Source organism: Enterococcus sp. AZ089 (assembly GCF_050547225.1).
Taxonomy (GTDB): Bacteria; Bacillota; Bacilli; order Lactobacillales; family Enterococcaceae; genus Enterococcus_D; species Enterococcus_D entomosocium.
The window spans coordinates 2,794,243-3,255,615 of sequence record NZ_CP172954.1 but is presented as its reverse complement, the minus strand read 5'-3'; the positions used below and the strand labels follow the sequence as shown (position 1 = coordinate 3,255,615).

The window sequence follows — 461,373 nt, the reverse complement described above, 5'->3', positions numbered from 1 at the left end:
ACTACGGTGTGATTCTACCCGTATTTTTATTATGTCTGATTGGTGTGGCGTCCTTGTATGTGGCGTTGACGCATGATCCAAATAACCCGAATATGTGGCGAACCTTAGGGTTTCAAGCTTTATGGTATGTGTTAGGTATTATTGCGGTGATTATTATCATGCAGATCAAATCAAAATGGCTCTGGAAATTGACTCCCTATATTTATGGAGCTGGATTAGCCGTCATGTTGGCGCTGTTGAAATTTTATGACCGGACAATGGCTACCTCGACAGGGTCAAAAAACTGGTTCCGTTTTGGTCCCTTTACCCTCCAGCCTTCAGAGTTGATGAAGATTGCCTATATTATGATGTTGGCGTTAGTCGTCACGCAGCACAATGTCAAGCATCGGGAACGGGATTTGAAAACAGATGGGTTGCTGATTGCGAAAATGTTGGCCGTCACGATTCCAGTACTGATCCTGATTACCTTGCAAAACGACTTTGGTACGATGCTGGTCTTTCTGGCGATTTTCGGTGGGGTCTTCTTGATGTCGGGGATCTCTTGGCGAATCGTTGTGCCAGTGATTGCGGCATTCGTGATTCTCGGTGGCGGAACGATTTTCTTAGTGACCACCGATGTTGGTCGTGAGTTGCTGTACAATACAGGGATCTTTAAAGAGTATCAGTTCGCCCGTATCGATTCGTGGCTAGATCCTTTTCATGATACCCAAGGGCAATCCTTCCAATTGGCGTACGCTCTGATGGCGATCGCATCTGGCGGGATGTTCGGGAAAGGATTTAATGTCAGCGATGTGTATGTACCAGTCCGAGAATCCGATATGATTTTTTCAGTGATCGGTGAGAATTTTGGGTTTATTGGCAGCGCGTTTGTCATTTTATTGTATTTTATTTTGATCTACCGGATGATCCGCGTATGTTTCGATACCAACAATGAATTTTATGCTTACTTGGCAACTGGGATCATTATGATGATTCTCTTCCATGTGTTTGAAAACATTGGCGCAAACATCGGTCTCTTACCGTTGACGGGGATTCCACTGCCGTTTATTAGCCAAGGAGGATCTGCCCTATTAAGCAATATGATTGGGATCGGTTTGATTTTATCGATGCGCTATCAAGCTGAGACCGCACCAAAAACACTTTAAGGAGTTCACATGATTACATTTTATTGGTACCCAAAATGCAGTACATGCCGAAATGCGAAGCGTTGGTTAGAAGAGCACGAGATTCCCTTTGAAGCGATCGATATGGTGACCACACCGCCTCAACCGGAACAATTGCTGGCTTGGATCCAATCAAGCGAAGCACCGTTAACCCGTTTCTTTAACACAAGCGGCATGAAATACCGTGAATTGCAATTAAAAGAAAAAGTGCCGACCATGACTGCCCAAGACGCAGCCGACGTGCTGGCAACCGATGGTATGTTGATCAAGCGCCCACTGCTAGTTAGCGGCGACCGCTTTTTGATTAATGGATTTAAAGAAAATGAATATGAAGGAGTCTTACTAGAATCATGGAAAAGAAATGCTTAAGAAAAAAAGATAATTTGTGGGTTTTGTTTAACGGGAAAGAATATTGTGTCGGTTTAACAAAAGAAGCGCAAGAAGAACTTGGTACGGTCACGTTTGCTTCGATTCAAAAAGCAGGAACTGCTTTAAAACAAGGAGAGACCCTTGTTGAGCTAGAAGCGGAAAAAGCAGTCAGTGAATTTCCAAGTCCATTGACGGGCGTGATTTCTTCCGTAAATGAAAAAATCGATCAATCCATTGATACCTTAAATGATGAAGACGAAATGAATGCTTGGCTGGTCAGCTTCAAAGAGGTTGACCCAAGTCAATTTGAAGCTTTGTAAGTCAAATCTGTAAAAACGACTATTTTTTCAAAAAGAATTGACAGTCGGATAAGACGTTGCTATAATTTGCTCAATAAATGAATGCTTTGAAAAGAAGAGTACATGTTCTTAACGTACACAGAGAGCCCTGTTTGGTGCAAATGGGCGACGGAGAGAGGATGGAAGATGGTCTTTGAGCATGATAGGTGAGTGGAAACAAGCCTATCACGGGAGGCACCCGTTACAGTGCAGCAGTATGCGAAGCAATTCAAGTACTGAGCGAGGCTGTTGATGCGAATCGACAGTAAATCAAGGTGGTAACGCGGAAGTTGTGCTTTCGTCCTTTGTAACAGTATAATGTACAGAGGATGAGAGCTTTTTTTGTGTTTAACCAACCAAAGAGGAAAGATGGGAATAACATGGCATTAATCGAATTGTCGCATGTAAAAAAGTCATTCGGCAAAAAGCAAACGGCTGTCCACGCCGTCAATGATGTTTCACTGCAAGTGGAAAAAGGCGATATCTATGGAATCGTCGGCTACTCTGGTGCTGGGAAAAGTACATTAGTTCGTTTGTTGAACGGCTTAGAATTGCCGACAGCAGGAGATGTAGTCATTAACGGTCAAAATATTTTGGCATTGAAAAACAAAGAATTGAGAAACTTCCGCAAAAAAATCGGCATGATTTTTCAGCACTTTAATCTATTATGGTCTCGAACGGTGGCGGAGAACATCGAATTGCCATTGGAGTTGGCTGGCGTTGAAAAAGCAAAACGACGGCAACGGGCGCAAGAGCTGATTAAATTAGTTGGGTTGGAAGGACGGGAAACTGCCTATCCGGCACAATTGTCTGGCGGGCAAAAGCAAAGAGTCGGGATTGCTCGTGCATTAGCGAATGAACCAGAAATTTTGCTGTGTGATGAAGCAACGAGTGCGTTAGATCCACAAACAACAGAAGAAGTGTTGGATCTCTTACTTTCCATCAATAAAAAATTGCATTTGACGATTGTGCTGATTACCCATGAAATGAACGTCATTCGTAAAATCTGCAACAAGGTCGCGGTGATGGAGCATGGGCAGATCGTTGAAGAAGGATCAGTACAATCGGTTTTCCGTAACCCGCAGCAAGAAGTGACCAAACGTTTTGTTCAGCAAGATTTGGAACCAGAAGAAGATGTTGAAGAACTACGGCAAGCCTTCTTACGAGAAAATCCGCAAGGGCATTTAGTGACCTTGACATTCACACAAGACAACGCCAATGAACCAGTGATTTCACAAGCGATCCGCCGCTTTCAGATCGATGTGAATGTCGTTTACGGAAAGATCCAACAAACCAATGAAGGATCCTTCGGCGGCTTGACGGTCTTATTGACAGGTGAAGCAAGTGAGGTCGAAAAAGCGATCGCCTTTTTCAAAGAGCAGCAAGTGGGCGTGGAGGTGATTGAACGTGGATAAGTCATTTGTAGAAACCTATTTTAATTTTGAAAAAGTCGACTGGACCAACATGCAGCAAGCCACTCTGGACACTTTGTTTATGACTTTTTTCTCAATGGTTTTAGTGGTTGTGATCGGTTTGCTTCTAGGATTGGCGCTTTATTCACTAGGGCGTAAACAAACGGCGGGAGCCAACATTTTCTATAATGTGGTTTCCATCATCAGTAACGCCTTTCGCTCAACGCCATTCATGATTTTGATGGTCTTGATCATTCCGTTTACAACATTATTAGTCGGTTCGTTCCTAGGGGCAAAAGCAGCGATCCCAGCATTAGTTTTATCGGCTGCGCCGTTTTATGCTCGGATGGTGGAAATTGCTTTTCGTGAAGTCAATCCTGGTGTGATTGAAGCCGCCGAAGCGATGGGCGCCAGTTACTGGGAGATCATTTATAAGATCGTGATTCCAGAAAGTGTTCCGGCATTGATTTCAGGACTGACGGTCACAACGATCTCAATGATTGGTTATACCGCCATGGCAGGTGCGATTGGTGCCGGTGGGCTAGGCGCTTTGGCTTGGCAAGAAGGATTTCAACGTGGAAATTACACTGTTACGCTTGTTGCAACAGTGATTATTTTAATTATCGTTTTCATTATCCAAGGGGTCGGCGATTTCCTTGCGAAGGCCACCGATAAACGGTAAATGAAACGAAGAACAAAAAGTGGAAAATATGGGAGGAAATGGATATGAAAAAGATTTTTGGTATTGCAACAACCTTATTGTTAACTGCCGCTTTAGCTGCTTGTGGAACGGGCTCAAATTCAGGAAGCTCTGATTCATCTGCGGCTGAGGGAGAATCAACAAAATTAGTGATCGGTGCATCGGTTACGCCTCATGCGGAAATTTTAGAACAAGCCAAACCTTTACTAGCAGAAGAAGGCATTGATCTTGAAATCAAGACCTTCGATGATTATGTGTTGCCAAACAAAGCATTGGAAAATGGCGATATCGATGCCAATTACTTCCAACACATTCCTTACTTGAACAAACAAATCGCAGACAATGGCTATGACTTTGTTAATGCCGGTGCGATCCATATCGAGCCAATGGGTCTTTACTCAAAACGAATCTCTGATATTTCAGAACTAGAAGATGGTGCAACGGTTCTTACTTCCACTTCTGAATCTGACTGGGGTCGTATCCTAACGATTTTACAAGATGCTGACTTGATTACCTTAAAAGACGGCGTTGATACAGAAACGGCAACCTTTGATGATATTGCTGAAAATCCGAAAAACTTAGAATTTAAACATGACGTCGATCCATCTCTTTTGGCGACTGCTTATCAAAACGACGAAGCCGACCTAATTGCCATCAATGCGAACTTCGCATTCGGGATCGATTTGAACCCAGCGGATGATTCTGTTTTATTAGAAGCGGATAATTCTCCTTATGTCAACGTGATCGCTGTCCGCAGTGGTGACGAAGATAGCGACAAAATCAAGAAATTGATTGAAGTGCTTCATTCAGACGAAATCAAAGACTTTGTTGAAGAACAATGGCAAGGTTCAGTGAAAATCGTTGATGCTGACGCAAAATAATTCACTGATAGTAAAATGATTTTAAAAAGAGCGTACCGCTATTCAAGTGGGCGCTCTTTTTGTTGCGGAAAGGCAATGATGGGTTGGAAGAAAGAGACGTCTTGCCAAATGCATTCATAGAGTAAGGGCAACTCGGGATGCTTCTTTAAAAGTTTTTCGTAGTGGGGAAGCTGTGTCAAGAAAGCACGGACCAAGCGTTGTGAACGTTCAGATAAGCGAGGATTTAATGGCGGGTAGACAAATAAATTGCCCTCCAATAATGCCCCCAGCAGATGGGCTTGGAAAATTTTCGGCAAAAGAACCTCTAACGGCTGCTCGATTGGATACTGTCTCAAAACTGGGGTGATGATTTGGCATAAGAAGCCAGATTCTTCTGCAGGTACATAGAAAGGCTCCAGTGTTAGAAGCTGTTTCCATAAAAACAAATAGCTGCGTTCGCCGACTAAGTAGAAACTTGGAACAAAGTGTTTGGGAAAAACTTGTTGAGTAAACGTGATTGATGTGTTGGGATAAAAAGCAGTTTTCCGTAACTGATGGATTTGTGTCAGCTCCTGAAACGCTTGATTGGGGGAGATAAGCGCTGGGTTTGCTAAGAGGGTAAGGCGAAAAAGCACATAGCGCAGTTGTCGTTCGTTGCCAGTGATTAAAGGATAACTGCGGCGATCGATAGCTAGTTGATAAGGTGCTAAAAAGTTAGAAAAGGATGAAAAGCGCCGATGCAAACTGGATGGGCTGAGATAATAGCGTTTGTAGAGATCTGCAAAGGAAATAGTCGGCATTTTTAACAAGAGCAAGAGTAGCTGATAATTTGCACTTTTAGTGAATAATGCAGCAATCATTTCCATATGGGGGAGGGAGCAACTGGCTGATTGCTGCAAATGACGGTCTGCACGAATGTGCCCTTGTTGTACATCATAGTGGAAGAATGGGTCCTCGTTTAAATAGCTTGACAGCAGCCGACGGATCGTTTTGACAGAGATATTTTGGGCGGCAGCAGCTTTATTCAAAGGCAGGGGATTTTCGGTTAAAAGTGTTGTGGAGAGTCGCAGCATTTGCATAATATCTTTTTCAAGGATATTTTTCAACATCATGCACCTCTTTCAGCTAAATTTTGCAACTGTCCTTATTATAAGGGAACTTCATTCGTTATTTTCACTCGCAAAAAATAGTCAATAAAACGTAATAAAAAACGATGTTTTTGTCGAGTATTTATTTGAAATTGCTGCTAGACAGAATTAAATGAAAGGAGGTATGCAAAAAAAAAACACCTTCTAAAATAAAAAGGGTGGTTTTTTATATAGGTGTCGTTATAAAAAGAGAATGGCGAATGGGCGTTAACGAGTCTCGCTAGGCAATAAAATCGTTTGCCGTTGCCCATCGTCATATACATAGACTTTTTGGGGATACAGGTCGGAATACCGGTACGGTAGATCAACACCAAGTTCGATTTGACTTTGGGCTTGAGAAAAAAGCAGGGTGACACGACCATGATTGTTTTGGACTTCAAAAGTGAGCAGATTTGTCAACGGAATAAACCCTTTTAAATCAAGATCAATGATTAACCAGATACTATCGATCAGTTCGCTAGGTAGTGTTTGAACAATACCGCCAGAAGCGTAACGACTGCGGTGATCATCAAATGTTTCAAACATAATAAACCCCTCCTTCAAGTAGGCTTGCCATTAACATCAAATTTGTCTATTTATCATAATGAAGAACCGTCAAAAATGCAACTACTTCTGCTTTTCTTTTTGGTCAGCGACGCATTTTAACTATTTTCTTAAAAATTTGTTGGGTTGGCTGGACCAAGCTTTCCCAAAGACGTCTTTCAATGGGAAATAGTCAGTTGCAGCATACCAGCTCTTCGTAAGAATGAAAAGGACTCTTGAAGGGAAATCCCTTCAAGAGTCCTACATTTCTTAGAAGTGTCTGTTGATTGAAGACGTGGTCTTAAGAACGGTGTTCTATGATTACTCTTCGTCTTCACCGATAACTGCTGGTTCAGCAGCTTCGCCGGCTTCTTCATCTTCAGAGATTTCTTGTGGTTCAGTAACCGCAACGATTTGTTCTTCTGGATCGGTCACGATCGTGTACTCGTCGTTCTTAGGCAGATCAGCCACTGTTAATGAATCGCCGATCTCTAATGACGTCACATCGATCTCAACACGTTCAGGCAATTTGTCTGGTGTTGCTGATACAACGACTGTATACAAGTTTTGTGCTAAAACACCACCAGCTTTGACACCAGCAGATTCACCAATTAAGGTTACTTCTGCTTCTACTTCTGTTTCTTCATTCATATCGACAGATAGGAATTCAACGTGGGTTAAATTGCGTGTGAAGGTATCTGATTGATACTCTTTGATCAGTGTATTGACTTTTTTGCCTTCTAAACTGATCGTGATTACGGTATTCAATCCATTTTCACGCAAGATTTTTTCTAATTCTGCTGCATTGACAGCAATCGGTGTGCTTTCTACTTTGTACCCATTGACAATTGCAGGTACTTTTCCTTCGTGACGCAACTTGTTCCGTAAAGAACGTGGGCGAACTTCTCTTTTCGTAACTTCTAATGATACTGACATAACTCAATTCCTCCTAAAATTTTCTCGTTAGTAACGAGATTTTTTAAGCAAATTTTGTTAACTCTGCACATTAAGTGGTACGTGAGTGAAAACACGCAAAAGGGCAGTTGTGTACACAACTGCCCCAGAAAGTTTTGGTTCAACTTTTCTCCACCAGGTCATAACGCTGTGTATGAGAAACTATATTTACTTTACTCTTTAACCTTACGCAAAAAGACAAAGAAAGTCAAATCATTTGAAATCCTGGCAGTTTCCTTTCGCTAAATCCTAAGCTATAATAGCCACTATGGAGAAAAATTTATGCGTTTAGATAAAGTGATCGAGCAACAATTGAATACATCCCGGAAAGAGATGAAACGGTTGTTTCAGCAAGGAAAAGTCTTTGTGGATCATAGGATTGAGCGAAGGCCCGAGCGCAACGTCGATAGCAGCTTGCATCAAATCATGGTTGCGGGGCGGCAGTTGGAAACACAGGAACGCTATTATATCGTCAACAAGCCCAAGGGTGTCGTTACAGCCAATCTGGATCAACAGCACCAGACAGTGATCGCTTTGATTGCACCCGAAGATCAACATCCTGATCTTTATGCCGTCGGTCGATTGGATCGGGACACGGAAGGGTTGGTATTAGTTACGACGAATGGTCAGTTAGGCTATGACTTGCTGCATCCCACCAAAAAGGTGACCAAGCGATATGAAGTGGTGGTCAATGACTTGGTGACTCCTGAGGATGTGGCGGCATTTGCTGCAGGGATCACCTTTCATGGTGGTGTCACTTGCAAACCAGCTGCCCTAACGATCATCGATGCCCGAGCGGATCATTCCTTTGTTTCGTTAGAAATTGCTGAAGGCAAGTTCCATCAAGTGAAAAAGATGTTTTTAGCCCGAGGGAAAAAAGTCATTCAGCTGAAACGAACAGCGATGGGTTCGCTGGTTCTACCAGATGATTTAGCAGTGGGCAGTTATCGCTCGCTGACGCAAGAAGAATTAAAAGGACTGGCGGCGCATTTCCGCTGAGAAAGAGGGAGAAAATGAAGTATAAAACATTATTATTTGATGTCGATGACACGATCCTCGACTTTCAAGATACCGAAGATCAAGCCTTAAAAGCACTGTTTGAAGCTCATGGCTTGGAAATGACTCCAGAGCGCAAACAAAGCTATCAAACGATCAATCATGATTTGTGGCAGCAGTTTGAGCAAGGGAAAATCACGAGAGACCAAGTCATCAATGAGCGTTTCGGCTTGTTTTTTGAAACGCAAGGCATTCAGGTCGATAGTCCAGCAGTTGAATTGGCGTACCGAGAATTTCTAAATGAAGGACATAAACTGTTAGACAACAGTGATGAGATCTTAGCGGAGTTGGCGCAGCATTTTGACCTATACGTGGTTACGAACGGGGTTTCTGAAACCCAGTACCGTCGCTTGGAAGATGCCAAATTGAAGCCCTATTTCCGTGATATTTTTGTTTCAGAAGACACGGGTTATCAAAAACCAATGAAAGAATATTTTGACTACGTGTTTGCCCGCATACCAAACGTTAAAAAACAAGAAACAGTCATTATTGGCGATTCACTGACTTCAGATATCTTAGGCGGACAATTGGCAGGGATCGACACGATTTGGTTTAATCCAAAGAAAAAAAACAGTGGTGAGATTCAGCCTACCTTTGAGATCGAACGCTTGCAGCAATTACTTCCTTTATTGCAGCACTGATTCTACAGAAACAGTAGTAATTTGCCGAATTTTCGCTATAATAGAACCAGTGTGAATTTTTTAAGATGAAAGAGGTTAATTGAATGACGAATGGCAAGCCCATTATTATTGGTGTGACAGGTGGATCAGGTAGTGGAAAAACAAGCGTGAGTCGGGCGATCTTTAATCATTTCCCCAACCATTCTATTATGATGCTTGAACAAGACTCCTACTATAAAGACCAAAGTGATCTGAGCTTTGAAGAACGGTTGAACACCAACTATGACCATCCTTTTGCATTTGATACTGATTTGTTGATCGATCACTTGCAGCAGCTGCTTGCATATCAAACGATCGAAAAACCTGTCTATGATTATGTCGCTCATACCCGCAGCGAAGCAACGATCATTCAAGAACCCAAAGAAGTCATTATCTTGGAAGGGATCTTGATTTTAGAAGATGAGCGATTACGTAATTTAATGGATATTAAACTTTATGTTGATACAGACGATGATATTCGGATTATTCGCCGAATCAAACGTGATATGGAAGAACGTGGCCGGACGTTGGATTCTGTGATCGAACAATACTTGACGGTCGTAAAACCGATGTATCATCAATTTATCGAACCGACAAAACGGTATGCTGATGTCATCGTACCAGAAGGCGGCGAAAACCACGTAGCCATTGATTTGATTACGACCAAAGTGGCAACCTTCTTATCCTAAGGTTTCTTGAATCCATCGATTTGAACGTTTCTTTTGAGAAGAAACAACTGGTTCATGTAAAACTGCTGATAAGTGCTCTTTCTTGAAAGATGTTTATCCGCAGTTTTTGATTTTATAAAAAAAAACAGTAGTATTCCGACTAATTTTATGGTAAAGTAATCCTCATGCGACGAGTCGAGAAGGTCTAGCATTAGCTGACCAGATTGATAGCAGAGGCACACCGCGTAAGCAACCTACCGGATTTGTAGGGTGTCGGAATATTCCTTTTGTGGAGATAGGGTATTCTACTAGCAATAGTACTGTGAGTGAAAAAAGCTGTGAACAATTTTGTTCACAGCTTTTTTTTGTTTATTTACGTGAGAGAACAGCGATAGATGGTGGAAGGCTCTCCCCAAGGGTGGTAGCCAGTGCCGATCGGTTCGAAAGCAAACTGCTCATAAAAAGTAGAAAGATCCGTACATAGATACAGAGAATCAAAACCAGCTCCAGCAGCGCGCTGTTTAGCTGTTTCGATCAAAAGGCGGGCACCGCCTTGGCCACGCCACAAAGGGTCCACATACAAGGCGCAAAGCCAAGGCGTCAAATCCATCCGACTGATGAAGTCGTTGGGGATCAAGCCGCCGCAGCCGATGATTTGATAAGGTCCGTCGGATGCCATCTCATCGTTGACCAGCAGTAGCCATTGCGGCAAAATGCTTGTTGAAAAACTATGGGTCAGGCTGTCTTCATAAACCATGAGGGAATCGGGGCCAGCCCACTGTTTTTGGAAGTAACGGATCGCTTCTGCTAAGTATTCAGGGTGTTCTTTAAGGGTGATGACCTGCATTTTTTTCTCCTTTATCCTTCTTTAGGTAAGCGAATCTGAAAAATAACCCCTCGTGGCTGCAGATCTTTGACCAGAATTTGTCCTTTGTGCTCTTCGACGATTTGCTTGGCGATCGCTAAGCCTAAACCATAGCCGCCGGTCTCCTTGGAGCGAGAACGATCCTCGCGGTAGAAGCGGTCAAAGATGCGAGCTTTCTCTTCATCGGAAATAGTTGGTCCCGTGTTTTTGACCTCGATCAGCCATTGCTTGTTAGAAATCTCCGATAAGAGCGTAATTTTATCACCACTGCTGGTATATTTTAAGGCATTATCTAGGAGAATCACGAGGACTTGATGAATTTTCTTTTGATCAAAGCAAGCGGTCGTTTTGGCAAAATTTTCGACAATAAAATGTTTTTGATCCAGTTCGGCAATTTCTTTGAAAGGTTTGACTAAGTCATCGATAAAAGGAACTAATTCGACGGTTTCTTTCGTTAACAGCAGTTGATTGGAATCACTGCGGGCAATCGTTAGTAGATCTGCCGTTAATCCAGTTAGCCGTCGGGTTTCCGCTAACGCTTGTGCAATGCTTTCAGATTCTTCAATGATCGTATGATTGGGCTTGGTAAACAGGCGCTCCAGACTATTTTGAATGATCGTCAATGGTGTGCGCAGCTCGTGAGAAGCATTTTCGACAAATTCTTGTTGTTTCTTCCACGAGGCTAAAATTGGGCGCATGTTCAAGCTGGAAAGCAAGTAGCTGATCCCGATCGAGAGAATCCAGAAAAAAATCATCGATAAAATCAAGATGGTTTGGAAATTGTTCATGGCATTTTTGATTTGATTGGTGTTCGCTAAGACTTGGATATAGCCGACCCCGGCGTCATTGGTTGGGGCTTTGGTGGTGATTGAGCGAAACAAAAGTGTCTCTTCTTCCTCTGACAAGGACTGATCCACCACTGAAAAAGACGTGATACTGTCTAAATGGCTCGTATCTAAAGATAGACTTGCCAATTGTGAAAAACGGCCGCCTAAAGTCTGTTTGTTTAAAATCTCGCCGTCCTCAGACCAGAGGATCAACTGGGTGTTGAAGCGATTGGTACCAGGGATCTTCGGCATTGCACTATCTGGTGGCAATACCTCTAGATTGGATTGTGAAGCGCTGATCTCAGCTTGGATCAAGCGGGTATCTTTGACTGCTTGTTCCAAAGAAATATCGGTTTGACGATAAGCCGATTGGTTGAATAATTGGAGCACGATCGTTCCTAAAAGTAAGAAGACCAAAGCAAAGGCACTGACATTTAGGAGAAAGGAGTGCAGCCGTTGTCTCTTAGAGCGTTCTTTATTCATAGACTAGGCTCCTTGCATAATATAGCCGACATTTCGCAACGTACGGATCTCTTTGTCGATTCCTGTCTGGCGCAAGTGTTTTCGCAGATTGCTCATGTAGACTTCTACGACAGTCAGGGTCGTTTCTGAATCGAACCCCCAGATGCGATCAAAAATCTGTTCCTTGGTCAAAATAATGTTTCTATTTTGTAGAAAATAGAGCAGTAGCTCAAATTCTTTCCCTTGAATCGGTAAAAGCTCCCCTTGATAGCTGACCTCGTTGGTGCCAAGGTTACAGAGCAACCCATTATATTCCAGTGTATTTTCATTGAACAAACCTAAGGAGCGTTTTAGCAACGCTTTGATCCGCATCAATAATTCTTCCCGATAAAAAGGCTTGGTCAAATAATCATCAGCCCCTTTTTGAAAGCCGGTTACTTTGTCTTCTAAGCCGTCTTTGGCTGTTAAAATCAGGACGGGTGTTTGGAGTCCTTTTTTTCGTAATGCTGAAAGCACCTCATAGCCGTTCATCTCAGGCATCATCAAGTCAAGAATAATCAAGTCATAGATCCCCGTTTCCGCCTCGTACAAGCCTTCACTGCCATCATATGCTTGCGTGACTTCACCGATTTCGCTGACGATCTCTTTCATATTTTCAGATAATGTTTTGTCATCTTCGATTACTAATAATTTAATCATGTTCCCACCTCTTTAAGGATAAGAATAGCACGAATAGCATAAAAAATGCTTAAAAAAACTGTTTTGTCTTAAGCTGCATTTAAGATAGCTGCCGTAAATTCAGTGCATGGATTTCAAGGGAGGAACATTTTATGAAATTAAAAAAAGTCTTTCAAAGAAAAGAGACGAAATATCTATTGACTAAGGAGCAATTTCCAGCATTTCTTGGCGAGTTGCAGCAAAAAATGGCGATCGATGAATATGGGCAACACACGATTATGTCCTTGTATTATGATACCCAGGATTACCGCTTTATTCGTCATTCGATGGACAAACCGAAATACAAAGAAAAATTTCGGGTCCGCAGCTATGGGGTACCGACAGAGCAACAGTTGATTTTTTTAGAGATCAAGAAGAAAGTCAGTGGCGTGGTCTACAAACGCCGCGTTCCGATGCCCTATGCTGACTATTGCCGCTGGTTGCAAACGGGGGTCTTGCCGGCAATGGAGGAAGCCCCGCAAATCGCCGCGGAGATCCACTGGTTATTTAAGAAAAACCCGGACCTGCTACCGAAAGTCTTGATTGCCTATGATCGCCTGTCGCTGTTTGTTGATGATGATAGTGAATTTCGCGTGACGTTCGATCAAAACATTCGCTTTCGCACCTGCGATCTCATGTTAGGTTCCGGTAGTGACGGTGCACTAGTAGCACCGGAAGTCGGAGTGTTGATGGAAGTCAAAGCCCTCGGCTCTTATCCAATATGGTTTGTGGAACTGCTGAACAAATACAGTGTGCGCAAAGGCAGCTTTTCAAAATATGCCCAAACCTATCAACGGCATTTATTCAAGAAGGAGGAACGGTTACATGTTATCTAGTCTATTTTCTGGCGATACGAGCACCCTTGAATGGAGTAGCTTATTGATCTGTATCGCCGCCTCATTGCTTTTAGGATTATTAGTGGCAGCGATCCATATGATCCGCAATGTCTATACGAAAAACTTCGTCATTACCTTGGCAGTCTTACCGATTCTCGTTCAATCGGTGATCATGCTAGTCAACGGCAATCTTGGCACAGGGGTGGCGATCTTAGGTGCCTTCAGTTTGATTCGTTTCCGCTCGGTTCCCGGGGGTTCTAGAGAGATTACCAGCGTCTTTTGGTCGATGGGGATCGGTCTGGCAACTGGGATGGGGTATGTCGGCTATGTTGTCATTTTTTCCATTATCGTGGCGCTTTTCTTGACCCTTTTATATACGATGCCCTTTGGCGATCGACAAGCCACGAGTGAACGGGAACTGAAGGTCACGATTCCGGAAGATTTGGATTATCCACAATTATTCGATGATCTCTTTGAAAAATATACGCATTCTGCCAAACTGACATCGGTTCGAACGACGACGATGGGAAGCTTGTATGAATTGCGCTATCAGTTGCTGTTAAAAGACCAAGCGCAAGAAAAGCAAATCATTGATGAAGTTCGGGTTCGTAATGGCAATTTACCTGTTGTTTTAGGCAAGCTCACCGCTAACCGCGATGAGCTGTAGAAGGAGGAACCTTTTATGAAAAAACTCATTTATCCACTCTTGCTCTCATCGCTGCTCTTAGGCGCTTGCGGGCAAACCGATAGTACTAGCACGAGCAGCAGTTCCAGTTCCGCAGCAGCAGTTTCCGGTTCTGCCGCAGTGACCAACGTTTCAACGACCCTTGATGATTCTGTGGACTATTACGGTAGTTACGAAAAAGAAGATGTTGATGCTTCCTACGATGAGGCAACTGCTACGCAACTTGAATTGAATGGCAGCGACACGACGGCTGTTGATGGCGTTTCAGTGGAAGACCAAACCGTGACGATCACCCAAGCCGGCACCTATGTCGTCAGCGGGTCGTTAAGTAATGGCCAACTGGTTGTCAACGTCAACAAAGAAGAAAAAGTCCATCTGATCTTTGCCGGTGTCACGATCACCAATGAAGACGGGGCGGCCGTCGTCATCGAACAAGCAGAAAAAGTCATCACGACCTTAGCCAGTGATACGACGAATACTCTGACGGATGGCAGCAGCTACACCTTGGCTGAAGGCGAGACAGAACCAGATGCTGCCTTTTATAGTAAAGAAGATTTGTCCATCAACGGCGATGGGACGTTGGTGATCACAGGAAATTACAGCAACGGATTGCGCAGCAAAGATGATTTGGTTTTAGCAGGGGGGACGATTGAAATCACAGCGAAAAACAATGCCATCAAAGGAAAAGATTCCGTGTCGATCTTGGCGGGGAACTACACACTGAACACCACTGAGGGAGATGGCATCCAAGCGAATAATACGGAAGATGCGGAAAAAGGCTACGTTGCGATTGATGGTGGTACCTTTACGATCCAAAGTGGTCGTGACGGGATCCAAGCAGAAACAAATTTAAGCATCCAATCAGCTGATATTACGATCAAAACGGCTGACGGAGCCCAAAGTCAGTCGCTAGTGACGGATGAAAGTTACAAAGGATTGAAAGCTGGCGGTGCGATGACCATCAGCAGCGGCACCTTTGCGATCGATAGTGCGGATGATAGCCTGCATGCCAATGATACGATCAACATTGCAGGTGGCACGATCACTGCCAGCAGTGGCGATGATGGGATCCACGCCGACAATGAATTGACGATCTCCGACGGAACGATTTCTATCGAAGAATCCTATGAAGGATTAGAAGCAAGTGTAATCACGATTGCTGGTGGCACGACACACGTCGTGGCTAGCGACGACGGGATCAATGCCGGTGGCGGCAGTGATACGGATGAAACAACGGGACAATTTGGTCAAGACAGTTTTGGTGGCGGCCCTGGCGGCGGCGATACCGCGGATGACAGTAAACAGATCACGATCACTGGTGGAACGTTGGTCATTGATGCCGAAGGGGATGGCCTGGATAGTAATGGCAATGTCACCATGAGTGATGGCGTCGTCATCGTAAATGGTCCAACGACCGGTGGCAATGGTGCTTTGGACTATAACGGAACATTTGAACTCACCGGCGGCGTCTTGTTAGCGGCAGGCACGACCGATATGGCCATGAACGTTAGCGGTGGTAGTCAACAGTCGATCGGAATCAGTTTCGATCAAACCCAATCAGCCGAGACCCTAGTGACCTTAAAGGACAGTCAAGGTCAGACGATCTTGTCCTATGCCCCAAGCAAAAGCTACCAACACGTGGTTCTTTCCAGCCCAGATTTGACCGATAGCAGCTATACGTTGGTCAGTGGTGGGACGAATGATGCACAAGCAGTCTCCGGTTATTATGCTGGCGGAACCCTCAGTGATGGGACAGAGTTAGGAACATTGTCCGTCACGGATACTATCGCTAACTTGACCCAATCAGGTGCAACAGCGACAACCAATCAGATGGGCGATGGTTTTGGTCGTTAGTTGAAGTTTCACCGATCATCACCAAATGGTTATCAATAAATCGAACAGATCGCAGGCAGTCGTTGCGGTCTGTTTCTATGATTCAAAAAATCAGGAGACGGTTTAAGGTCAATTTAAGCTAGGATCCTTATAGTCGAAAGACAATAAATAGCTATTCAGGAGGAACAAAGATGAATTTTTTGAAACGAGGTCTCCAAAGTTTATGGGCGAAAAAAGGCCGGAGCCTGTTGCTGATCGCCGTATTTTCTGCAATCTTGATTTTTGTATTGGCGGGTCTGACGATTCGCAGTGCGGCACTAGTAGCGACTGAAAATGCCCAGAAAAGTGTTGGCGCAACTGTGACGTTGCAAGCAAACCGCGAGCAGGCTTTTCAGCAAAGGAGCTCTTCTTCTGACAGCGATGACCAAAGCACCCGACCAGATCCAGGGAGTTTTCAATCGACACCAGTAGCGATTACTGATGCCCAAGCGATCGCCGATTTAGACGGGGTTGCCTCATATAGTTTTGAAGTCAGCACCTCTGCTGATGCCGTCAGCGGGATCGAACCGATCTCCAGCAGTGACTCATCGACAGAGTCAGAAGCAACCGATAGCAGCGAGACGGGGCAAATGGACGGTATGCCAGGAGGAATGCCTGGTGGGAATATGAGTACGGGTGATTTCCAAATCACTGGTGTATCAACTAGTGCGGCGTATACGACTTTTTCGGAAGGAACAGCGACGATCACGGATGGAGAAGGCATTACTTCTGAGGATGAAGGCACGAACCAAGTACTGATCGAATCCTCGTTGGCTGAAGCAAATGATTTGGCAGTCGGAGATACGTTTTCGATCACTGATGCAGAGGACAATGAAGTCGAAGTGACGATCAAGGGAATCTATGAAACGAGTGAAGTAGGCAACAGCATGAGCCAAATGTTCAACTTTCTCAATCCAGCCAACACGATCTTTGCTTCTTATACCCTTGCCAATACGTTGAGCGGCAATGAGGACACCATTGACTCGGCAACCTATACCTTGAGTGATCCGTCTGAGATGACAGCATTCGTGGAAGAAGCGGAAGGGTTGATCGATACAGAAACCTACAGCATTCAAACCAACGATCAAATGTATCAGTCGATGCTGACACCATTGAATAATGTCGCTAGCTTTGCAAAAAATATTATTGTGTTAGTTGCTGCTGCCGGTATCATTATTTTGACGTTGATCGTGATGATGTCGATTCGGGAACGTCGCTATGAGATTGGCGTATTGCTCTCTTTAGGCGAGTCACGGGCCAAAGTGATCCTACAATTTTTCACAGAGATTTTTGTCTGTATGGTGTTTGCTTTAGGGATTGCGGCCGCTAGCGGCAATCTTGTCGGGAATGCCGTCGGAGAGCAATTATTGGCACAACAAACAGAAACGACTGACCAAGCAGCCACTGAAAACGCTGGTCCTGGAGGCGCGGAGATGCCGCAAATGGGCGGAAATCGTGGGGGCTCTTTCCCATCCTTCACCCAATCAGCAGAAGTGGAGTCCTTAGAAATCACCGTTTCCCCTCAACAAATTGGTCTATTGGCATTACTCGGTCTAGGGATCAGTTTTGGCTCGATCTTACTCTCTTCCGCGGGCATTTTGCGGTTGAATCCGAAAAAAATCTTGGTTTCTTAGGAGGAACGACATGACATTACGAACAGAACAATTAGGATATTGGTATCAAAGCGAAGCAGAAGCGCTGTTTCGTGACGTTGATTTGACCTTTGAACCTGGCAGGATGTATGCGATCTTAGGTTCCAGCGGATCGGGGAAAACAACCTTCCTGTCGCTGATCACGGGCCTAGATACCCCGAAAGAAGGAAAGATCCTTTACAACGAAGAAACGTTAGCGAAAATCGGGCTGCGAGAATACCGCCGCAAAGATGTTTCCATCGTGTTCCAAGCGTATAATCTATTGCCTTATATGTCGGCACTGGACAATGTGATCACAGCCATGGCGATCGCGAAGTCGCAGCAAGCCGATAAAAAGGCCTATGCTTTAGCCAACTTAGCCAAAGTTGGCATCACGGAAGAGCTGGCACTGAAAAAAGTGACCCAATTATCGGGTGGGCAACAGCAGCGGGTCGCTATCGTTCGCGCGTTGTGCTGTGAACATGAGCTGATCGTAGCCGATGAACCGACTGGAAATTTGGATGAAACGACATCTAAAGAAATCGTCAAACTGTTTCAAGAAATTGCCCATGAGCAAAAAAAATGTATCATCTTAGTGACCCATGAACAAGAAGTAGCAAAGGCTTGCGATGTCGTTTATGAGTTGAAGGAACGAGCATTTTCTAAAATTGAAAGGTGAGCTTTGCGTATGGTAACTGCTAGTTAGTGAGACAAAGATCGTCATTCTTATTCCCTCATTGAGCAAGACTGAAATGAAAATACCGCAAAGTCTGCTTGCATCTTCTAGGTGCTCCTCTTACAATAGAAGTAATTGTAAAAGAAGGAACTTTTGAGAGGAGCAAGCAGATGCGGCTTTTTATTGACGGCGACGGTTCGCCGGTGAAAAATGAAGTGATCGAGCTGGCTCAGCAGTATCAGCTGCCGGTAGTAATCGTGACCAGTGTCGATCATTATACGACCAAAGACTATCCCGCCCACGTTCACTTTGTCTATGTCGACAAAGGCTCGGATCGCGCGGATTATGAAATCGTGAAGGAAATAGAACCCGGCGATTTTCTCGTCACCCAAGATTATGGCTTAGCTTCGTTAGTCTTGCCCAAAAAAGCACGAGTTTTTCACCATAACGGTATAGAGTATTTGCCAGAAACGATCGATTTTTTATTAGGTCAACGCTACTTAGGTGCGCAGATGCGTAAAGCAGGCAAGCGCACAAAAGGACCGAAGCCCTTTACGAAAGAGGATCGGGAAGCCTTCAAACGAATCTTTGAAAACGAATTGCGACAGACCCTTGCAAAATAAGCACCCTCAAGACCCAGCTTCTGCATGAAACACGGGAATTGAAGGTGCTTATTTATTTCTTACGAAAACGATCATAGAAGTATTTGCCGACTAAAGCTACGATTGCGAAAAATGCCAAGGTATACCCGAAGATCCCCATCTGATGGACGAAAGCTCCTTGTTGCGGGCTGGCGACCACCAATAAGGAAGAGCCAAGGATGACCGCAGCTAGAATAATACCGATTACCAGTCGATTGACCATCTGATCAAAGCGGTCCAATAGCTGTTTTTGTTCGCGGATCTCTAAATTTAACCGGTGTTTACCAGTGGCAAAAGTGTCTAAGACAGCCAAGGTCCGATCAGGAAGATGGCTAAGTGCCCGCAAGCTTTTTGCGGTTGCCAAGGCGCTTTTTTTCACCTCGTCTTCAATACTCAGCTGCTGTAAGAAATATTTTTGTGCAAAAGGCTGAGTGACTTCCATCATTGATAATTCGGGGTCTAAGGCTTTGATCACACCTTCCAAGGTGCCAAAAGCCTTAATCAGCAAGGTGATGTCTCGATGCATCTGCAGTTGGTTATCATGGCAGATCGTGATGACTTCCCCCATCACTTTTTGCAAGTCGATATCCTTTAGCGGCATATTATAGTAGTTTTCAACAAATTTTTGAAGATCCTGATAGAAGGCGACTTCATCAAAGGAACTGCCGCTGCTGTTGCACAAACGCAAGACAGCTTTGCCGACTTCTTGGGTGTCTTGGGTATACAAAGCAATCAATGCATCAGCTAAGCGACTGCGTAATGACTGATCCAAATGTCCCATCATCCCAAAATCTAAGAAAATCACTTGGTAAGGCGGCATAATCGCTTCTTCTTGCCACTTCAATGAATAATCAACACCGCCGAGGACACCGACGCGCTGTTTGACTTGGAATGGTTTTGGTCGGTTGGTTTGATCTGTGAAGACATGTAAAAAAAGATTGCCAGGATGCGGATCAGCGTGAAAGAAGCCATCTTCAAAGACTTGCTTCATAAAGTTTTCGACTAATAGCGTTCCCACTTGTTTTTTCACTGCTTTCACGGACTGATTGTCATAAACGATATCTTGATTGCTGCGGGTCAGCAAGCAGTTCAAACTTTCACCGGCCATGTAATCCATGACTAATACTTTTTGGGTGCACCATTCGGGATAAACTTTTGGCAATGCCAATTGCGGGTTTTGGTGATTGTTACGGTAGAATTCCTGCGCATTTTTCATCTCTTGTAAAAAATTTGTTTCATTGGCAAGGGATCGTCTGACTTCGCTTAACACGCTTTTTAAATCCACCACATTGGCTTCTGGAATTGCACGAACCAACGGTAGAGCCTTTTCAAAAAGATCGAGATCCACTTGAATCGCCGCAATGATTCCCGGATGCTGCACTTTGACGATCACTTCTTTGCCGCTGATCAAGTTTGCTCGGTGGGCTTGTCCGATGGAAGCTGAGGCGACTGGGATTTCATCAAAAGCGGAAAAAACTTTCGTTAGTGGCTGCTGTAGTTCTGCTTCCAGCAGTGCTTTGACCTTGGGAAATGGATCGCTTTTGACATTGTCTTGTAACTGCTTGAAGGCATCAACGAAAGTGCTGGAAAGTAGGTCATTGCGGACCGAAAGCATCTGCCCGATTTTGATAAATGTTGGTCCTAATTCTTCAAACGCTTGACGCACCATTTCGGGATGCTGCTGTTTGCTGATATTTTGAACGACTTTGTATTTCAAAAAGACTTGAAGGATTTGTTTTAATCGTCCTTTTCTAGAAGGAGCAGTTTGTTCTGTCATAGGTCCCACCTCTTTAAACGTGCCGTGATATATTCATAGTACTGACAAAATGAAAAACATTCAACTAACGACTGTGTAAGCTTAAAGAAATTTCTGCAAGATTTAATGCCGGTTGGTCGATTTTGTGCTAAAATGTGGAAGACTTAGTTTGGTAGAATCAATGAATACAGGAGGAAATTCTTTTGAAAATCATTTTATTATACGGGGGACGCAGTGCAGAGCATGAGGTATCACTGTTATCCGCTTTTTCAGTTGTTAATGCTGTATATTATAATTACTACCAAGTTCAATTAGTAATGATCACTAAAGAAGGACGCTGGTTAAAAGGCCCATTATTGTCTGAGGCGCCAACGTCACCAGATACTTTGGCATTGACCAACGAAGAGACCAAAGGGGAAGAAATTTCACCTGGGGCCATCTATGAAGAAGACGCGATCGTCTTTCCATTGCTCCATGGACCAAACGGCGAAGACGGCACGATCCAAGGGTTTTTAGAAACCATCGGAATGCCTTATGTCGGTGCTGGTGTCTTGACTAGTGCCTGTGGGATGGACAAAATCATGACCAAGTACATCTTGCAAGCTGCGGGAATTCCGCAAGTTCCGTATGTACCAGTCTTGAAAAATGCGTGGAAAGAAAATCCGAAAAAGATTTTCGATCAATGCGAAGGCAGTCTCCTTTATCCGATGTTTGTCAAACCAGCCAACATGGGATCAAGTGTCGGTATCTCGAAAGCCGAGAACCGCGAAGAACTGCAAAATGCGTTGCAAGAAGCGTATCGCTACGATACCCGAGCGATCGTTGAACAAGGAATCGAAGCCCGTGAGATCGAAGTCGCTGTTCTTGGAAACGAAGACGTGCGGACCACCATGCCGGGAGAAATCGTAAAAGATGTTGCGTTTTATGATTACAATTCCAAATACATTGACAACCGAATCGAGATGCAGATTCCTGCGCAAATTCCCGAAGAAACACAAGCCAAAGCCCAAGAGTTTGCGAAAAAAGCCTATACGATGTTAGGCGGCAGTGGATTGAGCCGTTGTGATTTCTTTTTGACCAATAAAAACGAGCTCTTTTTAAATGAGCTAAACACGATGCCGGGATTCACTGAATTCAGCATGTACCCATTGCTATGGGAAAAGACCGGATTGCCGTATGGTGATTTGATTGAAGAATTGATCCAATTAGGGATGAATCGTTTCAACCAAAGACGTTCTTTCTTGACGAATGTGGAAGAAGCAGAAGTTGAAGCAGAGAATGAAAAAGAAGCAGAATAAATAGCAGGAAGAAAGCCAGCTCAACTCAAGGAAAATACTTGAAGCGATCTTGTGCTTTCTTTTTTTGTAAAAAAGGAGCGAAACTGATGAATTTTACTGTAAAAGAAGCCGCTGCCGTATTTGGTCAGCCAATTGAAAATGAGACACCACTTGCCTCTGTGGAGTTTGACAGCCGTCTAATCAAAGAAAACAGTCTTTTTGTTCCCTTGGCGGGGACTCGGGATGGACATGAATTTGCCCAACAAGCCAAAGACAATGGTGCGATCGCGACATTGTGGAGTCATCCCACCATCCAACCACCGCAAGGCATCCTTGTGATACCCGTCAAGGATACTGTCAAAGCGTTCCAACAGTTAGCACGAGCCTACAAAGAAAAACTTGCGCCAAAAATCATCGCTATTACCGGAAGTAATGGGAAAACAACCACAAAAGATATGGTAGACGCGGTTATGGCACAAAAATACCAGACCTACAAAACTCAAGGTAACCATAACAATGAACTAGGCGTGCCTTTGACTATCTTGCATGCACCAGAAGATACGCAAGTGTTGATTTTAGAAATGGGAATGGACCATGCAGGAGAGATCGAAGTCCTTTCGCGCTTAGCAGAACCTGATGCAGCGGCGATCACGTTGATTGGCGAAGCCCACATTGAAAACTTAGGGTCCAGAGAAGGGATCGCCAAAGCCAAAATGGAGATCACCGCAGGATTGAAAAAAGACGGCTTCTTTATGATGCCGGCGGATGAACCATTGTTAGACCCCTTTGTTCCTAACTTGACGCAGCCCATTGAAACTTTTGGCTTAACAGAGGGAGATCTGCAAGGAGACATCGTAGAGGAATCGCAAGATCAAACGATTTTTACGGTAGCAGGTAAGACTTTTACCTTACCGGTATTAGGCGGTTATAATGTCAAAAATGCCTTGATCGCGATTGGTTTAGGACGTCATTTTGGTGTATCAAATGAAGCCATCAAGGAGGGCTTGGCGCATTTTCAATTAACGAAAAATCGGACCCAATGGGTGACTGCCGGTAATGGAGCAGCGATTTTGAGCGATATTTACAATGCCAATCCGACTGCCATGGGTCTCGTATTGGATAGTTTCCGCAAATTGCCGTTAGAAGGAAGACGGATCGCCGTATTGGCAGATATGCTTGAATTAGGACCAGATTCTGCACAAATGCACGAGCAGATGGCCGCACATTTAGATGGCTCGTTCCAACTAGTTTTTCTTTATGGCAAAGAAATGCAAGCATTGCAAAAACGACTAGCTCAGTCACCACTTGCTGACAAGGTGCGCTATTTTGCGACAGATGAAAAACTACAACTGATCGCCTCCTTAAAGGAAACTTTAGAACCTTCCGACAGCTTGGTAATCAAAGGGAGCAATGGCATGGGCTTGAGCGAAGTCGTTGATGCACTAAAAGGAATGTAAAGCGGAGTTGAAATCTTGCTGAAACTTTCAAAACGTGTTATACTTATCTAACGCCGAAAGATGAAGCACAGAATGATTACTGTAAAAAACATTGACGTTTTGAGATAAAATGATGGCTGAGACAAACAACACTTGTTTTAGCCTTTTATAATGCCTTCGTGAAGCGGTTTTTCGGTACCGAGAGAAAGATAAGAGTAAATGGGACTACTCTTGTGTTTCTGAAGAACTAACCTACGCTTCGATGATAGAAAAACAGGCATCGAAAAGATGACCAGCCTAGGAGGATCCATTTGAAATTTAAAGATCTAGAATTATCCAACGAATTATTGACTTCTGTTGAGCGTGCCGGCTTTGAAGAAGCAACACCCATCCAAGAAGCAACGATTCCATTAGCCTTAGCAGGCAAAGACGTGATCGGTCAAGCACAGACCGGTACTGGTAAAACCGCCGCATTTGGTTTGCCAATGTTAGAAAAAATCGACCCAGCGAACCATCAACTACAAGGATTAGTGATTGCCCCAACCCGTGAATTAGCGATCCAAACCCAAGAAGAATTGTATCGTCTTGGTAAAGACAAAAAAATTCGCGTTCAAGCAGTTTACGGTGGAGCCGATATCGGCCGTCAAATCCGTCAATTAAAAGATCGTCCCCATATCGTAGTTGGTACGCCAGGACGTATGTTAGACCATATCAACCGCCACACCTTAAAATTAGGTACGGTTGAAACGCTTGTATTAGATGAAGCAGACGAAATGTTGAACATGGGCTTCTTGGAAGATATTGAAAAAATCATCAGCCAAGTGCCAGATGTTCGTCAAACGTTGCTATTTTCAGCAACAATGCCGCCAGCAATCAAAAATATCGGCGTGAAATTCATGAAAGAGCCTGAACATGTTCAAATCAAAGCCAAAGAAATGACCGCTGATTTGATTGATCAATACTATGTTCGCTCAAAAGATTACGAAAAATTCGATGTCATGACTCGTTTGTTGGATGTGCAATCACCAGAATTGACGATCGTTTTCGGTCGTACGAAACGTCGTGTTGATGAATTGGCACGTGGTTTAGAAGCCCGTGGCTACAAAGCTGAAGGCATTCATGGGGACCTTTCTCAACAAAAACGGATGAGCGTTTTACGTTCATTTAAGAGTGGTCAATTAGATATCTTAGTTGCCACAGACGTAGCAGCTCGCGGATTAGATATTTCTGGTGTTACACACGTTTACAACTACGATATCCCTCAAGATCCTGAAAGCTATGTTCACCGGATCGGACGTACAGGTCGTGCCGGAAAAGGCGGAATGTCAGTGACTTTCGTTACACCAAACGAAATGAGCTACTTGCATGTCATTGAAAACTTAACGAAAAAACGGATGACACCAATGCGCCCACCAACCGAAAAAGAAGCTTTTAAAGGTCAATTAGGTGCCGCAATCGAATCTGTTGAAACAAAATTGGATGAAAATGGTTTGGATAAATACTTGCAAGCAGCCGACGATCTTTTGGAACGTTATTCTGCACAAGATTTAGCAGCACTGCTTCTAAAAACAATGGCGAAAGATCCAGCTGATTTAGAACCAGTCAAAATCACACCAGAACGCCCATTACCTCAAGGAAAAAAATCATTCAATAAAAACGGACGTCGCAGCAATAACAGCAATGGCGGCAATCGTAACCGCAAAGAAAACGGTGGGAACCGTGGCGGCGGCAACGGCAATAAAGCCCGTGGTAACTATTCAAAAGATGGTGCCCGTAAAAACAATCGCCGTAGCAACGACAAAAAACGCGGTTTCGTTATCAGAAATAACCAAGACTAATTGAGTTTGTGGACCTTGTAAGGAAACTTGCAAGGTCTTTTTTATATAAAAAACAAATACGAGCAATTGAAAATCTTAATCTCCGTATAAACTCGTCAGATTTGAATGGTAATTCGCCATTTTTTTGGTAGAATGGTAACTAGCTAAACAAGGGCCAATTCCAATTTGGAAACCCCTATCTTAAGTAAAGGTAGCGAGAAGAATGATTAAAGGAATCGGGATCGATGCAGTCGAGCTGCCTCGAATGAAAGAATTAATTGAAAAAAAACCTCAGTTTATAACGCGTATTTTAACAGAGAAGGAAGCAAAATTATTTGCCCGTTTGCCCCTGAAACGTCAGGTAGAGTTCATCGGGGGGCGCTATGCCTGCAAAGAAGCGTTCTCCAAAGCTTGGGGGACGGGGATCGGCAAAGTTTCTTTTCATGATATTGAAGTCTTGACCAATGAATTCGGTGCACCGATCGTTACCAAAGCACCGCACCCTTTAGAAAAAACGTTTGTCAGTATCACCCATACAAATGATACTGCCTTTGCACAAATTATCTTAGAAGTATCGGATAGTGAGTAACCTGAGTGGAAGTCGTCACTTGGTGAAAAAACGACGATACTTTATGGACGAACAGCCGACTACATAAAACCAACTTAATTTGTTTGTCTGATCAAGCATTAGTAGAAAGAAGGAACTGGAAATGGTGGTTGCTTACCATAGACCAACGAAAGCGATTATTGATACGACCGCGATTACCGAAAACATCAAAAATGAGATTGCTCACTTACCAAGCGAGACGTTTCTTTTTGCGGTGGTAAAAGCCAATGGGTACGGGCACGGAGCGGTACAAACTGCTCAAGCAGCCAAAGAAGGCGGTGCAGCCGGTTTTTGCGTTGCGACGATCGATGAGGCAATCGAATTGCGAGAAGCAGGAATCACTGACCCGCTGCTGATTTTAGGGGTTGTGAACGTGCAAGATATTCCCTTACTTGCAGAATACGATTTTTCTTTTCCAGTCGCTTCGATGGACTGGTTGGTAGAAGCCGGTACTTATTTGGAAGAGAATCCTATAAAGACACCGCTTAAAGTACATGTCAAAGTGGATACCGGCATGGGGAGAATCGGTTTTTTGACCCCAGAAGAAGTGCTTCAAGCCGTTCTTTGGTTGGAAACTCATCCCACATTTGATTGGGAAGGAATCTTTACCCATTTCTCCACAGCCGATCAAGCTGATACAACTTATTGGGAAACACAGCACCAGCGGTTTAAAGAAGTCTTAACTGTTTTGCCTTATTTGCCGACATATATACATACAGGCAATAGCGCGACCTCCTTGTGGCACAAAGAGGCCGTTGGGAATATGGTCCGTTTTGGGATCGCGATGTATGGATTGAATCCGTCAGGTCATGCATTGAAGGAACCATTTTCCTTAAAACCAGCCCTTTCACTTGTTTCTGAACTGATCCAAGTGAAATTACTTGAAAAAGGAGCGGGGATTGGCTATGGTGAGACATATATCACGCCCCATCAGGAATGGATCGGCACTGTGCCTATCGGTTATGCGGATGGCTGGTTACGAAAAATGCAAGGCTTCTCACTCTTAGTAGAAGGTGAACCTTGTGAAATCGTCGGTCGGGTGTGTATGGATCAACTGATGATTCGTTTGCCGCGAGCCTTTGCTGTCGGTACAACGGTCACGTTGATTGGTGAGAATCATGGGAAACGAATTACGATGCAGGATGTTGCAGACCAGTTAGAAACGATTCACTATGAAGTAGCGTGCACCCTCTCAGCAAGGGTTCCGCGAGAATATAAAAGTTAGGGTGGTCCTATGGTAAAAAGGGGAGATATTTATTTTGCCGATCTTTCACCAGTCGTTGGATCGGAGCAAGGCGGAATACGACCGGTCTTGATCATTCAAAATGACTTGGGCAATCACTTCAGTCCCACCGTGATCATTGCGGCGATCACGGCAAAAATGGCGAAGCCGAAATTACCAACCCACATTGGGATTTCCGCTTCTTGCACAGGGATTGGCAAAGACTCCGTCATTTTGATGGAACAGATCCGCACGATCGACAAAAGTCGGTTGAAAGAAAAAGTTTGTCATTTAGATGATAAAGTGATGTGTGAAGTCGATGCTGCTTTGATGATCAGTATTGGTGTGGAGCCGACCTTTGCTACATCAACGATCGAGGTGTAAAACAAGCAATGGGGTATGTAGTATTAATAGTAGTTGTCATTTTATTGATTCTCTTTACTTATAAACATATTCGCCGTTTTCTTTCAGAAACCAAAAAGCGCAACGAAACCATGGAACAAGGGTATTACCTTGTCAGTCATACATATGAAGAGAAACGGGAACAGACCCATTATTACGGCGTTTTTCAACAAGGAGACAAAGAACTGATATTAGAAATGTCACTCCAGCTTTATTTACAGCTACAGCCACCGCAACGGGGGATGTTGACCGCCAAAGAAGGCCGAGTCCTTTCTTTTGAAGGGTGATCATGTGAAGAAAGCAGTGCCCATGAGAGAGTATCTCTTCAAGGAAAAGCAAACAAGCAGGAAAGAGCTGCTCCATTTATTTCACAGGAGTTGGTTCATTCACTGCTTGTTTTTTATGACTAAAATGTTTGTGAGAGCTATTTCAAGTAAGATGGCGTGATGGATGGGAACATTGAGCATCGAAAAAATGATCAACCAGCGCAGTAGAGCAACGGTTTTGCTTTGACAAACAACCAAGGTACGGTTGCTTTTCACAAAGAATTCAGTTATAGTATGTAGCGACTAGTTTGAAAAGAGGGAAAAAAGTGAACCCATCGATTTATGGACTTACCAAATCAGATCTATCTTTGTGGATAACTGAACAAAATGAAAAGAAATTTCGAGCCAACCAAGTGTGGGAGTGGCTCTATGAAAAACGAGTAACCAGCTTTGAAGAAATGACCAATTTACCGAAACCTTTGATTGAGAAACTGACGGCAGCCTTTGTGATCAATCCCCTGAAGCAGATGGTGGTACAAGAAGCCAGTGATGGGACCGTCAAGTATTTATTTCAATTGCCCGACAATCACATGATTGAAACGGTCTTGATGCGTCAAGAGTATGGCATGTCGGTTTGTGTGACAACCCAAGTCGGTTGCAACATCGGCTGTACCTTTTGTGCCAGTGGGTTATTAAAGAAACAGCGGGATTTAACGGCAGGCGAGATCGTGGCTCAAATCATGTTAGTACAACACTATTTTGATGAACGCAACGAGGGAGAACGGGTCTCTCACGTAGTCGTCATGGGGATCGGCGAACCCTTTGATAACTATGACAATGTGATGCATTTCTTGCAGATCATTAACGACCCAAAGGGTTTAGCGATCGGTGCGCGGCATATTACCGTGTCAACCAGCGGCTTAGCGCATAAAATCAAAGAGTTTGCGGAGAACGGCTTGCAAGTGAATCTAGCGATTTCGCTGCATGCCCCAAATAACGAAGTCAGAACCTCCATGATGCGGATCAATCGGAGCTTCCCGATTGAAAAACTGATGGCAGCGGTCGATTATTATTTAGAAAAAACCAATCGTCGCATCACGTTTGAGTATATCATGCTGGATCATGTCAACGACCGACCGGAACATGCCCGTCAGTTGGCAGCATTATTGAAGGATAAAAAGAAATTGTCTTACGTCAACTTGATTCCTTATAACCCAGTGAGTGAGCATGACCAATATGCTCGAAGTAAAAAAGCCGATGTGTTAGCTTTTTATGACATTTTAAAGAAAAACGGCATCAACTGTGTGATTCGTAAAGAACATGGGACAGATATCGACGCAGCATGCGGACAGCTGCGAAGCAAACAAATGAAAAAAGAAGCTTCTGCTTCTTAAACAAAAAAAACCAAAAGAAGGACTGCACAAGCGCAGTTCTTCTTTTGGTTTTTTATTATCTAAGCAATTAAAAAACGCCTTAAAGAAAGCGTATTCCTGTAAAGAAAATTCAAAAAACATTGTTTTACAAGAAAAAAATAGATTATACTAAAAGCTGGTATTCATTAAAAATAACTTACTGTGAAAGGATGATTTGATGGAATGGATTAAATTAATTGGTATTCTAGTTATTTTAGTCGGCTTTTTGCTGAAGCTAGATACTATTGCTGTCGTAATCGTTGCTGGTTTTGTCACCGCGCTTGTATCGGGAATTTCTGTTGTTGATTTTTTAACAATGTTAGGAGAAGCGTTTGTCAATAATCGACTCGTGACACTGTTCTTGTTGACATTACCAATGGTCGGCTTGTCGGAACGTTTTGGCTTGAAACAGCAGGCCGTCATATTGATTGAAAAAATCAAAGGCTTGACACCAGGGAAGTTTTTGAGTTTGTACTTATTTATTCGGGAACTTGCTGGCTTTTTCTCTATTCGGATCCAAGGACATACGCAATTTATCCGCCCAATCGTTAACCCGATGGCGCAAGCTGCTGGGGAAAATAAATTTGGGGAACTGGATGAAAAAGATCAGGAAAAAATCAAAGCTCGGGCTGCCGCTAATGAAAATTTCGGGAATTTCTTTGCGCAAAATACCTTCGTGGCTGCTTCTGGTGTGCTGTTGATCGTAGGAACGTTGCAATCACTTGGATATGATGTGGCAGCTAGTTCGATCGCTCAAGCATCATTGCCGATCGCATTGATCGTCTTAGTTATTGCCACGTTATCGAACTTGCTCTTTGATCGCAAATTAGCAAAAAAATATGGCAAGAAGGAGGAGAAATAGATGGAAGGAATCGTTAACGGATTACTAGAATTCTTTTATATCTTGATTGGGCTGCTGTCGATCATGACGGCTGTCCGGGTTTTTCGTGAAGCAGACCATCCTACACGATTGGGCACCTCTGCCTTTTGGTTACTGCTAGGGGTCGTCTTTGCTTTCGGAAATTTTTTGCCGTATCTTGTGGACGGAATTTTGATCGTTTTGATGGGCTGTTTGACCTTCTTCAAACAAGTACAGATCGGTAAAATCGTCGACGTTGATGATGAAAAAGCCGAAGCGTCAGCAAAACGGATCGGTAGTACGATCTTCGTACCATGTATCAGCTTGGCATTGATCGCTGTGGTGATTTCTTATACACCATTAGGGGGCCAAGTGGGGATCGGGATCGCGTCGATCTTAGCACTCTTGTTGGCAGTCGTGCTAACTTCCGCTAAACCAAAAACAGTGTTAGACGATTCCGACCGGATGCTTCGCCAAGTCGGAACTGCCGGTATCTTGCCGCAGTTATTAGCAGCACTAGGTGTCATTTTTAACGCTGCTGGTGTTGGTGATGTGATTTCTCAAGGAATCTCTGGCGTCGTGCCAGAAGGCAATCGTTTTATCGGTGTCGTGGCTTACTGTTTAGGAATGATGATCTTTACTATGATCATGGGAAATGGCTTTGCAGCATTTACCGTTATAACTGCCGGTATTGGCGTACCTTTCGTAATGGCGCAAGGCGGCGATCCAGTTGTTGCTGGTGCTTTAGCAATGACCGCTGGTTTTTGCGGCACGTTGCTGACCCCGATGGCAGCCAATTTCAATGCACTGCCAGTGGCTTTGTTAGAGATGAAAGACCCTAATGGTGTCATTAAAGCACAAGCCCCAATTGCTTTATTATTGTTAGTGATCCACATCGCTTTAATGTACTTTTGGGCATTTTAGTGGTAAAACAGAGATGGAAGGATGATGGAAATGAAACTATTAATTACCGGATTTGATCCATTTGGCGGAGAAGCAATCAATCCTGCCTTAGAAGCAGTGAAATTACTGCCAGATACAATTCATGGTGCACAGATCGTGAAAGCAGAGATCCCCACTGTATTTGGGAAATCAGCGGCGATCGTCGAAGAGAAAATTGAAGAGGTCCACCCAGATGTCGTCTTAAACATCGGTCAAGCGGGCGGCCGGTTTGCCATCTCACCAGAACGAGTGGCAATCAATGTGGATGATGCCCGGATTCCTGATAATGAAGGCAATCAACCCGTCGATGAAGCGATCCAAACAGAAGGAAAGCCTGCCTACTTCACACAACTGCCAATCAAAGCAATGGTAGAAAATATGAAAAAAGCAGGAATACCTGCAGCCGTTTCTAATACTGCTGGAACCTTCGTCTGCAACCACATCATGTATCAAGTACAATACATGATCGATACAAAATACCCTGAAATGAAAGGCGGTTTTATTCACGTGCCATTTATTCCTCAGCAAGTCGTCGATAAAGCAGGACAGCCTGCAATGAGCATCGAAGACATCGCCAAAGGATTAACTGCAGCAGTGGAAGCTATCGTTGATTATGCCGACAAAGAAGATTTAAAAGCGATTGGCGGCGCGATCCATTAATCATTGAAGGACATCCGTTCGAGGACAAAACAAAAGTTCTTAAAATGAAAAGACCTGATCAGTAAGCATGCGATCAGGTCTTTTTTGTCTGAATTTGATAAGAAATCATCCTTGTTTTCTGCATGTTTACTTTTCTATCAGACATTTCTCATTTTGATGACTGAAATGAAAAAAGCAGACAGAAAATGAATGTAAGTTACATTTAACCATGTTTTTTTATTATTTTTTTCGCTTTATTTCTTATAAATAAAGAAAGGAAAAATAGCATTTAACGAATGTTTGATGAGAGTAAGGTAAGTAAATACCAAGAAAACTTTCTTCCAAAGGTGTTTTTTATCGAAAAAGGGATTGCTTTTTTAATAATTATTAATTAAAATCTTATCTAACTTCAGAAATCGAATGATTATTCTGAAAATTAATTCAATTAAGGGGTAGGACAGGATGAAAAATAAATGGGCCTATGGTTTAGTAGCTGTGTGTGGCGTGGTGTTAGCCGGCTGTACAACAGGCGGAACAAATAGTTCAAGCAATGACACAGCAACTAGCGGCGATAGCAACGCAGAACAAGTATTTAACGTAGTGGTTTCACAAGAAATGCCAAGTGCGGATCTTTCATTAGCAACCGATACGATCAGCTTCAGTGCATTGAACAATGTATATGAAGGACTGTATCGTTTGGATGCTGACAGCACACCACAACCTGCTGGTGCAGCTGAAGCAGCTGAAGTCAGCGAGGATGGACTGACTTACAAGATCAAATTGCGTGAAGATGCGAAATGGTCAAATGGTGACCCTGTTACAGCAGCGGATTATGTCTATGGCTGGCAACGGACGGTCAAACCTGAAACTGCATCAGAATACGCGTATCTATTTTCACCAGTCAAAAATGCGGATGCCATCACAGCAGGCGATACGGATCCATCAGAGCTAGGCATCAAAGCAGTGGGGGATTATGAATTAGAAATCACCCTAGAAAAAGCAACACCTTACTTTGATTACTTATTAGCATTCCCATCATTCTTCCCACAAAATCAAAAAGTAGTGGAAGAAAATGGCGATCAATATGCATCAACAAGCGACAATGCCGTTTATAATGGACCATTTGTCCTGACTGGTTTTGATGGACCAGGAACGGATACAGAATGGGCTTATGAAAAGAACGATCAGTATTGGGACAAAGACACTGTTAAATTACAAACGATCAACGTAAGCGTCGTGAAAGAATCCTCAACTGCCTTGAATCTTTTCCAAGATGGTCAAGCAGATGATGTCATCCTAACAGGTGAACTGGCGCAACAGATGGCTAACGACGAAGCATTCGTTTCTCAACCAGAAGCAACGACTTCTTACTTAGAATTGAATCAACGTGATGAAGATTCACCTTTCCGTAACGAAAATTTGCGTAAAGCAATCTCTTATGCGATTGACCGTGATGCCTTAGTAACATCGATCTTAGGTGATGGTTCAATTGCTTCAAGTGGTTTGGTTCCAGAAGGCATGACTTTCAGCCCTGGCGATCATACAGACTTCACAGAAGCAGCTGGCAGCGTCATTAGCTACGATCAAGAGAAAGCAAAAGAATATTGGGAAAAAGCCAAAGAAGAATTAGGAATCGATTCATTAGAATTTGATATCTTAGCTTCTGATACAGACTCAACCAAGAAAATCATTGAGTACTTGCAAGACACGATCGAAAAAACATTGGACGGTGTGAAAGTCACGTTAAGTCCAGTTCCATTCTCTGTTCGTTTGGATCGTTCAAATGCGGGTGATTTTGATACAGTAATGGGCGGTTGGGGTGCTGACTATGCCGATGCAAGTAGCTTTACTGACTTGTTTACGACAGGTAACTCATACAACCGTGGTCAATGGAGCAGTGAAGAATACGATGCAGCTGTAAAAGCAGCAGGTACGACCAATGCCAATGACCCTGACAAACGTTGGGAAGATTTAGTCAATGCAGAAAAAATCATTATGAATGAACAAGGTGTCATTCCAGTTTATCAAAAAGCGGAAGCACATTTACGTGCAACAAAAGTCAAAGGTGTTGTTGCTCACGCAGCGGGCGCACAATACGACTACAAGTGGACATCAATCGAATAATCACGAGTAGTTGACTTGAAATGCCGAAGAAAAGGCTGAGACAATTTCTTGTCTCAGCCTTTTGCTTCTCATTTCAATGAGTAAAAATATAAGAGTGAAATTAACTAGTAGCAATCATTAAAAAGAGCAATGAAAGGAATAACAAGAAGACACCAGGCCATAACCAAAAGGCGTAACTCTGTTTGCCGACTTGGGATAATTTCAGATAATCTGTTTTATTTTTGGAAAAAGCTTTCTTCATGGAATATTGAAAATGGTCAAAGAAACCAGAAGCAAATACCCATAAAAAACCGCCAATGATCAAAAAGAACAGCGCCCACAAGAAAAGGGCATCTGAAAGAGCTGCTATGGAAAATTCATTTTTTATGGCTAACCATCCGCCAGAAATTGCGAGGCATAGGAGGGGTATGAGCCCACTACTTTTTTTTATTTTCATGATCTGACTCCTTTTTAATGATTCGTACTATGTTAATTTACATAATTATTGAATAGAAGTCAAAATACTTAAGGGGGAAACTGCGTGAACAGCTTTTTGAAATATTTATTGAAACGAGTGTTCTACATGGTCTTAACATTATGGCTGATTGCTACGATCACCTTTTTCTTGATGCAATTTTTGCCAGGAACACCATATACGAATGCTGAAAAATTAAGTCCAGAACAAATTGCCTTGCTAAATGAGCAAGCAGGATTGGACAAACCGATCATTACCCAATATTGGCTTTATTTGACCAATCTACTAAAAGGTGACTTTGGGATCTCTTTCCAATTTAAAAACCAGCCAGTAGCGAATTTATTATCAGGAAGAATCGGACCTTCACTGCAACTAGGACTACAAGCGATCATCTTTGGTACCTTCTTTGGGATTATTTTAGGAACGATCTCTGCAATGAAACAAAATACTTGGGTCGACACAACGTCTACCTTAGTGGCGATCTTAGGGCGTTCGATCCCTAACTTTGTCTTTGCCGTTTTGCTGCAATATATTTTTGCCATCAAACTAGGGATCTTGCCGATTGCCAAGTGGGAGACCTTTGCCAGCACGATCTTACCGACCGTCGCCTTAGCGATGTCGCCGTTAGCGGATTCCGCTAGGTTTATTCGAACCGAGATGGTGGAAGTGCTGCATAGTGATTATGTCGAGTTGGCACGAGCAAAAGGTTTGAGCCGCTGGGAAATTGCCTTCAAGCACGGTTTGCGGAATAGTTTGATTCCGTTATTGACGTTGTTAGGACCGCTAGCTGTCGGTTTGATGACTGGTTCCCTTGTCGTAGAAAATATTTTTGCGATCCCGGGTATCGGTGAACAGTTCGTAAAATCAATCATGACCAATGACTATCCGACGATCATGGCGGTAACGATCCTTTATTCCGCAATGTTGGTCTTTGTGATTCTTGTTGTTGATATTTTATATGGAATCGTTGATCCGCGGATCCGAGTTTCAGAAGGGAGTCGTGGCTAATGGCAGAGAAACCTTACACAGCAAATGATGTTGCTGCCATCGATGCAGCCAAATTTCAACCATTACAAAAAAATACCAATGAAGAGCGTGAAGCGATCGCAACCCCCTCATTAACCTTTTTCCAAGATTCATGGCGTCGTTTGAAAAAGAACAAAGCCGCTGTTTTCTCAATCGTTTTGTTGCTGATCATTATTACGATCTCAATCATTACCATTTTTGTCTCGCCACATGATCCGACCGCGCAAAATGTGACCTTTACAAATCTGCCGCCGAAAATTCCCGGTATCAACATCAATGGCTTAAACGGCTATGCGATGGTGGGAGGCGAGCTAGTAGATAAGTATGCAGCTGCCAATGTACCTGACGGGACATATTTCCTTTTAGGAACGGATGGATTAGGTCGTGACTTATTGAGTCGTCTATTTGTAGGGACACGTATCTCCTTATTGATTGCGTTTATCGCAGCGATGCTAGATATCATTTTTGGTGTAACCTATGGTTTGATCTCTGGTCTTTTAGGTGGACGAATCGATAATGTGATGCAACGTTTCCTAGAAATCTTATCAGGTATTCCCAACTTAGTGGTAATGATCTTAATGCTGGTAGTTTTCGAACCTGGGATCTTCTCGATCGTGGCAGCAATGGCGATCACTAACTGGATTCCAATGGCGCGGATCGTACGGGCCCAAACAATGAAACTAAAAGATCAGGAATTCGTTTTAGCCGCAACAACGCTGGGGGAAAGCCGTCTCAAGATTGCGATGAAACACGTATTACCAAATATTTCCAGCGTGATCATCGTACAAATGATGTTCAGTATTCCCTCGGCGATTTTCTTCGAGGCCTTCCTAAGCTTTATTGGGCTAGGATTAAAACCACCTTCAGCATCTTTAGGGATGTTACTAAGCGATGGCTACAAAACCTTCTTGTTCCTGCCTTACCAAATGTGGGTACCGGCTGTGACCTTGTCTGTGATTATGATTGGGTTCAACTTGCTGGCAGACGGTTTGCGTGATGCCTTTGATCCGAAAATGAAAGAGTGATTGCTATGAAAAAAGTCTTAGAAGTGAAAAACTTAGAAATTTCTTTTGACACCTTTGCTGGGAAAGTCCAAGCGATCCGCGATGTCAGTTTCGATCTATACAAAGGAGAAACCTTGGCGATCGTGGGCGAATCCGGGAGCGGCAAGTCCGTGACAACCCGCAGTATCATGGGGTTATTAGCCAGCAATGCCAATGTCGATAATGGCCAGATCCTCTTCAATGGGACGGACATTTTGAAAAAATCCGAAAAAGAACTGCAAAAAATCCGTGGCAAGGAAATCGCCATGATTTTCCAAGATCCAATGACTTCACTAGACCCAACGATGCCGATTGGCAAGCAAGTGGCAGAGTCATTGATGAAGCACAACAAAATCAGTAAAAAAGAGGGCTTGCGACAAGCGTTGGAATTACTGAACCTTGTCGGCATCCCGAATGCTGAGAAACGCTTGAAAAATTATCCGCATCAATTTTCGGGTGGTCAGCGGCAGCGGATCGTTATTGCGATCGCGCTGATCTGTTACCCACAGATCTTAATTGCAGATGAACCGACGACTGCATTGGATGTAACGATCCAAGCACAGATCTTAGAGTTATTAAAAGATATTCAGAAGAAAATCAATTCGTCCATCGTCTTTATCACCCATGACTTGGGTGTCGTTGCCAATGTGGCTGACCGAGTAGCCGTGATGTATGGTGGGAAAATCGTCGAAGTGGGCACCGCAGAAGAAATCTTCTACAACCCGCAACATCCATACACCTGGGGCTTGTTGGGTTCGATGCCAACGTTAGAAGGGACAGGCGATCGTTTGTACGCGATTCCTGGTTCACCGCCGGATCTGTTGGACCCGCCAACCGGGGACGCTTTTTATCCACGAAACGAATTTGCTTTGCAGATCGATGCAGAACAGCAACCGCCGTTCTTTGATGTTTCACCGACCCACAAAGCAGCAACTTGGCTGTTAGCGCCGCAAGCACCGAAGGTAACTCCGCCGGATGAGATCTTGATTCGCTGGAAAAAATTCCAAGAAAAAAATACTCAGGCATCTGTCTAAAGGAGGAGAAACGGTTGGAAAAAGTTTTACTTGAAGTAAAGAATCTCAAACAATATTTTAACGTTGGCCGCAAAGACGAAGTCAAAGCCGTCGATGATATCTCCTTCCAAATCTATGAAGGAGAAACCTTTGGTCTAGTAGGTGAATCCGGAAGCGGAAAATCGACCACTGGACGGACGGTGATTCGTTTGAATAATCCTACCGGAGGCGAAGTTCTTTTTGATGGACAAGATGTTATGAAAATCAAAGGCAAGAAACCGCTGGCTGATTTTCGCCGGGAAGTTCAAATGGTCTTCCAAGATCCTTATGCCTCCTTGAATCCACGGATGAAAGTTCGCGACATTATTGCCGAAGGGATCGATATCAACGGATTAGCTAAAAATGAAAAAGAACGCAATGATCGGGTGGATGAACTCTTGCGAACCGTCGGACTAAACCCAAGTCATGGAACCCGTTATCCTCATGAATTTTCAGGGGGACAACGTCAGCGGATCGGAATCGCCCGAGCATTAGCCGTCGATCCAAAATTCATCATTTGTGATGAACCGATCTCGGCATTGGATGTTTCGATCCAAGCCCAAGTTGTCAACTTGCTGCAAGATCTGCAAGAAGAACATAAATTGACGTACTTGTTTATCGCCCATGATTTATCGATGGTCAAACACATCAGCGATCGGATCGGCGTGATGCACAACGGCAAACTGCTAGAAGTAGGAACCAGTGATGAAATCTATCATTACGGGGTCCATCCGTATACTGAAAGTCTTTTATCAGCGATTCCGCTGCCAGATCCTGACCATGAGCGTCAACGCAAACGGATCAAATACGTCAGCGAACCAAACGATAACCAAGAACGAGCAATGGAAGAGATCGCACCAGGACATTTCGTTTATGCCACGAAACAAGAAGCCAAGATCTACCAAGAAAAGTTAGCACAAAAAAAGGGGAACTAGCGTCAAAGGTATAGGGAGTGTTAGGAGGAGATGAAACTGGGTGTTTTAAAAGCATACAAATTTCGGATCTATCCTAATGGACAGCAAAAACAGTTTTTCATCGAAACCTTCGGCTGTGTTCGGTTTACGTACAATCAACTGCTGGAGGCGAAGATGGAGGAGCTGGCCAACAATGAAGCAAAGCAAGGGTTGACGCCAGCCAAACTAAAAAAGGAGTATCCTTTTTTGAAGGAGACCGATAGTTTGGCATTGGCGAATGCACAAAGGAATCTGGACCGAGCGTTTCGAAATTACTTTCAAAAGCGGGCTGGCTTTCCAAAAATGAAAACCAAAAAAAGTATTTGGCAATCGTATACTACGAATAATCAGCAGCACACCATTTACTTTGAAGAGGATCAAATCAAGCTGCCAAAGCTCAAAACACTGGTTCCAGTAAAAAAGCATCGGGAGATCAAAGGGAAAATCAAATCGGCAACGATCTCAGCGAAAAACAATGAAGAGTTTTATATCTCGATTCTTTGTTTGGAAGAGATCACACCACTCCCGAAACAGCAAGCGTCTATCGCGGTTGTTTATGATCCGCAGCAGCTGATCAAAGCCAACCAATCGGTACCGGTCACTTGTGAGCATGCGATCCAAACAAAACAGAAGCTGACACGAGCAGAACGCAAACTTCAGGTGAAAGCTACGGCGGTCAAACGGAAAAAAATCCTTTTGACTCAGGCACGGAATTATCAGAAGCTAAAAGGAAAAGTCGCTCGCCTCTATCGTTTTCACTGCTGTCAAAAGCGGGAATTCATCGATCAAGTCAGTTATCATCTCGTAAAACAGTACGATACAATCTATTTGGAACAAATTGCTGAAGAAACGGTTCTAAAAGCCGGTCATTACAGCATCAGCGATTGGCATCAGTTTGTTCGCAAAATCCAGTACAAAGCGCAGTGGTACGGCAAAGAACTGCGTTTTGTCACGTTGGACACGCAGGACCAACAGAAGCTAGAGCGGCTCTCAGGCGAAATGAGCAGCTGATCTGCTTGAACTGGAAGGAACGCCAGGGATCGCCTAGGGTATAGAAAAAATCTTTCTGATTTTTGTTTCTAGGAACCACGTTCACTAATTATGATTAACCAGCAACCCCCTGCCAAACTACGGTCTGACAGGGGGTTGTATTTTTTTACATTTTGTCACCTAAAAATGCGTCATTTAAGCGATAGATCTTTGAGGGACGCCCGATGCCGACGGGCTTTTCGCCAACTTCCGTAAAATATTGGAGCATGGATTTTTTAAAGTTGGAATGATCGATCATTTTAAAATCGATCCCTAAAAACTTGGCGAATACTTTACGGGCTTCCGTGATCGTAAAGTCTTTGCCTAACACGAGCAGCACTTGTGGCTCGTGTTCCATCTTGTTGGCAACCCGTTTGAAAGCTTTGAGGATGATCGCGCTGTGGTCAAAAGCCAACGTATCTTTTCCAACAGAGGCGCCAGTCACTAGGTCAAGAATGATCTCGATCTCGCCGCTGGTCAAATAAATTTGATTGGCTTTTCTTTCTAAAGAGAACCAGCGTACTTGGTTCGCATCGTCCCCGGCACTTAAGGGTTCTTCACCGATAAAAGCCAAATAGCTGACGGTGATCACCCAACCGCGAGGATCGCGATCTGGGGTGCTGAAGGTATGCAGCTGTTCGATGTTTTGCTTGGAGATGGTGACCCCGATCTCTTCTTGCGTCTCACGGATAACACTTTGCCCCGTCGATTCATTGGGATTGACGAAGCCTCCCGGCAATGCCCAAGAATTACGGAAAGGGTGGCCTTTTCTTTGGATCAGCGCAATTTTTAATTGTTCTTCTTCTTTGTTGTAACACATCAAAACCATATCGACGGTTACGGAAGGTTTCTCGTATTTCGGCTGATCTTGTGCCTGATACCACGTAAGAAAGTCTGCTTCAGAAGCTTCTTTCTCATAGTAGTGTTTTTCAGCTGATTTTGAGGTAAATTCTTTCATTGGTTTCTCCTGCCTTAGATAAAGTAAGTAACTGAGCGCGATGGTTTTCCTTAACGGAAAAAATAAGGAACGATCAAATTAATGAAAAACAGTGCGAGATAAAGCCAAGAAGACCGAGGGTGTTCTTTGAGTGCTAAATAGCCCCAAAGAGCGATCCATAGCAGAAAAGCTACCCGTAGGATTGCCAGCGCTGTCGCAAAAAGCGCCGCGTAATCATGGCTGTTGAAGTAAGCAAACAAAAAGGGGTAACCTGTGGTTGAAAAGAGCAAGTGCCCCACAGAAAGCGCGGTTAAAAGCAAAAAATGCTGTTTGTTTTTTCGAGTCATAGCGTTCCTTTCTATAAGAGAAGTCTTCCTCATTATAGCAAAAGAAGTACCTGTTAATCAAAGAGAGATAAAACACCTTTATTTCTTATGAGATTCGTTGTCAGGATCAGATTCTTCCCCTAGAACATTGAAGTGAACGGCTATCTGCGCTATGATAATTAGTAGAAAAGAAATACTCAAATCTGCTGGTTTATTTGCTGCGTTTTAAGGACGAAAACGATTCCTTTGCTTCTTTTAGAGCATGAAGAAAGGTCTTATTATGTCCGCTTTTTTGATTAAATTTATAGCATTTTTGGGTTGCGAACTGTATACTACCTAAGTATACACTTTACTAGTGAAAAGGAGGACTTGCGTCCATGGCTGAAAAAGAAACATTCTATATTACGACGCCAATTTATTATCCAAGCGGCAAGCTGCATATCGGGAATTCTTACACGACGATCGCTTGTGATGCGGTAGCACGATACAAACGATTGATGGGCTTTGATGTCTTTTATTTAACGGGTGTCGATGAGCACGGTCAAAAAATCGAGAAAAAAGCAGAAGAACTTGGCGTAGATCCGCAAGAATACGTCGACAAAATGGCAGCTGACGTCAAGAAATTATGGAACACACTAGACATCAGTTATGACAAATTTATCCGTACAACGGATGACTACCATAAAACAGCCGTTCAAAAAATCTTCCAGCAATTGCTTGATCAAGGAGATATCTATCTTGGTGAATATGAAGGCTGGTATTCTGTTTCTGATGAAGAATACTTTACTGAAACGCAATTAGCAGAAGTTTACCGAGATGAAGAGGGCAAAGTCATCGGCGGCAAAGCGCCAAGCGGTCATGAGGTAGAATTGGTGAAGGAATCTTCTTATTTCTTCCGCATGAGCAAATACGCCGATCGTTTGGTTCAATACTATGATGAACATCCAGAGTTCATTCAACCAGAATCACGCAAAAATGAAATGCTGAATAACTTCATCAAACCAGGTTTAGAAGACCTGGCTGTTTCCAGAACGACCTTTAAATGGGGCATTCCTGTCACGGCTAGTCCTGAACACGTGGTGTATGTTTGGATCGATGCGTTATCTAACTATATTACGGCATTAGGCTATGGCTCAGAGGACGATTCCTTGTTCCAAAAATACTGGCCAGCTGACGTGCATATGGTTGGGAAAGAAATCGTGCGTTTCCATACGATCTATTGGCCAATCATGCTGATGGCCTTAGACTTGCCCTTACCGAAAAAAATCTTTGGTCATGGCTGGTTGATGATGAAAGACGGCAAGATGTCGAAATCAAAAGGCAATGTCGTTTATCCAGAAATGTTAGTGGAGCGCTACAGCTTAGATGCGTTGCGTTACTATCTATTACGGGCGGTTCCTTTTGGTAGCGATGGTGTGTTTACACCAGAAGATTTCGTTTCTCGTTTGAACTACGATCTAGCCAACGACTTAGGCAACCTGCTGAATCGGACGATCGCCATGATCAATAAATATTGTGATGGCTTAGTGCCCGATTATGCCTCAAAAGTAACGCCTTTTGATAGCGAGCTGTCAACGACTGCGGCCAATGTGGTTGGTCGTTACCATGAAGCCATGGATAAAATGGAATTCAGTACGGCATTGTCAGAAGTTTGGACATTGATTTCCCGTGCCAACAAATACATTGACGAAACCCAACCATGGGTGTTAGCCAAAGAAGAAGAAAAGCGCGCGGAATTAAACAGTGTGATGGTTCATTTGGCGGAAAGCTTACGCATCGTTGCGATCTTATTGCAACCGGTGATGACAGAAACACCAGCCAACATTTTCCAACAATTAGGACTGGCTTCTGTTGCCATGGATCTGAAAGATTTACGCTTTGGTGAATTTCCAAGTGGCACGAAAGTCGTTGCCAAAGGCACACCGATTTTCCCTCGGTTGGAACTTGAAACAGAAGTAGCCTACATCCAAAAGAAAATGGCTGAAGGGACACAAAGTCCAGAAGAAACAGTCAAATGGAATCCAGAAGAAACCACATTGCAATCAGACAAAGCCGAGATCAAATACGAAGACTTCGACAAGATCGAATTAAAAGTGGCAGAAGTCGTTGATTGTCAAAAAGTCAAAGGGGCCGACAAGCTGCTACAATTCCGCTTAGCTGCGGGAGATGATCAAGATCGTCAAATTTTATCGGGGATTGCTGAATTTTATCCAGAACCACAAGATTTGATCGGCAAAAAAGTCGTGATCGTTGCCAACTTGAAACCACGGAAAATGCGGGGGCAAGTCAGCCAAGGAATGATCCTTTCTGCAGAAGACAATGATGGTCGTCTGCAAATCGTGGAAGCGCCAAAAGGCATGCCAAACGGCTCGGTCATCGCTTGATTTTTAAGAGAAATTCTTTGTTGAATTTCAGCGAAAATAAAATTGCCAGACCCGAAAAGTTTTTGTATAATGTAGGTTATTGATATGAACATGAGGGAGTAATTGGCGGATTTTATCTGCGGCAGTATCACCATCCTGAAAGAAATTTCTGGTGCTGTCTTAAACAGTGAGACTTATGTATGCTTAGACAGTGCATACATAAGTCTATTTTTTTTCATATCATGTACAATAAAGGAAGAGTAAGTATAAAAGGAGGAGAAACATGTCAGAAGAAAACAAAAAGGAGCAGCTATCGCAGGCGTTTTATGCGCAAGAAGCGCAGCATGTTCTGGAAGAAATGCAAACAGATGCCAATGGATTAACGAACGATGAAGCGCAAAAACGCTTATCTGAGTATGGTCCCAACGAATTAGAAGAAGGCAAAAAGAAATCGATGGCACAAAAATTCTTTGAGCAATTTAAAGATTTGATGATCATCGTTTTGCTAGCGGCGGCAATTATCTCAGCAGTCGTTTCCCATGAAGTCGTGGACTCAATTATTATTTTAGCAGTTGTCATTATCAACGCGATCATGGGTGTTGTTCAAGAGGCAAAGGCAGAGCAGGCCATCGAAGCACTAAGAGAAATGTCCACACCAAATGCCAATGTCCTGCGTAATGGTCATACCGTCACCATCAAGAGCGATGAATTGGTTCCGGGGGATATTGTCCTATTAGAAGCTGGCGATGTCGTACCGGCAGATTTACGCCTCTTAGAAGCAAGTTCGTTAAAAATTGAAGAAGCCGCTTTGACCGGTGAATCCGTACCAGTCGAAAAAGAATTGACTGTCATCGAAGGGACGGATGTCGGGATCGGCGATCGCGTCAATATGGCCTATTCAAACAGTAATGTGACCTATGGCCGCGGAAAAGGGGTCGTGGTCAATACAGGAATGGGAACCGAAGTTGGGAAAATCGCTGGCATGCTAGCTAGCGCCCAAGAAACCGAAACACCGTTGAAGCGTAACTTAAATGAACTAGGAAAATTCCTGACGATCGCCATCATTATCATTGCAGTGATCATGTTCTTTGTTGGAACGATCTTTAATAATACGTCATGGGTCGACATGCTATTGACTTCGATCTCATTAGCAGTAGCGGCGATCCCAGAAGGGCTGCCAGCGATCGTAACGATCATCTTAGCCTTAGGTACGCAAGTAATGGCGAAACGAAATGCAGTGATCCGTAAATTGCCTGCGGTTGAAACCCTTGGGGCAACGGACATTATCGCTTCTGATAAAACCGGTACTTTGACGTTGAATCAAATGACCGTGGAAAAATTGTATGTCAATAACAAACAACATGCTGCTTCAGAAGATATTCCGTTAGACAACATGGCATTAAAAGTCATGAACTTTGCCAATGATACAAAATTTGGTGAAGAAGGCAACTTGATCGGTGATCCGACCGAGACCGCATTGGTGCAATTCGGGATGGATCAAGGATTCCATGTGCGGGATCTCGTCAATCAAGAACCACGGGTAGCGGATCTGCCCTTTGATTCTGACCGAAAACTTATGAGTACGATCCACCAACAAGAAGACGGCCGCTATTTAGTTGCTGTCAAAGGTGCACCGGATGTCTTACTAGGCAGAACCTCAAAAGTACTATTGGATGGCCAAGAGCTACCAATGACGAATGAAGAAAAAGAAAAAATCTTATTCAACAATACCGATATGGCAAAACAAGCGCTGCGGGTATTGGGAATGGCCTACAAATACGTAGATCAAGTGCCAGAAAACTTAGAATCAGAAATCGTCGAAAATGATTTGGTCTTTGCTGGCTTAGTCGGAATGATTGACCCAGAACGGGCAGAAGCAGCCGATGCGGTACGTTTAGCCAAAGAAGCTGGGATTCGTCCCATCATGATCACCGGAGACCACCGGGATACAGCTGAAGCCATTGCGGGACGTTTAGGGATCATCAAACCGGGCGATGATGATGCTGTCTTGACCGGCGCTGAACTCAATAAAATGAGCGAAGAAGAGTTTGCCCAAAAGGTAGCCCACTACTCAGTCTATGCGCGGGTATCGCCGGAACATAAAGTCCGCATCGTCAAAGCTTGGCAGCAAGAAGGCAAAGTCGTTGCCATGACTGGTGACGGGGTCAATGATGCACCATCCTTGAAACAAGCAGATATTGGGGTAGGTATGGGGATCACAGGTACCGAAGTTTCTAAAGGTGCTTCCGATATGGTCTTAGCCGATGACAACTTTGCTACGATCGTCGTAGCGGTGGAAGAAGGACGTAAAGTCTTCTCCAATATTCAAAAAGCGATTCAATACTTGCTAGCCGCTAACCTAGGGGAAGTTTTGACCTTGTTCTTAGCAACCTTGTGGGGTTGGGACTCGCTATTGCCGATCCACTTGCTTTGGATCAACCTAGTAACGGATACCTTCCCAGCAATTGCCTTAGGAATGGAGCCTGCTGAAAAAGATCTAATGAAGCATGCACCGCGGGGACGCAGTTCCAACTTCTTCTCAGGTGGTGTGATGAGTAGTATCATCTACCAAGGGATCTTAGAAGCGGCAACCGTGCTGTTTGTTTATTGGTCAGCGATCCAATGGCCCGTCCACAATACGTATGATGCGATCCATGCCGATGCCTTAACGATGGCCTTTGCCACGTTAGGATTGATGCAATTGTTCCATGCCTTCAACGTCAAATCGATCCATCAGTCGCTCTTTAAAGTAGGAGCATTTAGAAACAAAGCCTTCAACTGGGCGATCCTGTTGTCCTTTGCGTTGATGCTAGTGATCTTCATTGTGCCAGGATTAAACGATATCTTCCGTGTCGCACACCTTGACTTGTATCAATGGGGCATCGTTTTAGGCGCCTCCTTTGCGATCATTCCAGTCGTTGAGATCGTCAAAGCGATCCAACGAGCAATGGGACGCAAATAAGCCAAAAATAAACAGAAAAACAACGAATGGTCTGCTGTCCTTCTCCATGGGCAGCAGGCCTTTTTTTGCTGGCTTATTTTCGATAAACCCTATGGCTGTTTCTTGACCTTTTCATTTGCAGCAAGAAACGGTAAAATAGAAGATAATAACAAAGAAAGTAGGGGACCCACTGTGCGACCAAACTTAGGTTTTTATGTACAAACAATCAACGATCTTGTCAAAGAAACAGAAGCAATCGGGGAGAAAATGAATCCCAATTATGAAGAGATCCGCAAAGCGATCGACGAGAAGAAAGAAGCAGAGGTAACACCTGAGCGGCTAGCTGAGATTACCAGAATTTTTAAAGAAGGCACGGACAAATACCGCTTGATGCTGGAAAAAATCAGCAAATTGCGTCCACCAGCGAATGTGATGGGGATCCATAAAAAATTCGAGCGAGCGTATATGAAATATGTTGCCGGCTGTGATGAGATGATTTTGAGTCTGGATAACAAAATCGACCAAGAAGCCTTTGATGCAGCTGAAGCTAAGCAAGATGAAGCAACGGACGAAATTTCTTTTGCTATCCAACGGATGACCGCTTTATTGTTAAAAAAATGATAAACATTCAAGTTAAACAAGAGTTATTTAATTTAACTGTTATGTTTTTCACATGTAAAGTTTTTTTATCGGAGGTATAATGAATTCACAACCAACAACCTTTTTATTTTTCATTTTACTCCTTTTGCCATCAGGACTAACCAACCTGATGGTTTTTTTTGTTTTTTAATGAAATGTTTCCATCAAAAGCGGGGATAGTTTGTGAACAAAATATAAAGTTGGAATAGCAAGGAATAGCAAGCTTGCGCTTTTTTGTCGATCAATGCTATACTTAGGGCACTATTAAACGAAATGAGGGATCCTCCATTGAAAAATTAACCAATTTGTTGAAAGCTGCATGAAACTGTTCCTCCAAGGGGATAGTCTGCAGATTTTCAGGATTGGTTGACTTTTTCAATGGGGGATTTTTTTGTGTACCTCTAAAAACTGATTCTGAAAATAGCTTTAGTCTACTCTATTCCGTGAATAGAGACGAGGTATATTTATGTCTAATATCAGTATTAATCATTTAACTTTTGGCTTTGATAGCCAGGAACGGTTGCTTTTTGAGGATGCCAACTTGAACCTTGATACACAATGGAAGTTAGGGTTGATTGGCAGAAATGGTCGCGGCAAAACGACCTTGCTGCGTTTGCTGCTCAATGAATTGCCTTATAGCGGCTCGATTACCCATGAGCAGCAATTCGTTTATTTTCCCTTAACAGTCGCTGACGAACAGCAACTGACGCTTTTTGTTTTACAAGAATCCGGTGAATTTGAGCAGTGGCGTTTGGAACGAGAATTGAACCTGCTGCAACTTGATCCAGAAATTCTTTGGCGGCCCTTTGCCACTTTATCTGGCGGCGAGCAAACGAAAGTTCTATTGGCGCGTTTGTTCGTTGATGAAGAGAATTTTGCTTTGATCGATGAGCCAACCAACCATTTGGATGTGACCGCTCGCCAACATGTTGCCCGCTATTTGCAGCAAAAAACCGGGTTTATCGTTGTGAGCCATGATCGACAGTTTGTCGATGAAGTCGTCGATCATGTATTGGCGATCGAAAAAAGCCGCTTGGTGTTGTACAAAGGGAATTATTCAGTTTATCAACTGCAAAAGCAGCAAAAAGATGCCTATGAGCAAGAACAAAACAGCAAGTTGAAAAAAGAAATCGGTCGTTTGAAGCAGACGGCAGCCGAGAAAGCGGAGTGGTCCCGAGGACGCGAACGGGACAAATTAGGGTCGCCGACCAAAAAAGGCAGTGGGGCAATCTATGATACGGGGGCGATCGGTGCCCGAGCGGCACGGACCATGAAGCGCTCGAAAGCGATCGTTAAACGGATGGAAGATCAAATTCAAGACAAGTCTGCGTTGTTAAAAGACATTGAGTGGATCGATCCTCTGAAAATGACCCCGCTTGTTAGCCATCATGACGTGTTGCTGGAAGCAGAGCATTTTCAGCTCGGCTATGAGAAGCCTTTGTTTAAACCGCTGACGTTTGCGATCCGTCAAAAAGAGCGCTTGGGGATTCAAGGGGCCAACGGATCTGGCAAGTCCAGTTTGATTGCGAGTATTTTAGGTACTTTCGAAGGACAGCAGACAGGGACGATCAAAACAGCCCATGGGATCACCATCAGTTATGTTCGACAAAACTACGAGGACAATTGTGGGATGCTGACAGAGTTTGCCCAAGAACATGGCTTGAATTATCAAGATCTGCTAAATAATTTGAAAAAACTTGGCTTGGAAAGAGCTGTTTTTCAAACGCCGATCCAGCAAATGAGCATGGGGCAGCGTAAACGCGTGGAACTAGCCAAATCATTAGCAACACCAGCAGAATTGTTTATCTGGGATGAACCTCTGAATTATTTGGATGTCTTCAATCAGAAGCAATTAGAGGAAGTAATCCATTTGGTGGAGCCTTCTATGCTGATCATTGAACACGACCGTTATTTTCTTGAGCAAGTCTCAACGAAATTGCTGACGTTGACGATCGATGAAGTCGAATAACTGAAGGGGAAAAAGGACGATTGTTTTCTTTGGGAAAACCGTCCTTTTTTGTTATTTTAATCGGAGAGATACTGACGATTTTAGTAAGTATTTAATAAGGGTGCTTTTGATAAAAAAGCTGTGTAAAAATAGTGTTATTATACACAGGTATGTATATTTGATAAAATTCATTCATTTTTTCATGAAAATTTTCGAAAAATGACGAAACGTTCGGGATTAGCGGGTAGAATTCCCTTTGAATCACTCATCGTTTTCTCATTGTTTGGTAAATTAATTAAAAATTCTTTCATAATTCCCATTGGTTTTTACAAAACATTTACAATAATAGTATCGAATAAAAACATTCGTTTGTTATGATTAAAATCGAATTTCTTTGAGCGTTTGACCGAAACATCAAGAGTTCGTTTTTTTTGTGACTTGAAATGCCAGTCAACTATTCGGAGGAAAAAGAGAAAATGGAGGGGCAGTTTTGATAGAAGTAGTCGGGTTGAAGAAGGTTTTTGATAATAAGTTCGAAGCCTTGAAAGCAGTAGATTTTACAATAGAAAAAGGCGATTTGGTTTGTTTGTTGGGACCTAGTGGTTGCGGGAAATCGACGATATTGAATTTGATCGCGGGGTTGTTAAGTCCCACCGATGGTGATATCCGCTTTAATGGTACTTCCGTTGTTAAGACGGAGCCGAAAGACCGCAATATCGGGTTTGTTTTTCAGAACTATGCCCTTTATCCCCATATGACTGTGTTAGAAAATGTCATGTTTCCCTTGACAGTCGGAGAGAAAAAAATCAAGAAAAACGAAGCACAGAAAATTGCTGAAAAGTTCATGAAGCTGACCAATATTGAAGAATTAAGTCAGAAAAAACCAGGAACCCTTTCCGGTGGACAACAGCAACGGGTCGCCATTACTCGTGCTTTGGTGCAAAGTCCAGAAGTGTTACTGCTGGATGAACCATTGAGTAACTTAGATGCCCGTTTGCGCTTGAAGATCCGTGAAGAAATTCGTCGGTTAGTCAAAGAAGTAGGAATCACTACGATCTTCGTGACTCATGACCAAGAAGAAGCTCTTTCTATCAGTGATAAGATTATTTTGATGAATGAAGGGATCATTCAACAAAATGATGATCCGCAAAACCTTTACTTAGAACCAAACAATCTTTTCGTAGCGAAATTCATTGGTAATCCAATCATCAACATCTTGCCAGTAGAAGTCAAAGAGGGACAAATGATCCATCCAGCATTCACGATCCCAGTTGACCGCTTTACCGACATTCGCTTCAAGAAACCATTGACAGACGGCCAATATACGTTAGGTATTCGTCCAGAAGATGTGCTGACCACCTTACAAACGGGGTTGTTCCAAACAGAAATCAAGAGTGTGGAGCTGATCGGACGAGAACGAATCTTGAACTTTGATCTGGCTGCAAAACATATGAAATCGATCGTTAGTATTGAAGAGATCATTGAAGAAGGCGCGCAAGTGTCATTTGATTTTCATTACAAAAAAGCCTTTATCTTTGATGAAAAAGGAGAGCGGGTCTACTAATGTTCAAAAAAAATTATAACCCTGAGAATCAACCAAAGGCGTGGCTGTTTTTACTGCCTTCATTGGTCATTATTTTCTTATTCAGTGTGTATCCGCTGTTTCGTTCCTTCATCATGAGTTTCCAAAAAGGAACCTTGATTAACCAACAGTATGCTGGGCTTGAGAACTATCAAAGGGTTTTAACGGACCCCGTATTCTTTCGAGCACTGCAAAACACAGCGCTGTTTGCTTTTGCGGTCGTGCCGATCTCGCTGATTCTCTCATTAGCGATTGCTTGGATCATTTTTGAAAAAGTCAAATACAAAAGTTTTTTTGAAACGATCTTCTTTATGCCCTATGTCACAAGTACGATTGCGATCGGGATCGTGTTTCGTTACTTTTTCAATGGCTCTTACGGGATCATTAATTATCTGCTAGGTCTTGTCGGCATTGCGCCAGTCAACTGGCTAGATAACGTCAACATGAGTATGACGACCTTGATCATCTTCGGCGTTTGGACGAGCCTCGCCTTCAACATTATTATCTTGTTGGCAGGAATGCGCAACATCGACAAAGAACATTATAAAATCGCAAAAATGTTTGGCGCTACCGATGGCGAAATTTTTCGGAAAATCACCTTTCCGCAGTTGATCCCGACCTTTGCTTTCTTGTTGACGGTCAATCTGATCAGTGCCTTTAAAGTTTATACTCAAGTATATGCTTTGTTTGGCGGCCAGCCAGGGATCGCTCGTAGTGCCACGACAGCAGTCTTTTATATCTACGACAAATTCCATATTGCCGGACGTCCGGGGATTGCAATGGCGGCAACCGTGATCTTGTTCATCATTATTTTGCTCGTCACCTTTATCCAAAATAAACTTTTGAAGAAAGTGGGCGAATAAACGAATGAAAAAAATTGTCACGATTGTTTCGATGTTGTTTTTAGCAATTTTAGCAGTGATCACGCTGTTTCCCTTTGTCTATATGATTTTAGCTGGGCTAATGACCTACAGTGAAGCAACCAGTATTCCACCGACGATCATGCCAGAGTCCTTCCAATGGAGCAACTACGGGGAAGTCTTTACCCGAGCACCGTTTTTACGCTACTTCTTCAATACGGTCTTTGTTTCAGCGGTCACTACCATAGCGACGCTGATCACGGCAATTTTAGCTGCTTTTGCATTAACGAGTCTTGAATTCAAATACAAGCGTCTCGTGATTGGTTTGATGATCTCCTTACTGATGGTTCCTTATGAATCCATCATCTTTACCAATTACAATACGATTGCTCGAATGGGCTTATTGAATACGTATAGTGCCTTGATCATTCCGTTTCTGACCAGTATTTTTTACATCTATTATTTAAACGGTTATTTACAAAGTATTTCTAATACCTTTTATAAGGCAGCCAAAATTGACGGTGCCAGCGACCTAGCTTATATCCGCCGAATTTTGATCCCCATGTCTAAACCAGCCTTGGTGACAGTCGGGATTCTGACGTTCATCTCTAGCTGGAATTCTTTCTTATGGCCGTTGTTAGTGACGAATGAGAAAAAATACCGTCTCTTAAATAATGGATTGGCTGCCTTTACCACAGAAAGCGGCAGTGACGTTCATTTACAAATGGCGGCAGCGACCTTGACCGTCATTCCAATTCTGATCATTTACTTGATCTTTAGAAAAGAAATTATCAAAGGAGTGGCTAAAGATGGCATCAAAGGATAAAACAACGATCACCTTCCATAGCGGAATTTTAACGATTGGAGGAACCGTCATCGAAGTTGCGTACAAAGATGCCCATATCTTTTTTGATTTCGGTTCGGAGTATCATCCAGAAACACCCTTACCAGATGAAGAATTACAAACGTTAGTTGCGCATCGCTGGATACCAGAACTGAAAAATGTCTACGATCCACGCTTAGACTACACGTACCAAGGAAGCGAAACGAAAGAATACCAAGAAACAGCAGTTTTTCTTTCCCACGCCCATCTGGATCATTCCAAGATGATCAACTTTTTAGACCCAAATATTCCTATGTACACCTTGAAGGAAACCAAAGCGATCCTCGAAGTGTTGAATCAAAAAGGGGACTTCTTGCTGCCCGTTCCTCATGAGGAAAAAAGCTTTGTCCGTGAATTGATCGGCTTAGAACCCCATGATGTGATTCGGATCGGGGAAATCGAAGTCGAGATCATTCCAGTCGATCATGATGCGTACGGTGCGGCGGCCTTGTTAATTCGCACGCCGGATCATTTTATCGCTTATACCGGTGATTTGCGTTTGCATGGCTATCATCCAGAGCGTACCAAAGAATTCTGTCAATTAGCCAAACACACGGATCTATTGATGATGGAAGGGGTCAGCATCAGCTTTCCAGAAAGAGAACCGGACCCCAAAGCGATCACAGTGGAAAGTGAAACAGAATTGATCGAGACCTTCGTGCGTTTGGTCAAAGAAAATCCCCAACGACAAATTACCTTCAATGGCTATCCAGCCAATGTCGAGCGCTTTATGGCGCTTGTTGAAGCCGCGCCGCGGACGGTTGTTTTAGAGGCGACGCAAGCTGCTTTGTTGAAAGAAATTTTCAATAAAGATGTACCGTTCTATACGATCGATGATCAAGTACCAGCGACTCTCGATCCAGCCTTCGCCATTTCTTATCAGGCATTATGTGCCGACAGGAGCCAGTACCTTTGGCAAGCAGTCGCGCATTTTGAAAACTTGCAAACAGGTGGATTGTATATTCACAGTGATGCACAGCCGTTAGGCGATTTTGATCCAGCTTACCAAGTCTTTTTGGATCAACTGGCAGCACTGGAGATCGAATTTGTCCGTTTGCCAAACTCGGGACATGCAAAACCAGCTGATTTAGATCAGATCATTGCCTGGATCGAGCCCCAACGATTGGTTCCAATCCATACGCTGAAACCAGAAAATCTGGTGAATCCGTACGGTGAAAGAATATTGCCGCAACGCGGTGAAAAAATTATTTTAGAGTGATAGAGGAGAGGAAAAAATGAAAACAAAGAAACTTGCATTTGCAGCAGCTGCAGCCGCGACATTGGTATTAGGGGCTTGTGGAAACAACAACGATTCATCTGGTTCTACCGAAAGTGATGAAATCGTTACAGAACTAAGCGAAGATACGACTGTCACCTTTTGGCATGCAATGAATGGTGCGCAAGAAGAATCATTGACGAAATTGACGGAGCAATTCATGGACGAAAATCCAAACATCAAGATCGAATTGCAAAACCAATCCAGCTACTCTGATCTACAAGCAAAGGTGAATTCAACCTTACCTTCACCAAAAGATCTACCAACTATCACCCAAGCATATCCTGGTTGGTTATGGAATGCTGCCCAAGATGACATGTTGGTTGACCTTGGCGAATACATCAACGATGATACTATCGGTTGGGGTGACCAAGAAGAAATCCGCAGTGCCCTTTTAGAAGGCGCGCAGATCGACGGCGTGCAATACGGGATTCCTTTCAACAAATCAACAGAAATGCTGTTCTACAATGCAGACATGTTAGACGAGTATGGTATTGACGTACCGACAAACCTTGAAGAATTAAAAGAAGCTTCTCAAGAAATCTTTGAAAAATCAAACGGTGAAGTAGTAGGTGCTGGTTTTGACTCATTAAACAACTACTACGCCATCGCAATGAAAAACCAAGGTGTTGATTTTGACAAAGACTTGCAACTAGACAGCGATGAATCAAAAGAAGTCATCAACTACTACCTGGATGGTGTCAAAGAGGGTTACTTCCGAATCGCTGGTTCTGATCAATACTTGTCTGGACCATTTGCCAACGAGCAAGTCGCAATGTATGTCGGCTCAATCGCAGGGGAAGGTTTTGTTAAAAAAGATACCGAAGGCAAATTTGAATATGACGTAGCAGCTCGTCCAGAACCAATCAACTTGCAACAAGGAACTGACTTGTACATGTTCAACAGCGCAACACCAGAGCAACGTACTGCTGCTTTTGAATACATGAAATTCTTGACTTCTCCAGAAGCGCAAAAAACATGGGCAATCGATACCGGCTACATGCCAGTTGTTGAATCTGTTTTGGAAAGCGATGAATACAAAAACAATCCTGAAACAAAAGTGGCTGCCAAATTAGAAGATGCAACCAAAGAATTGTTCTCGATCCCAGTGATTGAAAATGCTGATCCTGCTTACAATGAAATGCGTTCAATCATGGAAAACATTTTGTCTAATACAGATCAAGATGTCGATCAATTGATTGAAAACGCAAAACCACAATTAGAAGATGCTTGGAACCAATAATTCTGAATTTCTTCGTCAAAATAGGGTATAATCAGGGAAACACTTGAGATGAAACACCAAAGGGTTTGTATCATAAGGTTTGAAGACGCAAGGAAGCAAAATTTGCTGGCTTTCGAGGGTTTTCGACTTATGCGCATGCCCTTTTGGTGTATTGAGGGGAAAAGGAGTCTTTTGAATGAAAATCACGTTTTTAGAAACGAGCGATATGCATGGCTATGTCTATCCAACCAATTTTGCCGATGACACGGAACAAGGATTCGGCGTGGCAAAAGTTGCCACCAAAATGAAAGAACTGCGCCAAGCAGCCACCGGACCGGTCGTAACGATCGAAAATGGCGACTTTATCCAAGGCTCGCCCTTAAGCTATTACATTGCCAAAAGCCAGCACTCCGTTGCCGCATTGACCGCTGTCGTCAACCACCTAGACGTTGATGTTCATGTCTTAGGCAATCATGAGTTCAACTACGGTCTGCCTTATTTGCAAGAAGCGATCGCCAGCTACCAAACGCCGGTACTTGCAGCCAATATTTTAAATGAAGCGGGGGAACCATTCTTTGGGCAAGCTTACACCATCATTGAAAAAGAAGGGGTAAAGATCGCGATTTTAGGAATGGTGACGCCCTATATTCCTCATTGGGAACAACCTGCGACGATTCGCGGGATGCAGTTTGTCAGCATCGTTGAGACAGCGAAAAACTATGTACCTTACTTACGAGAACAAGCCGATATTGTTGTTGTCAGTTATCATGGCGGCTTCGAGCGTGATTTAGTCACTGGGGAACCGACTGAATTATTGACCGGCGAAAATGAGGGCTATCAATTATTGCAGGAAGTCTCAGGAATCGATGCGTTCTTCACAGGACACCAACATCGTGAGATCGCCACAAAAATCAATGGTGTCCCTGTTGTGCAGCCCGGTTATCGTGGAAGCTTTATCGGCGCCATCGAATTGACGGTTGAAAAAAATCAGACAGGGGTTCATGTCACAAACAGTACGGCTGCGTTGATCCCTGTTGCGGATGCTGTCCCAGATCAAGAGACGTTGGCCTTGTTAGCACCCATCGAAGAAGAGTTACAAACATGGCTAGATCAGCCGTTAGGCAAAGTCAGTGGGGATATGCGAATCACCGATCCGATGGGGGCACGCTTGAAAGAGCATCCTTATATTGAATTCATCAATCGTGTTCAGATGGCTGCCAGTGGCGCCAAAATTTCTGGCACTGCTCTTTTCAACAATGAAGGCAAAGGCTTTGGCGCAACCATCACGATGCGGGATGTGATTACCAATTATATTTACCCAAATACGTTAGCTGTAGTCAAAATAACAGGTGCCGAATTAAAAGCTGCTTTAGAACAAACGGCGGATTATTTAGCCGTTGTTGACGGTCAGATCGTTTTCAATCCTGCTTTTATTGAACCAAAACCGCAATATTATAACTACGATATGTATGAAGGCATCGAGTATACGATCGATCTTAGTCAACCCGTTGGTCAACGAATCACCCGTTTGGACTTTGAAGAAAAAGCCATTGCGATGGACCAAGAATTAGAGATCGTCATCAACCAATACCGTGCCGTGGGCGGTGGCAACTACGCCATGTTTTCTGCCGAAAAAATCGTTCGTGAGATACAAGTCGATATGACGGAACTGATTGCTGACTATTTGAAACAGCATCCTCAGATCGAAGCCACGACGAATCAAAACTTTCTAGTGACGTTATAATAGCAAAACAGCCTGCGATGAATGAATCATCGCAGGCTGTTTCTTAATTTTCTACATTACGTACATAGTCATCAAAGTATTTTACCAAATCCGCTTTGACTTGTTGATAGTCTTCTTCGGAATAGTCTTTGTCTTCTAGTTTTGCTTCGAAAAATGGCATGGCCAATTCTTCTCGTAAACGATCCAACACTTGTTCTTGGTTCATAACGTCACCTTTTTCACTTTTGATTTGATTTCATCATAACAAATGAAATGAGGCTGTCAATGCTTCGTAAGTGTCTTTCATTTTTTCTAAACGATTTTTTAAAGAAACAAAATCATCGTCATCATGAAAAAGGACTTGTTTTAATTCAAAATAATAGATCTCAAAAGCATCAAAGAAAGCAATGACTTCCGCTGTTTGCAGCTCTTTGGCAGTATCGCAGCGAATATAGGCTTTTTCAGCGACCGCATACGTTTCCGCAGTCGTTAATAGGACCAATGATTCATTGTATTTGCGGCTCGTCACTAGTTCAAAGGTTGATTGACATTTATTGTAGATATTAGAAAAATCTTTGAGCACGAGTTCCTTTGGTGTTTTATCAAACATGGGGGAATCCTCCAAAACTTTATTTTTTGAATAAGACGCAGACACATTCTGGTGCGTAGATGTCTTTTTCTAAGACAGTCAATTTGCCAGTGGCTTCATCGCGTTTGTATAACGTTAGGTTATCAGAATTTTGGTTGGCACAAACCAGATAATCGTTTGTCGGGTCCAAATCGAAATCGCGAGGGAAGTCGCCTTCTGTTGAGATTGATTGAACAAAAGCCAGGCCAGCGCCTTCATCGGTTACTTCAAAAACAGCGATTGAATTATGGCCGCGATTTGAGCTGTAAACAAAACGTCCATCGTTCGAGATCCGTACCGCAGCGCCACTGTTGAAATCCGTAAAGTCCGCAGGGATCGTTGGCACCTTTTGGATTTTCTCAAAACTGCCATCTGCTTGATTGTAGCGTAAAACAGTCAATGAGCTGTCTAATTCGCCCACTAAGTAAGCGTATTGGTTATTTGGATGGAAGACTAAGTGACGAGGACCAGTTCCGTCTTCTGCCACATAGACAGCTACTTCTGTCAGTTTGCCATCTTCTGAAATATCATAAGTATAGACCCGGTCCGTTCCAAGGTCACAAACTGCTAAACGTTGGTCTGGTGTTAAGTCAGTATAATGGACATGAGGTTTGTCTTGGTTTTCATGAGAGCCGACGGGTTCATCATGGTAGATGCTGTCCGTTGCTTCGATGCTGCCATCTTCTAGAATTTTATAAACATTCACTTCACCTTTGTGGTAGTTGGCACCATATAAAAGCTGACGGTTTTCATCAACTGCTACATAGCAAAGGGGTGCGCCTTCTTCCGTTGCGGTATTCAGCAAGGTAAAGTCTGGGGTATAAGCAGCGGCGCCACCGTTGCCAGCTACTTCTGTGACGCTGTAAACTGCTTCTTTTTTACTGCGGGCAAGATAAGTCGGACTTTTTTCTTCCGCGCATAAGGTCAAATCGGTCAGTGTTCCTTTTTCCGTATCTAAAGCGATCGAATAGATCCCTTTACTTTCGCGACGAGTGTACGTACCCAAATAAATCGTTTGCAACATAAAAAAACCTCCTAATAGTTTCATTCCTCTTTAATTCTACCATAGAATGCGGTTTTGGGCGGGCAGAAAAACTCTTTATGTTATAATAAACGAGAAGATAGAAAGGGGAGTTTGTCATATGAAAAAAGGGACGATCAAAGAAATCGGTCCACAGGCGATCGATTCGCAAGAAAGAATGATCATCTTCTTTGGGGAAGAAGCGACCGATACATTGCGAGAATATTCAGTCATCCAAACGATTCCTGATTCGCAAGCGTTAGTCGTAAAGAAAGAGGATCAGATTACTTTTGGTGATCAGACCTATCAAGTCCAATATGTAGGAACGGTGGCTAACCAAATCCTGCAAACGATCCAGCATGTGACCTTTGTCTTTGACGAAGTGCCGGCTGAAGAACCGCTTTCAAGTGCGATTTATTTAACGCCAACTGTTTTGCCGAACCTAGAAGTCGGCATGCAAGTGACGTACAACTAGGAGGCAAAGAATGTCATGAAAGAAACGCAGAAAAAGCCGCATTCCTGGTTTTGGAAATGGTTTTTAAACAATCAAGCAGTGACCAGCTTGCTGGTCATTTTATTGATTCTCTTAATTTTGCTGCTCTTCACGAAAGTTTCATATTTGTTTGAGCCTGTCTGGCAATTTTTAGCAATCGTCGGATTGCCAATCATTTTGGCGGGGATCTTGTATTACTTGATGAATCCCACTGTTGACTATTTGGAGCGCAAAGGAATCAAACGAATTTACAGTATTTTTGGTCTTTTTGTTTTGGTGGTTGGTCTGATTGTCTGGGGGGTGGTGGTCATCATTCCTAAGATCCAAGAGCAATCCATGAGTTTTGCGGATAATCTGCCGGGGTATTTGACGATTATTGAGAATAAGGTGAATGAAATCTTGTCTGATCCAATCTTCTCGCAAGTCCAAGATCAGATCGAAGCTTCCAATGAGAAGTTGATTTCTTCTCTGACGGATATCGTCCAAAATCTTTCCCGCAGTACGATTCAAAATCTAGGTAGTTTCTTCGGGGCCGTTGCGACGATCGTTTTAGCGGTCATTACCATGCCGTTTATTTTGTTCTACCTACTGAAAGATGGCCGCAAACTAGCCCCTTATTTTGTCAAATTTTTACCAACCAAAATGCGCCAGCCGTCACTGATCGTTTTAAAAGAAATGAATGACCAGGTATCCTCCTATATTCGGGGACAGCTGACAGTGGCGTTTGCGGTCGCAGTGATGTTTATGATCGGCTTTAGTATTATTGGCTTAGATTATGCCATCACACTGGGGATTGCAGCGGGATTTCTAAATTTGATCCCTTACTTAGGCTCCTTTTTGGCCATGATCCCTGCGGTTTTTTTAGGAATCGTCGGCGGACCAGTGTTACTGATCCAAGTTCTGATCGTTTTTGTTATTGAGCAAACCATTGAAGGACGCTTGATTTCGCCATTAGTTCTAGGAAATGAGTTATCGATCCATCCTGTCACGATCCTGTTAGTCCTCTTGACTTCAGGAAAATTGTTTGGTCTTGTTGGGGTCATTTTAGGGATTCCTGTCTATGCGGCTGCCAAGGTGATCATTACCCATGTGTTTGAATGGTATACGCGGGTTTCCTCCTTGTATGAAGAGGAAGAACCAATCCTCGAAGCACCACCAGAGGACACCCCAGAAGTTTAGCAGCTTCGAGTGCAAAAGAGTCCATACGTATTATCAACGGTACAGCCTTTTTCTGTGGGCTGTACCTTTTTTGTGCGGATAAAAGAGCCAGCAATCACTGGGAAGTAATGCAAGATTTACAACCTATGAACGATGATTTGGGAGAAACCGACAGCTCTTTATTCAATAGAAAGAGTGAGGGAGTAGTGTCTTGGACCCGATTGACTTCGCAGGAACAAAAGAATATAATCGAGTTATATAAATCGTTTATATAATGTGACTTGTGCTTAAGGAGGGTCTTGGATGCCAAAACAACGAATAACAAAGGAAATGGTGGTTGATGCCGCTTTTGAAATTGCTCGAAAAGGCGGTATGGAGCAAGTGATTGTCAAAAATATTGCGGAAAAGTTAGGCTGTTCAGTCCAGCCCATTTATAGTTATTGCACCAATATGGCGGGTCTGCGAACAGAAGTAGAGCAGAAAGCACGGCAATTTTTACAAGCGTATCTAGAAGCCCATAGCGACTCCCAGGATCTGTTTCGCAGTACCGGACACGCATATTTGCAATTGGCGAAAGAAGAACCCCAAATTTTGAGAATTTTTGTCTTACAAAAAAGAGCGAATGTTTCGTCATTAGAAGAGCTGTATCAGTTGGAGACGAATCCTCAAGTAGCGAAAAGGATTGCCGCCGATTTGAACATCAGCATAGAAACCGCCAAACAGCTGCACTTGCATATGCTCATTTACACGATCGGAATCGGCACGATTTTCGCAGTAACGACACCAGGTATTCCACTAGGTGAAATCTATGCACAACAGGAAGAAGCTTACGAGATGTTTTTGAAACAGGCAATAGATGGCACAAAAAGTAGGTCGCAGTCCTAACTGCAGGGAGGAATTCCTCATGAAAAATGGCATTATTGTTTATCAATCGAAATACGGCGCTGTCAAAAAGTATGTCCACTGGCTTCAAGAAGCAACAGGTTTTCCCTGCCTAGAAACCCCAAAAGCCAAAATAGCTGAAGTAATGGATTATGACACAATTATCTTCTGTGGGGGAATCTATGCTTCGGGTATTGCTGGACTGTCCTTTTTAAAAAAGAATAGCAATCAGCTAAAAGGCAAAGAGATACTCATCTTTTGTGCGGGAGCTTCTGTTCCTGAAAAAGTGGTAGTGAAAAAACTCAGAGAACAGAATCTCACGGGTCCACTAAAGGACATCCCCTTTTTTTACGGAAGAGGACAATGGCAGGAAAGCAAAATGAACTTTTTCGATCGAACCTTAGTGAAAATGTTAAGAAAAGCGGCCGCTAAAAAAGAGCCACACACCTATGACCCACAGACGAAGGTACTCATGGAAGCCAATGGACAAGATTGCGATTGGACGGATAAAAAATACTTGGTTCCGTTGGTGGATTATTTGGAGCAGGAATTGTATTGAACGAGCACAAGCGCTTTATTGAGGTTTTATGAATCAAATGAGCAATAAGTGACCAGAGTGTAAGAACAGAACAAAATTAGTTTACTGCGAATAGATTTTTTGTTGTGACACCAAGAGTCTGCAACTAAGTTCTTAAAATTGTTTGATCTATTCCTAAAATTCAATGAGTAAGTAGAATGCCGATCACGCATGAGAGGATGTCTTATGCGTGACGGTTTTTTTGTTTATAGCTTATCTTAATAGAAAAAACGGGAGTAGCTGATTCCTTTGTTTATAAAATTCTCAGACATTGTATCTAATAGTTCTATTTTTTAGCTTTGCATGATGAACATTTTTGTGAAGCTAAACGTTAAACCAGGTCTTTCAAGTGCTAAAAAAATAAGCAGAGAAGCTATCTCTGTATGTACAATGTATATTCTTTCTAAATGCAAGATATCTTTCGTTGCGGGCTTTTTTATGGCTTGGACGGATTTGACATATTGTTGCAAGAAATACATATGGTCGCTGAAAACATTGGTTGCGTATACTGAATGCAAGACAAAAGAAAACCTTGCGAGGTCAAGAAAATGTGGATTTTAGCAATTGATATTGGCGGTACTGCTATTAAATGTGGGTTAGTGAATAGTCAAGGGGAACGCAGACAATTGACTCAATTTCCTATGAACAAGGAATATGCCACAGTCACGCAACGTATATGTCGACAGATCGATGCATTCTATGCAGCAGCATTTGATGGCATCGCTATTAGCTCAACGGGACTGGTTGATCCACAAAGCCAAGAAATCGGGATGACATCACCTTTATATGAAGGATTTGGTAAAAGACTGGTTAAGCATTTGCGCAGTACATACCAATGTCCAGTTGCTGCCGAAAATGATGGCAACTGTGCGCTATTGGCAGAAAAATGGTTGGGTCACGCTCAAAATTGTACGTCCTTTGCGACAATTGTCCTAGGTACATCCGTTGGCGGTGGCTTGATGATCGATCATCAATTGATTCGCGGCAAACACTTACTAGCAGGAGAGTTTGGTTATCTGCTTTTTCCGACCGAAAGGAAGGATTGGGAACTTTGGAGCATCGCAGGGTCAACCAGAACATTAGTAGAGAAAACAGCAAAACGTATCGGAGACCCAACAATCAATGGCCAGCGTATTGATACACTGGTTCAAGAACAAGATCCGCGATGTCTGCCAGTAGTAGCTGATTTTGTCGATAAACTGGCGGCGGCTTGCTATAGCCTGCAATATATGATTGATCCGGAAATCATCTTGATTGGCGGTGGAATCAGTGCGAGCCGTTTCTTGATCCCACATGTAAACGCACGATTAGCTATGATTGCTGAGCAGATTCCTAGTACTGTTATCGTGCCAAACATTTGTGCCTGTCGTTTCGGCAATGAATCTAATTTATTGGGCGCTTGTTATAACTGGTTAAGAAAATACAAGCCTGATAGCTGACTTGTAAAAAAGCATTGTTTTTTATTAAAATAAAGCGTATTTTATTAGAGTATCATACATTCTTTTCTCCTAAATAAGTACCGATAAATGAAAGCGTTTTTGAGCTTTCGAAATAACAGAGAATAGGTGATGCAAATGGGAAAGTACACGGAACTGAATCGTCAAAAACTATTTAGGGGAATCATTCGTGCCATCAGCTCTTATTTAATCGTGTTTTTAGTGCCTTTTTTAGCCGTGTCATGGATTTGGTATGATACATCTGTCAAAAGTATCAATGAACAAGTGATGCTGACCGCTAGAAATCAATTGATTCAGTTGAAATATTCTTTAGAAAATACGTTTATTCAATTGAATTATCTGACGCAAAAAATGACCAATGATCATGTTGTCTCATTGAAATATTTGCAGCATCCTTACTTGACCAAAGAAGCAAGAGAGGCCATGCAAACGTACAAAATCACCAACGACTTAGTCGAAGAAGTCTATTTATATTATAAAGAGTCCCCAGCAACCTTGTATTCAACCGTAGGATCATTCTCTTTTGACACATTTTTGAAAAAAGTACTGCCGAAAAATGAAATGGGCCAGGAACAGTTAGCCGCACAATTGGATTCCTCAGCGCCTACATTGTTGACATTAGAAGGCGCCGGTGAGGAGCAGCGATATTCCCGTTTCTTTTATATCGTTCCCATTCAAAGTGAAGAGATGACTGTCTATGGCTCAGCGATCTATGAAATCAAAGAGAACAATTTGAAGAGAATTCTTGATCTCAGCAATAACGATGGGATCAGTAACACCTATATTATCAATGATGAGTACCAGTTATTAGCCAGTACCACCAATGATGAGTTAGCGCGCTTTTTAAATCATCCCGAACGCATGAAAAAAGGCATTCAAACAGGACGAATGCGGTTTGAACAATCAACGTATTTTGTTCAAGCGATTGCCAATAATGAATTGAATATTTCAGTGGTAGCCGTTGCTAATCCGAATCAAGCGCTGGCATCGGTCAACCGTGTACAAGAGCAGTTCGTCCTAGTATTTATCGCCATATTATTTACGGGTATCACTGCAGTCGTGATGCTTGGGTTACGTAGTTATCGCCCAATTCGCAAAATCGAAAATCTGGTTCAGGAGTTTCATCGGGACCCCAAAATGACCCTTCATTCGATGGATGATGTCCATAATACCTTGGCCGCATTTTTGGTTGAGCACCAAGAACTGCATCAGGAAGTCCGCCTGCAAACACCTCATGCCAGAGAGCAAGTGCTGCGCAAATTAATGAGCGGACGTTTTCGGTCCGAGCAAGAACTGGCTTTGCTTTTAGAAGCGGTTCATGTCTGCTTTCCTAAGTCAAATTACTTTGTGATCGCCATCGATACGAAAACTGTGGATTCCAAAGCCAAGCAAGGAGATAAAAAATTTCTGATCGATTATATCGAGGAAATCAAAGAGGCGGATTATACGGCATATGCGACGGAAATTTTATCCAAAGAAATGTTAGCCTTGACCGTAGGGTTTGTTGATGGCAAAGAACAACAAGAAATTGTGGATGCCATTGCGGAAAAAATTACCCATGCGATCTCCCTAACACCCACAATGGGTGTCGGTATGACGGTCGATCAACTAACCGCCATCAATGAATCCTATATCGAAGGGTTGGCAGCACTGGAAAATCAAGGGAGTCAAGGCAAGCAAATCAGCTACTATGCGGAGCTTTCCAAAGAGACCAATCATTTGCCAATCAATTATCCAGACAATCAAAAATTAAAATTGATCCAAGCCTTGAATCAAGGAAATATTGAGATTGCCAGTGAAACGATCCAGCGGTTGATCGAAGAAGGCGAGAGTAAACAGACTTCGCCTCGTGTCCAAAAAATGTATGGCTACTACTTGTTGAATACGATCGCGCAAGTCGGCGGTGAATTGGTGGGGGCAGAAGTACTGCATACCGCTTCTGAAAGTGCTGATTTCAACAGCTTGAATCAATTGCAGTCTGCCTTGTTAACGATTGCCCAGCAGATTTGCACGAAGGTGCAGAAACAGCCGCTGGATGATGAGTCGGAAATGAATGAGAAAATCTTCAGTTTTATCCAAGAAAATTACCATTCCTCACAGCTCTCCTTGGAATCGGTGGCAGAGGAGGTTGGTGTTTCTGTCTCTTATGTCAGCCGTTTTGTAAAAAAAGAAAGCGGCAAAACCTTCTCCAAATATATTCAAGAACTAAGACTGAAAAAAATCAAAGAGGAACTGATTGAAACAGATTTGCCAATCAAAGAAATTATTCGCAACAATGGGTATTATGATGTTTCCAATTATACGAGAAAGTTCCGAAAAATAGTGGGTGTGACACCAGGGCAATACCGTGAAATGAACCAAAAAATGAGAAATTATTGAAAGTATGGGGGAAAATGAGATGAACAAACAAGTTGATTTGACAAAAGTTCAGCAACGAGCAGCCGTCTTTTTTGAGGAAATAGGTTGGCAGTCGGCGAAAGATCGGTTACCGAAAATAGTGATCGATCCGCAGCTGGATGCTGATTTTCGATTTGAAAACCAAACAATCAGTGTGTCCTCGCCAGAACATGCCTTTTACGCGTTAACCAAATATGGCCGAGATCAGGCGACGGGTCAATTAGCACAGAAAAGCTATCTAGCAGCGCTTAAAGAACGCTGTCTGATGATCGATATCGGGCGCAAATTTTATTCGCTTGCTGATTTGAAAGCAATCGTCCGCAGCATGGCTTGCTTCCAATTCACGCATCTGCAACTTCATTTTTCGGAAAACGAAGGCTTTCGGATTGAATCCCAGCAATTTCCAGAAATTGTTTCGGAAGAATGTTTGACCAAGCAAGAAATTCGTGAATTGATTGCGTATGCTCAAAACCATGAAATTGCCATTATCCCTGATTTTGATTCTCCGGGTCATTTGCGTCAAGTCCTAGCACAAAAACCTCAATGGCAATTGCCGACAGCAGATGGCACTCGTGATGATCGAGCACTGAACATTTTGGATTCAGAAGCGGTAGCCTTTATTCAGGAAGTTTATCGAGAATATGCGCAACTGTTTGAAGACAGCACCTATTTTCACATCGGGGCCGATGAGTTTATTGATTTTGACCAGTTAGAAAACTTTCCACAAATGATCGAAGCTGCCCGCGAGCGTTATGGGGAAAAAGCCAGCGGAATCGAAGTCTTTATTGATTATGTCAATGAGCTGGCGGCCTTTGTTGAAAGTCTCGGCTTTGTTGTGCGGGTCTGGAATGATGGTTTTTACCGCTTGAATCGCCAAGAGCAGACAACGTTGACGGAGAATTGTCAAATCTCCTATTGGACCCGTTGGAACCAGAATATGGCGCCGGCGGATGTCTTTTTTGAAAAGGGCTATACCATGATCAATCACAATGATAATTTTTTCTATTATGTCTTAGGAGAAGCGGCAGGGTATACCTACCCAACTTACGAAAAAATCAGCAATGAATTCCAGTTGACTACGTTTGCCAATGGACAACAAGTTGCACAGGAACAGCTTGCCCAAACACAGGCGATCGCTTTATCCGTCTGGGCGGATGTACCTGAGGCTCAGACTAGTCGTGAAGTGATCCAAGCGATTTTTTGGCTCCAAACGGCCATTAGCCAAAAAGTTTATAATGAGCCAAATCGACCAAAAGAGACATTTCGAAAGCTTTATGATGGGTGGGAAGCGACATTTAGCTGATTGTTAGAGGAATTGGGTGAAAGGGCACATCGCTGACAATCCCTGTTGTTTTCTTTATGATGAATAAGTTTAGCGACAAGTGAAACAAAAGCCAATAGTATTTTGATAAAATGAACGTAACTCCGAGTGAGGGGAGAAATGGAGCAATAAGTGATCATAGACATTCAACCGTTGAAGAAAAAAGATATCCTTGAAATGGATCAAATGTTTTTAAAGCAAGGGTGGCCTTCTCGCCAGCAGCTCTTGATGGAGTATTTAAACGAGCAAGAAGCGGGGGAGAGATACATTTTGCTTGCCAAAATAAACAACAAAACTGCCGGGTATTTGACATTGGTCCCTCTAGCAAAGCACGGACCATTTAAAGGCTTGTACCCAGAAATTGTGGATTTTAATGTTTTTGAATCTTATCAAAAACAAGGGGTAGGCAGTCAGCTTTTAAAAGCAGCCGAAGAAAAGGCACGAGAAATAGCTGCCGTGGTGACATTAGGGGTAGGTTTACACAATGGTTATGGATCGGCCCAGAGACTGTATGTAAAACAAGGCTATATTCCAGATGGATCTGGTGTTTGGTTCAATAATCAGAATTGTGCGATGAATGTGCCTTGTTGTAACAATGACGATCTTGTTCTTTATTTGTCTAAGGAACTTTGACCCTCCCGTGGTAAGTACCTTTAAAAAAGGATTAATCCCACAGCTTGTTTGCATGTTCTCATCACCTGTTCAACAAGCTAGCTCGCTACTTTCGTATAAGCGAATTTGGGGAGTTTTTGAAAAAATAGCCATAAAAAATGACTAGAAACGATCAGTTTCTAGTCATTTTTTTGTAAAGAAAGTAAGGACAATGTTTTTGTATCAATAAGATATTCATTTAGTACAGTGCAATAGGCGCTTATATTTCTTTTAAAGTGATTTCGACCACTGGTACCAACACATCTGGGGGGCAGACGGGTAAGCTGAGAACAAGGTCCTCTTTGTTGATGATGGCTTCCGTTGACGTGAGAACTTCCTCGGGATCAAATCCTCGATAAAACAACTCGGAGCCATCATGTAAGAAACGGATATGCTTCACGCATCCTGCAAGTCCCGGAAGATGCAAGGATTTGTAGGGGTAGGAGAAGAGGTGCAAGTAAAGTTTATTCCCGTTTTGGGTGTAACGACTGTCAATAGGCGGTTGAAAAGTGCTGGCACCACAGCCGATAATCGCTTGCTGATGATAATGCATCCATGAACCGATGGCTTCTAAATGGCCACGAGTTGGTAAGTTGATTTCTCCACGAGCATTCGGGCCGATATTTAAGAGAAAGTTCCCATCTTTTGCTACTGTGTCAATCAGCATTTTGGTCATCATTTCACTGGATTTCCAGTGCTGAGCATCACGATCATAGCCCCACGTTTCGTACATCGTTTGGCACGCTTCCCATATTAAAGGCAATCCATTCGCTTCTAATGGTTTGTCTGGTTGGAATTGCTCAGGGGTGGTAATCCCGCGGCCCAAATCCAAACGGTCATTCAGTAACATCTCCGGCTGTAGACTTCGGCAAATTTCTTCGATCCGCTTACTATCCCAATCGGCGGCACCCTTGCCTTTTGACCAGCCCCAATCTCGATGGCTATAAGGAAAATCAAACCACATATAATCGATGGTTCCATAATTGGTCAATAGTTCGGTGACTTGACCAGCCAAAAAATCTTGGTAACGGCGCATGTCCCGCTGGTCATTGGTTTGACGGGCTTGAATAGACTCTCGTTGCGGATGCAGGCCGTCGAGCGTGAAATCTGGATGATACCAATCGATCAGCGAATGATACAGTCCGACCTTAATGCCGACCTTGCGAAATGCCGGCAGCAGTTCTGCTAAGAGGTCTCGCTTGAATGGGGTGTTGGTTACTTTGTAGTCGCTGAGCGCGGTGTCCCAAAGGGCAAAGCCTTCATGATGTTTCGTCGTGAAGACCATGTATTTAAAACCGGCCTTCTTTGCGGTTTGAGCCCATTCCTCCGCGTTGAAAAGATCAGGATCAAACTGAGAAAAATAGTTCTCGCGATAGGTGGTGGGTTCAATTTTTTCTGTCGTCATAAACCATTCGTGTCGAGCGCCAATACTGAATAGGCCGAAATGGATGAATAAGCCAAACCGATCATGGAGGAACCAGTTTGGATCAGGGTAGTTGGCAGGCCAATTCTTATACGTTCTCATTAAAAATCACTCCTTTTTCACTCACTTAAAGAAATTCTGTATTCGTCATGACTGTTTCTTGAATTTTCCAGCCATCTGCTTCCTTAACGAAAGTATGGTAAGCCTCTGTGATGTGATCACGGTAGGAAGAATCTTTTGGGCTGATCGTTTTCTGCTGCGCCGCGACCAGCATGGATCCTGTCTCTTGTTTAACGACTTCAAAAGAAAGCAGCGTGTGCTGCAGCTGTTCTTCTGCAAAAAAAGCAGCCAATTCTTGGCTCGTCTCTGCTCGCGCCGCTGCCACGAGCGTGGCGGCATAAGCTGTCGCATCTTGGTCAGAGGCTGCTTGTAAATTTTCTTTCAGCACTGCCAAACAAGCCTCCGCCGCTGCTTGATTTGTAATATTACCTGTCATCTCCAGTTTTTCTGAAGGTTGGGCATGAACTGGAGCAGAAGAATCGGTTGTTAGAAAATAGAGAAAGAATAGGCTAACAACAGCCAGCAAACTCACGATGATGGTTCGGCGCAGCAAGGATGTTTTCATAATTTCTCACTCCTTCTTTTAAACATCAGAAATTTTCCCCGCACTATAGATTCCATGAAATAAATTGCGACCCACAGAAGTGTTGCCGCTGAAAGGGGTCACCATTGGTAAGGACGGTTGAGTCAATTCTTCCAAAGTATCGAGCTCCCCGTCCAAGAAGGCAGTAAGCCGCCAGAGTGTCGTGTCGCAGCGCATCAGCAAGGCGCCGTAGCGCAGATCGATACTCTCAAAACCGAAAGGTCGATTCCAGTCAAACCAGACTTTACGATGGGCTTCATAAAGGGATTGCAAGGCGGATTTATAGACACTGAGCTCATCGACTGCTTGGCGCAATTCCGTGAAGTCCTTGCTTTTATAGGCACTGGTGATTTGGTCGGTAATACAAGCTTTTTGTGCCAAAACATCAGCCAGCTGCTGATAAAAGGCAAACATCGTTTGTGTGTCCCGTGTTGATTTCACAGCTGCCAACTCTTGAGCCAATGTTTGATAGTGGGATGCTAAAGAAAGATCGGTTAAGTTTTCCTGATACAAACCATACAGCAAGTCTTGGTAGAGCAGTAGCTTGCTGGGGTTTTCTCCGTGAGGATTGTTTTCTGGTACACCTGCAGTTTGATCAAAACGATCAAGCAGCAAGAAATCGCTACTAACTGACTCGTGAAAGAGCTGGAATTTTTCATTTAATTTCTCTAACGAAAGGTCGTTTCCAAACTGCGCTTCACTGAAATATTGCAAACCTAATAGCGCAGCAATCAGCGGTGTTTCGGCTCCGTCGTCGCCCCAAAGTGTGGCATAAACTTCCTGAACATCGTTTTCTTTGGCGGCTTGCAAGGCATGACGCATGGTGGCGAAACTCTTGCCATAGTTCGGCGCCAAACCGTTCCAAGTCCAGATACCTCCAGCAAAGGCGATCGGCTGTTTTAATTCCCGATGTTTCGCAAACATTCGCTGATAAGAGGCATGATCATGGTGGTAATAATCCCAGTAAACCATTTTGACAGCAGGAAGGTCAGCAAACAATTCTGTGGGAAAACACACGTCTGGATCGTAATAATCACCAGTAGGTGCACCGATCCTAAAAAACATATCGCTCCACATCATCGGCTTAAAACCCACTTTTTGACAAAGCGCAGCTACCCGCTGCAGATGTTCGGCCATAATCGAGAAACGGTCTTTTAAACCGTGCAATACCAAATATCTTCCTTTCCCCAATTGGTGTGCTTCATCCATGCCAATGTGTAGCTGATCCGTCGAAAAACACGAACGGATCGAACAGATCGCTGCTTCCAAAAAGGTATATGTTTCTTCTTCTCCCACCAGTAAAATATCTTCCGTGTCCCGAATGTTTTTAGCAAATCCCCATTTTAAGGGATTCGTTAAGTGTGCCAATGTTTGAATCGCCGGAATCAAAGTTACACCTATAGCTTGCGCGTAGCTATCAAGCTTCTTTAACTCACCTTGTGTATAACGGCCTCGTAAATGACCAAAATAAGGATACTCTGGAATTTCATAAGTGTCTTCCATATAAAGCGTGAGACGATTAAGCCCCATCTTGCTTGTCAATAGAATAAAGCGTTGCAGTTTTTCAACGGTCATTACTGCATTGCGGGACAGATCGATCATTGGTCCAATTGCTTCAAAATGCGGCTGTTCTTCTAAGACATAGACTGGGCGGTCTTCATGCACCCATAAAGTTAATGCCCGAAATAAATGGGCCTTTTCTTGATAGTAAATGATTGTTGCTAGCGGACCGTGGCAAATTTTCAGAGAACCGGGCCGTTGAATCAGCTGTAATGGATGCCCTTGCGGTGATTCTCGCAACGCTAGTTCCGGTAGTATGTTACTAAAAAAATCATCAAGATTTTCATTACTTTGGATAAAAATGTCTTTCATTACGAACGTCCCTTCTTAAGTTTCTTTTATCAGCAATGATTCTGAACGTTGGATCGCTTGAAAAGAGAACCAACTATTTGGAAAAAGGAAAAAAGGAACAAAGCCGATGACTAATAAAATCGGTAAAAAAGTCAAAATGATTGTAGTTACTAAGATTCCCAAAATCATCGCAATCGTTTGGGGAATACTGATAACCATCAGTATTACTGCTTGCTTAAAATAGTGAAGAAGGGGCAAGTCATAACGCAAATACACTGGCAGCAGATACAAGCTGATCAAAAGGGCACTGATAAACAACAGCAGCAAAAAAAAGTGAATCAAGCTATTTTGGATAAAGGTACTAGAGATGCGCAATTCTAGCCATAAGAAAAGCAGCAAACCCGCTTGCATGGCTCCTAATTGATTGGCGCGACGGAAATTTTTTTTCACGACAGTTCTGAACCAAGGCTTCAAAGCCGCTGGGCGTTCCTTTTTTTGGAAACTGTTGAAAAAAGCTTGGATAATCGTAGCGGTGGCAGGGAAAATGCCTAAAAATATCCCATATCGAAATACCCAATAAAACCAAAGAAACTGCAATTTTAGGCAATGGAGGAGCCATTCACCGACTTGATAGGAAACATGATAAAGACCATTGGATTGTTTCATAAAATCCTCACTTTCTTACGGATTACCATTTTGTATCCGCTTTAATTGTTGTCCTTATCGTACCATTGATCCATGGATAATGGGCATGGATGAAAAAATCACACATCCCATACAGGAAAAACACAGCAAATATATTTGATCCGCTTTATTTCTCCTAACGTTTTTATGGAAGGAAGCTTTCTTCATTACAAATTTTACAAACGCTCTTGCTTGGTTTAACACAGTGAAAAAAGTTACATATTGTTAGATGGACTTTTTTTCGCTTACATTTAGAACAAAGAAAGGAGTGCAAATGCATGACAAAAATTCGCGGTGATATTGAAGAAGCCAAGGAGAGAGAGCAAGCAGCGTGGGTCCCAGAAACAGAAATGCTCAAGCAGCGTCTGGAATGGTTTCAAGACTTGAAATTCGGAGTGATCTTCCATTATGGGCTGTATGCCGAAGCGGGGATCGTTGAATCATGGCAATTATCTGAAAAAGATGAATGGGCTAGAGAAAACCAGCCCTATCGAGAAACTATCGAAGCACTGCGTTTGGATTATTGGCAGTTGATTAATCAATTTGAGCCGAAGAAGCTGGATACCCGTAAATGGGCCAAGATCTGTAAGAAGGCGGGATTTAAGTACTGTTTATTCACAACAAAGCATCATGATGGGTTTTCGATGTTCAACACAATGGAGTCAGAGTTTAAAATCGGCGGGAAATTAAGTCCCTTTAAACGCGACATTTTACAAGAAGTGTTTACGGCGTTTCAAGAAGCAGGGATTGCAACAGGAGCCTACTATTCTAAAGCTGACTGGTATTCTCCTTTTTACTGGTTGGATGATGATACCGTCAAAGGCCGTCATGCCAGCTATGACACCCACCTTCACCCAGAAATCTGGGCGCGCTATGTGTCATTTGTGCATCGTCAGATTGTAGAGATTACTTCCAATTACGGAAAAGTCGATTTTCTTTGGCTAGATGCCGGTTGGTGCGGGCAAGGAAAAGAAGACCTACAAATGGATCGTTTAGCTGAGATTGCACGTGAGAAACAGCCGGAATTGATCATCGTTGATCGAATGATGGGTGGCCGTCATGAAAACTATGTGACACCAGAACGCAAAATTCCTGCATTAGCAGAAATTCCTAAAAAAGTTTGGGAAAGCAATATCCCGATTGGGAATGATTGGGGATATGTGCCAAATGATACCTTCAAGAGCAGCCAAGAACTGCTGGAAACCTTGATTGAGGTAGTCAGCAAAGGGGGAAATTTGATTTTAGGTGTCGGCCCAACACCTGATGGCGAATTTACATTCGAAGAGACCCAACGCTTAGAAGAAATCGGCAATTGGTTGGCGCTATATGGTGAAGGCATCTATGAAACGCGGGCGAACCCAATAGCTTGGCCAAATGAATGGCATTTGACCTATCAAAAAGAGGGCAAGGCTCATTTTGCATTTCGCAGTATCGCTGCAGGCGCTTGCGAACAGATTCCTTTAACAGAGATTGGCGCAACTGAAGAAGACGAGCTAATTGATCTAGCCACTAAAAAAGCGTTACCAGTCTATAAAAACGCTACCGAACCGTACCTCTTATGGTCGGATATCAGTCAGCCGAACGTTGGGGCAGTTGGGATTCGCGTTTCGACACATAGGGAAAAAAATACACATTGATTTGAAAGCGAATACAATTCATGATAAGGCTAACACCAAGCAAGGAGGAGGAAGAATGGAAACAGCGCCAATCAGACAAACCGTTTCAGTACCTAAAACAAAGAAACAAGATATAAAAATGAAGATCAAGAAAAATCGGCAATTGTACTTGTTTGTGTTGCCAGCATTTTTGATTATTTTGATTTTCTCTTATGGACCGATGTATGGAATCATTATTGCATTCAAGGATTATATGCCTTCATTAGGGATTTTGGGCAGTCCTTGGGTTGGATTTAAACATTTTCAACGTTTCTTCGATTCCTATTATTTTTGGGAACTCATCAAAAATACTTTAGGAATCAGTATCTATTCGTTGGTTGTCGGTTTTCCGCTGCCGATCATCCTGGCATTGGCTTTGAATGAGATCAAAGACGGCCCGTTTAAAAAGATTACCCAAACAGTCACTTATGCCCCAAACTTTATTGCTGTGGTGGTCATGGTTGGTATGGTCATTGCTTTCTTATCTCCCTCAACAGGGATCATCAATCACCTATTAGAATTTTTGGGTTTCGAGCGGATCAGCTTTATGACCAATCCTCGTTGGTTTAAAACGATTTATGTCCTGTCCGGAGTTTGGCAAGGAACGGGATGGGGGTCTGTGATTTATCTGGCAGCTCTATCTGGAGTCGATACGCAACTGCACGAAGCGGCAACGATCGATGGCGCTTCTCGTCTGCAACGCGTTTGGTATATCAATATTCCAACGATCATGCCCACGATGGTGATCTTATTGATCATGAGCTTCGGCAGCTTGATGTCAGTTGGGTTTGAAAAAATCATCTTGATGCAGAATCCTTTGAATATGCAATCCTCGAATGTGATTGCGACCTTTGTTTACCAGCAAGGGCTGTTAGATGCGCAGTACAGTTTTGCTGCGGCAGTCGGCCTATTTAACTCATTGATCAATTCCGTATTGTTGATCGTAGTCAATCATATTGCCAAACGTTTAAGCAATTCTAGTCTATTGTAGGAGGGAGGACCAAAAGTGAAAACAACTTCTTTAATAAAAGATACCCGTGCTGATAAAATCTTTTTGATTTTTGTTTATGTGTTTTTAGCAATTTCATTGCTGATCGTTTTATATCCGCTGATCTATATCGTCAGCGCTTCGATCTCAAATCCGCATCTGGTAAACTCAGGTGAAATGTGGCTTTTACCAAAAGGAATCACCTTCGAAGGCTATCGAACATTATTGGGCAACAGCAGTATCTGGCGTGGCTATTTGAACACGATCTACTATACAGTGTTAGGAACATCGATCAATCTCTTGGTAACCTTGCCTTGTGCCTATGCGTTATCGCGAGAAGATTTTTATGGGCGACGGGCCTTCACCAATTTTATGCTGGTTACCATGTTCCTGTCTGGTGGCTTGATTCCCAGCTATTTGCTGATTCGCAGCTTAGGTATGCTGAATACCGTTTGGGCACTGGTGATTCCAGGGGCCGTCTCGGTTTACAATGTGGTTGTCACACGAACGTTTTTTCAATCCACAATTCCGCGAGAGATGGAAGAAGCAGCGATTGTGGATGGTTGTTCCGATTTTCGTCTATTCATGCAGATCGTTTTACCATTATCAACGCCGATCATTGCGGTAATGGCTTTGTTCTATGGCGTCGGACATTGGAACAGCTTCTTTAACGCATTGATCTATCTTTCTGATCGATCGATGTACCCGCTGCAGATGATTTTAAGAGAAATTTTGATTCTTCAAGATATGTCTTCAAATACCGTCAGCAATGTAACTTCAGAAATGGCGAATATGCTATACAGCAAACAGCAACTCGCTCAAGTCATCAAGTACGGTGTCATGATCGTTTCTTCGTTACCGGTAATCATCGTCTATCCGTTCTTACAAAAGTATTTTGTCAAGGGCATGATGGTCGGTTCAATTAAAGGATAAAAAAATCAAAGGAGGAAGAAAATGGGATTAAAAAAGAAACTTTTAGGAATGGCGGGTGTCGCTTTATGCAGTACCCTCGTCTTGGGTGCCTGCGGCAATTCTTCAGATGAGGGAACTGGAGAAAAGAAAGAGGTTGCTATCAATCATGACAGCCAATTTCCAATCATCAAAGAAGGCGAAGAGCTGACCTTGAATATCATGGCACCAGGTGTGGGAATGGCCGAGTGGGAAGACATGCCGACGCTACAGGATTACCAAGAAAAAACCGGTATCAAACTGACTTATACGACACCGCCATCGGCTGACTTTAGTACGAAACTGAACTTAGCCTTTGCTTCCGGCGACTTGCCGGATATCGTTTACGGTGCTGGTTCGCAAGCACTGACGGCTTCGATGGAGATCGATTACGGTTCACAAGGGATTTTACTTCCCTTAGAGGAGTATATCACGCCAGAAATCATGCCAAATCTTTATGCACTGACGCAAGAAGATCCCTCAATCTTGAAATCGATCACCACGCCAGATGGGCACATTTACTCCTTACCAATGATCTCTCGGAATGCGACTTCAATCTGGTGGCAAGGCCCGATGTGGTACAACGGCACGTGGCTAGATAATTTAGGTGTATCAGAACTGCCGAAAACCACAGAGGAACTGCAAGAATTGTTGACGCGTTTCAAAGACGAAGATCCTAACGGAAATGGTCAAGCAGACGAGATTCCATTGACGGATGTCGATATGAACTCGACACGTGTTTGGTTGATGGCCGCCTTTGGCTTACGGACTCGCGGGATTCAAGTGGACGATGATGTGGTCTCCTACACACCGACATCAGAAAACTACAAAGCATTCTTGGAATACATGAATACACTGTACGATGAAGGCTTGCTGGATAAAGAAGTTTATGGACAGTCCGATGAGCAGAAAAAAGCGAAGGGTGAAAACAATCAACTAGGGCTTTTTGCCGACTATTTCAGCTTCTTTACTACTGGTCGCAGTGAGGCAGAGGCGATGAACGATCCGATGTTCCAACCGTTGACCTCTGAATGGGCACCAGAAGCCAAGATTCCTGGCAGTCCACGAATCTCTCGGGGAACTTTTGCATTGACCAATGTCAATCCTTCCCCAGAAGCTTCCATGCGTTGGGTGGATTACTTCTATTCGGAAGAAGGCACAAAATATATTGAACAAGGGCCAGAAGGTGTTCTTTGGGAGTACCAAGAAAATGCGGATGGCGAAAAAGTCCGGGTTTATGTGGATGGCATTGATACAGACAACACGGAAGACGAACGCGGCAAAATCACGCCGGCGTATGGATTGACTACACCAAACATTGTCATTGATACAACAGGTGAATACCATATCCGCAAAACGGCTGATGAAGAACCAGATACTCGTTTTAGTGATTGGGTTGCACAAGAAACGGCAGAAAAGATGGAAGACATCGCTGAAGTACCATTCCCGCTACTGTATTTAACGATTGAAGAAAATGACAAAGTAGCAGCCACTGCCACTGATTTGACAACTTATGTAGAACAAATGGAAGCGAAGTTTATCACAGGTGTCGAGCCATTAGACAATTGGGACGATTATGTGAAAACGATCGAAGCAATGGGCATTGACGAATATGTCGAAGTCTATCAAACGGCCTATGACCGCTGGAAAGCAAACTAATATCATACGATAAGGGAAACGGGTCGAGACAATCAATCTCCACCCGTTTTTTTTCAAAAAATAGATAGAGGAGTCAAAAGAAAAATGAGAGTTATGCAGCCTTACGAGTTTGAACGCATCCGAAAAATTTTCTACAAATTAAAACAGTACCGTGTACGCTATCAACAGCCAATAGACCCGCTTTTTTTAAAACAAGAGGATTGGGTACCGTATGAACAAGGGAGTTATTTCGGAGAAAAAAACACCTATTATCAGTTGAAAGGCAGCTTTCAAGTTCCCGCTGACTGGGTAGGGAATCCTTGTGTCGTCTTACAAGTCTATTCAAGTCTCTCAGAGTGGGACAACACCACCAATCCCCAAATCAAAATTTATTTGGACGATACCTATGTCCAAGCTATCGATGTCAATCATCGAGAGGTCACTTTGGCTGAAGGATATCAACAAAAAGCAGTCAAACTGAAGATTGATCTGTTCTCGGGCCGTTCCGATAAACCATTCCCACTGCATATCAACTTATTGGCATTGGATCCTGTCGTCAATGAACTCTGGTTTGATTTTTATACGCTGTTTGATAGTTGGCGTGCCATTCGTGCGTTTGGCGGTGACGAAGCATTTTATCAACAAGTTCTTGGTCAAGTCGCCAATGTCTTGGATTTTCGTACGCCCTACTCAGCGGTATTCTATGAAAGTCTCGCAAAAGCCAAGCAACTGCTTGCGTCATGTTACTTACCAGCGCATACACCAAAACAAAAAGTGACGGCTGTCGGCCATACCCACATCGATCTGGCGTGGCTTTGGACGGCACAGCAAGCAATTGAAAAAGGTGAGCGCAGTTTCCAGACGGTCTTGAAATTGATGGAGGAGTATCCAGATTACACGTTTTTTCAAAGCCAACCACAACTGTATCTCTCCATGAAAACACATTATCCTGAACTTTACGCTGCAATCAAAGAAAAAGTTCGAGAAGGAAGATGGGAAGTTGACGGGGCGATGTGGGTGGAAGCCGATTGCAATTTGACTTCAGGGGAATCGCTGGTTCGTCAGATCCTTTATGGCAAACGGTTTATGAAAGAGGAATTTCAAGTCGATAGCCGCATCTTATGGCTACCGGATGTCTTTGGTTATTCAGCCGCCTTGCCGCAAATTTTACGCAAAACAAATACGCCCTACTTTATGACGACGAAGCTGTCATGGAACCAGTTCAATCAAATTCCTTATGATTCCTTCTATTGGCAAGGAATTGATGGCAGCCGCGTTTTGACGCATTTTATTACCACCATCAGTGAAGGATACAGTCCAAGAGATTATTATACGACGTATAATGGATTGCTAGATCCTTACACGATCAAAGGCAGTTTTGAACGTTATCAGCAAAAAGATCAGCACGACGAAATTTTGATTGCCTATGGGTACGGTGACGGTGGCGGAGGCCCAACGAAAGAGATGCTAGAAGTCCAGAAACGGCTGCAAAAAACATTGCCGGATATGCCGACGATTACTGGCAATCATGTGGGGGGCTTTTTTGATCGACTGGCAGATTCTTTTAAGGAAAAATCTGGCCCAGTCTGGTACGGCGAATTGTACTTTGAATACCATCGTGGAACACTGACTTCGATTGGCAAAAACAAGAAGGCCAATCGCCAAGGAGAATTTTTCTTACAGACGATTGAAAAACTTTATAGTATTTGTGCAATCAATCGTTATCCGCAAGCTGAATTAGAACAACTTTGGAAACAGCTGCTATTTAATCAATTCCATGACATTCTGCCGGGAAGCTCGATCAAAGAAGTTTATGATCAGACGGATCAAGAGTATCAACAGCTCTTTGATAAAGGCTGCAAGCTGATCGAAACTTTGTTTCCAGCGGTGCAAGCAGCCGAAGCTACGTCATGGCATGTCTTTAATCCGCTGGGACAAGAGCGGACGGGTCTGGTCTATTTAGACGATCAGACAGGGATCAAAGAAGCTTACCTGACTCAGCGGACCTATGATGACCGGCTCTTAGTCAAAATTCCCGCCATGGCTGGATTGAGCTGCAAAACACTGACCCCTGTCTCAGCTGTGCCTCAATCAAAGCAAGTGGCAATGCGGCTGGAGGAATCGTTTGAAACGGTTGATTTTAAAGTGATTTTTGACGAACACTTTGACATCATCTCTTTATTTGACAAACGGCAGCAGCGAGAAATCGTGCCAAAAGGCGAGCGGTTGAATCAGTTAGTGGCTTACGAAGATCTGCCAATGGATTATGATGCGTGGGACATTGATATTTATTACCAGAAGAAGCCTTATCCTGTGAAGCAAGTTCTCTCAGCTGAGGTTGTTGAGCAAGGGGAGATTCGCGATACCTTGAAGATCAAACGTCAGTTTGAAGATTCTTTTATTACGCAATGGCTGCATTTTTACCATGGCACGGGAAGAATCGATTTTGAAACAGCGGTTGATTGGCACCAGCATCAACTGCTGTTAAAGGCATTGATGCCGATTGATGTTAACACATTGGAAGCAACGTTTGATATTCAATTCGGGCAGGTAAAACGGCCTGTGCATCAAAACACGACATGGGACCAAGCACGTTTTGAGAGCTGTGGACAAAAATGGGTAGATCTCTCAGAAGGGAATTATGGGGTTAGTATTTTGACGGATTCGAAATATGGGTTCAATACGGATTATCAAAAAATCGGGCTTTCTTTGATCAAATCGCCGATCGATCCGTATCCTGAAGCGGATCAAGGCCTTCATGAGTTTACCTATTCCTTGTACGCCCACGAAGGAACTTGGCAAGAAGCGCAAACGATGGAAGAAGCATTGGCATTAAATGTTCCCGTTCTGACGGTTCCAAGGGTGTCACAACTATCAGGGGATGCTTTTCTAGCAATCGACCAAAAGAATGTCTTACTGGATACGGTGAAAAAAGCCGAAGATGAAGAGGCACTGATCGTGCGGTTGTATGAATATCACAATCAAACCACCGCCTGTCAAATGCGCTGCCAGAAAAGAATCAAAAAAGCGGTTTTAACGAATCTTTTGGAAGAAACCGTCGCTGAACTGTCGGTCGAGCCGCTGGATGCCCGAAGCATCACAATCCATTTTCAGCCTTTTGAGATCCAGACCATCATGCTTTATTTAGAAGACTAAATAGAAATGGAGATGCATATGATTGAGACACTTTTACGGCAAATGACATTGAAAGAAAAAATCGGCCAGCTGAATCAGCGTCTGTATGGTTGGGAAGTTTACGAAAAAAACAATGGAAAAATTATTTTAACTGAAACCTTTAAAAAAGAAGTAGCTCGTTTTGGCAGTCTTGGCTGGATTTACGGCGTGTTTCGAGCTGATCCTTGGTCAGGTAGAAATCAGCAAACAGGCCTGACGACCACGGAGTCCTATGAGCTATCCCTTATGATTCAAACTTATTTGCAGGAGCACACTCGGCTGGGGATTCCGGCCCTTCTCAGTGAAGAGTGTCCTCACGGGCACCAAGGTTTAGAAGCGACGACGTTTCCGGTCAATTTTAGTGTTGGTTCTAGTTGGAATCCAGAGCTGTATCAAGCGGCCCAAACCATCACTGCTCAAGAGATTCGGGCAAAAGGAGCCCATGTTGGCTTGGTTTCCGCATTGGACATTGCTAGAGATCCGCGTTGGGGGCGAACTGAAGAATGTTTCAGTGAAGATCCGTTTTTAACCAGCAGCTTTACCAAAGCGGCCGTCAGAGGATTACAAGGATCAAAAACAACGATAGAAAAGCAGAACGTTTTAGCGGTATTGAAGCACTTTGCTGCCCAAGGTGCAGGAATTGGGGGACACAATGCAGGGCCAGTGGCAATTGGTGATCGGGAATTCCGCGAGATCCATCTGCCACCAATGAAAGCTGGGATTGCTGCTGGGGCCTTGGGGTGTATGGCTGCATACAATGATCTAGACGGTATCCCATGCCATGCCAATGCTTATTTGCTGCAAGATGTTTTACGAGAAGAAAGTGGCTTTACGGGAATTGTGATGGCCGATGGGTGTGGGCTGGATCGGATTGCTGACTGGCTGGGGAGCCACCCACAAGCGGCCGCCAAATCCTTGACCAGCGGTGTGGATGTTAGTTTATGGGATGAAGTTTTCCCAGTGTTAGAAGAAGCTGTCCTTGAGGGGCTACTTGCGGAAACGGCGATCGATGATGCAGTCCGTCGTGTGCTTCTTTTGAAAGAAAAACTTGGCTTGTTTAAAGAAGCAACGCCCCGTGTTTCATTGCCCCGTAAAGAAAAGGCGCAACAAGTTGCCTTGAAATTTGCGGAGGAATCGATTGTTTTACTAGAGAACAATGGTATTTTGCCTTTGAAGAAAACGCGACAAAAGATTGCCGTCATCGGTCCTCACGTTAAACAGCTCTATCATCAGCTAGGGGATTATACGCCATTCAAGGAAGAAACAACATGTACGACCCTTTGGGAAGGTTTGACCAGTTTAAGTACGCATCAAGCTAACTTCTTCTACGAGAAAGGCTGCGAAATCTCTAGTGGCACACTGGCTCAACGAAGGCAAGCCTGTCAGATTGCAGAAAAAGCGGATGTCGTCTTAGTGACGATCGGCGGCTCCAGTGCCCGTGATTTCACAACGGATTTTGACAAAAACGGTGCCGCCTTAAGGGGATCTCAGGAAATGACCAGTGGAGAAAACATCGACTTGGCTACCCTCGATTTGCCGCAATGCCAGTTGGATTTACTGTTTGCGTTGAAGAAGAGTAAAAAGCCGCTGATTGGGATCGTGATTTCCGGTCGACCGCATTGCTTAGCTCCTTTGCAAGACTTGTTCGATGGGGTGCTTTACGCTGGCTATCCCGGCCAATATGGAGGGGAAGCGATTGCTCGGATTCTTTTTGGTGAAACGGTACCTAGTGGGAAATTAGCAGTTTCTATTCCTGATACAGTTGGACAACTGCCTGTCTGTTATAATTATCGCAACACAGCGTTTCAAAAAGACTACCTCGATCAAAAAGGCGCACCAGTATATTCTTTTGGTTATGGTCTTAGTTATGCCTCTTTTATTTGCAGCTCGGTTTCGGCTGAATATGCAGGGGAAGGCATTATCGTCAGTGGCACACTTGAAAATCATTCTACTGTGTCTGGTAAAGAAGTGGTCCAATGCTATCTAAAAGAGTATACAAAAGCATATGTGCCGAGGAAAAAAGTCTTATGCGGCTTTCAAAAAGTATGGGTGCCTAGTCAAGGACAAGCAACTTTTCAACTCGTGATCGGTGAAGCATCATTGCAGCAGCTGGCAATTTCCTTGGAAGAAACAACATCGTTTTGTCTGGAAGTCGAAACAGCAGGTCAGCAGTATCGATTTGTATTTCAACGGTCCAACCCTGACCGCACGTGGCAGGTAATTCAGAAAGGAGCAAAAGAATGATTCAATTTCCAAAAAACTTTTTATGGGGAGCGGCCGCGTCAGCACCGCAAACCGAGGGGGCCGCAGTGGTTGACGGCAAAAGTCCCTCTACATGGGACAAATGGTTTGAGTTGGAGCCGTCACGCTTTTACGATGGTGTCGGACCAAGCGACACCTCAAATACCTACTATCAATACCGGGAAGACGTAGCAAACATGAAGGCCATGAACTTGAATTCCTATCGGACATCGATTGCATGGACCCGCTTATTACCAGATGGAAAAACATTGAATCAGACGGCAGTCCGGTTTTATCGGGCATATTTTCAGGAAATGCTGGATCAAGGCATCGAACCGATCATTAATTTGTTTCATTTTGACATGCCTTGGTGGCTGATGGAAAAAGGAGGTTGGGAGGCGCGGGAATCCGTGGACCATTTTGCATTTTATGCAAAAACTGCTTTTGAACAATTTGGCGATTTAGTGAAAAAATGGGCGACCTTTAATGAACCATTGGTGCATATTGAATGTGGGTATTACGGAGATGCTCATTGGCCGCAAGTGCGTGATTTCAAGCGGGCAATTCAAGTTGGTTATCATACCTTGTTAGCCCATGCGAAGGCAGTTGCTGAGTTTCGTAAAATCGCACTTCCTGATGGAGAAATCTGTATCATCTTGAATTTGTCACCTGTTTATCCAAAAAGTCAAGAAGCGGCTGATCGAGAAGCCGCTGAATGGGCAGATCTCTTGTATATTCGCAGTTTTTTGGACTGTGTCGTTTATGGACAATTTCCAGAAAAGCTAACGAGCTTATTCAAGGAGCATCAATTGTCCCCTGAATATGAAGCAACAGATGCGGAAATTTTTCGTGAAAATACCGTAGATTTTATTGGTTGCAATTATTATCAACCGTTGCGGATCCAAGCACCACTTCCGCAGAAGGCAGCATCCGGTCCCTTTGAGCCACGTCAGTTATTTCGTGGGTACGATTGGCCAGAGAAAAAAATCAATCCTCATCGCGGCTGGGAAATCTATCCAGAAGGGATTTACGATATCGCGATGCGTCTAAAGAATGACTATCAAAACATGCCATGGTTTGTTTCCGAAAATGGCATGGGGGTATCTGAGGAAGAACGGTTCATGGACGCCACGGGGCAGGTCAATGATACGTATCGGATCGCCTTTGTTGAAGACCATTTGCGTCAGCTGCATCATGCAATCGAAGACGGGTCTCCTTGTTTCGGTTACCATATGTGGACCTTTATGGATTGCTGGAGCTGGTTGAATGCATATAAAAACCGTTATGGGTTTTATCGAGTGGATTTGAAAAATGACTTCAAGCGTTATCCCAAAGCGTCCAGTTTTTGGTTGGCAGAAGTAGCTGCCAAGAATGCCCTTGATTGATCAAAGTGTCCTTAGAAGAAAAAAATACCGCAGGAAAACTTTCCTGCGGACTTCTTTGGCTATGAATATTTTATAAATACTTCTCACGAAAATCGGCAATGGCTTGGCGTGAGGCATAGATATTGCGTGCCAGCTTTTCATTCTTGCTTAAAAAGACATAGAAAAGGACATCGACCGCCAATAGGTGGGCGATAATCGAATTCGTAGCAGCACTACGTTGGTTGGCTTCTTTGGAACGGGACACTTGCAGGGGAACATCCGCCAACTTTGTTAACGGATTACTGCCAAATCGGGTGAGTGACAGAATCGGGACGCCAAGATTTTTAACGATTTCTGCTAAGTGAACCATCTCAGGCGTGTGTCCACTGTTGGAAATGACCCAGAGGAGACTTTTTTTCTCGTTTTTGACGAGTTGCGGCAACAAGAGATTGTAGTCATTTTCAAACACGACGATTTTGCCTAAACGGGTCCATTTTTGTTGGATATCTTGTGCGATCAATGAAGAAGCACCGATCCCGCAGACAAAGATTCGCTCACGAGTCGCGATCAGTTCAGCGGCAGCCAACATCAGCTGTTCTTCTAACAATTGGGCCGTCTCATTCATAGTCACCTGTGCATTGTGGCTTAATTTAGATGTGATGGCATGAAAGGGCTCATTTAATTCAACATCGGCATAGCCCAAGTTTTCATTGGCATTTTGGCGCAAGCCGGATTCCGCAGATAATTGTATTTTTAAATCTGTCAAACTAGCAAAGCCGGTTTTTTTCGCAAAGCGTACGACAGTCGGCGCACTGATCCCAGTGGCTTCTGCTAATTGACTCGCAGTCATCGACGGCACTTTTTCAGGATTGGCCTCCATGAATGCGAAGAGTTTCTTCTCAGAAAGCGATAATTCATTTTTCATGCTCTCGATTCGGGAAAGAACGCTCATCCTTACACTTCCTTTAGATAGAGTAGTATCCTAAGTATAACATAAGTTTTGGAGGAGCTTTCAAAAGAAACGAAAAGAATAGGTAGATAAACTTGCTTTTTTCCTTAGAATCAAGTAAAGTAATTACGTGTGAAAAGCACAGTACCTGTTACTTGGTTTAACGAATCACCAACGTTTTACTCAGTCGCAGGGGAAAAAGAAAAAGAGGTGAAAAACATGGCAATTTCAAAAGAACGCAAAAACGAAATCATCAACAAATTTGCACGTCATGAAGGAGATACTGGTTCTCCAGAAGTTCAAATCGCTGTTTTAACAGAAGAAATCAACCATTTGAACGAACATGCACGTATGCACAAAAAAGACCACCATTCATACCGTGGGTTGATGAAAAAAGTTGGACATCGTCGTAACTTATTAGCTTACCTACGTCAAAAAGACGTACAACGTTACCGCGAATTAATCCAAGCTTTAGGATTACGTCGTTAATCAAACAAAGAAAAGTGAGGTTCAACCCGAATCTCACTTTTTTGCTATGAATCACTGCGACTGGGCGGCGCAAGCCGCACAGAGCAGATGATGAATAGTACTAGGCGATGGAAACGAGCGTAGTGACCAAGCAGCGGAATCACTGCGACTGCAGTGTCGGCTAAAACAGCTGATGCAGTCTGACAGGTGATCTCGAGCCATCTAAAAAGTGAAACACCGAAAGAGCGGCCTTTTGACTGGTGAATCAAAAAGCGCAGCTAAAAAGAATTTTGGGTCCTTGTAAGCAGCATCCTACTAACCAAATGAAAGCAGCGGAACGTCATTCCGATTTTTTCATTTGTTTAGTAGTGACTTGCTGGGATCCGATGAAAAGGAGCAGAACATGACAGAAAAACAAGTATTCAAAACAACTTGGGGCGGCCGCCCATTAGAAGTAGAAGTTGGCCAATTAGCCAAACAAGCAAACGGAGCTGTATTGGTTCGTTATGGCGATACGGTTGTCCTAAGCGCAGCGGTTGCATCTAAGGAAGCAAAAGATACCGACTTTTTCCCATTAACAATCAATTACGAAGAAAAAATGTATGCTGTAGGGAAAGTACCTGGTGGCTTTATCAAACGGGAAGGACGTCCAAGTACGGAAGCAACCTTGACTGCCCGCTTGATCGATCGTCCGATCCGTCCAATGTTTGCGGAAGGTTTCCGTAACGAAGTACAAGTAACAAACATCGTAATGAGTGTTGAACAAGATTGTACGCCAGCAATGGCGGCAATGTTAGGTTCTTCTTTAGCATTGTCTATTTCAGATATCCCGTTTGACGGACCGATCGCTGGTGTTGATGTTGGTCGGGTCAATGGTGAGTACGTCTTGAATCCAACAGTAGAACAAGCAGAACAAACTGATATCGAATTGACAGTAGCTGGAACGAAAAAAGCTATCAACATGGTTGAATCAGGCGCGAAGGAAGTTTCTGAAGAAGACATGTTAGGTGCGTTATTATTCGGTTTTGATGCTATCAAAGAATTGGTTGCCTTCCAAGAAGAAGTTGTCGCAGCTGTGGGCAAACCAAAAATGGAAGTCAAATTGTTACAAGTAGATGCTGACTTGAAAAAAGAAATCTTCGACGGCTACTACCAAACAATGAAAACTGCTGTTATGACTGAAGAAAAATTGGCTCGTGAAGACGAGATCGATAAAGTCAAAGACACAGTGAAAGAAGTGTATGCAGAAAAATTTGCTGGACATGAAGAGGAAGCACAATTCTTGAAAGAAGTGAAACAAATCGCGGAAGATCTTGAAAAAGATGTGGTTCGCGAATTGATCACCATCGACAAGATTCGTCCGGATGGCCGTCAATTAGACGAAATCCGTCCATTGGCATCAGAAGTTGGCTTATTGCCACGTGTTCATGGTTCTGGTCTATTTACTCGGGGACAAACCCAAGCATTGTCTGCTTGTACATTAGCACCTTTAGGCGAACACCAAATCATTGATGGATTAGGGGTTGAAGAATCAAAACGATTCATCCACCATTACAACTTCCCTCAATTTTCTGTTGGTTCGACTGGTCGTGCCGGCTCACCAGGACGTCGTGAAATCGGTCATGGTGCATTAGGCGAACGTGCCTTAGCACAAGTGATTCCTGATGAAACAGACTTCCCTTACACAATCCGTCTCGTTGCAGAAGTATTAGAATCAAATGGTTCTTCTTCTCAAGCAAGTATCTGTGCAGGAACCTTAGCATTGATGGATGCAGGGGTGCCAATCAAAGCACCAGTTGCAGGTATCGCAATGGGACTTGTATCTGATGGTGAAAACTACACGATCTTAACTGATATTCAAGGCTTAGAAGATCACCTTGGCGATATGGACTTTAAAGTTGCTGGAACCAAAGATGGGATCACTGCGTTACAAATGGATATCAAGATTCAAGGAATCACTGAACAAATCTTGACAGAAGCATTAGATCAAGCGAAAAAAGCACGGATGGAAATCTTAAATGAATTGACATCAACATTGGCTGCTCCTCGTGAAGAGTTAAGCCAATACGCACCGAAGATCGAAATGATCCAAATCGATCCTGCGAAGATCAAAGATGTAATCGGTAAAGGCGGCGACACCATCAATGGCATCATTGATGAAACTGGCGTGAAAATCGATATTGATCAAGACGGAAAAGTTTCGATTGCTTCTGCTGATGCAGAAATGATCCAAAAAGCTATCAAGATCATTGAAGAATTGACGAAAGAAGTAAAAGTTGGCGAAGTGTACCTTGGGAAAGTTGTCCGTGTTGAAAAATTCGGCGCGTTTGTCAACTTAATCAAAGGCAAAGACGGCTTAGTTCACATTTCACAACTTGCGAACGAACGGGTCAACAAAGTAGAAGACGTTGTCAAAGAAGGCGACGAAATCTTAGTGAAGGTCACAGAAATCGACAAACAAGGCCGTGTGAACCTTTCAAGAAAAGCACTATTGAACGAAGATAAAGCAGAGCAAAAATAAGCTGCTACTTCTAAATCATAAGCAAAGTCTAGGAAACTGGACTTTGCTTTTTTTGTGTCTAAGTAGCACATCTTCAAAAGGGTCTTACTTGACAGGAGTTATTTTTTGCGTTACCGCGAAAAATAAGAGATAATTCAGAATATTGTCTTTGCCATGCAAGCAATAATTCTAAGATGTTAAACGCATCTTATTTAGGATAAGGAGTACGATATGAAACAAACATTTCCAACTGATTTTTTATGGGGAGCATCGATTTCCGCTCACCAAACCGAAGGAGCGTATCAAACCGATGGCAAGGGACTGAGTGTCCAAGATACTCGTCCAAGAGACAACCACAAGATCGCGGATTTTACTGTGGCTGTCGACCATTACCACCAGTACAAAGAGGATATCGCCTTGTTAGCAGAAATGGGGATCAAAATTTTCCGCTTTTCGATCGCTTGGTCGCGAATTTTTCCAGAAGGGCGCGGTACTATTAATCAAAAAGGCTTGGATCATTACAGCGATGTCATTGATGAATTGCTGAAACACGGCATTCAGCCCTTTGTAACGTTGAACCATTTTGACTTGCCGCAAGCATTGGAAGACGAAGGCGGCTGGACAAAACGCAGCACCGTTGAGGTATTTGCCGCATACGCCAAAACGCTGTTTACAGCCTATGGGGATCGAGTGACGCACTGGCTGACGATCAATGAACCAAATATCATGCTGCTGGTGGATCAAAAAATATTAGGGAAAAAGATTCCATTATCAGAAAAATACCAGCAATTTCATCACCTGATGATCGCTGAAAAATATGCTTTCGAAGCGTGTCATGAAATCGTACCGAATGGCAAAATCGGACCGGTCCCAAATATTTCCTTGGTCTATGCGGCGACTAGTCGACCAGAAGACAACCAAGCAGCGTTGTATTTCAACAGTGTCCGGAACTGGGCGTACCTTGATTTCGCCTGCTTCGGTCGTTACAATACGGTCTTTCAAGATTATTTGAACCAAAATGGGCTCACGATTGACTTTGGTCCGGAGGATAAGGCGTTGATGGAACGGGCTAAGCCTGACTTTGTCGCGATGAACTTCTACACCACAGTGACAGTGGAGCAGCCGACGGAAGCTGGGGACATGAAGAACGGTATCAGCGATCAGCAAAGTGAAGACATTATGGAGCGTGGTTTTTACAAAGGGTTCACCAATACGTTCTTGAAGAAAAATGCCTTCAATTGGACCATCGATCCCTTGGGGCTGAAAACGACGTTGCAAACACTTTATGATCGTTACCACTTACCGATCATCATTACCGAAAACGGCTTAGGGGCCGAAGACCATCTAGAAGCAGATGGCACGGTTCATGATCCGTACCGCATCGACTATTTATCGCAGCATATCAGCCAATGCTTAGCCGCGATCAATGCTGGGGTGGATCTGATCGGATACAGTCCGTGGTCTGCCATTGATTTGATCAGTGTACATGAGGGGATTCGAAAACGGTATGGCTTCATTTACGTGGATCGCAATGATGCAGAGGAAAAAGAACAAAAACGAGTGAGAAAAGACAGCTTTTATTGGTATCAAAAGCTGATTGAAGAAGGGGCGATCCCTTCGTTGGAGGAGTAACGATGACAAGTGTTTTTACCTTTTTAGAAACGCGTTTGATGCCGCCTTTGAATAAGTTGGCGAATTTACGCTTTATTCGCGCAATCATGCAAGCAGGGATCATTACGGTCCCTTTTACGATCGTCGGATCGATTTTTTTAATCATCAATAATTTACCACAAATCATTCCACCACTGGCTGGCTTTTTTGAACAAACGATTTTACGATTTTCACCACTTTATAGTGTCGTAACTACCATGTCTGTTGGCTCGATTGCTGTTTTTTATTGTTTAGCAACAGGGTATTATTTAACTGAGATTTATCATAAAGAAGAGCATTTGACTATGAGCAGTTTTGTAGGGGCGTTATTAAGTTTGTTTGCCTTTTTAATGACGATCGTCCAAGTCGATATCACAGATGGTGCGGCACAATTGCTGCAGTCAGAAAGCGAAACCGCCATTGTTTATAATGGGGTCGCTTTAGGCGGTTGGATCACTCGCTTCAGTGGAGTAGGGATCTTCATCGGGATTATCACTGCAGTACTTGCTACGTCAGTCTATCGTTTTTGTGTAAAAAGAAAGATCACCATCCAGATGCCTGAAGGAGTTCCCGATGGAGTCAGCAAAGCATTTGCGTCATTGATCCCAGCGATTTTGATTGCCTTTTTGATGGTGGCGATCAATGGAGTACTGGCGGTTTTCCACACGGATCTTCACGGATTGCTATCCAAACCATTTGAATTCGTGAAGGAGTTGACGGGTTCTTGGTTAGGAATCATCGTGATTATGCTCCTTATCCACCTCTTATGGGCAGTGGGGGTTCATGGGACGGCAGTTATTAAAAATAGTTTCATCAATCCCATCCTATTGGTGGCTCTAACTGAAAATATCGATGGTGCCAATAATATTTTTGCTGGGGATTTTGTGAACATGTATATTTTTATGGGCGGCGCAGGAAGTACACTTGGATTGGTTTTATTGATGCTGTTTGTGGCAAAATCACAACAGCTCAAAGTCTTAGGAAAAGCAGCGATCTTACCGGGGCTTTTTAACATCAATGAACCAGTGATCTTCGGGGCACCGATCGTCTACAATCCGTATTTGATCATCCCCTTTATCGTAACACCTTTGATCAACGTGACGATTGCTTACTTTGCTAGCTCGTTTGGCTTTGTCGATAAAGTCATTACGGGAATTCCCTGGATTTCACCGGTGGGCATAGGGGCGTTTTTAGGAACCGGCGGTGATTTCCGAGCCATCCTGATCGCTTTGATCAACTTAGGGGTTTCCATTCTCTGCTATTATCCATTCTTTAAGATGTACGATGGCAAACTCTACACGGAACAACTTGCCAATCAAGCATAAGTAGAAAAAACAGCAAAACGCCCGTTGATGGACTTCTAGTGAAGTGCCAACAATGGGCGTTTTTGCTAGTGCAAATAGTGGTCACGTATGCAAAGACTGTTGATACAAGACACAATCATCGCAATCTTTGCGGGTTGGTTTGGCTTGCTGGGGTGTTTCTTTGTGTAATGGCAAAAGCATACGCAATCCGTTTAAGATAACTAAGATCGTGCTTCCTTCATGACCCACGACCCCTAGAGGTAGCGTGAGAAATTCAAGGAAGTTTGAAGCGATCAGCAACAAGATGACACTGATAGAAAAGACGATGTTTTGTTTGATGATCCGCTGTAATTTCTTAGCCAAACGGTGACTGTCGACCAAACGCAGCAAATCATTTTTCATCAAGACGATGTCCGCCACATCCATTGCGACATCTGTTCCTTCGCCCATCGCGATCCCTACACTTGCGGTCGCTAAGGCGGGGGCATCATTGATCCCATCACCGACCATCGCATTGATTTGGTAGGTTTCTTTCATTTCTTTGATCCGAGTGGTTTTCTCATCAGGCAGGCAATCACTTTCGTAGTCAGACAAGCCGATTTCTGCTGCGATCACTTTAGCAGTACCTAAATGATCACCCGTCAGCATCGTCGTGTGAATTCCTTGCTTATTGAAGTAGGCAAGACTCTCACGAGCTTCAGGACGGGGCTGATCCAATAGTGCTAAATACCCTGCTAATACACGGTCTCGATTGATATAAATCAAGGTTTTTCCGGCTGCTTTCAATTCTTGGATGCGGGTTTGCTCACTGGCAGCAACAGAGGTTAAATCGACTTCTTTTCCAATCGTCCAATGGGCAGCTTGGTAAGTGGCGGCTAGACCGATCCCCGCTTGTTCTTCCACGGCTAATTCCAATGGCTTTTCATCGTGAAAATACGCCAAGATCGCTTCAGCCAATGGGTGATTTGATTGTTTTTCCATCCCGACGATCAGTTGGGGAATAAAGGGTTCATCCAGCAACAGATGAACATCAGTAACAGCAGGTTTGCCTCGAGTCAGCGTTCCGGTTTTGTCAAAAGCGATCGCTTTGACATTGGCAAAGGCATCCAAGGCTTGTCCGCCTTTGCATAAAACGCCCAAACGAGCAGCGTGAGAAATGGCTGCTAACGTCGCAGGAGTAGCAGAGGCGACTAAGGCACAAGGGGATGCCACTACTAGTAAGACCATGCCACGATAAAAACTTTCTTGGAACCCCCAATTCGTGAAAAACGTACACAAAACGATCATTAGTGGGACGGCGATCAGGACGATCGGCACATAGATCCGTTCGATTTTTTCGATCAGGGTCGCCGTTTGACTTGGCATTTGCTGCGCTTCTTCCACCAATTGAATGATTTTTGCAAAGCGGGTGTTTTCACTCGTTTGAGTAACTTCAATGTACAATGGCTGCCCAAGGTTGATGGTTCCCCCAAAGACTTCACTGCCTAAACGTTTCTCGACAGGAATGGATTCGCCACTGATGGCCGCCTCATCGACACTGCTGGTTCCTTGGATCACGATACCGTCGATCGGGATCGCACTGCCTTTTGCCACCATAATCGTATCTTTTAACTGAAGGGCTTCGACTGGTACTTCGACGAGCTCCCCAGATTCAATCATTTTTAAGGCAGTCGTTGGTTGCAGTGCCATTAATGAACTAATTTCTCGCGTACTTTTGTTGGTCGTATATTCCTCAAGGGCACCGCTCAAACAAAAGATAAAGGTCAGCATCGCCCCTTCAAACCAATGCCCAATGATACAGGCACCAATGGCGGCTAACGCCATCAGTAGATCGACGTTCAACCGTTTGTCGTGCACCAATTCTTGCGTGCCTTCCCAGGTTTGTTTCCAACCCCCGGCAAGAATCGCTAACAGATAAGGGACAAAGCTATAAGGAATGGAAAAAGATGCCATAAGAAAGCCAGTTGCCATCAATAGCAAACAAGCAATCGTTGAAAAAACAGCCGACGATTCGGATTTACTCATAAGAAACGCCTCCTTTTGAATGTAGTCTAGGAATGAAAAAACCGATCCTTTTCTCAAGAAACAATCGATTGTTCCTCCCTCAACTTGAGCATAGCACATTCGAAAACAAGATGGTAAAAAAACAACGTACCTGATAATGAAAGTGATTATCAAGTAGCGATTAAATAACGCTACTATCCAAATGATAAATGGAAACTCACTATTATAGAAAAAAGAACACAAAAAAAGCAGCACAATAAAAAACGAATTGTACTGCTTTTACTTATTTGATGTGGTAGTCAGCGATTGGATCTCTCAACGCAAACTATACTTTGCTAAGGGAATTTGACGTGCTTCACACCACTCTTTGACAGCGCCAGAAAAAATCAGCTGAACCTTGGTGAGGTCTTTAGTGCTTGTCTGTCCTGCCATTGTGTAGAGCAGCTGCAGCTGTTCCTTCCATGATTGTAAGGTGGCGATGGTTTCTTCTTTGCCTTTTGACAAAAGCAGCACGAGGATCGTGGCGGATAGTCCTACGCTATCCGCACCAAGGCAAAGTGCTTTGAAGATATCGTAAGCATCCCGAACGCCGCCTGAAGCGATGCGGGTAAAGGGCTGTTGGATCTCATTTGCTTCCAGCAAGGAAATCACGGTGGATTGGCCGAAGGTATCAAGATACGCCAATTCACGTTTTTTTCGACGAGCATTTTCGATTTGCGTAAAACTTGTGCCGCCGCTACCAGCAACATCAATCGTTTGTACGCCGATCGCCAGTAACTGCTGGATCGTTTCACGGGACATCCCAAAGCCGACTTCTTTGATGACAACCGGAACGGCAACGGAAGCAATCGTTTTTTCCAATAAGGACAGCCATTGGCTAAATTGACGATCGCCTTCGGGCATCACTAATTCTTGTGGTGCATTAAGATGGATCTGCAAGGCGTCGGCGCCAAACAGTTCTACTGCCCGTTGTGCATTTTCAACGGGACTGCCCGCACCAATATTGGCTAATAAGAAGCCGTCAGGATTGGCTTTGCGGACGATGCGGAAAGAATCGGCGACACTTGGGTCTTTTAAGGCAGCCGAAACGGAGCCGGTTGCCATCATCAAATCACAGGCTTGCGCGATCTCTGCTAACTCTTGATTGATTTTTAAGGTTTTTTCACTGCCGCCTGTCATGGCATTGATGAAAAAAGGGCTGGAAAATGAGCGGTCAAAGACAGTCGTCGTAATTGCCACATCAGCCACGTCAATTTGCGGAAAGGACTGGTGGACCAAGCGAACTGCATCAAAATCGTTGCTGTGTTCTTTATGAAACGCTTTTGCTAAGGAAACATGTTCATCTTTTCGATTCATGATAGGTCCTCCCGGTAATGGTAAACATGCAGCGGCAATGGGGTGATCTCGGCTTTTTCCCACGCACTCATCAATGGTAAAATACCGGTTTTCTGGTCAACGATCACGATGCCGCAATCGCCACCGCCGGCACCAGAAGATTTGGCTGCGCCACAATAATTTTCTGCTAGATCACAAAGCTTTTTAAGTGCGGGGGTTTCAATCGGTACACCAGTTAGTGCAGACAACTCTCGCAGGAGCTTTCGATTTTCCGTGATCATTTTTTTGATCGTGCGACTGTCTTCATTTAAGAAGCCGTCGATCAATCGATTGACGCAGTCTTTGCTGGCTGCTAAAAAGGCGGCATAGGCGTTTTCTTTTTCTTCTTTGGATTGATAGACTTGATCCACTAAATCAGAAGTAGAGGCAGGAGAGCCTGTCCAACCAATCAATAGTCGAAGCGATTTCGGAACCGTCAAGGGACGGATCGATAATCCTGGCCAATCGAAAGCGATCAATTCTGTTAAGGTATGGTCCTTTTGTTTGGCTAAGACCCAGTCGTGATCGAAGGTTGAAAAAGCGATCCAGCCGCCATAACAAGAGGCTGCAATATCACCGCAAGACCCATTGCCTTGAACAGCGAGATGGGCAAGAGCCGCAATTTTGAATTGGGTCAACCGATCCATTTCCATTTGATAGTACAGATTCAATGCTTTGACCGTGGCAACAGTCACGGCGCCGCTGGAACCGAGGCCATATTTGCGGCCGTTCGAGTTATCCAGTTCACTGGTCACTTTTAAATCGTAAAAGGAAAGGGGAATGCCTTTTTCTTGGGCATATTTTTCCGTCAGACGAATGGCTGCCAAAATATAGTGGAAAGGATTATCCCGATGGTCTAAGACTAATTCGCCTTTGCGACGCGTCCAGCGAATCGGCAGGTCGCTGTATTGGGCAGACTGGATGCTGCCGTTTTTACGGGCCTCTTCCACATTGACCGTAATAAATTGGTCAACGGCAACGATGATTGCAGGATGACCAGGTTCGACAACAGCGTATTCACCAGCAATAAATAGTTTTCCAGGAACGGATAGTTCAATCATTTCGACACTCCTAATCGATGGCTTCTTAATGGCTTCTTAGTTGATAGGGGAAGATTCTTCCACCGGTAAAAAGGCTAATCCTTTGCCCGCATGAGCAGTTACTAATTGTTCTGAGGCAAAGTGAGCACTTAATTCACGTAAAATCGTTTGTTCTTCTTGTTTTTGGCATAAAACTTTGACATTGGGACCAGCATCCATCGTGAAATAGCAAGCCAATCCTTTTTTTCGCAGCATTCGGACACATTCCATGGCTCGCAAAGATTCAGAAGACCAATAAGTAAAAGGTGGTTCGGCGGCTAAGGTCGTTCCATGCATTTTCAAGGCGTTGGCCTCGGTCGTTTCACCTAAAGCAGTAAAGTCTTTTTCGGCAATCGCTTGTTTCATTTTCACGAGATCGCTCGCAGTGGCAGAAAGCCAGCCTGGATAAAAGCTAGAGGTTTCAACGGTTCGGCGCATCCCCTCACGACTGGAGACTTCTTTGGCTTGTGCGTTGATCAAAATAAAAATCATACTCAATTCTTCTTCCCAGCCATTCGACGGCACTTGGGTGGCAAAAGAAGTCTCATCGGTGCCTTGATGCCATTCAGCAAAACCGCCGTAGATACTCCGACAAGCCGAACCAGAACCGCGACGGGCCAAACGGGATAACTCTTGCTCTGACAAGTTTAAGTCCAGTGCTTCACTACAGGCACCCGCCAATGCCGCTAATCCACTGGCAGAAGAGGCAAGTCCGGCAGCGGTTGGGACGAAGTTTTGACTTTCCACCGTGGCATACCACGGGCAGTCCGCTTTTTTTCGTACCAGATCCAAAAAGTCCGCAACTTTTTTTGTGGCAGCGTCTGTTTGCACCACGCCATCCAGCGTAAAGCGATCCTGTGTAAAATCGGGTGAAAAAGCCACCGTTGTTTCTGTGTAAAAGGCATCGAGGGTCAGGGACAAACTATTGTTCATCGGTAAAATGAAGGTTTCGTCTTGTTTTCCCCAATACTTGATCAATGCGATATTCGTGTAGGCGCGAGCCTTTCCCTTATACATGTTCATAAACTCCTAATCCTTGTATCCATGCCGCACGAGCGCCATCGGACAATAAAATACGGCTGATATTCTCAGCCTGTTCCTTCGTTTTGGTTAGTGCGATCATACAGCCGCCCCGGCCCCCGCCGGTCAGCTTCGCCCCGTAAGCCCCGTGTGCCAATGCTAAGGAAACCAACTGATCCAGTTGCTGATTGCTGACCCCTAACTGCTGCAGTGCCTGATGGGCATTGTTCATGCTTTCGCCTAATACTTCTAATTGATTGGCTATGATGGCCTCTTTGGCTCTTTTGGTTTCGATCCCTAAACGCTGGATCGCTTGACTAGCCAGCTGCTTGCTGGTTTCAAAAAGATGGGCGACACTTTTGACTGCTTCTCTCGTTTGCCCTTTGATTCCAGTATCAGCGACGAGCAAATAACCGTCGATCGTGAGGGGAAACGAAGTGATGGGATGCCCTTTGATAAAGTAAATGGCATCCGTCCCGCTAGCTGCTGCAGCATCGATCCCGCTAGGATTGCCGTGAGCGATTTTTTCAGAAAAGTTGACATAGGTCATCAATTCTTCTTTTGTAAAGTCTTTTTTGATCCAATCAAAAAAAGCGCGAGTCAGTGCAACAGCGACCGCCGCGCTAGAACCCATTCCCCGTTCAGAAGGAATAGTGCTGACGATGGAGGTTGCAAAAGGACCCGTGTGGAAGTCTTGTTGCAGACGATGCAGCAAGTCTTTGACATTTTTTAAGTGGCTAGGGACTTCTTCAAGCAGACCGTGATAGTAACTTGAAATCAAGGTGTTTGTTTCATTTGCTGTGATCTCGACTTGTACTTTTGCTCCCGCAAAAGGGAAAGCAATTGCTGGTTCACCGTAAACAACTGAATGTTCACCCATTAAGATGATTTTTCCTGTAGCTATGCCAGTACCAATTGACATTATTTTCCTCATTTCTCTAGGGAGCTTACCCCACATGATTCATTTATCGTTTGTCAGTCAATTGTAACTATCTCCTGACAAAAACACAATTTAATTAAAGATCCTTTCCTATTTTACTAGAAGAAGGCTCTTTCGTTAAGCATTCCGTATGAGATTTCAAAAAAAAGCAAAAATCTTTAAACTTTTATTGAAAAAATTCTTAATCTGTGCTTCAAAAGTTTCAGTTGACGGCACAAGATATAGTGTTGTATAGTTGATATCGCAAATGCAACATACAATATTTAGTGATGAGTGAGTTGGGGGATATGAGCGTGATCGTATTAGCAGGAACGATTGGTGCCGGTAAATCAAGTTTGACCGCATTGATCGCCAATCATTTTGGCAGTCAAGCCTTTTATGAATCGATCGATGACAATGAAGTGTTACCATTATTTTATGCAGATCCAAATAAATATGCGTTTTTACTGCAAATCTATTTCTTAAATAAACGATTTGAAAGTATCAAGCAAGCCATGAAAGACGACAATAACGTCCTGGACCGTTCCATTTATGAGGATTCACTGTTGTTCCATTTAAATGCGGACCTTGGGCGAGCGACCGATACCGAGGTCAAAGTCTATGATGAATTGTTAGCCAATATGTTAGAAGAGCTGCCGTATGCAGCCCACAAAAAGCATCCAGATCTTTTGGTGCATATTCGCGTTTCTTTTGAAACGATGCTCGAGCGTATTGAAAAACGTGGGCGGGAATATGAGCAGTTGACCTTTGATCCTTCGTTATACGACTATTACAAAGAGTTGAACAAACGCTACGATCAATGGTACGAAGAGTACAATGAGAGTCCAAAGATCCAGATCGATGGCGATCAATTCAATTTTGTCGAAGACCCGCAAGCGGCACAGGCCGTTTTAACGATGGTGGAAGAGGCCTTGAAAGACGCCCGTAAATAAGTAATAGCCAATACAGCCAGGAAAGTCCTTTGATTGGGCTTCTGGCTGTTTTCTTTTATAATAGAAGAAAGCAAGAGTGGAGGATGGATTGTGGAAAACAAACATGTCTTTTATGACGGAAACTATGAATGGATTCAAGTCGACCAACAAGACGCAAAAAGCGTGATGGCACTGCAAAAACAATATCATTTGTCTGACGAGATGCTTACGTACTCTTTAGATAAAAACGAACGCGCGCGGGTCGAATATGATGCCGAAGAGGAAGCATTGCTGCTGGTTTTCAATGTACCTCAGCAAGAAAAGCGTGAAAATCATTTTGAGACCAGCCCGATGACGTTTATTTTAAAAAGGAAGCAACTCTTTACTTTTGCATCCCACAATACCCGTTATGTGATTCCAATGATGGAGCGCTTGATCCTGCAAAACCCGCTGCAAACGCCCATTCATTTTTTGTTTCAAAGCTTGTTCTTGATTTCTGGCACGTTTTTTCCGTTAGTCGAAGAAGTCAATAGTGAGCGGATTCGCTTGAATCAGCGACTACGGGAAAAAACAACCAATAAAAACTTACTGCAAATGTCTGATTTGGAAGTTGGACTGGTTTTTTTAGTGTCTGCCACGAAACAAAATGCGGTCCTCTTGGAGCAAATCAAAGCATTATCCATTTATCGTTTGATGGATGATGATGAGCGGGAACAACTGGATGATGCCTTGATCGAAGCCAAACAGGCAGTGGAAATGACCCAACTGGCATTCCAAATTTTGGAACAATTGTCTGGTACCTACAATAATCTATTAAACAATAACTTGAATGATACCATGAAGTTTTTGACCGTTTGGTCCCTCTTATTGACTGTGCCTTCCATCGTCACCAGTTTCTTTGGCATGAATGTTCCGCTGCCTTTTACCAATAGTATTTTCGGTTGGGGTATTGCCTTGTTGATCAGTTTAGTGTTATCCGTCTGGATGTTGATTGCTTTATGGCGCAGAATTCGTTAGTCGATCACCAAACCTAGACCGGCGGCGATGACCAAGGCTTGTTCTTGATCGACTGTTAGTCCTCGCAAGTGTTCAAAGGACAACGCGATCTTTTGAAATTGATTGGTCCGAAAATCTAAAGTTGCTAATTTTGTGTGAAACCAGTTGCTATTGTTCAACTGGTTTTCTTGTAGCGTCAAGTGTTTCCAATCCATCTCATAAAACTCACTGTCGTTTAGTTGGCACTGACGAAACAGCATCGTCCGTAAATTGGTATTGCTAAAAGAAGCAAAGTTTGCCACGCAATCTTCAAAGGTACAGTCACGGAAATAGCTTTCCGCAAAATTCGTACCAGTCAATTTACACTGTTTAAAGTGAACACGATGAAAGCTGGCACCAAAACATTCCAGATTAGAAAAATCGCAGTTCTCAAAGAGGACATTTTGACATTCCCATTGACTCAAGCGTGTTTTTTGCATCGTCACTTTCTTGAAATGACATTGCTTCAAGATAAGGTTTTTGCAAGTATCATAGCTATAATCACCGCCTTCGAACACCCCCCCTTCGAAAAGCAGTTCTTCTTCTAAATAAAAATCCTGTGGCTCTAATGCCGACAATAAGGGCGGTAGTGGCAATACGATTTTTTTCTTCATCAAGATCCCATCCTGTATGTTTTTCTCTCAGTATAACACGGCGAATCGATGCCGCGATAGTTACGAAAAAGCGGCAGGGTATTGTGAAATTTATTCAATCGGTTTGCAGAATGCTTTTATAACAAGGAAAATCTTTGATTTTTAATACATATTTTTTCACAATCTTTTTACTTGCAAGACGAAAATAATTTTGATATAGAAACTTAACCCGCTGAAAGTGACGTATATCAACGAAAAACTGTCACAAATTTTTAAAATCGCGAAAAAGTTGATAGTTTTCAAATTCACAAGCGAGCTATAATGACAATGTAAACAAAAGGAGGAAATTTTCCATGACAAAAACAGTTATTATCGGTGCAAACCACGCGGGGATTGCTGCTGCCAATACACTATTAGATAACTACAAAGACCAAGAGGTCGTAATGATCGACCGTAATACAAACTTAAGCTACCTAGGTTGTGGGACTGCTTTATGGGTTGGACGTCAAATCGATTCATACGAAGGCTTGTTCTATACAAAACGTGAAGATTTTGAAGCAAAAGGTGCAAAAATCCATATGGAAACAGTGGTTGACCATATCGATTTTGAGAAAAAAGAAGTACACGCTGTGACCAGTGAAGGTGAAACGATCGTTGAATCTTATGACAAAGTTGTCATCGCAACTGGATCTGTTCCGATCTCACCCAAAGTACCTGGACGTGACTTGAAAAACATCCATTTCTTGAAAAAATTCCAAGATGGACAAACGGTTGATAAAGAGTTAGCCTCAGAAGACGTGAAAAACGTTGCCGTTATCGGTGCTGGTTACATCGGTGTTGAAATTGCTGAAGCAGCAAAACGCCGTGGTAAAAATGTGTTGCTTTTTGATGCAGCGACACGGGCATTGCCAAACTACTACGACAAATGGTTCACAGAAGATATGGACAAAAACTTAGCTGACAATGGCATTGAATTGCATTTCGGTGAATTAGCACGTGAATACAAAGGAACAGAGAAAGTAGAAGCAGTTGTAACAGACAACGGCGAATACCCAGTTGATCTAGTGATCAATGCGATCGGTTTCTTACCAAACAATGAGCTAGGCAAAGATCATTTGGAATTGTTTGCTAACGGCGCGTACTTAGTGGACCGCCATCAACGGACAAGCGATGCAGATGTTTACGCAGTCGGTGACTGTGCAACTGTGTACTCAAATGCTTTGCAACAAACAACGTATATCGCATTAGCAACGAATGCCGTACGTTCAGGGATCGTCGCTGCCCATAATATCGGTGGAACTTCTTTAGAATCAACAGGTGTTCAAGGATCAAACGGGATTTCGATCTTCGGCTACAACATGGTTTCAACTGGCTTGTCAGTAGAAGCTGCCGAACGTAATGGCATGAAAGTGAAATACTCCGATTACGAAGATACCCAAAAACCAGGCTTCATGAAAGAAAATGCGACAGTTAAGATCCGTATCGTCTATGAAGAAGAAACACGCCGCATCGTTGGTGCACAAATGGCGTCACGTACATCTGAAATCGCAATGGGCATCCACATGTTCTCACTAGCGATCGAAGAAGGCGTAACGATCGACAAGATGAAGCTATTAGATATCTTCTTCTTGCCTCACTTCAATCAACCATACAACTACATCACGATGGCTGCGTTGAAAGCAGAATAAGAAACACGAAAGTCGGAGCGTATGCTCCGGCTTTTTTTTTTTGAAACAATCATGAAAACTGTTGACAATAAGAGGAAAAAGCAGTATACTATAAAAGTTGAGAAATAAAAGCAGAAGCACCCGCTTCTCGCCTGAGTGAAGATATCGCTGGGCAGAATAGGATTCCTACTATTTATTTGTGTGGAGTACGTGCGGGTTCGTGAAGAACTCGTTTTTTTATTGTCTGATTTCGAATCGACAAGCTTTTCTTTCTCTCAAAAAACTCGGAGGTGAATGACCATAGCAAAGGATATGATGGTAAACGACGGCATTCGTGCACGTGAATTGCGTTTGATTGATCAAAACGGCGAACAACTTGGTGTAAAGAGTAAAGCTGAAGCATTGCAAATTGCAGAACGAGCAAACCTTGATGTGGTATTGGTGGCACCAAATGCTAAGCCGCCAGTAGCAAGAATTATGGATTACGGGAAATTCCGCTTTGAGCAACAGAAAAAAGACCGTGAAGCTCGTAAGAAACAAAAAGTAATCAACATTAAAGAGGTTCGTTTAAGTCCAACGATCGACGTCAATGATTTCAACACAAAATTGCGTAATGCACGTAAATTCCTTGAAAAAGGGGACAAAGTGAAAGCTTCGATCCGTTTCAAAGGCCGTGCCATTACCCATAAAGAAATTGGTCAGAAAGTGTTAGATCGTTTGGCGGAAGAAACTGCTGATTTGGCAACTGTTGAGCAAAAGCCAAAAATGGATGGCCGCAGTATGTTCTTAGTATTAGCACCAAAAAACGATAAATAATGACTCACTGAGTTTCAGTTTAAAGTCAGATAACGAAAGATTTTGAGGAGGAAATTAGTTATGCCAAAACAAAAAACACACCGCGGATTAGCAAAACGCGTAAAACGCACTGGCGGCGGCGGATTGAAACGCTTCCGTGCCTTTACCAGTCACCGTTTCCACGGCAAAACAAAAAAACAACGTCGTCAATTGCGTAAAGCTTCAATGGTTTCAGCTGGCGATTACAAACGTATCCGTCAACAACTAGCACGCATGAAATAATTGCGTAACCCAAGCTTCACGTATACAAACAATTATCGATTTTCATATTAGGAGGAATTATACATGGCACGTGTTAAAGGTGGAACAGTAACTCGTAAACGTCGTAAAAAAGTGCTTAAATTAGCAAAAGGTTACTACGGTTCTAAACACACTCTATTTAAAACAGCAAAAGAACAAGTAATGAATTCATACAACTACGCATACCGCGATCGTCGTCAAAAGAAACGCGACTTCCGCAAATTGTGGATCGCTCGTATCAACGCAGCGGCTCGTATGAATGGCTTAAGCTACTCAAAATTGATGCACGGCTTGAAATTAGCTGAAATCGACATCAACCGCAAAATGTTAGCTGACTTGGCTGTAAACGATGCAACAGCATTTACTGCATTAGCTGACCAAGCAAAAGACGCTTTAAACAAATAATCAATCGTTGGCAACAACGTTAGCCCCGCTCTTTGAGCGGGGTTTTTTTGTTTTTCTCGATGACCGAGGAATGGTTTCTCACTATCTTTCATACGGTTCTTTCCATTAAGCGAAAAATAGATTATACTTTTGAAAGCGGTTATTTTATTTATCTCACGACTTTTTCACGAACACTGCAGCAAAAGGAGCTTACGATGGCGATTGATTTATGGCGGCATTTTAAAAAAGGATTGACGGTATATATTGGGATTGGAATTGCGGTCTCATTTTTGAGTGCTGCGAATGTCTTTTATTTTCAAAAATTACTCGATTCATTTGGCAAGACATTTGATTGGTCAGTTGTTTTTATCTATGGGTTAACGCTTGTACTGGTACCGCTCTTGTCCTATCTCGAGCAGAAACCAAAAACAAAATTGCACAACAGCATGTATTTCTATCTCAAAGAACAAGCTTTAGTAAAAATCAGCAAGATTGCCTATTCCGAATACTTACAAATCGGCTCTGGAGCACTCTTACAGAAAACCGAAGCAGGAGCAGCGGCTGGCAGAAATATCCATTTGAATTTTTATGGACGCTTGTTTAAAGAATTGCTTCCCGAAACACTGTTTAACTTAGCTTTTATTGCTATGATCGATAAAAGGTTGATTCCAGCGATCCTTGTGGGCTATCTAGTGGTGTTTATCGTGACCAATTTGCTTTTGAAAGTTTTACGCTCTCTCAAAGAACGTGCGCTAGTTTCAGAAGAAGCCATGAACAGCACCTTTATCCGCGGATTAACGGAAATGGTCACGTTTCGGATCAATAAACGGTTTGAAAAAGAGATCGCACAATATAAAAATATGTCTGCTGACACAACAGAACGTTTGACGAAAATGACGATGATCCATGAGTTTTTCTTTGGTTTTTTTGCAGTTTTAGTCGCATTGATCAAAGTCGCAATTGTGGTATTGGCATTCACAAATCAGATTACAGTCAGCTTGGGCGGTTTAGCAGCACTGATTATTTATGTGGATCGAATCTATACGCCTGTTGCAATATTTAACGTGATTTTTGTTCAATACAGCTTAGATAAAGTTGCCTTTGCACGGTTAAATGAATTTTTCTATCTGCCAGAGGACAAAGCATTAACACAAGGAGATGCATTGTCTGAAACCATCAACTACATCACAGTTAAGGATCTATCCGTCATACTTCAAGAAAAGAAAATCTTAACCGATAGCACACTGGAGCTGAAGCGGGGAGCGATTTATGGGTTAGTAGGAGAAAGCGGCGCAGGAAAATCAACGCTGGTCAAAACGATTTTAGGCTTGTATCAGCCGACGACCGGTGCGGTCCTGATTAATCACAAAAATTTAGTTGCTTACAACTTAAATGATTACTATCAGCATGTCTTTTATCTATCGCAAGATGCGCCAATATTCCAAGGAACGCTGAAAGAAAATATCATTTTTGATAAGGAAATCGCAGACGAGGAAATCATAGCGGTATTAGAAAAATGTCAATTAGGCGCATTCTATCAGGCACTCAAGGGAGGACTGTCTGCTGAAATTGGAGAAAAAGGAGCCAACCTTTCTGGTGGGGAAAAACAGCGGATCGCTTTTGCCCGATTGTTTTTCACAAACGCAGAAGTCATTGTCCTTGATGAAGCCACATCGGCTTTAGATGAAGCAACAGAAGAAAAGCTTTTTGCAGCGATCAAAGACCAATTAAAAAATAAACTAGTCATCATGATTACCCATCGTCCGAAAAACTTGGTTTATGCGGATGAGATCATTGAATTGAAAAAAACACAGGTTGAAGCGGCTTCATCATAAAAGCAGCTTCAACCTGTGTTTTGATCAGCGCATCAGTAAATGCGGCAGTGTACTAAGCCATGCGATGATGCCGACAATCAAGGCAAAGACCAAGACGATGACTGTTTTTGAGAGGAAATCTTTTTTGATGTCCCGCTTTTTCCTAATGGCATCGAGGTCTTGATTTTCCATGAAGGCAACGATCTCTTTATACGTTTTGATATTTTGGGTTTTCTTGATTTTTTCGATCTTCAATGCGGCATACATGGAGACGAGCCAAAAACATAGAGGAGGGGCAATCCACCAGTGTCCTGGTAAAAAGAGAGCAGGCCCAACAGATAATGCGGCCAACAATGTAAAGACCAACATTATTTTCGTGTAGTGATCCATTGCTGTTTTCTCAATCGTTTCTTTCATTTGTTCAACATCCCCTTTGACTAATTCATCTAAAGAAACATCAAATAGAACACTGAGCAATAATAAGTTGTGAACATCAGGATAACTTTTTTCATTCTCCCAATTTGAGATCGTTTGTCGGGAGACATAGAGTTTTTCTGCCAGCCCTTCCTGAGAGAGACTTAATCGTTCCCGATGTTTTTTTATTTGTTTGCTTAAGTTCATTTTATCCGCTCCTTCTATCATTAGTTTAGGCCAATGTCTGTGTTCTAACGATCAAATGTCTTTGACAATGCCTTGAAATTAAGTGTCAAAATGTTTTTACAGTTGGGTTTGGGCTTTTTATAACAATATTATTTTTAAACTTAAGATAATAAGCAAAGGTATTTTTTTCTTCACTTTGTTTTTTATTTGTATCGATCTTTCTCTAGTAAAAAAAGAGAATTTGAACTATCTAGTATCATCTTATATACTCGATCTTTCTCTATTATTCATCAAATGAAGGGGGAAAGAAAGGAAAAGAGAATATTTATTTTCCTATCTTCTGTACTACGATTTTTAACATAAAGGAAGAAAAATGCTTTTTAACAGGAAAAGACCAATCTAGTAACCACGCTAGATTGGTCTTTTTGTAAGTTTAGCAAGATACTCGAATAAATAGGCGACTTCCTCAATACAACCCAAAACTAGCTAACCAAGCCAGAATCACTGCTAAGGGACCAGTGAGTAAGCGAGAGAACAAAACGGCAGGGACACCGACTTCTACGGTGTAAGGCTCAGCTTCGGCTAATGTGAGACCGACAGGGGTAAAATCTGCACCGGCTTGAGAATTGATTGCAAAAAGAGCGGGTAGTGCCATGGCGGGAGCGATCGTGCCTTTGCCAATCTCTACTCCTAACAATACGCCGACGACTTGAGCAATGACGGCACCTGGGCCTAGAACGGGTGAAAGAACTGGAATTGAACAAATAAGAGATAAGATCACGAGACCAACGATACTACCAGATAAGGGAGTGACACCGCTAGCGATGATGTCGCCAATGCCTGTATAATTGATGATCCCTACTAACATACTGACAAATGCCATGAAGGGAAGAATATTTTTGATTACGATTTCGATCGTATCACGACCCGCTTGGTAAAAGATTCCCACAATGTTGCCGACGGAACGACCAAGGCGATTGATGAAACCTAGAAGCCCTCCTTGTGATTCAGCGACTTTTGCTTTAGCAGCAGTGACCTGTTCTTTTTTAGTAGGTGTTGGTTCTTCCACTTTTTCGCTTGTTACCGAAGATTCTGTCATTGCTTCATCAGAGCTGTAAACGTCATCTATGGTGACGCCTGAGACAAAATTCTTTTCATTGATAAATTTCATTAACGGACCTGAAGGAGTAGTAGGATGGAGATTGACGGTCAAGACATTTAATTTGGGATAGACACCGCAACGGGCAGTCCCTCCACAATCAACAACCGCACAGATCATTTGACTTGGTTCCACTTTTTCTTTAAATCCGTCGATTGCTTCCACACCCAATTGTTCAGCAATTTTTTTCGCCACTGGATGGATACCTCCGCCTGTGATGGAAGCAACGACGTTTTTTTCAGTCGTGGGTTCTAGCGTTAGTGGACCACCCCAACCCTTCGTTCCATGTTTGACAATAACCGTTTTTGACATTGTTTTTCCTCCTCTTTCCAATGAACATCATTCAGTGGTTTCTTTCCACATCAGTTTCGTTAATAATTCTGTGACAACGCCTCGAATGGTGATAACAACAAGACCGACTAGAAAATAGCGGACAGCTAACGGCATGGTGGATAAGCCTAAAGTAGTTAAACCAGAAGCAATACCAGTCCAAACAAATAATTCACCGGCATTTGCATGGGGAAATAAGCCAGTGATGGGATGGACCAAAGAAACAGCTGAATCGTAGAAAGCCGGTTTTTGCTTTTCTTTCAAAAAACGCCCAAAGGAGTAACACATTGGGTTCGTAAGGAAAAAAACAGCGAGAAGCGGAAAAATACTATAGCGTAAAATGATATTTCGGGTACAGATTTGAGCGAACTTGGAAACGCGTTCCTCCCCAATCAATGCAATCAGTGCATTGACGAATGTGAGTAAAACAATCAAAGTTGGTAAGATACCAGTGATCAAACCCACTAAGTTTTCCCCACCAGCATCAAAAATACCAATAAAATTTTCAGCAATCATTACTAGGAAATCCATTTACACTACCTCCAGTCGATTTTTTTCAGATTGAATCAATTGAATTGCTTGTTCAAAAGCAGCTTTCCTTCTTTTATTAGCAAGTAATGGCATTGTTTCCGTTGTTTTCTTTCCGATAAATTCTTGATGTTCTTTAAACCGGGCAAAGATCGTGATGCCAGCCATTTCTTTATAAGTCACGATACAATCCTGTTCATCTGTAACGACTAGCAGGACGATGCCGCGACCTAGGTTAAATTTTGCCTTTGAGATTCCTACACCCAAAAAACCAGTATTTCGTTTTTTTAATTCGTTTATTTCCTTCCCATAGTTTTTGTGCTGCAAGTAGGACAAGAAAATCTGAATGAACCAACAACCGGCTAACAATAAAACAAGTTCCTTGTATTCCTCCATCAAGTAATCCCTCATTTCTCAATTTGTTTGGAAGCGCTTTATAAGAAAAGCTTAAATTGTGAATTTGTGAAAGTCAATATGAAATTCACATATTCTTCATGTTGGAACATATGTTAAGTTTGTGAAGAAAAGGGAACGTTAGGTAAAGATGCATCGTTCGCAGCTGAATTTTATTGGAAGCGTTGACAAGGGAATCTTGGCCTACTAGTATAAGGGTGTATCATATGTTACGTGAAATATATTTTGTTAAAGGAGAGCTGAGAATGACTATTTATCAACAATTATTGGAGAGAGAAGATCACGGAATGCCAATCAAAATTGGCGTAATCGGTGCAGGTCAAATGGGCTTTGGAATGATTGCACAGATCGCGACGATCCCGGGAATGGCTGTAACAGGGATCAGTGATATTCGGTTAAATTTTGCACAAAGTGCGGCGGAAGCTTACCGTGCTTCCTCCACAAGCCAACATGAAATTCTAACAGTTACTGATTTCAAAGAGGTGATCTACTCAGAAGACGTTGAAGTGATCGTCGATGCGACTGGGGTACCTGAAGTAGGTGCAAAAATTGCGATGGAGACGCTTTTAGCTAAAAAACACCTTGTTCTACTAAATGTTGAAATTGATATTACGATCGGTCCTTTGATGCATCGGCTTTATCGGACTGCCGGTTTAGTGTATACCGGATCAGATGGAGACGAGCCGGCAGCGACAACCGAACTTTTTGAATTTGCGAAGTCTATGGGGATGGAAGTTTTAGTAGCAGGGAAAGGGAAAAATAACAAACTTAATATTGCCGCTAATCCAGATACTTGCCAGGAAGAAGCAAAGACGAAAAAAATGGCTTCTCATATGCTTGCTGCTTTTAAAGACGGTACGAAGACGATGGCTGAAATGAATTTACTGTCAAATGCGATTGGCTTTGTCCCGGATAAAGTAGGGATGCACGGCGTTGCTGGTGATCAAGAGTCCGTTTTGAAGGATTTGAACCTGCAAGAAAAGGGTGGCATACTGAATAAATTTGGGGTTGTAGAATATGTCGATGGCTTGGCTCCAGGTGTTTTTGTAATCGTCAAAGGTCAAAATGAAGGAGTCAAACATGAACTGAATTATTTGATGCAAAAAGAAGGAGATCATCATCTCTTGTATAGACCCTTCCACTTAGCAAGCTTAGAAACACCAATCACCATTGCAAAAGCTGTCTTGCAAAAAGATCATGCGATCGTTCCATTAGGGGCACCAATTTCTGAAACAGTAGCTGTTGCGAAAAAGACAATTAAACCAGGAGAGCGTTTAGATGGGATCGGCGGATATTGTGTGCGTGGAGTTTTAGAAACCCATGCCGACATGACAACAGAAGGACATATCCCGATTGGTTTGATTTCAGGAGAAGTAGTAGCAAAACGCACCATCGAAGCAGGCACATTTCTGACAGAAGACGATGTGGAGTTAGACCAATCAACAACCGTCTGGAAGCTTAGAAAATTACAAGATAGCACATTTGCGTAATTCTTTTTTGAAAATCGCCGTTTTAAAACGTGTTAAAATCAATAGTAATAAAGTATTTATACTATTGGAGGAAAAATAAATGGGCTACTCGGATGATAAACGATTACTTGTAGAATTGGCATCAATGTATTACAACGAAGGAGCAAAACAAGAAGAAATCGCCAAAAAGTTTAGTATCAGCCGCTCACTGGTCTCTAAGTATTTAGCGAAAGCACGTAGTTTAGGATTAGTAGAAATCATCATCCATGATGAATTGCTGCACCCATTTCAACAACTTGAACAAAACATTCAGCGACAATATGGACTAAAAGAGGTCATTTGTGTTCCATCAACCGGAGAAGAATCTTTAAACAAACGATTAGGCATTGCGGCAGCAAAATACCTGACGCGCATCACTAAAGCAGATGCGACGATTGCGATTTCTGCTGGAACTACGATCCATGAAGCAGCCGTCAATTTTTCTGCAAAAAACCATTTACCAAATGTGCGCTTTATCCCCTTAGTAGGTGGACTAGGCAGAGAACACGCAACTTTACAAGCCAATGTTCTTTGTGAACTTTTCGCAAGTAAGTGTGGTGCAGTTGCAGTGGAATTACATGCGCCAATCACGGTGGATTCAGCAGAGGCTCGAGAGGTCTTCTTGAATCAATCCTTTATAAAAAATGTGTTTAAAAAAGCAAGAAATGCTGATATTTCTTTGGTGGGAATCGGTGGGACGCCCGTCTATTCGACCATGACAAAAGCTTATCTTGCGAAAGAAGAGGGCATGAAGCTTGAGTTTACCAATGGGACGATCGTCGGCGATATTTGTTATAACTTTATCGACGAAGTGGGCGCATTAGTGGATTGTGAATGGAACAAACGAGTATTGTCGCTGGAGGTGTCGGATCTAAAAAGGATTCCTTTAAAGATTGCTGCAGCGGGTGGAAAGGATAAAGTGAAGGGCATTAAAGCAGCCTTAACTGGTGACTGGGTTGATGTGCTGATTACGGATGAAGACACCGCAAAGGCTCTGTTGAATGGATAGAGTGAATCCTCGTGCTGCTTAGATGAACTTTTAGGCAAAACAAAAGGAGAAAACAAATGGAAAAAACGAAGTATTTTTCGATTGAGAATAGTGCAAATCTCTCAAATGAAACGTTTAAAGAGATTTTTTACAAAATGTGGGAAATTCGCTTTTTTGATGAAAAAGTAGATGAACTGTTTGCTCGAGGCTTGATCCATGGAACGACCCATTTGGCTGTAGGGCAAGAAGCGACTGCTGCAGGAAGCAGTGCCGTCTTAAAAAAGACCGATTGGATCACCTCGACCCATCGTGGGCACGGGCATACACTTGCCAAAGGAACCAATGTCAATGAAATGATGGCGGAATTGTTTGGGAGAACCACAGGGACGAATAAAGGCAAAGGCGGCTCAATGCATATCGCTGATTTGGATACTGGAAATTTGGGCGCAAACGGTATTGTTGGCGGTGGGTTTCCGATTGCTGTCGGCGCAGCTCTGACCTCGAAAATGAAAAAGACGAAACAAGTCGCTTTGTCATACGGGGGCGATGGGTCTACCAACGAAGGAAGTTTTCACGAAGCAGTCAATTTGGCTTCGATCTGGGATCTACCGGTAGTCTTTTTTATTGAAAATAATAAATATGGTATGAGCGGTTCCGTTGAAAAAATGACGAACATCCAACAGTTATCAGAGCGAGCAAAGGCCTACGGAATTGAAGGGATCACAATTGATGGAAACAATCTGATAGAAGTGATCGAGACCACCTATCAAGCAGTTGAAAAAGCTCGGCGCGGCGAAGGACCGACATTGATCGAAGCTATGACCTATCGTTGGAAGGGACATTCGAAATCAGACGCGAAAAAATACCGGACGAAGCAAGAAGAAGAGCAGTGGCGCAAAGAAAAAGATCCCATCCAACAAGCCAAAACAACCTTGATCGCAGCGGGGATTTTTACTGAAGAAGAGGCAGAGGAAATTCGAAAAAAAGCCAAGCAAGCCATCAATGATGCAGTGACCTTTGGTGAAAACAGTCCCGTCGTTGCCGTGGAAACGATGTTTGAAGATGTATATGCAGAGTAGGAGGACATCATGAGAGAAATTACTTATGCGGAAGCCGTGAGAGAAGCTCTTTCGGAAGCAATGCGAGAAGACGAAGCTGTGTTCATGTTAGGGGAAGATATCGGTGTTTATGGAGGCGCTTTCGGCGTTAGCCGAGGGATGGTGGAAGAATTTGGTGAGGAGCGGATTCGATCCACCCCAATTTCTGAATCAGCAATTGCAGGTGCGGCAGTTGGCTCAGCTATGACGGGCATGAGACCGATTTTTGAAATTCAATTTTCTGATTTCATTACGATCGCCCTCGATCAAATTGTAAACCAAGCAGCAAAAATTCGTTATATGTATGGTGGAAAAGCACGAATTCCTCTTGTAATGAGAACCCCCGGTGGTTCAGGAACTGGGGCAGCAGCGCAGCATTCCCAAAGTTTAGAAAACTGGACGGCTCATATCCCTGGCTTAAAGGTGATCCAGCCAGCAACAGCTTATGACGCAAAAGGCTTACTGCATGCGGCGATTGAGGATGATAATCCAGTAATGTTCTATGAACACAAACTATGTTATCGCACCTCGTCGGATGTGCCGCAGGAAAAATATACGATCCCTATTGGGGTTGCGGATATTAAAAAAGTAGGAACAGATATTACCGTCGTTGCTACAGGAATTATGGTGCATAAAGCATTAGCTGCAGCGGATATTTTACAAGAGAAAAATATCAGTATTGAAATTGTCGACCCTCGAACATTGGTGCCTTTAGATAAACAAACCATCATCGATTCAGTGATGAAGACTGGGCGTGCGGTGGTCGTGACCGAAGCAGTCAAACGCAGTGGTTTCAGCGCTGAATTAGCAAGTGTGATCTCAGAAAGCGAGTCTTTTGACTTTTTAGATGCGCCAATCGTTCGCTTAGCAGGTGCAGAGATTCCGATGCCGTATCATCCTGACTTAGAGAAAAAAGCAGTACCACAAGTTGAGGATATTGTTGAAGCATGTTGCAAACTGATGGCGGATAAATAGGAGGGAAAGTATGGCACATGAGGTTTTGATGCCTAAATTAAGCTCAACGATGACTGAGGGAACCATTACGACTTGGCTAAAAAATGAAGGCGATACCATTGCGATCGGTGATCCAATCTTTGAAGTAATGACAGATAAAATCGCCATTGAAGTAGAAGCCTATGAAGAGGGGATTCTCTTAAAGAAATACTTAGCTGATGGGGAGAGTGCGCCCGTTAATTCAATTATTGCTTATATAGGAGCAGCAAATGAAACGGTCCCACCTCAGATGCCTTCAAGTGAAGCAACTCAACCAGACCAAGCTAAGCAGAACCAAACAAATACAGAAACTGAAAAGACAGCACCTCGTACCAATGATCAAATGATGCGTACCATACGGGCAACTCCTTCGGCTAGACGTTTGGCAAGAGAGCGTGGGATCGATTTGACTACTGTTCAAGGAAGTGGACCGAGAGGCAGGATCCAAGCTTTGGATATTAAGGCCATCAATAAACAACCAACTGTCGAACCACAGGTTGAGGAAGTGGTATCTGAGAGTGCGCTCATTCCATGGAGTCCGTTACGAAAAGCAATTGCAGAAAAAATGGTAGCGAGCAAAACGACCATCCCCCATGTTACCATGACAGCGGAAGTCAACTTGACGAAAGTTATTGACCTACGAAATCAGTTGTTACCGATGATCGAACAAAGAACAGGTGAACGTCTTTCTTATCTGGAAATTTTTGCCAAAGCAACCATGATTGCCTTGAAGGATTTTCCGCTATTCAACGCCCACGCCACGGATGAGGGGATCAAACGATTTTCAGCGATTCATCTTGGAGTTGCCGTTGCTCTTTCAGAGGGATTAGTCGTTCCGGTCATTTCGACAGCTGATCAGCTCGGTCTAGCTGATTTGACCACGGCAATCAAAGAGAAAACGAGAAAAGCTCGTGAAGGAACATTGACGAATCCCGAAATGTCTGGTGGTACGTTTACGATCAGCTCATTAGGAAAAACAAAGGTCAAGCAGTTTACGCCGATTATCAACAAACCAGAAGTAGCGATCTTGGGCATTGGTGGGATTTATGAAAAAGCTATCTTCAATCAGACTGCTGTCGAAGTGAAAAATCAATCCTTTGTTGAACTGAATCTTTCATTTGATCATCGTGTCGTAGATGGGGCACCAGCAGCGGCATTTTTAACAAAAATCGTGACATTACTAGAAGATCCACTAGGCTTCTTATTGTAGAAAGTGGGGGAATTTATGGAATATAACACAGATACCTTGGTCATCGGATCAGGTCCTGGCGGGTATGTGGCAGCGATTCGGGCGGCGCAATTAGGTCAACAAGTCACGATCGTAGAAAGCAATGCTATCGGTGGGGTCTGTTTAAATGTGGGATGCATTCCTTCTAAGGCGCTGATCCATGCCGGACACGTCTATCAAGAATCAAAACATAGCCATTATCTTGGAGTAACCAATCAGCAGACAACGTTAGACTTTCAGACACTTCAGAAATGGAAGGATGAAACCGTCGTCCAAAAGCTCACTTCGGGCATTCGAGGACTACTACTCAAAAATAAAGTTCAAATCGTTAAAGGTTATGCCCGGTTTCTTTCACCAAATCAAGTAGAAATCAAAGGTAAGGAAGAAAGCACCATTCAGTTCAAGCAGGTGATCATCGCCACAGGAAGTCAACCAATTGAGATTCCCGGCTTTGCATTCGGCGACAGAATTTTGGACTCTACCGGGGCATTGTCTTTAAAAGAAGTGCCAAAAAAGTTGGTGATTATTGGTGGCGGTGTGATTGGCACTGAACTCGGAAGTGCCTATGCAGATTTAGGCGCAGATGTCACGATACTGGAAGGATCGGAGCAACTGCTTCCTTCTTACGAAAAAGACTTAGTGGCGGTGGTCGAAGCGTCCTTTGCTAAAAAAGGGATTAAAATAGTAACAGGTGCAATGGCAAAATCAGTAAAAAGCCATGATACAGGTGTGGAAGTCACGGTTCGTGTCAATCAAAATGAAACAATACTAACGGCTGATTACGTACTGGTCACAGTGGGACGCAAACCAAATACAGAAAATCTTGGTTTAGCTCAGGCGAAGATCGAGACAGGAACGAACGGCTGGATACATGTCAATCAAAAATACCAAACGTCACAAGCCCACATTTATGCCATCGGTGATGTTATTGAAGGACCAGCACTTGCTCATAAAGCGAGTTATGATGCGAAGATAGCTGCAGAAGTCATCAGCGGGAAAAACGTAGCAAAAGATTACCGAGCCATTCCTGCAATTTGTTTTACAGATCCAGAAATCGCTACTGTAGGCAAAACTTTAGCAGAAGCGAAGACTCAAGGACTGGCAGCTGATACTGCGAGCTTTCCATTTCAAGCAAATGGTCGTGCTTTGTCACTGAACACCTACGAAGGCTTTGTTCGCTTAGTCTTTGATAAAGACTCAGAAGTAGTCATTGGTGGACAAATCGTGGGACCTGGAGCTAGTGATTTGATCGCTGAAATCACGTTGGCAATTGAAGCAGGACTTACGTTAGAGGATATTGCGCTGACGATCCATGGACATCCAACACTTTCGGAAGCTATAATGGATACAACAGAATTGGCATTAGGTCTACCCATTCATCTATAACGAATAAGTGAAAAAAAGCATGAAGGAGGCATTCGATTGTATAAAAGTACGGTGAAAGAAATTGGTGAGTTGGTTGAAGCTTTTGAAGAGGAGATGTTGTTGATATTGTTTGGTCCAGCAGCAACGGAAGAGTTGAAATCAATCTGTGTGCTTCATGAAACAATTGAACAACAAGAAAATGTTCTTCAACCTGGAGTGAAGCTTCAATTAGGTGAGGCGACTTATACAATAAAGAAGGTTGGCAGTGCAGCCAACCAAAACTTTAATGAGCTAGGACATATCTCTATCTATTTTCGTGATGGAGAAAATGAAATTTTACCAGGAGCAATTCTAGTAGAACCGGGAGCTTACCCTAAGTTGACGGTGGGGGACATCATTAGAATAGGCAATTGATAAAAAATATTTACCAGAATCGTCTGCAAGTAAAGTCGCTTTTATCAGGGCATTACCTGCAGGCGATTTTTTGATGAACAATATTTGTTTACCAGTAAGCATATCTCCCCATAAAAACGTCTGCTTTGTGCTATACTGAGGCTTTGTAAAAATAAGTTTGTACAAGCAAGCAGCAACGGTTTTTTCATTGATTGCTTGCAAGAAGGAGCGTATACGCAGTGAAAAAACTAAAGGTTCAAGATTTAATTGCAGTGGGGATCTATACAGCGATCTATTTTCTTTTAATGAGCGTCTGTCTATTGATTTTGCGTTTTGTGATCCCAGGTTTTCATAATTTATTTATTCCAGCAGTCACCGCTTTGTTTTCTGGCATTATCTATCTGATTTTATTGAATAAAGTACCGAAATTTGGCGCAATCACCATTATGGGTACCGTGGTAGGGCTCTTTTTTTTGATTTCAGGACATTTTCCATTGGCCTTTTTGCCCAATATGATATGTGCCTTAGCAGCTGATTTGATTCAATACAAAACAAAGCTCAAAGAGAACGTTCGCGTACTGGCGAGTTATATCGTCTTTAGTTTTGGCTTGATGGGCCCGATCTTGCCCCTGTGGTTTATGAAAAATGCCTACATCGATTCATTAGTGGCTCGCGGAAAAGATGAAACCTACATTGCCGGTGTGTTTGCTCATACCTCCAATGTGATGTTGGGGCTTTGTGCATTGGCCGTTTTGATTGGTGCGGTGGCTGGTTTAGGCATTGGTAGCCGCTTGATGGAAAAACATTTTCAACCAACGATCCAATCGCATAAAGGGTGAGGAATGTGTCGAAAACAAGGTTTGATCCCCGCAGCAAATTGGCGGTGATTCTCTTTGCTAGTTTTACTATGATGGTGTCCATTAGCTGGATCGATGAGTTTGTCTTTGTCACGTTCTTGCTGCTGCTATTTTTAGTCAGCGGCTTTTGGAAAAAAGGCCTGATGTTCTATGGCGTGTTTGTCTTGCTGACACTGGCAGATAGTTTTTTGTTTCGCCAAGGAAACCACCTATTGATCGTGTTGCTGGATTTCTTTTCCGTCGGTTATCGCCGCTTATTGCCAACGATCATGGCGGCGGCTTTTGCCATTAGTGGGACGAAGAACAGTGAGTGGATGGCGGCGTTGCAAAAAATGCACGTGCCCAATGTATTATTAGTCCCGCTGGCAGTCTTATTTCGTTTTTTTCCCACATTGGTACAAGATTTCAAAAGTATTCGCCAAGCGATGCGCTTTCGCGGCATCTCGCTGTCGGCAGGATCGATCTTGCTTCATCCACTGCAAAGTGCGGAGTATTTTTTGATCCCATTACTGATGTCGGCTGAAAAGACCGCAACCGAACTGTCGGCTACGGCGCTGGTTCGCGGGTTAGCATCAGAAACTCCCCATACCACCGTCCACGAACTGAAGCTGCGCTGGTGGGATGGCTTGGTCTTTTTAGCATTAGGCGGCTTTATCGTGAAAAGGATGTGGCTTGGATGATCACACTAGAACAAGTGTCAGTGAAACGAGAAAATCGAACCGTATTATCTGAGCTTTCTTTGACAGTCGCAGCTGGGGAAGTTATCGTTTTGTGCGGCGCTAGCGGCAGCGGAAAATCGACCTTGCTCAATGTTTTGAATGGCTTGATCCCTGAGCTGTATCCCGCCGAAGTGCAAGGAAAGATCCGTGTCGGAGAAACAGACTTGCCAGTTGCCGATTTCTCCCATTATGCCCAGACGATTGGCGTCGTCTTTCAAAACCCCAAGACTCAATTTTTCACCACGGATGTCTATTCGGAGTTAGCTTTTTCGATGGAAAATGCGGGCGTCGCACCAGAAAACATTCGGCAGCGAATCACCGAAGTAGCACAGCAGTTTTCCCTGACCCCGTTGCTTGATGCTAGTGTCTTTGACCTATCTGGTGGGGAGAAGCAGCTGATTGCTCTCGCTGCAGCCACGATGCTGCCCCATGATGTGTTCTTATTGGATGAGCCTTCCAGTAATTTGGATCAAGAAGCGATCCAAAAGTTGACTCAAGGATTGGCTTCTTTAAAACAACAAGGGAAAACCATTGTGATCGCCGAACACCGCTTGGCGTATTTGGCGCCACTGGCAGACCGCTTTTGCTTATTAGAAGCAGGGCGGTTGCGGGCGTCCTATCCAGCAGCTCAGCTGTTGTCACTGCCCGAGGAGGCAATTCACGAGTTGGGATTGCGAAAAGTAGGCGAGGCGGCATTGGAAAATCAGCACTGCCGAGAATCTTTGCCAGAAAAGTCTGGATTAAGGGCAACGCATCTGCAGATCAAGCAATCGAAACGCTCAGCAAACAGCAGAAATTGGGCGCTTAACTTGCCTGAACTACAATTGCCGACGAAGCAAGCTGTGGGGATCGTTGGACCAAATGGTGCTGGCAAAAGTACGTTGGTGCAAGTCCTGTCAGGATTGAAAAAATGCCCAGAAGCAGTATTTGCCATCAATGGACAAAAGCGGACCCAAAAGCAGCTGCTGCAGGAAAGCTTTCTTGTGATGCAGGATGTTAACTTGCAGCTGTTTTTTGAAACGGTGGAAAAAGAGCTGCTGATCAAAGCCCAAAACCCAGCTCGTTTTGAAGAAATTGTCTCATTGTTGCACTTAACACCACTCCTTGCCCGACATCCGCAAAGCTTGTCGGGTGGGGAAAAACAACGAGTTGCGATTGGCAGTGCCTTGCTTTCTGGCAAACGTTTGTTGTTTTTCGATGAACCAACGAGTGGATTAGATTTGCAGCAAATGGAGGAAGTCGCAAAACTACTGCGAATAGTTGCCAAAGAAGTTGATTTATTAGCCGTGATCAGTCATGATCGTGAGTTTTTAGCTGAAACATGTCCTTACATGATTCAACTCGAAAAAGGAGAACTTGTTGGCACGTATCAGTTGGCAAAAAATATGGAATAACTGAAAGACGGAGTGAACCTTGGTTCATGCCGTCTTTTTTTGGTCGAACATGAAAAAATCTTCATGTTTTTTTCTTTCAATCAGTTAGGAAGTTTTGAAAAAATCCGTTATGATAGAAGCAAAACCAGAGGAGGAGCGCATATGACTTTGAAGATCTTGCTAGTAGAAGACGAAGAAAGTTTAGCCAGTTTTATCCAGTCCGAATTGACTTTTGAGGGATATGGCACGGTCTGGGCCAAAGATGGGCAAGAGGCATTGACCTTGTTCAATCAGCAAGCAAATGCTTTTGATCTGATTTTATTGGATTGGATGCTGCCAATCTATGATGGCATCACAGTGGCGCGGCGGATACGCAAAGAAAGCGACATCCCGATTTTGATGATGACCGCCAGAAATCAAACCGCCGATGTGGTGACGGGGCTTGATGTTGGGTTAGATGATTATTTAACGAAACCTTTTGAAATCGAAGAACTGTTTGCCAGAATTCGCGTGATCGAGCGGCGGCTGCAAAGAGAAGCCCAACAACAAAAGAACCAGCAAAACCAATTAGTGGCGGGGGAGCTGATGATGGACATCGCCAAGCACTTGGTTCAGGTTGCCGGTGAAACCATTGAGTTGACGCCCAAAGAGTTTGGGATTTTATATGAATTGATGAAAGAGCCGGAAGTCGTCAAAACCAGAGATGACCTATTGAATGAGATTTGGGGTTATGAATACGACGGTCAAACGAATGTTGTAGATGTCTATATCCGTACACTGCGGAACAAGCTGGATGTTTGCGGCAAAGGCAAAATGATCGCAACCGTTCGAGGATTAGGCTATGTCTTGAGGACCGACCATGAAGAATAAGTCAGTCAACCAACGTAGAAAAACAGCCCAGTTTCAATTGACGAGCCGCTTTTCCTTGATACTCTTTGGTCTGCTGATTCTCTTCAATCTGCTGTTTATTTTATTATCCGTAGGTTATTTGTTTGAACATATCGAAAATCGTGCTAGCAACATTCTTGAAGCCATCGAAAAAGGTGAGGCATCAGGGGATACCTGGGACACTCTCGTCAATGCCTATGTTTCGGCAGATGAAGAAGACGCCCTGCAAGTGTTCTTAGCCGATGGCAGTGTCGTTTCATCAGAAGATGCGGAAGAGATTTTTGCCGATATCAATCAAGGACGAGTGATGCCATTTCTCGAAGACATCGTTTTTACAGAGGATGGCATCTATTACACGAAAACCCAAGAAGTCGATGGGGATCAGGTGACGATCGCTATCAATGGGGAGGATAGTGTGGAATTAGCCTATGGTCTCTTTATGATCAGCAGTTTCTTGAATCTGATCGCTGTTGTGATTGGCAGCCTGCTGATTTATTGGAGTGTCGGGAAATGGAGTCAGAAACTTACCGGCATGGCGCAAGAAATTGCTGCCATTGAACAAAGCCGACAAGGAGAATTGTCAGTGTCTGAAGAACCCATCGAGATTCGTTCGGTGGCCTTGGCTTTCAATAAATTGTTGAAAGAACAGCGTGAGACGATCGAACGGGAAAAACGATTCGTTGCCGATGCTTCCCATGAGCTGCGCACACCTTTGGCTGCGATTCGCGGACATGTCCAATTGATCCAGCGGCGTGGAACCAAACATCCCGAAGTCATTCCTTCCTCGATGGCATTTATTGACAAAGAGTCGAAGCGTTTGGAAACATTGAGCAATCAATTGCTAGACCTAGAAAAAAATCAATCCCAAGAAGAAATGACCCTTGTTAATGTTTCCCAGATCGTCCGAGAAGAGTGTGAAAAACAAGCGACGATCGTTCCGCAATCGATTGAATATTTTGTGGAGAACCAATGTATGAAGCGAGGACATAAACGTGACTTCCAGCAAATCATCCAAAACCTGTTAGAAAATGCCGCGAAGTATTCGCCTGTTGATCAGCCGATTCATGTGACCTTGACACAAGAGCAAAGGCAGTTGTCTTTAACCGTCGCCGATTTTGGCATTGGGATTCCCGATGACAAGAAAGCCTTGATTTTTGAACGGTTCTATCGGGTAGAAGATTCTCGTTCTAGCCAGATTGCCGGTTCAGGCATTGGGCTTTCACTGGTAAAACAGCTGGCAGACAAATATCATGCCAAAATCACCGTGATAGACAATCAACCGCAAGGCAGTATCTTTAAACTTGCCTTTCCAAATGAAAGAGAAAGATGAAGATTTTTTTAGATTTTCTTCAAGCAATTTTGATTCTTTTTCTTTGGGAACTTGTTATTCTAAATATATAGAAAAAAGGAATACACAAACAATTGGAGGAATGAAACATGAAAAAAACAACTATTTTATTCGGAATTGCCGCATTAGGGTTATTGGCAGGATGTACACAAAACAACACGGGAAATTCAGAACCTGCGCAAAACAGCAGCTCAAGCACAGCAGTTGCCTCATCAAGTGAAACAACCTCATCACAAGCAGCGGACAGCTCTTCAAGCAGTGCAGCGATCGCCAATGGGGGCTTGCCTACCGTGACCGTAGAAGAAGCGATCCAAGTATTCCAAGACAAATACCCAGATGCAGCGATCACTTCGATTGATTTGGATACTTCTTTTGGCAATTACTTCTACCAAGTAGAAGGCGTGGATGACACGAATGAGTTTGAATTAAAGATCGATGCAGAAACCAAAGAAACTTCTGAAGAAAGAACGGAAAAATTGGATGCCGATGAACAAAACGGTGTCAAAAAAGATGCCGATCAATTGGACCTAACCAACTTGCTTTCATTGGAAGAAATTTCTGATATCGCCGTGAAAGAAGCTGGCGGTGGTCAAGCAACAGATTGGTCCTTAGACAAAGAAATGAATGTAACCTATTGGGAAGTCAAAGTAGAAGATGGCAACAAACAAACAGATGTGAAAATCAATGCCCAAACAGGTGAAGTACTTGAAACAGAATTGGATGACTAATCCTTTTACGCAGTAAAAAAGATAAGCCGCTATCGTCTATGCGCAAAAGACGATAACGGCTTATTTCTTTACGTATGCTGTTTGACTTCAGTTAACGGTTTGACGCGACCACCAATTTTATCTGCAAATGCTTCGGACTGCTTCCGATCTTCAAAGACCCATAACTTGTCTGGAATTTTTTCACGAGTGCGACGACCATCTTTGCCAATGTAACCATGCAAAACTTTAATCACGTACATCGCCATCATCCTTCCCTGAAATTACTTTTGATTATACGAAAGCCGTTTCAAAAAGCAAGGATTTTGACTTAAATGAGTGATCAGAATTGATTATTCCCCTGACAGGGCAGCATAATCAGCAAATCGTTGATGGATTTCAGGAAAACTACGCTTCAGCTGCACGATGCGATTGGTCTCTTTTGCTAAAAAACAATGCTTTGAAGTCCCCGTCGTTGCCAACTGACCATCACTAGTTTTGTAGATCTCATAGCGAAAATCCAAACGCGTGCCAGTATATTTGTCGACCAAAACATCGATTCGCACCTCATCTTCGTAACGAATCATCGTTTTGTATTGCGCACTGACTTCCAGCACGGGAACGATCAAGCCCGCTTCTTCGATGGTATGATACGGTAAATCCAAAAACGCGAGTAATTCCACGCGGGCCTCTTCAAACCAGCGGATATAATTGGCGTGATGGATGATCGCCATTTGATCGGTCTCATAGTAGTGTGGTTGACGGATATAGCCTGAATATAAAGACATAAAAACAGCTCCTTTCATAGAAACAAAACCTTCGTTATTCAGCATAACGCAAAAAGGAAGAAAAGCAAACAGAAGGAGAGCTTCTTTGTGTTGACCACTTGAGAAAATGCTACTAGAGAGCAGCGGAGTGAAAAAGACAGTGAAACACCTTGACTTTTTCATAGCTTTCTTGTAGTTTATAGATAATATCAAAAATCAGTGAAGGATCGAGTACTTTATTCTATTCCTTAAAAGAGAAAACTGCCCCGGCTGAAAGCAGTTTAGGACGTGTAAAGGAAAGACAATCTGGAGATGAACAGAAGAAAAGCTGTTCCGTGACCGAGCGTTAATCGAGCGAAGGAGAAGAACATTTCTCGAATTTAGGTGGTACCGCGTGTAATCAAAACTCGCCCTTGTATAAAAAAACAAGGGCGAGTTTTTTGCTGTGAATCACTATGATTGGCTTGCGGAGCAAGACAGAATAGATGATGAACAGTACTAGGCGACCACAGGGAGCGTAGTAACCATACTAGGAATCACTGGGGTTGGCTTGCGGAGCAAGACAGAGCAGATGATGAACAGTACTAGGCGACCCTAGGGAGCGTAGTAACCATATTAGGAATCACTGGGGTTGGCTTGCGGAGCAAGACAGAATAGATGATGAACAGTACTAGGCGACCACAGGGAGCGTAGTAACCATACTAGGAATCACAATGACTGGTCCGCAAAGCGGAACAGAGCAGATGATGAACAGTACTAGGCGACCTAGGGAGCGTAGTAACCATACTAGGAATCACTGGGATTGTCTTTTGAAGCAAGACAGAATAGATGATGACCAGCAGCAACCAACCACTAAAAGCGCAATAACCCAAAAGTCAAACACGAGAACAACCCACCCACATCAATGAGCAACAAGCAATAGGTGAATAAGCAAACAAGCAATGAAAGCAAAGAACATGGGCAACCATGAAACAAATAGGAGGATGCATACGATGAGTTACCAACGTCCAAAAGGAACCAACGATATTTTGCCAGGAGAATCCGAAAAATGGCAATTTGTGGAAGAAACAGCACGCTTAGTGTTTCGCGATTATCAATTCAACGAAATTCGGACACCGATTTTTGAGCACTTTGAAGTGATCGCCCGCAGTGTCGGGGACACAACGGATATCGTTTCAAAAGAAATGTATGATTTCTACGATAAAGGAGAGCGTCATGTGACGTTGCGTCCAGAAGGCACCGCACCGATCGCTCGTTCTTATGTCGAAAACAAACTATTCGGACCAGAACATACGAAGCCTTATAAAGTGTTTTACATGGGACCAATGTTCCGTTATGAACGTCCGCAAAAAGGCCGTTTGCGTCAATTCCACCAAATCGGTGTCGAAGTTTTCGGTTCAGCAAATCCAGCGACCGATGTTGAGACAATGGCGATGGCAATGGATTTTTATCGTCAATTAGGACTGAGTCAATTGCGCTTGGTCATCAATTCATTAGGTGACAAAGAGACACGCCAAAACTATCGTCAAGCGTTGATCGATTATCTAGCACCCCATGAAGCGGAGCTTAGTGAGGATTCAAAACGCCGCTTGCATGAGAATCCTTTGCGGGTCCTTGACAGCAAAGACAAGCGAGACCAAAAATTTGTGGCAGATGCGCCATCAATTTTAGACTACTTAACGCCAGATGCCAAGGCACATTTTGAAACCGTAACGAGTATGCTGGATGCGTTGGAGATCCCTTATGAGGTCGATTCGAATATGGTGCGTGGTCTGGATTATTATACCCACACGATTTTTGAGATCATGAGTGATGCACCAAAAATGGGGGCGCAAGCCACCATCTGTGCCGGCGGTCGTTACAATCATTTAGTGGAAGAGCTAGGTGGACCAGAAACACCTGGTTTTGGTTTTGCTTTGGGGATCGAACGTTTATTGATCACTATGGAAGCCGAAGAAGTTGTGATTCCTGCTTTGAATGAGTTAGATGCGTATGTGGTTGGTCTGGGACAAGAAACCAATTTAGAAGCGCTGAAAGTCGTGCAAGCGATCCGTAATTTCGGCTTTTCTGCCGATCGTGATTTCATGGATCGTAAAGCCAAAGCCCAGTTTAAATCTGCTGATAAACAAGGGGCACGGTTGGTTCTGACTCTAGGCGAAACAGAATTAGCAGAACAAGTGATCAATATCAAATCCATGGCAAGCCGTGAAGAAAAACAATTTCCGTTAGCGGATCTTTATGCCCGCTTCGATGAGATCTACGATGAAATGACAACCAAAATGTTTGAGTGAGGAGAAAAAGAATGACAAAACGTACAGTATATTGCGGGTTAGTAAATGAGACCCATTTAAACCAGACAGTGACACTAAAAGGCTGGGTGCAAAAGCGCCGTGACTTAGGTGGCGTGATTTTTATTGACTTGCGCGACCGGGAAGGGATCGTGCAAATCGTCTTCAATCCTGAGGTTTCGAAAGAAGCCTGGGAAATCGCGGACAAATGCCGCAGCGAATATGTATTAGAAGTAACAGGTCAAGTCATCAATCGTGCACCAGAAGCCATCAATCCGAAAATGGTGACAGGTGCCTATGAAGTGATGATCAGCGAAATCACGATTTTAAACACTGCAAAAACACCAGCCTTTTTGATTGAAGATGATCAAACCGTTGGCGACGAGATTCGCATGAAATACCGTTATTTAGACTTGCGTCGTCCAAAAATGACGAACAACATCGTGATGCGGGCGAAAACGACGCAAGCGATCCGCCATTTCTTAGACACGAACGACTTCTTGGATATCGAAACACCTTATCTAGGAAAATCAACACCAGAGGGCGCGCGGGATTATTTGGTTCCTTCACGGATCTATCCAGGTCATTTCTATGCGTTGCCGCAATCACCACAAATTTTTAAACAGTTATTGATGGGCGCCGGCTTCGATCGCTACTATCAAATCGTACGTTGCTTCCGTGACGAAGATTTGCGGGGCGACCGTCAACCAGAATTTACCCAAGTCGATATCGAAACCTCTTTCTTGACGGCAGAAGAAATCCAAACTTATACGGAAGAGCTATTGGCAAAAGTGATGCGAGAAGTCAAAGGCATCGAAGTTACCTTGCCATTCCCACGGATGACCTATGATGAGGCAATGGGACGCTACGGCAGTGACAAACCAGATACACGGTTTGACATGGAGCTTATCGACTTATCAGAAGTTGTGAAAGACGTTGATTTTAAAGTCTTCCAAATGGCTCTTGAAAAAGGCGGCGTTGTGAAAGTCTTGAATGCCAAAGGGGCTGCAGACAAATACTCAAGAAAAGACATGGACAATCTAGGCCATTACGCTGGCCAATTTGGTGCCAAAGGATTGGCATGGGTCAAAGTTGAAGAAGATGGATTGAAAGGACCGATCGCTAAATTCTTGACGGAAGCAACCGACGCGATTATTGCAGCAGCCAATGCGGAAGTTGGCGATATTCTGATGTTTGGTGCCGATTCCTTTGAGATCGTTTCAGCGACGTTAGGTGCGATCCGTAATAAATTAGGAAAAGAATTAGGCTTGATCGACGAGAGCAAATTCAACTTCCTATGGGTTACTGACTGGCCGCAATTTGAATACGATGAAGAAGCAGGTCGCTATGTTTCTGCTCACCATCCGTTCACATTGCCAAAAGAAAGCGATCTGCCGTTGTTAACGACAGACCCTTCAAAAGTCTATGCGCAAGCCTACGATATCGTGCTAAACGGTTACGAGCTAGGTGGCGGATCATTGCGTATCCATACACGGGAAGTGCAAGAGCAAATGTTTGAAGCGCTAGGCTTCTCACGTCGCGAGATGCAAAATCAATTTGGCTTCTTACTGGATGCTTTGGATTATGGTTTCCCACCACATGGCGGCATCGCCCTTGGGTTAGACCGATTAGTCATGCTCTTGGCTGGTGAAGAAAACATTCGCGAAGTCATTGCCTTCCCTAAAAATGGGAAAGCGGCTGATCCAATGTCACAAGCGCCAAGTACCGTTTCGCCAATGCAACTGTTTGACTTGAGCATTGATGTAACAACGGTTGAAGAAAACGAATAAGCGTTAAACCCATGATGAAATGAGTGATGAAATAGAAATTGGTGAATGAATGAAAAAAGTTCATGAGAATTCACCCATTTCTTTCATTGCTCGTTTCTTTTTTTATGTGCTGAAGTATAATAAAGGCAAATCAAAAAAGTGAGGCTATGAAATGCAATGACTCCTCTGTTTAAATGGCTCCCTCATCCGGAATATGCCAACAAACTTTCATTCTCGATCGTGTACGCACTGCTGGCATCGATTGCGGTCAATTTTTTCTATCAGCCGGGCAATATTTATTCCAGCGGCATTACCGGTGTCGCTCAGATCATTACTACGATCTCAAGAGAATGGATCGGGTTTTATATCCCCTTATCCCTTGCGCTATTATTGTTGAATGTGCCATTATTTTTTCTTGGCTGGTTTAAGATCGGCCACAAATTTACGATCTTTACTGGAATCACTGTTTTATTGACATCCTTATTCGTGCAAATTTTGCCAGAAGAAACCGTCACGACGGACCCGATGATCTGTGCGATTTTCGGTGGTGCCATCAATGGAGTGGGGATCGGCTATGCCTTGAAGAATGGTCTTTCTTCCGGAGGGCTGGATTTTGTCAGCATTGCCATCCGCAAACGGACAGGGAAGACGATCGGCTCGATATCGATTTTCTTTAACATTGTTATTTTGTTCGCCGCTGGAATCTTGTTTGGCTGGCAATATGCGTTGTATAGTGCAATCGCGATTTTTGTCAGTGGAAAAGTGACGGATGCGGTCTTTACGAAGCAAAAGAAAATGCAGGTGACGATCATCACTCGCAACCCAGAAGAAGTCATTCAAACGATCCAAAAACATATGCGGCGAGGCATTACCATCATCAATGAAGCCGAAGGGGCCTACAAGCATGACAAACAAACGGTTTTGCTGACGGTAGTCACACGCTTTGAACTGCCGATGCTGCGCAGTGCTATGAAAGAAGCCGATCCAAAAGCCTTTGTTAGTATTGCGGAAAATGTCCAGATTTTGGGTCGGTTTTATGAAGAAGAACTGTAAAAAAGGAGCTGAAAAAAGTATTTCTTTATAGAAGTACTTTTTTTTCGCCAAAAATTAATTTTTTTGAAATATAGCAGATGTTGCTAGCTTTATATGGGGGATTTCTGGTAAATTATGAGAGTATGGAATCAATAGCGTTCATGCTGAAATTGTTTTTTTATGAAACAATTGGATCAATTAGAGAAAAGTGGTTGAAAAATGAATAAACGTTTAAGCACAAGCCGCTATATTACCGGGTTTGACGGCATTCGAACCTTGGCAGTCATCGGCGTTATTTTATATCATTTACTACCTACTCATATGCGAGGCGGGTATTTAGGAGTTCCAGTATTCTTTGTCGTATCAGGTTATTTAATCACTGACTTGCTGAGGCAAGAGTGGGATCAAAACGGCAAAATCAAAGTCAAAGATTTTTATATTCGGCGGATGAAACGGCTCTATCCAGGAATGGTGGTGATGCTGCTTATCTCAGCAGCGTATATCACTTTGTTCCAGCGAAACCTGCTGAATAATTTGCGCGGGGTTTTTGTTAGCTCGCTGCTGTATTACAACAACTGGTGGCAGATCAATCATGGGTTATCCTATTTTGATCGGTTCGGCAATGAATCCCCCTTTACCCATCTGTGGTCACTGGCTGTGGAGGGACAGAACTATCTGATTTGGCCTTTAGTGTTTATTTTGTTGATGAAAATCGGCAAGCAGAGGCATCGCGCCTTTAAATTTACTGCCGCAGTCACGATTTTATCGGCAATTCTGTTAGCGGTCCTTTACACACCAGGCGCTGATCCGACACGGGTCTATTATGGAACAGATACGCGGCTCTTTTCGATCTGGATGGGGAGTGCCTTAGCATTCATTTGGCCAAGTACCCACTTGAAGAAAGAGATACCGCAAAAAGCCAAACGGGTCTTAAATATCTCTGGTTTTGCTTCCTTGGCTGGTCTGATCGCAGCGTTCTTTTTCTTAGATGATCATTTGACCTTTGTCTATTATGGCGGCATGTTCTTGATCAGTATCCTATGTACGATTCTTGTGGCAGTCACCGCTCATCCCGGAGCCAGTTTGAATCGTGTATTGAGTAATCCGATTTTCAGTTATATCGGCAAGCGCAGTTATGGGATCTATTTGTATCAATTTCCAGTGATGATTTTTTACGAAGCAAAAGTGGGAAATATCGGTGAGAACGTGCTGATGCACACGTTAGTGGAACTATTCTTGATCTTGTTTATCAGTGAATTGTCCTATCGGTTTATCGAAAACCCAATGCGTAAATTCCAGTACAAAGATACATTCAGAACGGTCCGCGGTTGGTTCAGTAAACCAATTTTTAGTTGGAAAAAACCGTGGTTAGTGCCCAGCTTACTCATTACCCTCGTTGCTTTGTTTGGCGTCGTGACTGCACCGACGAATTATGTCGATGCCCAGCAGCAGCAGTTGAAAGACAACATTGCTGCCAATAAAAAAGCGGCAGAGCAATCGCAAAAGAATGCGAATGCTGAAGGAAATGAAGCGGATGATGAGGCGAACACGAGTGAAGATGAAAAAAATATCATGGAAAAGTATGATTTAACAGCAGCCCAAGTGAAAAAAGCGGAATCTCTTGAAATCACGGCTTTTGGTGATTCTGTGATGCTGGATGCAACGGCTGACTTGAAAGAAGTCTTTACCCAAGCGGTAGTTGATGGGGATGTTGGGCGCCAGCTGTATGCGAGCCCTGAATTGATCAAAGACTTGAAAGAAAAAAATCTTTTGCGGGATACCGTCCTTGTGGGGCTAGGGACGAATGGTTCCTTTACAGAAGCCCAATTTGACAGTTTTATGAACGAGATCGGTGATCGCAAAGTCTACTGGATCAATGTACGGGTACCGACACAGCGTTGGCAAAATGAAGTCAATCGGATGTTGGAGCGCATGGCGGAAAAATACGATAATATGACCTTGATCGATTGGTATGATTTGAGTAATGATCAAGAGTCCTGGTTCTATGAAGATCGGGTCCATCCAAATCCAGATGGCATGGATCAATACGTGAAGCTAGTTGCCCAAACGATTTTACAAGATGAATAAACAAGAAAAAGACAAACCTTATGCAATCATAAGGTTTGTCTTTTGTCTTAAACGGTATTTTGTAAGAGCATCGTTTTTTTAATCCTTTTCTATCACCGTTAACAAAGACTCAAATAAAATCGCACTAGAAGCCGATCCGGGATCGATATGACCGATGGCACGTTCACCAACATAAGAGGCACGGCCTTTTTTAGCCACTAGTTCTTTGGTATGCTCTTTCGCTGCTTCGATCGTGTCTTTGGTCAATTCACCTTTTTTCAAGGCTTCTGCGACAGGTTGCCACACATCGACCATCGTTTTGTCTTCAAACTCAGCTTTTCCCCGCATTTTGATGCCGGTCAAGCCTTCTTCAACGATCGTACCTAATTGTTCAAAGGAGTCGATTGTTTTTAGTTCCTTCGTTGCTTTGGTCATATTCATAAACGCCGAACCATAAAGGGGACCCGAAGCTCCGCCGACTTTTGAGATCATTGCCATCGAGAAGACTTTAAAGGTATCACTGATCGTCGTTGGCTGTTGTTTGGCATAAGCTTCTTGATAAGCGGCTACGCCGCGTGCCATATTGTTGCCATGGTCACCGTCGCCGATCGGTGTATCTAAATCGCTTAAATAGGCCTTGTTTGCTTCGATTTCTTTCGTGAAGGTATCTAACCATGCTTGCACCGTTTCTGTTGTCAATTGCATCTCTATTCGCTCCTTTACCAGGCTATTGTTGTGACGGCTTCATTTAACGCATCGGTGTGATCCGTTTCGCTGAAGTCGATCAAGGTCAGTGAAAGTCCCTGCATATCGATGGAAGTCATGAAATTGCCGACTTTATGGAAGGAGACAGGGATGTCTTTTTCTGCGAGTAATTTCGCGACATCATTGGCAAAAACGAATAACTCCATTTGCGGCGTACCACCCATACCGTTGATCAAGACACCGACTTTTTCTGGGGTCTTTTCATAATCCGCCAAGATTTTTTCCACCAACTCTTTTGCTAGTTCACGTGAGGGTTTCAGTTTTTCTCGACGGTAACCAGGTTCGCCGTGGATACCCACGCCATACTCGATCTCATCATCGGCTAAGTCAAAACCTGGTTTCCCAACTTCAGGAACTGTTGCCGCTTTTAATGCGACCCCAATGGTTTTGATCGATGCAACCAAGGCATCGCCCAGTGTTTTTAATTCACTTAAGCTGGCACCATTACGAGCAGCTGCGCCTAAAATCTTGTGGACTAAGACCGTACCGGCAACTCCTCGTTTCCCAGCAGTATAGGTGCTATTTTCAACAGCGATATCATCATCAACGACCACGATCTCCGTTGTGATCTCTTCCATTTCTGCCATATCTTTGGCCATCTCAAAGTTCAAGATATCGCCAGTATAGTTTTTGACGATCAACAAGACGCCTTGTCCTTGATCAGAATCTTGGATAGCCGTCAAAATCTGGTCGGGGGTAGGGGAGGTGAAGACATCGCCTAAAACGGCGGCGCTAAGCATCCCATCACCGACAAAGCCAGCATGGGCCGGCTCATGTCCGCTCCCACCGCCAGAAACAAGACCGACTTGTTCTTTTTGATTATTCTTAGCGATCACCCGTGAGTCGGCGACTTGATGGACCAGTTCAGGATAACTGCCTACGATACCAGCCAACATTTCTTCTACGATCATTGAGGGATCATTAATGATTTTTTTCATGCTTCATGCCATCCTTTCTCGGCTGCTTTTTTTGCTTCTGCAACGATTTGCGCCAAATCATCACTAAAACCAGCGGTGATTGCTGCAGCAAAGGCACCTTCCACCAGCGGCGCGTCGATCAGGTGATAGCGTTCTTGTTGCTGAGGTTCCAGCATGTCGTAAGCAAGTTCGGCATTCAAAACGGCACTGCCTAGATCGGCAAAGACTAAGATCAGTTCAGCATCTGCGGATTCGTTGACGGCATCCACGATTTTCGTGGCGTCAGAACCCAGCTCTCCTTCTGCTGTCCCGCCTAAAGAATAGATCGTGACTGACTCGCCATCAGCCATTTCTTCGATCATCTGTTTTAATCCTTCGGTGAGTTGCTGACTGTGAGAAACGAGTAAAATACTTTTTTTCATCCAATTTCACCAACACTTTCTGATTAAATTTGGCTGTTCAACAAGATGGCTTTTGGTAAAATGATAGCTTTCCTGTTGAAACCGCCTACAGGTTCAGTATACCAAATTTCTTTCTTCTTGTATGGTTGCACCTATGGAGAGGACAAAAAAACAGCATCGTCTTTCTGGACAAAGCAAGAAAGAGCGATGCTGCAAAATCAATTAGGATTGTTTAACGAGCACTTTGGATGAAAAGCGCTTCGTTAGGAAAGAAAGCCCCACGTACAGGCAGATGTTCAATGCCATCATGCCAAGGAAGTAAGGCAATGTTACGGCGGTCAAGAAACCGACTTCCAGCAATCCGTGGAAAAGCATTGCTGCGACATAGATCCCCACGGTAGTGGTAATCGCTAAGAACAATCGCAATGGATTTAATGGCAAGCAAGCGCGAATCACAGCGATACAGCTGATCCCGATCAACAAATAGTACAACAAGGTCGTCGTATCAAATTGCGACCAACCGTAGTCGGTTTGTAAAAAGCGGATCGCAAAGTAATTGACTAACACCAACAAGGCATTTGGCAACGCATTGAGCAAGACTGTCGGCAAGTAACGACCTTTGATCGGTGCTTTGTTTTCTTCAAAGGAAAGGAAGAAAGATGGATAACCTTCAATTGCTAAGTCGATCAATGTGATTTGGATCGGCAAGAACGGAAAGGCGCTGGATGTCAGGATACAAACCAAAGAGAGCAAGAAGCTGTAAATCGTCTTGATAAAGAAGATTCCCGACGCTTTGGTCACGTTATTGACGACGCGGCGTCCTTCAAATAAAACATCTGGCAACGTAGTAAAGTCAGAATCCAATAAGACAAAGTTAGCGATTTGACGAGCCGCACTGTCGCCAGCAGCCATTGCAATGCTGACGTCGGCTTCCCGTAGTGCCAACACATCGTTGACGCCATCACCCGTCATGGCAACGGTCCGTTGATTGGCTTTTAATTCTTGAACGAGTAGTTTCTTTTGTTCAGGAGTCACACGACCAAAGACCGTATAGCGTGTCGCAGCTTCTCGGACTTCTGCTTCGGTCGTTAAGGTAGAAAGATCGATGGCTTGATCGGCATTCGCTAGGCCTGCACGATGGGCGATCGCTGCGACTGCTATTGGATTATCGCCAGAGATCACTTTTAGATCGATGCCTTGATCCGCTAAGTAAGCCAAGGTTTCTTCTGCGTTTTGGCGGATGATATCGGATAAAATCAAGACAGCCACCGCTTGTGCGTTGGTTGGGTCAAAGGATGTCGGCGTTTTTGGATCAGTTTCTACGGCTAAAATCAACACCCGTAGACCAGCTTCTTGCGCTTCTATGACTTGCGGCAAGGCAGCAGAGCCGGCGACTTTTTCAGGTGCACCAAGATAGACATTTCCTAGATGTTCAAAAGCCACAGCACCCCATTTGCGCTGTGAAGAAAAGGCAGCGACGTCGATCGGCTGATGATCCGTTAGCTCAGGACAGCCTTGACGCAATGCTTTCATCGTCAAATTGTTATCCGTACTGGCTGCCAAATAATTCCCTAAGAGCATGTTAGGGTCGCTGTCGGCTTGGAGAGGAACGATCGATTCGAGAACCATATGGCCTTCCGTCAACGTCCCCGTCTTATCCAGACAAAGGGTATCGACATGCGCTAAGGTTTCAACGGCATACATGTCTTGGACCAAAATCCGTTTTTTTGCCAATTTAATGACACCTGTCGTCAAGGCGATACTGATCAGCAGGACAAGTCCTTTTGGTAACATTCCTAATAAGGCAGCGGCAGAAACGACGACGGATTCCTTGATCCCAGCATCTCGCATCATAAAGGCTTGGAAGAACAAAATCACCCCTAAAGGAACGATTACATAGCTGGTGAATTTGGATACACTACGGATCGAAGCAAGCAGCTCAGAGCGGATCGGTTTGTGGACCTTCGCCTCATTGCTTAGTTTTGCTGCATAGTTTTCTGCACCGACATGAAGGACTGTTCCTGTCACTTCACCGCTGACGATGAAACTTCCTGAGAGTAAGGAAGCACCTGCTTCTTTGACAACCAGATCGGCTTCACCAGTCAGCATCGCTTCATTGACTTCGACTAGTCCAGAAAGCACCGTCATATCAGCGGGGATTTGGTCCCCAGCACCAAGAATAACTACGTCCTCTAAGACCAATTCTTTGGCTGAAATCTCATGGATTTGGGCATCTCGAATCACTCGTACCGTTTGCGGTGAAACAAGTGAGAGTTTTTTTACTAAATTACGCGCGTGCAATTCTTGGCTGATCCCAATGGTGATATTCACAAAAATAATCGCTAAGTAGAACATGTTGGAATAGGCGCCTACGGCAAATAAAAAAACGCCAATCAATAGATTGAGAAAATTGAATAATGTCAGTAAATTGTCTTTGATGATCGCAGCAGTTGATTTACTGGTTTTTGTTTCATAATCATTGTGCAACCCCTCTTGGGTTTTCTTGGCGACTTCTGCTGCAGTCAAGCCGGTGGGTAATTGAGTCATAAGCATCTCCATTTCATTTGTTCATTTCTTTCTAATTCCTTTATCTAGTCTAGCATTCGAAAAAGGCAATGCAATCGTTGCGAGGAAAATAACGATAAAATTAATTAAAATCTTAAACAATCAACACGTGTTCTTTTAAAGAAAGAAAAAAACTGGGGGAACAAACCGCACCATCGACTTTTTTCAGGTGCTTACGTATAATAGGGGAAGAGAAAAAGCCGAGAAGCAGATGCTTAGCGGACAAAAGAGGGTAGCGAGCATGTCTTTAAAAGAAAAAATTATTGCAGAAAGCAAGCGGCTTGGCATTGACAAAATCGGGTTTGCTTCAGCGGAGCCGTTTTTGGCATTGGAGCCTTCCTTGCGGGAACAAAAAGCCAAAGGTCATACGTCTGGTTTTGAGCATCCCGTGATCGAAGAGCGTATCTATCCTGAACGGACATTTGAAAATCCGCAAACGATCATTGCGATCGCTTTAGCTTATCCGACAAAAATCAAAGAGAAAGTCCCGCGGGATGAAAAACGCGGCATGTTTGCCCGTGCCTCGTGGGGCATCGATTACCATGATATTTTGCGAGAACGATTGGATCGCTTGATCGCCTTTATCAAAGAACAAGCGCAAACGATGGAAGAACAAGTCGAATGGCGTTTCGCACCGCAAGTCGATACAGGGGAATTGGTGGATGTGGCGGCAGCGCAGCGGGCGGGTCTTGGCTTTATCGGTCGTAATGGCTTGCTGATTACGGAAGAATTTGGTTCGTTTGTTTATCTAGGGGAGATCGTCACTAATATCTCTCTTGAACCAGATGAAGAAGTCCCGTTTGGTTGTGGTGATTGCATGCGTTGTGTGACGGCTTGCCCCACCAAAGCGTTATTGGGCGATGGTCGAATGAATGCCCAGCGCTGTTTGTCCTATCAAACCCAGACGAAGGGTATGATGCCAGAAGAGTACCGCAAAAAGATGCATAACGTGATTTACGGCTGCGATATTTGTCAGCTGGTCTGCCCTTATAATCGGGGGAAAGACTTCCATTTTCATCAAGAGATGGAGCCTGAAGTCGATACCGTTTATCCAAAACTGCAACCGATGCTGTCTTTATCAAACAAAGCCTTCAAAGCACAATTTGGCCATCTATCTGGCTCTTGGCGGGGGAAAAAACCTCTGCAGCGTAATGCCATCATCGCCTTAGCCAATGTGGGAGACCGCAGTGCCTTGCCAGCGATTTGGCGCTGTGCGACAGAAGACGTGCGCCCAGTGATTCGAGGAACGGCTTATTGGGCCATTGGCCAGTTGGGCGTCAAAGAACCAGAAATGTGGTTAGAGCGACTGCAACGGTGTGCAGAGTTAGAACCTGAAGAAGAGGCGCTACAAGAATTGCAGCCTGCCATCGAACGATTGCAAGCAGTCATTACCAAAAGGCAAGAAAAAGAGATATAAAAAAGCAAAACGAGCCCGGGGCCGTTTTGCTTTTTTGTTTAATCTAGTACGTCATCACTTTCGACGATTTCTTCTGAATCCAGTTCAAAATCAGGTGCTGGATGCACACGCTCAGGCAGTTCCATTTCTAACTCGCCGTCTTCTGTATACTGATTGTCGGTATCGGCAACGTCAATTAAAATTTCTTCAGGAAGCTCTTGATCTAACCGATAGCCTTCTGCATGACGCGCATCGAGTAATTCCAAAAGATGTTGCCACTCGTCTTTCGAGATCACTACAACGTCAATGCCGTCTTTGTTTTGTATCTCCACAACAGAGGAAAGATCGGTGCCGACCGTTTTAATGATCGATTCCAACGACCATTTACTCGTTTCTAAGTCAATTTTTTGTGCCATAAGAATTACTCCTTTTTGTGAAAAATTTTGTCCTACCTTAATTGTAACGGGAAAGTTGCAGAAAACAAAATAGCTTGATTGGGAATCGTCGCTGATATGCGCAAGAACATTTGCACAGCGGCTTTAACCAAGGTAAGATAAGAGCAAGAAGGGAAGGAATAAAAATGACAGAAAAACAGACATTTCATGTGAATGGGTATTTAGCACTGGTTGTGCTAATCGGGTTATTAGTTGGCGGCGGTTATTTGTTTTATCATGGGTTCGTAAATGAGAGCGTTCTCGAAATCGTTCTCAGTATTCTTTTATGGATCGTTTCGTTTCTTTTCCTTAGTTCGTTAACGATCGTACAACCCAACCAAGCCAAAGCGATCCTCTTTTTTGGGCAATATTTAGGAACCATTAAAGACAACGGCTTGTTTGTGACAACCCCATTAACCCAAAAAATCAATGTTTCATTGAAAGTTCGCAACTTTAACAGTTCGCTGTTGAAGGTCAATGATTCAGACGGAAACCCGATCGAGATCTCGGCAGTGGTGGTATTTAAAGTTGTAGATACCGCTAAAGCATTGTTTGATGTCGATTATTACCAAGACTTCATTGAGATCCAAAGTGAAACAGCGATTCGTCATATTGCGACGCAATACCCTTATGACACGTTCAATGACGATGATCTGACGTTGCGAGGCAATACAAGTGAAGTCTCGGAGGAGCTGGCAAAAGAATTGCAGGAACGATTAGCTGTTGCTGGGGTCGAAGTCATAGAGACCCGCTTAAATCACCTCGCGTATGCGACTGAGATCGCTAGTGCGATGCTGCAGCGCCAACAAGCTAAAGCAATTTTATCAGCACGGCAAATCATTGTTGAAGGGGCCGTCTCCATGACACAAATGGCGTTAGAACAAATCGAAGACGGACAGGACATCAATTTCACAGACGACCGCAAAGTCCAACTGATCAATAATTTATTGGTGTCGATCATTACCGATAAAGGCACGCAGCCGGTGATCAATACGGGTGATGTCAAAGAGAAAGGAGTGTAGCATTTGAAGAAACTTTACATCAAACAGAAGGTTTTCAGCATCGGCGAAAAATTTACCGTGACCGATGACTTACAAAACCCTCGCTATTATGTCGAAGGCAGTTTTTTTAAGATCCCGAAAAGTTTTACGATCTTCAATGAGCAGCAGCGACCGATCGCGGAGATCACCAAAAAAGTGTTCAGTTTATTACCGAAATTTTTTGTGGAAGTCCACGGCCAAGAAGCGATCGTTTTAGAAAAACATTTCACATTTTTTAAAGCCCGCTATTCCATCAGTGCAGAAGGCATCGATGTGGATGGCAATTGGTGGGATATGGATTTTGTGGTCAACCGAAACGGCAAGCGGATCGCAGAGATCCACAAAAAATGGATCTCTTGGGGCGATACCTATGAAGTTGTGATCTATGAAGAAGATCTAGATGACCTGATCATTGCATTAGTGGTAGCCATCGATCGCGTGAAAGCAGATGATGCCGCAGCATCAAGTTCAGCAAGTAGTTAATGATTGTTATTTAATACCGATGACATTTAAAAGCAAACTTATCAAAAGAGTCCTGAAGCAAACAGGACTCTTGTTTTTTTTAAAAACTATTGACATTTGTCCAAACTCGATTATATAATGGAAGCGTATTCAGGGTAATTGAATAATTTTCCTTATGTTAGAGTGTTACTGTTTAATCAGGCATTACTATAGGGCTCGATTTGATCGAAACCTATAGTAATGCCTTTTTTTTATTTTGAAAGGATGGGAGTTGGATGAAGGTTACACAGTCCTATAATCAGAATGCTGTATCAGTAGTTGATGATAGTGGCAAAGAACTTATTTTAATCGGGAAAGGAATCGGTTTTGGGAAGAAGAAAGGGGATGTTATTGATATACGAAGAGCTTCAAAAATTTTTCGTTACTATTTTTCAAACTATGAGAAAAAGGTTATTGATTCATTAGTTGAAATTCCTGAAGAGATACTGTTGATGGCAGAAGAAATAACGGTTGGAGCTAGTGAACGACTACAAGAGAAATTAAATCCAGGATTTTTGATTTCACTATCGGCACATATTCAATTCACAATAGAAAGAACAAAAGAATATGGAGAGGTAGTTAATCCATTAAATTATGAACTGAAATATATTTATCCAAAAGAGTACAAAGTAGCAGAATGGGCAGTGAATTATTTACGTAGGGAGTATGATTTAGAACTTTATGATTCAGAAATTACTTTTTTCACGCTTCATTTTGTCAACGGATTACAAAGCAGTGGTGCGATTGCAGAAGTTATGGAAGTTAGCAATATATTAGGCGATATTACCCAAATTATTGATATTGAATTCAAGAATAAATTAAACAAAGAATCTATTTATTATTCGAGATTCATCGTGCACTTACGTTACTTTGTCATCAGAAAATTAGGGGATAAAACATCACCAAATCCAGAAATCCAAGATCTTTATGATTACGTATCTGATAAATTCATCGATGCTAATACGATCGTACAACAAGTAGATCAATTACTAAAAACAAAATATAATTTCGATTTTGGTTATGATGAAAATCTGTATTTATTATTACATGTTCAACGTCTCATAGACGACAACATCAAAAAATAAGTGAAGGAAAGAAAGGATGATAAAAATGAAATTGATCATTGTGGCTTGTGGCGGAGGGATTGCAACGTCAGCAACGGTAGCAACGAAGATAAATGATAAATTGAGAGAATTAAAATTATCCAGTAAAGCTAAAGTTGAAGCGGTTGATATTAAATCTTTGGATACTCATATTTCAACAGCTGATTTATACGTCTCAATCACACCAATGGCCAAAAAGTCAAAAGAATATAGTATCCCCACGGTAAATGGTATTTCATTCTTAACAGGGGTTGGATCGGAAGATACGATGAATCAAATTGTTGAGTTGCTTGATTTAAAATAATTGAAAGGAGAATTTAAATGGAAGTTTTGGCGAATATTTTTCAGAGTATTCTGGATATGGGAGCAGCTGTTTTTTTACCAATCGTACTAACGATTATAGGGATCATTGTTGGTCTTAAGCCAGCGAAGTCTTTCTCCTCAGGTTTGACCCTTGGAGTAGCCTTCATTGGCATTAGTTTGGTCATTGACTTTATGGGAACGACTGTAGGAACTGCTTCACAAGAGTTCGTAACAAACTTAGGTATTCAGTTAAATGCACTGGACATGGGCTGGGCACCAGCTTTAGGTCTAGCCTGGACGTGGAGGTATGCCTTTTTAATGTTTCCAGTGCAAATTGGTTTGAATATTCTTTTGCTAATTATCGGTTGGACAGCAACACTGAATGTAGACATGTGGAATGTTGCAAATAAAATTTTTACTGCCTATATTGTCGCAAGTGTAACAGGCAATGCAATTATTGGTTTTGCGGTAGCAATCATCCAAATAATTGCAGAATTAAAAAATGCCGATGCAACAAAGAATCAATTACAAGAACTTACTGGAATTCCTGGTGTTTCTATGCCGCATCCAATGTTCTTATCGAATATTATCTTTTATCCTATTAGCCGCTTGTTAGATAAAGTGCCTTTTATGAGGAAGACTGTAAATGTTGAGACTTTACAAGAAAAAATTGGCATTTTTGGAGAAACTCATGTCATGGGGTTCATTATCGGTACCCTAGTAGGATTGTTTGGAGGTCAAGGAATTCAGTCGCTAATGACGGGTGTTCAAGCTGGCGCCGCACTGACCTTATTTCCGATGGTTTCCAAATTGTTTATGACCGCACTGACTCCTATTTCTGATGCAGCTAATAACTATATAAAAAAGAAATTTCCTGGAAGGGATTTGGTTATTGGATTAGATTGGCCAATCTTAGCTGGAAACTCTGAGATATGGGTAGCCATCATATTTACCATTCCAGTTGCGTTAGGCCTTTCATTGATTCTACCTGAGAACATTGTCCTTCCGTTTGGTAATCTTATGAACGTCTGTGTCTGTGCAGCTGCATTTATAAGTTGTAAAGGAAATTTGAAAAAAATGTTGTTTATCAGTTGGATTATGGTACCTATTCTGTTGTGGTCAGCTAGTTCGTTTGCTCCTATGCTTACCCAGTTAGCAATCGATAACGGAACTTCTTTGCCCGATGGTCAATTAATGGCTTGGTGGGGCATGGATATTTCAGAAATAAGATGGGCAATTGTTGAGGCGTTGCAGGGGAATATTTTTGGCTATATAGGAGTAGTTGGATTGGCTATTTTAAGTTTCTTTTATTTTAAGTGGCAAAAAGAAGAGGAGCATAATGCAGGAGTCAGAATGGGAATTATTGATAGCAAATAAGGATTGGTGAAGTAAATGAGAGCGGTAACATGGCATGTTCTAGTTGTTTTAGCTGTTTTTTTCTTGATAATAGCTGCTATTACAAAAAGTGTATCAGCCACCACAATCTGCGTTATTTTATGCGTTTGGTTGAGGAAAAGAAGCCATTTAGTAGAGTTACCAACAATTTATCAGAAAAAGGGACTAACAAAATTTTATACAAATAATCTGGTTAGAAAGAAGGAATCCAAATGAAGAAAGTCATGTTCTATGCGCCAAAAGATATTAGAGTAGAAGAAGCCACAATTCCTGAACCCGGTTTTGGAGAAGTAGTGGTAAAAAATCATGTGACTTTAACCTGTGGAACAGATGTCAAAACCTATATGCGTGGCTATCGATATGAGCCACCCTTTTCCATGGGGCATGAAACTGCGGGAACAGTTTTCAAAATTGGTGAAGGGGTGGAAAACTTCAAAGTAGGTGATCGAGTAGTTCCTCATAATTCAGCGCCTTGTAATCATTGCTACTATTGTAAAAATGGATTGCATTCATTGTGTGATGAATTGATTCAAAATCAATTCACAAATGGTGGGTACGCTGAATATCAACTGATTCCTAAAGCGATAGTAGAGCAGAACATGTTTTTGATTCCCGAAAATATGAGTGATAAGCAAGCAGCATTACTTGAACCATTAGCCTGTGCAGTATACGGAATAGATAATGTTCCTATTAAACTAGGAGATACAGTTTGCGTCAATGGCTGTGGACCAATTGGATTAATGTTCATCCGCTTGGCTTATTTAAGAGGAGCAAGAGTGATTGCTTGTGATTTGTCTTTGAGTCGGTTAAGACTTGCAGAAAAATTAGGAGCAGCAGAGATCATTCAAATTGCTAAAGACACCAATCAAGTCGAAGCAGTAAGAAAATTAACGGAAAATAGTCGTGGTGTAGATTCAGTTATTGAAGCAGTTGGTTTGCCTGAAGTTTGGGAGCTTTCGATAGATATGGTTAGAAAAGGTGGTTTTGTTTTATGTTTTGGTGGTACTAAAAAAGATGTTAAGGTACCCATTGATACTACCAGACTACATTATGATCAAATTACATTAAAGGGAGTTTTCCATACGACACCTGAACACGTAAATCAAGCTTTTGAATTATTAAAGATGAATGCAATCAAGGCGGAAGATTTTGTTCAAAAAGAGTACGATATCGAGAACGTTGAGCAAGCAATTCTCGAACATGCGGCTGGAGATGTTATCAAAAATTGTATTTCATATACGAATTAGGATGGTATTGCTATGGAAAGGTTTGAATTTGAAGATTTGTTAGACGATGAATTAATTTTTACAGAATTTGAAGCGGATAACAAAGAAGAGCTGATTTTTAAGCTAAGTAAAATAATAGAAGAAAAAGGTTACGTCACAAAATACTATGCTAATGATGTCTTGCAACGTGAAAAAAAATACCCCACCGCATTACCAACAGAAGTGATGAGTGTTGCTATTCCACACGCTGAATCAAGTGATAATGTGATGACACCCTCGATTGTTATTGCAAAACTAAAAGATCCTATCTCATTTATTGAAATGGGAAGTTTTGATCATAAAGTTGATGTCAATATTGTTTTTTTATTAGCAGTGAAAGGCAGTAAGACACAATTGAAATTACTTCCTAAATTGATCAGTATCTTTTCAAATAAAGAAGAAATGAAAAAAATTCAACAAGCAAATAATAGCAAACAAATATTTCAACTAATCAAAGATGCTATGCAAGCATGAGGAGGAGAATATGAATTATTATCATATCAGCGATGCACCATTTATAAAAGAAATGAAAGAGATGACACATAATCTATGGATCAATGGTTGGGCGGAGAATCATGCTGGAAATATTAGCTATCTACTACAAGAGGACGAAGTGAAGCTCTATTTGAATACAGGCCAGTATCGATATGAAAAAGATATTGGCTTTGCAGTACCTGATTTAAAGGGAAGCTATTTTCTGGTTACTGGGGCTGGGAAATCATTTAGAAATGTAGCCAAAGACCCATCAGATTCTCTTGCGATTATTAAAATTAATGATGATGGAACAAAGTACCAACTACTGTGGGGGCTAAGCAGCGGAGGAGAGCCTACAAGTGAGTTTGCTTCTCACTTAATGTGCCATTCTGCTCGATTAAAGGTGGATAATCAGCATAGAGTAATTTTGCACACCCATGCGATGGCGATTACCGCTATGACGTTCATCCATTCTCTGGATGAAGATAGGCTTACAAAAACACTTTGGAAGATGATTACTGAGTGTATCATGACCTTTCCAGATGGAGTATCTGTACTTCCTTGGATGGTTGCTGGAACGAGTGATTTAGGAAAAGCGTCAGCTGAAAAAATGGAGACATCCAGAATTGTTATATGGCCTCAACATGGCATTATGAGTGCGGGGAGAAGTATGGATGATGCGTATGGTTTAATAGAAACTGCTGAAAAAGCCGCTAATATTTATCTGTTAGCAAAGCAAGGCCAGAGCGAGGACTGGCAAGACATAAGCGATCAGCAGTTGTGGTCACTTACTGATCACTTTGATTTAATTCCTAAGCAAGGAATTTTAGAACCTAGATAAAATACCTAAAAGTCCTTGTTTTAAGTCATTAAAGCAAGGGCTTTATAAAATATATAGAGAAAGCAGAGGAAATAATAGTGAAAAAAATAATGAATAATGTCGATGACATTGTCTTAGAAATGTGCCATGGGTTAATCTTAGCGAATTCTGAGCTACTTCTTGATGAAAAATACAAAATTATTTATAAAAAACATCTGAAAAAAGATAAGGTTGCACTTGTATCTGGTGGAGGATCAGGTCATGAACCGGCACATGGCGGCTTTGTAGGCAATGGAATGTTGGATGCAGCAATCTGCGGAGACATTTTTGCATCTCCATCGCAAGTACAGATTTATCAAGGAATAAAAAGAGTAGCAAGTGATAAAGGGGTGCTTTTGCTTGTTAAGAACTATAGTGGAGATATTATGAACTTTAAAAATGCAATGTACTTAGCTCAAGAAGATGGAATCAAAATTGACTATGTAAAAATAGATGACGATATTGCTGTCGAAGATAGTCTATACACTGTAGGAAAACGCGGTGTAGCTGGCACTATTTTCATTGAGAAAATTGTGGGTGCAGCTGCCGAAACTGGTTATAGTCTAAAAGAGCTAAAAAAGTTAGCAGAAACTGCAATTGAACGGACCAAAACAATTGGGTTTGCATTGTCATCTTGTACGGTCCCATCAAAAGGCTCTCCTACATTTGATTTAGGTAATGATGAGATTGAGTTTGGGGTCGGAATTCATGGAGAACCAGGAATCGAGAGGATGAGCTTAAAATCTTCAAAAGAGCTTGCTTCAGAAATGCTTGAAAGATTAGTTGAACAATTACCAATAAGAAGTAAAGACAATAAGGTGGCTTTGATGATCAATGGTTTTGGAGGAACCCCTCTAATGGAGTTGTATATTTTGAATCATGATGCCGCAGAGATTCTTAATCAGATGGAAGTCAATGTTCAGCACACATTTGTAGGTAACTATATGACCAGTATTGATATGCAAGGGGCATCGATTACTTTATTGCTTTTAGATGATCAACTAGAAGAATTTTTATCTCTGCCAGTCAGTACGCTTGGATTCCATTCAAAAAATAAGGGTGAAATAAGCAGTGCAAGTTTCTATTCTCTAAAGAAGGCTCCTCTTAAAAAAGGGGTATATCAATTAGAAACGAAGAAATGTAACGGGAAAATTGATGAGGTGATAACCTTAGAAAATATGATTTTTATTATTGATGTTATGGCAGATGTTATTATCAGAAACGAGCAGAAATTTTGTGAACTTGATTCGTATGCTGGTGATGGAGATTTTGGTATGAGTGTAGCAAAAGGATTCCGTAGTTTAAAAGATCAATGGCAAGAACTTTTGGAAGAAGAAGATTTAAGTATTGCAAAGTTCTTAAATGATGTTTCTTTGATAATAATGGAAAATTGTGGTGGAGCATCAGGTCCTATTTGGGGCTCAGCTTTTCGTGCAGCCAGTAAGGATACGCAGGGGAAACAAACATTGACCATAAGCGACATGAGCTCAATGTTACAAGCAATAGTCAAAGGAGTCCAAGAAACTGGTAAGCGTTCTTTTGGGCGAGGGGCAAAAGTTGGAGATAAGACATTAATTGATGCTTTAGCACCTTGCGCTGATAAGTGGATGAATATATCTGAGCAAAAAGGATCATGGCAAGAAGCTTTCGATCAAGGTGCAAAGAGTGCCATAATGGGTGCTGAGCAAACAAAAGGATTTGCAGCTAAAATGGGTAGGGCAGGTACAGTTGGCAAAAGGAGTGTAGGGTATCCCGATGCAGGAGCATTTGCACTGGGGGTAATATTTACAGAAATATCTAAAAATCTTACTTTCTCTTAATTTCCACTACTTAACAGTTCGAAAAAAGGAAGGATAAAATCGAAGTCATCATTTTAGAAGACTTATTCATAAAATCTCTCAGAGATTGCTAGTAATTTCGCTGCTCTTTGATTAAAATTAGGTATAAATAAAAGAGAGAAGTGATGTGCATGTTATACGGTTCGATTGAAGCAGGCGGCACAAAATTTGTGTGTGCCATTGGCGATGAAGAAATGACGATCAAGGAAAGAGTGAGCTTTCCGACAACGACACCTGAGGAAACAATGCCTTTAGTCATTGATTTCTTCAAACAATACCAAGCAGATTTAGCAGGGATTGGGATTGGCTCATTTGGGCCCATCGATATCCATCGCGATTCTGCCACTTATGGGTACATTACCTCAACCCCGAAATTGGCATGGCAAAATTTTGATTTCATCGGTACCATGAAAAAAGAATTTCCGATCCCGATTTCTTGGACAACAGATGTCAATGCGGCTGCCTATGGTGAGTATGTCTTCGGCAGTGGCAAAGGATTGAGTAGTGTCGTTTACTACACGATCGGTACAGGTGTTGGCGGCGGTGCCTTACAAGAAGGGCGCTTTATCGAAGGATTTAGTCATCCAGAAATGGGGCATATGCTCGTCGTCCCTCATCCAAAAGATGACTTTGCTGGCAGCTGTCCATTTCATGGCAACTGTTTAGAAGGGATGGCCGCTGGACCCGCCATCGAAAAACGCTTAGGGAAAAAAGGACAAGAGGTTGCAGAAGATGATCCTTATTGGGAAATCGAAGCCTCCTATATTGCTCAATGTGCCTACAATACAACTTTGATGTTTTCTCCAGATGTGATCATTTTTGGCGGTGGTGTGATGAAACAACGCCATATGCTGCAAAACGTCCATGACGCATTTGCAAAATTGGTCAATGGGTATGTCGAAACACCTGAGTTAAGCAAATATATCGTGACCCCAGCATTGGAAGACAACGCTGGAACGCTCGGTTGTTTGGCATTGGCTCGAGAAGCGGTCTTACATTCATAAACGAAAAAACGGATCATACTCTTCGGGTATGATCTTTTTTTACAGCGTATCAGTGGCGCTTTTGGCGACTTTTTGTATACTTAAGCTGAGGTGGAAAAGAATGAAATTAGCTGTTCGAAAAAGAAAAATCGGGAATATTCCGGTCTTAGAAGTCGTACCAGAAGAAATGATTTATGAACCGCTGCCATTGATTATTTACTATCATGGTTGGCAGACGAGTAAAGAATTAGTGTTGACACAAGGCAGAAAGTTGGCTAGAGAAGGTTTTCGGGTGGTCTTGCCAGATGCAGCCAATCATGGGGAGCGCAAGACCCAGCTATCGGAGATTCCTTCTTTAACTTTTTGGCAAAGTATCCAAACCAATCTATTTGAGTTTTCTTACTTAGTCGATTTTTTTGAAAACCTTGGTTTGGTCAACGGTCAGATCGCAGTTGGCGGAGTCTCCATGGGAGGGATGACCACGTGCGGTTTATTATGCCAGCATCCAGAAATCACAGCGGCAGCTTGTATCATGGGTTCTCCTTCCATGTTGAAATACCGTGACCGCATCCAAATGCACGCCGGCGCTGCTGGGTTCTTTGTACCCGAGGATTATGGTCAGCTTTTAAGCTGGATGGATGCTTACGATCTGTCTTCTCAACCAGAGAAATTAGGACAGCGTCCCCTTTTATTTTGGCATGGTACCCAAGATGAGAAAATTCCTTATGCTGATGTGGAAGCCTTTGTGGCAGAAAATCCAGAAGCAAATCTGCAGTTTATCTCGCGAGAAGAACGCCATCTGGTGCGTGGAGAAACGATGGATCAAGTCACAGCTTTTTTCGTGGCAGAGCTCAATAAAACCAATCCATGACACTGTTTGCTCAAAGAAAAAGATTGTGTGAAAAGGTACAAGCATAAAACTCGTTTTTTGTCACGCGATAACCTATACTGTAGGGTGCAAAAAAAGGAGGAATTGGTTTGACATACCGCGTTTTATTATTTTATAAATATACAACAATTGAAGATCCGGAAAGCTTCGCCAAGGAGCATTTAGCATTTGGAAAAGAAATTGGCATCAAGGGCCGTATTTTAGTAGCCAATGAAGGGATCAATGGCACGCTTTCTGGAACGGTTGAAGCAACAAATCGCTATATGGAAAAAATGGAAGCTGATCCCCGTTTTAAAGGGATTTTTTATAAAATCGATGAAGTAGAAGAACATGCGTTTAAAAAGCTATTCGTTCGTCCGCGCAAAGAATTGGTTTCATTGAACCTGGAAGATGACATCGATCCATTAGAAATGACTGGAAAATATTTAGATCCTAAAGCGTTCAAAGAAGCTTTGTTAGATGAAGATACCGTGGTGATCGATGCCCGTAACGATTATGAATATGACTTAGGCCATTTCCGGGGAGCCGTTCGTCCCGATATCCGCAGCTTCCGTGAGTTGCCGCAATGGATCATCGATAATAAAGAAAAATTTATGGATAAAAAAGTCGTTACTTATTGTACTGGTGGTATCCGTTGTGAAAAATTCTCAGGCTGGTTGCTGCGAGAAGGCTTTGATGATGTGGCCCAACTTCATGGTGGTATCTTTGCTTATGGGAATGACCCAGAAGTTCAAGGCGAGCTTTGGGATGGCAAAATGTACGTCTTTGATGAACGTATTAGTGTGGAAATCAATCATGTGGATAAAAAAGTTATCGGTCGCGACTGGTTTGATGGCACACCTTGCGAGCGCTATGTAAACTGTGCCAACCCAGAATGCAATCGCCAATTTTTGACTTCTGAAGAAAATCAAGCTGCCCATTTAGGTGCCTGTAGCTATGATTGTGCCATCCACGAACACAACCGTTACGTGGAACAACATGGGATCACAGAAGCGGAAAAAGCTGAACGGCTAAAAAACTTTACAACAAACAATGAAACAGTCACTGCCTAAAACGACAACTGTTTCACAGGAAATAATTGAATAGAAGGGTCGCACGTGAGTCCGAAAACTGGTTTAGCTCAGTCAAGTTTTCAATCTTCCGTGCGACTTTTTTGAATGGACAAAATTGGAAACAACCGTTTTTTAATTATCTGAAAAATCTAACTATTCCAATTGTTCTTTTTTCTTTCCTATCGAGAAAAAACGCAAGGCTCTCGCATATTTCACGATTTTAGAGTAAACTATACCTAATTGTGGAAGAGGAAAGAGGAGTTCAGATGAAAATTGTTATTGCTGGTGCAGGTGCTATGGGCAGCCGTTTTGCTATTATGCTAAAAAGAGGCGGAAATGACGTCACGTTGATCGACGGCTGGCCGGCGCATATCGAAGCGATCCGTGAACACGGATTACGAGCGAACTTAAACGGTGAAGAGATCGCAGTCCCTTTTTCGATCTATTCGCAAAATGAGATCCCAACGACTGTACAAGCAGACTTGATCCTGGTCTTTACTAAAGCGATGCAACTGGATCAAATGATGCAAACGATCAAACCGATGATCGGAGAGCAAACGAAAGTCTTATGCTTATTAAACGGGATCGGTCATGAGGACACGATTGAAAAATATGTCAGCACGGATAAAATCTTTTTAGGAAATACCATTTGGACGGCGGACTTGATTGGTCCTGGTAATGTTCGCTTGTTTGGGGATGGTTCTGTAGAACTGCAAAATATCGAACCGGGCAAAGAAGAAGATGCCCGTCAATTAGCAGCAGTCTTGGCTGATGCTGGGTTAAATGCGTCTTATTCTGAGAACATTCGCTACTCCATCTATCGCAAAGCCTGTGTCAACGGCACACTAAATGGTTTGTGTTCGATTTTAAATGTGAATATTGCCCAATTCGGACAAACCTCAACGGCGCGTGCGATGGTCCAAACGATTGTGGAAGAATTTGCGGCAGTTGCTACCCATGAATCTGTTCAACTGGATGTATCCGAAGTAGTCCACCATATTGAGGAAACCTATGATCCAGAAGGCATCGGAATGCACTATCCATCCATGTATCAAGATTTGATCAATAATCATCGCAAAACCGAGATCGATTATATCAATGGCGCAATCTCACGAAAAGGCCGCAAGTACCAAGTGCCAACGCCTTATTGTGACTTTTTGACTCAAATGATCCATGCCAAGGAAGATATTTTAGCAGCAGAATAACCTAAGTAAATATGGTCTTAAAATGAAAAAACGGCGTATCCTTTTAGGGTTCGCCGTTTTTGGTTCATTTATTGAAAATGTGTTGTAGAGTGCATTCAAAGGTGACGCTATTTAGCAGGCAGATCCGCCATAAACCGTTCACTACCTTGAAAGACCGCTAATTGATTGACACCAAAGGAACGCAGTAGTTCGCTCATCGCTGCAAAATCTAACCGATAGTCACTGGCTTTATGGGCATCAGAGCCGAGGGTGAACAATTTACCCCCGACACTTTGATACAGCGGGATAGCATATTGATAAAGGTGGGCATTTTGATAGGGGCCAAAGCTCTTCGCGTTGATTTCCATCGCTAAGTCACGGGCAACGATTTTTTTGAAGATCGTCGTTAACTCTGTTTCAAAATGGGCGGCCAATTCCTCAGCTGTAAATTGGAAACGACGCAAGCCATAATCAAAGTGGGTCACGATGTGCCCGTCAGAAAACGAGTCCAACACGTGGGCCATTTGGTCAAAGTATTGTTTGGCGACTGCAAATTTGTCCTTCGTCAACACGGCATCGTCCATATAATCAAAGGTACCGTTTTGATGGATACTGATCAATTTCAAGTCATAAGGATGGCTTTCAAGATAGCGCAAGATTTCTTGTTCTTGACCAGGCACGACACCAATCTCGATGCCTTTTAAGAGTTTCGTCGCTGTGGTCTCTTGCAGCTTCTGGTGGGTATTTACTAGTAATTCATAGTCAGGAATATCATCACGGAATCCCGAATAGGGGTTCTTCAAATCGAAATGATCTGTCGCAACGAAGTAGGCAGGCTGGTAAGCTAGATAATTCTCAAACTGTTCATCTGAATCAAAAGACAAAAATGTATGCAGATGTTGATCATAATAATTCATAAACAAGACTCCTTTTCTTGAATACGATACCACAAAAAAGCAGAAGAAACTATGATTGGCTGAGAAAAGGTTTTCTCTTGGGCAATTTTTCGCTTATAATAAATAAGAATAGAGCGAAGGAGTCGGTCAGCCATGAGTATGTATCTTGAAATTCCTGAATTTGAAAGTGAATTTCGTTTTCGAACGTTTCTAAATGATGGTTTGACCATCGTTTATCCCCATGTCCATAAAGAAATCGAGATCATTTACGCTAAGCGCGGCACGGTGAATATTGGTGTTGACGATACGATTATTGAGTTGAAAGAAGGGGATCTATATCTTTTTTCCAGCGGGCAGCCCCACTACTTTCTTGCATCACCTGAGAGTGAACGCTATGTCTATCAATTTGATATGCAGCTTTTTGAAGAGCCGCTGCTGCGAGAAAATGAAGTATCCTTGATGACACTCTTTGAAGAAGGGGAGCCCCACAGCAAAAATTGGCCAGCGAGTTTTACGGAAAAAATAACAGGTCTCTTGATCGAGTTGTATCAGTTGGAAGAGGAAAATGTTGTTGGGAAGCGTTATTTGACTCTCGGGCTGCTTTACCAGTTGATCGGGGAGTGCTATCAAAGCTTGCCAAAGCGCAAACGAGCCGTCAATCCACTAAAACGAACGGCCGCACAATACAAAGAAACCTTGCAGCGTCTGAATGATGTCTTTGAGTACATCGAATCCCATTACCAAGAAGTCTTGACGATGGAGGACACCGCAAGACATGTAGGGTTTAGTCCCCATTATTTCACGCGTTTCTTTAAAACCAATACTGGCAAGACCTTCATGCAGTTTTTGACGGAATACCGCATCAATCAAGCCAAATTTATCTTGGCAAATGAAAAGATCCCGATGGCAGAAGTCGCTGAAAAAGCAGGCTTTGCCAGTGTCAAAACATTTCATCATGTCTTTAAGGAAGCTGTTGGTCAATCACCGTTGCAGTACCAGAAACAATTGAATCAAAATTGATAGAAACAGCCGATGAGCCTTTGCTTGTCGACTGTTTTTTTTGTTGATCTGGCACTATTTTTTTCTCGATAGTGTTTTTTTAAGCGCTTTGCATAAATTGTGGAGTGGTTCTTTTTGTTAAAGTTTCATAAGATAATTTTCGGGAATTTTTTCAATGGAAACTGGGAAGAACTGCTTTCGATGTTTCGCTATAATGAGGGGGTAGAAAATAATAAGCGTTTTCAGGAGGAAAGATATGACAGTTAAAGTTGGAATCATTGGGTGCGGTGGGATCGCAAACGGCAAGCACATGCCTGCCTTGTCTCAAGTAGAGGAAGTAGAAATGGTTGCCTTTTGTGATCTGCTGGTTGAACGTGCAGTTGAAGCGAAATCAGCATTTGGGACCGAAGATGCTCAAGTATTCAGCGATTATCAAGAAATGTTGGCACAAGCTGATCTAGATGTGATCCATGTGTGTACACCAAACGCCTCACATGCTGAGTTGACGATTGCTGCACTAGAAGCGGATTGTCATGTCATGTGTGAAAAACCAATGGCAAAAACAGCGGCAGAAGCCAAAGCAATGATCGAAGCAGCCAACCGAACAGGAAAAAAACTCACGATCGGCTACCAAAACCGTTTTAGAAAAGATTCTCGTTATCTTCATGAAGTGTGCGCCGAAGGACAATTAGGAAACATTTATTTTGGGAAAGCTCATGCGATCCGTCGTCGGGCTGTGCCAACTTGGGGTGTTTTCCTTGATGAAGAGGCGCAAGGCGGCGGTCCGTTGATCGATATCGGTACCCACGCATTGGATCTGACCTTATGGATGATGAACAATTACAAACCAAAATTTGTTGTCGGAAAAGCGTATCATGAGTTGTCGCAAACCAAAAATGCCGCAAATGCTTGGGGCCCTTGGGACCCAGAGAAATTCTCAGTAGAAGATTCGGCCTTTGGTTTTGTGGTCATGGAAGATGGCGCAACGATTTTCTTAGAAGCCAGCTGGGCGCTCAACAGCTTGGATGTGAAAGAAGCCAAAACGACACTGATGGGTAGCAAAGCCGGTGCGGATATGAACAACGGTTTGACCATCAATGGGGAAGACCACAGCTTGCTGTATGAAAAAAATATCGAACTTGAAACAGGCGGCGTTGATTTTTATGAAGGAAACGGGGAGACGCCAGAAATTTTAGAAGCACAATCGTGGATCCATGCGATCATCAACGATACCGAACCAGTGGTCAAACCTGAAGAAGCAATGGTCGTGACGGAGATTCTAGAAGCGATCTACAAATCATCGCAAACCGGTGAGCCAGTCTACCTATAAGAACTGCTGGAAGAAAAGGAGCGAGCACAAATGACAAAACCGAAAATCGCTTTACAGCTTTGGAGTATTCAAGAGGACTGCAAGACAAATCTTTTTGATGCGTTGAAAACAGTAAAACAAAACGGCTATGACGGTGTTGAATTTGCCGGTTATCATGGACACAGCGCTGTTCAGATCAAAGAAATGCTGGAGCAGTTGGATTTGGCGGTCGCGGCTTCCCATATCCCGTTTGAAGCATTGCAAGATCGTTTTGAAGAAACCGTCGCTTTTGAAAAAACGATTGGCAATCAACGGATCGTGATTCCGTATGCCAGCCTTGATTCTTTGGAAAAATGGCAAGCCTTTGCTGCGGAGCTGACCCAGATCACCCAAAAATTGCAGGCAGAAGGGCTGACTTGCTACTACCACAACCATGCCCATGAATTTACTGAAGTTGCTGGAAAATCCATGATCGATGAACTGATCAAAGACAATCCGCAACTGCGTTTGGAAGCCGACCTTTACTGGTTAGCCTTTGCACACGTGGCTATTTTACCTTGGCTAAAGGAACGCGAAACGAAGGTCGGCTTGGTTCATATCAAAGATATGCAAGAGCAGCCGCAGGAAAGCACCGAGATCGGCAATGGGATTTTACCAATTAAGTCGTATGTAGAAGCAGCTAAAGCATTAGAACTACCATGGCTGATCGTCGAGCAGGAAGCGTTTCAAAAATTCGCTCCTTTAGAAGCCAGCGGGATTGATTATCTGCAATTAAAAGACATCGTAGAGGAGGTCTACCAATGATCCATGTTACGGTATGGAACGAGTTTCGTCATGAAAAAACGAATGAGACCGTCCAAAAAATGTATCCAGAAGGAATCCATGGTCAAATTGCCAATTTTTTAGCAGAGGATGATTTTCAAGTACGAACGGCGACCCTTGATGAACCAGAACACGGGTTGACGGAGCAAGTATTGGCTGACACGGATGTGTTGGTTTGGTGGGGCCATATGGCGCATGAAGAAGTCGATGATGCTATCGTTGCTCGTGTGCAGCAGCGTGTATGGGAAGGAATGGGACTGATCGTCTTGCATTCTGGCCACTTTTCGAAAATCTTTAAAACGTTGATGGGAACGTCGTGCGATTTGAAATGGCGGGTAGACGATCAGCATGCGCGGATCTGGAATGTTAATCCAAGCCACCCAATCGCTGAAGGAGTCGGCGAATGGATCGAACTAGAGCAAGAGGAAATGTATGGCGAGCACTTTGATATTCCAGCGCCGGATGAATTGATCTTTGTCAGCTGGTTCCCTGGTGGTGAAGTTTTCCGCAGCGGCTGTACATTCCGCCGTGGGAATGGCAAAATCTTCTATTTCCAGCCTGGTCATGAGACATTCCCAAGCTATTACAATCCCAAAGTGCAAAAAGTGATCCAAAATGCGGCTCGCTGGTGTGCACCAACAGAAAATCGTTACCCAACATATGGGCATTTTCAAGCAATTGAGGAGGAAAGAAAATGAAATTAGGTGTTTTTACCCCGTTATTCAATCAACTTAGCTTTGAAGAAATGATCGATGAAGTAGCGAAAAAAGGGCTCCAAACCGTCGAGATCGGTACCGGTGGTTCTCCCGGCAATGCCCACTTAGACATTGACCGTTTACTAGCAAGTGAAGCAGAGCGAAAAGAATACTTAGCGAAATTAGCTGATAAAGGATTGGAAATCTCAGCTTTGAGCTGTCACAACAACCCAATCTCTCCATTAAAAGCAGAAGCGCAAGAAGCCGATGAACTTTTGCGTAAAACCATCAAATTAGCCAGCTTAATGAATGTACCTGTTGTGAATGGATTTTCAGGCGTTTCAGGCGGAAATGCAATAGATACACAAGTCAACTGGCCAGTATTGCCATGGCCGACGGAATACGATGACAATTATAATTATCAATGGGAACAAAAACTGATTCCTTATTGGAAAGGCATCAACACGGAAGCGGAAGCGGCTGGTGTTAAAATCGGGATCGAACTTCATGGCGGCTTTTTGGCACATACCCCTTATACGATGTTGAAACTGCGGGATGCTGCGGGTAAAGCCATCGGCTGTAACTTGGATCCAAGTCATTTATGGTGGCAAGGGATCGACCCAGTGGCAGCGGTCAAAATCTTAGGGGAAGCCGATGCGATCCATCACTTCCATGCCAAAGATACGTATTTGGACCAAGACAATATCAACATGCATGGCTTGACGGACATGCAGCCATATAGCAATGTCAAAACCCGAGCTTGGACCTTCCGTTCAGTCGGGTGCGGCCACAGCTTACAAGTCTGGTCAGATATTATTTCTGCACTTAGAATTTATGGGTATGATTATGTCTTGAGTATTGAGCATGAAGATCCAATCATGTCCATTGATGAAGGACTAAATCGTGCCATCAGCAACTTGAAGACGATTATGATCCGTGAAGAAGCTTCATCCATGTGGTGGGCATAAGAAGAAAACCGAGGAGTGTCAGACATGAGTGCAATCAATTTTGCAGTAATCGGATATGGCGGCATGGGTGCGTACCATGTCCACAATATCTTACCAAATGAAAACGAACGAATCCACATCGTAGGAACTTACGATATCAATGAAGAACGTCAAGCGATCTCACAAGAAAAAGGCCATAAGATCTTTAAAAGCTATGATGAAGTCTTAGCCGATGAGACGATCGAAGCAGTATTGATCGCCACACCTAATGACTTGCATAAAGAGTTATCGATCGCTGCATTGAGAGCAGGCAAACATGTTGTTTGCGAGAAGCCTGTTGCGCTGAATACTGCGGAACTAGATGAGATCGTGGCGGTTGCCCAAGAAACCGGCAATACCTTTATGGTTCACCAAAACCGCCGTTGGGATCCTGATTTTTTACTTGTACGCGAACTGTACCGTAATGGACAGATCGGCGATTTGTTCCAATTAGAATCACGGGTCCAAGGGGCAAACGGCATCCCAGGAGACTGGCGTCATGTGAAAAAACAAGGCGGGGGAATGCTCTTAGACTGGGGCGTTCACTTGCTAGATCAAATGCTATGGCTGATCGACAGCCCAGTGAAAGACGTCAAAGCGGATCTTAGCTTTGTGTTGGGGGAAGAAGTCGATGATGGGTTCTTCGCTTTGATTACCTTTGAAAATGGGGTCAAAGCAATCGTGGAAGTTGGAACCTCCAATTACACGCAATTGCCTCGCTGGTACATCAAAGGAACGGAAGGAACAGCCACCATCACCGATTGGGATCTAAATGGTGAAATGGTTCAGGCAACAGGTCGCGAAGACGTGGCCGCACCAAAACCAGTTCAAGCAGGCGTTGGCTTGACGAAAACGATGGCACCGCCATCGGAATTGGCTGCCAAAGAGATTCCTTTCCCGAAAGCCGAAGCGGATTTCGAACCTTTCTACAAGAATTTTTACAACGTTGTACGCAACGGTGCCGAACCTATCGTTAAAAACGAAGAAGTCCGAGCAGTGATGCAGTTGATTGAACGCATTTTTGCCACAGCGTAAGAGAATAGAAAAAAGCACTAGCTGAGGGAGTGGTCTCTCTTCGCTACGTGCTTTTTTTGTGTAATGGAACGACAACAGTCATTCCGATACGTAAAAATTGAACAATAAATCTTGAGGATAATTTCCCCATCGATCGCCGAAAATGGTCAAACCACCAGCGTTTTCGGCAGTTGCAGGTGCAGCAATTTTAAAGGTGAAAAAGTCACTGTGGTCTAAGTCGATTTCATTCAGGTTGTGATCTGTTAATTTTTCTCCATCGAGGGAAGTATCATAGCGATTGATGCGTAAATGCTTAAGCAATCCATATTGACTGAACTCATCGATCCACCATTGCGGAGTCAGAGAACCTCTGACATCCGAAAAGTTTCCTGGTACGGTGTAGCTACCGATGCAGTGATTGTTTAAGTAAAAGGAAAGATCACTGGGCCAATAGTTATTCGAAATTGGGAACTCTGAAGCGATCTCCATACTGATTTCCAGTAATTCGATTTTTTCACCATTTTTCAAAGGATTTGGGATTTTGTATTCTAAAAAACCGTTATTTAGCCAGATGATACTTGCATCAACACGTTCTTGATCCAGAAAAGATTTTGGATCATCTAAGGCGCCAATCAAGCGGTCTTTGGTCGCCATTCCACAAGAAGGCTCAGCTTTAAAATCGGTGAAGTGGCCGATTTTCACAGATTGGGAGGTTAGATTCATTTCTGGAAACACTTTTGCTGGGAAATTGATATTGATGAAATCAGTTTTTAGAGACAAATATTTTTTCTTCCAGTCTTGCCCCGATCCTTTTTCGGTTTTGATCAACTGAGCTTCTTCGAGTTTACGGATATGTTTGGTCATTAAAGCATTGCTGATTGCTAATTTTTGTCCAATTTCACTGATGCTTTTCTTCTTATCGCCTAATTCTCTTAAAATCGCTAAGCGAGTTTCATTTGCCAGTGCTTCGTAGATCGGTAAAGATGCGTTTGTTAAATCCAATTCCATAGCGATCACCTCGTTATACTAAAATGTTTAATGAAAAGATGGTTTAATTATAACACAACCTTGTGGATTTACAAAATAGTAAAATGATATAATTTTTGGTTATACCTTGTTAAAATAATGTTGACAGCGCTTTATATTTATAGTAACTTTACGGTGTAAACATTATTTGACGATAGTCTAACGATTATGTTTATTGATAATTGGATGTCATTTTACTTTTTAGTTAAATTAAAAGGAGTGTAAAAAATGAAAGTAAGTAAATCTATTGTTTTAGTAGGGACAAGCTTATTATGTACAGTGTTGTTAGCTGCTTGTGGCGGGAGTGGTAGCTCAAGTAATAATTCAGAAATTTTGCTTTGGTCTTCGACGACAGGACCAGACGGTGAAAAAATCAAAAAAACGATTGATCAATACAATGAAACAGACCCAGACTTTAAAGTGAAGTTAGTAAGCATGCAAGGTGATACCTTTACTTCAAAGTTGACGACTGCGGGGAAATCGGGGAAAGGTGTTCCTGATTTGGCTTTGATTGCCTCAGAAGCTTTGCCTACGTACAAACACCAAGACATGCTTGAAACCTGGGATGACATGATCGATGGGACAGAATTGGCACGGGAAAACTACGTTGAAGCTGCTTGGGACACTGGTGTAGTGGATGATAGTCAATATGGGATTCCGGCAACCATGGGTTCGTGGGTGATGTATTACAACCAAGATTTGGTGGATAAATATGTTCCAGGAGCGTTGGATGATGGCGTAGTGACCTATGAAGAAATCAGACAAGCTGGGGAAAAAGCAAAAGCAGATGGTATCTATAGTTTTGGCTATACATGGGGCATGCAGAATTATTCGAATCTCTACCAACAAATGGGTGGGGAATGGCAAGATGCACAAGGAAACATCAATATCGATAATGAGTATTCTTACAATGCCGTTCAAGAGTTTAAGGATCTGTACGATGCCGGCTACATGGTCCCAGATGGTGAAGATGCAAATAAACTTTTTGCAAACCAGCAACTGATTTTTCTTCCAGAAGGAACATGGATGCTAAGTAATATGGAAGAAATCAGTGACTTCACTTGGGGCCAAACATTTACTCCTCAATGGGATGCGGAACATATCATTCAAGGTTCAGGCGTCGATCAGTTTGCAATGTTCAAAACGAACGAGGAACGTTCCGATGAAAAGAAAAGTGGCATGGTCGACTTTCTGACTTGGTTACAAGCAAACCAATTAGAGTGGGTCAAATCAGGTGCAAATCCTACTTCCTTAGCTATGCTAGACAATGAAGAATATGTTGAGATGCCACAATCCTTCTTATTGAAGACAGAAAAAGGACAAGCGGCAATTTCTGTTAACGCAGTTGATGGCTTATCGTATATCTTTGGTGAATATGATAATCGCTCATGGGACATGATCACAGGAAAAGCAGATATTCAAACGACGTTTGGTGAGATCCAAAAAGTTGTAGAAGAAAAGATGAAATAATCTTCTCACATAGAGGCTGTGGCAGAAGGAAGAGCGACCATAAAAAGAATTCAGTCCATTTTTTGATAGGGGAGGAATTCTGATAGGCTTAAAGGGCTGTCACAGTTGTTTCTTGTTGAGAGCTGCACTAGAAATACAAGGAAGGATGGGTATTGATGAAAAAAAGGTTAAATGGCTGGCCAATCGTTTTTATTGGTCCGCATATGCTCCTTTTTCTTTTATTCTTTTTAGTTCCTGCAGTGATTGGGATCTATGTTTCTTTTACTGAATGGGATCTGTTCAGTACACCGATTTTTGTCGGGTTTGATAATTTTCAAACGATTTTGTTTGATCAAGACTCGTTGTATCATACGCAATTTTTTAATGGAATGAAAAATACGCTGTTTTTTGCGGCAATCTCCGTTCCGTTATGTATTGTAATTCCCTTGTTACTAGCGGTTGCATTATCTGCTAAACCAAAAATGATGCGTTTTTTTCAATCGATTCTCTACCTGCCAACATTATTTGCAATCTCTGCCGTCATGATTATTTGGGGGTTCCTTTTGAGCAAATCTTTTGGGCCAATCAAAGAAGTATTCGGTATCGACATCAATTTTGTAGGCACGCAACCATGGGCATGGATCGCTATTTTGATCGTGACGATTTGGTGGACATTAGGTGGGAATCTAATTATTTATGTTGCTGCATTAAATGGCGTCTCTAAAGAGCAGTTAGAAGCAGCAGAATTAGATGGTGCAAATAGTATAACGAAATTTTTCCGTATTTCTTTGCCGAGTATTCGCAACCAGCTTGTTTTTACCACGGTCATGACGACCATCGCTCAGTTTAATATTTATGGTCAGCCACTAATGTTGACGGGTGGCGGACCCAACAATTCTACTCGCGTGTTGATGATGTACATCCAAGAAAATGCTTTTGGTAGTAGTACCTCGGTTGCAGGAATTTCTTCAGCGATGGCTATTTTACTAGGTTTTGTAATCATGGCAGTTTCGATTGTGCAATTTATGGTCATCAAAAAAATGGAAAGATAGGAGGGAAGAAGATGCGAGAAAACAAACTAGGGAAAAGAATTGCCTTTATTTTGCTAGCGATCGTCTGTGTGATTTGGCTCTTTCCTTTGATATGGGCAATTTTTACCTCGTTTAAATCGGAGGCAGAGATTCAAAAGGTTGGGTTCAGTTTGATTCCACAAGATTGGACGCTGGCTAACTTTTTGGGCTTGTTACAAGGCAATGATTCTTCTCCTGTGTTCCGCTGGTTTGTGAATTCAATGATTATTTCAACTTCACATACGCTGTTGGTTATGGTGATCGTCTCGTTTGCAGCCTATGGCTATACACGACTCACCTTTAAGGGGAGAGATTTGATTTTTGCCCTATTGTTAGGAACGATGATGTTTCCCGGGGTGGTCAATTTGATCCCGAATTTTAAAATCGTTGATACGTTAGGTTGGACCAATACATTTCTGGCAGTCATCGTTCCTGGGGCTGCAGGTGTTTATAACATTTTCCTCGTTCGGCAGTTCATTTTAGGGATTCCTAAAGAATTGGATGAATCGGCTGTGATCGATGGGGCCAACGAGTTTCAAATCTTTTATCATATTATCTTACCACTGATCAAACCTGTATTGACGGTGGTTGCGTTATTTAGTTTTACTGGCTCATGGAATGACTTCTTGTGGCCATCGATCGTGATAAACGATATTGATAAATTACCGATTACACCAGGGCTGCAGTTGCTACAAGGGCAATACATGACCTATCCGGGAATTGGAACTGCCGGAGCAATCTTGGCTTTGATCCCTACCTTTTTATTGTATTTGGTGGCGCAAAAAAGCTTTATGGCGTCAATGTCGTTGCAAAGTGGCATAAAATAATTTGTTTTTGGAGGAAATATGAGTAGAGAAGAATACCCGAGACCGCAATTTGAGAGAGAGAATTGGTTAAGCTTAAATGGTGAATGGCAATTTGCCTTTGATGACCAAAATCTTGGTTTAAAAGAAAAGTGGTACACAAATGAAGCAAACTATCCGTACAAGATCAATGTTCCCTTTGTCTATCAAAGTGCATTGAGCGGCATTGATCTTCGAGAAGTGCACGACGTTGTATGGTATTATCGGACCTTCAATGTGCAAGTCCCTGAAAAAAGTCGTGTCCTTTTGCATTTTGGGGCGGTGGACTATGAAGCAGATGTGTTTGTCAATGGCAATCATATGAGAAATCATTGCGGAGGGCATACCTCTTTTGATATAGACATCACGGATGCCTTAGTATCTGGACAAGAGCAAATACTAAGTGTGCGAGCATTTGATCCACATTTTGATGAAAGCATTCCACGGGGGAAACAATTTTGGGAAGAAGAATCAGCAGGAATCTGGTACACAAACTCAACAGGGATCTGGCAGCCAGTCTGGCTTGAAGTAGTTGCCGAAACCCATCTGCAACAGGTGAAATTTACGAGTGATTTTGATGCTGGCGCCGTTAAGATCGATGTAGAACTGAATCAGTTACAGCCACAAGTAGTCTTAGAATATCAAATCTATTTTAAAGGTGCTTTAGTTACTAGCGGAAAGGCAGACTTTATCACTTCTAAGTTGAGTTTTGCGGTTGATATTTTCCAGCAAGAAATTTTTCGGACGAATTTTCACCACGAAGGCTGGTCTTGGACACCTGAAAAACCGCAATTATTTGATGTTGAATTGACTCTTAGGGAAGCGGGGAAGGCCATCGATCAGCTAAAAAGTTATTTTGGTATGCGTAAAATACATACAGAAAACGGTATGATCTACTTAAATAACAAGCCTTACTATCAGAAGCTGGTGCTCGATCAAGGCTATTGGCCGAACGGCTTGTTAACTGCACCAACAGATGAGGACTTTAAACAAGACATCTTATTGGCCAAAGAAATGGGATTTAATGGTTGCCGAAAACACCAAAAAACAGAAGACCCACGCTTTTTATACTGGGCAGATAAATTAGGATTTCTTGTTTGGGGAGAGTGTGCGGCGCCGGCAATCTATACCGATCTTTCGGTAACGCGCTTGATGCAAGAGTGGACAGAAATCATTACTCGGGATTATAGTCATCCTTCGATCGTTACTTGGGTCCCAATCAACGAGAGCTGGGGTGTGCCAAAAATCTCATTTGATCGTCAGCAACAGCATTTTTCTCAAGCGATGTATCACTTTATCCATTCGTTAGACCAGCAACGGTTGGTTATTTCAAATGATGGTTGGGCGATGACGGAGACCGATATTTGTGCGATTCATAATTATGCGCATGGGCAAGAATCTGAGCGGCAAAAATATCTATACTTTAAAGACAGTCTCAGCACGAGAGAAAAATTGGTGAGTCGAGTATCGACCCCCTGGCCGATTTTCGCTGGAGGATTTTCTTATCAGGATCAGCCTATTTTATTGACCGAGTTTGGTGGTATTGGCTTCGATGTTTCGGGGCAACCCGGTTGGGGCTATACCTCAGTGGAAAATCAACAAGATTTCTTGAAGGATTATCAGCGAATCATGGTGGCTGTTTATGACTCTGTCGGACTCTGGGGCTATTGCTACACTCAGTTGACAGATGTCGAACAAGAAATCAATGGGTTACTGACCTATGATCGCCAACCAAAAGTTGATTTGGCAGCAATTAAAGAGATCAATGAGCAGTTTCATCCACCGCAGGTAGAATAAAATGATTGGTAAGGAAAGGGGCGATGTCCGATGGGGAAATCAGCAGCTTGGCTCAGTGGAGTAAGTATCTTGATTGCTGCGCTTATGATAACCGGTTGTAGCGCTGGAACTGATCCAGGGGAAGAAGTGTCCGATTTTACTTCAATTATCGATAATGATGGGGCAGATCCTTGGATCTTGCAAACGGAAGCGTTCTTTTATTATACCAAAACGACTGGGAATAATTTAACGCTTTGGCGTGCTGAAAACCTCTCTCACGTTGCTGCTGGTGAAAAAAAGATCATCTGGGAAATGCCAGCAGAATTTGAAAGTATCTGGGCACCTGAGCTTCATTACTTAGATGATCGCTGGGTGATGTATTTCGCGGCTAATCGTCCTTCAGAAACGCATCGTATGTACGCATTAGTCAATCATCAAAAAGATCCTTACATGGGTGAGTGGCAATTGGAAGAGATCAAAGGGATGGATGATAAATTTGCGATTGATGGAACAGTCTTAGAGATCAATGACAAACGCTATTTCCTTTGGTCGGGCTGGGAAGGGTATGAAAATGTTGCGCAAAATCTTTATTTAGCGGAAATGGCCTCCCCTACGGAAGTGATCGGGGAGAAACGACTTATCTCAGAACCAGAATATGAATGGGAAATGCGGCAAACACCATTGATCAATGAAGCCCCTCAAGTGATGATCAAAGACGAAACAGTCAATTTGGTATACTCTGCCAGTGGAAGCTGGGACAATGATTACGCTCTTGGTCTTATGACCCTAGATGTGGCTGATGATCCGCTAGAAAGAGCGAACTGGCAAAAGGAACCAGCGCCGATTTTCCAACAGACAAACACTGTCTATGGACCTGGTCATAATGGATTTGCCAAATCAAAAGATGGTTCTGAAGACTGGCTGATTTATCATGCTGCTCGGTGGGATCATTCGGGCTGGAACCGTTCGATCCGCTTACAAAAGTTTGGTTGGGATCAAGAGGATAAAATTCTACTGGAAGCTCCTTTTGATGAGTGGCATGTTCAAGCGTTGCCAAAAGCTGAGCCCAATCGACTGCGATTAACTGCTAGCCGTGCTTTGCTGGAGGGCGATTTAGTGCTTGTCGAAGATGAGGCAGCACTCTCTAAGAAAGTCGTCCAAGGCTTTGAATCAACGACTGACAAAATTATCTTTACCCCGCAGATTGAAGAATCAGATGAATTTCTGGTGATTGCCTATGTCAAAACCACTGATTATCTCTCCTTAAATGACCCAATTCAGGTCAAGATTGAAACGAAACAAGCAAGTCATGTGGTGGATGTCTATCCTTCCGAATATTATCAACCGCTACAAGTCCGCATGAAGTTACCGAAAGGATCGCAGGAAATCACCCTTTCGTCTGAGATTGGGGTTGACACGCTAAGTATTGATCGTTTAGAAATCGTCAAATTCCAATAAAGAATAATGAGGAAGTTTTTTTAATCCAAGCGATGGGTGATTATCGTTTGACTCCTGCTACTTTGTCTTTAGACTATGTGGCAGGATTTTTTTATCCTTGAAAATTCCCAACTCCTACCGCCATAGCCTAAAATTCCATGTATAATAAAGAAAACGACCGTTTTATTTGGCGAAGAGAAAAGAAAAAGCAAAAGAGGTGCGAACTATGAGGATGAATCAAGAAAAGCTGACTTCATCAAATGGGAAGGATCAGCTTTTTGTCAAAACGTGGCTGCCAGAAGAACAGCCGAAAGCAGTCGTGCAAATCGTTCACGGAATGATCGAACACATTGAACGTTACCACGAGTTTGCGGAATGTTTGACTACGCAAGGCTATGCGGTGGTCGGTCATGATCACTTAGGGCATGGGCAATCCGTGAAGGAAACACAGGCCTATGGGCATTTTGGTGAAAAAGAGGGCGCCAACTATTTAGTGGCAGATGTGGGAGTGGTCCATCAGTACGCAGCTGCTTGCTACCCAGACCGACCATACTTTATCTTAGGGCATAGTATGGGGTCGCTGGTGTTGCGGAATTATTTGTTTAGTCAGCCACATCCATTGTCAGGAGCGATCATCATGGGCACCACGATGGAAAAAGCCGTGCTGATGCAAGGAGGCAAACTCGTTACGAGCTTGTTGCGGCCGTTTGCCGCTCAGCAATGGCCTTATCACGTAATGGAACAGCTGGTTTTTGGCCAGCACAACCGGCGTTTTCGTCCCAATCGGACCGCCAAGGATTGGTTGACCAGTGATCCGCAACAAGTGGATCGCTACTTGAAGGACCCTTACACGCAATTTCATTTTTCCTTAGCGGCTTACAAGGATCTCTTTATATTGACGCAAGCTGCCAGTGATCCGGATCAACTGCGCAGGATTGATCCAGAATTGCCGCTGCTCTTGATTTCAGGTGCAGATGATCCTGTGGGTCACTATGGCAAAAGCGTCCGCCAATTGGCTCAGCAGCTGAAGCAAAATGCTGACGTGACGATGTATTTGCTTGAGCAGGGACGTCATGAGATTTTGAATGAGCGCAACCGCGAGATCGTTTACAATGAAATTTCTCGCTGGCTGTTTGAAAAAATGCCGAAATGACGAACGTTAAGAAATTGGTAGTCTTTTCTGAAAATTCAAAATTATTTTCTCTTTTAAGGCTTTTTTCATTTTCGGCTATCTGTTATAATGATTTTCACATCTAACATAAAGGAGAGATTTTTTGTATGACAGTTTATAACTTTTCAGCTGGTCCTGCCGTATTGCCCCGTCCCGTATTGGAGAAAGCACAATCCGAACTTTTGAATTACCGCGGAAGTGGGATGTCCGTTATGGAGCTGAGTCATCGGTCCTCCTTGTTTGAAGCAATCATTAAAGATGCAGAAGCACTTTTACGAAAATTAATGGGAATTCCTGAAAACTATCAGGTACTGTTTTTACAAGGCGGCGCGAGTCTCCAATTCAGTATGATCCCTTTGAATCTTGCACAAAACAAAAAAGCCTTATACGTAAATACCGGTTCTTGGTCGAAGAAAGCTATTGAAGCAGCAAAAGCGCTTGGAAACGTGACGGTGGAAGTCATTGCCTCTAGTGAGGATCAAAACTTTACTTATATTCCAGAAATTTCAGAAGATGCGATCGATCAAGAAGCGGCTTATTTGCATATCACCACGAACAATACCATTGAAGGGACGGCCTTTCAAACGATTCCGCAGGCTGGCAATGTGCCGATCGTAGCAGACATGTCCTCAAATATTTTAGCCAATGACTATCGCGTAGAAGACTTCGGTGTGATTTATGCTGGGGCCCAAAAGAATATTGGTCCTGCAGGGTTGACGGTAGTGATCATCCGAGAAGATTTACTCAATGATGATGCTGTTTTCGCTCCAATGCTGGATTATCGTCTACAGGCTAAAAATGACTCATTGTACAATACACCACCAACGTATGCTATCTATATTGCTAAATTGGTGTTTGAATGGTTGGAAGAATTAGGCGGCATTCCTGCAATTTTAGAACAAGACCGCCAAAAAGCGGCGCTTTTATACGAAACGATCGAAGCCTCTGCTCTTTACAGTAGTCCTGTGGCTGTTGATAGCCGTTCACTAACGAATATTCCTTTTGTAACAGGGGATAAAGCATTAGATCAGCGCTTCAATGAAGAAGCTGTCAAAGCTGGTTTTGAGAACTTGAAAGGGCATCGTTCCGTTGGAGGAATGCGAGCAAGCTTGTACAATGCCTTTCCATTAGCTGGCGTTCAAGCGTTAGTCGACTTTATGAAATCATTTGAAGCGGAGGTCAAATAAATGTTCCAAATCAAAACATTCAATGCGATCGCACCAGAAGGATTACAGCGTTTAGAAAAAGAAAAGTATGCCATCAACGAGAGCGACCAACCGCAAGGGATTTTGCTGCGCAGCCAGAAATTGCACGATTACGCTTTTCCTGAAAGTGTCTTAGGTGTTGCCCGTGCAGGGGCTGGAACCAACAACATTCCCGTCAAAGCATGTACTGAAAAAGGGATCGTCGTCTTTAATACGCCAGGTGCCAATGCCAATGCGGTCAAAGAATTAGTGATCGCTAGTCTGCTCTTAAGCGTCCGTCCGATTTTACGAGGTGCCCAATGGGTGCAAACCTTGAGCGGTGATAATGTGGAAGAACAAGCAGAAGCGCAAAAAAGTCAATTTGCTGGAACAGAGTTAGAAGGCAAAAAGTTAGGAATCATCGGCCTTGGTTCTATTGGAGCGATGGTCGCCAACGATGCTTATCGTCTAGGGATGGAAGTAGTCGGTTATGATCCTTACGTATCAGTGGATACTGCTTGGACGATCTCTCGTCGGGTCAAGCGTGCCAATGATATTGCGGAAGTCTTTTCAACCTGTGATTTTATTACGGTTCATGTGCCGCTAATGGAAAACACGCATCATCTCGTCGGGGAAGCCGAACTTGCGAAAATGAAACCAACAACGAAGCTATTCAACTTTTCTCGTAAAGAAATCGTCGATACAGATGCCGTTTTGCGTGCATTAAAAGCCGACCGTTTAGCGGGCTATACGACTGATTTTGCGGATGAACAATTGTTGCACAATGAAAAAGTACTCGTCTTGCCGCACTTAGGTGCATCAACAGAAGAAGCTGAAGTCAACTGTGCCAAAATGGCAGCCCGAACATTGAAAAAATTCTTGGAATTCGGGACCATCAAGCGCTCGGTGAATTTTCCAACCGTTGAGATGGCCTTTCATTCGCCCTATCGTCTGACGATCATCAATCGCAATGTACCGAATATGTTAGGTCAGATTTCATCGATCATTGCGGAATCTGGGATCAATATCGACAATATGCTGAATCGTGGCCGGGAAGACTTTGCTTACACCCTAGCAGATGTCGCTTCTGAAGATGAAGCATTGTTGAATCAATTAGCCGATAAACTGCGGGAGAACGAAAATATCGTTCGTGTACGGGTCATCAAAAATCAGGAGGTTGGGTATTAATGGTTCAAGTATTTCCGTTTAAAGCCATTCGTCCAGAAGCCTCATTGGCAGAAAAAGTGGCCGAGCTGCCTTATGACGTGGTCAATTCACAAGAAGCCGCAGCGTTTGCGCAAGGCAATCCTTACAGCTATTTCCACATTGACCGTTCGGAGATCGACTTGCCAGGAATCGATCCTTATGATCCACAGGTGTATCAAAAAGCAGCAGAAAATCTTGCATCTTTTCAAGAAGCAGGCTGGCTGATCCAAGAAACGGCGCCCGCATATTATTTGTATGAATTGACGATGGCTGGCAGAAGGCAAACGGGGCTTGTCGCCTGTACCTCGATCGATGATTATGTCGCTGGGAAAATCAAGAAACACGAGTTTACCCGACCAGAAAAAGAAATCGATCGGATCAATCACATTCTGGCATGTGATGCCAATACAAGTCCGATTTTCTTGAGCTATCGCCAACCAGCGGCAGTCAAAGAAGCAATCGATGCGTGGCAAGCAGAGCATGCGCCGATCTATGATTTTGTCAGCTATCATGAGGTGCAGCATCGTGTTTGGCTGATGGATGATCCAGCGCTAGTCGCCTCTTTTGCCCAGCAGTTTCAGGCTGTAGATGCCCTCTATATTGCGGATGGACATCACCGTACAGAGTCAGCAGTTAAAGTTGGCTTGCAAAAGCGAGCCGATGGCCAAAGCAGCCAAGAAAGCGACCGCTTTTTAGCGATCTTATTCCCAGAAAATGAATTAGCGATTTGGGAATACAATCGGGTCTTGCGGGTACCGGTGCCAGAAACCTTTTTTGAGCAGGCAGCCCAGCATTTTACGATTCAAGAAACTACAACGAAGAAACCAGCGCAACGTGGTTCGATTCATCTGTACCTAAACCATGCGTGGTGGGAGTTGACCATCAAACCGGAAGCTGTGCCGCAAGATGCGGTAGGACAGCTGGATGTGTCGCTTTTACAACAATACGTGCTGGCTGATATTTTCGCGATCCAAGATGTGCGGACAGACAAACGCATTGATTTTGTCGGCGGGATTCGTGGTCCAGAAGAATTGGAACGTTTGGTGGATAGCGGAGAATGGACATTGGCCTTTTCCATGTATCCAACGCAAATGGCCGATCTTTTGGCAGTAGCCGATGCGGGAGAAATTATGCCGCCAAAATCAACTTGGTTTGAACCAAAACTGTTGAGCGGTCTGTTTTTACATGATTTAGAAACGAATTAACCAAAAAAAGCTTACGAGGCTAGCTCGTAAGCTTTTTTTCTATTAGAAGTTGCCGAGTGTCTCGATGATCAAGCGGACATTCAAGACCGTCAGTGCAATGGCACAGATCCAGCCTAAGGTAGAGACCCATAGCGGATTCTTGAAGCGTTCCCCCATGATTTTTTTTGAGCTGGTAAAAAGAACCAGCGGAATCATCGAAACGGGTAAGGCGATGCTTAAAAAGACTTGCGAATAAATCAGCAGATCGTCCAAGGCTTGTTCGTTGCCGCCAAAGTAAATCGTACAAAGCAAGACGGGGATCACCGATAAGCCACGGGTGATCAGACGTCGCGCCCAAGTAGGGATCTTCATATGGATAAATCCTTCCATCACGACTTGCCCCGTCAGTGTCCCAGTGATCGTTGAATTTTGACCAGATGCCAAGAGCGCCACGGCAAACAGAACGCTCAAGACTGGACTGGCGACAGCACCAGCAATGGAGGAATCTTGCAATGCATCAAACAGCGCGGAGAAGGTGCCGACTTCTTCACTATGACCAAAGAACAAGGCGCTTCCTAAGATCAAAAGCAGGCAATTGACCAAAAACGCAGCGGATAATTGGATATTGGAATCCCAAGTAGCGAACCGCACGGCCGTTGCCACTTCTTGGGTATCGCTGCGATCGATTTTTCGTGACTGGGAGATCGAAGAATGCAGATAGAGATTATGGGGCATCACAGTCGCACCAACGATCCCCAATGCCATTGTCAGCTGCCCATGGTTCAAGACCTGTTTTTGCGGAATAAAGCCTTGCAAGACAGCCGGTAGATCCGGTTGAGCAATAATGACTTCGTAACAAAAGACCAGCATAATGACCAAAATCAGTGTCATGACGATCGCTTCGATTTTACGGAAACCTAGTTTCATTAAAAAGAGCAGAAGCAATACATCGAAAATCGTTAAGATGACCCCAACTAATAACGGTAAGCCGAATAGTAGATTGAGAGCGATCGCTCCTCCAATCACTTCCGCGATATCCGTTGCCATGATAGCCAATTCGGTGACGATCCACAAGACAAAGCCTAAGCCTTTGCTGGTGTGTTTACGAGTTGCTTGTGCAAGATCCATCTGGGTCACGATCCCTAGCTTGGCTGCCATGTATTGCAGCAGCATAGCGATCAAACTGGAAATCAAGATCACAGAAAGTAAGAGATAGCCATATTCAGCACCGCCTCCAATCGAGGTGATCCAGTTTCCTGGGTCCATATAGCCCACGGCTACCAATGCCCCAGGACCAGAGAACGCTAAGAGATTGCGCCAAAAGCTGCCGTTTTTTGGGATGGCAACTGTATTATTTATTTCTTCCAAGCTAGGACCGTTGGCCGCTTGGATCAATTTTTTTTCTTCATTCATCGTTTCACGTCCTATCTTTTTAGGTATACCTAAAAACAAATCTATTGTATTCCTCATTTATGAATTTTTCAAGAGAAACCTTTTGGAAGTCAGAAGGAAGGACAAAAAAACAGCAGCCAAGGGGATGGCTGCTGTCTGTTGGTTTTTTTTATAAAATTAGTCGGCGCGTAAAGCGATCGCTGCATCTTTTTTCGCTGCCATTCGAGCTGGAATGTGGCCGCCAATCATGGTTAGGACGGTGCTGACGGCAATCAAGATCAGGCCGTGGACCGGATTTAATTGAGCAACATTTTCGAGATCAGTCATGCTATATAAGATCGCGTTGATCGGGAATGTAGCTAACCAAGCAATTAGGACACCTAAAGCCCCTGAAGCGATCCCTAAAATACAGGTTTCGGCATCAAAGACGCGGGTGATGTCTTTTTTACGAGCACCTAATGCTTTTAAGACCCCAATTTCTTTCGTACGTTCTAGTACAGAGGTATAAGTGATGATACCGATCATGATCATGCTGGTTACCAAGGAGATGCCTGCAAAAGCGATCAAGACATAGGTGATCGCATCCATCAAGCCACCAGTCAATTGAGTCATCGTACCGGCTAAATCGGAATAAACGATTTGGTCTTCTTTGTCTTTGCCTTTGTTGAAGTCATCCAAGTAGTCAAGGATTTTTTCTTTGGCACTGAAATCATTCGGATAGATCATAATGCTGTTTGGTAAATCACTGCCGCCAAGATAAGCGATCAATGAATCTTTAGCACTTTCGTCAACAGGTTCATTCGTCATCACGTTGGTGTCGCTGTCTTTTTGTGCTTGGACGATCGCTGAGTCTTGGTTTTCTTTGATGACTTCTTGCGCGAGGGCATCACTGTAGGCAATGCCAGTTGACAGCAAGTTCATCGTAGAGTTTTGCTTGATACGTAAGATTCCGCTGATCGTTAATTCTTTGTTGTTGCTGTTATCGAAAACTTCATTTAAATCTTGGTTTGGAATGAAGTTTCCAGTCGGCAATTCGGTGTAAAAGGCATCATTAGACGCCAATGTGATTTTTGTTCCCACGATATCGTCGAAGGAAACCGTGTCGCCATCTTCAATATCAAAACCGAGATTGATCAATGCATTGACATTCGTTACGTTGTTTTCATCGACGATCAAAACGACATCTGTGCTGGCACTTGGGTAGCTGCCTTCTAAAAGGTCATAGTTGTCTTTTAAGAAATTGCCGTTATCCTCTGATAACTGCTCAGGGAAAGTCGAAACCCCAATACCGGTTGAGGCACTCATGGCAGACATCATGGCATTGGTCTGTTCATTGTCAGGCGACGCGTTGGAGAAGCTGACTTGTTCCACATTGTCATCGATCTTGCGGAAAAGATTCAATGAAGTGGAACGAGTGTAGCCGATATTGTTACTTAACTCAGGATCAATGTCGTTGATGTAATCGAGAAACTCTTGATCGATTTTGTTGATATGAGTTGCACGATCCGTATCACTTAATTTGGCAGTGACCTCTTTATCTGAAGGGAAATCTTCAGATTTATCCCGCGTACCCATCGCTGATGGATCTTGTTCAGTGGCCACTTGTGAGATCGTGATCGGAAAACGAGCTAATGTTTCTGACTGGGTATTGTCGATTTGTTTTTGGAATCCTGTTGATAGTGACAAAACAATGGCGATTCCGATGATTCCGATACTAGAAGCAAAGGCTGTCAAGAAGGTGCGCCCTTTTTTGGTTCGGATATTGTTAAACGACAAACGTAAGGCCGTCATAAAACTCATTTTTGTGTGCTTTAATTCGAATTGGTCTTTCTTTTGGCCTTCGACATGGGGGTTCGAATCTTTAATGATTCGTCCGTCTTTGAATTCAATGATCCGTCCAGCGTATTTGTGGGCCAATTCAGGATTATGAGTAACCATGATGACCAATTTTTCTTTTGATAGTTCTTGGATCAGTTCCATGATTTGGACACTTGTCTCTGAATCTAAGGCACCTGTAGGTTCATCACAAAGGAGGATATCAGGATCATTTGCTAAGGCACGAGCGATCGCTACCCGCTGCATTTGACCACCAGAAAGCTGATTTGGTTTTTTGTGCATATGCTCAGCTAAGCCCACACGCGTCAAAGCATCGGTTGCTTTGGCGCGTTTTTCTTCTTTTGACACACCGCTCAAGGTCATTCCAAGCTCGACGTTGTCGATGATGCCTAAATGACTGATCAAATTGTAGCTTTGGAAGACAAAGCCGATCGAATTGTTCCGATAGGCATCCCAGTCGCGGTCTTTAAAGGACTTGGTTGATTTGCCATTGATGATCATATCACCAGAGTCGTAATTATCTAAGCCGCCGATCACGTTCAACATGGTTGTTTTCCCAGAGCCGCTTGGCCCTAAAATGGCAACAAACTCTTGTTTACGAAAGGCGACGGTGACGCCGTCGAGGGCTTTCGTAGTACTGGCGCCAACTGTATAATACTTCTTGATATCTTTTAATTCTAACATGGGGTCACTCTTTTCTTGCCGTTTTCACGATTATTTTCATTATGTAACCACGCTATCATAATGGTTAACAAAAATCAACGATTATCATTGTTTAAACAAATAATTTATACTAAACTAAAGACAGAAAAGAGGGAGAGTATGGAAAAAGCGTTAGGAACATTCAATATGGCGGTGTTTGCGGAGATCTTTTCGCTGATGGGAAACATATTGTTTGAAGAAATCGGTCTGGAAGATTTAAAATTGACCAAAATGGAAATCTTGGAACTCGTGGTGATCTCTAGTAATGAAGGAATTACGATGTCCGAGTTAGCCCAGCAAATCGGTACATCAAAAGTCCAAATCAGTCGTTCGATCTCGGGGTTGGAAAAGGCTGGCTTTGTGGTACGCAAAACCAACGGCGTCAATCGTCGCAACGTCAATGTTTATTTGGAAGAAGCTGGGAAGCAGTTGTTTGTCCAAAAGAAAAAACAAGTGGAAGACCGCTTGAATGCCAAAACCGCTCAAATGGCTGTGGAAGATATCCAGCAGTTGAGTCAGTCGTTGACGGAGGCAGTGGGGATCTTGCGTAAATATGACATTTTACGGACTGGCAATCAATGTGAGAAGAAGACACCGTTTGATTAAAAAAGGGTGAAGCAATCGTTTGCTTTTCAATCACTGAATTAATTTCATATTGACTTATATTATCGATTTTTTAGATAAAGCAACCGATTGCGTTTTTCTCTTGTTTTGACTTCTGATTTGTGCGACAATGGGTGTATCAAACAAGTCAAAGGAGTCTGCTATGAATACTACTGCCATCTATCATCGTCCCGAAAGTGAATTTGCGTATTTGTACGAGAAGGATAAAATGCATATCCGTTTGCGTACCGCCCGTCAAGACGTCCGCCATGTCCAGCTGCTTTGCGGTGATCCTTACACACTGTATAAAGAAGCTTGGTACCAACAAAGAATTGAAATGCAAAAAATTCTTTCCACGGACTTGCATGATTATTGGCAAGTATCGGTCGGAGCAGAATTCCGCCGTTTGTCTTACGGCTTTTCCATCGAAAGTTACGATGGGTTGCATGTCTTCTATGGGGATCACGGGGTCTACCCCTTTGAACAGCAATATTTAGAAATGAACAACAATTATTTTCGGATGCCTTACTTCCAAGAAGCCGATCGTTTCAAAATTCCCGAGTGGGCGAAAGAAACGGTTTGGTATCAAATTTTCCCTGAGCGCTTTGCAAATGGGGACCCATCAAATGATCCTGAAGGTGTGTTGCCATGGGGCTCAAAAAATCCCGATCGCCAAGACTTTTTCGGTGGGGATCTACAAGGAGTCATCGATCATTTGGATTACCTTGTCGATCTAGGAATCAATGGGATCTATTTCTGTCCGATTTTTGAGGCCTATTCGAATCACAAGTATGATACCATCGATTATTTGGCCATCGATCCTGCTTTTGGTGATAACGATACCTTTAAACGATTAGTGGAGGAATGCCACAAACGCGGCATCAAAGTTATGCTGGATGCTGTTTTCAACCATATGGGGGATACTTCGCATCAATGGCTAGATGTCATCAAAAACGGCAAAGATTCGCCGTTTGCTGATTGGTTCCACATCAATGAGTTTCCTGTCAACTACAAAGAAGGGGAAAACTTTGAAGATGCTTATGACATCACCTATGATGTTTTTGCCTTTACGCCGCATATGCCGAAACTCAATACGGAAAATCCCGATGTGCAAGATTATTTGTTGAAGATCGCTCGTTATTGGATCGAAGAATTTGATATCGATGCTTGGCGCTTGGACGTGGCGAATGAAGTTAGTCACTTCTTCTGGAAAAAATTCCGCCAAGTGTGTGATGAGGCCAAAGATGATTTTTATATCCTTGGGGAAATTTGGCATTCTTCTCAACGCTGGTTACAAGGCGACGAGTTTCATGCAGTGATGAACTACGCCTTTACAGATGCAATTATTGAATATTTTGTCAAAGACGAGATCTCCATGACGAAAATGGTCTCGGAATTAAATAACCAGCTGATGTTGTATCGGGAGCAAACCAACCAAGTGCAGTTCAATATTTTGGATTCTCATGATACCCCGCGTTTGTTAACTTTGGCTCGGGGAGACAAAGACTTGATGCGCCAAGTGATGGCCTTTACGTATCTGCAACAAGGAGTTCCTTGCCTGTATTACGGCGATGAGATTGGTTTGACCGGTGATATGGATCCGGATTGTCGTAAATGTATGATTTGGGATGAGGAAAAGCAAGATCGTGATTTGCTGCATTTCACCCAGTCATTGATCAAACTACGCAAAGACAACCAAAAAGTCTTATCTGAAGGTTCCTTGAGTTGGAACTGGGTTTCGGAAGAAGATGGCCTGATCATTTTCGAACGAGAGTTGGGGGCACAGCGGATCATCGGTATTTTCAACACTGGCGAGGACCAACTTACACTCTCTCGTCCTGATTCAATTTTGATGGAACAGTTTGTCCAACTGGAAGATGAGACGATGATCATCGATAACAAAGGCTTTGCTATCGTGAAAGTAAATAACGAAGAATCGAATGAAGCATAAAAATGAGGCAAGAATTGCATATGCAATTCTTGCCTCATTCAATGTTTTGGGTATTTTTAATTTCCCCATGCACGTTGGAAAGAATCTTCCCCAAAATTCCTTCTGTCGGTATTATATCCTATAACACCTAAATGTGACAAATGATAACCCTTAAATATAGGTAGTTTTTTCCTGAAACGGGGAAAACGATTGAAAATTTAGATAGTTCTGCCTTCTTTTTGCGCTTCTTTCCACGAAAGGCCTTTTCTTTTTTACAAGATATGATAAACTAGTAAAAATGTATTTTTATTCGAGGAGTGATTTGATGAGTACAGGGTATCACATAGCAGTTGTCGGAGCTACCGGCGCAGTAGGAACAAAAATGATTGAGATGTTGGAGAAGACCACGTTGCCGATCAAAAAAATAACGTTGTTGGCATCCAAACGTTCTGCTGGGAAGACCCTTGTGTTCAAAAATGAACCGCTCGTTATTCAAGAGCTGACCGCAGATTCCTTTGCGGGAGTCGATATTGCATTGTTCAGTGCCGGTGGTGGCATTTCAAAACAATATGCTCCAGAAGCAGTCAAACACGGTGCAGTCGTAATCGACAATACCAGTCATTTTCGGATGGATCCGAATGTTCCTCTAGTCGTTCCTGAGGTGAATCCTCATGCATTAGCGCAACATAAAGGAATCATTGCCAATCCGAATTGTTCAACGATTCAAATGATGGTGGCATTAGAACCGATTCGTCAAAAAGTCGGTTTATCGAGGGTCTTGGTTTCAACGTATCAAGCAGTTTCAGGTGCTGGCGCACAAGCATTGGCTGAATTGACTCGTGAATCTCAAGAACTATTAGCCGGCAAAGCCGCTGATGAACTAAATCCTGAGATTTTACCAGCAGGCAGCGATAAAAAGCACTACCCAATCGCGTTTAACGCCTTGCCACAAATCGATGTCTTTGCTGAAGACGACTATACTTATGAAGAGTGGAAAATGATCAATGAAACGAAGAAGATCATGGAAGATGCGCAGATCAAAGTAGCAGCTACGTGTGTGCGAATCCCTGTGTTTAGCGGTCATTCGGAGTCGATTTATATCGAGACCAAAGACCATGCCAGTGTTGAGGAAGTTAGGCAGTGGATCAGCGAAGCCCCAGGAGCTGTCTTGCAAGATGATCCGAGTCAACAAGTGTACCCGCAAGCTTTGACCAGTGTGGACAAAACGGAAACCTTTGTTGGTCGGATTCGCAAAGATTTGGATGTCGAAAACGGCTTGCATTTATGGGTCGTTTCTGATAATTTGCTGAAAGGTGCGGCATGGAACTCTGTTCAAATCGCCGAAAGCCTGCATCAGCAAGGATTAGTTCATGTGTAAACCATAAGTTTTTCAGAAAAGTGTGGTGAATGCCACGCTTTTCTTTTTTTTGTTGTATAATAATAGGGACGGCTTATGCTTGGGAAATAATACAGTAGAAAAAAATTAAGAGGTGAATAAAAGTGGAAACGATAAAAATCATTCCTCTTGGCGGTGTACGCGAAAACGGAAAGAACATGTACATTGCTGAAGTTGGCGAGGATATATTTGTGCTGGATTGCGGTGTCCGTTATCCAGAAAATGAATTATTAGGGATCGATACAGTGATTCCAGACTTCACATATTTAGAAGAAAATGCCGACCGTGTGGCGGGTGTCTTCTTGACCCACGGGCATGCAGATGCGATTGGTGCATTGCCTTATTTCTTGGAGAATATCCAAGTACCGGTCTTTGGGACCGAGTTAACGATCGAACTAGCAAAATTGACCGTGAATAAAAATGAAGCTACCAAGCGCTTCAAAGATTTTCATGTGATCGATGAACATTCGGAGATCGACTTTGGCCATGCGACCATCAGCTTTTTCCGTACGACCCACTCTATCCCTGATTCTGTTGGAATCAGCGTAAAAACAGAAGCTGGCAATATCGTTTATACAGGAGATTTCAAGTTTGACCAAACAGCGATCCCTATGTATCAAACCGATTTTGGCCGCTTAGCGGAAATTGGAAAAGAAGGAGTCTTAGCATTGCTAAGTACGTCCTCAAATGCCGAAAATCCAACGCCGATTGCTTCTGAATTGACGATCCAAGATGAAGTTTATGACAATATCCGTTACTGGGAAGGTCGGATCATCGTCGCTAGCGTTGCTAGCAATTTGCAACGGGTGCAACAAGTATTAGATGCGGCGTTTCGTTCTGACCGCAAAGTCGTTTTGACTGGTCAAGATTTTGGTCGGATCATCAAAACGGCCATGAAGTTAGGGAAATTAAAATTACCTGCCGAAGACTTGCTGATCACCCAAAAAGAAATGAAAAAATACTCAGACGAACAGTTGTTGATTTTAGAAACAGGACGCATGGGGGAACCAATCAAAGCGTTGCAAAAAATGGCCAACGGCTCTCACCGGACGCTGCGTATCAAAGAAGGAGATCTTGTTTACATCACGACGACGCCGACAACGGCAATGGAAACGGTGGTTGCGAAAACGGAAGATATCATCTATCGCGCTGGCGGTACCGTGAAACAGATCTCGGATAATTTCCGTGTTTCTGGTCATGCCAACCCGAATGATCTGCAGCTGATGTTGAATATGATGAAACCGAAGTACTTTATCCCTATTCAAGGCGAGTACCGCCAATTAGCCGCCCATGTGGACTTGGCGCAAGAAGTCGGGATTCCGATGAAAAATATCTTCATTACTGCACGCGGGGATGTTTTAGAATACAAAAAAGGCGAAATGATCGCCGCAGGTGCGGTCCCAGCTGAAAACGTCATGATCGACGGGATCGGTGTCGGAGATATTGGGAATATCGTCCTGCGAGACCGCAAAGTCTTATCTGAAGATGGAATTTTCGTTGCAGTAGTGACGATCAATCGTCGCGAAAAGAAAATTATTTCTGCCCCTCAAATCACTTCTCGCGGGTTTGTCTACGTGAAAGCCAGCCGTGACCTGATTCGTGAAAGTGGCGAGATCGTAGAAGAAATCGTAGAAAAACACCTTCATGATGAAGAGTTTGAATGGAGCAAATTGAAACAAGATATCCGTGATCGTTTGAGTCGTTTCTTGTTTGAACAAACCAAACGCCGTCCAGTCATCTTGCCGGTCATCATGGAATCAAGCCAAAGAAATCGCAACCGTAAATAATTCGTTTTGACCTACTGACAAAAGCTGGTGAAAGAATAGCCGTTTGACGGCCGATTTCTTTTCACCGAAGCTTTTGTCTTTTTTTTGTGAAGAAAACAAGCGGCGTTTTTTTCAATAAATGCCCCTTATTTTGATCGTGAATGGCAGATAAGGATTGACGGCGAATGGATTTCGATCAATAATACAAAGTTGTCCCCCTAAGACTAGAGGAACAAAATAAGCAAAGAGAGGATGGTCGATTTGTGAATAGTTATCAAGAAAACCCCGTAGTACAACAGAGAAAGTGGTGGATTCTCATTGCTGTTTCGATGTTTACCTTTATGTCAACACTGGATGGGAGTATCGTAAATATCGCATTGCCGACGATCTCGGCAGATATGGGTGTACCTATGAATCAAGCGGAATGGGTCGTGTCCGTTTACTTGATGATCGTTTGTGCCTGCCTTTTATTATTCGGTAAGGTAGGGGACAGTTGGGGCAAAATCAAAGTTTTCCGCTTGGGAATGCTAATTTTTATTATCGGTTCGCTGTTATGCGGGTTTAATCACTCCTTAGCTTTTCTTTTATTTGCCCGAGTGGTGCAAGCGATCGGTGCTAGCATGACGATGGCGACGAATACCGGAATCATTACTGAAGTTTTTCCTATGAGTGAACGAGGACGCGCCTTAGGGATGATTGGTGCCTTTGTTTCGTTAGGCTCCATCGCCGGTCCTGGATTAGGCGGAGTGATTTTGGCGCATTTTTCTTGGCCGTTTATTTTTTGGATCAATGTTCCTGTCGGTATTCTGACGATGATTGCTGGAGAAAAGGTGTTACCAAAAGATATTACCATGAGTCACGATTCCATCGATAAAACCGGGTTTGTGCTGTTTTCAATTGCAATTATCAGCTTCTTCGGCGGCATTTTTCTTGGACAAGAGCGTGGCTTTCTAACGTGGCTGCCGCTGCTGTTGGGTGGGATCGCTTTAGTGGCATTCATCGTCTTTTTGCGAGTAGAAGCGCGTCTGAGCAAACCGCTGATTACCTTTGGGATCTTTCGTAATAAAATTTTCACCATGAGCCTGATCACGGCGTTGCTGATCTTTTCTGCAAACTTTTTTGTCAATGTCGTGATTCCCTTTTACTTGCAAAGTGCCCGAGGCTTAACGCCGAGCGTGGCAGGAATGCTGATGATGGTCTTTCCTTTGATGATGGTCATTGGTTCACCACTTAGCGGGTATTTGACGGACCGTGTAGGACCGGAGATTTTGGTCTTAGCTGGCTTAGCGTTGCTGTCGATCACTCAGCTGATGTATATGTTTATGAATCAGGATACGCCGATTTGGTATTATATCGTTGCCACTGCCATCATGGGACTTGGCAATTCGTTGTTCCAATCCCCAAACAATACGATGGTAATGAGCAGTGTCACCAAAGAAAATCTTGGGGTGGCAGGTAGTCTAAATTCCTTTGCCCGCAATTTGGGCATGGTGTTAGGGATATCCTTAGCAACGACGATTCTCTATGCAGCAATGAGTCAAGCGTATGGAAAGCATGTGACGACCTATATCGCAGGTCGGGCAGATATTTTTGCCTATGGCATGAAAATCACCTTCTTTGGGGCGTTCCTTCTTTGTATCACAGCGTTATTCTTAACCGTCTGGCGCATCTATAAACAAGGCGGGCGTAAGAAAACGCTATGATCGCTTGAAGTCATCAGGTCGAACTGTTCTATTCCTTATTCAGAAAGGGTAGAACAGTTTTTTTATTTTTCTTGACAAGAACCAGAAAAAGGACGGATGTATTAAAGTTGCCAGAATTTGTGCTTTTGGATTTCTGGCGTTATCTGTTATAATGAAAAATATTAGACTGTATTACTTAGATGGAAAGGGGAATGTTGTATGAAACTCACGTATCACGGACACTCAGTGCTTGCTATCCAATTAGCGGATGGCCAAAAATTGTTGTTTGACCCTTTTATTACTGGAAATGCTCTGACTGATTTAGATGCAGAGACAGTGGAAACCGATTGGCTTTTGATCACGCATGGTCATAGTGATCATATTGGGGATATGGTGCCGATCGCCAAAAGAAATGAAGCGCCAGTGATCAGTGTCGTTGAAATTTGCCGCTATGCAGCCCACAAAGGCGTTGCTGAGACGCATGGCATGAATATGGGAGGTTCTTTTGAGTTTCCGTTTGGCAAAATCTCAATGGTGGAAGCAAAACACAGCTCTGGCCTTGAAGAAGACGGAACGATGATCTATATGGGCAATCCTGTTGGAATCATTTTAGAAGCAGAAGGCAAAACCATCTACCACGCTGGAGATACTGCACTCTTTAGCGATATGGCGATGATCGGTGAACGTTTCGACATCGATGTGGCATTTTTACCGATCGGGGATAATTTTACGATGGGCGTTCAAGATGCCGCAACAGCAACGGCGCTTTTAAACGCGAGCAAAGTAGTACCGATCCATTACAATACGTTTCCAATGATCAAGCAAGATCCGCAAACCTTCGTGAATTTATTGCCGGCAGGTGTGGGCCAGATCCTTGCAGTCGGTGAGACATTAGAAGTTTAAGCAACAGGAAGATTCGTAGTAGGAATAGGGGATAATTATGGCGACAAAACACGACTTGATTTTAGCGCATATCGAGAATCTGCCTGTAGGCGATCGCATCTCGGTGCGGGGAATCGCAAAAGACTTGAATGTCAGTGAAGGAACAGCCTATCGGGCGATCAAAGATGCGGAAAATATCGGCTTGGTTTCAACGATCCAACGTGTCGGAACCATCCGTATCGAACGAAAACTAAAAAAACACATTGAAAAACTAACTTTCGGCGAAGTCGTCCAAATCATTGAAGGTGATGTTTTGGGCGGCGCTGCCGGTTTGGACAAAGACTTGAACAAATTTGTTATCGGCGCCATGAAAGAATCAGCAATGGAACGCTACATCACGCCTGGCTCCTTAGTGATCGTCGGAAACCGCAACGAAGTCCACAAGTTGGCACTGGAGGATGGCGCAGCCGTCTTGATCACGGGAGGCTTTGAAACAACAGAGGAAATCTGTCGTTTAGCAGACGAATTGGAGTTGCCGATTTTACAAACGACCTATGACACCTTTACCGTGGCAACGATGATCAACCGTGCCTTAAGCGACCAGCTGATCAAAAAGGACATTATGCTGGTGAGTGACATTTATATGCCATTGGAAAAAACCAAGTATCTGCACACCTTTGATACGGTCAAGGATTACAAACTGCTCTCGGAGTCTACCAATCACTCCCGCTATCCAGTCGTCAACAAGAATATGCGGGTCGTTGGGATCATCACAGCCAAAGATGTCTTAGAAAAGCCTGATACGCAGATCATCGAACGAATCATGACCCGGGAACCACGGGTCGTAAAAAAAGAGATGAGTGTGGCCTCTGCCAGCCATCAGATGATTTGGGATGGCTTAGAAGTGATGCCCGTCGTAGCTGATGACCTTTCTTTGATTGGGATTGTCACACGCCAAGACATTATGAAAGCGATGCAGATGGTCCAACGACAAACGCAAATTTCAGATACGATTTCTGACCAAATCTCGGGACAGATGCAAGTTATCGAACAAGATTTTGAAGGGAACAAATTGCCGCAGCCGTATTTCAGCTTTGCGGTGACGCCCCAAATGGTTAATGAAGTCGGAACGATCTCTTTTGGTGTCTTGAGTGAAGTAATCGCTAATACGGCGAAACGTACGATGCAGTTGAATCAACGACGCAATAGCTGGATCGAGCAAGTCAATCTGCATTACTTCCGTTTGATCCAATTAGAAAGCGAGATCATCATTCAACCGAAGATTCTAGAACTGGGGCGACGTTCGGCGAAAATCGATATCGAAGTATCGATCGAAAATTCCTTAGTGGCAAAAGCGATCGTGGTATGCCAAGTAATGGAACGCCCATAAATCATCGAAAACGGCACTTATGGAAAAATTTTAGAGAGAAAGTTGAGACCATTCATGAAGGTACAAGAAGAAATACTTGCAACAATCAAAGCATTCGATCGGATCATTATCCATCGGCACCAGCGCCCTGATCCAGATGCATTAGGATCACAAGTGGGGTTGGCAGAAATTTTACGAGCTAGTTTTCCCAAAAAAGAAATCTATCAAGTTGGCGGACCCGTTGAAGGATTGGATTACTTGGCGCTGATGCAGACGATCCCTGATGATTTGTATAAAGGGGCGCTGGTGATCGTTACAGATACGGCCAATGCACCACGGATCAGTGACCAACGCTATGATCAAGGGGCGAAATTGATCAAAATCGATCATCACCCTAATGATGAACCTTACGGAGAGCTGGTTTGGGTCAATACGAAAGCCAGCAGCTGTAGTGAGATGATCGTTTCGTTTTGGCAAATGTTTCAAAACGAGCTGACGATGACGCAAGAAGCGGCTCGTCTGTTATATGCGGGCATTGTTGGTGATACTGGACGGTTTTTATATCCGGCAACGACAGCGACAACCCTGCGCTTAGCGGCTGAACTATTGGATTACGGCTTTGATGCTCCGAAGATCAATCGTCAATTGGATCAAGTCTCTCGCAGTGTTGCTCGCCTTTCAGGGTATGTCTACGAAAACATCGAGATTGATGAGATTGGTGCTGGCAAAGTGATCCTATCACAAGAATTGCAGCAGCGTTTTGGCGTAGTAGATTCGGAAACCTCAGCAGTCGTTTCCTTACCAGGGAAAATCGACGAAGTGATGGCTTGGGCGATCTTTGTCGAACAACCAGAAGGCTATTACCGGGTGCGGATGCGTTCGAAAGGTCCAGTGATCAATGAGATCGCCAAACGCCATCATGGTGGTGGACATCCGCTTGCCAGTGGAGCAAATGCAAAAGACCTTGAAGAAGTTGCAGTGATCTATCAAGAGATCCAAGCAGCGATCAAAGAATTTCAAGCAGAATAAACACTTTTACAAGCACATTTGCCAATAGAAAAAGGGCGTGCCAAAAGCTTTCGGCACGCCCTTTTTTAGACAAAACGCAGCGCAGGCTCATCACTGAACCGGCACTGCGTTTTTTTGTTGCGTATTTACGAGAAAATAAGAAGTTTACCCCCGTAGATCGTCTAAAAATTCGGTTTTGCTTTTCGTTTTCTCGTCTTTCATTTTGATGACTTTAGCTGGTGAGCCAGCAACGACTGCTCCAGCAGGGACATCTTCAGTCACCACAGAACCGGCAGCAACGACTGCACCTTCGCCGACACGGACGCCTTCAAGGACGACGGCATTTGCGCCGATCAAAACATTGTCTTCAATGATGACTGGGCTTGCTGAAGGTGGCTCAAGAACGCCAGCCAAGACAGCACCAGCGCCAATATGGGCTTTTTTCCCAACGGTTGCCCGGGCACCTAAAATCGCCCCCATATCGATCATGGTTTCTTCACCAACCACAGCACCAATGTTGATCACTGCCCCCATCATGATAACGGCATTTTTTTCAATGATGGCTTGGTCCCGGATAAAGGCACCTGGTTCGATACGGGCATCGACTTTCGTCAAGTCCAACAAAGGAATCGCTGAGTTGCGGCGATCATTTTCCAGATAGTGATCGGTGATTTTGTCTTGGTGCGCGGTTAAAAACTCAGCTACTTTTTGACTGTCACCAACCACGAAATAGAAGGTGCCGTTACCAAACAATTGGATGCCATCTGCTTGGACGTCGCCAAGATCTCCATTGATATAGACTTTTACAGGTGTTTGTTTATTTGCTTCTTTGATATATTTTGCTAATTGATAAGGATCGGAAAATTGTAATTCTGTCATGAGAGACCACCTTTACTTGTCGATTAGATTTTGCATGGAATAAAAACCGGCTGGTTGATCGGCTAAAAATTCCGCTGCTTTTAGCGCACCATTGGCGAAGATTTCGCGGGAGAGCGCAGTGTGTTTTAATTCAATGATTTCATCCTGCCCAGCATAGATGACAATGTGTTCCCCAGGGATCGTTCCGCCGCGAACGGCATGGATGCCCATCTGCTTGCGGTCATTTACTAGATCACTGCCTTCACGCCCGTAGAGATACTCTTTTTTTGTTTCGCAGCTGTCATTGATACTATCTGCCAACAGCAAAGCTGTACCGCTTGGTGCATCAAGTTTTTGATTATGATGCTTTTCGATGATCTCAATGTCAAAGTCAGCTTCTAATGCGGGGGTGATACTTTGTAGTGCTTTGATCAGTACATTGATCCCCAACGACATATTGGCAGAATAGAAAACCGGAATCACTTTAGCAGCCAACGGCAGCATCATCTGCGTGTCTTCCGTCAAACCAGTTGTAGCAACCACGATTGGCAGCTGCTGTTCGACACAATAGTTCAACAAGGCAGGGACATTGCTATAATGAGAAAAATCAATCACCAAATCGATCGGCTGCGTGATTTTTTCTGGACGATCATAGATCGGAAACGGACCATCTAACTGCTCGGTACGATCCAAGCCGGCGGCCACTTCTAACTGAGGGTGCTTTGCGATCAGGATTTGCAACACTTTGCCCATGCGACCGTTTGCACCGCTTAATAAAATTTGTTTCACCAAAAACTCCTCCTTACAGCAATCCGTAATTGGTCATTTCTTCTTCTAAATGAACGAGAGTCGCATCTTCTGGGACACCCAAAGGCAAACGATAATGCAATTCACATTTGCCTAGCAAGGAGACCGCTGCTTTGATCGGCACAGGATTTACTTCACTGAAAATCGCATCGATCAACGGTTTTTGTCGCAACTGCTCTTTGATAGCTGCTTTTACATCACCATTTAAGAAATCAGCAACGAGTTGTGCCGTTTGTTTCGGAGCGATATTGCCGATCGTTGAAATCACGCCAGAGCCACCTAAAGCTAAAATTGGGGTTACTTGATCGTCATTTCCTGAATAGATCGCAAAGTCATCATCCGCAAGACGAGCGATTTCTGCGATTTGCGAAATGTCACCGCTGGCCTCTTTGATTCCTTTGATATTAGGGATTTTTTTTAGTTCTGCCACGGCTTCAGGTGTTAAATTTAAGCCGGTTCTTGAGCTGACGGAGTATAAGATCACTGGCAGCTCAACGCTTTGACAGATTGCTTCATAGTGAGCGACTAAACTTTTCTTGGTCGCTTTGTTGTAGTAGGGTGTTACAACCAATAATGCGTCAGCACCAACGCGCTGTGCTTCTTTTGAAAGATGGATCCCATGTTGGGTGTTGTTGGAGCCTGTTCCGCCGATGACGGGGATTCGACCAGCAACTTGTTTTACCACCGCTTCGATCACCGCGATATGTTCTTCATCGTCTAACGTGGATGCTTCACCGGTCGTACCGCATGCAATGATTGCATTCGTTCCTTGCTGCACATGCCACTCCGCTAACTCCTTCAGCTTATCGAAATCCACCGAACCATCTTGAAGCATAGGGGTGATCAACGCAACGCCAGAACCTTTGAATATTGTCAAACTACGACACATCCTTTCAACCAATTTATTTTTCGTAACTCTACGTATAAGTGTACCAAAACGAGGGGTAAATTTTTCAATAAAAATCGAAACATTTCGACAATTTATACTATAGATTATTCGAATTATATACTATAATATTAAACAATATCAATGAAAAACTGAATATTCGCTGGTTTTTATGGATATTTTTAAAAGGAATGTATAGAAAGGTGTTTTAACATGCAAGTATCGCAAGCAGTCAAAGAATTAACCGAAGACGTGGTTCGTTTTCGTCGTGAATTACATACAATCCCTGAATTAGGGTTAACTGAGTTCAAAACAAAGGAATACTTGCTGCGTCAGTTGCAATCCTTTGGGATCAAAGAAATCTATCCAGTGATTGAAACCGGCTTGATTGCTGTCTTTCGCAGCAATCGCCCAGGAAAGACGCTGGCCTTTCGAACGGATATCGATGCACTGCCGATCAAAGAAGAGACCGGTGTTTCCTTTGTTTCCAAACATGAAGGAAAAATGCACGCCTGCGGTCATGATGGCCATATGGCAACGATGCTAGGGTTTGCCAAATACTTAGCGACGCATCCTGAAGTGATTCGTGGAACGATCGTTTTGATTTTCCAACCAGCCGAGGAAAGCCCCGGTGGCGCTCAACTGATGATCGATGAAGGCATCTTACGAGATTTTGGCGTGGAAAAAATCGTGGGGCTGCATGTCTTCCCAGACTTTCCCGAAGGAGTCATTGCGAGTCGGAAAGGTCCGATGATGGCCCGTAACGGCGAGATCAATCTAACGATCAACGGTACGAGTGCCCATGGTGCCCAGCCTCATCAAGGGCATGATGCCATTTTAGCTGCGGCTGCGATCATTCAAGGATTGCATTCGATCATTTCACGCAATATCAGCCCGCTTTCTGCTGGGGTCATCACTTTTGGGAAGATCCATGGGGGAGATGCGGAAAATATCATTCCCGGCAAGGTCGTTTTAAAAGGAACGATGCGGGCGTTTGAAGATGAAGTCTATGAAACGATGACGCGCAGAATCACCACTGTCGCACAAGAAATCGCCAAAGGATATGATTGCACGGCGGATGTTGAATTCGAACATCTTTATCGTGTCGTGGACAATGATCCTGAGATGGTGGAAGTATTGGAAAAAGTGGTCGGGGAGAGCTACCGAGAAACACCGCCATATATGTTGGCAGAGGATTTTTCGATGTACCAAAAGGAGATCCCAGGCGTCTTTTTCTTTGTGGGTACCCGAAATGAAGAAAAAGGCTATGTCCACCCTTTACACAGCAGCAAAATGAATTTTGACGAAAAAAATCTATTGCAAGGCATCGAATGCTACGTTCGTTTGATCGAGGCGTTGAACGAGCCGACAGACAAGGAGTAAAGCGATGGCAAAAGAAATCAAGAACAATCACTTATACATTGACGGTTGCGATACCGTTGAGCTGGCAAAAACCTTTGGAACCCCCCTTTACGTGTATTCCGTTTCGGAGATTCGCGAAGAATGCCAAAAGATTCAGGCGCAGTTTTTGACGCGCTACAGCAAGACACGAGCAGCATATGCCGCTAAAGCTTTCTGTACTACAGCGATGCTGCAAGTGATCAAGTCAGAAGGACTTTCATTAGACGTGGTTAGCGGTGGGGAGCTGTATACAGCGATCCAAGCTGATTTTCCAGCAGAACACATCGAGTTTAACGGCAATAACAAATCCATTGAAGAATTAGCAGCCGCCCTTGATTATGGCGTGGGACGGATCATCGTTGATGGCATTCAAGAAGTCGGCTTGATCCGCGCGTTATGTCAAGAAAAGCAAGTCGTTGCTAAAATCTTGTTGCGCATCACACCCGAGGTTTCGGTCAGCACCCATCAATTTATCTCGACCGGACAAAAAGATTCAAAATTCGGGATTCCTTTAGATGAAGAAATCTTATTTCCATTAGTGGAAGAAGTGATTCAAGCACCTGAATTGGATTTCTATGGCCTGCATTTTCATGTCGGCAGTCAATTGTCGGACAATCGCTCACATCTAGCGGCAGTTGATGCGGCTTTGGCCCTTGTCCAAACCATTCATGAACGTTTTGATTATTGGATCAAAGAACTAAATGTTGGCGGCGGCTTTGGCGTTCGATACACAGATGCAGATATTCGCCAACCCTACAGCTACTTTTTAGATCCTGTGATGGAAAAAATCGACGCCTTTTATGCGCAGCACCAGAGCGAACGTCCGACCATCGTTATTGAACCCGGTCGCAGTATCGTCGCAGAAGCAGGTATCAGTTTGCACACCATCGGCAGTATCAAGACATTGCCGGGAATCAGAACATACGCCAGCATTGACGGTGGCATGACAGACAATATTCGTCCTGGTCTTTATCAGGCAACTTACACTGGGATCTTAGCCAACCGCGCTTCCGAAGCAGCGACACAGAAGATCACCATTTCTGGTAAAGCTTGTGAGAGCACAGACATCTTAGTAAAAGATCTTGCATTACCGCCCGTTGAAACTGGGGATCTGTTTGCTACGTTCGCAACAGGAGCTTACGGCTATTCGATGGCCAGCAGCTACAATAATTTACAGATACCCGCAGTCGTCTTTGTGGAAAATGGCCAAGCGGAATTAGCCGTTAAACGCCAGTCCTACGAGCAAATGCTGCAAAATGAAGTGGTTCCTTCGTTTCTAAAAGAAGAAGCTTCCAGCAAGTAAAATTTTGAAAAGCAGGTGACAACATGACGATTCCTTATACAAAAATGCAAGGTGCGGGGAATGATTTTATCGTAATCGATAACCGCACATTGAAATTCTCCCATGAACAACTGTCGCAATTTGCTGCTCAAGTTTGCCATCGGAAATTTTCTGTCGGTGCGGATGCAGTCATGGCAGTGGATTTCCCCACAGGAACCGCTGATTTTCGGATGCGGTTTTACAATGCTGATGGGACCGAAGCAGAAATGTGCGGCAACGGCGCTCGCTGTATTGCCCGTTATGCCTTTGAGAAGGGAATTGCTGGCGAGCAGATGACCATCGAAACAGTTGCTGGCGATGTCCCCGCATGGCGCTTGTCGGCAAAACACTACAAAGTAACCTTGAACCCACCAACCGTGACAACGTTTGATCAAGCGTACCCGAATCCAATGGTTTCTTTCGTGGACTATGTGGAATTGGGTGATCCAGGAATCCCTCATGCGGTGGTTCACTATCCTGGTCTGGCAGAAACTGAGTTGGAACAGCTGGCTGAACTTGCCAAAGAGATACGCTATTGGGAGGTTTTCCCCAAAGGGGCGAATGTCAATTTCTATGAAGAAGATGACAAGGGTGATCTGATCGTTCGCACGTATGAACGAGGGGTGGAAGGTTTTACCTATGCGTGCGGCACAGGTTCTGGTGCCACTGCGTATGTCGTGACCAAACGTCAACAGCAAGCGGCAGCGAATGTCTTGCTGCACGTGTTAGGGGGCGAGTTAACGGTAGAAGTTGACGTTGATCAGGGCGCATTAGAATTGATCGGCGATGCGGTTATGGTCTCTGAAGGCTTGATTCTAGATGAGAATTTGACTCTGTAAACACTGTGAAAGTTATTGCAAAAAGATGATATTTTCGTGAAAAAAAGAATTGACATTCATTTGAGGCTATCGTATAGTTAAACACAAATTAAAAAACACGCGATGATAAGAAGAGTAAGTCAGTTTCGATTGGATCAGAGAGCTCGGATTGGTGAGAAAGAGCACAGCCGTTTGACTGAAGATGGCCTTGGAGCGTTTGGACGTGAGCAAAAGCAAGCGTGCAGCGGGATTGCCCGTTACAGCAAAGCAGTTGATAAACTGATAAGGTTGGCTGATTGTGCCAATGAATCAAAGGTGGTACCACGAACAAGGTTGTTTCGTCCTTTCTCTATGATGGAGAAAGGACGTTTTTTTATTATAAAAAGGGGGAACAAAAAAATGAAACAGTTGAAAAAGGGAGTCGTTGGATTAGTTGCTGCTGCTGTCTTAATTACATTGGCAGCTTGTGGCAATACTAGCAGCACAGGGGATACACAGTCCGGTGAAAACAGTGTAAATGCAGTGGAAGAAAAAGTCGTTGGAGTGGCGCCGGGACCATACGGGGACATGGTGACAGAGGTGATTTCTCCATTACTGGAAGAAAAAGGGTATCAACTTACGACCAAAGTGTTTAATGATTATATTCAGCCGAACAATGCCTTGGCGAATGGCCAAATCGATGCCAATTTGTTTCAGCATACGGCCTATCTAGAAAAATTTTCGGCAGATAACCAGTTATCTCTTACGGCATTACAAAAAGTGCCCACACTGGGAATGGGCATCTATTCGAAGCAACTGTCCAGCTTGGATGAGTTAGCAGACGGGGCGACTGTTTCGATTGCCAATGATGCCTCAAATTTAGCTCGGACCTTGCAACTGTTAGCTGCCAATGAGTTGATCACCATCGCAGACAATATCGACGAAACGAAGGCAACGGTGAATGATATCGAAGAAAATCCGAAGAATCTGACATTTAAAGAATTAGACGCAGCCCAATTGGCTCGTTCGTTAGATACAGTTGATTTAGCTTTAGTACCAGGAAACTTCGCTTGGGCGGCTTCTCTTGATCCTGCAGATGCTTTGGCGTTGGAGTCATTGAAAGAAGAATATAAAAATGTCTTTGTGGTGTCCTCCGAAGAAGAAGACAGTGATTTTGCTAAGGCAGTTACGGAAGTATTAGAAAGTGATGCATTTAAAGAAGCGATTGCCGAATCACCGTTCAGCAACTTTGATCAACCGAAATTTTGGACTGAGTAAGAAGAAGGGCATATCCTATGGCAAAAATAGAAGTAAAACAAGTATCAGTGACATTCACTCATAAAAAACAAATCAAAAAAGCAGTGGATTCCGTTGATTTTTCCGTTCAAGCTGGAGAAGTATACGGGATCGTCGGATTGAGCGGGGCTGGGAAAAGTACCTTGGTTCGTACGTTGAATCTACTGCAGGTGCCCTCTAGCGGTCAAATTCTGATTGATGGTCAAGACATCACGCAAGCCAAAGGCAAACACTTGCGTGAAGTACGACAAAAAATCGGGATGATCTTTCAGCATTTCAATCTGATCCATAATCGAACCATCAAGGAAAATTTAGCCTTTGCTTTGCGCGCTGGGCATTATCCGAAAGATCAGCAAGAAGCGAGGATCAAGGAACTGTTGGAAATGGTGGATCTGCCTCACAAAATTCACGAGTATCCGAATAATTTGTCTGGGGGAGAAAAGCAACGGATCGGCATTGCACGAGCGATTGCCAACGAACCTGAGATTTTGTTGTGTGACGAAGCTACCAGTGCGTTAGATGTTGAAACGACTGAAGAAATTTTGAAATTATTGATCCGAATCAAGGAACAGACAGGCATCACCATCGTCTTTATCACCCATGAATTGGATGTTGCTCGCAAGTTTTTTGATCGGGTAGCAGTGATGGAAAAGGGTCGCATCGTTGAAGAACAAACGACCTACGGCTTGTTCAGTCAGCCTAAACAGCCTATTACAAAAAAACTGGTAGGTCGCTACTTGGATCTGACGCTTCCCGAGGAGATTCTAGCATCCTTCACTGAAGGCGACTTGCTGGAATTGCGCTATCAAGGTGAGTATACGTTAGAACCGCTGATTTCGACTGTAGCTAAAGCCTACGATGTGTCGATCAATATTATCCACGGGAAAATTGAGTATATCAAAAAAGATGTGATCGGTATTTTATATATCTATTTGACCGGACCCGCCGAAGAAGCAGCAAAAGCCCGAGCACACTTGGCTGCGAACGTCTTTTCTTTAAGAAAGATAGGTGAAGAAAATGGCTGATACGCTTGAGATTTTAAAAACAAACCTGCCCCAAGCACTATGGGAAACATTCTTCATGGTGGGAACTTCAGCAATTATAGGAGTAGTTTTCGGCTTATTGATTGGATTAGTCCTGTTTTTAGTCGGCAGTAACCTTTTTCATAAAAATGTTTTCTTGCATCATCTGGCCGATTTTGTCGTCAATGCAATCCGTTCGCTACCATTTTTGATCTTATTGATTACGTTGATTCCGTTATCAGCGGTGCTGATCGGTGATCCTTATACCCCGGCGGGCGGAGCGATTGCTTTATCGATTGCCGCGATTCCTTTTTACGCCCGAATCGCTGAATCCGCATTTGCCGAAATCGACTATGGCGTCCTTGAAGCTAGTGTCGCTTCCGGAGCATCGACGGGGCAAGTTATTCGCGAAGTGATTTTACCAGAAAGTCTGCCAGCTTTGATTCGCGGATTTGTGTTAACTTTGATCAGTCTTTTAGGCTACTCGGCGATGGTGGGAACGATTGGCGCAGGCGGCATTGGCGATTTAGCGATTCAGTATGGTTATTATCGCTATGAAACGGCGATTTTGATTGTGGTGATTCTCTTGTTGATCCTTTTGGTACAACTCATCCAATGGATCGGCGATGCTTGTGCAAATTATTTCTCGAAATAAAAATGAATTCTGTGTAGTTCCTTTTCGGATACACGTGAATTATCGCTTCTGTTATTACTCTACAGAAGCGATTTTTTTGCTTATCGGTCACTGATTTTTGGTTGCGCCACTAGTGGTTTTTCGGTATGCTGATGGTGAGTTGTTTTTTACAGCGAAAATTATATTTTAAAGGAGCAACATTATGACTCAAATTCCTAACTGTCCAAATTGCCAATCTGAATACGCTTATGAAGATCGCGGGCTGTTTGTTTGTCCTGAATGCGGAAACGAATGGCAAGAGCAACAAGCGGCGGAAGAAGCACCCGTATACAAAGATGCCAATGGCAATATTTTAGTAGATGGTGATACAGTGACAGTCATCAAAGACTTGAAAGTCAAAGGCGCATCTGGCGCCATCAAACAAGGAACGAAAGTGAAAAACATCAAATTAGTCGAAGGCGACCACAACATTGATTGCAAGATCGATGGCTTCGGCGCGATGAAACTAAAATCAGAATTTGTAAAAAAAGGTTAAAAACAAAATCTTCCAGTCATCTTCATAATTTTTTCACCACTTTAATGGTAAAATAAGGTCAAAGATTAAAAGGGGGAATTTTATCGTGTATGGTATGGGCGGATACGGGTTCGGCTTTTTTTATGACCCGACTTTCATTCTCGTAATTATCGGTATGGTGATATCGCTAGCAGCGTCAGCGTACGTCAAAAGTACCTTTAACAAATATGACAAAGTCAGAAGTAAAAATAATATTACCGGCACAAAAGCGGCGCAGTACATCTTGCAGAGCCAAGGAATCAATAATGTTGGTGTGCAAGCGATCGCTGGTGATTTGACGGATAATTACAATTCTGGCAACAAAATGCTGAGTTTATCACAATCCACCGCACAATCAACTTCGGTAGCAGCAATCGGTGTTGCAGCCCATGAGTGTGGTCACGCAGTCCAAGATGCCAAAGGTTATTTTCCTTTGCGTTTGCGTCATGCGATCGTGCCGATCGCCAATATCGGAACTAGCATCTCGATCCCGTTGATTTTGATCGGGGTACTGTTACGAGGCTCGTTTCTGATCAACTTAGGTTTGTTGGCTTTCTCATTGGCGTTTATTTTCCAATTAGTGACCTTGCCAGTCGAGTTCGATGCCTCAAAACGGGCGATCCGTATTTTGGCAGATGGTGGCTTGTTAACAGAAGAGGAAGTGCCACAAGCGAGAAGAGTGCTCTTTGCCGCAGCGTTGACCTATGTCGCAGCTGCCGTAGCAACCTTATTGCAGCTCTTACGTTTGATTATTTTATTCGGTAATAACAACCGTCGGAATTAATCGACAGTATGACAGAAAAAAGACCAGCTCAGCATCCTGAACTGGTCTTTTTTCGTTATTCTACTATTAAGTAAACGTAATAGACGTTTTCAACGCTTTTTAAATTTTCTTCAGATAGATTGTTTTCCATTTCAGCATATAGTTTGACGTCACCGCCCTTGGCAATATAAAGCAATGGAATTTCTTGTTTTTTCTCAATGTTAAGCTCGTTATTGGGGATACTAGTGCTAGCTCCAGTGGGAGATAAACTATCTTCTCCAAGGGACGTATAGTGGAATTTAGATAAGTCGGTCATTGTATTTGATGAGGAACCATTTGAAAATAAATCAACGAAGAGGAGAGAATCGCTCTTAGTAATTCCTATGTTCAAATAGCCATTATAATCACTTCTTGGCTCTGTTATCAGGGAAGCGACTATTTTGTGTTCTTTTATCTCCCCTTTTTGATAATAATCAAAGTAAACCGTCATGGACTCAGCCACTGTGTTAAATTTCAGTTGTGAGCCAAAATCCAACAATAAACTAGAAAGGTCCATAGGGTTCTCTAGCTGAACAAGGTGATTATTGGGGACGCCAGCTACTTTTTTACTAGGGAAAGGACTGTAATTATAGTAATAACAATAAAGCATGGTAGGTAGCCCTATCACGAGCAAGAATGCGAAAAAAATCTGTAAAGGATTTCGAGACCGGATTAGTGTCTTGACAGTATCTGGTGCTTTTTGGTTTTTAGCAGTCATTGTCTTCTTCCTCCAAAATTGTGGCTTCTATAGAATCTCTTTTGGGAGACAATAGAATTTGATTGTTTCCTTATCGGTTAATGATTACCGGAAGATACCACAAAAAAATAATTTAAATATATATCTATAATCTCAAAGATAACCAAAAAGCGCAATCAAATTTTGATATTTATTGAGGGCACTCCTTATTGGGGAAAAATCATTCAGAGCACATTACTTGGCAGACAAAAATAGCAGAATAGTTAGCTCTATCCTGCAAAAGAAAAATTATCTTAGCGTAGAAGGCAGGAATCGAACCTGCACCTCGTCTTTGCCAAAAATAACCAGAAATACGTTCCGATCATTTTTACCAAAACGAGTAAAGCGCCAGACTTCATCTACACTTTGTATTATGCCAAAGAGAGTTCAACGATTTCGTAAGAAGCAATGAAAAAATTGCAAAAAGTTGTGCAGAAAACATGAAGGTTGTTTAAGAAAGAGTAACCTTAGAATGCCGGCGTGAAAAAGGAGGAACCAGCTGCATCGAAGCGTAAAGCGCTTCGTTTGGAAACCTCCGTTTTTTCTGAAAAAATCAGATAAAGTTTTCTTGACATTTGTGAGGTGAGAATGTATCATTCTGTTTGGGCACTCTTTACAAGAGTCAGAAAGTGATTTAGAATTTTCGCTCCCTATTCATTTATGGATAGGGAGCTTTTATTATTTTCTAAATGCTTTTCCTGTAAAATAGATTAAAGGAGTTTTTCAGTTTATGACAAAATATATTTTTGTAACCGGCGGTGTGGTTTCTTCTATTGGTAAAGGGATCGTAGCAGCATCATTAGGACGTTTGTTGAAAAATCGTGGCTTGAAAGTAACCATTCAAAAATTCGATCCGTACATCAACGTCGATCCAGGAACGATGAGCCCATATCAACATGGTGAAGTATTCGTAACCGATGATGGAGCAGAGACCGACTTAGACTTAGGTCACTATGAACGCTTTATCGATATCAATTTGAACAAATACTCAAATGTAACAACTGGAAAAATCTATTCAGAAGTTTTGCGGAAAGAGCGTAAAGGAGAATACTTAGGCGCGACTGTTCAAGTGATCCCGCACATCACCAACGAGATCAAAGAAAAAATCATGCGGGCAGCCAAAATGACTGATTCAGATGTGATCATCACAGAAGTCGGCGGAACAGTAGGGGATATTGAATCATTGCCGTTTCTAGAAGCTTTGCGTCAAATGAAGGCAGACGTAGGTGCGGACAACGTGATGTACATCCATACGACGCTGATTCCTTATTTGAAAGCAGCAGGCGAAATGAAAACAAAGCCGACCCAACATAGTGTGAAGGAACTGCGCGGCTTAGGGATTCAACCAAATATCTTGGTCGTTCGGACAGAACAACCTGTAGGACAATCAACAAAAAACAAATTGGCACAATTCTGTGACGTGGCACCAGAAGCCGTGATCGAATCTCGTGACGTTGAGACCCTGTATTCGATCCCATTGGCACTGCAAGCGCAAGGCATGGATCAAATCGTGTGTGATCATTTGAAACTGACTGCACCAGTTGCTGACATGACTGAATGGCAAGCATTGGAAGAAAAGGTGCTGAATTTGAAGAAAAAAGTACGCATCGCGTTAGTTGGAAAATATGTGGAATTGCCAGATGCTTATCTATCAGTTGTCGAAGCCTTGAAACATTCTGGTTTTGCCTTTGATGCAGACATCGAGATCGATTGGATCAAAGCCCAAGAAATCACACGAGAAAACGTGGATTCTTACTTAGGTGAAGTAGACGGTATTCTTGTTCCTGGTGGATTCGGTGATCGCGGGATTGAAGGAAAAATCGAAGCGATCCGATATGCTCGGGAAAACGATGTGCCATTCTTAGGGATTTGTCTAGGGATGCAAATGGCTTGTGTGGAATATGCCCGCAATGTCGTTGGCTTGGAAAATGCCAATTCCGCAGAAACAGATCCTGAAACAGCCAACAACATCATTGACTTGATGGCTGACCAAGAAAACATCGAAAACTTAGGTGGAACATTGCGTTTAGGCTTGTATCCATGTAAAGTGAAAAAAGGCACCAAAACAGCTGCAGCTTATGATGGGGAGGAAGTTGTTCAAGAACGTCACCGTCATCGTTATGAATTCAACAACAAATACCGTGAAATCTTTGAAGCAAACGGGATGGTTTTCTCAGGTGTGTCACCAGACAATCGTTTGGTTGAGATCGTTGAGATCCCAGAAAACAAATTCTTCGTGGGTTGCCAATTCCACCCAGAATTGATTTCTCGTCCAACTCGCCCACAACGCTTGATCAAAGCCTTTGTTGGAGCTTCATTAGACAACCGCCAAGCATAATAATCGCTAGCGGCAAAATCAAGCAATGAATGTGCGAAACTCCTCATCTCAAGATGGGGAGTTTTTTTGAGTTGTGCGATCCCAGTAATCCGTAAAAGGTTGAAACTTGCTTGAGCGTTGGTAGAAGCTATCCCTTTTTGCACACAAAAAAACTTCCGTCAAAGCGACCGGAAGTTTCTGACTGATGCATTATTTTTTTCGCTAACAGTTCGAATGAAATCCGCCAGCGGAAAACCCATGTTGATTTGCTGGTGCCTAGAGAGGATTATTCTTTTAGCTTATACCCTTGGTCTAAGAGCATTTCCTCTGTACGTTCCATGCTGATCCCATTTTCAGTGTTTCCTTCGAAACTAACCCCAGGCAATTGTTTCGCTGAATCATAATCCAACTCATCATAATTGATGGTCAAGGATTCAGTCGCTTCACTATCTGTATAGTCGAGGGAATAGTCCAACCCTTTGACTTGCTGATACTTCTTAGCGATCGGATCAAGCACGGTTTGTGCTTCTTCTTTAGTCGTTACCCCGATCGCTGAATACGGCATGACATTGTTCGCAGTCTGAGTTTTTACTTTATCGCCTTCATAAGTGAAGACCAGTTCCATCGAAACCCCATTTTGATCCATTGTGAATGTTTTGGTTTCTTCCTTGGCCCCCGAGCTACAGCTTGCCAAGAAAAGAACTCCGATGACTGCCAAAAATCCAATAAGCGCTTTTTTCATTTTATCCCTCCTTTTTTACATAATAATATAGCCGCTTTCACAAGGCTATTCTTATGCTCAAAAGAGAAGAGGAAAGGATTTGCTGGAAGATTATGATAAAATAACGAAAAAATATGTGAAATTTTTCTCGAATTTTCACATGCCGATTTGTTATCTAACGACCGTAGACAGAAGAGAAAAACCTTACAGAATCGTAGACTTTCAGAAAAGATGATGAAAATGCTGGATTTTTATATTTGTGCAATCTTTTTTTGAAAAGAGAAATTCCTCTTTTTAGTAGCAAATACCGCAAATCTTTGCTAAAATAGCATTGTCGGTTAAGCATTGCTTAACAAATAAAGTTTTTCAAAACTTAGGAGGAATTTTTTATGCCAGTAGTATCAGGAGCTGAATTCTTAAAAGCTGCTCGTCAAGGCGGATATGCAGTCGGCGGATTCAACACAAACAACTTAGAATGGACACAAGCGATTTTAAAAGCTGCTGAAGCGAAAAAAGCGCCAGTTCTAATCCAAACTTCAATGGGTGCTGCCAAATATATGGGCGGATACAAAGTTGCTAAAGACATCGTTACAAACTTGGTTGATTCAATGAACATCACTGTTCCAGTTGCAATCCACTTAGACCATGGTGATTACGATGCAGCAATGGAATGTATCGAAGTTGGTTACACTTCTGTTATGTTTGATGGCTCTCACTTACCATTTGAAGAAAACTTGAAATTGGCTAAAGAAGTTGTCGAAAAAGCACACGCAAAAGGCGTTTCTGTTGAGTGTGAAGTTGGTTCAATCGGCGGAGAAGAAGATGGAATCATCGGTTCTGGCGAATTAGCTGACATCGAAGAATGTAAACAAATGGTTGCAACTGGTATTGATTACCTAGCTTGCGGAATTGGTAACATTCACGGTCAATACCCTGAAAACTGGAAAGGCCTTGCTTTTGACCACTTACAAGCAATCGCTGATGCAGTAGGTTCTGATGTACCATTAGTATTACACGGTGGTTCTGGTATTCCTCAAGACCAAATCGAAAAAGCAATCTCAATGGGTGTTTCTAAAGTAAACGTAAATACTGAATTCCAATTATCATTTGCTAAAGCAACTCGTGAATACATCGAAGCTGGCAAAGATAAAGAAGGCAAAGGATTCGACCCTCGTAAATTATTAGCACCAGGTGTTGCTGCAATCGTTAAAGATGCAGAAGAACACATCGACTGGTTCGGTTCAGCTGGTAAAGCTTAATCTTAATCAAAGATCAAAACTCTTAGAATCACTGATTCTAAGAGTTTTTTTGTTTTCTAAGAAAATATTCTTGATGCGGGGATCAAAAATATACTGCATCTTTTTTCTTTGTGTAATCTGTGCTAAAATTGGAATGATACACATAAATTAAAAAAGAGTATAGGTGGAATTCAATGAAAAAAATTGTCATCAACGGCAATCGTCCCTTAAAAGGTGAAGTCACCATTAGCGGCGCAAAAAACAGTGCAGTCGCATTGATCCCGGCAGCGATCTTAGCTGATTCACCGGTCATTTTAGAAGGAGTGCCCGACATCCAAGATGTGCACTCATTAATTGAGATTATCGAAATTATGGGCGTGAAGACCCATTTTGAAAACAATACGCTAGAGATCGATCCAACCAATATCGTTTCGATCCCGATGCCTAACGGAAAAATCAATAGTCTACGGGCTTCGTATTATTTCATGGGGGCATTATTGGCGAAGTTTGGTGAAGGCGTCGTTGGGTTGCCTGGCGGCTGTTTCTTAGGCCCGCGACCAATCGATTTGCATATCAAAGGCTTCGAAGCACTTGGCGCAAAAGTCACCAACGAGCATGGCGCCATGTATTTGCGTACCGAAGAAGAAGGCTTGACTGGCGAACGGATTTTCTTAGATATGGTCTCCATCGGAGCAACAATCAATGTAATGCTGGCAGCAGTAAGAGCCAAAGGTAAAACGATCATTGAAAATGCTGCACGGGAACCTGAGATCATTGATGTCGCGACCCTTTTAAATAATATGGGAGCGAAAATTAGAGGTGCAGGTACCAATGAAATTCGTATCGAAGGTGTGGAAGAACTGCACGGTTGTCGTCATTCTATTATTCCAGACCGAATCGAAGCAGGAACCTATCTTTCTTTAGCCGCAGCAGCGGGTGAAGGCATTACAGTCAAAAATGTGATTTATGAGCATCTAGAAAGCTACATTGCGAAATTGGAAGAAATCGGTGTGCGAATGGATATCAGCGAAGATGAAATCTATGTGCATCCCTCAAAAGAGTTGAAACCAGCGACTGTGAAAACTTATCCTTATCCGGGATTTGCCACAGACCTGCAACAGCCGATCACACCATTATTGCTAAAAGCAAAGGGAACATCGGAGATTATGGACACGATTTATGCCAAACGGGTCAACCATATTCCTGAATTAGCACGGATGGGCGCACAAGCAACGACAGAAGGCAACATGATTTTTGTCAGCGGACCGAGCCAATTGCACGGAGCAGAAGTTGTCGCTTCTGATTTGCGGGCAGGGGCTTGTCTAGTTATTGCCGGATTGATGGCGACTGGCACGACTAGCGTCTTTAATGTCGAGTACATTTTGCGCGGCTATGATCATATCATCGAAAAACTAACGGCTCTTGGAGCTGATATTCAAATGATAGAGGAGTAATTATGAGCGATTATCTTACGATGGCAGAGTTGGAAAACAAAACCTTAAAAGAGATCTACACCTTTGCCAAAGAGTTTCGAATTCCTTATTACAGCCAAATGAATAAAAAAGAATTGTCATTGGCTGTGATACGGGCGCAGGCGGAAAAACAAGGCTTCTTTTATATGGAAGGAATCTTGGATATCGTAGGCCAAGAAGGCTATGGTTTTTTACGTCCAATCAACTATGGACCGAGTGCAGAAGATATCTATATTTCTTCTTCACAGATTCGTCGGTTTAGTTTGCGTAATGGCGATAAAGTCGCCGGTAAGGCGCGCCCGCCTAAGGAATCTGAACGCTATTATGGATTGATGCACGTTGAGTCTGTTAACGGCAAAGATCCAGAAGATGCCAAAGAGCGCCCGCATTTTCCAGCGCTGACGCCCCTTTATCCGAACCGTCATTTAAAATTAGAAACAACGTCAGGACGTCTTTCGACTCGGATGATCGATATGCTGGCGCCAGTGGGTTTTGGTCAACGAGGACTGATCGTTGCCCCGCCTAAAGCTGGGAAAACCAGTATATTGAAAGAAATTGCCAATGGGATTACGGACAACTATCCTGAGGTGGAATTGATCGTACTTTTGATCGACGAGCGTCCAGAAGAAGTAACTGATCTAGAACGTAGTGTCAAGGGTGACGTGGTTTCTTCAACCTTTGACCTACAGCCTAGCAATCATACCCGTGTTTCAGAATTGGTACTAGAACGGGCGATGCGCTTGGTGGAAGACAAGCGTGATGTCGTGATTTTGATGGATAGTATCACTCGTTTGGCGAGAGCTTATAACTTAGTCGTTCCTCCAAGCGGACGTACACTAAGCGGCGGGATCGATCCAGCTGCTTTGTACAAACCGAAGAAATTCTTTGGCGCTGCCCGTAATATTGAAGAAGGCGGCAGTTTGACGATTCTTGCCACCGCACTGGTGGATACCGGCAGCCGCATGGATGATGTCATCTATGAAGAGTTTAAAGGAACCGGCAATATGGAGCTGCAGCTTTCTCGCAGCTTAGCAGAACGTCGGATCTTCCCAGCGATCGACATCAAGAAATCTGGTACCCGTAAAGAGGAATTGCTGATGAGCAGCGAGCAATTGGAAGAAACCTGGCGCTTACGCAACAACATGTTGGGGGATTCCTTGGAGTTCACAGAACAATTCATTCAATTCTTGCGTAAAACAAAGAACAATGAAGAGTTTTTAGCGGCTTTTCATGATGTCCATTTCGGAGACAAACGGCAAAAAAGAAATATAAAAAGATAATTGCATCTAAAAACCAAACATGGTAAGATAGTCATGTTGTAAAATCGACAAATCAACTCTGGTGAAGCAAATGAGCCAGGGCAAAGGAGAGAAGAAGAAATGAAACAAGATATCCATCCAGATTATCATCCAGTTGTATTCATGGACTCAACTACTGGTTTCAAATTCTTATCAGGTTCTACAAAGAATTCTCAAGAAACTGTTGAGTGGGAAGACGGCAACACGTATCCATTGATCCGTGTCGAAGTAACTTCTGATTCACATCCATTCTACACTGGACGTCAAAAATTCACACAAGCAGACGGACGTGTGGACCGTTTCAACAAAAAATACGGTCTCAAAGACACAAACGCTGCAGAATAAGACAAACATTGTCCAAGGGCTGTCTCATCAGCTTTCTAGAGGTTTTCCTATTTATAGGGAAATCTCTTTTTTTACATTTGACTACCCCTTTGACTACCCCTAGTATTTTTATCTGGATCTGGGCTGCCGTTTGCCATGAAGTTTGCAAAGTCATGAGCAGTTTTTTCTTTTCTTTGTTCAGTTACGTGAGCATATATGTTCATAGTAGTTTTAATATCAGTATGGCCCATTCGTTCCTGCACGTCTTTTATTGAAACACCTGCTTCAAATAGTAAACTACAGTGAGTATGTCTAAATCCGTGGACAGTCATTTTAGGCAAATTATTTTCTTTCAGGATTTTCGAAAGATTATGGTTCAGGTAATCTAGATAAAGCGGTTTGTTTTCAGTAGAAGGGAAGAGCAATTGACCTTGAGATAATGAGTTTATGCCAAACTGAAAAAGAAATTTTTGTTGGTGTAATTTCCATTTTTTTATCAGACCCAGCGTCTCATCATCCAAAGAGATAGTACGAATACTTTTTCTTGTCTTCGGCGGCTGAAAAACTAACTCCCAATTCTGAATAGTTGCTAGTGTTTGTTTAACGGTAAGAGTTTTCTTAACGAAATCAATATCTTTCCAACGTAATGCATGCAATTCTCCTTTGCGGAGACCCGTATAACCAAGAATGCGAAACATCACAAATAATTGTTCTGAATAGTTTTCTTTTACCACCGACAAAAAAGTAAGCAACTGTTCACGATCATAGAAAGGAGCGATGTAGTCCTCTTCATCTACTTTTTGCTGTTTCTTAGGTCGAATTACACCATCCATTGGATTATTATTGAGTAACCGGATATTGATAGCATAATTGAATACTGATGTCGTGATACCGATTAAGTTGGAGTATTTTTTATAGTAACTAAACCAATGATTTACCTGTTTTTGACAAAATTGAATAGTAATCTTACTCATTCGGATATGACCAAATAAAGGGAGAATGTGTTTGTCTATCGCAACTTTTTGAATAGTGTAAGTACTAGCCTTTACTGTGTTTTTATATTGCTCTAACCACATATTGCATACTTCTTCAAATGTTTTTGTTGTTTCAGTGATGAAATCAGGTTCTTTTGATTCTAGTTGTAAACGAGCAAGTGCAAGCTTTGCCTCTTGCTGTGTTTTAAACCCTCGTTTCGTTGTTCGTTTCTTTTTACCAGAAATAGGGTCAACGCCTAAGTATATCTGAAACATATAGGCGGTAGATCCATCTTTCTTCTTATACTTTTTTATCATTATTTATCGTCCTTTCTTGCCCGCCAGCATGTAGAACGAGGTGGCATCACTCCTTTCAATTTGGTATAATTATGTACAACAAATAAACATCAGTTTTTTGTTAGCACGCTCCTTGTCTGCCAAGAAAGAGGGGCGTGTTTGTTTTATTTCAGTATAGCAGTGGCTAGCGCTTGCTGAATTTGAGTAATACTTTTATCTTTTTTGAACTGGAGGCTTTGAGCAGGCTCAACAGCACCTGAAATCCAAATCTTCAATTCTGCATCTAAATCAAAATGCCCAGCTGTTTCTACGCTAAACCTTGAGATACTTTTATAAGGAAACGTTTTGTAATCTACTTTTTTTCCTGTTATACCTTGTTTATCTACTACAATTAGGCGATAGTCGGTAAACACAATCAAGTCCCTAACTAATTTGAAAGCTAAATCAATATTTTCATCAGGCATAAGAACAGCTGACAACTCTTTTTTTACCTCTTCATGTTTTATGTCGGTTGCATTGCCAAGTATACCATCAAATAATCCCATTTCATTTTCTCCTTTATTTAGTTATTCATTTCAAAAGAATCCACCACTACAGCAGGAACTGTAATTTCTCCACCTAAAGCAGAAGTATAAGTATATTCTCCAAAAGATACTCCACGAATAGTAATATAGTCATCTTCTAAAAGTCGATTATTCGAAAGCTGATCTTCGGATATTTCAATTAAAATTACTTGATCATAATTATCATCTATAGCAAATCTGAATTGTGATTGATCATCACCTTTAATAACTTGAATAATCCTTCCAGAAAACTTAACTTTTTCTGCTAAATATGTGTCTGGATTACGAGCGAGATTTTCAAACGTAACACCAGTATCGTAACTAGCTTTTTCTTCTTCAGCAGCTTTTTTTGCAGCTTCTTCAGCTTCTTTTTTCTTTTTCTCAGCGGCTTCTTTTTCAGCTTGTTCTTTTGCAGCTGCATCTTCAGCAGCTTTTTTCTCAGCTTCAGCTTTTTGTTTTTCTTGCTCTTTTCGTTTCGCTTCAACTTCATCAGCTGCCTTTTGAAGCTCAGCTTTAGATTTTATGGATACCTTTTCATTTGTGGTGCCATCTGTTAATTCAAAATCCTGAGTTTCTGTTTCAGGTAAGGGAACAGTGATGCTAAAGCTTCCATCTTCACTAGGTGTTATTTCTTTTACTAGTTCGCCACTTGTTGTAATTGTAACAGTCTTTTGTGGATCTGCTTTTCCAGCTAAATGAAAATTGTTGTTTTCTAAATAATAAGCAGGACGTGATACATAGAGTGCTATTGATTCTGTCGTACTTTCAGAAGTGCTGTTTTCAGAACTTTTGATTGTGCTACTATTTTCTGTTGTAGTTTTTGCATTTGAAGTACATGCGCCCAAAAACATTGTAGAAAGTAATAACCCTATTACTACTTTTTTCATTTCTTTTCCTCATTTCTTTGATATAATAATTTTGTAATGTCTCAGAAATGAGCTAGCCTATTAGAAGTAGCCGCTTCTATAGGCTCTTTTTTATCCAAATACTTTTAGAGATTCAACAAAGATAAATTCATAGTCAAATGTAAACTTAAAGTTACGATGGTAATGATATTTTCCATACTTATTGAAGTAATGAATGAGAGTATCTTCAAAGAATTCTGGTGTTACATTTAGGTGTTCACTGCATTCATAAATATTATTACAACCATTTAAAGCACAATCTAAAAGATCATCTAAAGTTATTAATAGTTCAATTCCATATCTTCTAGCCTTCCATTCTTCCTTCCAAGCATCAGGATCTTTATAATTAAGAATATTTCCAATGGATCTTTTATGATGCCCGAATTCTTCAGCCAAGACAACTTTCTTTTTTCTATTTGATTTAGTTTTGTCTAAGTAGATACGGTTATTTCTATAAAGACCAGTATATCCAGTATCCTCTTCTAATGTTAACTCGATAACTGGTACTTCTGTATTAACTTTATCTAAAAGGTTTTCAAAATCATTCATACACAACCCTACTTACCATCAAAATTTTTATCAGCCTCATCAAGATATCTATTAAGATCCTCAAATTCTTTTTTAGTTATTTTTTTATTAGGATCATCCGAATGAGCGGCTATAGTAAAAATCTCCTTATTCTGTTCGTTAAGTTTAAACTTGGCAAAGTTATAAACCTCATCTTGCTTTTGAATATCTAATTGGTTATATATGTTCAATAATTTATCTTGAGGTTTTTCTGTCCATCCCATTAAATATCCGGGAGTTGTATCTAGAGAGATCGCTAACTTTTCAAGTACTTCGGTAGGAAGTTTCTCTATTTCCCCTTTTTCATAACGGAAGATGGTAGATCTTGAAACACCTAATTTAGATGCCAAGTAATCAGCATTATATCCTAGTTCCTTCCTTCTCTGCTTAATTCTTTCTCCCACTTCCATTTGAATACCTCCATAAGTTTTCTTTAAATAAATATTATCAGATGTGTTGCAAAAATGCAACTTATTAATCGCATAAATGCAACAAATGTGTTGACAAATATTTTTGTCGCTTGTATTATAAAAGTGTGAGTTGCATTAATGCGACAAAAATAGGAGGTGAAAACATGCCAGTTGATGTTGAAAGATTGGATGAAATTATCGAACAAAGGAACACAAAGCAAAGAGTAGCCGAGTTAATTGGTGTAAATAGAAGTACTTTCTATAGAAAATTAAAAGGTGAGGGGAAAGGTTTTTCTGTAGAAGAAGCTCAGAAGATCACAGCAGTTGTTCCATTATCTGGAGAAGAAGCAGTTCAAATTTTTTTTGGTAAAAAAGTCGCAAAAACGCTACAAAAAGAACATAATTAATCTAATATAAAGTGAGGTGATTAATTTGGCAATCATTTCAGCACCAATAGAAATACCAGAATCATTTGGGGAAGAATTAGCAGCAGTTATTGCTGCTAAGGTTCTTCAAAAGGTAGGAGAATCGATCAAAGCTGAAGACCTTCCACCATATCCAACGAAGAAGCAGGTGAAACAAATTCTCCGGATTGGTGAAGAACGGATTAACGAATGGATCATTGAGGGATTACCACAAATACCTTTTGGTAAGGAAACCAGATTTGACCGTGATGATATAAAAAGATTTCTAAACAATAAAAAAATCTAATGCCCGCCAGCATGAAGAAACAGGAGGAATCAAATGAAATACACATTATCCCAAGAACTATTGATACATGAGCTTACAAAAGAAAAGATCAGATGCATACATGATTAACTTAATGATCGGAAAAGACCGTTAACAGAAACACAACGAGACTTATCGACTCGAGAACTTTGGAGCTGTCAGGAGTTGATTTATCAGAATCGATTGAATCGACAAATTGAATTGAGGTGATAAGAATGAGTAAAAAATGGTTAGCTACGCTCCATGACAATCCATTGTATAAAGCACGTCAATTACAAGGAATTGCTTATGCCAGCTTATTGTTAAACGGTATTTTGTTAGCTATTTGTTTCCTATTAATGATTGGAGGGTAACTAGATGTTTAAAGAAAGAGAAATTATTTTCACTACTAATCGAATGTATGTTAAGCCATACACTCAAAAAATTAAGTCGATTATCTGGAATAAGTTTGAATCGACATGTGAAGTAGAGGATCGTTCATTTGATAGTGATGAGACACCAACGATTGCGTTATATTTTGTTGTTTCAGATGACCAGTTTCAAAAGTTACAAATGGCCATCCCTAAGTTGCTACCGGATTTAGTAAGTAAAGGAGGAATTCAATATGAATAACGACAAGTTAGCCCTAACGTTAGCCGATAAGTTGATGGCAAAAGTCAACAGTTTGCTAGATGCAGAAGTTCGAACAATTACTGCCGATTTACAGGACACACAAAAGGATATTGAAGCAAAACGCACGATTTCAATAAAGGTTGGAATCAAAGTCACTAGTGATAATCGAGGAATTACCATCGATGCAGAATCAAATCATGGATTACCGAAACGAGAATTGGAACCAGTTGTTTATCCAATTGATGTCAATAATTCTGGACAGATAAATTTGTTCGAAGATGAGTGAAAGCTGCAGGTGATGTAGATGTTATCAAAGGCGATCGATTACTTGGAAAAAATGCCTGCAATTGTCATGCAGGTTCGTATGAGGAAACGTGGAAAGAATTATGTATACAGTATTGAAGCGAAAACTGAGCGAGGCAGAGTAGAGACGTTTCAGCTGCGTGGAAGGACATTGTATCATCATATTTTTCATCTTGGAAAACCAACCGAAGAAAAGGTTCTTTTCCAGTTTTCAGAACAATAAAAAAGCCGCCAAATTGGCGACTTCTGAGAATGGTATTTCTTATCTCCGACAAGATAAGTATACCATCCTCAGACTATTTTTGCAAAAAACGCTGCTATTTCGGCGTTTTATCGTCCTTGTATTAGATACTAACTTAACGGACGTAGAAAATTCTGGGGTGTTTGTCATGAAGAAATCATTTGTTAGAGAACGCAGAGTGGAAGCAGGACCATATATAGAAATCCGACTTTACAGTAGGACGATCGAGCAGGAACGAAAATGCAGAGAACCCAGAGGTAGGAGAAAAAAAGTCACTGGTTTATCTCAAGCAAGATGGAATCAAGCCCAAAGTAAAAGAAAGGCTGCATTGTTTCTATATGCAAATTTTGGAGAGAAAGATTACTATGCCACGTTCACTTATTCCGATCAATTTCTACCTGAAAAGCCTGCTGATGCCAAGCGTGATCAAGAAAACACTTTGAAAAAACTAAAAAGACTCTATGAGAAAGAAGGGGTCGAACTCAAGTACATGTGGTTTACCTCGTATCAATACGATGAGGAAGTAGGCTATATCACTCGAATCCATCACCATATCGTTTTAAACAATGGTCCATCAAGGGATGCAATCGAGAGTGTTTGGTCTAAAGGGCGAGGTAAGAAGAAGCAGCCTCTTGGTCGAAGGCAAGTGCAAAACATTCAATACGATTCAGATGGAATGCAAGGCTTGGTCAATTATTTAACTGGTCAAGAGAAATGGGAAAATCGCCAGTGGAAGAAAGGTCAAAAGCGATGGTCCAAGAGTCGAAACCTTAAAGAACCACACGAAACAACGAATGATGATTATTGGTCATTTAGAAAACTAAATAAATTAGGTATGTCCAATGATGATGGAGCAGAGGAAATTCTTAAGAGGTTTCCTCAATACCGAATTTTAGGAGATATATTGAAAATTTACGATGAGGATCGTGGATGGTATTTCAAAATCGAACTGTTCAGAAATGATGATGGATAGAGAAAGAGGTAGAAATGGAAAGTAAACAAACGTATCTCGTCGCCTGCTTTGATAAATCAGATTGTATCGACATGATGCAGGAAGTTTTTTTGATATTAAACATTGATGATCAAAACAAAGGGAAATTTTCTCCATGTATTAAAACATTGGAAATCAAATCAGAAGAAAAGGAAATCCGATTTCTTCAAAATCAGCAAATTTGCGATGCTGCATCAAACAAGTTAAATGATCAGTCAGCATATACAGGAATAGTTAAGAGTGATCGGTATTCACAATTCGTTTGCTTTGAAGATAAAGCAAACTATGAGCGCATTTACCGCAGAATATTAGATACATTTGGACAAAACGACAAAGAAGGATTTATTACTGAACTAATGCAGAAAGTAGGTAGAAATGATGTCTTCAAGAAATTTCCAAAATAGAGTCAACAATGATTTGGGCGATATCTTTGAAAAAATGATTGATCAAGGATGCTGGTACTACAGAACAAAAGAAATAGCTTTAATTGAAAAAACGCCTGAACCGTTTCGTGTGAAGCAGATACTCGGCGATGGCAGAATGATCGTTTATCCGATCGGGAAAGCTCAACCAGATTATAAAGGCACTCTTTGGGATGGACGTGCCATTGTTTTTGAAGCAAAGATGACTACAACGGATCGATTAAAAAAATCAGTGATCACACAAAATCAAGAGGCCTTGTTGGATCTCCATCAAAAATTAGGAGCGATGGCAGGTGTTTGCTGCATGATCAAAAAGACCGTTGGGTTTATCCCATGGAGTGAGTGGCAGAACATGAAAGCAAAATATGGCCGTCAGTACATTCTTGAAGAAGAGTTGGAAGAATATCAGGTTGCTACGCCGGGCTACATCGATTTTCTGAATAAAACGAATTGGTGATCCTATGGATGAAAGAATAACCAGTTTTAAAGTAGCACGTGTCGAATTCACCATGTTTTGCGAGGTACGAGGATGGACGGTTGAGTATTTTTCTAACAATCCCAAGAATTACCGTCAATACTATGCAAGATGTTACGTTCCGGAGAAGGCAGATACCTATCATTTTATTATTACACTTGCAGGGAAGTACTATCGCCTTCTCGGAAATAAGCAGTGGGAACCTTATGAATATGTGTATAAGCCAGCAGATGCAGGAGGTGATCAACATGAAACAGAACCAACAGGCGATGAAGCAGAAAGAACATGAAAAAAAGAAGCGTCACAGAGAACGTGCTTTAAAACTACAACGATTGCTTTATCTATCTAACCTTGATGATCGAGAGATTGATCCAATAAGCGAGGAAGAGCTGGAAGCATTGCGTGTTGAACTCTGGAGAGGGGAGCAATCCCATTTGCGAATTGTAGAGGTTCTTTACAAAGGCGAAGTGATTTTCACAGGTACTTGGAAAGACGTATGTCGGAAGTGCAAAAAAGCAAATCGAACGATGAGCGATTTATTACGTTATGGTCATGAAGATAAACAAGGAAGGACTTACCGCTATAAGGATTGGAGTGGAACCATTGACGATGGGGTTGATTACGATTAATCAAAATAATTGGAGGGAAATTCATGAATGAGTTAGTTGAATTAGTAGAACAATGGTCAAAAGAAAAAGGATTGGATAAAGCAGATTCTAGCAAACAAATGTTGAAAGTTGTCGAAGAAACTGGTGAGGTTGCAGCTGCATTAGCAAGAAACGATCGAGATGCATTACGTGATGGTATTGGCGATGTAGTAGTAACCCTGATCATCTTGGCAATGCAAAATGATATGGATTTATACGAGTGCTTGAATTTTGCTTATGACGAAATCAAAGGACGGACTGGAAACATGGTCAATGGTGTTTTCGTTAAGTCCAGTGACCTGAAATAATTCCAGAATCGGAAGAAATTACCAACTTGGAAAGAAAAAAGACCAACACAAGTTGATCTAATTAATCCTTATAATGAATACTTCCATCTGGCTCTAGTCTTGGTGTAATTGCGACGCCTTTTCCGTCAGAACCGATAACAATTGTTTGAATATATTGTACCTGTGTCTCGGGATCAGTAATAACAAAGATTTCGTTGGTTCTGCCTTTATAAACTTTTTCAACTTCAAATTCAATATTGTTCGCCATAGAATCACTCCTTTTAAATAAAATACCATAATAAACAAACAAAATAAATAAATACTATAAATGTTTGTAGATATGAAAATTTAGTAACGACAGAAATTACCGACTAGAAGGGGGAGAATGTTTTGAATGATTTTAGAATGAAAAATCAACGTATGTGCCACGAGTTAAAGATTGATCCTGTATATTTTAGAGATTTAGAGCTAGGAAGTAAAACATTTGAAATAAGGAAAGACGATAGACCATTTAGAGTAAATGACATGCTTTTGCTTCAAAGCTTCGATCGAGAAACCAATGAATACACCGGATCAATGGTTTTTGCAAGTGTAACAGGAATATTTGGCAGAAAAGAAAATGAAAAAGAGTTTGTAAAAGAGGGGTATGTAATTCTTTCAATCGATTTAATTAAAAGTAGATACGTGATTGATTGATTCCACAATCAACCAAGATAGAGCAATAGGAGGCTAAGATTTAGCCAATTAAAAAAGGCTGATTTATCAGCCTCTAATTATCAAGTATTCCATAGTATGAGAGTATAAGTCTTTGATTAACCTCTATTTCATATTTTGGATATAAGTGTTTTCTGGTTTCATATAGAGTAATTATTGCAGATTTTCTAGTTTGCTTGTCAGCATGATGAACTAAACGGTGACAATTTGGACAAAGTGAAACGATGTTATCAGCAAAATCTAACGAAAATTCAAAATTGTCTTGTACAGCCATTGGGATTAAATGATGTGCTTCCACGAAAGGCTTACCATCAGTTTGAGAAACAAAAGTTTTATGAGTGGGATTCAACTCGCATAACCACTTGCTATTCTTTTTAGCTTGTATTGCTTCGTTTATATCACGTGGAAAAGCTTGTCCTTTTACAGTTGGCAATGTTCTATTCGGTTTAGCCTTAGGGGATTTTGAAGTTGTAATTGAATCTTCTTGAATACTAGATAATTCAGAAAGTTCAATATTAAGAATCTCATCACTAATAGATTCTGCAAGGTCAGTTCTTGCCGTTAAAAAGGATTTAAAACAAGAAATCGTTGCGCTGTAAAAATTATGTGATTGTTGATTGAAAGCTTTGAACCCATCTAGGTGATAAACTTTTTCAAATTTCTGAAGACTATTTGATGTTAAAAGATTATCAATGGCAATAGTATCATGGAAAAAATCTTCGTAAAAAATAATAAAGCGTACTAAATAATCTCGATAATCTTTTGCTTTATTAGATCTTACTTTTACTTTACCAGCTTTTTTAGTCAACATCTCTGCATATTCGTAAAAAAGATTTAAAGGTTCTGCGTAAGTGTTTTTTGTATTAATAAATCGTGTATCCCTTGCGGAAAGCCTTTTAAAAGTTGTCATAATATCACCTCGATAACAATCATATCATTTTTAAGGGAGATGAAAAGTTGAAATTATTAGAATTATTTGCCGGTACCAGATCGATTGGAAAAGCTTTTGAGAAAGTAGGTCACGAAGTTTTTTCTATCGAGTGGGATAGAAAGCATGAAAATATTGACTGGTATGCCGATATTTCAAAAATCACTGCACAAGATATCTTGCTTAGATTCGGACAACCAGATGTGATATGGGCCAGTCCAGATTGCACATCATACAGTATCGCTGCAATCAGTCATCATCGAACGAAAGAACCAGATGGAAATCTAGCCGCGAAATCAGAGTATGCATCATTTTGTGATTTAACAAATCAACATATGCTGAAATTGATTCAAGATTTGAATCCTAAACTCTTCTTTATCGAGAATCCCAGAGGTGGGATGCGGAAGATGCGATTTATGAAAGACTTACCACGATATACAGTAACTTATTGTCAGTACGGCGATACACGCATGAAGCCAACGGATATATGGACAAATCATCCAGAGCCGAAATTTAAACCGATGTGCAAGAATGGAGCACCTTGTCATGTTTCTGCACCTCGTGGATCGCAGACAGGTACACAAGGGATAAAGGGCAGCGTTGACCGTTCAAGAATTCCCCAAGAGCTTTGCGAGCATATTGCAAGCATCAGTGAGGAATATGTTTCAGCTGCAGCTTTGAAAAGAGTGGATTATTCAGCTATCAGACGAAATAAAGAACCGACATTTCAGTCGGTTCTAAAAGAATATTTAGTTCGATAAAACTAATCTAAATAAGATTTTCTTATTAAAACATGATCGAAATCGTGCTTAAATTCTACGGTTTTTACGAAAAAGTATAGTCTTAGATAAGGAACTATACCAAAGTCTTCAAAGTTCGAGAATAGCTCAGGGGAAGTACGTTTCGTTAAAGAAGTTGCTCCGGTTCTTTCGAATTCATCATTTATTAAATTAATATAATCTTTGTTAGACATTTTCTCACCACCTTATAACTATATTTTATCAAAAATAAGCGCCAAAAACGGGCTAAAATCATATTCAAGAAATTCCGCAATCGTCAACGATAGCAAATAGGAGGGATAAGATGAATAAGCAAGATCCAATACCGAAAAAAGGAACTTTAAACGACTCTCAACATTGGCATCTAGGTTTATTAGTAACACTCTATCATAATCATAAAGTGGATCAAGGCTATCCTTATTATCTAGCTTTACAAGATTATTTTGCACGGGATGATGGCCCTGAGATTGAAGACAAGGAGTTTGCTCAAGTAATAAAAGTATTTAGCAACTATGTGTTGAGTGAATTGGAGCAAGCTAATGAAAGTTAATCAATATGCAGTATTAGCTATTGTATCAATACTGCTAACAATCGCTGGCTTGAGTTGGCTATCCTATACAATTGTGGACCAGCAAAAGCAAATCGTGAAGCTAGAACAGCAACTGCAGCATGAGCAGATGAAGTACAAGATTATTATCGATGATCCGCTGGTGCGAGATGCGATGGAAAGTGGAGGATGATTATGACAGTTGGAGTTTTAGTGTTCACAGGATTCGTAATGATAATGGTCGTTGCAGTAATTGTTGGAAAGAAGATGGACGATAGAGAAGGAAAATAAAAAAGCCACTACCTTTTGGGTAAGTGACCTGTGACAAGACTATTTTACCATAAAGGGGTGGCGTTTGTGAGGTACCAATGGCTTAAAAATTATCAAGATTTAGAAGAGCAGATCCTCTTCATGAAATGGAATCTTAACAAAAGTAAGTTGGAATTGGAACGGTGGGTCAACGGTGATTTAGCAAACGTGCGCCTTGAAAAAAATTCAAGATCATCATCGTTGGAAGAAAACATCAGGATCATAGAGAATGAACTAGAGCTGCTTGAAAAAGAAAAAGTTGAACTGATGGAATTGATTGATTCGTTCAGCGGTGCAGACAATCAAATTGTTAAATTAAAGTATATTGATGACATGGATGTTTATGATATAGCAGATGCTACAGGCTACAGCGTATCTTATATAAGAAAGCGGCATACAGAGATTCGCAAGACATTATCATTCGTGGATGAGTATGAGGCACGGCGAGAGGAACGCTTGAAGAAGCAAGAAGAAATGGACTACTATTCAGCAGACCAAGATCAATTAAGTTTGTTTTGACATTGCCACAAAATGCGACCTCAAAGCCTGTGTATATTTCTTGATTTAAACGGGTTATAGTAATAGCGTAGAAGAAACGGAGAGAGGGTTGTTGGACTACTCACACTAATCTAAATGCCGAAAGGGGGCTAATCCCTCATCGCTTTACTTCTTTGACGGATACGAAAGACAGCACAATTTTTTGAAAGAGGTGGATCATATTGTTTCAGAGTTCGCTCTTGCTGTCTTTTTTTATATTTATTTTTCTTTTTTAATTTGGTAATATATTTGTATTAGAGAAAAGGAGAGTGGGTTTTAAAATGAATTTCAACATCTTATTAACAGCTATTTTGGTTTTAATTTTAATTTATGCGGGTATTTCCATTTACCTAATAAAAATCTATACTAATAATAAAGAAATCAACCTAGAAGATGAGCCAAGCAAATATGAAGATAAAAAGAAAAATATACGAAAGTATTACAGATTGAAAAAAATGTCACTTGTATTAGTAATGATTATGTCCGTTTTGCCGATTTTGAATCAAGGTGTAATTGGGATTAATGCTGATGGCAATAAAATAGTAAATGAAGTTTCGGAACATATAGAGACTAACGAAAATAAAGAAAGTATTTTAGCTAAAGCGAATGAGTCATTTGAAAATCTAAAGAACACATACTACACAATTTTCCTATTGGGGGCGTCAGTTATTTTTATAAAAACCCTTAATGATTTACAGACCACATTCATAAACGAGGTTGACGATTTATATAAGATAAAAAAATTTAAACCAAAACAAGATAATTCTAGTAAAACACCTGATTAATAATTTATTAGGTGTTTTTATTATGTTCAAAAGGAGAGGAGCACATGAAAAAACGAGAAATCAAACTCAATTCTGTAGTTAATTTGAAAGTTTCGATTGAAGCTGATCTTATGTTGAAAGAAATGGATAGTTAAGTGATAATTAACTAAAAGTATCGGAGGTTAATTGTCATGTGGGAAAGAATTTTTTTTGATAGCGATGGTATCTTTATGTGGTCAAGCATTGCAGCAATTATTGCTTTTGGGGGATCAGCATCATCGGCTTTATTTTCTTGTCTGAGTTACACTAATTCAAAAAAAACAGCTGAATCTCAAAGAAGAATGGAGCAAAAGAAGATTGATGCAGATTTAAAAGCCAAAGCCCGAATTGAATGGATTAATGAAGTTCGTCACAAATCTTCAGATCTAATATCTCTCTTATTATCTTTACAAAAAAAAGAAATTGACTACCATGAACAATGGTTAAAAATAGAAGAAGCTTCAGAGTTGTTAAAATTGTACTTTAGTTATAATGATACTGAAGATGTTTCTCATGACGTATCTTTTGGAGATAAAGGTATTATGTTTAGTGAGAGTGCTAAAAGTATTATACATAATAATGATGACAATAAAGGGAAAAATAAGTACTTGAGATGTTGTGTTGATGTTTTAGTCGATAGCTTCAGAGACGATAGTTACAGAAACATTTTAGGTAATAAGCGTAAAATTATAAAAGCTCAGAAAGAATCACAGTTTCATTTGGAGGATATTTCTGAATATTTACCTGATAGAGAAATTACATTTGAAAATGGATCGACTCTTATGAGATATAACTCTTTTCCCAAAAAAGGTAGTGAAATTGATTTTAAAGAAACAAAAGAGAGAATAGAACATCTCACAAATAATCTGAAGAAAGTTGACCAACGACTTGAAGGATATGATAAATCTATAAATCATTTCTCGGTTATTATCAGTTTGTATTTAAAAATTGAATGGGATAAAGCGAAAAATGGAGAATGAGAAAACAAAACTTAACTAATTCAAAATCGCTAGGTGGCGCATCTTGAATGGCTAAGCAAAGAGAATTCACAAAGGATCGAGCAAGAAAAAACTGGCTGAAATCTAATAGTGAAAAGCTTTTGATTTGGGATGGGTGAATTACCTCATTTCGAAATTCGCTAGTGCTGTCTTTTTGTTATTGCTTTCATTTATTGTAAATTGTATGATTTACTTGAATGGGGGTGATGAAGGTGATCATAAATAAAGAAAACTTTTCGATAGAAGAACAACATCCTGGAGATACAGCGACAAAAGACTTCAAAGTTTGCAAACTTGGTTCTTCGAGTTCTGCATTAGTCAAATTCTCAATAGCTCTATTAGCTACAAAAAAAAGTATTGACGGAGAATCTGAAGAATTTAGTGAATATAAGGAATCTGTTTTTGATCATGTCTTTTCATATTTGACCATGCATGAAGGTAATTTTGAAGCGGTATTCGGGGAATCCACGAATCCAGAGGATTTTGAGAACATAGTTAAAGAAATATAATAAATCATAGAGAGATGTCCTATTGGACGTCTTTTTATTTTACCAAAAAGGAGCGATGACAATGAAGAAACCACAGGAACACAAAAAGAAATCTGTTAAAGAGAAACAAGATGACTTCATCAAAATGCTAACTCAGTTACGAGAAGAGAAGGACATGGATGCTATTGCTGATCTGTTCTGGAAAGTCATAACGGCATACGGACTAAAGGTAGACGAACTTGCAGCACTGAACTACTACACGATGAAGCGATCGCTTGAGGCGCCTGTTAATACAACACTTCTGAAAGAGCGAATGAAGTTGGATGTTATTCAGCTTGGAGTAGATGGAATCTTACAAGTACAGCGTGCATTGATCACTATCTACACTGAACAGTTAGCTAAAGAACAATGATACCCGTTGTTAAAACCAAAGCAGATCGAGCTAGGTTCTATGGATCGACTAAATGGAGAAATCTAAGGCAACAAATACTTGAGAGAGATCACTATGAATGCCTATGGTGTAAAGCCGAAGGCAGACTGACCACACAGTATGATTCGATACTGGAAGTCGATCACATCAAAGAGTTAGAAACAAATCCAGAGCTGGCGTTTGATCCAATAAATCTAAGAACGTTATGCAAAGACTGTCACAACAAGCGACACGATCGAATGAACTATCGTGGGCAACCAAAGAAGAGAAAGTGGGATGATGAGTGGTGGTGAGTGACAACCCAAGAAAAAAGAATCCCAAAAATGAATAAAAAAGTAAGCCAAAGTGGGGACCAACATACCCCCGGTCGAATTATTTTGGGGTCAAATCCCAATCAAGGGAACCGGTGGGAGGGGTCAACTGTCCAAATTTATGACTAAAATTTTTTGCTAGGGGGGTGAGAGCCTTTGAAGATGTCAGATTTAAAGAAACAGTTGCTGAGACAGATTGACGTAAACGATCAGATGGAACTTGAAAAAGTTGAGAGATACCTTGATTTAGTTAGGCTTTATCGAAAAATGGATAAAGCTGTTAAGCAATACGGACCAATTGTCGAAGGCTTTAACGGCACTCAAACGTATCTTAAAACTAACCCAGCAATCGCTCAAAAAGTTACGATTTCTCGTGCAATTATTGCTCTTGGTAAAGACCTTAACCTTGATGATTTGAACGGTAAAGTAGTCACTGATAATCAAGATGATTACGATGAGAGTGATCTAACATGATTCATCAAAAACATGTTGATTACTATATCGAACAATTCAAATCAGGGAAAATAAAGTTTAACAAAGAGCGAGCAGATTTAATTGAGTATTTAGAACGTGATGTTCTTAGTCGGGATGATGTTTACTTCGATGATGTGATGATTGATAAGTGCATTGCTTATGGTGAGAAATGGTATTTCCCAATGCAGCCATTCCAGAAGTTCTTAATCGCATTTATCTTTTTTTATTTCAAAAAGAATGACCGGAATGTCTACCGCAAGTTCCTTTGGATGTTTGGTCGTGGCGGTGGTAAAAACGGATTGTTATCAGTCGTGCTGAATTTCCTTCAGACTGAAATGCACGGCATCATGGACTACAATGTTTCGATCGTTGCTAATAGTGAGGATCAAGCTAAAACATCATTCGAAGAGATATACAATACGATCAAACGGAACAAAACACTGCAAAAAGCTTTCGAATATGGCAAGTCAGTGATCACCAGCAAAAAGACTGGCAGCAAGATAAAATTCCGTACCAGCAACGGCGATACAAAAGACGGATTACGTGATGGAGCAGTAGCTTTTGATGAAATTCATCGATACGAATCTAACAAAGATGTAAAAGTTCATATCAGTGGGCTTGGAAAACGTCCGAACCCGAGGGAGTTTTATGTAGGTACTGATGGTTATGTTCGTGAGGGTTTCTTGGACAACATGAAAGAAAAAGCGAAAAGAGTGTTGAGTGGTTCAGTCCGTTTCAATGCTCTTTTTCCATTCATCTGCAAACTTGATTCAGAAGACCAGGTCAATGACCCAGATAACTGGGAGTTAGCAAATCCAATGTTTCATCATCCGCTATCTGAGTATGCGGACAATCTCTACGAAACTGTTATGGAAGAATACGAGGATTTAGAAGACGACCCAAGCAACAGAGAAGAGTTCATGACTAAGCGTATGAATTTGCCTGTCACAGATTTAGAGCGATCGGTGGCTAGTCGTGAAGAAATTCTAGCAACAAACAGACCGTTTCCAACGAATCTAATTGGCAAACAAGCCATCGGCGGTTTAGACTATGCTAGTTTGCGAGATTTCGCCGCCTGTGGGCTTTTGTTTCGGGAAGGGGATGATTATGTATTCAAGACCCATTCGTTCGTTAGAAAGCAATTTGTGGACATTTACTACGGTTATTCTCGAAAGGCTTCTGAAACTACAAAAGAAAAATTCGCACCGATAAGGGAATGGGAAGAAAAAAGGTTGCTGACGGTCATAGATGGGCCCACAATCGATCCTAAAACAGTTGTCGGCTGGTTTGTTGAGCAACGGGAAAAATACGGCATAACGAAAATAGTAGCCGATAATTTTCGCATGGATTTATTGCGGCCATTGTTTTTGGAGGAAGGATTTGAAATCGAAGTGATTAAAAACCCAACTGCTGCAGATAATCTGTTAGCACCTAGAATTGAAGATGCTTTCGCAAATAATCACATTATTTTTGGTGACAATCCATTGATGCGCTGGTACACAAACAATGTACTAGTCAAGACTAACGGTGATGGAAATAAATCATACAAGAAGAAAGAAGAGGTTCGGCGTAAAACAGACGGATTCAAGGCTTTTGAATACTGCCTATGGCGTGCTGATGAAATCATTGATTATGACTACGATGATGCCTTTGATATGTTGGATGAAATTGAGTTTTAAGGTATACTCCTGTTAAAAGGAGTGGTTTTATGAGGATAAAAGGAAAAAACGTATCTTGGATACTATATATTTTAGGAATTTTAGGTTTAGTATTTTTCGCAGTGATACTGTCCGGAATTGTTATCCCTGATAAAAATTCAATTTCTGACAATTTGATTTTAGAGAGAACAAAACTGATAATTTCGATTTTAGGACCTACACTGACATTGGTCGTATTTATTAGAACAATTCAGATTCAATTAGAATCGTCTAAAAACTTAATAAGAGACAATGTTAGTAAAGATTTTTACAATTTATTAAATCTTTTCACAAAAATTCAAGGTAAACTTGAGTACAAAGATTTTACTAATCTAAATGATAGCATTTCAAAAAAAATGGATAAATTAGGTGAAAATTTGAGTCTCAGGAATAATAACGATACTTGTAAAAAAGTTAATCTTGATTTAAAAACTGATTATTTAACTACAATGAATAAGGAATTAGATGGATACAGTCAAACTTTAAATAATTATTTTATAAACGCATACTATCAATTCGGAAGTTATTTAAAAGTATTTCATAGAATATTGAAACTGTTAAATAGTAAATATGAATCAAATGATATTTCTTACCAAGATTATAGAATGTATATCGGAATACTACGTGGACAGATCGAGAATTATGAATTTTACATAATTTTTATTAACGCTTTATTTACAAATCGTGGCACAGGTATGGGGGTAGAATTAATAAAAACTTCATTCTTTGGAGATGATTTAGATATTAGTTTAAAACAACATTTTAGTCACCCTGATTTTTTGGAAGATGTATTAAAAGAGTATTTTATTGAAGATACAAAAAGGTATAAGTCAATTATAGAACGGAAAAATATTAGGGAGACTTACAAAAAAAGAAATAAAGAATCTAATTTATTATCACTATTGAAAGTTGAATACAAATTAGATTCTGGCAAAAGTATTCAAATATCAAATGGAATCAAGTCCTAGAAATAGGGCTTTTTATTTTACCTTGAAAGGTGGTGAAAATATGTGAGTTTATTTGATGTCTTTAAGCAGTCCATACGTAACGAAGAACCCTCAGACTGGATTCCCGATCTTGTCTATGGGGATGATGAATCTGCTCGAGCATATCTGAAAATCATGGCTAAGAACACAGTGCTTGATTTTGTAGCAAGAACAATGTCCACGTTGGAAGTAAAGTTCAAAAACAAAGATGGCACCGCTGATTGGGAATACATTTTGAATGTTCGACCCAACAATGATATGTCGGCTGCAACGTTCTGGGAAAAGTTTTTCTACCGACTTATGGATGATAATGAAGTGCTGGTCATTTTCACCGAAGATAATCAATTGCTAATCGCTGATGATTTTTCTCGTACGGAATATGCCGTTTATGATGATTTGTTCACTGGCGTAACAGTAAAGAACTATGTATTTCAAAAAAGCTTCAATATATCAGATGTGATCTACATTGAATACAACAATGATAAACTTGATCGTTTTACAAAGGGCTTGTTTGAGGACTATTCCGAGTTATTTGGGCGAATCATTGAAATTGCAATGCGAAATAATCAAATTCGTGGATCGGTGTCTATCGATTCGACCGGAAGTATTAACGAAGAAAAAGGAAAAGACGGCAAGACACGAAGTCAAAGATTACAAGAGTATATTGACAAGGTCTACAATGCATTCAAAACAAAGTCTGTAGCAATTGTAGCAAAAATCAAAGGATTCGAGTACGAGGAATACACCAACAAACAAGGGGTTTCCAATCAATCACTTGATGAGCTGAACAAAATGAAAACATCGTTGATAGATGATGTAGCCAACGCCATAGGAGTTCCTACGGCGCTTATTTATGGTGAAAAAGCTGAACTTGATTCTAACCTTCAAGCCTTTCGGAAGTTGTGTATCGCACCACTGATGAAGAAGCTTCAGGATGAATTAATGGCGAAAATCATTACAAAAAAAGAATACAAGAATGGTGAACGTATCAAAGTTTCTAAAGTATTACCTGTCAGCATTCTTGAAAACGCCACTCAGATTGATAAGATCGTTTCTTCCGGAACGTTCTTGCGTGATGAAGTGCGTGAAGTGACTGACTATGATCCGTTGCCGAATGGCGAAGGACAGCAACTGATTATGACTAAGAACTATGAAAAAGTAACGAAAGGGGGTGAGAACGAAAATGCCGAAAGTTAAAAAAGTACCGTTTCAATTTACCAACGAAATCCAAAATGGTAAGCACATTCTCACCTTGAGTGGCAATGTCCAAAAGAAATATTGGCGTGACGATGATGTCATTAATGCGAAAGATATCCGAGAATCACTGGATACAGTCACAGATGATATCGTGATAAAACTGAATAGTCCTGGCGGTGATGTGTTTGAAGGGATTGAAATTTACAACTACCTAAAAGATCACCCATCAAATGTCACTGTCGAAGTAACTGGTTTGGCAGCCAGTGCCGCAACTTTCATCATTGCTGGCGCTGACGAAGTGATCATGAATGTTGGAACTTCATTGATGATTCACGAAGCTTCAACATTTGCTTGGGGAAACAAACAGGATATCCAAAAAACTTTGAATGCATTGGAGACCATCGATGATTCAATTCTGGCAATTTATTCTGATAAGACCGGTCAATCTGCTGACCAATTACGTGAATGGATGAATGAAGAAAAATGGTTCACGGCAGATGAAGCTGTAGAGTTTGGATTTGCTGATTCTGTGAAACGTGCCGAACCGGAAGAAGAACCACAAGACATTGCTGAATTGATTCAAAATGCTGTCGCTGTTGCGATGGCTAATTTAAGCCAACCTGTAACAGATCAAGTGGAACAAGAACTAAAACCAAAATCATTAATCGCACGATTGCGAAAAGGAGAATAAACTATGTTAAAAATTACAGACAAAACTGCAGATGCGAAAAAAATCTTTAACGCTATTTCTGCAAAAGAAGATGCAACACCTGAACAAGTAAACAATGCTTTAGAAGCTTACGTCACAGCCATTGCAGAAGATGCAGGTGCACAAGTACGTGCTGAGTACGAAGAATTAAAGAACGTAACTGACAACCGTGTTTTAGAAGCTCGTGGGATTCCGACCTTAACTGCTGAAGAAACGAAATTTTACAATGAAGCAGTTAAAACTGGTGGATTCGATCAAGAATTAGTTTGGCCAGAAACAATTCTAGAACGTGTATTTGAAAACTTACAAAATGATCATCCAATCCTAAATATTATCAACTTTACGCCAACCGTTGGACGAGTTAAAGTTATTCGCGCTCGTCGTAAAGGTGTTGCAGTTTTCGGTCCATTGCATAAAGATCTTGAAGGACAATTAGACGCTGAGTTCGGCGCAACCGAGTTTGTCCAACTTGCATTGACTGCATTCTTCCTGATTTCGAATGATACGTTAGACTTAGGACCTCGGTGGATCGATCGCTTTATCAACCTTTCTTTAAGCGAAGCTGTTCGTGACGTTTGGGCGAAAAAAGTCATTGTGGGAACAGGTAACAACGAACCGATCGGTTTAACAAAAGATTTAGATGGTGCCGTAACAGGCGGTGTGTACCCAGACAAAGCAAGCGCTGGAACTTTGACCTTCGCTAAAGATAAGATCGTCAGTGAGCTAGGTGGAGTAATGAAAGTTCTATCTAAATACACCTATAAAATTGATGCTGATGATGAAGGTGAAACTAAATATCGTTCTGTAGCAGGAAATGTATATTTGATTGTCAATCCGGTTAACTACTGGGATATTATTGTCCGTGTCACTTTAGCAAACTTGAATAATGTGTATGGAACAACAATGCCATTTATCAGTTTGGATCACATTATCGAATCTGTCGATGTACCCGAAGGCAAGCTAATTTCATATGTTGGAAAAGAATATGATGCCACACAATCTAGAGCAGAAAGAGTCTACGTATACAAAGAAACATTTGCTATGAAACGGGCTACCCTTTATGCTGTCGATATGTTAGGAAATGGATATCCAACGAATAACGATGCTGCACAAGTATATGATCTCGATTTTACTGAAACACCTGTTGACGGTGGCTCGGGGGAGTAACAACGCCTAACGCTCGTATGGCGACTGTAGACTATTCTAGCCTTACGGTTCCAGAACTAAAAGCGTTGTTAGACGAGCGTGCAATTGATTATGCAAGCAACGCTAAGAAGCAAGATTTAATTGATCTATTGGAGGGATAACGAATGAACGATCCAGTTTTTATTGATGAATTCAAAGATCGCTTTCGTATTTTTCATTCATCCGAAGATGAAAGTATTGGCAAACAACTGGAAAGTGGGTTTGCCGATATCAAATCAATCATTGGAGAGTTCGATCCTACACAGTATGAAAAGGGCAAAGAGTTGGTTTATGAGCGTACTCGTTATTTAAGAAACGAGGCACTCGAATACTTTTATGACAATTTCCAAGTGATGATCATGGATGCTTCAATTGACATGGTAGGTGATCAAGTTGCCGATTAAAACAAAATATGAAAGACCTGAAATTGTAGCCGGTGATTTAAATACGCCGGTGACTTTTTTTGAAGTAAAACCAAACGATGGACCTGAACCGGGTGAACAAGACCACAAGAAATTGTATTACTGCACCTGCTTAGTCTATAACCCTTCTTCTAAGGATAGAGATATTCTTAGCGGCAAAGGAACAAAAAAAGCTGTCACAATCAAGATTCGAGATCCATTCACAGATTATTTGCCAAACAATGCGCATAAAGTAGTCTTGGATGATTTCCGATACAAAGATGATGTATGGGATATTGTAGATTTTGCGCCAGATGTTGAGAATAACGATTTTCTTAAAATCATCTTGGGGGTGACTTCATGAGCGTTTCAGTTAAAGGCGTGGACGAGATACTAAAGAATCTCGAAGCCAATCTAGGTCCAGCAAGAACAAACCGGATCGTGAATAAGTCGCTTAGAAACTATGGAAAAAAATTACAACAAGATGTGCAAGAGGCGGTATCCAGTTACATGGATACAGGTGAAACACATGACACAGTAATTGTTTCCGGAGTGAAAAAAGGACCGCCTAAAACGATCGAAGTTGGTTGGGGTCAAGGTTCAAGATGGCGCTTAGTGCATTTGAGTGAGTTTGGCTATACTCGGTTTGGTAAGTACATTAGCCCTAGAGGGATGGGAAAATTGCAAGGTGTGGTTGATAAAACAGAAGGATCTGCATTTGAAGAGATGCGATCAGATTTGGAGGAATTAGCACGATGAAAGATATGATGATGGAAGTCTATAATCAATTAATCGGAAATCCTCTGATTCAAGCAAAAACCAGTTTTGTCAATGCTGATGGCAAAACTGATTATCGTATTAAGTTTTACGAAGTACCAGAATCTTTGGATTCGACCAAACCATTTATTATCATCGATACACCACTTGGACCGCCAACTAGTGCTTACTATGCTGCCAATAAAGAGATGTCGCAAACGTTCAGTTATCAAATTAACGTTGAAACTCAATCAAGGATTTTGACGAAAGAAATTGCTAAAGCAGTGAAAGCTGCGATGTGGGATTTTGGTTATGCCCAGTTAAATGGTGGGCTTGACGAATATTTCTCAGAAACAAAACGCTTTGTGGATGCAAGGCGGTATCGAAAAAATACACAAATTCACGACACTGATTATTAATCGGTGTCTATTCTATTAGGAGGAATTTATAAATGGAAACTTATGGCTTTGATAAATTATCGGTTCGAAAACTTACCACAGCATTGGAACTAGATACAACAGCGAAAATTCACATTTTAGAAGGTAAGCAAAAAGAAGGTGGACCAACTGCCTTCGACTTAACAGGGCTATCCAAAGAAGCGGTGAAAGTATTTGCCGGTAACGTTGAGTATTACTTGTCAAAAAAAGGTACCGGATCAGTAGCTGCAAACTTTGGTTTACTGGATGTACCTGTTGAAGTTGAACAAGAAATCTTAGGATTGATCAAAATGGCGGAAGGTATTGACGGTTTCGGTGATGAAACGGATCCTCCTTATATGGCTGCAGTCGCTGAAGCAGAAGATTTATATGGTGAACCAGTTGCTTTTGCTATGGTAGCAGGTTCGTTTAATCGTGATGGATTTTCATTGGCTACGAAAAACGATGAAAATTTTACACCTGAAGCGGGCGAGTATGTTTACAACGCAATCTCTCGAAAAATTACTATTGGTGAAAATGATAAAACTGTTAAAGTCTTACGTGCATTTGGGACGGCCGCAGTCGCTCAACTAAAAACTGCCGTTCTTGGTGGTGCTGTTACACCTCCAAGTGGTGGCGGACAGTAATATGACAAAGGTTAGTCGAAAGACTAGCCTTTTTATTTTTTGATTAATTGGAGGAATTATACATGTCAGAAATTGGAAAAGAAATCAGATTGGATTTAATGATCAATGGAACAAGAAAGACCTTCACACAAAGCCACGTACCGTATTCAAAAGCTTTAGATTACACGGATGGTGAAGCAAAACTTTTCAAGAAGGATGATGAAGGCAATGATATTGCTCCTTCAGCCAGAGCGCTTACTGAATTCCGTGCTGAGTTTGTAGCCGGCTTGTTTGATGATAAAGATTTAACCGGAACTGTCCTTTTAGATGGTGTCGATGCATGGGACAGAGATTTGATCTTGGAAATCATCATGTATCGTGTCTTAGGTTACGAAAAAGACGTGGAAGAATCAGATCCAACAGACAAGAAAGGCCCAAAAGGAAAAAAGGACGAAAAATAAGTTCGTCCGATCATCATGAGTTACAGCTAGATGTTGTGAGATCGATATTGAAGATTTATCCCAGTTGGACAATCAATGACGTTCTGAATACAGATACGCTGTACCTTTATGAAATTATGTTTAAACAAACGCCAAAAGGAAAGAAAAACAAGAAACGCAAAGAAATTAAGCCATTGTCTGATTTAGTCAAAGGGAAAGGGGGCGGATGATTTGGCTGGTGCAACTCCTTTAGGAAATATGGTCATAAAGCTAGGGTTGGATGATGCCGATTTTGGGAAAGGCGTTGCTAATTCTAAAAAGCAAGTACAATACCTAGCAAAAGAAATGCAAGCAAATATGAAAGTAGCTGATTTGGCAGGGAACAAACTTGGCAAATTAGGCACTCGATACGATGGTTTAACACAGATTATCAAAGCACAAGAAAATCAAGTGACCGCCCTCAAGAAAGCCTATGATGGTTCATTTGTTGATGGTAAAGCTACTGACTCCACGAAACGGCTGGCTAACCAATTACAAGATGCTAACGGTAAACTGGCAAACTATAAACTACAGTTACAAAATACTGCAGGAGCGATTGCTGACTATCAAATCAGAAATGAAGGTTTAACTGGTTCAATCAATAAAGCAAGCGATGTTTTAATAAACAACGGCAAAAGACTAGGGGACATAGGGTCTAGTTTGACAAAAGGCTTAACTGTACCTATTGCGGCTGGCGTGACTGCTGTGACTGCCGCTGCTATTAGTTGGGAATCAGCATTTGCTGGTGTAAAGAAAACATCAGACGAAGTGGTGGATAGCAATGGTAATGTTGTTTATTCATACGATGATCTTGAAGGGAGTTTAAGAAATCTTGCAAATGAACTACCGTCAACCCATAGTGAAATAGCTGCTGTTGCCGAAGCTGCAGGGCAGCTGGGGATCCAAACAGACAATGTTTCTGCATTTACTAAAGTAATGATCGATCTAGGCGAGTCAACAAACATGAGCGCTGAAACAGCTGCTACTGAGTTGGCTCGTTTTGCTAATATTACTCAAATGTCGCAAGATAAATTTAGCAACTTAGGTTCTGCATTGGTTGACTTAGGTAATAACTTTGCAACAACAGAATCTGAAATATCGGCGATGGCATTACGGTTAGCAGGTGCAGGTGCTCAAATTGGTATGTCCGAAGGCGACATTTTGGGATTTGCAGCAGCATTAAGTTCTGTTGGTATTGAAGCGGAAGCTGGTGGGTCTGCTTTCTCTAAAGTGATGGTTAATATGCAATTAGCTGTTGAAAAAGGAGCGGGCTCATTTGACGAGTTGAAAGCACATGCCGAGGATCAAGGTGTTTCTTGGGAAAGATTAGTAACAGCGGTGCGAAATGGTGGCAAAGAACTAACTGGTGTTTCCAAAGAAATGGGATTTATATCTGCAGAACTTAAAAAGATGTATAAAGAAGCTGACAATTCGAAAACTAGCTTGGAACAGTTTGCTGATGTTGCCGGAATGACTGGTGACAAATTTGCTGAAATGTTCAAATCTAATCCATCTGAAGCAATTATGAAATTTGTCGAAGGATTAGGGAAAGCCGAAGAACAAGGTTCGTCTGCAATTAGTGTGTTGGATGGCATGGGTATAACTGAAGTTCGGTTAAGAGACAGTTTGCTGCGTGCAGCTAATGCCAGCGGAGTATTTGCTGGGGCGGTAGAAATGGGTAACAAAGCATTCGGAGAAAATACTGCACTTGCTGAAGAAGCTGGCAAGCGTTACGAAACAACGGAATCCAAACTAAAAATGCTTAGAAATGAGGCAGTGAATGCTGCTATTGATTTGGGAGGTCCTTTTGTTGATGCATTAAGAGATGGATTAGAATCGAGCAAACCTCTAATCAAACAAATCGGTAATCTAGCTGAGGCGTTTAGCAATGCAGATCCTAAAACCCAACAGATAATCGTAAAATTGATAGCTGCTACTGCGGCCGCTGGCCCTTTGTTATCAATTACCGGAAAATTAAGCGGCACAATTGGAGGGTTAGGAAAATCCTTTATTGATCTAAGTGCAAACATGGCCAAGAAAAAAGCTATCGATGAGGTTAAAAAATCATTTATTGATGGAGATATTTCCGCCAATGACTTTCTAAAAACTTTAGCAGGTGGGTCAGGCACCATGACACAATTTGGAGCTGCAGCCAGTGGGGCGGCAGGATCTGGAGGCATAGGAGCCATGTCGGCTGCGCTCGGTCCATTAGGTCCGCTTATTCTTGGTATAGTTGGTGTTGGTGGTGCGCTTGCAGTCGGGTATGGTGCATGGAAATTATTCGGTGAAGAAGCTTGGAATTCTAGTCAACGTGTTCAACGATGGGGAACTGATGTTGGAGAAGCAGTTAATGGCACCTTAACAAAAGTGCAGGATAATACGCAAAAAGCATCAGGGCAATTCGGTTTAATGGCAGATGGATTTGCCACTAACTCTGACTCTATGATTTCAAATTTTGAGAAAATAGGTCAGACCATTGAAGACAGCCTTGTGAAGAAAGTCGAGGGCTTGGATAAATTAATAAAAGGACTTCCTGAATCTGTTAATTCTTCTGTCAGTGAAATGGTAGAAGACGAAAAAGTTAAGGCGGAATCTGCATTACAAACAGTTCAAGAGAATACCGCAAGAATCACAGAGATAAAGAAAGCAGCTAGTAATAGCAATCGAGAGATTAGTGTATCTGAAGCAAAAATTATTCAAGATCTGGCGAAAAATACAACTCAAGCATATGTTGAAACTTTAGATGTTTCTGCAAATGAGAAGAAAAAAATACTTGCAGCCATGAACGCAGATGTAGCAAATGCAACAGAGGAAGAAGCAAAATTGTGGTTGCAATCTTTAGGTAAGCAAAGGCAGATAGCCCAGCAAAATGCAACTTTAAGTAGACAAGAAAAAGAAAAGTACTTACAAGATTTGGGATACAACTTAGATGGCGAGTTCGCTAAAAAATTTCTGGCGGCTTGGGATGAGATAAATTCAACGACTGTAAAAGGTTTTGATTCTCAAATGGAAACGATTCTTAAAAAATATCCTGAATTGCAAAATGAGGTCTCTCTTGCAAACGGTCAACTAATTTCGAGTATGGGTGATTATGCTGATAGTGCAATTGCAGAAAACGAAAAAATCCTAAAGAGCGCTTCTGACTTATCAAGAGAATTGGCATCAAATGCAGAAAAGAATGCGGAAAAAATCTCTTGGACTGCATCAGAATCAAGTAAGGCTGGTAAGAAAGCAGCTCAAACTTGGAATGATTTAGTTTTTGATGAAAAGACCGGAGAAGTTAAATCCAATGTTGCAGAGGTCGTTACAGAAGCTACTAAAGATTCCCTAACGTGGAATAATTTGAAGCTAGTAGTCCATGATGCCGACTTAGATAGTAATGCAAAAGACGTTATCGGTGAAGCTGCAATTGCTAATGGTTGGTGGGACGGTATGGCTTGGTCTGATAAAAAAGCAGTTCTACAGGACGAATTCTCAATAACAATGTACAAAGCATTAGAAGACTCGGGAAAATGGGCAGAGATGTCATTTGATGAGAAAAAGGCATTCCTCTACTCTAATACTCCTGAAGTCATGGCAGAAACAATGCTTAATTTGGGAATGTGGGAGCAATTTCAACCCCAGATTAAAAATTTGAATGCTGAAAATTATGATCTCTTAAATGCATTAAGCTTTTCGAAAACTTCATTGAACGAGTATAACGCACTAGATCCAGAAGTTAAAAGATTGATAGCAGAAGATCCAGCAACCTTAACGGTTAGTCAATCTAAGAAAATGCTAGAAACATACAACAGTGTTTCTCCAGAACTAAAAAGATTATTGGGAGACAATACAAATGTAAATAGCATATTGGCAAACTCTAAGAGCAAAATCAATGATTACAATGCTACTGGCGTTGGTGCGAAACATTTACATGCAACAGCAGATTATTCTGAAGTACTAAGAGCGAAGAGTGAAATTGCTCAAGTATATAGCAAAAATGTGGTAATTGATGTTGAGTATCGTGGGAGAAGAACAGGACAGACAGCTATTCCAAATGCCAAAGGAACAAATTACCACCCGGGTGGAGATATGATCGTAAATGATCAATCAGGACCATTATACAAAGAGTTGGTTCAGTTCCCTGGTCAGGCTCCATTTATACCTCAAGGTCGAAATGTGTATATTCCCAATGCTCCTGCAGGAACGAAAGTTGCTCGAGCTAGTATCACCAAATCGATCATGCGGCGCTTGGGCATTCCAAAGTATGCTGACGGCGTGGGTATTCCGGAAGATTCTTCATTGGTTCGGAACTTGAGAAGTATGAGTCCATTTGTAGAGCCAACATCAACTACGATTGTTAATACGCAAGACTATACGGATCGATTGGATCAATTAATTAAAATTATGAAGAATTTTGATAACAGCCTTAAAAATCTTCAACTTGTAGTAGATAAAAAAATAATGGGTACAGTTGCAAATGAGCAACAAAATCTAAGAGAAATGGTGATCAAAACAGTTAGGGGGGAAGCTAGATGAAGTCAGATGTGCTTATAAAGTTTGGTTCGTATGAACTCACAAAAAATATGGACTTAATAGAGTCGCCGGATTTCTCTATTCTTCCTCTATCAGATACCGAATTGGAAGAATCGGAAAACGATAAAAAGCTATCGCTGAAGTTTCAAATGGAGTCTGATGATTTTGTACAATCCAGAGATGAATTAGCTTTAGCATTGTACGGTAAAAAAGAAAACAAATTGACCATCTCTATCTTTGAGAATAGATATTGGTTAATGAGTGTGGAAGATAGCACATCATTTGTTCGCAGTATGGATTCAAGAGATACGATTGATGTTGAGATAGAATTTAAGCTGAGCAAGAACCGCTCCTTTTCCACAGTAATTGAAACATTTTCGACTAAATTAAATTCAGAAAATGTTCTCGAATTTGAAATTAATAATTCAGGGACAGTACCTGTGCCTGTTGACTATCGTATCAAATTAAAAAAAGAGAGCGGCTTTATCGGTTTGGTTTCAGAATACGGCGCAATGCAATTCGGTTTAGTAAATGAAGCAGATGGGACGATGGTTGAAAGTGATAAAAGCAAACAATTGACCAATAATATAAATGGTAATTTTGACAATTGGACTAATGGGACGACTTTCTATCAAGATCAGAATAAAAAGTCTGTAACAACAATGAGTGCAAATGCCACATATGGTTTAGGTATATTACCAGCTAGTTTTTCAAATACGGCCAACAGTAACTTCTTTGGAGCAATCAAAGAGATTTCATTGAGTGAATCCGCAAGAAACTGGTATTTGTGGGCGCAAGCGTGGTTTGAAACCGGAAGAATGGGCCAGACAGGTATGTGGACACTTGCGATTGTCGATGAACAAAACAAACCGATTGCTGCTTACATTTTGAGAAAAGGGGATACCACTGGAAACAAAGCACAGTGCTATTTTTGGCTGAATGGTAAGATTGTAAAAACGTTTGATTTTACTGCTTCTTATTGGGAGAAGGACAATCCGTATGGATCAGAATCAAAAAATGCTCGGAGAAATCCTTTTGATATTCGAAAAGAAGGAAATCGTGTTCGCTTTTTCTGGCGAGGATCATATTATTACTATACTGATTCAGCAATAGAAAATGTCAAGGCAAGTAAAGTTCAATTCTTTGTGGGACAGTTCAAAGGAAGGAACACATCAACGCAAAAGGTCACACATATGTATATTAACAATTTAGCCTTTACTAAGTTAAATGTTGAGACATGGCGTGATGATCCGAATCGATTTCCCAATAACTCAGAAATTTTCATCAGTGGATCAGAGACATTACTGTACTTGAATGAAATGCCCAGACCAGACGATGAAATCAGAGGTTCGACTTGGTTTAAGGTTCCTCCGGGACTCACGACTGTTCAATTATTATTATCCGATTTTGCGGAAGTCGAAACCGCAACTGCTGAACTAAGGAGGGAATACTTGTGACAACTGAAAATGTACGGATCGCTGTTCGAGATGCGCAGGATTCTCAAACCTTGGCGTTTATGGATAATTCCGCACCTAATGCGATTCACTTCGACCAGGCGGATCTAACCCGTTTCTTTGAAGGGGACTCGACTGTCTTACAAATGCGGTTTAATAAAAAACACGATCGAGCCAACGCCATTCGAGAAGGGTCAAAATTAGCTTTTTTCTACAAAGGAAAAGACTATTGGCTTAATATTATTACAGCAAAAGATGTTAGTCATCAGCGAGAGTTGATGGCTTTTTCTTTATCGCTTGAGCTGAACAAAGAAAAAGTTGGTTTTTATGCTGCAAATACTGCTATGGCTTTTGTGGAATATCTGAAGAGTATTGATTTTGAACAAACATTAACGATCGGTATCAATGAGATTGCAGACAAGAAACTCAAGCTTGATTGGGATGGGGACCAATCGAAACTCGGTCGTCTCTATTCGTTAGGAAATAAATTTGATGCAGAGATTTCATTTGAAACTATCCTGAATGACGATTATTCTTTGAAGCAACAAATCATTAATATTTACAAAAAGCATGACGAGAGTAATCAAGGGATTGGTCAAGATAAAACTGCTACTACTCTTAGAGTTGGTAAGGATTTAAAAGTGATCAATCGTAGTGCGTCCCTTGAAAATTTCTATTCCGCTATTCGAGGAACCGGTAAAGATGGAATTAGTATCAATGATATAGAATTTGAAGAACTTGATGCAAACGGAAATGTGCTTTACTTTAGCAAAAAAGGTCAAGATGTGATTTGGTCTCCTCAAGCAAGGGATGCTTTTCCATCAAAAAATAATCCAGGCAATGATGGCTATCTAGTCGAGAAAAAAGGCGAGACTGAATATACCACTGTAGAAGCGTTAAAAGGCTATCTGCTCTCAGAGCTTAAAAAAAATAGCAGCGTGTATGTTGATTATGAAACAGAGGGGCATTTTGATAGTGATCCGGGGGATACCTTCTCACTGGAAGATTCAGTTTACTATAGTCCACCGCTTTACCTTGAGGCGAGGGTATACGAACAAACTGAGTCTTTGGTGTTGGGGGATTTTTCAAGTGACAAAACAACCTTTTCCAACTTTGTTGAAAAAACCTCAGAAATAGATTCCTCATTACTTGCTCGTGTTCAAGCATTGATAGAAGCAAATAAAGTCTTTGCGTATGAAATAATTACTAGTGATGGAGTTACTTTCAAAAATGGATTCGGCAGTACCACATTAACTGCTCGTGTTAGAGATGGTATCAAGGATGTAACAGATACCTTTAGTCTGAAATGGTATAAAGATGGCACTTTGTTTTCAAATACCAAGACAGTGACGATCAATGCTGCAGATATCGAAGAAAAGGCAGTCTTTCGTTTTGAGGTAGCAGACGATTCGGGGAATGTGCGTGGTGGTGCTGAGGTGACGGTTACCAATATTGATGATGGTAAAAAAGGGGAACCCGGTGAAACATATTATCCACATCGTGGATATTTGATGGCAGACGGTACCTTTACCAAGGTTTATCCGAATGAGAATTTGTTTAGAAATTCGGAATCACCTAATGCTATTGCTTATGCTGGAGCGACCTCAACTAAGACTGCCAACGTATCAGTTCCAGAATGGAATGCCGCGACAGCTGTAAAATATGCAATCAGTGGTGGTACTTCGACTATAGCCTGTACGATGCCAGCTGGAAGTATGACCACTGCTGGGGTAAAAGAGAATTACGATATTTCTATTTATATTAAGAATACAGGTACAGTAGATTTTAATATAGGTGGCAATATCACTACTTCAACAAGAATTGAAGCAGGTGAAGCTAAATGGGTTACTTTCTTAGCTAAAGACTACTCGCACCTTACTGGGGCAGCTAGGCAATTTTCCATTACAAGATTGTCAGTAGGAGCTGCTATTGAATTTATTGTATGGAGAGCTAAGTTTGCATATGGAACCTACAACTCTATTTGGACCCCAAGACCAGATGAAGACTACGAAAATGCCTATCCAAAATACGAAGGATTCTATTCAGATACGAATCAAGTTGGGTCTGATAATCCTGATGATTACAAACCATGGACACCATTCATGGGGCCACAAGGACCAGCAGGAGAAGATGGTAAGGATGGCTCTGACGGGGCAAATGGCCAAGATGCAAAAGAAGTAATCAGTGGGTATCTTTCAAATGATTCCATTATAGTACCTGCTAATGCATCTGGCACAGTAACTGACTTCACGAAAGCTTTGGGAGATTTTATTATCTACGAGGGTCAAACCAAAGTTTCATCTGGCGTAACGTATTCGAAGGTTTCTGAAATTGGGATGACTAGCACAATCAATTCAGCAGGTCGTTATACAGTTACTGCTTTGTCGTCCGATGTTGGAACCGTAACATATCAAGCGATGTACAAAGCTGTGACGATTCAAAAGATAATGATTGTTGTGAAGAACAAGCAAGGAGCCACAGGTCCAGCCGGAACAAACGGAACTGATGGAAAAGGAATCGTGTCCAGCGCTACTACCTATCAGGCTGGTACATCTGGCACAACACCGCCCACAGGAACATGGAGTACTTCAATACCTAGTGTTTCCGAGAATCAGTACCTTTGGACAAAAATTGTTCTTACTTACTCTGACAATACAAATTCAACTGCATATTCTTTAGGGAAGATGGGAGCAAAGGGGGAAACAGGTTCTACTGGATCGACAGGAGCAACGGGAGCAACAGGTAATGGGATTAGAAGTACAACTATCAATTTTGCTAGTTCTACTAGTGGGACAACAGCGCCTAGTAGTGGGTGGACCACATCAATTCCTACGGTTGCTGCTGGAAGCTTTTTATGGACAAGGACAGTGTTAACTTTCACAGATAATACAACAAACACTTCATATACTGTTGCCAAACAAGGTGAAAAAGGTGACCCGACTGGCATCATCAGTCAAGCAACAGTGCCAACTAATCCTTATGTTGGTATGCTGTGGCAAAACACAGGTGCAAGTGGGTACATTATCGGTGCGACTTATCAATGGAATGGCAGCAAGTTTAATCTATATATTTTTACAGCAGATAATATAGTTGCTACGACCTTATCTGCCATCACTGCAAACCTAGGAACTATTACAGCAGGTACTATCAATGGGGTTACCATCAACAGTTCTGAGTTTGTCAATCCTTATACTAGACAGTACAATGACGGAACTTTTGCACAAGGTACGCAGAGGATTGGTTCGGCAGAGCTTTACAACTCAGGAGTGATTAAGAACTCTCAGGGAGTTACTACTCAATCCTACGAGACTATCTTTAGTCATCAACTTGTATCTATGACTCGATATACTGGAGACAAAGTAGGAGATGCTAACTCACTTATCTCATCTGCTTCTCTATCATTTGATAGACTTACTTTAAATGACCGTCAAAATGGTTTTTCTGGACAGCTTACGGCTCAACAACTGACATCAGTTCCTTGGGTAAATATTCCGTTAGCAAGTGGCTACATAACCATTGAAGGAGCTACTCCTCAGTACCGTAGAATCCAATTACTTGATGGATCGTATGAAGTCCAATTGAGAGGTCGTGTGGGACCATCTAGTGGGAATTTTGATTTAACCGGACGAAGAATCGGTTCGATTCCTTATGCTGCTTCAATGCTTGAACTTTTTTTATGTGGGGCAAATTCTGGTCGATCTGGTCGTATACAAGTAGAATTAAATGGTGATTTGATGGTAGCTTCCGCAGACAGTGGTGTGACTTATATCTCACTATCAGGGATTAGATTTGTTAGTCTATAGGGGAGGTGAAACGATGAATATTGCAAGTATTACATTTAATTATGACTCGCAAAAACAAGTAAAGGGATACACTATTTATGTCGACGGAAAGGCAGGAGATGTACAGTCTTTTTCTGGCCAAGTGAATATTGGGAAAGATGAATTGGATCTATCTTTCATTCTGAATCTAGTTCAGGAAAAAATCGGAGAAACATTTACGAAAGAGCAACCAGAATAGGTTGCTCTTTTAATTTATTGGAAAGAAGGTGGCATATGTTAAATATAGGGGAGTTAGCAACTTGGGCGGGTTGGATTATGACAATCGTGGGAATGCTGGCATTTGTAATCAAACCAGTAATGTCCAATTTTACAAAAATTTCCGACAATCTAACTAAACTGGCTCATAATTTAGATCTTTTAACAAGAGATTTAGAAGCAAGTAAATCTGATCGTGTTGCAATTCATGATGAATTAAAGCGACATGATGAGCGCTTGGATAAACACAATGATCGATTGATTGAGCATGGGGAACAATTAAAATCTTTATGGAAAGAAAGAGGGAAATAATATGAATTTGACGAACAAGCAATATGATTTAGCAAAAAAAGTTTTAACCGTTGGGGTGCCAGGTATCACGGCGTTTATCGTAACTCTAGGTGGTTTATATGGATTCTCGACAGAAATCATTGTTGGAACGATTACGGCTGCTGCAACTTTAGCTGGTGTGTTTTTGAATATCGCTAGCAGCCAGTATCAAGATGAACAAAAACCAGATTATGGTGATGGGCAGGAGTTTACCGACAAGAAGGAGTAGCCGACGGCTGCTTCTTTTTTTAGAGAGGATGATTGATATGAGTTTCATCAAATACGAGTATATCAATATTAATGAGTACTCAAGACCAGGTATCAGGAATAACGGTATTGATGGTATCGTTATGCATTACACCGCCAACAACGGTGGCACCGCACGCAATCACAAGAACTATTTTAATAATCTAAAAGGAACCTATGCTTCTGCTCAACTGTTTGTAGATGATATTGAAGCACTCTGTATCATTCCCTTGAATGAAGTTGCGTATCACGCCAACGAAATTAGCAAATACAATGCAGATGGTTCACGCTATCGGCCGCTGTATTCTAAGATAGGCAACGCCAACTATTCAACGATCGGTGTTGAAATGTGCCTAGACAAGAATGGAAACATTACGGAAAAGACATTCCAAAATGCTGTGAAGGCCGTTAAAGAATTGATCGCCATTTATCCTCATATTACGAGAGAGAAGATTTGGCGCCACTTTGACGTAACAGGCAAAAACTGTCCAGCTCCTTGGGTAGCAAAACCAAGTGAATTCGAACGATTCAAGAACGCAGTTTTCAGCAATACAAGCAACAACACACAAGCAAACACACCACAAATTCAACCAAAGAAAGTAGGAGAAACCATGTTACTATTTAGAAATCAAAATGATCCGAAAGTTTACTTTTTGACAGGAAACAAATTTACTCATGTGAAAACAGAAGGCGACTTGAAGAAAATCCAAGCGATGATGGAAAAAGCAGGCTATGAAACTTGGATTCACACAGATCCAGTTCAAGTTGCGTATCTCCGCAAAGTAGCAACAGAAGCATAAAAAATCGCCCACTCAAAATAAAAAAGTGGGCGATTTTTTTATTAATAGGACAAAGAAAGCTTTCAATTAAATTGTTTGTTTTGATTTGCAGCCGATAGTTCCTTTACAATAAAACTTAGAAAAAAGAGGAATTAGATGCGATTTTTCGAGTGATCGAAAAGCGAAAACTATTAATCTGTTTTTTATTCCCTCTCCTTTTAGTTCATTAGATAAAGGGTTGAGTGTACTATCAAATTTCCTGTCAGAAATCCATTTTTTAATTCGTTTATGTTCAATTAGAAAATCATTTCTATGAGCCTGTCTTCCTGAGAACAGAAGGAACCAAACATAGTAACGCTTAATAAAGTATTTTAAGTAGGCATCTGATTGACCATGTGCAGCTTCAATTAACTTATCTAATAAGAAAAGAATATCAATATCTTTATTAAAACCTTTTTGACAAGTATTTGAGATACTGTGGCCATTAAAATACCAATTATATCCGACATAATCAATTGACACTATTTTTTTGGTGTTGCTGAATACTTTTAAATTAAAGTAAACATCTTCACCAATTGGATAATCTAAGAATAAGATATTGTTGTCTATCAAAATCTGGCGATTATAAATTTTTGCCCACGGCGCAAGAATAACATACTTTCCCCAATCACAATCCCGTGGAAAATCAGAAAACATGATTTTGCTTTTGTTCACACGCTTATAACCACCGATTACCAAATCAGCATCGTTCTTGATACAATTATCAATAAATGTCTGAATGTAATCCTTCTCAATATAATCGTCGTTATCTATAAACATTATGAATTTCCCGGTCGCTACTTTTATTCCAAGATTTCTAGTTTTAGATACACCTTCATTGATTTTTGTAATAACTTTTATTCTTGAATCTTCCATTTCTTTTTCTTTTAGGATCTCTAAGCTGTTGTCAGTTGACCCATCGTTAATTAACAGTAACTCAAAGTTTCTAAACGTATTTGCAGTTATTGAATCAATGCATCGAGTCAAATGTTCTGCAGCATTATAAATAGGGACAACAATTGTGAGTGCGGTTACGGTCGACATTTTTTCACCTTTTATTCTGAAATAAGTTTCTTTTAATAAAAAATAGCACTCAGAGTAAAAAAATACAACTTACAGAATTGTCACATAACGATCAGGCAAAAGGTGAGTTAATTTAATTGATTTTAGAATTGCTCATGCAAAGAGTGGATTTTTTTGTCAGCAAAAATAATCTTCCTCCTTGCTGTTAAAATGCTTCTAATGTAGAATTTTCTGTGACGACATAAAATCGTCAATGAAGAGTATCATGTCTAAAAAATTGATAAAAAGTTAAAGATGCGTTAGATTTGTATTAGAGGTGATTCTATGAAAGTCGATAAATTACATTACAGAAAAGTAATTAATAGTGCAAAACACCTAGAGTACAATGCGATAAGATACTTTCAGTCTTTTTCTGATCATAGTAACATTGAAACAATTAATGAGGAAATAGACTATTTAATTAAAAATGATGTTTATCATAATATAGTACGTACATCTCGAAAGTCGTTTTTGGGAGATAAAATATTGATCAGAAAAAACTTCGAGCAGGATTTTAAACTTTTAGAGAAGTATGCAGCTTTTTTTAACCAGCATGAAATTTGAAAAACAATACTCATAAAAACTTTTCATTTAATTATGTTACTCCTCTATGGAGATGGTTGGTTTTTATAAATAAATAGCCCGCTTCAGCGGGCTTGTACATAGATCATATTCATTTCACTTGCAGTAACCAAGTTTATCCTATAGATTAGTATATGCGTGCAATACTCTACGAGGAGTATTAGGCGGTAATGCTTGGGGAAGTGTGCCTAGTACTCTTCGATTTTTTTATTTTAGCATTATTTCAATGTAATAGATATTATTGATTAGAAAACCGTCATAAATTTGTTGAGTTTGATTATTAAAAGATGTATTGTAGACTCATACCTAAAATGTTTATTTTTCGTTTACTCTTTCGAGATCCACTCTACGCAGGATAGGGTGGATTTTTTGTTGAAATAAAAACTATGTTCTTGTAGAATGGAATCATAGCCTTGACCGGGGCTATTTCATTTTATATCTTTTTTCAGGCCCACTCTCCTTGAGGGTGGGTTATTTTTGAGCCAATGGTTTGAACGATTTGGAAATAGCTAATATAATTAATTTACCTTATAAAAACTTTTTCATCTAATTGTGCCACTCCTCCCCGGGAGTGGTTATTATTTTGAAAAAAAAGCACAGCATATTCTCATATGCCGTGCAAGTGGAACTATGGTCCGTCATCATAACAATCATCATATAGTAATTTAATGAATAGGAAAAGTAAAAAGATTATCGAACATTGATATTTTCAAATTCAATCATAATCTTCGTCTTACCAATCACCGAATACTTCCTAACAACAAATTGTTTCCTACTATTATACTCACCAGCAACCACAATCTGCATTCCTTCATCCACTTCGGCTAAGAAATTCAAACTATGCGCCGCAATCAAGCAGTTAACATCATCCAAAGAAAACCGCACCAAAGGGGTCTTGCTCATCTTCAACACACGTATCTTCGATACATAGCCTTTCATCGATTTCATAACAATCGCCTCCATAGTGTTGTACATAATAGCAGCAATCCGTTTTGCCTAAAGTGACAGCAACATAAAACTCGACACATTTTGCACCGAATAAAGCTTCCTGTGACTCAGAAACACTGTCCGGAAATTCATTTATAAACCCAAAGAGAGATAGGTAGCCCTGTTCGTATTGAGTAATAAGATTCATATCAGTTACCGCCAGGTCTATATATTTCATTAGGATCGTACTTCCTAAGTATCTTATCTTGTGTTCTGACATGATCAAATAAATAATCTTCGCCATCGACCTTGAATACAAACGCCAGTTCTTCCGGATATCCGCTATAACTGCTGGGGATGGTAAAGTACGGCTTACCATAATTTTGCATAGTCTTAGCAAACTGTTCATATAGCAGGTGCGCTGGCCCCATACGTTGAACAAACTCATAGTAGTAGCGCTCAAGTGCGTAGGTTCTTTGGTGTGCTAAAGGTATTTGCATAGCAATCACTCCTTACAAGAATTATACGAACGTTTGTTCTTGTTGTAAAGCGAACAAAAGGTAAAGAAAAAAGCCTAACACAGGCTTTGAAAACTATGTATGTTGGTTCGTATCATGCTGGCGGATTGACTACCCCTTGACTACCCCGAAAAGAAAACAAGGGAATTTATAGAGTATATTACAATACTAAAAAAGCTGAATTTAAGCTAAGTGAGAAATACTAGACCTTATTAAAAAATTCAAAGATATGAAATACGGTCTCAAAGACAACAACGCTGCAGAATAAGACAAATAAATGTAAATGTTGTTTCGATAACATTTCTGAGGTTTCCCTTTTACGAGGGAAACCTTTTTTTGTTTTTATAGGTAATAGACACTCAACTGCTAAACCGAAAAAAAACATTCAGAATCTGTTACAAACAAAGTAAAAGGAATCAATAAATCTGTAGGCAAGAATGTTGAAATTAGCACTGTAACGAATCCTATCTAGTAATTTTCGAAATGGAGCAATGATCAAGAGTGGTTTGATTTAATCATCGATTATTATTGAATATTCAAACTTCAATTGACATTTATCTTGAATAAAATTATCATTAAATTAATAATATTCCGTTATAAGTTTCTTATTTTTGACTTATTTTATCGAGTTCACACGATTTTTATTGAGAAAAGTAGATAGTTCTCTCTTTAAGAACCAGTTTCTATTCTACATAATTAAAGACCACTCACTAGCTATGCTTTAACGAATCACATCCAAAACAATCAAGAAAGGAAGAGACATGTTTTCATTTAAGAAAAAGAAGGAAGTCATTAATTTCCCAGAACTAAGCAACCATAATGAACGTACATACCCGAAAAAATTGAAAAAGATTGTGGCTCAATTAGAAACCTGTAAATCAGAGGATTTGAATTATATTGCTGAATGTCTTTTACAAAAGATGGGATATACCGTCCAAAACATCGATGGTTACAAAGATGGTGGTATTGATGTGTATGCTTTTTCTAATAATAAAAAGGCAATAGCGGTCCAATGTAAAGCCTGGAATCCGCAAAAAACAACGGAGCGGATCAGTAAGCCACTCGTTGCCGCATTTAAAGGGATTTTTCCAGACAAAGGGTTTCCCAATGGGCTTTTCATCACTACACATTTTTTTACAGATCAAGCATTAGAAATAGCCGGTGATAATCTACTGTTGGTTGATAGAAAAAAACTGATTGAGCTTCTTGCACATTTTTATCCAGAGATGATCAGTGAGTTGTTTTATTATAAAACCTTGACGGAATTAGAAGAATGCAATAGTTGTAAAAATGGGAAGAAGTTGAAACTCTACAATAAGAAGAAGCGCAATTATTACTATATCTGCGAAACGTGCGGTGAGTATAGCTCTTTTCATTATTCGTCATGAGAAAAAGAACAAGAGAATAAGCAATAAAAAACAGACATTCCATTAATGAATGTCTGTTTTTTATTAAGTGAAAACGCCAAAAAAAGGCGGGAACATAGTTTTATTCCTATTTTCTAAAGCTTTGTTTTTCACCCACCCAGTCACTCAATAAACGATCTGTTTCGGATTTGCATGGGCCAAAATAAATTCTTTGAAATTGCTGACTACAGGTGGTAAGTAAGTCTCTTTATTGTAGGCTAAATAAAAGTATCGCTCCCAACTGATGCCATTAAGTTTGATTCGCTTAAGGGGCAAAGAGTCAAGCATCGTCATATTGGGAATGATAGCAATCCCCAATCCTTGACTGACTAGTCCAGCGATCACTTGATCGATCTTGACTTCGTAGGCTACTTGATAGCTGACGTTGTTACGCTGATAAAGGTCATCGATGATTTCACGTAAGGCACTTTTTTTGCTGAAAATAATCTGGGGATATTCTGCTAAGTCGTCCAAAGAGACTTCATCAAATTGTGCGAGAGGATGATCCAACGCGGTGATCACGACAAGTTCTTGACTTGCAATCGGGACGAATTCAATGGTTGGTTCATTGGTGATGTAGGAACAAATACCGAGATCATAGCGCAAGGTTTTTAGTCCTTGGACTGTTTCGGTACTGACGCTATCTGAGTGAAATTCAAATTGAATCTTTTTTTCAGGATTTGCTTCAAGAAATTGTTTAGTGATTTTTGGTACGTAAGATGTACCGAGGACTTGCAAAAAAGCAAAGCTGATATGCCCAAAGCCTTTGCTGATTTTTGTTACTGTATCGATACCCGAATCTAAGTTTTCTAACGTTCGTATAACATGTTCATGGAAAATTTTTCCAGGCTTGGTTAGGATCACATTTCGTCCGTTTTTTTCAAAGAGTTGTACACCTAGCTCATCTTCTAAAAGTGAAATGGCATTACTGAGACTTGGTTGTGTGATGTTGAGCAATTTACTCGAACGTGTATAGTGTTCTTCTCTAGCAAGGATATCAAAATATTTTAAATGCTGAAGATTCATTGAAACCTCCTCTAAAATCCTTCTTTTTTTATCAGTATATCACAAGACTTATATCTTTTATCTATAGATCCATAAAGAAAAAACAATTAGAAGTACGGAGAGGGAAAAGCTATAATAACGGTAATAAACATTGTGAATAAAAACACAATTACTGCGGCCGCTTTTTAGTTCGTGTTTTTATTTCCAGCTGTAAACCAAGTAGTAGTTGTTTACAGACTTTTAAAGGGGGAAATAACATGAGAAACATTCCATTGACGATTAGTTCTTACACATTAGGGACAGAGATTAATTTTGAAGACAGAGTGAAGATCGCGAAAGAGGCAGGATACGACGGGATCGGTTTACGTGCGGAGACCTATATGCTTGCTGTGAAGCAAGGCTATTCGGATGAGCGGATGCTTGAAATTCTTGCAGAACATGACATGAAAGTAACCGAGGTCGAATATATCACCTTGTGGGCTGATCCAAATAAAACGATGGAAACACCGGAAACACTGCTGCAACAATTTAAAGAGCAAACGATCTATCATATGGCACGTTTGTTTGGTGTTGGGCACATCAATTGTGGCTTGATGGAAAAATACCCAGCAGAGGTTCATATCCAAGCCTTTAAAGAACTATGTACACGAGCAAAAGAATTAGTCATTGGGTTAGAATTCATGCCTTATAGCGGTGTTCCTGATCTAGCTAGTGCATGGAATATTGTCAAAGAGGCAGATTGTGAAAATGGGATGCTGATCCTAGATACTTGGCACTGGGCGAGAGCCAACATGACAGCAGCTGACTTGGAAGGGGTTCCAGCGGAGAAAGTTGTTTCGATCCAAATTTGTGATGTTTTAGAAAGACGTTATCCTGATACGATCTTACGTGATGAGTCGATGCACGATCGCTTATGTCCAGGAACAGGATGGGGTGATACCGAAGGCTTCTTACGGGCACTAAAAGCTCACGGCATCAAGCCTCGTGTTGTAGGCACGGAAGTGATTTCTGATCCGATTTTAAGTCAAGGCTATCAAAAAGCAGCAGAGCAAAATTACAAAACCAGTATTGAAGTGATCCAAAACGCATGGCCAGAATTGCTTGCGTAAAAAATCAAATAGAAAAGAGGAAATACGATGAGCGAAAAAATTTCGGGAAAAACGAAGCTCTTAGGATTGATCGGTACACCTGTTGGGCATTCTGGTTCGCCAGCCATGTATAATTATGGCTTTGACCAGCTTGATATCGATGCAGTTTATTTAGCTTTTGACATTAAAGAAGACCAAGTCGCCCAGGCGATCGAGGCATTTCGAACCTTCAAAATGAGTGGAAATGTCACGATGCCTTGCAAAACGGCAGCGGCAGAATACATGGATGAATTGACGCCGGCTGCAAAAATGGTTGGTGCGATCAATACCATCGTCAATGATGAAGGCAAGCTCGTCGGCCATATTACCGATGGTGTCGGCTTTGTTGATAATCTGCAAGCACACGATGTAAAAATGAAAGATCAAAAATTTGTTGTGATCGGAGCTGGTGGAGCTGCCACCGCGATCCAAGTCCAATTGGCGATCGAAGGCGCAGCCTCCATTGCGATATTCAACATCAAAGATGCGTTTTATGAAAAAGGCAAAGAGACCGTTGCTCGCATTAAAGAATATTACCCTGATCTAGTAATTGATATTTATGATCTGACGGATCAAGCGTTACTTGCTGAAAAAATAAAAGGAGCCGATTGTTTAGTGAATGCAACGACTGTTGGAATGGGTGAAGGAAATACAGCGACACCGATTGCAGACACAGAGGTACTGCATGCAGATTTGACGGTGGCTGATGCGATCTATAACCCACCAATGACCCAGTTATTGAAAGATGCCAGCGCAAAAGGTTGTAAGACCGTGGGTGGAAAAGGAATGCTGGTGGGACAAGGAAAAGCCGCCTTTAAACTGTTTACTGGCAAGGAACTGCCTGTCAGAGCAAACTAACTAGGGACCGAGTATCCCTTTCCTACGAAATACCATCAGGGAAATTTTCGTAGGAAAGCTGGATGTTCTTTTATAAGGAGCGTACAAATGAGAGCAAAAAAGTATATTTTGTCACTGGCAACTGTCTATATGTGTTATTTCACTCATGGGATCCAAGCTATTATTTTAAGCCAAAATGCGACTTATTTTTCGGATAAATGGGGCTATACCGATGCTTCTGCAGGAGCCGCTGCGGTATCGTTGGCCATCACTGCGACCGGATTAGGGAAATTCTTGACCGTCTGGATTGGTGGAGAAATTTCGGATAAAGTGGGACGCAAAAAAATGGCGGTCATGGGGGCTGTTTTGTATACGCTATGCTTTTTAGGTCTGTTACTGACGACGAATATGGTGATCGCGTCTGTCTGTGCCTTTATCGCAGGGGTGGCGACTTCTGGTTTCTGGGATGCTGCATTGTATCCCGCTTCTCAAGAAGCAGCACCGAAATATGCGGCTTCAGCAATGATTGGGATCAAGTTTTTTGTTTCTTTGTCAGGGGTTATCTATCCCTTACTTGTGGTAAATTTCATCGGGTCTGGGAATCAGTCGATGGGGATTATTATTCCATTAGTCTTATCGATCGTCTGCACGATTTTAGCAGCTATCGCGCCATTCGCCTATGATGACATGATGAAAGAAAAAGCGGCAACCGTTGATGGAAAAGAAACGAATGCGGTTCAAGAAGAAATTGCGGCAATGAAGGCCAAAATGCTTGTTAAGCCGAATATGGTCGTTAACTTCTTCACAATGTTCTTTGGTTTCATCTGTATGTTCATCATGTACGGCGCCCAACAGTATACCAAAGCGTTTGGTTTGACGAATGCTGGTTTGACTGAGATGCAGTCAGCAGGGCTAACATCAATCTATACTTTTGGCTCAATGGTGGCTGTTTTGTTTTGGGCAGTAATGATGGGGAAATTGCGTTGGAATCCCTTAAAAGTCTTGTTTATTGATACGGTATTCATCGCTCTTGCGTTAGGGATGGTATTAGTGATCCAACATGTCGTAGTGATTTATATCAGTATCGCCTTCTTGGGTTTCTTTGCTGCCGGAGGGGCGTTGCAAACTGGGCTAGGGGTACGACAAATGTTTTGCCCTGGACCAAAAGGTCGAAATACCGGGATCTACTATACTTGGATGGGCTTAGCAAGTACCTTTTTACCTTACATCGTTGCTTCCATGACTCGGTCAGTAGGAGAAACGCAAGCGATTTTTATTATGATGGGCTTATTACTCGCAGCTGCGGTTTTAGCGATCGTCATGATGGTTTATTTGTTACTGCAACACAAAAGAGTATTTGGCTACAGCGCATTTGATAAATTAAAGGACTAAACGTCCTGGAGGACAGTGGACAACCACTTCCTCCTTTTTCGCTTTTGTTAAACGGCGGCTTTCGCGTATCTGGCTGCAGGTTCAAACGGCGTAATTTGTATGGAGGAGAAGAAGAATGGATAGCTTGATTGGCTTATTACTAGTAGTGTCATTTGGTGGCATGGTTTTTTATTGTATCAAAGGATATAACCTGATGATTGGTTTTATCGTTATGGCAACATTATGGGTGTTGTTGCCTCTTATAGGGAATGTCATTTCACCCAATCCGGCATTTGAAAACCTCCCTTTTACCGAGATGCTGGCACAGGTCTATCAACAGGCGCCAGAGCGCTGGGGGGCTTCACAAATGAATATTTTTGTAGGAGCATTCTTTGGTAGGATCTTGTTGGAAACGGGCATTGCGGCAACTATCATTCGTAAGAGTGTGGAACTAGGTGGGGATAGCCCAGCGATTATTCTAGTAATTGTCAATTTGATTACCGGCTTTATCTTTTCATCCATGTCAGGTGCCGGATCTGTCATCGCGATCGCCGTGATCGTATTGCCAATTTTATTTTCGATTGGTATTCCTAAAGTCGTGGCATTCTTTAGTTTTTCGGCTTCCGTTGCAGCAGGTGTTTTCTTAAATCCAATCAATTTCACACAGTATCAAGCCTTTTTTGGCAATGTGAATGGTGGGGTTGATTACACCTATAATGATTATTTTTCGTTTGGATTATTGGCTTTCTTTGTGATGATTCTGGTTTCTTCGATTTTTGCTATTGGGTATTTGAGAGTAGAAAGTTTGACCTATGCTTGGGCGGTTGGAGAAGAACCGAAAGTTCAAGACGTTCCTAGTTTGGCGTTACTTACCCCTTTTATACCGGTCGTAGGAGTCATCATCTTTCAATTTCCAGTGATCTTTTGTTTTATTGGTGCGAGTCTTTATGCCTTGTGGATTTGTGGTGTTTTAAAGGATGGGTTTAGAAAAGATTCTCAGATTTTGACACGTATTTTTGCAGATGGGGTCAAAGATACTGCGACCTTAGTTGCCTTTTGGATGACCCTTGCGATGTTCAATGCAGCTGCAACCTTCGCTGCACCTTATTTTGAATCATTGCTAGGAGGAATCATTCCGACGCATCCCTTAGCGCTTTGTTTGCTTTTTGGTTTTTTAGCTCCCTTGACCTGGTTTCGCGGGCCACTTTCTTTGATTGGTTGTGGGGCAGCGTTATTAGCAGTAATCAGCAATCAAACCAATTATCCTGTGACGTTTTTATATCCGTTGTTCATTTCTAATATGATCGGTATGGGTCATTTTGATTTGACCATTTCTTGGAATGCTTGGGGATTAGGCTTCAATAATATCAATACGAAAGATTACATGAAGGTTGCTTTTTTACCAGGAGTCGTCATTTCGCTGGTTCTTGAAATTGCGACGTTCCTGTTATATAGCCCGATTTAAAAAAGTAGGTGAAAAAAATGAGAAGAAGTGTCCGAATTGGCATTGATGTGGGTGGAACTCATACGAAAGCTGTCGCAATCAACAATGACACGCAAGAGGTGATTGGAAAGTCATCTGTAAAAACGACCCACAAAAGTGAGCAAGGGGTTGCAGAAGGTGTAGTGGCCTCTTTTATTAAGTGTTTAGCCGAAAATCAGATCCAGCCAGATGAAGTGGTCTTTGTCGCTCACAGCACAACCCAAGCCACCAATGCACTCTTAGAAGGAGATGTAGCGAAGGTCGGCATTATCAGTACAGCAAAGGGCGGCGTCGAAGGTTGGCTGGCAAAGTGGCAAACGGCATTAAAAGACATTGATTTAGGTGCGGGAAGAAGTATTGAAGTCGTTGCTCGCTTTATTCCTAAAAAAGAGCTTTCAGAAGCAACAATCGAAGCGGCATTAGCAGAACTACAACAGGCACAAGCTCAGGTCATCGTGACTTCAGCAGCTTTTGGTGTAGATGATTTACAAACAGAAGAAAGAATCGCTGAAGTAGCCAAACGAAAGGGCATCGAAGTAACCTTGGCGTCGGAGATGACCAAACTATATGGGTTATCCCGGAGAACCCGTACCGCAGCAATCAATGCATCGATTTTGCCAACGATGCTGGAAACGGCAAATTCAACAGAAAATAGTGTTCGCCAAGCAGGTGTGGATGTACCACTGATGATCATGCGGGGCGATGGCGGGTTGATGGACATTGTTGAAATGAAAAAACGACCGGTGCTAACGATGCTTTCTGGTCCAGCAGCCAGCGTGATGGGAGCATTGATGTATCTGCGAACGTCGAACGGTATTTATTTTGAAGTAGGGGGAACTTCTACGAATCTTGGCGTGATCAAAAATGGTCGGCCAGTCATCGATTACTCAGAGATTGCAGGCCATAAGACGTATGTCAATTCATTAGATGTTCGCGTCCTAGGTGTGGCTGGCGGCAGTATGGTTCGAGTGAACAAAAAAGGCGTGATAGACGTCGGCCCAAGAAGTGCCCATATCGCTGGGTTAGAATATAGTACGTATCTGCCAGAAGAAGAGATCGTTGCACCAGAATTGGAGCTTTATGCACCAAAAGAAGGTGACCCAGCAGATTATGTTGCAATCAAACTTGCTAACGGGAAACGAATTACGATCACGAATTCTTGTGCAGCGAATGTCTTAGGATATGTCACAAAGGATGATTTTTCCTATGGCAATGCCCATTCGGCCAGAAAAGCCATGCAGCCTTTAGCGAAGTACTTAGAAACGACGGTGGAGGATGTCGCACAGCAAATATTGGATCAAGCAGTCCAAAAAATAGCACCTGTGATTCAATCTTTTGCCCGCAAGTATCAATTAGAGCCTAACCAAATGACTTTAGTAGGTGTAGGAGGAGGCGTCTCTTCACTGATCAAACATGCAGCGAAACAATTGTCGCTGAATTATAAAATACCTGAAAATGCTGAAGTGATTTCATCGATCGGTGTGGCGTTATCCGTCGTTCAAGACGTGGTGGAACGAATTGTCCCGAATCCAACAAAAGCGGATATTGCAGCAATCAAGCAAGAAGCAGCTACTTTGGCGATCGAGAGTGGGGCAACGCCTGATAGTATTGAAGTCTATATTGAAATCGATCCTCAAACGCAAAAAATTACTGCGCGAGCCTCCGGTGCCACAGCTGCTCAAGCCGCTGAGCGTCAAAACCAAATTAACCGTGAAGAAGCGCAAGACATTGCCTATGCTGAGCTGCAAGTTGCTAAAGAAAACGTGGTTCCTTGTGCTACAAGTGAACATTTTTATGTTTATGGCGCAGCGACAAAAAAAGGCGATCGTGTTTGTGTCATTGATCATCGAGGCTTTATTCGCGTGCAAAGAGACCATGCAGATGTCGTGAAAACGACGATCCAAAGTTATAGTGAACAAATCGCTCGTCTTTGGGAAAGTATGGCGAACTACCAAAGTGATCTAGTCATCCGGCCAGATTTTTATATTTGTGCTGGACCGCGTCTCTTTGATTTTAGTTCGACAGATTATACCCAATTGATGATGTTGATCGATATTGAATTAAGTCAGTTGATTGGTACAGAAGAGATTATTATTATTGCTGCGAACCGCTTGCAGTAGGCCAAGGAAGGAATGAGATCCGTGAAAGTAGAAGAATTTTGCCAACAATTTTTACACCTATGGTCTCAAGCAACCAATCCTCACCTGCAGCTGCTCAAACAAGACCCCCTTCACGCCAAAGTTGATCCTGCGCAGGCAGAGTCCTTTATTGAAACTGCTGAAAGCATAGGGAAGCAAGAAGCCCTCTGGTATCGAGCGCATCCTCAAGAATTGCAAGGAATCATTGATTCATTAAAGATCAATGAATTGTCTGAAGCGCAAGCGCAACAGGAGTGCTATACCTTTGCTGTCTATAAAAAAACAGATCATATTATGATTGATCGCAATTTCTTGGCGCAAGCGCAGCATTTTATCGAAGCGCAGCAATTAAGCCGATTACTTCCTGCGACGACACTTACGGAATTGGTTTTCATGCATGAAGTGTTTCATGTATTGGAATATCGTAAAAATCTCTGGACCATTCAAAGACAACTGCACTATCAGATAGGTTTTTTGAAAAAACAGGCACGTCTCTATTCCTTGAGTGAGATCGCTGCTGCATCTTTTGTACAGACGTTTTATCAGCTGGAAAATTCCCCTACATTGTTTGCTAGCTGCATAATCTATTGTAAAAATCCTGAGCTCGCTCAAGCGCTCGTTACGACTGCGTTAAAGGAACAAACCATTCACAGAAGCTATTGATCAATGGAAAAAAAGAATTAGTTTCTCTGCTCATATCAAGGTATATTGTTAGTGAAGAATATAACAATATTAGAGGTGGTATAAATGATGGAGCAATCTTGGTTGAATCTTAAGAATGAGGTCGTAGTCATTACCGGCGCTTTAGGCGGTATGGGGAAAAAAATCGCACAGGACTTTGCTGATCAAGGCGCACAACTTGCATTAGTTGATTTACATGAGGAAAACCTTGCCAACTATGCAGTACAGCTAGCAGATCAATTTGGTGTGAAAGTAAACAGCTATGTTTGCAATTCGACGATCGAAGCGCAGGTAGATGCATTGGCAGAAAAGGTCAAAGAAGATTTTGGCCGCATTGATGTTTTGGTAAACACAGCGGCTATTTTGAAGTTTTCATTGCTTGAAGATCTACCGTTTGAGGAATGGAAACAAGTGATCGACGTCAACTTAAACGGCTACTTCTTGGTTTCTCAAAGAATCGGGCGAGTGATGATCGCACAAAAATCAGGGCGGATGGTGCATGTCTCAACGATTGCCTCAATCAGCCCTGAAACATATTCTGGTGCGTATAGCCCAAGTAAGGCTGGAGTTAATATGATGTCGAAACAAATGGCTGCAGAGTGGGGGCAGTACGGCCTTCGCAGCAATTGTGTCTTGCCATGCTTTGTGAAGACACCTTTATCCGCAAGCTTTTATGCAGACCCAGAAGTTGAAGAGGGGCGGAAACGTTTAACTGCCAATAAGCGAATCGGCGATGTGCAAGACATTGCTAATGCAGTCCTTTACTTAGCCAGCGAACGTTCCGATTATACGAACGGGCACGAATTACGTGTTGAAGGCGGTTTTGGGATCATGATGGGGGATCAAGTACCAAAACCTGGTGGGCGTAAACAGTATGCCATCAATTCTCGGCCGGAAAACCAAAACTAACGGGGAAATGAAATAGAAAACAATTGAATAAGAAGTGCACTCATCCTTTTCTGATTTTTAGAAAAAGATGGGTGTATTTCGTGATGCCTTAATACATGCGGTCTGACGAAGCAAGCTATTTGAAAGGAACTGATTTTTATGAAAAAAGAATTATTTGAACCGATCAAACTATCTTCTGGCGTTGAACTTAAAAATCGACTCGTTATGGCACCTATGACAACTCAATCTGCTTTTTACGATGGTGAAATAACGGAAGAGATCATTGAATACTATCGCTGTCGTGCCGGTGCAGCTGCGGCAGTGATCGTAGAAAGCTGCTTTATCGAAGAACATGGGCGTGGGTTTCCGGGAGCACTCGGGGTAGATACAGACAAGAAAATTGCTGGGCTCACTAGATTAGCAAAAACCATCAAAGAAAAAGGCTCGAAAGCGATCCTGCAAATTTATCATGCTGGACGAATGGCATGGCCTGAGTACAATGGTGGAGTACAACCGATTTGCGCAAGTCCCGTCGCAGCGTTACGACCAAACGCACCTGTTCCGAAAGAAATGAGTAATGATGAGATCCTAACGATGATTCAACGATTTGGAGACGCGACTAGGCGTGCGATCAAAGCTGGTTACGATGGTGTGGAGATACATGGTGCGAATACCTTTTTGATCCAACAATTTTTCTCGCCTCACTCAAATCGCAGAAACGACTATTGGGGAGGCAGTCTGGAAAAAAGAGCGCACTTTCCATTAGCCGTATTAAAAGAAGTACAGCGGATCCGTCAAGAAGAATCGGTTGAAGACTTTGTTATCGGTTATCGTTTTTCGCCAGAAGAAATGGAAAAGCCTGGGATTTGTTTTGAAGAAACGATGTACTTTTTGAATCAACTAGCGAAAAGCAAGCCAGAGTACCTTCATTTTTCAATGGGAACCTATCATCGCAGTTCTATTATTGATAACGAGAGCAGCGAGCCATTGATTGTGAAGTTTTTAACAATGCGTTCGCCTGAACTTTCGACTATTCCGATTATAGGAGTGGGCTCTATCTTGCAACGAGAAGACGCAGAAGCAGCACTGAAAATTGGCTACGATTTGCTTGCCATCGGGAAAGGATTTTTAGTCGAACCTAATTGGGTTCAGATGATCGCCGAGAAGAAAGTTGTTCGTCATTTTGCTCTTAGTCATGCGCAAAGTGAGTTGAAAATCCCAACACCATTGTGGCAGTTTATGGAAGATATGGTCATTGATCCAGAAGAGGAGAAACAAAAGCATGAACGCTTGAAAGAACTCCAAAAGCGGAAAGTCGCTTACCAACCAGGGACATATCTTGTACAAGCCCAAGGACACAATAGTCCGATTGAAATGCAAGTGACTTTTTCAAAGGAAACGATTGAAAAGATTACGATTGATAAAGGCAATGAATCTGAAGGTTTATCTGATTTAGTCTTTACGAGAATTCCGGCACAGATCATTGAAGGACAAACGCTGAATGTCGATGCTGTTTCTGGTGCTTCTGCTTCCAGTCAAGGGGTGATCGCAGGGGTGGAAGAAGCGGTAAAACTTGCAGGCGCCGATGTAGAGGTCCTCAAAGCACGGCCAAAGCCAGTCGTGGCTTGGTCAGAAGAAGTGGTTGAAGAAGCAGTTGATGTAGTGATCATTGGCTCAGGCGCTGCTGGGCTTGCTGCTGCATTGCGAGCGGATCAGTTAGAACGAAAGGTCATCTTACTGGAAAAATTAAGTTTTGTGGGTGGAGCGATCTCTATTAGTGGTGGAAACCAAATCGTGACTGGTTCGAAACTACAACAGATTGCTGGTGTAAAAGATGATACACCGACAGCAATGGTGGCTGATTTTCTGGAAAACGGGAATGGGCTGAACGATCGAAACCTTTTGACCCTTTTCGCTGAGAACGTAGGAGAAACCACAGATTGGGTCCATGAATACTTAGGTGTAGCCTACGATATGAAGCAAGGTCTGCACGTCCTACCAGAATATCAAAAAAATCGCGAACTTGCTTATCAAGGGGGCGGCGCTGGATTTGCCCAGACCGTCCGTAAAACACTACAGAATAGTGCGGTTCGGGTCTTGCTCCAAACGAAAGCCCAACAGCTACTAGTAGATGATCAAAATAATGTCATAGGCGTCAAAGCCCTTGAAGAATCAGGGAAAACACATATGATCTATGCCTCAACAGTCATTATGACAACCGGTGGCTATGGGAATAATGCCTCTTTACTCAAGGAAAGATTCAAGCAAATTTTGTATTATGGACCAAAATCTGCCACCGGCGATGGTCTGTTGATGGCAACCATTCCTGCTTTAAAGGCACAAACGCGAGCGATGGATCAAGGAAAAATCTATCCCAATGGATTGGAAATTTCTCAAGGGGTGGCGAAATCAACGATTGGTGGCAATCTGATCGTGTTGAAAGAAAACGGTATTCTAGTGAATCAATTTGGAAAGCGGGTAGTAAATGAGCGAGCTAGCAATAAGCTAGTATTAGAAGCATTATTAAGACAACGCTCGCCAATGCTTTATTTATTGCTAGACGGCAAACACTTTGAGCATTTCAGCCAAGGTGTAGCAGAAGGCGGAATCACCAGTGAAGAGCTGGCTTGTTGGATTGCGCAAGAAGGAAAGGTCACACCTCGTATTCTTAAAGCTGCCACGTTAGAACAGTTAGCCATCAAAGCGCAGATGCCTGTAGAACAACTGATCGAAACAGTGGATAATTTTAACTACTAGGTAGCGCAAGGAAGCGACGAAGAGTTTCACCGTGCACCTGAATACTTGCAAGAACCGATTGGTGCAGGTCCCTATTATCTTATCGAACAAAAGCCTCGGTTTGCGACTACGCTTGGTGGGTTAGCGGTCAATCGTTCGTTGCAAGTTTTGAATCAGCAAAACCAGCCCATTAAAGGGCTCTATGCTGCAGGTGAAGTTGTGGGAGGCGTCATGGGATCAGACTCTCCATCTGGTGCCAATAATGCCTGGGCATTGACTTCTGGGAAATTAGCAGCAGAAGCTGTTTGGGAAGTGACGAAAGGACCGAAAAAAGCGTAGAATCCGCTTTTTCGCTTTATTGTTAAATTGAGAAAACAGCGCCGATGACGGATCAGCTAGGAGAATCCTTCTATAATTCTCTTTCAGAAATTTGGCTAGAATCAGAGTGATTTAGGTCGTTTCTCTAGATAATCAAATCAGCGAAAAAACCAGAACGATCCTTTCGGAGGTTCTGGTTTTTTCGTGTGATTTTAATAAACTTGTCGGTTACGACTGATTGGTCGCCTGTAGCCACTGTCTATCTACTTTGCAAAAAAACATAAGTGGTACATCGTTCTACCTCGGACTTGGAAGAGTGATCGGCGAACGCACGGCATCCACAAAGGTTGCTGCGAAGATGGGGACGATATCACCGACATCAAAGGTGCATATGTTGCTTTCGCTAGACTTGATAAAGAGCAAAAGAACAGCGATTTGTTTGAAGGTGGACACAAATTGTGTGTGTCTAATAGCTTCTAAATCGGGTGTAATGACTAAAACAGCCTCGTTTGTTTCGGTAGGTTCGTAGCCAGCTCCCCGTGTTTTTGACAACTTAAAGTGTATTTGAATAGAAGAAAACGTAAGAAATGGCAATCAAGCAAACCAACAATAAACCAGAGAGTGACAGAAAAAGCAGCATGATTCGTTTCTTCTTCAATCCAAGTACAAGTATCACTACATTCAATAGAAAGAAAACAAGTAAAATCGCTAAATATTCCATAACTGGTCCTCTTTTATGTTTTTATTTATCTTACCAGAGATTGCTTGCTTTTCCTAGCCAGTTTTTGTCTTTAAGGGGATAAATATTTACAGTATATCAGTGACGTGATTGCTCAAATAAAAAGCGACTGAGCAATTTTACAATTATCGAAAAGAAAAAGAGCACCAATCATTAGAGGATGCGTCTTCAATGATTGATGTCTATAAGGGCTTCTTGCTTGTTCTACGAACCCGTAGAAATATAATTCTTCAAACCTACTCGCCAAAAGAAGAAGGCGGGAAAGGCAAAGAGCAGACAAACCAACGGTGATAAGATCCACCAAGGATTAGTTACCCGACCAATGACATACAAGAATGGATAATACTGAAACCAAGCCATCGGCACGACGTAGGTCAACAAACGCAAGACGTGTTTTCCGTAGATACTAAATGGGTAGCGGCCAAATTCTCGGGCACCATCGGTAAAAATATTCATAAATTCAAGTCCTTGGATCGTAAAGAAGGAAATGGCGGCATACACTAAGAACAATAGGGCGAAAAAGAGGGCGCCGCAGACGATCATTAGAAAAAGAGTCAGGACATTTCCAAAATGCCAAGTAATTCCACTATTGGGAATCGCATAAGCAAACAACAGCAAGGCTTGAATAAAACGACCGAGACGAGAGAACTCCATTTTGGAAGCTAAGACTTGAAAGATCAAGGAGCGAGGGCGCACGAGTGCCCGATCGAACTCGCCATTACTGATCATTTGTGGAAAAAGATCGAACCCGCGAAAGAAGCATTCCGCAATCGAAAAGGCAAACAAAACCGTCGCAAAGGAAAGCAAGACTTCTTCAAAGGTGAAGCCATCCACTTGATGAAACCGGGTAAACATAAACCAAATGCCTAAAAAAGCAGTAAAGGAACCTAGAAATTGTCCCAAAGCAGTTAACACAAAGGAAACTTTATATTGCATCTGACTTTTGAGATGAATACAAAAATAATGCCAATAAACCATATTCCTTAACCTCCTTGCACAACGACACGCTTGAGTGCCTGCTGCAGCCAAATTTTTCCGATCACGATCAAAAGTACGAGCCAAAACGCTTGTAAGAGCAATGCTGAAACAAGCGCAAAGCCAGTCAGATCCCCGTTGTAAATTCGCAGCGGGACGTTTTGCATGGAAGCAAAAGGCAATAGTTCCACGAATTGGCGAAAAGGCTGTGGAAAGAAAGGCAGAGGAATGACCCCGCCAGCTAAAAATTCACCGATGGAGCTGATGACGATCCGCACCCCGATGGAGGATAATGTGTAAAAAGTCGAGATATAGACCAGCTGCGACATAGCGATCACTACACCTAAACTCAGCGCCATAGACAAAAGAAACAAGAACAGGGCAACGATGTTTGCTGGCAGAATCAAGCGATAAGGTGCTGGCAGTAAAAAGGCAATCACAAAAATCGGTCCGCAACGCAAGACGGCTTTTGCTAAGCGATTGGCAGCCGATTGGCAAAACCAGCGATTGTATAGATCCATCGGCCGCACAAGTTCGTAGGCGATCGTCCCTGTGGTGATGGTATTGAAAATTTCTGCCTCAAAGAACCACAACATAAATAAAGACAAGAAGGCTTGCTGGAGCCAAACATAGGAGACGGTTTGTTGAAAGGTCATGGGAAAGGCACTAGGATCTGCTTGGTAAAAGGCGTGGAATGCCAGAATTTCCATCAAGCCCCAAGCTAGTTGCGTAGCCATCCCGGCAATTGCCGCCGAGCGGTATTGCAAGGTATTGATAAAGCGAATGCGGAAAAATGCCTGATACTTCCTCATATTTGATACTCCTGATACAGCTTAGCGACCATTTCTTCGGCGGTGATACTGGCAACGGCCAAATCGGTGATCTCGACTTGATTGCTGAGCAGACTGAGCAGCTGAGCGACCGACACTTCTTTGGGATTAAGTTTCAGAACAAGGCGACCAACGTCTTTTTGAAGCAGCTGGACGTTTTCTGGCAGATGAGGTTCATTCCCTTGATAGTCGATCTCCAGCGTTTTGACATCAGAAAAACGATGCTTTAGTTCATCGAGGCGACCATCCAGCAAAATTTGCCCTTTGCCGATCAACAGAATTCGCTGTGTCAGCGCCTCGATATCTTGCATATCGTGGGTCGTCAGGATGACTGTGGTGCCTTTTTCTTGGTTTCTTTTTTTAATAAACTGACGCACGGCAATCTTTGATACAGCATCTAAACCGATGGTGGGTTCATCAAGAAATAAGATTTTGGGGTCATGGAGTAAGGAGGCGGCGATCTCACAGCGCATACGCTGACCGAGACTCAAGGACCGAGCAGGGGTTTTTAAGATCTCACCTAAATCTAGTAAGGTGACTAATTCTTCTAGGTTGCGCTGATAACTAGCAGCGTCGACTTTGTAGATATCACGGATCAAATCAAAGCTGTCATTGACGGGGACATCCCACCAGAGTTGACTGCGCTGCCCGAAGACGACGCCGATGTCTTTGACATGTTGAATACGCTCTTGCCAAGGCGTACGACCATTGATGTGACAAATGCCTTGATCAGGGGTCAAAATCCCGCACATGATTTTTATGGTGGTACTTTTTCCAGCACCATTAGGCCCGATGTAGCCAACCATTTCGCCTTCATTGATGGTAAAGCTGATGTCTTGCAACGCATGGACGGTGGTGGTTTCACGAGAAAGAAATGCTTTGGCTGCTTGGCGAAAGCCGCTTTTTCGCTTGGACACTTGGAAGGTCTTGCTGAGGTGTTCTACTTGGATCATTTGGATTCACTCACTTTCTTTTGACAAACGCGACAAAAAGAGCATTCGAAATCGAATACTCGCAACGAGTTGGTCCAAACGAACATGGTTGGGGCAGCGGTTCGTCAGCCAAACAAAAGTAGGAACAGTGTAGCATAAGAGAGCGCTTTTTTCAAACACTACTTATATTTTTTGAGGGCAGCGAAAGAAAAAACGTGGTTTGTTGGATAAAATACGCAAAATAACTGTTTTTATTTTTTATTTGTTGTAAATACTGAGGAAACTCAGTATCATTAGAAACAAGCCGATAGCGGCTAAGTAGTTTCTGGATATATGGGGAACCAAGTGATGGACTGTGTCATGATTTGTCGTAACCCAATCCTGCAAAATGCAATGAGCAAACGATGGAGGAGAGCATGAAAGCAGTAAAGAACTTATTTATTTTGATTGGCTTATTCTTACTAAGTCAAGTAGGGATGACCGTATTCAGTGTGGTAAAAATCTATTATTTGGAAGCAGGAGAGCCGAGGATTCCTGCGATGATGAGCTACGGGTTGATTGCCTTGCTTTTGGCAAACATTGGCCTACTGATGTATTTGGCTCGGAAGCTAGGACTTGCCACCTTTGACTTTGGCTGGTCAACGAAGCGCAACTGGCTATGGATCATCGGTGGTTTTGTTTTAGGTCGAGTCGTTGCTGTTGGTGGTACCATGTATCTGCAGCATATATCCAATCAAGAGGCGACCGCGAATGATGCATTGTTAGGGGAACTGTTTACAGGCGAAAATCCGCTTTTGATCTTCCTATTGATCGCTGTGGCGGCGCCAATCATGGAAGAAATCGTTTTCCGTGGTGGGTTTATCGGCCTTTTATTCAAGAAATACCCGATAGTCGGGATCATTTCAAGTGTAGCCGTTTTTAGTATCATCCATTCCGTCACCAACCTGGTCGAGTTTTTGATCTACGGTGCTATGGGTCTGATCATGGCGTTTATTTATGTAAAAACTAAGCGTCTAGAAACAGCCATCGCCATGCATTTTCTCAATAACGCCTTGGCGGCGATCGCAATGATCTTGCTAGGATAAGAAGTCAGCAAAAAACCACCGATCAAAACGATTCGGTGGTTTTTATTTACTCTGGCAGTTGTCCTTGTTCAAAGGGTAATTGTTCCAGTTCTTCTGCAGTAAAGAGGAGATCGCCTTCGTCTTCGATAGAAAATGCGTCACCTGCTGCAGATTTTTGATAGGCGCGTGCTTTATTCATATTACGAAGATAAAGATCCTTGTTTGCATTTAATTCTGGTGCAGCTAAATTGTCTTCGCGATTGCTGCGAATGACGATTTTGCTTGTTTGCGTGCCAAAATGAAAACCGTGATAACCCGAAACCATTAATTGGCTGGCATTTTCGCTGCTGTATTCTTTATAACCCGATAGACGGCCCGTTTTTACCATTGGCCGATCGATCGTATAAGTGATCAAGTATTCCATATCTTCAGGCAGCTGAATCACTTGTCCGGTTTCCTGATTCGTTATCTCAGTGGCAGGCAAGTGGTACTTTTTAATAGAAGTGATCGTTAGGTCTTCTTTTGTGAAAAAGACTGGATCGATCCAAAATCCTGCCAGCAAAATCGTACTTAAGCTAATACTGAGAACAGTCAAAAGGGCGATCAATACGAGGCCAATTCGTTTGCGGTGGGTGGTCAGATTGAGTTCTTGGACCATCTGTTTGTCTTCTTTTAATAAATAGTCCAAGGTCAATTCAAAATAGTTGCTCAGCTTAACTACTTGGTCTAGATCAGGATAGCTCTTGCCGTTTTCCCATTTTGAAATCAGTTGCCGAGTGACAAAAAATTCCTGCGCCAATTGTTCTTGCGTGAGATTTCGTTTGGTGCGTTCTTCTTTAATAATTTTCCCAATATCCATGTGTCTGTTTTGCCTCCATCATTCTTCTCATATTATAGCAAACTCTTTTCTATGCGAACGAGGATCTTTGAAATTAGTGATGCAACAAAGGGTAACATCCTTTATTTATCAATGTTTCTACTTGTTGCACTGTCTTTCTATCCTGGAAGCTTTCAGTGCTGGTCATAAAAAGAAAGGGCCAGTAGAGTGAAGTATGTTTGATCAAATTTGACGGAGAAAGGAGAAACGATCGAATGAAGACAAAACAACCTATGGTTCCAATTGGCTATATCCAATTCTTCGCTTCCTTGCTGGTGATTCTCGTTCACTGTGGTCGACTGGCAGAAAACAACGGGCTTCATTTTTTGTTAAAGAGTCTCTTATGTCGTTTGGCGGTTCCTTTTTTTCTCCTGCTGAATGGCTATTTTTTTCAAAAGAGCACCTGTTCATGGCAGCAATGGTGCAAACGACAACTCAAGCTTTATTTGCGTTGGTCGATCGTGTATCTTCCCTTAGGCTGGTTTTATTTAGGACAGCAAAATCTTGCCGATCCATTACGGGTCATCGGTTTGGCTGCTGGCTTTTTAACAGTAGGGGTCTGGTACCATCTTTGGTATTTTCCAGCGTTGCTCTTTGGCATGTGGTTAGTAAGGAAAACCCGCTTTCTTGGCTATCGGTGGCAGTTTTTACTGGCGATCAGTTTGTATTTGATTGGCTGTCTTGAAACGTACAGCAGTTATTTAAGTGGACCTTTATTGGTATTTTATCAAAATTATCGGACCCTATTTTTTACAACGAGAAACGGTCTTTTTTATGGGTTTCTTTTTTTGCTGTGCGGGTTTTGTTTAGGTGAACACCAGAAACGTCCTTTTTTCACGAAGCATCTTGGCAGAAAATTCGCGGTCTCTCTTTGCTTATTAGGCATTGAAGGTCGACTCGTGTATTTCAATCAGGGGGACGATAAGAATTTCATGCTGTTCTTTGTGCCGACGACTCTTTTTTTCCTTGCTTGGCTGATCAAGCAGCAACCACAAAAGCGGACTTGGCAAGCAAAACAAGCAGCTGAGGCTAGTCGATTGATCTTTCTGAGTCACCCGCTGTTTCTGGAATCCGGGAAAGTCTTTTTTTCACTAGGAGGGTTTCCGTTGTTCTTTTATACGATAGTTTTAACGGGAGCCTTTCTCGGCTTGAGGAAAGTGGGCAGCCGTTTAAAATCCTATGCTGTTGGGTTTGCTAAAAAAACAGTTGATGAAAAGAAAAGCGCCTAAAGTATTGCTGTACCAAGGATAATACCAAATTGCGCCTTTTTTAAATAGCAGCAGAGTTCTAAGTTTTTCTTCATTTCAGACCCTAGACGTAGGCTTTGCAAGAAAACCTATAGTACAATAACAGCAGTAAGAGGGAAAAATCCCTGAAAAAGAGATCAACACTTGGAGGATATAGTGATGAAAAAACAGACTCGAAAACCAGCGATGATTTTAGCGACTCTCTTGGTATCTAGCCAAGTTTTATTAGCAGCACCACAAGGTTTTGCTGACGAAACCAATTCAACGACGAGCAGTTCCACTGCAACAAGCAGTTCTACCGCAACGACAGCCACTACCGACAGTCAAACAAGTACCTCTGACAGCAGTTCAGATCGTTTGCAAGTCAATGCCGTGGCGATCGGAAATGCCTTGACGAAAGCACAAGAAGACTACACACTTGAACGTCTGGGCATTCAAGGCGAAACACCGATTTATACGACAAACGGTGCTGACTTGATGAAATACATTCCCGATGGTGGCTTTACCGCAGATTGGGCGGTCTATAGCTCGGTCAGAATGCAGACGCTAGAAAGCGGGGCAGGAATCACTGTCGATATCGCGACACCAGATAACATTACCCGCATCACCGCAGCCCAGTATCAAAATGCGGCGCTGACGGCAGGGATCACTGATGCGAAGTTAACGGTTGCTTCTGCTGTACCGATCGACGGTTCCGGTGCTTTAGCTGGGGTTTACAAAATCGTTGAAGAATCAGGCGGCGTCATCAATCAGAATCGAGTAGCTGTAGCTCAAGATGAGATGGATGTGCTTTCTACGATCACCGAAGAGAACAAAGACAAAGAAGGCTATTCCGATGAAGCTTTGAATGCTGCGCAAGAACAAGCGAAAACCGATTTGGCTGCTCAAACCGCAGATGGTACGGAATTGACTCAAGCAGATATTCAAGAGACAGTAGAAAAAGCCTTGAAGGACAACGGACTGGAAGGAATCGTTACGGAAAATCAAATTTCTGAATTGACCTCTTTGATGAGCGACATGCGAGACAACAATATCTTCGATGACTTCATCAAAGAATTGGATCTGTCAGAAGCCCGCAAGCAAATCGAAGAAACCTCTAAGGGGCTTTGGGAAAATATCAAGAGCTTCTTTAGCGGCATCTGGTCTTCGATCACCGGTGTCTTCGGCAATGACTCAAATGAATCAAATAACAGCAGCGAATCAACGGTTGATTCTGGACAATAGGAATGAAAGCTTGAACCGTTGCTAATTAGAGCTGTGACGATAACATAGCCAGGAAAAAGGCCAAGCATCTGTTTTTTTGCTTGCACACGCCTCATTTAGGTAAAAAAAATTTCAACTTGCGTTTATGGTACAGTTTTTTAGACGAGAAGAAGGGAGGAAGCAAAATGAATTTTCTGGGCAATCTCATTTGGTTTATTTTTGGTGGATTGATTGGCGCAATCTCATGGTTTCTAGCAGGCTGCCTCTGGTGCATCACGATTATTGGGATTCCAATCGGTTTGCAGTGCTTTAAATTCGCCAGCTTGTCATTAGCACCTTTTGGCAAAGAAATCGTCTACCGAGGTGGTGGTACTTCCTTGATTCTCAATATATTATGGCTGATTTTTTCTGGTGTGCCACTGGCTTTAGGTCATTTAGCTAGTGCGGTCATTCTTGCCATCACTATCATTGGCATTCCATTTGCAGCACAATCCTTAAAGCTAGCCCAACTGGCATTGATGCCATTCGGGGCAGAAGTTGTCTCCAAAAGATGGTAAGAAATGGAGATTTCGAAAACACTTTCCGCTAAGATGGAAAGTGTTTTTTTTGTTGAAAATTGTGTCTGAGAATCTTTATAGATTGCACGAAGGTTTTCTCGTTTTGGTGGCTGATTAAACAATTTTTTGTACAAAAAATGCCTTCCGCTACATTCTGGGAAGGCAATCATAGTTTAGGCAAATAAAACCATATAAAATTTTCATCCCTTCTTACGGATTAATTGCCGTATGTTCATTAAGCAAAAATATCCACAAGAGAACAACCTTTCTATTCTGTTAGGTTTCTTTTGCTGTTGAGATGGAACGTCTAATTTTTGCAATCGAGCGTTGGGCTTTCTCACGGTTAAGAAACATCACGATCACATAGAGGGAGTCCAAGATACTTAACTGGGCAATCCGAGAAGAAAGTGCCTCTGACCGAAACTCGATTTCTTGTGAAATTGAAATTAAGACGACATCGCCAAGTTTTGCCAAAGGGGAAGCCGCATGACTGGTCACAACGATGATCTTGGCACCGTTGCTCTTAGCAACGTTGGCTAACTCAATCGTTTCTCGTGATTTTCCGGTATGGGAGATGAAAAAGGCGCAATCATCTGGTGTTAGTACCGCCGCTTCCATCAATTGGATATGAAAATCTGCACTGTGGAAGACAGAGATCGAAGAGCGCAAAAATTTGTGATAAGCATCTGTGGCTACAATCTCAGAGCCACCCACCCCGAAGAAGAAAAGCCGATTGGATTCATTGATCATTGCTGCGGCCTTCTGAAGATCCTCTTCTTTTAATAACTTTCTAGTGTCCGTGAGCGTCGTCATGATCGAATCGAATACTTTTTGTGCAATCGTCAATTCATTGTCCGATTTCTCGATATTTTCATGGATTGAGAGGGCGGCAAGCTCGCTTTCTTGCATCAACATCGCCATTTTGAAGTCCTTAAACCCATTGTAACCGAGTTTTTTTGTGAATTGGAAAAACGTGGAATCAGCAATGCCCAAATCACTTGAGAGATCACTGATCGAACTGTGGCAGACCTTACTAGGGTTTTCTAACACATAGTCGGCAATTGCTTGTTCTTTAAGACTGAGATCTTTATAAAGCGTTTTTATTTGCAAGCGAATCGAGACAGTCAAAAGCTTCTACCTCCTTTTTAATAACAACATCTCTTTACCTCTAAAGTACCTCTTTTGCGAAAAAAATGCAAATAAAAATTATTTTTATTTTTTCTATTTACAAAAAAATATTTTTTTGTATAATAAAGGTGTGGAATGGAGGCGCTATCATAAAGGCGAGCTTATCGGTCTTGGAAAATGGAGAATGTGTCTCAAGCTCAAAGAGCAAAGCGACTTAGGGGAAGGGGCGACCTTGCAGGATCAGTGAAAGAAACTACGGTAAAAAAGGAATCGATCTAGTTTCAGCCAGCATTGAGTGAAGCACATCGATACCTGCCAAACGTAGACTTTAGCCGATGTTACCTACAGGAAAAGCGATCAGTCGAATCACGGTCAAGGGTTAGAGCCAGCTTGATTGAAAGGGGGATTCAAATAAGAAAGATTCTAACTACTGACTGTTCATTTTTTCGCTGATGAAATGAAACCGCTTTTCTGTTGGGCAACTTAGTTATCGGGGTGTGTTGATGGCAAAACAGTTAACTTGGTTACAAAATCAGGTGTTTTTGCAAGCTGTTCGCCAATGGCATCGAAGCAAGTGAGAGGCAATGAAGAAAGGGTCAATTGGGAAGCCAACGTCGAACTGGATTTGATTTCGTACCAGTTGGCTTGAAATCTCGCTTTACTCATTACTGATTGCTAGAAACATTCGAATAATTTTTGAAATCCCATTGCTAACAAGGCACACTGATAAGATTGGTAATCCTAAGACAGCAAAATAGACTGAATAAATTGCGCTAGCGATCAATTTGGTGGTAGTTGCAGACGCCGTGAGTTTACTCATGATAAATATTTCACAAGAAAACGATTTTTGGAAAAAGATGTGTGGATAAAAAATGGATCTAGCGACCATGAGATGGTCATAAGAAGCTAAGAGAGGAGCGAATCAATGGGAAATTTCAAGATCGCTGTGGTGAATTCAAGCAGTTTTGGCAAAGTGTTTCCAGAGCATATCCAACGCTTGCAAGCGATTGGACCAGTGAACTACTTTTCCTTCGACAGTGAGATCGGTGGCAAAGAGTTGGCGAAAGCATTGGCGGGTTATAACATCATCATCGCTAGTGTGACCCCTTTTTTTACAAAAGAATTTTTTGAAAATAAGGATGAACTCTTACTAATCACACGGCATGGAATCGGGTATAACAACATTGATTTGGCAGCAGCGAAAGAACATCAAACGATTGTTTCAATCATCCCTGCTTTGGTGGAACGGGATGCGGTGGCTGAAAACAATGTAACGAATTTACTGGCACTCTTGCGTTGTACTGTGGAATCAATGACGCAAGTGCGCGCCGACCAATGGGAAAAACGAGCAGATTTTGTCGGCAGAGCATTGTTCAATAAAACAGTTGGCGTTATTGGGGTAGGCAATACAGGAAGTTGTGTAGTGGAGATTTTAAGAAATGGCTTCCGTTGTGATGTTTTGGCATATGATCCGTACAAATCAGCACTGCATATTCAGAGCTTTGGTGGCAAAAAAGTGGAATTAGATGAATTATTGGCCAAATCAGACATCATTTGTCTTTGTGCGAATTTAACAGAAGAAAACTACCATATGATTTCCTTTGCTGAAGTCGCTAAGATGAAGGATAAAGTCTATCTCTCGAATAGTGCACGGGGAGCATTACTAGATGAAGCTGCCATTGTAAGCGGGTTGAAAAGTGGGAAAATCGCTGGTTTAGCAACAGATGTTTTGGAAGAAGAACCAGGAAGCAAAGACCATCCTTATCTTGCCTTCGACAATGTCGTGATGACGCCACATACCTCTGCTTACACATTAGAGTGTTTAGAAGAAATGGGCAATAAATGTGTGACGGACATCGAGAGAATTACCAAAGGATTGTTACCAGATCGCGCTGTACAAGCACAAAGTAAATTTCTAGCAGTTTAAAGGAGTGTGAAAGAGATGTTAACAGATTTAAAGGTAAAGGTAGGTCCACAAGTGTATCGCTATCATGAAGGAGCAATTGATTTTGTCCCAACGGTGCTAGCCGAGTATCAAGTAAAACGATTGTTGATTGTTCATGGGACTGTTTCGTGGGAAAAAGCACAACCAAAAATGACGTTTTTGAAGTCACTGCCCATAGAAATTTTTTACCATCGTTATACTGGCGAATGCAGCTATTATGGGACTGAATTGATTGAAAACATTGCGCAAGAAAAAGAAATTGATTTTATTCTCGGCGTTGGTGGCGGGAAATTGGCGGATTTAGTTGGTTATGCTGCCCATAAAACCAATTTGCCATTCGGATTGATTCCCACATTAGCGAGCAACTGTGCTCCTTGGACACCGTTATCGGTAATGTACAAAGAGTCAGGAGAAGCAGAAGGGAAAACGGAGCACTATTTGAGACAGGCGGCTTTTTTGATCACTGACCCAACTTTAGTCATTGATGCACCGGTGGACTACTTTATCGCTGGGTTGGCTGATACCTTGGCGAAATGGATCGAATCCGAAGCGATCCTTGCTCAGCCACATCTCCAAGACGAACCATTCTTGCAGATGGCTGGCTATACAGCCAAATTATGTGAAACAGCGATTTTATCTCAATCGAAGCAAGCCATTACAGATATGGAACAGCAAGAAGTCACTGATGCCTTTTGTCATTTGTCTGAGATCATTATAGCTGTCGCTGGTATGGTCGGGGGCTTAGGTGACAAATACGCCCGGAATGCTGCGGCTCATGCGATGCATGATGCCATCAGTAAATATTTGCCTGAGAGTCACCGCTTTCTTCACGGAGAAAAGGTTGCTTATGGGATGTTCTATCAATTAGCTCTTGAAGAAAAATGGGCAGCGATTGATCAGCTGCTGCCATTCTATCAAGAGTTACATCTACCAATGAGCCTCCACCAAATGGAAATCTATCCTAAAGACGAGCAAGTGATCGATCAGTTGGTAGCTTTTATTGATTCGAAAGAAAAAGTTCATCTGATTCCGGTCGAAGTCAACAAAGAACGTTTGAAAGAAGCTATTTATGCGTTAGAAACTTATTTGAAAGATGTATAGGAGGAGCAAAAAATGGATACATTGAGCATTACACAAAGTTTACTGATTGCTTTATGGGTGGCAGCAGTCATGTCTCGTTGGCTCGGTGGAGGCGCAACGCTGACTTTACGATTTTCGCCATTAATGACCGGCTTGATCGTCGGCATAGTGATGGGGGATGTCAAACAAGCGATGATCGTTACTGCAGCGTTGCAAATGATCTATATGGGGGTTTTTGCTCCGGGCGGGTCAATGCCAGCAGAACCATCAGTTGCCGCAGCGATTGCTGTGCCCGTGGCTTTACTTGGGAATCTTCCTGCAGAAGCCGCGATTGCCGTAGCAGTGCCGGTTGGTTTGTTAGGAAGTTACCTATATCAGTTCCGGTTCTTTATCAATACCTTCTTAGGAAAATATACGGATAAAGCAGTAGAAGATCTTAATGCCAAAGCAATGAGCCGTTCCATTATTTTATACCCGACATTGGCTTCATTTATTCTATATGTACCGCTGATTTTTATCTCGCTTTATTTTGGTGCCCCACTGATCGCTGATGTAATCAATGCATTAGAAGGAACTGTAGTTATTCATATTTTAGAAGTTGTTGGTGGTGGTTTAGCGGCAATCGGGATTGCGACAACGGTCTATGTCATTGGCCGTAAAGATTATATGGTCTTTTTCTTCCTAGCTTATTTCATGAGTGTGGTTTTAAGTTCACTGGAAATCACCATGGTAACTTATTCGATTTTTGGCATCTTGATTGCATTGATTTTTGTCCAGTCTCAAAAAGGAAAAATAGCGCCTGCTGCAGAAAAAGCGTCGTCAACTTTTGAAGAAGACGATGATTACGATGATGGTTTTTAACCGATAAGGAGGAGCAATAATGTCAGAAATGGTTCAAAATGCACAAGGTGCGCCCGAAGAAATTACCACAAAAGATGTGACTAAAGCCTATTTAAGATGGCATTTCGCAAATGAAATCCCTCACTCATTCGAACGTTATGTGGCACCTTCGCTTTTATATGCAATGATGCCGATTTTGCGCAAACTCTATAAAGACGATGATGCGTTAAAAGCTGCTTACAAACGACAACTGCTTTTCTTCAATACACAACTGAGTTGGGGTGGCGGAGTCATCACTGGGTTGATGTCTTCGATGGAACAGCAGCGAGCTGAAGAAGAGTATGAGAAAAAAGAAATTTTGATGCAAGATGATTTGATGTACAACACCAAAGCCGGTTTGATGGGGGCTTTAGCAGGGATTGGCGATGCCATCGATTCAGGAACTGTGCAATACATTTTCATAGCGATTGCGGTGCCATGGGCACAACAAGGGAACCCATTAGGATCCCTCTTCCCATTCATTTGTTTTGCCCTGTATCAAGTTTCCATCGGCCTATTCTTTGCTCGTCAAGCCTTTTCAATGGGGCGTAATGCCACTGGACTGATGCAAAGTACAGGTGTTCAAACAGCCATTGAAACGCTATCTGTTTTAGGTTTATTCATGATGGGGGTATTGGCAGGAAATTATGTGAATGTGAGTTCTTCTCTAAAATTTGATATCTCAGGAAGAGAATTTATTATTCAAGATATTCTTGATCAGATCATACCAGGGATCTTGCCATTGGCTGTCGTAATGGGTGTCTACTGGTTCTATAACAAAAAGGGACTGAAAGTGACTCAAGCACTGCTATGGCTGACTTTGATCTTGATCATTTTAGCTGGTGTAGGGATTTTATAAAAAGGAGTGTCAAAAATGGGTGTAGTAAATTTAGCACGAGTAGACGAGCGATTGATCCATGGGCAGGTCATGATGACCTTGTCGCAAAAAAGCGGAGTCAATTCGATCTTTGTAGTGGATGAAGTAGTAGCTAAGGATAAGTTCATGCGGGAACTATACAAAAATGCCGGTAGCCGAACAGGGCAAAAAACGATCGTCGTTACACCAGAAAAAGCCAAATTTTACTGGGATGAATACAACTTCAAAGATTACAACTGTATCTTGATCGCCAAAACCGTCAGCGTGATGTACGACTTAGTCAAACACGGCGTGCCGATGAAAGAATTGAACATAGGCGGTATTGCCCAAAAAGATCCCGAAAAGGATCTTCTCGTTACAAAATCTGTTTATTTAAATCAAGCTGATGCGCAAAAACTCAAAGAGATGAATGAAGAATATGGTGTGGAATCAATCTATTTTCAAGCAACGCCATCTGCACCGAAATCAACACTTAAAGATGTGTTGAAGCAGTTCAAGTTATAAGTAGCACACTAATTCATTTATCTCTAAGGAATATTGTGAGGGAAGCTGGGGGATCTCGCAAGGAAAAGAGGTCCTCCAGTGTCAGTAATTTGTGAATAGGAGAATCCGCCATGAATCAAACAGAAACATTTCGTGATTGGCTGTTTCGTTATCGGTATGTCTACCGAGCGCGATCAACGGATAAAAGCAAACAAAGATTTTTGAAGGCACTCATCGCGGATATCATTCCATTTCGCAAAGACCTTCAGGTGATCGAGTATGATCACACGAAAAAAAATGCCTCACGCAATTTGTATGTTGGTGATCTGACTAAAGCAAAACGGATCATCTGCACGTATTATGATACACCGCCAGAGCATTTCGGCGATTACCATTTTTTTGATCGGCAGGAGCAAGGCCGTAAAACAAATCAATTTATTCTGACTGCTTCAGCAGTGATGATTCTTTTAGGGCTGTTGGGAACTTGGCTTTATATCCACTTTGCTTCAGGGAGATTTCCCTTGTTGTCTTGGCAAACAGCACTTTTTGCTTTAGGGGTCGGTGTTTATTTTCTGCTATTAAATCGCGTAAGCCACGGGGCAGGATTTCAGCAAAATCTAACCCGCAATACCTCCTCTATCTTAGCGCTGCTGTCCTTAATCAGTCAAAACAGTCAAACAGCGACGGCCTTCGCATTTCTTGATGAAGGAAGTTACGGAGAACGCGGGTTGGAAGTGTTACGTGATTCAGTAAGGCCGAATGCGAAGATTTATTATTTAGATTCTATTGGTGCCGATGCTCCGATTCGAGCTATCGGCAAGCAATTCAATGAAGGGCAACTGCAGCAGTTGGCGATCGAACACAGTAGTGAAGCAATGGGCAGCATCAACTATCTGTTTTGTGCAGAAAAGCAGCAGGATCAGACGTATGTGCTGCCTAGAAAACAATTAAAGCAAAAAGAGCTGAATCTGAGGAATATGCAAAAAGTTCTTGCGTTATTTGGTTAGGAAGCGAAAAAGGAGGAATAACATTTGTTAGGAATCGTATTGGCAACTCACGGACAGCTGAGTACTGGTTTTAAAGATGCTGCAGAGGTGATCATGGGCAGTGTCGAAAATATTGCGGTCGTTAATTTGAACCACGGAGAGGATATTCAACTTCTGGGAAACAAAATCCATGAAGCGATTCATGAAACAGATCAAGGGGACGGTGTCTTGGTGTTTGCTGATCTATTGAGTGCCAGTCCCTACAATCAGTCGGTTGTTACGATCAATCAATTAGATGAACCACTTCAGGAAAAGACGTATGTGATCGGCGGAGTGAATCTACCGATGGTATTAGAAGCAATCAATCACCAATTTTTGGCGACACCGATTGAACAGGCGGTGGCAGCAGTGATCCAGCAAGGAGAAAACAGCGTAGCGCTTTGGCACAATTCTTCAGCAGGTGATAGTAGCGAAGAAACTGATGAGGACGATGATTTTTAAAAACGAAAGGATGACAGCAAATGCAATGGGGGTTTCGATGGTACGGGGAAGGGGATACGATCCCGTTAACGAATATTCGACAAATTCCAGGAATGCACGGCATTGTAGGAACACTTCTAAATAAAATGCCTGGAGATGTCTGGGAGATTTCCGAAATCAACGCACTAAAAGCATCAATTGAAAAAGAGCATCTTTCACTATTAGGGATTGAGAGTGTGGCGATCCACGATGCGATCAAAGCCGGAACAGAGGAACGGGATCACTACATCGATCAATATATTCAAACAATTCGGAATTTAGCAGCTTGTGATGTACATATGATCTGCTATAGCTTCAAACCGATCTTCGGCTGGGCAAAAACAAATCTATTTTATCAAAACGAGGATGGCAGCTTCTCTTTGCTCTATGATCAAGCCGTTGTGGATGATATGGAACCTAGTGAGATGTATACGCTGATCCATAGCCAATCAAAAGGCTTTAAATTGCCAGGCTGGGAAGAAGAACGACTGAAAAAGTTCCAGCGTTTGATGGCAACTTATGAAGGGGTCACTCAAGAGATCCTCTTTGATAACTTAAGCTATTTCTTAAAGCGGATCATTCCTGTGTGTGAAGAAGTAGATATGAAAATGGCGATCCATCCGGACGATCCACCTTGGGAAATTTTTGGTTTGCCACGGATCACCAAAAATTTAGAGGACTTGAAAAAAATCATGGCCATCGTGGATTCGCCTTATAATGGGGTAACGTTGTGCACCGGTTCGTTAGGTGCCGATCCAGAAAACGACATGGTGGAGATCGTTCATGGCTTAAAAGGCCGCATCAACTTTGTTCATTTTCGCAATGTGTTGTTTATGGGGGAACGCAAATTTAAAGAATCTGCCCATCTTTCCACTGAAGGATCGTTAGATATGTATGCCATTATGAAAGCCTTGGTGGAGGTCGGTTTTGATGGTGTCATCCGTCCTGATCACGGGCGGACGATCTGGGGGGAAGTGGCGATGCCAGGCTATGGTCTGTATGATCGCGCGATTGGTATCAGTTATCTTCAAGGGCTTCATGAAGCCGTCTTGAAAGAGCAAATGCAATCGAGGGGAACGAAGGGAGGAGAGAGCGTATGACACTCTATGAACAATTGGCAAAAACAAGGGTGTTGCCTCTTTACACTGCAACAGACCTTACCTATTTGCCAGTAGTAGAATCACTGCTGATTGAGCATGAACTGTATTTTATTGAAGTGACCTTCCGCAGTGACCTTGCTTTAGAAGCGATTGAAAAACTCTCTCAATCGGGCAAATTGATCGTAGGCGCAGGCACGGTCCGCACCTTAGAACAAGCGAAAGCAGCGGTTGAGAAAGGGGCGCGCTTTATTGTTTCCCCTGCTCTTGTACCTGATGTGGTGGAATTTTGTCTTGCCGAAAACATTCCAGTGTTTCCAGGGACAGCTACCCCCAATGACATTCAACGGGCAACGGATTATGGCTTATCAGTTGTGAAATTTTTCCCTGCGGATATCTACGGGGGCTTGTCGGCAATCAAAGCCCTCAGTGGTCCGTTTTACGATATTCGATTTGTCCCAACTGGCGGAATCACTCTCGAAAATGTTCAAGACTATTTATCTGATCCGCAAGTATTAGCGGTTGGCGGCTCCTTCATTCTGTCAGAAGCGCTAGTAAAAGAAGGGCGGGAAAAGGCTGACAGCCATTTGGTACATGTAAAATCATTGCTAAGTTGAGCAGTCAGCTGTAAATAAACAAGATGAAGCAATGGGTGCCAAAGGATTTTGGTACCATTGCTTTTTTATTCGCAGAAAAGCAAAGGAGGCCATAGGATGGAGAAGATAAAACTGGTGATTTTTGATATGGACGGTTTGATGTTTGAAACAGGTCGGTTAGCTTACCGCGCCTATTTAAGAGCCGCGGAGGAGTACGATTTTGAAGTTTGCCAAGATGTTTATTATTACCTGACTGGCAGAACGGAAGCAGATATTCGTAAAGGGATGCAGGAACTTTATGGCAGTACGGTACCAACGGATCGGTGGCGAGAAGCGATGAATCGTCAGAAAGAAGTGATTTTAGCTGAAGAAAAACGGGTGTTCAAAAAGCCCGGCCTTCTTGAACTATTGGAAGCATTAAAAAAACAAGATTGCTTGATAGCCGTGGCGTCCTCTTCGTCGAAAGAAAAAATCAAGGCGTATTTTGAAATGGAACAGATGCCAGATTGGTTTGATACGGTGGTTTCTGGGGATCAAGTGCGAAAGGGCAAACCTGATCCAGAAATCTTTCTGACAGCATGCCAACAATTAGGCGTAAAGCCTGAAGCAGCCTTGGTATTAGAAGATTCTCTAGCCGGCATAAGAGCCGCAAAACAAGCCAAGATCCCAGCTTTTCTGATTGCGGATGATTTAAGTGTTTTGCCAGTCAAGAAAAATGGGAAGTATCCTTTGCTTAAACAGCCAAAACTTGAGCAAGAAGTAGCTGCACAGGTGAAAACTTTTTCTGATCTGACGGAAGTCAGAGACTGGCTAGTCGTGAATCATTTTTCTTGGGCTTGATCGATGTTCCAAGAAGCTTCGATAAAGCAAACGGCATTAAGCAAGAACATACGGTGCTATAAATCAGGCATAGCGTTGCGGAATCGGTAAAACAACAAGGGTTGATTTTGGCAATTGGTTTTTTCCTGCTCATTTCTCTATGAAGAAGGGGAGCGTTAGAACGTTTTTCACTACTTTCTGGGAACGTGGCAAAAGGCTGACTAGAAAAACGAGTAAGATTGTAGCAGCTCACTTTATAGGTAAGTGAAGCTGCTTTTTTGCGCTATTCCTTCAGCAACGAAAAATGAGCATTGTGTGTTAAGCGGTATTCTTTCGGAGTCAGTGAGGTCAAAGCTTTGAAATTTCGATTGAAGGTTCGCACATTTTGAAAGCCAGCCTGTTCTGCTACTTCCGTAATCGGCAAGAGACTATGAGTCAGCAAAAAAGAGGCATGGCGAATTCTTGCTTGATTCAAAAGCCGAGGAAAGGTGCTTTTCAATTTCTCAGTGATCATTCTGGAAACGTAGACGCTACTATAACCGATACTGCTGCTTAGTTTTTCGAGCGTCAGCTCTTCTTTGAAGTGTGACTCGATATAGGCAAGCAGCTGGATCAGGATATCCTCTTGGTTTTTGGCTGGTAGTAAAGTCGTTTGGTGCTCAAAAAGGTAAAGGACTTGATACAGTGCCGATTTTCGTAAATAGAGGGAATCCGTTTCAAATAAAGGATAATACAGCTGATTTGCGACAGACGGATCAATGGTGATAACGGGATCTGACAAAGCGAAATCTTTGGTTTTAGCATAAAAATCTGGAATAAACTCCGGCGAAAAAACCAGAATATGCAGTTGTGATTCCTTAGGGGTTTCGATGGCATGGGTCTGGTAAGGCATGACTAATAACACTTGGCCAGTTGTAAGGACATAGGGACTTTCTTCGATTTTGACAACCGCTTCGCCGTCACTACAAAAAAGCAATTCAAAGGAACGATGAAAATGTTCCATGTAATTAAGCGAGTAGGGATGGTAACTGGAAACGCCTAGGTATTCGCCAAAATGATATTCTTCTAAAATGGTCACGCAATCTTTCCTCCATTTTTTGTCTATCGATGTGTGGAAATCGTCCTGTGAATGATAGCGATTTCATTTTATAATTATGACAGTTCAGCTGAAGAAAGTAAATAGAACAATGATTAGTGAATATTTTTAAAATGGACTACAGCAGCAAGTTTCTTTTTTTAGTTAGGTATATTAGTAAAGAAAACTTACTAACTGAAAGATGCTCATTCCTATTGACTCTCAGTTGAATCACAAAATGCCAAAAAGGGAAAGAGGAGGAAATTTTTTGATTACCAATCCGATACTAACAGGCTTTCATCCAGACCCGAGTATTTGTCGTGCAGGAGAAGATTATTACATTGCTACGTCGACCTTTGAATGGTTTCCAGGTGTGCGCATCTTCCATTCGAAGGATTTGAAGAACTGGCGCTTGATCAGTACACCAGTCAATCGTGTCAGTCAGTTGAATATGCTAGGAAACCCTGATTCCGGGGGCGTTTGGGCGCCAAACTTAAGTTACAGTGATGGTCGTTTTTGGTTGATTTATTCAGATGTCAAAACACAATCTAATAGTTGGAAAGATGTGAACAATTATTTGATCACCTGTGAAACCATTGATGGGGATTGGTCAGAACCAATTTATATGAATTCTTCTGGTTTCGATCCCTCGTTATTTCATGACGACGACGGCAAAAAATATTTTCTGAACATGGTTTGGGATTATCGCCCGACAAACCATTCCTTTTACGGGATCGCTCTCCAAGAGTTTGATTGGCAAGCCAAGAAATTGGTGGGGCAGCCCAAAATAATCTTCAAAGGAACAGAGCGCAAATTGACGGAAGCACCGGTTATGTATAAAGTGAACGGCTATTATTATTTATTGACGGCAGAAGGCGGCACCAAGTTTGAACATGCAAGTACCATCGCTCGTGGGACGCACATCGAAGGGCCTTATGAAGTTCATCCTCAAAACCCTCTGATCAGTTCCTGGGGACAGCCAGAGATCCTGCTACAAAAAGCTGGCCATGGTTCATTTGTGAAAACGCAGACCGATGAATGGTATTTTGTTCACTTAACAGGGCGAGCGCTGAAGTATCCCGAAACGCCCCTCTTAGAAAATCGCGGCTATTGCCCGCTCGGACGAGAAACAGCGATCCAGTCTGTTTATTGGGAAAATGATTGGCCGTATATCACAGGCGGAAACTTTCCAAAAGAGGAAGTCCCACAGCCACAGCTGCCCGAACATCCGTGGGAAACAGAATCAGGCTTTGATGATTTTGAAGAGGCGTCGTTGGCACCAGTGTTTCAAACCTTGCGGATTCCTTTTTCTGAGGAAATCGGTAATTTGACCGCACGACCAGGGTACTTGCGCTTGTATGGGCGAGAGTCGTTCAATTCCTTGTTCCATCAAGCACTGGTGGCAAGAAGATGGAGCGATTTTCGTTTCGAAGCAACGACTGCCGTCGAATTTTCACCGACCTCGTTTCTACAGTTGGCAGGCATGACGAATTACTACAATACACAAAACTGGTCGGCGATTTACATCACTCATGATGAGACGAAAGGCAGAATCATCACTGTATTGGCAAGCGAAAAGGGCCAACTGAAGAGTCAAAAAGCACCAGAAGTTATGATACCAGCCGATGTACAAACGGTCTACTTCAAAACGATCGTCAATTATGCCCACTATCAATACGCGTACTCATTTGATCAAAAAGAGTGGCAGGTCATCGATCAGCTATTTGACAGCTTGCAATTGTCTGACGACTATGTGGCAGAACATTACGGTGGGTTCTTTACGGGGGCTTTTGTGGGGATGTTTGCGATCGATACGACTGGCAATCGTTTGGCGGCTGATTTTGATTCATTTGACTATCAAAAAATCGAGGAGGAAGAAAGATGAAAAATTGGAAACGGGTCTTACAAACAGCGTCAGTGGCAGGCTTAGCGGCTTTTATGCTTAGTGGCTGCGGGAATGGTTCAGGAAACAGCAGCTCGGATAACAGCGCAACGGGAAGCAGTGGCAAGGATGAACTCGTGGTTTGGACCTTTACTTCAGAATTATCAACGATGATCAATGATTACTATTTGCCGGCGCATGACGATTTGGCCTATGACATTCGGATCGTGGAGATTCCTTCTGACCAATTCGAGACCAAGCTCGATCCGATTCTCGGTTCCAAAGATGCACCAGATGTGATTGCTTTAGAATCTGCCTTTGTCAAAAAATATGTGGAATCAGGGATGATGGCAGACCTTGGTTCACTGGGACTTGATGAAGCCGCGGCAGATACGTATCAATATGTCAAAGACGTAGGAACTTCAAAAGACGGGGTTCTTCATGCCTTGGCTTGGCAAGCTGCTCCTGGCGGGTTTTATTACCGGGCGTCGATGGCAGAAGAGCTGCTAGGGATCGATGATCCAGCGGCTGCGCAAGTGGCCTTGTCAGACTACGACAAGTTCTATGAGGAAGCCAAAGCAGTCAAAGAAAAAAGTGGTGGAACCACCTATATGATCTCTAGTGTCCAAGATTTGGCGAAGCCTTTTTATGGTCAACGCGAACATGGCTGGGTTGAAGACGGTAAATTAGTGATTGACGACAGTTTGTATGATTTGTTGGATATATCACGAAAATTTGTAGAAGAAGGCCTGACACAAGATACAGAAGGACAATCAGAAGCTTGGTTTGCTGGAATGAATAGCGACAATGTATTCGGTTATAGTTTGCCGACATGGGGGCTGCACTATTGGTTAAAACCAAATGCGACAGCTGCCGATAACTCCAGCTCAACAGAAGGGGACTGGCGCATGATCCAAGGACCGTCGTCGTGGTTCTGGGGCGGCACATGGATCGGTGCTACGGCAAATTCTGAGATGCAAGAAGAAGCGGCGCAATTGGTGGCTTACTTGACCACAGATCAAGCATTTTTAAAACAATGGGCCGAAGATACCGGTGATTTTGTATCGAATGAGCGAGTCGTTGAAGAAATTAAAAGCGAATACCAAGAGGAATTTTTAGGCGGTCAAAACCACTATGCAGAATTTGCCGATATGGTTCAAGACATCAACGCGAAAATTCTGACCGAGTATGACCAGACGATTGAAACCCTCTTTACGGATAGTTGTTTGACACCATATTCAAAAGGTGAAGTGGATCAGGAAACGGCGATCCAAAACTTTAAAGATGCGGTCGTCAATGCTTATCCAGATGTTCAAGTAGATTAGGTGTTGTTGAAACCGGCACCGAAGACGGGGTCGGTTTCAACCTTTTCTAGGTACTACGCGCTGCTTAAAGGGCTTGTCTTTACAGGCAGAAGTTGACAGTGGAAGAAAAAAATATCAGGGGGATTACGATGCAGAATAAGAGAAGATTTGAACAGTATCATCGCTATGGGCTATTATTTATCGCACCATTTTTTCTAGCATTCTTGGTTTTTCAGCTTTATCCAATTCTCTATACGATTTACCTGAGCTTTACAGATCTAAAAGGGTGGAATCCAGCTGCCAATCTTGTCGGACTGGATAACTATTTTGCGATTTTTTGCAACCCGTTATTTTTAAAATCGATCAGCAATACCTTTATTTTGTGGGGCGTAAACTTTGTCCCTCAAATTGGCTTGGCTTTGTTGTTGGCGGCATGGTTTACCAATATCAAGCTGCGCTTGCGAGGGAAAGGCTTCTTCAAAGTCGCTTTTTACTTACCCAACATCATTACTGCGGCTTCAGTAGCAATCTTATTTTTTGTTTTGTTCAGTTTTCCGTTAGGTCCGATCAACCTAGTCTTGCAGCATTTCGGTGTTTTGGACCAGCCCTATGACTTTTTCCGTAGTGAAACGGGCACTCGGCTGATCGTTTCCTTTATCCAATTTTGGATGTGGTATGGTCAGACAACGATCGTTTTGGTTTCGGGCATTTTGAGCATTGATGATGCTCTTTTTGAATCAGCAATGGTCGATGGAGCCAATGATGGTCAAATTTTCCGCAAGATCACGCTGCCTTTGTTAAAACCAATCTTGCTTTATACATTGGTGACGTCCTTGATAGGCGGCTTGCAAATGTTCGACATTCCTTTTTTGCTGACAAACGGTAATCCCAACAATAGTGTCTTAACAATCACGATGTTCATCTACAACCAGGCCTTTACCGGGAGTCGGAATTTCAACGTTGCCGCAACCGCGTCGGTACTATTATTGGTACTTTCAATCGTATTAAGCACGTTATTGTTTCAATTTTTCAAAGAAAACAGCAAAGTGGGGCGAAAATAAATGGAAAATAGCTATCGAGCAAAACGATTGTTGATCTATGTCTTTTTGGTGTTGCTGACCATCCTAAGTATTCTGCCCTTTTGGGTCGTCTTAGTCAATGCAACCCGTTCAGCGGAACAGATCCAGCAAGGGCTGTCCTTGTGGCCCGGCGGTAATCTCCAATACAACTGGTCCGTCTTAATGGGCAGAGGCTTCAATGTTTTCAATGGGTTTAAAAATAGTTTCCTGATTGCTGCTGGTGCTACCGTTCTCAATGTGTATTTTTCGGCGCTGACGGCTTATGGCGTGATCGCCTATGAATTTCGTGGCAAGAAAGTCCTGTTTGCTGTCATTCTTGGGCTGATCATGATTCCTCAGCAAATCAGCATGATCGGTTTTTATCAATTTATGAATCGCTTAGGACTCTTAAATAATTTTCTGCCATTGATTTTACCAGCGATTGCATCACCCGCTACCGTTTTTTTCTTAAAGCAATACTTAGAAACGATCTATCATCCTGATTTGGCAGATTCTGCTCGTTTAGACGGAGCCGGCGAAATCAAAATTTTCCATCGCATCATGTTGCCTTTGATGAAACCGGGCTTAGCTACCATGGCGATTTTCTCGTTCGTGACCTCGTGGAATAATTTCTTGATGCCCTTGATCTTGATCAACGATACGGAAAAGTATACGTTGCCGATGCTGGTCCAATTGTTGAAAACTGATGTTTACCGTACTGAATTTGGCAGTATGTATCTAGGGATCTCATTAAGTATTATTCCTTTACTGCTGATTTACCTGTTTCTATCGAAATACATCGTGGGCGGTGTGACGGCTGGCGGAATCAAAGGATAGCGAGACCTTTTTACCAAAAGAAAACGCTGGACTGAGTTTTCAGTCCAGCATTCATTTAACGGATCGCACGGGAGAGATCAAGTGCCGCAAAGCGCAAATCGTTGATATTTAAGAAATGTTTTGCCACTAAAACGTTGCCGCCAAATAACGGGGCTTGATCGCCTAATCGACTGTTTTTGATCTTCGTGTTTTTGGTGAACTGGCTGGTCAATTTTTGCTGCAGCGCCAGCAATAAATCAGGAATTTTGCGATAGATCGAGCTGTTGATATAGACTTCTTCGGGATCAGAAAAAGTGATGACATTATTCAGCCCAATACTAAGAAACTCAACATTTTGTTGCGCCAATTCGACTGCTGATTTTTCTCCGGCATGGTAGGCTTGTGCGAAGGTATCCGAATTAACGAACGCAGTTTTTGTATAGTGACTGTAGGTGTCAAACAAGACTTTGTTCGAGGCATATTGCTCTAAGCAACCTCGATTGCCGCAAGGACACAAGTTGCCGTGAGGGAAGAGAGTAGAATGGCCAACTTCCCCCGCCATGCCGTGAGTACCGGTTTGCAGCTGCCCATCAACGATGATTCCGACACCGATCCCGCTATGGACGCTGACGCTCAGTAAATTCGTGGAATCAGAAGAAAAACAGTACTCGCCTAAAGCCGTCAGATTGGCTTCGTTCTCTATATAGACCGCCGTATTGTATTTTTGGCTCAAAGGGGCGATCAAATCAAAGTGCTCCAAGTCGTAGTAGGGGGCAAAGGTGATCGTCTGATTGTGAACGATGCCGTGGATCGCCAAACAGATTCCTACTAATCCATGAGTGGTTTGCGGCATTTGCGGCCAAAATTCTTTCATCATGGAATCGATCGTCGCTAGTACATTTTCTTTGGTGATCAATTCATGGGAATGGTCGGCGGAGGCGATCATCTCGCCATTGATATAAGAAAGCATTCCACGAACATAGTTATAGCCGATGTCAAAGGTAACAGCTAAGCTGCTGCGGTGATTGAATTGCAATTGAATCGGTTTGCGACCACCGATCGAAGTGGAATCCCCAATGCCGACTTCGCGAACGAAGTCCGTGTCGATCAGTTTTTTGGTTATTTGAGAAACAGACGCTTTATTGAGATGGGTCAAATTTGACACTTCCGCTCGTGACACATTTTCATTGTCAATGATCGTCTTCAATACAGCCGCTTCATTTTGTTCGCGTATGCCCATTTTATTGATAATCATGTGTTCTCCTCTTCATAGATGTGATTAGTGTTAGTTTACCGTGCAAATTAATATTGTGCAAGCTGAAGAATAAAGAAAAGCCGAAGAATGTAGAAGCAGCAGTTTGAGAACGAAAATCATAGAAAGAATCGTTGAAAGCGCTTGACATAAATACGAGAATCGTTTACTATCCAATTAGTTAGTTTTGAATGCTAATTAACCGATTGAGAGGCAATGGTTAACTGCTTCAAACAGAGGAAGGAGAGAAGAGATGGCTTATTTTTTAGGGTTGGATCTAGGAACAAGTGCGTTAAAAGGCTTAGTTTTTGATCAAACCGGGGAACTCCAAGGAACAGCAAGTGCTGACTATCCATTGTCATCCCCTAGACCGGGGTTCAGTGAGCAAGAGCCGGTGCATTGGCAAGAGGCGGCAGATAAGGTAATCAAAACCTTGATCCAGCAGCTTCCAAAGCTGCAGAAGGAATTGATCGGCATCAGCTTTTCTGGGCAAATGCATAGTCTTGTTTTATTGGATGAAGAAAACCGAGTCATTCGTCCGGCAATATTATGGAATGACGTTCGAACCACCAAACAATGTCAAGCGATCATGGCATCCTTTGGAGAGGAAATAAAAGCAATCACCAAGAATGTTGCTTTGGAAGGGTTCACCTTACCCAAAATTTTATGGGTCCAAGAACACGAGCCTGAACATTGGCAACAAGTTCGTCACATGATGCTGCCAAAAGACTACTTGGCTTTTTGGCTGACTGGTAACTATTCGATGGATTATTCTGATGCGGCGGGTACGTTACTGCTGGATATCGAAAAGAAGTGCTGGTCTGAAGCCATTCTAGAAAAATTCGCAATCGCATCGGATTTACTGCCGCCGCTTTTTGAATCAGCAGCGCCTGTAGGGCAAATGCGAAAAGAACTGCAAGAAGCCTTTGGCTTTGAACAAGAGGTGACGATCTATGCAGGTGGCGCAGACAATGCCTGTGCTGCATTAGGTTCAGGGATCATCGCCGAAGGTGTCGGCATGGTGTCGATTGGCACTAGCGGTGTGTTCTTATCCTTTGAAGAAGCGCAAGAGGTTGATTATCAAGGCGATCTACACCTTTTCCGTCATGCGATCAAAGACAAGTTGTATTCAATGGGGGTCACTTTAGCCGCTGGAAATTCCTTAAGCTGGTATCGTGATACGTTTGCCCCAAACCAATCGTTTCAGGAATTGCTTTCAGCGATCAGTGAGGTAAAACCGGGGGCAGAAGGCCTGCTGTTTACGCCTTATATCGTGGGTGAACGCACACCACATACCGACAGCCAAATCAGGGGAAGTTTTATTGGCATTGACACACGGCATCGCGAAAAGCATTTCAGTCGTGCCGTCTTAGAAGGGATCACCTTCTCTCTGAAAGATTCCCAAATGATCATGGAAGAACGAGCACAGCGGAAATTCACCCAGATCGTTTCTGTGGGGGGCGGTGCGAAAAATGCCGAATGGCTGCAAATGCAAGCCGATATTTTTAATGCAGAAATGCTGACTTTATCTACTGAACAAGGTCCAGGTATGGGCGCAGCAATGCTGGCAGCAATCGGCAGCGGCATTTATCCAGATGCGGCCGCTTGTGTTAACGCCTTTGTCAAATACAGCAAGGCCATTGCACCGATTCCTGAAAATGTCGCCAAATACCAAGAAATCTATGCGATCTACCGGACCGTCTACCAGCAAACCGCGCCTATCTGCCATGCGTTGGCGCAAATCGAATAGCATAATGGCAGCAGAAAATCTGCTTGATTAAAGCGAGGAATCGTTTTTGGTTCTAAATGATTGGAACCAAGTAAGTTAGTTTATTACACTAAAAAACATAAAATGGAGGCAACAACAATGACTTATTTCCCAGAAATCGAAAAAATCCGCTACGAAGGTCCTAAAACAGACAATATGTTTGCATTTCGCCACTACGATGCCGAAGAAGTTGTTTTAGGCAAGAAAATGAAAGATCATCTACGTTTTGCAATCGCCTATTGGCATACGATGACGCAAGACGGCTCTGATCCTTTCGGCGCACCCGTCAACAAACGGACGTGGATTGGTGACACCGAAATGGAAACGGCGAAAAATCGAGTAGAAGCCTTCTTTGAGATTTGCGAAAAATTAGGGGCAGAGTTCTTCTGTTTCCATGATGTTGACGTGGCACCTGCGGGAGAAACGTTAGAAGAATTTTTCCAAAACTTAGACGAAATCACCGATTTGATCAAAGAAAAAATGGAACAAACGGGGATCAAACTATTATGGAATACAGCAAATATGTTCTCACACCCTCGTTTCAACAACGGCGCTGCTTCCACCAATAATGCGGAAGTTTACGCGTATGCAGCAGCCCAAGTTAAAAAAGGCTTAGATATCTCGAAAAAATTAGGCGGTGAGAACTATGTCTTCTGGGGCGGCCGTGAAGGCTATGAAACCTTGTTGAATACAGACATGAAATTTGAACAAGACAACATCGCCCGTCTATTCAAAATGGCGATCGCTTATGGCGAAAAAATCGGTCATAAACCGCAGTTCTTATTAGAGCCGAAACCAAAAGAACCATCGAAGCACCAATATGATTTTGATGCAGCGACAACGATGGCCTTCATTCAGCACTACGGCTTAGAAGGAGATTTCAAATTAAACCTAGAAGCCAATCATGCAACATTAGCTGGCCATACCTTTGAACATGAAATCGCCGTTGCCCGTAGCTATAACGCATTAGGCTCACTGGATGCCAACCAAGGAGATATGCTGTTAGGATGGGATACGGATGAATTTCCAACCAACGTTTTTGACTCGACACTCGCTTTATACGAAGTCTTAGAAAACGGCGGCATCGCACCGGGAGGAATCAACTTCGATTCTAAAGTCCGTCGTTCGTCATTTGAAATGGAAGATCTGTTGTTAGCCCACATCGCTGGTATGGATACGTATGCCCGAGCGTTAAAAGCAGCAGCGAAACTGAAAGAAGACCGCTTCTTAGACGAGTTGAAGGAAAAACGGTACGCCTCGTTCCAAGAAGGCATCGGAGCGAAGATCGTTGCTGATGAGGAAAACTTAGAAACACTGACAGATTACGCATTGGCGCATGATCAAATCGAATTAGAATCCAGCCACATTGAATATGTGAAATCTCGTTTGAATGATTACCTGTTTTAATAAGAAACGACTGTCGTTCTGAGGAGCGACAGTTTTTTCACCTAAAAAATATCTTTTGGCAATTGTTACGAATCAACCAAATTATGATACGATAAAATGTAACCGATTTAACTCGGTTTAGGAATTGAAGGAGGCAACTTGATGTTTCACACAAACTTAGATCCTTTCCCAGAAAACTTCTTATGGGGGGCGGCTTCGGCGGCCTATCAAATTGAAGGTGCATGGGCAGAAGACGGCAAAGGTCCGTCGATTTGGGATACCTATGCCCAAATTCCCGGCAATACCTTTGAGGAAACCAACGGCAAAGTGGCGATCGATCACTACCATCGATACAAAGAAGATGTTGCCTTGATGAAGCAAATGGGCTTGAAAGCCTATCGCTTCAGCGTGGCGTGGTCGCGAATCGTGCCTGATGGCGAAGGTGCGGTCAATGAAGCTGGTGTGGCGTTTTACGAAAAGCTGGTGGACGAATTGCTTCGGCAAGGAGTAGAACCGATTTTGACGCTGTATCATTGGGATCTTCCTCAGGCTTTGCAAGACAAATACCAAGGATGGGAGGGACGAGAAACAGCAGCGGCATTTGAACGGTATTGCCGAATCCTTTTTGAACGCTTAGGAAAGAAAGTCACCTATTGGGTCACCATGAATGAACAAAATGTCTTCACTTCTCTTGGGTACCGTTGGGCGGCACATCCACCGGGCTTGAAGGACTTAAAACGGATGTATGCAGCCAATCATATCATCAACCTTGCCAATGCAAAGGCAATTAATTTGTTCCATGAGCTGGTTCCACAGGGCAAGATTGGTCCAAGTTTTGGCTATGGACCGATGTATCCGTTTAGCTGTGACCCAGAAGATGTGCTGGCTGCAGAAAATGGCGAAGCCTTCAACAACGCGTGGTTTTTAGATGTCTATTGCAAAGGCGAATACCCGAAATTTGTCTACAAGCAATTAGCCAAAGTCGGTCTGGCTCCTGAAGTCACTCCAGAAGATCAAGCACTATTAAAACAGGCAAAACCTGATTTCTTAGGGATCAATTACTATCACGGTGGAACGGCCCAACAAAACAATTTGCAGAAGCAGTCAGCTGAAAAGAAAGAATTTTCTAAAGTCGATCCGTATTTGATGCAAGCGGCAGCTGGCGAGTTCTCACCAGAAGAAACCATGTTTGCGACGGCGGAAAATCCCCACTTGAAAAAAACAGATTGGGGTTGGGAGATCGATCCCGTTGGTTTCCGTGTGGCCTTGCGACGTATCCAGGCCAATTATGACTTGCCGATTTTTATTACTGAAAATGGGTTAGGCGCCATCGATCAATTGACAGAAGACAAACAGATCCATGATCCATACCGCATTACCTATTTGCAGGAACATCTGGTGGAACTGCAAAAGGCCATCACGGATGGGGTTGAGCTGATCGGCTATTGTGCTTGGTCCTTTACAGATCTACTAAGTTGGTTGAATGGATACCAAAAACGCTATGGGTTTGTTTATGTCGATCGCGACAATCAAAACGAACGTCAGTTGGCGCGCATCCCGAAGGATAGTTTTTATTGGTATCAAGAGGTGATTCGCACCAATGGGGCAAGTTTGACAAGTGAAACATGATGTAACGAAGGAGTAGCTGAAAATGGAGGTTGGAAAATGCGTAAAGTGTTGATCGTTGATGATGAAGCATCGATCCGAAATGGACTGCCTCTGATCATCGATTGGGAACGTCTGGGGTATCAAATCGTCGGGTCGGCGGAAAACGGCGAAGCTGGCTTGGCAATGATCCGCGAATTGAAGCCAGACGTTGTGATCGCTGATATCCGTATGCCGGGAAAAAATGGTCTTGAGATGGTGCAAGCAGCATCGGAGGAAGGGCTTTTGTTTTTTGCCATTATTTTATCCGGCTACTCAGATTTTGACTATGCCAAGCAAGCGTTGCAACTGGGCGCTGTGACCTATTTGCTGAAACCAGTTGATGAAGAAGAGCTGATCGGTATTTTGACGAAAATCGATCAAAAAGCCAAGACCGATCAGCAGAAAAATCAGAAGAGTCAGTTGATGGAGAAATTGTTTGGCGGAGATCAAACGGGGATCAAAGACGCACAAGCCATCAAGCTATTGCGACTTTCCGAGGAGGCGGATGCCCAAAAGCTGGTTGAGAAATTACAGGAGCAAGTGGCGCAAGTCATCACCTTGATCCATCGGCATCATCGGTATTTGGTTTTGTTAAACGAGGAACGCTTTCCCGACGAGGCGATCGATGCGTGGTGCCGTAAAAAAATGGCTCACCAAGAAATCTTGATCTCCCGCTGGTTTGCGGCGCAAGATAACTTGAAGCCATTGATGATCGATATCCAGACATTAAGTAAATTGATTTTCTTATTTCCCAATCAAGTCATTTCTCACCATGTTTTGGATACGACGCAAGAAGCAGAAGAACGAAGTGATTTGCGTGAAGAATTAGTTAAGGCGATTTTGGCAAACGATCCGTTAGAACAGCCGTTATCCCGCTATTATCAAACCTTTTATCATTCATTGGCATTGGAAGAAGAGATTAAATGGCAAATCAATGGTGACATCGAATGGCTGCAGCATCAAATCAGTGAAAAAGTAGCCTTAGCAATCGAATGGTCGACAGACGAAGTGCATCAGCAGATTTTTCTCGCCCAGACGTTTCCAATGCTGCAAGAGGTAATCACCGCAAAACTAGCAGACTTGCAAGCAACAGTCGCCAGCAGTTTGAACCAAATCGATATCATTGCAGAATTGATCCAATACACGAAAAAGCATTATCAAGAAGATTTGACCTTGAAAAAAATCGGGGAACGTTTCAATTACAATAGTGCCTATCTAGGCAAGAAGTTTCGCAAAGAAACTGGGAAAAATTATTTGGCGTTCTTGGATGAAGTTCGAATGGAAAAAGCGGTGGAAATCTTGCGTCATTCCAATCTAATGGTCTACGAAGTTGCTGAATTGGTGGGCTACAGCAATGTTGATTATTTCTACAAAAAGTTCAAACAATACCATCAGGTTTCGCCGAATGAGTTTCGGAAAAATGAATAACCACAAAGATGTCCGTGATTTTCTACGGACATCTATTTTTTAGGGTAACGATGACTAAATTGCTTGGTAGGCTTTCTTTTTTTTCTTTTATATAATTTAAATGAAACTGTAAGCGCTTTTTGAACGGAGGAGGAGAAATGACAGATGTACGCCTGTGCTTTGATGTAGGCGGGACCTATATCAAATTCGGGGTTTTTACCGAGAAGAATCAATGGCTGGACCGAGGCAAAATCAAAACCCCGAGTAATACGCGGGATGAATTTTTTGCTGCCTTAGCTGCCAAAATACAAGAAGTCGAGCAAGCGCATGTTATCGAAGGGATCGGGCTGAGTTTTCCTGGTTTCATTGATTCAGTCAATGGCCGAGCGATCATGGCGGGGGCGTTGGCTCCTTTACACGGCTGTGCTGTCGTACAAGAGCTACAGCAGCGTTTAACCAAGTCTTATCCGATCTGGATCGAAAATGATGCGAAATGTGCTGCTTTAGCAGAACTCTCGACCGGCAATGCTACTGACGTACAAGATTTTGTCATGATCACATTAGGCACCGGTATTGGTGGCGCGCTCGTTCATCAGCGCCAGTTGATTCACGGAAATGGGTTTCGGGCAGGAGAATTCGGAATGATGATCACTGATTTTCAAGCATCTTCTTTTGCGACCCTCCATGACCTAGCTTCAACGAGAGGACTGATTGATGCCTATCGACGGGCAAAAGCGATTCCTGAATCAGAGGAGATTTTAGGCGAAACCATCATGCAGCAGCGGTCGAGTGATCCTGAAACGCAAGAGATTCTGAAACAGTGGGCACGTTATGTCGCACTTGCGATTTACAACCTAGCTGTCACGATGAATCCCGAAAAAATACTGATCGGCGGCGGCATCAGCCAAAACCCTGATCTATTAGCTATAATCAAACAAGCAATCAATGAGAACCCCCATTGGCCGGATTTCCAAGTGCCGATCGAGACTTGTCGTTACTATAATGATTCTGGTCTGTTAGGGGCGTTGACATTGATCCAACAAGGAGGAAAAAAATGAAATTTTCAGATGGCGGTTGGTTATTTCGTGAAGGATTTGATGTGAAATTTGCGGTGCATGTCTACGATGCCCGTAAAGAAGAAAACAAATTGGTCTTATATCTGCCTTATAGCTATGTCGGGCATAAAGGGGCAACACTGGATGGCGGATTGTTAACGATGGAAGTTACTACCCCTAGAACCAATATCATTGGGATCACCCTCTACAATTATAAAGGGGTCCAAGCCAAAGCCCCCAACTTTGAATTGATGACAGAAGAGATCACTCCTGATATTTCAGAAGATGAGCAATCGTATGTTTTTCGCTCGGGAGACTTGCAAGTCGTGATCAGCAAAGAGGAAAATGTGACAGCTTCGTTTTATTACAAAGAACAGCTGATTACCCAAAGCAACCCTCGCAGCAAAGCCTTAGTGATCGATCCGCAAGCAAATACCCATATTAGCGAACAGTTGACCCTGGATGTGGGAGAAACGATTTATGGTTTAGGGGAACGCTTTACAAATTTCGTGAAGAACGGCCAAAGTGTTGATATCTGGAATGCCGACGGGGGCACTGGTACGGAGCAAGCTTACAAAAATATTCCGTTTTATGTAAGTAATAAAGGGTATGGCGTCTTTGTCAATTCACCCGACCGGGTGCAATTTGAAGTGGGGAGTGAAAAAGTTTCTCGTGTTCAATTCAGCAATCCAGGACAAACGCTGCAGTACTTTGTGATCGCCGGTGATGAGTTAAAACAAGTGATCCAGCGCTACACTGATTTGACGGGGAAACCGTCGCTGCCACCTGCGTGGTCCTTTGGGTTGTGGCTAAGTACCTCGTTCTTGACGGATTATGATGAACAAACCGTAACATCTTTTGTAGACGGTATGGCAGAACGTGAGATTCCCCTTGAGGTCTTTCATTTTGACTGCTTATGGATGAAGGAATACGAGTGGTGCAACTTCACGTGGGACGAACGAACTTTCCCAGAACCGGAAAAAATGCTGCAGCGCTTGAAAGCCAAAGGATTGAAAATCTGTGTCTGGATCAATCCTTACATTGGGCAAAAATCACCCTTGTTTGACGAAGGGATGGCCAATGGCTACTTTTTGAAACGCGCCAATGGAGATGTCTGGCAATGGGACAAATGGCAAGCAGGTTTGGCGATCGTCGACTTCACCAACCCTGAAGCGGTCGCTTGGTACAATAGCAAGCTGCGTGCCTTATTAGACATGGGTGTGGATTGCTTCAAAACGGATTTTGGTGAACGGATTCCCACCGATGCGGTGTACTATGACGGCTCTGATCCAGAAAAAATGCACAATTATTACGCCTACCTATACAATAAAGTCGTCTTTGACTTGCTGAAAGAAGTCAAGGGAGCAGAAGAAGCCATCGTTTTTGCGCGGGCAGCTTCGGTTGGTTCGCAACGCTTGCCTGTACACTGGGGTGGCGACAGTACGTCAGATTATCCATCAATGGCAGAGTCACTGCGGGCAGGTCTGTCCTTTGGGTTAGGCGGCTTTGGATATTGGAGCCACGATATCTCAGGGTTTGAAGCTGGCTCAACCCCAGACCTTTACAAGCGCTGGACACAATTTGGTCTGCTGTCTTCCCATAGCCGTTACCATGGCAGCTGGGAATACAAAGTGCCTTGGGTTTATGACGACGAAGCCGTGGCGGTAGCCAAAGCCTTTACCAAGTTAAAATTGTCCTTGATGCCTTACTTGCAAGCTCAATCGGTGCTAACCGCCCAAACGGGGATTCCGATGATGCGGGCGATGGTCTTAGAGTTTCCTGAAGACGAGATGACCCATCATTTGGATCGCCAATACATGCTGGGGGAACACCTTTTAGTTGCGCCCATTTTTAATGATCAAGGAACGGTCTCCTTTTACGTACCGAAGACGAAGGGGCATTGGATCGACTATTTATCTGGCAAAGCTTACGAGGGCGGACGTTGGTACCAAGAAACCTATGATTATTTCCACTTGCCACTGTTAGTCCGACCAAATCAACTGATTATCGAAGGCCATGAACAAACCAAAGCAGTCTATGACTATGCCGAACATCCAACGATCCATCTCTTTGATCCGCAAGACAAGACCGCTGCGGCTATCTATGATCACCACGGTGAGTGGATTGGCGAGGTGGCTGTTGAAAGAGTCGATCAAGAACTGATCGTCAAGCTGACAGGGATCCAGCAAGCATCCTTGCAGATTCACACGACTGCTGGAAAAACGAGCCATAAGCTGACGGCTGACCAAACCACGATAAAGGAGTTCTAGATGCCGATGCGAACCATCACGAATCCAATTTTACCTGGATTTCATCCAGATCCCAGTATTTGCCGTGTCGGTGAAGACTTTTATCTGGTGACGAGTACTTTTGAATATTTTCCTGGATTACCAATTTATCACAGTAAAAACTTGGCAGACTGGCAGCTGATTGGTCATGGACTTTCGCGACCTGAGCAGCTGCAGTTATCGACGAAAAATCCCAATGCTTTTGGTCTGTATGCCCCAACCTTGCGTTTTATCAAGGACCGCTTTTACCTCGTTTGTACCAACGTTGGGGCAAACGAAGGAAGAGAAGGCAACTTTCTGATCTGGACAGATGACATCGCCGGTGAATGGTCTGACCCGATTTGGCTGGACACCCCTGGGATCGACCCGACGATTTTCGCAGATGACGATGGGCAGACCTATTACTTAGGCACCCATAAGGAGATCTATCTGCGGACGATCAATTTGGCTTCTGGAGAATTAGGTCCGCGCCAAAACATTTGGACAGGCAGCGGATCGGCTGATCCAGAAGGCCCCCACTTGTATAAAAAAGACGGCTATTACTACCTGTTGATCTCCGAAGGTGGAACGTCCTATGGTCATATGCTGACCATGGCCCGCAGTCGTTCCTTGACGGGACCCTATGAAGCATGCCCCAACAATCCAGTGATGACCAATCGCAGCACGAATCTGCCGCTGCAAGCTACAGGGCATGCGGACCTCGTGCAAGATACCCAAGGCAACTGGTGGGCAGTTTGTCTGGCAGTACGCCCCATCAGCTATCCTTTGAGGCATTTGCTAGGTCGGGAAACATGCCTGCTACCGGTGGACTGGTCAAACCCATGGCCGGTGTTTGGCGAGGAAGGTCACTTGCCAGAAATCATTCAGGTAGACACAGCGGCGGCACCAAAGGAAACACAAAAGAAGAGCAGCAAGCCTGATTACGTGACTTTATTCGAATGGGCCCCGACATTGATTGAAGAAGAGCCGCATGGCTTCTTGCTGCATCCTAATCAGACGGGTCTATCTGATCAAGGCAAACTCGCCGCAGTGTTCCAACGGCAAACCGCCTTTGAGCAACAATTTCAGGCAACCTTTGATTGTCGGCAACTAACGGATGGACAAGCAGGATTGACGGTTTTCTTAAATGCCACCCATCACTATGAGGGATACCTGGAAAAAACAGCCATCAGTCGACAGTTGGTTTTCCGCCGACAAATCGGTTCCTTATGGAAAGTGGAAAAGAAACTGCCTTATGCAGCAGATATGGTCACCTTGCAGCTGAGCGCCGATAAAGAAACCTATCGTTTTTCTGTTCTTGATGAACAAGGACAAGCACAGCTTTTAGGCAGTGGAGAAACAAAATATCTGACCACTGAAGTCGGTGGTGTCTTTACTGGGATCATGGTGGGCTGTTACGCCAGTGCTTCTTCACCACAACAAACCGTTCGTGTGCGGGATTTCTAATCAATCAAAAGCCCCCTTTCGATTTCTGAAACAGGAATCGAAGGGGGCTTTACTGTTTTAGTGAAGAGAAAATGAATCTTGGCTTAGATCATGGATGCGCAAGATGACTTGTGTGCCGCTACCCAGCACACTCTCGATCGTCAAGCCGTATTCAGGTCCATAAAACATTTTGACCCGATGATTGACATTGGCTAGCCCAATGTTCTTTTTGGCATGGGTGGAGGGCGTCTTGATTTTTTGCTGCAAGTGTTCGAGTTTTTCTGGCGGTATCCCGCTGCCGTTGTCTTGTACCACGATCACCAGATCATGGCCGTCTTTGGTGATCGTCAAACGGACAAACCCTGGATAGGTGATGCCTTCCAAGCCATGGGAGATGGCGTTTTCCACCAATGGTTGAATCAGGAGGGGCAATATTTGGACTTCTTTTTGGTCGATCTCATTGGAGACTGAATAGGAAAAGTTGACTCGATCGCCAAAGCGCATCCGCTGGATCTTGACATATACGTGAACGGCATCTAAGGACTCTTCTAAACTCGTTCGCTTGGTTCCGTGGGCTTCTAGCGTATAGCGCATCGATTTTGCCAGTAATTTGATGGCGTAAACGACGTCAGAATTGCCGGAAGTCAGCGCCATCATGCGAATCGTTTCTAACGTGTTGAACAAGAAGTGGGGGTTGATCTGCCCCGCTAAGATATTAAATTCCATTTGCTGCTGCTGAGTCAATAGCTCTTGCTGTGCCAAACGTGAACGGTAGATCTCTTCTTCTTTTTTCTTGATTCGTTGAATGATCTTATGGAAATCAAGAGAGATCTGTGAAATCTCGTCTTCGCCGCTGATATTTTGAAAGAAATCATAATCCTCGATCGAGGCAAAGTAGACCGCCTGCTGCAGTTGAGAGATTCGTTTGGTAAAGAATCGAGCAAAGAGAAAGACGATGATGAAAGTAGTGATCAAAATCACCAAAACGATCGTGCTCCAACGGATCAGATTGGCGCGTAGATTGCTATAGGCATTTGTATCCGCACTATAAATTGTGATGATGTCTTCTTTGTTACTCATGGGTAAGGTGCTTTTGGTGAGCATCACCTTGGTACCATCATCTTTTAAAAAGGCAGCACTCGTTTGCGGCTCAGAAAGAGTCGTAAGCTGTCCCGGTTCACCGACTTGATTGATTTTGTCGCTATAAAAGATGACATCATCATTTAACTGTAATTCCAATTCATAGGATGAATTACGAAGTCGGTTGCTGAGATAATTATAATCGACTTGGATCTCCAAAACGGCAGTTTCTTTTGATAAAGGCAAAGGCAACGTTTTATAAAGACTCAAACGATTTGCTTTGTAATCCTCTGGCATCGTCATCAAAAAAGCATCGGGTTGCTTGAGGGCTCGTTGGTACCAGGCGGTCGCTTGAATTGTGTCATCTGCCTGTTGAAAATATTTATAGTTCGGAATGGTTTGATTCGTCGTATAGATAGTTAATTTCGCAATCGAGGTTTGAAGATTTCTGATCTCATCTAGCTGATCATAGCTATTGATGTCCACGATCGCTTCTTGGTCGTCAAGGTAATTGGCAGTTAAAAGCTGACGTAGATGAGTATCGTTTGATAAGGAACTCGCCGTGTTGGTCAGCGTGTTTGTTGTATCAAAAAGAACAGATTTGACACGCTGAGCATTTAACTCAGCCAAATGTTGGTAATTGCCTGTCAGCTGCTTGGTTGAATCGTAGACCAATAAGAGACCAATAGTCACTGTCGATAAAAAAACAACAGGCAGATAAAGAATGAATAATTGTCGCCGAATGGAAAACTGACTCAGACGACGAAAAAGTGAGAGATGACTGATTCTTTTCATGCTTGCTGATTACGAAAGATGGAAAGCAACAGGAACGAACTACAATAAATAACGAAAGAAAAACCAAAAATCAACAAGAGGAATTTAAACAACGGAAATAAAACAACAAAACAAAACGCAGCGATAGGAATAAGCGCGAGGGCTAACGAACGGATAGGGTCCGCGATCGGTAACAGAAACGCGTTTTTTAATGTTTGCCTAAAGCTGTTTTCATAACGTCCAATTAACGCAAGGCAATAGACTAATACAATAAACAGATAAATAGCTGTAACAATTAGAACGAAAGCAAAAATACTGGCAAGAATGGTTTTTGAGGAAAACCAAAACAAGCTACTATACAGTAGTGCTACCATGGGGAGCCCAAGAAGGAGAAAACTACCGGTGGCTTTCATAAAGTTTGCTCGTAGCGCTCGCACATAGCCTACAATCAATTCACCACGCTCCTCATCCGCATAACGAATCGTCACTTCATAAAGGGCAGCTGTCGCAGCTCCAATCGTAATAATTGGCAAACAGCTAATGATATATAGTAAATTTAACAATGTGAATTGTGAAAAAACGGTGGTTATTTTGTACAGTTGACCATCAGGATTGTACTTCATTTTTATCCCTCCAAAATTGATATATTCCTATAGTACTCGCAAAAAACAAATTTTGAAAGCCTTACCATTTAGGTGTCTTTTATCTGAAACCTTGATATATCAGCATTCTTTATAAATAAAAGAAAAATAAAGTCTAAAATGTACGGATTGACCTCTATTTTTAACAGGTGGCAAATGAGATTTCAGGTGCTAGTATTAAAAATGTAAAAGCGGTTACAAAAAAGGGGGAGGAAAATGGAAAGTAAATTAAGCAGTGTCCCAAGAAAAAATAAGCGGGTGACACGAGAAGGGAAGATTTTGTTTTTATGTATCGTTCCCTTCCTGATTCTCGTGTTTTTGTTCTCTTATTTTCCTTTGCACGGATGGATTTATTCACTTTATGATTACAAACCAGCATTAGGTTTAGCGCGCAGCGAGTTTGTAGGCTTCAAATGGTTTCGACTTCTTGTCTCTAGTCCAACACAAGTGGATCAGATCGTACAAGTAATGAAAAACACCTTTGCCATGAGTTTTTTAGGGATCGCCACTTCGATCCTACCAGTAGGCTTCGCCATTTTATTGAACGAAATCAAGTGCAAATGGTTTAAAAACTTGGTCCAAACGCTGACCACGCTGCCGAATTTTATCAGTTGGGTTTTGGTGTATACGATCGCCTTTAGCTTGTTTTCTTCAACAGGGCTGGTAAACACGTTGCTGCAAGAATGGGGCTTCGTTACAGATCCAGTCAAATTTTTGGATAGCGGCAATCATACGTGGCTAATGATGTGTCTTTGGAATATTTGGAAAGGCTTGGGCTGGGGTGCCATCATGTATCTTGCAGGCATTTCAGGAATTGACCCCGAATTGTATGAATCGGCGCGAATCGATGGGGCGAATCGTTTCCACCTGATGCGTCATATCACACTACCTGCATTGATGCCGACGTTTCTTGTGATGCTGATGCTGTCTATCGCCAACTTGTTGAACAACGGGATGGATCAGTACTTTGTTTTCCAAAATGCATTCAATCGAAATACGATCCAAGTCCTCGATTTGTATGTCTACAATTTAGGGATGGGTGGAAATAGTCTATCTCTGGCTACCGCGATCAGTATGCTAAAAAGTGTCATTTCTGTTGCCTTGTTAGCCATCGTCAATATTGCTTCGAAAAAAATTCGGGGGACATCCATTATTTAGGAGAGGAGGATATCTATGGAACTATCGATTAGTGAAAAGAAAAAGGCGAAAAAAGTACCCAAACGTGAAAACCTGACGTTTAGTATCCTCAATTATACCTTTTTCTTTCTGATTACGTTGATTTGTGCGTATCCTTTTTATTACTTGATTATTAATTCAATCAGTAATAATGAGTTGAGTGCGTTAGGACAAATTCGCTTTTTTCCACAAGAGATCCATTTTGAAAACTACAGTCAAGTGTTACAACTAAAAGGGTTGCCATTAGCCGCAACCGTTTCGGTGGCTAGAACGGTGATCGGAACAGCAGCAACCGTCTTAGCTTCAGCCTTCTTAGGCTTTATGTTTACCCAAGAAAAAATGTGGAAACGAAAATTTTGGTATCGCTTTGTCGTGATTACAATGTATTTCAATGCAGGGCTGATTCCATTATTCATCACGATGAAGACATTAGGTTTAACGAATAATTTTTGGGTCTATATTTTGCCGGCTGTCGTTCAGCCTTTTAACATCATCTTAGTGAAAACCTATATTGAGTCAATCCCCAAATCGTTGCAAGAAGCAGCTGAAATGGATGGAGCTGGCATCATTCAAGTATTCTTTCGGGTAATTTTACCCAACTGTACGCCGATTTTAGCAACAGTCGCGATCTTCTCGGCAGTTGGTCAATGGAATTCTTTCCAAGATACACTGATTTACATTACGGATCAAAGTCTCTACTCCTTGCAATACCTTCTTTATACGTATATCAATCAAGCCAATTCGTTGGCACAAATGGTCAAAAATACATCGGGATCACTTTCCAGTATCGCTTCAGCTGCAACAACGCAGACACCGACTTCGATTCGCATGACCGTTTCAGTCATTGTTGTTTTACCAATCATGTTTATTTATCCGCTTTTCCAGAAATATTTTGTCAAAGGAATTATGTTGGGTGCGGTGAAAGGTTAATAAAAAGAAAGAGGGAAGAAAATGAAAAAAATGTCGAAATATGTAACAACAGGTTTGTTAGGCATGACATTGCTAGGTAGTTTAGCCGGCTGTGGAGGGGCGGCTGACTCTGACACAGACGCTGCTTCCAGCGAAAGTGGCTACGATGAAACGATCACGATCGATGTCTATAATGGGCTAGCCAACTATATGGGGATGCAAGAAGGTTGGTTTGCCAAAATCGTGCGGGATAAATTCAATATGGAATTGAACATCATCGCACCAAACGTTGCTGGCAACGGAGACACTCTTTATCAAACGAGGACGGCAGCAGGTGATTTGGGCGATTTGATCATTGTTGATAATGGCCAACAATACAACGAATTGGTTGAAGCTGGTTTGTTGACCGATGCGAGCGAGTATTATGAAACTATGGAAAATGTTCAGCGCTTCGATGCGGCTGTTCAAAATCTAAACAAAGATGCCGATGGTCTATATGGCTTTCCAACTTCCGTTTCTACATTAAAAGCCACCGATCCTTCAGAAGGATTAGATCCTACATTTGGTGCTTATGTGCGTTGGGATCTTTATGGGGAGCAAGGATATCCAGAAATCGGTACATTGGAAGACCTGCTTCCTGTGATTCAAAAAATGCAAGAAGACAATCCAACAACAGATTCTGGGAAAAAAGTTTATGGGTTTTCTCTATTCAGCGATTGGGACGGCAACATGATGAATGCAGGCAAACAGCTGGTCACCTACTATGGGTACGATGAATCAGGTTTTGTCTTGGCAAAAGCGGATGGTTCTGATTATCAAAGCATTCTCGATAGTGATTCTGAATATATTCGCGCACTTAAGTTTTATTTCCAAGCCAATCAAATGGGCTTAGTGGATCCAGAATCAACGACGCAAAATTACGATACACTTTTTGCCAAATTCCAAGAAGGACAAGTCTTATTCTCATGGTGGCCTTGGTTAGGTCAAGCGGCTTTTAATACGACTACGAACTTGAATGAAGGAAAAGGCTTTATGTTGGCACCGATTCAAGACCAAAAAATCTTCTCTTATGGTGCGGAAGTTTACGGTGGCAAACAATTTATCGGGATCGGTTCAAATGCCGAAGACCCAGAGCGAATCGCAGCCTTTATTGACTGGCTCTACTCTTCAGAAGGCGTGTTAGCAAATTCTTCTCAAACAAGCGGTAGTAGTGGCCCTGAAGGCTTAACTTGGGAAATGAAAGATGGCGAGCCTGTCTTAACTGAGTTTGGGAAACAAGCGTTGCTAGATGGCGATGGGGATGTGCCAGAAGAATATGGTGGCGGAAGTTACAAAGATGGTGTATCCGCGCTAAACGTCAATACGGTATTACCGATCGATATCAATCCTGATACCGGCTTCCCATATGCTTATACGATGTGGGAAAGCTATCAAAATGAAACAACCGATCCTGTAAAAGAAGATTGGTCAAAAAATATGGGTGGTGCAGAATCGACCATTGGCTATTTAGAGGAGAACGACCAATTGTTAGTTGCCCCTGGTGCCAGCTATGTAGCGCCAGAAGATAGTTCAGAGATCTCTACGTTGCGGAACCAAGCCAAAGCGACAATCATCGAGTACTCTTGGCGAATGGTTTTTGCCAAAGATGAAGCAGAATTTGACCAATTGCTAAAAGAAATGCAAGAAACAGCAGACGGATTAGGCTATCAAACAGTGCTAGAATTTGACATGAATAATGCGAAAGATCAAAACGAAAAACGGGTAGAAGTAGCGAAAGAATTTGGGGACTAATCAAAAACAAAGAATAATAAAAATGGTTGGTCAACGGTTCCTTGACAAAAGTGAGTAAACAGCGTTTGGTTAAGCAATCACTTAAGAAGATTGATCCAGCACCAGCGGATCAGTCTTCTTTCTTTAAGGAGGAAAACAATGATAGTGGATAAAAAAGATCGTCTGCTTTTTATGGGGGATTCGATCACAGATAGTAATCGAAATTATCAAGCGATACCTGCGGGATGGTCATCATGGGGGGACGGCTATGTTCATCTGATCAACGCCTATACCACAGCATTACTCCCACAAATGGAATTAATGATCGTTAACCGAGGCATCAGTGGAGATACAGTCGTCGATTTGAAGAAGCGTTGGAAGGATGATGTATTGGCATTTCAACCAGATTGGGTAACGATCATGATCGGTGTAAATGATGTGTGGCGGCATTTTGATGGCACATTTGCTCAAACGGAACTGGTGGGGATTGAAAGATTTGAATCAGAGTTGCGTGATTTGATCGCTCAGACATTACCGAGTGTCAAAGGAATGATTCTCTTGACCCCGTTTATGGTTGAAGCCAACAAAGAAGATCCACTAAGAGAAATGCTTACCAACTACCAACACGTGCTTGCTAAAGTAGCGCAAGAGTATGGTATCCTTTTAGGAGATACGCAGGAAAAGTTTGATGATTTTTTGCTTTATCAGTCATCCTATGTCTTAAGCAGTGATCGTGTGCATCCGTCGACTGCAGGACATGTGTTGATTGCAAAAACATGGCTGGAAACAGTCGGTATTTTGGAGGAAAGACCATGATCACAGTAGAAACGATCCACCAAGTCGCGCATCAAGGCCCCTTTTTCCCAAATTGGCAGTCATTGGGCGCTTTTGTTCTACCAGAATGGTTCCCCAAAGCAAAATTCGGGGTCTTCATTCATTGGGGATTGTATAGTGTTCCTGCATTTAATAACGAGTGGTACTCCAGAAATATGTACATCAAAGACCATCCGGAATACGATCACCATATCAACACCTACGGTCCGCAAAAAAACTTCGGCTACAAAGACTTTATTCCCATGTTTACCGCAGAAAAATTCGATGCAAATGAGTGGATTCAACTGATCAAACAAGCCGGTGCCAATTATCTTTTTCCCGTTGCAGAACATCACGATGGGTTTCAGATGTACAAAAGCGAGCTGTCTGAATGGAATGCGGCAGTTATGGGACCGAAAAAAGATATTCTTGCGGAATTAAAAGAGGCAGCTGAGGAACAAGGCCTGCATTTTTGTACCTCATCTCATCGTGCCGAACATTGGTTTTTTATGGGACACGGTAAGGAATTCGACAGCGACATCAAGGAACCGTTAGCAAAAGGCGACTTTTATTGGCCTGCTATGCCAGAACCTGATAATCAAGATTTGTATAGCGAGCCATATCCCTCAAAAGAGTTTTTAGATGATTGGCTGCTGCGAACCTGTGAACTCGTCGATAACTATCAACCAGAGCTGCTGTATTTTGATTGGTGGATCCAACATGAAGCCTTCAAGGAGCACTTGCAACTTTTCGCTGCTTACTATTACAATCGTGGGGCTGAATGGGGCAAAAAAGTTGGTATCTGCTACAAACACGATGCCATGATGTTTGGTAGTGGTGTCGTGGAGATCGAACGGGGAAAATTTGCCGAACCACAACCTTTTTACTGGCAAACAGATACAGCGATCGCTCGTAATTCATGGTGCTATACCACAACGTTGGATTACAAAACAACGCGTGAGATTTTACAGGATTTGATCGAAGTCGTCAGTAAAAATGGCAATCTCCTTTTGAATATCGGGCCGAAAGGGGATGGTTCGATCCCAGAAAAAGATCAAGCAATCTTAAAAGAAATCGGTGCGTGGCTAGATGTAAACGGTGAAGCCATTTATGAAGCGAAACCATGGCGCAAAGCCGGGGAAGGACCCACGACCGTTGTCTCAGGCCAATTTCAAGAGGCACAGGCGACGACATACACGAGCCAGGATTTCCGCTTTACGGTTCAGGGGGATTCGTTGTATGCTATTGGCATGGCAAGTCCTGAGAATGGACACGCAAGGATCCAAGCACTGGCCCAGTCTAAAGATCAAAATTTGCCAGAATTTCACGGCATCATCCAAACCGTGACGATTCTAGGACACGAAGAACAGCCTATTGATTGGCAAGTGACCGATGAAGGCTTGCAGCTAACTTTTGAACCAATTGAAACCGACCAACCAATCGTCTATAAAATTACAATGAAATGAGGCGCAATCCGTGATACATGAAAAAAGAACCGCACTTTTACCAGAAAGCCAAGCCAGTTTAACCACGTATGTCATGGAAAATTCTCCTGAAATGGAACCAGATCGTGTTCGACCAGCGGTCATCATCTGTCCTGGCGGCGGCTATGAAATGTTGTCTGATCGCGAAGCGGAACCCATCGCCATCAAAATGATGAGCTTTGGTTTCCAAGCCTTTGTGTTGCATTATAGTATCAAACCGGCTGTCTATCCGTTAGCCTTAAAGGAATTGGCGGCTGCCGTTCGTCTTGTGCGCACCAATCATGAGGTCTGGCACGTCGATCCTGAAAAAATCATTGTTGCCGGTTTTTCAGCTGGTGGTCACTTAGCTGCTAATCTGGGTGTGTCTTGGCAGCAACCTTTTCTAGCAGAGGCTTTACAAGGAGCCAATGAAGAATGGCGACCTAACGGGTTACTGTTGAGTTATCCGGTCTTATCTAGTGGTGAACTTGGGCACCAAGATTCCTTCCGTTCATTATTAGCAGATCGCTATGAAACAGAAAAAGCCGCTTTGTCTTTAGAGACTTTAGTCAATGAACAGACACCGCCGACGTTTCTTTGGCATACGTTAGAAGATGGATTAGTTTTGGCGGAAAACAGCCTCCTTTTTGCCGAACAGCTGCGCAAATTTAATATACCTTATGAGCTGCACATTTTCCCTCGCGGTGGTCATGGACTAAGTTTAGGAACACCGGAAACCGCCAACGGCAATCAACACGGTATCGAAGCATCGGTTGTCCGTTGGCCAGAATTGTTTGCTGATTGGGTGAAGTGGAACATCTAAGAGGAATTCAAAAAAACAGTATAATCTCTAATCAATCATCTTTGTCTAATTCTCAAATCCATTTTTTCAACAGCATAAAAAGGATTTACTGAAAACACAAGATTGAGTGCTTGGTTCATTTACAAAATTAGGAAAGTGAAAGGAGTATTCAGTGAAAGTCAGATTAAAAGACATTGCAAAAGAAGTAGGTGTATCGATCGCAGCCGTTTCTCAAGTGTTAAATGACAAACCGATTCGGATCACAGAAGAAAAAAAACAGCAAATCAAGCGCTTGGCGGCAGAAAACAATTATACGCCGAATGCTGCGGCTAAAAGCCTGGTTTTGAAAAAAACCAATACGATCGGACTGATCATCCCAGATATCAACAATCCTTTTTTTGCCAACTTGGCCAAGGTCTTAGAAGATTTGCTGCGAAAACAGGGGTATCTGCTGATTTTGGTCAACTCAGATGATAAAGTTGACGTTGAGAAGGAATTGATTCAGCTCCTGATTGACCGCAACGTTGATGCGTTGATCATCGCCCTTTCAACCGAATCCTACGCGGATGAGGTACAAACCAAAGAACGATTGAAGAATCTTTCGGTTCCAATCGTTTTGGTTGATAGAGGAATAGATAACTTTGAGGTCGATCAAGTCTTTTATAATAATCGGCATGGGGGATACATTGCTACCAGTGAGCTAATAAAAAAAGGACACAAAAAGATTGGTACGATGATGAACCCTGATAAAAATATCAATTGTGTGTATCGATACCAAGGCTATTTAGATGCGCTGAAGGAATTCAATCTCCAACGAAAAGACAGTTGGCATGTGGTAACAAAGTTCCAATTTGAAGACGCCTATGAAAAAGCAGACATTCTCTTAAAAAACCGAGATGTAACCGGCATTGTTGCTGGCAACGACTTGATTGCATTGGGAATTATGAAGCGTGCCAAAGAACTAGGAATCAAAGTTCCAGAGGATGTTTCGATCGTAGGATACGACAATCTTGTTTTGAATGATCTTTTAGAAGTATCTCTAACGTCTGTGGAACAAGATGTAAATGATTTAGGTGAAAAAACGGTTCTTGCCTTGATGAATGCAATCAGCGGACAGAAGCCACGTTACGTCCAATTGACACCTAGATTGATAAAAAAGAACAGTGTGACTGAAAGAGTTTCCTAGCGAAACTCTTTTTTTACTATTGACAGCGCTTTAAAACGATGCTATTCTTTGTGTGAACATTAGATAAAACGCTTTATCAGATGTTCGCTTTTTTTAGAAAAATGATAAAACGTTTTATCAAAGGTGAGAGGAGAATACGTATGTCAAAAAAAGAAGTCATTATTGATACGGATCCGGGGATCGATGATGCAGTTGCGTTGGGAATTGCTCTGTTTAGTGAAGTCTTGGAGGTCAAGTTGATCACGACAGTGGCCGGAAATGTCGGTATTGAACATGTCACCAATAATTTACTGAAACTGCTTTCCTTTTGGGATTTGTCGATTCCAGCAGCACAAGGTGCATCTCAGCCACTAACGCGAGCAGTCAAAGATGCCAGCGATGTTCATGGGGTCACAGGAATGGCCGGCTATTCATTTCCAGAACCAGATCGTTCATTGCTGCTGGAAACTTCAGCTGTGGAAGCGATGTATCAAACGATCAAAAAGAATAAAGAAAAAATCACAATTGTCGCATTAGGTCCTCTAACGAATATTGCTCTTTTACTTAAGATTTATCCAGAAGTCAAAGAAAAAATCGATGAGATCGTTTTAATGGGCGGAGCCTTAGGCAGAGGAAACTTTGGTGTATTGTCAGAGTTCAATATTGCGATTGACCCCGAGGCTGCAACGATTGTTTTTGAGAGCGGCTTACCACTTTCTGTAGCACCATTAGATGTGGGCGCCAAAGCGCTTGTTTACCCAGAAGACAGCGCAAAAATCAAAGAAATGAATCAAACCGGAGATATGATGGTTCAATTATTCAAAAAATACCGTGGTGGCAGTTTTGGCACGGGGCTGAAAATGTATGACAGTTGCGCGATCGCTTATCTTTTGTGTCCAGAGATGTTCACTGTTCAAGAGACTTTTGTTGCGATCGAAACACAAGGAGCCTACACAGCAGGTGCGACAATTGTCGATCTCAACAATCGTCTGAAGCAGAAAAACAATTGCCGTGTTTGTGTCGATATCGATGAAGCGCTCTTTAAAGAATGGTTTTTACAGGCAATCAGCAAGTGTAAATAGGAGGGGAAAGAAATGATAGAAGCGATTTTAGTACTCGTTGTTTTGGGGATCGTCGGATATTTTATTATTAAGAGTTATAATCCAGCATTGATTTTGATTATTGGGGCACTTGTCTTGCTTTGTGCATCCGTTGCTTTAGGAAATCCGCTTTACCCAGAAGGCGAAGGGACTGGCTTGGCCTTATTCGATATTTTTTTAAAGCTTAAAGATACGATCATCTCTCAAGTAAGTTCTGCTGGTCTAGTGATCATGATCTTATTCGGATATTCAGGTTATATGAATCTCATTGGTGCCAATCAAAAAGCTGTCAATATCCTGGTTCAGCCAATGACCAAAATCAAGTCTAAGGCATTATTTATTCCGATCGTTTTCTTATTAGGGAATTTGATGTCGTTAGTCGTCCCAAGTGCATCTAGTTTGGCAATAATTTTGATGGCAATCCTTTATCCACTGCTTCAAGGGATTGGTATCTCTTCCTTAACAGCAGCCGGAGTTATCGCAATGACTGCCACGATCATGCCGACGCCATTAGGTGCGGATAATGTGATTGCGGCTCAGACATTGAATTACAACATCTTAACTTATGTTCTGTACCATGCGAAAATTTCCATCCCAACATTGCTGATCATGGCCATTGTTCATTACTTTTGGCAAACGTATTGTGATAAAAAAGAAGGCAAAGATGCCTTTGTAGAACTAAAAGAAATTGAAAGTAAGTCAGAAGAAACGGCTGTTCCTGGATTTTATGCAATTTTACCACTCCTTCCTTTGGTGTTGATCATTATCGTTGGTATAATCGGTATATTCAAAGAAGGTGTAACAATGGATATTTTCGTCCTAACGATGATTTCCTTTTTTGTCGCATTACTGATTGAATGTTTGAGAAAGAAATCTTTCAAAATCGCGCAAGAAAGTGCAGTGGAACTATTCAAAGGAATGGGACAAGGGTTTAGTCAAGTAGTCATGTTGGTTGTGGGTGGATCATTATTTACCACAGCTATCCAAAGCTTAGGAGTGATTGATTCACTAATGAGTGCGGTAGAAAATTCTCAATCTGCTGGCGTGTTAACGGCATTGATATTCAGCGGCGCAACCGCATTGTTCGGTATTTTGAGTGGCGGAGGATTGGCGATGTTTTACGCTGTGATTGAACTGATTCCCGATATTGCCGCTAAAGCGGGAATTGACGGGATTTTGATCGCCTTGCCAATGCAGATGATCGCCAATCTTGGCAGAACGATCTCACCAGTTGCCGCTGTAATTATGATTGTGTCTTCTTCAATCGACGTCAGCCCTGTTCGGTTACTGAAACGAACCAGCGTTCCAACGATCGTTGGGATTATAGCAGTGGTCATTTTGTCGTTGGTATTGCTCCCTTACTAGAGTCATGAATGAACTTCAAAGGGCGTCACGACAAGAATTAGCAGAGATTTTTCAACTGTTCATCGAAGCAAAGCAGCAGATGAATAGAAGGAAAATCTACCAGTGGACTGATACTTATCCCTCCCTAGAAATCTTAGCGAAGGATATCGAGAAAAAGGAACTGTTTGTGTTGAAGGATGAAAATAAAAACATTGTAAGTGCCGGTGTTTTGTCAGTTGACTCATTGTCAAATTGTAGCAAAGAATATCATGGGATAAGAACGATTCAGCGACTCGTTGCGAGACCATCTCAAGCGGGGCAAGGCTTTGGCTGCCAGTGGATCAGAAGCTGTTTGGAACAACAGTGTGATGAAGGGGAAACACTTCTTTCAATCACAAATCATACCAATCTGCCCATGCAGCGATTATTTGTAAAAACAGGGTTTTTAAAGGTTGGTGAAACGACCATTGAGGGTCGGGAAGCTTTTGGTCCTTTTTATATATTCAAGAGAAATAGGTGATTTTTTGAGTAAGATAACGATTTTAGGTAGTGTGAACATGGATATCGTGATCACGACAACACGAATGCCGAGGATCGGCGAAACGATCATTGGGGAGCAAATTGATTATTTTGTCGGGGGCAAAGGAGCAAATCAAGCAGTGGCAGCTTCTCGTTACGGTGCATCAACAAAATTTTTAGGGAAAATCGGGGAAGATACTTTTGGGGAAAAGGTTCTTCAGCACCTCAGCAGAGAAGCTCTCGATTTATCGGCTGTTTCCCGTGAAAAAAATATGTTCACAGGAATTGCGAGTATTTTTAAATTAGCAGAGGATAATTGTATCACTGTCGTCCCCGGTGCGAATGGACTGATCGATGAAGCCTACGTTCAGCAAACAATCAGTGAACTTTCACAAGGGGATATCTTACTTACTCAACTGGAAATTCCTGTGGAAACAATCAAACAAGCATTGATTCTTGCCAAGAAAAAAGGAGTTCTAACGATTTTGAATCCTGCTCCTTACAATGAAATCGTACCGGAACTCCTGCCGTATATTGATATTTTGACACCAAATGAAACGGAATTTGCCGCTTTGATCGGTAAAGAGGCCATTTTGGAAGACGAAATTGAGCAGGTCATTGCTGATTGGCAAAAAAAATATGCCACGCGAATCGTTGTCACACGAGGAAGCAAAGGGGTAACATTTGTAGAAAAGTCACAAGTTGTGACGATTCCATCGAACAAAGTTTCAGTTGTAGACACTACCGGTGCAGGGGATACCTTTAATGGCATCTTGGCAGCAGCTTTAGGGGAAGGAGCCGATTTTTATGAAGCCGTTTCTATGGCGAATAATGGAGCTAGTCTGTCCGTTCAAAAGCTGGGGGCTCAAACAGGAATGCCACTAAAAAGTGAAATAGAAGAGTTTATGAAGCAGCAAGCGGAGAATTAGAAAAAACTTCTGATCAAGTGTGATTCTTGATCAGAAGTTTTTTTGAAGTTAATGTGTTTTGGACACCACTGAGTCTCCTTCAATTAAACGGTACCCTAAATTGATTTTTTCAATTGCTTCAGGATCAGCAATTTTTTGCAACAAGACTTCAACCGCCTTCTGACCAATGGCTGTCTGATTTTGTTTGATATGGGTAAAAACGAAAGCATTCAGATCAAAAATATTTACTGTTGGGTGATCAAAGCAGACGACGGAGTAGTCTTGGGGCACTCGTTTGCCGATTTTTTCGATCGCACTTTTTGCAAGGAGTGCAATATTATATTCAGTCGTAAAAAGAGCAGTGATTTGGGTGTTTTCTTCCAAAAAACTGACAATCAACTTTACATCGTCTTCAATACTGCGAGAAGAATTTGGAACGACAGAATCGATCATTGATAAAATTTGATTTTGACTGACTGCCCGATTCTCATCGACATGCGCCGCTAAAAAACCATTGACACGTTCGTCAATCGTTGAGACGCTGCTGTCAGAAGTAATCAATCCGAGTTTTTCATGTCCCTTGGCAAATAAATAACTAGTCAGTTCTTTGGCTGCTGAAAAACTGTCGGTTTGAACGCTACATATCGGTAAGTTCGCCATCAAACGATCAATAACCACAATTGGAAAATTCTTCGAAATTAGTTCAAGAATTTTAGGAGAAGTATATTCTGAGGAAGTAGGCAATAAGATGAGCCCTTGAATTCCCATCTCAACGAGTTCTTGAATCAATCTGTTTTCTGTTTCAGGATCGCCATAACTTATTTTTACAATAAAATGTATTGCTTCTTCATTCGTTTTTAAGATAGAACGAAGAATTTGTGCGCCAAAAAAGTCAGTAAAATTTGTGATGATCAATCCAACGATCAGCTTCTTAGGCGAAATATCTGTTTTTTTGTTATTGACAACAACTGAGCCCTTTCGAGGCTTTCGGAGAATGTAGCCCTCTTCCTTTAGAAGATCAAGGGCTTTTTTTACTGTGATGGTACTTACTTTGTAGGATGTTGATAGTTCTTTTTCTGTCGGTAATGTCTCGTTCAAGGAGACGACTCCTGATTCAATTTGTTGTTTTAATTCTTCATAAATGACTTGGTACAATGGCTTACTCATTTTCACGCCTCCATTTCTTTAATAATCGCATTTATCTATATATTAAATATATTATATTGATAAAGCAAGCGGTTTATTCGATTAAATATTTATGAAACCGTTGACATTGTCAAAACTATTATATATAATTCGATTGTAAAGTTAATGAATATATTAAATCTGTTTAATGTTATATTGAATAAGGGGGTTGCTTGATGGAAATCGTGAAGAAGAACAAACGCGGGATAAATGAACAGCAAAATATTGCTTATTGGTTTATATTGGTGCCGGTTTTCTTACTTGTTGTGTTTGCAATTGTTCCAATTATCATGGCGCTTTATTACAGCTTTACGGATTACAATATTATAGAGAGTCCCAATTGGGTTGGGTTTAGAAATTTTACTAGAATTTTTCAAGATGAATTTTTCTTTATTTCCTTAAAAAACACAATTGTATATACCTTTCTATATGTTCCGTTAGGATTGATCGTTTCTTTAGGAGCCGCAATACTCCTCAATCGAAAAATGAAAACTACAAGCTTGTTTCGAACGTTTTTCTATCTTCCGGTTTTATGCTCATCAGTTGCTACCGCAACCATCTGGTATTGGCTATTGAATCCCCAAGTTGGGTTATTAAATCAATTGCTCGGATTGATTGGAATCAATGGCCCCGCTTGGTTATACAGCTCAAACTGGGCGATGACTGCAATCGTAATTATGAGTGTATGGATGAGCTTCGGTGGAAATATGATGATTTTCTTGGCAGGGCTTCAAGGAATCAATCCAGCGTTATATGAAGCAGCGGACATTGAGGGAGCAAATTCATGGCAAAAATTTCTCGGCATTACTTGGCCGCAATTGTCTAAAACTACTTTTTTGGTTAGTACACAGTTGATCATTGGTGCATTTCAAGTTTTTGATCAAGCATACATGCTGACAAAAGGCGGTCCGGGAAATTCTACCATCACGATCGTTTACTATATCTATAATAAAGGGTTTGGTGGTCTGGAGATGGGCTATGCCTCTGCATTGTCATTTCTGCTGTTTATGATTATTTTCGTTTTCTCTTTGATCAACATGCGTCTGACAAATAAAGAAACAAATTAAAGGAGAAAAGTTATGACAAAAATAAAATCTTTTCGAACAGTTTCTTGGTATTTCATGGTGATTATAGTCAGTTTAACAACAGTGCTTCCATTTGTATGGACGATATCAACTTCCTTCAAATCAGATAGTGAGATTCTCAGCGGTTCAATGAATATCATACCAAGTCAGTTTACCTTTGATCACTATCGGGAAGTTTTTAAGACGATGCCGTTTCTGACTTATCTAAAAAATTCGCTGATTTTAGCGCTTGGAGGTGTCGCAACGAATCTGTTTTTTGGTTCATTGGCTGGGTATTCTTTTGGACAACTGAGATTCAAAGGAAAAAAACCAATCTTTTTAGTTTTTTTAGCTTCGATGATGGTGCCAGGAATCGTCACGATGATTCCCACATTTATCGTCTTACGGGGATTTCCTTTAGCTGGTGGAAATAACCTTGTCGGCTCCGGCGGACTGGGTTTGATCAATTCTTATTGGGCGATTTTGCTTCCTGGAGCTGCAGGTGCTTTTTCAATTTTCTTCATGAAGCAATTTTTTGAACAGCTGCCTAGAGAGCTTGGTGAAAGTGCACGGATGGATGGAGCCACTGAGTTCAAAATTTTTTGGAATGTTTATTTTCCTTTAGCCAAGCCTGCCTTAACAACATTAGGTATCATGACTTTTCAAGCAGGATGGAATGCCTTCATGTGGCCAATGATCGTTTTGAATGCTGAAGAAATGAAAACTGTTCAAGTGGGGCTGGCTGCTTTTCAATACAATTATAATACTAATTATGGACCATTGATGGCAGGTACTATTTTAGCAACATTGCCTGTACTCATCCTATTTATTTTTGCACAACGCAACTATGTTCAAGGAATGGCCGATGCTGGAATTAAATAAAAAAGAGGAGGAAATGAAATGAAAAAAGTTTTAAAAGGATTGCTGTTAGCAGGGGCAATCACATTGTTAGGTGCTTGTGGCAGCAACAATGTGCAGACTGACCAGGCAGACGGGGAGAAGCAAACGATTACCTTTTGGGGATCGTGGAGTGGTGATCAAGTTAGTCAGCTGAATCAATTGATTGATCAATACAATGATAGTCAGGATAATTATGAGGTTGCTTATAAAGTACAAGACAATGTAGAAGAAAAGCTGCTAACTGGTATGGCTGGCGGAGAGATTCCAGATGTCATTTTATGGGATCGGGTGAATACGGCGATGTACGCTCAGAAAAATGCGCTGTTGGATTTAGATGATTTAATTGCGGAAGACAATATCGATATGACTTCTTTTTATGAAGAGACAGTGAAAGAGATGCAGTATGAAGAGAAACAATACGGGATTCCGCTTTTAGTAGATAATCGCTCGCTTTTTTATAATAAAACTTTATTAGACGAAGCGGGCGTCGAACCGCCAACAACTTGGGATGAATTGTTAGATGTCGCAGAAAAAACGACAAAATGGGACGGAAATACGCTTGTCCAAGCTGGTTTTTCATTAGATGATGTCGGTTTGTTCAATATGTGGCTTCAACAAGCAGGCGGTAGTATGTTGAATACCGATAATACTGCAACAGCGTTTAACTCTGAAGCAGGTATGGAAGTTTTGGACTTTTGGGATAAGCTGATGAATGAAGCAAAAGTTTATCAACAAGGGTTTAACGACGGGTCTGATGCCTTTGCCGCAGGAAAAGTAGCTTTGGCATATAATGGCCCTTGGGCATTGGCTGACTATGATAAAGTAGATGGATTGGAATACGGTATCGTACCGCCGATGACAGGTCCAAATGGTGATAAAGGCGCATTGACTGGAGGATTCGGATTAGTGATTCCGAAAACTGCTAAAAATCAAGAGGCTGCATGGGACTTTATTAAATGGTGGACTACAAATCCAGATGTCGGTGTTGAATTTGCTAAAATCTCAACGTGGTTGCCAGCAAATATCGAGGCAGCGCAAGATCCTTACTTTACGGAAAATGAAAAATATAAAGCTTTTGTGGAAACGATGGATTTTGCTAAAGTCCGTCCAACTGTGACTGGTTATTCTGATGTTGAGAGACTCGCATTGATTCCACAGTTAGAAAATGTCTTTTCTGGAAAAATCAGTGCACAAAAAGCCCTTGAAAATGCCCAACAGCAAGGTGATAAAATTTTGAAAGAAGGATCAGGAGAATGACCGATTTTAACAACTATGCGGAGCTTGCTCAGGAAAGTATTGACTATTTCTACAAAGCAGAAACACCAGAGCAATTTGTAAACAATGTGTATCCATTAAGAAGTGTGGAAGAAAACACTGTTTTCAACTATTGGTGGATCGCTCATTTAGTCGATGTCCGCATTGATGCTTATTTGAGAACAAAGAAAGAACAGTATTTGCAAGCTGCGGAAGAGACTTACCGCTATAATAAACAGCGAAATCAAGGAACACTGCTTCATGAATACTATGATGACATGCTTTGGAACGCTTTAGCCGGCCTACGCTTGTATGAATTGACTCAAAAACAGGAATATTTAGAAGATGCGCGGGAAGTCTGTCTCGATATTTTTGATACGGCCTGGAATGATCACATGAACGGCGGTTTTGCGTGGAAAAGAACACAGCTTGATTATAAAAATACTCCGGTAAACGCACCGATTATGATTTTAGCCCTAAGACTGTATCAAATAGAGGCAGATGAACGCTATTTGAACACTAGTCATGAGACGCTCAAGTGGATGAGAGAGCACTTAGTGAATCCTGAAACAAAATTTGTAGAAGATGGTATCAATCGAAATGGTGATGGAAAAGTCGATGTTCAATGGCAATTTACCTATAATCAAGGAGTGTATATTGGCGCTATGATCGAGTTTTTTCATGTAACGAAGGATCCCGCTTATTTAGAAGAAGCACTGCATTGTGCAAAAACGTCCATTGAAACAATTGGAGCAAGTGGTGTGTTCGATGACCAAGGAGATGGAGGAGATATCGGATTATTTAAGGGAATCGAATACCGATACTTAAAATTATTGTTTGAAAAAGCGCAACAATTTGGATTGGATGCTTCCTTCATTAAACATTTTGTTATTTCCAGCTGTGAACTACTCTTACAGCATAGTACAAAGGAGCAGCATTTGCTGACTTATCGAGATTGGCTTGTGGAGGAATTGCCTGAAAGTGTTTATTTATCAGATCAATTATCGGGGGTCATGGCATTGGAAGCAGCCGCGGCAATAGAAAAATTTTAGAAAAACTGGGAAACCAGTTTTTCTTTTCAAGAGGTGGAAAGAATGCCCTATCAAAAAGTACCAACTGTTGTGAAAGAATTTATGGAAGAAATCACCGAGCTATGCGGAGTAGAGCACTCCAAGTGGGCAGAAAATTTTCAGGCCGCGTTTGCCAATACCGTCCTCACGACAGTAAAAGAGCAGAGTGATGGCAGTACCTTTGTGTTGACTGGAGATATACCCGCGATGTGGCTGCGGGATTCAACAGCACAAGTCCGTCCTTATCTTTACCTTGCAAAAAAAGACCAGGGGTTGGCTGATATGATTGCGGGTCTAGTAAAAAAACAATTTACGTTTATCGCTATTGATCCTTATGCCAATGCTTTTAATGAAACGGAAAACTTTGCCGGGCATCAAGAGGATGATACGAGGATGAATGGCTGGATCTGGGAACGAAAATACGAGGTTGACTCTCTGTGCTATCCTGTGCAATTGGCGTATTTACTTTATGAAAATACGGGACGTACCGATCATTTTGATGCTGCCTTTGTCAAAGGAGCGAAGATGATCATCGATGTATTTCGCATTGAACAAGATCATGAGCAATCTACCTATCGTTTTACACGTGACACTGTGAGACAAGAAGATACACTGACAAATGGGGGCAAAGGAACGCCAGTTGCTAAGACGGGAATGACTTGGTCGGGATTTAGACCTAGTGATGATGCATGCCGGTATGGTTATTTGATTCCTGCCAATATGTTTGCTGTTGTGATTCTTGATTACTTGAAGTTCATTTTTACCACTATTTTAGAAGAACCTGAAATCGCAGATTCTGCTTCAACTCTGCGTGAGGAGATCCAAGCAGGGATTGACAAATACGCCTACACGACAAATGAAAAAGGAGAGACAGTTTACGCTTATGAAGTAGACGGATTTGGCAATGCAGTGATCATGGATGACAGCAATGTACCAAATTTGATTTCAGCACCTTATCTGGGGTACGGTTCAATGGAAGATCCAATCTATTTAGCGACTAGAAGAACACTCCTTAGTCGAGAAAATCCTTATTTTTATGAAGGAAAGTATGCAAGCGGCATTGGCTCATCCCATACACCTGAGAACTTCGTATGGCCGATCGCAATGGCTATGACGGGATTAACAACGAAAGACAAAACAGAAAAAGCCAGTATCCTTGATCGATTAACGGCTATCGACGCTGGTACAAAGCTGATGCATGAAGGAATCAATGTTGATGATCCAAGTGATTACACCCGAGAATGGTTTTCTTGGGCAAATATGATGTATTGTGAATTAGTAATGGACTATTTTGATTTTAAGGTAGAAAAATAAATGAGTTTTGGAATCAATCTAGGTCATACAAAAGTCAATTGTGGTTTTGCTGGATAACTAGAAAAATAATTGTTTCAAAAGAGCAAAGATAATCGATCCATAAAAATAAACAAAGAAAATTGTTTGCTTTTTAATCACTATTCATTGGTCACTCTAAGAGTGCACAGTTTGATACCTGGTAATGCGAATAAAGCGGCTGATGATTAGGAGCATATTTTATCATTACCAAAACCAGGTTGACACAATATTGATTTTTGCGGACATTAATGCGATTTTATAATCTTCCTGTTTTTTGAACAACAGATATGAATACTGGAACGTGTGGGGAAATGAAAGAAGACGCTGAAAAAAGCGGTGCAGATATTTACCTATAACGGAACCGAAAAGATAACTATAAGGTATCATAAAGACTGCTTGGCGGACTTTCTGCTGGACTGACTATCGAAGTACGCACGGAAGAAAAGGGGAAGTTTCTTTCGGAAAATAACTAGGTCTGGCAGTTTATGACTCACTATATTGCACAGGCATTGATCATTTTAACACGTTTGGTTACACTAAATCGTATCATTTTAGAGAGAAAGGTAATGAATCCTAAACATCTGATCACAAAGTATCGCGCGAAGTTTCATAGGTAATTTGGAGAGGACATATAGATAGTGAAAACTGAAGAATGATCGTCTTTTCGTATTTTCTTAGCGCAAGAGGTTTGAAAGGCTATGTACAATTAGCAAACGACTATTCCTGAAAAAAGGCATCTGCGCCTCTAAAAAGAAGCGCAGATGCCTTTTATATAGGTAAGATTTATGCGGTGAAAACAACTGTTCCTTGATAAAAGCTTTTGCTGACGAAGCCTTTACGGGCAACGAATTCTGCCGTACAAGTAGCTGGTGTCAGTAAGAAATCAGCCGAATCACCAACCTTAGGCCATTGCTGCGCACCGTTTTTATCCAATGGGACTTTGCCATCCGTGACTAAACCTAATGCTTGCGTCAAGTCTTCCTGACTTTTGACGGCAAAAATCTCTAAATAGCGGGCCAGTTTTTCTTGTAAAGAACCATCTCCTAGAGAAGACCAAGAATCATAGACGTTGTCGCAACCAATATGAACAGCAACGCCATAGCTTTGCAATTCCTTAAGCGGTGGAATCGTGCCAGGGCTGATGGGAATACTTGAAATGATGTGGATCTCTAAATCTGCTAAGGCTTGAAAGACTTCTTTGCGTTCTGTGCCTTCAAAGTCATTTAGACCAAAGGCGTGACTGATCGCCACATTTCCTTGCATATTGAATTCCTTCGTCAAACGAATCATTTCTTTGACGGTCGTTCTGCCAGCTTCTTGCCGATCGTGAAGATGGAGGTCAATCCCGACATGTCCTTTTTGAGCAAGTTCAAAAGTTGTCCGTAAGGAAGCCTGGTAATCTTGATCGAGTGTATAAGGATCAACACCGCCAATAAAAGATGCTTTGCCCGTTGCTAAGGCTTCTTCAATCAAAGAAGCAGCATTTGAGCGCAATAAGCCATGTTGTGGGAATAAGACCAACTCCGAGCCAAAAGGTTGTTCGGCAACTAATTCGGTAATCGCATCAAAATAACGCAGCTGAGTCATTGGTTCAATATCAATATGTGAGCGGAACATCACCGCACCATGAGGCAGTTCTAAATCGATCAGCGCTTGTCCGCGTTCTTTGATCGATAACGGCAAGGAATCTAATTGGGGAATCTCAGTTTCAAATCGTTCCACCAAGCTAGCTGCCGGCGTTACTGGACGCCAAGGAGTACCTAATTTACTTTTGTCCAAATGACAATGTTTTTCGATCAATCCTGGCAACAATAACTGATTTCCCCCATCAATGATCGTCGCTTCGCTTGATGCCTGCCATTCGGTCATCGGCACGATCTCCGCTATTTTTCCATCATTGATCCCGATTGCTGTATTTTCTGTTTTGGTTCCATAAGACCAATCGCCTTCTTTTAAATAACTCGTCTCAAGTTGTACATTTGTAAGCCATAAATCCAAGAAATCGCCTTCTTTCGTATTTGCTTCATGGTATCACAAGTAAAGCTGGTTCCCAACCAAATCGCTTGCAAAAAAACAGACAATCTAAAACGTTTTAGTATTTACGCGATTTTCCATTAGGAAATCGGAAAAAATAAAAATTATTTTTTATGAAAACGCTTGAATAGAGAAAAGATGTCTGGTAATATGTGGATGTAACGAAAAGGTTTTCGAAAAAAGGGGGACAAATATGCTGTTACTAAGATTGCTAGCATTTTTGATTGATTGCATGATCATTTTTTTACCAAGTACCATGCTTAGCTATCTCCTAATGGTACCTGCTGGAGTAACGATTGTCTTGCCACAACTTCTCTTTGTGGTCTACAACATGATTTGTTTGAGTAGTTTTGAGGGGAAAACGATTGGCAAACATTTTGCGAAACTCGTTGTTTTTACGAATCAACGTAATTTATTAACTGTAGGAATGAGGGAAGTAGCAAAATTGCTCTACTTTTTACCAATGATCGGTTGGTTGTTTTTCACTGGTTCTTTCTTCCTCTATCTAGGTACGAAAAAAACGTTACACGACATTTTAGGACAAAGTGTAGTGGGGTTCAATAAGAAACAGGGGAATGATCAGTATGAACGAAACCTCCTTCGATGAGTTGTTAACAGGGAATCCTTTATTGGAGATCAATACACAAGCGCTACTTTTGTTAGTTATTTTTGCTTGGGCTAGTGCTAGTCTTATTGCTTGGAAGTGGCGAAACGAATACCAAGCCGCAAAAATAATTAGAGATTATGCTTACTATGCGCCACTCCACTTGATCGTAGGATGGGTGTTTCTTAACGCAGCAATTGTCCTAGTAATTGGTAGTTATTTCATGGGCTTGATTGTACTTTTGTTTCGGTCCAATAACTATTTTTATAAATAAAAAATTTTTGAAAGAAACTAAAACGTTTTCTGAAGAAGTAGGAGGAAAAAATGGAGACAGCGATGCAGTATTTAAAAGAAGACCCTTGGAAAATTACGGAAAAGACCTTTGATACAAAATGGTTAGGCAAAGCAGAAGCCATCATGTGTTTGGGCAACGGGTATCTGGGGATGCGCTCTGTGACAGAAGAGAAATATGTTGGCGAAACGCGTAATCTTTTTGTTGCAGGAACCTTTAATAAATTCGACGAAAATGAAGTGACTGAGCTTCCTAATGTGCCGGATATGATTGGAATGGAGCTCCTTTTTGATGGCGAACGATTAGATTTATCAAAAGGCAAATATTCAAACTATTCACGTGTCTTAAATTTGAGAACTGGGGAACTCACGCGCTCCTTTCAATGGAAACATGGTCAGATTAATGTCGAACTGACCTTTAAGCGATGTGTTTCCTTTGCCCAAAAGCATGTGTTTGCGCAACAAGTGCTGGTCGAAAATTTAGGAAAAGAAGTCACGTTGGAAATTATTTCTGGTATTGACGGACAAAAGACAAATAGCGGCTCACAGCATTTTACTGAAGGTGACAAATCATTAACAGAAAATCGTTTCTTACAAATGATGCCAAAGACCACTCAATCTAAGATCGCCTTTGTTCTTTCGACAGCACATAATCTAGAAAAAACAGAAGATTGCTATGATGGAACCAAGAAGCGGATCGAGATGGGAAGACGGAAAATCTACAATCGTTACTGGCAAACCTTGGCACCTAATGAGACGTTGAAGCTTGAGAAGTTTTCTTCTGTTTATACCACGATCGATAAAGAGCATTTAGGAAAGACACCACAAGATTTGAAGAAGATTGCCCTTGAAGAGCTGAAAGAGATTCGCAAAAACGGCTATCAGGAATTAGCAAAAGCTTCAGCAGCGGCATGGGACAAAGAAGTCTGGTCCGTCTTTCCAATCAAAATCAAGACAGAGAACACACTAGATCAATTAGCGATTCATTTTGCAAAATATCATCTACATGTGATGACACCAGCCCATGACGAACGCATGAACATAGGTGCCAAAGGCCTATCTGGGGAAGGGTACAAAGGACATACCTTTTGGGATACAGAGATTTTTATGCTGCCATATTTTACCTTCACACACCCAGAAATCGCCAAAAAATTAGTGACTTATCGCTATTTAGGTTTGGCTGGTGCCCATAAAAAAGCTACTGATAACGGCTATCAAGGCGCCCAATTTCCGTGGGAAGCTGCTTGGCCTGAAGATGGTGAGACTACGCCAGTTTGGGGCGCTGCGGATATCCTTACGGGCTTACCAACGAAAATTTGGTCAGGATTTATTGAACAGCATATTACCAGCGATGTCACCTACGGCATCAAACAATTTATTGATGTAACGAATGATCAACAATTTGCATGGGAAAAAGGCTATGAAGTGATTTTTGATACGGCGATCTTCTGGGCGAGTCGTTTAGAGTGGTCCGAAGAAAACCAGCGCTTTGAAATTTTAGACGTAGTCGGACCAGATGAATATAAGGAGCATGTCGATAATAATGCTTTCACGAATCATACTGCGCACTGGAACATTCAATTAGCTATTTCATTGTATGAAGAGTTGAAAAAGAACCAGCCAGAACAATTTACGAAACTAGCTGAAAAATTACCATTAAATGAAGCTTATCAAGAATGGCAAGCAAAAGTAGCTGCTATTTATTTACCGCAACCAAATGAAGCGGGAATCATCCCGCAAGATGATACCTATTTGACGAAAAAAGAGATCGATCTCACGAAATATAAAAATGATTCGCAAGTAGGCACACTGTTCCATGAGTATAACTTAGAACAGGTCAACGAGATGCAAGTTTCGAAACAAGCGGATGTTCTTTTGCTCTTGTTCTTATTTGAGAACCTTTTTCCAAAAGAAGAGAAACGGTTGAATTGGGATTACTATGAGCCGAAAACGTTGCATGATTCTTCCTTATCCTTATCGACACATGCCATCCTCGCTGCTGATTTAGGGGAAGTAGCACTTTCTTATGATTTGTTTCAACAAGCAATCAACATTGATATGGGAGAAAATATGCTGTCTTCCAATGAAGGGATTCATGCAGCATCACTCGGCGGTATTTGGCAAATGACGGTCTTCGGCTATGGTGGTATCCGTTGTTTAGACGGCCAGTTAAGAATCGAACCACATTTACCAAAGGCTTGGGAAGCACTTGAATTTGGTATTATGTGGCACCAACAGCCATTAAAGATTGAGGTCACACAGGAAGGTTTTACGGTCACCAACCATGGGGAGCAAGCGATTGAGTTTATCGCTTTTGATAAGGTTTATCTGCTTGAAGAACAAATCAAAATCACTTTTTAGGGGGAAATAAAATGACTGGATGGAAAAAAGTAGTAGGAACAGGGCTTCTATTGTCTGGAGCAGTGGTGCTGGCAGCTTGTGGGGGAAACGAAGACACCAGTAGTTCGACAGATCAGACGGATTTCACGGGGGATTCGTTAACGATCGGTGTTTGGGGTGGCAACGAGGCAGAAGAAAAATCGTTGGATGAGATGATCCAATCTTTTGAAGAAGCAACGGGTGCAACAGTTGAAAAGAAAGTATATACCGATTATAATACCCAAATTCAAGCTGACATGGCTGGTAGAACGGCACCAGATGTCTTTTACGTGGATGCCTATATGTTCCCATGGTTCTCAGAGAATGGCACACTTGCAGAGCTGGATCCGGCTAATTTTGAAAGTGAGCAGTTTTATGATAGCTTGATCGATGCTTTTACGACTTCGGATGGACAACTGCAGGCTGTTCCCAAAGATATGTCAACTTTAGCACTCTATTTCAATACAGCGATTTTTGAAGAAGCGGGTGTGTCGATCGATGAAGTGCCAGACACACTTGAAGCGTATGTTGAGTGGCTGCCGTCGTTCCAAGAAAAAATCAATGAGGCGTATGGTGACGGAAATGTTTTTGCCATGAGCTATAACCAAGATATGGCTCGCAACTATCATCTTGCAACGCGGGAAAATGCTCAACCAATCAATGAAGATGGGACGGCTAATTTGGCTGATCCAGCAGTAGTTGATAATCTTTCGATTTTAAAAGAGTTGGTCGATACGAAAGCAGCTGTTACACCGCAAGATATCGGAACAGGTTGGAACGGCGAAGCTTTTGGTTCTGGAAAAATTGCGATCATGGATGAAGGAAACTGGGTGTATGAGACACTTAAGACAGAATTTCCTGATATTCCTTTTGTTGTAAAAGAAATGCCAACGTATAAAGGAACGGAAGGGTCAATGATGTTTTCTGTCGGTTGGGGAAAATATGTTGGGACCGAAAAAAGTGCCTTGGCAGATAAATGGATTCAACACGCTACTGGTCAAAGCGGTATGCAAGCATGGGTTGAAGGAACCGGGACATTACCTAGTCGTCAAGATGTAGCAGATGCGGCCAAAATCACAGAAAACAGTGACTTGAATGTTCACCTAGAGGCTTGGGATTATGCAACGATTTGGCAAAAGGGCACCACTTTAGATACGATCAACAAAGCCTATCAAAACTTTTTACCAAATGCTTTAAATGGAAACATGACCTTTGAAGAAGCAATGGAAGCTGCTGATGAACAAGCGAACGCAGATATTACAGCAAATTAGTCTGAATTTGAACGAGGGAGAGGAACTCCTCTCTCTTTTCTTTTGGGAAAGGTGACAACATGATGGAACGAAAAAAAACTAACTATACAAAAAGCCAATGGCAAGAAATCCGACAAGCTTGGCTCTTTCTGGCTCCAGCAATCATTGTCGTAGGAATCTTTTTCGTCTTAGCTGTTCTCTTTGCTTTTTATCTATCTTTCAACGACGTCAATTTGTTTACCAATACATTTTCTTTTAAAGGGATAGAAAACTATTTACGTATCTTCACCGATCAAAAAGCGCGAATCGCTCTTAGAAATACGGCCACGTTTGCCTTGGTCGTCGTTCCGTTACAAACGATTTTTGCTTTGATTATCGCGTATATTTTAAGCAGCAAAGGAATCAAGGGGAAGAAACTGTTTCGGATGGTTTATTTTTTGCCAACTTTAACTTCTAGTTCAGCATTGACGATCATCTTTATGTTTATTTTTAATATTTACGGTCCAGTCAATGACTTATTTATGAATTTAGGATTTTACTCAGAACCAATCAATTTTTTACAAGAACCGGCCTATGCGTTGAAAGTGATTATGGTAATGAATATCTGGTCGACCGTGCCTTATTATATGACGATCTATTTGGCTTCTTTAGTTGATCTGCCTCATTCTTTGTACGAAGCAGCAGAGATCGATGGTGCGACAACCGTGGATAAATTACGGTATATCACGATTCCTTATCTACGCCCAATCACTACCTATGTACTGCTGACGGGGATCATTGGTACCTTTCAGATGTTTGACCAGGCGTATATCTTCTCGAACGGATCAGGGGGACCCAACAATTCGACTCTGACCTTGTCACTAATGATTTACCAATACGCCTTTGGACAAATGAACACGATGGGGTATGCGGCAGCATTAGCGATCGTTTTAGCAATTCTTATCTTTATCACGTCACTTTTAGCAGAAAAATTGAACAAAGAAAGAGGGTAACGTCCGTGAGAGGAAAAGAGAAAACAAAAATTTTAAAGATCTTGCTTTATACGATCTTGATTCTTTATGCAGTACTGACCTTTTATCCTTTTGTCTGGGCAATTGCTGCATCTTTCAAACCCTATAGAGAAATTGTTTCTGGGGATATGAGTTTGATCCCCAATGAGTTTACTTTAGACAATTTTCGATATGTCTTGGGGCGCTCTTCTTTGTTTATGCGCTGGTTTCTAAACTCCGTGATTATATCCGTTATTGGAACGACCATCAATATTTTATTAAATACGATGGCAGGTTATGCCTTAGCAAGATTAAATTTTCCGGGGCGTGAACGAATTTACTATGGGTTTTTGGCATTGATGATGGTGCCAGCTCAGGTTTTGTTGATTCCAAATTACTTAATCTTGATGAATCTAGGAATGTTAGATAGTTTTTCAGCATTGATTTTACCAGCTGCGATCAACATCGGGAATATCTTTATGATGCGTCAATTCTTTTTATCTTTTCCAAAAGATGTGGAAGAAGCTGCGGCAATCGATGGTCTCGGCAGATTTCAAACATTCTTTCGTATCGTGATGCCATTAGCAAAACCATCCATCGCAACACAAGCTGTCTTTATTTTTATGGGCTTTTGGAATGAATTCATGAAACCAATGCTCTATTTGACCACGCCAAGTAAATATACTTTGACTCTAGGGTTGCAGACTTTCCAAAGTCGAAATGGTGGTGTACGATGGGATCAGACGATGGCGGCAAGTGTGATCACGATCATTCCCATTGTGATCATTTACTTGCTGTTCAACAAATATTTCTTACAAGGAGTGCGAATGGATGGCGAAAAATGATTCATTTAAAGTAAGAGCACAGGAACTTTCTCATCAAACCCCTGAATACTTAGAAACATTGTTTGCAGTTGGCAATGGTCAAATTGGCGTGCGTGCAGGTCACCCCTTAAAAGTCAATGAGCTTTACGAGGGAAACCCAGGCTCCTTTGTTAATGGTTTTTTTGATAGTGAGACGATCCAATATGGTGAATGGGCATACGGCTATGCCAAAGAGCATCAGACGATCATCAAGCTGCCGAATCTAAGAGGCGTACGTTTACAGATTGGTGACGAGGACTCTAGTGCTTCAGAATGGCAAGTAAAGCCTATACAAATGACTTTGGATTTGGAAAAAGGCGTGTTGGATGAATCCTATAAAGTAGTAACGCCACTAGGTAAAACTTTTGAATTGGTGATGCAGTCGTTTGCCTCTGTGACACGAAGTGAACTTTACGTCTGTCAGTATCAAATTAAGAACACCAATTTCTCAGAGCCAATTTCCATAACACATCCGTTAGAACAAAAAGCAGCAATTGTTCAAACAGATGATCCTCGGGTTGCTAGTAAAGCACATCACTTACGAAAAGCTGATTATCAGGATTATGCGATTTGGACTGCTGAAAATAGTCAACGAAGTATAGCAATTCGAGTGATCAATGGCGAAAAGCAAGTACAAGCAGAGGAAACGCTTACGACGGTTTTCCAAATGAAACTACTTGAAGATAATCAAAATCACGAAACACCTTTTAACCAAGAGTTAGCCGATTTTGAAGTTCTCTTGCAAGAGCAGCAACAAAGTTATCAGCAATTTTGGGCGGCAAGTGATATCCAAATCGAAGGAGATCCAGTTCTTCAAAAAGGCATTCGGTTCAATTTGTTTCATTTGAATCAAGGTGCGGGGCGAGACGGCAGAACAAATTTCGCAGCCAAAGGATTGACTGGCGAGGGATATGAAGGGCATTACTTCTGGGATACGGAAATGTATCTGTTGCCATTTTTTATTTTCACGAACCCTGAAATAGCCAAGGCATTGCTTTCCTATCGCGGGAAGATCTTGCCGCAAGCCAAACAACGGGCGCAGGAGCTAAGCCAAGAGGGTGCTTTGTTTGCTTGGCGAACAATTGATGGAAATGAGACGAGTGCTTATTATCCAGCGGGAACTGCCCAAGTCCATATCAATGCGGATATCGTTTATGCATTCCAATTGTATGAACGAGTGACTGGCGACCAGGCATTCATCGAAACGGTTGGCAGTGAAGTTGTTTTTGAAACGGCGAAATTCTGGTTGAGCTATGGCGATCTAGTAGAAAAAGAGGGCAAACTTGCCTTTTGCATCAATGGAGTGACTGGACCTGATGAGTACAGTGCCCTTGTTAATAATAATTTTTATACGAATAAAATGGTTCAAAATAATCTATATTATGCCATTGAGTTAGCACAGCGGTATGGTAAATACCAAGAAACAATTAGTGCTTGGCAGCAAGCAGCCGACTTAATGTACTTTGGTTACGATGAACAGCGAGGGATTACGAAGCAAGACGATGGATTCTTAGAACAAGCAGTCTGGCCATTTGAAACTACACCTGCTGAAAAGTATCCTCTCCTGCTGCATTATCATCCAATGGTCATCTACAAACATCAAGTCTGTAAGCAAGCCGATACGGTTTTAGCCCAAATGCTCTATACAGGAGACTTCAGTCTTGAGCAATTAAAAAAAGATTATGACTATTACGAACAAGTGACGACGCATGATTCCTCCTTGTCTCGTTCTATTTTTAGCGTGATGGCGAGTCGAATTGGGGATTCTGAAAAAGCCTATCGTTATTTTATGGATACGGCTTTGATGGATTTAACGGATCTCCAAAAAAATGTTGTCGATGGCATTCACGCAGCAAATATGGGGGGAAGTTGGCTGAGCTTGATTTACGGTTTTGCAGGGTTGTATTACGATCAAGGCCTGCGATTAGCGAATCATTTGCCACAGAAAATAAAAGAACTAAAATTTACGCTCTTTTATCAAGGAGAACCTGTTAAAATCAGTTTAAAGGATCGCGATATTGACTGTCAGTTAGCGGAGACAACCCAATTGCTCGCTACGAAGGCTGATGGTGGTATTTGGATAAAGGAGAGATAGCAAATGCGAACAACGATTCGCGATGTGGCAAAGGCAGCCGGTGTATCAATAGCGACTGTATCCAAAGTTTTTAACGGGTATAGTGATATCAACCAGCAAACCAAGCAAGAAATTTTAAAAATAGCGAAAGAATTAGACTATTCCCCAAACATGGCAGCAAGGACACTGTCTTCCAAGAAACAACAAACCATCGCCTTGATTTTAAATGAGTTGAATTTTAACCGAAAATCAACGATGCCTTTGGAAGTGTTGAATGGGGTCTATCGTTATACGGATCAGTCAGATTTTGAGTTTGTCTTTTATGGGACAAGTACTGAGAAACAAAAGCAAAAGACGTTTAGTCAGTTCTGCAATGAGCACAATATCACTGGTGTAGTGATCCAAGGGTTAAAAACCACCGATCCTTACTACCAGGAAGTACAGCAAACCTCTTTGCCGACAGTTCTGATTGATATGGAAATCGACAATCCTAAGATCGGCTTGGTTTCGATTGACAATGAAAAAGCGGCGCAAGAAGCTGTGGATTTTTTGATTGCCAATAATCATCGACAAATTGGCATGATCAACGGGAGTCGTGATGCCAATGTCAGTGAACTTAGAGAAAAAGGCTACCGCGCTTCTTTGGCAGCGCAGGGCTTGTTAGTGAATGAGTCGTATATCCAGTACGCCAACTATGAAGAAGAAATTGCCTATTTGATTTGTAAAAATCTGTTAGAAAATAATCAAGAAATCACTGCACTGTTCTGTGCTAGTGATATTATGGCAATCGGAGCGATACGAGGAATCAAAGACATGGGCTTGCGGGTTCCTGAAGATATTTCGGTCATCGGGTTCGATGATATTATTTTGGCTAGCTACGTAACGCCTGAATTAACAACCGTTGCCCAAGATATGGAACGAATCGGTTATGAAGCAGCTGAATTACTAGCAGACATCATCACCAATCAAGCAGAAACGAGCCATCGAAAAATTAGTCCCCATCAATTAAAAGTGCGACAGTCGGTAGAGAAAATCAGCGAGGTTCGCTAAATAAAAAAGACATGACCTTCATTGAGTGAAGATCATGTCTTTTTTTGTGGAGAAGAAAACTCAAACAAATTGGTCGGTCATATGTGGCAACAACAAAGTGAAAGTCACGACCATTCGTTTTTTTGATAAGAAGCAAAGCACAAGGCAAGCAACTTCTTGTAGAAATTTCCCTTAATGAAAGGGAAGATATACCTATGGAGGTTGCTTGGGTTTGACTCTAAACTAGTAAGCGAGGGAGAGAGAGATGGAAAAATTAAGCCTATTGTTGTTAAGAACACTTTCGGAGCATGACGGTTTTATGACGAGTAAAGCGGCTGCTGCCGAGTTGGGTGTTAGCAGAAAAACCGTTCGCCGTTATGCAGAAGAAATCAACCAGCATCAAGAACGATACGGTTGTATGATTCAAGCGAAAAAAGGGAGTGGGTTGTATTTACAAATAACGAACGAAGAAGCTTTTCAGCGAAGGAAAGAACAAGCGTCCCACAATGACGACTTTGTTTCTAGAATTATTGAATTCTTTATTCAAGAAGAAACGTATATTAAATCCGAAATGCTTTGCGAACGCTTATTCATTTCTCAGAGTAAGCTATCTCAAGAATTGAAAAAGCTGCGACGGATACTAAGCCATTACCAGCTCTCCATTCAAACGAAGCCGTATTACGGAATGAAACTTAGCGGTAGCGAATTTGACTTGAGACGGTTTATGGCTAGTAATTATTTGCAAAGAACCCATATCAAGCAGTTAGAAGAGGGCACAATCAGCGAAGATACACCGTCGCTTCTTCACCAGCAGATAAAAGCGATCGTTTCGTCGGAGTTTTCGCAAAAAGCCTACCCCATGTCGGAGGCTATTTTGAACAATCTGGTGAATCATTTAGCGATCGCTGTCTTACGCATGCAAAGCGGCCGCTACTTAGATCGAAACCTACCGATCAGCGGCAGGACCAATGATGAGCAGACATTACTAGGAGAGCGAATCATCGCCAGAATTGAAAAAGAGTGTGCTGTACATTTTACCGAATACGAGCGAAATTATGTTTTAGGGCAAATCGTTGGCAAACGAGTAGTCCCTAGAAATGAAAAGATGACTGTTTCAGATGAAGCAGCAGAATTGGTCAGCAAAATTTTAAAAGCGATCAAGGAAAGCCGCCAAATCGATTTCAGCAAAGACTTGGATCTGCAAACGATGTTGATGTTGCACTTTGCTCCGCTGATCGATCGGATCGAATTGGGGATCGAGCTGAAAAATCCTTTGTTGAATGAGGTGAAGGTACACTGTAATGTCGCTTATGATTTAGCCATCATTGCCGGTCAAGTCATTGCAAAGCAATTTGAAAAGACCATCAGTGATCATGAACTCAGCTATTTGGCGATGCACTTTGATGTGGCTTTAAATAAGAAAAATTCGCAAACACAGCGCAAGTATATTTTAGTGGTCAATGACCTCGGCCGAGCGGCCAATACCTTCCTTAAAGAGAAATTTGAGTTTTATTTTCGCAATTATATCAAGAAAGTCACGGTATGCAATCCATATGAATTTTTGCAAATGATCGAAGAGCAGGAGTTCGATTTTATCTTTTCTTCGATTCCACTTCCTTACGAAGGAACGATTCCTGTTATGAATGTTGATTATTTTATGCAACCGGATATGATCAAAAAGATCGAAGCCGCATTGGCCGCTATCTTCACAGAAGAAGTGCTTTTGAACTACTTTAAGGAATCGTTATTCATCTGTGAACAAGAATTTGAAACAAAAGAAGCGGTGTTGCATTTTTTATGCCAACAAATCAAAGAACAGTATTCAATGCCTGAGAATTTTGAAACGTTGGTTTTTGAACGAGAAGCCTTTTTTGGAACCGATTTCTTACCGTCAGTCGCTTTCCCTCATCCCAATGCGCTGATTGGTGCAGAAACGGTGATTGCCGTTGCAAACTTGAAAAAGCCAGTGTTCTGGTACAAACAGACGGTTCGTCTCGTTTTCTTATTAGTGATTGCTGAACAAGATCACTTAAAAGTGAAACCGCTGAATGATCATTTGATCAAACAATGTTCTTCGTTGGATAAAGTAAACAAACTAGCTGCGACAACGGACTTTATGACGTTCATTAATTATTTAAAGGAGTAGTGTATGACAAATGAAAAAGTAACCTTAGAAGGTGCGTATAATTTTCGCGATTTTGGCGGCTATCGGACCAAAGAGGGCAAATACGTAGTGACTGGAAAACTATATCGCTCAGACGAATTGAGCAAATTGACAGAAGCCGATCAGAAAAAATTAGCAGCTCTGGGAATTGAGAAAATTATTGACTACCGCAATGCCCAAGAAAGAGCAGACAATGAAGACAAACCCATTGGGAATGCTCAGATACTTTATTTGACGCCAATTGCTGATATTGCTGCTTTAGCTTCTTCAGAAGAAGGGGAACCAATGGCGCTTTCTGCAGAAAAAATCACCGCCGAAGTTGCAAAAGAATTGATGATTCGGCAAAATTATGAATTTGTTGAAAACAGTCAATGCAAGACCGTTTTCAAAGAAGTATTGGCCATTCATTTGGAAGCTGAAGGTGCAGTGGTTCAGCACTGTCGTGGTGGCAAAGACCGCACCGGGTATGGCGTTGCCCTGATTCAGTTACTGTTGGGTGTCAGTTATGAAGAGGTCATGGAAGATTACCTGCTGACCAACGAGTACAAAAGGGAGAAAAATACCAAGAGTCTCAAGCAGATACAAGAAGAAACGAACAACCCCGATTTTGTGGCAGCAATGCGATACTTCAAAGAAGCTGATCGGTGTTTTTTACAAACCGCTTTGGATTTGATTGAGGCTCATGGGGGGATTGAAACATATGTAAAAGAAGAACTGGGTTTTTCACAGCAGAAAATCCAGCTACTTAAAGATAAATACTTGCGGGATTAAGTGAAGGAGGACCTTATGAATACACTGAAAGATAAAATACTAGCTGCAGCCGTTCAAGTACAAAACAATATTTATATGAAAGCCATTGCCAATGCAATGATGGGCTTAATGCCCGTCATGATGATCAGTTCCATTGCTTCCTTGATCAATGCGATCGACATTGGGGCAACGCAACAGATAATGGAACAAATTGGTTTGAAAGCATTATTAACCCAAGTCAACGCGATGACGATCGATGTCGTTTCCGTTTATGTCGCCTTTCTAGTTGGCTATAAATTAGCCGAGCATTTAAATGCGGATCAACTAAATGCCGGTATCATGAGTTTGGTATCATTTTTGATCTTGAGTCCGATTTCGACTTTAGAAGAAACCCGTACGATGGAGTTGTCGACCCTTGGCTCCGGTGGGATGTTTGTCGCCATGTTTGGCGGTTTGTTGGGTGCCAGAATTTACATTTTATGTGTACAGAAGAATTTGATGATCAAAATGCCGGATTCGGTACCGCCGATCGTCAACAAATCCTTTGCAGCGATCGTGCCAGCAATTATTGTTTCAGCCATTATGGGCATCATTTATGTGGGCATGGCGGCAACTCCTTACGGCACGCTGACAGATATGATCTATACTTGGGTACAAGCTCCATTGACCTTGCTAGGAGCGAATATTTTTGCTTGTATGATCATTGTGGCGTTTATCGAATTTCTTTGGTTCTTTGGCATTCACGGAGTGTTGGCTGTTTATCCGATCTTGATGTTGGTCTTTTACCAACCAGGGCTTGATAATCTGGCGGCGTACAGTGCCGGCCAAGCATTACCACATTTGTTTACGATTGGGTTTATTTTGAACAATCGCGGGGCTCGTTCATTTGCAGTCGCTTTACTGGCTATTTTTGGTTGCAAATCAGAGCAGCTAAAAGCTGTTGGTAAAATTGGATTGATCCCTTCCATGTTTGGTATTTCTGAGCCAATCAAATTTGGGATTCCTCAGGTGATGAATATCAGAATGCTGCTTCCCTTGATGGTAACACCGGCTGTTTCCGTGTTGTCAGCATATCTCTTAACAATTGTCGGCTTTTTGCCTTATCACAATGGAGTCAATATCCCAACTGGATTTCCGATTATTTTCGGTGGCTTCTTAGTGAATGGCTGGCAAGGGATCATTGCACAATTGATCCAATTTGTCTTATGTGTCATCATCTACATCCCTTTTATGCGTCTGCAAGACAAAGCAGCACTAGCTGAAGAAAAGAATCTGCAAACTCAAGCGGCAGTCGTTGAGTAACAAATAACGAGAAAATGGAGGAACAATGATGAAAAAAATAGTATTAGTTTGCGCTGGCGGCATGTCTACTGGCGTCTTAGTAAATAATATGAAAAAAGCAGCGCAAGAAAAAGGAGAAGCGGTGGTGATCGATGCGTTCTCCATTGAATCGGTCACGACTGCAGCAAAAGATGCTGATTGCGTACTGTTAGGACCGCAAGTTTCTTACCGATTAAATGAAGTCCAAGGCTTAGTTGCTTGTCCAGCAGCCAGTATCGACATGCGCACCTATGGCATGATGGATGGAAAAAAAGCATTGGAACAAGCACTTGAACTAATAGGAGAGTAGAATGGAAGAAAAAGAACAAATTTGTTTTCAGATTATCTCGCAAGCGGGTATGGCAAGAAGTTGCTTTTTTGAAAGTATTCAAAAAGGAAGAGAAGCCCAGAATCTGGCTGCACTGCAAGCAATCGAAAAAGGAAAAGAACACTATCATGAAGCCCATTTGGCACATCGGAAGTTAGTTCAACAAGAAGCTCAAGGGGACAAAGTTTGGATGTCCTTACTATTAAGTCATGCGGAAGATCTTTTGATGAGCGCAGACATCATGAGTGAGCTTGCAAAAGAGTTTCAAGGGTTGTATGAAGAAATTCAGGCAATTAAGCAAACGATTCAGTCTACTGGCTTCTAGCCGAAAATCGCAATAAGAAAAAGAAACGAAGTGTCAGTCTTTTGACAATACACTTGGTTTCTTTTTGCTTAAATTTGGCACGCAAGTTGACAGGATTGCTTGAAAGTGTAGGATAGAAGAAAGATGGAACTTTAAATCAAGGCAAGGAGTCGGACGATGAAAGTTTTAAAATCCCATACCGCACTTTTGATCATCAGCAATACGATCACGATCATCCCGTATCTTTATTTCTTATCTTTGAGCAAAGAGCAGTCGCTAAGTGCAGCATTAGCCTTTGCGCTCTTTTATACCTTTCGCATGACAGGGGTCTTTTTCTTACAGACGCTTACGGCGCTTTTTGCACCATCATTGTTAGCAGCAAGTGTCTTGATCGGCGGCGCCGGCGCATTGGTAGGTATCTTGAGCACCTGGTGGAGCGTGGCACTCTTGCCAGCTGCTGGTTTGTTGGGGATCAGTGCTTCTTGGCTGCCGCCAGCTGATCTGATGGTACGACAAAAAGCCAAGCTCACTGAACAGCCGCTGAAAAATGATTGGAAGGAGGCGCTGTTCTTTCTTTTTGTTTTACTGTTTGCCTTACGGTTGCCTGATGACCTTCAAGGCGTTGGCCTATTTGGCAGTTATTTTGCACTCTTTGTGCTGGCAGCTAAGAGTAGTCAAACCTTCAACAACCTCCCAAAAAGACCGTTGATGCAGCGCAACCAGTTATTCAACAAGCAGTTTTTGTTGTATTTCTTTTTCTTTCTCTTACTGTTTGGCTTGCGATCAGCCAGGCTGATCAAGTCGAATGCCCTGTTTGAGTGGGCGATTACTGGCTTCTTGTTTCTCTTTGCTTTGCTGCTGATCACTTTAACGAAACGCAGCCGCTCGTGGAAACAGCCGCTTCACTTGAACATCCTCACCTTTATTCGGGGAGTGATCGGTAACTTTCTTTTTCTTTTCGGCTCGGTCTATGTTACCGGTCGATTTGGGGCACAAGCGCTTAGTACTCACGTTTACTTGCCTTATGCACTGGGCCTTTTTGGCGCAATGTTTCTCGGAGGAAAACTCGCACGCTTGCTAGAAAAACAGTTAGTACCGGCGTATTTGCTTGGATTGATGGTTGGTGTTCTTCTATTTAGCAGCGATCTTTTGATCCCAATAAGTTTATTTGTCATTAGTTTCTTTAATGCGGGATTGAATCAATGGCTCACGAAACAGTATTTGGCGGCAAAACCGGAAGCAATTGAACAGCAGAGCTTAGCCAAGTATGCCACACAAAGCAAAGGGAGTCTGGTACATCAATTTCTTTTGATGACACTCCTATTTGTTATTCTTCGTTTTGAACATCAGCCGTTGGCTTTCTTGTTTCAGCTATCAGGAACGACGGCAACGAATCAGACCTCAAGGATCCAAAGCTTTTTAGAGCCAGCAAAATGGGGCTCGATTGCAGGAGTACTCTGTTTGCTAGTAGGTGGACTGGTGGTATTTTATCGGCAACTAAAGAAAACAAAAGTATAAGCGTCGTTAACTGACACTGTCTTATTTCTAGACGGTGTCTTTTTTTTGAAATCGCATAAAAACCGAACATTTATCGTTTTATCTTTCTTTATGATAGTGAATTTTATTGCACTATTTTCGAATAGCGTTAAAATAAGAACATCGTGTTAGTGAAAAAGGAACATTAAATGAACGGCTTTTTCCTGACAATGTCTTAGAGAACGGGGGAAATCAAACAAATGGCAACCATTCACTATTTTAAAGGAGATGTTTTCCATACGCCAACTGATGGAAAACTAGAATATATAGAAGAAGCTTTGATTCAAGTCGATGACGCAGGGATCATCGTAAAAGTGACTGCTAAAACAGATCAAGGGTATGAGTCAGAGCTGGCGAAAGCATCAGAGAATCTGCAGGCATTATCTGCAGGCCAGTGTTTTTTACCTGGGTTTGTTGATCTGCATGTCCATGCACCGCAATGGCCGCAAGCAGGAATCGCGTTAGATGAACCGTTAAATGTTTGGTTAGATGAATGCACGTTTCCGCTGGAAGCAAAATATGCCGATCCAGCATTTGCCAAAGCTGTCTATCAAGATTTGGTGGCACAGCTATTGGCAAGAGGAACGACAACGGTTCTTTATTTTGCAACGGTCCATCTAGAAGCGAGCCTTCAATTGGCGAAGACTTGTGCCACTCTTGGTCAACGGGGATTAGTCGGAAAAGTCGTTATGGACGATCCCCAAGCCAATCCTGCTTTTTATCGGGACGCGTCAACAGAAGAGGCGTTAGCGGATACAGAACGTTTTATTCAAGAAGTACAAGCAATCGCAAAGACTGCACCTCAAGGCGTTTATCCTGTGGTTACTCCGCGATTTGTCCCGAGCTGTACCGATGAAGGCTTGGCAGGGTTAGGCGCATTGGCTGAAAAATATGATGTCCATGTTCAGACCCACTGCAGTGAAGGGCAATGGGAACATGACTTTGTTCAAGAGCGATTTGGCAAAACGGATACCGAAGTGCTGCAAGATTTCGGCTTGTTGCGAGAAAAAGCAGTGATGGCTCATGGCAATTTCATCAGCCCAGCTGACGGCGCCCGTTTTGTCGAAACCGGCGCCGCAGTTGCGCACTGTCCCATCTCAAATGCCTACTTTGCCAATGGCGTGATCCCAATCAAGCGCTTGAAAGAACAAGGGGTCACGATTGGTTTAGGAACGGATATCTCCGGCGGTTTTTCACCGAGTTTGTATGACAACATCAAACAAGCTGTGATGTCTTCGAGAATGTTAGAAGATGGCGTGGATGTCACGCTTCCTCAAAACACACGAGGAGTAGCTGATTCTCGTATATCCGTGATCGATGCGTTCTCATTGGCGACAAAAGGCGGCGGTGAGGCACTGAGATTACCAGTAGGTGTCATCAAAGAAGGGTATGCGTTTGATGTGCAAGTGATCGATACGCGACAAAAAGAAAATCCTTTGCCTGACTTCGGTGTGTTTACTTCACCCGAAGCAAGATTACAAAAAATCCTGTACTTAGCAACGATGCAAAATATTCGCCAAGTCTGGGTCCAAGGAAAAAAAGTACACGAAAAATGAGGAGAATGAGACAGTGGAATCAACGAAAAACAAACATTTAACGATCGGAATGAACGAAGACATTCCCTTTGGTCAAGCAGTACTTTTAGGATTACAGCATGTGTTGGCAATGGACGTGTATGTGCCGCCATTTATTATCGCAACCGCGGTGGCGATGTCCTCTTCAGACGCATCAGGTTTGATCCAATCGACCTTTTTAGGAGCAGGGATCGCTTCTTTGATCCAAGTCCTCTTTTTCTTGAAATTACCCGTATGTCAAGGACCATCCTTTGTACCCGTTGGAGCGATCATCGGTATTTATTTTGGTGCCAACGGCATGGACACGGTGTTAGGTGCCAGCATTGTTGGTGCCGCAGCAGTCATTTTACTAGGTTTTACTGGAATCTATAAGTATATCGTTCGTCATTTTATTCCTACGATCGTCAGTGGAACGATCATCATGATCGTTGGTTTGACGCTGTTGCCAACGGCCTTTACTAGCAATATCTATCCTGCCACTGAAACACTAAGTGCCAATCAAAACATGTTGTTGGCTGCGATTACTGCGGCGATTTTGATCTTGTTTTCCATGTTAGGCGATTATTTTCCAGGAATGGGAAAATACTTCCGAATCAGTTCGGTCATTATTGCTTTGGTTATCGGTACCGTGATTGCTTCCTTTATGGGAGGCGTTGATTTTCAGTCGGTGGCGGATGCTTCTTTCTTTAGTCTGCCAAAACTGGTATTTCTAAACTATGGCCTGCACTTTGATGTTTCAGCGATCTTAACGATGCTAGTGATCTATATGGTGCTCCTAGCAGAAACAACAGGTACTTGGTATGCGGTCAGTTCCGTGACAGAAGAACCTGTTACGGATGAACAGATCAATAAAGGCGTGATCGGCGAAGGATTAGGCTGCTTGGTTGCCGCCTTAGTAGGAACGACCCCTGTGACTGGTTATTCTACCAATGCGGGGATCATTTCGATCACTGGGGTTGCTAGTAAAAAAGTCTTTGTGATGGCATCCGTCTGGTTTATCCTATTGTCCTTTATGGGAAAACTTTCAGCCTTGATTCACGCAGTACCTTCTGCTGTCATCGGCGGCGTGTTCGCGGTCGTCTGTGTCATTATTTTGTTGAGCGGCTTTCGGGTCATTAAGAATGAAGAGTTTTCCGAGCGTGAGTTGTATATTATCGGGGTACCGTTGATTATTGCCATCGGCTTGTTGTTTATGCCAGCAGAAATCAAAGAATCTGCGCCTCAATTCTTACAATATTTATTAGATTCACCGATTGCTTTAAGCGCTATTGCGGCGATCGTCATGAATAAATTGATCCCAGTGAAGAAAAAATAGGAAGTAAATGGGGAATGAGACCTTGTCTCGTTCCTTCTTTTGTTACAAGTCTGTGTAAAAAGAGGGTTTTTTGTAATATAGGAAAGGTTTTCTAAGGTTAACTGGTTTACCTGAAAACAAAATAACTGTAATGTTAAAAATTACAGCAGAGAAAAGCTTGATATGATAGTCTTTTTCAATTCTTACGAAACGTAAGGTAACTGTCGTTTTCGTAATCATCTGTAATGATTTCTTTACCTATGAAATATTCTTCGGTGTTAGACTTGTTTATGCGCTTGAGTCATCTCAAATGACGCAAAATGAGTTTCAAAGAAGGAGATTTAATTATATGAAGTCTTTAAAAACTGTTTTACTTAGTACAGCTGTCCTTGCCGGTTTCGGCCTTTTCTTAGGTGGGAAAGACGCCTTTGCAGACGAACAATACACTGTTCAATCTGGTGATACATTATCAACAATCGCTACTAACTTTTACGGTTATAGCTCTGATGATACGATCAGTGCGATCGTTGAAGCAAACGAGATTGCTGATAAAAACTTGATTTTTGTTGGGGAAGCATTGATCATCCCTACAGATGGCACTGCCACTTATACAGAATCTGCAAACACGACTGCTGCAGCAAGTGTACAACAACCAAGTGAACCAGCAGCTTCACAATCAAGCAACACACAATCTGCTGCTGCAAGCACACAAAGCAGCTCAAGCTACAGCTCTTCAGCTAGCGGCTCAGAAGCTTCAGCAAAAGAATGGATCGCAAACAAAGAATCTGGTGGTTCTTACACAGCGACAAACGGACAATACTACGGCCGTTACCAATTAACCAACTCTTACTTAAATGGTGACTATTCAGCTGCTAACCAAGAAAAGGTTGCCGATGAATATGTTGCATCACGTTATGGTTCTTGGTCTGCTGCCAAAGCATTCTGGGAAGCAAATGGTTGGTACTAAGATTCTAAAATGAATCTTGTCCATGACATCTAGTAATCAATTGCCCTTATTGGCGAGTACATCTTACTCGCTGATAAGGGTTTTTTTGTATCTTCTGAGAGAGATGAATGAATGTAACGCCGCATGCAACTCTCAAGAGTCATTTTCAGGCAACATGCCATTGATAAAAAATCCCTTTTTACACGGCAACCATGTATAATAGTAGGAAATAGAGCAGAAAGCGATTCAATCTGTCAAAATTGAGACAGAAAATGACGGTTTTGATAGTAGAAAGTGAGGGAAACACAATGAGTACATCGATTGAAGAAAAAATTGCACAAAAAATGCAGCGATTTCAAGCATTTGGGGAAGGCTTGCCGGGAGCCAAAGTCTATTACCGCGAAGATTGGGATGCAATCTACTTTGATTTAGTAGGAAAACAGTTTGGGATCATGAGTCCGCAAGCAGAAGAAACAGCATTTTTGACTTTGAAAAATCTGCCCGAGGTCAACGAAACGCTGCGAGAGCAATTTCCTGACGTCATCATTCCGGGGTATTATGCCAATAAGACCCATTGGAATACCATCAAGTTGGCATCTGATGCCTTGATGGAAGAAAACATCGAACAAATGATTTTGGTTTCCTACGATCTAGTCAAACAAAAACTGACAAAAAAACAAAAAAGTGAGCTGTAAAACAGCGAATCGTAAGTCAAAGATTTAGCGCCAGAAAATAAGGAAGACCCTCTTGAGGATCATCATAATCCCTTTATTATTCGTTATTTTCGCCAACATTTATGCAATATTTTCAAAGAGCTTTCATGAAAGCTCTTTTTGTTTTATTTGTTCGCTTGTTTCTAGTCGTGATCCATGGTAAATTGTTGTGCAACCGAAATTTTTTGGCAGTCTTTTCTGCTAAACACAAAGGAGTGGTACGTATATGGATCTGGTCTTACGCCATGTCAAAAAGTACAAAGCGGCAACCAGCATTGCCTTATTATCGGTCATTTTAATGGTCGTTGCTGCATTATGGCAGCCAAAGCTCTTGCAGCAAGTGCTAGAATCAATTATTACCGAAAACAATGATGAAATGAAAAAAATTGGTGTGCAGTTGATTGGGCTAGCATTGCTAGGCCTTGTTGCAGGGATCATCAACACGGTTTTTTCTGCGAAAGTGGCGCAAGGCGTTAGTGCCGATATTCGGGAAGAGATGTTTCGGAAAATCCAGACATTCTCATTTGGAAATATCGAAACCTTCTCAGCGGGAAATCTTGTGGTGCGCTTGACCAATGACATCACGCAAATTCAAAACTTAGTGATGATCTCGCTACAATCGTTGTTTCGGATCCCGTTCTTATTTATCGGTGCCTTCATTTTGGCGATGACAACCATGCCGCAACTGTGGTGGATCATCGTCTTACTGATTATCGCTGTCCTAGTGATTACGGCACTATCCTTTACACGGATGGGCAAACACTTTATGATCATCCAGAACTTGATCGACAAAATCAATGGGATTGCCAAAGAAAATTTGATGGGGATTCGTGTGGTGAAATCTTTTGTTCAAGAAGACAACCAACTGCAAGGCTTTTCTAAAGTCAGTGAAACGTTAACGAAGCATAATATTATTGTAGGAACCCTGTTCTCTGTAATGATCCCCTCCTTTATGCTGGCGGCCAACTTAGCAGTGGTCGGCGCGATTTTCTTTGTCAGTGATCTAGCGAAAGATGACCCAACTTTGATTGGGGGAATTGCCTCATTCATGAATTATTTGATGCAAATTATGATGGCGATCATTATCGGCGGCATGATGATGATGATGACTTCACGGGCTGCAGTTTCGCTAAAACGGATCAAAGAGATTCTAGATACCGAACCGGATCTGCAATACCAAGATGTCCCAGAACAAGAATTGTCTGGAAGTGTCGCTTTTGAAAACGTCAGCTTCCGTTACCCTGGGGATGAAAAAAATGCCCTAACGGCTATCAGTTTTACCATCAAACCTGGCGAAATGATTGGGATCGTAGGAGCGACTGGTGCCGGCAAATCAACACTGGCGCAACTGATTCCCCGTTTGTTTGACCCAACAGAAGGTGTCGTGCGGGTTGGCGGTGTTGACTTGAAAGAAGTCAATGAACAAAGCTTGCGTAAAACGGTCGCTTTTGTCTTGCAAAAAGCGATCCTCTTTTCAGGAACGATTGCCCAAAACTTACGGCAAGGGAAAAAAGATGCCTCGGAGTCTGAGATGTCTCGCGCAACAGAAATCGCTCAAGCCAGCGAATTTATTCAAAAATTGACAGCGGGTTTTGAAGCGCCGGTCTCCGAGCGCAGCAGCAATTTTTCTGGAGGACAAAAGCAACGCTTATCGATTTCTCGAGGCGTGATCGGTGAACCGAAAATTTTGATTTTGGATGATAGTACGAGTGCATTAGATGCGCGTTCGGAAAAATTGGTTCGCGAAGCGTTTGAAAAACAATTAAAAGACACGACAACAATCATTATCGCGCAAAAGATTGCCTCTGTTGTGAAAGCCGACCGCATCTTCGTTTTAGATAATGGACGTTTGGTTGGTGAAGGAAGCCATGAATTTTTAGCCAATAACAATGCCATCTATCAAGAAATCTTCGCAACACAGAAAGGAGAGGAGTAACCATGACAGATTTGTTCAAAGCGAGTAAATTTTTCTACCATTACTTAAAACAATACAAGTGGTCGTTTCTATTCATTTTTGTGACGGTGATTCTGGCAACGTATCTGCAAGTACAAGCGCCAGTCTTTATCGGAGAAGCGTTCCAGGAATTGGCGAATTATGTTGGCGGTTTGATGCAAGGGGTCGATGATAAATCGGCTTTTCTATCGATCATTTGGAAACTGTTGATTTTTTATGTCTTAGCCAGTGCAGCCAATTTTGTCTATAGTATCTTGTTCACGCAAGTGGTGGGGAAATCAACCAACAGAATGCGGATCGGTTTATTTAATAAACTGGAAAAATTGACGATCAAATTCTTTGATTCTCATCAAGACGGTGATATTTTGAGCCGTTTCACCAGTGACTTGGATAACATCCAAAACAGTCTGAACCAAGCATTGTTGCAAGTGCTGACCAATGTAGTCTTAATGGTGGGGATCTTGATCATGATGTTCCGTCAAAACGTTGAATTGGCATGGGCAACGATTGCTTCTACCCCGATTGCGGTGTTGATCGCGGTGATCGTGATCCAAAAAGCCCGCAAATATGTCGATCTGCAGCAAGATGAAGTCGGAAAATTAAACGGCTATATCGATGAAAAAATCAGTGGTCAACGAATCATCATCACCAATGGACTGCAAGAAGAAACCATCGATGGTTTTCTGGTCCACAACCAACAAGTCCGGGAAGCTACCTACAAAGGGCAAGTCTACTCTGGGCTGCTTTTCCCCTTGATGCAAGGGATGTCCTTGTTGAACACGGCAATCGTGATTTTCTTTGGTGGCTGGTTAGCATTGAACGGTGACTTAGAACGTTCCGTTGCTTTAGGATTAGTTGTGACCTTTGTCCAGTATTCGCAGCAGTATTACCAACCATTGATGCAGATCTCTTCTGGTTACAGCATGATTCAGTTGGCGATCACCGGTGCGCGCAGAATCAATGAAATGTTTGATGAACCTGATGAGGTCAAACCAAAAGACGGGATCAAAGTGAAGGGCATCAAAGAGGCGGTTGCTTTGAATCATGTGGACTTTGGGTATGACAGTCAAAAATTGGTCCTAAAAGATGTGTCGATCACGGTCAACAAAGGCGAAATGGTCGCATTGGTCGGACCGACTGGTTCAGGAAAAACGACCATCATGAACTTGTTGAATCGCTTCTATGATGTGAATGGTGGTTCTGTGACCTTTGACGGCATCGACATCCGGGAGCTAGACTTGGATCTGCTGCGTTCTCAAGTGGGAATCGTTTTGCAAGAATCCGTGCTGTTCTCAGGGACGATTCGTGAAAACATTGCTTTTGGGAAACCAGAAGCGACCGAAGCAGAAGTCATTGCAGCAGCGAAACAAGCCAATATCCATGAGTTTGTTATGACGTTGGAAAAAGGCTATGACACGGAGATCACCGAAGAGAACAACCTTTTCAGTACTGGTCAAAAACAATTGATGAGTATTGCCCGAACGATTCTGACCAATCCAGAATTGTTGATTTTGGATGAAGCCACCAGTAATGTCGATACCGTGACCGAAGCGAAAATTCAACGAGCAATGGATGAAGCAATCAAAGGACGAACCAGTTTTGTGATCGCCCATCGCTTGAAGACAATTTTGAATGCCGATCGCATCGTTGTCTTGAAGGACGGCGAAGTCATTGAAGAAGGCAATCACCATCAATTGGTGGCGGCTGACGGCTTTTATGCGGAACTGTATCACAATCAATTCGTTTTTGAATAAGCGCAAACCAACGTAAAATCATCAAGAAGACACTAGCAGGACAGCCCGCAATTTCGTCAACTAATCGACGAAACAGCGGGCTGTTTTTTTTTTAGGTTAAAGCAAGCGCTTCTTATGACGACAATGTCTATGAGCAGTTAGTGGTATAAGAGATCCGTTGATCTGATAAACAAAAAAGATCAGCCTTAAGCATGGTCTTCTTTGGTTTTTTAGTGATACGCAGCGGTTTGAGTCAACCACTCAATAAAATGGTCAGGCTGTTGCGTATCCTGTGCCACGATATTCCACTGCTGGTTTTTGCAGCGAGTGCATTGATGCAGCAGCTGATAGCCTTTTTTGGAATGTTGGCGATAATCGATGGGTCGCATCAGGCCATGGCAAGTATTTTGACGATCGCCCGGGCGAATATCCACGTGTAACGAGTAGAGACACTGGGGACAATGGTTGCGGTAAGAACCATTGGTCAAGGGTGCCACAGGCGTACTGCAGTTTTTACAAACAAAGGTCGTATTTTCACCTTTTCTCATTTTGCTTTCCTCCAAAAGAATGATTTCTTTTGAGAGAAAAGGGTTCCGTTCGTTCTTCATCAGGCTTCTTTGGCTAGGGACACATTCACCGTCCGTAACGATTACTTCTGCTTCCAGCTTCATGCGATTTCGAAATCCGTACCACGCTTAGTTTTTTCGTTTTGTGCTAAGCACTGTGTTGCGGCAGCCCACAACCCAGCAGTAAGTGTAGTCCAAAGTCACTGTCATTGGCGTCGTCCCCTAGAAAGCAATTGAGGAATGCTTTTTCATAGAGTCCCTCCTATGTGTTTATGAGGGGATTATAGCAGAAATAGAGTTGGAATTCTATGACAGAGAAAACCTGATCGTAATTTATCTCCTTTTTCATCTTTAAAAACAACGAAATGTAGATTATAATGCTATTTTATGACAAAATGTTCGTATGTAGGTTTCGCTCAATTTTATTTTGGTCACTGAAGAAGAGACACGGAATCACAAAATGGAGGAAGGATGACCTAACGAAAGGAGAACAAAAATGTTTGGTACGAACAAGAAATCTGAAAATTCGAATGGCACACAAGGCAAGAAACGAAAAAAGCGTTTGACTGTAGAAGACCTGATCAACCAGTATATTGTAGAAAAAGAGGTTCATGAATTGAGTGAGGGACTGTCTGTTCAGATCTTTAATGACTTATCTGCACACCGAATACATTTCATGGAGATCCCCAACCTTAGTTACAAAAATCTCGGAGCAGCTATCCAAATCGACCAAAACTGGATTAAAATCAAGCAACAAGATACGATCATCAAACAACAGGCACAGATCATTCAGCTTTTGAAAGAAACACGATAGAAGAAAAGTATTTTTTCTATTGAAAAACCGAAGAACGAGCTGAGCGTTTTTCCTTGAAAAGGAGGGCCGTTAGCTGGTTCTTCGGTTCTTTGTTGACGATGAAAGATTAATAATACTCCCCGTGGCGATAGTCCCATGAGTTGAAGTGATCAGAAAGGTACATTTGGATTTTTTCAACATCGAGTCCTTTACGGATCAAGACAGGTGCGGGAGTGATGGAGCGTTGGTCTCCTTGCTCTGGAATCAAGTTACCGTCTTTATCAACGAAAGAAACCATGACTCCTTGTTCGTAGCGGGTTTCCAGCGTTTTGTCTGGTTGGATCGATGCAACATAGTTGTTGCCTTCAATGATTAGATCGGCTTCTTGCGCGATTTGTTCGCCGATCCCTTCAACAAGTCCGCGGTTTCCTTTGCCTGAAGGGTTCGCTGAGCTTGCGAAAAGCAATTTCTTTTTTTGATCCCAAAGTTCTTTTGAGATCTGCTCACCAGGGACACCGAATTTGATCACGAAACAGCTGGTTCCCCGAACGTCCGTCATCAATTCTTCTGAACCATCTTTTGGGATATAGGCTTTTCCTGATTCCTTCCAAGGCAAAATCGCACCGAATAACACGTCATTGTTCCAACACGTTTCATAAACAGCGGCGGTTTCCGCATTTAACTCGGCTAATTCATGTAGCTGCTCCAATGAGCTGCAAAGAACGACACCTGGTTTGTTACGCTTGCGATTCTTTGCTGAAAACTTGCGTTCCAGCCCTTTTTTATCAGAGACGGCAATGATATAGCCGACTTTGGTTGGGCAGACGATCACTTTGCCTTCTTCATTCAAATAGTTGATCGCTCGTTGGTTTGGTTCTCCTGTCCATGGGACTTGTTTTGCTTCATTCACTCTCTTCATCCTCCCTGTCTTCCAATGAATCGCCGTTATGAAAAATATAACGGAATATTCTGAAAATTCTGATTGAATATGGTTACCCTTGATGATAAGGGAATCAATCCGCGTAGTCAAGGAGATTTACACCAGAATGTAAAAAGAGTGGAATAGAAAGATCGAATATGCATCACTAGAGAATAGAGTGAATGATTGACAGCAATACTATTTTTTTCCGCTTTGTATGAAAAAATTGACTGTTTTTTATGTTATTTATATGGGAAGATAGGCTTATAGATAGAAGAATGCAATCAAATTGATAGTTTCTTTGAAAAAAAGAAAGAGGAGTATCATGAGTGAAAAGAAAAAAATACGCAAGCTTTTGCTGGCATCGATTGTCGCTGGGAGTATCTATGGCGGCGGTGCCTTGCTTTTTGGGTTACTGGTCAGTTATAACGTCCTCTTGTTAGATGGTGTTTATACATTGATTGGTGCAGTGATGTCACTGATTGCTTTGTATGTGGCAAAATATATCCAAGCCCAAGACTTTGAACGTTTCCCATTCGGCAAAGAAGCGTTGATGCCGTTGGTTGTTTTTATTCAATATAGTATCATCTTGCTGATCTCAATTTATGGAATCATTGAATCTGCTTTTAGTTTATTACACGTCAGTGATGGCATGATTGATCCAATCGGTTTGTATTTCTCGCTGATTGGTACGATCTACTGTTTCTCTTTTTACTTGTACTTAAAAAAGAAACCACTGACTCATCCCTTTTACTGGGTAGAACTAGAACAATGGCGTTTCGGCTTTTTCTTTAGTCTGGGTGTCGTCGGTTCATTTCTTGTGTCATGGCTGATTCAAGCCAGTCCCTATGGAAATTTCGCGATGTATGTCGACCCAATCATCTCCATCGGGATCACCTTGTTCTTTATTCAGCTTTCGATTAAAGAGTTGAAAGCGGCCATTCTGGAATTGACTTCTTCAACTCCGAAAGAAGAACTACGAGAGTCCATCATGACGATCGTTGAAAAAGAACTGCGCGCAGAAGAAGTGGTGGACTTTGTGTTACGTACCGCTAAAGTCGGTAATCAAGTTATTGTGGAATTAGATGTAGTGATTTTACCTGCAACTCCTCTCGATACAGTAGGTCAACAAGATCCCTTGCGAGAACGATTGAATCAAGCAATCAGCCAACAGATTTCCAGTTATTCCCTCTGGCTAAACATAAATTTTGTCGGTGACATCAAATGGGCGTATAGTGAGGAGTAAGAATGGCTGCAAAGCGGCTTGAATAAACCGTGAAAATGACAGAGAAAAGAGGAAACAAATGACAATTCTGAAAACCTATGGAAAAATCACCGCAGCACTTTTCTTGTTAGCGGCAAGCATCAATTTATTTTTAGGCCCGCATCATGTGGCAGCTGGCGGTGTCAGCGGAATCGGTATTTTATTAGAGTCAGCCCTCGGTTGGGATCGAGCGGCTGTGATCATGGTCTTGAATATTCTCATGCTTATTCTTGCCTATGCCTTTTTAGGGAAGGGGCCTTTTTTGAAAGTCCTCTATGGTAGTTTTGCTTTTCCAGTAGCAATTGCTTTAGTCCCAGAATATATGGTGGCTGAAGATCGGCTGCTTTCCGTGATATTTGGCAGTGCGATTTTTGCTTTAGGAGTAGCGATTTTGTACAAAAATCAATCTTCTAGCGGTGGTACAACGATTCCACCGCTGATTTTCAAGAAATACTTTAATTTGAATCCAGCGATTGGCTTGCTGGCGACCGATGCGATCGTGGTCTCCATGAACTTGTTCGTTTTCGGGTTTGAAGAGTTCTTGTTTGCGATATTATCGATCGTGATCACCTCTGGTGTGATGACCTACATTGAAACGGGCTTTAACCGGAAGAAATCCATCATGATCTTAAGTGAGAACCACGTGAACGAGATTCGAGAAGCAGTCTTTGATAAAACAGCTCGTGGTGCCACACTATTGGCTGCCCAAGGCGGCTACCAGCAAGCAGACAAACAAGTACTGTTGATCGTGGCCAGCGACCAAGAATTTATGCAGATCAGACAAATCATTGAGACCATTGACCCAAAAGCGTTTGTGATCGTCAATAATGTCTCAGAAGTACTGGGCCAAGGCTTTAGTTATCACCCAATCGAATGAGCGTATTCTCGCTTGTTCAGCGTATGAAACCACCCTCGTCAAGTAGGCAATCTACTCGACGAGGGTGGTTTTTAAGGTCCATGATTTTCAAATAGCTTTACTCCGTAAAGTAATCGGGAAAGGCCTTTTCCACAAAAATCAAATCGTTATCAATGACATCAATGTGTTGTCCGACCAAGGGAGCAATTTTGGCTTGGTCTTTTTCTTTTAAAGTGGCTAAGATTTCTTCGTGATCCCGCAAAATAATTTCCCAAGACAATTCCTCCACCTCTAAACGTAAGAAGCGGAAGCGATTTAAAGGCAGATTGATCGTTTGTAGCCAATTCCAGACATTTTCTTTGTCGGCGATTTTATAAATCAACTGATGGAAGGCCTCGTCGAGTTGGAAAAACTCGATTTCATCCTTCAATTGGGCATAGGTCCGCTGCAAAATAACGAGTTTTTCTAGTTCTTTCAGCTGCTCTTCTGTAATGGCTTGGCAGGCCGCTACGAATACTTCTTTTTCAAGCGTCTCTCTGACAAAACGAGCTTCTTCAATTTGTTTGATACTGATTTTAGAAATATAGGTGCCGCTTTGGGGAACGACATGGATCAGTGCTTCACGGCGCAGACGAATAATTGCTTCACGGATCGGCGTCCTGCCAATGGTTAGCCGTTGCTCCAATTCCTTTTCAGATATTTTTTGACCGGGAATCAGTTTGGCGGTTAAAATCAACTCTTTGATTGATTCATAAGCTTGTGATTGAAAATTTGTAGGGTTCAACATAAACGCTTCTTTCTGTATCAGGCATTCAATTACCTTCTAAAGAAAAACTCTGAAGGAAGGTGCCTAGGGATAGTTTTGAGTAATAAAACTAGTATATAAGTTGAATAACCTTTTGTAAAGGCTTGCAATTCAGTATAGAATGAACTAGAATACTAATATATCAGTTTTAAGAAAAAGGAGGAAGTAGGATGTTTGATTTTGCTGCCTTGAAACAGGCAGGAGTTACGATGCCGATCGTTCCCAAAGAAGTGACGGATCAATCAGATACTCAGTTTCAATGGTTACACTTTGGTGGGGGAAATTTGTATCGGGCATTTCACGCAGAAGTAGCCCAAACGTTGATCGATCAACAAGCGCTGACAAAAGGAATCGTAGTTTGTGAAACCTTTGATGAACAGGTGATTGATCAAGTATATGCCCCTTACGAGAATGATATTTTAGAAGTGGTCATGCATGAAGGGGGACGGTTGGAGAAAAAATTGCTCCAGTCAACGGCGGCTAGTTATTATTGCCATCCTTCCCGCATTGCGAGTTATGAGCAAATACGCAAAGTATTTCAGGAGCCGTCACTACAGTTGGTTACCGTAACGATCACAGAAAAAGGCTATGGCTTAAAAGACAGTCAGGGGAAATTTTTACCTGTCGTACAAGCGGATCTCGCTGCGGGTCCCCATCAGGTCAACCATACAATGAGCATTTTGGCTAGCTTTTTATGGGATCGTTTTCAATCAGGGGCACTTCCGATCGCTATGGTTTCCACCGATAATTTTTCGCAAAATGGGCTCCGTTTCCAAACGGCGATTGTCACCATTGCAAAAGAATGGCAAAAGCTGGGGCATGTTTCAGAAGCGTTTGTCCGATACTTAGAAAACAACGCGCAGGTGACGTTTCCGTGGTCAATGATCGATCGGATCACGCCAAATCCTTCAACAGCAGTTGCAGAAGAATTAGCAGCAGCTGGGATCGAGCAGCTGCCAGTCATCCGTACCGATAAAGGAACGAATATCGCTCCGTTTGCTAACACAGAGACGACTCATTACCTGGTGATTGAAGATGATTTTCCAAATGGTCGCCCGAATTTGGATAAAGCGGGGGTGATCTTGACGAGTCGAGAGATCGTCGACAAAACCGATAGTATGAAAGTCACAACTTGTTTGAATCCACTGCATACCGCAATGAGTTTGTTCGGCTGTTTACTCGGTTATACATCCATTGCTGCGGAAATGACCGATCCAGATATTGTTGCTTTGATCAAAGGAATCGGCTATCGTGAAGGCTTGCCGGTAGTGGAAGATCCTGAGATCATTCAGCCAAAGAAATTTATCGATGAGGTGGTGGGCCTTCGTTTACCCAATCCGCTGATTCCTGACACTCCACAGCGGATCGCCGCAGATACCTCACAGAAAATCGCCATCCGTTTTGGCGAAACCATCAAAAAGTATGTGGAGAAAGAAGGCTCGGCTTCTGAGCTGACTTTCATTCCCTTAGCGATTGCAGGCTGGTTGCGTTATCTATTAGCGATCGATGATGAAGGCCATCCATTTGGTCCAAGTCCTGATCCCCTCTTAGCAGAATTACAAGAGATTTTACGTGAGTGTCAGTTAGGGACAGCCGCCGATGTTCAAGGGATCATTCGACCAATCCTAGCAAATCCGCAGATTTTTGGTTTGGATCTCTATCAAGCAGGAATCACTGAAAAGGTGGGTCACTTGTTCGCTAAGATGCTGGCAGGAACCGGCGCAGTCCGTAAAACATTACATGAAACAGTAGAAGGGATCGAATAAAAAATGGAAATGACATTTCGTTGGTATGGAAAAGACTACGATAAAATCAAGTTAGCAGATATCCGTCAAATTCCTGGAATGAAAGGCATCGTCGGCACACTCTTTGATTTGCCTGCTGGGGCAGTTTGGCCGAAAGAACGGATCAAGGCGCTCGTGGAAGAAGTCGAAGCAGCTGGACTTTCCCTGAAGGTGATCGAAAGCGTCAATATTCATGATGACATCAAGATTGGCTTGCCTTCGAGAGACCTGTATATCGAAAACTACAAAAAAACGATTCGTAATTTGGCAGCATATGGGATCGAAGTGATCTGCTATAATTTTATGCCGATTTTCGATTGGATCAAAACGGATCTCGATTATCGCTTAGCCGACGGTTCTTCTACGATGGCATTTGAAAAAGCAGGGATTGACAAAGACCCAGAAGAGATCGTCAAAGAAGTTGAGGAGTCAAGCTCTGGCTATACCTTGCCAGGCTGGGAACCAGAACGTTTGGCACATGTCAAAGAATTGTTTGCTGCGTATAAGGATGTCGATGATGACAAATTAAGAGAAAACTTTGCTTACTTCCTAAAAGCCATTATTCCCACCTGTGAAGAGGTCGGCATCAAGATGGCTGTTCATCCAGATGATCCTCCCTATTCGATTTTTGGTCTGCCTCGTATCGTTAAAAACCGCGATGATTTGGATTGGGTCTGCAACGTGGTCGACAGTCCGTCAAATGGTATCACACTTTGTACTGGCAGTATCGCCGAAGACCCAGCCAATAATGTCTATGAGATTTTGGCTGAGTTTTGTCGCCGGGACCGGATTCCTTTTGCTCATGTTCGTAACATTCAATACTTGGGCAATGACAAAGACTTTTATGAAGCACCGTATCTCTCCTCTGAAGGCTCGTTAGACATGTATCAGATCCTAGAAGCGATGTACAAAAATGGCTTTGACGGCTATATTCGACCAGATCATGGGCGAATGATCTGGGGAGAGAAGGGACGTCCAGGCTATGGCTTATATGATCGGGCGATCGGCGCTTCCTACTTATTAGGGTTGTGGGAAGCCATCGACAAGAGCGTGGGGCGTTAAGAAAAGGAGCGAAGAAATGTTTTTAACTGACGATTTTATTTTGAAAAACAGCTTTGCCAAACAGTTATACCATGAGTATGCAAAAAAGCAGCCGATCATTGATTACCATTGTCATTTAGATCCGAAAGAGATTTTCGAAGACCAAAACTTCACCAATCTGACCCAAGCGTGGCTGGCGGGGGACCATTACAAATGGCGCTTAATGCGAGCCAATGGTGTTGCAGAATCTTTGATCACTGGCGATGCTGATGACTACGAAAAATTCTGTGCTTGGGCGCAGACCTTGGAGGCTTGCATTGGCAATCCCTTATATGTCTGGACCAATTTGGAATTGAAGCGAATCTTTGGTATTGATGAGCGGTTGACACTAGCCAATGCAGCAAGCATTTGGGAAAAAGCCAATCAACAGTTGCAGACGAAGGAATTTTCACCACGAGGGCTGATCAAAAAGATGGCCGTTGAGGTGATCTGTACGACGGATGATCCCATTGATTCGTTGACGTATCATCAAAAGCTGGCAGAAGAATCCTTTGCTGTGTATCCTACCTTTCGTCCTGACAAAGCAATCAATCTGCAGAATTCAGAATTTCCAGCATACCTTAAGCAATTGGCTGCAGCTGCGAGCAAAGAAATCACTAGCTATCAAACGCTGGTTGAAGCATTGACCGTGCGTATTTCCTACTTCCAGCAACGGGGCTGTCGTTTAGCAGATCACAGTCTATCACGTCTTGGAGAGGAAGCCTACGATACCGCTGCACTTGAAGCGATTTTTCAGAAGCGTTTGACCACTGGAACACTGACTAATGAAGAAATCAGACAGTTTCAAACCGGCTTGCTGATTGACTTGATGCGCCAATACGCAAAGCAAGGCTGGACCGCGCAATTGCATCTGATGGCGACTCGCAACAACAATCAAAAACTTTTCCAACAACTAGGACCTGATAGCGGCGGTGATGCGATGGGGGACGATCGTCTAGTGAGCGGCTTAAGTCGGACATTGGCGCAGCTTCAGGCGGAAAGTTTATTGCCGAAGACGATTTTGTATTCACTGAACCCCAAAGATTATCCAGTGTTGACTGCGCTGATGGGGGCGTTCCAAGAAGAGAGCAAAGGCAAGCTGCAATTAGGCTCTGCTTGGTGGTTCAATGATACGTATTCTGGTATGCGATATCAGTTGACGACCCTAGCAGAAGGCGGGATTCTTGGAAACTTCGTCGGCATGCTGACGGATTCTCGCAGCTTTTTGTCTTATCCACGCCACGAGTATTTCCGGCGGATTTTGTGTCAGGTGATCAGTGAATGGGTAGAAGACGGACAACTACCAGCAGATGAAATATATTTAGGGCAGATCGTCGCAGATATCTCATATCACAATGCGAAAACCTACTTTGATTTTCCAAACTAATGACTACTCGATTCGTTCTTGGCTTGCTAGAGAAGGAATCGAGTGTTTGGATGGCTATTGCTAAAGTTGCGTCTGTTCATTTACTATTGGCAGGGAATCCAGTACTATGATAGAAAGAATCAAAGAAGGAGCGAACAGTATGAATCCATTCTATGAAGAAGTCTATGCGCTGGCGCGGCAGATCCCTTTTGGTAAAGTCGTCTCCTATAGTCAGATTGCGTGGAAATTGGGACAAATCAACGGCGCGCGAGCAGTCGGTCGAGCGATGCGCTTGAGTCCTCAGGATGTCCCTGCTCATCGAGTCGTGCGGGCAGATGGCGTCTTAGTTGGTTCCTCCGCCAATGGGCGAAAAGCAGCACTCGTCGATGAAGGGGTGGTCTTCAAAGCCAGTGGTCGTATCGATATGAAGGCTTGCAGTTGGTCCATGAGCGAGATCGCTCCCGCTCAAATGAAGGAGCCATTATGAAAAAACGTGAATTTATCGTGCAAGATCTGTTGAGTAAAATCTATCAGGAAGAATTTTCTGCCGGCAAATTACCCAACCAAAGAACCCTTGCGCAAACCTATGGCGTTTCTCGGTTTACGATCCAGCAAGCAATCAAAAACCTTGAAGAGATCGGGATCGTCAAAGTGGTACAAGGTTCAGGGATTTTTATCCATGAAAAATGGGTCAAAAACCCAATGATCTTTAATTCCTTGACCCGCACTCCTTATGACCGCATCCATTCCAAAATGATTTCCTTGAATAAGGAGGCAGCAACGTTGGATGAACAGCAGATTTTCCAAATAGGCCCAGACGAGGAAGTCTGGACCTTTGAACGAGTGCGGATCGTCAATTACAAAATCGAACAGCTGGAAACCTCTAAATTGCCCGTCAGCCTATTTCCCGAATTGACACAGGAAATCGTGGAGCACTCGATCCAACGCTATGTCGAAAGCTGCGGGTACCGTATTTCCCACTACATCACCAGCTATACCCCCATCACCACATCGACCGCTCAATCGGGCATTTTATTGTGCAAGCGGGGGACGCCGGCAATGCAGATCAGCAATCGGGCGATTTTAGAAGACGGCCGCGTGTATGAGTTCAGCAATATCGTTGCCATTGATTATGCCGTGACCTACATCCGTCCCTTTGACCGTGAGATCCATCGCTCACGCATCGATTGATTTGGAAAAGCAAATGTGCCAGTTGCGTCTTTTTTATCCAGAAAGAACAAAAGACATCCCCTGTCGGTTGGACAGGGGATGTCTTTTGTTGTGTTTAAGGAGTGATCAATGTGCCGTCTGGTGTACGGCTCTGGGTCCATTCATGAGGACGGTAAACCACGGGAAATTCCGCAGCTGCTGCTTCATCGAACGTGATTCCGATCCCACTTTTCTCGATCGGATAAAAATAGCCGTTTTCAGGTTGCGGACTGCCACCAAAGACCGACTGGGTATTTGCTGGGATCGCAATCGTTTCTTGGATCGCGGCATTGTGCAGATGGATATTTAGATGGGTGTTGACGGCTAAGCCGACAGGGCTGATATCAGACGGCGTGTGCCAAGCGATCCGAATGCCCATCGCATCGCAGAAGTGAGCCAATTTCAATGCTGGCGTGATCCCACCGATTTGTGAGACATGGGCACGCATAAAGTCAATCTGTTGATTTTTGACTAGCTCTTGCCATTCCATCGGATTATTGAACAATTCGCCGGTCGCGATCGGGGTCGCCGACTGGCTGCGGAGTTGCTGCAACCACTTGTTTTGATCCGGCGGCAAAATATCTTCTAGGAAAAAGAGATTAAAAGGTTCAGCGGATTTTGCAAATTGAATCGCTTGGTTTGGATGCAGCCGTTCATGCACGTCATGCAGCATTTGAAATTGATTGCCGTATCGTTCTTGGATCGCAGCAAACATTTTCAGTGTTGTGTCCATGTAGTCTGTTTGATCAAAATAGGAACCAGCGATGGGCTGATCGGGTGTTTGCAGTTGGCTAGGATTTCCACCATAAAAGCCTAATTGGCAACGGATATAGCGATACCCCTCAGCCAAGAAGCGATCGATTTCTTGATAAAGGCCTTCGAGATTATCTGCCACGGCATGGGTATAGGCGGGAATCGCCGTACGCGCTTTTCCACCTAACAGTTGATACAATGGCATATCGGCTAATTGTCCCTTGATGTCCCATAAAGCCATGTCGACTCCTGAGATGGCATTGTTGGTGATCGGACCATTCCGCCAGTAAGAGTTGACATTCATCACTTGCCAAAGATCTTCGATTTGATTGGCATCGCGGCCAAGTAAGAGGGGGCGTAAATACTCGTCAACGACGGTTTTTACGGCTAGTGGGCGAAACTGGAAGGTTGCGCAGCCTAACCCAGATACGCCTTTGTTCGTTTCTACTTTAACGACAACAAGGTTATGGCGATCAGGTTTGATCGCAAAGGCTTTGACGTCGGTGATGATCGTTGGTGTCATTTCATTCACTCCAATTTTTGTCTCTAGTTGCTATAGCCATTGAAACATGCTTGGCAACCGCTGTCAATTTGGTCTAATAAAAACTAGATATACACCATAAAACCAGTCCAATTTTTTACTTTTTTATAATAAAACGTTGATATATAGCGTTTTTATTCTGTTTTTATCAAAAAAGGACTGGTTTTACAAGTATGTGTGAGCATGCTACTATGTGTGTGAAAACGGAAACACCTGAAAGGGCGCCCGTCAAAAGGATCAGGACCGTTAGCAAACAACAGGGGGAAAAAAAGATGACCAAAGAAGACATCGTAAAACAGATTATTAAAGATGTTGGCGGATCAGAAAATATCAACAATGCATGGCACTGTATGACTCGCTTGCGTTTTGATTTAAAGGATGAGAAGAAAGTCGACTATGCGGCGTTAGAAAAAACACCCAAAGTCGTAGGAACAAAATATCAAAGCAATCAGCTGCAAGTAGTGATAGGAACGGATGTTGCTGATTATTATGCACCTTTAGCCAAAGAATTAGGTCTTGATGAAGCGAACCAAGGGGGAACATCAGAGAAAAAAGGGGCCGTTTCCTTATTTATGGATACCGTTTCTGGCGTTTTTGGTCCGATCGTTCCAGCTATCGCTGGCGCAGGAATGATCAAAGGATTAATGGCTGGATTGGTGGCTTTGAATGTCATCTCTAATCAAACAGACACCTATTTAGTGATCGACATGATCGCGAGCGGCGTATTTACATTCTTGCCATTTTTTGTTGCTGCCTCAGCCGCTCGGATTTTTAAAACCAATCAATATTTAGCGATCGCAATCGCGGCAACGCTGCAATTTCCAACGATGACCAATGCGGTAGCCGAAGGAAGTATTTCCGCCTTTCGCTTGTTCGGCATACTGCCAGTACCCGTCTTTAACTATGCAGGAACAGTGATTCCCATTATCTTTGCCGTGCTGGCGCTCAGTTATATTTACCGTTGGGTCGATAAACTCTTACCACAAGTGCTGCGTACCGTGTTTACACCGACGATTTCGTTGTTTGTCGCTGGTATCTTGACATTAACGGTCATTGGCCCAATCAGTATCCATCTAGGAAACTTACTGGCTGCTGGCGTGGCTGGTTTATTCACTATCTCGCCTGTCTTAGCAGGAATTGTGGTAGGGGCGATTCGACCAATTGCAATCTTCACGGGATTGCATCATGCCATGACCCCGATCGCTTTGCAAAACTTCGCCAATCAAGGGTATGACATGTTGATGCCAATGATGTTTATGGCAAATATGGCAATCACCGGCGCAACAGCAGCTATTTATTTCAAAGTCAAAACCAAAGAAGAAAAATCGATCATTCTATCTTCGGCGGTTTCTGGCTTATTAGGGATCACAGAACCTGCGTTATTCGGGATTTTGTCGAAGTATAAAAAAGCCTTTATCGCAGCAACAGTTGGTAGTTCTGTGGCGTCTGCCTTCATCAGTTTCTTCGGTGTTCGGATTTATGGATATATTCTTTCAAGTATCTTTAGTTTGCCAGCCTATATTGGGGAATACTTTATCTATGCTGTTTTAGGGATCATCTTGGCAATCGGCTTATCCTTTGCAATGAGCTGGTTCTTGGTACCAAATCAAGCAGCCGAAGGCGATCGTTACACCAACGAAGTGGATCTGCATGCCGTGACCCATGGAGAATATGTCCCATTAGAAGATGTACCAGATGAAGTTTTTTCAACGAAAATGATGGGAGAAGGCTATGCCATCGAGTCACAAGATGGGCAAATCTTTGCACCGGTCAGTGGCGAAGTCACCACTGTGTTCCCTTCAAAACATGCCGTCGGGATCAAAACCCAAAACGGCGTTGAAGTTCTTGTGCATATGGGGATCGATACAGTCTCACTTGGCGGACAAGGCTTTGATGTCTTTGTCAAAGCTGGGGAGCAAGTCACTCCGCAAACCAAACTGGCACAAATGGATCTACCTTATATCAAGCAGCAAGGCAAAGAAACCATGGTGATCGTTTTGATCACCAACATGGATCGCGTGCAGCAATTTTCTGGAAGTACTGATTTAGAAGGCAGACACCAAGCCGGTGCATTGCTGGAAAAAGTCGTTTTGAATGCCTAATAAAAAAAAAAGATGAGCTTCATTAATGAAGTTCATCTTTTTTTTATTGCAATTAACTACGCAGCCCGCGGCCTTTTTGGATCAAGTACCAGCATACGCTGTATAAGACAACAATGAACAAGACCAAAATACCGATGGATAGGAAAATTGGGACATCGATGGTGCCTAAAAAGCCGTAGCGGAAACCAGAGATCATATACACGATCGGGTTGACTTTGGAGATCGTTTGCCAAATCGGCGGCAGCATGCTGATGGAGTAAAAGACGCCTCCAAGATAGGTCAATGGTTGTAAAACAAAGGTTGGCACGATGGAAACATCGTCAAAGGATTGGGCGAAGATCCCATTTAGCAACCCTGCTAATGAAAATAAGATGGCGGTCATGACTAGGGTTAAGACAACGATGACCCAAGAATACACATGTAATGGCACGAAGAAAAGGGAAATGATGGTCACCAATGTGCCCACCAAGATACTACGGCCAAGTCCGCCAAAGACAAAGCCCCAAATGATGACGTGAGTAGGAACCGGCGCCACTAAGAGTTCCTCAATGTTTTTTTGAAACTTCTGTGAAAAGAAGGAAGAAGACACATTGGAGTAAGAGCTGGTGATCGTCGACATCATGATCAGCCCAGGAACGATAAATTCCATATAAGAAAAGCCGCCCATTTCGCCGATGCGGCTGCCAATCATTTTCCCAAAGATAATGAAGTATAAGGAAGTAGTGATGACGGGTGGGACGAGGGTCTGCACCCAAATCCTTAAATAGCGGTTGGTCTCTTTGACCGCTAAACTTTTTAAGGCTGTAAAATAAAGACTAAACATGGTTTTCCTCCGCTTCGTGTGCTTCTTCGGTGATTTTCAAAAATAGTTCTTCCAAGCGATTGGATTTGTTGCGCATGGAGAGGACATTGATCCCTTGCTGGCTGAATTGAGCAAAAAGATCGTTGACGCCTTGGTCTCGAGCGACTTCAACGGCGATGGTCTGTTCATCTTCCATTTGGATCGGATATCCAGTGATCGTTGGTGCTTGTTTGATCGGTGCGATATCAAAAAGAAAGGTTTCAAATTGCAGTTTTGCCAACAAGGATTTCATGCTGGTGTTTTCGATCAGTTCACCAGATTGAATGATCCCGATGTTGCGGCAAAGCATTTCCGCCTCTTCTAAATAATGGGTCGTCAAAATGATCGTTGTGCCATTTTGGTTCAGCTCCCGCAAAAAGCTCCACATTTCCCGACGCAATTCGATATCGACACCTGCCGTCGGTTCATCCAAAATCAATAACCGTGGTTCATGCATCAGGGCACGAGCGATCATCAAACGGCGTTTCATCCCGCCCGACAGCATCCGCGCACGAACATTGCGTTTTTCCCACAAATTCGACTGCTTCAAGTATTTTTCGCTGCGCTTGATGGCTTCGTTGCGGGGGACACCATAATACCCAGCTTGATTGACCACGATCTGCTGGACCGTTTCAAAGGGATTGAAATTGAATTCTTGGGGAACCAAACCAATCTGTTGTTTGACTTGGACCAATTCTTTGTCTAAATCGTAGCCGAAGACTTTGACGCTTCCGGAAGATTTATTGACAAGAGAGGTGATAATGCCGATGGTGGTGGACTTTCCAGCGCCGTTAGGGCCTAACAAGGCATAAAAGTCGCCTTCTTCCACCTTCAAATTTATGCCCCGCAACGCTTCAACGCCGGTGGTATAGACTTTGCGTAAATCGGTTAGTTCTAGTGCATAGGTCATGTTTGTTTGAACTCCTTCTATGTATGATGGTTTATTCTATCATTTTTTTTCAAGAAGAACCGCATGATTTGATTTTTTTCATTTGATTAGATAACAATTGTTGCTAATCGATGAAAAGTGGGAAAGAGGCAAAAGAAAAAACGACCGTTTGATCGTTTTTTCGATAAAGTCGTTTGTTAGCATAAATACCGTTCTGGTCGTTCTGTCTGTCCTAGTAAGTAATCGACAGAGACATTATAGAGGGAAGCTGCGTGTAACAGCGTCAATACATCGGGTAAGCGATCGCCTGCTTCGTATAAGGTGTAATCGGGGTAAGGCACATCGAGATGCTGGCATACTTCTTTTGGGCTCAATCCGCGTTCTTCTCTTAAAAATTTGAAGCGGCATCGCAAGGTGTCTAATAAAAAAGCTTCTTCTAATGTCACTTTGCGGTCCTCCTTAAAAAAATCGCGCTTCCTTTCGCACTGTTCTCTTTTTATTGTACCAACAAAAGCAAAATATGCGAAGTAATTCACATGAAAGTCGATCGGTTTTTGTTAAAAAGTGAAACAAATGACTTGCTCTGAGACGCGTTTCATACAGTATGCTTGATTCATAAAAAGGAAGGCGGGATGAAAAAATGAATACGTACATGAAGAAGAATGGTGCGGAATGTTGTTATGTAACGTTGGCTTTTGATGGACAACAATTGGTATTGACGAAACCAAAAGGGTTCTTTCAAGAACGCTTGGTAGAAATTCCGGTGGATGAGATCAGTCATTTGACATGTGATGAACACTTCGGGTCTCAGCGGATCGGTTTTATTCATCACAATGATTACTATGAATTTTATACATGTGGGTTAAGTGTGATAGACTATATGAAAGAACAATTATTCGTTTAAGGAGCAGTGAGTCATGGCAAACATTCGGGATATTGCACGCTTGACCGGCTATTCGGTCTCCACAGTTTCACGAGTCATTAACAACAATCCGTATGTCAGTGAAGAAAAGCGTCGCAAGATCCTGGCTGTCATGAAAGAGGTCAACTATATTCCAAATTACACGGCACGAGCGTTGAGTGTTGGTAAAACCAAAAATATCGGTGTGATCCTACCGTTTGTCAATCATCCCTATTTTGATCGATTATTGAGCGGCATCACAACAGCAGCGTTTGCTCGGGGCTATAAGGTTACGCTTTTAGCCACGAACTATGATCCGCAAGTAGAGGAAGCGTATTTGCAAGAATTTGCGGCGAAAAGCTTTGATGCCTTGATCATTGCCTCGCGGGCGAATCCGATCGAAACCTTATTGCCTTATCGTTCTTACGGTCGCATCGTCTTTTGTGAGAATATCTCGTATTTGACTGACGGTTGCACCTATATTGATCGAGAGGAATCGATCAAAGAAGTCTTTACGTATTTTAAGGAACAAGGTATCCAGAAAATTGGCGTGACATTGGGACGCAGCCGCAAGCTCAGCAGCAATTCAAAAATCACGGTCCGTTTGGCTCATGACTATTTTTCGACTTTTTCCGAAGACTTGATCTTTTGGGATTGTTTGACGGAAGAAGATGGCAAAGAAGCAGCTGCTTATTTTGCAGATAAAGGGGTCGAAGCGATTTTCACCAATGGGGATCATGTTGCTGCTGGGATCCAGTCACAGGCGCCGGGAGAATGGCTCGTGATTGGACGGGACAATTTATACATCAGTGAGCTGCTACAGCTTTCAACGATCGATCATCACTTGCAAGCTTGCGGGGAGACTGCCGTCCAATTGGCGATAATGGAAAAAAGCGGCAACTATCGCATGCCCTATGAGTTCATCAAACGATAGCATAGACGAAACGATGCGCAAACAAAGCCCCTGAGCGGGCAGTGCTTGCGCATCGTTTTTTTAATGGGATTCGGTGTAATGGTCAATGATCTGTTTCAACAGCTGGGCGCTGCCGACGCCCGCTTTTTGATCGTAATAGGCGGTAAAACGCTCGTCTTGAACGTACATTTCCCCTAAAGATCGGTGATATTTTGCTGAGTAAAAGGGTGCTGCTTGTTTGAGCCATGCTTGATGTGCAGCAAAAGCCATTTGGGCTTTGTCAGAAGGGATTCGTTTCCCTTCCTTTTCAGTCAATAGCTCTTTTAACAGCTGCAATAAGCGGTTTTCGTTGTCGGTCAGTGCTTGATAATCGACTTGGGTCATCTGCTGCCACTTTTGGTTGCTTTTTTCGATGATCTCCTCACCGTAGGTTTCTCGTAACTCGGCACCGTAGTTTGCTTCGTTTTCACGAATTTTTTGTTTCTTAAAATAACTGAATTTCTCTTGATCGGTCATCGTCTTTTCTCCTTCATAATAATCAATTGTTTGCGCTAAGGTGGTCAAAAGACTGTCCAGGGCTGCTCGCTCTTGTAAAAGCTGTTGGTAATGCTGCAACAAGACCGTTTGGATCGATGCTTGCGGCTCATCCAAGATCCCGCGGATCGTTTCTAATGACAGCCCAAAAGACTTAAAATACAAAATCTGCTGTAGGCGATCGACTTCCTGTCTCCCGTAGATACGGTAACCAGCTGAGTTGGTGCGTTGCGGTTGTAACAACTTGATCTGATCATAATACCGCAGGGTACGGCTGCTGACTCCTGACAGTTTGGCTAAGGCACTGATCGTATATTCCATCGGCTTTTCCCTCCTTACACCTGTATCCTAAAGGTTGACGTAACGACAAAGTCAAGAAAATTTTTTTGCGTTTTTTAAAATGTGCTATAATTATAACAAAGAAAGGAAGATAAGATGCAAATAGTTTTTTCTGATATTGATGGGACGTTTCAAGAAATGGGGCACCCGATTCATGAGATCAATAAAGAAGCCATCCGTTGTTTGCAAGCCCAAGGGGATCACTTTGTGTTTGTCACAGGGCGAGGATTTGAGCTTGTTCAAGATATGATGGCGGAAGAAGGCCTTTCCTGCGATGTGATTTTCGGAAACGGCGCCGGTCTGATGATAAAAGGAGAAGCGCCTGTTTTGACGCATACCTTACCCTATAAGACATTGGCACAAGTGATTGGTATCTTAGAGACAGAAGCGGTTTTTTATTTCTTACATACTGACCATGGCATCATTTCCCCACAAGCGCATTTGTATGAAGCGCAATTTCAAGAAAGCCGTAAGCAGTTACTCGCGGAGTTAGGGGAGCGAGGGCAAATCATCGCTGACTACAAATACGAGTTCTTCTACAACGAATGCCTTCATAAAGACGACGTGTTGCAGTTTATGAAGGAACATCCAGAGATAAAGGTCATCAAAATCGAACTGATGGAAGCGTCAGACGAAAAAAGAGAACGGCTGCGGGCGATGATCCAGTCAGAAACGGCAGCGATTTTTCAATCCTTTGTCCAAACACTGGAAATCGTTGATCCATTGGCGACCAAAGGTGCGGCGATCCGTAGCTTTTTAGAAGCTTTTCCCGCTGCCAAAAGCTACGGGATCGGTGATGGTGAAAATGACCTTGCGATGTTTGAAGCGGTGGATGTTTCTTTGGCTGTAGCAAATGCCAGCCCAGCGATCAAAGCAGTTTGTGATCGAACCATTGAGCGCGCGGAAGACGGCGGTGTTGGCCGCTTTATTTTAACAGAATTAGTTTCGAGAGAGGATGTTGTGCATGAAGTTGATTGAAACCCCAGTAAACCAAAATCTAAATATGGAAACTTTTTACCCGAACATCTCCAAGTATCTATTCGACAAAATAGCGATCAAATACTATAAATTGTATTCGCTTGATCGGACGCAGATTCTCTATGTGGATAGTTTTGATACGATTTCTTTAGTATTGATCAACAATAAAAAGAAAATCAGTCGGGAAGAAGTCGATACAGCGATTCATCGTTTGCTGAAGGTCGATCGCAAAGACGTGACCGTCAATATCAATATTCGTAAAGAAATGGAAGCAAGAGGCATCACCTTTTCTAAACCGAGAAAAGATGTCATTCTTGTTCAATTGCCTGTGAAAGAACACTAGTTGAAAGAAGTTGGGACATGCATGTTGCAAGAGCAATCAAACGTTGAACAAAGGGGCGACCTTATACGAGCGCGCAAATAATGCGCAATAAGTAGGAGGCTGACCCATGCTTTGGAGCAATTTGTTCTCAGATGGATTGCCTTGTACTGGCAAAAGCCCAACTTTTTTTTGAAAAAACAAGTTTTTCTGTCTTTTGTGTTTTTTTTGCTATAATGAGAAGAAGTAAGCTAGAGGGAGTAAGAACATGCAGAAATTATTTAAAGATGACAGCTTGACGCTGCACACCGATCTCTACCAAATCAACATGATGCAAACCTATTGGGAGTTAGGCAGAGCCGATCGTAATGCGGTGTTTGAATGCTATTTCCGTGACATGCCTTTTGAAAATGGCTATGCGATCTTTGCCGGTCTGGAACGTTTGATCGATTATTTGAACGATTTATCCTTTTCAGAAACGGATATTACCTACTTGCGAGAAATCGGCGGCTACCCAGAAGCCTTTTTAGAGTATCTAAAGGAGTTCAAGTTTGCTTGTACCGTTCGTTCAGCGTTAGAAGGCGATTTAGTCTTCAACAATGAACCAATCATTCAAGTAGAAGGGCCGTTAGCACAAGCGCAGCTGATCGAAACAGCGCTACTGAATATGGTCAATTTCCAAACCTTGATCGCCACGAAAGCTGCCCGCATCAAATCCGTGATCGGCACGGATCCCTTGTTGGAATTTGGTTCACGTCGGGCACAAGAATTGGATGCAGCCATTTGGGGGACCCGAGCGGCTTATATTGGCGGAGCGGATGCGACGAGTAATGTGCGGGCAGGGAAGATTTTTGGCATCCCAGCCAGCGGAACCCACGCCCATTCCCTCGTGCAATCCTACGGCAATGACTATGATGCATTTATGGCGTATGCCCAAACCCACAAAGATTGCGTATTCTTAGTCGATACCTATGATACCTTGCGTTTAGGTGTGCCAAATGCGATTCGTGTGGCCAAAGAGATGGGGGATAAGATCAATTTCTTAGGTGTGCGGATCGACAGCGGCGATATGGCCTATATCTCGAAAAAAGTCCGTGAACAGTTGGATGAAGCGGGATTCACGGAAGCCAAAGTCTATGCTTCCAATGATCTAGACGAAAATACGATTCTAAGCTTGAAAATGCAAAAGGCGAAAATCGATGTATGGGGTGTCGGCACCAAGCTGATCACCGCTTACGATCAACCGGCATTAGGTGCGGTTTATAAACTGGTTGCCATCGAAAATGAGCAGGGAGAAATGATCGACACCATCAAATTATCCAGCAATGCCGAAAAGGTTTCGACCCCTGGGAAAAAACAAGTCTGGCGGATCACCCGTAAATCGGACGGCAAGTCAGAAGGCGATTATGTCACGCTATGGGAAGAAAATCCGCAAGCAGCAGACGAACTGTTCATGTTCCATCCTGTTCACACTTTTATCAACAAAACAGTGACGAACTTTGATGCGCGACCATTGTTGCAAGATATCTTTGTAGATGGCCAGCAAGTGTATCAAGTACCTGACTTAGAACACGTCAAAGCCTATGCGACGAATTGCTTGGATTCCCTTTGGGATGAGTACAAACGTGATTTGAATCCACAGAAGTACCCAGTTGATCTCTCGCAAGAATGTTGGGATCATAAAATGCGGACGATTGAAAAAGTACGTAAACAAACCAATGGCGCGATTTTGTAATCCGCAACTGCGCTGGTCCTAGGATCAGTCAGCTGCTTCAAAAAATAAGAGGAGGCGTTTCTATGACCATGCAACAAGAAATTATCAAAGAATTAGGAGTCTTACCGACCATCGACCCGAAAGAAGAAGTTCGTAAGAGTATTGATTTTTTAAAGGCGTATCTGCAAAAGAATTCGTTCTTGCATACGTTTGTCTTGGGGATCAGTGGTGGGCAAGATTCGACATTAGCTGGCCGGATCGCGCAATTGACGATGGAGGAAATGCGCAGTGAAACCGGGAATCCCAACTATCAGTTCATAGGGGTACGCTTACCTTATGGGGAACAAGCAGATGAAGAAGATGCAAAAAAAGCCATTGAATTTATCAAACCAGATATTGAGCTGCGGGTAAACATCAAAGCCGCCGTCGATGCCCAAGTGCAAGCGGTGGAAGAAGCAGGCTTAGCGGTTTCTGACTTTAATAAAGGCAATATCAAAGCCCGTCAACGGATGATTACGCAATATGCCATTGCGGGTGAAAAAGCAGGAGCTGTTCTGGGTACGGATCACGCTGCTGAAAATATCACCGGCTTCTTTACGAAATACGGCGATGGCGGTGCCGATATCTTACCACTGTTTCGTTTAAACAAACGCCAAGGCCGCCAACTCTTGCAATACTTAGGCGCACCAGAAGCATTGTATACAAAAGTCCCAACTGCGGACTTGGAAGACGGCAAACCTTTAGTTGCAGATGAAGCAGCTTTAGGAGTGACCTACAACGACATCGATGACTATTTAGAAGGCAAGGAAATTGCGGCTGAAGCCCAACAAACCATTGAAAACTGGTGGAACAAAACGCAACATAAACGCCACTTGCCGGTCACGATTTTTGACGATTTTTGGAAATAAACGAAACCAGTGATTGAGTTCCATTCGGATAGAAAGAAGAGTCTAGGGGGCAAGAAACCTTAGACTCTTTTTTATGAGGGTTGCTTTCTTTAAAAATAACAAAAGCTTCTTGCCCTGGCTTTACTTTCTTGTCTTGAAAGCATAAAATACGAGGGTACCTAGAACGTGTAGAAAAGGAGGAATGTTCCTTCGTGAAAATAAATAGCCATCCTTATCTGAAGATCGCATTAAAAGGCATCGCCATCGTCCTGTTGATCATTTTCAGTAATTTATATTTGCAATGGTGTCAAAACAATCTTTCCGTTGAATTAGCCTTGAAATTTGCCTTTTCGTGGCATACAGCAAAGTTTTTCTTGGCTTGTGGGGTGCTACTGCTGGTGTATGGGGTGTTTGCCAGCTTGGCAGGTTCGGTACTGATTGGGGGCATCTTTTATAGTGTCGTCATCGGAATCTTAGGGTATGCCAATCACACGAAGATGGTCTATCGCCAAGAACCAATCTATCCCGATGATTTAAAGATGGTCACTCAATTCGACCTTCTACGAACTATGATCGGCAATGGCGCCTTTTTCTTAGCCATCCTCTTCGCTCTGGTGGCGATCGGAGCGATCGGCTGGAGTATCTATCGCAGCCGCAAATTAAACCGGCGTTTGCAAGTGATGCGAGGAGCGGTGCTGGTCGTATGCTCGCTGGGCTTAGTCTATGTTTCACACTTCAACGACAGCAACAACCTTTTACGCAAAGCCTACAATCAGACGGCGCTCTGGATTCCGTATTCACAAAAAATGAACTACTACAATACGGGATTTATCGGTGGTTTTTTGTACAACCTGCGGGTAGATGCCATGACGAAGCCTGAGGGGTATTCAAAAGAAGCGATCCAAGCGATTGCGGACACCTACAATGCACAGGCGGCGGAGAAAAATCAAGACCGTGAAAGTGAAGCACCAAATATCGTCTATGTGATGAGCGAGAGTTTTTCCGACCCGAGCCATTTAAATGGCTTATCGATCACCGGCGATCCGTTGAAAGACTATTACCACGTCGCCGATCAAACCATCAGTGGAAAAATGCTTTCGCAAAATTATGGAGGCGGTACGGCAAACATCGAGTTTGAAGCGTTGACTGGTTTTGCTATGGGCCTATTGAATCCACAGATGACAACGCCTTACACGATGCTAGTGCCGAAATTGACGCAACTGCCATCCTTGGTTTCTTTCTTGGAACAATCAGGGTATACGGCAACGGCGATCCATCCTTACGATACATCGATGTACAAACGCAAGGATGTCTATGGGGTGATGGGGTTTGAACAGTTTATCGATCAAGATACGATGACCTATACCGACAAAATCGAAAATAATCCTTATATCTCTGATGAGGCGGCCTACAAAGAAGTGCTGGCTTTGTTGGAAAACGATCAGCAACCGCAATTTGTCCATTTAGTGACGATGCAGACCCATATGCCTTATGCTGGCAAATACGATACGTTGAATTACCAAGCGAGCGGTCCGGGCAATATGGCTTCTTTGGAAAACTACCTGCAGGATATCTCTTATAGCAGTACAGCGTTGAAAAACTTTGTGGCTGAATTAGAGCAGCTGGATCGGCGAACGCTGGTCGTCTTTTGGGGAGATCATTTACCAGGCATTTATGACGATGAGATCAAGGATCAAAATGAAACGGCTGCCCTGCATGAAACCGAATTTTTGATGGTTGATTCGCAAGGGAATTTTGCGCCAGAAGATGTACCAGTAACAAGTCCTTTTTATTTTGCGCCGAACCTATTAGAAGCCAGTGATCAACCAACCAGCGGGTTTTACCAGTTGTTGTTGGCCTTGCAAGATGAGTTGCCGGCTTTTGAACTGGGTCAGTATTATCAAGAGGGACAATGGCAGACGACTCTTGCGTTGGATAAAGAAGCCCAAGAAATCTATGATGCCTACAATTTGATCCAATATGATGTGCTACAAGGAGAGCAATACAGTTTAACGACTGGTTTGTTTGACTAAATGAAACATAAAATAGCGCCTTATCCTGTGACTGACACTGGGATAAGGCGCTTTTGTTTGTGTGAAGTTATAATTCCTGCCATTTACGATTTTGATCAAAATCATTGGCGGCGGCATAGGCGTCTTGAACGATCGTTTCAGGGTAGCCCATGACTTTTAAGAGGGCGATCGCGTTGCGGCTCAAGGCAGGACCGGATTTGACCTTATAATCAAAGGAGATGCCGTCATCTTCCGTGACTTGTTCAGAAAAATGAATGTTGCGGCAATCATTTTTCAAAATTTCAGTCAGCTCAATATCATGGGTAGCGACAAAGGCCAATGATGGGTAGGCTCGCAACCAATGGATGATGCTAGCAGAAGAAGCGATTCGTTCCACCGTATTGGTTCCTTTTAAAATCTCATCAACAAAACAGTAGCAGCGCTGTTTCGTGGCAACGGTATCTAGCAGGCGTTTGATGGATTTGATCTCCGCCACGAAATAGCTGTCGCCTTCAAATAGATCATCTTCGACAGCCATCGAGGTAATGACGTGACCAGGAACCATCGTAAAGGTTTCAGCTACTGCTGTCTGGATGGTTTGTGCCAAAATACAGTTGATGGCGACACTTTTGACATATGTCGATTTGCCTGAGGCATTGGAGCCAGTTACAAGGGTATTGTGGTTCCAAGTGACATCATTCATGACTGCTTCACTCAGAAGGGGATGATACGTACCCGTTGCTTCTACACCTCCGCTTGTTTGGAAGGTCGGTAGGCAAGTGATGGGCATATACGTGCGAAAATTTAAAATGGCGGCTGCGACTTCCAATTTTCCCAGCAAATTCCACAGATCGATGGCTGCTTGTTGGTGTTTGGCCAGAGTAGTGGTGACCGTTTGATAGGAAATAAACGGCAGCATAAAAATGATATTGATGTATTCAAACAACATGTCTCCTTCGCTGCCGTTTTTGGCACGAAACGAGAAAGCGAAACGAGTGATCTTCTTTAATGGTGACAAAGATTGTTTGATCTCATCTTGGAGGGGCGTGTTGATTTTAGCGATCTGACTGCCACAGGCAATCGTTTGAACCAAATAGCGCATGCTGTTCAGTTCTGTTTCCAGCTTGGCTTTTTTGATGGAGTAATAGATCGTATTGAAAACGACACTAATCAACGTCAACAGGAGACCTTGGACAATCCCCAGCAGGAGCAGCAAGATGCCGACTAATGGCAGCACACCTAAAAAGACAAAGAACGGCAGAGAACCGATCGATTGCGCCGCTTCATTGGCCAAGTAGGCTTTCGAAAAATTATCATCTTGTTTTCCTAAACGAGCAAACGTATATTGGGATTGTTCGCGTGCGGCACTGTCAGCAGCAAAAAAGTCGATCAATTTGGTCAGCTGTTTGTCCGGCTTGAAGTGGAAATTGCGTAATTGCTGGTACAACGCTTCTGAACCAACACTGGAAAACGTCAGATTAATGGACTCAAACAACGAAAAGCCATCCAAGTCATACCAAGTGATGTCATCGACCTCGCTATCAAAATCGTGAAACTTCTTCTCAGTCAGCCAAGCTTTTTTCAAACTCGCTTCTTTATCAAAGCGGGGCTGACGGGGAAGTTTTCCCCAAGCAAGCCGAACGTAACGGCGTACTTTGTATCGATTCCAGATATCTAGTGCGGTCAAGATGAGAATGCTGGCGAGTATGATCAAAATGACCATCGTTTGTGGTTCCATATGCAAAAGTCCTCCTAATGGCTAATGAATGCTGGCTAAAGCTAAGTGTTGCTGTGGGCAGGATCGATTTCTTTTAAACAAGCATAGATCCGTTCAATATCTTGGGTCGTGCCTCGCAGCTCGAAATCCGCTAAGAACGGAATCGAAAATTGTTCCGCATATTGCTTTGCGGTCAAGCAATATTGATAATTAAAGTTTTTGTTGCCGCTGCCGATCACGCCTAAGCAAAGAGCGGCGTTGTTTTCATAGTCAATGTATTCCCGCATGGTTTCTGTGAGGATCTCCTGATCGCCGTTATCGACGCCGTTTCCACCTTCTAAATAGGTAGGGACAAAAACCACATAAGGTTCGTCTTCTTGTTCAAAGACACTATTGTCATGAATTTCTTTGGCTTCCCAAGTGCTCGGTGTGTCTTGCTGATCTGCATAGGCCAACAAGCGGTTGACGAATGCACGGGTATTTCCAGAGATTGAAATATAAAGTAGTTTCATTTTTTCATCACCTTCCGCTTTCTAGTATAACAGAAACCATTTATGAAAAGAGGAGAACTTCGGCAGTCTTTTCTAGTAAAATGCAGCCAAAGGCTTTAAACTGAGAGAGGAGTCCAATACAAAGGAGTGGCAATAATGTTTTCAAAAATGCATCATGTGGCGATCATCGCTAGTAATTACCAACAGACCAAAGAGTTTTATGTAGAAAAATTAGGCTTTGAAGTGATTCGTGAACATGCGCGCCCAGAAAAGAAAGATGTAAAAATCGACTTGCGCTTTGGGGAATCAGAAATAGAACTGTTTGTGGTGGAAAACCCACCAGCAAGACCAAGTTTTCCCGAAGCAGCCGGCTTGCGACATTTGGCCTTTGCGGTGGAAAATATTGAAGCAGTCGTAGCGGAGTTAGCCACTAAAGGGATTGTGTGCGAACCGATTCGTTTTGATACCTTCACCAATAAGAAGATGACCTTTTTCCAAGATCCAGACGGCTTGCCGTTGGAATTACATGAATAAACAAGGAAGACTTTGTGTTGATCCTTTGTCGATTCAACTTGGTTTTTCTTGAGAGAATTGTTATTCTATGTATAGAAGCAAGGAGGAAAAAACGTGATAAGATTTGCAAAAGAAGAAGATCGTTTTGTCATGGCTGAACTCGTTTTAGTCATTTTAAAGGACATGGAATTGCCGTTTGTCAAAGAGATCGGAGAAGCCAAGACCTTAGAGATCTTGGCAGATGCCATGCTAGAACCCGATTATCGTTACGGCTTTCGCCGTGCGCTAGTCAATGAGATCGACGGAGAAGTTGCTGGCGTCGCCTTTGGATATCCAGACAAAGAAGAGGCGACGATCGATCAGCCTCTAGATAAAGTGCTGGAACAGTACGGTTTGAGTAAAGACATGAAGCTGTTTATCGATGAAGAGACTTTACCAAATGAATGGTACTTAGATACCATCTGTGTGGCTGAGAAATTTCGGGGCAAAGGCGTCGGCTCAGCCTTGTTAGAAGCATTGCCGAAAATTGCTTCTAGAGATGGTTATGAGGTGATCGGCTTGAGTGTTGACCGAGCAAATCCCCATGCGAAGCGGCTCTATGAAAAGCACGGATTTGAAGTCGTGGCCCAAAGAGAGATCAGTGGCCATCTTTACGACCATATGCAAAAAAGAACCAGCTGATTTTTCAGCTGGTTCCATTTGTTAGTCGAAGCTCAAGAGGATGGTCTTTTTTGCGGTGCCGATTGTACAGCCAGTAATCCATGACGGCCGCAATACAGATGCAGACCGGCGCATCCCGGTCATCGACAACATCCAGTACATAATAATCCCCCGTCAACAAGGTCGCTTTGTCCATCTCCATAATCTTTTTATTGAAATGATGGATCCCATAGCGATGATTATAGATATCGCCGTGGACCGCCCAGTGAAGCTGCTGGATATAGTAGAAATCACCTGGCCAGTTAAAGATTTTTTGCAGTGTACCGACTTTCTCAAAGTCTTTGTAGATCTCAAAGCGTGTACCAAAAGTAAAGCTGATTTGTTTGATACTAGCGACCATTTGCCCATTTAAACGGTAAAGGGAGAGGGCATCGCCCTTGGTTCCCCAACGTCCCACCATCAAAAATAGTGATTTGCCTGTTTCATCTTTGACAATGGTTCGTGTGACTCTGCTAAGTTGCCTATCTTGGATGAAAAATTCTGACATACTTACGCCTCCTCATGTATCCCCAAAAAGCTGCGTGGTTTAAAGATTTTCATCAATTGCCCGAACGATTGCTTTGCCGACACCAGCCTCAATATTGGTGTCCGTCAAATACTTCGCGACTTCTTTTACCTCTAACTCGCCATTTCCCATTGCAAAACTAACGCCTGCCAGTTGCAGCATACTTACATCATTTAAGTTGTCACCGATCGTCATCACTTCCGCCAGTGAGATCATCCGGTCTTTGGCGACATGTGCCACTGCGATTCCTTTTTGCGCGTTTCGGTGGTTGATCTCAATATTGTTTTGTCCAGAAGAAGTCACCACTAGATCGCCGTACCCATCGATGATTTTCGTGATAGGACCCAATACCCGGGCACCGTCTTGGTGGAAGCAGATCACTTTCAAAAATTCTAATTCTTCGATCGAAAACAACTCACTGAAATCATCGACATAATTGATCGGTAAAAATTCTAAACGGGCTGCTGTCATAGCAATCGCCATCTTATGGGTTAAATGGGGCATTGCTTCTGCCGTATGGATCGCAAAATTTTCGATCCGACGTGTCTGACTTTCCGAATAGATCCCATTGCTCGTTGAGATCTCAAAATAGATGTCGTTTTCTTTTAGTAGGTCGATCAACGAACGAGTTTGTTCATGGCTGATCGGCACAGTAAATAATGAATTACCCGTTTCGTCATAGACTTGGGCCCCATTCAAAGTGATCATTGCACAGTCGATTCCGGCTTCTTGCAGCGGTGGCAATGCCTCTTTACGGTTACGGCCAGTTGCGACCATAAATTCGATTCCTTTGGATTGGGCATATTTGATTGCTTGGATATTTTCTTCTGAAATCTGCATACTGGCATTTAAAAGCGTACCATCCATATCAGAAGCAATTAATTTGATCATTGTCAGCGTCCTTTCTTAATCGTTTCTACAAATAGTGTACCATAAATCACGGATTTTTTTTCTTTCGAAGAGTAATTCTTGTTTCTAATGGGCGGGATTTGTTATCCTAGAAGAAAACAAAGGAGATTCGCCATGAAACGACTATTGGACAATGATTGGCAAGAGCAATTGCAAGAATCATTTGAGCAACCCTATTACCAACAACTACGGGCTTTCTTGAAACAAGAATATGCCCAGCAAAAGATCCATCCAGCGATGGACCATATTTATGAAGCACTTAAACTGACACCATACCATGACGTAAAAGTTGTCATCTTAGGTCAAGATCCTTATCATGGCCCTCACCAAGCCCACGGACTGTCGTTTTCCGTGCAGCCGGGGGTCAAAATACCGCCTTCCTTACGCAATATTTACAAGGAATTAGCCGATGACTTAGGGATTGCACCTGTGTCCCATGGCTATCTTGTGCCATGGGCGCAGCAAGGGGTCTTATTGTTGAATACCGTATTGACGGTACGTGAGGGACAAGCCTATTCACATCACGGGCATGGCTGGGAGCAGCTGACAGATACGATTATCGAAAAATTGAATCAACGAGAAGAACCGGTCATTTTTGTGCTTTGGGGCAAACCCGCTCAAAAGAAAGCCGCTTTACTAGATACCAGCAAACATATTATTATAACAGCGCCTCATCCAAGTCCGTTGTCGGCACATCGAGGATTCTTTGGTTCAAAGCCTTTTTCTAAGATCAATCAAGCGTTGCTGGCATTAGGGGAAGAACCGATTTCTTGGGCGTTACCAGAAAAAATAACACAGTTGTAAAACTGTGTTATTTAGAACTGATGATTTTGTGAAAAAGGTAACGATATTTAAAATAATCGACTAATACAGGATTTTTATCTGTTCTTTTTTTCGCAGTTATTGTACAATGGAAGGGTATAAAAAAACTGGAGGTCTTTACCCGTGGAATTATTCGAAAGTTTAAAATTTAAAATCGTGCGTCGTCATATCAAAATCGTTTTTCCAGAAGCAACAGATCCTCGTATCTTAGGTGCTGCTAGCCGTCTACGTTCAGAAGAATTGATTGAACCCGTTTTGATCGGTAACCCGGTTGAAATCGAAAAAGCAGCAGAAGCTCGCGGAATCAACGTATCAAACTTTGAAATTTTAGATCCTGAAAATTATGATCGTTGGGATGAAATGGTTGAAGCTTTTGTGGAACGCCGCAACGGCAAAGCAACGAAAGAACAAGCAGAAGAAATCTTAAAAGATGTCAACTATTTCGGTACAATGTTGACTTACATGGGCATTACTGAAGGAATGGTTTCCGGAGCGATCCATTCTACGGGTGATACAGTAAGACCCGCTTTACAAATCATCAAAACAAAACCAGGTGTGAGCCGTACAAGTGGTGCTTTCTTAATGGTTCGTGGTCGTGACCAAGAAAAATACTTGTTCTCAGACTGTGCCATCAATGTAAACCCAAATGCACAAGAACTAGCAGAAATCGCTGTTGACTCAGCGAAAACCGCTGAATTATTTGAAATCGATCCAAAAGTTGCTATGTTAAGCTTCTCAACGAAAGGTTCTGCGAAAGCACCGGAAGTAGATAAAGTCGTTGAAGCAACAAAAATCGCCAAAGAATTGGCACCAGAATATCAAATCGATGGAGAATTGCAATTCGATGCTGCGTATATCTCAGCAGTTGCGCAATTGAAAGCTCCTGAATCTGAAGTAGCAGGTAAAGCAACCGTCTTTGTTTTCCCCGATTTACAATCAGGAAACATTGGCTACAAGATCGCCCAACGTTTCGGTAACTTTGAAGCGATTGGACCAATCTTACAAGGGTTGAACAAACCAATCTCTGATTTGTCCCGTGGTTCAAATGAAGAAGATGTCTACAAATTATCAATCATTACTGCTGCACAAACATTAATGGAGAAATAAGCAGCCAATCGCTGCACTTATGAAAAACTGATCCGTTGAGGGTCAGTTTTTTGTTTTGCTTTTGGAAAGTTGAGGGCAACAAAGCAGGGGGCGTCCATATGAATCAACGATCCAGTGGTCGTCGGGAAATTTTCCTTAAGCTCCTTCTTTACAATTCCTTGAAAAACAAGCTATACTAGCAACTAGTAAATTAGATTGATCAAAGGATGGGGACTATGTTTACCATTAACGACTTAGAAGCAACCGCAGCATTTGCAAAAATCATTGGAGAAGTAGCCGATCCAGGGGATAATCTGGTATTGACGGGCGACTTGGGTGCTGGCAAAACAACATTGACGAAAGGCATCGCCTTGGGGTTAGGGATCGAGCAACTGATCAAAAGTCCGACCTATACGATCATTCGTGAATATACCAATGGGCGGATGCCCCTGTACCATATGGATGTCTATCGGGTGGAATACGGTGCAGAAGATTTAGGACTGGATGATTATTTCGAAGGGGATGGCTTGTGTGTGATCGAGTGGGGCAATCTCTTAGAAGCCTCCCTGCCAGAGGATTATTTAGAACTGATTTTGGAAAAAGATGATACAGATGAACAAAAACGTCTTGTGAAATGTCATGCATATGGCTCCAAAGCAACCGCCTTTTTGCAACGGATCACAACCAAATGGCAGGCAGCCCATGAGTGAGATCCAATTACAGATCAAAGAAGCCACGGGTGCTGATGCGAAAGCCGTGTTAGCAGTCAGTCAACAGCTAGGAGAAGAAACGGATTTTCTCTTAATGGACGAAAGCGGCTTGGCGTTGCCAGAAGCCCTATTGGCAGAACAGTTGGATGCTATCTATGAACGGGAGGACTATTTGCTGTTGTTGGCATTTGATCAAGAACAATTGATCGCCATGGCATCAGTCAAAGGCAACGAAGAGTGGCAATTAGCCCATGTCGGGGAGATCGGTATCTCGATTTTAAAAGACTATTGGGGCTTGGGCTTAGGTTCGCTCCTGATTGAAGAATTACTGGACTGGGTAGTAGAAGTTGGCGAATTGACCCGCATCGAGTTGACCGTCCAAGCGAGAAATCTACGAGCGATCCATCTGTATCAAAAATTTGGTTTTTTAACAGAAGGCTGCATGAAAGAAGCAGTGCAAACCCGCGAGGGGCAAAAAGTTGATGTCTTGATGATGGCACGTCTTTTTGAATCATAAAAAAGGAGTGAAGGAAATGGAGTTTCGGGAACCGACGATCGCAGACTGCGATCAAATCGAAGCGTATCGACAAGCGTTCGAGAAGAATCAAGAAGTCATCCATGGTGGGGCAGGACTTGTAGAAAGTCCGACAGCCAAAGACTGGTTAAAGGGATTGGCGGATTTTAAAACAGCAGAAACAGTACCAGAAGGATTCGTTCCCGCCCGTACCTATCTGGCTATCCAAGATCAAAAAGTGGTCGGTCTCTTGAATCTGCGTCTGACACTTAATGCATACTTGCGCCAAATTGGCGGACACATCGGGTATTCGGTGCACCCAGATCATCGAAAGCAAGGCATCGGCTCGGCAATGCTGGCACAGTCATTGGTAAAGGCCAAACAATTTGGCTTGAACAACGTGTTAGTAACCTGTGAAGAAGCCAATCGCGCCTCCGCCAAAGTCATTGAAAATAACGGCGGTAAACTAACCGAAAAAGCCATTGATCCTGAAGATGGCGCTGTAATCTGTCATTATTGGATCGACCTGACCTGAAATGAATGCTTCCTTAAATGAAAACGTGCGTCCTAAAGTCTAGCGCAATGCTGACTTTAGGACGCACGTTCTTATTTATTTGACTAAAACCAATTTTTTTAATGGATCGATGCCAAATTCTTCTTCTTGACGCAATAAGATTTGGGCACATGCCCGGCTATCTTCCAAGGCATCATGGTGGTTTAGTAAAGGAATCTGCAATTGCTCACAAACCGTATTTAATTTGTGGTTCGTAAATTCTGGATACAGTTTGCGGCTTGTTCGTACCGTGCACAAGGAAAGATAGTTTGGTTGTGACAACCCATAATAGTCAAGACACCCCGCCAAAACGCCGGTATCAAAACCAGCATTATGCGCAACGATCAGACTATTTAATTGATAATATTGTTGGATTTGTTTCCATACGTCAGGAAACTTAGGCGCTTCTTGCACATCTTCTGGACGGATGCCATGAATTTGAATGTTTTTCCAAAAAAATTCCGTTTCCGGTTGGATCAATGTGTAATATTCGCCCACGATTTTGCTGTCTTGTACCATGACTAGTGCAAGGGAACAGGCACTATGCTTTTGATAATTTGCTGTTTCAAAGTCCATTGCGATAAAATTCATCAGACTCACCTCATTGCCATTCTAGCACAAAATCAAAGAATGAAAAGCGAACAAACGTTAAGAAAAACTGAAGTTTTCCTACGGTTAGTTGAGATCCAGTTCCACCGGACAATGGTCACTGCCGATGATATCTGTATGGATCTTGGCGTCTAGCAAGCGCTCATTTAAGTCATCCGAAACGACAAAGTAATCGATGCGCCAGCCGGCATTGTTTTTGCGAGCGTTGAAACGGTAGCTCCACCAAGAATAAATGCCTTCTGCATCTGGATAGAAATAACGGAACGTATCGGTAAAGCCAGCAGCCAAAAGAGTTGAAAACTTTTCCCGTTCTTCAGGTGTAAACCCAGCACTTTTTTGATTGGTTTTCCAGTTTTTGATATCGATATTTTTATGGGCAACATTCAAATCACCACAGAGAATCACTGGCTTTTGTTGTTTCAATTCAGTCAAGTAAGCCAAAAAGGCATCTTCCCAAGTCATGCGATAATCCAAGCGGCGCAATTCATTTTGGGAATTCGGTGTGTAGCAAGTAATCAAGAAAAATTCAGGATACTCCAGCGTGATGACGCGACCTTCCGTATCATGTTCTTCGATCCCTAATCCATAACGGACGGATAGCGCAGGTTCTTTTGCGAAAATCGCCGTGCCAGAATAGCCTTTCTTCTCCGCATAATTCCAGTATTGATGATAGCCTGGTAAATCCAATTCGATCTGACCTTCTTGCAGCTTTGTTTCTTGTAAACAAAAGAAATCAGCATCGAGGGCTTCAAACACTTCAGAAAAATTTTTTTTAACGATGGCCCGTAAACCATTCACATTCCAAGAAATAAATTTCATTAAGACTCCTCCTTATTTTCCACTACGCCTCCCATTTTACCTAAAAAAGCCAGAAGCGCAAAGCAAGTGAGCGGAATAAGGAAAACAAGGAGGAAGAATGAGGATTAAATTTGGATGCTAGAGAAAATTCGTTTGTGGTACGAAAAAGGATTAATAAATCCTTACTTTTCCTTACGTTTTATGTTACAATCGTTTTGAAAAGGGGGCAGTTCACATGACGATCAAAGCGCAAGTTTCAGCGAAAATGACTTCGAAAAATCAAATAACTATTCCAAAAAGTGTGCGGCAAAAGTTAGGCTTAAAAGAGAATCAGCGGGTAATTTTTGAATTTACTCCAGAAGGCGAGATCAAGGTAACAGGCGAAAAAGCAGCACCTTCCTTTGAAGATTTTTGGAAACAAGAATTAGCGATCGTAGAAGAAACGGGGAAATTTGATACAGGTGAGATGTTTTTTGGAGAAGATTTAGGTGAGGAGAATATTGAATGGTAAGACAAGGAGATATTCTTTTTATTGACTTAAATCCCACCAAAGGAAATGAAATGGCAAAAAAAAGACCGTGTGTGGTGGTTAGTAATGATTATTATAACAAGAGTTTCAATACCGTCTTAGTGATGCCAATCAGTAGCTCAAAAAAATATGTAGAAGAAAAATTCGCTCGATCGAATGCGTTTCAAACAGTTACCGAAACACAAAAGAATAAAGTTCAAGGGACGATTCTTTGTCAGCATATTCGCAGTGTGGACCTCTTGCATCGCAGCAACTTAGAAGTAGTCGATAAAGTCACAACGGAGATGAAAGAACGATTATCTGAAATAACAAAACACTTTTTTTGAAGCTTACTCTTTATTAATCAGGTCATTCGATTATTAAGCTTTTCTTTGATTCACCAGAGGTAGCAACTTTTCCTTGAACATGCTAAAATAAGTGAGATGTTTATTGTGAAAGGAAACCTTCTCGTGAATAAAGACTTGATGATTGCGCAATTCCCTGAAATTGCCTTATTAAAAGATGAACCCTTATTGAACTATACGTATACAAAAACTGGTGGACCGGCAGACATTTTGGCTTTTCCCAAAACAGCAGAAGAGGCTAAACAGCTGCTTGATTATTGCCGAGAACAAGCGATTCCTTGGATCGTCTTAGGAAACGCCAGCAACTTGATCGTCCGTGATGGTGGTATTCGTGGCGTGGTGATCATGCTGTCGGAAATGAACCAAATCGTGGTAGACGGCACTTCTTTGATCGTCGATGCTGGAGCAAAGTTGATCGATACCACCTATGTCGCTTTGCATGAATCCTTGACTGGTTTTGAATTTGCCTGCGGGATTCCCGGCAGTGTCGGCGGTGCCGTCTTTATGAATGCAGGCGCCTATGATGGCGAGATCCAAGATGTCTTTGAGTCCTGCGACGTTTTGCTGGCTGATGGTCAAATCGTGACATATACCAAGGAAGAAATGGAATTTGCTTATCGTCATAGCAAGTTGCAAGAGCAAAAGATGATCATTTTGAGCAGTCGCTTTGATCTAACAAAAGGTGATCAAGAACAAATCAAAAAGCGAATGGATGAACTGACAGAATTGCGGCAATTGAAGCAACCGCTAGAATACCCCTCTTGTGGGAGTGTCTTCAAACGTCCAGTCGGTCATTTTACCGGCAAGCTGATCCAAGATGCAGGCTTACAAGGACTGAAATGGGGCGGTGCCCAAATTTCAGAAAAACATGCGGGCTTTATCGTGAATGTCGATCAAGCAACAGCCACGGATTACGTTGAACTGATTGCCCATATCCAACAAGTCATCAAAGAAACTTTTGATGTCACCTTAGAAACAGAAGTCCGAATCATCGGTGAAGAATAGATTAGCGAAAAGATTGTCCCCCGGGGCAATCTTTTTTTCATGAGAGCTAATAAAAAGAGCTTAGGATTGTAAGCTTTCGCAGTCTTCGGTACAATAAACGAAAAGGAGTGAGCAGGATGAAAAAGTGGGGACGCATCATTTTGTTTGTTGGGTTCGCCTTTCTTTTCGGTGGCTGTACGAAATTACCGCAAGAACAGTTTGCCGAACAGTTGACGAATCAGCAAGCAACGAATGCTGGTGAATTCCAAGCGACGATCGATACCTTTGAGATAGGCAACAGCAGCGAATACGGTCAAGAAGCCGATAGGTATGCCTCTATGTTGATGTCACAGTTAGTCGGCTCGTCATTTAAAGGGGACTTCGTCCAAGACAAGGAAACCAAAGCGATTTTACTCAATCTGGCAGTCGCTTATGGGGGGCAGGAGCTGCCGATCAAGCTGATCGTCGATCCTGAAAAACAAGAAGCGTATGTGTCAGCTGAAATCTATGAAACACTGCAAGGGTATATCAGCGCATTTGGTGATGACAGTTATGGAACAACACCAGACGCTGGGGAATATGAGGGCAAGTACCTGCGCATCGATCAAGAAACCTTAGATTCTTACTTTGGCGAAGGAACTTTTGCAGAGGACGACGAGGAGACAACCGAAGCAGAAAAAGCGCCTGAAAACCTCTTTACCATGAACAGTCTTTTTCATAATGAGACGTTTGCAGACTATTTGAAAACCTTCGAACCGGATGCTTTCAAAAGAGATGGAGATACGATCAGCCATACGTTTACCAAAGAAGAATTGGCAGATTATGCAACCTATGCCCAAGAACACGGTGCCGATCAAAAGCAAGTCGCCGAATTAGAAACGATGCTGGAAGAAGTCGAGCAGTTTGACTTAGCTATGACCGTCAATACGAAAACAAATCAGCAGAAAATGGCTTTTCACTTCGTGCAAGCGGATGAGCTGCAAACGACTATCGGAGCTACGGTGACTTTTACAGGAAAGAAAAGTGATACTGCCGTTGCGATCCCCACAGCGGAAGAATTGATTGACCCAGAAGAATTGTTTTCTCCCTATGATTATGGCTGGGATGACAGCTATGACGATGGGTATGAGAATGATTATGATGATGAGTACTGGGATAGCTATGATGAAGCCGATGATTGGTCTTCTTATATGCTGACGGATGAGGAGTTCGAGGAACTGCTACTGCAAATCAAGCAAGAGCTGCCTTATTTGACCCAAGCAGATATCGATGATTATCTGACATTTTATGAAGAGTATTTGACCCAAGAGCAGTATCAAGAGCTTGTCGAAGCACTCCAGATGACACAAAGTTTATGAGTCACTCAAAAGGGAAGCGACCGCCTAAGTTAGCCAAAAAGCTAACTTTAGGCGGTCGCTATTTTTTAGATTCGATTTTTTTTGCGGTTCATGACTAAGCGCAAAAGAACGGTTCCAACTGCCATCGTGGCGATTCCCGCTACAATGGCTTCAGGCACGCCTTGGGCGAAGATCACACCCAAAATCGCTGCGTAAACAGCATTGCCGGCTTTTCCCACAACCTCCGCATATTCTTGCTGGAACAAGAAGTAGATTAAGTTCATTACCAGGATCGTATTCGTCAAACCTCCGGCAACACCAGCAATCAGTAGCGAAAGACTTTGCTGTTTGTTTTTCCAGATTTTTTGACAGCCTTTATAAACAAAATAAGGAACGACACCAATCAAAATACGGGGAATCAGCGCTACGAGGATTGCTTTCCAACTTCCTTGATCACTCCCATAAATCGGTACGAAAGGAGAGAAGACAAAAGAAAGCGGGGTGATGATCCATGTCGAACGCACCATACTGATGATCCCAAAGGCGCCGCCTAAAAAGCCGCCGATCCGAGGGCCCAATACAATGGAAGCGATGATCACAGGAATGTGCATCGTTGTCGCATTGATTGGTCCTAAGGGAATAAACCCAAGAAAGGGTACCGATGCTAAAAGAATCAAGATTCCTAAAAAGAAAGCTGTTAAGACAAGTTCAAAAGTTGATATTTTTTTCATTGTTAGACACTCCGTACTTCCAAAGCAGTCAATGCTTTTTCGAGAATCGTTTCTGTTGCTGCTAATGCGCCTTTGCCGAAATCACCGCAAGCCAGTAACGCCTCACGGGGTTCAATCTCTTGGAAGCCGACTTCTTTCAAAATCCCCAAATTTCTTTGAACAATCGGGTTTTCGTACATGACGGTATTCATGGCTGGTGCAATCAAGCGGGGCACGGATAACGGCAACGCTAAGGCAACTGTTGAGATCAAATCATCGGCTAACCCATGCGCCAGCTTGCCAATACTGTTAGCACTGGCTGGGGCGAGCAAGAAAAGATCGGCTTGTTTGGCTAGTTCAATATGATTGATCCGATCTGGTTGGCGCTCTTGCATAACATCCACATGGATCGGGCGTTTGGATAATGACTGTAACGTCAAAGGCGTAATAAATTGTGTGCTATTTTGAGTCATTAAGACATCCACTGCATAGCCCTTTTTGGTTAATTCATTGGTCAGGTCGGCTGCTTTGTATGCAGAGATACTGCCGCTGACGCCAAGCAGAACGTGTTTTTGTTTCATGATTCTTTCTCCTTTTCTAAAAAAACATCTAGCTAAGCACGCAGGTCATTGCGTAATGTGTCAACGATCAAGGTTGCGATCTCAGCTTTTGTGCGACCAGTCCCGATTTGTCCTTCTTGTGTCAAAAGGTGGCCAACATGCTGGTTTCCTGAAATTTGCGTCAAGTCGTTGGCCAACACATAATCCGCTTGGCTAGCCAGCAAACTTTTTCGTGCGACCGCAAACAACTCGTCTTCTGCGACGGCTACTAATAATTTGAATCCGACTAATAAGGTTGTCGGATGTAATGCTTTGATGGTTTGGATCACTTTCGGGGTTTTCTTCAACACTAAAAACAAATGATCCGTATTAGAAGAAACTTTGCCTGCCGTTGCCTCAGATTGTGCGAGCACGTGTGCCATCAATGCCGGAGTGACCTGGTTGTCATAAGTCGGTAGGGCATCGTTGATTGCTTCATAAAAGGCTGCTTCTGAAAAATGAGCAGCAGGGGTAAAATCACTAACTGCCATACTGTGGATCACGGCAGCATACGAATGGGTCGTCAATAAATCGGTCAATTGCGCCAACAAGTCCGTGGTCCCTTCAATGAAATGACAGGTAACTCGTGGATCGGTAGGCGGTTGCTTGGCAGTTTTCGTCGTAACGTAATCGATGGTCACCTCAGAGTACCGCAGCCATTCATTGGCAATCGCTTGACCAAGTGAACCCGTGGAATGATTCGTGATTGCACGGACATCATCGATTTTTTCGGAAGTACCGCCAGCCGTAATCAAAATTCTCATTGCCCTTGTGACACCTCAACGATCGTCCGTCCTTGGTGCGTGCCAGCTAATAAAGCTGCCAACGTTTCTGGTAAGTCTTCCAAAGTGATGGCTTTCGTGTAAAGCTGATCGATCACATTCCACTCACCCGCTAATTTCTCCCATAATGCCGTGCGGATCTCATGGGAAACATTGACTGAATCGATCCCAATTACGCGAATCCCACGCAAAATAAAGGGTAAGACAGTCGTTTCGATTTTGATCCCACCAGCATTGCCGCATAAGAAGGCACCGCCCCCATAAGCGATTTGCGGAAGCATTGCCGCAAGCAATGAACCGCCAACAGTATCGATGACCGCTGCAAACGATTGTTTTGCTAATGGTTTGACCTTTTCGGGTACCACTTCATCCGGACGGATGATTTTTGCTGCGCCTAGGTCTAACAACCATTGCGCATCGGTTTTACGAGATAGCGCCACTATATTTGTATAGCCCAGTTTTTTCAATAAGGCAATGCTGACACTGCCGAGGCCACCGCTCGCACCTGTCACCAAAATCGCAGCGTCTTTTGCTAAGTGCAGCTGCTCTAATTCTTGCACCGCTAAAGCTGCTGTGAACCCAGCCGTGCCATAGGTCATACTGTCTTTCGCTGAAAAACCAGCAGAACGTTTCACGAGCCACTCGGCTGGGACCCGTTGAAATTGACTGTAACCGCCTGGGTGAGAAACCCCTAAGCCATAGCCAGTCACTAAAACTTGATCGCCTGGGGCAAAATCAGCAGACTGACTGTCCACGACTTCCCCTGCTAAATCGATTCCCGGCGTCATCGGATACGTGCGAATCACGCCGCCATTTTCATTTGCTGCCAAGGCATCTTTGTAATTAACATCTGAGTAATCAACACGGACAAGCACATCGCCTGCTGGCAGCTCGTCAAGGGTTGCAGTTGTGAGTGAAGCAGTAAAATTTGGTTCATTCATGACACGAAAGGTAGAGAAATTCGTCATTTCAGACACTCCTTTGATGGTTTGTACTCATAATACCATAAGTTTTATTTTTTTAACCAGTGAAGCAAGAAAAGGCAGGGCTTCTTATCAAAAAATCAGTAAAAACAGATCATTATTAAACCTACCTTTTCTTCGTTAAAATAGAAGATGTTCTTTTAAACCTGTGAAAAGCGAAAATGACGGGACCGCCAATCGTTTCCTTTATAGCACAAGCATTTAGTATCACTCCTTTTTTTGATTAGGGAGAAAAGAATTCAAAGAAATGAAGAAAAAAGGCTTGTGTTTTTTGCAATTATTTGTATACTAGAAAAAGTGAAATTAAACATGAAGTTTACTTATAGCAAACTTTTTTATTTGAAGTTGTGTCAATCAAAGGGGGAATGAACATGGAGATTGGCGAGAAGCTGCGCAATTTGCGCGTTCAAAAGAATTTGACCCAAGAAGAATTAGGCGAGCGGACCGATTTGACGAAAGGCTATATCTCACAGTTGGAACGTGATTTGAGTTCGCCTTCTATGGAAACTTTTTTTACGATTTTAGAAGTTTTAGGCGTGACACCAGAGGAATTTTTCCGAGAAGAAAATGCGCAGCATCAAGTGGTTTATCGCGAAGAAGACAGTACGCTTTATTATGATGAAGAAAATGGCTATGAATTGAAATGGCTGATTCCCGATTCCAATGAAAAAGAAATGGAGCCAGTCTTGCTGACTTTTGATAAAGCCGGCGAATACAAGACCTTTGAACCATCGTTAGCAGAAACATTTATCTATGTCTTAGAGGGCAGTGTGGCGTTGTCGTTAGGAGAAACGCAGTACAAGGCTCGTAAAGGCCAATCGATCTATTATCAGGCGACTGAGCCGCATCAATTAAAAAATATCGCCGGCAAAAAAAGCCGTGTGCTCGTAGTCGTGACGGATTCTTATTTATAGTACAGGAGGAAAGAGTGTGGGAAAAACAATAATTTCATTCAACAATGTGGTGAAGCGATTTGATGATGATGAAACAGTTTTGAAAAAAGTGAGTTTTGATATTGAAGAAGGTCGCTTTTATACATTGTTAGGTCCTTCAGGTTGTGGAAAAACAACTATTTTACGCATCATTGCGGGTTTTTCGGACGCAACAGAAGGCGACGTTTATTTTGATGGACAAAGAATCAATGACGTTCCTGCCAATCAGCGGCAAGTGAATACTGTCTTTCAAGATTACGCCTTATTCCCACATATGAACGTTTTTGAAAATGTGGCATTTGGTCTGCGAATCAAAAAATTACCAAAAGATGAAGTGAATAAAAAAGTCTTAGAAGCGTTACGGTTAGTACAACTTCCTGGTTATGAGAATCGTGAAATCAGCGAAATGTCAGGAGGTCAACGCCAACGGGTCGCAATCGCACGAGCGATCGTCAATGAACCCAAAGTATTGCTTCTTGATGAACCATTGTCCGCATTGGACTTGAAATTGCGAACTGACATGCAATACGAGCTGCGGGAATTGCAGCAGCGACTAGGCATCACCTTTATTTTTGTCACCCATGATCAAGAAGAAGCGTTGGCGATGAGTGATGAGATTTTCGTTATGAACAAAGGGAAGATCGTCCAAAGCGGCACACCAGTGGATATTTACGATGAACCAATCAACCATTTCGTGGCGGATTTTGTCGGTGAAAGCAACATCGTCACAGGCACGATGATCGAAGACAACTTAGTGGAGTTTGTCGGCAAGCAATTTGAATGTGTCGATGGCGGGATGCGGCCGAATGAAGCCGTTGAGATCGTGATCCGTCCGGAAGATTTGAATTTGACGACGGCGGAAAAAGGCAAGCTGGTCGTTGAAGTGGATACGCAATTGTTCCGAGGCGTGCATTACGAGATCATTTGTTACGACGAACAAGGCAACGAATGGATGGTTCACTCTACAAGAAAAGCCACTGAAGGAAGCAAGATCGGTCTTTCCTTTGAACCAGAAGACATCCACGTCATGCGTTTCAATGAGTCCGAAGAAGATTTTGATGCTCGTTTAGAGAGCTACGAAGATTAGGAGGGAAAGCTAATGACGAAAATGCGTCGTTTTTATGCGATACCCTATGTCTTTTGGTTATTGCTATTTGTTATTGCACCAGTCTTATTGATCATCTACCAATCTTTTTTTGATATGAACGGCAACTTTTCGCTGGTCAATTATCAAAGCTACTTAGGTTCGGGAAAATATTTGATCATGACCTTAAACTCGGTTTGGTATGCCTTTTTGATCACCTTGATTACCTTAGTGATCAGCTACCCGACAGCGTATTTCTTAACTAAGCTGCGCCACAAAGATTTGTGGCTGCTGTTGATCATCTTACCAACGTGGGTCAACTTATTGTTAAAAGCCTACGCGTTTATTGGCATCTTCGGCATTCACGGTAGTGTCAACAATTTTCTAGAAATCATGGGTGTTGGACCAAAGCAGATTTTGTTTACCGACTTTAGCTTTTTGACGGTTGCCGTCTATATCGAACTGCCCTTTATGATCATGCCGATTTTTAATGCCTTAGAAGAAATGAATCCCTCTTTGATCAGTGCCAGTCGCGATTTAGGGGCAAACAGCTATGATACGTTTCGACGAGTGATTTTCCCTCTTTCGTTAAACGGGGTAAAAAGCGGCGTCCAAGCCGTCTTCATTCCATCGCTCTCCCTCTTCATGTTGACCCGTTTGATTGGGGGCAATCGCGTGATCACGCTTGGTACGGCGATCGAGCAGCACTTTCTCGTTACCCAAAATTGGGGCATGGGTTCGACCATCGGCGTCATTTTGATCATCGCCATGTTCCTCGTGATGTTGTTTACGGGAGAAAAGAAAAAAGGAGGGCAACGTAAATGAAAAAATTTCGCTGGTCGAATCTTTATCTGATCGTCGTCTTTATTCTTTTGTACGTGCCGATCTTTTATTTGATTTTCTATTCCTTCAATGAAGGAGGCACCATGAATGCTTTTACGGGTTTCACTTTTGAACATTACCAATCCGTCTTTCAAGATACCCGCTTGATGATCATCGTGTTGAACACCTTTATGCTGGCATTTTTATCAGCATTACTGGCAACGATCATTGGCACATTTGGTGCGATGGGCATCTACTATACCCGCAAGCGCCGAACGAGAACGGCCTTGTTGAGTTTGAATAATATTTTGCTGGTTTCACCAGATGTCATCATTGGCGCCAGTTTCTTGATTTTCTTTACGATGATCGGCAACTTGTTCCGTGGGTTTAGCTTAGGCTTTTTCAGCGTGTTGCTTTCGCATATCGCCTTTAGTATCCCGATCGTGGTATTGATGGTCTTGCCGAAATTGCAAGAGATGAACGATTCAATGATCGATGCTGCCCGTGATTTAGGCGCGAATAATTTTCAAGTCATCAAAAATATCATTTTGCCTTTCTTGACACCGGGCATCATCGCCGGCTATTTCATGGCCTTTACTTATTCACTTGATGATTTTGCCGTGACATTCTTTGTGACGGGCAATGGCTTTAGTACCTTATCAGTAGAGATCTATTCTAGAGCACGTCAAGGAATCAGTTTAGAAATCAATGCATTAAGCACACTTGTCTTCTTATTCTCCATGATTCTGGTGGTAGGCTATTACTTTATCAGTAAAGAAAACGGCGCGAAGAAATTACGTAAAAACCGCCGTGTGGAGGTGGCAAATCTGCGATGAAACGACTACAATCTCTGATTATCGGTATTGTTGCGATCGTCCTGATCTTGCTCTTTGGTGTCCGTGAATTGGAACGCACCTCTGGTATGGCAGGTGCTGAGGTCGTCAACATCTACAACTGGGGCGACTACATCGACCCTGATTTGATCAGTAAGTTTGAAGAAGAGACTGGCTACAAAGTCAATTATGAAACCTTTGACTCAAATGAAGCGATGTTCACGAAGATCCAACAAGGCGGTACGTCCTATGACATCGCCATACCGAGTGAATACATGATTGAGAAAATGATGGAACAAAATCTTTTAAAACCATTGGATCACAGCAAAATCAAAGGGCTAGACAATATCGACCCTCGCTTTTTAGACCTGAGTTTTGATCCGGGCAATCAATATTCGATCCCTTATTTCTGGGGAACACTAGGGATCGTCTATAACGATAAATTCTTTGATGAAGGTGAGATCACCCAATGGGACGATCTTTGGAAACCCGAATTAGCAAACAGCATCATGCTGATCGATGGCGCGCGTGAAGTAATGGGATTAGGTTTGGACAGCTTAGGCTATTCTCTAAACAGCAAAGACGATGATCAGTTGCAAGAGGCATTCAATAAGCTTCGGACCATGACCCCAAACATCAAAGCCATCGTCGCAGATGAAATCAAGATGTACATGGCCAATGAAGAAGCATCGGTTGCGGTCACATTTTCTGGGGAAGCAGCCGACATGATGTACGAAAATGAACACATTCATTATGTGATCCCTTCGGAAGGCTCCAACTTGTGGTTTGATAATATGGTCATTCCTAAGACCTCACAAAACGAAGCCGGCGCTTATGCCTTCTTGAACTTTATGCTGGAACCCGAGAATGCTGCACAAAACGCAGAGTACATCGGCTATTCCACACCTAACCAAGAAGCCATGGCCTTACTGCCTGACGAGATCACCGAAGACGAACAGTTCTATCCATCCGATGAATTGATGGAACACCTCGAAGTCTATGAAAACTTAGGTGCTGAGTATCTTGGCATCTATAATGATTTGTTCTTGGAATTGAAGATGTATCGGAAATAAGCAAACTGCCATTAAGCAGGGAATGAATCCTGTTTAATGGCAGTTTTTTAGTAATGAATAGTCTATTTCAGCACTATACGAATATAATCATCAAAAAATTAAGTGTCTATTGATCCAAATCATTGGTAAAATATCTTCATTCAAGTTCTATTCCGCAATACTGCTTCCTCCTCCCAAGTTGCCGGATTCAATGGATCGTTAGAAGCTGTTTTCTGGTTGATGAGCTCTTGATAGGTATTGCTTTTCTTTTCTAAATAAGCGACTCGTTTTTGCGCTTCTGTAAGTTTAACGAGCGCTTTTTCTTTTTGCGATTGAATGATGTCGGCTCTTTCTTTGATCGTCGAATCGCCAAGGAGGCAAAGCGAAATATAATGCTTAATGGCTTCTAAAGACATGCCTGTTTCGCGCAAATTCTTGATACCAGTTAACCAATTGATGGAAGTCTGATTAAAAACCCGTCTGTTGTTTTTGTCCCTGATCAAACTAGGAACCAAACCCATATCGGTATAATAGCGAATCGTGTGTTCAGACAATTCAGTGATCGTGGCTGCTTCTTTGATAGAGTAAATGTTGGTCACGCCTTTCATAATTTGCTGAAGTCAAGCAAGTCGTTTGAACGTATTAGTAAAAACTGTTGTAGATCATTTTCTTTTTATATCGCGTATTATAGCACAGATAATTTTGTGGAGAAAAGTAGCTTCCTATTTGAGAGCCTCAAAAAGAAAAAAGGTGGAAGAAAAATGATTGTTAGAAACTCCTTGACTTCGAGTGACTCGAAGATGCTAAAGTTTAGCTAGCTTAGCGAGCACACAAAGTATCGATGGAGGAGGGAATTATAATATGAAGAATAGAAAAATCAGAAGTTTAGCAGTTTCGCCAATCGGAATGGGGTGTATGGGGTTTTCTCACGGATATGGAAAGGTGCCAGAAGAAAAAGAGAGTATTGCATCTATTCGCAAAGCTTACGAATTTGGCTGTACATTTTTTGATACAGCAGAAGCTTATGGAAAAGAAATGTTTTATTCTGGACATAATGAGGAGTTGGTGGGTAAAGCACTGTCGCCTTTTCGAAACAAAGTTGTTCTTGCCACCAAGTATCATCTCGACGAAAAAGAAGTGAATGAAAGCACAACTCTTTACACAGCCATCCGTAACCATTTGGTTGCTTCAATGGAAAAACTGCGCACCGATTATATTGATCTCTATTATCTTCATCGAATCAATGAACAGATTTCTATAGAAGAAATAGCTGAGGTGATGGGACGATTGATCAAAGAAGGTATGATCAGAGAATGGGGACTCTCACAAGTTTCCGTGGAGACACTTGCTAAAGCACATGGGATTACCCCCGTTGGTGCTGTGCAAAATCTCTATTCAATGGTTGAGCGTGATTGTGAGCGAGAGATTTTCCCCTATTGTCTTGAGAACGAGATCGCCGTCGTTCCTTTTTCACCAATCGCTAGTGGGTTTTTATCTGGAAAAGTCACACCAGATACATCCTTTGAAGGGGATGATGTTCGCAAATTCGTCCCTCAGCTGGCTAAAGAAAACCTCGTAGCCAATCAACCGATTTTAAATATGCTAGCAGAAGTCGCTCAAGCAAAGCAGGCGACAAATGCCCAAATTTCATTGGCGTGGATGCTTCACAAGTACCCGAATGCAGTGCCGATTCCTGGATCAAAAAATCGAGGCAGGATTTTGGAAAATCTAGCTGCTTGGGATGTACAGCTTACAGATACCGAGTTTCAAGTAATTGAAAACCAATTGAATCAAATACCTGTATATGGCCATCGAGGACATGTCGAATCACAACAACAATCTTTCGGAAAACAGTGGGACAAACACTAAATTAAGAAAAAGTTGGAAAAGCAGACTGCATGACAAATGTAGTCTGTTTTTTTGCGTATAGTTCATTAACAGAAATTTTTGCCATCTTACTTCTCGCAATAAATGATTCTTGTTTCACCCACTAAAAAAGCTGATCAAAATATTGCGCGATGCTTAAAAAAGAATTATGATGTGCTTATCTATTATATCTATCAAGATCCTTTTATTGCTTGGAATTATACGAAGCAACGTGAAAAAATAGAAGGACGCTTTGTTCCTAAAGAACATTTTATAAATGCTTTTTTTCAATCAAGATATAACTTGATTAAAATGAAGGAATTGTATAAAGAAAATGTGACCGTTAATATTTTTATAAAAGATTTTCAAAATCGCCATTCTCATACGTTGATGGCAGTTGACAATGTATCGTTCGCTTTGCCATTAACATACACAAAGGAAGAATTGGAGGAGAAGCTCAATGACTGAGAAAGAAAAAGTAGAAACAATCATGATAAAATATCATCGAAACTTCTCGATCTTACAGAAAAAGGCAACGCCTAGCGAATTGAAAACAGTTTTAAACTTTGTTGCAGAAGAATCGAACCGTAAACAGCGAGTGCTTGTTGGCTTAGAGAAAGAAGAATAAGTGGTCAATGAAAAAATTTAGGTTTCTTAAGAATGACCATTGAACAAGTAAAATCCGAGATAAGAAGCAAGCGCTTCTTATCTTTTTTTGTATCATTATGGCGGGCATGCAGTAAAGATAGGATCAAAATAGAATAAATTCACAAAAAGTGCTTGACCTAAAGTGAACTCTAGGTGGTATCTTTTTAGATAGAAGAAATGAGCAGCGATTGTTGAAACTCAAAAAATCACGATTTCCCTTTAGGATAACTTGCTATTTCTAGGTTTGACAGGAATTCTAAAAAGAGCGTCTAGCTCCGATGGCCACGTTTTTCATTCTAGAGAACGATCCACTCATTTCGATTTCGTGTCTTTTTCCTTGTGAGTAAACGCACGAATCATTCGAATATTTTTACAGGAGGTACGTACATGTTATTAGAAAAAATCAAAAGCCCCAAAGCGTTAAAAGAATTGACCAGTGGGCAACTTCAAGAACTGGTAGTAGAAGCACGAACTGCTTTATTGGAAAAAATCAGTCACCATGGGGGGCACAATGGCCCCAATCTGGGGATGGTTGAGATGACGATTGCGTTGCATAAAGTCTTTGATTCCCCCACAGATAAGCTGATTTTTGATGTGTCCCATCAGACCTATATCCATAAAATGTTGACGGGACGCGCCCATGCCTTTCTTGATGCTGCGCAGTATGATGCGGTTTCTGGTTACACGAATCCGAAAGAAAGCGAGCACGATCTCTTTACGGTCGGTCATACCTCCACGTCAGTTTCGTTGGCAAATGGTGTGGCGAAAGCCCGTGACCTAAAAAATGAAACGTATAACGTCGTTGCCGTGATTGGTGATGGTTCTCTATCAGGCGGGTTAGCGTTTGAAGGCTTGAACAATATCGTGGAATTAGGCACCAATACCATCGTGGTCCTCAACGACAATGACCAATCGATCGCAGAAAACCATGGGGGGATGTATCAGAATTTGCGAGTATTGCGGGAAACAAAGGGGCAAGCAGCAGACAATCTGTTCAAAGCGATTGGTTTTGAGTACCACTATTTGGATGAAGGAAATGACCTCGCTGCCTTGATTGCTTTATTTGAAAAAGTGAAAGATGTTGATCATCCTGTTTTATTACACATTCATACGATCAAAGGCAAAGGCTTCAAGTTTGCGGAAGAAAATCGTGAAAAGTTTCATGCAGGCGGTCCCTTTCATTTAGAAACCGGCGAATATATTTCTACTGGCGGCAATCAAGTAACGTACAATAGCTTAACGACGGATTATTTATTAGAAAAAATGGCGTCAGATCCTAAAGTCGTGGCAGTAAACGCTGGTACACCGATGCTGCTTTTTTCTCCGGAACAAAGAGAAAAAGCAGGCAAACAATTTGTAGATGTAGGTATTGCAGAAGAACATGCGGTATCGATGGTTGCTGGGTTAGCAAAAAATGGAGCAAAACCTGTCTGGGCCGTTTTTTCTACCTTTATGCAACGTAGTTTTGATCAAATTTCCCATGATTTGGCCTTAAATCATCTGCCTGGAACGATTCTGGTATATGGTGCATCGATTCACGGCATGAATGACGAGAGCCATTTGGGAATTTTTGATATTCCATTTTTGGCACATATTCCCAACCTTATTTATCTTGCGCCAACCTCTAAAGAAGAATATCTGGCAATGTTGGATTGGTCGCTGGAACAAACCAACGCACCAGTTGCGATCCGGGTACCGGTTGGACCTGTCAACGAAATGGCAGTGACAGTCTCTACTGACTACAGTGATCAAAAAAATGAAGTGACTCAAGCTGGCACGCAGGTAGCCATCGTCGGTGTTGGGAACTTTTATGCGCTAGCGGAAGAGATCGCAGAACAATTGAAAATGCAACATGGAATTACGCCAACGGTGATCAATCCTAAGTTTATTTCAGGGGTCGACAAAGAGTTGTTGGATGCTGTGGCACGATCGCACAAACTCGTTGTCACGTTGGAAGATGGCATACGAGAGGGTGGCTATGGACAAATGATTGCCAGCTACCTGGGTGATCGTGAGATTGTCGTCAAAAACTATGGCTTAGAAAAGAAATTTTATGATAATTACCGGGCAGCGGACGTTTTATCTGAACTTGGTATCACCGTTGAGACAATTACGAAAGACATTATGGAACAGTTACAGCAATCAATTCACTAAAGCATTCTGAGTAGTTACAGTCGATTTATGAAAAGCAGAAAACCTTGCAGAAAACATACTGCAAGGTTTCTTTTTTTTAGACAAACATAAATGAGTTCCAGCAATCGCCATAGAAACCTAGCAAAATACAGAAGACCAATGCTTTTCAAGCATAAAGCCCAAGCGCGTTAAGCATTGGTCAACGAGGACAATCTAGCGAATAATAAGGTAGTGAAAGGATCACTTTGTCATCTTGGGCTATTGGCTTCAGAGACAAGGAAGAAAAGGTGTTTTTAAGGAAAGGGGTAATTATGAAATTTTTTTCTATGAAGTTGTTGGCACTGCTGTCGGTGGCAATGGTTGTCTATTCGGCACCGGCGATTTCTGCCAATGTCCCAGCGATTGCGGCAAGCTTCCCAGAAGTTGATGCGGTCTACATTGGGTTACTGACCACGATTCCATCATTGTTTCTTTTACTGGGAATTTTTACTACCAGCATGATCGAAAAAAGGATCGGCAAAAAATACACAATGGTCACCGGCTTGGTCATTGTGGCGGTTTTTGGCACGCTGCCGGCATGGTATCAGGGGAGCTTTCCCGTCTTGTTTCTTTCTCGAGGGATTCTTGGCTTCGGGATCGGCTTATTCAATCGTTTGGCGATTCAAATGATTAGTTTGCTGTTTCAAAATGAGCCGCAAAAGAAAGCCAAAGCTCTTGGATTAGAAAGTGCCGTCGGTGGCTTAGGTGGTATCTTTATGACTTTGCTGGTTGGGCAGCTAGTGAAAATCAGTTGGGAAATGTCCTTCTTGGTTTATGGCTTTGCCCTGATCAGTCTCTTCTTTGTCCAGCTGTTTATTCCAAACGAAACACAGGCTGTGACTAATGAGACGTTATTGGCGAACGTCACGGTTTCAAAAGAACGGAAACAGCGATCATTCGTTCTGGGTGTGCTCTTGTTTCTAATCGTTGTCTTATTTATTAATTACAATTTACAGATCACACCATTGTTATTGGAAAAAGGAATCGGGGACGCCACTGAAGGCAGTAACATGATTGCCGCCATTGCGACGGGAGCATTTATCGCCGGCAATGCCTTTGGCTTGATATACAGTCGCCTACATCGCTGGTTGCTGCCCATTGCGGCATTGCTTGCAGGAAGCAGCGTCTATTTGACTTATCCATTGCAGACAGTGGGGCTACTCTTGGGTTGTTCTTTATTATTAGGCTTTGCCTTTCGCAGCATCATGCCTTTTTTCACCCACTTGCTGACGACTGGTGGTGAAGCAGAAGCTAAGTTTGGCACGATCGTCTCGATCGTTGCTTACAATTTAGGGGTCACGCTCGCACCCTATGCATCACGCTTGCTGATACTAGTCAGCGGCAATGAAACAGCAGGGATGCAGATGATCTTATCAGGGGGCATGCTATGTCTGATTGGTATGATCGCCCTTTTGGGAAATAAATTCTTTTTGTATTTTGAACGAGGGTAGGCATACGCTGGCGTGCTCCACGCTTTTCTGTCTTCAATTCATCACTTTCAGTGCTTTTAGATAGAAAGAAACGTGAATGAATGGGACGTGTAAAACTAACAGCAGCAATCAGAAGGGAGAACCAGATGTATCTTTTTCAAAAAATTGAAGAAGCAGCGTTTAAACAAAATGATGCAAGAAGGACGATCGGTGATTTTTTACTAGGCAATCGGGAAAAAGTCAGTGAGTATACTATGGAAGAAATCGCAAAACTGACCCATACCTCAAAGCCGACGTTAGTCCGTTTTGCAAAATATTTTGGCTTTTCCGGTTGGAAAGAATTTGTGTATGCCTTCGTGCATGAACTGGCACACTTTGATGATGGCTCAGCAACGATCGATGTGAATATCCCTTTTGGTGAGGCGGCAGACACATTAGAAATCATTGAAAACTTGGCGAACTTGCGCATGCAGACGATTAAAGAAACAGCGGCACTTATGACGGTAAAAGACCTGAATCAAGCCGCTCGACTAATCAATGGCGCTCAAAACGTTGTCATCTATGGGCGTAGTCCAAATTCGTATTTCGGGCAGCTGTTTAAACGCAACTTAAACACGATTCATAAAAAAGCCTTTGTTGCGGATACGGACGAAGCGGGCTTGATTTCCCAAACGCTGACCCCGCAGGATTGTGCCATTCTTATCTCTTATTCTGGCAATAATTCAGAGACCTATCCTATGAAAAATGTGAAAACATTGCTGAAAAATGGTGTGCCAATTATCAGTCTTACGAGTGGTGGGGACAACTATTTGCGGGACTATTCGACGATCGTCTTGACGATTGCTAGCCGAGAAAAACTATATTCTAAAATCGGAAATTTTTCCACAGAAGAATCGATTCAATTCCTTTTGACGGTTTTGTTTGCTCAGATTTTTTCCCTCGATTATCAGGAGAATATCCAAATGAAAATCAGCAACGCTCGTTATTTAGAAACGAGTCGAAGAACGACGTTTAAAGAGATGGCAGAAGAATAAAAGGACCACACCAAAAACGGTGTGGTCCTTTTTTCCTATTCTAAATTGTTGGAAGTGGTTGATTTCAATTCGATCGGCTCACCGGCAGCAACTAGACGAATCCGTTTCGGATTGACGATCCGATCGTACAAAGCTTCAGGGTCCCCATTAAAAGCATCGATATGCGGAGCATCCACTGTTCCCCAATGGGAGAGGATCAATTCAGCATGAGGATAGGTATTTGCCAGTTTCACGGCGTTCTCAAAGCCGATATGCCAAGCGTTGTCGTTAAAGTCAAATAAGATCGCATCTGGTTGAGGCATCTCTAATTGTTCTGGTAAAAGACGAGAATCGCCAGGAATCCACAAGGAACCATCCGGAGTATCGATCCAAAAGCCGCAATAGTCCTCAATTTGGAAGACACGGTCAAATTTTGTCGTCTCATTTTGCCAAAGGTGATACGCCTTTGTTAAAGAAATCTCCAAATTTTTAACGGTGAATGAATCATAGATTTCGTGACCTTGGGCAGCAACTTGAAAGTGCTCTTGCATAAGTTCGGCAACATATTTGGGTCCATGGAAGCTATCGGTAACCGGGACTAATTTTTCAATCGTCGGAATGCCGTAGTGATCATTATCTGAATGGGTGATCAATACCGCATCTAAGTGAGGGACTGCCGCCGGTTTGATTGGCAGATCGATCAGTAACGGCAGGTCAAATCCTTCTAAGACCGGATCGACCATGATACATGTACCACGGCTGTTTAGAAGAATACCGGAGTTTCCTAACCAGCGAATGATCGTTTGATCTGTTTTTTGAAAAGCTTCTTCATGAAAGAAAATCGTTTTTGGGGGTATTGCTTGTTTCGCGTTTGTCATGTTTCTTCGTTCCCTTCGCCTGTTTTTTATAAATCCAACCTAGAATAGCCGTTCATAACAGGCTAGACCAAATCGTTGATTCAGTAAGGATTGCTTCAATGGTTGGGGGAAGAAGCAGTGGTTTGATCCGTTGTTGCGGGATCATCGGGGCGCTCTTTTTCGGTTGGTGGGTCCATTACGTTGAAAAAGCCTATTATGATCGCGATAAATCAAAAGTAACACAATCATCTAGTAAATTATATCATTGTTTCTAGTGGCTTCGTCAAGGCGATGTTTGGTCTTTTAATGGAATGGATTTCGAAAAAAGAGCGGTTTTTAATGAAAAGATGAAATCCATTTCGTCTTTAGGAAAATATATTGGAAACGCTCTCTATAAATGGTACATTGCTGGCAGAAAGAACAGTATGTTATACCGGTAAGCACATACAACATAGATTTTCTTTGAAATTTATTTAGGGGTGGAATGTATGAGTGAAAATTATCAATCATTAGCAAAAAAAATCGTCCAGTATCTGGGGGGACAAGAAAATATCACGGATGCCTATCACTGTCAAACCCGATTGCGCTTTAAAGTCAATGAAGAAAAGCGTATAGATCAAGGAGAACTAGAGGCACTCGATGGGGTTGCCAAATACATCAATAACGCAGGGGTACATCAAGTCGTGATCGGAACACATGTCAAAGATGTCTATGAAGAAGTCACAAAATTGGTTTCGCTTCAATCATCAGGGGCGTCGGAACCTGGGGAGAAAAAAGGACCAGCAGCTGCAGTGATCGATTTTGTGGCAGGAACGTTTCAACCAATTATTCCCGCACTGTCCGGTGCCGGAATGGTTAAGGCAGTTTTGGCTTTATTGATCGTTTTTGATGTGATCACGGCTGATTCGCAAACCTATTACATGCTGAATCTTTTTGCAGATGGTGTTTTCTTCTTCTTACCAATGATCCTGGCCTTCACTGTGGCACAAAAATTGCGATGCAATCCGATTTTAGCGGCTTCAGTGGCTGCTATGATGATGCATCCTAATTGGGGTGCCTTGGTCACAGCAGGTGAACCCGTTCACTTTTTTGGGGTTATTCCTTTTACATTAGCAAATTATACGGGATCAGTCATTCCGATCCTGATCGTGATTTTTTTCCAATCGTATGTCGAAAAGTTTTTGAACAAAGTGATTCCAAAATCAGTGGAGCTGGTTTTTGTTCCGATGCTAACATTCTTGATAATGGGTACATTAGCCTTCTCGCTATTTGGACCGATCGGTAGTATCTTGGGTGGTTATTTGGCAACATTCTTTACCTTCTTAAGTGTCCATGCTAGCTGGGTTCCAGCGGTTTTGATTGGGGGCTTTTTGCCAATCATGGTGATGTTTGGATTGCACAATGGGATTGCTCCTTTAGGGGTGATGCAAATGGCAGAACTTGGGTATGACAGTATTTTTGGTCCAGGGGCATTGGTCTCAAACATTGCTCAAGCAACCGCAGTAGCAGTTGTCGCATTGCGTACGAAAGAGAAAAAAACTAAGCAGTTGGCGGTATCAGGGGCAATCACTGCCTACATGGGGATTACCGAACCCGCTTTATATGGCATCAATTTGCCCAAAAAATATCCGTTGGTTGCGGCAATGATTGGTGGGGCTTCTGGTGGTTTGTATGCTGGCTTGACCAATACGCATCGCTTTGCGACCGGTTCGTCTGGTCTCCCAGCAGTCTTACTATATATCGGTGATGATACGATGCGCTATTTTTGGAACATCATTATCGCATTGGTGATTGCAGCTGTGGTGAGTGGGGCCGTTACCTATGTCTTAAGTTTCAAATATGAAACAAAAGTGACAATTGATGTTCCGGAGATGAAAGCAGTAGTACTAGAAGATACCGGCTTGATCAATCCTGTACCGGGAATCGTGATTCCGTTGAATCAAGTCAAAGATGACGCATTTGCTTCTGAAGCACTCGGAAAAGGATTTGCCGTCGATGAACCCATCGGTGAAGTCATTGCGCCTTTTGATGGAAAAGTCGCTGCTGTTTTTCCTACCAAACACGCGATTGGCTTGGTTTCAGACACCGGAATCGAATTGTTGATCCATGTCGGTTTAGACACAGTGGAACTAAATGGTCAGTATTTTGATGCTTTAGTAGAAGCAGAGCAAAAAGTTACAAAAGGGCAGCGATTGCTGACGTTTGATGTACCGCAGATAAAAGCTGCAGGATATGTCACACAAGTACCGATCATCGTTACCAATACACCACAATATACCGCAGTCGAACGTGTGAAAGAAGGTTTGGTAGCTAAAGAAGAGGAAGTACTTGTGGTCAAAGTTTAGGAGGAAATAACATGGGATTATCAGATGATTTTTTATGGGGCGGTGCAACGGCTGCCAATCAAGCAGAAGGTGGTGTATTAGCAGGAGGACGTGGCTTATCAAATGTCGACCTCTTACCAACTGGTCCTGATCGCGCAAGAGTCGCTGCTGGTAAGTTGGAGATGTTAGAATGGCAGGAAGATTCTTTTTATCCAGCCCAAACGGCCATTGATATGTATCACCATTATATGGAAGATATTGCCCTTTTTGCCGAAATGGGTTTCAAAGTGTATCGGATGTCACTTTCTTGGTCAAGGATTTTTCCAAATGGCAATGACGAAGCGCCCAACGAAGAAGGACTGCTTTTTTATGAGAAAATCTTCAAAGAATTGAGAAAACATCAAATCGAGCCATTGGTCACGATTGCCCACTTCGATGTTCCGCTGCATTTGATCAAGGAATTTGGGGGCTGGAAAAATCGTCGGCTCATTGATTTCTATGTGACCTATGCGGAAACCGTCTTCCAGCGCTATCGCGGGTTGGTCAAATATTGGCTGACGATCAATGAAATCAATATTTTGCTGCATCAGCCTTTTGTAGGTGGCGGGATCGTCTTTAAAGAAGGGGACAATCGTCAAGAAATCAAATACCAAGCAGCGCATCATCAGTTAGTCGCCAGTGCCTTAGCAACCAAAAAAGCTCATGAGATCGATCCGACCAATCAAGTCGGCTGTATGCTGGCTGGCGGCAGTCATTATCCTTATACTTGCCGACCTGAAGATTACCAAGAAGCAATCAATCGTGATCGCGAAGGCTATTTCTTTATCGATGTGCAAGCCCGAGGCAAATACCCCAATTATGCCTTGAAAAAATTTGAGCGAGAAGGCTTAACGATCAAAATGACACCTGAAGACGAGGCGATTTTAGCGGCTTCTCCTGTTGATTTTGTCAGTTTTTCTTATTACTGTTCGCGAACGGTCAGTGCCCATCCAGAAGACTATGCGCAAGCGACCGGGAATCTCTTTCCATCAATTAAAAATGAACATCTACCATCGACTGAGTGGGGGTGGCAGATTGATCCGTTAGGACTGAGAAATTCATTGAATCAATTGTATGATCGCTATCAAAAACCGTTGTTTATCGTAGAAAATGGGTTAGGGGCGATCGATACCCCTGATGAGAACGGGTTTGTCGCAGACGATTATCGGATCAACTATTTAAAAAAACATATTCAAGCCTTCAAAGATGCGGTGATGATCGATGGCGTGGAACTACTTGGTTATACTACTTGGGGTTGTATTGATCTTGTAGCAGCCAGTACCGGTCAAATGAGTAAACGCTATGGCTTTATCTATGTGGATCGAGATGATCAAGGCAACGGCACCTTGAAACGAACCAAGAAAAAATCCTTTGAGTGGTATAAAAAAGTGATCGCTTCAAATGGGGAAGTTTTATAGCATACAAAAAGAATGACACATTTCCTCGTGTCATTCTTTTTGTATTGTGTCATCTAACATCAGGAAAGGGAAGCAGCAACTCTTTTTTCACGAGCCAATGATTGGCGCTTTGCAACGGCTTGCTATTTTTTCCCTGCAAAATGCGTAAAACGGACAAACTGATTTTGGGCTTCTTCTTGTAAAAATTCTTTTGGTGTCAGCTGAAATTCTTGTTTAAAGCAGCGTAAAAAATGGGTATAGGAGTTGAAGCCGCAAGCTTCGAACGTGGCGGTGGCGCTTCTGGTTTTACGTAAAATTTCTTTGCTCTTTAAGAGTCGTTTCTTTACCACATAGGCATGAAAGGCGACGCCAGTTTCTTTTTTGAAGGTCCTTGAAAGCGAGTATGGGCTCATGAAAAGGGCTTTGGCGACGGTCTCTAAGGAGAGATCAGCGGTCAAATGCTGATTGATATAGGTAATAGCAGCCAAAATGTCTTTATTTTTATAGAGTGAGTCGGATAAAAATAGCGGTTCTTTTTCCTGATAGGCAATCGTATTGATGGAAATCAAAAACGCAATCAAATGATTTTGATAAAGTAAGTCGGTGCCATAATTGCTATCCGTTTTTTTGCGTAAAGGACGCAATAGCTGGTCTAGTTGGTCGGCATCGATCGATAAAATACGACTGTTGATGCCGCCGTTGCTACGAAAACAGGCAGTGAGATCTGTTTGGGTAGTGGAGAGGGCAGCGAGATAACTAGGATTGATATACAGGTAGGTTCGCTCGAAAAAATCAGAAGTTTGATGAACGATTCGATGCAAGACGTTTGGAGGAATCAAGATGATCGTACCAGGTTCTAGAGGGAATTCTCCGCCATCGATAAAGAAGACCGCTGATCCTTTTAAGGTACAGTGAATCTCATAAAAACTATGGTAATGATAAAGGGTATTGTTTTCTTCTACGATGTCTTTGATATGAAAGGCCTCAAAACGATCGTTGATCATCGTATCCGCACTTTGCTTCTCCATGATTGGCTCCTTTCGTACTCGTTTGTTTTTATCATACAAGAATAGATAGTAAAGTGTCAATAACTGCTATTTTTGTGTAAATGTAAGCGTGTTACGATCAATCTATCAAAGAGAAATGAGAGGATGAACCCAATGGTGATTTTAGAACAGTTATTTGTGGAAAAACGTGTTGTAGAAGAAAAAATTGATCGCATGATCGAAAATTTAACGACGATCAAGGATGATAATGGCGAATTTCTATTAGACTTTGACGGCTTGATCGTTGATGATAAAAGCTGGGGGATTTGGAACTGGCCGCAAGGGGTGGGACTATACGGCATTTATAAAAACTACCAAATCACCAAAAATCCCAAAGCGCTCCAAGTTGTGGAAGAATGGTTTGAGCAGCGGATGTTAGAAGGCGCGCCGCCTAAAAATGTCAACACGATGGCGCCGCTTTTGGCAATGGCGTATCTTTATGAAGACACCAAAGATTCTCGTTACTTGCCGTACCTTGAACAATGGGCGGAATGGGTCATGCATGATATGCCGCGAACCGATGAAAATGGTCTGCAGCATGCGACCTATGGACCAGAAAATCGCAACCAGCTTTGGGACGATACCTTGATGATGACCGCTTTGCCTTTGGCGAAAATTGGCATGTTGCTGAATCGTCCGGCCTATATCGAAGAAGCAAAACAACAATTTATGATCCATATCAAATACTTAGTTGATAAAAAAACTGGTCTTTGGTTCCACGGCTGGACCTTTGAAGAACGCCACAATTATGCGCAAGCGCTTTGGGCAAGAGGCAACTGCTGGATCACCATTGCGATTCCTGAGATCATTGACATTCTCGACTTGCAAGAAGGAGATGCGTTACGAGGCTTCTTGATCAATACCCTCTTAGACCAACTAGCTGCCTTGCAAGAAATGCAAGATGAAAGTGGTTTGTGGCACACCTTGTTAGATGATCCTAGCTCGTATGTGGAGGCTTCTGCGACGGCTGGTTTTGCCTATGGGATTTTAAAAGCCGTTCATAAGCGTTACATTGACAAAGCTTGGGAAGATGTTGCCTATAAAGCGTTAGCCGGTTTGATCGAACAAGTCGCAGAAGATGGAGAAGTCCAAAATGTTTCCATCGGTACTGGAATGGGAGAAGACTTGGCGTACTACAAAAACATCGCGATTACAGCAATGCCTTACGGGCAATCACTGACAGTTTTAGCATTTACTGAACTATTGGTTTCATTTTGTTAAGTTAAACACCTTACGTAATAAAGAGAGGAGCAGACAAAGATGATCAAAAAAGCGATTCGGATGAAGCTACATCCTGGTTATGAAGCAGAATATGAAAAACGGCATCGCGAACTATGGCCAGAACTAAAAGAGCAGCTCATAGCACACGGGGCGAAAAGCTACCAGATTTTCTTAGATCCAGAAAGCCTTGCGTTGTTTGGCTACCTTGAGATTGAAGATGAAACCCGCTGGCAGCAGTTAGCGGCAACCGAGATCAACCAAAAATGGTGGCAGTACATGGCAGAACTTATGGAAACAAATCCGGATGATTCGCCAGTGACACAGGAGTTAAAGGAAGTCTTTACGCTGTAAGCTAGACAAAAATGTTTATTTCTTAAAACGAACACGGTCGCATCAATTGTTTGACATCAATTACTGGTTAGTCAAAGAGGTAGTTCGCTCACGAATGTGAGCGGACTACCTCTTTTGTTGAAATAGCAACACAGTCATTTCGGATAGAAGAAACGTTAAGAGAGAAGTGCTTTTTCTTGCTGCTTCAAAAATTTCTTTGGTGTCATACCGGTAATCTTTTTAAACGTTTGAACAAAATATTCGGGGGCATTACTAAAGCCCGTCATCGCTGCCACTTCGTAGACTTTGTAGTTTTTCTTCAGCAGTTCTTGTGCTTTTTGGATGCGGTATTCGGCTAATTTTTGATTGAAGCGAATCCCGGTTTCTTTGTAATAGGTTTTTCCTAAGTATTCAGGATTTAAGTACAAAAGATGGGTGGCGATCCATTTCAATGACAATGCTTCATGGTCATAATATTCTTCGATGATCAGGTTGACTTTTTGGGACAGCTGCATGTTCTCGCTATCGTCTAAGCTGCCCCGCATCAAATCGATACAGTGAAGCAGCATAAACTGGAGTTCGTGCCAATTATTCAAGAGCATGATCTTTGGGGAATAGTCATCAAAGTAGATGTCTTTTTTGATGCGATGGTTTTCAAAAATTGCCGATAACAAATCGTTGACCTGCAGCCGCAATAGTTGGACAGGGTAAAGCTCCATGCGACAGGTAGAAAAAAAGTTTTCCGTAAGAACTTGGGCTAAAGTCAGTTCGCCTTTGTCGATCAATGCCAAAAGTTTTTCACGGTATTCCATATAGAGACTATTTTCATAGACATTTTCTTGTGAGATTTGGGCTTCTTGGATGACTTCAAAGGTATCAAAATAAAACTCCTTATCCAAGTTCCGCTTGCCTAAATGATAACTGAGTAAAAATTTTTCGGGGGTTTCGACCCAGCAATTGATGGCGATCCCTTTTCCTAGATGCGCAGCCTGTACCTTCGTTTTAAAAAAGAGATTAAAGGTATTTTCCGTACTGAAGTTCAGGATATAGCCAACTTTGTTTTGATGACCGATCACCAACTCGTGATGGTTCTCATAGCTTTCGATCCGCTTGGCGATGGCGTGATAGAATTTCGAATCAAATAAGTACATACAAAATGGAAAAACGAACGATTCAGGCAGCGGTTCTTCTCCGCAGCTATTGATGTATTGTTCAATTTGTTGTTTTAAATAGAGGGTAGATTCCATTTGACGACGTTCAGAACGTTCGATCGTCTCAGCCAACGCTTCTGAAAGCTTGCTCGGAAAAACAGGTTTTTCAAGGAAAAATTTGACCCCTAAAGCCATCGCTTCTTTGGCAAAGGAGAAGCTGCCAAAGCCTGTCAAAATAATGATTTGAATCGCAGGATTGATGGCTTTTAATTTTTTGATCAAGGCAAGTCCATTGACTTTAGGCATATTGATGTCGGTAATCACGATGTCGATGGTGTTTTGCTGACAAAATGCCAAGGCTTCTTCACTGTCTGTGTAAATTCCTTTGACCACTAATGGGAAATCAAAAGAAGCAACGAGGTTAGCCACACCATTTGCTATCAAGGGTTCATCGTCAACAACGAGGATATTTTTCATGTTTCACTCACTCCTTTTAAGGGGATCACAAAGCGCACCGTCGTCTTTTTGAAGGGAATCGAGGAGACGATGGCTAAGGACGCTTGATCACCATAATGCAGTTGCAATCGTTTTTGAATATTGGTCAATCCGATGCCGCCTTCTTTTTCAATCGAGAAGTTGGCTTTAAAACCAGGGCCATTGTCAGAGACACTGACTTGGAGAAAGGTTGCTTGTTGTTCAATCGTAAGGACGAGGCGACACGTCTCCTTCATATCATTGACGGCGTATTTAAAGACATTTTCAATCAATGGTTGAATCAGTAACTTAGGAATCTTAAAGGACAAGTCATTCACCAAAATTACTTCGATATACTCGATCCGTTTCCCGAAGCGAACGTTTTGAATATTGATATAGGCGTGCACGATATCTAATTCATCTTGTAGCGTTGTGAAGTCAGACTTGGTATCGATTTTTTTTCGAAACAAATAGGCAAGGGAGGTGACCATCTCTGAGATCTGCCACTGCTGATTTTCAATGGCGATCCAGTTGATCGAGTCTAACGTATTGTATAGAAAATGTGGATCTAATTGCGCTTGCAATCCTTTAAATTCGATTTCTTGGGACAATATACGCATTTCATAATTGTCCTTGATCAAGGCATTTAATTCATCGATCATCGTATTGTAGCTTTCATAAAGGACCATGATCTCTTCTTGACTATTTTCTGGGACAGCGAGGGTCTTTAAAGAGGCCAGTTTTTTCGTTTTCCGCAGAACGGCCATTTGCGAAGCCAAGTCAGCTAAAGGGCGGGTCAGCTGATTGCTTATTTTCCGAATCACAACAATAATCAAACATAAAAAAGGCAAACTCACAGCGATGGAAAGGCCTTGTAGTTTATAAAGATCAGCTAAGACTTGATTTTCAGGCAGTAAATAAATGAAGGTCATATTCGGCATCGTCTTCCGATCCATTGCGTAGTAGTACTGGCGATTATCAAACGTCATGGAGCCGATCGATCGCTGGAAGGTTTCCATTTTTTGCTGCAAGGTATTTTGATCCGCAGCGAGGGTTTGCTCGTCATTTGCGGTACTATAAAATTGGTTCTGATACGCCATGAAAAATTGGTTTTGTTCGGAGACAATGGGAAGACTTTCGATCTCGTTACGAAAGAAGGACGTATTCACTAGAAATATCACCGTACCAATATAGGTTAAAGAAAGATCGGCTGTTGAATAGATTTTTCGCAGGTAGACACCTTGAGAAAGGTCCTTTGCAAAAAACCAACTCCCTTTGGCAGGCTTATCGGGCAAAGTCTCGATCATATCTTTGATGGTTTGGCCATTAAAGATATGGTCGGTCTCGGCTAGAAAGTTGATCATGTTTTCGTTCGTTGGGGTAAAGAGATAGACGTTTTGAATCGTTGATTCATTGCGTACGAGGGCGTTGATTTCTGCACTTAAGGCATTCTTTTGGTCGATCGCCTCTAAGGATTGCAAGGAATCTTGTGCCAAGATCCTTTGTAGGCCATTTTGGATCGGTGCACTATCGATAATGCGAAAAGAGAGGGTTTCGACGGCAGTTAAACGCTTGGCGATATTTGTTGAAATGATCGAGACATCTTTATACGCGGCTTCTTTCAGTTGCGCCATGTAGACTTGTCGCCAAACTAAGGTCAGGAGAACAGCCAATGAGACGATAATTGCCACCGTCGCAAAAAAGACAAAATGTAACTGTCGCTCAAAAGGCTGCTTTTTAAAGTGATTGATCAGCTTCTGGGACTTCATGGACACTGCCTCGCTTTGCTTGCAATTGTTTGGTTTTTTCAATCATCTGACCATGAAAAAATTCAGCGAAGAACAAGAAAATCACCAGTCCAAAGACGAGTAACAAAGAGGTTTTGGCAGTCAATAAGAGAAACAATAAATACCAGGTAAACAACAAGGCAAGGCCTTGCAGTGGGTAGCGAAAGACTAGAAAGATACTGACGTACAAGGTCTGTTTCCAAGCGTGTTGTTCGGCTTTGGCATAGGTCATAAAGCTGATGAATGCAGTGTAAAGGAGGAGAATCGTTAAAAGTAAATAGACAGGACGCAGCCAAGCCATTTCAGTCGGGAAAAAATGAGTAATCCGTAAGTTAAACAACAACAGGAGTACTGTACTTAATAGTCCAATGCCAAAAAGGGAAAAGGTGCGAAAGGCTTGCTTGTAGGCTTGCCAGAAGGCAACAGCTGAATAGTCATGACCAGTTTTACGAAAATCATGTAAACATTTGATCGTGACAGCGGTGGCAGGACCGAAGCCAAAAATCCCCAACCCTAAAAGGGTAAAGAAAAGCCATAAAAGGTTTAATTTAGCAAAATAAGCTGTTACCGTAAAAAGACGAAACAGTCCGGTTTGTATTTTTTTCATTGTTTCCACCTACCTTGTTTTTTGAAAAGTAAGCCTTTTCAACGCTAGTATAGCATAGTATATTGGAAAAAATAGAGCATGTCTGTTTTTTTACATTTTTCATCTGTTTTTCTATTTTTTTCTAGCTATTGCCCGTGAAGGCTTAGCCTTCAGCAAAAACGACAGTCTAGTTTTTCACATATTTGCTCTTGTTTTTTCATTTTTATTAACGAGGATTTCCATTACAATCACCTTGTAAGCGCAAACAAAAAGGAGTGTAGAAGAATGAAGAAAACTTTTTTAAAAGCAGCGAGCTTGTTGTTTCTTGGTGCGACCTTAGCAGCTTGTGGCAATAACGGCAATAGTAGCGGAAGCTCAGAAGCTGATGCAGATGGGAAAACGACGATTTCCTTTACCTGGTGGGGCTCAGAAGTCAGACACGAGAAGTATATCGAATCGATCAAAGAATTTGAGAAACAAAATCCTGACATCAAAGTTGAATATGAATATGGTTCTTGGGATGACCATTGGAAAAAACTAGCGACAAAAGCGGCTTCTGGAGAATTACCTGATGTGATCCAGATGGATGTGCAGTACATTGCGCAATATGGAACGAAAAATCAATTAGCAGATATGTCGGAATTTATCGGCAATGAGATTCAAACCGATGATATCAAAGAATCGATTTTAGCAACAGGCGAGTTAGATGGAAACGTTTTCGGCATACCAACTTCTGTCAATACTATGGCGATGCTCTACAATCCATCATTGGTAGAACAAGGGGGCACTGGGATTGACTTTAGCAATTATACCTTCGATGACCTTGTAGAAAGTACGGCAGCGATCGCTGAAGCAACAGGTGATTACGGTTGGAACGATAACAATGACAACAGTACGATTTTGCAATACTTTTTACGTACTAAAGGCGAAGATCTATACCAATACGATGCAGACGGCAAACCAGAGATCGGTTTTACCAAAGAAAACTGGGTTGAATTTATGGGGGCTATCGCAGATCTTACGGAAGCCAAAGCAATGCCAACCGCAGAAGTGACTAGCAATGCCAACAGTATGGATCAATATCCGTTTTCACAAGGAAAAGCAGCTTATATGATGACTTGGTCCAATCAATACTTGACCTATAAAGCCTCCGCCGCAGAAGATGTCGAAATCAATTTGGCTCGTCCTTTTGACTCAGAAAACGGGGCGATGGCGTATCGACCAGGGTTCTTTTATTCGATCGCGAATGCTTCTGAATCAAAAGAAGCAGCTGCGAAGTTTGTTGACTTTTTAGTGAATAGTGAAGAAGCCAATAAGATCATCGGTACTGAGCGGGGAATTCCTTCCAATGATGCCATCAAAGAATTGCTTTATGCCGACATGACACCAGAAGAACAAGAGTCCTCTGATTTCTTAGATGATATTGCAGACATCGTCGGTGATCCATCCCCAATCCCACCAATTGGGTTTGCTGAAATCAACACGTACTTTAAAGAGCTGTACGCAGAGATCACTTATGGCACGATGACACCAGAAGAAACTTATGATGCCTTTACGCAACGCTGCGAAGAAATTTTTGCAGAAAACTATCAATAAGCATAGATGCGGCGCCTTTACTGACTTTTTCAGTAAAGGCGTTTTTTTAGGAGAAGCACTGGAGGAAAAAAATATAGGTCCTCTAGTTTTTCACATTTCTGTGCTTTTTTTTCTATTCATTCTTAAGAAGTACTTCGTTAAAATCAACTTGTAAGCGTAATCAACTATAGGAGGTAGGAAGTGAAAATTATGGAACTACAATCAAAATCACCCACGGCCAAAGAACCTGGGAAACTCAAAAGCTGGTTTAATCGATTACCAGAATCAAAACAGAATATGGTTACAGGCTACTTATTTATCTCACCCTTCATCATTGGCTTTTTTGCTTTTATAATCGTCCCGATGGGGATTTCTCTTTTTATGTCTTTTCATGACTATGATCTATTGACAGAGGCGCAATTTGTTGGCTGGAATAACTTTATAACGATTTTTACGAATGATCCCAAGTTTGTTCAGTCACTGACTGTTACGCTGAAATATGTTGTGTTGGCAGTCCCTTTACGGCTGATCGTCGCATTAGCAGTGGCGATGCTGATCAACCGCCCATCGAAATTAAGCGGCGCTTATCGGGTATTATTTTATATCCCTTCGATTTTAGGTGGGAGCGTGGCGGTATCGATCATGTGGCGGAATCTTTTTGGCGATTCAGGGTTGATCAATGGCGTGCTAGCGGCGATCGGCTTAGACCCGATCTACTTCTTTAAAAGTCCTGGCTTAGCGTTGATGACCTTGATTTTATTAGCAGCGTGGCAATTTGGCTCGTCGATGTTGATTTTCTTATCCGGTTTGAAAAATATTCCGAAAGATTATTACGAAGCGGCGGAAATTGATGGGGCAGGAAAAATCAGACAGTTTTTCAATATCACGGTCCCAGTCCTGACGCCAATCATCTTTTTCAATCTGATCTATCAAACGATCATGGCCTTTTTGACCTTTACACCTGCGTTTATCATTTCGAATGGGACGGGTTCACCCCGTAACGGCACGTTAGTCTATTCCTTGTACATGTATCAACGAGCCTTTACCGATTTCAAAATGGGCTATGCTTCAGCCTTAGCGTGGATTTTACTGGTCATCGTTGGGTTGATTACGATTCTGTTGTTCGCAACATCGAAATTTTGGGTGTTTAAAGAAAACGAGGAGGTTTGATTGATGCGTGAACAAAAACAAAATTATTTCTTTGATGCCGTGATCTTAGTTGCTGCATTACTGATGCTTTATCCGATTTTCTGGCTGCTGTTTAGTGCCTTTAAACCTAGTAGTGACATTTTTCGAACGGCAACGGAGTTGATCCCCCGCAGCTGGACGTTAGAAAACTTTACCAAGGGGTTTGAAGGGATCGCAGGGATTCCCTTCATTCGCTATATTTTCAACTCATTGCAAATCGCGTTGATTTCAATGGTAGGGGCGGTCTGTTCTTCGGCTGTCATTTCTTATGGATTTGGTCGGATTCCTTTCAAAGGAAAAGGCTTTTGGTTTGCTTGTATCTTGGTCACGATGATGCTACCGCAAGAGATCATCATGGTGCCTCAGTATCTTTGGTTTAATCAATTAGGCTGGCTTAACTCGATTCGTCCAGTGACCGTTCCTTCATACTTCGGACAAGCCTTCTTTATTTTCATGATGGTCCAATTCGTCTCTGCGATCCCGACAGATTTAGATGAAGCAGCAAAAATGGACGGCTGTGGACGGGTCGGTATTTTCTTCCGCGTGATTCTACCGTTGATGAAGCCTTCCTTGGCAAACGCTGCGATCTTCTCTTTCTATTGGAAATGGGAAGAACTGATCGGACCGATGCTGTACCTCACACGTCCGCAAAACTACACGGTATCGATTGCCTTGAAGCAGTTCCTGGATGCTAGCAGCACCTCCAATTGGGGAGCCATGTTCGCGATGTCTGTGGTCTCCTTGCTGCCTGTGTTGATCATTTTCTTTATTTTCCAAAAATACATTGTTGAAGGCATCAGCACGACTGGTCTTAAATAAGTATGGAAAAAGATATTCGCTGTTTTGGAATATCTTTTTTCTATTGAATGAATTCGTTGAAGAAAGGACAAACCGATGGAACCATTTCAAGTAATTGATTTTCATGTCGTACCAAGCACGATCGGCGCTCATCAAGCGACCCTTATTTGGGAGAAGCCGCTGCACGCTCAAGCTATTTTTGGTTATCAATTGTTTTTAGACAACGATTTGATCCAAACCAGACCAACAAACAAGACGCATTGGACGTTGACAAACTTATCTGCCGATCAAACGTATCAAGTAACGATCATCTGCCTCGATCTTCAGGGATGTCTGCTTACAAATACCGCAGTCACGACGACCTTTCGTACAAAGAAAAAAAGTGTTGTGTTAGATGTTACGCAAGCACCATACCATGCTGATAGCGAAGGCAAAGAAGATAGTACCGCCATTCTCCAGCAAGCGATCAACGATTGTCCTAGCAACGGCACAGTCTGGATCCCAACAGGGGCGGTGATCCTTTCCGGTGCGTTGGAGCTAAAAAGCAATATGATTTTTCAGGTAGATGGCACATTGCAAGCAAGCCTCGACATAGAAACGTATCGGGTTGCCCCTCACGATTATTTAGGAAGCGTGAATCAAGAGGGGTTGCCATTAAGCCGTTATGAAGGCTGGGAATTGTTTTGTTTTCGTTCATTGATCAACATTGGGTATATCGATCGGGGCGATCGAGGGCGTATCGTTTGTGAAAATGTCCGTCTTTGTGGCAAAGGAACGATCATTGGTGGCGGGAATCCATTAGGACTAGCGATGCGAAACCCTTATGCAGACCGTGAACAGTATCCAGAATATGTTTCTGATGGAAAACCTGGAAGACGAGTAAGGGGACGTTTGATCTGTATGATGCAGGCCAAAAACATCCATTTGACAGAGCTGACGTTGAGTGATCCACCATGCTGGACTGTTCATATGATTTACTGTGACACCGTTGTGACCCATGGGGTGACTATTCAGTCCAAAGGCATCGACAATGGCGATGGTTGGGACCCAGATTCTTCGCAAAATTTGCTGATTTTTGACACCGTTTTTGATACGGGCGATGATTGTATCGCAATCAAATCTGGCAAAAATCCAGAAGGAAATCAGATCAATAGACCAGCGAAAAATATTCGGCTGTTTGATTTGGCTATTCGAGGGGGACATGGCATCGCGATTGGTAGTGAGCAATCTGGTGGTGTTGAAAATATCGCTTTTCGAGATTGTCAACTGACCAATACGCTTTATGGACTAGAATTGAAAGCGCAGAATGATCGTGGTGGCTATATTCGTCAAGTGACGATCACCGATTGCCTGTTGGATCGTTTCATGGCTCATCCTGTTGCTTACAATGCCGATGGTCAGGCAGCACAACAGTTACCGATCATTTCGGATATTTTGGTCAAGAATACCCGTATCGTAGGGCAGAACCCTTTGGTCGAGCTAAAAGGGTTTGTCGATGAACAAACACAGCAGGTTTCACCGATCCAACGCGTTACTTTTGAGTCAGTTGCCTTTGAATCAGCTAAAGGGCAAAAGAAAATGATTTTTGAACAGTGTCAGGAGGTCAGCTTTAAAGAGGCAGCGATCATTGATCGAGTGGCCATAAGTGACGCAATAAGTTGCCAAGAAACAGTCGAACTATCCATGGTGGGGCAAAAGAAACGCACGTAGAACAAGCTTTTGGAAATGATCTGCGTTGGTTTTCCCAATGAGAAACAGTTAGTTAAGCACCTTATTTCCTTCCTTGACAGGTTGCGCCTTTTTGCTTTTGTAGACAAAAAGGCGCATTTTTCTAACAAGAAAGGACGTTACAAAAAAAGACGATCCTCAGAAATCAAAAAGGACTTTCTTTTGCCACTAAGGGGACTATAGTAAAGAATGTAGGAAAAAAGGACGCCAGAAAGCACATGGGAAAAGACAACGAGATGTGCCAAGAGGAACGCTTTACTTGATGGACAGCGCCAGTAAGAAGCACTTAGTTCTATCCAAATAAATGATAGATGAAAAAAGGTTGGTGATGCGCAAATTTTTAAAAGTCATGGATATCGATAAACCTATTTGTAGCGTAAAACAAAAGCGTAGGAGGTAAGCAAGAATGGAAGACATCACGCAATTATTGCAACGAGAAATTGACCAAGCATCAACTGTGCAGGGAACAGTGATTACACCACCCGGCGCCTATCAAATCGGCGCGTTGTTTTTAAAAAGCAATGTGCACTTGATTGTCTCAGAGGATACGATTCTGTATGGTAGTCAAGAACTGGCCGATTATCCCGAAGTAGATAATCGGGTCGCAGGGATCAATATGAAGTGGCCTGCAGCGATGATCAATGTTTTTCACGCAGAAAATGTCATGATCTCGGGAAAAGGGAAACTTGATGGTCGTGGAGAAACATGGTGGCAAACGTTTTGGGGAACAGATGAAGCCAGCGGGATGATGGCGGATTATGCAAAGAAAGGCTTACGCTGGGCAGCAGATTATGATTGCAAGCGTCCACGAAATATCCTTGTTTATGAAAGTCAGCAAGTAACCATCAAAGATATTTCGTCGGTACAGTCGGGTTTTTGGAATACACAAATCACGTATTCTCACCACATATTGATCGACGGCATCACGATAGACAATGGAAAAGGGCCTAGTACTGATGGCATCGATATTGATTCCTGTGAAGAAGTCACCATTCAAAATGCCTACATTTCCTGCAACGATGACAATATCTCGATCAAGGCGGGACGTGGGGCAGAAGCCTTAGCCCAGCAAAGAAGCTGTCGGAAAATCACGATCAAAGACTGTCAGTTAGGGTACGGTTCAGGAATTGCCATTGGCAGTGAAACTTCAGGTGGGATCGAAGAGATCAAAATCCAAAAAGTCGTCTTTGAGCAAACTGGCGCAGGGTTTCGGATCAAATCCGCTAACAATCGAGGTGGATTTATACGCAAGGTCACTGCTTCGGATTTAACGATGAAGGATGTTGGCTTTCCTTTTCTCTTACAAACAAATTGGTACCCAGATTATAGTTATCCAGAACTGCCAGCTGATTATGCGGAAGAGATTCCCGACTATTGGCACAAATTGATGGCACAACCTGCTATTCCAGTAGGTCCAGCAAAGGTCTGCGACATTAATATTGAAAACGTGCAAGCTACCAAAATAGGACAACAAAGCGTGCGTGCTTTCTTCATCGAGGCCAGCCCAGCAGAACCGATCCGCAATCTAACAATGAAAAATCTTTCCATCCATGCCGACGAGTTCGGCAAGATTGCAGGGGTCGAAAACTTAAAGATGGTGGAAACGATCGTCACTGCGTTAGCGCCAACCTTGGATCAAAATGATGTGTATGAGCGGTAGTACTCTTTCTGTCGGATATGAATGAGTGGTGATCCGCTTAGTACTACAAAACTGATGAATTATCAAAAAAGACCAATGAGTTGGTCTTTTTTTCATGATAAGATGTTTCCAAATCTCTCACGAATAAGAACATCAGTACTTAGGCTACTTTTTCTACAACGAGAATTTAAGAATGATAGGAATCAGAAAAACTGCGATAATTAAATTAATTGAGCGAACTAAGAACACGAAGAACTATTTATTCTTTTTTCCTATAATTTACGATACCTGCAAATGTAGAGCAAAACTCCCTACCCAGCCATATATCAACGATTAACAAAAAATGTCAATTGCTGGAAATCCTGCTTTTCGTTATGCTTTTGGTATTGAAAGCGGTTTATTTAATCGAGCTCAACAACAAAATCTAAGGAGGAAAAGTAGTGAAAAAATTAAGTACGATTCTTGGTTTGGGGTTACTATCAGTCGCCTTTTTGTCGGCATGTGGGAAGGAGGAAGCAGGTTCCACAACAGATTATGATACGATTTCGATTTTATCGCCGTACATTGAAACTGAACCACCTGCAAGTGACAACGAGATTTTGAAACAATTAGAAGCTTACACTGGCAAAAACATTGATATTACCTGGGCACCCAATACATCCTATGAGGATAAAATGAATATTACGTTAGCTTCAGATGATATTCCAGAAGTGATGGTCATTCAAGGAAAATCAGGAGGATTTATCAAGTCAGCAGAAAATGGGGCTTTTTGGGATTTGACCGACTATTTAGCTGATTATCCTAATCTCTCTCAGTCTAACGAGGATGTTTTGCGTAATTCTTCTGTGAATGGCAAAGTGTACGGAATTTATCGGAAACGTGATGCGATGCGGACGGCGGTGATCATCCGAAAAGATTGGTTAGAAAACTTAAACTTAGAGGTACCAGAAACGATCGATGATCTTTATGAGATTGCCAAAGCATTTACTGAGAACGATCCCGATGGGAATGGTGAAAATGATACGTTTGGTTTGATTATTCCCCAATGGCCTGGCTCGATCAATTCAAATAGTCCTTACGATGTGTTAGCTACTTGGTTTGGGGCAGGAAATGCTTGGAAAGAAATAGACGGCACTTTAGAGCCATCCTTTATGCAACCAGAATACCTAGAATCAATGCAATTTGTTAAAGATATGGTGGAACAAGGCTATGTCAATCGTGATTTTGCAACCATGGCAGCAGATAAATGGGATGAGCCGTTTATCAATGGACGTGGTGGGATCATTATTGATACGTATTCACGAGCAGCACAAATCAGTAATAAATTATTGCAAGCTGGAGAAGAAGACCTCGTCGTCTTTACAGGGAATTTAAAAGATAATAGCGGTACGATGAATGCGTTACCGACAGATGGCTATTCTGGTTTCTTGGCGATTCCTAAGTCGAGTGTCCAGACAGAGGAACATCTAAAAGAGGTGTTGACGTTCCTTGATAAATTAAATGATAAAGAAGCACAGGTATTGCTGAACAACGGAATCGAAGGAATCAATTTTGAAGTAGTGGATGGAATGTCCGTCGCACTAGAAGGATCAGAAGCTGAAGCGTTAGCCAATGCGGTCAAAGGGTACTCACAAATTGGGATGAATGTAACGGAAGATACCCTGTACTATATTGCTAAGCCTGATACAGAAGCGGCTACTGAAAGCTATGAAAAACGATTGTCATTGATGGAAGCTGATTTAGAGCACGCTGTCTTTAACCCAGCAGCCTCCTATAATACAGATACGTATGTAACAAAAGGGGCACAGCTTGATCAGATCATTAGTGATGCGCGGGTTCAATTTATCGCAGGACAAATCGATGAAGCGGGTTGGGAAGCTGCGATCGAACTTTGGAAGAATCAAGGAGGCACGCAGCTGATGGAAGAAACGAATGCCCTTCATCAAGCACAATAACGACAGTCGAAGAAGGTTGAGTGGATCTTGCTCTCAACCTTTTTCTTTTTCAATAATTTTTTTCAGCTAATAAAATGGAGTAATAGTCAAGTGAGACGAGACAGGTAGTGAGAAATCAGAAAAGAAAAAATGGAAACAAGCAAATGAAAACCCTAATCTAACGCTTGATATCAAAGAATTCAAAAAAAGTCAATTGTTAGAAATGTAGGTCAAGTTTACTATGAAAAGAGAAAAGCAGCTCATATACGCATAAAAGGAGAAGAAATGTTAGCGAAATTGATCTATGAAAATCCGCTGAATCAAGCAGCAGATATTCAACACTTTATTGCTGAAGGAGAGCCCAAGATTACTTTCCAAGACGGGATGATTCTGGCGAATACGTATTCTGAAGAATCAAACAAACAACCACATTTTGTTTTATGGCTGCCTCAACAATTTCCAGCGGACCTACGAATCACCTGGCAGTTTCAACCACTGGCTGAACCAGGCTTATGTATGCTCTTTTTTGCAGCAGCCAATCGCAAGGGTGGCTCGATCTTCGATTCTGGAGTACCCAAACGAACCGGGGCATATCCCGAGTATCATTCTGGAGGGATCGATGCTTACCACCTTTCTTATTTTCGAAGAAAGTATGAGGAGGAACGGGCGTTTGAAACGTGTAATTTGCGCAAAAGCCATGGGTTTCATCTGGTCGCCCAAGGCGCAGATCCACTTCCGAGTGTAGCAGATGCCCGAGGGTTTTATCACCTAAGAATCGATAAGGTAGGTGCAACGATCTCCTTTTGGATCAACGACTTATTGGTGTTAAGGTACCTTGATGAGGAACAGTTTGGTCCCATATTAACCAAAGGAGCGATCGGATTTCGGCAAATGGCGCCAATGAAGGCCCGCTATAAAGACTTAAAGGTATATTCCTTAGAGGAGGAACGGTGATGAATTGGCAGAAAGTATATCAAGCAGCAGATTTTGTCTTTTATTGTTTGCTGATAAATGTAACCGTTATTATAGGTGCGCTAGTAGGTGGGATCATCTTTGGACTGGCGCCTAGCATACAAGCAGGATTCCACGTAGCAAAGAAAACCCTTAAACAGGAATCGCCGCCTTTTTTTCAAACGTTCTTTCGGTATTACCGCAGGAACTTTTGGCGATCGAATCGCTTGGGCTTACCGATCATTCTCTTTTATTTGTGCCCCATGGTAGTGATCCAGCAAGGATTTTTAGCGGCATTGACTCAAACAGGCTTGATCCTATTGATCGTTAGCCAATGCGTCGCGATCGCTGTGATTAATACATTGCTTAGCATGTACGAATATTATGTGCTCCCAACGAAGAAGTACCTAGGCGCTTCACTACGCTTTCTTTTCTTTCAACCTATTGGCACCTTTTTAGGCGTCCTTTGGTTTGGGATTTGTAGTACGATCAGCTTTTTTCTCCCCGGTCTCCTGCCATTTTTAAGTATTGGGATGTGGATCATTGGCACAATGGGGATTTACTTGAAATTATTTGATGAAAATGAACAAAAGCTAAAGCAACAAAACGATGCAGTTCAACCTGCAGAGAGGGAAGAGGAGGAAATCGAGCATGGCATTGAAATGGCTCAAAAATAAACCTAAGGGAAAACGTGGGCTGAGTTTTGGGTATCCATGGGAAAAAGGAGCTTTACAACCTGAGGTTCTAAGTGAGGAACTGTTTTTGCTGGGGGAGGAGCCGCTGCAAACGAAAGTACTGGCTTACTGGCCAGATGGCAGTGTGAAATGGACAGGACACAGTGGTCTGGTGGCAGAAACGACGCAGTTACTTTTTCAAAGAAAACAGCGTGTCCAGAAGAAACAGGCGATTGCTAGGGAAGCATACAACGGTATTTATTTTGACAACGGTACGATCAAAGGCTTCTTCCCGAAACATGGGGAAGGGAAAAATGTATTGGACTGGGTAGCGGTCAATGGGCAGAAAAAATTGCAAGATCTTCACGCAATCCTGCAATACCAAAACAAAAAGGTGCAGTCCAAAGTAACGGACTTGATGTTGGAAGAAAATGGTTCAGAAAAAGCCGTTATCAAAGTATCGGGCGTCATTGAGATCAATCAAGAAGTGGTGCAAGAGTTTATTTTACGGTTCCGTATCTTTCGCGAAATCAGCAAATTGGAAATCATTCATACGGTCATTATCATCAAACCACTTGCTTATGAAGGCATGGGGGTAGCATTTGATTATGCGTTGACAGGTGAAAATTGGAATCGACAAGTCAAATTTATTGCAGATGCTGTGTATCATGAAGCGGCGCAATTGTTACTTTCACGGCGACACTATCAACAAAACATTCCCTATCAAGAACAAGCCAGTGGACAGCTCGTTTCATTGACCCCAGCGGACGAGCCGATGCTGTCTCATGCGGTGGAAAATGCTATTTGGGACAATTTTCGGGTCAATCAAATCAATCATCGGTCATTTGAATTAGAAAAACAGACCGAAGCTGGGTACTGTTGGTTGCCCATTGGGGATGGCGAGCATTATTCAGGTACCTTTTACGCTGGGGGAGAAACCGGCGGCGTTGCTTGCAGCATGGAGAAATTTTGGGAAAAAGCACCATCGGCGATCGAGGTGACAGGCATCACCCAAAAAGAAACCCAAATCACGATGTGGCAGTGGTCACCGAATGCCAAGCCAATGGATTTTCAGCACTATTCCAAACGGGATCATATGCTTAGCGGATACGAAGGAATGGAAGAGATTCGTTCGACGGCAGTTGGTGTAGCAAATACGACGCGTTGTTGGTTGGATCTATATGAAGAAGCCCCGTCAGAAGAAGTGTTGCTGGGCTTAGCTCAAGAAAACCAAGAACCTGCCCAGATCGTTTCATTGCCAGAGCGTTATCAAGAGACGAAGGTTTTTGGCAGGATCAGTTTACCAGACGAATCAACGGAAACGAAACAGTTGCTGGAGCAACAATTGGCTAAGATGCGTCAATTCTATTTAGCAGAAGTCCAACAAAGAAGTTGGTATGGCTATTGGAACTATGGTGATGTCATGCATACTTATGATCAGTTTCGACACCAATGGCGCTACGATCTTGGTGGGTACGCTTGGCAAAACACTGAATTGGTCCCTAACATGTGGCTTTGGCTAGATTTCTTACGGACTGGTGATCCAAGCGTCTACTATCTGGCTGAAAGCATGACGAGGCATACTTCAGAAGTCGATCAGTATCATGCTGGTGAATACAAAGGATTAGGGTCACGGCATAATGTCGTTCATTGGGGCTGCCAAGCAAAAGAAGTTCGAATTTCAATGGCGGGTCTCCATCGCTACTACTACTATTTGACAGCGGATGAACGCATTGGGGAGATTATGGAACAAGTCAAAGACAATGAAACCTATGCTTTTGATGCGTTACCACCGATGCGCGAGTTTTATGAACGAGAAACGAAGCGGATACCGATTCGCATCGGACCAGATTGGGCTGCGCTAGTCTCGAACTGGTTTACCCAGTGGGAACGGACGAATGATCCTGTTTACCTTGAAAAAATTCGCACGGGCATCACCTGCATCAAAGCCATGCCCCAGCGCCTATTGTCTGGTCCCACAGTGTTGTTTGATCCACAAGACAAAACCTTATCTTATATGGGAACTGGGAATTTTGGCGGCTATCACATGGTCATCTCCTTTGGGGCGCCGCAAGTTTGGTTAGAACTTGCTCAAGTGCTGGAAGACCCCGAGTGGACAGAGATGTTAGGGGAGTTTGGCTGGTTTTATAGCTTGAGTCCTGAAATAAAAGCAGAAGAGTCAAACGAGGTACTGACGGAACCTCATTTTGCCTGGCCAATGTTTGCGTCGACGATGATGGCCTTTGCTGGGCGAGTGCGTAACGATCGAGCAATCAGTCAAAGGGCTTGGCAGTTATTGCTTGATAATGACAAATCGGGTGTTCCATTGCCGATCGAAGCGACCATTGAAGCAGCGACAACGTGGAAAAAAATAAAAGAAATGCCGTGGGTATCGACCAATGTGTTGTCACAGTGGGGGCTAAATACGATTTGTTGTTTAGCACTGATTGGAGCGGAATTAGAGGAGGAGACTGAATGGAAACAACAATAAAAAAAGTGCCGAAAACGAAAGAGCAATGGGGGAGTTTTCTCAACCATTTTAAACAAAATAAATGGCTCTATATTTTGACGATTCCCGGGATCATCTATTTTGCAGTATTTCGTTATGCACCGATGTATGGGTTGATCATTGCTTTCAAAGATTATGTGCCCTTTTTAGGAATCGCAGATAGCCCATGGGTCGGAACACAAAATTTTATGGATTTCTTCAATAATCCTGATTTCTTTCGGATCTTGTGGAACACGTTGATGATTGCCTTTTTAAACATCTTCTTTTCGTTTCCAGCACCAATCTTTTTGGCGCTGTTACTGAATGAATTGCGCAACAAGCTGTTTCAGCGGACCATTCAAACCTTCGTCTATGTACCACATTTTCTTTCATGGACGATCGTCGTTAGTCTTTGGCATATCTTATTCAACATCGATCATGGAGCGATCACTCAATTTATCGCTTCGTTGACAGGCGTTGAAATCGACTTTCTCTCAGACCCGCAATGGTTCCGCCCCATGATCGTAATGCAATCGATTTGGAAAGAGATCGGTTGGGGGACCATTATTTATTTAGCTGCCTTATCAGGTGTGGATCAAGAACAATACGAAGCCGCGATCATGGATGGTGCAGGACGTTTCCGACGTGTGTGGCACATTACTTTGCCTGCGATTCGTTCGACGATCATCATTATGCTGATCATGCGGATCGGGTCGATTTTGTCTACTGGGTTTGATCAGATTTTCTTGATGACCAATCAATTGAACCGGACAGTAGCAGATGTTTTTGACACGTATGTGTATATGATGGGGATCACCGATGGCGCTTACAGTTACTCAACAGCCGTCGGATTATTTAAATCGATCGTTGGGATCATCCTCGTACTTTGTACCAATAAATTAGCGAAACGTTTTGGCGAAAGCGGCTTATACTAAGGAGGAAAAAGATGGCTACTTTACACAATACGAAAGCAGGGAAAATATTTGACATTTTTAATGCACTATTTTTGGCATTGATTGGGTTATTCATGGTGATTCCTTTTATTTATGTGATCGCCGGTTCATTTGCTACGGAGTTAGAATTGACCACACGTTCGTTTTTCTTATGGCCAAATGAGATCAGTCTCGACTCCTATCGCTTTATTTTTTCAACCAACACCTTTATCCGTAGTTTGCTTGTAACGGTCGGCGTTACCATCGTTGGCACGCTGGTGCAGCTTTTCTGTACCTTCACCTTTGCCTATCCTTTATCACGCAAGCACCTAAAAGGACGGAACACCTTGTTGAATCTCGTGATTTTTGCAATGCTCTTTTCAGGTGGGATGATCCCAACGTTTATCGTGGTGAAAAATTTAGGACTGATCAATTCTTATTGGGCATTGATTTTGCCAATCGCGATCAATCCGTTCAACTTAATGATCATCAAAAACTTTTTCCAAGAAATGCCGATCGAGTTGGAAGAATCCGCCAAGATGGACGGCTGTACGGAACTAGGGATCTTATGGAAAATCATTTTGCCTTTATCAAAACCAGTGATCGCGACCTTCACCCTTTTTTACGCCGTTGGTATCTGGAACGACTTCATGAGTGGATTGCTCTATATCAACGATTCAGCAAAATGGCCGATTCAGTTATTGTTAAGACAGATCACGATGGCCTCCAGTGGTGCCAATGCGTTAGCAAGTATGGACCCAAACTATGTGCCGCCCGAACAAGGAATCAAATTTGCAGTCATCATTGTGGCGACTTTACCAATTTTGATCTTCTATCCGTTTTTGCAAAAACATTTTGCCAAAGGAATGCTGATTGGATCCGTCAAAGGATGATACACTTCAATAGTTGTGGATAGGTTGTCATGCGTTTTTTCGCATGACAATTTGTTACATAAAATCTATTACAAGGGTGTTTGGGAATGAAGTACTTTAAAACAGGCGGTTTTCATCGAAAACTGCAGCTAGCCAGTCTATGGATCGTCGTGCCGCTATTAGCCGTTGCAATCTTTTTACATGCCTATTTGATCGGACCATTACAACGATCGTATCAAGAACTAAACAATCGCCAAGTCGAAGGAATCGTTAGTAACATCAACCAACAGTTCTCGCAGCTGGAAGTGACTTTAAGCGTTTGGGGGCAATCGTTTCAAAGGCGCTACCAAGAAGATTTATTGGAAACGACGAATTATCAGACGTTGATCCAGCTGTCGGAAGAATTGTTTTACTTAACCAATAGCTCCAATTATGTCAATCGAATCGGTATTTATTCGCTCGGAGAGGCGCCCTTTGGGATTGAAAGTGGCGGCACGTATGAATTAACGCTCGAGCAAACCAAAACAGCATTTGAACGCTATCGGATCGATAATGGTAGGCAGTATCAGTGGAAGATCATTGAAGAAGAGGATGAATTGATTTTTGTACAAAACATTGATAGCCAAGGCGAAGATCAGCCTAAAATTTTTTTAGTTGCAACGATCGACGAGCAATCATTGTTAAAGTATTTTTATGATACTCAAATTGAAAATGGACTCGCAGCGATTTCCTTTAATCATGAGAGTTTTCGTTTTATTGGCGATCAGAACTTAGCGAATGTTATCCAACCGCTGAGTGAGGAGCATCAAGGAACCTGGGGCGAATCGATCAATGGCAATGATTATAGCATGATCGCCGTAAACAGTACGCGACTCAACCAAATATGGACGTTTTATACCGTCGTTCCCTTAGCATTGATTACCGAGCCAGTCACTCATTTGGCTAGAGTGCTGATCGTCGTAAGCATTCTTTTTATTGCTTGTGTGGCAGTCATGAGTCTCTTTTTGGCAAAAAAACAATACCAACCTTTTGAAAAAACGATGGATCAGCTCTTTGGTAATACCCAATGGAAAAAAGAAAACGATCTGGAGTTTTTGGTGGACCGTTGGCAACAATTAAGTCGGGAAAAAGGATTGTTGCAAAATCAGGCGGAACGCTTTCAAGATTCGCTGAAGCGACAAGTGATCCAACATTTGATGGAAGGGTATTATGGCTATTTATCGGAGGAAGAATCGCAACAATTACTGCAGCAAAAAAACTGGTGCTTAAGTGACCAAGGGTATCGCCTGTTTTATTTCCAACTCAATGATCTATTAAGCAATCAAGCAAATTCACAAGATGAAACTCACATTTTGTTTGCCTTAGAAAACATTATAGCGGATGTCACAGCCATGTTTTTCCCTGAATCAACCATTGTTTCTTCAAATGAAGGACGGATTTTGGTTTTTGTGGTCAATCAAGAGCAGCTACTGACAGATTACTTCACGATGATCACCAAGCAAATCAATTTGATCGTCTGCCGTTATGTCACCATCGTTAGTTCGCAACAAGAAACAGAGATTCGCAAGTTGCCTGAAGTTGCCCAACGTCTCAAAAAGCAAATCCATCTGCAACGGTTGATTCCCGAAAATCAAGTGCTTCAAGGAGAGAAAATGCGCCCGCTGCCGAAGTATTCTCTTTCACAAGAAAATTTGATTTTAACAGCGCTGAAAAGTGGCTATCATGAAGAATTGCAACGAAGTGTCCAGCGGTTTTTAGAACAGGTCGTGGCAGAAAACAATCAACAGGCTGCGGTGATCTATGTGGTCAATCGACTGTACGATCAAGTCGATTACCTTTTAAATGAAAATGGGGTCTCACGAACGGATTATGTATCGAAAACGGTTGTGTTAGAGCGAATCGAACGACTTTTAGCCATCAATCAGATCCAAGCCTTTTTGTACCATCATTTCTTAAAACCCGTCTCCATCCTCTGGCAAGAAAATGTCGCTAATTCTTATAGTGAAATGATCCAAAAAGTAGCTGAGTACATCCAATCTGATTTTCGCAATGAACAAATTTCGTTAGAATACGTTGCGGATCGTTTCGAAGTAGACCCAATCTTTTTGAGTAAGGAGTTCAAGCGTGCCAAGCAGGTCAACTTTATTGATTATTTAACCAATGTTCGCATCGTAGAAGCAAAACGGCAGTTGCTCGAAACTGATCACCAAATCAATGAAATTGCAGAAAACCTTGGGTATAATCCCAGTTACTTCAATCGTTTATTTAAAAAGTGCACGGGAATGACCCCAGGACAATATCGAAAAGGTCAGAGCTGATCACTGTTGGTTGCTGCGGAAAAGCTCGTATTTTCGCAGCTTTTGCTCTGATTTTTCCATGTTTTCGTCAGCAAATGTTTTGTATAATAGAAAAGAAAGCGATTTCTAATGCAGCTTATGTTCAGCAAGAAAACCAGTGGACTTGTCGAAGTTGTTGGAAATCTGATAGTAAATAGATGGAGGAAGAAAAGAAATGAAAATCGTTCTAGGCGGAGATTCAACCGTGGCGGATTATCCCCTTGATCAACAGCCAATGATGGGCTGGGGACAAGCTTTACCAAGCTATCTGTCCCCAGAAGTAGACGTACACAATTTTGCGAAAAACGGCAGTACGACTCGTTCGTTTATCGAAGAAGGGTTGTTTAAGCAACTCCTGCAAGAAGTCGAACCGAATACAGTCGTCCTACTGCAATTTGGACATAATGACCAAAAAGAGAAAAATCATGTCACGATGGAGGCGTACATTGCTCATTTGACAGACATGATCCGTCAAATCAAAGAAAAAGCAGGAATTCCTATCCTGTGTACACCTGTTGAACGACGTGTAGGGGAAGAGGGACGACTGGCGCATACGTTGTCAGCATTTTTACCTGTCTTAAGAGAACTTAGTCGAACGGAAGAAGTGGATTTGTTTGATTTAAATCGCTATACCTATCATTATTATGACACATTAGGACTAGAAGCTTCCAAAGCGCTCTTTGTTTGGTTAGCACCGGATGAGCACCCCAATTATCCTGCAGGTCTCGCAGATGATACCCACTTTTCAAAGGTCGGGGCGCATATGATCGCTCGCTATGTAGCGATTCGTTTACAGGCGTTTTTCCATGAGCAACCACTGTTTCCTGATATTTATTACGGCGCCTGCATGTATCCAGAAGTCTGGTCGGAAGAAATCATGCAAAGTGATAGTCAAACGATGAAAACGTTGGGCATGAATTTTGCTAGAATTGGGGAATTCATGTGGCGTGACTTGGAGCCTCAACCTGGAGAATATGATTTTTCGTTGTTGGAACGTGCGCTAGAACAGTACCAAGCAAATGGCATCGATGTTTGCTTATGTATTCCAACGCCGACCCCACCCCGCTGGTTTACAAAACAGTACCCAGAAGCATTAATCACTAATCAAGATGGAACGAAGATGCATCACGGCTCAAGACAGCATGTCTGTACAAACAACGAGGACTTTCGCCGTTATGCCTATCGGTTGACGAGAAAAATCGCTGAGATTGCCGAAAAACATGAAAATGTCGTTATGTTGCAATTGGACAATGAGTTTAAATGTCATGTCGATCTATGTTACTGTACGACATGCCAAACGCGTTGGTATACGTATTTAAAAGACAGCTATCAATCCGTGACCAACCTCAACGAGTGTTGGGGCACGAAGGTATGGAGTGAGTGGTATGACGCATTTGAGGATGTCGTCTTGCCACTAACGACCCCGTTTTTGCATAATTCTTCCCTGATGAATGCCTTTCGTCGCTTTACCACTGATACGTTGAATGAGTTTGCGCATGATCTTTGTCATTTTATCCGAATGGAGACCGCGTTACCCATTACCCATAACTCCGCTTTTGGGTTTAACTTGCAAAATGATGAGCTATTTGCTGATTTAGATATTGCTGGTTTTGATACGTATGCACCGGCAGACAACTATCCAGCGTATACCATGAACTTGGATCGTTGGCGGAATGTCAAACCGCGCAACAAGGAAATGTTATTGTTAGAAACTTGTACTGCCAATGCTGGTCATATTGAAAATTATGCGACTCCTCGTCCTCATGGGTTTGTCACAAGTGAAGCGTTCATTGGCTATGCTGGTCATTTGAAATCCTTCTGCTTTTGGCATTTTCGTGGACATCGCTATGGTGTGGAGCAACCCCATAGTGCCGTGTTAACTGCTTGGGGAGAGCCAGATTGTGGGTATGAAGAGGTAGTTCGGATTGGCGAACTAAGACAACAGATCGCACCACTTTTAGCGGAAACGAAGTATGTATCGTCAAAAATAGCCATCATCTACTCGGATTACTCGAAACGCTTTTACACGATCGATCATGGGGGTGTTTATGATTATCGCAGCCTGTTTACCGAATTTTACGGCAGTCTGATTCGCCAAGGGATTCGTGTAGAAATCATTCAAGAAAATAGTCCGTTAGAAGAGTATGATGTTGTTCTTGCCCCATTTGTTCGTTGGATCAGTCCGACCTTGCTGAAAAAATTTGCCGCCTTTACTGAAGCAGGAGGTAAGCTGATTTTAGGCCCGATGACGGGGGATCGGACCAAAGAGCTGGCGTGGCCAGCGACAAATGGCTTAGATCGTTTAGGAGAATGGCTCGGGTTTGACGAAATCCAGCAATTTACGGTGAAAGGACTGACTTATCAGCTAACCTATGACGGCCTAAAAGAACCTTTGGATCATTTGGTCACAGTTTTTCATTGCCCAGAAGATTGGGAAACGATCGGACGAGGGAATGACCAAACGCTACTAGCTAAGAAACAACTGGCTCAAGGAGAGATCATCTATTTAGGTGCGCTACCTAGCAATTTAACAGACAGTTTGATATGGCAGTCGTTTTGTCACAAAGAACTTTTCCCTTATGAATCAGAGCGCCTGTTGATCAAATGTTCGGAAGGTGTGATGAAGTATCGCCGAGAGTCAGCGACCCATGTCCAACTCTGGATTAGTAACTTAGGGATGACGACAGCTGACTTTACCTTACATCTCCCCGGTTTCGAACGCTTATCAGGTGAAGCGCTGGCGCGGGGTAACCATAGGCTAGAACCTTATGAAAATTTGATTATTGAATGGGAAAAAACAGTAGAAAGCGAGGAGTCAGATGATTCATTTAGCCATCCGAGGGCATGACCTCTCAGGAGAATATACACCCAAGCAGCTAGCACAAGCGGTAGGAGCAAAGAAAATAAGAAACGTTCAGTTTGCCTTGAATGCGTCTTTTCCAGACCTAAGTGCTCCTGAAAAAATGAGTCCAGGTATGGGGACCTTCTTCAAGAATGAATTCCAAGAACAAGGCGTTCAAATCGCTTTGTTAAGTTGTTATAGTAACTTGATTCATCCCGAACCAGAGGAACGAGAGAAAATCTTACAGAAATTTGAGCGCTACTTATTCCATGCCCGTTATTTTGGTGCCAGCATGGTGGCTTCAGAAACAGGCTCAGTCATTGCCGCGCTGGGATATAGCGAAGAGAATTTTTCGGATGAGGTTTTTGAAGACTTGATCCATGTGATCCAGCGACTCGTTCGAGTAGGAGAAAAACATAAAACCATGGTAGGGATCGAAGCAGGAATGAATCATCCGTTGTGTTCGAATCAGCGCATCGCCGAGCTGATTGAACGTGTTCCTTCTGATTATCTAGGGATCATTTACGATCCAACGAATTTGATCACCGCAAAAACGGCTGCTGATCAAGTTGCATTGGTAGAAGAAGCGTTTACTCTTTTTGGCGAGAAAATCGTCTGCTTGCACCTAAAGGATTTTCAACTCTCGAGAGAAGAAGTGATCCCTGTCCCGTTAGGTGAAGGACAAATACGGTATCCAGAAATTTTACAGCTTCTGATCAAACACAAGCCATACTGTTACGTGGTGTTAGAAGAAACAAAAGACGCTGGGATCGATCGTGCGGTGGCGTTGATTGAAGGCTTAGATTTAAAAAATTAGCTGGGTGCTTTTGTAAATGATTGTTTAAGAGAACACGGGAGTGATTTTCTTGTTTTCTTCAAAGACGCTGACATTAATGCAAACTTTTATCGAGCATAGAAAAGTTGTTTATGGTGAGATTTCATCTAAACAGCTTTTTTATTTTCATAAAAACAGAAAATATGATGCAAGGTTTGTTATTATAGAATAAAAAGAAAGCATTTTAGAGTGTTGCATTCGGATAATAGATCAAATGGAAAAGGATTTAACAATTACGAGACATGAAAAAGAGAGAAAGGAGGGACCAATGGCAAACATGCAAGATGTGGCAAAACTTGCCAATGTATCCGTGACTACCGTCTCACGAGTGATCAACAATAAAAAATACGTGAATGAAGAAACAAAGCGGGTTGTGCTAGAAGCAATTCAAGCACTTGATTATGTACCAAATGAATTAGCACGGTCCTTTTATTACAATTCTTCAAAGATGATCGGCTTGCTGATCTATGATTTGAAAAATGATTTTTATAATCAATTTATTACCCGAATCGAGTCGCAACTGATTGAGAAAGGCTATAGTTTGATGATTGGTACCACACAAGGAAATCCTGAAAGAGAAGCCTATTTTTTGAACTTGTTTCTCGCAAATAATATTGATGGGTTGATCTTATGTACCAACCTTTGTACGCAAGGTCCGTTGTTGCAAAAGGTTCTCAAATTACCTCTAGTGAGTGTGGGTAGAGTCCTTAGCGATGAAGTATCCTCCGTTTCTGCGGATAATACCTCAGGTGGACAGTTGGCAGCACAGATCTTAATCCAAAATCGTTGTCGCGAGATCCTCTTCATTAATGGGCCAAAGACATTACATTCCGTTCAAGAAAAATCGGCTGGTTTTTATCAAGTGATGGACCAATACCCAGAGATTCTTGTTCACGAGGTCGTACTCGATTTTGTAAATGTCACGCAAACATCCTTTGATCAACTTTTTCATCAATGGCCTTCTATCGATGGCATTTTTGCGGCAAGCGATTTTTTGGCAGCCTGTGCTTTACGTTCCCTTCATTCACTGGATAAAAAGATTGGTGAAGCGATTCAGGTGATTGGTTATGAAAACACCAATGTTTGTCTTTGTACTAGCCCTTTGCTTTCGTCCATCGCACGACCTTTAGAGGAGATGGTGGATTGGACGACCCAGCTACTTTTTCAAGAGGTACAAGGAGACAAAACCGCACCAAGACACGTCCTCTTGAAAAATTCATTTGTCCCAAGAGAAACGACTCAATGGAAGTGATGGGAAAAGAAGCAACCGTTTGCAGCTTTCTTTTGATTGTCTTGGGATAGCCGCAATTCTATAATGAAATGGACTGGAATAAATCCAGAATGAGGAAGTTGCTAAGTGATAGGTGTTGATAGCTAGTACTATTTTTTAAAAAAATGGTTCCGCTTACAAAATGTTCTGTAAAATAGCGAACGGCTTGAAGGATAACGTACCTAAAATGCGATCACAAGAACAAATTAACCTAAATGTAATATGAAGGAGTGATTAACCATGTGGAAAGCAAACTATCATACCCACACAACTCGATGCAAACATGCACGGGATTCTGATGAAGACTATGTGATCAAAGCCATCCAAGCTGGCTTTAAGGAAATCGGCTTCGCTGATCATTGTCCCTGGCCCTTTGAGGATGGGTATGTCTCGCCCATGCGGATGGATGTTGCGCAATTGGAAGATTACGTTTCATCGGTGAAAAGCTTACGGGAAAAATATCAAGGACAAATCGATGTGAAATTAGGATTAGAGTGTGAATATTTTGAAACAATGATTCCTTGGCTAGTTGCAGAGAAAGAAAGGCTGTCGATCGACTATTTGATTTTTGGCAATCACTTTCCTGAAATCGAAAGCAATCACTATTACGACCATACACCCGGGGATTCGGTAAAAGCGATCAAAGATTATCTCCGTGTTTCTTTACAAGGGATCGAATCAGAAATTTTTGCTTATATGGCACACCCAGATGTGTTTATGCGGGGCTATAAAACCTTCGATTCCCATTGCGAAGAAGTTGCTTACCGTTTATGCGAAAAAGCCAAAGAGTATCAGCTGCCATTGGAGTATAATTTGGCGGGCTATACGAATGGTGGCTATCCGCATCCTGAATTTTGGAAGATCGCTAAGGAAGTCGGCTGCTCTTGTATTATTGGGATCGATGCCCACGAGAGTGCGGCTTTCACAAATACAGAAATTTACGAAAGAGCTCTTTTAGAAATCGATGCCTTAGGATTAACAAGGATCGATCGGCTCTTCTTTGCGTGAAGGAAAGAAAGTTGATTGTTTTGGAAATAAACATGGACGCCAGTGGGGATCACTAGCGTCCATGTTTATTAGAATTGCCATTCTTGAATTTTTTTCAAGAGTACCGCTTTGTCGGCAGCTTCCGCAAAGGAATGCTGAGCGGCAGTTTCGTTTATGAAGCGCATCTCTGATTCGGACATGTCGCAATGATGAGCCATTTGCAGGTATTCATTGGTCAATGTCGTATTTGAGACCGTTCGGTTATCGGTGTTCAAACAAAAAGGGACCTTGGCTTCCAGCCATTCTCTTAATGGGTATGCCGAGTATGTGGGAATCGCACGAGTATGAACATTGCTGGTAGGACAGCCTTCGATACAGCGCTTTTGTTCTCGAACAAACGCTTGAGCAGTGTGATCTCCTTTTAAGGCGATGCCGTGGCCAATCCGCTGCGCACCGCTTTCGATGGCTTGATAAATGTTTTGCACACAGCCGCATTCGCCTGCATGTAAGGTCAGCTGGACACTTTGGTTCTTGAGGAACACTTGATAGCTGGCAGCTAAATCAGGGACGTACCCGTCTTCTTCTGGACCTGCTAGATCAATACCGACTACTTTTTCATCGGTAAGAGCGATCGCTTCATCAAAAATCTCCGTAATAGCTGGTAGGTCTTCTTGACGCATCCCAATGACCAAAACATTGCCTTTGATTGGGTAGCGTTTTTCTGCTCGTGCGATGCCTTCGATCACGGCTTGGATGGTCTGGCTGCAAGTGAGTCCTTTGTCCATCGATAAGCTGGGGGCAAAGCGGATCTCAATATAAGCGACCCCATCTTGAGCGGCTTGTTCCATCACGTCATAGGCAGCAGCTGCTAAAGCTTCTTGTGTTTGCAGATACGGCCGAACAAAATCAAAGCAGCGAAGATAATCCCTCAGGTCATGACAATCTTTGGGGGCTTGCATCTGTGCTTTCACAGCTTCGATGTCTTGAGCGATGGGAAGCTCTTGCTGATTGGCGATGGCGATCAATGTTTCTGGACGAATGGAACCGTCGAGATGGCAGTGAAGTTCTACTTTGGGAAATGCTTGGATTTGTTGTTGAGTAAGCACAGTGTTCCTCCTGTCTAGGTCGAATTTTTTTTAAGTATGAATATAGCATACTTCCAAAGCCCATGCTACCCAAAAAAGGAAATTCTCATAGAAAGCAAACCAGCAGCCGCGAATTACTTGTACGGCTGCTGGTTTTATTGTGGGAGAGTGGCTCAAATCAATTCCGATAGATCGGTAAAAGGCAATGACAGATCGTGAGCGGCTTCTTTTGAAGTAAATGCGCCCTCATAGGCGATGACCCCTTTGGCAAGGGCCTCGTTTTCTCGCAACGCTGCTAAAGGATCCTTCGCTAGCTGCTGGGCATATGGCAATGTGGCAATGCTCAATGCGATGGTTGCCGTTTGCGGCACAGCACCCGGCATATTCGCCACTGCATAGTGAATGACTTCTTCCCGGATATAGGTTGGCTCGTCGTGGGTGGTGACTTTGTCTTCGGTCTCGAAAATTCCGCCTTGGTCAATGGCAATATCGACGATCACGGATTTTTCAGGCATCTGTTTCACCATGTCGCGGGTCACTAAGCACGGGGCTTTTTGTCCTGGCAATAAAACGGCTCCTACCACCAAGTCTGCGGATTGGATCGTTCGCTCGATATTCAAACGATTGGAATACAAAGTTTGGACTTGACCAGAAAATTGTCGATCCAGCTCTTGTAAGCGTGGGATTGAAACGTCTAAAATTGTCACTTGTGCGCCTAGACCTACGGCGACTCTCGCGGCATTCTCGCCGGCAACGCCACCACCAATGATCGTTACCCGACCTTGACGGACGCCGGGAACACCCGAAAGCAGGATCCCTTTTCCGCCATAAATTTTTTCGAGAAATTGCGCGCCAATTTGAACAGACATTCTTCCAGCGATCTCACTCATGGGAGACAGTAAAGGCAGGGTGCCGTTCGCCAGCTGGACGTTCTCATAAGCAACAGCGATCACTTTGCTGTCGATCAACGCTTGAGCAAGCTGTTGATTGGCGGCTACGTGGAAATAGGTGAATAAAACCAGTCCCTCATGCAAAAAGGGGTATTCTTCTGGTAAAGGTTCTTTGACTTTCATAACCAATTCAGAGGCCCAAACCTCTTCAACGGTAGCAATCGTAGCGCCGACTTCCTGATACGCTTGATCAGAAAAGGTTGATCCTGCACCAGCGCCTTGTTCAACGAAGACTTCGTGTCCGTCTTGGACTAACTCATAGACTCCGGAGGGCGGCAATGCCACACGATTTTCATTGTTCTTGATTTCTTTGGGGATACCGATTTTCATAGACTTCACACCTTTCTTTCTTCCATTATAATAGAAAGCGGATTCCCAAGGGGAGAAAAAAGGGTTTTTTTATTAAAAAAGTAAGATCCAGTTGCTGCTTTCGGGACGACAAAGAAAAAAGCCCCCAATGGGACTTTTTTCGAACAATCAGCTGAAGGTCCAAAAGCGCAAGCTTTGATCAGCGATTTCATCTAGTGTGTAGTAAGTAGCGTAGTGGGATTTTTCCGGATCATCATTGGGATCTAAGACAAACACTTGATCGCCCATCATTCCACCTAAGACCATGATATGGCCGCCATCTGTAAATTCCCCTGGGGTCATAGAAACGATGACGGGATGATTTTGTTGCAAGTAGGCTTCAACGCTAGCTAGGTCAGTACTAAGATCATAATAGTTGTAGCCGTTTGCATCGGCAAAGTCAGAAAAAATCCGCCAGTCCGTTCCTTGGCCGTCAACGTAATAATGATCTCCTGCCCAATCAAGGACTTCCGGTGGCGTAATGTGATAGCCTTCAAGATAGGATTGAACCATCGCAAGAGAAGCGATCGCACAGCCGTTTTCTGCTAAGGTTTGGCTGCCGTCATTGCCATAGGATCTATCGGCCCATTCTTCGTTCGTCTGCAGGAAAATCGGTGTTGTGATGTCCATTTCCCCTAAGTACGCATTGATATCTTCACTTAAAAAAGCTTGGGAGTAAACATATTCGTCATCGTAGCTATCATCATAGGCAACGGCGGTAGACACGTGTTCGGACAACTCTCCGTACAACACGTGATGAGAGATTCGATTGAACCCTATCCAAATCAACACCAATCCTGCTAAAACAATCATTGGCCGACGCTTTCGATAAACATCTGTCTGTTTTTGCATTTTTCCCTCCTTGTTTTACGAATCGTACGTATTCATCCTGTTCTTTTAAGTAAAACAAAGGAGGGGGCGCTTGTCATCGGCCTACAGACCGATTCCACGATCAACTTTCAAATGCCTCTAGTTCTAAGCTAGTATTTTCCCATGCTTCTAATAGGGCTTCTTGTTCAGTGCGGGCTTGTTCTAACGCTTGATTCAACGCGGTCAATTTTACATGATCATTCAACGCTTCTGGTGCGGTCATGTCTTGTTCCAGTTGCTGGATCGTTTCTTCTATCGTGGCAAGCTCTTCTTCGATTTGGGCGACTTTTCGCTGTAAGGTTCTAACGGCTTTTTGCTGTTCTTTGCTTTGGACAAAGTTTTGCTTGCCCGCTGAGATGGTGGTTTCGGTTGTTTTTGCTTCCAACATTGCTGCGATCTCAGCTTCTTCTTGTTTCTTTTCTAAATAATAATCGTAATCGCCTAGATAGAGCTTGCTGCCGTTTTCAGACAGTTCCACGACCTTGGTGGCGATTCGATTGATAAAGTAGCGGTCATGAGATACGAAGAACAACGTGCCTTCATAATCGATCAGGGCATTTTCTAAGACTTCTTTGCTGTCGATGTCTAAATGGTTGGTTGGCTCATCCAAAATCAAGAAATTGTCATGGTCCATGGCTAATTTTGCCAAAGCGACACGGGCTTTTTCGCCACCGCTTAACAGCGTGATCGGCTTTTCAACATCTTCTCCCGAAAATAAGAAGCTGCCTAATATATTGCGAATCTCGACTTCAGGTGTGGTACTGTGGTCATCCCAAAGCTCATGGAGGATCGTTTTTGTTGAGTGCAGATCGGATTGAGTTTGGTCATAGTACCCGATTGAAACATTTGCGCCAAAATGCACCTTTCCTTGAATAAAGGGGATTTTATGAATCAGCGATTTCAGTAAGGTTGACTTGCCGATCCCATTCGGCCCCACTAAAGCGATCGCATCTTTGCGACGAACATCTAAGTCGATGGGCGCCGATAAAACTTCTTCTTCAGAATAACCGATAGCGGCATTTTCTACTTGCATCACAACATTTCCTGAAGGTTTTTCAATGGAAAAAAGGAAGTGGGCGGATTTTTCATCTCCTTGCGGGCGATCCAACCGGTCCATTTTCTCTAATTGCTTACGGCGGCTTTGCGCGCGTTTGGTGGTAGACGCACGGACAAGGTTGCGGGCAACAAAGTCTTCCAGTTTATTGATTTCTTCTTGCTGCTTTTCAAAGGCTTTCCATTCACTTTGCAGCTGTTCCGCTTTCAGGGTCAAATAGCGGCTGTAATTGCCTTTGTAGTGGCGCATTTTTTGGCGACTCAGTTCGTAGACTTCGTTGACAACTTTGTCTAAGAAGTACCGGTCATGGGAAACGATCAGCAACGCACCGGCATATCCTTGTAGATAGTTTTCCAACCAAGATAACGTTTCGATGTCTAAATGGTTGGTCGGCTCATCCAGGATCAAGATATCAGGTTTTTGCAGCAGCATTTTTGCTAATGCCAAGCGGGTTTTTTGACCACCGGAAAGTGTATCGATCGGCTGTGTGTAAAAAGAAGGATCAAACTGAAAACCGTGCAAGACGGAGCGAATCTCATTTTCATAGCCATAGCCGTTTTTTTCTGCAAATTCATGCTGCAACTGGTCGTATTCTTTCAGGAGATTGCCAGAGTCAGCAGCAGGATCTGCTTCGGAGATGGCGATCTCTAAGGTACGCATGCGCTGCTCCATCTGTCGAACCGTTGCAAAAGCCCCTAGCATTTCTTCCCAAACGGTGGCCTGACTAGCAAGTCCGGTATCTTGAGCTAAGTAGCCCATCGTAGCGGTCTTGTTTTTAGCGATCGTTCCTTTATCAGGACTTTCGAGTCCAGCAATAATTTTCAGTAGCGTTGATTTACCAGCACCGTTGCGCCCAACAAGCGCGATTCGGGAATTGCTGGCAATCTCTAATTGGATATTTTCAAATAAAACCTCGGCTCCGAAAAGACGGGCGATTTGGTTGGCTTGTAATAAAATCATGTGTATGTCATTCCTATCTTTAAGAAACTTGTCTGTATCAAGGTTGCAATACTACAAGTCTATCATATTTTATGAAAAACAGCGATTGGGAAAAAGTTTGATTTTACCATTATAAAATTTATATTTCAAATTATGAGCATTCAAATTGATTTTTGAACAATGTATTTGTTATGATAGCTTCATCACAAGTGAATTTTTCACAATGGGGGAGTATTCTTTGAAAGATCATCAAATTCCAAAGGCAACAGCGAAGCGATTGCCTTTATATTATCGTTACTTGCGTATTTTGCACCAAGCTGGCAAATTAAAAGTTTCTTCGACCGAACTAAGTGAAGCTGTTCAAGTTGATAGTGCGACGATCCGCCGCGACTTTTCCTACTTTGGTGAATTAGGAAAACGCGGCTATGGCTATGACGTTGAAAGCTTGATGCAGTTCTTTGCGAAGACATTGAACGAAGACCACATGACGAATGTAGCTTTAGTCGGTGTCGGAAACTTGGGGAGCGCCTTGTTGAAATACAAATTTCACCAAAGCAACAGCATTCGGATCAGTGCTGCATTTGATGTCAATGAAGATCTAGTTGGTCGAATTGTAGATGGTGTGCCGGTCTATCCAATGGATGACATGAAGGAACAAGTGAAGATCCAGCAGATCGATGTGGCTATTTTGACGGTTCCCGCACAACATTCACAAGATTTAGTGAACGAGCTTGTGAAAGCTGGCATTAAAGGAATCTTGAACTTTACACCTGCACGGATCACTGCACCAAAAGGCGTGCTGATTCAAAACGTTGACTTAACCAATGAATTGCAAACATTGATTTATTTCTTGCATTCAGGCAACGTCTTGTCCCATGAAGAACCAGTAGAAGAACCATCACTAAGCGAATAATCGCATCACATAAATAGGAACCAGCAAAACAGCTGCCAGATCGTAGTATATACAAGGATCTGACAGCTGTTTTTTGCTTTCATTCACTGAACTTACTCGTCTAACTGGTCAAAAAGTGATTCGTAGGAATCTTGCTCTTCAACGCTTGTGAGTGCTTCTTGATACCGCAAGATTTGTTGAGTCAAACGTGTGAAATCGATGATGCGGGCTTCGCGATGCACTTCTTTCCCATTTGCGAACAAGAGGACGACGGGAACCGTCAAGACCGAAAATAAACTGGCTGCTTCTGGCTCTGCCAGCGTGTTGATGGTAAATAGTGGGAGTTGTTGGGTTTGTGCCAGTGTTTGGATGCGTGGTTTGTCCGCAACACAAATACTGCAATTTGGTTGAGAGAGATAGAGTAGTGCCAACGGATGTTGGGCGAGCCTCTCTTGGATCGGTTGATTTTTTTGCATAAGTCATTCCTCCATGGAAAATGTACGCTGTTCTTGAGGAAAAGTCAAAATATCTGCTAGTTGCTGATCATTTAGGTGAACAAGAAGGATTTAAAGATAAGGAAAATCTAAAGCAACGATTAAAAAAACAGACTGCTTTAAAAAAAACGTTGTATAAAAAAAGGAAAAAACGTATAGTAATTCCAGCGTTTCGAATTTATTGATAAAGAAGGTTAAAGTTATGTTTCAGGCATTACCGAATTCTGTCCTGCAAATGAGTGTTATTTTTTTATCTATCGTCATTGAAGCCTTGCCCTTTGTCCTATTGGGCTGCTTGATATCAGGTGCTTTACAAGTCTTCTTGACGCCAGAAAGAGTCACGAGACTCTTACCAAAAAACAAATTGGCATCGATCACTGTTGGTTGTGGTCTGGGGGTCTTTTTTCCTTCCTGCGAATGTGGGATCGTACCGATCGTTAATCAGTTCGTAAAAAAAGACGTGCCAGTGTACACGGCATTTGCCTTTATGCTAACTGCGCCGATCATCAATCCTATCGTGATTTTTTCGACATTCATTGCCTTTGGAAATTCCGCGAAGTTCGCCTTTTTGCGTGTGCTGGGCAGCTTATTGGTCGCAATGGTCGTGGGGATCTGGCTGGCGTATTTTAACAAACAAGAGGTCTTAAAAACACGGCTTGCCAATCAATTAAGTGAGGGGAATGAGCAAGCAGCTCATTCACAACATCACGGGCATGACCACGCCCACCATCAAACAGAAAAGACCAGTCATCCGCTTCTTCGGCAGATTCGTCATTTGCTGCAGCATAGTTTGGATGAGTTTTTCGATACTGGGCGTTATTTGATCATTGGTGCGTTGATCGCCTCAGCGATGCAGACCTATCTGCCAACTGGCTTGATGCTGACATTAGGCTCCACGAAGCTGTTAGCGGTTTTCGTCATGCTGCTGTTGGCACTGACATTATCCCTATGTTCCGAAGCAGATGCCTTTATCGGCTCTTCGTTGTTGAGTTTATTCGGCACTGGACCAGTCGTCGGTTTCCTGGTTTTTGGTCCAATGGTAGATATTAAAAACCTGTTGATGATGAAGCGGTACTTTTCGGGGCGTTTTATCGCTTCTCTGGTTGGTTTAGTCGCAATCGTCGTTTCAATTTATGCATGGGTGGTGTAAAGAATGATTCGTTTTTTGATCTTATCAGGCTATTTTGAATTAATGATGTATTTGCAAGTGACGGGCAAACTCAATCAGTTTATCAACATTCATTATCGTTATCTCGCTATTTTATCTATGATCATTTCTTTATTGTTGGCTTTGGTCCAGCTGTACTTTTGGGTCAAACAAGAGCCCGAGCATCATCATGACGACGAGCACCAGCATGGATTAGAGAAAAAATACCAACGAGTGATTGCGTATTTTCTATTAGCCTTACCGATCATCGTGGGTCTCTTTTTTCCCACCGTTAGCTTGGATACGACGATCGTTGAAGCAAAAGGGTTTAATTTCCCCCTAAGTGAAGAATCTGTGGGGGATCCAGAAATGACGACCCAATATCTGAAACCCGATACAAGTCTTTATTTTAACAAAGAAGATTATGACACTCAAATGGATGCAGCCTTGGCACGTTACGCCAAAGATGAGACGATTGCGGTAACGGAAGAAAATTACTTGGAAGTCATGGAGTTGATCTATACGTACCCGAGTGAATTCATTGGTAAGAAAATCACCTATGATGGATTTGTGTACCATGCAGATCAAGATGATGCCAATGAAATCTTTTTGTTTCGTTTTGGCATTATCCATTGTGTGGCTGATTCAGGCGTTTTCGGTTTACGGGTGGAATTGCCGCAGCAAGCGACTGCAGAAAATAACCAGTGGCTCCACGTGGAAGGGACGATCCAATCGAAGTACTATCAACCCTTCAAACGAGACTTGCCGATGGTGGTAGCAGACCAAGAGAAGACGATTGAAGCACCAGAAAACCAGTATGTCTATCGCGCTTTCTAGCTTTTTTTAAGAAAGTTCATAGAAACATCATAAACCTTTGTTATAATGAAGAAAATCTAAGCATATGTTTGTAGTTTTATCAAACGTTTAGTACAATATAGTAGGAACATATGCTAAAATCTATACAAAAGAGAGGTGTCGTGAAATGGGTTTTACAGATGAAACAGTTCGCTTTGATTTTGATGATAGCCGTAAAAAAGAAGTCAGCGAAACATTAGCTATCGTCTACCGAGCATTAGAGGAAAAAGGATACAATCCGATCAATCAAATCGTCGGTTATCTCCTTTCTGGCGACCCGGCTTACATTCCTCGTTATCGGGATGCCCGGAATTTGATTCGTCGTCACGAACGGGATGAGATCATGGAAGTTCTGATCCGTTATTATTTAGGCAATCACGGGATCAACCTATAATGAGAATCATGGGATTGGATGTTGGTTCGCGGACAGTCGGCGTGGCGGTCAGTGACCCAATGGGCTGGACAGCACAAGGGATCGAGATCATTCGCATCAATGAAGATGAAGGCAATTTCGGTTATGATCGACTTGCTGAATTGGTGAAAGAATATGAAGTCTCACGTTTTGTGGTAGGACTACCTAAAAATATGAATAATACGATCGGACCTAGAGCGGAAGCTTCTATGGCTTACGGCGCAGCGATCGAACAGCAATTCGGTTTGCCGGTCGTTTACCAAGACGAACGTCTGACGACCGTTCAAGCAGAACGAATGCTGGTAGAACAGGCGAATACATCGCGTGCCAAACGAAAAAAAGTGATTGATAAATTAGCAGCAGTCATGATTTTGCAGAATTATTTAGATGGTGCTGGGAAACAGCTGTTTTAATTTACAGAAAAGAGGAAAATAAATGTCAGAACATACACACGATCATAACCACGATCACGATCATGAAGGACATGAACACATTACTTTGATCGATGACCAAGGAAATGAAACCTTATACGAAATTCTATTAACGGTTGACGGTACGGAAGAATTCGGCCGCAACTACGTCTTGCTTTATCCAGCAGGCGTACCGGAAGAAGAAGACGTTGAATTACAAGCGTACGCTTATATTGAAAACGAAGACGGTTCTGAAGGTGAATTAGAACAGATCGAAACAGAAGCAGAATGGGATATGATTGAAGAAGTCTTCAACACATTCATGGCGGAAGAAGAAGAATAACAAGCTGCAAGTGCTGATCCTTTCCATAAGGGATCAGCACTTTTTTTGATTTTTAACGACTGTTTATTATAGAAGCAAGCCTGCTTTTTTGAAAGGAATGAGTAAAATGAATCACGTAACGATTTTTGAGCTTGAAAAGATCGCAGAAGAGCAGCTAGTTTTTGCGGTGATCATCAGCAAGTACCAAGAAAAGTTCGTCTATGTCAAACACAAAGAACGAGACACCTTGGAGATCCCTGGAGGCAAGCGAGAACTAGGAGAAAGCATCACAGAGTGTGCTGCCCGTGAATTAAAAGAAGAAACAGGCGCCAAGCACTTTACTCTAGAGCCGTTATTTATCTATGGGGTAGAAAAAGACGGGGAGACCGATTACGGCTTGGTGTTCGAAGCCCAGATCACGGAGTTGGAGGATGAGTTGACCTCAGAGATCGAAGCAATCTATGTAAGGGTAAAGCCGCCTGTCAGTTGGACATATCCAACGATTCAGCCGTTGTTATTGGCAGAATATGTTAAACGAACAAAACAATAATTCAGCTAGTTCAAATGGAGGGCTGTCTTGAGTGGAAAAGTAAAGTAAGCCTATTTGACAGGAGTGAGCGAATGAGTTGCGTGATCCTGCAATCAGGGGTAGGATGAAAATGTAAACGTTATCTTATCGGAGAGTAGGGAAAGGCATGGAAAAAATTTATCAAGCAAGTACCGCAGAAGGAGCAATCGATTTTATCAATATGCGCGATTTGGAGATCGCGGCAGAGGAAGTGATTCCTAAAGGTGGGTATGGCTATATCAGCAGTGGTGCGGGGGATATTTTTACCTATCAAGAAAATGAACGCGCCTTCAATCACAAATTGATCATTCCTCATGTCTTAAAGGACATTGAATTACCGGACACAACGTTGTCCTTTGGCGGTGACACGTTGTCAGCGCCAATCATTATGGCACCTGTGGCTGCCCACGGCTTAGCAAATGTTGCGGCAGAACAAGCGTCAGCCAAAGGTGTGTCACGTTTTGGCACGATCTATACGGCGAGTTCGTATGCCTCTTGTACGTTGGAAGAAATCCGAGCAGCTGGAGGTCAAGAAGCGCCGCAGTGGTTCCAGTTTTATATGAGTAAAGACGATGGTATTAACAAAGACATCTTGGCGATGGCAAAACGCAATGGCGCCAAAGCGATCGTTTTGACCGCAGATGCAACCGTGGGGGGCAATCGAGAAACGGATCGCCGCAATGGCTTCACCTTTCCGTTGGCAATGCCGATCGTTCAGGCTTATCAATCAGGGATCGGACAAACGATGGATGCCGTTTACGGCTCCTCAAAACAAAAATTAAGTCCCCAGGACGTCGCTTTTATCGCCAAAGAATCTGACTTGCCAGTTTATGTCAAAGGGGTGCAATCAGAAGAAGATGTGGAACGAGCTTTAGGGGCAGGTGCACAAGGGATTTGGGTCTCAAATCACGGGGGACGCCAATTGGATGGTGGTCCAGCTTCCTTTGATTCCTTGCAGATCGTGGCTGAAGCAGTGGCAGGTCGGGCGCCGATCGTCTTCGATAGCGGGGTACGGCGAGGACAGCATGTCTTTAAAGCGATTGCTTGCGGAGCAGATCTAGTGGCGATCGGTCGACCAGTGATCTATGGGTTGGCTCTAGGTGGTGCCACTGGTGTTCAACAAGTCTTTGATTTCTTCAAAAAAGAATTGGAGATGGTCATGCAGCTTGCGGGGACGCAAACGGTGGCAGATATCAAAAAAGCCGTCTTACGGGACAATCATTATTTATAAGCAATCCCTCAAAAAGCACTCGAGTCGTTGACTCAGGTGCTTTTTTCAATGATCCTTTCTGATCCTGAAGAGCAGAGCCAACAGTTCTTTTCGCCGTAAAAAGTGTATATGATTTTGAAACAATTGCAAAATCCGCTACACTTAAAAGAGACCAATAAACTAAAGGAGAGAGATTGATGATTCCAAAAATTATTCATTATTGCTGGTTTGGCGGCAATCCATTAGGTGAACAAGAAAAGAAATACATGGATACCTGGAAAAAATATTGTCCGGATTATGAGATCAAACGTTGGGATGAATCAACGATCGACCTTTCAAAATTCGGTCCTTATCTAAAAGAGGCCTATGACCAAGAAGAATGGGCATTTGTGTCAGATGTGGTTCGTTTGTATGCGTTAGTGACAGAAGGCGGTATTTATATGGATACTGATATCGAGGTGGTCAAACCTTTAGATGAGCTCTTGACACTGGAGGCATTTATGGGCTTTGAGATCGAAACCAAGATTTCTACTGGGATCATTGGAGCGGTTCCGCACCATCCCTTTATGGAAGAATGGTACCACGATTACGATGACCGAAAATTTGTCCGGGCAGAAAAAACGGAAGATGTCGTCACCAATGTGATCCGAGTGACGGAACTGCTGCAAAACCACGGATTAGAATTGAATAATCAACGACAAACCGTTAAGGGCGTAGAGATCTTCCCGCAAATGACGTTTTCACCAAAAAGCTATATCACGGGTGAGGTCGAGGAAGATCCGAGTACGATGGTGATCCATCAGTTTTCTGGCTCTTGGTTATAAAAGAGTAAGTCTATGAAAGGACGGACAGTGGGGAAAGCTGTCCGCCCTTTTTGCTTTTGCAAGGGATAATGGAGATGTGATAGAATAGCTTGATAAAAAAGGAGGCGTTTTGATGGCTATCAAACGATGTAGTTTGGCAGATTTAGAAGAATTGGGAGAAATCAGCGTATCCACCTATTACGATACATTTGCTCCTTTCAATACGGAGGAAAATACCCGCATCTATCTAGAAGAAGCCTACAATCTGCCGAAACTGACCCGAGAGTTAGAAAATCCGCAATCGGCGTTTTATTTTTTGCAAGAAAATGATCAAACCGTAGGGTATATCAAACTTAACTGGGGGGAGGCACAGACGGAAGCGATCGCCCCAGAGGGGTTGGAAATTGAACGGATCTATATCAAAAAAGAACATAAGCGGATGGGCTATGGCAAAACACTGCTGCTTTTTGCCCAAGAGACCGCCAAAGAGCTGCAGAAAAAGTCGATCTGGTTAGGCGTTTGGGAATTTAACGACAATGCGTTGGCTTTTTATCATACGATGGGCTTTGAAAGAGTTGGCAGTCATTCCTTTTTTATGGGGGATGATGAGCAGACGGATTTCTTGATGCTGAAAGAGCTTTGAGTGCCGCCTTGTATGAGGAATTAGAAATTACTTTCCATTTTTTTGGCAATCAAGTATAGTTAAAGGGATTGATGAAAAAAGAACGATTGGTGAAAACCATCGCTAAGGAGAGCAATTGTAAATGGAAAAACAGAGAAACGAAAGTATTTTGTCACGTTTTCTTAAAGGCGTGGTGATTGCCTTGGGCTTTATCTTGCCTGGTGTTTCAGGTGGCGTATTGGCAGCCATCTTAGGCATTTATGAGCGGATGCTGCGCTTTATGGCACATCTGACGAAGAATTTTAAAGAGAATTTCCTCTTTTTCCTACCAGTAGGGATCGGGGGAATCGTAGGGATCGGTCTTTTATCGAAGCCATTAGAGTGGTTGCTGCAAAATTATCAAATCATCGTTTTGTGGGGCTTTGCGGGGGCAATTATTGGGACATTACCGGCACTTGCCAAAGAATCTACTTTAAAAAGCAAACGAACAACCGGTGATTTGATTTGGTTCTTCGGCAGTATGGTCATCGGCTTCTTGTTCCTCTATTTTATGGGCGATATCTTAGGAACGATCCCTGCCAATTTCATAGGTTTTGTGATCGCCGGCGGTCTGATCGCGTTAGGTGTTTTGGTTCCCGGCTTGAGTCCTTCAAACCTTTTGCTCGTTCTGGGCCTTTATGATCCGATGTTGAAAGGCTTTAAGAGCTTTGACATCATGGGTGTCTTTCTACCGATCGCCATTGGCGGCTTGGCAGTGATGCTGTTGTTTTCGAAATTGATGGAGTGGCTATTGACGCATTATCATTCAAAAGTCTATCACTTCATTTTAGGGATCGTTATTGCCTCAACGGGTTTGATCGTGATTCCTCCGGTGGCAAACTATAGCGGCTTTACTTGGGTAACGGCCGTCATCGGAATTATCTTGTTTGTCTTGGGGGCTTGGTTAGGTCTTTGGATGAGCAAGCTGGAAGAAAAATACAAGTAAATCAAAACGGCACATCGTTTGGCGATGTGCCGTTTTTGTTAGGTTATGATTCGGGCAGCTAAGAGAAAGCGTTGGTGGACAGCCAGTAGTAAAAAGATTGGAACGTTTGATAACGATGTGATACAGGTTTAAAAACTGTTCTATTTTTGTTGAAAGATTTCCTAGTGTTTGGTATATTGTAGTCTATATAAAGAAGAATTTTTCATGTGTTACAGTTTAGATAATTGTTTGAGGTTATTGAGAAAAAGGAGGGACAAGCATGCAAGATGCGACCTATTGGGCGGAACAATTGCGGCAAGGACAAATCAGCTTTGCAGAGCGGGTGGCGATGATCGAAGAAAAAGTCAATCAACAAAATTCGCTTTTGAATGCGCTTGTAACATTTGATCCGCAAGCAGCGATCCAGCATTACGAGCAGCATCTTCAAAAAACGGTTTTTGGTGGACAACCCATGCCGTTAAAAATGCTCGGCCAAACCAAAGCAGGGTGGCCAGCAACGTCAGGAGCCAAACTGTTTGCAAAAGCACGAGCCAGCCGCACGGCTCATTTTGTCTCTCGTTTAGAAGAGGCGGGCTTTGTGCCGTTAGGGCAAACCAATGCACCAGAATTTGGATTCAAAAATATCACTGATCCAACATTGTATGGACCTACACGTAATCCGTGGAATCCTGCCTATTCAGCTGGTGGTTCCAGTGGTGGTGCGGCAGCGGCAGTGGCTTCGGGGATGTTTCCGATTGCAGGTGCCAGTGATGGCGGCGGATCGATCCGCATTCCAGCTTCCTTTAGCGGATTGATCGGTTTGAAGCCAACCCGTGGCACGATGCCAGTGGGTCCTAGTGAATGGCGCAGCTGGCAAGGCGCTTCCATCAACTTTGCATTGACGCTTTCTATGCGTGATACGGAACAGTTGTTTTATGCGTTGCGGACGTCACAGCCGGCAGCCCCTTATCAGGCACCGCAAGTAGAATGGCATCATCAGCAAGCGAGTCAAAAACCGCGGTTGAAGGTTGCTTTTACTACCGCATCGCCGACCGGTGGACAAGTGTCTGAAACTGCCATCCAAGCAGTCCGAAGTGCAGCCGCATTTTTAGAAAAGCAGGGGCACGAAGTCATTGAAGTGGGCTATCCAGTGGATGGTCAGCAAATGATGACCACTTATTACGCCATGAATGGTGGCGAAACAGCTGCGATGTTTGCTGAGATCGATGCTGCTCGTCAGGAACCGGTCAGACGGGAAGAGATGGAATTGATGACCTGGGCACTTTACCAATATGGCAAAAAACTGCCGGTCGCCGATTACGTTCTTGCCTTGCAGTGGTGGGATCAGCTGGCAGAAAAAATGGAAGAAGTCTTTTCGACCTATGATCTCTTTTTAACACCGACGACAGCTTTTCCAGCCCCTTTGATCGAGGAAGACTTACAAAGCGATAGCATACGCCAAAGACTGGATGAGATCGAGACGCTTGGAAAAAGTGCTGCGGGTGAGTTGATCGAAGAAATGTTTGCCAAGAGCTATGCTCTGACACCTTACACTCAATTAGCCAATTTAACCGGGCAGCCAGCCATCAGCTTGCCAACTGCTCTCAGTGAGGAAGGGTTGCCGCTAGGGATCCAATTTATGGCGTCTAAAGGCAGAGAAGATCTGCTTTTCCAAGTCGGCTATATATTTGAAACACAGCAACGATTTCTGTTGCCAAAACAAGGAAACTAAGAGGAGGATATTATGAAACAAGTTAGAAAAGGGAAAATCGTTGCAATGGTTGGCTTTTTAGGTTTATTTACGGGGGTCCTGTTAAGTGCCTGCAGCAAACCAACGGAAGAAGACTCAAGTCTAAGCAAGGTGGAAGAAGCCAAAACATTGGTTGTTGCTACTTCGGGAACCTTGTATCCATCGTCTTACTATAACGATAAAAATGAATTAGTGGGCTATGATGTCGATGTGGCAAAAGAAGTCGCCAAACGATTAGGCGTAGAGATCACATTTAAAGAGTACAATGTCGATGGACAAGTTTCTTCTTTAACACGTGGAGAAGCCGATTTTGCTGCCAACGATTTTGGTTTGACGGATGAACGGGCGGAAAAATTCAGTCTCTCAACGCCTATCAAATACTCGTTCGATAGTATGATCGTGCGTAAAAGTGATGACTCAGGGATTGCTTCCTTAGAAGATTTGGATGGCAAAAAAGCTGCTGGTGAACCGAATACCAGCTACATGCGCTTAGCCGAATCTTATGGGGCAGAATTAGTGACTTACGACAACGCAACGAATGATCAGTATTTGACAGATGTTGCGAATGGTCGAACGGATGTGATCTTGAATGATTACTATTTGCAAAAAATGGCGGTTGCTGCTTTGCCAGATATCCCTGTAAAAATTTTAGAAGATGTCTACTTTAATCCGAATGAAACGGGCTTCTTATTTGTGAAGGATCATCAAGCATTGCAGGAAAAAGTGGATGCTGTTTTAGCAGAAATGAAAGAAGACGGCCGTTTAAAAGAACTTGCAGAAACGTATTTTCAAACCGATATTTCAGTAAAATCTGATCAAGCGATCCAAACGGTTGAAACAGACTAATGTATATTCCAACCCTTGATTTGCCGTTGATGTGGGACTCATTGCCCTATTTGCTGTCGGGCTTGTCCTATACGGTCGGCATTGCTGTCGTTTCTTTTCTAGGTGGCAACCTCTTAGGGATCATGCTCACCTTCTTAGGGATGCTGGAAAACCCCATCATTAGAGGGTTCGTGCGGGGCTATCTCTCATTTCTAAGAGGCGTCCCAGCGTTGGTCTTGTTGTTCCTACTGTATTTTGGTTTGCCCTATCAATTGTCGGCGCTTAGTGCTGCGATCATCTGTTTTACATTGACCAGCAGCGCATTTATCGGGGAAATCTACCGAGGATCAATTGCTGGTGTGGATCGTGGGCAATTTGATGCTGCCTATGCGTTAGGGTTATCCTTTACGAAAACGATGCGTCTGATTATTTTGCCGCAAGCCTTTCGTATTTCTGTACCGGCATTGAGTAATGTGGCAATGGATTTGTTGAAAGGGACGTCCTTGGCAGCAATGATCACGATTCCTGATATTTTTCAAAAAGCCAAGATCGTTGGTGGACGAACCTTTGATTACATGTCCATGTATGTGCTAGTTGCCATCATCTATTGGCTGTTGTGCATTTTGATTGAAGCCGGGCAAAAGCGGTTAGAACAACATTTTTCAAAACGCTTTGCTGCTAATGAGACCGTAAGACAATAAAAAAAGAGCCGAGGCTCTTCAGCTGCTGTCAATGTTTCCTTGCGAGACATTGACAGCAGTTTTTTCTTTAGGTAACGAAGCAGCACCACAAGTTAGCCAGAGAAAAAAGTCAGAATAGTACCGTTTACTCTGGGCGATTTTTTACAAATTCAATAAAGGTAATGATTTCAGATAGTTGATATTCAGTAAAGTCCTCATTGATTCTTGAAGCCACACGAATCTGTTTCATAGAGAGGGCTTCCAAATCATTCGGACGTCCATGCAAATAATCGAGACTGACATTGAAGTAATCAGCAAGTTCTTTTTGGATCTCAATATCGGGCATCCGATTGCCTTGCTCATACGAAGCATAGGTTGTTTTGGCGATTCCTAAGTATTTTGCCATTTTTGCTTGTGTTAAACCAGATCGCGTTTTCCGCAACTGTCTTAAACGATCTTTAAACATGAAATCCCCTCCACAAAATTATTCTACTATGACACGGTAGAAGCAGAAAGAAATTAATGTTTTATATCACTAATAGAGTTTTATTGCATTTACAAAGTACTCGTTTTGTAATACTATTTATGTGAAGAAGGATTACTACCTGTAAGAATCAGCAGGTAGTGAATCGTTCTCAAGGATTTTTTTAGCACGAAGGAGGGTAGAAGAAAGAAACAGATACACCAAAATGGAAGCGTTTCATAGAAGGAGGAAGTGAAATGAAAAAAGTATTGATAATTTGTGCAGCAGGCATGTCTTCATCGTTGATCGCTAAAAAAGGAACAAGCTTTTTAACAACAGAAGGGTGGTCAGTGAGGATCGATGCCATCTCTGCTTCAGAGGGGATCGCTACGATTGCTAAGGATGAGTATGATTTATATTTAGTTAGCCCGCAAACGAAAATGCATTTTGCCAATTTAAAGAAAAGCGCCGAAAAATACGGCAAACCAATCGTGAATATTCCCCCGCAAGCATATATTCCGATACCGATCGGGATCGAGAAATTAGCACAGCTAGTCAAAGAAAGCATTGCATTAGAAAAAAGTGCGAAATAAATGGAGGTAGGCTATGGATAGTGAAAAAATTCAAGAAATATCCTTTGAACTTATTTTAGCAAGCGGTGATGCCCGCACGATGATTCATCAAGCCTTTGAACAGATGCGAATCAGCAGTTGTCAAGAAGCGCAAGAGTTGTTGGACACAGCCAATGATTCATTAGTCAAAGCCCACCGCATCCAGTCAAAAATGCTGCAAGAATATGCTTCAGGGACTTCATTTACCTGTGATATCTTGTTGATCCATGCACAAGATCATTTGATGACAACCATGACCCTCAGAGAAGTTGCACTAGAAATGCTAGGGATTTATCAAAAGATGAATCGCCTTGAAGAAGCGATCCAATGCTGGAGTGCAGATGGCGAGTAAGCAAGCAAAAGTCGCGCAAAGAGATGCATCGCAAAAACTGACGAAGAAAAATCTCTATTTTCAACGTCTGTTACTTTTGCGGTACTTAGTCGCATTCTTTTTCTTTTTTAACCTATATTGGTTGTTGGCTGCTTCTTTGGCAGGGCAATGGCTGCGTGTGGTTCCACTGAGCCTGTTGCTGTTTTCAGTGGGACCGGTCAGTGAATTTATTCGCTTATATGGACACCACGCAACCATCGACCCCAAGCAACTCTTTTTTACAACTTGGTATTTACGCCTTCAAACGGGGACAATGATCATTCTTTTTTTATTGACATTTTTTGGAGTGACAGAAGTTATTTTCCCCTATTTTACCTCGCAAAGTACGGAGTATGTTCGCATAGTTCTCTGCATAAGTGGCGTCTTTGCTTGGAGTGGTGTCAGAAAATTGAAGAAAATTTTCCGCAATAAAGATAAACATTGGAAATGGATACGCGAATTTGAAGAGATAGAAAGAAAGGGTGATTGAATTGACAGAATCGAACAATAAACTATTTCAACTTTTGGAAAAAGCAGTAATGGGTCCGATGGGAAAGATTTCTCAATATAAAATCGTTCGTAGCATCATGGCGGCAGGGATGGCATCGATTCCTTTTACGATCGTAGGCTCAATGTTTTTAGTATTCAACATTTTACCGATCACGTTTCCGTTTTTAGCTGACTTTTTTGAAGCGACTTTTTTGAATTTCAGTGATTTGTATATGTTAGCAAATAGTACGACCATGGGGTTATTGGCATTATATTTTTGTATCGTTCTGGGCTATGAGTATTCCAAGATCATTCAAGTCGAGGAGAATCTCGACCTGACGCCGATCAATGGGGCGTTGTTAGGTGTTTTTGCTACATTGATGTCGATTCCTCAGCTTGTTTTTGACGGCGGAAAAATGACACGGATGAATGATGTGGAAGAAGGGCTGATCAATGGCTGGTTGATTGGTGCCGATGGAGTCGCACGTCTAGGAACTGTTGGTATTTTCACCGGTATCGTGATGGCGGTCGTTGCCGTTCAGCTGTATCGTCTCTGTGTAAAAAACAACTGGGTCATCAAAATGCCCGAAGAAGTGCCTGAAGGTGTGGCTCGTAGTTTTACAGCACTGATACCAGCCTTTGTAGTGGCAGTTGTGGTTCTGACCATCAATGGTGTTTTAGTTGTTTTTGGGACGGATATTTTTCAACTAGTGGCAATTCCGTTTGGGTTTGTTACCCACCTTACGGATAGTTGGTTGGGAATCATGGTGATTTACTTCCTCGCGCATGCCTTGTGGTTGGTAGGGATTCATGGATTCAATATCATTAGTCCACTGATCACCCCGATCATGTTAGCTAATTTAGCTGCCAATGTTGAAGGGGCGAGTTTCCCATTAGCAGGCCAATTTACCAACGGGTACGTGACATTAGGTGGTTCGGGAGCAACCCTTGGTTTTACCTTATTTATGATCTACATTGCTAAATCGAAACAGATGAAAGTATTAGGGAGAGCTGCCATCGTCCCGACGATTTTCAATATCAATGAACCGATTATTTTCGGGGTGCCGATCATCTATAATCCTTATTTAGCAATTCCTTTCTTGTTAGCACCGATGGCATCCGCCACGATCGCGTATTTTGCCACAAGGATGGAATTGATTCGTCCCATGATCGCCAATATTCCTTTCCCAACACCCGTTGGACTTGGTGGCTTTATTGGCACCGGTGGAGACTGGCGTGCAGGCGTCGTTGCCATTGTTTGTGCAGTTGTTTCTTTCTTGCTCTATTTTCCATTTGCGAAGTTTTATGACACAAAATTGCTGAAAGAAGAACAAGAAGCCGCATAAGACGAGCAGTTGGGGAAACAGCAAGTAGCTACATTATCCCTATAAAAAAAACAGTTGTCCCTTTGCAGTTGAAGGGATAACTGTTTTTGCGATGTCCCTTCTTTTTCATGGTAAAATAAAGAAAAGCAAATCGAGGAGGGTCTTTTATGAAGTATGAATGGCGCAAACTAGAAAAAGAGCTCTATCTTCCCAAAAAACCAACAGTGATCGAGGTGCCAACGTATCAATTTATCAGTTTGAGCGGCAGCGGCAATCCGAATCGACCTGAATTCAGCGAAGAGATCGCCGCTTTATATACGATTTCTTATTCACTCAGGATGGGGTTAAAAAAAGGGACTTTTGGCAATGAACCCTTTGAATACACGGTCTTTCCTTTAGAAGGTGTGTGGACCTCTCTGACAAAGCCAGACGGTGCCGTCAACAAAGAAGAATTGATCTACAAAATCATGATTCGCCAACCAGAACCAGTCACGGAAACACTGTTTCAAGAACAGCTCTTGGCAGTCAAAGAGAAGAAAGACAATCCAAATCTAGAAAAGCTTATATTTGAGCGCTATGAAGAAGGATTGTGTCTGCAAGCGATGCATACAGGCTCTTTTGACACTGAAGCGGAAACATTTGCGCAAATGAAGGAGCTGTTAAAACAAGAACAGTTAGTAATCCGTCCAACGATGGACACGTTCCAGCATCGAGAAATCTATTTGTCTGATCCGCGAAAAGTCTCACCAGATAAAGCCAAAACCGTCCTGCGATGGGCAGTAGAAAAAGGAGAATAAAGAAAAATGCTTTTCAAGCATTGCTTGAAGAGCATTTTTCTTTTTTTAATTTTATGATAGGAAGGGAAATATTCTGATATAAAAGCGTTACCAAAAAAATTATGCTTTTCTTATCAAGAGAGGAGCGATTCTATTGGTAAAAATAATTGTTGAGTCACAAAAACAAGGTGCTGTCGTTCAGCCGGAGCTTCATGGTCAATTTATTGAGTTTCTTGGAAGCGGTATCTATGACGGGATTTGGGTGGGGGAAGACTCTGCTATTCCTAATTATGATGGCTTAAGAAAAGATGTTGTTGATGCACTTAAAGCAATAAAGCCGCCGGTTTTAAGGTGGCCGGGTGGCTGTTTCGCGGATGTCTATCATTGGCGAGATGGGATAGGTTCTAGACAAGAACGTCCAACATACTTTAATGAGAATTTTGGGACAATGACGAGGGAAAACAACGCATTTGGGACCCATGAATTTATGAAATTATGCGAGTTAGTGGGGGCGAAGCCATGGTTTAATATCAATATGTTGACGGGATCGACCCGAGAAACAAGGGAATGGGTTGAGTATGTAAATAGAGAAACTGGTAACTCTTTGGCAAATGAACGTGTAGCTAATGGGCGTAGTGAACCATTTAATGTCGAATATTGGGGGATTGGGAATGAAAGTTGGGCTGGCGGAGGCAATTATACTGCGCAATCCTATGCAGATGAATACCGCAAACATACCAGTGCTATTCCTAGCTTTGGCGCCGGTTTGCCATGGGTGAAAACAAGTAAAGAAATGAAAATGATTGCCGTGGGTCCCGATGGAAATAAGCCGAAAGAACGTGTTGAATGGACAAAAGATTTTTTTAATGAGCTTGGAAAATACCGCAAACCGAGAATCAATGGATACGATTTGCACTTTTATAATTGGAATTTAGAAGACCCAAAAGATCTTATCACAGATTTTAGCATGGATGCATGGTATCGGGTCATTAATGGGGCACTTGAATTAGAAGATATCATTAAAGAGCAGCATGCATTGATTCAAGACGGCATCAAACAGATTCCTAAAGAAGAAGGGGCGTTTGCAACGGATATAAATGTCGATTTAATTGTGGGAGAATGGGGGAATTGGCACAATATTGACTTTAATGCTCCTTCTATTTTATGGCAGCAAAGTACCATGAGAGATGCCATTACAACCGCACTAACATTGGATATTTTCCATCGAAATGCGGATAAGGTAAAAATGGCGTGCGTCGCACAATCAGTAAATGTTCTTAATTCATTATTTCTTACGAAAGGTGAAGAAACTGTTCTTACACCTAACTATTATGTGTTTAAGCTTTATCAAAATCATCAAAACGGCAATGTAGTTGCTCTTTCAGATGATGCTCCGACTTTTACTCGTCCAGATGAACCGGCATTGAAAAAAATATATTGTTTTGCTTCGATCAAAAAAAATTTGCTTACATTAAATATTATTAATACTTCTGATAATGAAGAAGAAGCGGTCACGATATTTTTTGATTCGCCAGTGGAATTCGTTACTGGTGAAGAACTTACCGGAGAAACGCTGTGCGCTTTCAACGAGTTTGGGAAGCCCGAAACAGTGACGACCAAAAAGATCCAAGATGTCTATTGTCAGGACGATCAAATCAGTGTAACTAGTAAGGCAGCATCGATTTCTGTTTATCAATTCAAAGTAAAGGAAAGAAAGGTGTGACAAAGATGAAGCAGTCTAAAAGTGGATTATTAAAATTATCCATTCTCAGTATCTCTTTGATGATCAGTGCCGCCAGTGCGATTGCAGTTACTTTACCAATGATCAAAAATCAATTTCCGGATATTCAATCGGCTACAGTAGAATCTTTAGTAACAATTCCTTCATTTACTATGATGATCTTCATTTTACTAAGTACGTTTATCATCAAAGCAATTGGAAAGAAGAATACCGTCTTGTTAGGGCTGCTTTTGGCTTTTGTCGGAGGAATCATCCCCGTATTTGTTGCTAATTTTACGATCATTTATCTTTCTCGTTTTGTATTAGGTGCTGGAACAGGGATCTACAACTCTCTTGCTATTGGGCTCATTGGAGATTATTTTTCGGGAGAAGAACAGCAAAAAATGTTGGGTTACCAAACAGCATTTTCAACCTTAGGCTCCAGTTTTGCCACCTTTTTAGCAGGAATCTTGGTCAATATTTCATGGCATTATGCTTATAGTGTCTATTTCTTAGTTCTGCCGATTTTACTATTTGTTTTTTTCTTTCTTCCACAAGATCAGTCACGGCATACGTTATTTAATCGAAATGAGGCAGCCTCTCAAGTGACTAAGCAAAGGATTAATAAATTAGTTGTTTTTTGCTGCTCCATGATGTTTGTCTTTTTTATTTTGATTATGACGATCTATACAAAGACGAGTACATTGATCGTTGAACAAAATTATGCCAATCAAGGTTTTTTAGGTACAGCACTAACAATTGCGAGTTTAGTAGGAGCACTGACGGGCTTTGCATATAGTCAAGTCAGAAACATGCTAAAAGCATATACTCCCATCGTAGCATTATTGTTTGTTGCTGGGGCGTACTTCTTTATTCCTTATGCGCAGAATATGTTGATCTTAACGATCGTTTTGATTTTTACTTTTCTAGTTGTTGGATTATTTGTTCCTTACATGTACGATATCTTACTACCGGGGGCACCTGAGCATTCGACTAATCTTGCTGTCTCTTTAGCAATGGTAGCTTGTAATCTCGGCTCCTTCATTTCTCCATACGTGTTACAATGGTTGGGAGAGTTACTTGGAAATGACCAAACGTCTTTTTCTTTTACAATTAGTGGAGTGATCTATGTGGTGATGGCGTGTCTCTTTTTGATTAGACATTTAAAAAGTGAGAAGCATTCTTTAGTAATCGATTAAGCAAAGGGGAAGCAAGACAATGGAACTAGAACTGTTGATGGACTATCTATCAAAAGTACTTTCTTATCCGGTTCGTGAATATGATACTTCCCTTAAATTGAAGCGTGTTTTCGGCGAGTTTAATGCTTATCCCGACTCGCTTATATACGATTTGCAAACGATTGCTGGATTTTATGAGAAACGTGAACAGCTTGATTATCCACTATATCTGTATAGTCATAATGATCAAACGATCCTTCTGATTGAAAATAATGCAAAGAATCGTATCTATCTGCTAGGTACAGTCCAAGCAGATCCAGATCAAAAACAAAGAAAAGATTATATAGAAACTGATTGGTCTCTTTTGTTAGATTCAGGGCTTTTAGTTTACACCGTATTAACTGGTGTCAAATTGACGAAACATGATTTTTTAATGAGTATGAAAACAGATAGTCAGTTTTTGAGCCGTCAAGGCAAGAAAGTAATTGATACTCATTTTCGCTATAACGAAGAGCAGACATTGCACAATCCATACGCACAAGAACTGCGTGAACAAGGCAGTATTCGAGAAGGCAATGTGGATCGCTTGATGATGAGCTTCAAAGAAAATTATGCAGGGAAATTAGCCAGGCTATCTAAAAACAAGCTTCGCTCTCTTAAGAATTTGGGGATTGTTGTTCTTGCTATATCAACTAGGTCAGCGATTGAGGGCGGTTTACATCCAGAGAAAGCCTTTTTACTAAGTGATAGCTATATTCTAAGTATCGATGAAGCTACGACAGAAAATGAGATATATTCGACCGTTCGAAATGCAGAAATTCACTTTACTGAATTAGTGGCTGAGAATAAACAGAATAAAAGCGAAAATCCTCTTGTTTTAAGAGCAAAAAATAGTATCTTCAAAAGAATGCATGAAAAGGTAACGCTAGGCAGCATAGCAAGGGAACTAAATACTACGGCGTCCTATCTTTCAACTGTTTTTAAAAAAGAGACAGGGATTACGGTCCATCAGTTTATTGTAAAAGAAAAGCTTCTTGTAGCGGCTAATCTACTATGTTACTCTCAATATGAGATTCATGAAATCGCGAACTATTTATCTTTTTCTAGCCAAAGCCACTTTGGCCATTTGTTCAAACTTCATTTTCAGATGACCCCAAATCAATATCGTTTAAAATATGGGGCACAGGAAGGATAAAATTTATGATAACCAACTATTTAAGCATCGACATCGGTGGCACGAAAATCAAATCGGCTGTCATTGATCGTTCGGGGAATATTCTGACACGAGGACGGATGGATACGCCGAAAAGTCTTGCGGAATTTTTGACGGGGATTGAAACGATCGTTGAGGACGTTCATGGAAGCATTCGGGGCATTGCGGTTAGTACCCCGGGAAAAGTCAACCCAGAGACAGGGACAATCTCGTTTGGCGGGGCATTGCCTTTTTTAGATGGAGTCTCCTTAAAACAGCTGCTGGCAAAGTATCAAATGCCGCTTGCTGTGACCAACGATGGCAAAGCAGCCGCATTAGCTGAATGGTGGCTAGGAAACCTTAAAGGGATTCAAAACGGAGCTGCCATAACATTAGGTACTGGTTTGGGCGGTGGCGTAATCGTTGAGGGAAAACTGATCCAAGGTGCACATTTTCAAGCCGGGGAATTAAGTTTTCTACTAAATGCCACTAAGAGAAGTGACACTCAAGAAAACGCTGAGCAACCAGTCAATCAGGGATTGACCCTGCAGCAATTGGCAGGTTTTAGCGGTTCAGCGGTCGCCATGATTCGTCGCAGCGCCCAACTGCTAGGCTTAGCTGATCTTGCGGATGGTGAAGCAGTTTTTGACGCCATCAATCAGAAACAACCACAGGTCTGGGCGCTGTTTACAGCGTATTGCCGAGAAATCGCGTGTGTCATGCTCAATGTTCAAGCCGTGATCGACTTAGAGCGCTTCGTGATTGGCGGGGGCATCAGTGCCCAAGCGATCGTGGTGGAAGAAATCGACCGTCAGTATCAGCAACTGCTAGCTAGTTTACCGATTTTGCAGCAGACTTTGACGAAGCCGGAAATCCAAGCCTGCAAATTTCAAAATGACGCCAATTTATTAGGGGCGCTCTATCATTTCTTTTTGGAACATGAGATGAAATAAAATAGAAAAAAACTGCCGCGAACCAACGATCGCGGCAGTTTTTTAGGCTTTTTTCTTGGGGTCTTTGTCTTCGTCACCTAGGTAATCTTTGCTAGTGAAGGCACTGTGGAAGTATTTGCCCTCTTGACCGTAATAGCGGTTATAGCGCTGCTTGAATTTGCGGAACACGTAAACGACAAGAACTTTTAGCAGACAATAAATTGGGATCCCGAAAATCACCCCAACGATCCCCATCAAATCACCCATCACTAATAAAACAACCAGAATCGTAATAGGATGAATTTTCAATCGGTCACCCATCACACGGGGCACGACTAAATCCCCATGAAGCAACTGTACAGCAAACCAAGCAATCAAAAATTTAATCAACATCCCGGTGGAGTCTTGTGCGGCAATGAAAAGTCCCGGAAAAAAGACGATAAAAGGACCAATATAGGGGATGATGCAAAGCAGACCAGCGGCGATCGCCAGAATACTGGCATACTCTAAGCCAATCAATAGGAAAACGACCCAATAGATCGCCCCTAAAATCAAGGAAGAAATGATTTGTCCTTTCAAAAAGGCACCGACTTGTATGTCAGAGATCTTGACGATTTCATTAAAGTCTTTGCGAAAACGTGGTGGCACTAACGAGAGAACTGAAAAATAAAACTTGTTGGGGTTGCGCAATAAGAAAAAGGCAATGATCGGTCCCGTAAACAAAGCGATGAACAAGGTCGAAATCGTTGAAAACAAGCTGCTGAGCCCAGCAGCACCAGTTTCCCAATAGTCCCCAATAAAACTCATGATGTTGTTGGTGATATTTTGCAATGTGTCTGTAATTTGTGCCATCTCATCTTGAAACGGGGTATTTTCTAAAAAGGCGGTCGCGTTTTTCTCAAAGTCACTGACCAAACTTGGTAAGCTGTTGATCAGATCGGTGGTTTGCTGCTCCAAAATCGGGTAAAGCTGGAAACCAGCAAAGACGATCAACAAAAGAATCAACAGATAGATCCCAGCAATCGAAACACTGCGGGGAATTTTTTTCGATTCCAATTTATCGACCACCGGGTTAAACAGATAGTAAAGGATCAGCCCAAATAAAAAGGGTGGGATAATAGCTGTAAGTATGGCTGAAAAGGGTGTAAATAAAAAAGAAATCTGATTTAGCAAAAAGACAGCAACTGCCGACAAGATAATCAGTCCTAAGACATAATAGCTTGTTTTGCCGCCTAAAAAGTGGATCAATCGGTTATTTTTCATAATAAGCCTCGCTTTCTTAGCTACATTATAACGAAAGACCCCTATTCTGTAAAAAAACAACGTACCTTTTGAAAAAACTACGCTCATATTCTCAATATCTTTATAACGAAAGAATATCTTTGATAAGGGGTTAACTGATGGCATCTTTCTTCAAAGCAGGCCAAAAATGCTCCCGTGTTTACAACACAGGAGCGAAAAGAATTATTTGCGCACTGTCGTCAAGGTACAGCGACCAACGGCTGTTTTTAACCCGCTAGCTAACCAAATAGTGGCTTGCCAAGTTTGGATACGAGCGCCGATACGATCAGGACTAGCTTCTACGATCAGGGTTCCTTCTTGAGCGGCGGCTAGATGGTTGATTTGTAGGTCAACGCCGGCGGCGAAGGCTTCTTCTTGAGCCAAAGCTTGATTGGCGCCGATGCTGCAGGCAGTCTCGATCAAAACGCCGTTAATGCCACCGTGAACGAGACCAAAAGGCTGTTTGTGCTGTTCTTTGATTGGCATCCGTAAACGAACAAAATCGGCTGTTGCTGCTTCTACTTCGATTTCTAAAGCTTCTAGTAAGTTCATTTTTAGCTCCTTTTTCTAAGAAAGTTACCATGATTATAGCACGAGTTTTGTTAGAAATAGCCGAAGTTCTCAGAAAGTCGGCAACAGGGGGAGAAGTCTTAAGAAATTCCCTTAACCAAAGCAATTTCTAACGAAAAGCGACTAGATATGTGTATAATAGAGCTATGTGAATTGAGGAGGAACAAGTAATGAGAGAATGGAAAACCTTAAAAGAATATGATGAAATTTTATTTGAACAACATGGAAAAGTGGCGAAGATCACGATCAACCGCCCAGAAGTCCACAATGCGTTTACACCAAAAACGGTGTTTGAAATGATTGATGCGTTTTCAATCAGTCGCGATGAACCAGGCATCGGCGTGATTATTTTGACAGGCGCCGGCGACAAAGCCTTTTGTTCAGGCGGAGACCAAAAAGTCCGTGGTCACGGTGGCTATGTTGGGGAAGATCAGGTTCCTCGCTTAAACGTATTGGATCTGCAACGCTTGATCCGCACGTTGCCAAAACCGGTGATCGCCATGGTCAAAGGCTGGTCGATCGGCGGCGGAAATGTTTTACAATTGGTTTGTGATTTAACGATTGCCGCTGACAACGCTAAATTTGGTCAAACAGGACCAAATGTCGGTAGTTTTGATGGTGGCTATGGTTCGGGGTATCTTGCACGGACGATTGGACATAAAAAAGCCAAGGAAGTTTGGTTCATGACAAAACAATATACTGCCGAAGAAGCATTGGCAATGAACTGGATCAATACGGTCGTTCCTCTTGATCGAGTAGAAGATGAAACGATGGAATGGGCCGAAACGATGCTGCAAAAGAGCCCGTTGGCGTTACGTATGATCAAAGCATCAATGAATGCCGATACGGACGGATTAGCTGGCATTCAGCAATTGGCCGGCGATGCGACCTTATTGTATTACACGATGGATGAAGCCAAAGAAGGTCGTGACGCGTTTAAAGAAAAACGTCAACCAGACTTCGATCAATTCCCTAAATTCCCATAATGACTGGGAGTTGGCTGCAAAGGCAAGCACAACTTCATCCAGAACGACCAGCTTTTTATTGGCATGAAAAAAGCTGGTCGTTTGCTGCCTTGCAAAAAGAGGTTTATGCTTATGCTGCTTATTATCAAGCCCAATTCGTTGTTCTGCCAAACCGGGTAGCCCTTTTTAGCAATAACTCCCCTGAAATGGTCTTTACGATCCTTGCATTGTGGGAGTTGGGGATCGAAGTCCAGCTGTTGAATACGCGATTGACAGCCGCTGAAATCACCTTCCAATTGCAAGATGCCCACTGCGACTGGGTGATCACGGCGGATCAGGCAGCGGTCCCGGGTGTTCGCAGCCTGACCTTTGGACAAGCGATGGAACAGGCGAAGGCTCTTGCCAGTTCTTTTGATCCTTCGTTTGTTCCTAATAAAGCAATCTATCAAGCAGAACAAGTAGCTTCGATTATGTATACATCCGGTACGACGGGCAATCCCAAGGGTGTGCCGCAAACCTTTAGGAATCATCTAGCAAGTGCCGAAGCGACTCAAAAGAACTTAACGATCACTAGTGAGGATTGTTGGCTTTGTGCAGTTCCGCTGTATCATATCAGTGGATTATCAATTCTCTTGCGTTCCTTGCGACTTGGAATGAGTGTTCGTTTGTATGAGCGCTTTGATGCTGGAGAAATGGCGAAAGATCTTGAGGCAGGAAAAGGGACGATCGTTTCTTTGGTGGCGAAAATGTTGACAGATTTGCTGCCGTTGGTGCCCCAACAAGGCTTTGATTCGTTGCGTTATGTACTGCTAGGCGGCGGTCCGATTGCCAAAAGTGTATTGGAAAAATGCCAGCAAAAACAGCTTTCTGTGATCCAATCCTATGGGATGACAGAAACCTGTTCACAAGTGGTGGCATTGCCGCCAGAAAAAGCTTCAGAAAAAATCGGCTCCTCAGGGGTTCCCCTGCAAGGTGTCCATTTACGAATTGCGGTTGATGCGAAAATGGCAGATCATCAGACTGCTGAAAGTACCCAGTCGATCGGAGAGATCCAACTGCAAGGACCGGCGATCACGACCCGTTACTTAAACGATCGCAGTCCACAGCAGTGGGATCAAGAGGGCTGGTTTGCCACAGGAGATCTAGGGTATCTTGATCAAGAGGGCTTTTTGTATGTAGTCAGTCGTGCAAGCGAACTGATCATATCTGGTGGAGAAAACATCTATCCTGCAGAAGTGGAGCAAGCCTTGTTGCAGCATCCAGCGGTCAAAGAGGCAGCTGTGGTGGGGGAACCAGACGAGGAGTGGGGACAATCTGTCGCGGCTTATTTAACGTTAAATGAGTCCGTCCGACTCCAAGCCTTGTTGGATACATTAGAAGGGCAGATCGCCCATTATAAATTTCCGCGCCGTTTTTATCACGTGCGAGAAATGCCGCGCACAGCAAGCGGCAAACTTTTAAAACGGCTATTGCTGAGTGAAGAAAGAGTGAACTACATTGAACAGCAAATCATCAAGTAATTATGAAGCAGCGATCGCTGCCGGGAAAACCTATTTGAGTGAGTATCAGCCTTTAAAAAGGTGTGACTTACTGGCTCTTTATGCAGCGGCACAAGAATATCAAGGGGAACGCTATTTCTGGCGTACCCCTGATGAAACGACTAGTCTGGTAGGGTTGGGTTGGTTAGCCACTTTTTCGCAACCCAAACTTGCAGACTTTTCAGAAGTCCGCTCTCTCTTAAAGCAAGCCCATTATCAACCAGAGGCACCTTTGCAGGCGCAGTTGGTTGGTGGTTTTGCTTTTGATGAACAGGCAGAAGTCAGTCAGGATTGGGCTGAGCTAGGTGCCGGTCTCTTTGCGTTGCCAGAAATACTGGTCAGCAAAACTGATGATCAGTGTGGCGTCGTTTATACAGTAGCCGCTTCTTCCGAGGAACAACGACAACAAAAAGTCGCTGCCTTACAGGAAAAAGTCGCAAGCTGGTTGAATGCCAACCCGGACAAGAGTCTTGTAGCAGAAACGCCTGCTTTTCAGGCACAAGAGGAACTAGAGGTGCCCCAATGGCTGCAAGCGGTCGAAGAGACAGTGGCAGCCATTCGCTCGACTGAAACACCGTTGAAAAAAGTGGTTCTGGCCAGGAGAATGAAGATAGAAACGAAGCAGTCGATCATTAGTGCTGGGGTGTTGCAACGGTTGGCGCAACAGCAGCCGAATACCTATCTTTTTGCCATCGAACATGGGGGCCATGTTTTTGCTGGTGCGACGCCAGAACGCTTGCTAAAAGCAACTGTCGATCAGTTTGAAACGGTAAGTATCGCAGGTTCCGCGCCAAGAGGCAAAACCAAAGAAGAAGATGAGGCACTGGCACAAGCCCTCTTAGCGGACGCAAAAAATACCCATGAACATCAAGTAGTTGTCGATCGCTTGGAAACGGCATTGGCTACTTTGTTAGCTGACGGTTTTCAATCAGAAGCCCGCTCCGTCATCAAGAATCGTGACATTCAGCATTTGTTTGTTCCTTTAGCAGGGCAAAGAAAAGCAGGAGTCAATTTTCTGAGCGCCGTGCAAAAACTACACCCGACCCCAGCATTGGGGGGAGAACCGAAAGAAGCAGCCGTCTCATGGATTCGTACCCATGAACCAGCCAGCAGAGGGATGTACGGTGGACCGATCGGTTGGTTGGGTATTCAAGAAGATATTGGCGAGTTTGCTGTGGCGATCCGCTCAGGATTCTTTAGCGGCAATCAAGCAACGCTGTATGCGGGCTGTGGGATCGTTGCCGATTCAGACGCAGAATCTGAACGTCAAGAAACACGGTTAAAATTTCAACCGATGAGGAGAGGGATCTTAGGAGATGAATAACCAGACAGTCATGACAGACTATTTATTAGCGGCAATCCAAGGACTAAAAGCAGCGGGTGCGAAGCGAGCGGTTATTAGTCCCGGTTCACGCTCAACGCCATTGGCGCTACTATTGCATCGTGATCCTGAGATCACCTGTATGGTGGCTGTCGATGAACGTTCGGCTGCTTTTTTTGCTTTAGGGATGTCCAAAGTTGATCTCCAGCCGACGATCTTACTGTGTACTTCTGGAACTGCAGCAGCCAATTATTATCCAGCGATTTGTGAAGCAGAGGCCACCAACTTGCCATTGATCGTCTTAACGGCTGATCGCCCGCCAGAACTGCGGGGCGTTGGGGCGCCACAAGCAATGGACCAACAGAATTTGTATGCCTCTCACGTCAAAAAGATGGTAGAGATGACCGTGCCAGAAAACGATCCTGCTTTGTTGCGTTATAGTTTTTGGCAAGCTACAACTTGCACGATCGAAGCGCAAAAACAGCCGAAAGGCCCGGTCCAAATCAACTTTCCATTACGGGAGCCGCTGTTGCCTGACTTTAGTCGCCAATGCAGTATTCAGCAAGACGTGAGCTATCTGGCACCACAACAAGAGCTGTCAGCAGAGATGATCACCCAGCTAGCCCCTTACTTTGATAAAAAAGGTATTCTGATTGCTGGAGAAAGCCTTACGATCGAAGAAGCGCAGCAGTTGCTGGCTTTTTCAGAGAAATTAGGCTGGCCGATTGTCGGCGATCCATTGACCAATTTGGCGACAGCCGGTACCAAAGTAGGAACATTTATCAGTCAAGCCGATCTTATTTTCCCGCAATTGACTTCTGCCTTCCAACCAGAAGTGGTCGTGCGTTTTGGTCGCTTACCAGTCACTAAAAATGTCCTATTATGGTTGAACAAAGCAGCGGATACGACGACGTGGCTCTTTGTTGATCCATCGGGACAGTGGCAAGACCAGTTGCATCGGGCAAACTATTTGATCGAAGCAGCGATCAGCACTTTCGTGGTGGCCATCACCCAGTTGCCGATCGTCAAACATACGGCGTGGCAACAACAATGGCAAGCACTTCAAGCGCGGGCAGATCAGGTGATTGCTGCAAGTCCGCAGTTGAAACAATGGGATGAGAGCAGCGCTGTGCGCATGCTCCAACAATGTCTACCTGAAGAAGCGCAAATTCTTTTGGCAAACAGCAATGCGATCCGTTTCTTTGATCGCTACGGCAGCAAAACTTCCTCCACTTATCGAGTGTATGGAAATCGGGGCGTCAATGGGATCGACGGCCTTGTCTCGACCGTAGCTGGGATTGCTTCAGCCAGTCAAAAGCCTACCTACTTGTTGATTGGTGATTTAGCGTTGTACCATGATATGAACGGCCTACAACTACTGCGTCAGTATCAATTGCCAGTAACGATCATTTTACTGAATAATAACGGTGGTGGGATCTTTTCCTTTTTGTCACAAAACACCTTAGAACCAAACGACTTTGTCCCGCTCTTTGGCACGCCGTTAGACCTTGAGTTTCAAAAAGTGGCGGCCTTATATGAGGCAGATTGGCACACACCGACCTCTTTGCTAGAGTTTCAAACGATTTTAACGGAAACAAGCCAACAGCCGCGTTTTCAAATAATCGAAGTGAAGGGTGAGCAAAAAGATCCGGTCAACACTTGGCAAGCACTGCAACAGCAGTTTAGCGAGGCGGGAGCGCAGCAATGAGGGACACGATAAATGGCGTCAGTTATTTTTATCAGTGGTTGCAACCGTACCGACCAGCCTTACCAACCCTTGTGGCATTGCATGGCTTCACGGGTTCTTCGGAAAGTTTTCGACCGGTTTTTGTAGAGGAAGGTTCTTATAATGTATTGGCAGTCGACTTGATTGGACATGGACGGTCATCGATTTATGTCCATCCCATGCGTTATGAACTTCCTTTACTGGTGGAGGATCTCGCACAGCTTTTAGCGAAGTTAGGGATTGAACGCTATGGTCTTTATGGCTACTCGATGGGGGCACGAATCGCACTTGTCTGGGCAGTCAAGGAACCAGCTGCAGTGACCCATCTTTTGCTTGAGAGTGGTTCCCCCGGGTTGGCTGATCCAGCAGAACGACTCGCTCGTCAGCGGCACGATCGCCGCTTAGGATTGCGCTTACTAAGGGAGCCTTTGGTCGATTTTGTCGATTACTGGCAAGAACTGCCGTTGTTTGCTAGTCAAAAGGAGCTGCCCTTAGTGCAGCAGGCTGCTGTACGCCAAGGACGCTTGCAGCAAAATAAATTTGGCTTGGCAGTAAGCTTGGTTTACGGTGGTACTGGCAAACAGCCAAGCTGTTGGTCGGCACTTCCGCAGCTAGCTTGTGAAATTCTTTATTTAGCCGGGGAAAAAGATTTAAAGTTTCGGAAAATCGCCCACCAAATGAAGCAGCTGCAACCAGAGATGACCATCAAAGTCGTTGCTAATGCTGGACATTGTATCCATTTAGAACAGCCGACACAGGTTCGTCATGAAATCGATCAATGGTTTGTAAAAGGATCGGGGCCACAGTCAGCTGATTGACAAGGAGAGAACGCAATGAAGATTGAGAAAATTGAACGCATCGCCTGTCGCTTGCCCCTCAAACAACCCTTTGTGACAAGTTACGGACAATTAACAGAAAAAGCCTTTGATCTTTATTTGGTGACGGCAGAGGAGGGAACGGTGGGCATCGGTGAATTGGTCGCTTTTGAGCAGCCAGATTACATTGAAGAAACCCTCTTTTCTGCTCGACAAGTGATTGAAACAGCACTGATCCCATTATTGATTGACCAGGAGATCGAGCATCCGCAAGAAGTTTGGCAATTGTTTCAAACGGTCCAAGGAAACTACATGGCAAAATCGGCTTTGGAAACAGCAATTTGGGATCTATATGGCAAGCAAACGCATCAAAGTGTGAAAGAGCTGTATACCGCGACCCGACCGAGTGTCGCGGTTGGCGTTAGTATCGGCATACAATACTCTGTCGAAAAACTAATGGCTCTTGTTGCCGCTTATGTCGCCCAAGGGTATCAACGAATCAAGTTAAAAATCAAGCCGGGGCAAGATGTGGCACCCTTGCGAGCGATTCGACAAGCCTTTCCAGAATTGCTTTTGATGGCGGATGCGAACGGGGCCTATCAAAATGAGCCTGAACGCATTTTGGCACTTGATGACTTAGGCCTGGTGATGATCGAGCAACCCCTTAAGGTACGAGATCTGGTGGGGCACAGTCAGCTACAGCGACAGATGAAGACGCCTCTATGTTTGGATGAAGATATTCGAACGGCAGAAGACGTCGATACAGTCGCAGCACTGGACAGCTGCCGTGCGATCAACCTGAAAATCCCTCGTGTCGGTGGGATCACCGAAGCTTTGCGAATCCTTGATCGATGTCAAACCCATGGACTACTCGTTTGGTTAGGCGGCATGTTTGAGTCTGGTGTAGGACGAGCCATGAATTTGCAATTTGCGAGTCAAGATATTTTCCATTTTCCCGGGGACCTTTCCGCTTCTGACCGTTACTTTTATGATGATGTCATTACACAGCCTGCAACTTTGCATGAAGGAAAGCTGCTGGTACCTGATGGAAAGGGCTTTGGTATCACATTAGCTGAAACAAAGCTAAGTCAATATGGGCAATCTAAAGAACCTATCTACTCAAGAAAACGGTCAGCGAAAGAATAACCGCAGCGAAAGAAAACACAGCGAAAGCAAAAGAAACGGCCAGCAGGGAAATCTGTTGGCCGTTTCTTTTGTTTTAGTCTGCGTTTTTGAATTCTTTTTCAATTTGTAGTCGTTGAACTTTCATGGTTGCTGTTCGTGGGATATCTTCGTAGTCGCGTAAAATTGGTTGATTGAGGTGAGGGAGATCTTCCACCATTTTCCACCAAGCATCCCAATCCATTTCACGATTTGGCGCTAAAGCAATGATTGGTTGTGGTGAGTTTTCTTTGTCGCGAACAATCACAACTTCGGCAAGGAAGTCTAAATGATCCAGCAAAAGGTCTTCCAAGGCAAGATTGCTTTCAATATTTTTGATCAAGTCCACTTGACGGTCTTTTAAGTAAAGATGTCCCTGATCATCCATCATGCCGTAGTCTCCACTGTCCCACCAAGCGCCATAGACATTGTCAGCAAAACGCTGATCTTCTTTATAATAGGTCAACGCGCGTCCTTTTGAAAGGAAATGGATGTGCCCATCGGTATTGGCTGGCAGCTCGTTGCCCTCTGCATCGGCGATCCGTGCTCTCGTTAAGTCCTCGAGACCCACACCCATATCACGGGCATCGTTGGTAGCGATGCTTTCTAAGGTATGTGCTTTTAGGATCATTGGCCCGCATTCACTTTGACCATAGACTTGCAAAAAGATTGCTTCTTTTGTTGCTGAAGTATTTAAAAAAGTGGCCATTGTTTGGTTGTTGATGGCATCAAAGGTTGAATGGTAATAGCGAATATTGGCGAAAGCATCTGGTTGTTCTTTTGCCACAAAGCTCCATTGGACAAAATTGTTTGGATGAGTTTCCAAAGCGATTGGTGGATATTCTTTTAGCATGCCTACGACATGAGCGCCGTTGGCATTGGCTAATGGCATCATCGGAAAGCCCATCGCCATCAAGGATGAGATGCCGATATTGAAGCGGGAGTGCACCGGTGAAATATGGAACGCCACTAAATCAGAGTCTGCCTTGGTGCGATCAATCTTGGTGAAGATCGTTTTTTGCCATTTTGTCCGCCAGCCCATGGAGTTTGCCGAATGACAAATCAATTTTGGAATACCCGTTGTTCCAGAAGTGTGGGTCATATAAGAAATTTGATCCACTGGTAACTCAGTTTGGGCCACTGGTTCCGCGGGTTGTTGCAGCAGATGACGAACAGCAATCTGTTTGTCAGTACTGCTATTTTTCACTTGTGCGACGCGGCCTTCGGTTTCTTCATCAAATAAGATGAATGGATCTTCTAAGCGATCCACAAAAACTTCGATGGTTTCAGCAGGGAAATGGTAAGAGATCATAGCAGGCACTGCGCCAAGGTAAGAAGCAGCCGTTGCTAATAAATAGGTATCGAATTTTGAAGATTTATAAAGAATGATTTTATCGCCGGCTTGCACGCCTAGTGCAGCAAGTTGGTAAGCACGTTTTAAAATCATTTCATGGCTCGAACGGTAAGTACTACGATAGCCAAGTTCAGGAAATGCTGGCAGCACTTCATCGTGGATGATGGTTGTGTCAGGTAATGCCTCGGCAGCTTCGCGGTAATTGGTGTAAAGATTTAATGGACGATAGTCTAAAATGGTCAAATAGAACACTCCTTTAAAAGTTCGTGAAAAATTTCATTTGATTTCTCCATTTTAGCACAGGAATTTCTCGATACAATAGATTTTCAGTGTTTTTTATATATTTCTAAAAAATCCTTCCCTCAAAGACTTTCGAAGAATGAATGACTGTGATGTGTTATCATTCATTCCTCGTACTAAGCGGAAAAAGCGCATAATCAACGGGTGTATTTTACTATAAAATCTTCGATTGGGA

At 42.6% G+C, this 461,373-nt stretch carries 437 protein-coding genes, 1 pseudogene and 4 other annotated features (2 of these 442 cut by a window edge); of the genes and pseudogenes, 335 read left to right on the top strand and 103 right to left on the bottom strand.

All coding sequences use genetic code 11. The features are described 5' to 3' along the window. The 6 genes from IGJ01_RS15035 to IGJ01_RS15010 form a co-directional block, all read left to right on the top strand. Nucleotides 1–1,145: the 3' portion of an FtsW/RodA/SpoVE family cell cycle protein gene (locus tag IGJ01_RS15035; protein WP_008379376.1), read on the top strand. 40 nt of this gene lie to the left of the window's left edge; only the last 1,145 of its 1,185 coding nucleotides appear in the window; its start codon lies beyond the left edge, outside the window; it ends in the stop codon at nucleotides 1,143–1,145. 9 nt (nucleotides 1,146–1,154) lie between these two features. Beyond that, nucleotides 1,155–1,532, top strand: coding sequence for an arsenate reductase family protein (locus IGJ01_RS15030; RefSeq protein ID WP_005233612.1), 378 nt, complete (start codon nucleotides 1,155–1,157; stop codon nucleotides 1,530–1,532). Continuing rightward, nucleotides 1,514–1,852, top strand: coding sequence for a glycine cleavage system protein H (locus IGJ01_RS15025; protein WP_087664570.1), 339 nt, complete (start codon nucleotides 1,514–1,516; stop codon nucleotides 1,850–1,852). The genes IGJ01_RS15030 and IGJ01_RS15025 overlap by 19 nt, the downstream gene beginning before the upstream one ends. A gap of 77 nt (nucleotides 1,853–1,929) precedes the next feature. Next, nucleotides 1,930–2,179 (top strand) — a binding site (T-box leader). Between the two features lie 71 nt (nucleotides 2,180–2,250). Beyond that, a complete protein-coding gene (locus IGJ01_RS15020) occupies nucleotides 2,251–3,285 on the top strand; it encodes a methionine ABC transporter ATP-binding protein (RefSeq protein WP_008379383.1) in 1,035 nt (344 codons plus the stop codon). Beyond that, nucleotides 3,278–3,964, top strand: a complete 687-nt coding sequence (locus IGJ01_RS15015; RefSeq protein ID WP_005233617.1) for a methionine ABC transporter permease — start codon at nucleotides 3,278–3,280, stop codon at nucleotides 3,962–3,964. The genes IGJ01_RS15020 and IGJ01_RS15015 overlap by 8 nt, the downstream gene beginning before the upstream one ends. Before the next feature lie 44 nt (nucleotides 3,965–4,008). Next, entirely contained in the window at nucleotides 4,009–4,863 is an 855-nt protein-coding gene (locus tag IGJ01_RS15010; protein ID WP_010749087.1) for a MetQ/NlpA family ABC transporter substrate-binding protein, read from the top strand. Between the two features lie 38 nt (nucleotides 4,864–4,901). Here IGJ01_RS15010 and IGJ01_RS15005 read toward each other — a convergent pair whose 3' ends face one another. The 3 genes from IGJ01_RS15005 to IGJ01_RS14995 all read right to left on the bottom strand — a co-directional run bounded on the left by IGJ01_RS15005 (nucleotide 4,902) and on the right by IGJ01_RS14995 (nucleotide 7,448). Next, nucleotides 4,902–5,954 carry a helix-turn-helix domain-containing protein gene (locus IGJ01_RS15005; protein WP_430601226.1) on the bottom strand — a complete coding sequence of 351 codons (1,053 nt, stop codon included), beginning with the start codon at nucleotides 5,952–5,954 and terminating at the stop codon, nucleotides 4,902–4,904. A 243-nt stretch (nucleotides 5,955–6,197) separates the two neighbouring features. Next, complete coding sequence (locus tag IGJ01_RS15000; protein ID WP_005233624.1) at nucleotides 6,198–6,515, bottom strand: DUF960 domain-containing protein; 318 nt, start codon at nucleotides 6,513–6,515, stop codon at nucleotides 6,198–6,200. A gap of 318 nt (nucleotides 6,516–6,833) precedes the next feature. After that, on the bottom strand, nucleotides 6,834–7,448 hold the full coding sequence (locus tag IGJ01_RS14995; protein ID WP_005227923.1) for a 50S ribosomal protein L25/general stress protein Ctc: 615 nt from the start codon (nucleotides 7,446–7,448) through the stop codon (nucleotides 6,834–6,836). Nucleotides 7,449–7,748: 300 nt separating this feature from the next. Here IGJ01_RS14995 and IGJ01_RS14990 point away from each other — a divergent pair, with 300 nt between their 5' ends. From IGJ01_RS14990 to udk, 3 genes are all read left to right on the top strand, one after another. Then, complete coding sequence (locus IGJ01_RS14990; RefSeq protein WP_008379390.1) at nucleotides 7,749–8,465, top strand: 16S rRNA pseudouridine(516) synthase; 717 nt, start codon at nucleotides 7,749–7,751, stop codon at nucleotides 8,463–8,465. Between the two features lie 14 nt (nucleotides 8,466–8,479). Continuing rightward, on the top strand, nucleotides 8,480–9,163 hold the full coding sequence (locus tag IGJ01_RS14985) for a YjjG family noncanonical pyrimidine nucleotidase (protein WP_016612934.1): 684 nt from the start codon (nucleotides 8,480–8,482) through the stop codon (nucleotides 9,161–9,163). Between the two features lie 83 nt (nucleotides 9,164–9,246). Beyond that, complete coding sequence (gene udk / locus IGJ01_RS14980) at nucleotides 9,247–9,870, top strand: uridine kinase (RefSeq protein ID WP_005227927.1); 624 nt, start codon at nucleotides 9,247–9,249, stop codon at nucleotides 9,868–9,870. 352 nt (nucleotides 9,871–10,222) lie between these two features. Here udk and IGJ01_RS14975 read toward each other — a convergent pair whose 3' ends face one another. Genes IGJ01_RS14975 through IGJ01_RS14965 form a run of 3 tightly spaced genes read right to left on the bottom strand, consistent with a single transcriptional unit; the run spans nucleotide 10,223 to nucleotide 12,702 of the window. Continuing rightward, nucleotides 10,223–10,696 (bottom strand): GNAT family N-acetyltransferase, encoded by a 474-nt coding sequence (locus IGJ01_RS14975; RefSeq protein ID WP_016621919.1) that lies wholly within the window; start codon nucleotides 10,694–10,696, stop codon nucleotides 10,223–10,225. Nucleotides 10,697–10,707: 11 nt separating this feature from the next. Then, complete coding sequence (locus IGJ01_RS14970; RefSeq protein ID WP_005233642.1) at nucleotides 10,708–12,024, bottom strand: sensor histidine kinase; 1,317 nt, start codon at nucleotides 12,022–12,024, stop codon at nucleotides 10,708–10,710. A gap of 3 nt (nucleotides 12,025–12,027) precedes the next feature. Then, entirely contained in the window at nucleotides 12,028–12,702 is a 675-nt protein-coding gene (locus IGJ01_RS14965) for a response regulator transcription factor (RefSeq protein WP_005233644.1), read from the bottom strand. Between the two features lie 131 nt (nucleotides 12,703–12,833). On the opposite strand from IGJ01_RS14965, the gene IGJ01_RS14960 reads away from it, so the two are divergent. From IGJ01_RS14960 to IGJ01_RS14935, 6 genes are all read left to right on the top strand, one after another. Then, a complete protein-coding gene (locus tag IGJ01_RS14960; protein WP_142437374.1) occupies nucleotides 12,834–13,556 on the top strand; it encodes a polyphosphate polymerase domain-containing protein in 723 nt (240 codons plus the stop codon). After that, nucleotides 13,546–14,223 carry a DUF4956 domain-containing protein gene (locus IGJ01_RS14955; protein WP_005233649.1) on the top strand — a complete coding sequence of 226 codons (678 nt, stop codon included), beginning with the start codon at nucleotides 13,546–13,548 and terminating at the stop codon, nucleotides 14,221–14,223. The genes IGJ01_RS14960 and IGJ01_RS14955 overlap by 11 nt, the downstream gene beginning before the upstream one ends. A 15-nt stretch (nucleotides 14,224–14,238) precedes the next feature. Then, nucleotides 14,239–16,095 (top strand): carbohydrate-binding domain-containing protein, encoded by a 1,857-nt coding sequence (locus tag IGJ01_RS14950; protein ID WP_244732484.1) that lies wholly within the window; start codon nucleotides 14,239–14,241, stop codon nucleotides 16,093–16,095. A gap of 170 nt (nucleotides 16,096–16,265) precedes the next feature. Beyond that, nucleotides 16,266–17,747: an ABC transporter permease gene (locus IGJ01_RS14945; RefSeq protein ID WP_244732482.1), complete on the top strand. Its 1,482-nt coding sequence runs from the start codon at nucleotides 16,266–16,268 to the stop codon at nucleotides 17,745–17,747. 10 nt (nucleotides 17,748–17,757) lie between these two features. Next, nucleotides 17,758–18,423, top strand: coding sequence for an ABC transporter ATP-binding protein (locus IGJ01_RS14940; protein WP_430601225.1), 666 nt, complete (start codon nucleotides 17,758–17,760; stop codon nucleotides 18,421–18,423). 167 nt (nucleotides 18,424–18,590) lie between these two features. After that, nucleotides 18,591–19,043, top strand: coding sequence for a YaiI/YqxD family protein (locus IGJ01_RS14935; RefSeq protein ID WP_144771136.1), 453 nt, complete (start codon nucleotides 18,591–18,593; stop codon nucleotides 19,041–19,043). A gap of 52 nt (nucleotides 19,044–19,095) precedes the next feature. Here the strand turns inward: IGJ01_RS14935 and IGJ01_RS14930 are convergent, their stop codons facing one another. Next, nucleotides 19,096–20,838: an ABC1 kinase family protein gene (locus IGJ01_RS14930; RefSeq protein WP_086298287.1), complete on the bottom strand. Its 1,743-nt coding sequence runs from the start codon at nucleotides 20,836–20,838 to the stop codon at nucleotides 19,096–19,098. A gap of 182 nt (nucleotides 20,839–21,020) precedes the next feature. On the opposite strand from IGJ01_RS14930, the gene IGJ01_RS14925 reads away from it, so the two are divergent. From IGJ01_RS14925 to IGJ01_RS14870, 12 genes are all read left to right on the top strand, one after another. Continuing rightward, nucleotides 21,021–22,115, top strand: a complete 1,095-nt coding sequence (locus IGJ01_RS14925) for a D-alanine--D-alanine ligase (RefSeq protein WP_005233659.1) — start codon at nucleotides 21,021–21,023, stop codon at nucleotides 22,113–22,115. 86 nt (nucleotides 22,116–22,201) lie between these two features. Then, on the top strand, nucleotides 22,202–23,551 hold the full coding sequence (locus tag IGJ01_RS14920) for a UDP-N-acetylmuramoyl-tripeptide--D-alanyl-D-alanine ligase (RefSeq protein ID WP_244732480.1): 1,350 nt from the start codon (nucleotides 22,202–22,204) through the stop codon (nucleotides 23,549–23,551). Nucleotides 23,552–23,841: 290 nt separating this feature from the next. After that, nucleotides 23,842–25,368, top strand: coding sequence for a degradosome RNA helicase CshA (gene cshA / locus IGJ01_RS14915; protein WP_010749100.1), 1,527 nt, complete (start codon nucleotides 23,842–23,844; stop codon nucleotides 25,366–25,368). A 202-nt stretch (nucleotides 25,369–25,570) separates the two neighbouring features. Next, nucleotides 25,571–25,936, top strand: a complete 366-nt coding sequence (gene acpS, locus IGJ01_RS14910) for a holo-ACP synthase (RefSeq protein WP_061053330.1) — start codon at nucleotides 25,571–25,573, stop codon at nucleotides 25,934–25,936. 121 nt (nucleotides 25,937–26,057) lie between these two features. Beyond that, nucleotides 26,058–27,179 carry an alanine racemase gene (gene alr / locus IGJ01_RS14905; RefSeq protein ID WP_008379416.1) on the top strand — a complete coding sequence of 374 codons (1,122 nt, stop codon included), beginning with the start codon at nucleotides 26,058–26,060 and terminating at the stop codon, nucleotides 27,177–27,179. Nucleotides 27,180–27,188: 9 nt separating this feature from the next. Next, entirely contained in the window at nucleotides 27,189–27,560 is a 372-nt protein-coding gene (locus tag IGJ01_RS14900; protein ID WP_005227961.1) for a type II toxin-antitoxin system PemK/MazF family toxin, read from the top strand. Nucleotides 27,561–27,568: 8 nt separating this feature from the next. Then, nucleotides 27,569–27,865 (top strand): hypothetical protein, encoded by a 297-nt coding sequence (locus tag IGJ01_RS14895; protein WP_016612926.1) that lies wholly within the window; start codon nucleotides 27,569–27,571, stop codon nucleotides 27,863–27,865. A 305-nt stretch (nucleotides 27,866–28,170) separates the two neighbouring features. Then, a complete protein-coding gene (rlmN, locus tag IGJ01_RS14890) occupies nucleotides 28,171–29,238 on the top strand; it encodes a 23S rRNA (adenine(2503)-C(2))-methyltransferase RlmN (RefSeq protein ID WP_010749104.1) in 1,068 nt (355 codons plus the stop codon). 196 nt (nucleotides 29,239–29,434) lie between these two features. After that, a complete protein-coding gene (locus IGJ01_RS14885) occupies nucleotides 29,435–30,118 on the top strand; it encodes a DUF969 domain-containing protein (protein ID WP_005233676.1) in 684 nt (227 codons plus the stop codon). Further along, nucleotides 30,119–31,039 carry a DUF979 domain-containing protein gene (locus IGJ01_RS14880; RefSeq protein ID WP_005233677.1) on the top strand — a complete coding sequence of 307 codons (921 nt, stop codon included), beginning with the start codon at nucleotides 30,119–30,121 and terminating at the stop codon, nucleotides 31,037–31,039. Nucleotides 31,040–31,069: 30 nt separating this feature from the next. Beyond that, on the top strand, nucleotides 31,070–31,717 hold the full coding sequence (gene pcp, locus IGJ01_RS14875) for a pyroglutamyl-peptidase I (protein WP_008379428.1): 648 nt from the start codon (nucleotides 31,070–31,072) through the stop codon (nucleotides 31,715–31,717). A gap of 441 nt (nucleotides 31,718–32,158) precedes the next feature. Then, nucleotides 32,159–33,820, top strand: a complete 1,662-nt coding sequence (locus tag IGJ01_RS14870) for a peptide ABC transporter substrate-binding protein (protein WP_005233679.1) — start codon at nucleotides 32,159–32,161, stop codon at nucleotides 33,818–33,820. Nucleotides 33,821–33,920: 100 nt separating this feature from the next. Here IGJ01_RS14870 and IGJ01_RS14865 read toward each other — a convergent pair whose 3' ends face one another. Then, entirely contained in the window at nucleotides 33,921–34,256 is a 336-nt protein-coding gene (locus IGJ01_RS14865; RefSeq protein WP_005227990.1) for a DUF3899 domain-containing protein, read from the bottom strand. Nucleotides 34,257–34,340: 84 nt separating this feature from the next. Between IGJ01_RS14865 and opp3b the strand changes: the two genes are divergently transcribed. The 5 genes from opp3b to IGJ01_RS14840 are packed head-to-tail and all read left to right on the top strand — an operon-like array spanning nucleotide 34,341 to nucleotide 39,359. Next, nucleotides 34,341–35,282: an oligopeptide ABC transporter permease gene (opp3b, locus tag IGJ01_RS14860; RefSeq protein WP_005233681.1), complete on the top strand. Its 942-nt coding sequence runs from the start codon at nucleotides 34,341–34,343 to the stop codon at nucleotides 35,280–35,282. Continuing rightward, entirely contained in the window at nucleotides 35,282–36,325 is a 1,044-nt protein-coding gene (locus tag IGJ01_RS14855) for an ABC transporter permease (protein ID WP_005233683.1), read from the top strand. Before opp3b ends, IGJ01_RS14855 begins: the two co-directional genes overlap by 1 nt. Next, entirely contained in the window at nucleotides 36,325–37,377 is a 1,053-nt protein-coding gene (locus IGJ01_RS14850; RefSeq protein ID WP_216593164.1) for an ABC transporter ATP-binding protein, read from the top strand. The genes IGJ01_RS14855 and IGJ01_RS14850 overlap by 1 nt, the downstream gene beginning before the upstream one ends. 14 nt (nucleotides 37,378–37,391) lie before the next feature. After that, nucleotides 37,392–38,330, top strand: coding sequence for an ABC transporter ATP-binding protein (locus tag IGJ01_RS14845; RefSeq protein ID WP_005233685.1), 939 nt, complete (start codon nucleotides 37,392–37,394; stop codon nucleotides 38,328–38,330). Nucleotides 38,331–38,360: 30 nt separating this feature from the next. Beyond that, nucleotides 38,361–39,359, top strand: a complete 999-nt coding sequence (locus IGJ01_RS14840; protein ID WP_008379437.1) for an RNA-guided endonuclease TnpB family protein — start codon at nucleotides 38,361–38,363, stop codon at nucleotides 39,357–39,359. A gap of 145 nt (nucleotides 39,360–39,504) precedes the next feature. Here the strand turns inward: IGJ01_RS14840 and IGJ01_RS14835 are convergent, their stop codons facing one another. Both IGJ01_RS14835 and IGJ01_RS14830 read right to left on the bottom strand, forming a co-directional pair. Then, on the bottom strand, nucleotides 39,505–40,335 hold the full coding sequence (locus IGJ01_RS14835; RefSeq protein ID WP_194188228.1) for an NUDIX domain-containing protein: 831 nt from the start codon (nucleotides 40,333–40,335) through the stop codon (nucleotides 39,505–39,507). Nucleotides 40,336–40,385: 50 nt separating this feature from the next. Then, complete coding sequence (locus IGJ01_RS14830; RefSeq protein WP_034872151.1) at nucleotides 40,386–40,661, bottom strand: hypothetical protein; 276 nt, start codon at nucleotides 40,659–40,661, stop codon at nucleotides 40,386–40,388. A gap of 356 nt (nucleotides 40,662–41,017) precedes the next feature. On the opposite strand from IGJ01_RS14830, the gene metG reads away from it, so the two are divergent. The 10 genes from metG (at nucleotide 41,018) to IGJ01_RS14780 (ending at nucleotide 56,098) form a co-directional block, all read left to right on the top strand. Then, on the top strand, nucleotides 41,018–43,024 hold the full coding sequence (metG, locus tag IGJ01_RS14825) for a methionine--tRNA ligase (protein ID WP_005233704.1): 2,007 nt from the start codon (nucleotides 41,018–41,020) through the stop codon (nucleotides 43,022–43,024). A gap of 262 nt (nucleotides 43,025–43,286) precedes the next feature. Continuing rightward, nucleotides 43,287–45,965: a cation-translocating P-type ATPase gene (locus IGJ01_RS14820; RefSeq protein WP_008379442.1), complete on the top strand. Its 2,679-nt coding sequence runs from the start codon at nucleotides 43,287–43,289 to the stop codon at nucleotides 45,963–45,965. A gap of 171 nt (nucleotides 45,966–46,136) precedes the next feature. Then, a complete protein-coding gene (locus IGJ01_RS14815; protein WP_005228008.1) occupies nucleotides 46,137–46,565 on the top strand; it encodes a hypothetical protein in 429 nt (142 codons plus the stop codon). Between the two features lie 484 nt (nucleotides 46,566–47,049). Further along, the gene (abc-f, locus tag IGJ01_RS14810; RefSeq protein WP_244732478.1) at nucleotides 47,050–48,552 is read left to right on the top strand and encodes a ribosomal protection-like ABC-F family protein; all 1,503 of its coding nucleotides are present in this window, start codon (nucleotides 47,050–47,052) and stop codon (nucleotides 48,550–48,552) included. A gap of 469 nt (nucleotides 48,553–49,021) precedes the next feature. Continuing rightward, a complete protein-coding gene (locus tag IGJ01_RS14805; protein ID WP_005233711.1) occupies nucleotides 49,022–50,095 on the top strand; it encodes an ABC transporter ATP-binding protein in 1,074 nt (357 codons plus the stop codon). Further along, the gene (locus tag IGJ01_RS14800) at nucleotides 50,095–50,976 is read left to right on the top strand and encodes a carbohydrate ABC transporter permease (protein WP_008379450.1); all 882 of its coding nucleotides are present in this window, start codon (nucleotides 50,095–50,097) and stop codon (nucleotides 50,974–50,976) included. The genes IGJ01_RS14805 and IGJ01_RS14800 overlap by 1 nt, the downstream gene beginning before the upstream one ends. Nucleotides 50,977–50,980: 4 nt before the next feature. After that, nucleotides 50,981–51,799, top strand: coding sequence for a carbohydrate ABC transporter permease (locus IGJ01_RS14795; protein WP_005228015.1), 819 nt, complete (start codon nucleotides 50,981–50,983; stop codon nucleotides 51,797–51,799). Further along, nucleotides 51,783–53,075, top strand: coding sequence for an MBL fold metallo-hydrolase (locus IGJ01_RS14790; RefSeq protein WP_244732477.1), 1,293 nt, complete (start codon nucleotides 51,783–51,785; stop codon nucleotides 53,073–53,075). Before IGJ01_RS14795 ends, IGJ01_RS14790 begins: the two co-directional genes overlap by 17 nt. Nucleotides 53,076–53,091: 16 nt before the next feature. After that, on the top strand, nucleotides 53,092–54,375 hold the full coding sequence (locus IGJ01_RS14785) for an ABC transporter substrate-binding protein (protein WP_005233730.1): 1,284 nt from the start codon (nucleotides 53,092–53,094) through the stop codon (nucleotides 54,373–54,375). Nucleotides 54,376–54,550: 175 nt separating this feature from the next. Beyond that, nucleotides 54,551–56,098: a bifunctional metallophosphatase/5'-nucleotidase gene (locus tag IGJ01_RS14780; protein WP_005228018.1), complete on the top strand. Its 1,548-nt coding sequence runs from the start codon at nucleotides 54,551–54,553 to the stop codon at nucleotides 56,096–56,098. A 43-nt stretch (nucleotides 56,099–56,141) separates the two neighbouring features. Here IGJ01_RS14780 and IGJ01_RS14775 read toward each other — a convergent pair whose 3' ends face one another. Genes IGJ01_RS14775 through IGJ01_RS14765 form a run of 3 tightly spaced genes read right to left on the bottom strand, consistent with a single transcriptional unit; the run spans nucleotide 56,142 to nucleotide 57,729 of the window. Further along, nucleotides 56,142–56,303: a hypothetical protein gene (locus IGJ01_RS14775; protein WP_005233739.1), complete on the bottom strand. Its 162-nt coding sequence runs from the start codon at nucleotides 56,301–56,303 to the stop codon at nucleotides 56,142–56,144. A 33-nt stretch (nucleotides 56,304–56,336) separates the two neighbouring features. Next, the gene (locus IGJ01_RS14770; protein WP_061053324.1) at nucleotides 56,337–56,687 is read right to left on the bottom strand and encodes a hypothetical protein; all 351 of its coding nucleotides are present in this window, start codon (nucleotides 56,685–56,687) and stop codon (nucleotides 56,337–56,339) included. Between the two features lie 19 nt (nucleotides 56,688–56,706). Next, complete coding sequence (locus IGJ01_RS14765) at nucleotides 56,707–57,729, bottom strand: lactonase family protein (RefSeq protein WP_034878296.1); 1,023 nt, start codon at nucleotides 57,727–57,729, stop codon at nucleotides 56,707–56,709. Nucleotides 57,730–57,847: 118 nt separating this feature from the next. Here IGJ01_RS14765 and IGJ01_RS14760 point away from each other — a divergent pair, with 118 nt between their 5' ends. The 8 genes from IGJ01_RS14760 to IGJ01_RS14725 all read left to right on the top strand — a co-directional run bounded on the left by IGJ01_RS14760 (nucleotide 57,848) and on the right by IGJ01_RS14725 (nucleotide 66,644). Continuing rightward, nucleotides 57,848–58,201, top strand: a complete 354-nt coding sequence (locus IGJ01_RS14760) for a PTS glucitol/sorbitol transporter subunit IIA (RefSeq protein WP_042890673.1) — start codon at nucleotides 57,848–57,850, stop codon at nucleotides 58,199–58,201. A gap of 15 nt (nucleotides 58,202–58,216) precedes the next feature. Further along, nucleotides 58,217–59,398 carry an AI-2E family transporter gene (locus IGJ01_RS14755; RefSeq protein ID WP_005233743.1) on the top strand — a complete coding sequence of 394 codons (1,182 nt, stop codon included), beginning with the start codon at nucleotides 58,217–58,219 and terminating at the stop codon, nucleotides 59,396–59,398. 282 nt (nucleotides 59,399–59,680) lie between these two features. Further along, the gene (locus tag IGJ01_RS14750; protein ID WP_016621906.1) at nucleotides 59,681–60,262 is read left to right on the top strand and encodes a TetR/AcrR family transcriptional regulator; all 582 of its coding nucleotides are present in this window, start codon (nucleotides 59,681–59,683) and stop codon (nucleotides 60,260–60,262) included. 19 nt (nucleotides 60,263–60,281) lie between these two features. Further along, nucleotides 60,282–60,818, top strand: a complete 537-nt coding sequence (locus IGJ01_RS14745; protein ID WP_008379457.1) for a flavodoxin domain-containing protein — start codon at nucleotides 60,282–60,284, stop codon at nucleotides 60,816–60,818. A 530-nt stretch (nucleotides 60,819–61,348) separates the two neighbouring features. Then, nucleotides 61,349–62,275 carry an ROK family protein gene (locus tag IGJ01_RS14740; protein WP_429969674.1) on the top strand — a complete coding sequence of 309 codons (927 nt, stop codon included), beginning with the start codon at nucleotides 61,349–61,351 and terminating at the stop codon, nucleotides 62,273–62,275. Between the two features lie 129 nt (nucleotides 62,276–62,404). After that, a complete protein-coding gene (locus tag IGJ01_RS14735) occupies nucleotides 62,405–64,672 on the top strand; it encodes a helix-turn-helix domain-containing protein (protein ID WP_008379459.1) in 2,268 nt (755 codons plus the stop codon). Between the two features lie 19 nt (nucleotides 64,673–64,691). Further along, nucleotides 64,692–65,993 (top strand): family 20 glycosylhydrolase, encoded by a 1,302-nt coding sequence (locus IGJ01_RS14730; protein WP_244732475.1) that lies wholly within the window; start codon nucleotides 64,692–64,694, stop codon nucleotides 65,991–65,993. A gap of 150 nt (nucleotides 65,994–66,143) precedes the next feature. Then, a complete protein-coding gene (locus tag IGJ01_RS14725; protein ID WP_005233764.1) occupies nucleotides 66,144–66,644 on the top strand; it encodes a GNAT family N-acetyltransferase in 501 nt (166 codons plus the stop codon). Nucleotides 66,645–66,882: 238 nt separating this feature from the next. Here the strand turns inward: IGJ01_RS14725 and IGJ01_RS14720 are convergent, their stop codons facing one another. Genes IGJ01_RS14720 through IGJ01_RS14705 form a run of 4 tightly spaced genes read right to left on the bottom strand, consistent with a single transcriptional unit; the run spans nucleotide 66,883 to nucleotide 71,245 of the window. Then, nucleotides 66,883–68,187 carry an alpha-L-fucosidase gene (locus IGJ01_RS14720; protein ID WP_244732474.1) on the bottom strand — a complete coding sequence of 435 codons (1,305 nt, stop codon included), beginning with the start codon at nucleotides 68,185–68,187 and terminating at the stop codon, nucleotides 66,883–66,885. Nucleotides 68,188–68,212: 25 nt separating this feature from the next. Beyond that, entirely contained in the window at nucleotides 68,213–68,710 is a 498-nt protein-coding gene (locus IGJ01_RS14715; RefSeq protein WP_008379463.1) for a hypothetical protein, read from the bottom strand. Between the two features lie 18 nt (nucleotides 68,711–68,728). After that, on the bottom strand, nucleotides 68,729–70,600 hold the full coding sequence (locus IGJ01_RS14710) for a beta-N-acetylhexosaminidase (protein WP_244732473.1): 1,872 nt from the start codon (nucleotides 70,598–70,600) through the stop codon (nucleotides 68,729–68,731). Between the two features lie 15 nt (nucleotides 70,601–70,615). Beyond that, nucleotides 70,616–71,245, bottom strand: coding sequence for a YesL family protein (locus tag IGJ01_RS14705; protein ID WP_005233769.1), 630 nt, complete (start codon nucleotides 71,243–71,245; stop codon nucleotides 70,616–70,618). Between the two features lie 296 nt (nucleotides 71,246–71,541). Here IGJ01_RS14705 and IGJ01_RS14700 point away from each other — a divergent pair, with 296 nt between their 5' ends. The 7 genes from IGJ01_RS14700 (at nucleotide 71,542) to IGJ01_RS14670 (ending at nucleotide 83,292) form a co-directional block, all read left to right on the top strand. Then, nucleotides 71,542–72,900, top strand: coding sequence for an alpha-L-fucosidase (locus IGJ01_RS14700; RefSeq protein ID WP_144330328.1), 1,359 nt, complete (start codon nucleotides 71,542–71,544; stop codon nucleotides 72,898–72,900). Nucleotides 72,901–72,955: 55 nt separating this feature from the next. After that, nucleotides 72,956–73,909: an ABC transporter permease gene (locus IGJ01_RS14695; RefSeq protein ID WP_008379472.1), complete on the top strand. Its 954-nt coding sequence runs from the start codon at nucleotides 72,956–72,958 to the stop codon at nucleotides 73,907–73,909. Between the two features lie 15 nt (nucleotides 73,910–73,924). Next, the gene (locus tag IGJ01_RS14690) at nucleotides 73,925–74,839 is read left to right on the top strand and encodes a carbohydrate ABC transporter permease (protein WP_008379474.1); all 915 of its coding nucleotides are present in this window, start codon (nucleotides 73,925–73,927) and stop codon (nucleotides 74,837–74,839) included. Between the two features lie 21 nt (nucleotides 74,840–74,860). Then, a complete protein-coding gene (locus IGJ01_RS14685; protein WP_061053315.1) occupies nucleotides 74,861–76,513 on the top strand; it encodes an extracellular solute-binding protein in 1,653 nt (550 codons plus the stop codon). Nucleotides 76,514–76,597: 84 nt separating this feature from the next. Then, a complete protein-coding gene (locus tag IGJ01_RS14680) occupies nucleotides 76,598–79,648 on the top strand; it encodes an alpha-mannosidase (RefSeq protein ID WP_430601221.1) in 3,051 nt (1,016 codons plus the stop codon). Between the two features lie 6 nt (nucleotides 79,649–79,654). After that, nucleotides 79,655–81,910, top strand: a complete 2,256-nt coding sequence (locus IGJ01_RS14675) for a glycoside hydrolase family 3 N-terminal domain-containing protein (protein WP_430601219.1) — start codon at nucleotides 79,655–79,657, stop codon at nucleotides 81,908–81,910. Next, nucleotides 81,907–83,292 (top strand): glycoside hydrolase family 1 protein, encoded by a 1,386-nt coding sequence (locus IGJ01_RS14670; protein WP_244732468.1) that lies wholly within the window; start codon nucleotides 81,907–81,909, stop codon nucleotides 83,290–83,292. Before IGJ01_RS14675 ends, IGJ01_RS14670 begins: the two co-directional genes overlap by 4 nt. A 70-nt stretch (nucleotides 83,293–83,362) precedes the next feature. Here IGJ01_RS14670 and IGJ01_RS14665 read toward each other — a convergent pair whose 3' ends face one another. Beyond that, the gene (locus IGJ01_RS14665; RefSeq protein ID WP_008379484.1) at nucleotides 83,363–84,223 is read right to left on the bottom strand and encodes a MurR/RpiR family transcriptional regulator; all 861 of its coding nucleotides are present in this window, start codon (nucleotides 84,221–84,223) and stop codon (nucleotides 83,363–83,365) included. A 216-nt stretch (nucleotides 84,224–84,439) separates the two neighbouring features. Here IGJ01_RS14665 and rpsO point away from each other — a divergent pair, with 216 nt between their 5' ends. From rpsO to celB (IGJ01_RS14645), 4 genes are all read left to right on the top strand, one after another. Then, nucleotides 84,440–84,709, top strand: coding sequence for a 30S ribosomal protein S15 (gene rpsO, locus IGJ01_RS14660; RefSeq protein WP_005228072.1), 270 nt, complete (start codon nucleotides 84,440–84,442; stop codon nucleotides 84,707–84,709). Nucleotides 84,710–85,091: 382 nt separating this feature from the next. Then, a complete protein-coding gene (gene pnp, locus IGJ01_RS14655) occupies nucleotides 85,092–87,209 on the top strand; it encodes a polyribonucleotide nucleotidyltransferase (RefSeq protein ID WP_077452226.1) in 2,118 nt (705 codons plus the stop codon). Between the two features lie 210 nt (nucleotides 87,210–87,419). After that, nucleotides 87,420–88,820 (top strand): glycoside hydrolase family 1 protein, encoded by a 1,401-nt coding sequence (locus IGJ01_RS14650; RefSeq protein ID WP_429969678.1) that lies wholly within the window; start codon nucleotides 87,420–87,422, stop codon nucleotides 88,818–88,820. A 2-nt stretch (nucleotides 88,821–88,822) separates the two neighbouring features. Continuing rightward, entirely contained in the window at nucleotides 88,823–90,163 is a 1,341-nt protein-coding gene (celB, locus tag IGJ01_RS14645) for a PTS cellobiose transporter subunit IIC (RefSeq protein ID WP_034872146.1), read from the top strand. Nucleotides 90,164–90,244: 81 nt separating this feature from the next. Here celB (IGJ01_RS14645) and IGJ01_RS14640 read toward each other — a convergent pair whose 3' ends face one another. The 5 genes from IGJ01_RS14640 to mvk all read right to left on the bottom strand — a co-directional run bounded on the left by IGJ01_RS14640 (nucleotide 90,245) and on the right by mvk (nucleotide 96,541). Then, nucleotides 90,245–92,167, bottom strand: coding sequence for a heavy metal translocating P-type ATPase (locus IGJ01_RS14640; protein ID WP_221928391.1), 1,923 nt, complete (start codon nucleotides 92,165–92,167; stop codon nucleotides 90,245–90,247). Nucleotides 92,168–92,461: 294 nt separating this feature from the next. Next, nucleotides 92,462–93,502 carry a type 2 isopentenyl-diphosphate Delta-isomerase gene (fni, locus tag IGJ01_RS14635; RefSeq protein ID WP_060791520.1) on the bottom strand — a complete coding sequence of 347 codons (1,041 nt, stop codon included), beginning with the start codon at nucleotides 93,500–93,502 and terminating at the stop codon, nucleotides 92,462–92,464. Beyond that, nucleotides 93,499–94,581, bottom strand: coding sequence for a phosphomevalonate kinase (locus IGJ01_RS14630; RefSeq protein WP_005233792.1), 1,083 nt, complete (start codon nucleotides 94,579–94,581; stop codon nucleotides 93,499–93,501). Before IGJ01_RS14630 ends, fni begins: the two co-directional genes overlap by 4 nt. A gap of 36 nt (nucleotides 94,582–94,617) precedes the next feature. Next, a complete protein-coding gene (gene mvaD, locus IGJ01_RS14625; RefSeq protein WP_060791519.1) occupies nucleotides 94,618–95,616 on the bottom strand; it encodes a diphosphomevalonate decarboxylase in 999 nt (332 codons plus the stop codon). Further along, complete coding sequence (gene mvk, locus IGJ01_RS14620) at nucleotides 95,609–96,541, bottom strand: mevalonate kinase (RefSeq protein WP_196043781.1); 933 nt, start codon at nucleotides 96,539–96,541, stop codon at nucleotides 95,609–95,611. Before mvk ends, mvaD begins: the two co-directional genes overlap by 8 nt. Before the next feature lie 305 nt (nucleotides 96,542–96,846). On the opposite strand from mvk, the gene IGJ01_RS14615 reads away from it, so the two are divergent. Together IGJ01_RS14615 and IGJ01_RS14610 are read left to right on the top strand one after the other, a co-directional pair. Beyond that, nucleotides 96,847–97,491, top strand: a complete 645-nt coding sequence (locus IGJ01_RS14615) for a deoxynucleoside kinase (RefSeq protein WP_008379503.1) — start codon at nucleotides 96,847–96,849, stop codon at nucleotides 97,489–97,491. A 90-nt stretch (nucleotides 97,492–97,581) separates the two neighbouring features. After that, complete coding sequence (locus tag IGJ01_RS14610; RefSeq protein ID WP_008379505.1) at nucleotides 97,582–98,487, top strand: magnesium transporter CorA family protein; 906 nt, start codon at nucleotides 97,582–97,584, stop codon at nucleotides 98,485–98,487. Here the strand turns inward: IGJ01_RS14610 and IGJ01_RS14605 are convergent. Beyond that, nucleotides 98,484–99,119 carry a pentapeptide repeat-containing protein gene (locus IGJ01_RS14605; protein WP_005233801.1) on the bottom strand — a complete coding sequence of 212 codons (636 nt, stop codon included), beginning with the start codon at nucleotides 99,117–99,119 and terminating at the stop codon, nucleotides 98,484–98,486. The genes IGJ01_RS14610 and IGJ01_RS14605 overlap by 4 nt on opposite strands. Before the next feature lie 332 nt (nucleotides 99,120–99,451). On the opposite strand from IGJ01_RS14605, the gene nox reads away from it, so the two are divergent. The 5 genes from nox to IGJ01_RS14580 all read left to right on the top strand — a co-directional run bounded on the left by nox (nucleotide 99,452) and on the right by IGJ01_RS14580 (nucleotide 104,079). Then, on the top strand, nucleotides 99,452–100,786 hold the full coding sequence (gene nox, locus IGJ01_RS14600; RefSeq protein ID WP_081117741.1) for a H2O-forming NADH oxidase: 1,335 nt from the start codon (nucleotides 99,452–99,454) through the stop codon (nucleotides 100,784–100,786). A 102-nt stretch (nucleotides 100,787–100,888) separates the two neighbouring features. After that, nucleotides 100,889–101,012, top strand: a sequence feature (ribosomal protein L20 leader region). A gap of 47 nt (nucleotides 101,013–101,059) precedes the next feature. Then, complete coding sequence (infC, locus tag IGJ01_RS14595) at nucleotides 101,060–101,581, top strand: translation initiation factor IF-3 (RefSeq protein ID WP_005228103.1); 522 nt, start codon at nucleotides 101,060–101,062, stop codon at nucleotides 101,579–101,581. A gap of 60 nt (nucleotides 101,582–101,641) precedes the next feature. Then, nucleotides 101,642–101,842 carry a 50S ribosomal protein L35 gene (gene rpmI, locus IGJ01_RS14590; RefSeq protein ID WP_003128650.1) on the top strand — a complete coding sequence of 67 codons (201 nt, stop codon included), beginning with the start codon at nucleotides 101,642–101,644 and terminating at the stop codon, nucleotides 101,840–101,842. A gap of 63 nt (nucleotides 101,843–101,905) precedes the next feature. Beyond that, nucleotides 101,906–102,265, top strand: a complete 360-nt coding sequence (gene rplT, locus IGJ01_RS14585; RefSeq protein ID WP_003128653.1) for a 50S ribosomal protein L20 — start codon at nucleotides 101,906–101,908, stop codon at nucleotides 102,263–102,265. A gap of 194 nt (nucleotides 102,266–102,459) precedes the next feature. After that, nucleotides 102,460–104,079, top strand: coding sequence for an ABC transporter ATP-binding protein (locus IGJ01_RS14580; RefSeq protein WP_244732458.1), 1,620 nt, complete (start codon nucleotides 102,460–102,462; stop codon nucleotides 104,077–104,079). Nucleotides 104,080–104,103: 24 nt separating this feature from the next. Here IGJ01_RS14580 and IGJ01_RS14575 read toward each other — a convergent pair whose 3' ends face one another. The 4 genes from IGJ01_RS14575 to IGJ01_RS14560 all read right to left on the bottom strand — a co-directional run bounded on the left by IGJ01_RS14575 (nucleotide 104,104) and on the right by IGJ01_RS14560 (nucleotide 107,071). Beyond that, on the bottom strand, nucleotides 104,104–104,679 hold the full coding sequence (locus IGJ01_RS14575) for a helix-turn-helix transcriptional regulator (protein ID WP_244732456.1): 576 nt from the start codon (nucleotides 104,677–104,679) through the stop codon (nucleotides 104,104–104,106). 445 nt (nucleotides 104,680–105,124) lie between these two features. Next, entirely contained in the window at nucleotides 105,125–106,129 is a 1,005-nt protein-coding gene (gene srlE, locus IGJ01_RS14570) for a PTS glucitol/sorbitol transporter subunit IIB (RefSeq protein ID WP_074536805.1), read from the bottom strand. A 27-nt stretch (nucleotides 106,130–106,156) separates the two neighbouring features. Beyond that, entirely contained in the window at nucleotides 106,157–106,678 is a 522-nt protein-coding gene (srlA, locus tag IGJ01_RS14565) for a PTS glucitol/sorbitol transporter subunit IIC (protein ID WP_074536804.1), read from the bottom strand. Beyond that, on the bottom strand, nucleotides 106,679–107,071 hold the full coding sequence (locus IGJ01_RS14560; RefSeq protein WP_194188211.1) for a transcriptional regulator GutM: 393 nt from the start codon (nucleotides 107,069–107,071) through the stop codon (nucleotides 106,679–106,681). Between the two features lie 263 nt (nucleotides 107,072–107,334). Here IGJ01_RS14560 and IGJ01_RS14555 point away from each other — a divergent pair, with 263 nt between their 5' ends. The 13 genes from IGJ01_RS14555 to IGJ01_RS14495 all read left to right on the top strand — a co-directional run bounded on the left by IGJ01_RS14555 (nucleotide 107,335) and on the right by IGJ01_RS14495 (nucleotide 120,574). Next, on the top strand, nucleotides 107,335–108,579 hold the full coding sequence (locus IGJ01_RS14555; RefSeq protein ID WP_074536802.1) for an NAD(P)H-dependent oxidoreductase: 1,245 nt from the start codon (nucleotides 107,335–107,337) through the stop codon (nucleotides 108,577–108,579). Nucleotides 108,580–108,658: 79 nt separating this feature from the next. After that, nucleotides 108,659–109,606, top strand: a complete 948-nt coding sequence (locus IGJ01_RS14550; protein ID WP_074536801.1) for a sugar-binding transcriptional regulator — start codon at nucleotides 108,659–108,661, stop codon at nucleotides 109,604–109,606. A gap of 56 nt (nucleotides 109,607–109,662) precedes the next feature. Next, nucleotides 109,663–110,664 (top strand): thiamine pyrophosphate-dependent dehydrogenase E1 component subunit alpha, encoded by a 1,002-nt coding sequence (locus IGJ01_RS14545; RefSeq protein WP_074536800.1) that lies wholly within the window; start codon nucleotides 109,663–109,665, stop codon nucleotides 110,662–110,664. Nucleotides 110,665–110,673: 9 nt separating this feature from the next. Beyond that, nucleotides 110,674–111,657 carry an alpha-ketoacid dehydrogenase subunit beta gene (locus IGJ01_RS14540; RefSeq protein WP_005228122.1) on the top strand — a complete coding sequence of 328 codons (984 nt, stop codon included), beginning with the start codon at nucleotides 110,674–110,676 and terminating at the stop codon, nucleotides 111,655–111,657. Nucleotides 111,658–111,667: 10 nt separating this feature from the next. Then, complete coding sequence (locus IGJ01_RS14535; RefSeq protein WP_194188208.1) at nucleotides 111,668–112,885, top strand: dihydrolipoamide acetyltransferase family protein; 1,218 nt, start codon at nucleotides 111,668–111,670, stop codon at nucleotides 112,883–112,885. A 15-nt stretch (nucleotides 112,886–112,900) separates the two neighbouring features. After that, nucleotides 112,901–114,289 (top strand): dihydrolipoyl dehydrogenase, encoded by a 1,389-nt coding sequence (gene lpdA / locus IGJ01_RS14530; protein WP_430601217.1) that lies wholly within the window; start codon nucleotides 112,901–112,903, stop codon nucleotides 114,287–114,289. A gap of 36 nt (nucleotides 114,290–114,325) precedes the next feature. Beyond that, entirely contained in the window at nucleotides 114,326–114,682 is a 357-nt protein-coding gene (locus tag IGJ01_RS14525; protein WP_005228129.1) for a PTS glucitol/sorbitol transporter subunit IIA, read from the top strand. A 218-nt stretch (nucleotides 114,683–114,900) separates the two neighbouring features. Beyond that, nucleotides 114,901–115,500, top strand: a complete 600-nt coding sequence (locus IGJ01_RS14520; RefSeq protein WP_081119308.1) for an MptD family putative ECF transporter S component — start codon at nucleotides 114,901–114,903, stop codon at nucleotides 115,498–115,500. Next, a complete protein-coding gene (locus IGJ01_RS14515; RefSeq protein WP_008379524.1) occupies nucleotides 115,497–116,198 on the top strand; it encodes an energy-coupling factor transporter transmembrane component T in 702 nt (233 codons plus the stop codon). The genes IGJ01_RS14520 and IGJ01_RS14515 overlap by 4 nt, the downstream gene beginning before the upstream one ends. Then, complete coding sequence (locus tag IGJ01_RS14510) at nucleotides 116,195–117,631, top strand: ABC transporter ATP-binding protein (protein ID WP_086316578.1); 1,437 nt, start codon at nucleotides 116,195–116,197, stop codon at nucleotides 117,629–117,631. The genes IGJ01_RS14515 and IGJ01_RS14510 overlap by 4 nt, the downstream gene beginning before the upstream one ends. A 141-nt stretch (nucleotides 117,632–117,772) precedes the next feature. Continuing rightward, nucleotides 117,773–118,480: a response regulator transcription factor gene (locus IGJ01_RS14505; RefSeq protein WP_086316577.1), complete on the top strand. Its 708-nt coding sequence runs from the start codon at nucleotides 117,773–117,775 to the stop codon at nucleotides 118,478–118,480. Continuing rightward, nucleotides 118,470–119,828, top strand: coding sequence for a sensor histidine kinase (locus IGJ01_RS14500; protein ID WP_244732450.1), 1,359 nt, complete (start codon nucleotides 118,470–118,472; stop codon nucleotides 119,826–119,828). The genes IGJ01_RS14505 and IGJ01_RS14500 overlap by 11 nt, the downstream gene beginning before the upstream one ends. 107 nt (nucleotides 119,829–119,935) lie before the next feature. Continuing rightward, nucleotides 119,936–120,574, top strand: coding sequence for a PepSY domain-containing protein (locus IGJ01_RS14495; protein ID WP_005233880.1), 639 nt, complete (start codon nucleotides 119,936–119,938; stop codon nucleotides 120,572–120,574). 68 nt (nucleotides 120,575–120,642) lie between these two features. Here the strand turns inward: IGJ01_RS14495 and IGJ01_RS14490 are convergent, their stop codons facing one another. Both IGJ01_RS14490 and IGJ01_RS14485 read right to left on the bottom strand, forming a co-directional pair. Further along, entirely contained in the window at nucleotides 120,643–120,813 is a 171-nt protein-coding gene (locus IGJ01_RS14490; protein ID WP_008379536.1) for a hypothetical protein, read from the bottom strand. A 90-nt stretch (nucleotides 120,814–120,903) separates the two neighbouring features. Beyond that, the gene (locus IGJ01_RS14485; protein WP_008379539.1) at nucleotides 120,904–121,338 is read right to left on the bottom strand and encodes an acyl-CoA thioesterase; all 435 of its coding nucleotides are present in this window, start codon (nucleotides 121,336–121,338) and stop codon (nucleotides 120,904–120,906) included. 189 nt (nucleotides 121,339–121,527) lie between these two features. Continuing rightward, nucleotides 121,528–121,735: a binding site (T-box leader), on the top strand. Nucleotides 121,736–122,309: 574 nt separating this feature from the next. Here IGJ01_RS14485 and hisS point away from each other — a divergent pair. The 4 genes from hisS (at nucleotide 122,310) to IGJ01_RS14465 (ending at nucleotide 128,494) form a co-directional block, all read left to right on the top strand. Continuing rightward, nucleotides 122,310–123,608 (top strand): histidine--tRNA ligase, encoded by a 1,299-nt coding sequence (gene hisS, locus IGJ01_RS14480; protein WP_034872142.1) that lies wholly within the window; start codon nucleotides 122,310–122,312, stop codon nucleotides 123,606–123,608. 11 nt (nucleotides 123,609–123,619) lie between these two features. Next, on the top strand, nucleotides 123,620–125,395 hold the full coding sequence (gene aspS / locus IGJ01_RS14475) for an aspartate--tRNA ligase (protein ID WP_244732448.1): 1,776 nt from the start codon (nucleotides 123,620–123,622) through the stop codon (nucleotides 125,393–125,395). A 156-nt stretch (nucleotides 125,396–125,551) separates the two neighbouring features. Then, nucleotides 125,552–126,427, top strand: coding sequence for a YitT family protein (locus tag IGJ01_RS14470; protein ID WP_005233887.1), 876 nt, complete (start codon nucleotides 125,552–125,554; stop codon nucleotides 126,425–126,427). A gap of 198 nt (nucleotides 126,428–126,625) precedes the next feature. Next, entirely contained in the window at nucleotides 126,626–128,494 is a 1,869-nt protein-coding gene (locus IGJ01_RS14465; RefSeq protein ID WP_016612880.1) for an acyltransferase family protein, read from the top strand. A 78-nt stretch (nucleotides 128,495–128,572) separates the two neighbouring features. On the opposite strand, the gene dhaL is transcribed toward IGJ01_RS14465, so the two are convergent. From dhaL to IGJ01_RS14445, 4 genes are all read right to left on the bottom strand, one after another. Further along, the gene (dhaL, locus tag IGJ01_RS14460) at nucleotides 128,573–129,178 is read right to left on the bottom strand and encodes a dihydroxyacetone kinase subunit DhaL (RefSeq protein ID WP_244732446.1); all 606 of its coding nucleotides are present in this window, start codon (nucleotides 129,176–129,178) and stop codon (nucleotides 128,573–128,575) included. A 14-nt stretch (nucleotides 129,179–129,192) separates the two neighbouring features. Next, nucleotides 129,193–130,176 (bottom strand): dihydroxyacetone kinase subunit DhaK, encoded by a 984-nt coding sequence (gene dhaK / locus IGJ01_RS14455; protein WP_008379550.1) that lies wholly within the window; start codon nucleotides 130,174–130,176, stop codon nucleotides 129,193–129,195. Next, nucleotides 130,173–130,577, bottom strand: a complete 405-nt coding sequence (dhaM, locus tag IGJ01_RS14450) for a dihydroxyacetone kinase phosphoryl donor subunit DhaM (RefSeq protein ID WP_005228160.1) — start codon at nucleotides 130,575–130,577, stop codon at nucleotides 130,173–130,175. Before dhaM ends, dhaK (IGJ01_RS14455) begins: the two co-directional genes overlap by 4 nt. A gap of 201 nt (nucleotides 130,578–130,778) precedes the next feature. Beyond that, entirely contained in the window at nucleotides 130,779–133,103 is a 2,325-nt protein-coding gene (locus IGJ01_RS14445) for an HAD-IC family P-type ATPase (protein ID WP_244732444.1), read from the bottom strand. Between the two features lie 259 nt (nucleotides 133,104–133,362). On the opposite strand from IGJ01_RS14445, the gene queG reads away from it, so the two are divergent. After that, entirely contained in the window at nucleotides 133,363–134,538 is a 1,176-nt protein-coding gene (gene queG / locus IGJ01_RS14440; protein WP_167826884.1) for a tRNA epoxyqueuosine(34) reductase QueG, read from the top strand. Nucleotides 134,539–134,576: 38 nt separating this feature from the next. Here queG and IGJ01_RS14435 read toward each other — a convergent pair whose 3' ends face one another. Further along, a complete protein-coding gene (locus tag IGJ01_RS14435; RefSeq protein WP_244732443.1) occupies nucleotides 134,577–134,933 on the bottom strand; it encodes a hypothetical protein in 357 nt (118 codons plus the stop codon). A 164-nt stretch (nucleotides 134,934–135,097) separates the two neighbouring features. Here IGJ01_RS14435 and IGJ01_RS14430 point away from each other — a divergent pair, with 164 nt between their 5' ends. The 13 genes from IGJ01_RS14430 (at nucleotide 135,098) to IGJ01_RS14370 (ending at nucleotide 147,858) form a co-directional block, all read left to right on the top strand. Beyond that, nucleotides 135,098–135,973 carry an SPFH domain-containing protein gene (locus IGJ01_RS14430; protein ID WP_008379560.1) on the top strand — a complete coding sequence of 292 codons (876 nt, stop codon included), beginning with the start codon at nucleotides 135,098–135,100 and terminating at the stop codon, nucleotides 135,971–135,973. A 3-nt stretch (nucleotides 135,974–135,976) separates the two neighbouring features. Then, nucleotides 135,977–136,474: an LURP-one-related/scramblase family protein gene (locus tag IGJ01_RS14425; RefSeq protein WP_005233908.1), complete on the top strand. Its 498-nt coding sequence runs from the start codon at nucleotides 135,977–135,979 to the stop codon at nucleotides 136,472–136,474. Between the two features lie 254 nt (nucleotides 136,475–136,728). Further along, a complete protein-coding gene (locus tag IGJ01_RS14420; RefSeq protein WP_430601216.1) occupies nucleotides 136,729–137,577 on the top strand; it encodes a PRD domain-containing protein in 849 nt (282 codons plus the stop codon). Nucleotides 137,578–137,602: 25 nt separating this feature from the next. Then, a complete protein-coding gene (locus tag IGJ01_RS14415; RefSeq protein WP_081119296.1) occupies nucleotides 137,603–137,899 on the top strand; it encodes a PTS sugar transporter subunit IIB in 297 nt (98 codons plus the stop codon). Between the two features lie 17 nt (nucleotides 137,900–137,916). Then, entirely contained in the window at nucleotides 137,917–139,275 is a 1,359-nt protein-coding gene (locus IGJ01_RS14410; protein ID WP_140965328.1) for a PTS galactitol transporter subunit IIC, read from the top strand. 230 nt (nucleotides 139,276–139,505) lie between these two features. Then, nucleotides 139,506–140,540: a zinc-binding dehydrogenase gene (locus tag IGJ01_RS14405; protein ID WP_140965327.1), complete on the top strand. Its 1,035-nt coding sequence runs from the start codon at nucleotides 139,506–139,508 to the stop codon at nucleotides 140,538–140,540. A gap of 12 nt (nucleotides 140,541–140,552) precedes the next feature. Then, entirely contained in the window at nucleotides 140,553–141,032 is a 480-nt protein-coding gene (locus IGJ01_RS14400; protein WP_430601214.1) for a PTS sugar transporter subunit IIA, read from the top strand. Between the two features lie 10 nt (nucleotides 141,033–141,042). Next, nucleotides 141,043–141,873, top strand: a complete 831-nt coding sequence (rhaD, locus tag IGJ01_RS14395) for a rhamnulose-1-phosphate aldolase (RefSeq protein WP_430601213.1) — start codon at nucleotides 141,043–141,045, stop codon at nucleotides 141,871–141,873. Between the two features lie 77 nt (nucleotides 141,874–141,950). After that, entirely contained in the window at nucleotides 141,951–143,711 is a 1,761-nt protein-coding gene (gene dhaK / locus IGJ01_RS14390) for a dihydroxyacetone kinase subunit DhaK (RefSeq protein WP_430601212.1), read from the top strand. 149 nt (nucleotides 143,712–143,860) lie between these two features. After that, nucleotides 143,861–144,733 (top strand): fructokinase ScrK, encoded by an 873-nt coding sequence (scrK, locus tag IGJ01_RS14385; protein WP_002347415.1) that lies wholly within the window; start codon nucleotides 143,861–143,863, stop codon nucleotides 144,731–144,733. 100 nt (nucleotides 144,734–144,833) lie between these two features. Next, nucleotides 144,834–145,583, top strand: coding sequence for an alpha/beta fold hydrolase (locus tag IGJ01_RS14380; protein ID WP_008379569.1), 750 nt, complete (start codon nucleotides 144,834–144,836; stop codon nucleotides 145,581–145,583). Between the two features lie 107 nt (nucleotides 145,584–145,690). Then, complete coding sequence (locus IGJ01_RS14375) at nucleotides 145,691–146,653, top strand: rhodanese-related sulfurtransferase (protein ID WP_016612875.1); 963 nt, start codon at nucleotides 145,691–145,693, stop codon at nucleotides 146,651–146,653. Between the two features lie 266 nt (nucleotides 146,654–146,919). Then, complete coding sequence (locus tag IGJ01_RS14370; RefSeq protein WP_086316570.1) at nucleotides 146,920–147,858, top strand: 2-dehydropantoate 2-reductase; 939 nt, start codon at nucleotides 146,920–146,922, stop codon at nucleotides 147,856–147,858. 107 nt (nucleotides 147,859–147,965) lie between these two features. Here the strand turns inward: IGJ01_RS14370 and IGJ01_RS14365 are convergent, their stop codons facing one another. Then, a complete protein-coding gene (locus tag IGJ01_RS14365; RefSeq protein WP_430601211.1) occupies nucleotides 147,966–148,754 on the bottom strand; it encodes a PHP domain-containing protein in 789 nt (262 codons plus the stop codon). A gap of 132 nt (nucleotides 148,755–148,886) precedes the next feature. On the opposite strand from IGJ01_RS14365, the gene IGJ01_RS14360 reads away from it, so the two are divergent. From IGJ01_RS14360 to IGJ01_RS14335, 6 genes are all read left to right on the top strand, one after another. Beyond that, the gene (locus IGJ01_RS14360) at nucleotides 148,887–149,753 is read left to right on the top strand and encodes an AraC family transcriptional regulator (RefSeq protein WP_301389587.1); all 867 of its coding nucleotides are present in this window, start codon (nucleotides 148,887–148,889) and stop codon (nucleotides 149,751–149,753) included. A 235-nt stretch (nucleotides 149,754–149,988) separates the two neighbouring features. Next, the gene (locus tag IGJ01_RS14355) at nucleotides 149,989–151,062 is read left to right on the top strand and encodes a Gfo/Idh/MocA family protein (RefSeq protein ID WP_005228203.1); all 1,074 of its coding nucleotides are present in this window, start codon (nucleotides 149,989–149,991) and stop codon (nucleotides 151,060–151,062) included. A gap of 30 nt (nucleotides 151,063–151,092) precedes the next feature. Beyond that, complete coding sequence (locus tag IGJ01_RS14350; protein ID WP_430601210.1) at nucleotides 151,093–151,845, top strand: sugar phosphate isomerase/epimerase family protein; 753 nt, start codon at nucleotides 151,093–151,095, stop codon at nucleotides 151,843–151,845. Beyond that, complete coding sequence (locus IGJ01_RS14345) at nucleotides 151,842–152,561, top strand: ThuA domain-containing protein (protein ID WP_430601209.1); 720 nt, start codon at nucleotides 151,842–151,844, stop codon at nucleotides 152,559–152,561. Before IGJ01_RS14350 ends, IGJ01_RS14345 begins: the two co-directional genes overlap by 4 nt. Then, nucleotides 152,558–153,526 (top strand): sugar phosphate isomerase/epimerase family protein, encoded by a 969-nt coding sequence (locus tag IGJ01_RS14340; protein ID WP_430601208.1) that lies wholly within the window; start codon nucleotides 152,558–152,560, stop codon nucleotides 153,524–153,526. Before IGJ01_RS14345 ends, IGJ01_RS14340 begins: the two co-directional genes overlap by 4 nt. A 24-nt stretch (nucleotides 153,527–153,550) precedes the next feature. After that, nucleotides 153,551–154,579: a Gfo/Idh/MocA family protein gene (locus IGJ01_RS14335; RefSeq protein WP_060791480.1), complete on the top strand. Its 1,029-nt coding sequence runs from the start codon at nucleotides 153,551–153,553 to the stop codon at nucleotides 154,577–154,579. 78 nt (nucleotides 154,580–154,657) lie between these two features. Here the strand turns inward: IGJ01_RS14335 and IGJ01_RS14330 are convergent, their stop codons facing one another. Then, complete coding sequence (locus tag IGJ01_RS14330) at nucleotides 154,658–155,566, bottom strand: ArsR/SmtB family transcription factor (protein WP_008380365.1); 909 nt, start codon at nucleotides 155,564–155,566, stop codon at nucleotides 154,658–154,660. A gap of 246 nt (nucleotides 155,567–155,812) precedes the next feature. Between IGJ01_RS14330 and IGJ01_RS14325 the strand changes: the two genes are divergently transcribed. The 9 genes from IGJ01_RS14325 (at nucleotide 155,813) to IGJ01_RS14285 (ending at nucleotide 166,924) form a co-directional block, all read left to right on the top strand. After that, a complete protein-coding gene (locus IGJ01_RS14325; RefSeq protein WP_061053285.1) occupies nucleotides 155,813–157,054 on the top strand; it encodes an extracellular solute-binding protein in 1,242 nt (413 codons plus the stop codon). Nucleotides 157,055–157,209: 155 nt separating this feature from the next. After that, nucleotides 157,210–158,085, top strand: coding sequence for a carbohydrate ABC transporter permease (locus tag IGJ01_RS14320; protein WP_016612866.1), 876 nt, complete (start codon nucleotides 157,210–157,212; stop codon nucleotides 158,083–158,085). A gap of 11 nt (nucleotides 158,086–158,096) precedes the next feature. Beyond that, nucleotides 158,097–158,930, top strand: coding sequence for a carbohydrate ABC transporter permease (locus IGJ01_RS14315; RefSeq protein WP_042890647.1), 834 nt, complete (start codon nucleotides 158,097–158,099; stop codon nucleotides 158,928–158,930). Between the two features lie 18 nt (nucleotides 158,931–158,948). Beyond that, entirely contained in the window at nucleotides 158,949–160,742 is a 1,794-nt protein-coding gene (locus IGJ01_RS14310; RefSeq protein WP_430601207.1) for a glycoside hydrolase family 2 protein, read from the top strand. A gap of 30 nt (nucleotides 160,743–160,772) precedes the next feature. Beyond that, nucleotides 160,773–162,179, top strand: a complete 1,407-nt coding sequence (locus IGJ01_RS14305) for a glycoside hydrolase family 43 protein (RefSeq protein ID WP_244732435.1) — start codon at nucleotides 160,773–160,775, stop codon at nucleotides 162,177–162,179. Between the two features lie 205 nt (nucleotides 162,180–162,384). Beyond that, the gene (locus tag IGJ01_RS14300) at nucleotides 162,385–163,311 is read left to right on the top strand and encodes an alpha/beta fold hydrolase (protein ID WP_430601206.1); all 927 of its coding nucleotides are present in this window, start codon (nucleotides 162,385–162,387) and stop codon (nucleotides 163,309–163,311) included. 125 nt (nucleotides 163,312–163,436) lie between these two features. After that, a complete protein-coding gene (gene serC / locus IGJ01_RS14295) occupies nucleotides 163,437–164,516 on the top strand; it encodes a 3-phosphoserine/phosphohydroxythreonine transaminase (protein ID WP_005233933.1) in 1,080 nt (359 codons plus the stop codon). Further along, nucleotides 164,517–165,701 (top strand): phosphoglycerate dehydrogenase, encoded by a 1,185-nt coding sequence (locus IGJ01_RS14290; protein WP_081117859.1) that lies wholly within the window; start codon nucleotides 164,517–164,519, stop codon nucleotides 165,699–165,701. Further along, complete coding sequence (locus IGJ01_RS14285) at nucleotides 165,701–166,924, top strand: DUF1015 domain-containing protein (protein WP_430601205.1); 1,224 nt, start codon at nucleotides 165,701–165,703, stop codon at nucleotides 166,922–166,924. The genes IGJ01_RS14290 and IGJ01_RS14285 overlap by 1 nt, the downstream gene beginning before the upstream one ends. A gap of 42 nt (nucleotides 166,925–166,966) precedes the next feature. Here IGJ01_RS14285 and IGJ01_RS14280 read toward each other — a convergent pair whose 3' ends face one another. Further along, entirely contained in the window at nucleotides 166,967–168,316 is a 1,350-nt protein-coding gene (locus tag IGJ01_RS14280; protein ID WP_077452117.1) for an Nramp family divalent metal transporter, read from the bottom strand. A gap of 156 nt (nucleotides 168,317–168,472) precedes the next feature. After that, nucleotides 168,473–170,815: an ABC transporter ATP-binding protein/permease gene (locus IGJ01_RS14275; RefSeq protein ID WP_008380388.1), complete on the bottom strand. Its 2,343-nt coding sequence runs from the start codon at nucleotides 170,813–170,815 to the stop codon at nucleotides 168,473–168,475. Nucleotides 170,816–170,953: 138 nt separating this feature from the next. On the opposite strand from IGJ01_RS14275, the gene IGJ01_RS14270 reads away from it, so the two are divergent. The 8 genes from IGJ01_RS14270 (at nucleotide 170,954) to IGJ01_RS14235 (ending at nucleotide 181,490) form a co-directional block, all read left to right on the top strand. Further along, nucleotides 170,954–171,439 (top strand): MarR family winged helix-turn-helix transcriptional regulator, encoded by a 486-nt coding sequence (locus IGJ01_RS14270; protein ID WP_008380390.1) that lies wholly within the window; start codon nucleotides 170,954–170,956, stop codon nucleotides 171,437–171,439. Nucleotides 171,440–171,599: 160 nt separating this feature from the next. Next, nucleotides 171,600–173,387: a glycoside hydrolase family 13 protein gene (locus IGJ01_RS14265; RefSeq protein WP_034872136.1), complete on the top strand. Its 1,788-nt coding sequence runs from the start codon at nucleotides 171,600–171,602 to the stop codon at nucleotides 173,385–173,387. A gap of 304 nt (nucleotides 173,388–173,691) precedes the next feature. Beyond that, entirely contained in the window at nucleotides 173,692–174,744 is a 1,053-nt protein-coding gene (locus tag IGJ01_RS14260) for an aspartate-semialdehyde dehydrogenase (protein WP_244732425.1), read from the top strand. Nucleotides 174,745–174,866: 122 nt separating this feature from the next. Next, on the top strand, nucleotides 174,867–176,549 hold the full coding sequence (locus IGJ01_RS14255; protein WP_005228243.1) for a ribonuclease J: 1,683 nt from the start codon (nucleotides 174,867–174,869) through the stop codon (nucleotides 176,547–176,549). A 242-nt stretch (nucleotides 176,550–176,791) separates the two neighbouring features. After that, on the top strand, nucleotides 176,792–178,231 hold the full coding sequence (locus tag IGJ01_RS14250) for an MFS transporter (protein WP_008380496.1): 1,440 nt from the start codon (nucleotides 176,792–176,794) through the stop codon (nucleotides 178,229–178,231). Between the two features lie 198 nt (nucleotides 178,232–178,429). Then, nucleotides 178,430–179,113: a metal-dependent hydrolase gene (locus IGJ01_RS14245; RefSeq protein ID WP_430601204.1), complete on the top strand. Its 684-nt coding sequence runs from the start codon at nucleotides 178,430–178,432 to the stop codon at nucleotides 179,111–179,113. A 37-nt stretch (nucleotides 179,114–179,150) separates the two neighbouring features. Continuing rightward, nucleotides 179,151–180,482 (top strand): DRTGG domain-containing protein, encoded by a 1,332-nt coding sequence (locus IGJ01_RS14240; RefSeq protein WP_005233948.1) that lies wholly within the window; start codon nucleotides 179,151–179,153, stop codon nucleotides 180,480–180,482. A 54-nt stretch (nucleotides 180,483–180,536) separates the two neighbouring features. Further along, nucleotides 180,537–181,490, top strand: coding sequence for a DHH family phosphoesterase (locus IGJ01_RS14235; protein ID WP_008380500.1), 954 nt, complete (start codon nucleotides 180,537–180,539; stop codon nucleotides 181,488–181,490). Nucleotides 181,491–181,634: 144 nt separating this feature from the next. Here IGJ01_RS14235 and dapD read toward each other — a convergent pair whose 3' ends face one another. From dapD to dapA, 3 genes are read right to left on the bottom strand one after another with little or no spacing between them, the layout of a single operon-like run. Next, nucleotides 181,635–182,348 (bottom strand): 2,3,4,5-tetrahydropyridine-2,6-dicarboxylate N-acetyltransferase, encoded by a 714-nt coding sequence (gene dapD / locus IGJ01_RS14230; protein WP_005233952.1) that lies wholly within the window; start codon nucleotides 182,346–182,348, stop codon nucleotides 181,635–181,637. A 12-nt stretch (nucleotides 182,349–182,360) separates the two neighbouring features. After that, nucleotides 182,361–183,116 (bottom strand): 4-hydroxy-tetrahydrodipicolinate reductase, encoded by a 756-nt coding sequence (dapB, locus tag IGJ01_RS14225; RefSeq protein ID WP_086316561.1) that lies wholly within the window; start codon nucleotides 183,114–183,116, stop codon nucleotides 182,361–182,363. Nucleotides 183,117–183,129: 13 nt separating this feature from the next. Then, nucleotides 183,130–184,011, bottom strand: coding sequence for a 4-hydroxy-tetrahydrodipicolinate synthase (gene dapA, locus IGJ01_RS14220; RefSeq protein WP_008380503.1), 882 nt, complete (start codon nucleotides 184,009–184,011; stop codon nucleotides 183,130–183,132). 222 nt (nucleotides 184,012–184,233) lie between these two features. On the opposite strand from dapA, the gene IGJ01_RS14215 reads away from it, so the two are divergent. The 8 genes from IGJ01_RS14215 (at nucleotide 184,234) to IGJ01_RS14180 (ending at nucleotide 191,828) form a co-directional block, all read left to right on the top strand. Next, on the top strand, nucleotides 184,234–185,403 hold the full coding sequence (locus IGJ01_RS14215) for a M20 metallopeptidase family protein (protein ID WP_016621702.1): 1,170 nt from the start codon (nucleotides 184,234–184,236) through the stop codon (nucleotides 185,401–185,403). Nucleotides 185,404–185,407: 4 nt separating this feature from the next. Next, nucleotides 185,408–186,724, top strand: coding sequence for a diaminopimelate decarboxylase (gene lysA / locus IGJ01_RS14210; RefSeq protein ID WP_005233959.1), 1,317 nt, complete (start codon nucleotides 185,408–185,410; stop codon nucleotides 186,722–186,724). A 23-nt stretch (nucleotides 186,725–186,747) separates the two neighbouring features. Next, nucleotides 186,748–187,581: a diaminopimelate epimerase gene (gene dapF, locus IGJ01_RS14205; protein ID WP_194188192.1), complete on the top strand. Its 834-nt coding sequence runs from the start codon at nucleotides 186,748–186,750 to the stop codon at nucleotides 187,579–187,581. A 93-nt stretch (nucleotides 187,582–187,674) separates the two neighbouring features. Beyond that, nucleotides 187,675–187,909 (top strand) — a binding site (T-box leader). A gap of 50 nt (nucleotides 187,910–187,959) precedes the next feature. After that, complete coding sequence (locus IGJ01_RS14200; RefSeq protein WP_087664615.1) at nucleotides 187,960–188,817, top strand: MetQ/NlpA family ABC transporter substrate-binding protein; 858 nt, start codon at nucleotides 187,960–187,962, stop codon at nucleotides 188,815–188,817. Between the two features lie 17 nt (nucleotides 188,818–188,834). Continuing rightward, nucleotides 188,835–189,860 carry a methionine ABC transporter ATP-binding protein gene (locus IGJ01_RS14195; protein ID WP_142437699.1) on the top strand — a complete coding sequence of 342 codons (1,026 nt, stop codon included), beginning with the start codon at nucleotides 188,835–188,837 and terminating at the stop codon, nucleotides 189,858–189,860. Next, nucleotides 189,853–190,512 carry a methionine ABC transporter permease gene (locus tag IGJ01_RS14190; RefSeq protein ID WP_005233963.1) on the top strand — a complete coding sequence of 220 codons (660 nt, stop codon included), beginning with the start codon at nucleotides 189,853–189,855 and terminating at the stop codon, nucleotides 190,510–190,512. The genes IGJ01_RS14195 and IGJ01_RS14190 overlap by 8 nt, the downstream gene beginning before the upstream one ends. A gap of 181 nt (nucleotides 190,513–190,693) precedes the next feature. Beyond that, nucleotides 190,694–191,026 (top strand): zinc ribbon domain-containing protein YjdM, encoded by a 333-nt coding sequence (locus IGJ01_RS14185; protein WP_005228268.1) that lies wholly within the window; start codon nucleotides 190,694–190,696, stop codon nucleotides 191,024–191,026. A gap of 94 nt (nucleotides 191,027–191,120) precedes the next feature. Then, nucleotides 191,121–191,828: a zinc metallopeptidase gene (locus tag IGJ01_RS14180; protein ID WP_016612795.1), complete on the top strand. Its 708-nt coding sequence runs from the start codon at nucleotides 191,121–191,123 to the stop codon at nucleotides 191,826–191,828. 55 nt (nucleotides 191,829–191,883) lie between these two features. On the opposite strand, the gene IGJ01_RS14175 is transcribed toward IGJ01_RS14180, so the two are convergent. After that, complete coding sequence (locus IGJ01_RS14175; RefSeq protein WP_008380519.1) at nucleotides 191,884–192,564, bottom strand: hypothetical protein; 681 nt, start codon at nucleotides 192,562–192,564, stop codon at nucleotides 191,884–191,886. Nucleotides 192,565–193,312: 748 nt separating this feature from the next. Between IGJ01_RS14175 and IGJ01_RS14170 the strand changes: the two genes are divergently transcribed. Then, nucleotides 193,313–194,920 (top strand): CTP synthase, encoded by a 1,608-nt coding sequence (locus tag IGJ01_RS14170; RefSeq protein ID WP_008380521.1) that lies wholly within the window; start codon nucleotides 193,313–193,315, stop codon nucleotides 194,918–194,920. Nucleotides 194,921–195,185: 265 nt separating this feature from the next. Here IGJ01_RS14170 and IGJ01_RS14165 read toward each other — a convergent pair whose 3' ends face one another. Beyond that, nucleotides 195,186–195,641, bottom strand: coding sequence for a YehR family lipoprotein (locus IGJ01_RS14165; protein WP_005228292.1), 456 nt, complete (start codon nucleotides 195,639–195,641; stop codon nucleotides 195,186–195,188). A gap of 368 nt (nucleotides 195,642–196,009) precedes the next feature. On the opposite strand from IGJ01_RS14165, the gene IGJ01_RS14160 reads away from it, so the two are divergent. From IGJ01_RS14160 to IGJ01_RS14145, 4 genes are all read left to right on the top strand, one after another. Beyond that, nucleotides 196,010–196,879 carry a class II fructose-bisphosphate aldolase gene (locus tag IGJ01_RS14160; RefSeq protein ID WP_005228297.1) on the top strand — a complete coding sequence of 290 codons (870 nt, stop codon included), beginning with the start codon at nucleotides 196,010–196,012 and terminating at the stop codon, nucleotides 196,877–196,879. A 173-nt stretch (nucleotides 196,880–197,052) separates the two neighbouring features. Further along, a complete protein-coding gene (locus IGJ01_RS14155; protein WP_005233977.1) occupies nucleotides 197,053–198,312 on the top strand; it encodes a UDP-N-acetylglucosamine 1-carboxyvinyltransferase in 1,260 nt (419 codons plus the stop codon). Between the two features lie 2 nt (nucleotides 198,313–198,314). Next, nucleotides 198,315–199,610 (top strand): transcription termination factor Rho, encoded by a 1,296-nt coding sequence (gene rho / locus IGJ01_RS14150; RefSeq protein WP_430601203.1) that lies wholly within the window; start codon nucleotides 198,315–198,317, stop codon nucleotides 199,608–199,610. Nucleotides 199,611–199,709: 99 nt separating this feature from the next. Further along, nucleotides 199,710–199,973 carry a type B 50S ribosomal protein L31 gene (locus IGJ01_RS14145; protein WP_005233979.1) on the top strand — a complete coding sequence of 88 codons (264 nt, stop codon included), beginning with the start codon at nucleotides 199,710–199,712 and terminating at the stop codon, nucleotides 199,971–199,973. Between the two features lie 71 nt (nucleotides 199,974–200,044). On the opposite strand, the gene IGJ01_RS14140 is transcribed toward IGJ01_RS14145, so the two are convergent. The 5 genes from IGJ01_RS14140 to IGJ01_RS14120 all read right to left on the bottom strand — a co-directional run bounded on the left by IGJ01_RS14140 (nucleotide 200,045) and on the right by IGJ01_RS14120 (nucleotide 203,668). Further along, nucleotides 200,045–201,244, bottom strand: coding sequence for a site-specific integrase (locus tag IGJ01_RS14140; protein WP_142967294.1), 1,200 nt, complete (start codon nucleotides 201,242–201,244; stop codon nucleotides 200,045–200,047). Between the two features lie 143 nt (nucleotides 201,245–201,387). After that, nucleotides 201,388–201,768, bottom strand: a complete 381-nt coding sequence (locus tag IGJ01_RS14135) for a PH domain-containing protein (protein WP_196044485.1) — start codon at nucleotides 201,766–201,768, stop codon at nucleotides 201,388–201,390. Nucleotides 201,769–201,785: 17 nt separating this feature from the next. Further along, nucleotides 201,786–202,673, bottom strand: coding sequence for a hypothetical protein (locus tag IGJ01_RS14130; protein WP_142967293.1), 888 nt, complete (start codon nucleotides 202,671–202,673; stop codon nucleotides 201,786–201,788). A 90-nt stretch (nucleotides 202,674–202,763) separates the two neighbouring features. Then, nucleotides 202,764–203,240 (bottom strand): ImmA/IrrE family metallo-endopeptidase, encoded by a 477-nt coding sequence (locus IGJ01_RS14125; RefSeq protein WP_142967292.1) that lies wholly within the window; start codon nucleotides 203,238–203,240, stop codon nucleotides 202,764–202,766. Between the two features lie 8 nt (nucleotides 203,241–203,248). Further along, on the bottom strand, nucleotides 203,249–203,668 hold the full coding sequence (locus IGJ01_RS14120; protein ID WP_142967291.1) for a helix-turn-helix domain-containing protein: 420 nt from the start codon (nucleotides 203,666–203,668) through the stop codon (nucleotides 203,249–203,251). A 164-nt stretch (nucleotides 203,669–203,832) separates the two neighbouring features. On the opposite strand from IGJ01_RS14120, the gene IGJ01_RS14115 reads away from it, so the two are divergent. The 11 genes from IGJ01_RS14115 (at nucleotide 203,833) to IGJ01_RS14065 (ending at nucleotide 208,396) form a co-directional block, all read left to right on the top strand. Continuing rightward, nucleotides 203,833–204,075, top strand: coding sequence for a helix-turn-helix domain-containing protein (locus tag IGJ01_RS14115; protein WP_185953271.1), 243 nt, complete (start codon nucleotides 203,833–203,835; stop codon nucleotides 204,073–204,075). A gap of 25 nt (nucleotides 204,076–204,100) precedes the next feature. After that, a complete protein-coding gene (locus IGJ01_RS14110) occupies nucleotides 204,101–204,379 on the top strand; it encodes a helix-turn-helix domain-containing protein (protein ID WP_142967290.1) in 279 nt (92 codons plus the stop codon). A gap of 233 nt (nucleotides 204,380–204,612) precedes the next feature. Next, a complete protein-coding gene (locus tag IGJ01_RS14105; protein WP_005233987.1) occupies nucleotides 204,613–204,750 on the top strand; it encodes a hypothetical protein in 138 nt (45 codons plus the stop codon). Between the two features lie 4 nt (nucleotides 204,751–204,754). After that, nucleotides 204,755–205,009: a hypothetical protein gene (locus IGJ01_RS14100; RefSeq protein WP_087627986.1), complete on the top strand. Its 255-nt coding sequence runs from the start codon at nucleotides 204,755–204,757 to the stop codon at nucleotides 205,007–205,009. Beyond that, nucleotides 205,002–205,295, top strand: a complete 294-nt coding sequence (locus IGJ01_RS14095; RefSeq protein ID WP_430601202.1) for a hypothetical protein — start codon at nucleotides 205,002–205,004, stop codon at nucleotides 205,293–205,295. The genes IGJ01_RS14100 and IGJ01_RS14095 overlap by 8 nt, the downstream gene beginning before the upstream one ends. 406 nt (nucleotides 205,296–205,701) lie before the next feature. Further along, nucleotides 205,702–206,526 carry a rolling circle replication-associated protein gene (locus tag IGJ01_RS14090; RefSeq protein ID WP_366950364.1) on the top strand — a complete coding sequence of 275 codons (825 nt, stop codon included), beginning with the start codon at nucleotides 205,702–205,704 and terminating at the stop codon, nucleotides 206,524–206,526. A 14-nt stretch (nucleotides 206,527–206,540) separates the two neighbouring features. Continuing rightward, nucleotides 206,541–206,948 (top strand): hypothetical protein, encoded by a 408-nt coding sequence (locus tag IGJ01_RS14085; protein ID WP_420657121.1) that lies wholly within the window; start codon nucleotides 206,541–206,543, stop codon nucleotides 206,946–206,948. Beyond that, on the top strand, nucleotides 206,923–207,423 hold the full coding sequence (locus IGJ01_RS14080) for a Holliday junction resolvase RecU (protein ID WP_420315338.1): 501 nt from the start codon (nucleotides 206,923–206,925) through the stop codon (nucleotides 207,421–207,423). Before IGJ01_RS14085 ends, IGJ01_RS14080 begins: the two co-directional genes overlap by 26 nt. Nucleotides 207,424–207,427: 4 nt before the next feature. Further along, the gene (locus IGJ01_RS14075) at nucleotides 207,428–207,730 is read left to right on the top strand and encodes a hypothetical protein (protein ID WP_196044482.1); all 303 of its coding nucleotides are present in this window, start codon (nucleotides 207,428–207,430) and stop codon (nucleotides 207,728–207,730) included. After that, nucleotides 207,690–208,070, top strand: a complete 381-nt coding sequence (locus IGJ01_RS14070; protein ID WP_230321964.1) for a hypothetical protein — start codon at nucleotides 207,690–207,692, stop codon at nucleotides 208,068–208,070. The genes IGJ01_RS14075 and IGJ01_RS14070 overlap by 41 nt, the downstream gene beginning before the upstream one ends. Before the next feature lie 23 nt (nucleotides 208,071–208,093). Beyond that, nucleotides 208,094–208,396, top strand: coding sequence for a MazG-like family protein (locus tag IGJ01_RS14065; RefSeq protein ID WP_196044481.1), 303 nt, complete (start codon nucleotides 208,094–208,096; stop codon nucleotides 208,394–208,396). Nucleotides 208,397–208,457: 61 nt separating this feature from the next. Here the strand turns inward: IGJ01_RS14065 and IGJ01_RS14060 are convergent, their stop codons facing one another. Further along, nucleotides 208,458–208,643 (bottom strand): DUF6440 family protein, encoded by a 186-nt coding sequence (locus IGJ01_RS14060; protein WP_003126526.1) that lies wholly within the window; start codon nucleotides 208,641–208,643, stop codon nucleotides 208,458–208,460. A gap of 122 nt (nucleotides 208,644–208,765) precedes the next feature. Between IGJ01_RS14060 and IGJ01_RS14055 the strand changes: the two genes are divergently transcribed. Then, nucleotides 208,766–209,071 (top strand): DUF3850 domain-containing protein, encoded by a 306-nt coding sequence (locus IGJ01_RS14055; protein ID WP_430601201.1) that lies wholly within the window; start codon nucleotides 208,766–208,768, stop codon nucleotides 209,069–209,071. A 73-nt stretch (nucleotides 209,072–209,144) separates the two neighbouring features. Here the strand turns inward: IGJ01_RS14055 and IGJ01_RS14050 are convergent, their stop codons facing one another. Next, nucleotides 209,145–209,999 carry an HNH endonuclease gene (locus IGJ01_RS14050; protein ID WP_430601200.1) on the bottom strand — a complete coding sequence of 285 codons (855 nt, stop codon included), beginning with the start codon at nucleotides 209,997–209,999 and terminating at the stop codon, nucleotides 209,145–209,147. A gap of 47 nt (nucleotides 210,000–210,046) precedes the next feature. Between IGJ01_RS14050 and IGJ01_RS14045 the strand changes: the two genes are divergently transcribed. The 29 genes from IGJ01_RS14045 (at nucleotide 210,047) to IGJ01_RS13905 (ending at nucleotide 235,527) form a co-directional block, all read left to right on the top strand. Continuing rightward, on the top strand, nucleotides 210,047–210,778 hold the full coding sequence (locus tag IGJ01_RS14045) for a DNA cytosine methyltransferase (RefSeq protein ID WP_430601199.1): 732 nt from the start codon (nucleotides 210,047–210,049) through the stop codon (nucleotides 210,776–210,778). Nucleotides 210,779–211,100: 322 nt separating this feature from the next. Beyond that, the gene (locus IGJ01_RS14040) at nucleotides 211,101–211,346 is read left to right on the top strand and encodes a hypothetical protein (RefSeq protein ID WP_195960913.1); all 246 of its coding nucleotides are present in this window, start codon (nucleotides 211,101–211,103) and stop codon (nucleotides 211,344–211,346) included. Next, nucleotides 211,336–211,536: a hypothetical protein gene (locus IGJ01_RS14035; protein WP_430601198.1), complete on the top strand. Its 201-nt coding sequence runs from the start codon at nucleotides 211,336–211,338 to the stop codon at nucleotides 211,534–211,536. Before IGJ01_RS14040 ends, IGJ01_RS14035 begins: the two co-directional genes overlap by 11 nt. 164 nt (nucleotides 211,537–211,700) lie before the next feature. After that, nucleotides 211,701–212,171 (top strand): hypothetical protein, encoded by a 471-nt coding sequence (locus IGJ01_RS14030; protein ID WP_430601197.1) that lies wholly within the window; start codon nucleotides 211,701–211,703, stop codon nucleotides 212,169–212,171. A gap of 299 nt (nucleotides 212,172–212,470) precedes the next feature. Further along, nucleotides 212,471–212,974, top strand: a complete 504-nt coding sequence (locus tag IGJ01_RS14025) for a hypothetical protein (RefSeq protein ID WP_430601196.1) — start codon at nucleotides 212,471–212,473, stop codon at nucleotides 212,972–212,974. Nucleotides 212,975–213,144: 170 nt separating this feature from the next. Then, nucleotides 213,145–213,972: a hypothetical protein gene (locus tag IGJ01_RS14020; RefSeq protein ID WP_430601195.1), complete on the top strand. Its 828-nt coding sequence runs from the start codon at nucleotides 213,145–213,147 to the stop codon at nucleotides 213,970–213,972. Between the two features lie 230 nt (nucleotides 213,973–214,202). Next, nucleotides 214,203–214,499, top strand: a complete 297-nt coding sequence (locus tag IGJ01_RS14015; RefSeq protein ID WP_430601194.1) for a hypothetical protein — start codon at nucleotides 214,203–214,205, stop codon at nucleotides 214,497–214,499. Nucleotides 214,500–214,560: 61 nt separating this feature from the next. After that, complete coding sequence (locus IGJ01_RS14010) at nucleotides 214,561–214,890, top strand: hypothetical protein (protein ID WP_430601193.1); 330 nt, start codon at nucleotides 214,561–214,563, stop codon at nucleotides 214,888–214,890. Beyond that, nucleotides 214,887–215,201, top strand: a complete 315-nt coding sequence (locus IGJ01_RS14005) for an HNH endonuclease (protein ID WP_430601192.1) — start codon at nucleotides 214,887–214,889, stop codon at nucleotides 215,199–215,201. Before IGJ01_RS14010 ends, IGJ01_RS14005 begins: the two co-directional genes overlap by 4 nt. A gap of 180 nt (nucleotides 215,202–215,381) precedes the next feature. Continuing rightward, nucleotides 215,382–215,693 carry a P27 family phage terminase small subunit gene (locus IGJ01_RS14000; RefSeq protein ID WP_010736761.1) on the top strand — a complete coding sequence of 104 codons (312 nt, stop codon included), beginning with the start codon at nucleotides 215,382–215,384 and terminating at the stop codon, nucleotides 215,691–215,693. Beyond that, nucleotides 215,690–217,372: a terminase TerL endonuclease subunit gene (locus IGJ01_RS13995; protein WP_196044593.1), complete on the top strand. Its 1,683-nt coding sequence runs from the start codon at nucleotides 215,690–215,692 to the stop codon at nucleotides 217,370–217,372. The genes IGJ01_RS14000 and IGJ01_RS13995 overlap by 4 nt, the downstream gene beginning before the upstream one ends. Nucleotides 217,373–217,401: 29 nt before the next feature. Beyond that, on the top strand, nucleotides 217,402–218,358 hold the full coding sequence (locus IGJ01_RS13990) for a hypothetical protein (RefSeq protein ID WP_196044594.1): 957 nt from the start codon (nucleotides 217,402–217,404) through the stop codon (nucleotides 218,356–218,358). A 42-nt stretch (nucleotides 218,359–218,400) separates the two neighbouring features. Next, complete coding sequence (locus IGJ01_RS13985; protein WP_196044595.1) at nucleotides 218,401–219,573, top strand: phage portal protein; 1,173 nt, start codon at nucleotides 218,401–218,403, stop codon at nucleotides 219,571–219,573. Beyond that, nucleotides 219,560–220,264, top strand: coding sequence for a head maturation protease, ClpP-related (locus IGJ01_RS13980; protein ID WP_196044596.1), 705 nt, complete (start codon nucleotides 219,560–219,562; stop codon nucleotides 220,262–220,264). The genes IGJ01_RS13985 and IGJ01_RS13980 overlap by 14 nt, the downstream gene beginning before the upstream one ends. A gap of 3 nt (nucleotides 220,265–220,267) precedes the next feature. Beyond that, nucleotides 220,268–221,449: a phage major capsid protein gene (locus tag IGJ01_RS13975; protein WP_196044597.1), complete on the top strand. Its 1,182-nt coding sequence runs from the start codon at nucleotides 220,268–220,270 to the stop codon at nucleotides 221,447–221,449. A 17-nt stretch (nucleotides 221,450–221,466) separates the two neighbouring features. Continuing rightward, nucleotides 221,467–221,589, top strand: coding sequence for a HeH/LEM domain-containing protein (locus tag IGJ01_RS13970; RefSeq protein ID WP_071859285.1), 123 nt, complete (start codon nucleotides 221,467–221,469; stop codon nucleotides 221,587–221,589). Between the two features lie 3 nt (nucleotides 221,590–221,592). Continuing rightward, on the top strand, nucleotides 221,593–221,871 hold the full coding sequence (locus IGJ01_RS13965; RefSeq protein WP_196044598.1) for a phage gp6-like head-tail connector protein: 279 nt from the start codon (nucleotides 221,593–221,595) through the stop codon (nucleotides 221,869–221,871). Then, nucleotides 221,861–222,232, top strand: a complete 372-nt coding sequence (locus IGJ01_RS13960) for a phage head-tail adapter protein (RefSeq protein WP_196044599.1) — start codon at nucleotides 221,861–221,863, stop codon at nucleotides 222,230–222,232. The genes IGJ01_RS13965 and IGJ01_RS13960 overlap by 11 nt, the downstream gene beginning before the upstream one ends. Next, nucleotides 222,229–222,627 (top strand): HK97 gp10 family phage protein, encoded by a 399-nt coding sequence (locus IGJ01_RS13955; protein WP_196044600.1) that lies wholly within the window; start codon nucleotides 222,229–222,231, stop codon nucleotides 222,625–222,627. Before IGJ01_RS13960 ends, IGJ01_RS13955 begins: the two co-directional genes overlap by 4 nt. Continuing rightward, nucleotides 222,624–223,043 (top strand): hypothetical protein, encoded by a 420-nt coding sequence (locus tag IGJ01_RS13950; RefSeq protein WP_194185612.1) that lies wholly within the window; start codon nucleotides 222,624–222,626, stop codon nucleotides 223,041–223,043. The genes IGJ01_RS13955 and IGJ01_RS13950 overlap by 4 nt, the downstream gene beginning before the upstream one ends. Before the next feature lie 32 nt (nucleotides 223,044–223,075). Then, nucleotides 223,076–223,687: a major tail protein gene (locus IGJ01_RS13945; RefSeq protein ID WP_196044601.1), complete on the top strand. Its 612-nt coding sequence runs from the start codon at nucleotides 223,076–223,078 to the stop codon at nucleotides 223,685–223,687. 62 nt (nucleotides 223,688–223,749) lie between these two features. Continuing rightward, complete coding sequence (gene gpG / locus IGJ01_RS13940; protein WP_196044602.1) at nucleotides 223,750–224,127, top strand: phage tail assembly chaperone G; 378 nt, start codon at nucleotides 223,750–223,752, stop codon at nucleotides 224,125–224,127. Nucleotides 224,128–224,337: 210 nt separating this feature from the next. Further along, on the top strand, nucleotides 224,338–228,663 hold the full coding sequence (locus tag IGJ01_RS13935; RefSeq protein WP_430601191.1) for a phage tail tape measure protein: 4,326 nt from the start codon (nucleotides 224,338–224,340) through the stop codon (nucleotides 228,661–228,663). After that, nucleotides 228,660–230,117, top strand: a complete 1,458-nt coding sequence (locus tag IGJ01_RS13930; RefSeq protein ID WP_420657094.1) for a phage tail family protein — start codon at nucleotides 228,660–228,662, stop codon at nucleotides 230,115–230,117. Before IGJ01_RS13935 ends, IGJ01_RS13930 begins: the two co-directional genes overlap by 4 nt. Continuing rightward, a complete protein-coding gene (locus tag IGJ01_RS13925; protein WP_196044604.1) occupies nucleotides 230,114–233,917 on the top strand; it encodes a phage tail protein in 3,804 nt (1,267 codons plus the stop codon). Before IGJ01_RS13930 ends, IGJ01_RS13925 begins: the two co-directional genes overlap by 4 nt. A 13-nt stretch (nucleotides 233,918–233,930) precedes the next feature. Beyond that, complete coding sequence (locus IGJ01_RS13920; protein WP_010748259.1) at nucleotides 233,931–234,134, top strand: hypothetical protein; 204 nt, start codon at nucleotides 233,931–233,933, stop codon at nucleotides 234,132–234,134. 35 nt (nucleotides 234,135–234,169) lie between these two features. Then, the gene (locus IGJ01_RS13915) at nucleotides 234,170–234,463 is read left to right on the top strand and encodes a hypothetical protein (protein WP_010748260.1); all 294 of its coding nucleotides are present in this window, start codon (nucleotides 234,170–234,172) and stop codon (nucleotides 234,461–234,463) included. A 1-nt stretch (nucleotide 234,464) separates the two neighbouring features. Then, nucleotides 234,465–234,710 carry a phage holin gene (locus tag IGJ01_RS13910; protein ID WP_196044734.1) on the top strand — a complete coding sequence of 82 codons (246 nt, stop codon included), beginning with the start codon at nucleotides 234,465–234,467 and terminating at the stop codon, nucleotides 234,708–234,710. Between the two features lie 37 nt (nucleotides 234,711–234,747). Continuing rightward, the gene (locus IGJ01_RS13905) at nucleotides 234,748–235,527 is read left to right on the top strand and encodes a peptidoglycan recognition protein family protein (protein WP_196044735.1); all 780 of its coding nucleotides are present in this window, start codon (nucleotides 234,748–234,750) and stop codon (nucleotides 235,525–235,527) included. Between the two features lie 66 nt (nucleotides 235,528–235,593). Here IGJ01_RS13905 and IGJ01_RS13900 read toward each other — a convergent pair whose 3' ends face one another. Then, nucleotides 235,594–236,589 carry a glycosyltransferase family 2 protein gene (locus IGJ01_RS13900; RefSeq protein WP_060792512.1) on the bottom strand — a complete coding sequence of 332 codons (996 nt, stop codon included), beginning with the start codon at nucleotides 236,587–236,589 and terminating at the stop codon, nucleotides 235,594–235,596. Nucleotides 236,590–236,892: 303 nt separating this feature from the next. On the opposite strand from IGJ01_RS13900, the gene IGJ01_RS13895 reads away from it, so the two are divergent. Then, complete coding sequence (locus IGJ01_RS13895; RefSeq protein WP_430601190.1) at nucleotides 236,893–237,171, top strand: hypothetical protein; 279 nt, start codon at nucleotides 236,893–236,895, stop codon at nucleotides 237,169–237,171. Between the two features lie 708 nt (nucleotides 237,172–237,879). On the opposite strand, the gene IGJ01_RS13890 is transcribed toward IGJ01_RS13895, so the two are convergent. After that, nucleotides 237,880–238,137 carry a hypothetical protein gene (locus tag IGJ01_RS13890; RefSeq protein WP_196043983.1) on the bottom strand — a complete coding sequence of 86 codons (258 nt, stop codon included), beginning with the start codon at nucleotides 238,135–238,137 and terminating at the stop codon, nucleotides 237,880–237,882. Between the two features lie 188 nt (nucleotides 238,138–238,325). Further along, nucleotides 238,326–238,616 (bottom strand): DUF5960 family protein, encoded by a 291-nt coding sequence (locus tag IGJ01_RS13885; protein ID WP_142967344.1) that lies wholly within the window; start codon nucleotides 238,614–238,616, stop codon nucleotides 238,326–238,328. Nucleotides 238,617–239,395: 779 nt separating this feature from the next. Here IGJ01_RS13885 and IGJ01_RS13880 point away from each other — a divergent pair. Beyond that, nucleotides 239,396–240,022, top strand: coding sequence for a restriction endonuclease (locus IGJ01_RS13880; RefSeq protein WP_430601189.1), 627 nt, complete (start codon nucleotides 239,396–239,398; stop codon nucleotides 240,020–240,022). 144 nt (nucleotides 240,023–240,166) lie between these two features. Here the strand turns inward: IGJ01_RS13880 and IGJ01_RS13875 are convergent, their stop codons facing one another. Next, nucleotides 240,167–241,066, bottom strand: a complete 900-nt coding sequence (locus tag IGJ01_RS13875) for a LysR family transcriptional regulator (protein ID WP_005234023.1) — start codon at nucleotides 241,064–241,066, stop codon at nucleotides 240,167–240,169. Nucleotides 241,067–241,302: 236 nt separating this feature from the next. Between IGJ01_RS13875 and IGJ01_RS13870 the strand changes: the two genes are divergently transcribed. The 8 genes and pseudogenes from IGJ01_RS13870 (at nucleotide 241,303) to IGJ01_RS13835 (ending at nucleotide 252,645) form a co-directional block, all read left to right on the top strand. After that, complete coding sequence (locus IGJ01_RS13870; protein WP_005234024.1) at nucleotides 241,303–242,154, top strand: sugar phosphate isomerase/epimerase family protein; 852 nt, start codon at nucleotides 241,303–241,305, stop codon at nucleotides 242,152–242,154. Between the two features lie 27 nt (nucleotides 242,155–242,181). Then, a complete protein-coding gene (aroE, locus tag IGJ01_RS13865; protein ID WP_008380533.1) occupies nucleotides 242,182–243,030 on the top strand; it encodes a shikimate dehydrogenase in 849 nt (282 codons plus the stop codon). An 87-nt stretch (nucleotides 243,031–243,117) separates the two neighbouring features. After that, the gene (locus tag IGJ01_RS13860) at nucleotides 243,118–244,401 is read left to right on the top strand and encodes an MFS transporter (RefSeq protein ID WP_429968803.1); all 1,284 of its coding nucleotides are present in this window, start codon (nucleotides 243,118–243,120) and stop codon (nucleotides 244,399–244,401) included. A 115-nt stretch (nucleotides 244,402–244,516) separates the two neighbouring features. Continuing rightward, nucleotides 244,517–245,845, top strand: coding sequence for a hypothetical protein (locus tag IGJ01_RS13855; protein WP_005234027.1), 1,329 nt, complete (start codon nucleotides 244,517–244,519; stop codon nucleotides 245,843–245,845). A gap of 17 nt (nucleotides 245,846–245,862) precedes the next feature. Next, entirely contained in the window at nucleotides 245,863–247,983 is a 2,121-nt protein-coding gene (locus IGJ01_RS13850; protein ID WP_430601188.1) for a hydantoinase/oxoprolinase family protein, read from the top strand. A gap of 12 nt (nucleotides 247,984–247,995) precedes the next feature. Further along, nucleotides 247,996–248,664 carry a hypothetical protein gene (locus IGJ01_RS13845; protein ID WP_430601187.1) on the top strand — a complete coding sequence of 223 codons (669 nt, stop codon included), beginning with the start codon at nucleotides 247,996–247,998 and terminating at the stop codon, nucleotides 248,662–248,664. 87 nt (nucleotides 248,665–248,751) lie between these two features. Beyond that, nucleotides 248,752–249,591, top strand: coding sequence for an SDR family NAD(P)-dependent oxidoreductase (locus IGJ01_RS13840; RefSeq protein ID WP_176273509.1), 840 nt, complete (start codon nucleotides 248,752–248,754; stop codon nucleotides 249,589–249,591). A gap of 138 nt (nucleotides 249,592–249,729) precedes the next feature. Then, nucleotides 249,730–252,645, top strand: a pseudogene (locus tag IGJ01_RS13835) (FAD-dependent oxidoreductase). A gap of 532 nt (nucleotides 252,646–253,177) precedes the next feature. On the opposite strand, the gene IGJ01_RS13830 reads toward IGJ01_RS13835, so the two are convergent. The 4 genes from IGJ01_RS13830 to IGJ01_RS13815 form a co-directional block, all read right to left on the bottom strand. Beyond that, on the bottom strand, nucleotides 253,178–253,345 hold the full coding sequence (locus IGJ01_RS13830) for a hypothetical protein (RefSeq protein WP_005234033.1): 168 nt from the start codon (nucleotides 253,343–253,345) through the stop codon (nucleotides 253,178–253,180). Nucleotides 253,346–253,567: 222 nt separating this feature from the next. Then, nucleotides 253,568–254,341: an ABC transporter permease gene (locus tag IGJ01_RS13825; RefSeq protein WP_086298045.1), complete on the bottom strand. Its 774-nt coding sequence runs from the start codon at nucleotides 254,339–254,341 to the stop codon at nucleotides 253,568–253,570. A gap of 5 nt (nucleotides 254,342–254,346) precedes the next feature. After that, nucleotides 254,347–255,150 carry an ABC transporter permease gene (locus IGJ01_RS13820; protein WP_016621669.1) on the bottom strand — a complete coding sequence of 268 codons (804 nt, stop codon included), beginning with the start codon at nucleotides 255,148–255,150 and terminating at the stop codon, nucleotides 254,347–254,349. Beyond that, nucleotides 255,147–256,121, bottom strand: a complete 975-nt coding sequence (locus IGJ01_RS13815; RefSeq protein WP_016612782.1) for an ABC transporter ATP-binding protein — start codon at nucleotides 256,119–256,121, stop codon at nucleotides 255,147–255,149. Before IGJ01_RS13815 ends, IGJ01_RS13820 begins: the two co-directional genes overlap by 4 nt. 395 nt (nucleotides 256,122–256,516) lie before the next feature. Here IGJ01_RS13815 and IGJ01_RS13810 point away from each other — a divergent pair, with 395 nt between their 5' ends. Beyond that, a complete protein-coding gene (locus IGJ01_RS13810) occupies nucleotides 256,517–257,185 on the top strand; it encodes a CPBP family intramembrane glutamic endopeptidase (protein ID WP_430601186.1) in 669 nt (222 codons plus the stop codon). Between the two features lie 46 nt (nucleotides 257,186–257,231). On the opposite strand, the gene IGJ01_RS13805 is transcribed toward IGJ01_RS13810, so the two are convergent. Next, the gene (locus IGJ01_RS13805) at nucleotides 257,232–258,023 is read right to left on the bottom strand and encodes a helix-turn-helix domain-containing protein (protein ID WP_430601185.1); all 792 of its coding nucleotides are present in this window, start codon (nucleotides 258,021–258,023) and stop codon (nucleotides 257,232–257,234) included. 233 nt (nucleotides 258,024–258,256) lie between these two features. Between IGJ01_RS13805 and IGJ01_RS13800 the strand changes: the two genes are divergently transcribed. The 3 genes from IGJ01_RS13800 to IGJ01_RS13790 all read left to right on the top strand — a co-directional run bounded on the left by IGJ01_RS13800 (nucleotide 258,257) and on the right by IGJ01_RS13790 (nucleotide 261,048). Continuing rightward, nucleotides 258,257–259,270, top strand: a complete 1,014-nt coding sequence (locus tag IGJ01_RS13800) for an acyltransferase family protein (protein WP_430601184.1) — start codon at nucleotides 258,257–258,259, stop codon at nucleotides 259,268–259,270. A 177-nt stretch (nucleotides 259,271–259,447) separates the two neighbouring features. Beyond that, a complete protein-coding gene (locus tag IGJ01_RS13795) occupies nucleotides 259,448–260,512 on the top strand; it encodes a DUF1002 domain-containing protein (RefSeq protein WP_430601183.1) in 1,065 nt (354 codons plus the stop codon). A gap of 164 nt (nucleotides 260,513–260,676) precedes the next feature. Then, nucleotides 260,677–261,048, top strand: a complete 372-nt coding sequence (locus IGJ01_RS13790) for a YccF domain-containing protein (RefSeq protein ID WP_087664625.1) — start codon at nucleotides 260,677–260,679, stop codon at nucleotides 261,046–261,048. A 276-nt stretch (nucleotides 261,049–261,324) separates the two neighbouring features. Here the strand turns inward: IGJ01_RS13790 and IGJ01_RS13785 are convergent, their stop codons facing one another. The 3 genes from IGJ01_RS13785 to IGJ01_RS13775 all read right to left on the bottom strand — a co-directional run bounded on the left by IGJ01_RS13785 (nucleotide 261,325) and on the right by IGJ01_RS13775 (nucleotide 262,996). After that, nucleotides 261,325–262,176, bottom strand: a complete 852-nt coding sequence (locus IGJ01_RS13785; RefSeq protein WP_005234042.1) for a MurR/RpiR family transcriptional regulator — start codon at nucleotides 262,174–262,176, stop codon at nucleotides 261,325–261,327. A 483-nt stretch (nucleotides 262,177–262,659) separates the two neighbouring features. After that, nucleotides 262,660–262,842, bottom strand: a complete 183-nt coding sequence (locus tag IGJ01_RS13780; protein WP_430601182.1) for a hypothetical protein — start codon at nucleotides 262,840–262,842, stop codon at nucleotides 262,660–262,662. Then, nucleotides 262,835–262,996: a hypothetical protein gene (locus tag IGJ01_RS13775; RefSeq protein WP_430601181.1), complete on the bottom strand. Its 162-nt coding sequence runs from the start codon at nucleotides 262,994–262,996 to the stop codon at nucleotides 262,835–262,837. The genes IGJ01_RS13780 and IGJ01_RS13775 overlap by 8 nt, the downstream gene beginning before the upstream one ends. A gap of 105 nt (nucleotides 262,997–263,101) precedes the next feature. Between IGJ01_RS13775 and IGJ01_RS13770 the strand changes: the two genes are divergently transcribed. The 10 genes from IGJ01_RS13770 (at nucleotide 263,102) to IGJ01_RS13725 (ending at nucleotide 271,478) form a co-directional block, all read left to right on the top strand. After that, the gene (locus IGJ01_RS13770) at nucleotides 263,102–264,103 is read left to right on the top strand and encodes a D-isomer specific 2-hydroxyacid dehydrogenase family protein (RefSeq protein WP_005234045.1); all 1,002 of its coding nucleotides are present in this window, start codon (nucleotides 263,102–263,104) and stop codon (nucleotides 264,101–264,103) included. A 15-nt stretch (nucleotides 264,104–264,118) separates the two neighbouring features. Next, nucleotides 264,119–265,222, top strand: coding sequence for an iron-containing alcohol dehydrogenase family protein (locus IGJ01_RS13765; RefSeq protein WP_034878352.1), 1,104 nt, complete (start codon nucleotides 264,119–264,121; stop codon nucleotides 265,220–265,222). A 12-nt stretch (nucleotides 265,223–265,234) separates the two neighbouring features. Further along, complete coding sequence (locus IGJ01_RS13760) at nucleotides 265,235–266,062, top strand: PTS mannose/fructose/sorbose/N-acetylgalactosamine transporter subunit IIC (protein WP_087664627.1); 828 nt, start codon at nucleotides 265,235–265,237, stop codon at nucleotides 266,060–266,062. A 19-nt stretch (nucleotides 266,063–266,081) separates the two neighbouring features. Then, nucleotides 266,082–266,939: a PTS system mannose/fructose/sorbose family transporter subunit IID gene (locus IGJ01_RS13755; RefSeq protein ID WP_087664628.1), complete on the top strand. Its 858-nt coding sequence runs from the start codon at nucleotides 266,082–266,084 to the stop codon at nucleotides 266,937–266,939. A gap of 15 nt (nucleotides 266,940–266,954) precedes the next feature. After that, a complete protein-coding gene (locus IGJ01_RS13750) occupies nucleotides 266,955–267,461 on the top strand; it encodes a PTS system mannose/fructose/N-acetylgalactosamine-transporter subunit IIB (protein WP_005234049.1) in 507 nt (168 codons plus the stop codon). Nucleotides 267,462–267,571: 110 nt separating this feature from the next. Beyond that, nucleotides 267,572–268,447, top strand: coding sequence for a hypothetical protein (locus IGJ01_RS13745; RefSeq protein ID WP_005234050.1), 876 nt, complete (start codon nucleotides 267,572–267,574; stop codon nucleotides 268,445–268,447). Between the two features lie 24 nt (nucleotides 268,448–268,471). Continuing rightward, nucleotides 268,472–268,927 (top strand): PTS sugar transporter subunit IIA, encoded by a 456-nt coding sequence (locus IGJ01_RS13740; RefSeq protein ID WP_016621658.1) that lies wholly within the window; start codon nucleotides 268,472–268,474, stop codon nucleotides 268,925–268,927. Between the two features lie 20 nt (nucleotides 268,928–268,947). Beyond that, complete coding sequence (gene uxuA / locus IGJ01_RS13735; protein WP_430601180.1) at nucleotides 268,948–270,045, top strand: mannonate dehydratase; 1,098 nt, start codon at nucleotides 268,948–268,950, stop codon at nucleotides 270,043–270,045. After that, nucleotides 270,042–270,659 carry a bifunctional 4-hydroxy-2-oxoglutarate aldolase/2-dehydro-3-deoxy-phosphogluconate aldolase gene (locus IGJ01_RS13730; protein ID WP_086332672.1) on the top strand — a complete coding sequence of 206 codons (618 nt, stop codon included), beginning with the start codon at nucleotides 270,042–270,044 and terminating at the stop codon, nucleotides 270,657–270,659. The genes uxuA (IGJ01_RS13735) and IGJ01_RS13730 overlap by 4 nt, the downstream gene beginning before the upstream one ends. 96 nt (nucleotides 270,660–270,755) lie before the next feature. Then, nucleotides 270,756–271,478 carry an HAD family hydrolase gene (locus IGJ01_RS13725; RefSeq protein WP_086332671.1) on the top strand — a complete coding sequence of 241 codons (723 nt, stop codon included), beginning with the start codon at nucleotides 270,756–270,758 and terminating at the stop codon, nucleotides 271,476–271,478. A 262-nt stretch (nucleotides 271,479–271,740) separates the two neighbouring features. Here IGJ01_RS13725 and IGJ01_RS13720 read toward each other — a convergent pair whose 3' ends face one another. Beyond that, entirely contained in the window at nucleotides 271,741–272,535 is a 795-nt protein-coding gene (locus IGJ01_RS13720) for an AraC family transcriptional regulator (protein WP_172634710.1), read from the bottom strand. A gap of 265 nt (nucleotides 272,536–272,800) precedes the next feature. Between IGJ01_RS13720 and IGJ01_RS13715 the strand changes: the two genes are divergently transcribed. The 4 genes from IGJ01_RS13715 to IGJ01_RS13700 all read left to right on the top strand — a co-directional run bounded on the left by IGJ01_RS13715 (nucleotide 272,801) and on the right by IGJ01_RS13700 (nucleotide 277,613). After that, complete coding sequence (locus IGJ01_RS13715; protein WP_430601179.1) at nucleotides 272,801–274,417, top strand: glycoside hydrolase family 43 protein; 1,617 nt, start codon at nucleotides 272,801–272,803, stop codon at nucleotides 274,415–274,417. Next, on the top strand, nucleotides 274,414–275,739 hold the full coding sequence (locus IGJ01_RS13710; RefSeq protein WP_313151035.1) for an ABC transporter substrate-binding protein: 1,326 nt from the start codon (nucleotides 274,414–274,416) through the stop codon (nucleotides 275,737–275,739). Before IGJ01_RS13715 ends, IGJ01_RS13710 begins: the two co-directional genes overlap by 4 nt. A gap of 128 nt (nucleotides 275,740–275,867) precedes the next feature. Continuing rightward, nucleotides 275,868–276,779: a carbohydrate ABC transporter permease gene (locus tag IGJ01_RS13705; protein WP_244732387.1), complete on the top strand. Its 912-nt coding sequence runs from the start codon at nucleotides 275,868–275,870 to the stop codon at nucleotides 276,777–276,779. Then, nucleotides 276,780–277,613 (top strand): carbohydrate ABC transporter permease, encoded by an 834-nt coding sequence (locus tag IGJ01_RS13700; RefSeq protein WP_005228444.1) that lies wholly within the window; start codon nucleotides 276,780–276,782, stop codon nucleotides 277,611–277,613. Nucleotides 277,614–277,668: 55 nt separating this feature from the next. On the opposite strand, the gene IGJ01_RS13695 is transcribed toward IGJ01_RS13700, so the two are convergent. Next, a complete protein-coding gene (locus IGJ01_RS13695) occupies nucleotides 277,669–278,847 on the bottom strand; it encodes an ROK family transcriptional regulator (RefSeq protein WP_005234059.1) in 1,179 nt (392 codons plus the stop codon). A 250-nt stretch (nucleotides 278,848–279,097) separates the two neighbouring features. Between IGJ01_RS13695 and xylB the strand changes: the two genes are divergently transcribed. The 7 genes from xylB (at nucleotide 279,098) to IGJ01_RS13660 (ending at nucleotide 289,841) form a co-directional block, all read left to right on the top strand. Continuing rightward, the gene (gene xylB / locus IGJ01_RS13690; RefSeq protein ID WP_005234060.1) at nucleotides 279,098–280,594 is read left to right on the top strand and encodes a xylulokinase; all 1,497 of its coding nucleotides are present in this window, start codon (nucleotides 279,098–279,100) and stop codon (nucleotides 280,592–280,594) included. 117 nt (nucleotides 280,595–280,711) lie between these two features. After that, the gene (xylA, locus tag IGJ01_RS13685) at nucleotides 280,712–282,019 is read left to right on the top strand and encodes a xylose isomerase (RefSeq protein WP_008380597.1); all 1,308 of its coding nucleotides are present in this window, start codon (nucleotides 280,712–280,714) and stop codon (nucleotides 282,017–282,019) included. A gap of 141 nt (nucleotides 282,020–282,160) precedes the next feature. After that, the gene (locus IGJ01_RS13680; RefSeq protein WP_008380598.1) at nucleotides 282,161–283,627 is read left to right on the top strand and encodes a glycoside hydrolase family 1 protein; all 1,467 of its coding nucleotides are present in this window, start codon (nucleotides 282,161–282,163) and stop codon (nucleotides 283,625–283,627) included. A 36-nt stretch (nucleotides 283,628–283,663) separates the two neighbouring features. Next, nucleotides 283,664–285,073, top strand: coding sequence for a response regulator transcription factor (locus tag IGJ01_RS13675; RefSeq protein ID WP_430601178.1), 1,410 nt, complete (start codon nucleotides 283,664–283,666; stop codon nucleotides 285,071–285,073). 137 nt (nucleotides 285,074–285,210) lie between these two features. Then, nucleotides 285,211–286,110 carry an ROK family protein gene (locus IGJ01_RS13670; protein WP_016621642.1) on the top strand — a complete coding sequence of 300 codons (900 nt, stop codon included), beginning with the start codon at nucleotides 285,211–285,213 and terminating at the stop codon, nucleotides 286,108–286,110. Further along, on the top strand, nucleotides 286,107–288,377 hold the full coding sequence (yicI, locus tag IGJ01_RS13665) for an alpha-xylosidase (protein WP_430601177.1): 2,271 nt from the start codon (nucleotides 286,107–286,109) through the stop codon (nucleotides 288,375–288,377). The genes IGJ01_RS13670 and yicI overlap by 4 nt, the downstream gene beginning before the upstream one ends. Continuing rightward, nucleotides 288,378–289,841 carry a family 43 glycosylhydrolase gene (locus IGJ01_RS13660; protein ID WP_430601176.1) on the top strand — a complete coding sequence of 488 codons (1,464 nt, stop codon included), beginning with the start codon at nucleotides 288,378–288,380 and terminating at the stop codon, nucleotides 289,839–289,841. It begins immediately after the preceding gene. Between the two features lie 57 nt (nucleotides 289,842–289,898). On the opposite strand, the gene IGJ01_RS13655 is transcribed toward IGJ01_RS13660, so the two are convergent. Then, nucleotides 289,899–291,695, bottom strand: a complete 1,797-nt coding sequence (locus IGJ01_RS13655) for a sensor histidine kinase (protein ID WP_430601175.1) — start codon at nucleotides 291,693–291,695, stop codon at nucleotides 289,899–289,901. Beyond that, on the bottom strand, nucleotides 291,692–292,297 hold the full coding sequence (locus IGJ01_RS13650) for a YesL family protein (RefSeq protein WP_005234068.1): 606 nt from the start codon (nucleotides 292,295–292,297) through the stop codon (nucleotides 291,692–291,694). The genes IGJ01_RS13655 and IGJ01_RS13650 overlap by 4 nt, the downstream gene beginning before the upstream one ends. 234 nt (nucleotides 292,298–292,531) lie before the next feature. Here IGJ01_RS13650 and IGJ01_RS13645 point away from each other — a divergent pair, with 234 nt between their 5' ends. The 11 genes from IGJ01_RS13645 (at nucleotide 292,532) to rbsK (ending at nucleotide 304,305) form a co-directional block, all read left to right on the top strand. Continuing rightward, nucleotides 292,532–293,473, top strand: a complete 942-nt coding sequence (locus tag IGJ01_RS13645) for an ABC transporter permease (protein ID WP_005228459.1) — start codon at nucleotides 292,532–292,534, stop codon at nucleotides 293,471–293,473. A 15-nt stretch (nucleotides 293,474–293,488) separates the two neighbouring features. Further along, nucleotides 293,489–294,421 (top strand): carbohydrate ABC transporter permease, encoded by a 933-nt coding sequence (locus IGJ01_RS13640; RefSeq protein WP_005234069.1) that lies wholly within the window; start codon nucleotides 293,489–293,491, stop codon nucleotides 294,419–294,421. A gap of 21 nt (nucleotides 294,422–294,442) precedes the next feature. Then, the gene (locus tag IGJ01_RS13635) at nucleotides 294,443–296,191 is read left to right on the top strand and encodes an ABC transporter solute-binding protein (protein ID WP_016612762.1); all 1,749 of its coding nucleotides are present in this window, start codon (nucleotides 294,443–294,445) and stop codon (nucleotides 296,189–296,191) included. 138 nt (nucleotides 296,192–296,329) lie between these two features. Beyond that, entirely contained in the window at nucleotides 296,330–296,986 is a 657-nt protein-coding gene (locus IGJ01_RS13630) for an SGNH/GDSL hydrolase family protein (RefSeq protein ID WP_005234072.1), read from the top strand. Next, entirely contained in the window at nucleotides 296,983–298,449 is a 1,467-nt protein-coding gene (locus tag IGJ01_RS13625; RefSeq protein WP_430601174.1) for an alpha-L-fucosidase, read from the top strand. The genes IGJ01_RS13630 and IGJ01_RS13625 overlap by 4 nt, the downstream gene beginning before the upstream one ends. A gap of 10 nt (nucleotides 298,450–298,459) precedes the next feature. Beyond that, entirely contained in the window at nucleotides 298,460–299,269 is an 810-nt protein-coding gene (locus IGJ01_RS13620; RefSeq protein ID WP_086316532.1) for an alpha/beta hydrolase, read from the top strand. Between the two features lie 151 nt (nucleotides 299,270–299,420). Continuing rightward, entirely contained in the window at nucleotides 299,421–300,434 is a 1,014-nt protein-coding gene (locus tag IGJ01_RS13615) for a LacI family DNA-binding transcriptional regulator (protein WP_008380606.1), read from the top strand. Nucleotides 300,435–300,574: 140 nt separating this feature from the next. Further along, complete coding sequence (gene rihC / locus IGJ01_RS13610; RefSeq protein WP_008380607.1) at nucleotides 300,575–301,495, top strand: ribonucleoside hydrolase RihC; 921 nt, start codon at nucleotides 300,575–300,577, stop codon at nucleotides 301,493–301,495. A 12-nt stretch (nucleotides 301,496–301,507) separates the two neighbouring features. Beyond that, entirely contained in the window at nucleotides 301,508–302,878 is a 1,371-nt protein-coding gene (gene dcuC, locus IGJ01_RS13605; RefSeq protein ID WP_005234077.1) for a C4-dicarboxylate transporter DcuC, read from the top strand. Between the two features lie 4 nt (nucleotides 302,879–302,882). Then, a complete protein-coding gene (locus IGJ01_RS13600; RefSeq protein WP_244732383.1) occupies nucleotides 302,883–303,377 on the top strand; it encodes an acetyltransferase in 495 nt (164 codons plus the stop codon). Nucleotides 303,378–303,381: 4 nt separating this feature from the next. Beyond that, on the top strand, nucleotides 303,382–304,305 hold the full coding sequence (rbsK, locus tag IGJ01_RS13595; protein WP_280517186.1) for a ribokinase: 924 nt from the start codon (nucleotides 303,382–303,384) through the stop codon (nucleotides 304,303–304,305). 48 nt (nucleotides 304,306–304,353) lie between these two features. On the opposite strand, the gene IGJ01_RS13590 is transcribed toward rbsK, so the two are convergent. Further along, nucleotides 304,354–305,451, bottom strand: coding sequence for a GntR family transcriptional regulator (locus IGJ01_RS13590; RefSeq protein WP_016612757.1), 1,098 nt, complete (start codon nucleotides 305,449–305,451; stop codon nucleotides 304,354–304,356). A gap of 194 nt (nucleotides 305,452–305,645) precedes the next feature. On the opposite strand from IGJ01_RS13590, the gene IGJ01_RS13585 reads away from it, so the two are divergent. From IGJ01_RS13585 to IGJ01_RS13565, 5 genes are read left to right on the top strand one after another with little or no spacing between them, the layout of a single operon-like run. Next, nucleotides 305,646–306,536, top strand: coding sequence for a carbohydrate ABC transporter permease (locus IGJ01_RS13585; protein WP_016612756.1), 891 nt, complete (start codon nucleotides 305,646–305,648; stop codon nucleotides 306,534–306,536). Between the two features lie 12 nt (nucleotides 306,537–306,548). Further along, a complete protein-coding gene (locus IGJ01_RS13580; RefSeq protein WP_034872123.1) occupies nucleotides 306,549–307,415 on the top strand; it encodes a carbohydrate ABC transporter permease in 867 nt (288 codons plus the stop codon). Between the two features lie 18 nt (nucleotides 307,416–307,433). Beyond that, complete coding sequence (locus tag IGJ01_RS13575; RefSeq protein ID WP_244732381.1) at nucleotides 307,434–308,690, top strand: ABC transporter substrate-binding protein; 1,257 nt, start codon at nucleotides 307,434–307,436, stop codon at nucleotides 308,688–308,690. Further along, a complete protein-coding gene (locus IGJ01_RS13570) occupies nucleotides 308,687–309,739 on the top strand; it encodes a glycoside hydrolase family 76 protein (RefSeq protein WP_016612752.1) in 1,053 nt (350 codons plus the stop codon). The genes IGJ01_RS13575 and IGJ01_RS13570 overlap by 4 nt, the downstream gene beginning before the upstream one ends. 42 nt (nucleotides 309,740–309,781) lie before the next feature. Then, on the top strand, nucleotides 309,782–311,071 hold the full coding sequence (locus IGJ01_RS13565; RefSeq protein WP_016612751.1) for a glycoside hydrolase family 125 protein: 1,290 nt from the start codon (nucleotides 309,782–309,784) through the stop codon (nucleotides 311,069–311,071). Between the two features lie 801 nt (nucleotides 311,072–311,872). Here the strand turns inward: IGJ01_RS13565 and IGJ01_RS13560 are convergent. Next, complete coding sequence (locus tag IGJ01_RS13560; RefSeq protein WP_016612749.1) at nucleotides 311,873–313,087, bottom strand: amidohydrolase family protein; 1,215 nt, start codon at nucleotides 313,085–313,087, stop codon at nucleotides 311,873–311,875. Between the two features lie 229 nt (nucleotides 313,088–313,316). Between IGJ01_RS13560 and IGJ01_RS13555 the strand changes: the two genes are divergently transcribed. The 20 genes from IGJ01_RS13555 to IGJ01_RS13460 all read left to right on the top strand — a co-directional run bounded on the left by IGJ01_RS13555 (nucleotide 313,317) and on the right by IGJ01_RS13460 (nucleotide 337,239). Next, nucleotides 313,317–313,730, top strand: coding sequence for an RDD family protein (locus tag IGJ01_RS13555; protein ID WP_005234081.1), 414 nt, complete (start codon nucleotides 313,317–313,319; stop codon nucleotides 313,728–313,730). Next, entirely contained in the window at nucleotides 313,708–314,001 is a 294-nt protein-coding gene (locus IGJ01_RS13550; protein WP_005234082.1) for a hypothetical protein, read from the top strand. Before IGJ01_RS13555 ends, IGJ01_RS13550 begins: the two co-directional genes overlap by 23 nt. 50 nt (nucleotides 314,002–314,051) lie before the next feature. Then, nucleotides 314,052–316,379, top strand: coding sequence for a glycoside hydrolase family 65 protein (locus IGJ01_RS13545; protein WP_430601173.1), 2,328 nt, complete (start codon nucleotides 314,052–314,054; stop codon nucleotides 316,377–316,379). 11 nt (nucleotides 316,380–316,390) lie between these two features. Then, a complete protein-coding gene (locus tag IGJ01_RS13540; RefSeq protein WP_005234084.1) occupies nucleotides 316,391–317,668 on the top strand; it encodes a sugar ABC transporter substrate-binding protein in 1,278 nt (425 codons plus the stop codon). 62 nt (nucleotides 317,669–317,730) lie between these two features. Further along, entirely contained in the window at nucleotides 317,731–318,639 is a 909-nt protein-coding gene (locus IGJ01_RS13535) for a carbohydrate ABC transporter permease (protein WP_430601172.1), read from the top strand. A gap of 5 nt (nucleotides 318,640–318,644) precedes the next feature. Continuing rightward, on the top strand, nucleotides 318,645–319,481 hold the full coding sequence (locus IGJ01_RS13530; protein WP_016612747.1) for a carbohydrate ABC transporter permease: 837 nt from the start codon (nucleotides 318,645–318,647) through the stop codon (nucleotides 319,479–319,481). Then, the gene (locus tag IGJ01_RS13525; RefSeq protein ID WP_430601171.1) at nucleotides 319,468–321,594 is read left to right on the top strand and encodes a glycoside hydrolase family 65 protein; all 2,127 of its coding nucleotides are present in this window, start codon (nucleotides 319,468–319,470) and stop codon (nucleotides 321,592–321,594) included. The genes IGJ01_RS13530 and IGJ01_RS13525 overlap by 14 nt, the downstream gene beginning before the upstream one ends. Nucleotides 321,595–321,597: 3 nt before the next feature. Further along, on the top strand, nucleotides 321,598–322,623 hold the full coding sequence (locus tag IGJ01_RS13520; RefSeq protein ID WP_016612745.1) for a LacI family DNA-binding transcriptional regulator: 1,026 nt from the start codon (nucleotides 321,598–321,600) through the stop codon (nucleotides 322,621–322,623). Nucleotides 322,624–322,867: 244 nt separating this feature from the next. Continuing rightward, nucleotides 322,868–324,748, top strand: a complete 1,881-nt coding sequence (locus IGJ01_RS13515) for a BglG family transcription antiterminator (RefSeq protein ID WP_008380626.1) — start codon at nucleotides 322,868–322,870, stop codon at nucleotides 324,746–324,748. Between the two features lie 3 nt (nucleotides 324,749–324,751). Continuing rightward, nucleotides 324,752–325,537, top strand: a complete 786-nt coding sequence (locus IGJ01_RS13510) for a tyrosine-protein phosphatase (protein WP_008380628.1) — start codon at nucleotides 324,752–324,754, stop codon at nucleotides 325,535–325,537. 15 nt (nucleotides 325,538–325,552) lie between these two features. Next, entirely contained in the window at nucleotides 325,553–326,818 is a 1,266-nt protein-coding gene (locus IGJ01_RS13505) for a PTS sugar transporter subunit IIC (protein WP_008380631.1), read from the top strand. Between the two features lie 28 nt (nucleotides 326,819–326,846). Next, entirely contained in the window at nucleotides 326,847–327,146 is a 300-nt protein-coding gene (locus IGJ01_RS13500) for a PTS sugar transporter subunit IIB (RefSeq protein ID WP_008380633.1), read from the top strand. A 1-nt stretch (nucleotide 327,147) separates the two neighbouring features. Then, complete coding sequence (locus IGJ01_RS13495) at nucleotides 327,148–327,489, top strand: PTS lactose/cellobiose transporter subunit IIA (protein WP_005234093.1); 342 nt, start codon at nucleotides 327,148–327,150, stop codon at nucleotides 327,487–327,489. A 156-nt stretch (nucleotides 327,490–327,645) separates the two neighbouring features. Continuing rightward, nucleotides 327,646–328,986 carry a hypothetical protein gene (locus tag IGJ01_RS13490; protein WP_005234094.1) on the top strand — a complete coding sequence of 447 codons (1,341 nt, stop codon included), beginning with the start codon at nucleotides 327,646–327,648 and terminating at the stop codon, nucleotides 328,984–328,986. A 218-nt stretch (nucleotides 328,987–329,204) separates the two neighbouring features. Further along, entirely contained in the window at nucleotides 329,205–330,560 is a 1,356-nt protein-coding gene (guaD, locus tag IGJ01_RS13485) for a guanine deaminase (protein WP_005234095.1), read from the top strand. A 49-nt stretch (nucleotides 330,561–330,609) separates the two neighbouring features. Next, a complete protein-coding gene (locus tag IGJ01_RS13480) occupies nucleotides 330,610–331,893 on the top strand; it encodes a uracil-xanthine permease family protein (RefSeq protein ID WP_016612741.1) in 1,284 nt (427 codons plus the stop codon). Nucleotides 331,894–332,221: 328 nt separating this feature from the next. After that, nucleotides 332,222–332,839: a LysM peptidoglycan-binding domain-containing protein gene (locus IGJ01_RS13475; protein ID WP_034878363.1), complete on the top strand. Its 618-nt coding sequence runs from the start codon at nucleotides 332,222–332,224 to the stop codon at nucleotides 332,837–332,839. Nucleotides 332,840–333,126: 287 nt separating this feature from the next. Further along, on the top strand, nucleotides 333,127–333,513 hold the full coding sequence (locus IGJ01_RS13470; RefSeq protein WP_034872119.1) for an MmcQ/YjbR family DNA-binding protein: 387 nt from the start codon (nucleotides 333,127–333,129) through the stop codon (nucleotides 333,511–333,513). 244 nt (nucleotides 333,514–333,757) lie between these two features. Then, nucleotides 333,758–335,467 carry an ABC transporter ATP-binding protein gene (locus tag IGJ01_RS13465; protein WP_005234099.1) on the top strand — a complete coding sequence of 570 codons (1,710 nt, stop codon included), beginning with the start codon at nucleotides 333,758–333,760 and terminating at the stop codon, nucleotides 335,465–335,467. Between the two features lie 2 nt (nucleotides 335,468–335,469). After that, nucleotides 335,470–337,239 carry an ABC transporter ATP-binding protein gene (locus tag IGJ01_RS13460; RefSeq protein WP_005234100.1) on the top strand — a complete coding sequence of 590 codons (1,770 nt, stop codon included), beginning with the start codon at nucleotides 335,470–335,472 and terminating at the stop codon, nucleotides 337,237–337,239. Between the two features lie 209 nt (nucleotides 337,240–337,448). On the opposite strand, the gene IGJ01_RS13455 is transcribed toward IGJ01_RS13460, so the two are convergent. Beyond that, complete coding sequence (locus IGJ01_RS13455; RefSeq protein WP_429969690.1) at nucleotides 337,449–337,766, bottom strand: RNHCP domain-containing protein; 318 nt, start codon at nucleotides 337,764–337,766, stop codon at nucleotides 337,449–337,451. A 514-nt stretch (nucleotides 337,767–338,280) separates the two neighbouring features. Here IGJ01_RS13455 and IGJ01_RS13450 point away from each other — a divergent pair. Beyond that, nucleotides 338,281–338,598 carry a hypothetical protein gene (locus IGJ01_RS13450; RefSeq protein WP_005234102.1) on the top strand — a complete coding sequence of 106 codons (318 nt, stop codon included), beginning with the start codon at nucleotides 338,281–338,283 and terminating at the stop codon, nucleotides 338,596–338,598. Between the two features lie 106 nt (nucleotides 338,599–338,704). Here IGJ01_RS13450 and IGJ01_RS13445 read toward each other — a convergent pair whose 3' ends face one another. Beyond that, nucleotides 338,705–339,496, bottom strand: coding sequence for an L-threonylcarbamoyladenylate synthase (locus IGJ01_RS13445; RefSeq protein WP_429969691.1), 792 nt, complete (start codon nucleotides 339,494–339,496; stop codon nucleotides 338,705–338,707). Between the two features lie 325 nt (nucleotides 339,497–339,821). On the opposite strand from IGJ01_RS13445, the gene IGJ01_RS13440 reads away from it, so the two are divergent. Both IGJ01_RS13440 and IGJ01_RS13435 read left to right on the top strand, forming a co-directional pair. Then, entirely contained in the window at nucleotides 339,822–340,742 is a 921-nt protein-coding gene (locus IGJ01_RS13440; protein WP_430601170.1) for a cation transporter, read from the top strand. A gap of 58 nt (nucleotides 340,743–340,800) precedes the next feature. Continuing rightward, nucleotides 340,801–341,637, top strand: a complete 837-nt coding sequence (locus IGJ01_RS13435; protein ID WP_005234105.1) for a YitT family protein — start codon at nucleotides 340,801–340,803, stop codon at nucleotides 341,635–341,637. A 97-nt stretch (nucleotides 341,638–341,734) separates the two neighbouring features. Here IGJ01_RS13435 and IGJ01_RS13430 read toward each other — a convergent pair whose 3' ends face one another. After that, a complete protein-coding gene (locus IGJ01_RS13430) occupies nucleotides 341,735–342,403 on the bottom strand; it encodes a GntR family transcriptional regulator (RefSeq protein WP_005234106.1) in 669 nt (222 codons plus the stop codon). Nucleotides 342,404–342,591: 188 nt separating this feature from the next. Here IGJ01_RS13430 and IGJ01_RS13425 point away from each other — a divergent pair, with 188 nt between their 5' ends. The 5 genes from IGJ01_RS13425 (at nucleotide 342,592) to IGJ01_RS13405 (ending at nucleotide 347,842) form a co-directional block, all read left to right on the top strand. Next, the gene (locus IGJ01_RS13425) at nucleotides 342,592–344,187 is read left to right on the top strand and encodes a mannitol dehydrogenase family protein (protein WP_086372333.1); all 1,596 of its coding nucleotides are present in this window, start codon (nucleotides 342,592–342,594) and stop codon (nucleotides 344,185–344,187) included. A 3-nt stretch (nucleotides 344,188–344,190) separates the two neighbouring features. Then, nucleotides 344,191–345,267, top strand: a complete 1,077-nt coding sequence (uxuA, locus tag IGJ01_RS13420) for a mannonate dehydratase (protein WP_430601169.1) — start codon at nucleotides 344,191–344,193, stop codon at nucleotides 345,265–345,267. A 16-nt stretch (nucleotides 345,268–345,283) separates the two neighbouring features. Then, nucleotides 345,284–346,672 (top strand): glucuronate isomerase, encoded by a 1,389-nt coding sequence (gene uxaC, locus IGJ01_RS13415; RefSeq protein WP_101699313.1) that lies wholly within the window; start codon nucleotides 345,284–345,286, stop codon nucleotides 346,670–346,672. A 139-nt stretch (nucleotides 346,673–346,811) separates the two neighbouring features. Beyond that, nucleotides 346,812–347,138: an MGMT family protein gene (locus IGJ01_RS13410; protein WP_429969694.1), complete on the top strand. Its 327-nt coding sequence runs from the start codon at nucleotides 346,812–346,814 to the stop codon at nucleotides 347,136–347,138. Then, nucleotides 347,135–347,842 carry a GntR family transcriptional regulator gene (locus tag IGJ01_RS13405; protein ID WP_101699311.1) on the top strand — a complete coding sequence of 236 codons (708 nt, stop codon included), beginning with the start codon at nucleotides 347,135–347,137 and terminating at the stop codon, nucleotides 347,840–347,842. Before IGJ01_RS13410 ends, IGJ01_RS13405 begins: the two co-directional genes overlap by 4 nt. Nucleotides 347,843–347,936: 94 nt before the next feature. Here IGJ01_RS13405 and IGJ01_RS13400 read toward each other — a convergent pair whose 3' ends face one another. Further along, entirely contained in the window at nucleotides 347,937–349,136 is a 1,200-nt protein-coding gene (locus IGJ01_RS13400) for an enolase C-terminal domain-like protein (RefSeq protein ID WP_086297948.1), read from the bottom strand. 290 nt (nucleotides 349,137–349,426) lie between these two features. On the opposite strand from IGJ01_RS13400, the gene IGJ01_RS13395 reads away from it, so the two are divergent. Beyond that, nucleotides 349,427–351,256: a glucose PTS transporter subunit IIA gene (locus tag IGJ01_RS13395; RefSeq protein WP_008380669.1), complete on the top strand. Its 1,830-nt coding sequence runs from the start codon at nucleotides 349,427–349,429 to the stop codon at nucleotides 351,254–351,256. A gap of 52 nt (nucleotides 351,257–351,308) precedes the next feature. Here IGJ01_RS13395 and IGJ01_RS13390 read toward each other — a convergent pair whose 3' ends face one another. From IGJ01_RS13390 to IGJ01_RS13380, 3 genes are all read right to left on the bottom strand, one after another. Continuing rightward, nucleotides 351,309–352,079: an ABC transporter permease gene (locus IGJ01_RS13390; protein WP_005228499.1), complete on the bottom strand. Its 771-nt coding sequence runs from the start codon at nucleotides 352,077–352,079 to the stop codon at nucleotides 351,309–351,311. Beyond that, nucleotides 352,072–353,007 carry an ABC transporter ATP-binding protein gene (locus IGJ01_RS13385; protein WP_429969696.1) on the bottom strand — a complete coding sequence of 312 codons (936 nt, stop codon included), beginning with the start codon at nucleotides 353,005–353,007 and terminating at the stop codon, nucleotides 352,072–352,074. Before IGJ01_RS13385 ends, IGJ01_RS13390 begins: the two co-directional genes overlap by 8 nt. Before the next feature lie 176 nt (nucleotides 353,008–353,183). Continuing rightward, nucleotides 353,184–353,432, bottom strand: a complete 249-nt coding sequence (locus tag IGJ01_RS13380; RefSeq protein ID WP_077451962.1) for a helix-turn-helix domain-containing protein — start codon at nucleotides 353,430–353,432, stop codon at nucleotides 353,184–353,186. A 194-nt stretch (nucleotides 353,433–353,626) separates the two neighbouring features. Between IGJ01_RS13380 and IGJ01_RS13375 the strand changes: the two genes are divergently transcribed. Then, complete coding sequence (locus tag IGJ01_RS13375; protein ID WP_005228502.1) at nucleotides 353,627–353,890, top strand: hypothetical protein; 264 nt, start codon at nucleotides 353,627–353,629, stop codon at nucleotides 353,888–353,890. Between the two features lie 13 nt (nucleotides 353,891–353,903). Continuing rightward, nucleotides 353,904–354,821: a LacI family DNA-binding transcriptional regulator gene (locus IGJ01_RS13370; RefSeq protein ID WP_008380675.1), complete on the top strand. Its 918-nt coding sequence runs from the start codon at nucleotides 353,904–353,906 to the stop codon at nucleotides 354,819–354,821. A gap of 60 nt (nucleotides 354,822–354,881) precedes the next feature. Here the strand turns inward: IGJ01_RS13370 and IGJ01_RS13365 are convergent, their stop codons facing one another. Then, complete coding sequence (locus IGJ01_RS13365) at nucleotides 354,882–355,655, bottom strand: MerR family transcriptional regulator (RefSeq protein WP_086316513.1); 774 nt, start codon at nucleotides 355,653–355,655, stop codon at nucleotides 354,882–354,884. Between the two features lie 114 nt (nucleotides 355,656–355,769). Here IGJ01_RS13365 and IGJ01_RS13360 point away from each other — a divergent pair, with 114 nt between their 5' ends. From IGJ01_RS13360 to IGJ01_RS13340, 5 genes are all read left to right on the top strand, one after another. Then, nucleotides 355,770–356,651, top strand: a complete 882-nt coding sequence (locus tag IGJ01_RS13360) for an HAD-IIB family hydrolase (RefSeq protein ID WP_005234118.1) — start codon at nucleotides 355,770–355,772, stop codon at nucleotides 356,649–356,651. Beyond that, the gene (locus IGJ01_RS13355; RefSeq protein ID WP_008380681.1) at nucleotides 356,638–356,994 is read left to right on the top strand and encodes a DUF1827 family protein; all 357 of its coding nucleotides are present in this window, start codon (nucleotides 356,638–356,640) and stop codon (nucleotides 356,992–356,994) included. Before IGJ01_RS13360 ends, IGJ01_RS13355 begins: the two co-directional genes overlap by 14 nt. Before the next feature lie 244 nt (nucleotides 356,995–357,238). Continuing rightward, complete coding sequence (locus IGJ01_RS13350; protein ID WP_429969698.1) at nucleotides 357,239–358,705, top strand: nicotinate phosphoribosyltransferase; 1,467 nt, start codon at nucleotides 357,239–357,241, stop codon at nucleotides 358,703–358,705. Between the two features lie 62 nt (nucleotides 358,706–358,767). Next, nucleotides 358,768–359,592 carry an ammonia-dependent NAD(+) synthetase gene (gene nadE / locus IGJ01_RS13345; RefSeq protein ID WP_016612726.1) on the top strand — a complete coding sequence of 275 codons (825 nt, stop codon included), beginning with the start codon at nucleotides 358,768–358,770 and terminating at the stop codon, nucleotides 359,590–359,592. Between the two features lie 191 nt (nucleotides 359,593–359,783). Further along, nucleotides 359,784–361,604: an LTA synthase family protein gene (locus IGJ01_RS13340; protein ID WP_005234123.1), complete on the top strand. Its 1,821-nt coding sequence runs from the start codon at nucleotides 359,784–359,786 to the stop codon at nucleotides 361,602–361,604. A gap of 67 nt (nucleotides 361,605–361,671) precedes the next feature. Here the strand turns inward: IGJ01_RS13340 and IGJ01_RS13335 are convergent, their stop codons facing one another. Continuing rightward, nucleotides 361,672–363,321 carry a MutS-related protein gene (locus IGJ01_RS13335; protein ID WP_086316512.1) on the bottom strand — a complete coding sequence of 550 codons (1,650 nt, stop codon included), beginning with the start codon at nucleotides 363,319–363,321 and terminating at the stop codon, nucleotides 361,672–361,674. Between the two features lie 41 nt (nucleotides 363,322–363,362). Then, the gene (nrdI, locus tag IGJ01_RS13330; RefSeq protein ID WP_005228511.1) at nucleotides 363,363–363,812 is read right to left on the bottom strand and encodes a class Ib ribonucleoside-diphosphate reductase assembly flavoprotein NrdI; all 450 of its coding nucleotides are present in this window, start codon (nucleotides 363,810–363,812) and stop codon (nucleotides 363,363–363,365) included. Nucleotides 363,813–363,947: 135 nt separating this feature from the next. On the opposite strand from nrdI, the gene gloA2 reads away from it, so the two are divergent. Together gloA2 and IGJ01_RS13320 are read left to right on the top strand one after the other, a co-directional pair. Continuing rightward, nucleotides 363,948–364,325, top strand: a complete 378-nt coding sequence (gene gloA2, locus IGJ01_RS13325; protein ID WP_005234127.1) for an SMU1112c/YaeR family gloxylase I-like metalloprotein — start codon at nucleotides 363,948–363,950, stop codon at nucleotides 364,323–364,325. 93 nt (nucleotides 364,326–364,418) lie between these two features. Further along, on the top strand, nucleotides 364,419–364,985 hold the full coding sequence (locus tag IGJ01_RS13320; RefSeq protein ID WP_005234129.1) for a GNAT family N-acetyltransferase: 567 nt from the start codon (nucleotides 364,419–364,421) through the stop codon (nucleotides 364,983–364,985). 4 nt (nucleotides 364,986–364,989) lie between these two features. On the opposite strand, the gene IGJ01_RS13315 is transcribed toward IGJ01_RS13320, so the two are convergent. Continuing rightward, the gene (locus tag IGJ01_RS13315; RefSeq protein WP_005228514.1) at nucleotides 364,990–365,511 is read right to left on the bottom strand and encodes an LURP-one-related/scramblase family protein; all 522 of its coding nucleotides are present in this window, start codon (nucleotides 365,509–365,511) and stop codon (nucleotides 364,990–364,992) included. Between the two features lie 39 nt (nucleotides 365,512–365,550). Continuing rightward, the gene (locus IGJ01_RS13310; protein ID WP_005234136.1) at nucleotides 365,551–366,420 is read right to left on the bottom strand and encodes a Cof-type HAD-IIB family hydrolase; all 870 of its coding nucleotides are present in this window, start codon (nucleotides 366,418–366,420) and stop codon (nucleotides 365,551–365,553) included. Between the two features lie 132 nt (nucleotides 366,421–366,552). On the opposite strand from IGJ01_RS13310, the gene IGJ01_RS13305 reads away from it, so the two are divergent. The 5 genes from IGJ01_RS13305 to IGJ01_RS13285 all read left to right on the top strand — a co-directional run bounded on the left by IGJ01_RS13305 (nucleotide 366,553) and on the right by IGJ01_RS13285 (nucleotide 370,105). After that, the gene (locus tag IGJ01_RS13305; protein ID WP_008380697.1) at nucleotides 366,553–367,242 is read left to right on the top strand and encodes a uracil-DNA glycosylase; all 690 of its coding nucleotides are present in this window, start codon (nucleotides 366,553–366,555) and stop codon (nucleotides 367,240–367,242) included. A 141-nt stretch (nucleotides 367,243–367,383) separates the two neighbouring features. Continuing rightward, entirely contained in the window at nucleotides 367,384–368,367 is a 984-nt protein-coding gene (gene pta, locus IGJ01_RS13300) for a phosphate acetyltransferase (RefSeq protein ID WP_008380699.1), read from the top strand. A 215-nt stretch (nucleotides 368,368–368,582) separates the two neighbouring features. Beyond that, on the top strand, nucleotides 368,583–369,056 hold the full coding sequence (gene tsaE, locus IGJ01_RS13295; protein WP_244732371.1) for a tRNA (adenosine(37)-N6)-threonylcarbamoyltransferase complex ATPase subunit type 1 TsaE: 474 nt from the start codon (nucleotides 368,583–368,585) through the stop codon (nucleotides 369,054–369,056). Beyond that, entirely contained in the window at nucleotides 369,049–369,573 is a 525-nt protein-coding gene (locus tag IGJ01_RS13290; protein WP_008380704.1) for a GNAT family N-acetyltransferase, read from the top strand. Before tsaE ends, IGJ01_RS13290 begins: the two co-directional genes overlap by 8 nt. 16 nt (nucleotides 369,574–369,589) lie before the next feature. Further along, a complete protein-coding gene (locus IGJ01_RS13285) occupies nucleotides 369,590–370,105 on the top strand; it encodes a GNAT family N-acetyltransferase (RefSeq protein WP_034872117.1) in 516 nt (171 codons plus the stop codon). A gap of 75 nt (nucleotides 370,106–370,180) precedes the next feature. Here IGJ01_RS13285 and IGJ01_RS13280 read toward each other — a convergent pair whose 3' ends face one another. Both IGJ01_RS13280 and IGJ01_RS13275 read right to left on the bottom strand, forming a co-directional pair. Further along, nucleotides 370,181–370,714, bottom strand: coding sequence for a 3'-5' exonuclease (locus tag IGJ01_RS13280; protein ID WP_010749886.1), 534 nt, complete (start codon nucleotides 370,712–370,714; stop codon nucleotides 370,181–370,183). A gap of 84 nt (nucleotides 370,715–370,798) precedes the next feature. Further along, nucleotides 370,799–371,551, bottom strand: a complete 753-nt coding sequence (locus tag IGJ01_RS13275) for an exodeoxyribonuclease III (protein ID WP_005234144.1) — start codon at nucleotides 371,549–371,551, stop codon at nucleotides 370,799–370,801. A 214-nt stretch (nucleotides 371,552–371,765) separates the two neighbouring features. On the opposite strand from IGJ01_RS13275, the gene IGJ01_RS13270 reads away from it, so the two are divergent. The 4 genes from IGJ01_RS13270 to IGJ01_RS13255 all read left to right on the top strand — a co-directional run bounded on the left by IGJ01_RS13270 (nucleotide 371,766) and on the right by IGJ01_RS13255 (nucleotide 374,745). Then, nucleotides 371,766–372,041 (top strand): AbrB/MazE/SpoVT family DNA-binding domain-containing protein, encoded by a 276-nt coding sequence (locus IGJ01_RS13270; protein WP_005234145.1) that lies wholly within the window; start codon nucleotides 371,766–371,768, stop codon nucleotides 372,039–372,041. After that, nucleotides 372,035–372,385, top strand: coding sequence for a type II toxin-antitoxin system PemK/MazF family toxin (locus tag IGJ01_RS13265; protein ID WP_422705647.1), 351 nt, complete (start codon nucleotides 372,035–372,037; stop codon nucleotides 372,383–372,385). The genes IGJ01_RS13270 and IGJ01_RS13265 overlap by 7 nt, the downstream gene beginning before the upstream one ends. Before the next feature lie 138 nt (nucleotides 372,386–372,523). Then, nucleotides 372,524–373,408 carry a UDP-N-acetylmuramate dehydrogenase gene (murB, locus tag IGJ01_RS13260; RefSeq protein ID WP_422705981.1) on the top strand — a complete coding sequence of 295 codons (885 nt, stop codon included), beginning with the start codon at nucleotides 372,524–372,526 and terminating at the stop codon, nucleotides 373,406–373,408. A gap of 116 nt (nucleotides 373,409–373,524) precedes the next feature. Continuing rightward, nucleotides 373,525–374,745 carry a hypothetical protein gene (locus IGJ01_RS13255; protein WP_005234151.1) on the top strand — a complete coding sequence of 407 codons (1,221 nt, stop codon included), beginning with the start codon at nucleotides 373,525–373,527 and terminating at the stop codon, nucleotides 374,743–374,745. A 65-nt stretch (nucleotides 374,746–374,810) separates the two neighbouring features. Here IGJ01_RS13255 and IGJ01_RS13250 read toward each other — a convergent pair whose 3' ends face one another. From IGJ01_RS13250 to IGJ01_RS13235, 4 genes are read right to left on the bottom strand one after another with little or no spacing between them, the layout of a single operon-like run. Beyond that, entirely contained in the window at nucleotides 374,811–375,455 is a 645-nt protein-coding gene (locus tag IGJ01_RS13250) for an ECF transporter S component (RefSeq protein WP_005228527.1), read from the bottom strand. Nucleotides 375,456–375,457: 2 nt separating this feature from the next. After that, nucleotides 375,458–376,015 carry a phosphopantothenoylcysteine decarboxylase gene (coaC, locus tag IGJ01_RS13245; RefSeq protein WP_429969701.1) on the bottom strand — a complete coding sequence of 186 codons (558 nt, stop codon included), beginning with the start codon at nucleotides 376,013–376,015 and terminating at the stop codon, nucleotides 375,458–375,460. 32 nt (nucleotides 376,016–376,047) lie between these two features. After that, a complete protein-coding gene (coaB, locus tag IGJ01_RS13240) occupies nucleotides 376,048–376,797 on the bottom strand; it encodes a phosphopantothenate--cysteine ligase (RefSeq protein ID WP_429969702.1) in 750 nt (249 codons plus the stop codon). After that, nucleotides 376,794–377,783 carry an acryloyl-CoA reductase gene (locus IGJ01_RS13235; protein WP_429968775.1) on the bottom strand — a complete coding sequence of 330 codons (990 nt, stop codon included), beginning with the start codon at nucleotides 377,781–377,783 and terminating at the stop codon, nucleotides 376,794–376,796. The genes coaB and IGJ01_RS13235 overlap by 4 nt, the downstream gene beginning before the upstream one ends. Before the next feature lie 386 nt (nucleotides 377,784–378,169). Here IGJ01_RS13235 and IGJ01_RS13230 point away from each other — a divergent pair, with 386 nt between their 5' ends. From IGJ01_RS13230 to IGJ01_RS13210, 5 genes are read left to right on the top strand one after another with little or no spacing between them, the layout of a single operon-like run. Continuing rightward, complete coding sequence (locus IGJ01_RS13230; protein WP_008380724.1) at nucleotides 378,170–378,712, top strand: helix-turn-helix domain-containing protein; 543 nt, start codon at nucleotides 378,170–378,172, stop codon at nucleotides 378,710–378,712. Between the two features lie 16 nt (nucleotides 378,713–378,728). After that, on the top strand, nucleotides 378,729–379,817 hold the full coding sequence (locus tag IGJ01_RS13225) for an ABC transporter ATP-binding protein (RefSeq protein ID WP_005228533.1): 1,089 nt from the start codon (nucleotides 378,729–378,731) through the stop codon (nucleotides 379,815–379,817). Between the two features lie 12 nt (nucleotides 379,818–379,829). Next, entirely contained in the window at nucleotides 379,830–380,639 is an 810-nt protein-coding gene (locus IGJ01_RS13220; RefSeq protein WP_005234157.1) for an ABC transporter permease, read from the top strand. Next, a complete protein-coding gene (locus IGJ01_RS13215) occupies nucleotides 380,636–381,472 on the top strand; it encodes an ABC transporter permease (protein WP_005228535.1) in 837 nt (278 codons plus the stop codon). Before IGJ01_RS13220 ends, IGJ01_RS13215 begins: the two co-directional genes overlap by 4 nt. Then, complete coding sequence (locus IGJ01_RS13210) at nucleotides 381,469–382,542, top strand: ABC transporter substrate-binding protein (RefSeq protein WP_005234158.1); 1,074 nt, start codon at nucleotides 381,469–381,471, stop codon at nucleotides 382,540–382,542. Before IGJ01_RS13215 ends, IGJ01_RS13210 begins: the two co-directional genes overlap by 4 nt. A 140-nt stretch (nucleotides 382,543–382,682) precedes the next feature. On the opposite strand, the gene IGJ01_RS13205 is transcribed toward IGJ01_RS13210, so the two are convergent. Further along, the gene (locus IGJ01_RS13205; protein WP_016612709.1) at nucleotides 382,683–383,129 is read right to left on the bottom strand and encodes a MerR family transcriptional regulator; all 447 of its coding nucleotides are present in this window, start codon (nucleotides 383,127–383,129) and stop codon (nucleotides 382,683–382,685) included. A gap of 253 nt (nucleotides 383,130–383,382) precedes the next feature. Here IGJ01_RS13205 and IGJ01_RS13200 point away from each other — a divergent pair, with 253 nt between their 5' ends. From IGJ01_RS13200 to IGJ01_RS13175, 6 genes are all read left to right on the top strand, one after another. Then, a complete protein-coding gene (locus IGJ01_RS13200) occupies nucleotides 383,383–384,390 on the top strand; it encodes an aldo/keto reductase (RefSeq protein WP_008380731.1) in 1,008 nt (335 codons plus the stop codon). A 171-nt stretch (nucleotides 384,391–384,561) separates the two neighbouring features. Beyond that, the gene (locus IGJ01_RS13195) at nucleotides 384,562–384,855 is read left to right on the top strand and encodes a zeta toxin family protein (RefSeq protein WP_231472762.1); all 294 of its coding nucleotides are present in this window, start codon (nucleotides 384,562–384,564) and stop codon (nucleotides 384,853–384,855) included. Beyond that, nucleotides 384,848–385,015: a hypothetical protein gene (locus IGJ01_RS13190; protein ID WP_005234163.1), complete on the top strand. Its 168-nt coding sequence runs from the start codon at nucleotides 384,848–384,850 to the stop codon at nucleotides 385,013–385,015. Before IGJ01_RS13195 ends, IGJ01_RS13190 begins: the two co-directional genes overlap by 8 nt. 407 nt (nucleotides 385,016–385,422) lie before the next feature. Beyond that, a complete protein-coding gene (locus IGJ01_RS13185) occupies nucleotides 385,423–387,189 on the top strand; it encodes a 1-deoxy-D-xylulose-5-phosphate synthase (protein WP_086332650.1) in 1,767 nt (588 codons plus the stop codon). 290 nt (nucleotides 387,190–387,479) lie between these two features. Beyond that, a complete protein-coding gene (locus IGJ01_RS13180) occupies nucleotides 387,480–388,658 on the top strand; it encodes an MFS transporter (RefSeq protein WP_061053172.1) in 1,179 nt (392 codons plus the stop codon). 125 nt (nucleotides 388,659–388,783) lie between these two features. Continuing rightward, a complete protein-coding gene (locus tag IGJ01_RS13175) occupies nucleotides 388,784–389,671 on the top strand; it encodes a MurR/RpiR family transcriptional regulator (RefSeq protein ID WP_008380734.1) in 888 nt (295 codons plus the stop codon). Between the two features lie 35 nt (nucleotides 389,672–389,706). On the opposite strand, the gene IGJ01_RS13170 is transcribed toward IGJ01_RS13175, so the two are convergent. Then, the gene (locus IGJ01_RS13170) at nucleotides 389,707–390,528 is read right to left on the bottom strand and encodes an MBL fold metallo-hydrolase (protein WP_008380735.1); all 822 of its coding nucleotides are present in this window, start codon (nucleotides 390,526–390,528) and stop codon (nucleotides 389,707–389,709) included. Nucleotides 390,529–390,626: 98 nt separating this feature from the next. On the opposite strand from IGJ01_RS13170, the gene IGJ01_RS13165 reads away from it, so the two are divergent. The 3 genes from IGJ01_RS13165 (at nucleotide 390,627) to IGJ01_RS13155 (ending at nucleotide 394,288) form a co-directional block, all read left to right on the top strand. After that, nucleotides 390,627–390,782, top strand: coding sequence for a hypothetical protein (locus IGJ01_RS13165; RefSeq protein ID WP_008380736.1), 156 nt, complete (start codon nucleotides 390,627–390,629; stop codon nucleotides 390,780–390,782). Nucleotides 390,783–390,995: 213 nt separating this feature from the next. Continuing rightward, the gene (locus IGJ01_RS13160) at nucleotides 390,996–392,852 is read left to right on the top strand and encodes a beta-glucoside-specific PTS transporter subunit IIABC (protein WP_005234172.1); all 1,857 of its coding nucleotides are present in this window, start codon (nucleotides 390,996–390,998) and stop codon (nucleotides 392,850–392,852) included. A gap of 11 nt (nucleotides 392,853–392,863) precedes the next feature. After that, complete coding sequence (locus IGJ01_RS13155) at nucleotides 392,864–394,288, top strand: 6-phospho-beta-glucosidase (RefSeq protein ID WP_430601168.1); 1,425 nt, start codon at nucleotides 392,864–392,866, stop codon at nucleotides 394,286–394,288. A gap of 122 nt (nucleotides 394,289–394,410) precedes the next feature. Here IGJ01_RS13155 and IGJ01_RS13150 read toward each other — a convergent pair whose 3' ends face one another. Then, the gene (locus tag IGJ01_RS13150) at nucleotides 394,411–395,295 is read right to left on the bottom strand and encodes an AraC family transcriptional regulator (RefSeq protein ID WP_008380738.1); all 885 of its coding nucleotides are present in this window, start codon (nucleotides 395,293–395,295) and stop codon (nucleotides 394,411–394,413) included. 132 nt (nucleotides 395,296–395,427) lie between these two features. On the opposite strand from IGJ01_RS13150, the gene IGJ01_RS13145 reads away from it, so the two are divergent. After that, on the top strand, nucleotides 395,428–396,534 hold the full coding sequence (locus IGJ01_RS13145) for a glycoside hydrolase family 88/105 protein (protein WP_081117554.1): 1,107 nt from the start codon (nucleotides 395,428–395,430) through the stop codon (nucleotides 396,532–396,534). 39 nt (nucleotides 396,535–396,573) lie between these two features. Next, nucleotides 396,574–396,885: an L-rhamnose mutarotase gene (gene rhaM, locus IGJ01_RS13140; protein ID WP_061053170.1), complete on the top strand. Its 312-nt coding sequence runs from the start codon at nucleotides 396,574–396,576 to the stop codon at nucleotides 396,883–396,885. A gap of 155 nt (nucleotides 396,886–397,040) precedes the next feature. Here the strand turns inward: rhaM and IGJ01_RS13135 are convergent, their stop codons facing one another. Genes IGJ01_RS13135 through IGJ01_RS13125 form a run of 3 tightly spaced genes read right to left on the bottom strand, consistent with a single transcriptional unit; the run spans nucleotide 397,041 to nucleotide 400,883 of the window. After that, nucleotides 397,041–398,492 (bottom strand): response regulator transcription factor, encoded by a 1,452-nt coding sequence (locus tag IGJ01_RS13135; RefSeq protein WP_430601167.1) that lies wholly within the window; start codon nucleotides 398,490–398,492, stop codon nucleotides 397,041–397,043. Next, nucleotides 398,489–400,258 carry a sensor histidine kinase gene (locus IGJ01_RS13130; protein WP_008380747.1) on the bottom strand — a complete coding sequence of 590 codons (1,770 nt, stop codon included), beginning with the start codon at nucleotides 400,256–400,258 and terminating at the stop codon, nucleotides 398,489–398,491. Before IGJ01_RS13130 ends, IGJ01_RS13135 begins: the two co-directional genes overlap by 4 nt. Then, nucleotides 400,227–400,883 (bottom strand): DUF624 domain-containing protein, encoded by a 657-nt coding sequence (locus IGJ01_RS13125; protein WP_010749870.1) that lies wholly within the window; start codon nucleotides 400,881–400,883, stop codon nucleotides 400,227–400,229. Before IGJ01_RS13125 ends, IGJ01_RS13130 begins: the two co-directional genes overlap by 32 nt. Nucleotides 400,884–401,147: 264 nt before the next feature. Here IGJ01_RS13125 and IGJ01_RS13120 point away from each other — a divergent pair, with 264 nt between their 5' ends. From IGJ01_RS13120 to IGJ01_RS13045, 16 genes are all read left to right on the top strand, one after another. Continuing rightward, on the top strand, nucleotides 401,148–402,458 hold the full coding sequence (locus IGJ01_RS13120; protein ID WP_016612696.1) for an ABC transporter substrate-binding protein: 1,311 nt from the start codon (nucleotides 401,148–401,150) through the stop codon (nucleotides 402,456–402,458). A 189-nt stretch (nucleotides 402,459–402,647) separates the two neighbouring features. After that, nucleotides 402,648–403,607 (top strand): carbohydrate ABC transporter permease, encoded by a 960-nt coding sequence (locus IGJ01_RS13115; RefSeq protein WP_016621592.1) that lies wholly within the window; start codon nucleotides 402,648–402,650, stop codon nucleotides 403,605–403,607. A gap of 3 nt (nucleotides 403,608–403,610) precedes the next feature. Beyond that, entirely contained in the window at nucleotides 403,611–404,444 is an 834-nt protein-coding gene (locus IGJ01_RS13110) for a carbohydrate ABC transporter permease (RefSeq protein WP_005234188.1), read from the top strand. A 75-nt stretch (nucleotides 404,445–404,519) separates the two neighbouring features. Continuing rightward, nucleotides 404,520–406,133, top strand: a complete 1,614-nt coding sequence (locus IGJ01_RS13105) for a glycosyl hydrolase family 28 protein (protein WP_430601166.1) — start codon at nucleotides 404,520–404,522, stop codon at nucleotides 406,131–406,133. 424 nt (nucleotides 406,134–406,557) lie between these two features. After that, a complete protein-coding gene (locus IGJ01_RS13100) occupies nucleotides 406,558–407,811 on the top strand; it encodes a glycoside hydrolase family 28 protein (RefSeq protein ID WP_016612693.1) in 1,254 nt (417 codons plus the stop codon). Between the two features lie 419 nt (nucleotides 407,812–408,230). Continuing rightward, on the top strand, nucleotides 408,231–409,745 hold the full coding sequence (locus IGJ01_RS13095) for an extracellular solute-binding protein (RefSeq protein WP_005234195.1): 1,515 nt from the start codon (nucleotides 408,231–408,233) through the stop codon (nucleotides 409,743–409,745). Between the two features lie 264 nt (nucleotides 409,746–410,009). Beyond that, entirely contained in the window at nucleotides 410,010–410,678 is a 669-nt protein-coding gene (locus tag IGJ01_RS13090; RefSeq protein ID WP_008380760.1) for a DUF1961 family protein, read from the top strand. Then, nucleotides 410,678–411,352 (top strand): YesL family protein, encoded by a 675-nt coding sequence (locus IGJ01_RS13085; RefSeq protein ID WP_008380762.1) that lies wholly within the window; start codon nucleotides 410,678–410,680, stop codon nucleotides 411,350–411,352. The genes IGJ01_RS13090 and IGJ01_RS13085 overlap by 1 nt, the downstream gene beginning before the upstream one ends. Then, nucleotides 411,327–413,840, top strand: coding sequence for a hypothetical protein (locus IGJ01_RS13080; protein WP_430601165.1), 2,514 nt, complete (start codon nucleotides 411,327–411,329; stop codon nucleotides 413,838–413,840). The genes IGJ01_RS13085 and IGJ01_RS13080 overlap by 26 nt, the downstream gene beginning before the upstream one ends. After that, nucleotides 413,825–414,772, top strand: a complete 948-nt coding sequence (locus tag IGJ01_RS13075; protein WP_430601164.1) for an ABC transporter permease — start codon at nucleotides 413,825–413,827, stop codon at nucleotides 414,770–414,772. The genes IGJ01_RS13080 and IGJ01_RS13075 overlap by 16 nt, the downstream gene beginning before the upstream one ends. A gap of 11 nt (nucleotides 414,773–414,783) precedes the next feature. Next, nucleotides 414,784–415,662 carry a carbohydrate ABC transporter permease gene (locus tag IGJ01_RS13070; RefSeq protein ID WP_086297880.1) on the top strand — a complete coding sequence of 293 codons (879 nt, stop codon included), beginning with the start codon at nucleotides 414,784–414,786 and terminating at the stop codon, nucleotides 415,660–415,662. 86 nt (nucleotides 415,663–415,748) lie between these two features. Then, nucleotides 415,749–417,959 (top strand): helix-turn-helix transcriptional regulator, encoded by a 2,211-nt coding sequence (locus IGJ01_RS13065; RefSeq protein ID WP_430601163.1) that lies wholly within the window; start codon nucleotides 415,749–415,751, stop codon nucleotides 417,957–417,959. A gap of 193 nt (nucleotides 417,960–418,152) precedes the next feature. After that, nucleotides 418,153–420,825, top strand: coding sequence for a beta-galactosidase (locus IGJ01_RS13060; protein ID WP_430601162.1), 2,673 nt, complete (start codon nucleotides 418,153–418,155; stop codon nucleotides 420,823–420,825). Continuing rightward, nucleotides 420,797–421,636, top strand: a complete 840-nt coding sequence (locus IGJ01_RS13055) for a sugar phosphate isomerase/epimerase family protein (RefSeq protein WP_430601161.1) — start codon at nucleotides 420,797–420,799, stop codon at nucleotides 421,634–421,636. Before IGJ01_RS13060 ends, IGJ01_RS13055 begins: the two co-directional genes overlap by 29 nt. A 286-nt stretch (nucleotides 421,637–421,922) precedes the next feature. Continuing rightward, complete coding sequence (locus IGJ01_RS13050; protein ID WP_244732334.1) at nucleotides 421,923–422,906, top strand: LacI family DNA-binding transcriptional regulator; 984 nt, start codon at nucleotides 421,923–421,925, stop codon at nucleotides 422,904–422,906. A gap of 258 nt (nucleotides 422,907–423,164) precedes the next feature. Then, nucleotides 423,165–423,932, top strand: coding sequence for a histidinol-phosphatase (locus tag IGJ01_RS13045; protein WP_086316497.1), 768 nt, complete (start codon nucleotides 423,165–423,167; stop codon nucleotides 423,930–423,932). 68 nt (nucleotides 423,933–424,000) lie between these two features. On the opposite strand, the gene add is transcribed toward IGJ01_RS13045, so the two are convergent. The 4 genes from add to IGJ01_RS13025 all read right to left on the bottom strand — a co-directional run bounded on the left by add (nucleotide 424,001) and on the right by IGJ01_RS13025 (nucleotide 429,178). Next, a complete protein-coding gene (gene add / locus IGJ01_RS13040; protein WP_086297866.1) occupies nucleotides 424,001–425,017 on the bottom strand; it encodes an adenosine deaminase in 1,017 nt (338 codons plus the stop codon). Nucleotides 425,018–425,169: 152 nt separating this feature from the next. Continuing rightward, the gene (gene ald / locus IGJ01_RS13035) at nucleotides 425,170–426,276 is read right to left on the bottom strand and encodes an alanine dehydrogenase (protein ID WP_016612688.1); all 1,107 of its coding nucleotides are present in this window, start codon (nucleotides 426,274–426,276) and stop codon (nucleotides 425,170–425,172) included. A 147-nt stretch (nucleotides 426,277–426,423) separates the two neighbouring features. Beyond that, on the bottom strand, nucleotides 426,424–427,146 hold the full coding sequence (locus tag IGJ01_RS13030) for a C39 family peptidase (RefSeq protein ID WP_301388778.1): 723 nt from the start codon (nucleotides 427,144–427,146) through the stop codon (nucleotides 426,424–426,426). Nucleotides 427,147–427,246: 100 nt separating this feature from the next. Beyond that, nucleotides 427,247–429,178, bottom strand: a complete 1,932-nt coding sequence (locus IGJ01_RS13025) for an ABC-F family ATP-binding cassette domain-containing protein (RefSeq protein ID WP_086372318.1) — start codon at nucleotides 429,176–429,178, stop codon at nucleotides 427,247–427,249. Nucleotides 429,179–429,395: 217 nt separating this feature from the next. On the opposite strand from IGJ01_RS13025, the gene IGJ01_RS13020 reads away from it, so the two are divergent. Continuing rightward, the gene (locus IGJ01_RS13020) at nucleotides 429,396–430,070 is read left to right on the top strand and encodes a redox-sensing transcriptional repressor Rex (RefSeq protein ID WP_005228549.1); all 675 of its coding nucleotides are present in this window, start codon (nucleotides 429,396–429,398) and stop codon (nucleotides 430,068–430,070) included. A 92-nt stretch (nucleotides 430,071–430,162) separates the two neighbouring features. On the opposite strand, the gene IGJ01_RS13015 is transcribed toward IGJ01_RS13020, so the two are convergent. Continuing rightward, nucleotides 430,163–430,525 carry a thioredoxin family protein gene (locus IGJ01_RS13015; protein ID WP_005234233.1) on the bottom strand — a complete coding sequence of 121 codons (363 nt, stop codon included), beginning with the start codon at nucleotides 430,523–430,525 and terminating at the stop codon, nucleotides 430,163–430,165. A 220-nt stretch (nucleotides 430,526–430,745) separates the two neighbouring features. Between IGJ01_RS13015 and IGJ01_RS13010 the strand changes: the two genes are divergently transcribed. The 13 genes from IGJ01_RS13010 to IGJ01_RS12950 all read left to right on the top strand — a co-directional run bounded on the left by IGJ01_RS13010 (nucleotide 430,746) and on the right by IGJ01_RS12950 (nucleotide 441,132). Beyond that, nucleotides 430,746–431,693, top strand: a complete 948-nt coding sequence (locus IGJ01_RS13010; RefSeq protein ID WP_244732330.1) for a permease — start codon at nucleotides 430,746–430,748, stop codon at nucleotides 431,691–431,693. Between the two features lie 3 nt (nucleotides 431,694–431,696). After that, nucleotides 431,697–432,527 (top strand): TIGR03943 family putative permease subunit, encoded by an 831-nt coding sequence (locus IGJ01_RS13005; protein ID WP_008380795.1) that lies wholly within the window; start codon nucleotides 431,697–431,699, stop codon nucleotides 432,525–432,527. A gap of 145 nt (nucleotides 432,528–432,672) precedes the next feature. Beyond that, nucleotides 432,673–432,939 carry an IreB family regulatory phosphoprotein gene (locus IGJ01_RS13000; RefSeq protein WP_005228556.1) on the top strand — a complete coding sequence of 89 codons (267 nt, stop codon included), beginning with the start codon at nucleotides 432,673–432,675 and terminating at the stop codon, nucleotides 432,937–432,939. Beyond that, nucleotides 432,939–433,370 carry a Holliday junction resolvase RuvX gene (ruvX, locus tag IGJ01_RS12995; RefSeq protein WP_005234242.1) on the top strand — a complete coding sequence of 144 codons (432 nt, stop codon included), beginning with the start codon at nucleotides 432,939–432,941 and terminating at the stop codon, nucleotides 433,368–433,370. Before IGJ01_RS13000 ends, ruvX begins: the two co-directional genes overlap by 1 nt. Nucleotides 433,371–433,392: 22 nt before the next feature. Next, a complete protein-coding gene (locus tag IGJ01_RS12990) occupies nucleotides 433,393–433,710 on the top strand; it encodes a DUF1292 domain-containing protein (protein WP_005228559.1) in 318 nt (105 codons plus the stop codon). A gap of 106 nt (nucleotides 433,711–433,816) precedes the next feature. Further along, nucleotides 433,817–434,239 carry an NUDIX hydrolase gene (locus IGJ01_RS12985; RefSeq protein WP_430601160.1) on the top strand — a complete coding sequence of 141 codons (423 nt, stop codon included), beginning with the start codon at nucleotides 433,817–433,819 and terminating at the stop codon, nucleotides 434,237–434,239. A 145-nt stretch (nucleotides 434,240–434,384) separates the two neighbouring features. Next, nucleotides 434,385–435,488, top strand: coding sequence for an alpha-hydroxy-acid oxidizing protein (locus IGJ01_RS12980; protein WP_008380802.1), 1,104 nt, complete (start codon nucleotides 434,385–434,387; stop codon nucleotides 435,486–435,488). Nucleotides 435,489–435,664: 176 nt separating this feature from the next. Further along, nucleotides 435,665–436,291 carry a glycosyltransferase family 32 protein gene (locus IGJ01_RS12975; RefSeq protein WP_010749841.1) on the top strand — a complete coding sequence of 209 codons (627 nt, stop codon included), beginning with the start codon at nucleotides 435,665–435,667 and terminating at the stop codon, nucleotides 436,289–436,291. 112 nt (nucleotides 436,292–436,403) lie between these two features. Beyond that, nucleotides 436,404–436,913 (top strand): GNAT family N-acetyltransferase, encoded by a 510-nt coding sequence (locus IGJ01_RS12970; RefSeq protein ID WP_430601159.1) that lies wholly within the window; start codon nucleotides 436,404–436,406, stop codon nucleotides 436,911–436,913. A 121-nt stretch (nucleotides 436,914–437,034) separates the two neighbouring features. Next, the gene (locus IGJ01_RS12965) at nucleotides 437,035–437,877 is read left to right on the top strand and encodes a DUF368 domain-containing protein (RefSeq protein WP_005234267.1); all 843 of its coding nucleotides are present in this window, start codon (nucleotides 437,035–437,037) and stop codon (nucleotides 437,875–437,877) included. 259 nt (nucleotides 437,878–438,136) lie between these two features. After that, on the top strand, nucleotides 438,137–439,588 hold the full coding sequence (locus IGJ01_RS12960; RefSeq protein ID WP_194188641.1) for an amidase: 1,452 nt from the start codon (nucleotides 438,137–438,139) through the stop codon (nucleotides 439,586–439,588). Nucleotides 439,589–439,600: 12 nt separating this feature from the next. Further along, the gene (locus IGJ01_RS12955) at nucleotides 439,601–440,452 is read left to right on the top strand and encodes a transporter substrate-binding domain-containing protein (protein WP_194188640.1); all 852 of its coding nucleotides are present in this window, start codon (nucleotides 439,601–439,603) and stop codon (nucleotides 440,450–440,452) included. Next, complete coding sequence (locus IGJ01_RS12950) at nucleotides 440,452–441,132, top strand: amino acid ABC transporter permease (protein WP_081117527.1); 681 nt, start codon at nucleotides 440,452–440,454, stop codon at nucleotides 441,130–441,132. The genes IGJ01_RS12955 and IGJ01_RS12950 overlap by 1 nt, the downstream gene beginning before the upstream one ends. A gap of 124 nt (nucleotides 441,133–441,256) precedes the next feature. Here the strand turns inward: IGJ01_RS12950 and IGJ01_RS12945 are convergent, their stop codons facing one another. Then, nucleotides 441,257–441,577, bottom strand: a complete 321-nt coding sequence (locus tag IGJ01_RS12945; protein ID WP_081117526.1) for a helix-turn-helix domain-containing protein — start codon at nucleotides 441,575–441,577, stop codon at nucleotides 441,257–441,259. A 254-nt stretch (nucleotides 441,578–441,831) separates the two neighbouring features. Here IGJ01_RS12945 and IGJ01_RS12940 point away from each other — a divergent pair, with 254 nt between their 5' ends. The 9 genes from IGJ01_RS12940 to IGJ01_RS12900 all read left to right on the top strand — a co-directional run bounded on the left by IGJ01_RS12940 (nucleotide 441,832) and on the right by IGJ01_RS12900 (nucleotide 450,188). Further along, nucleotides 441,832–442,167: a PTS cellobiose transporter subunit IIB gene (locus IGJ01_RS12940; RefSeq protein WP_086291883.1), complete on the top strand. Its 336-nt coding sequence runs from the start codon at nucleotides 441,832–441,834 to the stop codon at nucleotides 442,165–442,167. 13 nt (nucleotides 442,168–442,180) lie between these two features. Continuing rightward, complete coding sequence (locus IGJ01_RS12935; RefSeq protein WP_140965976.1) at nucleotides 442,181–442,537, top strand: PTS lactose/cellobiose transporter subunit IIA; 357 nt, start codon at nucleotides 442,181–442,183, stop codon at nucleotides 442,535–442,537. Then, nucleotides 442,527–443,045 carry a hypothetical protein gene (locus IGJ01_RS12930; protein ID WP_420698224.1) on the top strand — a complete coding sequence of 173 codons (519 nt, stop codon included), beginning with the start codon at nucleotides 442,527–442,529 and terminating at the stop codon, nucleotides 443,043–443,045. Before IGJ01_RS12935 ends, IGJ01_RS12930 begins: the two co-directional genes overlap by 11 nt. Beyond that, a complete protein-coding gene (gene celB, locus IGJ01_RS12925; protein WP_430601158.1) occupies nucleotides 443,038–444,390 on the top strand; it encodes a PTS cellobiose transporter subunit IIC in 1,353 nt (450 codons plus the stop codon). Before IGJ01_RS12930 ends, celB (IGJ01_RS12925) begins: the two co-directional genes overlap by 8 nt. A 146-nt stretch (nucleotides 444,391–444,536) precedes the next feature. Beyond that, nucleotides 444,537–445,166, top strand: coding sequence for a GyrI-like domain-containing protein (locus IGJ01_RS12920; RefSeq protein ID WP_101699268.1), 630 nt, complete (start codon nucleotides 444,537–444,539; stop codon nucleotides 445,164–445,166). A gap of 133 nt (nucleotides 445,167–445,299) precedes the next feature. Continuing rightward, a complete protein-coding gene (locus tag IGJ01_RS12915) occupies nucleotides 445,300–446,868 on the top strand; it encodes an alpha-N-arabinofuranosidase (RefSeq protein ID WP_430601157.1) in 1,569 nt (522 codons plus the stop codon). 5 nt (nucleotides 446,869–446,873) lie between these two features. Further along, nucleotides 446,874–448,064: an MFS transporter gene (locus IGJ01_RS12910; protein ID WP_101699266.1), complete on the top strand. Its 1,191-nt coding sequence runs from the start codon at nucleotides 446,874–446,876 to the stop codon at nucleotides 448,062–448,064. Between the two features lie 19 nt (nucleotides 448,065–448,083). Further along, nucleotides 448,084–449,238 carry a helix-turn-helix domain-containing protein gene (locus IGJ01_RS12905; protein WP_430601156.1) on the top strand — a complete coding sequence of 385 codons (1,155 nt, stop codon included), beginning with the start codon at nucleotides 448,084–448,086 and terminating at the stop codon, nucleotides 449,236–449,238. A 5-nt stretch (nucleotides 449,239–449,243) separates the two neighbouring features. Then, nucleotides 449,244–450,188, top strand: a complete 945-nt coding sequence (locus IGJ01_RS12900) for an ROK family protein (RefSeq protein ID WP_101699264.1) — start codon at nucleotides 449,244–449,246, stop codon at nucleotides 450,186–450,188. Between the two features lie 42 nt (nucleotides 450,189–450,230). Here IGJ01_RS12900 and IGJ01_RS12895 read toward each other — a convergent pair whose 3' ends face one another. Together IGJ01_RS12895 and IGJ01_RS12890 are read right to left on the bottom strand one after the other, a co-directional pair. Beyond that, complete coding sequence (locus IGJ01_RS12895) at nucleotides 450,231–451,430, bottom strand: AI-2E family transporter (RefSeq protein WP_430601155.1); 1,200 nt, start codon at nucleotides 451,428–451,430, stop codon at nucleotides 450,231–450,233. Between the two features lie 201 nt (nucleotides 451,431–451,631). Further along, nucleotides 451,632–452,000 (bottom strand): PaaI family thioesterase, encoded by a 369-nt coding sequence (locus IGJ01_RS12890; protein ID WP_244732314.1) that lies wholly within the window; start codon nucleotides 451,998–452,000, stop codon nucleotides 451,632–451,634. A 188-nt stretch (nucleotides 452,001–452,188) separates the two neighbouring features. On the opposite strand from IGJ01_RS12890, the gene menB reads away from it, so the two are divergent. The 6 genes from menB to menC are packed head-to-tail and all read left to right on the top strand — an operon-like array spanning nucleotide 452,189 to nucleotide 459,529. Beyond that, the gene (menB, locus tag IGJ01_RS12885) at nucleotides 452,189–453,004 is read left to right on the top strand and encodes a 1,4-dihydroxy-2-naphthoyl-CoA synthase (RefSeq protein WP_005228595.1); all 816 of its coding nucleotides are present in this window, start codon (nucleotides 452,189–452,191) and stop codon (nucleotides 453,002–453,004) included. Beyond that, on the top strand, nucleotides 453,004–454,503 hold the full coding sequence (menE, locus tag IGJ01_RS12880; protein ID WP_086316487.1) for an o-succinylbenzoate--CoA ligase: 1,500 nt from the start codon (nucleotides 453,004–453,006) through the stop codon (nucleotides 454,501–454,503). The genes menB and menE overlap by 1 nt, the downstream gene beginning before the upstream one ends. Continuing rightward, on the top strand, nucleotides 454,481–455,845 hold the full coding sequence (locus IGJ01_RS12875; RefSeq protein WP_005234289.1) for an isochorismate synthase: 1,365 nt from the start codon (nucleotides 454,481–454,483) through the stop codon (nucleotides 455,843–455,845). The genes menE and IGJ01_RS12875 overlap by 23 nt, the downstream gene beginning before the upstream one ends. After that, complete coding sequence (gene menD, locus IGJ01_RS12870; RefSeq protein ID WP_086316486.1) at nucleotides 455,838–457,550, top strand: 2-succinyl-5-enolpyruvyl-6-hydroxy-3-cyclohexene-1-carboxylic-acid synthase; 1,713 nt, start codon at nucleotides 455,838–455,840, stop codon at nucleotides 457,548–457,550. The genes IGJ01_RS12875 and menD overlap by 8 nt, the downstream gene beginning before the upstream one ends. Next, a complete protein-coding gene (gene menH / locus IGJ01_RS12865) occupies nucleotides 457,547–458,386 on the top strand; it encodes a 2-succinyl-6-hydroxy-2,4-cyclohexadiene-1-carboxylate synthase (protein ID WP_194199258.1) in 840 nt (279 codons plus the stop codon). The genes menD and menH overlap by 4 nt, the downstream gene beginning before the upstream one ends. A 15-nt stretch (nucleotides 458,387–458,401) precedes the next feature. Further along, nucleotides 458,402–459,529 (top strand): o-succinylbenzoate synthase, encoded by a 1,128-nt coding sequence (gene menC / locus IGJ01_RS12860; protein ID WP_430601154.1) that lies wholly within the window; start codon nucleotides 458,402–458,404, stop codon nucleotides 459,527–459,529. A gap of 73 nt (nucleotides 459,530–459,602) precedes the next feature. On the opposite strand, the gene IGJ01_RS12855 is transcribed toward menC, so the two are convergent. Together IGJ01_RS12855 and IGJ01_RS12850 are read right to left on the bottom strand one after the other, a co-directional pair. Further along, nucleotides 459,603–461,141, bottom strand: coding sequence for an AMP-binding protein (locus IGJ01_RS12855; protein WP_244732312.1), 1,539 nt, complete (start codon nucleotides 461,139–461,141; stop codon nucleotides 459,603–459,605). A gap of 194 nt (nucleotides 461,142–461,335) precedes the next feature. Next, nucleotides 461,336–461,373 carry the end of a DapH/DapD/GlmU-related protein gene (locus tag IGJ01_RS12850; protein WP_008380829.1) on the bottom strand. The gene runs 586 nt beyond the window's last position, so only the last 38 of its 624 coding nucleotides appear in the window; the start codon falls outside the window, past its right edge; the stop codon is at nucleotides 461,336–461,338.

Coding starts and splice junctions, on each gene's coding strand:
- infC (WP_005228103.1), top strand. CDS start 101,060: ATGACCATAGCAAAGGATATGATGGTAAACGACGGCATTCGTGCACGT.
- IGJ01_RS13465 (WP_005234099.1), top strand. CDS start 333,758: ATGGATCTGGTCTTACGCCATGTCAAAAAGTACAAAGCGGCAACCAGC.
- IGJ01_RS14720 (WP_244732474.1), bottom strand. CDS start 68,187: ATGAGAACGTATAAGAATTGGCCTGCCAACTACCCTGATCCAAACTGG.
- IGJ01_RS13090 (WP_008380760.1), top strand. CDS start 410,010: ATGTTAGCGAAATTGATCTATGAAAATCCGCTGAATCAAGCAGCAGAT.
- IGJ01_RS14710 (WP_244732473.1), bottom strand. CDS start 70,600: ATGAAAGACATTTTTATCCAAAGTAATGAAAATCTTGATGATTTTTTT.
- IGJ01_RS13180 (WP_061053172.1), top strand. CDS start 387,480: ATGAAATTTTTTTCTATGAAGTTGTTGGCACTGCTGTCGGTGGCAATG.
- IGJ01_RS13440 (WP_430601170.1), top strand. CDS start 339,822: ATGAGTGAAAAGAAAAAAATACGCAAGCTTTTGCTGGCATCGATTGTC.
- IGJ01_RS13235 (WP_429968775.1), bottom strand. CDS start 377,783: ATGACGAATTTCTCTACCTTTCGTGTCATGAATGAACCAAATTTTACT.
- IGJ01_RS13000 (WP_005228556.1), top strand. CDS start 432,673: ATGGGTTTTACAGATGAAACAGTTCGCTTTGATTTTGATGATAGCCGT.
- yicI (WP_430601177.1), top strand. CDS start 286,107: ATGAAATTTTCAGATGGCGGTTGGTTATTTCGTGAAGGATTTGATGTG.
- IGJ01_RS13075 (WP_430601164.1), top strand. CDS start 413,825: ATGGAAACAACAATAAAAAAAGTGCCGAAAACGAAAGAGCAATGGGGG.
- IGJ01_RS14435 (WP_244732443.1), bottom strand. CDS start 134,933: ATGGCACAAAAAATTGACTTAGAAACGAGTAAATGGTCGTTGGAATCG.
- IGJ01_RS14270 (WP_008380390.1), top strand. CDS start 170,954: ATGGAAAAAGCGTTAGGAACATTCAATATGGCGGTGTTTGCGGAGATC.
- IGJ01_RS13845 (WP_430601187.1), top strand. CDS start 247,996: ATGAGATCCGTGAAAGTAGAAGAATTTTGCCAACAATTTTTACACCTA.
- menH (WP_194199258.1), top strand. CDS start 457,547: ATGAGGGACACGATAAATGGCGTCAGTTATTTTTATCAGTGGTTGCAA.
- IGJ01_RS13660 (WP_430601176.1), top strand. CDS start 288,378: ATGCCGATGCGAACCATCACGAATCCAATTTTACCTGGATTTCATCCA.
- IGJ01_RS14260 (WP_244732425.1), top strand. CDS start 173,692: ATGAGTACAGGGTATCACATAGCAGTTGTCGGAGCTACCGGCGCAGTA.
- IGJ01_RS14000 (WP_010736761.1), top strand. CDS start 215,382: ATGTCAGATTTAAAGAAACAGTTGCTGAGACAGATTGACGTAAACGAT.
- IGJ01_RS13875 (WP_005234023.1), bottom strand. CDS start 241,066: ATGAATCTTCAGCATTTAAAATATTTTGATATCCTTGCTAGAGAAGAA.
- IGJ01_RS15000 (WP_005233624.1), bottom strand. CDS start 6,515: ATGTTTGAAACATTTGATGATCACCGCAGTCGTTACGCTTCTGGCGGT.
- IGJ01_RS14630 (WP_005233792.1), bottom strand. CDS start 94,581: ATGATTGAACTATCCGTTCCTGGAAAACTATTTATTGCTGGTGAATAC.
- IGJ01_RS14760 (WP_042890673.1), top strand. CDS start 57,848: ATGAAAAAAGGGACGATCAAAGAAATCGGTCCACAGGCGATCGATTCG.
- IGJ01_RS13755 (WP_087664628.1), top strand. CDS start 266,082: ATGTCAGAAATGGTTCAAAATGCACAAGGTGCGCCCGAAGAAATTACC.
- serC (WP_005233933.1), top strand. CDS start 163,437: ATGACAGTTTATAACTTTTCAGCTGGTCCTGCCGTATTGCCCCGTCCC.
- rpsO (WP_005228072.1), top strand. CDS start 84,440: ATGGCAATTTCAAAAGAACGCAAAAACGAAATCATCAACAAATTTGCA.
- IGJ01_RS13905 (WP_196044735.1), top strand. CDS start 234,748: ATGAGTTTCATCAAATACGAGTATATCAATATTAATGAGTACTCAAGA.
- IGJ01_RS13580 (WP_034872123.1), top strand. CDS start 306,549: ATGACAAAAATAAAATCTTTTCGAACAGTTTCTTGGTATTTCATGGTG.
- IGJ01_RS13850 (WP_430601188.1), top strand. CDS start 245,863: ATGAGAAGAAGTGTCCGAATTGGCATTGATGTGGGTGGAACTCATACG.
- IGJ01_RS13115 (WP_016621592.1), top strand. CDS start 402,648: ATGGAACTACAATCAAAATCACCCACGGCCAAAGAACCTGGGAAACTC.
- IGJ01_RS13725 (WP_086332671.1), top strand. CDS start 270,756: ATGGAGAAGATAAAACTGGTGATTTTTGATATGGACGGTTTGATGTTT.
- IGJ01_RS14650 (WP_429969678.1), top strand. CDS start 87,420: ATGAAACAAACATTTCCAACTGATTTTTTATGGGGAGCATCGATTTCC.
- dhaL (WP_244732446.1), bottom strand. CDS start 129,178: ATGCAATTGACAACAGAAACGGTGCAAGCATGGTTAGATACCTTCACG.
- dcuC (WP_005234077.1), top strand. CDS start 301,508: ATGATAGAAGCGATTTTAGTACTCGTTGTTTTGGGGATCGTCGGATAT.
- IGJ01_RS14605 (WP_005233801.1), bottom strand. CDS start 99,119: ATGAAGAAAAAAATCGTATTGCCACTACCGCCCTTATTGTCGGCATTA.
- menE (WP_086316487.1), top strand. CDS start 453,004: ATGACTGGGAGTTGGCTGCAAAGGCAAGCACAACTTCATCCAGAACGA.
- IGJ01_RS14100 (WP_087627986.1), top strand. CDS start 204,755: ATGTTTAAAGAAAGAGAAATTATTTTCACTACTAATCGAATGTATGTT.
- IGJ01_RS14500 (WP_244732450.1), top strand. CDS start 118,470: ATGAAGAATAAGTCAGTCAACCAACGTAGAAAAACAGCCCAGTTTCAA.
- IGJ01_RS14125 (WP_142967292.1), bottom strand. CDS start 203,240: ATGAATGATTTTGAAAACCTTTTAGATAAAGTTAATACAGAAGTACCA.
- IGJ01_RS13390 (WP_005228499.1), bottom strand. CDS start 352,079: ATGTTTAGTCTTTATTTTACAGCCTTAAAAAGTTTAGCGGTCAAAGAG.
- IGJ01_RS14780 (WP_005228018.1), top strand. CDS start 54,551: ATGAAAATCACGTTTTTAGAAACGAGCGATATGCATGGCTATGTCTAT.
- IGJ01_RS14755 (WP_005233743.1), top strand. CDS start 58,217: ATGAAAGAAACGCAGAAAAAGCCGCATTCCTGGTTTTGGAAATGGTTT.
- IGJ01_RS13510 (WP_008380628.1), top strand. CDS start 324,752: ATGACAAATGAAAAAGTAACCTTAGAAGGTGCGTATAATTTTCGCGAT.
- IGJ01_RS12970 (WP_430601159.1), top strand. CDS start 436,404: ATGGCTATCAAACGATGTAGTTTGGCAGATTTAGAAGAATTGGGAGAA.
- IGJ01_RS14085 (WP_420657121.1), top strand. CDS start 206,541: ATGGAAAGTAAACAAACGTATCTCGTCGCCTGCTTTGATAAATCAGAT.
- IGJ01_RS12985 (WP_430601160.1), top strand. CDS start 433,817: ATGAATCACGTAACGATTTTTGAGCTTGAAAAGATCGCAGAAGAGCAG.
- IGJ01_RS14355 (WP_005228203.1), top strand. CDS start 149,989: ATGACAGTTAAAGTTGGAATCATTGGGTGCGGTGGGATCGCAAACGGC.
- IGJ01_RS14555 (WP_074536802.1), top strand. CDS start 107,335: ATGACTATTTATCAACAATTATTGGAGAGAGAAGATCACGGAATGCCA.
- IGJ01_RS14095 (WP_430601202.1), top strand. CDS start 205,002: ATGAATAACGACAAGTTAGCCCTAACGTTAGCCGATAAGTTGATGGCA.
- IGJ01_RS13160 (WP_005234172.1), top strand. CDS start 390,996: ATGAGTGAAAATTATCAATCATTAGCAAAAAAAATCGTCCAGTATCTG.
- IGJ01_RS14770 (WP_061053324.1), bottom strand. CDS start 56,687: ATGTTTGATAAAACACCAAAGGAACTCGTGCTCAAAGATTTTTCTAAT.
- IGJ01_RS13030 (WP_301388778.1), bottom strand. CDS start 427,146: ATGCAAAAACAGACAGATGTTTATCGAAAGCGTCGGCCAATGATTGTT.
- IGJ01_RS13535 (WP_430601172.1), top strand. CDS start 317,731: ATGGAACGAAAAAAAACTAACTATACAAAAAGCCAATGGCAAGAAATC.
- IGJ01_RS13880 (WP_430601189.1), top strand. CDS start 239,396: ATGTTTTCATTTAAGAAAAAGAAGGAAGTCATTAATTTCCCAGAACTA.
- rhaD (WP_430601213.1), top strand. CDS start 141,043: ATGAATTATTATCATATCAGCGATGCACCATTTATAAAAGAAATGAAA.
- aspS (WP_244732448.1), top strand. CDS start 123,620: ATGACAAAACGTACAGTATATTGCGGGTTAGTAAATGAGACCCATTTA.
- lysA (WP_005233959.1), top strand. CDS start 185,408: ATGGCAAAAGAAATCAAGAACAATCACTTATACATTGACGGTTGCGAT.
- IGJ01_RS14400 (WP_430601214.1), top strand. CDS start 140,553: ATGGAAAGGTTTGAATTTGAAGATTTGTTAGACGATGAATTAATTTTT.
- queG (WP_167826884.1), top strand. CDS start 133,363: ATGTCTTTAAAAGAAAAAATTATTGCAGAAAGCAAGCGGCTTGGCATT.
- IGJ01_RS13640 (WP_005234069.1), top strand. CDS start 293,489: ATGGAACTATCGATTAGTGAAAAGAAAAAGGCGAAAAAAGTACCCAAA.
- IGJ01_RS13120 (WP_016612696.1), top strand. CDS start 401,148: ATGAAGAAAACTTTTTTAAAAGCAGCGAGCTTGTTGTTTCTTGGTGCG.
- nox (WP_081117741.1), top strand. CDS start 99,452: ATGACAAAAACAGTTATTATCGGTGCAAACCACGCGGGGATTGCTGCT.
- IGJ01_RS14640 (WP_221928391.1), bottom strand. CDS start 92,167: ATGAGTAAATCCGAATCGTCGGCTGTTTTTTCAACGATTGCTTGTTTG.
- IGJ01_RS13915 (WP_010748260.1), top strand. CDS start 234,170: ATGTTAAATATAGGGGAGTTAGCAACTTGGGCGGGTTGGATTATGACA.
- IGJ01_RS13500 (WP_008380633.1), top strand. CDS start 326,847: ATGAAAAAAATAGTATTAGTTTGCGCTGGCGGCATGTCTACTGGCGTC.
- IGJ01_RS13765 (WP_034878352.1), top strand. CDS start 264,119: ATGTTAACAGATTTAAAGGTAAAGGTAGGTCCACAAGTGTATCGCTAT.
- IGJ01_RS13470 (WP_034872119.1), top strand. CDS start 333,127: ATGAGTACATCGATTGAAGAAAAAATTGCACAAAAAATGCAGCGATTT.
- IGJ01_RS13870 (WP_005234024.1), top strand. CDS start 241,303: ATGAGAAACATTCCATTGACGATTAGTTCTTACACATTAGGGACAGAG.
- IGJ01_RS13055 (WP_430601161.1), top strand. CDS start 420,797: ATGATTCATTTAGCCATCCGAGGGCATGACCTCTCAGGAGAATATACA.
- IGJ01_RS14685 (WP_061053315.1), top strand. CDS start 74,861: ATGGGATTAAAAAAGAAACTTTTAGGAATGGCGGGTGTCGCTTTATGC.
- IGJ01_RS14870 (WP_005233679.1), top strand. CDS start 32,159: ATGAAAAATAAATGGGCCTATGGTTTAGTAGCTGTGTGTGGCGTGGTG.
- IGJ01_RS12890 (WP_244732314.1), bottom strand. CDS start 452,000: ATGAACTTACTAGAAGCTTTAGAAATCGAAGTAGAAGCAGCAACAGCC.
- IGJ01_RS14265 (WP_034872136.1), top strand. CDS start 171,600: ATGAATACTACTGCCATCTATCATCGTCCCGAAAGTGAATTTGCGTAT.
- IGJ01_RS14170 (WP_008380521.1), top strand. CDS start 193,313: ATGACAAAATATATTTTTGTAACCGGCGGTGTGGTTTCTTCTATTGGT.
- IGJ01_RS13355 (WP_008380681.1), top strand. CDS start 356,638: ATGAAGTTGATTGAAACCCCAGTAAACCAAAATCTAAATATGGAAACT.
- ruvX (WP_005234242.1), top strand. CDS start 432,939: ATGAGAATCATGGGATTGGATGTTGGTTCGCGGACAGTCGGCGTGGCG.
- IGJ01_RS14550 (WP_074536801.1), top strand. CDS start 108,659: ATGGGCTACTCGGATGATAAACGATTACTTGTAGAATTGGCATCAATG.
- IGJ01_RS14695 (WP_008379472.1), top strand. CDS start 72,956: ATGGAAACAGCGCCAATCAGACAAACCGTTTCAGTACCTAAAACAAAG.
- IGJ01_RS14790 (WP_244732477.1), top strand. CDS start 51,783: ATGGCATCAAAGGATAAAACAACGATCACCTTCCATAGCGGAATTTTA.
- IGJ01_RS13410 (WP_429969694.1), top strand. CDS start 346,812: ATGAATCCATTCTATGAAGAAGTCTATGCGCTGGCGCGGCAGATCCCT.
- IGJ01_RS14105 (WP_005233987.1), top strand. CDS start 204,613: ATGAGTAAAAAATGGTTAGCTACGCTCCATGACAATCCATTGTATAAA.
- IGJ01_RS14700 (WP_144330328.1), top strand. CDS start 71,542: ATGACAAAAATTCGCGGTGATATTGAAGAAGCCAAGGAGAGAGAGCAA.
- IGJ01_RS14405 (WP_140965327.1), top strand. CDS start 139,506: ATGAAGAAAGTCATGTTCTATGCGCCAAAAGATATTAGAGTAGAAGAA.
- IGJ01_RS13455 (WP_429969690.1), bottom strand. CDS start 337,766: ATGAGAAAAGGTGAAAATACGACCTTTGTTTGTAAAAACTGCAGTACG.
- IGJ01_RS14880 (WP_005233677.1), top strand. CDS start 30,119: ATGGAAGGAATCGTTAACGGATTACTAGAATTCTTTTATATCTTGATT.
- celB (WP_034872146.1), top strand. CDS start 88,823: ATGACAAGTGTTTTTACCTTTTTAGAAACGCGTTTGATGCCGCCTTTG.
- tsaE (WP_244732371.1), top strand. CDS start 368,583: ATGTTTACCATTAACGACTTAGAAGCAACCGCAGCATTTGCAAAAATC.
- IGJ01_RS13230 (WP_008380724.1), top strand. CDS start 378,170: ATGGAGATTGGCGAGAAGCTGCGCAATTTGCGCGTTCAAAAGAATTTG.
- IGJ01_RS13310 (WP_005234136.1), bottom strand. CDS start 366,420: ATGATCAAATTAATTGCTTCTGATATGGATGGTACGCTTTTAAATGCC.
- IGJ01_RS14985 (WP_016612934.1), top strand. CDS start 8,480: ATGAAGTATAAAACATTATTATTTGATGTCGATGACACGATCCTCGAC.
- IGJ01_RS13970 (WP_071859285.1), top strand. CDS start 221,467: ATGGCGACTGTAGACTATTCTAGCCTTACGGTTCCAGAACTAAAAGCG.
- IGJ01_RS13065 (WP_430601163.1), top strand. CDS start 415,749: ATGAAGTACTTTAAAACAGGCGGTTTTCATCGAAAACTGCAGCTAGCC.
- IGJ01_RS14200 (WP_087664615.1), top strand. CDS start 187,960: ATGAAACAGTTGAAAAAGGGAGTCGTTGGATTAGTTGCTGCTGCTGTC.
- IGJ01_RS12960 (WP_194188641.1), top strand. CDS start 438,137: ATGCAAGATGCGACCTATTGGGCGGAACAATTGCGGCAAGGACAAATC.
- IGJ01_RS13290 (WP_008380704.1), top strand. CDS start 369,049: ATGAGTGAGATCCAATTACAGATCAAAGAAGCCACGGGTGCTGATGCG.
- IGJ01_RS14540 (WP_005228122.1), top strand. CDS start 110,674: ATGAGAGAAATTACTTATGCGGAAGCCGTGAGAGAAGCTCTTTCGGAA.
- IGJ01_RS14180 (WP_016612795.1), top strand. CDS start 191,121: ATGGGCGGATACGGGTTCGGCTTTTTTTATGACCCGACTTTCATTCTC.
- IGJ01_RS13405 (WP_101699311.1), top strand. CDS start 347,135: ATGAAAAAACGTGAATTTATCGTGCAAGATCTGTTGAGTAAAATCTAT.
- IGJ01_RS13135 (WP_430601167.1), bottom strand. CDS start 398,492: ATGAAAAATATCCTCGTTGTTGACGATGAACCCTTGATAGCAAATGGT.
- IGJ01_RS14940 (WP_430601225.1), top strand. CDS start 17,758: ATGACATTACGAACAGAACAATTAGGATATTGGTATCAAAGCGAAGCA.
- IGJ01_RS14750 (WP_016621906.1), top strand. CDS start 59,681: ATGCCAAAACAACGAATAACAAAGGAAATGGTGGTTGATGCCGCTTTT.
- IGJ01_RS14335 (WP_060791480.1), top strand. CDS start 153,551: ATGAGTGCAATCAATTTTGCAGTAATCGGATATGGCGGCATGGGTGCG.
- IGJ01_RS14075 (WP_196044482.1), top strand. CDS start 207,428: ATGGATGAAAGAATAACCAGTTTTAAAGTAGCACGTGTCGAATTCACC.
- IGJ01_RS12940 (WP_086291883.1), top strand. CDS start 441,832: ATGAAAAAAGTATTGATAATTTGTGCAGCAGGCATGTCTTCATCGTTG.
- IGJ01_RS13460 (WP_005234100.1), top strand. CDS start 335,470: ATGACAGATTTGTTCAAAGCGAGTAAATTTTTCTACCATTACTTAAAA.
- IGJ01_RS14035 (WP_430601198.1), top strand. CDS start 211,336: ATGAAAGTTAATCAATATGCAGTATTAGCTATTGTATCAATACTGCTA.
- IGJ01_RS13360 (WP_005234118.1), top strand. CDS start 355,770: ATGCAAATAGTTTTTTCTGATATTGATGGGACGTTTCAAGAAATGGGG.
- IGJ01_RS13050 (WP_244732334.1), top strand. CDS start 421,923: ATGGCAAACATGCAAGATGTGGCAAAACTTGCCAATGTATCCGTGACT.
- IGJ01_RS14855 (WP_005233683.1), top strand. CDS start 35,282: ATGGCAGAGAAACCTTACACAGCAAATGATGTTGCTGCCATCGATGCA.
- IGJ01_RS14705 (WP_005233769.1), bottom strand. CDS start 71,245: ATGAAACAATCCAATGGTCTTTATCATGTTTCCTATCAAGTCGGTGAA.
- IGJ01_RS14415 (WP_081119296.1), top strand. CDS start 137,603: ATGAAATTGATCATTGTGGCTTGTGGCGGAGGGATTGCAACGTCAGCA.
- IGJ01_RS13790 (WP_087664625.1), top strand. CDS start 260,677: ATGAATTTTCTGGGCAATCTCATTTGGTTTATTTTTGGTGGATTGATT.
- IGJ01_RS14285 (WP_430601205.1), top strand. CDS start 165,701: ATGGTTCAAGTATTTCCGTTTAAAGCCATTCGTCCAGAAGCCTCATTG.
- murB (WP_422705981.1), top strand. CDS start 372,524: ATGATTGCGCAATTCCCTGAAATTGCCTTATTAAAAGATGAACCCTTA.
- IGJ01_RS13955 (WP_196044600.1), top strand. CDS start 222,229: ATGAGCGTTTCAGTTAAAGGCGTGGACGAGATACTAAAGAATCTCGAA.
- IGJ01_RS14840 (WP_008379437.1), top strand. CDS start 38,361: ATGAAACTGGGTGTTTTAAAAGCATACAAATTTCGGATCTATCCTAAT.
- IGJ01_RS13400 (WP_086297948.1), bottom strand. CDS start 349,136: ATGACACCAACGATCATCACCGACGTCAAAGCCTTTGCGATCAAACCT.
- IGJ01_RS14545 (WP_074536800.1), top strand. CDS start 109,663: ATGGAAAAAACGAAGTATTTTTCGATTGAGAATAGTGCAAATCTCTCA.
- rho (WP_430601203.1), top strand. CDS start 198,315: ATGAGCGATTATCTTACGATGGCAGAGTTGGAAAACAAAACCTTAAAA.
- IGJ01_RS13385 (WP_429969696.1), bottom strand. CDS start 353,007: ATGACCTATGCACTAGAACTAACCGATTTACGCAAAGTCTATACCACC.
- IGJ01_RS14470 (WP_005233887.1), top strand. CDS start 125,552: ATGACTCCTCTGTTTAAATGGCTCCCTCATCCGGAATATGCCAACAAA.
- IGJ01_RS14195 (WP_142437699.1), top strand. CDS start 188,835: ATGGCAAAAATAGAAGTAAAACAAGTATCAGTGACATTCACTCATAAA.
- IGJ01_RS12935 (WP_140965976.1), top strand. CDS start 442,181: ATGGATAGTGAAAAAATTCAAGAAATATCCTTTGAACTTATTTTAGCA.
- IGJ01_RS13395 (WP_008380669.1), top strand. CDS start 349,427: ATGACCAAAGAAGACATCGTAAAACAGATTATTAAAGATGTTGGCGGA.
- IGJ01_RS13005 (WP_008380795.1), top strand. CDS start 431,697: ATGATTCGTTTTTTGATCTTATCAGGCTATTTTGAATTAATGATGTAT.
- IGJ01_RS14070 (WP_230321964.1), top strand. CDS start 207,690: ATGAAACAGAACCAACAGGCGATGAAGCAGAAAGAACATGAAAAAAAG.
- IGJ01_RS14290 (WP_081117859.1), top strand. CDS start 164,517: ATGTTCCAAATCAAAACATTCAATGCGATCGCACCAGAAGGATTACAG.
- IGJ01_RS14785 (WP_005233730.1), top strand. CDS start 53,092: ATGAAAACAAAGAAACTTGCATTTGCAGCAGCTGCAGCCGCGACATTG.
- IGJ01_RS14765 (WP_034878296.1), bottom strand. CDS start 57,729: ATGTTGCAAACGATTTATTTGGGTACGTACACTCGTCGCGAAAGTAAA.
- IGJ01_RS14430 (WP_008379560.1), top strand. CDS start 135,098: ATGACAGAAAAACAGACATTTCATGTGAATGGGTATTTAGCACTGGTT.
- IGJ01_RS14955 (WP_005233649.1), top strand. CDS start 13,546: ATGTTATCTAGTCTATTTTCTGGCGATACGAGCACCCTTGAATGGAGT.
- IGJ01_RS13810 (WP_430601186.1), top strand. CDS start 256,517: ATGAAAGCAGTAAAGAACTTATTTATTTTGATTGGCTTATTCTTACTA.
- IGJ01_RS13545 (WP_430601173.1), top strand. CDS start 314,052: ATGGAGACAGCGATGCAGTATTTAAAAGAAGACCCTTGGAAAATTACG.
- IGJ01_RS14865 (WP_005227990.1), bottom strand. CDS start 34,256: ATGAAAATAAAAAAAAGTAGTGGGCTCATACCCCTCCTATGCCTCGCA.
- IGJ01_RS14510 (WP_086316578.1), top strand. CDS start 116,195: ATGATCACACTAGAACAAGTGTCAGTGAAACGAGAAAATCGAACCGTA.
- IGJ01_RS13825 (WP_086298045.1), bottom strand. CDS start 254,341: ATGGTTTATTGGCATTATTTTTGTATTCATCTCAAAAGTCAGATGCAA.
- IGJ01_RS14995 (WP_005227923.1), bottom strand. CDS start 7,448: ATGTCAGTATCATTAGAAGTTACGAAAAGAGAAGTTCGCCCACGTTCT.
- IGJ01_RS13680 (WP_008380598.1), top strand. CDS start 282,161: ATGTTTCACACAAACTTAGATCCTTTCCCAGAAAACTTCTTATGGGGG.
- IGJ01_RS13655 (WP_430601175.1), bottom strand. CDS start 291,695: ATGAAAAGAATCAGTCATCTCTCACTTTTTCGTCGTCTGAGTCAGTTT.
- IGJ01_RS13495 (WP_005234093.1), top strand. CDS start 327,148: ATGGAAGAAAAAGAACAAATTTGTTTTCAGATTATCTCGCAAGCGGGT.
- IGJ01_RS14340 (WP_430601208.1), top strand. CDS start 152,558: ATGAAATTAGGTGTTTTTACCCCGTTATTCAATCAACTTAGCTTTGAA.
- IGJ01_RS13150 (WP_008380738.1), bottom strand. CDS start 395,295: ATGGAGAAGCAAAGTGCGGATACGATGATCAACGATCGTTTTGAGGCC.
- IGJ01_RS14745 (WP_008379457.1), top strand. CDS start 60,282: ATGAAAAATGGCATTATTGTTTATCAATCGAAATACGGCGCTGTCAAA.
- IGJ01_RS13105 (WP_430601166.1), top strand. CDS start 404,520: ATGGAACCATTTCAAGTAATTGATTTTCATGTCGTACCAAGCACGATC.
- fni (WP_060791520.1), bottom strand. CDS start 93,502: ATGAATCGAAAAGATGAACATGTTTCCTTAGCAAAAGCGTTTCATAAA.
- gpG (WP_196044602.1), top strand. CDS start 223,750: ATGTCAGAAATTGGAAAAGAAATCAGATTGGATTTAATGATCAATGGA.
- IGJ01_RS14960 (WP_142437374.1), top strand. CDS start 12,834: ATGAAATTAAAAAAAGTCTTTCAAAGAAAAGAGACGAAATATCTATTG.
- IGJ01_RS14165 (WP_005228292.1), bottom strand. CDS start 195,641: ATGAAAAAAGCGCTTATTGGATTTTTGGCAGTCATCGGAGTTCTTTTC.
- IGJ01_RS14140 (WP_142967294.1), bottom strand. CDS start 201,244: ATGATAAAAAAGTATAAGAAGAAAGATGGATCTACCGCCTATATGTTT.
- IGJ01_RS15010 (WP_010749087.1), top strand. CDS start 4,009: ATGAAAAAGATTTTTGGTATTGCAACAACCTTATTGTTAACTGCCGCT.
- IGJ01_RS14135 (WP_196044485.1), bottom strand. CDS start 201,768: ATGGGATTATTTGATGGTATACTTGGCAATGCAACCGACATAAAACAT.
- IGJ01_RS13525 (WP_430601171.1), top strand. CDS start 319,468: ATGGCGAAAAATGATTCATTTAAAGTAAGAGCACAGGAACTTTCTCAT.
- IGJ01_RS13200 (WP_008380731.1), top strand. CDS start 383,383: ATGAAGAATAGAAAAATCAGAAGTTTAGCAGTTTCGCCAATCGGAATG.
- IGJ01_RS14920 (WP_244732480.1), top strand. CDS start 22,202: ATGAATTTTACTGTAAAAGAAGCCGCTGCCGTATTTGGTCAGCCAATT.
- IGJ01_RS14190 (WP_005233963.1), top strand. CDS start 189,853: ATGGCTGATACGCTTGAGATTTTAAAAACAAACCTGCCCCAAGCACTA.
- IGJ01_RS15025 (WP_087664570.1), top strand. CDS start 1,514: ATGGAAAAGAAATGCTTAAGAAAAAAAGATAATTTGTGGGTTTTGTTT.
- IGJ01_RS13425 (WP_086372333.1), top strand. CDS start 342,592: ATGTTTGATTTTGCTGCCTTGAAACAGGCAGGAGTTACGATGCCGATC.
- IGJ01_RS13710 (WP_313151035.1), top strand. CDS start 274,414: ATGAAAAATTGGAAACGGGTCTTACAAACAGCGTCAGTGGCAGGCTTA.
- IGJ01_RS14120 (WP_142967291.1), bottom strand. CDS start 203,668: ATGGAAGTGGGAGAAAGAATTAAGCAGAGAAGGAAGGAACTAGGATAT.
- IGJ01_RS14485 (WP_008379539.1), bottom strand. CDS start 121,338: ATGTCTTTATATTCAGGCTATATCCGTCAACCACACTACTATGAGACC.
- IGJ01_RS13645 (WP_005228459.1), top strand. CDS start 292,532: ATGGAAAGTAAATTAAGCAGTGTCCCAAGAAAAAATAAGCGGGTGACA.
- IGJ01_RS13110 (WP_005234188.1), top strand. CDS start 403,611: ATGCGTGAACAAAAACAAAATTATTTCTTTGATGCCGTGATCTTAGTT.
- IGJ01_RS14420 (WP_430601216.1), top strand. CDS start 136,729: ATGAAGGTTACACAGTCCTATAATCAGAATGCTGTATCAGTAGTTGAT.
- IGJ01_RS13575 (WP_244732381.1), top strand. CDS start 307,434: ATGAAAAAAGTTTTAAAAGGATTGCTGTTAGCAGGGGCAATCACATTG.
- IGJ01_RS14315 (WP_042890647.1), top strand. CDS start 158,097: ATGCGAGAAAACAAACTAGGGAAAAGAATTGCCTTTATTTTGCTAGCG.
- IGJ01_RS13125 (WP_010749870.1), bottom strand. CDS start 400,883: ATGAAAAAAATACAAACCGGACTGTTTCGTCTTTTTACGGTAACAGCT.
- IGJ01_RS13675 (WP_430601178.1), top strand. CDS start 283,664: ATGCGTAAAGTGTTGATCGTTGATGATGAAGCATCGATCCGAAATGGA.
- IGJ01_RS13445 (WP_429969691.1), bottom strand. CDS start 339,496: ATGAAGAGAGTGAATGAAGCAAAACAAGTCCCATGGACAGGAGAACCA.
- menC (WP_430601154.1), top strand. CDS start 458,402: ATGAAGATTGAGAAAATTGAACGCATCGCCTGTCGCTTGCCCCTCAAA.
- IGJ01_RS13895 (WP_430601190.1), top strand. CDS start 236,893: ATGAAAGTCGATAAATTACATTACAGAAAAGTAATTAATAGTGCAAAA.
- IGJ01_RS13430 (WP_005234106.1), bottom strand. CDS start 342,403: ATGTTGAACCCTACAAATTTTCAATCACAAGCTTATGAATCAATCAAA.
- IGJ01_RS14615 (WP_008379503.1), top strand. CDS start 96,847: ATGAGCGTGATCGTATTAGCAGGAACGATTGGTGCCGGTAAATCAAGT.
- aroE (WP_008380533.1), top strand. CDS start 242,182: ATGAGCGAAAAAATTTCGGGAAAAACGAAGCTCTTAGGATTGATCGGT.
- IGJ01_RS13780 (WP_430601182.1), bottom strand. CDS start 262,842: ATGAGTAAAGCGAGATTTCAAGCCAACTGGTACGAAATCAAATCCAGT.
- IGJ01_RS13795 (WP_430601183.1), top strand. CDS start 259,448: ATGAAAAAACAGACTCGAAAACCAGCGATGATTTTAGCGACTCTCTTG.
- IGJ01_RS14365 (WP_430601211.1), bottom strand. CDS start 148,754: ATGAATTATTATGATCAACATCTGCATACATTTTTGTCTTTTGATTCA.
- IGJ01_RS13590 (WP_016612757.1), bottom strand. CDS start 305,451: ATGAGTAAGCCATTGTACCAAGTCATTTATGAAGAATTAAAACAACAA.
- IGJ01_RS13815 (WP_016612782.1), bottom strand. CDS start 256,121: ATGATCCAAGTAGAACACCTCAGCAAGACCTTCCAAGTGTCCAAGCGA.
- IGJ01_RS12975 (WP_010749841.1), top strand. CDS start 435,665: ATGATTCCAAAAATTATTCATTATTGCTGGTTTGGCGGCAATCCATTA.
- IGJ01_RS13830 (WP_005234033.1), bottom strand. CDS start 253,345: ATGGAATATTTAGCGATTTTACTTGTTTTCTTTCTATTGAATGTAGTG.
- alr (WP_008379416.1), top strand. CDS start 26,058: ATGGTGGTTGCTTACCATAGACCAACGAAAGCGATTATTGATACGACC.
- IGJ01_RS13100 (WP_016612693.1), top strand. CDS start 406,558: ATGGAAGACATCACGCAATTATTGCAACGAGAAATTGACCAAGCATCA.
- xylA (WP_008380597.1), top strand. CDS start 280,712: ATGACTTATTTCCCAGAAATCGAAAAAATCCGCTACGAAGGTCCTAAA.
- IGJ01_RS13505 (WP_008380631.1), top strand. CDS start 325,553: ATGAATACACTGAAAGATAAAATACTAGCTGCAGCCGTTCAAGTACAA.
- IGJ01_RS13250 (WP_005228527.1), bottom strand. CDS start 375,455: ATGAAAAAAATATCAACTTTTGAACTTGTCTTAACAGCTTTCTTTTTA.
- mvk (WP_196043781.1), bottom strand. CDS start 96,541: ATGTCAATTGGTACTGGCATAGCTACAGGAAAAATCATCTTAATGGGT.
- IGJ01_RS14305 (WP_244732435.1), top strand. CDS start 160,773: ATGGGGAAATCAGCAGCTTGGCTCAGTGGAGTAAGTATCTTGATTGCT.
- rhaM (WP_061053170.1), top strand. CDS start 396,574: ATGATCAAAAAAGCGATTCGGATGAAGCTACATCCTGGTTATGAAGCA.
- IGJ01_RS14115 (WP_185953271.1), top strand. CDS start 203,833: ATGCCAGTTGATGTTGAAAGATTGGATGAAATTATCGAACAAAGGAAC.
- IGJ01_RS14975 (WP_016621919.1), bottom strand. CDS start 10,696: ATGCAGGTCATCACCCTTAAAGAACACCCTGAATACTTAGCAGAAGCG.
- IGJ01_RS13990 (WP_196044594.1), top strand. CDS start 217,402: ATGAGGATAAAAGGAAAAAACGTATCTTGGATACTATATATTTTAGGA.
- IGJ01_RS13280 (WP_010749886.1), bottom strand. CDS start 370,714: ATGAATTTTATCGCAATGGACTTTGAAACAGCAAATTATCAAAAGCAT.
- IGJ01_RS13700 (WP_005228444.1), top strand. CDS start 276,780: ATGGAAAATAGCTATCGAGCAAAACGATTGTTGATCTATGTCTTTTTG.
- IGJ01_RS12920 (WP_101699268.1), top strand. CDS start 444,537: ATGAAGTATGAATGGCGCAAACTAGAAAAAGAGCTCTATCTTCCCAAA.
- nrdI (WP_005228511.1), bottom strand. CDS start 363,812: ATGAAACTACTTTATATTTCAATCTCTGGAAATACCCGTGCATTCGTC.
- IGJ01_RS14795 (WP_005228015.1), top strand. CDS start 50,981: ATGAAAAAAATTGTCACGATTGTTTCGATGTTGTTTTTAGCAATTTTA.
- IGJ01_RS13255 (WP_005234151.1), top strand. CDS start 373,525: ATGAAAAAGTGGGGACGCATCATTTTGTTTGTTGGGTTCGCCTTTCTT.
- IGJ01_RS13670 (WP_016621642.1), top strand. CDS start 285,211: ATGACAGATGTACGCCTGTGCTTTGATGTAGGCGGGACCTATATCAAA.
- IGJ01_RS13600 (WP_244732383.1), top strand. CDS start 302,883: ATGAATGAACTTCAAAGGGCGTCACGACAAGAATTAGCAGAGATTTTT.
- IGJ01_RS13650 (WP_005234068.1), bottom strand. CDS start 292,297: ATGAAGTACAATCCTGATGGTCAACTGTACAAAATAACCACCGTTTTT.
- IGJ01_RS14005 (WP_430601192.1), top strand. CDS start 214,887: ATGATACCCGTTGTTAAAACCAAAGCAGATCGAGCTAGGTTCTATGGA.
- mvaD (WP_060791519.1), bottom strand. CDS start 95,616: ATGTATAAGGGAAAGGCTCGCGCCTACACGAATATCGCATTGATCAAG.
- IGJ01_RS13475 (WP_034878363.1), top strand. CDS start 332,222: ATGAAGTCTTTAAAAACTGTTTTACTTAGTACAGCTGTCCTTGCCGGT.
- IGJ01_RS13210 (WP_005234158.1), top strand. CDS start 381,469: ATGAAACGACTACAATCTCTGATTATCGGTATTGTTGCGATCGTCCTG.
- IGJ01_RS13635 (WP_016612762.1), top strand. CDS start 294,443: ATGAAAAAAATGTCGAAATATGTAACAACAGGTTTGTTAGGCATGACA.
- IGJ01_RS14885 (WP_005233676.1), top strand. CDS start 29,435: ATGGAATGGATTAAATTAATTGGTATTCTAGTTATTTTAGTCGGCTTT.
- IGJ01_RS13155 (WP_430601168.1), top strand. CDS start 392,864: ATGGGATTATCAGATGATTTTTTATGGGGCGGTGCAACGGCTGCCAAT.
- menB (WP_005228595.1), top strand. CDS start 452,189: ATGAGAGAATGGAAAACCTTAAAAGAATATGATGAAATTTTATTTGAA.
- IGJ01_RS14990 (WP_008379390.1), top strand. CDS start 7,749: ATGCGTTTAGATAAAGTGATCGAGCAACAATTGAATACATCCCGGAAA.
- IGJ01_RS14275 (WP_008380388.1), bottom strand. CDS start 170,815: ATGTTAGAATTAAAAGATATCAAGAAGTATTATACAGTTGGCGCCAGT.
- IGJ01_RS13365 (WP_086316513.1), bottom strand. CDS start 355,655: ATGGAATATACGATCAGTGCCTTAGCCAAACTGTCAGGAGTCAGCAGC.
- IGJ01_RS13705 (WP_244732387.1), top strand. CDS start 275,868: ATGCAGAATAAGAGAAGATTTGAACAGTATCATCGCTATGGGCTATTA.
- IGJ01_RS13015 (WP_005234233.1), bottom strand. CDS start 430,525: ATGCAAAAAAATCAACCGATCCAAGAGAGGCTCGCCCAACATCCGTTG.
- IGJ01_RS14310 (WP_430601207.1), top strand. CDS start 158,949: ATGAGTAGAGAAGAATACCCGAGACCGCAATTTGAGAGAGAGAATTGG.
- gloA2 (WP_005234127.1), top strand. CDS start 363,948: ATGTTTTCAAAAATGCATCATGTGGCGATCATCGCTAGTAATTACCAA.
- rihC (WP_008380607.1), top strand. CDS start 300,575: ATGTCAAAAAAAGAAGTCATTATTGATACGGATCCGGGGATCGATGAT.
- IGJ01_RS13145 (WP_081117554.1), top strand. CDS start 395,428: ATGGTGATTTTAGAACAGTTATTTGTGGAAAAACGTGTTGTAGAAGAA.
- IGJ01_RS14065 (WP_196044481.1), top strand. CDS start 208,094: ATGAATGAGTTAGTTGAATTAGTAGAACAATGGTCAAAAGAAAAAGGA.
- IGJ01_RS14360 (WP_301389587.1), top strand. CDS start 148,887: ATGAGTATGTATCTTGAAATTCCTGAATTTGAAAGTGAATTTCGTTTT.
- IGJ01_RS12910 (WP_101699266.1), top strand. CDS start 446,874: ATGAAGCAGTCTAAAAGTGGATTATTAAAATTATCCATTCTCAGTATC.
- IGJ01_RS13265 (WP_422705647.1), top strand. CDS start 372,035: ATGGTAAGACAAGGAGATATTCTTTTTATTGACTTAAATCCCACCAAA.
- IGJ01_RS13695 (WP_005234059.1), bottom strand. CDS start 278,847: ATGATTATCAATAAAATGGGCATACGCGAACAAAATGAAGCGGCTGTA.
- IGJ01_RS14680 (WP_430601221.1), top strand. CDS start 76,598: ATGAGAGTTATGCAGCCTTACGAGTTTGAACGCATCCGAAAAATTTTC.
- IGJ01_RS14930 (WP_086298287.1), bottom strand. CDS start 20,838: ATGACAGAACAAACTGCTCCTTCTAGAAAAGGACGATTAAAACAAATC.
- IGJ01_RS14240 (WP_005233948.1), top strand. CDS start 179,151: ATGGCGACAAAACACGACTTGATTTTAGCGCATATCGAGAATCTGCCT.
- IGJ01_RS14345 (WP_430601209.1), top strand. CDS start 151,842: ATGATCCATGTTACGGTATGGAACGAGTTTCGTCATGAAAAAACGAAT.
- rpmI (WP_003128650.1), top strand. CDS start 101,642: ATGCCAAAACAAAAAACACACCGCGGATTAGCAAAACGCGTAAAACGC.
- guaD (WP_005234095.1), top strand. CDS start 329,205: ATGGCAACCATTCACTATTTTAAAGGAGATGTTTTCCATACGCCAACT.
- IGJ01_RS14245 (WP_430601204.1), top strand. CDS start 178,430: ATGAAACTCACGTATCACGGACACTCAGTGCTTGCTATCCAATTAGCG.
- IGJ01_RS13490 (WP_005234094.1), top strand. CDS start 327,646: ATGAAAGTTTTAAAATCCCATACCGCACTTTTGATCATCAGCAATACG.
- IGJ01_RS13165 (WP_008380736.1), top strand. CDS start 390,627: ATGGTTGGGGGAAGAAGCAGTGGTTTGATCCGTTGTTGCGGGATCATC.
- IGJ01_RS13995 (WP_196044593.1), top strand. CDS start 215,690: ATGATTCATCAAAAACATGTTGATTACTATATCGAACAATTCAAATCA.
- IGJ01_RS13185 (WP_086332650.1), top strand. CDS start 385,423: ATGTTATTAGAAAAAATCAAAAGCCCCAAAGCGTTAAAAGAATTGACC.
- IGJ01_RS13975 (WP_196044597.1), top strand. CDS start 220,268: ATGTTAAAAATTACAGACAAAACTGCAGATGCGAAAAAAATCTTTAAC.
- IGJ01_RS13900 (WP_060792512.1), bottom strand. CDS start 236,589: ATGTCGACCGTAACCGCACTCACAATTGTTGTCCCTATTTATAATGCT.
- IGJ01_RS12955 (WP_194188640.1), top strand. CDS start 439,601: ATGAAACAAGTTAGAAAAGGGAAAATCGTTGCAATGGTTGGCTTTTTA.
- IGJ01_RS15005 (WP_430601226.1), bottom strand. CDS start 5,954: ATGATGTTGAAAAATATCCTTGAAAAAGATATTATGCAAATGCTGCGA.
- IGJ01_RS12990 (WP_005228559.1), top strand. CDS start 433,393: ATGTCAGAACATACACACGATCATAACCACGATCACGATCATGAAGGA.
- IGJ01_RS12980 (WP_008380802.1), top strand. CDS start 434,385: ATGGAAAAAATTTATCAAGCAAGTACCGCAGAAGGAGCAATCGATTTT.
- IGJ01_RS14490 (WP_008379536.1), bottom strand. CDS start 120,813: ATGTACGTGATTAAAGTTTTGCATGGTTACATTGGCAAAGATGGTCGT.
- IGJ01_RS14350 (WP_430601210.1), top strand. CDS start 151,093: ATGACAAAACCGAAAATCGCTTTACAGCTTTGGAGTATTCAAGAGGAC.
- dapF (WP_194188192.1), top strand. CDS start 186,748: ATGACGATTCCTTATACAAAAATGCAAGGTGCGGGGAATGATTTTATC.
- pnp (WP_077452226.1), top strand. CDS start 85,092: ATGACAGAAAAACAAGTATTCAAAACAACTTGGGGCGGCCGCCCATTA.
- IGJ01_RS13315 (WP_005228514.1), bottom strand. CDS start 365,511: ATGTCAGAATTTTTCATCCAAGATAGGCAACTTAGCAGAGTCACACGA.
- IGJ01_RS13220 (WP_005234157.1), top strand. CDS start 379,830: ATGACGAAAATGCGTCGTTTTTATGCGATACCCTATGTCTTTTGGTTA.
- IGJ01_RS14185 (WP_005228268.1), top strand. CDS start 190,694: ATGACTCAAATTCCTAACTGTCCAAATTGCCAATCTGAATACGCTTAT.
- IGJ01_RS14730 (WP_244732475.1), top strand. CDS start 64,692: ATGAACAAACAAGTTGATTTGACAAAAGTTCAGCAACGAGCAGCCGTC.
- IGJ01_RS14370 (WP_086316570.1), top strand. CDS start 146,920: ATGAAAATTGTTATTGCTGGTGCAGGTGCTATGGGCAGCCGTTTTGCT.
- IGJ01_RS13335 (WP_086316512.1), bottom strand. CDS start 363,321: ATGGAACCACAAACGATGGTCATTTTGATCATACTCGCCAGCATTCTC.
- IGJ01_RS14130 (WP_142967293.1), bottom strand. CDS start 202,673: ATGAAAAAAGTAGTAATAGGGTTATTACTTTCTACAATGTTTTTGGGC.
- IGJ01_RS14675 (WP_430601219.1), top strand. CDS start 79,655: ATGGAGATGCATATGATTGAGACACTTTTACGGCAAATGACATTGAAA.
- IGJ01_RS14380 (WP_008379569.1), top strand. CDS start 144,834: ATGAAATTAGCTGTTCGAAAAAGAAAAATCGGGAATATTCCGGTCTTA.
- IGJ01_RS14505 (WP_086316577.1), top strand. CDS start 117,773: ATGACTTTGAAGATCTTGCTAGTAGAAGACGAAGAAAGTTTAGCCAGT.
- IGJ01_RS13805 (WP_430601185.1), bottom strand. CDS start 258,023: ATGGATATTGGGAAAATTATTAAAGAAGAACGCACCAAACGAAATCTC.
- IGJ01_RS13930 (WP_420657094.1), top strand. CDS start 228,660: ATGAAGTCAGATGTGCTTATAAAGTTTGGTTCGTATGAACTCACAAAA.
- IGJ01_RS14020 (WP_430601195.1), top strand. CDS start 213,145: ATGTGGGAAAGAATTTTTTTTGATAGCGATGGTATCTTTATGTGGTCA.
- IGJ01_RS13045 (WP_086316497.1), top strand. CDS start 423,165: ATGTGGAAAGCAAACTATCATACCCACACAACTCGATGCAAACATGCA.
- IGJ01_RS13585 (WP_016612756.1), top strand. CDS start 305,646: ATGGAAATCGTGAAGAAGAACAAACGCGGGATAAATGAACAGCAAAAT.
- udk (WP_005227927.1), top strand. CDS start 9,247: ATGACGAATGGCAAGCCCATTATTATTGGTGTGACAGGTGGATCAGGT.
- IGJ01_RS14495 (WP_005233880.1), top strand. CDS start 119,936: ATGAAAAAAACAACTATTTTATTCGGAATTGCCGCATTAGGGTTATTG.
- ald (WP_016612688.1), bottom strand. CDS start 426,276: ATGAAAATCGGTATCCCCAAAGAAATCAAGAACAATGAAAATCGTGTG.
- IGJ01_RS13800 (WP_430601184.1), top strand. CDS start 258,257: ATGAAGACAAAACAACCTATGGTTCCAATTGGCTATATCCAATTCTTC.
- IGJ01_RS13375 (WP_005228502.1), top strand. CDS start 353,627: ATGAATACGTACATGAAGAAGAATGGTGCGGAATGTTGTTATGTAACG.
- IGJ01_RS13170 (WP_008380735.1), bottom strand. CDS start 390,528: ATGACAAACGCGAAACAAGCAATACCCCCAAAAACGATTTTCTTTCAT.
- IGJ01_RS13275 (WP_005234144.1), bottom strand. CDS start 371,551: ATGAAATTTATTTCTTGGAATGTGAATGGTTTACGGGCCATCGTTAAA.
- IGJ01_RS13730 (WP_086332672.1), top strand. CDS start 270,042: ATGACACTCTATGAACAATTGGCAAAAACAAGGGTGTTGCCTCTTTAC.
- IGJ01_RS13570 (WP_016612752.1), top strand. CDS start 308,687: ATGACCGATTTTAACAACTATGCGGAGCTTGCTCAGGAAAGTATTGAC.
- coaB (WP_429969702.1), bottom strand. CDS start 376,797: ATGAGAATTTTGATTACGGCTGGCGGTACTTCCGAAAAAATCGATGAT.
- srlE (WP_074536805.1), bottom strand. CDS start 106,129: ATGTCAAAAACGGTTATTGTCAAACATGGAACGAAGGGTTGGGGTGGT.
- IGJ01_RS13515 (WP_008380626.1), top strand. CDS start 322,868: ATGGAAAAATTAAGCCTATTGTTGTTAAGAACACTTTCGGAGCATGAC.
- IGJ01_RS13370 (WP_008380675.1), top strand. CDS start 353,904: ATGGCAAACATTCGGGATATTGCACGCTTGACCGGCTATTCGGTCTCC.
- IGJ01_RS12930 (WP_420698224.1), top strand. CDS start 442,527: ATGGCGAGTAAGCAAGCAAAAGTCGCGCAAAGAGATGCATCGCAAAAA.
- IGJ01_RS13625 (WP_430601174.1), top strand. CDS start 296,983: ATGATCACAGTAGAAACGATCCACCAAGTCGCGCATCAAGGCCCCTTT.
- IGJ01_RS14775 (WP_005233739.1), bottom strand. CDS start 56,303: ATGAACCAAGAACAAGTGTTGGATCGTTTACGAGAAGAATTGGCCATG.
- IGJ01_RS13060 (WP_430601162.1), top strand. CDS start 418,153: ATGAAAATCGTTCTAGGCGGAGATTCAACCGTGGCGGATTATCCCCTT.
- IGJ01_RS14950 (WP_244732484.1), top strand. CDS start 14,239: ATGAAAAAACTCATTTATCCACTCTTGCTCTCATCGCTGCTCTTAGGC.
- IGJ01_RS12950 (WP_081117527.1), top strand. CDS start 440,452: ATGTATATTCCAACCCTTGATTTGCCGTTGATGTGGGACTCATTGCCC.
- IGJ01_RS14820 (WP_008379442.1), top strand. CDS start 43,287: ATGTCAGAAGAAAACAAAAAGGAGCAGCTATCGCAGGCGTTTTATGCG.
- dhaM (WP_005228160.1), bottom strand. CDS start 130,577: ATGAAAAAAAGTATTTTACTCGTTTCTCACAGTCAGCAACTCACCGAA.
- IGJ01_RS14175 (WP_008380519.1), bottom strand. CDS start 192,564: ATGACTGCTAAAAACCAAAAAGCACCAGATACTGTCAAGACACTAATC.
- IGJ01_RS14800 (WP_008379450.1), top strand. CDS start 50,095: ATGTTCAAAAAAAATTATAACCCTGAGAATCAACCAAAGGCGTGGCTG.
- IGJ01_RS14830 (WP_034872151.1), bottom strand. CDS start 40,661: ATGACTCGAAAAAACAAACAGCATTTTTTGCTTTTAACCGCGCTTTCT.
- IGJ01_RS14895 (WP_016612926.1), top strand. CDS start 27,569: ATGGGGTATGTAGTATTAATAGTAGTTGTCATTTTATTGATTCTCTTT.
- IGJ01_RS13565 (WP_016612751.1), top strand. CDS start 309,782: ATGCCCTATCAAAAAGTACCAACTGTTGTGAAAGAATTTATGGAAGAA.
- IGJ01_RS14300 (WP_430601206.1), top strand. CDS start 162,385: ATGAGGATGAATCAAGAAAAGCTGACTTCATCAAATGGGAAGGATCAG.
- IGJ01_RS14575 (WP_244732456.1), bottom strand. CDS start 104,679: ATGAACTTAAGCAAACAAATAAAAAAACATCGGGAACGATTAAGTCTC.
- IGJ01_RS13450 (WP_005234102.1), top strand. CDS start 338,281: ATGTTTGGTACGAACAAGAAATCTGAAAATTCGAATGGCACACAAGGC.
- acpS (WP_061053330.1), top strand. CDS start 25,571: ATGATTAAAGGAATCGGGATCGATGCAGTCGAGCTGCCTCGAATGAAA.
- IGJ01_RS13305 (WP_008380697.1), top strand. CDS start 366,553: ATGAAACGACTATTGGACAATGATTGGCAAGAGCAATTGCAAGAATCA.
- IGJ01_RS14010 (WP_430601193.1), top strand. CDS start 214,561: ATGAAGAAACCACAGGAACACAAAAAGAAATCTGTTAAAGAGAAACAA.
- IGJ01_RS14935 (WP_144771136.1), top strand. CDS start 18,591: ATGCGGCTTTTTATTGACGGCGACGGTTCGCCGGTGAAAAATGAAGTG.
- IGJ01_RS14965 (WP_005233644.1), bottom strand. CDS start 12,702: ATGATTAAATTATTAGTAATCGAAGATGACAAAACATTATCTGAAAAT.
- IGJ01_RS13350 (WP_429969698.1), top strand. CDS start 357,239: ATGCAGAAATTATTTAAAGATGACAGCTTGACGCTGCACACCGATCTC.
- dhaK (WP_008379550.1), bottom strand. CDS start 130,176: ATGAAAAAAATCATTAATGATCCCTCAATGATCGTAGAAGAAATGTTG.
- IGJ01_RS14080 (WP_420315338.1), top strand. CDS start 206,923: ATGTCTTCAAGAAATTTCCAAAATAGAGTCAACAATGATTTGGGCGAT.
- IGJ01_RS12945 (WP_081117526.1), bottom strand. CDS start 441,577: ATGTTTAAAGATCGTTTAAGACAGTTGCGGAAAACGCGATCTGGTTTA.
- IGJ01_RS14465 (WP_016612880.1), top strand. CDS start 126,626: ATGAATAAACGTTTAAGCACAAGCCGCTATATTACCGGGTTTGACGGC.
- IGJ01_RS15030 (WP_005233612.1), top strand. CDS start 1,155: ATGATTACATTTTATTGGTACCCAAAATGCAGTACATGCCGAAATGCG.
- IGJ01_RS14090 (WP_366950364.1), top strand. CDS start 205,702: ATGAAGAAATCATTTGTTAGAGAACGCAGAGTGGAAGCAGGACCATAT.
- IGJ01_RS14025 (WP_430601196.1), top strand. CDS start 212,471: ATGAATTTCAACATCTTATTAACAGCTATTTTGGTTTTAATTTTAATT.
- IGJ01_RS13190 (WP_005234163.1), top strand. CDS start 384,848: ATGACTGAGAAAGAAAAAGTAGAAACAATCATGATAAAATATCATCGA.
- IGJ01_RS13855 (WP_005234027.1), top strand. CDS start 244,517: ATGGATAGCTTGATTGGCTTATTACTAGTAGTGTCATTTGGTGGCATG.
- IGJ01_RS13540 (WP_005234084.1), top strand. CDS start 316,391: ATGACTGGATGGAAAAAAGTAGTAGGAACAGGGCTTCTATTGTCTGGA.
- IGJ01_RS14040 (WP_195960913.1), top strand. CDS start 211,101: ATGAATAAGCAAGATCCAATACCGAAAAAAGGAACTTTAAACGACTCT.
- hisS (WP_034872142.1), top strand. CDS start 122,310: ATGAGTTACCAACGTCCAAAAGGAACCAACGATATTTTGCCAGGAGAA.
- IGJ01_RS12900 (WP_101699264.1), top strand. CDS start 449,244: ATGATAACCAACTATTTAAGCATCGACATCGGTGGCACGAAAATCAAA.
- IGJ01_RS14325 (WP_061053285.1), top strand. CDS start 155,813: ATGAAAGTAAGTAAATCTATTGTTTTAGTAGGGACAAGCTTATTATGT.
- IGJ01_RS14835 (WP_194188228.1), bottom strand. CDS start 40,335: ATGAAAGAATTTACCTCAAAATCAGCTGAAAAACACTACTATGAGAAA.
- nadE (WP_016612726.1), top strand. CDS start 358,768: ATGACCATGCAACAAGAAATTATCAAAGAATTAGGAGTCTTACCGACC.
- IGJ01_RS14410 (WP_140965328.1), top strand. CDS start 137,917: ATGGAAGTTTTGGCGAATATTTTTCAGAGTATTCTGGATATGGGAGCA.
- IGJ01_RS14670 (WP_244732468.1), top strand. CDS start 81,907: ATGATTCAATTTCCAAAAAACTTTTTATGGGGAGCGGCCGCGTCAGCA.
- IGJ01_RS14280 (WP_077452117.1), bottom strand. CDS start 168,316: ATGAATGAAGAAAAAAAATTGATCCAAGCGGCCAACGGTCCTAGCTTG.
- uxaC (WP_101699313.1), top strand. CDS start 345,284: ATGTTTTTAACTGACGATTTTATTTTGAAAAACAGCTTTGCCAAACAG.
- IGJ01_RS13750 (WP_005234049.1), top strand. CDS start 266,955: ATGGGTGTAGTAAATTTAGCACGAGTAGACGAGCGATTGATCCATGGG.
- IGJ01_RS13130 (WP_008380747.1), bottom strand. CDS start 400,258: ATGAAGTCCCAGAAGCTGATCAATCACTTTAAAAAGCAGCCTTTTGAG.
- IGJ01_RS13945 (WP_196044601.1), top strand. CDS start 223,076: ATGGAAACTTATGGCTTTGATAAATTATCGGTTCGAAAACTTACCACA.
- lpdA (WP_430601217.1), top strand. CDS start 112,901: ATGGAATATAACACAGATACCTTGGTCATCGGATCAGGTCCTGGCGGG.
- uxuA (WP_430601169.1), top strand. CDS start 344,191: ATGGAAATGACATTTCGTTGGTATGGAAAAGACTACGATAAAATCAAG.
- IGJ01_RS14445 (WP_244732444.1), bottom strand. CDS start 133,103: ATGACTCAATTACCCACCGGCTTGACTGCAGCAGAAGTCGCCAAGAAA.
- abc-f (WP_244732478.1), top strand. CDS start 47,050: ATGTCTAATATCAGTATTAATCATTTAACTTTTGGCTTTGATAGCCAG.
- scrK (WP_002347415.1), top strand. CDS start 143,861: ATGTTATACGGTTCGATTGAAGCAGGCGGCACAAAATTTGTGTGTGCC.
- IGJ01_RS15020 (WP_008379383.1), top strand. CDS start 2,251: ATGGCATTAATCGAATTGTCGCATGTAAAAAAGTCATTCGGCAAAAAG.
- IGJ01_RS14970 (WP_005233642.1), bottom strand. CDS start 12,024: ATGAATAAAGAACGCTCTAAGAGACAACGGCTGCACTCCTTTCTCCTA.
- metG (WP_005233704.1), top strand. CDS start 41,018: ATGGCTGAAAAAGAAACATTCTATATTACGACGCCAATTTATTATCCA.
- IGJ01_RS13965 (WP_196044598.1), top strand. CDS start 221,593: ATGAACGATCCAGTTTTTATTGATGAATTCAAAGATCGCTTTCGTATT.
- IGJ01_RS13820 (WP_016621669.1), bottom strand. CDS start 255,150: ATGAGGAAGTATCAGGCATTTTTCCGCATTCGCTTTATCAATACCTTG.
- IGJ01_RS14320 (WP_016612866.1), top strand. CDS start 157,210: ATGAAAAAAAGGTTAAATGGCTGGCCAATCGTTTTTATTGGTCCGCAT.
- IGJ01_RS14160 (WP_005228297.1), top strand. CDS start 196,010: ATGCCAGTAGTATCAGGAGCTGAATTCTTAAAAGCTGCTCGTCAAGGC.
- IGJ01_RS14145 (WP_005233979.1), top strand. CDS start 199,710: ATGAAACAAGATATCCATCCAGATTATCATCCAGTTGTATTCATGGAC.
- IGJ01_RS14330 (WP_008380365.1), bottom strand. CDS start 155,566: ATGGAATTGGATTTAACAAACGCATCTTTACCGATCTACGAAGCACTG.
- IGJ01_RS13175 (WP_008380734.1), top strand. CDS start 388,784: ATGTATCTTTTTCAAAAAATTGAAGAAGCAGCGTTTAAACAAAATGAT.
- IGJ01_RS12895 (WP_430601155.1), bottom strand. CDS start 451,430: ATGAAAAATAACCGATTGATCCACTTTTTAGGCGGCAAAACAAGCTAT.
- IGJ01_RS13745 (WP_005234050.1), top strand. CDS start 267,572: ATGAATCAAACAGAAACATTTCGTGATTGGCTGTTTCGTTATCGGTAT.
- IGJ01_RS13270 (WP_005234145.1), top strand. CDS start 371,766: ATGACGATCAAAGCGCAAGTTTCAGCGAAAATGACTTCGAAAAATCAA.
- IGJ01_RS14235 (WP_008380500.1), top strand. CDS start 180,537: ATGAAGGTACAAGAAGAAATACTTGCAACAATCAAAGCATTCGATCGG.
- IGJ01_RS13760 (WP_087664627.1), top strand. CDS start 265,235: ATGGATACATTGAGCATTACACAAAGTTTACTGATTGCTTTATGGGTG.
- IGJ01_RS13215 (WP_005228535.1), top strand. CDS start 380,636: ATGAAAAAATTTCGCTGGTCGAATCTTTATCTGATCGTCGTCTTTATT.
- IGJ01_RS14945 (WP_244732482.1), top strand. CDS start 16,266: ATGAATTTTTTGAAACGAGGTCTCCAAAGTTTATGGGCGAAAAAAGGC.
- IGJ01_RS13920 (WP_010748259.1), top strand. CDS start 233,931: ATGAATATTGCAAGTATTACATTTAATTATGACTCGCAAAAACAAGTA.
- xylB (WP_005234060.1), top strand. CDS start 279,098: ATGGCTTATTTTTTAGGGTTGGATCTAGGAACAAGTGCGTTAAAAGGC.
- IGJ01_RS13630 (WP_005234072.1), top strand. CDS start 296,330: ATGATAGTGGATAAAAAAGATCGTCTGCTTTTTATGGGGGATTCGATC.
- coaC (WP_429969701.1), bottom strand. CDS start 376,015: ATGAAACAAAAACACGTTCTGCTTGGCGTCAGCGGCAGTATCTCTGCA.
- IGJ01_RS14560 (WP_194188211.1), bottom strand. CDS start 107,071: ATGGAGGAATACAAGGAACTTGTTTTATTGTTAGCCGGTTGTTGGTTC.
- IGJ01_RS14580 (WP_244732458.1), top strand. CDS start 102,460: ATGGCGATTGATTTATGGCGGCATTTTAAAAAAGGATTGACGGTATAT.
- IGJ01_RS13010 (WP_244732330.1), top strand. CDS start 430,746: ATGTTTCAGGCATTACCGAATTCTGTCCTGCAAATGAGTGTTATTTTT.
- IGJ01_RS14060 (WP_003126526.1), bottom strand. CDS start 208,643: ATGGCGAACAATATTGAATTTGAAGTTGAAAAAGTTTATAAAGGCAGA.
- menD (WP_086316486.1), top strand. CDS start 455,838: ATGAATAACCAGACAGTCATGACAGACTATTTATTAGCGGCAATCCAA.
- IGJ01_RS14715 (WP_008379463.1), bottom strand. CDS start 68,710: ATGAAAACATCCTTGCTGCGCCGAACCATCATCGTGAGTTTGCTGGCT.
- IGJ01_RS13890 (WP_196043983.1), bottom strand. CDS start 238,137: ATGAAATCGATGAAAGGCTATGTATCGAAGATACGTGTGTTGAAGATG.
- dapD (WP_005233952.1), bottom strand. CDS start 182,348: ATGACAGAATTACAATTTTCCGATCCTTATCAATTAGCAAAATATATC.
- IGJ01_RS13860 (WP_429968803.1), top strand. CDS start 243,118: ATGAGAGCAAAAAAGTATATTTTGTCACTGGCAACTGTCTATATGTGT.
- IGJ01_RS13085 (WP_008380762.1), top strand. CDS start 410,678: ATGAATTGGCAGAAAGTATATCAAGCAGCAGATTTTGTCTTTTATTGT.
- IGJ01_RS13025 (WP_086372318.1), bottom strand. CDS start 429,178: ATGATTTTATTACAAGCCAACCAAATCGCCCGTCTTTTCGGAGCCGAG.
- IGJ01_RS13080 (WP_430601165.1), top strand. CDS start 411,327: ATGGCATTGAAATGGCTCAAAAATAAACCTAAGGGAAAACGTGGGCTG.
- IGJ01_RS13980 (WP_196044596.1), top strand. CDS start 219,560: ATGCCGAAAGTTAAAAAAGTACCGTTTCAATTTACCAACGAAATCCAA.
- IGJ01_RS13480 (WP_016612741.1), top strand. CDS start 330,610: ATGAACGAAGACATTCCCTTTGGTCAAGCAGTACTTTTAGGATTACAG.
- IGJ01_RS14215 (WP_016621702.1), top strand. CDS start 184,234: ATGCAAGTATCGCAAGCAGTCAAAGAATTAACCGAAGACGTGGTTCGT.
- uxuA (WP_430601180.1), top strand. CDS start 268,948: ATGCAATGGGGGTTTCGATGGTACGGGGAAGGGGATACGATCCCGTTA.
- IGJ01_RS12965 (WP_005234267.1), top strand. CDS start 437,035: ATGGAAAAACAGAGAAACGAAAGTATTTTGTCACGTTTTCTTAAAGGC.
- IGJ01_RS13520 (WP_016612745.1), top strand. CDS start 321,598: ATGCGAACAACGATTCGCGATGTGGCAAAGGCAGCCGGTGTATCAATA.
- IGJ01_RS14050 (WP_430601200.1), bottom strand. CDS start 209,999: ATGACAACTTTTAAAAGGCTTTCCGCAAGGGATACACGATTTATTAAT.
- IGJ01_RS14735 (WP_008379459.1), top strand. CDS start 62,405: ATGCAAATGGGAAAGTACACGGAACTGAATCGTCAAAAACTATTTAGG.
- IGJ01_RS14740 (WP_429969674.1), top strand. CDS start 61,349: ATGCAAGACAAAAGAAAACCTTGCGAGGTCAAGAAAATGTGGATTTTA.
- IGJ01_RS14665 (WP_008379484.1), bottom strand. CDS start 84,223: ATGAGCGTTCTTTCCCGAATCGAGAGCATGAAAAATGAATTATCGCTT.
- IGJ01_RS14535 (WP_194188208.1), top strand. CDS start 111,668: ATGGCACATGAGGTTTTGATGCCTAAATTAAGCTCAACGATGACTGAG.
- IGJ01_RS13840 (WP_176273509.1), top strand. CDS start 248,752: ATGGAGCAATCTTGGTTGAATCTTAAGAATGAGGTCGTAGTCATTACC.
- IGJ01_RS12905 (WP_430601156.1), top strand. CDS start 448,084: ATGGAACTAGAACTGTTGATGGACTATCTATCAAAAGTACTTTCTTAT.
- IGJ01_RS14155 (WP_005233977.1), top strand. CDS start 197,053: ATGAAAAAAATTGTCATCAACGGCAATCGTCCCTTAAAAGGTGAAGTC.
- IGJ01_RS13770 (WP_005234045.1), top strand. CDS start 263,102: ATGGGAAATTTCAAGATCGCTGTGGTGAATTCAAGCAGTTTTGGCAAA.
- IGJ01_RS13885 (WP_142967344.1), bottom strand. CDS start 238,616: ATGCAAATACCTTTAGCACACCAAAGAACCTACGCACTTGAGCGCTAC.
- IGJ01_RS13550 (WP_005234082.1), top strand. CDS start 313,708: ATGAACGAAACCTCCTTCGATGAGTTGTTAACAGGGAATCCTTTATTG.
- IGJ01_RS13950 (WP_194185612.1), top strand. CDS start 222,624: ATGAAAGATATGATGATGGAAGTCTATAATCAATTAATCGGAAATCCT.
- IGJ01_RS13285 (WP_034872117.1), top strand. CDS start 369,590: ATGGAGTTTCGGGAACCGACGATCGCAGACTGCGATCAAATCGAAGCG.
- rplT (WP_003128653.1), top strand. CDS start 101,906: ATGGCACGTGTTAAAGGTGGAACAGTAACTCGTAAACGTCGTAAAAAA.
- IGJ01_RS13205 (WP_016612709.1), bottom strand. CDS start 383,129: ATGAAAGGCGTGACCAACATTTACTCTATCAAAGAAGCAGCCACGATC.
- IGJ01_RS14900 (WP_005227961.1), top strand. CDS start 27,189: ATGGTAAAAAGGGGAGATATTTATTTTGCCGATCTTTCACCAGTCGTT.
- IGJ01_RS13435 (WP_005234105.1), top strand. CDS start 340,801: ATGACAATTCTGAAAACCTATGGAAAAATCACCGCAGCACTTTTCTTG.
- IGJ01_RS13070 (WP_086297880.1), top strand. CDS start 414,784: ATGGCTACTTTACACAATACGAAAGCAGGGAAAATATTTGACATTTTT.
- srlA (WP_074536804.1), bottom strand. CDS start 106,678: ATGGATTTCCTAGTAATGATTGCTGAAAATTTTATTGGTATTTTTGAT.
- IGJ01_RS13555 (WP_005234081.1), top strand. CDS start 313,317: ATGCTGTTACTAAGATTGCTAGCATTTTTGATTGATTGCATGATCATT.
- IGJ01_RS13775 (WP_430601181.1), bottom strand. CDS start 262,996: ATGAGTAAACTCACGGCGTCTGCAACTACCACCAAATTGATCGCTAGC.
- IGJ01_RS13910 (WP_196044734.1), top strand. CDS start 234,465: ATGAATTTGACGAACAAGCAATATGATTTAGCAAAAAAAGTTTTAACC.
- pcp (WP_008379428.1), top strand. CDS start 31,070: ATGAAACTATTAATTACCGGATTTGATCCATTTGGCGGAGAAGCAATC.